Origin of the sequence: Mesorhizobium sp. M0207 (assembly GCF_040321995.1) — a bacterium.
Classification (GTDB): domain Bacteria; phylum Pseudomonadota; class Alphaproteobacteria; order Rhizobiales; family Rhizobiaceae; genus Mesorhizobium.
In genome coordinates this window covers 396,938-788,539 of sequence record NZ_JAMYSQ010000001.1, presented here as the reverse complement: position 1 = coordinate 788,539, position 391,602 = coordinate 396,938, and the positions used below count along the sequence as shown (strand labels likewise).

Below are 391,602 nucleotides of genomic sequence, written 5' to 3'. Positions count from 1 at the left end.
GGGTCGGCGTGTGGGTGGGGGGGGGCCCCGGGGCCGGCGGGCCCGGGGGCCGCGGCCGTGGCCGGGGCCGCCGATCAGCGTCACCAGCGTCACCGTGAAGCCGGCGACGATGCCCGGCAACGCTTCCGGCACCAGCACCTCTCGAATAATCGTCCAGCGGTTGCCGCCCATGGCGCGTGCTGCCTCGATCAGCCCGTGGTCGACCTCGCGCAGCGACACTTCGGCGATCCGGGCATAGTAAGGCGTCGCCGCGATCGACAGCGGCACGATCGCTGCCCAGGTGCCGATCGAGGTGCCGACGATCAGCCGCGTCACCGGGATCAGCGCAACCAGCAGGATGATGAAAGGCACCGAGCGGAAGCCATTGATGACAGCGCCAAGCGTGCGGTTCACCCACAGGTTTTCGGCGATGCCGCCGCGGTCGGTGGCGACCAGCGCCAGGCCGAGCGGCAGCCCGAAAACCAGCGAGACGAGGCCGGAGGCGGCCGTCATCAGGATCGTTTCCCAGATTGAACGGACGAGAAGCTCAAACAGAACCGGCGACATGGCCAAGCACCTCCACCCGCGCTTGGCGGGCTTTCAAGAACGCGATCACCTCTGCCAGGTGAGCTTCATTGGTGCCGGCGACCGCCACGAACAGTGTCCCGACAGGCTGCTGCTGGACGTGATCGATGCCGCCATGCACGAGGCGGAACGAGCCGGGAACTGCCGAGGCAAGATCGGACAAAAGCGGGCTTCGGGCGGCCTCACCGGCCACGTCGATCCTGAGGATCGCCTCCACGCCGGCGTTCTGCGTTAGCCGGCTTGCGATCTCCGCCGGCAATTGCGGCCGGATGCCGCCGAGCAGGCTTTGTGTGATCGCCGATTTCGGGTCGGCAAAGACCGACCACACCGGCCCTTGCTCGACGATCCGCCCAGCGTCGATCACCGCGACCCGGTCGGCGATCGAGCGGATCACCTCCATCTCATGCGTGATCAGCAGGATGGTCAGGCCAAGCTGCCGGTTGATGTCCCTCAGCAAGGCAAGGATGGAGCGCGTCGTCTCCGGGTCGAGCGCCGAGGTCGCTTCGTCGGACAAAAGTAGCGCCGGGCGCGCCGCAAGCGCCCGGGCAATGCCGACACGCTGCTTCTGCCCGCCCGACAGCGACGCCGGATAGGCTTTCGCCTTCTCCGACAGCCCGACGAGCTCGAGCAGCTCGGCGGCGCGCGCCAGGCGTTCGGCCCTGGGCCGGCCTTCGATCTTGAGCGGCAGCGCTACATTGTCTTCGACGGTCTTGGCGGACAGCAGGTTGAAATGCTGGAAGATCATACCGATGCGCCGGCGCAGCGGCTGCAATTCGCGCTCGCCGAGCCGGCTGATGTCGCGGCCTTCGATGTAGACCTGTCCTGAATCCGGCCGCTCCAGGCCGTTCAGGCAGCGTATCAGCGTCGACTTGCCGGCGCCGCTGCGGCCGATGATGCCGAGGATCTCGCCCTGGCGCACGCTGAGCGACACGCCGTCCAGCGCCGCTGTCGCGCCGAAGCGGCGCTTCAGCTCGATGAGGCGCACGACATCGTTCGGTCCCGCGGAGCGGCCGCCGACGGGATGCATGACTTCGATGACCGAGGCGAAATGCTGGTTCATGAAAGTTCCTGTATTGGTGTCCCGCAAACGCGATCGCGGTCCGCGTTGAAGCGCGGACCGCTTTACCATGCCGGGCTTCGGCGCCCAGTCGAGCTCGGCATCAATAGGCGCTGATGCCGGTTCCCTTGTAGACCCGATCGAATTCGGCCTTCACCTTTTCGTTCTGATAGGAGGCGACCAATGTCTTTACCCAGGGCTGGTTTTCATTGCCGGCCTTGACCGCGATGAAATTGCGGTAGGGATTGTCGGCCACCGCCTCCTGGGCGATGCGATTCTCCGGTGTGAGGCCGCTTTTAAGCGCCCAATCCGTGTTGACTACGGCCGCGTCGAGGTCTTCCACCGAGCGCCCGACGATGCCTGCGTCCAGCTCCTTGATGACCAAGTGCTTCGGGTTTTCGGCGATGTCGGTGGTCGTCGCCAGAATGCCGGTGCCTTCCCTGAGCTTGATCAGATGTTCGCTCTGCAGGACGCGCAGTGCGCGGCCCTCATTGGACGGGTCGTTCGGCACGCCAATGACCGCGCCTTCTGGCAGGTCGGCAATCTTCGCGTACTTCTTGGAATAAAGGCCGATCGGCCAGACCCCGGTATAGCCGACCGGGACGATGTGATAGCCCTGCGTCTTGATCTGGTTGTCGAGATAGGGCTTGTGCTGGAAGGCGTTGGCGTCGATTTCGCCACGCTCGAGCGCTTCATTCGGCTGGGTATAGTCGTTGAACACCACGGTCTCGATTGTCAGGCCCCTCTCCGCCGCCTGGGCGGTGACGACGCGCCAGACGTCCTCGTCCTCGCCGCTCATGATACCGACCTTGACCGCCGTCTTGTCCTCGGCGAGCGACGGCGCAGCAAGGCCGACAATCGCAACCGCCGACGCGAAAAGTACAGCCAGACCGGCGCGCCGGCTTATACTTGCGGAGAGAAATGAGAGCAAAGTGTTGGTGTTCCCAGACATGATCTATCCCGTCGGTTCTGAAGTCGTTGCGGCCAGGCGGAGTGCCAAGCCTTGCCGGCATCATCGGGAATGCTGACCGTCGGATCAAAGCACCGTATTTCCCGCGAAATGCGAAGCCAGGAATATTCTCTCAAAGTTTCGGGCCTGGCGAGCACAGGGCGTGCTGGGATCATGTGTTCTAAGCCAATGCTGGTTCAGAAATTGTCCGGACGTCGTCTCCGCTATGAGGCCCGCCGTGCTTCGAAACGGCGGGCCTTTCTGCGTCCGAATGCCCAACACGGGCAGCAGTGTGGGATGTCGACAATGCTAGACGCGCCGCATGTCCCTTCAAAGCGACGCGCTTGCTCACTGGATGACCTTCACGATCCTGCGTGTGCCTGGATCGACCAGGACGGTCTGGTTGTCGACGACGACGTAGCGGTATTTGACGTTGGGGACTTCATGAAGCTCGACGGTATCGGGCAGGGTCGAGCCGACATTGAGCTCCACGCCGGGGAGCTGGACGGACGCCAGAGGCTGCTTTTTCACATACTCGCGTACGATCGTCTCCTGCTGCGGTTCGATGACCACATCCTGGGCGGCAGCGGCGCCGACACCCGCAAGCAGCAAAAACCCAGCCGCGGCTGCGGAAAGATGCATTCTCATGATTGTCTCCTTTCCTCGTGAGCCACCTCTGCGCTGCGCCGCGTCATGCCGTTCGCAGCGGGGTCGCTATAGGCCGGTAACGTCATCAGGTGGAGCTTGTTCCGCCACTCGGATCGCTTGCCGTTTCCTTCCATTAGTTTGGAACAAAGTTTTTTAAACGCAGTTTTGCGGGGTGAAGGGACGCATTTTCCAAGGAGATCTCTCATGAAAGGCGTTCTGATCACCAGCATGTTAGCAATCAGCGTCAGCTGCGGGGCCGCACTTGCCCAGACGCAGCAGTCGACCGACGATCAGTCCGGCGCCAATTGTGCAGCCGGCACTGCCAATTGCCAGAACGGCGCCAAGATGGGCGAGCAGGCTCAGGGCAAGGCCGGCGCCACCACTGATCAACAGGCGCAGGGCAAACCGAAGCTGAAGACCGGCGAGCAGGCTCAGGGCAAGGCTGGCGCTACGACTGAGCAGCAGGCCACGGGCAACACGAAGATGAAGACTGAAGAGCAGGCCCAAGGCAAGGCTGGCGCCACGACTGACCAGCAGGCCACGGGCAACACGAAGATGAAGACCGAGGAGCAAGCCCAGGGCAAGGCTGGAACCACCACCACCGAGCAGGCTCAGGGCAGCTCCAAGATGCAGACCGAAGAGCAGGCTCAGGGTAAGGCTGGGACCACGACCACAAACCAGGCTCAGAGCAATACTTCTACCCAGCAGGACCAGAGTTCGACCGCTTCCATCAGCAATGTGACCGTTGAGCAGAAGACAGAGATCACTCAGGTCATCAAGGAGACGAACGTCCAACCCGTTTCCAACGTCGATTTCGACATCTCCGTCGGTGTCGAGGTCCCGCGAAAGAAGGTCCGGCTGCATCGCCTGCCGGCGCGCATCGTCAAGATCGTTCCGGCTTACGAAGGCTATGAGTATTTCGTGCTCGCCGACGGCCGGATCGTCATCGTCGACCCGAATACCTACAAGATCGTGATTATCCTGACCTAGTCGTGGCCAGACGGTCTACCGTGGGTTGATTCACCAAAAAAGCCCGCCGCCCGAGCTGCGCGGCGGGCTTTTCCGTACCCAGCTCCAGCGTCTGCAAATCGCAAATCAAGGTCCGTCCTCGGGGCGAGGAGTGAGCACGGTATGATCGATGGTGTCGGGCAGGCAGGGACTGGGCAGGCAGCTTGTTCGGACTGACGCGGTGGTCATGGCATCGATATCCGTAACCAGCACCATTCTCGCGTAGTGCCGCGGCCACAGCGGCTCTCCAAACAGGACGAAGACGCCGCCAATCATCAAGGCCAGCAACATGAGTGCCGTAACATTTGCAAATATCTCGCCGTAGCGCATGAAGGCAGCCTGTCCCGTTCGGAAAGCGATTTCAGCCTGTGACAGCGGCGACCAGGACGGCGCCGAAAGCCGGCGCTACTATCCTTGACGCCCCGCGAACGCCGCCTTCCATTGGATCCTCCCCGAACAAGCCGGGTAAATAACGGCACTCTCGGTGCTTTGTTCCCGGCCGTGTGGCCGGACGACAGCCGCGTCACACAGGCCGTGTGTGGGGCGGCCTTTCGTTTGCAAAAGGCACTCTTCGCTCTCATTGATGTGCGGCAGCGAGGTCCTTGACGTGACGTTCGTGCATTTGCAGCACCGGCAGCGTCTTCTTGGCAAACTCCTTCATCGCCGGATCGTCGCCGGAATTCGCGTAAGCGGAAAACAGCGCCACCGCTTCCTTATGCGCCTGGGTCTGCATGTCGATATATTTTGATTGGAAACTGTCCCCGCTGGCCTCCTTGAGTTGGTCGAGCAGCGCTTGGTGCTTGGTGTCCAGCGACGGGCCGGCCGGCGCGGTGGCCGAAGTCGTCTGCCCCTTGCTGAGCGCCGCCTTGAAGTCCTCGCCGGCCTTGGTATGGTCTGTGACCATTTGCGCCGCGAAGGCCTTCACATCGTCAGCCGTCGCCTGCGTCTGCGCAAGTCGGCTCGATTCGATTTCAAATGTATTGGCGATGGGCACGGTCTTGACGAATGTCGCGGTGTCAACCTTGCTCATGGTGTCGGTCGTCAGCGGCGTCAGCGTCGCCGATTGGGCAAAAACAGCCAAAGGCGCGCCGGCCATCATCGCTGCCGCAGTGATGGATAGAAGCGTTTTCATGGGGGTTCTCCGAGGCTGATGTCATCCCTCCGATGGCTCAACGCGGAAGCTGCGACGAGGTTGCCTGGTCGCAGTGGCCACAGCCGCCGCGAGCCAAACAAATGATTTAAATAAAACACGCCGGCTGGGTCCTGCAAAGTGCAACGCAACCCGTAGGACCGTACGGAATCGTACAAGCTCTTTCGCTTTGCCGCAGTCTTGCTATCGTCTGCCGGGACAGATGGGTGGAGGCTTCCGTGGGGCAGATCAAGTCGCCGCTTGGAATCGGTATTGATACCGACAAAGCCGTTCATATCGTCATGGCCGACTACAATTCGGGCGACATTCTCTCGACCACTGTCGTCATAGCCGATTTGCGCAAACGCTTTCCCTGGTTCCGGCAAACCGACGAGGAACTGGTTGGCTTCATCGTTCGGGCGCTGGACGGTCGGGAGATCGCGGTCAGCTTCGACCACCGCTGCCGTTAGACGGCCGATTTTCATCACCAACGAGGCCGCGGAGCGTACGCTCCGCAGCCTCACCACAGACTATGATAAACCGGGCGCTTACTTGCCGCAGTGGTTGTCGTTCACCGTCGGCGCCATCGTGCCCGGAGACTTGCCGGTCGCGTCGGGCAGAGCCCCCTGCGGGCCTGGTGGGCAATTCCGGTCGGCATTCGAATTCGTCGTTGAGAAATCGCGAATGCTGTTGGTGATGGTCGAATCCGTGCCGGTGTCAGGGCCGCCATTATCCGGGACTACTATCGTCCGCCCGCTGCCGTCGGCAGCGGCTCCGGAGGGATCGCCGACGTTCTGGGCCATCGCTGACGTGGCCAGACCGATCGTAAGCGCCGAAGCTGCGAGAATTTTCGTGAGCATGATGCTTCTCCTTTTTACGAGGGTCGTCGCGTTGCGACTACGAAAACAACCGTTCGGGCGGGCGAAGGTTCCGACAAATTCCCCATGAATTTCAGCATGTTCTTGGGTGTTCAAGGCGGCCGCCATGCCATTCTCCGCGGGCATGCATCTGTGGACTTTTCTGACGGCCCGGCCCGGCATTCTGCTCGCCGCATGAGCGTACGCCTTACCGTCCCGCCGGAACAGGAATGCTCCTTGTGAGTTCATACCTTTGTACAATGCGACGCGCTGATGCGAATGGCGGCAGCGCAAACAAGGAGAGCAGACATCATGGGCCTTGGAACCATTCTCATCATCATCTTGGTCCTTGCCTTGCTTGGCGGCTTCAGCGGCTTGGGCGGCGGACCGTTCTATGGCACCGGCTATTACGGTGGTGGCGGCCTCGGCTTGGTGCTGCTTATCGTCATTATCCTGGTCCTGCTTGGGCGCATTTGATGCATGTCGTGCAAAAGTGTGCAGCGGTTTTGTGATAACGACATGCATAAAACAGGAAGTAAGCGCGTCGCATGAGGCCGGCCAAACGCGACACGCGTTAGTGTCACGCTCGCGACAAAAACGCCTGCCGCTTGGTAATTAGCGCCGGGCGTTTTTGTCGTGAAAAGACTAGATTTCCAAGATCCTTGGCAAACCGGGACCCTGGCTAGAAAGGGCGACTCGGTGCCGAACCTTTCGGCGCCGAGGACGCCACCATAGCAGCAGCTTATTGTTGGCGATCGGCGGCCAGCGCTTCTTTCAGATCGGCGTTGAGCACACCCTCGTTGAACAGCGACATGATACGGGCTGCCAACCGCTCGCGGACAGGACTGTCGTCCGCAACACCCAACTCGCGGCAGCAGTCGTCGAGCGCTTTTCTCAGCACGCTCAGTTCGGCTGGAGTTGCTGCACCTTGCATCGGCATGCCATCCTCCCTTGAAAAGGGCGAAAGCGCGAAGCGTCTTTCAAGCGTCCACTCGCCGTGCCTGTGTGGACGACTCCAATTCAATTAGCGCCGCTCTCGTCCAAACTCAATGTACGGAAATTACCAAGCAGACAGTTTGGGAACGACTGCCTTGCACCTGCATTGTTGCTGCGATCCAACCCACCCCTCATTTGGATCACTGGGCGTAGCCCACGACGCCCGAATGGAGCCCGTTGCATCCCTCGCGACGGGCTCTTTTCGAGCCCGGCGATCTCAATTGTCGTTTTCGTACCAAACCGACTTTGGTACGTTTCCAACTCTAACTTTCAGTCGGATGTTTTCGTAGGCAAGCGGCAGGAGAAACTGCCGTGCATCGATTCATTTTTTTATTTAGTAGGCTCCATACCTTTCAGTGCTTATATAAGCGTTATCGTCCGCAGGTTATACCGGGCGCGGACGGCTGGGAGATAAAAAGGCTCTTGCCCTAGTTTGGGCCCAGCTATGTCTGATCCAGCAAATTCCAATAAAAATCCGTACAAAAACAAGCTGTTGCGCCGAATGAGCGCCGGCGATTTCGCATCTCTCGAGCCGCACATCGAGCGCTGTTCGCTGGAGTTACGGCAATCGCTCGAAGTGTCCGGATCGCCGATCGAGGCCATTTATTTCCTTGAGGACGGCATCGGTTCGGTGGTTGCGAAAATGCCGAACGGCAGCGATGCGGAAGTTGGCCTTGTCGGCTTGGAAGGTATGACCGGCTCGGCCCTGATAATGGGCGACGACCGTACGGTCCATGATTGCTATGTGCAGCTGGCGGGAGAAGCTGCCAGGATCGACGCCGAGCCGTTCAAGGCGGCGCTGACGCAAAGCCCGACGCTGCGGCTGTTCTTGCTGCGCTACGTGCAATATCTGCATGTCCAGACTGGCTATACCGCGCTGGTCAACGCGCGATCGAAACTTGAAGACCGGCTGGCGCGCTGGCTTCTCATGTGTGACGATCGGGTGGATGGCGGCCGGCTGACGATCACGCACGAATTCCTGTCGATCATGCTTGGCGTAAGGCGCCCGGGTGTAACGGTCGCGCTGCAGCTGCTCGAGGGGCGAGGGCTCATCCGGTCCCGCCGCGGCGAAATTATCATCCGCGATCGCGATGGTCTCGTCGCACTGGCGGATGGCGGCTACGGCTTGGCCGAGGCCGAATATACCCGCCTGGTCGAGCATATCGGCGAGCGCTGACGGCGCTTTTCTGGCCGATTGCTGCCGCAGGTCGAAGGCCCCTGCGACACCACACGGCGGGTCGGAAAAATTTTCAAAGCTGCCGGACCGTCAGGGAACTTGTTTCCTGTCGGAGGGTTATCGGACGCCTCCACTTTGCGAGGCGGCACCAACCATTCGGGAGAGGATCATGGCGACTACAAAAAAGGCCGCGAAGGCGGCAAGCAAGGGCCTTGAGGATCTGTTCCTCGACGGGCTCAAAGACCTCTACTACGCCGAGAAGAAGATATTGAAAGCACTGCCCAAAATGGCCAAGGGCGCGGAGTCGGAAGAAGTGACCGCCGCCTTCGAGAAACACCGCATGGAAACCGAAGGACATGTCGACCGCCTCGAGGAGGTGTTCGACAAATTCGGCAAGCCGGCCCGCGGCAAAACCTGTCCGGCCATTGACGGCATCATCGAAGAGGGCTCGGAAATGCTCGAGGAGTATAGTGGTGCTCCTGCACTCGACGCCGGACTTGTCGGCGCAGCGCAGTCTGTCGAACATTACGAGATCGCTCGCTACGGCACTTTGATCGCGTGGGCGGAAGAACTTGGCAAGAGCGACGTTGTCGAGCTGCTCAGGGCAACTCTCAAGGAAGAGGTCGCGACCGACGAAGCGCTTTCCAAGCTCGGCGAAAGCGGCGTCAACGAACGCGCCATGCAGGAAGCTGCCTGATTTCAAAACCGCAACCGAGCCTTGGTTGCCAAGGCTCGGTTGGCCGCGGCGAACCGGTGAAATTCTGCATTGGTCCGTCATGAACGGGCAGCAAGCGCCTTGAAGCGGTGCCTCGGATCGGACTTACTCGATCTGCTCGAACGTGCATTGCCGCGGTTCCTTGTCCGGCCGCCAGCGCAACAGCTTGGTTCCGTGCCGGAACCGGTCGCCTGTCACATGGTCGAACCGAACCTCGACCACCAGTTCAGGCTTTATCGGTTCCCATTGTCCGCTCCGCTCCGTGCTCCAGCGGCTTGGTCCGCCCGGCGCCTTGCCGGTGAAACCTGGTTTGGCCCGCAGTTTTTCCAGCCGTCTGGTCAGCGCCGCCCTGTCGTCCTTGCCGATGGTCGAGGTGAATCCGACATGATCCAGCCTGCCTTCGTTATTGTAGAGGCCGAGCAGCAGAGATCCGACTTCGTTGCTGCCGGCGAGATAGCGAAAGCCGCCGACCACGCAATCCGCAGTGCGCAGCCGCTTGACCTTGACCATGGCGCGCTCGCCGGGCCGGTATGGCCCGGCGATCAGTTTTGCAACAACACCGTCGGTCGAGCCGTGGCCGGCGCCCTGCAGCCAGCGCTCGGCGGTGGCGGCGTCGTGCGTATATTTGGACAGGTGCAGTTGGGGCCGTGCCGCCGACGCGACAAAGGCCCCAATCGCCTGCCTCCTGGTGGTGAGAGGCTCTTCGATGATGATCCTGCCGCCGGGCTCGGCCAGCATATCGAACAGGATCAGCATGGCGGGCGTCTCGAGGCTCAACTTGCGGATCCTGCTTTCGGCGGGATGAAGGCGCATTTGCAGGGCCTCGAACGAGGACGATCCGTCGACCTCGATGACAATCTCGCCGTCGGCAACAAACCGTCGCGAGCTCACATCGCGCAGCACCGCGACCAGTTCGGGAAAATAGCGGCCAAGCGGCTTGCCCGATTTTGCACGCAGATCGACGGCATCGTCGCCCTTGAACACGAGGCAGCGAAACCCGTCCCATTTCGGCTCGTATTGCCAAAGCCCGTCGCCGCCAGGGATTGCATCGGCGGCTTTGGCTTCCATCGGACGAAGGTCGAGCGGCAACGGAAATGCGGTCATGGCTGGTCCGCGCCGCCGCTACGGCATTCGCTACCGCCGTCGGCCATTCCTCTGTGCCCCGCTCTGCCGTCTCGACACCTTGCGGCCGGTTTGCTCGGGCGAAGGCGACAGCGGATCAACCTCGTCGGTCCCGCCGATCTCCTTGGTGATGCGATAGGCCAGATAAGCGACGGCTCCGGCAAGCAGCAAGCGCACCATGACTGCAAATCCTTCGTTGGTGTGAACCCACCAACCCGCAGGCCGAAGGTTTTGTTCCGCCGCTGCCCATCGCCGGGGTGAATCGTCGGCGGCGCAACCAAAATCCAAGCGCATCGTTTGTTGCTTATCGACGAAAAGAATTTGCGATGAAGACGCTCTTGCCCTTGTTCGCTTTGACCATGGCGCTATTCCTGGCCAGCAGCGCTTGGCCTGACGGGTGACCGCGATGCTCCTCGTTGTTCCGGTCTGGCAGGACATCGCGGCACGACTGCTTCTGACCGCGCTCGCCGGCCTGTTGATAGGCCTCAACCGCGAGGCGCGCGGGCACGCGGCGGGGCTACGCACCACCGTGCTGGTCGGATTGGCCGCCGCCATCACAATGATCCAGGCCAGTATTCTGCTCGAGACCGTTGGCAAGCACCCGGATTCGTTTGCATCGATGGACGTCTTGCGCTTTCCGCTGGGCGTGTTGACCGGCGTCGGCTTTATCGGCGGTGGCGCCATTCTTCGCCGCGGCAATCTTGTCAGCGGCGTCACCACGGCGGCCACGTTGTGGGTGATGACGGCGATCGGATTGGCTTTCGGTGGTGGCCAATACGGCTTGGGCGCGGCCGGCACGGCGCTGACGCTGGCCACGTTGCTGGTCCTGAAATGGGTGGACCTTCGAATGTCGCGCGAACACCATGCCCAGTTGGCACTGACCTGGAAGGCCGCAGCCCGACAGGAACTCGATACGATGATCGGGCCGCTTGGCTACCGGGCACGCCTCGTCGCGATAGAGAGGCGCCCGGATCTCAAAGACCCTGTTTTCTCGTTCGAGATCAGTTGGAGGCGGCCGGACACTGGGGCACCGCCAATGGATCTGCTGGAATCGGTGGGCGAGCATTGCGAGATCCAGAAGTTTGATCTCCTCAGCGAACCTGCCCGCTAGAGCGGTTCATCGTTTCACGGAAACGCCGAAACGCTCTATCTCTTTGTTTCTGCGCAATCCCGGACGGAAAACCGTTTCACACTTTTCCTGGAATTGCTCTAGCGGCTCGCAACGATCGCGGCCTGAATCAGGCCATAGCTTCTCCACACCCCTTTCGATACCTATCTGTCGAGGCAGGACTCAAGGAGCAAGCAAAAGACCGTGGCACAGCGATCGGGAAGTGCTGATCTCCCACTTCACGGCGGGCGCGTACCGAAATGGCTCGGCGACCGCATGACGCGGCTTGGCGCGGTCATGTGCGAGGCGATCATCCACCATTACGGCCGCGATGAATTGCTGCGCCGGCTGGCGCATCCGTTCTGGTTCCAGTCTTTTGGCGCCGTGATGGGGATGGACTGGCATTCCTCCGGCATCACCACCAGCGTCGTCGGAGCGTTGAAGCGCGGTCTGTCGCCGCTCTCCGGCGAACTCGGCATCCACGTTTGCGGCGGCCGCGGCGCGCATTCGCGCAAGACCCCGCACGAGCTTGCCCTGATCGGCGAGCGTGTCGGCCTCGACGGGCAAGGCCTCGCGACTGCCAGCCGGCTTGTCGCCAAGGTGGACAGCGCCGCGGTCCAGGACGGTTTCGATCTCTATCTGCACGGCTTTATCGTCACCGACGACGGCAACTGGGTGGTGGTGCAGCAGGGCATGAACGGCGACAGCAAGGTGGCGCGCCGCTATCACTGGCTGTCCGAAGGCCTGAAGAGCTTTGTCGACCAGCCGCATGCTGCCATCGAGGGCGCCAATCAGGGCGAGATCGTCAACCTGACCGACCGCCGCGCCGAAGCGTCGCGCCAGGGACAACTGGACCTTCTGCACGGCCTTGGACCGGATCGCATCGTGAGGGAGCTTGCCGCTTTGGAGCGGGGTTCGGCGCCAGCGCCGGAGCCGGCACAAAAGCTGCTGCCGCATCTGGTGATGCCGGCGCACCACGATGTGCGCGAAAGCGATGTCGTCATGCGCCGCCTGCACGGCAACATCGCCGCGGCGGCCGAGCGCGGCCCGACAGATTTCGCCGGGCTTCTCCTCGTGCCCAATGTCGGCGCGCGCACGGTGCGGGCGCTGGCGCTCGTCGCCGAAGTCGTGCATGGCGCGCCGTGCCGTTTTTCCGATCCAGGCCGTTTCTCGCTGGCGCACGGCGGTAAGGACAGGCACCCGTTCCCCGTGCCGCTGAAGGTCTATGACGAGACGATCGGCGTGCTGAAGTCGGCTGTCCAGAAGGCCAGGCTCGGCCGTGACGAAGAGATCGGCGCGTTGCGGCGGCTGGACGACCAGTCGAGGCAGGTCGAGCGCTATGTCACCGGCCCAAGCCTGAAGGAAATAGTCGCCGGGGAGTTCGAGCAATCGCATCTGCTCGGCGGCCGCAGCGTCTTCGGTTGGGAGGTCGTACCCGAAACGGCCGCAGTCAAATCAACGAAGTGATCGGCTCGGATCAAGCCTCCAAGTCGATCAGGGCGACGCCGAGTTCGGGACGGTGCCTGCGGCGCAGATGGCCAGGCGTCTCCACCAATGTGACCTCGAGCGTCGGCCGCACGATGCCGTCCAGCAGATGACCGCCCCTCGTGGTGCCGTCACTCAATCCAAGGACTGCGTGGACGTGCAAGCTGGGCCTGCCGTCGTCGCCGATGGCAACATCGCCGATCGCGCTCAGCACTTCACACTGTTCCCGGACGGGGATTTTCCGGTAGGTCCTTTCTCCAGGGTCGAACCAGCCGACGGTTGCACTTTCGAAAGCGCCGAGCGCGGTCAGCGACGCGCCGCCGACGCCACGGTCGACCGCAAATGACGTCAGCTGCGCAAACGCCTCTTCGCCGGGATCAAGCACAACGACGAACGTTCTCTGTCCGGCGCTTTCGGCGACAAGCTGTGATTTCATGATCTTGCTCCAGCCGTGAGGAATTCAAATCCACCAAACCAGCAATGCCAGCAAGACGAGACCCACCAGGCCGCCGATGAAAATGATCCGGCGCGCCCGCGTCCGCAGGATGATCTCGCCCTGCCGCGCCTGCTCCGCCGAAAAGACAGGACCATTCTTGTCCCGGTCGCTGCTCATCCATCGTCTCCTTCCGGGGCATTATTCGGCATTGAATGGATCTGGCGCCCGATAGAACACAATCTCGTTCGGCGGATGAGGTTCCACGGCGGGGCGCCGTTGCAGCTATTCCTTTGGCGCGGTGGCGGGCGCGGTATAGCGGCGGCGCACTGCGTCCAGGATGTGGTTGCGGCTCTCCTGCGCCGAAAGTGTGCCGTCTTTCTCCGCTTCGGCGGTTTCGCGCGCCAGTTCCTTGTCCCTGATCTGGTGGCGAAACCATTCGGAATAGTCGCCGGCGCGCAGATGATGTTCCCAGGTCCTGTCGTCGATGCCCTCGGCGATCTGGGCGAAAATCATCAGATTATGGGCGCGGAGGTTCATCGCATTGTCGGGGCCGCGGAAATAGAAGCTGCCCTTCTCGTCCAGCTGGCCCTCGGCATATTTGCGGCTGTGGCGCTTGAGCGACTGCCGCGGTTCGATCGGCTCGACCATGGCAGGTTTCTTGCGCGCCTGCGGCCGCCAGAACAGCACGCGCTCGTCTTTTGGAGAGTTCAGGTCCTTGTCCTTTGGCGGTTCGGTGCCGGTCTCGTGACAGAACGTCTTGATGACCTTTTTCGCCTTGGGGCCGAGTGCGATGACGGCGGTGACCAGCCGCAATGCCTCGGTTGAGATCGCGTCCGGATGAACCGTGATCAGGATCGTGCCCGGCAATTCCATGGCCAGCACCATTGGCGTGTCGTCGCGCCGCTTCGGCAAGAGGTGATGCGCCTCGTCGATGATCAGCCAGTGTGGTCGTGCCGTGCGGAAGCGAACACCGCCAAGGCCCGGCAGCAGGTCGGCAAAGAAGTCCGGCCGCTCGTTAACGCGCAGCGCCAGGCCATTGACGACCAGATTGTTGTCCGGCTTCCCCAGGAGATCGAGCAGTTGCGTCTTCGTCGGCGCGTTCGAGCCGTCGCCCAGCCGGACGGCGCCTTCGAGGCCATCGTAGTCGCCTTCCGGATCGAAGATGCAGAACTGGAACTTTCTCTCGACGAAGCGCTCCGTCAGTGCGGTCGCCAGGGTCGATTTGCCGATGCCGGAGCTGCCGGCGATCAGCACCGTATCGGTTGGCGACAGATACACCTCCTTGCCATTCTCCGAGCCAAGCACAATGCCGTCGCGGCTCGGCACAAGCTCGCGATCGCGCTCCACCACCTTGGCGATCAGTTCCTCGACGCCTTTTCCGCGCGCGCCGCGTGTCACGAGATCCGCCGTATCCTTGACTGCCGGCAGTGCGTTGTCGACGGCGACGCTGAAGCCGCAGGCGCGCAGGAAGGCGTGGTCGTTTTCGGCGTCGCCGACACCGACGACGTTGTGCGGCGACAGTCTGAGGTCCTGAAGCGCAGCTGTCAGCCCGGTCGCCTTGTTGATGCCGCTGGGCAGGATCATCACCGCGCCCTTGTTGAAGATGATTTCCAGCTCCAGCCCCAATTTCTTGATGACCTCGAGCGCGGTAGCCTGATGCGGTTCCCAGGTTGCGACGATCGAGCGTCCGACCGAAAGCGGTTTGACACCGCGTTTCCTGAGTTTGGCGATGAACTCGGGGGCGGGCGGCGGAGATATCGTCCGCTCCTCCTCGCTGGCCGGCGTGTAGATCAGCGCCCCGTTTTCCGCGACCACCTTGTCGAAGATCGCGACTTCGGGAAAGACACGTTTCAGGTCGGGCAGCTCGCGCCCGGTGACGAGAATGAGTTTGCGGCCGCTCTTCTTGAAGCGTTCAAGCGCCGCAAGCGTCTTCTTGGCAACGACCCCTTCATGCGCCAGCGTGCCGTCATAGTCAGTGGCCAGGGCAATGAAATACATGCCGTCAGTAGCCGCCCACGATCGGCAATATCTCGCCGGTGATGTAGCTCGAGCAGTGCGGCGAGGCGAGGAACACGTAGGCCGGCGCGATCTCCTCCGGCTGGGCCGGCCGTTTCATCGGCGTGTCAGCGCCAAATTTCGAAACATCGCCGGCTTCCTTGTCCGAGGGGTTGAGCGGCGTCCAAACCGGGCCTGGCGCCACGGCGTTGACCCTTATGCCCTTCTCGACAAGGTTGCCTGAGAGCGCGCGGGTGAAGGCATGAATGCCGCCCTTGGTCATGGAGTAATCGACCAGTTGCTTCGAGCCCTCGATGCCGGTCACTGAACCGGTGTTGATGATCGCCGAACCGGGTTTCATGTGCGGCACGGCCTCCTGCGCCATGTGGAAATAGCCGTAGAGGTTGGTCTTCAGCGTCGTGTCGAAATGCTCCTCGGTCAGCTCGCTGAAATCGCTGGAGTGGATCTGGAAGGCGGCGTTGTTGACCAGCACGTCGATCCGCCCAAACTCCTGCACGATCTCAGCCACCGCGTTGTGGCAGTGGTTGCGTTCGCTGACGTCGGCCTTGATCAGGATGCAGCGCCGGCCTTCCGCTTCGACGGCCCTTTTGGTATCTTTGGCGTCCCTATCCTCCGAGAGATAGACGATCGCCACATCGGCGCCCTCACGCGCATAGAGCACGGCCACCGCACGGCCGATGCCTGAATCGCCGCCGGTAATGACGGCCACTTTGCCGTCGAGCTTTTTCGATCCGATATAGTACGGCGCATCGTAAAGCGGCGCCGGCTCGATCGCCCATTCATGCCCCGGCTTCGGCTGGTGCTGCTCGGGGAAGGGCGGCTCGGGATATTTGCGGGCACCGGCCTGCATGGCGCCTTTTTGCCTGCCATTGGATTTGGACTTGTCCTTCTCGTCGATCCGGCGCTGGATGTGCCGTTGCTTGGCGGCCTCGCCGGCGATTTCCGATTTCATCTGCATGGTCATCTCCCTGGCTTGAAACCCAACAACGCATGTCCGGCGAAAAGGTTTATGCGACCACGTCATTCCTTGAGCCCGGCGACACGCTCCAGCAGCGGCCGTTGCAGCAGCGGCAGATGGCCGACGACGCTGAAGGCCGCGTTCCTGACGCCTTGCATGATGCCGTTGTCCGATTGGGCCAGCGACAGGATGCGCTCGCTGAGCGTGATCCACCGTTGCCCTACCGGGTGGCGTTCGCTTGTGTAGCCGGCAAGCGTGCCGTCGACGAAACGCCTGGCGAATGACGCGGCGTCCTCGATGCCGAGATTCATGCCGCGCGCGCCCAGCGGCGAATGCACATGCGCGGCATCGCCTCCCAGGAAGGCGCATGCGGTTTGATAGCGCGGCGCCTGTCGTACCGGAATATGGAAGCGGTCGGTCCGCAACAACCGCGTGATCCGGTAATTGCCGGGGATGCGCGCCAGCGCATCCTCGGTGTTGGAGACCGCGCGATAGCGCTTCTCGCCGATCGGGATGATGAAACCGACGTCACCGTCCCTGTGGAGAAACGCGTGGGCGGCCATCGGCTCATAGGGCCAATCGTCGATGTCGGCGTCGGCAATGCTCCATTGCCGCCGATGCGTGTAGCCATCGAAGCCGATGCCGATGGCATCACGCACCGTGCTTTGCGCACCGTCGGCTCCGAAGACAAGGTCGAAACTTGCCTCGTCACGGCCGTCTGGCGCCTCGATCCGCACCTCGACCCGGCCTTTGTGCTCGGCCATGCCGATAAATGTGCTTCGCCACTCGACGTCGACGCCGAATCCCTTGAGCGTGTCGGTCATCAGCGATTCGGTGTCGCGCTGCGGCAATGACAGCAGAAAATTATGGCGGTGCGGCAGGATCGAGAAATCGATCTCGCCGAGCGCTCGTCCTTCGAAGTAGAAACGGGCTCGGCGAATTTTCAATCCTTCGGCGAGCAACCGGCCAGCGACTTTGGACGGTTCAAGGATGTCGAGGCTGTGCGAACTGATGCCGACCGCCTTGGCGAGCGGCGTCGGGCCTTCCTTGCGGTCGATGATGCGAGGTGCAATGCCGCGCCTTGCCAGTTCGACTGCCGCCGTCAGCCCGGTCGGGCCGGCGCCGACGATCAGGATGGAAGCGTCCCGCGAAGCCGTCATCGTCGGGCGTCAGCTTTTTGGCAGTGCGTAGGCAATGATGGCGTCGCCGATCCTGGTCTCTCCATGAAATGGTGGCCGCCGGGTGCAAGGGTCGCCAGCCAGGTCAGGACGTAAAGCCATACACCGGCGGCATTGCCGGCAAGCAGCAGGCTGCCGGCGGCCAGCAGGGCGATCCCGGCGGGCAGGTAATACCAGGATCCGCCCAGCGCGATCAGCCAGGCACCGCCCCCTCCGATCAGCAGGCCGAGGATCGTCAGCAGCGCGCCGACGAACATCGTCCACCAGAAGGCAACGCCGGACCGGCGAATAGGATGGGGGTGGGGGATGGTCATGATCATGATGCTTATCCGGGTGAAACAGAACGTGACCTCATCCGAACGTATGGAGGGTTCGATGGTTTCCGATCAGCCCGACCAGATGGGCCAGGGCGGGGTAACCATTCTGTGATCTCCGCTGCCCCAGCCGGAACTTACCCACGCAGCCGCAGTTAGGGGTTTTGGGGGGTGAATACGGTTTGCTGGATGCGAAATCGGCGAGGGAATGCCGCAGGTCTTTTCAAGGAGCGCCAACGGCATTTCACGTTTCGCTCTGTGGGGCGCGTGTTTCATGGCGATCTTTGCGGCTCTCGGCGGCACCGCCATCCTGCGTTCGGACTTCGTCACCGGCGTTGGCCGGCCGTTGGCGCAACCAGTGCCGTTCAGCCACAGGCACCATGTCGGCGAGCTTGGCCTCGATTGCCGTTATTGCCATAGCGGCGTCGAGACTTCGTCATCGGCGGGTCTGCCGGCGACCGAGGTGTGCATGACCTGCCATTCGCAGCTGTTCACCAACGCGGACATGCTGGCGCCGATACGGGCAAGCCTTGCTTCCGGGCAGCCATTGCAGTGGCAGCGGGTGAACGGTGTCCCCGACTTCGTCTATTTCAATCATTCGATCCATATCGCTAAAGGCGTCGCCTGCGAGACGTGCCATGGCGAGGTCGACGACATGATCGGACAATAGGCCGAAGCGGCGCACCTCGTGATGCCTTGCCTGCGCTCGGACCGGCCTCATACGGCCCGCTTTTGCCCGGCCGCCAGCGCAGAAATCTTTTGACCGTGGCCGTTGAGTTGCCGGGCCTCGTCCTCGGCTGCGTCTTCAAGCTTGGCGACGAGCAGGTCCTTGAGGTCGCCGACCTCTTCCTCGATGTCTTCGATGGGTACGCCGGCATCGGCAGCCTCTTCCTTGCATTCCCTGGCGAGGATTTCCGCCTCCCTTTCAAGCTTGATCGGAGGCGGCGGCACATGAACGTTTTCGTGGATCCAGTCCTGCAAGAATTCTATCGCACTATCACTCATGACGCTCACCTATAGCGGCAACCTGTAGTGCACATTAACGTACGTGCTGCAAAATGGATGCTTGGCAACGCCGGATTTCGAATAGCGATACTTGATGATAGCGTGATCGCCCTAAGGGCTAGAGCTTCTGCAGCCAAATGGGATTATCGGCGTCGCGGAAATGCGGCTAGCCAGACAGTTGGAGCGGGATCATTCTGCCCTTAGGACGTGTTGCGCCGCCGCGCCGGTGCTGCTCGATTAGGATCGCCTGACGGCCGAACATCGTCATCCGCAGCAGCCGGTCGTGCCGGCCACTCGGCGGCGCGGTCGGCGCGCATTTTGCGTTTATGCGCCATCCAGAACGGCAAGAGCTCAGCAAGAAAACTGTATATCGCGGTCTTCATCGGCATGCTCCGGACACGGGTTACAACTCGTGATCCCCGAGTTCCGTTCCGACAAAGAGTTGCGTTCCGACAAATCCGTCGCTTCTACAACTGCGATTCGATCGGCAGGCACCCAACCAGCGCTGCAACGATGCGCCGATAGAGACTGGCCTCCGGTTCACGCGAATATTGCCGCATCTCGCCATCCGCCATGCCGAGCCACCGCAAGGCGCCTTTGTCCAGGACCAGCTGATAGCTCGTCTGCGGTGACTTTTCGTGCTCGAACAGCCGGCGCAACTCCATCACCAGATTGGTATCATGGAAAAGCACGCCCATTTCCGCATTCAACGACACCGAACGCGGATCGAAATTGAAGGAGCCGACAAACCCGAGCGTATCGTCGACCGTGAAGGCCTTGGTGTGGAGGCTGGCTCCCTTTGAACCGAAAACGGAGATGTTGGCCTGGCGGTCGAAGGGCTGCAATTCGAAAAGCTGGATACCTTTTTTAAGCAGCTTGCGGCGGTATTTGGCATAGGCGCCGTGCACGGCGGCGACGTCCGTCGCGGCGAGCGAGTTGGTCAGGATTGCAACCTCGGCGCCACGATCCACCAGCTTCGACAGGATGGCCAACCCGGTGCGGCTGGGGATGAAATAGGGTGAGACAATTTCGAGGCGCTGCCTGGTCGCCGCGATAGCGGGAAGCAGCTCTTTGGTCAGCCAGTTCCTGCGCCTTTTGCCGCGCACCTTTTCCGGCGGATCGGAAATGACGCGAACGCCTTTCGTCCAGCAGACGTCGCTCTGCGCTGCAATGAACTCCGTGATCGTGCGCCAGGCACTGAGGCTGTTCAAAAGCTGGCCGTCTGCGGTCGCATCGAGATTGTCGAGGAAATCGGCGCGCGAGCCCACCGCAGCCGGGTTGAGCAGCTGGATCGGCTTTGCCGCCTCGCAATTCCAGAACGCCTCGAATATCTGCATCGTCTGCCCTACGGCAGGACCGAGAAGCAACAGGTCGAGATCGCGAAAATTCGTCTCCGCAGCGTCGAAATAGGCATCGCCGATATTTCTTCCGCCGACGATGGCCAAGCCCTCATCGGCGATCCAGGCCTTGTTGTGCATGCGGCGGGTCATCGCAAACAGCCGGGCGACCATCTCCAGCGTGCGAAAGATGCTGCCGTTCCTCATGCCGCTGGGGTTGAACAGCCTCAGCTCGATGTTCTTGTAGCTGTTGAGCGCCAGGTAAGCAGCGTCGCTGTTGCGCGGATTGATATCGTCCAGCAGCATGCGGACGCGGACACCGCGCTCCGCCGCCTTGACGACCTCCTGCATCAGCAGCCGGCCGCTATGGTCGTCGTGCCAGAGATAGTACATCAGGTCGAGGCTGCTTGTGGCACCGCGCGCGGCAAGGATTCGCGCGGCAAACGCGTCATAATTGTCGGCGATCAGCAGCAGCCCGCTATTGCCGGCAGCGATCTTGTCCCGGGCAAACCGCGAAATGGCTGTATCCATAAAGTGCACCGACAAACATCAGCGAAGCAAACCGTCTGAAATCTGACTAACAACCCTTCAGGTTCATTCTGGTTGCAGTCGCGGCTGTCGTATCGCGTCCAGGTTCAGCCGGGCCTTGATCGGCAGATGATCGGAAGCCCGCTGCGCCAGCGGCGTCTTGTGCACCTCGATGCTGGAAATCAGGTGCGGCGGCCTGGCCAGGATGCGGTCGAGCGCAAACAGCGGAAAGCGCGACGGAAAGCTCGGCAGAACCGCATCGATCGGACCGAAATGCGGCAGCAGGGCCAGCAGCGAAGACCTGTTGCGGACGCGCCATTCGTTGAGGTCGCCGAGCAGGATTGTTGGCCGCAGAACCGGGTGCGTGGCTTCGACAAGTGCGTTGACTTGCTGCGAGCGCGAGCGCCGCAGCAAGCCGAAATGCGCGGCTATGATCCTGAGCGAGACGCCCTTCAGCTCCAGGTCCGCGATGACCGCGCCGCGCGGCTCGAGGCCGGGCAGCCGGATCTGGTTCACGCTTTCGACCACGCCGCGCCGCGCCAGGATCAGATTTCCGTGCCAGCCATGGCTGCGGCGGTTTTCCGGGACATGGGTGGGGACGAGGTCGCTGTCCCGCTCGAGCGCCGCGAGATCCAGCAATCCCTGCCTGCTTCCGGTTCTTTCGTCGGCCTCCTGCAAAGCAATGATGTCGGCGTCGAGTTCCTTGACCACGGCCGCGACCCGCTCCGGATCGAACCTGCCATCGGTGCCGACGCATTTGTGCACATTGTAGGATGCGACCGTGGTGCACGAAATTTCATTGCCGGGTGCCGTAAACCGCGGCACTTCCCTTCGCAGCGCAGCGCCAAGCGACCTTGGAAGGGTAGGCGATCGATCCAGCATGTTATCCATTTGCTGTTGAGTCGGTGAGTGGCGGCCATTGCGATTATGGCGCGTGCGGAGGTCTGAAACAACGACGACCTTGCAGAACCGTTCCACCACCCGGGCTCGGCGCGCCGGCGGTCTGGAACCCTGACGGGCAACAACACGTTTCGGGAAGGCAGCGCAGTCAACGGAGAAGTCGAATGCAGTCCTTAGCCGCAGATTCCGCCCCCCGCCCAGGCCCGCTCAGGATTGTCCCGTTCGATGGAACCGTGACCGTCCGGTTCTCCGATGCCATTATTGCGTCGAGCGAGCGGGCAAAGGTGCTCTATGAAGACGGCCATGATCCTGTTTTCTACATACCCTTCGAGGACATCTATTTCGACCTTCTGGAGAAGACGAACACGACGAGCCACAGCCCGCTGAAGGGCACGGCAAGCTATTGGCGGGTTCATGCGGTCGGTTCGTCGGCAGAAGACTTCATGTGGGCCTACGAGACGCCCGACACCCCGGCATTGGCGATCGCCCGCCACGGTGCGTTCGATCCCGGCAGGGCGCGGATCGAGGCCGATCCCGCGGAAGACAAGCGGCACACACCGCACGTCACCGAGTAGACCCACATCGGCGACAGCCGCCAGCGGTCCGTCAGCTCGCGAACTCTTCTCTGAGGATGCGCAGGCCGTCTTCGTATTTCGCCGTCGAGGCCCCGATCTGCCGTGCCTGCCATAGATTGTCGGCAAGATCGGCGCGCTTGACAGGCAACGCCAGCGGGTTGGCCGCAGCCCTGCGAACGAACGCGGCATCGTCCTCGTTCGGCAGCCGCGTCATGGCGTCGACGGCAGACACGATGGACGGCCCGAACCCGGCCGCCTCAAGCCGGTCGCGGTTCCAGCCGTCGCCTTTTTCGATGACGTCGTGAAGATAGGCGATAGCTTTCTGGTCGAGCGTTTCGACGGCATCGACGAGCCGGCGGCAATGTTCGATATATGGCCGCCCTGTCTTGTCCGCCTGCCCGGCATGAGCCTGTTCGGCGATTTTCGCTGCGCGATAAAGCACGCTCATTGGGTCGACCCCGTAACGAACAGAGCATGTCCTGGCGCACCAACGCGCCATCGTCGGTGCGAGTTCCTACGCGCCGCGGCACCCTGCTGCCTCACTTGCGAGCGGCGGGCGCGAGGCGTCAGGACACGCGTTCAAAACTGTCGAGGCTGGTTCCAAAGGCGCGCCAGGCGGGCAGTTTCCTGGCTCGGGCCGGGGCACCTTCCTTTTCCGCCGACAAAGCGGCATCCGCAACGGTGTGCCACAGCATCTCCAGCTTCCCATCCCTGAGAATGCCGGTATAGCTCACCGCTGCGGCTCCGACCCGCCCTTCGGCCGCGCAAGTGAAGCCGATGACATCTCCATGGCAAGCTCCGAACAGCGGCACGGTCATGCCGAAAAAGGCGCTGTCCTCCAGCGCCGTCCTGAAGGTTCCGCTGATCCGTCCGCCCTCTTCGCTGGTCAGTTCGACCACCGACCCGTACTGGTTTTGCCAGATGCCCAGCCAACTCATCGCTGCTCCTCCTGATTGCCTCCATGGGGATTGTGCTGCCACACGGCCGCCAAGCCGCGGCCGGTGTAGCGGCCTTCAATCAGCCGCGATGCCAGCCATCGACATCTGAACGAAGCGCAGCGGCGCTTCCAGCGTCCAGGTGATGCCGTGCCTGGCGAATTCCAGGCGGCCGGTGCCACTGAGCGCCTGCGGCGTGACGCGTTTGAGCACAACCGTTCCGAACCCGCGTCGCGTGTTTTCATCCACCAATGGCCCGTCCAGTTCCCGCCAGACAAAGCGGAAGCCGTCGCTGCCGTCGGCGGCTGGCGTCATGGTCCATTCGACCTCGACCCGTCCGTCATAGTGCGACAGCGCTCCGTGCTTTACCGAATTGGTGGCCAGCTCGTGAAAGGCAATGCCGAGATATTGCACCGCGTTCGGCTGCAGCATGATCATCGGCCCGCTCATCGACAGACGGGCCTGCGTCGCGAAGGCCTTGGTCTGGGCATGGATCAATTCGCCGATAGTCGCCCCACGCCATTCGGCATCGACCAGCAGATCGTGCGATTCCGATAGCGCCATGATGCGTTCCCGGACCTGTGAAAGGAAAGCCTCTGGCGTCCCCGCCAGCTTGCTGGTCTCGCGGATCATCGAGACGATCACCGAATATTGGTTTTTGACGCGGTGGTTCACTTCTCGCATGAGTGTGCGGATGCGCCGTTCGCTCTCCTTGTGCGGGCTGATGTCGCGCGCGATCTTGGAGGCGCCGATGATACGCCCAATGCCGTCGCGTATCGGCGAGATGGTGAGCGAAACCGGTACCAGGGTGCCGTCCTTGCGCTGCCGGATAGTCTCGTATGAAGGAATCCGTTCGCCGGCGCGAATGCGGCTGATGATCATGGCTTCCTCATCCAGGTGGTCGGGCGGGATGAGGATCGTCACCGGGCGCCCGATCGCCTCGGCGGGCGTATAGCCGAACAGGCGTTGTGCCGCGTCGTTCCAACTGGTGATAATGCCGTTCAGGTCTTTGGACACGATGGCGTCCATCGAGGATTCGACGATGGCGGCGAGCCTTATGCCGGCGTCGTCGGCCAGCGTCTGCACGCGCAGGTCGAGCAGGGTGTTGATGGCGCCGACAACCTCGCCGGCTTCATTGCGAAGCAGGACCGGATGCGCACTGAACGGGATGAGTTGGCCGTCCGGCCGCTCGGCGATGGCTCGGCCCCCACGAACGTCCCGCTCCTCGAGCAAGGCAACGGCCATTGGACATTCGTCATGCGCCATCGGTCGCCCGTCGAGGTGGCGAAGCTTCCATGACCCGCACCAGCGATCCTGGCCGATAACCGGACGATATCCCCAGAGATCGGCAGCGGCTTCGTTGAAGAAGGTGATGTAGCCTTGTCTGTCGGTGGTGTAGACGGCCACAGGCAACGCCTGCATCAGATCGGCGGAGGAAACTTGCGGGATCCCGCCAGTCCTTAGTTCAACGACGTCCACCAGTCCCCCGCTCCGCTTGGCTTGCCGACGGATTGCTACGTCATCTAAATGCGCGCGAGCGTTTTCGGTTCCGTTCGATCCGCTTTCGGACATTCAGGCTGATTTGCGTTTCGGGGCCGTTCTCGGCTTTTTGCTGGGAGCCTTGCCGCCTTCCTGCGCCAGGCTTTTGCGCAGAACATCGGCGAGATTGATGACGTTCGTCTTGGGCTCAGGTGCCGGCTTGGGCGGTTTCTTGCCCTTGCGCTTGGCCTCGATCATTGCAACCAGCGCCTGTTCATAAGTGTCTTCGAACTTCGACGGGTCGAATTTGGCCGGCTTCTTGTCGATCAGCAATTGCGCGATTTCCAGCATCTCGGGATCGACCTTGCGAGCCTTCAGCCCTTCGAACACCGCGTCCGCCGCGACCACTTCATTGTGGTTGCGTAATTCCGTCATCAGCATGCCCTTGCCCAGCGGCTGGATCAGCACCTCTCGGCCTCGCTGGTACAGCACGACGCAGGAGCGGGCTCCTACCTTTTTCCTGGCCATGGCGTCCCGGATCACCGCGAAAGCCTCCGTGGAGGGCGCATCGGCCGGAACCAGATAGTAGGGTTTTTCGAGGTAGCGTGCGTCGATTTCGGCGGCAGGCACGAACTCGCCGATCTCGAGCGTATGCTGCGATACCATCTTCAGTTTCTTGATTTCGTCCGGCTCTATATGGATGAACTCACCCTTTTCGACCTCATAGCCTTTTACCTGCTCCGCCGCCTCCACCGTGTCGCCGGTCTCCTCGTCTAGATAGGCGCTCTTGACCGGGAGACCGTCTTTGCGGTTCAGAATCCTGAAATGCACTTTCTCGGCCTCGCTGACGGCACCGATGATCTTGACGCCACAGGAAACCGATCCGACTTTCATAAAGCCCTTCCAGGCAGCTCGCGGCGTCGCCATGTCGATCACTCATTTGTCGAACGGACGGAACGGCTGCGCGCGGAAATCGTTCCGCCATGGCAGGCTGTTCCACATGCCGGCCCGGACGTTTGTTTCAGTTTCGTCAGGGGAATAGCGGAATGGCCCAACGCAGCGCAGGATTGCTCATCTTTCGCCGAAGCGAAGGACATCTCCAGGTCTTGCTGGTGCATCCGGGCGGACCATTCTGGGCGAAGAAGGACGACGGCGCATGGTCGATCCCGAAGGGCTTGGTCGACGAGAACGAGGACGAGCTGGCGGCGGCAAAACGCGAGGCCGAAGAGGAGCTCGGCGTCGCCATCGATGGCGTTTTCGAACGCCTTGGCAGCTATCGGCAGCCGGGCGGCAAGCTCGTCGTCGCATGGTGCGTCGAAGCGGACTTCGACAGCGACGCCATCAACAGCAACACCTTCGTCATGGAATGGCCGCCAAGGTCCGGCTCGATGAAGGAATTTGCCGAAGTCGACAGAGCGGGCTGGTTCTCCCTGCCTGAAGCCAACCTCAAGATCCTGAAAGGCCAGCGCGCCATGCTGGCGGAGTTTGCCGGTCGGCATGGCGACGGATGAATTTGTTTCAGCCCAGTTCTTAAGGGCAGTGCTCGGGCTTGCTCCCGCTCTGCTTTAAGCGCGTTGCGGCCGCAGCGTGCGCAACGTGATCGAATAGCGGTGCTCGGCAACCGGCGGAATGCTGTGCTCCCATTCGTTGCGCGCAGCACCCGTCATCAGATAGGCCGATCTTGGATCGACGGTGACCGTCTTGCGGTCCCATCGCGTGCCGTTTTTCCGGCGCAGGCGGAAGCTGCAGGCGGCCAGCAGCGAAACGCCGGCGACCGCCTCGAAATGAGGCTTGTCGCGGTGCCAGCCGATACCGGCGCCCGGCCGGTACTCGTTGATCAGCACCTGCACGAAGGTTTCGGCGGGCAAGCGGGCAAAGGCTGCAACCTTTTCCCTGAGCGGCAGCAGAAAGCCGGGTATTGGCGGCGCCTCGACGACTTCGCCCCGGTCGTAATCATAACGCAGCCCAAAACCGACGACCCGCCGGTTTGCCAGATGGCCATAGAAGTCGAAGGGCTGAAAAGGCAGGGTTGCGAGCTGGCTCGCCAACGCTGCCTCCTCGTCCGGCGTGATCAGTTCGGGCTGGTAGCGGAATCCTTCCGGCAGGTCGTCGGCGGCGGCAAAGAGATCGCCCTGGCGGGCTGCAGCCGATGTCTTGAGCGGTGGCATCAACCGTATTTGGTGAAGCCGGCCCGTAGCGGCAAGGCTACTTCGGCAGGAAGGAACCTCGCTCTCCGTGCAGGGTTATTCACACGACGGCGTGGATTGGACCTGTTGAGAATGCCTTCAACTGCGATCAGAAGCATCGATTACCAGCCGGCGACGAGGGTACTCTCCGTATGGTTCGTCCCGAGCGGAAACCGCTATGATTACGAGGACGTGCCGCCGCAGGTCCACGCGGCATTCCGCAAAGCCTCGTCGAAGGGCCGGTTCTTCAACGCGCATATTCGCGACCGGTACAAATACCATCTGGTCGAGCAGAGCCATTCGAGCTGAGCCGAGGCCATCCGCCTCAGCCGGGCCCCTCCATCACCTTGCGCGTGTGGCGGGCGATCACACCTTCCTCGTCGGTCGCCACGACGCGGACTTCCACTTTGCTCTCCGCCTGGCTCATCAGCGCGGCATGAGAGCTGTTGGCGGCCTGGTCGATCGCCACGCCGAGCCAGCCAAGCCTGCCGCAAATCGCTTTGCGGGCCCGGGCAGAGTGCTCGCCGATGCCGCCGGTGAACACCAGGCATTCGAGGCCACCCAGCGTGTTGGCGAGGGCGGCAACTTCCCTGGCGGCGCGGAAGGCGAAAAGCTCCACCGCTTCGCGGGCCCGGCGGTCGTCGCTGGCCTCCAGCGTGCGCATGTCGCCGGAAATGCCGGACACGCCGAGCAGGCCGGATTCCTCATAGAGCATGTCTTGCAGCGCCTGTCCCGAAAGGCCTCTTTCCAGTAGCAGGTACAAAAGCACGCCCGGATCGATGGCGCCGCAGCGTGTGCCCATGACCAGGCCATCAAGCGCCGAAAAGCCCATCGTCGTATCGACGCTTCGCCCGTCGCGCATGGCGCACAGGCTCGCCCCGTTGCCGAGATGGGCGACGATGGTTCTTTTCGCCGCCAGATCGGGCGATATCTGCTTGAGCCGGCCGGCAACATATTCGTACGAAAGCCCGTGAAAGCCGTAGCGGTGGATGCCGTCTGCCTCATAGCGGCGCGGCAGCGCAAAACGGCTGACCAGAGGCTCGATGGTCCGATGGAAGGCCGTGTCGAAACATCCGACCTGCGGCAGGTCGGGCCGCAGCGCGGCAAGCGCCCGGATTGGTGCGAGGCTGCGTGGCTGGTGCAATGGCGCAAGCGGGGTCAGCCTGTCGAGAGCCTCGATAACTGTCGGCGTCAGGCGGACAGGTTCGACGAACTCGCGTCCGCCATGGACGATGCGATGGCCGGCGGCGATCAACTTCCTTCCGCCAAGTTCGTTCTCGATCCACTGCAGCATCTGGCCGAGGCCCATGTCGCGTGATGCGTCCGCGGTAAGTGGTCGATCGCACTGCAGCTCCCCATCGGCGGCTTTCGCGGTCAGCCTTGGCGCATCGCCCAGATCCAGCGAACCGCGCGAGGCAAGATCCGGCTCGGCGGACGCTGCAAGGTCGTAAAGTCCGAACTTGATGCTGGACGAGCCGGCATTCAACGCAAGGATCGATCGTCGCATCAATCGCCGGCCCTCGTCGCGCCGTCCTGCGGCCAGGACCATTTCTGGATCTCGGGCATGTCCTCGCCATGTTCGCGGACATAGGCCGTATGCTCAGCCAATTTCCCATGCAGCGCCGCGGCAAGCTCCTTCGCCCGCTCGGCCAGCCCCGGCACGCGCGCGATCGCAGCGAGCGCCAGATGATAGCGGTCGAGCTGGTTGAGCACGACCATGTCGAACGGCGTCGTCGTCGTGCCTTCCTCGCGAAAGCCGTGCACATGCATGTTGTCGTGATTGGCGCGCCGGTAGGTCAGACGGTGAATGAGATAGGGGTAGCCGTGATAGGCGAAGATGACCGGCTTGGCCCTGGTGAACAGTGCGTCGAATCTGTCGTCGGCAAAGCCATGCGGATGCTCGGAATTCGACTGCAAGATCATCAGGTCGACGACATTGACGACGCGGATCTTCAGGTCCGGAATGCCCGAGCGCAGGATGTCGGCTGCGGCAAGCGTCTCCAGTGTCGGCACGTCGCCGGCGCAAGCCAGGACCACGTCCGGTTCTTCGCCCTTGGCAACCGTCCCGGCCCATTCCCAGATGCCGGCGCCGGCCTGGCAGTGCGCTTCCGCGTCCTCGGCGGACAGCCATTGCGGCGCCGGCTGCTTGCCGGCGACGATGACGTTGATGCGGTTGTAGGTTTTCAGGCAATGGTCGGTGATCCACAGCAGCGTGTTGGCGTCGGGCGGGAAATAGAGCCTTACCGTGTCGGCCTTCTTGTTGGCGACGAAATCGGCAAAGCCCGGGTCCTGATGGCTGAAGCCGTTGTGATCCTGTCGCCAGACATGCGAGGTCAGCAGGTAGTTGAGCGAGGCGATCGGCTTGCGCCAGGCAAGTTCGCCGGAGGTCTTCAGCCATTTGGCGTGCTGGTTGACCATGGAATCGACGATGTGGACGAACGCCTCGTAGCACGAGAACAGGCCGTGTCGGCCGGTCAGCAGATAGCCCTCCAGCCAGCCTTGGCAAAGGTGCTCGCTGAGCACTTCCATGACGCGGCCGTCGCGGGAAAGATGGACGTCGTAAGGCTCGATCCGCTCCATCCAGATACGATCCGTGACTTCGAACACATCGTCGAGGCGGTTGGAGGACGTCTCGTCCGGTCCCATCAGTCGGAAGTTCCTGGCATCGGCATTCAAGCGGATCACATCGCGAAGATAGCTTCCGACGGTCCGCGTCGCCTCTCCGACAGCACCGCCCGGACGCGGTACGTCGAGCGCCAGGCCTTTCCAGTCGGGAAGCACCAGGTCTTGTTTCAGCAGGCCGCCATTGGCGTAGGGGATTGCGCCCATTCGTCTTGGTCCTGTTGGCGCAAGCGCCGCGAGCTCCGCCAGGAGATGGCCGCCTTTGTCGAACAGTTTTTCCGGCTCGTAACTGCGCATCCAGTCTTCCAGGATCTGGCGGTGCGCCGCATCGCCGCGTGCATTCGACACCGGCACCTGGTGCGAACGCCAGAAATCCTCGACTCGTCTGCCGTCGACCTCTTTCGGCCCGGTCCAGCCCTTTGGGCTGCGCAGCACGATCATCGGCCACAGCGGCCGCTCTCCCTTCCAGCCCGCGGCTCGTGCGGGCTCCTGGATGGAGTGGATCCGGTCGAGCACCGTATCGAGCGTGCGGGCCATCTCGCGATGCATCGCGGCAGGTTCATGACCTTCGACAAAAAAGGTTTCGTAGCCATAGCCGAGGAACAGGCTGCGCAACGCCTCGTCTTCCATGCGGCCGAGGATCGTCGGGCTGGCGATCTTGTAGCCGTTGAGATGCAGGATCGGCAGGACGGCACCATCGGATGCCGGATTCAGGAACTTGTTGGAATGCCAGGCCGCGGCGAGCGGGCCGGTCTCGGCTTCGCCGTCGCCGACGACGCAGGCAACGACAAGGTTCGGATTGTCGAAGGCGGCGCCGAAGGCATGGACCAGTGCATAGCCGAGTTCTCCGCCTTCGTGGATCGAGCCGGGCGTCTCCGGAGCCGCGTGGCTCGGCACTCCGCCGGGAAACGAGAACTGCCGGAACAGCTTTCGCAGGCCGCCTTCGCCCCTGCCGACCTCGGGATAGATCTCGCTGTAGGTGCCCTCGAGCCAGGTGTTCGCGACCATTGCCGGGCCGCCGTGACCCGGACCGCAGATGAACAGGACATCGAGACCACGTTCGCGGATAATCCGGTTCAGATGCACATAGATGAAATTGAGGCCGGGCGTCGTGCCCCAATGGCCGAGCAGCCGCGGCTTGATGTGCTCGGGCCGCAAGGGCTCGCGCAAGAGCGGATTGTCGAGCAGATAGATCTGGCCAACCGAGATGTAGTTCGCGGCGCGCCAGTAGCGGTCCATCAGATCGATCTGGTCAAGGCCGGTCATGTGCGTAGTGGTGCGGGCCTCGTCGTTCATGGAAATGCCTCCGGAATACACTCGTCCGTCGTTATCTGGAGTGGCGTCGCGTCGGAGAAAGGATTTGCCTCGAAATAAGTTTGGGCGGCGCGGCCGGCGCCCGCTTGTCGATCCTGCAACGCGCCTCGCCAGACAAAAGCGGGTCGGTCTTTGGGGAACCTCGGGGCTTGCCAACGGTTAGGAAGATGCACCGCATTGCTTGAATCCAAGGGGACCGCCGAGGCCCTGAGATATGAGCCGGCCGAAGTGCCGTTGAGCAGGTTGGGCGATTGCAGCGGAAGCCCTAGGAGGAGCAGAAAGATGCTCGATCTCTCCCATGCCCGCAACCAAATGGTCGATATCCACCTGAGCCGCCGTGGCATTCGCGACCGCAATGTCCTTCTAGCGATGCGCGAGGTCCCGCGCGAGGCTTTCGTCGAGCCTGGTTTCGAAGAATTCGCCTATGAGGACGGGCCGCTGCCGATCGCCGAAGGTCAGACGATATCGCAGCCCTATATCGTTGCATTCATGATCGAAATGGCGGAGATCGGAGCCGGTGACCACGTCCTTGAGGTCGGCACCGGATCAGGCTATGCGGCTGCCGTAATGAGCCGGATCGTCGAACGCGTCTACACGATCGAGCGCCACGCCGCGTTGGCTGAAACGGCAAGGCAGCGGTTCAAGAAGCTTGGCTACGACAATATCGAAGTCCGCACCGGCGACGGCACCAAGGGCTGGCCCGAGGCGGCACCCTTCGATGCGATCCTGGTTGCGGCCGCCGGACCCGGCGCACCTCTCGCTCTGCAGGAACAGCTCGACGTCGCCGGCCGGCTTGTCATCCCGGTCGGCGACGAATTCGACTCGCAGCGTCTGCTCAAGGTCACCCGGACCGGCGCAGCAACTTACACCGAGGAGGATTTCGGCGGCGTGCGGTTTGTTCCGCTGATCGGCGAGCAAGGCTGGGGCGAGCCAGGCAGCGACAGCCAGATAGCGGCCGAGCTTCCGCACCGGCATCAGCGCAGGAGCAGCCTGCCGCAGATGATCGCGGCCGCCGCCGAGCCGCTTCCGGATTTCGACGATCCGGCCTTCGGTGCGCTGTTCGACCGGTTTGCCGACCGCCGCGTCGTCTTGCTCGGCGAAGCCAGCCACGGCACGTCGGAGTTCTACCGCGCGCGCGCCGCGATCACTCGCAGGCTGATCGAGAAGCATGGCTTCACCATCATCGCGGTCGAGGCCGACTGGCCCGATGCCGCGGCGATCGACCGTTATGTCCGCCATCGGCCGCGGCGGCCGGGCGCCGCGCCGCCGTTCCAGCGCTTTCCCACCTGGATGTGGCGCAACACCGACGTCGCGGCGTTCGTCGACTGGATGCGAGTGCGTAATGAGCGGATCAGCAAATCCTCCCGGCGGGCCGGATTCTATGGCCTGGACATCTACAATATGGGCGGATCGATTGCGGCGGTCCTGCAATATCTCGACCGGGTCGATCCGCAGGCGGCGAGGATCGCGCGCGAACGCTATGGCTGCCTGACGCCGTGGCAGAACGACCCGGCCACCTATGGCCGTGTCGCACTCACCTCCGGTTACCAGAAATGCGAGAAGGCCGTGCTCGAGCAATGCCGGGAACTGCTTTCCAGAGAGCTCGACTATGCGCAGCAGGACGGTATCGATTTCCTCGACGCCACCCAGAACGCCCGCCTGGTCGCCTCCGCCGAGCGTTATTGCCGCACCATGTATTATGGCGGCGCGCAATCCTGGAACCTGCGCGACACCCACATGTTCGAAACGCTGGAGCACCTGCTGCAGGCCCGCGGCCCGAATGCCAAGGCGGTGGTGTGGGCACATAATTCCCATATCGGCGATGCCCGCTATACCGAAATGGGGATCGTCAGGGACGAACTGAATATCGGCCAGCTCTGCCGCCAGCGTTTTGGCGACGAGGTTGCCTTGATCGGGCTCAGTACGCATTCCGGGACGGTGGCCGCCGCCACCGACTGGGACGGCGACATGGAAGTGAAACCGGTTCGGCCTTCCCACAACGACAGCTATGAGCGGCTTTGCCACGACAGCGGCGTCTCGCCTTTCCTGCTCGATTTCGAGCGCGACGACACGCTGCGCGAACGGCTTCTGGAGCGCCGGCTGGAACGCTTTATCGGCGTCATCTACCGGCCCGAAACCGAGCTCCACAGCCATTATGCGGACGCCTCGCTCGCCCGCCAGTTCGATGCTTTCGTCTGGTTCGATGAAACCAGTGCCGTGACGCCGCTTGGGCCGGAACATGCGGGGACAGGCCTTCCCGAGACCTATCCTTTCGGGCTGTAGCGAATTTGGACCCTGGGAAAGCGGAAAATCAAAAGAAGGAGGTCACCGATGGCCGGAAAAAAGACTCATGAGCAGCAATTGCGCATCATCGAAGAGCGCGAGAACACGAAAAACGCCGGCAAGGATTTCGACGCGGAAGCGGATTTGAAAAAGACCAGGCAAGAGCGCGAGGCGTTCCGGCGCGGTGCCGAGCTCAGATCGGACCCGAAGGATATTGCCGATCCCGACGATCGCAACATCATCCGCGGCGAGCACCAGGAAAGCGCCCACAACAAGCATCGCGCCGACCGCTGAACGGCCGGATCGCTTGACGTTAAGACAATACGGCTCCGGCTCCGTTCCCTGATCTGACGGATGCAGCGTTCGTGGCCGCAAAATTGGCGGACGAGGGCGCCGTCTTGATCCCTGGGGCTATTCGGCAAAAAATGTCGCGGCGACAGCAATTGAGACGAGGCTCAGTATCGCCAGGCCTGCCCTAGCGACATGCGAAGCCTCCCAGACGTTGCGCAAATCTCTCCAGTCGCCGGTCTGCTTTCGAGAGAACATTGAAAAGAACGTCGCGGCGGATTTCGGCAGGGCAGTGTCTTGCACCCAGAAATTATTGACGGGGTGCGTGACCAACCAATAGGTCGCGTGCTCCGCACGCAGGAAGACAAGCGCCGCCAAGGTCCACCAGAATCGGGCGCTTGGATAGGGCGTCAGGTAAAGCAGGACGGCGAGTGCAATGATGCCGCCGATCTCGGCGAACCCGCCGATCGTGAAGCCGGGATAGTAGATCGCCTGCACTGATCTGTAGGTGGCCTCCTTGAGGCGCAACTTGCCGGGCAATTCCAGAGCGTGCGCGAGCGAGAGCGCCATCGAGACGGCGACCAGCAGAAGCGTGGCGATCGTCAATGCGCGCATGTTCCTGCTCCCGACCATGCCCTCGTGGTGCGCGCGTAGATAGGGTGGTTGGTGATCCGGTAAAGGCAACGACACCCGACTTCGCCGGCAAGTCCGGTTCGGTCATTCCCCGATCTGGCTGGTCGACCGTTCGTGGACTGTGGCGCCGGTCTGCGCGTCGACCGCGACCATGCTGACCTCGTAGCCCCAGAGCTTGCGGATATGCCGCAGTGTGGCGTCGCGGCTGCCGCCTTCCAGCACTATGCCGTCCTTGACCTTATGCTGCAGGCGCAGATGCCGGTCGCCGAGCAGGTCCACGTCCACCACCTGGATGTCCGGCCGGCTGGCGCCGATATCGTAGCTGTGGGCGAGTGCGGCGCGGATGCTCTCGTAGCCGCGCTCATTGTGTATCGAGGCGACTTCGTAGTGCGGATCGTTGGCCGCATCGGCAAGCACAAAGAACCGCCATTTCCGGATCAGGGTAGGGCTCAGATACTGGCGGATGAAGGACTCGTCGCGATGGTTGGCCCAGGCGTCCAGCAGGGTCTGGCGCCAGTCGCCATTGCCGGCGATATCGGGAAACCAGTCGCGGTCCTCGGCGGTCGGCGCGGTCGAGATGCGCTGGATGTCCTGCATCATGTCGAGGCCCAGCGCGTAAGGGTTGATACCGGAAAAGCGCGGATCGTCGAAGCCCGGCTGGAAGATCACATTCGAATGGTTGCGCAGGATCTCCAGCATGGCACCTTCGCCGATCAGGCCGCGGTCGAACAAAAGGTTCATCAGCGTGTAATGCACGAAGGTGGCGCAGCCCTCGTTCATCACCTGCGTTTGGCGCTGCGGATAGAAATACTGCGCGATGACGCGGACAATCCGGATGACCTCACGCTGCCAGGGTTCCAGGATCAGGCTGTTCTTCTCCAGGAAATAAAGCAGGTTTTCCTCGGGCAGCTTGAGCGATTTCTTGCGTTCCGCCATGATGTCCGTCTCGCGGGGCTTGGCGCCGTCCTTCGAAGGCGGCAGCGTGCGCCATAGGTCATTGTAGGAACGCTCCTCGTATTCCAGGCGCTCGCGAACGCCCTCGCGCTGCTTTTCCGACGACAGCTTCGGCGGCCGGTGATATCTGAACACGCCCTGCTCCATCAGCGCATGTGCGGCATCGAGGATCTCTTCCACCGCATCGACGCCATGCCGCTCCTCGCAGCGGGCAATGTAACCCTTGGCGAAGTCGAGATAACTGAGGATGGCGCTGGCGTCCGTCCACTGCTGGAACAGATAATTGTTCTTGAAGAAATGGTTATGGCCGAGTGCCGCGTGCGCCGTCACCAGGGCCTGCAAGGCCATGGTGTTTTCTTCCATCAGATAGACGATGCAGGGATTGGAATTGATGACGAGTTCATAGGCAAGCCCCCGTCCGCCTTTGCGATAGAGCAATTCCTGGTAGAGGTAGTGCTTGCCGAAGGACCAGTGCCGGTACATCAGCGGCATGCCGACCGAGGAATAGGCGTCGAGCATCTGTTCGGACGAGATTATCTCCATCTGTACCGGATAGACGTCGAGGTGGAGCTCTTCGGTGGCGATCGCCTCGATGGTCTCGTAAGCGCGCGACAGCGTCCTAAAATCCCATTCGGAACCGGAAAACAACAACCCGGATCTGCTCGCCATCAGCCCCCTCTTTCACCGCTCTTTTGATAACCCGGCTGTCTGGCGAAGAGCTGGCGGAAAACCGGGTAGATGTCGGCCGCCGTGGCGATGCGGCTCATCTGGAAGTTCGACCACCTCAGCTTGACCGCACTGTAGGCACGCCACAGCGACGTGCCGTTGTCGGTGGCGCCGAAGATGTGGCTCTCGCGCTCGTCGAGGATCTCGACATAGGCAAAATACTGGCAAAGCCGCATGATCTGTTCGTCGAGCAGGGTGATGCAGCGCTCCGAATCGGTGACGAAATTGTCGCCGTCCGAGGCCTGGGCGACATAGATGTTCCATTCGCGGCTGGGATAGCGCTGCTCGACGATGCGGTGCATCTCCTCGAGCGCCGTGGAAACCACCGTGCCGCCGCTCTGGGTGTTGTAGAAAAAGGTCTCCTCGTCCACCTCCTGCGCCTCGTGCGTGTGGCGGATGAAGACCACCTCGGTCCGGTCGTAGCGCCGTTTCAGGAACAGGTGCAGCAGCACGAAGAAGCGCTTGGCCAGATCCTTCTCGCGTTCGCCCATCGAGCCGGACACGTCCATCAGGCAGAACATCACCGCATTGGCATTCGGCACCGGCTGGGCGTCGAAGCGGTTGAAGCGGATGTCGACCGGGTCGACATAGGCGATTCGCTTGCGGCGGCGCTCCAGTCGCTCAAGCTCTTCCTGCAGCGCCACGATGCGCTGGCGCATCTCGGCGTTCTGCGGCTTCGCCTCCAGCGACGTGATCTCCTGCGCGATTGCGTCGAGTTCCTCCTGCTTGGGGCGCCGGAGTGCTATGCGGCGGCCATGGCTGTTGCGCATCGTGCGCCCGACATTGATGTTGGTCGGCGAGCCGGTCGCGGCGAAGCCGGCCCGGCGCGGCTTGAAAGCGAGGATCTCCTTGAGGTTGAGCTTGACCATGTCCGGCAGTTCGAGGTCTTCGAAAAAGAGGTCGAGAACCTCTTCGCGCGACAGCACGAAACGGAAATCGTCCTCCGATTCGGTTCTTCCCGGGGCTGATCCCATGCCGCCGCCCTGGCCGGGCTTGGGCAGCCGGTCGCCTGGGGTGAAATGCTTGTTGCCGGGCAGGACGTGCTGGCGGCTGCCGCTGTTCCTGGCATCGTTGAAGCTCGGCTCGCCGGTACCCCGCACCGGCATCGAAACGGCATGCTCCGCGTCCACGTCGGCGATCTTGCCGGCGCGGATCTGATCGCGGATGGTGCGCTTCAACTCTTCGCGCGCCCGCCGCAGGAAACGCTGCCGATTGCCGAGGCTTTTGTCCTTCGGGTTCAGTCGGCGATCAATGAAGATCGGCATATGTTACCCCGGGCTGGCTTCAACCCGCCTTGTTCACCCGCATGTACCAGTCCACCAGCCGGCGGACCTGGCGCTCGGTGTAGCCGCGCTGGATCATCCGCTGCACGAATTCGGTATGCCGCTTCTCCGTCACGCTGTCCTGCTTGGAGCCGAAGCTGATCACTGGCAGCAGGTCCTCGACCTGCCCGAACATCCGCTTCTCGATGACTTCGCGCAGCTTCTCATAGCTTGTCCATGACGGGTTGCGGCCATGGTTTCTGGCCCGCGCGCGCAGCGTGAACTTCACCACTTCGTTGCGGAAGTCCTTGGGATTGGCGATGCCGGCCGGCTTTTCGACCTGCGACAATTCGTTGTCCAAGACCTCGCGATTGAGGATCTGGCCGGTATCGGTATCCTTGTAGTCCTGATCCTCGATCCAGGCATCGGCGTAGGCGATATAGCGGTCGAACAGGTTCTGGCCGTATTCGCTGTAGGATTCCAGATAGGCCTTCTGGATCTCGTGGCCGATGAACTCGGCATAACGGGTGGCCAGCTCCGACTTTATGAAATCGAGATAGTCCGCCTCGGTCTCCTTCGGGAACTGCTCGCGCTTGATCGCCTCTTCAAGGATGTACATCAGATGCACCGGATCGGCCGCCACCTCTTCGGTGTCGTAATTGAAGGTCTGCGACAGGATCTTGAAGGCGAAGCGGGTGCTGACGCCGGTCATGCCTTCGTCGACGCCGGCGGCGTTTCGGTATTCCTGGACCGACTTCGCCTTGGGATCGGTTTCCTTGAGGTTCTCGCCGTCATAGACGCGCATCTTGGTGTAGAGCGGCGAATTGTCGTGTTCGGCCAGGCGGGTCGAGACGGTGAACCGGCTGAGGATATCGAGCACTTCCGGAGCGCAGGGGCTGTTAGCCAATTCGCTTTCGCGCAACAGCTTCTCGTAGATCTGCCGCTCTTCGGTGACGCGCAGGCAATACGGCACCTTGACCACCAGGATGCGGTCGAGGAACGCCTCGTTGTTCTTGTTGTTCTTGAACTGCAGCCATTCCGATTCGTTGGAATGGGCAACGATGATGCCCTGATAGGGGAAAGCGCCGAAATTCTCGGTGCCGTTGTAGCTGCCTTCCTGGGTGGCGGTCAGCAGCGGATGCAGCACCTTGATTGGCGCCTTGAACATCTCGACGAATTCGAGCAGCCCTTGCGTCGTCCGGTTCAGCCCGCCGCTATAGGAGTAGGCGTCCGGATCGGACTGGCTGAAGTTTTCCAGCTGCCTGATGTCGACCTTGCCGACCAGGGCCGAAACGTCCTGGTTGTTCTCGTCGCCCGGCTCGGTCTTGGCAATGCCGATCTGGCGCAGCCTGGACGGCATCAGCTTGACGACGCTGAATTTGGAGATGTCGCCGGACAATTCGTCGAGGCGCTTGGCCGCCCAGGGCGAGATCAGGCCGTTCAGCCGCCGTCGGGCGATGCCGTATTTGTCCTCCAAAAGGTCGCCCATGCGGTCGGGGTCGAACAGCCCGAGCGGCGATTCGAAGACCGGGCTGACCTGGCCGCCGACCTTCAGCGTATAGATCGGACGCTGCTCCATCAGCCTTTTCAGCTGCTCCGCAAGCGAGGACTTGCCGCCGCCGACCGGGCCAAGCAGATAGAGGATCTGCTTGCGTTCCTCGAGCCCTTGCGAGGCATAGCGGAAATAACCGGCGATACGCTCGATCGTATCCTCCATGCCGTAAAAGTCGGCGAAGGTTGGATAGATCTTGATCGTCCGGTTCGAAAAAATACGGCCGAGCCGCTCGTCCTTGCTGGTATCGACAAAGGTCGGCTCGCCGATCGCCTCGACCATCCGCTCGGGTGCCGAGGCGTACATCGACTTGTCCTCGCGGCAGGCAAGCAGATATTGCTGGAGGCTTATCTCCTCCTGAGCCGCATTCTTGTAAACCTCGGAAAACAGATCGAAGACGTCGGATTGATTCTCACGCATGGTATTCCTAGCCCCGGAGCCGGTGTGGCTGCACGTTTGTCTCTTGAACAACCAAATGTCAGAAAGCCCTTGTGGTTCCCTTCACTTCGCAGAGAGTGCATGTGATCGAAGGATAAGAGTCTAGATAAGGACATCCTGAGTGCAGACAAGGCGTGCAACGTCCTGACCGAGGCATAAAATCCTGAATTGCACCGCGCCCCGCTGACGACTCCCAACAAGACGGAGGAACGGTTCGGGTCCTTCCCGGTTGTGAGGGAAAGGAGACGGTCGATGTCTGGGAATAGTTTGTGATTGCTCGTTGTTGCAGGCGGTCCACTGCTGCTGGCAATCCTGATCGCCTACGCCCTGCTCACGCAGCGCCGTCGCGGCCCGGCGGAGCGCAGGGAAAGCGAGCGCGCCACCGAGCGCCTGTATCAGGAAAAGAAGGACTGACCGACAGGATCGCAGCTCAGCTGCCGGCGGCCGCCAGCCCGGTCGCTTTTTCGGCGCGCAGCAGCATGCCAAACAGGTCACGCGGCTCATCGGGATCGGCCAGAAGGTCTAGTTCCTCGTAAAGGCCGGTCCGCTGAAGCTGATCGCGAACGTAACGCAACGCGGAAAAATCCTCGATCGCAAAGCCGACGGAATCAAACAATGTGATCTGTCGGGCGTCCGTCCGGCCTGCTGCCTTTCCTGTCATCACCTGCCACAATTCGGTGACCGGATGATCCGCATCGAGCTGCTGGCTCTCGCCTTCGATGCGCGTCTGCGGCGGGTATTCGACGAAAATATCCGAGCGCAGCAGAATGTCGCGATGCAGCTCGGTCTTGCCCGGGCAATCGCCGCCTACTGCATTGATGTGCACGCCGGATCCCACCATGTTGTCGGTCAGGATTGTTGCCGACCGCTTGTCGGCGGTAACCGTGGTGATGATCTCTGCACCCTCAACGGCCTCCTGCGCCGACGCGCAGAGCTTGATGTCGAAGCCCAGGCCGGCAAGGTTCTTCATGCATTTGGTCGAGGCCGCCGGGTCGATATCGTAGAGACGCAGCCTGTCGACGCCAAGCAGCGCCTTGAAGGCAATGGCCTGGAATTCCGATTGCGCGCCATTGCCGATGATCGCCATGCAACTGGCGGCCTCTGGAGCGAGGTATTTCGCCGCGACGGCCGAGCTTGCGGCGGTTCTGAGCGCCGTCAGGATGGTCATTTCCGAAAGCAGCATCGGATAGCCGTTGCCGACATCGGCAAGCACGCCGAAAGCGGTCACGGTCTGGCGGCCGTCACGCGTGTTCTTCGGATGCCCGTTGACGTATTTGAAGCCGTAAAGCTGCCCGTCGCTGGTCGGCATCAGCTCGATGACGCCGTCAATGCTGTGCGAGGCGACGCGCGGCGTCTTGTCGAACAGCTCCCAGCGCCTGAAATCCTCTTCGATATAGGCGGCAAGCTCGACCAGAAAGCGCTCGATGCCGATGGCAAGCACCAGCTTCATCATGCGGTCGACGCTGACGAACGGGACGATGTTCAAATTGGCGGTCATGGCTCAGAACCCCCTCGTCGGGCGGTCCATGATCCGCCGGCCCATCAGGCTTGCGGTCAGGTCAACCAAAAGCGTGGCGGTGCGGCCGCGCTCGTCAAGAAATGGGTTGAGCTCGACCAGGTCGAGACTGGTGACGAGGCCGCTGTCATGCAGCATTTCCATCGCCAGATGCGCCTCGCGGAAGGTGGCGCCGCCGGGAACGGTGGTGCCCACCGCCGGGGCGATCGACGGGTCGAGAAAATCGACGTCGAGGCTGACATGGAGCATGCCATTGGCGGCGCTCACCCGTTCGAGAAAGGCGCGAAGCAGTTGCGCTATGCCGTGCTCGTCGATCGAACGCATGTCGTGGACCGTCACGCCGGCTCTGCGCAATGCATCCCGTTCCGCCAGGTCCACGCTGCGGATCCCCAGCGCGCATATGCAAGCCGGCTCCACCTGTGCTGCAAGCCGGGGGAAATAGCCCTCGAAGCCGGGCTGCCCGCTGGCATAGGCCAGCGGCACGCCATGCAGATTGCCGCTGGTCGTCGTGTCGAGCGTATGAAAATCGGGGTGGGCGTCGAGCCACAGCACGAAGAGCGGCCGACCGGCATTCGCCGCGCGGCGGGCTATGCCGGCGAGCGTGCCGGCCGAAATGCTGTGGTCGCCGCCGAGAAAGATCGGCATCGCATCGGCGCTTGCGGCATAGGCAGTTTCGCTGATCGCTGCCGTCCAGGCGGCGATTTCCGGCAGCGCCTTCACCGCCGCGTTGCCGTGTACGACAGGGCGCATATCGGCAGGGACAATCGTTCCGAGGTCGGTCAGCGTATGGCCAAGCTCGGTCAGCGCGCCGGCCAGACCGGCCGTGCGAAGCGCGCTCGGCCCCATCTCGCAGCCCATGCGGCCTGAGCCGGCCTGGATCGGCGCCCCAACGATCGTGCAATGCATTGTCATACCCACCGAATTACGATGGCTTTATTGAAGCGGGCATCGCTGGCAAAATGAACATGTCAAATTGGCAAATTTGTTGAAGTGCCTTACCATTGTGGCACGATCTACTTCCGTTGTGAGCAAACATGGACCGTCTCGATGAGCAGATCATCACCTCTTTGCGGCACGACGCCCGGCGCAGCATTTCCGACCTTGCCGTTAGCCTGGGTGTCTCCCGGGCAACGGTAAGGTCCCGGATCGAGCGACTTGAAAGAGACGGCGTCATCGTCGGCTACACCGTCATTCTACGCGCCGACGCGGTCGATCAGCGGGTGCGTGGCATCATGATGATCGAGATCGAGGGCCATGCCGCCGATCGCGTCATCCGGGCGCTGGGCGGCTTCTCCGAGGTCTCGACCATCCACACCACCAATGGCCGGTGGGACCTGGTGATAGAACTCGGAACCCAGACGCTGAGCGAGTTCGATGCGGTGCTGAGACGTATCCGGCTGATTCCCGGAATTACCGGCAGCGAAACAAGCCTGCTCCTGGCAACGCCGCGCACCACCAAGGCGCGGCTGTGATCTTCGCCCTTGACCTCCAGCGGCAATGAAATCCCAAGCCAGGGAACCTTCAATTGCCGCCGCGGTTAGAGCAATTCCAGGAAAGTGTGAAACGGTTTTCCGTCCGGAATTGCGCAAAAACAACGAGATAGAGCGGTTCGACGTTTCCCCCGATGAACCGTTCTAGGCTCGGACAGCCCTTCTTCGAGGGAGAACAATCATGGCTCACGCCCAGCAGGAACTGGTCGAATTCGTTATCAGCAAAGCGTTCAATCCGGTCATGCGGGCCAAACCAGACGGAAAATCCGATGCCGAACGCAAGACGCTCGAGCACGTCCAGCAAGCCACGAAGACCGAGATCGAGCGCTATCGCCATTACGGCTCGGCCGAGGAGGTCGCGACCAATTTCAAGCGCGACCTGAGCTCAGATGCCGCCAAAAAGTTGCACGCCCAGCTGCGGCGCCTGCATCTGCCGACGATCGAGGATATTCGCGACGAATTTGAGGACAAAGCCCGCAAGCTTGGGGTCAAGGCCTCGTCGTAGATCCGCGACCGGTCCTCGGTGACGTCCGTCAGGCTGTCATCACAAACCGTCCTTGGTCGGAGGCCACCCTGACCGAACCGTCTCGGGGATGTTGTCCGACGTCAGATCGCCCCGATTGAGCTTTTCAATCGCTTCATCGGCTTCGCTTTCGTCGAGACCGGAAAGCGGCAACCCGCCGACCACGACGGCTTCGTCGCTCTCGCTGTCATAGACCTCCCAGAGGCCTTCCGGATTCTGTCGTTTGTCGAACGGCATGGCACTCCCCAACACCGCTATTGTACGCCTGCCACCCATTTCAGGGCCTGGGCTTTTTCGTCCTCCGGGAACACCCGCGCCTCGATTTGCGGAAACAGCGCGTCCGTCATTTCCGTGGCTGCCTTGATCCACTGCTTGTTGGAAATCACGGCGGCACGTTTGAAGCGGTGGACCTCGCCAAGTTTGCTCAGCCCATACTGCAGGTCGCGCCGCAAGGCGCCAGCCGTCATGTCCTCGAAATCGGCAAGATCGGTCAGGACGCCGATGTCCTTATGGTCGCTCAGTTTCGCTTCGATTGCCGGGATGACTTTGTCGTAGTCGTCCGCCGTCACGGTGCCGGTGACACGAAAGGCGGCGACATTCTGGGGAGCGGAAATCATCTCGATCATTTTTTCCTCCGGTCTCTGACTTGCTGCCTGCCCGAAACAAACTCGGGCCATTGGCGGATGTTCCCTGCCGGAGGCGTGCTTGGCTTCAACCTGACATGGTTAGAACGACGATCGGCCGGCCTCCCCGACCGGCGCTCGGATCGCCTGGGTGACGACGGTATAACGCGTGATTTGACCCTCCTCGGGGTCCTCCCCGTGGAAATGGATCGCTGCGTTCAGCGGCAGGTGGGCAGTGCTGCCAAACTGCTTGACGGCGGAGACATGCACGATCTGCACGTCGGGGTCGCGCTTCATGGCGTCCATCGCCGCAAGCTCGGCGCTGCTGCTGCCGCCGATCCGCCAGCTGGCTTCCAGCACTCCCGATCGCCAGATGCCCGAGGAATCGACACCTTGGCCGATGTCGTAGTTGCGCCGTGAGGCAAAGAATCCGGGATAGCCATCCATCGCGGCGTCGTAGATCCTCGCCTGCGCCACAGCCAAACTTAGCGCCGGAGAAAGCCGCAGCCCGTCCAGCGCCTCCCATCCGCCGCGCACGACGACCAGATCGGATCCGCCGTAAACGGGCTGTCCGGCATTGTCGGCCGTCATTCGCTGCACGCCGTAATAGGCGACCGATGTTCCGTCGATCGCCGTTCTGCCAATGCTCAGCGTGACGATGTCGCGAAGCTCCGTTTCGAGAACAAGGCCGTATTCCCTCAGGTCGGAGGATGGATATCGTTCCAGCAGCCTTTCGATGTCGGCAACGGTCGCGGCGGTGTGCTGGTCGCGGCCCCGCGATGCGCGCGGTGGCTTGAACCGGACCAGCCCCACCTGCAGCAGACGTTCCGCTGCGCGCAGCGCGTCATCGCGTGAAAATGCGGTATAGCCGGGCAGTACGGCAGCGCCGACGGCTCTGCCGAAGCCGGCTGGCCATTCTTTTGGCCGTGCCGCCGACCCGTCCACCAGCTCGTGGGTTATGGCCTTGGTGGTTGCGAGGCGCCAGGGCACCACGCCGCCGAAGAGGTCGTCGGGCCCGTTGATGCCCAGTTGGACCGCATCGGCAGCAAGCAGGCTGTCGTCCGGCACGAAATACACTCGGCGACTGTCACCGCCGCCGTCACGCAGGCCCTCGCGGAAGGAAAATCCCTTCAACGCCGCAATCGTGCGCGCAACGGCAGCGACGGTTTCCCGCTCGTGGGCGTAGATGGTCTCGCCGCCCGGCGCGGAGAATGCGACCACAACACCTTTCGCCCCGCTTGGTTGCTTACCGCTTAGCCCGGTCATGTCGCGCCCTTCGTCCATTGCCGAGCCCATTGCCGTTTCCGCGGCGATGCGTCCGAACCGAAAAACCCGCTTCCTCGGCGAATGTTCCGGCCAACGGCCGGCAATCCGGTTTGACTGCAGGGCAATCGCATTTGGATTCTTACGAAGATGGACCCCCACCCTAACCCTCCCCACAAGGGGGAGGGAACGCTGCCGCCCGCCCTTACTTCCCCTTTTGGCGCCGAAAGGCAGGCAATTTGCCGAGGTCAGCGCCAACGAAAGTCTCCCTCCCCCTTGTGGGGAGGGGCTAGGGGTGGGGGTACGTCGTAGAGCGAAAGCCTCGGCTTTCCATCTGCGATAGCCCTGGGTTTGACCGGGGCGGCGACCGGAACATCGGCGGCTCGTAGCTGTTTATGAGGGAACGTCAGACAGGGAGATGGAGACCATGGCTTTCACGCTCAAAAGCTCTGCCTTTGCCGATGGCGACAAAATACCGCCGCGCTATTCCCGCGACGGCGGCAACGTCTCGCCACCATTGGAGTGGACGGACGCCCCGCAAGGAACCAAAAGCTTCGTCCTGGCCGTCGAGGACCCCGACGCCTCTTCAGGCACGTTCCGTCATTGGGCGGTCTACAACATCGACGCACAGCGCAACTTTCTTCCCGAAGGCACGACCGCCGGCGCCAAGACCGAGAGCCTCGGACACGGCGTCAACGATTTCGGCAATCCTCATTATGACGGCCCCCAGCCGCCGCCTGGGCATGGGCTCCACCATTACCATTTCCGGCTTCTTGCACTCGACGCCGAGACGCTTCATCTCGGCGAGAAGGCTGCCGTCGAAGACGTGCTGAAACAGGCCGAGCCGCACGTCGTGGGAGAGGCCGAGCTCGTCGGCACGTTCGAACGGGCTTGAGGACGCCACGCCACCCCGTCGCCTGGTTCGGCACAAACGGAGAAGCATGATGGACAACAAATCAAACCCTGTCGACCAACCCATATCCGGCAAGAAAGCCAGCGGCAGCGACAAGGCCGAGGCACCGAAGGAAGCAGGCGATCAGGCACGGAAAGCCCAGGAGTGGGGCGGCGGCTCAAAGGCCTCGAAAGGCGCGATATCGCCGCAGGATCGCAAAAATCAAAACTCCAGCCAGCGCAGCTGATACCGGTCCGTCATCCGGCAATGCGTCTGAAGCGGCGGGCAAGGCCGGCCTGGAGGCACTGCGCTGCGCCTCACATCGCTAGCGGTTCATGTTCATGATCGCGTTCATCGGCATCAAATTGTGGTCGAGATTGGCCATGATCCAGATCGAGCCGCCGATCACCAGAACTACGATCAGCACGCCGAAGGCAAGCGCCAGGGCGTTGTTGGTGTTGTCCGGTCCCGTCGTGATGTGCAGGAAGAAGACGAGATGCACGCCCATCTGGGCGATCGCCAGCACGACCAGCGCCACCGGAATGCCGGGTGCCCATATCAGGTTGGTTCCGGGCAACCAGAACGAGGCGATGGTCAGCAGCGTTGCCAGCCCGAGGCCGATCACATAGCCGCGTAGCCCGGATCCAACCTCGGTGTCGCCGAGGTATTCGTCACCCGGCGCCGTATCGATGTCGTAGCGCTCCAGGCCATCGGTGTCGCGCCGTTGCGCGTGGCGATCGTCCGCATTGCTCATCGACTTGCTCCCAGGAGATAGACCACCGTGAACAGGGCGACCCAGATGATGTCGAGGGCGTGCCAGAACAGGCTGAAGCACATGAAACGCCGAAGAATATCGTCGCGGAATCCCTTGGCGAAGATCTGCGCCATCATCGTGAGCAGCCACAGCAGCCCCGCCGTCACGTGAAGGCCATGGCATCCCACCAGCGTGAAGAACGCCGACAGGAACGCGCTGCGCGTCGGTCCGGCACCGCTGGCAACCATATGCGCGAACTCGCGCAACTCGAGCAGGATGAAGCTGGCGCCGAGCACGAAGGTGACAGTCATCGCGACATAGAACCAGGAGCTTCGCCGCGCTGTCACGGCAAGGCTGGCGAGACCGCAGGTAAAGCTCGACAACAGCAAAGCGGCCGTCTCGATCGCGACGTTGCGCAGGTCGAACAGCTCGGCCCCGCTCGGCCCGCCCGCCGTCTTGCCCGCCAGCACCGCATAGGCCGCGAAGAAGGCCGAGAACATCACGATGTCGCTCAGAAGGAAGATCCAGAAGCCGTAGCCCACGACGATCCGGATCGGTGCCGGGCCGCCGTCGCCGTGGCCGGGTGCATGGCCGTGCCCGCCATGGAGGCGGTAGGGGTCACGCTCTCGAACGTCGATCGCGGTCATGGCCTTGGCCCCGTGTAAGTGGCCAGCGCCTCGCGGCGCGCACTTCGGTTGGCGCGGTCGATCCGGGCGACTTCGGCGGCAGGAATGACGTATTCGGGGATGTCGCGCCACGCGAATACGACGAAGGTGGCCAAAGCACCGAGCGCACCGAGCGCCACCATCCACCAGATGTGCCAGATGAGGGCAAAACCCATCACGGTCGCAAAGAAGGCGCAGATGAACCCGGTGGGACTGTTGCGCGGCATCTCGATCGGCTCGTAGTCAGGCTCGTCGCGCAGCCGGTTTTGCTCGCGTGCCCGCTGCTTGATGCTCCAGTAGGGCTCTTCGCCCTCGACATGCGGAAGCGCGGCGAAGTTGAAGACCGGCGGCGGCGAGGGCGTGGCCCATTCCAGCGAGCGGCCGTCCCAGGGATCTCCGGTGGCGTCGCGAAGCGCCGCGCGCTGCCGGATGCTGACGACGAGCTGTACGATCTGCGCGACCACGCCGGCGGTGGTGATCAACATGCCGACGCCGGCAACCAGCACCCACGGATGCCATGCCGGCACGTCGAAATGCTGCATGCGGCGGGTCATGCCGAGCAGGCCGACAGCGTAGAGCGGTACGAAGGTGGCGTAGAACCCAATCAGCGTCAGCCAGAAGGCCAGCTTGCCCCAGCCCTCGTGCAGCCGGAAGCCGAATGCCTTGGGAAACCAGTAGGTATATCCCGCGAAGGCGCCGAACAGCACGCCGCCGATGATGACGTTGTGGAAATGCGCCACCAGGAACAGGCTGTTGTGGAGCAGGAAATCGGCCGGTGGCACCGCCAGCAACACACCCGTCATGCCGCCGATGACGAATGTCACCATAAAGCCCAGCGACCACAGCATTGGCGTCGCGAAGCGAATGCGGCCGCCATACATGGTGAACATCCAGTTGTAGATCTTCACGCCGGTACCGACAGCGATGATGCTGGTGGCGACGCCGAACGCGGCGTTGACGTCGGCGCCGGCGCCCATCGTGAAGAAGTGGTGCAGCCACACCATGAAGGAGACGATGCAGATGAAGAGCGTCGCGGCCACCATCGAGCGGTAGCCGAACAGCGGCTTGCTGGAGAAGGTGGAGATGACCTCCGAGAAGATGCCGAACGCCGGCAGGACGAGGATGTAGACCTCGGGATGGCCCCAGGCCCAGATCAGGTTCACGAACATCAGCATGTTGCCGCCAGCTTCATTGGTGAAGAAATGAAAGCCGAAATAGCGGTCGAGCGTCAGCATCGCGAGCGTGGCGGTGAGGATCGGGAAGGCGGCGACGATGAGCAGGCTGGCGGCGAGTGAGGTCCAGCAGAACATCGACATCCTGAGGTAACTCATGCCGGGCGACCGCATCTTCAGGATCGTGGTGACGAAATTGATCCCGGTGAGCAGCGTTCCGACGCCCGCTATCTGCACGGCCCACAGATAATAGTCGACGCCAACGCCCGGCGAATAGGCGGTCTCGCTGAGCGGCGGATAGGGCAGCCATCCGGTACGCGCGAATTCACCGATCACCAGCGAGATGTTGACCAGCAGCGCACCGGTGGCGGTGAGCCAGAAACTCACCGAGTTGAGCGTCGGAAAGGCAACGTCTCGGACGCCGAGCTGCAGCGGCACGACCAGGTTCATCAGGCCGATGACGAACGGCATCGCCCCGAAAAAGATCATGATGGTGCCGTGGGCGGAAAAGACCTGGTTGAAGTGGTCGGGCGGCAGATAGCCGGGCGCCTGGAAGGCGAGGGCCTGCTGCGACCGCATCATGACGGCGTCGCTGAAGCCGCGCAGCAGCATCAGCAGCGCCAGCAGCGTGTACATGACGCCAATCCGCTTGTGATCGACGCTGGTGATCCATTCGCGCCAGAGATAGGGGAAATGGCCGGCCAGGAAGACCCAGGCCAGCACGCCGAGGATTGCCAGGGCGACGACCGCCGAGGCGATCATCGGCAGAGGCTGATCGAACGGAATGACGTCCCAGCTCAATTTTCCGAGCATTGTCAGCCTCCTGCCTTGGGCGATACGCTCGGCCCGGGGCGACCGGCCTGGGGGCCGGGCGCGGGTGGAACGCCCTGCGTCGCGATTTCGTGGAAAAGGTCCGGCTCGACCGAGCGATAGGTCGAAGGCGGCACGTCGATGCTCTGTCTGGCCAGTTCCTGGTAGCTGGCCTTGTCGAGTGCCTGTCCCTGGCTTCGCGCCGAATTGACGAACGCCTCGAAGGCATCGGCCGCGACGGCATGCAGCACGAATTGCATGCCTGGAAAACCGTCACCGCTGAAATGGGCCGACCGCCCATAGAATTCGCCCGGCTGATCCGCCTGCAGGTGAAGCTGCGTCGTCATGCCGTTCATCGTGTAGATCATGCCGCCGAGCTGAGGCACGAAGAACGCATTCATGACGCTTGCCGAGGTAAGCGAGAAATGCACCGGCCTGCCCGCCGGCACCACAAGCTGGTTGATGCTCGCGACATTCTGCTCGGGGTAGATGAACAGCCATTTCCAGTCGAGCGAGACGACCTGCACCTCAAACGGCCTTTGCTGGGAATCCAACGGCTTCATTGGGTCGAGGTCATGCGATCCGATCGAGATGATGCCGCTCAGAAACAGGATGACGAGGATGGGGATCGACCAGACTACCAGTTCGATGCGTCCGGAATAGGCCCATTCCGGCAGGTACCGCGCTCTTGTGTTGGTTTCCCGGAACCACCAGGCAAAGCCGAGCGTCGCCACGATCGTCGGGATGACGATGGCCAGCATGATAGCGACCGAATTGAGCAGGATCGTCCGCTGCGCCGCCCCCACCGGCCCTTGCGGATCGAGCACGCCGCCCTGGCAGCCGGCAAGCAGCGCGGCAACAAGCATCGTCGCGCCGACGCGGCCAACACGGATGGCGGCACAATTTCGAACGATCGCCCTCAGCAACATGACATCTCGCCGTTTCCTGAAAACCGATGGAACGTTGCAGGCAGCGTGGCTGCCAACCCCCGAATGTTCGCGCCGGTGTGCTCCTGGCGACAGTTTCTTCACGCACGGGGCTCCGGCTGGCAGAACCACACGCGGCGGACGTCATCGTTAAGCGGTCAACCTGTCGAGAATCCTCCAAATCCTAAAAACCAGCGGCAAATCCCAAGCAACCAGAGCCAAATCCTAAGAAATCAGAAACAGTGCCCAGATCGAAGTTATCGCCAGAAACGTGGCGAATGCCAAGGCGGTAAACCGGTTCATGGCCCCGCCCAAGGTTGGTCCATTTAGTCCGCTCCCTGCGACGTGGCTGCTGATTCCAGTGCTGCTGCTCCAGATGGCTGCGCCAACCAAACGAATGTTCGTCGCGAAAGTTCCCAAAAAGCCAGATCCATCGCAGCCTTTGGTTGCAGGCCGGCGGCAACGCGATGCGCACCAAGGATGGTTGGGCGGCTTTCTCGCCAAACGGAAGCGAGGACTGCCTTTGCGTATGTAAAAACTACTTGTCTAGGTAAAAATAGTTGCTACTAATCGGCTGGGCGGGCGCACGGCCGCCTCTGGGAGGAATTTCGGCATGACAAGGCTGCGCGGCCTCGCGTGGGATCACCGACGCTGCTGGGGTCCGCTCGACGCCAGCATCGGGCCGTATTGTGCCGCCAATCCCGGTCTTGAGATCGAATGGGACCGCCGCAGCCTCTATGAGTTCGGCGAGGGCGCGCTTGGTCCTGTGCTCGGCGCCTATGACCTTGTCGTGTTCGACCATCCGTTCATCGGCGATATTGCCGAAGGCGGGCTGATGGTGCCGTTCGATTTGTCGGCCGAGCAGCGCCACGGCTTCGAACGGGATTCGGTCGGCGCATCCTGGCAATCCTACGCAAGGGACGGGCTTCAATGGGCGTTGCCGATCGATGCTGCCTGTCAGGTTGCCTCGTATCGCCCCGATCTCCTGGAGCGCTACGGACCGCTGCCGCGCAGCCATGACGAGGTGCTGGAGCTCGGCCGGCGCGCCTTGAAGGACGGCAAATGGCTTGGGCTGCCGTTGGTGCCGACTGACGCCATGTGCCTGCTTTTGACGCTCGGTGAGCCCCGGGAAGACGGCGACGAGTTCATCGCCGGGGAAAAAATCGAGCGGGCCGTCGGGCAATTGCGCCAGCTTGCGGCGCTGTCGCATCCGAACTCGCCGAAATGGAACCCGATCCGTTGCTACGATCACATGATCGCGCATGACGACGTGGTCTACGTGCCGTTCGCCTTCGGCTATGTGAATTATGCCTCCAGGGCCGACAGGCCGTATCTGCGCTTCGCCGACGTGCCGACGCCGCGATCCGCCGGCGCCTTGCTCGGCGGCGCCGGCATCGGCGTCAGCGCCCAATCGAAACACAAGCAGGCAGCCATCGATTACGCGCTATTTCTGTGCTCGCCCGGCTATCAGCGCGGCGACTATGTGAAATCCGGCGGACAGCCGGGGTCGCTGGCGGCGTGGCAGGATACCGAGGTCAACGCGCTCTCGGGCGGCTTCTTCGCCTCGACGCTGGCGACGATCGAAGCCTCTTATCTGCGCCCGACCCATCCGGGCTTCATCAGCTTCTTCCGCCAATGCGCCCCTCATGCCGTGGCGGCGATCGCCGGCGAATTGCAGGCGGCCGAGCTCGCGGATCGGCTGAACCGGCTCTATCGCGAGACCAGGCATGGCCAGCCGCAACGGAGCGTCGCGTAATGGCCGCCGATATTGCCCAGATCGTCGACGAAGGCGAAAGCGGCCGCAACGGCTATCGGGTGCCCGCTGTGGAGAAGGCGCTCGACATACTGGAATTCATGGCTGCCAGCGGCGAGCCGCTGACCCAGACCGAGATCGCCACCGGAATGGGGCGCTCCATTCACGAGATATACCGCATCCTGCTGCTGCTGGAGAAGCGCGGCTACATTTTCCGGACGCAATCGGACCGCTTCCGCCTGTCGCTGAAGCTGTTCGAACTGGCGCATATGCATCCCCCGGTGAACCGCCTGGTCGAATGCGCGCTGCCGGTGATGCGCGGCCTCGCCGCCAATGCCGACCAGAGCTGCCATCTGGTCGTGCGCGAAGGCGAGAGCGCACTGGTCGTGCTGCAGATCGATTCGCCTTTGCCGATGCGTTATTCGGTTGCCCTTGGCTCGCATTTCCCGATCCTCGAAACGAGCTCCGGCGCGGTGCTGCTGGCGCATTCGAGCCGCGCCGAGCGCGACCGCATCGTCGAACGGATCGTCGCTGCAGGCGAAGGCCAAGGCAGCCGGGCGGAAATCGAAGCGCGGCTGAACGAAGTCGCAAGGCTCGGCTATGAAATGCGCGCCTCGCTGGCTGTCGAGGGCTGCACCAACATTTCGATGCCGGTGCGCGACCATACCGGCGCCGTCATTGCCGCGCTCACCGTCCCCTTCCTGCCGCAAAAGGCCGCCCGCTTCGATCGCAGCACCGTCTTTGAGCGGACGAAGGCGGCGGCCGAGGCGATATCGTCGGCGCTGGGCGCGGGCGAAGCTGCCGCCTCTTCACGTGCCGACCCGGAACGGCGGGACTATCCGTTCAGCAACTGACAAGAAATACAGGGAGAAGAAACATGAACTGGTCCAAATCGATGCTGTTTGCCTCGGCGGCGGTGCTTGCTCTGAGCGCCGCCGCGGCACACGCCGAAAACATGCCGAAGCGCATCGGCTACGTCACCAACTACGCCACGCATGAGTGGTATCAGAACGTCATCAAGGGCATGCAGTCACGCGCCAAGGAACTCGGTATCGAGCTCGAGGTGCAGGACGCCAATCTGGACGTTGCCAAGGAGGTCTCCGCCGCCGAAGATTTCATGGCCAAGGGCGTCGACGTCCTGATCATCACGCCCGTCAACGAGGAAGGCGTCGTGCCGCTGCTGCGCCAGGCGAAATCCAACAACGTTCCGGTCGTGCTCGAAGGCAATCCGGTCAAGGGCATGACCACAATGGTCGCGATCTGCGACTACGACACCGGCTACACCGCCGGCGTCGAAGCCGGCAAATACGCCAAGGAAAAGCTCGAAGCCAAAGCCAAGGTGATGAATGTCGGCCTGCCGCTGCTGTCCGCCACCGTGCTGCGGTCGCAGGGTTTCATGGATGGCCTCAAGACCATCATCCCCGACGCGGTCATGGTCCACGACCTCGACGGCGGCGGCAATCCCGATCGCGCGCTCGAAGTCTCTTCGGCGGCTCTTGCCAAGAACGCCGACATCAACATCATCTACGGCATCAACGATTCCTCCTCGCTCGGCGGCCTTCAGGCCTGGAAAGCGGCCGGCAAGTCGCAGGACGGCCTCTTGACTGTCGGCACCGGCGGCGAAGGCCTCGCCTTCATCAATGCGATGCAGAACGAGCCGTCCTACCGCATCGAGGCCGCGATGTTCCCGGAAAAGGAAGGCTACACCGCCATCGATGCAGCGGTTAAGCTCTTCAATGGCGAAGAGGTGCCGGAACACATCGTCAGCCCGACCGCGCCGATGAACGGCGACGACTGGAAGAAGTTCTACGACTACGATGGCACCACACGCAAAATCAAATGGGATGCCGTCAATGCGCTTCAGCCACCGGAAAAATGCATGAAAACTTCCGCCGATCTGAAGAAGTAAGGATTCCGGGTAGCCCTTCCCGCACGGCGGGAAGGGCGGCGGATCGGATATGCCGAACGGCAAAACAGGGCAACCGTCCTGTTTTGGCCGGCAGTTTCCAGACGGCGACGGCACCGATACGGGCCCGGAAATAAAATGGACATGAGCGAGCTTACGCAATCCTCTGCGCCAAGGCGTTTCATCGGCGGCCAGCTGCTGGGCAGCAGCCAGCTGGTGCTCGGCGTGATCCTGGCCGTGCTCTGCATCGCCATTTCGATTGCCGCGCCGCAATTCTATTCCGAGGCCAACATCATCGCCATCCTGCGCCAATGCGCGCTGGTGCTGATCGTTGCCTCCGGCATGACGATGCTGATCATCACTGCGGAAGTCGACCTGTCGGTCGGTGCATCGCTGGCTTTTGTCGGCTGCATCGGCATGGCCGTGCTCAATTCAACGCACAGTCTGACGCTCGGGTTGCTGGCGGCGCTCGCCTTTTCAGGCGCGGTCGGCCTTTTCAACGGCCTCGTCGTCACCAGCCTCAAGGTGAACTCGCTGATCGCCACCATCGGCACCATGATGATGCTGCAGGGCGGCGTTTACCTGTTCACCCGCGAGGCGGTGCAGAACCACCACCGGCTTGCCGGCTTCACCGATCTCGGCGCTGGCTATATCGGCGCGATCCCGCTGCCCGTGGTCGTTGCCGCGGTGATTTTCGCGCTGGCCGCGGCAACGCTGCGCTTCACCACGCTCGGCCGTTATCTCTACGCTGTCGGCGCCAACGAGCGCGCGGTTCGTCTCTCCGGCGTGCGCTCGCAACGGCTGAAACTGTTCGCCTTCGTCGTCACCGGCCTGTGCGTCGGCGTCGCCGGCATGATCCTGTCGTCGCTGATGAATGCCGGCCAGCCGACCGCTGGCCGCGGCTTCGAGCTGACGGTGATTGCCGCCGTCATCCTCGGCGGCACCAGCCTGCTTGGCGGCCGCGGCTCGCTGCTTGGCACGTTGCTGGGCGTGCTGGTGCTGAAGGTCATCGATAACGGCATCATCATCCTCGGCTGGAACCAGGACCTGCAGATGGTGGTGCCCGGCATCGTCATCATCCTGGCGACCTATCTCGACATCGTGCGGAACAGAGCCAATGTCGGTTGATTTCCTTCACCCCGGCGAAACCGTGGCTGTCGACAAAAGCGTGCCGGCGCTGGAGATGCGCGGCATCGGCAAGCGTTTTCCCGGCGTGGTGGCGCTGGACAATGTCGATCTGACCTTGGAACCCGGCAAAATCCATGCCCTGATGGGCGAGAACGGCGCCGGCAAGTCGACGCTGATCAAGATCATGGCCGGGGTCTACGGCAAGGATGCCGGCACCATCCGCCTGCGCGGCCGCGAGGCCGACATCAAGTCGCCGCGCGATAGCCTGAAAGAGGGCATCAAGGTGGTGTTCCAGGAGATCGCGCTGATCGCCGAATTCAGCGTCGCCGAAAACATCTTCCTCGAAGGCTATCCGACCGGCAAAGGCGGCTCGATCGACTGGAAGAAGATCCGTGCCGATGCGGCCGCTCTGTTCAAGCGTATCGGCTTCAACGTCGACCCGGCGGCGCGCACGGGATCGCTGCCGGTCAGCCAGCAGCAGATGGTCGAGATCGCCCGCGCACTCGCCCATGAGGCCCGCGTCGTGGTGATGGACGAGCCGACCTCCTCGCTGACGCCTAACGAGGTCTCGCTGCTGTTCACCGTCATCCGCCGGCTGGCCGCGCTGGGCATCGCGGTGCTCTATGTCAGCCACAAGCTCGACGAGGTCTTCGAGATCGCCGACACCGTGACCGTGCTGCGCGACGGCCGCCACGTCTCGACCAGGCCGATCGGCCAACATACCAACGACACGCTGATCCAGGACATGATCGGCCGGCGCATCGAAAACCTGTTCCCGCGCAAGCGCGGCGCGCCGGGCAGCAAGGTCGCGCTTTCCGTTGAAGGGCTCAGCACCGCCAAGAAGCTGAAGGATGTGTCGTTCGAGGCGCATGCCGGCGAAGTCCTCGGCTTCTTCGGCCTGATGGGCGCCGGCCGGACCGAGCTCGCCAAGGCCATCGTCGGCTACGACCCGATCACGTCCGGCGCCATTTCGGTCGATGGCAGCCGGCTGCTGCCGCACGAAACGCACACCGGCGTCCGGCTCGGCATCGGCCTGCTTACCGAGGACCGCAAGAGCGAGGGGCTGATGGGCGAGTTGCCGGTCTACCAGAATGCCAGCCTCGCCTCGCTCAGTGCCTTCGCCAGAATGGGCTTCATCGACAAGGCCAGGGAACGCAAGGCGGTGCAGGACTATGTCGACCGCTTCCGCATCCGGACGCCCAGCCTGTTCCAGCAGGTCAAGAATCTGTCCGGCGGCAATCAGCAGAAAGTGCTGATCTCGCGCTGGCTGATGCGCGGTCTCAAGGTGATCGTCGTCGACGAACCGACCCGCGGCATCGACGTCGGCGCCAAGTCGGAGATTTTTGCGCTCATCGACCGGCTCGCCGGCGAAGGCCTGGCGGTCGTCATGATGACGTCCGAAATGCCCGAGCTGCTGGGGCTTGCCGACCGCATCGCGGTGATGTGCGAAGGCCGCCTCACCGCGATCATGCCTCGCGACGAGGCCACGCAGGAGAACATCCTCAATGCGGCAATCGGCTAAGACGATGACGCTTCGAAAAGGGACCAAGCGATGAGCCTGGCAAGCACCGACACCATGAAAGCTGGGCCGTCCATGCTGGCGCGGCTCGTCGCGCGGCAGGAATTGGCATTGCTCCTCTGCCTCATCCTGGTGATCGCGTTCTTTTCCTTCACCGCCGAGAATTTCTTCTCCGTGCGCAACATCACCAATGTGCTCGGTCAGGCTTCGCTGGCGCTGACAGCCGGCATCGGCTGCGCCATCGTCTTCATATCAGGCGAGGTCGACATCTCGATCGGCTCGCTGCTGGCGACGATCGCACTGCCGCTGATCATCATCATGAACGACACGAATTCTCTGCTGCTCGGCATCAGCGGCGCGCTGCTGTTCGGGCTGATCATCGGCGTCGTGAATGGCTATCTGACGGCCTATGCCGGCATCAACTCGCTGATCGTGACCCTGGGCACGATGTTCATCATGCGCGGCGGCGTTTATCTCTATACCGGCCAGCGTGCTATTCCAGACGACGCCGCGCTCGACAGCTTCATCGCGCTGTCGGACGGCCGCCTGTTCAACGTCGTTCCCTATTCGGCTGTCATCGCCATCGTCCTGCTCGCCGTCTTCGCCTACGTGATGCAGCACCGGCCGTTCGGGCGGCAGATCTATGCCGTCGGCGGCAATCCGGAAGTGGCACGGCTGGCGGGTTACGACGTGCGCCGCGTCAAGTTCACCTGCTTCATCATCAGCGCGCTGCTGGCGACGGTAGCCGGCATCATCCTGGCAGCCCGCGTCGGTTCGGCGCAGCATACGGCCGGGCTGAATTTCGAGTTCCAGGTCGTCGCCGCCACCGTGCTCGGCGGGGTGAGCCTTGCCGGCGGCATAGGCAGCCTGACCGGCATGGCGCTCGGCGTGCTGATCCTGCAGTTCCTGTCCAACGGGCTGCGCGGTCTCGGCCTGCCGACCGAGTGGCAACTGGTCATCACCGGCATGATCATCATTGCCGCCGTCGCCTTCGACGAAGCAAAGCGCCGGCGCGCCATTGGAGGCTGATATGGATCGTCTCAAAGGGAAAACCGCAATCGTCACTGGCGCCGCCGACGGCATCGGCCACGCGATCAGCGAGGCGATGGCAAGGGAAGGCGCGCACGTCTTCCTCGGCGACATCGCCGACGAGAAAGGTGAAAAATTCGCAGCCGAGCTGCGCGCCGCCGGCCACCGCGCCGACTACATCCATTGCGACGTGGCGGAGGAGGCCGACATCGCCGCCCTGATCGACGCAGCCGTCGGCAAGACCGGCCATCTCGATATTCTCGTCAACAATGCCGCCATCGCCATCGGCGGCATGCCGGTTCACGAAATGAGCGACGAGCAGTGGCACCGGCTGATCGCGGTCAACCTTACCAGCGTGTTCCGCGGCTGCAAATATGCGCTGCCACATATGATCGCGCAGAAATCGGGCTCGATCATCAACATGGCCTCGGCACAAGGGCATATCGGGCTCGACGGCTGGACCGCCTATGCCGGCGCCAAGGGTGCGGTGATGGCGATGACGCGCCAGATGGCGGTCGAGTTCGGCCCGCTCAACATCCGCGTCAACTCGATCTCGCCCGGCACCATCAACACGCCGATGAACGACAAATTGGTCAAGGAGATCGGCGGCAATCTCGCCAAGGCCTGGGTCAAGATGCATCCGCTCGGCCGCATCGGCAAACCGTCCGAGGTGGCCGAAGCCGCCGTCTATCTGGCCTCCGACGCCGCCGGCTTCACCACCGGTACCGACCTGCGCGTCGACGGCGGCCTCACCGCGGCACCCCGCTACGTACCCGACCTGCTTTGACAACCAACGAGACATGAAATGAACAAAGCCCTCGAAGGCGTCCGCATTCTCGATTTCAGCCATCTGCTGCAAGGGCCGTTCGCCACGCAGCTGCTCGGCGACATGGGCGCCGACATCATCAAGATCGAGCGTGCCGGCGCCGGCGACATGTTCCGCGGCATGACCTTCTTCGCCAAATGGGTCGGCGGCTCCGAAAGCCCGAATTTCCTCGCCTGGAACCGCAACAAGCGCTCCATCGCGCTCAACCTGAAAAGTCGCAAGGTGCATGCCATCATCATGGACATGGCTGAGAAGGCCGATGTGGTGGTGCAGAATTTCCGCCCCGGCGTGCTCGCCAGGCTCGGCTATGGCTACGAGGATTTCAGGGCGGTCAATCCCGCCATCATCTATTGCTCGGGCTCCGGCTATGGCGAGGAAGGCCCCTATGTCGAGCGCCCCGGCCAGGACATGCTGATCCAGGGATTGTCCGGGCTGATTTCCAACACCGGCCGCGGCGATCAGGCTCCTGTTCCGGCCGGTGCCGGCCTGGCCGACCAGATCGGCGCCATGAACATGGTCTACGGCATCCTGTCGGCGCTCTACTATCGCGAGAAGACCGGCAAGGGCCAGAAGATCGAGGTCAATCTGCTCGCCGGCATGCTGGCGCATCTCAATCAGGAATATGTCGCCGTGCTCAATCTCGGTGAGGATTTCGTGCGCCCGAATTCCGGCATCGGCCACCCCGGCATGCAGGCGCCGTTCGGTGTCTATGAAGCGAAGGACGGCGGCTATGTGTCGATCGCCATGAGCCCGTTCAAGACGCTGTATGAAGTGCTGGAGGCGCCGCAGCTTGCCGTCTACGACGATCTGAAGACCCTGTTCGACAGGCGCGACGAGGTGTTCGACAAGGTCAACGCCGAAACCAGGAAGTTTGCCACGCAGGACCTGCTGGCGCGGCTGCTCGCAGCCGACATCTGGTGCGCCGAGGTGAAGGACATAAGGCGCGCAGCCGAGGACCCGCAGGTTAAGCACCTGGGCATGATCACCAGCTACGATCATCCGCGCGGCGGCAAGGTCAGGGTGGTCGCGCCGGCTGTCAAGATGAGCGAGACGCCGCCTACGATAGAGCGGCCGGCGCCGCTGGTCGGCCAACATGGCCGCGAGATACTGGCCGAGTTCGGCCTCTCCAGCGGCGAGATTGCAGCGCTTGAGGCGTCCGGCGATATGACCGTGGATGCTGCCTGACGATGAGCGTTTACCAGACACTCAGCTTGGAAATATCCGGGCGCGTCGCAGTCGTCACCTTCCGGCGCGCCGATCAGCTCAACGCCATGAACCGGCTGATGCAAAGCGAGATCACCGAGGTTTTCGAGGCGCTGTCGCAGGATGACGGCGTCGGCGCGATCGTAGTGACCGGCGAGGGGCGCGGCTTCATGGCCGGCGCCGACATCAAGGAATACGCTGCCCAGACAGCTATCGAGTTCGACGCCTTCCAGGCCGCCGGCACGCGCATGTATGCGGCGGTCGAGAACAACCGCAAGCCGGTCATCGCCGCGGTCAACGGCTTTGCGCTCGGCGGCGGCATGGAGCTGGTGCTGTGCTGCGACATCGTCATCGCCAACCAGTTCGCGAAGCTCGGCCTGCCCGAGATCAAGCTCGGGCTGGTCCCCGGCGGCGGCGGCACCCAGCGCAGTGTCCAGAAGCTCGGCCGCAACCGCGCCAATTTTCTGCTGATGACCGGCGCCATCGTGCCGGCTTCCGAGTTCGTCGGCGCCGGTCTGGTCAACGAGATCGTCGATGCCGAAAGGCTGATGCCGCGGGTGCTGGAACTCGCCGAGATGATCGCCGCCGAACCGACCGCAGCGATCGAAGGGCTGAAAGCGCTGACCGCGCATGCCGTGTCGGGCGATCTAGCCGACGGCCTTGCCATGGAGCGCGATGTCCTGGGCGGCCTGTACCGCAGCGAGACCGGCCAGCGGCGCGTCAAGGAATTTGCTGAAAAGAGCGCGACGCGGCCGAAGGCTGCGAAATGACGTCCCTGGTCAAGCAAAACCGGCCGCACTTCACCGATGTCGAGGGCCTGGCCGCGATGGTCGGCGGCGGCGGCGTCTTCGGTGTCGGTGGCCATCATTTTGCCCGGCTGCCGATCGCCTTGTTGCGGGCTATCGCCCGCTCGGGCGTCAAGGACCTTCGCTATGTCTGCTGGGCCGGCGGCCTGCCACTCGAACTGCTTCTCGAAGCGAATGCCGTGGAGGAGGTCGATATCTGCTTTTCCAGCCTCGATATTTTTGGCTTGCCGCCACGCTTCCGCGCGGCCGCCGAGACCAATGCCGTGCCGGTCCGCGACTGGACGGCGCTGGCCATGATCCAGGCTTTGCAGGCGGGGCAGCAGAACCTGCCGTCGATGCCGTTCCAGCTTCCGGAGGGTTCGGACATGCTGGCGCGCGTGCCGCGTGCGATCGCCGTGCCTGATCCGATCGCGGGAATCACGACCGGGATCATCCCGGCCTTGCGGCTCGATACGTTCGTCGTCCATGCCCAGCGTGCCGACGAGAGCGGCAATGTCCAGATCATCGGACCACGAGCGCTGGATTTCGCCATGGCCGGCGCGGCGCGCCAGGTGCTGGTCACGGTTGAGGAGATCGTCCCGGTCGGAGCGCTGCGGCATGATGGTCGGCAGAGCATTTTGACCCGCAACCAGGTGTCGGCGATCGCGCTGGCACCAGGCGGCGCCTATCCCGCCTCCTGCCTGCCATTCTATGTGACGGATTATCAAGCGTTGGCGGGGGCGTTCGCGGCCAAGGAAATACCTTTGTCGGACAGCCTGGGCATGCCTTCGGAAGGCGTGCCGGAGCGGGTTCAAGACGCTGCAAAAGTCCGCGCTGAAACAGTCCTCGCAATGCCCAGGCTCGTGCACGGCAACAAGGAGGCGTCCATCGACGAGATCATCGCCGCCCGCATCGTCGCTGAGCTCGACAATGAGAGCTTTGCCAGTGCCGGCGCGGTGTCGCCGCTCGCCAATGTCGCCTACCGGCTGGCCAAAGCGACGCACGCGCCGGACATGATCATCGCTACCATGAGTTGCGGTCATCTCGACATAGCACCGAGCCCGATGATCCTGTCGCTGATCGAAAGCCTCGATTGCGAGACGGCGGTGGCGCATGCCGGCGGCGACGACACCTATTCGACCTATTACCAGGCCGGCGCGGTGACGCATGAGATCGTCGGTGCCGCGCAGGTCGACCGCCGTGGGCGCGTCAACACCATTGCGCTGCGCAAGCGTGACGGCAGCCTTATCCGGCTGCCCGGGCAAGGCGGCATGGCCGACGTCGCCAACATGCATCGCGATTATCTGCTCTACGTCCCCCGCCATTCCGTGCAGTCGCTGGTCGAGACGGTCGAGATTGCCAGCTCGGCGCGCGGCCTGTTGACTGAGGCCGAACGCGAGCCGATGGGCTATCGGACCGGCGCGGCATTGGTGTTCACCGACCTTTGCGTGTTTCGGCTCGACGGGGAGAGCCGGCAATTGGCCGTCATCGAGACCATGCCGTGCGTGACGCGCCAGCAGCTCCAGGATGCCACCGGCTTTGCCCTGACATTCGATGCCGATTGCCGCGAACTTGCGCTACCCTCGAACGAGACGCTCGACATCCTGCGAAACCGCATCGACCCGCTCGGCCTGCGGCGCCTCGAATTCGTCAGCGCCAGGGAGCGCAGCGCCCTGATCGCCGAGATCCTGGCCACCGACCGGCGGATGGTCGAGCGCTGCATCGCCGCACAGCGGTCGCATACTGCACCGGATTGAAGGGGGTGCGCATGGCAAAGCCGTTGCTCGAAATGTCGGCCGCGAGGGTCTTCTTCGATGGCATCTTCACCAGCCCGCGCGTCGCCCATCCGGAAGGCGTGGCCATCCATCGCGACGGCTCGATCTGGTGCGGCACCGAAACCGGCGACCTGCTGCGCCTCGCCGCCGATGGCAGCTCGGTCGAACGCATGGGCGGCACGGACGGCTTTCTGCTCGGCATCGCCTTCGATAGCGCGGGAAACTGTTTTGCATGCGATTTGAGACATGCGGCGGTCTTTCGCTGGGATGCCGCGACGGCTGATATGACGCGCTTCGCCTCGGCCGGCATCCGCGTGCCGAACTATCCCGTGATCGACGAGGCGCGCGGCTGGCTCTACGTTTCCGACAGCCTCGGCGAAGACAACCGCTCCGGCATTTTTCGCTACGATTTGAAGACCGGCGAAGGCGGCCTGTGGTGCAGCGAGACCATGGCCTTCGCCAACGGCATGGCGATGGCGCCGGGTGGCGATGGGCTTTACGTCGTGGAAAGCCATGCGGCCTGCGTCAGCTATGTGCCGATCCGTGCCGACGGCGCGGCAGGACCTCGCCAGCTCGTCGTGGACGGCGTGAACAACGTCCCCGATGGCGTCGCCTTCGCGCGGGACGGGTCGCTGTTCATCTCGTGCTACGAGCCGAGCCGCATCTATCGTTGGCGAAAACACAGCGGGCTCGAGGTGGTGATCGAGGATCCGGCGGCAACGACGCTCGCCCACCCCACCAACATCGCCTTCAAGGGCGACAAGCTCTACACCGCAAATCTCGGCCGCTGGCACATCACCGAAATCGACTTGACGGCGATTTCTTAGATCGGGCCGAACCGGGCGGCGCTGCCCTATCCCAGCCGCCCGTGACTCGATCGGATGCGCAACACCTGGACCCTCGAGGGCAGCTCGATCAGGAACTCTTCGTCCCGCTCGAGATGGTGGATTTTTGTCGGATCGCCGCCGGTGAGCGCCGCCATCGCCTCGACGTTTTCCCAATAGGAGATCGTCACGAATTCCGAATGGGTCGGCGTGTCCTCGCGAAAGGTCTGAACGCCCAGGGCCTTCTCGATCAGCGGCTTGATGCCGGCCTCGTAATTGTAACTCTCATAGGCATCTGCCATTTCAGGCACGGTTCTGCCGCGCCAGACACGGGCGATCGTTGGAGTTTTCTCCGTAGCTTTCTCTGTCATGGCCAATGAATTCCTGCTGGTCTGCTTGGTCCGCGGCGTTCGGCAAGGCCAGCCAAGGAACGCATCTCCCCGACTGGCAGCCTGGTATCCAGGCGACTTTTTATCCTCCCGGCCGACGAGCTCGCGCTGCCCCAGACAGGCCTCCTGCCGACCGGCAGGAGACTTACTCCTGATCCTCGGCGCCGCCTCCGTGGAAGAAGGACCGGATTTCCTGCATGTCGACGCTGCCGTCACCGTCCTCATCGACGGCGTTGAATATTCGCCCGACGAAATCCTGGACTTCGCTCTGAGAAAGCGCGCCATCGCCGTCCGCGTCTACTATGGCGAACATCATTCGCATCTTCGCGCCATGCATCCCGCGTGGAATGCCGCCGCGCCCTCCCATCTCCCACCCTCGCTCAGGCGGGCCCATCCTGTAGCCGCGATGCCAGCGGTCGGGACCTCGCCGTTCCTCCCGGGGCGCGCGATCTTCCTGCATTCTCTCCTCCAGCATCTCGGTCATCATCTGGCGCATCATGTCGCGCATGGCATCCTGCCCGGTCACTCCGGGCGACGGTTCGGCGCCACGATCCGGTGCCGGCGCGGCGGGCGCAGGTGGGCTCGTCTGGCCGAATGCCGGCGCGGCCAACATGGCCAGCGCCGCGGCAATTACGGTGGTTTTGCTTGCGAGCGTCATCGTATTCTCCATCGGTATGAATTGTAGCCGAATATGTCTGCATCCAAGCCAAACCGGCTGCTCGCCTCATGGTTCCTGGTCAGTCGGCACGACGGCGGAAAAGTCCGCCCGATCGCGGCAACGAAAGCCGCTTGCCCACGTTGCCATGGATGCGACGCTCCACCAGGAGGAAAAAATGGCCGACGATAAGAGCAAGCGAGATTTCCGCGAGCGCGACCGCGTTTCTACGGAAGACGACCGTGAAGTCGAGTATTTTGCCCAACAGAACGGCGTCACGGCCGACCAGGTCCGCCAGCTGATCAAGAGCTTCGGCAATGATCGCGGGCGCCTGACCGTAGCTGCGAAGGCATTGCGAGGGATTTCACCTGCCGGAGCCGACGAGGTGACCAGGGAAGCCCGCCAGCAGGCGACACCCATGCATCTCGGTAAACCCGACGAGTGATGCCAGGCAGCTGCTCTGCCGCTGCCGCGGGCGTCAGAACTTGCGGCTCAAATAGTCCGAGCCGCGCAGGCCGAACCGCCACTCGGCATCGACAGCCTTGGAAATGCCGATCCGACGGCCTGTTAGAACGGCGCCGGCGTCGCCCGGCTGCCTGAATTCGAATGGCGGCACGTCCAGCGGCAGCCCGTCATGGGATTTGTCGATTGCCAGCGCCTGGCAAAGGCGACCCGGTCCCGAACAAAGCAGCCGGGGGTCGTCAACGCCGCGATTGGCCCGCATCACCTCCAGCCCGGATTGCGGTTCGATTGCGCGGATAAGCACGGCACTGCCGGGCAGGCACACGGCATTGAGGCACCAGTGCAGGCCATAGGAGCGATAGACGTACGCGCTGCCCGGGGCGCCGAACATTGCGCCGTTGCGCACGGTCCTGCCACCGAAAGCATGCGAAGCCGGGTCATCCGGGCGATAGGCCTCGGTCTCGACGATGATGCCGCCAACGCCGTGCAAAAGCAGCATGGCGCCGATCATGTCGCGCGCTACGATGGCGGCGTCTCGAGCAAAGAATTGATGGGTGGTGGTCATTGTGCGGCAGACTCGATCGCGCCTGGACCTGGCGCGTCAGCAAGTTCCCGGACCGGAAACAAAATGTCCAGCCATCCCGCCGCCGAACCTGGGGCAGCGGTATTCAGCGCAGCATGGCTGCGCCGATGAAAACCGCCGCGGCCAGCACGACGATGGCGGCAATCACCATGACTGGCCCATATCTGCTCGGTTGGACGTCGGGCTCATCCGTCAGCGGGCGCATCGCATTGGCATAGCTCGCCTGGTTGGTAAACTTCGGCGTTTCATGGCGCGCGGCAGGGCTCTTCGGCGGAGGTTGCCGGCGGATTCCGCGTCCGTTTCCATGGGAGCCGCAGCCGGATCGATGCCCGGGGTCTTGTCCCCTTCGCGCCCGGCGTCGATATCGCCCCGCGCCTGAGCCGGGCTTCGCCCAAGAGGTGCTGCGTCGGTCATCGTCGAGGTCCTTTCAGAGCATCGGCCTCAAGCATTCTAACCTGCGTCTCATTTCAAAGTTCCCCCGTTTCAAAGTCCCCCGTTTCAAAGTGCCCCCGTTTCTAAGTGCCAACGAGCGGAAACCGCCTAAGCCTGCTTACAGGAACAACCGGCGATCGAGCGGGTTGAGCAAGCATCGGGGAGAGCAAGATGGACTTGGTGAGCCACGCGCCTACATGCGGCAGTTCGATAACCGGCTCCAGCGAATTCGCATGATCTACTTCACCGCCGACACGCATTTCAGCGACCCGCGCATTTTGCGCATCGACCGCCGCCCGTTCGGCTCGCTGGCGGAACATGACCGGTCGCTCATTGCGTTCTGGAACGAGACTGTCGGGCCGGACGACGAGGTCTGGCATCTCGGCGATTTTGCCAGGGGATCGGCCGCGTTCGTGTCGTCGCTGCTGGCGTCTCTTCATGGCAGCAAGCATTTGATCATCGGCAACAACGATGCTGCGGCCACCATCGAGGCCACAGGTTGGGCGAGCACGCAACACTACAAGGAGCTGGCGCTCGACGGCAGTCTGCTGATCCTTTGTCACTACCCTTTTCGCACCTGGAACCAGATCGGCAGGAAATCGATCGACCTGCATGGCCATTCCCACGGCAGGCTGACCCCGGTCACGCGCCAGTATGACGTCGGCGTCGACAGCTGGGATTTTCGTCCGGTCACGCTGACCACCATCCTTGCCAGCCGCGGCCGAAGGGCGGCGCGGCAAAGCCGTCAAAAAGTCGAGTGATCGAAAGTGCCGGCCGTGCGTTGAGGAATTTCAACGCCAGGGAGCACGCCATGAACAGACGTGAACTGATCGATGCCGACGGCGGCAAGCGTGTCGCAAAGCCCATCCCGCGCGATGCCGCGTTCGACAGCACCTTGGCCCTGCTGCGCGAGGGCTATGACTTCATTTCGGCCCGCTGCCGGCGCATGAACACCGACATCTTTGCGACGCGCCTGATGCTGCGGCCGGCAATCTGTGTCCGTGGTGCCGAGGCTGCCGAGATGTTTTATGGCGGCGACCACTTCACCCGAATTGGTGCGATGCCGCAGACCACGCTGCGTCTGCTGCAGGACAAGGGCAGCGTCCAGGCGCTCGACGGCGCCGCTCACCGCCACCGCAAGGCGCTTTTCCTGTCGATCCTGTTGGATGGTGACCAGATCGAGCGGCTCCGCGCAACCTTCCGTCGCGCCTGGCTCGACCAGCTGGAAGACTGGCAGCGGCGTGACGAGATCGCCCTGTTCGACGCCGTAAACCTCGTCCTGACCCAGGCGGCAGCGGCTTGGGCCGGCATCCCCGCCGACAAGGATCGCGCCGAACTCTGCCGCGAGCTCAGCGGCATGGTCGAGAACGCCGGCGGCATTGGGCCGTCGACCGTGCTGGCGCTGTGGCGGCGACGCCGGACCGAACGCACTATCGGCGAGCTTGTACGGCGCGTTCGAAGCGGCGCGCTTGATTTGCCGGCAAACAGCCCGGTCCGCCTGGTCAGCGAACATGTCGATGCCGAGGGAATGCCGCTCGATCTTGCCAGTGCCGCGGTCGAAATCATCAACATTATCCGTCCAATCGTCGCCATCGGCCGCTTCATCATGTTTGCGGCGCTGGCGCTTCACCAGCACCGCCAATGGTATGACAAGTTCGCCGCCGGCGATGACGACGGGCTGGAAGCCTTCGCCGAGGAGATTCGCCGGCTCTACCCGTTCTTCCCGTTCATCGGCGGCCGCGCCCGCCACCCCTTCGAATGGAAGGGCTACCGTTTCGACCAAGGCGACTGGGTCCTGCTCGACCTGCACGGCACCAACCATGATCCGCGCCTGTTTGTGGAGCCGGACCGATTTATCCCGGAGCGCGGCTTGAGCTGGAAAACCCACGGCTTCGACTTCATCCCGCATGGCGGCGGAGATCCGGCGACTACCCATCGCTGCCCCGGAGAAGCCGTCACCGTCGCGCTGATCATGGAAGCGGTTCGCCTGCTGACGCGGTCGATGGCCTACCAGGTGCCTGATCAGGATATGACCGTCTCGCTTGCCCGCATGCCGGCGCGGCCGAAATCCGGGTTCAGGATAGATAATGTGCGGCAAACACCCCGCTGAAAGGCTGCCGGTCGAACCGGAACCTCTGCGGAGCTGAGGCGTTCGAAAATTGCAAGGCGTAAAGGCAAACGCAATGGCTCAGAAGATCACGACAGGCGCGAACGACCGGCCGCGCAATGAAACCATCGGCCAATCCGGCGAAGGCCTGCCGGACGATAGCAGCAGGCCGCTCGAGGTCGACGAAGGCTGGGTCGCCCGGCTGAGAAACAAGCTGCAGGGCAAGCCCCGGCAAGCCGGTCAGACCAACACGGACGAAGTCCCCGCAGGCACTCCAGGCGCTGGCGAGAATATTTGCCGCCGCTGTGCAGGGTCAGGCATGATCGACGGCCGCACCTGCCCCGAATGCGGCGGAACCGGCAAGGTGACGACGCCGATAGGCGGAGGCTGAGCAATTCCAGGAAAAGTGTGAAGCGGTTTTCCGTCCGGTATTTGCGTCAAACAATACGATAGACCGGTTCTGCGTTTCCGCGGAACGATGAACCGTCCAGCGGCGGTCAGATCGCCGGCACCCACTTCCAGAACACGCCTTCCTTGCGTTCGGGGTAGTGCTTGAACTCGCATTCGAAGCGCCAGCCGTAGTTCTTGGCGGCGGCAAGCGCCTCCTTGCTGACCGGGTTCATGCCGGTTCCCGGCGCAAACCAGTCCTCCAGCAAGTCGTCGGGGATATAGGCGCCGATCCTCAAAGGCAGCTTTTCGAGGACGACATCCATTTCAGGTGGTGCAGGCACGGGGGCGCTCCTTTGAAACCTACCCGCGAAGAAGCCGTTTAACGCCAAGCGGGTTCATTCTTCTGTTCATAGTCCTGGAACGCCTTCTGGAGACCGCCGATCACCTCGGCGGACGTCTCGAACATCGCCTTCAGCTGCGGCTCATCGACCTTCTCGATGTCCTCGTGAAGGTGCTGCTTCACCTCCTCCAACTTTTTCTGCATTTTCTGCGTGTGGTGGCGCGGATCGCGGTCGGCAGCGCTAGTCATGATCAATCTCCAATTTGTGGATCTCGGAGAACTCGCCCGGCTCTGAGGATCGACAGGCGGGTTTGCAGCGTAAACGGCTTGCCGATAGCTGTGGTTCCCGACTGCGGATGCGGTCTTCGCGCGCCCAACGCGCTGTTCCTGGGTTCAACCGCCCGGTAGCAAGTCCGAAGGGCGCTTGCCGCGAATTCAAGACGCAAGCAGTGGCAGACGAGCATTGATGAAACTGAGAACTGATGGCGTCTCTGGCCAAGGACGGCAATCCACGACCTATAGCCTACGCCTCGTCCGCGATCCATTCGAGCGAGGCGCCATGCGGGTCAGTCCAAGCTACAGGGGAGCCGTTCGCAGATAGGAGGAAGCGGCCAGGCGGCCAGCTTGTTCCGGCGCGTGTGGCGATGGACGGGAAGACGCGAGGGAACTCGTTCGATACCCAATAAGGCGCGAGACGCATCGCCTGCTCGGCGAAAGCTTCTCTGTCACCAAGGTCGGAGACATAGTCGAGGACGGCTGTGTGAAAGATGACGAGTGTAGCGTCATTTGGCGCTTCGTTGCAGAGTTGCACGAGGTCGCTCCCGCGCAGGTCGCCCTTCACCACCCGAGGCTTGACTGTGGCAGCTATCTTTAGGGCCGCCCGCAGATTGGCAAGCCGTGCTGTCTGTTCCGGCCAGACCAGTGTCTCAAGCCATGCGACTTGCGAGTCGTCCGAAGCATCTATCGGGCTCAGGTCCAATCCAGCCCGCCAGACGACTTGCGGCAAGGCCGTCGGCAATGGCGTTGTTTCGCTGGCGAGGCATCGGAAGACAGGCGGCTCCAAGGCCATCGCAGGTGCGCGGATCACCTTGCGTCCGTAGTCATAGCCGTAGAGGTCGGGCATGAGGCAGAGCCCTGCGGAGGTCCCGACCTCGATGAGGGCCAGCGGCTGCGGCAAACGCGCCAGGACGGGGAGCAGGGTGGCGCATCTTCCCGGCTCGTTGGTTTGCGTTGAGCGCTCGAGCATGAGCGAGCGGATAGCGTCGGGATTAGCCTGAAGCGCCTGGCGAAGCTCGGTCCACCCTGTCGGCGTGCCGAACAAGTGACGCACCGCTGCAAGTAGAAGGTTCGGTTGCCGCTTTAGGTCCGGAAGAGTCGACAGGAAACCGAGCGCCTCCCGATCCCCAGCGACTGCCCGAGCCAACTCCTCGTAGAGCGGCGAGCGACCGCGAGCTTCCGTATCGGCGAAGCGAATATATCGGGCTGAGATCTCGGCCAAGCCCTCCTCGTCCATATCCGCTGATCCTCGGTCCCGACGTCTCATCACAATACACGATCCACGGATCTGATTGGAGCCAGGCCACGGCGTTTTTACACAGGCTTCACCCCAGCGGACTTGCCGCGGTCGCCTACTTAACCGTTGCGTTATGAGGTCGTACGCAATCCAAAACCTGGGGAACTGTCCCTAATTGGTGTCTCACCCGATGGGTGCGGTCCACCATGTCTCCGGTATAAACCGCAACCCATGTCTCCGGGCCGTACAATTTGAGATTTGGCGCACCCGACAGGATTCGAACCTGTGACCTCTGCCTTCGGAGGGCAGCGCTCTATCCAGCTGAGCTACGGGTGCCTTCAGGATCGGTGATCCCAAAAACGAACCAGCCGGTAAACCGGCCAGCCACGGCTTCTTAGCGGAAGCAGGCGCCGGCTTCAACGGGCAATCGCCAGCGGGCTCAAGTTGCCGTAGCAGTCCGGAGGAGACAGACATCGTCCCGTCCGGCGCCACCGCCTGCTCATTCTGTCACGGTAAGCACTGCCTTGCCGCTGATGCTGCGCTGCCGCAGCGCGTCGAGGGCTTGGCCGACGTCCCGCCACGGCACGGTCAGGACCACACGCGTTTCGAGCCGGCCGGCTGCGATCAGCGCGAGCAGCGAGGCGATGTCAGCGCCAACCTCCGGACCGGAGGCGTAGTAGGCGAAGGTCTGCAGCCGCGCACCTTCGTGCCCCGGAACGAACTGGCGGAAGCCGATGGGCGTGAGTTCGCCGCGGCTCGAGCCGAACATGACGACGGTCCCGCCGGGCGCGATCCGTTCGATCGCGTGGGCGAGGCTATCGCCGCCCACCGATTCGGTAATCAGCGAGAACAGTCCTTCGGTCAGCTCGATCGTTTCGACGACCCGCTCGGCTCCGAGGCCGCGGAGATCGTCGGCATGCCGTTCAGCGGCGACCGCCACCACCGACGCGCCCTGCTGGCGGGCGATCTGGATCTGGAAACGGCCGACCGCGCCGCTTGCGCCGGTAATCAGGACCCGCTGGCCGGCCAGGTCGCCGCCGAGGCGCAGGGTCCGCAGCGCGGTCGTGCCCGCGACCGGAACAGTGGCGGCGGAGACGAAGCTGACGTCGTCCGGCAGGACGGCGAGGTGGTCGGTCGGAACGGCGACCCGTTCGGCCCACCCGGCCTCGTCGACCAGAGCCGCAACCCGGGCGCCGACGGCCGGCCCGGAGCCGTCGGCCGCGGCGCGCTCGACAATTCCGGCGACGTCCTGGCCAGGCACCCAGCCGTTCGGACGGATGTTGAGCAAGCGCAGTTCACCGCGGTTCAGCGAGACTGCCCGGACCGAGACCAGCGCCTCATGCGGGGCGGGCTCGGGCTCACCAAGCTCGGCGAGCCGCAACCCGGTGGCGCTGTCGGAAGATGTGACCAAGGCGAGCATTGGTATCGTTCCTTCTTGCTGCGTGGCGGACGCCAGCCTGTTTTCGTGCGCCGGGCTTGTTGGTCCGACGTTCAGAACGCAAGCAGGGCATGACTAAATGGAAGCCCGCCTGTCGGCTTCTGAGTTACTCATCCCTAAACTATCGACTTTCCTGTTTGAGTAATTTAGATATCTCGGTAGTCGATCGCTAAAATCAGTCAATATGAGGCAGCCTCTCCGCTACCCCTGGCCTTTCGATCCGGATGATGTCCTCGCCCCGGCAATCGCCGTGCGCGTTGACGTTACCGAAACCAGGGCGGAGGTGCCGGACCACCACCACCGCAAAGGGCAACTCGTCTTCGCGCTGGGCGGTGGCGTCACATGTCGCGTCCCCAGCGGCCTGTGGATGGTGCCGCCGCATTGCGCGGTGTGGATTCCCGGCGACATGGAGCACAGCAATATCGCGACCGCCAATGCCCGGATTTTCTTCGTCTATATCGAACCGGGAGCTACCGACTTGCCGGACCGGTGCTGCACGCTTTCGATCACGCCGTTGCTGCGCGAGCTCATCATAGAGCTGACGGATCGCGTTGAGGACGATGACGCGAGGGGCGAGCTCCTGACCAGGGCTCTGCTCACCGAACTGCCGCGCATGCCTGTCCAGCAGCTGCATTTGCCGATCTCGTCCGAGCCGCGCTTGAGGCGCATCGCGGCGGCGTTGGCGCAAGATCCTGCCGATCGCAGCACCCTGGCGGAATGGGCCAGTCGCGTCGCGCTCAGCGAGAGCAGTCTCGCACGTCTCGTGGTGAAAGAGACAGGGCTGACCTTCGGGCGCTGGCGCCAGCAACTGCACCTGATCGTCGCAATGCGCGAGCTGGCCTCCGGCGCCAGCGTGCAGCAGGTTTCGGCCGATCTCGGTTACGAATCGGTCACCGCCTTCATCACCATGTTCAAGAAAGCGCTTGGCAAGCCGCCGGCAAAGTATCTCAGCAGTGTCGCGCAAAACGGCGGCTCTGCGTTTGTCGCCTGAACCCGTACGCGGTCAACACTCGGACTTCAACTATCACTGCTCCTCGGCATACAGCAGCCGCGTCTTTGCCTCGGAGGTCGGCAACAGGCTGCGCTGGATCAGCGCCTCGACATGGTCGTTGCGCTGGCGGGCGCTGTCGGCGCCCATCACCACGATGATCAGCCTGTGCCCGTCCGCATTATAGGAGGTGACGATGTTGAAGCCCGAAGCCCTGATATAGCCGGTCTTGATGCCGTCGACGCCGCGCACCCGGCCGAGCATGTCGTTGTGGCCGCGCACCAGCCTGCCGCGGAACATGAAGTCGCTTTCAGAGAAGTAGTGGAAATGCTGCGGGAAGCGGGCGTGCAGCGCCATGCCGAGCACCGCCATGTCGCGCGCGCTGGTGTGCTGGTCGCCGTCCGGCAGGCCCGAGGCATTGCGGAAAACGGTGCTGCTCATGCCGATCTGGCGCGCCTTGGCAGTCATCATGCCGGCGAACGCCTCTTCGCTGCCGCCGAGATATTCGGCAATTGCGACCGCCACGTCATTGGCCGATTTGACGACGACGGCGCGGATCGCCGAATCGACGTCGATGGTCTCGCCGCGCCTGAACCGCAGCTTGGTCGGCGGCTGCCGGGCGGCGTTGTCCGACACCGGGATTTGCGTCTCCTTGCTGATGCGGCCCTGGTCCAGCGCCTCGAACAGGAGGTAGAGCGTCATCATCTTGGTCAACGACGCCGGATAACGCGGCGCCGTCGAATTGACCTCGAACAGCGTATTGCCGGTGCCGGCATCGATGACCATGGCGGCATATTTCTGCGGCGGCGCCGGTACCGCCAGCACGCTGTCGGGCGGCGTGACAGTCGTGCAGCCGGCAGCAAACAGCAGCAGCGCCAGCACAGCGACGCATTTGTGGATGGACGAAAAGAACCGGAAGGCGGACAAGTCAATTCCGAAGGCAGGCGGTTTCTGAGACGAGGCGAAGCTATCTTAACGCAAAGGCACAGTCCATTTGGTTAATATCGGTCTGGCCCTCGAACGGTGCCCTGTCCACAGGCCGACGTGGCGCCGCCTGATGTGAATTGCCGGCCACCGCGCTTGCGCAAACGGCGGCGAGTGGGCTTTGCTGGCGCCGGCAGAATCGGGCAGCCGGAATCGGGCTAGCAGAATCGGTAGGTGCAGATGGATACGGTCACGATCACGGCGAAGGGCATTTCGGTATCGGTCGATCTTGCCGTCGGCCATCTCGCCGACATGACGGTCGATATCGATGGCCGCCGGCTGAAGCCGCTGCATCGCGCACCCTGGGTCGGCGAGCCGCGTGAGATGCTGCCGAAAGACCTGCCTGAAGGGACGGTCCACCTGTCCGGCGATTTCCTCTGCGCGCCGTTCTCGATCAGCGACGTCGAAGCGGCACCTTTGCATGGCTGGCCGGCAAATAGCCGCTGGGACGTGGTCGACAGCGCGGCAACGGCCGACGGCTGGCGCGCCGTCTTCCGCTTGCAGCGCCCGGTCATGGGCGCAACCGTCGACAAGATCCTGACCTTGCGCGACGATCATCCCTTTCTCTATCAGGAACACGTCTTTTCCGGCGGCGCCGGCGCCATTCCCGTCGCCCACCACCCGATGACGGTGATGACGGCCGGCGGCAGGCTGGCCTTCTCGCCCAAGCGCCTTGCCGCAACGCCGAGTGAGGCGCCGGAGCCCGATCCGGCCCGCGGCCGCTCGTTGCTCGCCTACCCGGCGCGAACCGCCGACCTGACGCGCTTTCCCGTCGCCAACGGCGGCACGATTGACCTGACCGCCTATCGCATGGACCAGCTGCGTGAGGACTTCGTGACGCTGGTCGAGGCCGATCATGGCGGGCCGGGCTGGACGGCGCTGGCGCGCCAGGCGGAAGCCGATCTCGTGCTGGTGCTGAAGAACCCGGCCGAACTGCCGGTCACCATGCTGTGGGTCAGCAATGGCGGGCGCGATTATGCGCCATGGAGTGGCCGCCACCGCGGCGTGCTCGGCATCGAGGACGGCCGCACGGCCGTCGGCCACGCCGCATCGCTCGGCGACAATTGGCTGAAGCGCGAAGGCGTGGCGACCGCCTTTGCCCTTTCCGAAGGGCGCCGCTTTTCGTTCCGCCATGTCATCGGCGCGCTGCCTTGGCCATCCGGCGAGCCGCCGCACGACGTCACGACCTCGCCGGGCCGCATGCGTATCCTGGCGGCTGACGGTGCCGTGCGCGACATCGGCTTCGACGGCGATTTCCTGCGGATCGTTCAATCCAGGCCCGATTGAAGGCTTGGCACAATCCGGCGTTTGAAATTTCCGAAAACTGCCGCCAAAATGCGCCAGAACCACCGTAAGGGGGCCAATGTCAGAAATCGCCCATATCGCTGCTGCCATTTTCAAGCGCGCCGGCAAGGCGCCGCGCTTCATCGTTGCCATTGCCGGTCCGCCCGGCGCCGGCAAGTCGACATTGTCGGCAGGCTTGCACGACCTGCTGCCGGAAGGCACGGCGGAAGTCGTGCCGATGGATGGCTTCCATTACGATGACGTCGTGCTCGATCGACGCGGCCTTCGCGCGCGAAAAGGTGCTCCGGAAACCTTTGATTTTGCCGGCTTCGAAGCGCTGCTGAAGCGCATCCGCGCCGGCGAGCCGGATATCGCCATCCCGGTCTTCGACCGCAGCATGGAGCTGTCGCGCGCCGCCGCTGCGATTGTCGCCGCCGACACCAAATTCATCCTGGTCGAAGGCAATTATCTGCTGCTCGACGAGGAACCCTGGACGCGGCTGGCGCCGCTGTTCGACTTCTCGATCTTCGTCGATGTGCCGCGCGCCGAGCTCGAGCGCCGACTGCTGGCGCGATGGCACGAGCACGGCCGCTCCGACGAGGACGCGCGCGCCTGGATCGCCTCTAACGATATGCCGAACATCGACCGCGTGCTTGCCCGTCGGCGGCCCGCCGACCTGGTGGTCGGCGACCTGGCCTGACTTGCAAGGAACCGCCCGGCCGGAACCTTGCCAGTTTCAGGCCGTTATCCCGGACACGGCAATTGTGCCCATGAGGGAACCGTTCGATGGAAACCATGGCAAGAAAGCCTGCGCCCGCCAAGGGCAGGGCAACACGATCAAAAGCCACTCGAGTGAAAACCAGCGCCGGCCCGGCAGCAGCGGCCCGCTCCAAGGATGCGGCAAAGCCCAGCTTTGGCAAGGCGGCGCCGAAAAAGGTGATGCCTGCCGCGGCCAAAGCCGCTGCACCCAAGCCCAAAAGATCGGCAAGCAGCAGAGGATCGATCGCAGGCAGCGCAATGCGCACTGTTAAAGCAACGGCCAATGTCGCCGCCGGTGCCGTGCTTGCCACCGCCAAAGGTGCGGCGTCGCTTGCTGCTTCCGTAGTCGGCAAGGGCGGCTCAAAGCCCCGGACCAAGGCAAAATAGCCGAGCGGAATCGACGTAAGATCAGCTTCTGGCCGGAATGGTGAGGCCCCTCTGCACCGCCGGTCGGGCGAGGCCACGCTCCAGCCATGCGCCCACGCTGGGGAAATCGTCGAAACCGACGAGTTCCCGCGCCTCGTAGAAGCCGATCAGATTGCGCACCCACCCAAGCATCGAAATATCGGCGATCGTGTAATCGTCGCCCATGATCCAGCTACGGCCCTTGAGCCTCGTTTCGAGGACGCCGATCAGCCGTCGCGACTCGTCGCGATAACGTTCCAGCGGGCGCTTGTCGGCGATTTCGCGCCCAGCGAATTTGTGGAAGAATCCGACTTGGCCGAACATCGGCCCGATCGAAGCCATCTGGAAGAACACCCACTGGATCGTCTCATAACGCAGCGTCGCGTCTGCCGGGACCAGCTGGCCGGTCTTGTCGCTGAGGTAAAGCAGGATGGCACCGGATTCGAACAAGCCGATCGGCTTGCCGCCCGGGCCGTCCGGATCGATCATCGCCGGTATCTTGCCGTTCGGGTTCAAAGACAGGAATTCCGGGGTCCAGCTCTCGTTCTTGCCGATATCGACGGCATGCGGCTCGTAAGGCAGGCCAAGTTCCTCCAGCGCGATCGATATTTTCACCCCGTTCGGCGTCGGAAACGAATAAAGTTGGATGCGGTCGGGGTGGCTCGCCGGCCAGCGCCTAGCAATCGGAAACGCGGACAGATCGGTCATCGAAACTCCTGGTAGGGACCGCGCCGAGCGGCACGGTCATGGCGGGTCGCAGAGAGTTAGGCGCGACGCCTGGCGCGATCAATATGCGCATGGAAAGTTTCGCCGGCCCCCGTGAAGGACCCGCAAGGGGTGCGGTCACACGGCCTTGACCGCCAGCACCGCATTGGTGCCGCCGAAGGCGAAGCTGTTGCTGATCGCGGTGCGCACGGTGCGTTCGCGCGCCACGTTCGGCGTGATGTCGAGATCGCAGTCGGCGTCGGCTTCCCGATAATTGGCGGTCGGCGGCACGATGCCTTCGCGGATCGCCATCACGCAGGCGATCATTTCCAGCGCGCCGGAGGCGCCGAGGCAGTGGGCGTGCATCGATTTGGTCGAGGACACCGAAAGCTTGTAGGCATGGCCGCCGAACACGCGTTTGATCGCCGCCGTCTCGATCTGATCGTTGGCCTTGGTGCCGGTGCCATGCGCGTTGAGATAGTCGACGTCCTCGGGATTGAGCCCGGCATCGACGAGGCAGAAGCGCATCGCCGCCTCAGGCCCTTCGATGGTTGGCGCGACGATATCGGAGGCGTCGGCGGAAAGGCCGACGCCGGCGATTTCGGCAAGGATGGCGGCGCCGCGCGCCATGGCATGCTCATATGTTTCCAGCACCACCATGCCGGCGCCTTCGCCGAGTACGAGCCCCTGGCGGTCGCCCGAAAACGGCCGGCAGGTGTCCGGCGACAATACCCGCAGGGCCTCCCAGCCCTTGAGGATGCCCCAGACCAGCGGCGCATCGGTGCCGCCGGCGACCATGACGTCGGCCCGGCCGAGCCTGATCTGATCGACCGCCGAGGCAATGGCGTGGTTGGATGACGAGCAGGCAGAGGTGATGCCGAACACCGGCCCGCGCAGACCAAGATTCATGCTGACATGGCCGGCTGCAGCGCCCGGCATTACTTTCGGGACGGTGAAGATGCCGGCGCGGTTCTTGCCTTCGAGCAGGATGGCGCGATAGTTCTCTTCGATTGCCTCCCAGCCGCAGACGCCGACGCCGACGATGGTGCCCATCCGGTAGGTGTTGGCCGCGTGCGGGTTCAATCCCGCCTGCTGTGCCGCCTCCCGCGCGGCGATCGTCGCCAGAAGGCTGAAGCGGTCCATCGACACGACCTGCTTGCGGTCGATGCCGTGCTCGGGAAGCGCCTTGATTTCGCAGCCGACCTTGACCTTCAGATCATGCAGCAGCGGATTGTCGATCGCGCCGATTGCCGAACGGCCGGCGCGCATTTCATTCCAGATTGCCGGTGCATTGGTGCCGAGCCCGCATAATCCGCCGATGCCCGTGATGACGACGCGCTTGTGCATTCAGTCAGGCTTTTTTCGCGATCAGCGCGCGAACCGCCTCGACCATGTCGCCGACATTCTTCAGATTGCTCCAGGCATCGACAGTGTTCATCTCGATTTCGATGCCATACTCTTCCTCGAGATCGAAGATGATCTCCGTCAGTTCCAGCGAATGGATGCCAAGGGCGGTCAGTTCGGTACTGGTGGTGATTTCCTCGCCGCCCGGCTCGGCATGAGCCTTGATCTTGGCGATGATATCGTTTGCCAGCTGGTCAGCCATTCGGTTTCTTCCCCAACTCTGTCGTTTCCCGACGCTAACTGATCAGCGCCCCTTTTGTCCGCGATTACGTCGTCATCGTCGCCTTTTACCCCCGCCAGGCGCCGGTGACCGTACCAAGGTGGCTCCCTCTATAGAAACCGAAACGCTGTCAAGCAACAAGCTATATATCGACAAAGCCGCCGCAGTGCTTAACGTTGGCGTCGTGGATACGATCGCATATAGCTTGACTTCAGTGCCGCCGGCCCAGCGTGTTGCCGGCGTCGCGCGGCTTGGCTGCGACTGGAACGGAGGCCGCACGCGTCTTCGGCGTCTGTACCAGGACGGTTCGGCCAAGATCCGCATGCCGGCGGTCTCGGCCGATCCGCTCGAAGCCGTCCTGATCAACACCGCCGGTGGGCTGACCGGTGGCGACCGTCTCGCCTGGGAGGTCGATGTCGGTGCCGGCGCCTCCGCAACCATGACAACGCAGGCCTGCGAGAAAATCTATCGCGCCGCATCCGATCGCGCCGAAGTGCGGGTGCAGCTGACTGTCGGGGAAGAAGGCCACATTGCCTGGCTGCCACAGGAAACCATCGTCTTCGACCGCTCGGCCTTTGCCCGCAGCCTTGACGTGGAGCTTGCCACCGGAGCCGAGGCGCTGATCCTGGAGGCCACCGTCTTCGGCCGCCTGGCCATGGGTGAACGGGCCACGCAAGGCCATTTCCACGACCGCTGGCGCGTCCGCCAGGACGGGGCGCTGGTCCATGCAGAGGAGTTCCGCATCGGGCCGGACATTGCGGCCGCCTTGAACCGTCCCGCAGCGGCCGGCGGTGCCGTCGCCGTGGCGACGCTGCTGATGGTGTCGCCACGGGCAGAGGCTTTGCTCGAGCCGGCCCGGGGCATAGTCGGCGGCCAGGGCGGCGTCAGTTTCTGGAGCGTGCGGAAATCTGGCAAGCTTCTTGCGAGGCTGTTCGCCGAGGACGGCTACCAGCTCCGCAAGCGGCTGGTGCCGCTTGTCGAATTGCTCAACGGACGGGCGGGCCTGCCCAAATTATGGTCACTCTGATTTCGATTGTGCCACCGCAGGAAAAAGCATGAATCTGACGCCGAGGGAGAAAGACAAGCTGCTGATCGCCATGGCGGCGATCGTGGCCCGCAAGCGGCTCGAACGCGGCGTCAAGCTCAATCATCCGGAAGCGATCGCGCTGATCACCGATTTCGTCGTCGAGGGTGCCCGCGACGGCCGCGCGGTCGCCGAGCTGATGGAGGCCGGCGCCCATGTCGTCACCCGGGCCCAGGTGATGGAAGGCATTGCAGAAATGATCCACGATGTGCAGGTCGAGGCGACGTTTCCAGACGGCACCAAGCTGGTGACCGTGCACGAGCCGATCAGATAACACCGCCAAGGAGAGGAAAATGCTTGAGCTGCGTCCCAACTGCGAGTGCTGCGACAAGGATCTGCCGCCCGATGCGACGGATGCGGTGATCTGCACCTTCGAATGCACCTTTTGCGCCGACTGCGCACAAAACGTGCTCGGCGGCGCCTGTCCGAATTGCGGCGGCAACTTCTCGGCCCGCCCGATCCGTCCGGCAGCGCTGCTGAAGAAATATCCGGCCTCCACCAGGCGCGTCCTCAAGGCAGAGGGCTGCGCTCCGGCCCGCAAGGCGGCGTGAGAGGTACTCGAAGATGGAAGCTACGCCGATGATCCCCGCTACGATGAAACGCTCAACGCTGTCGGCGGTCCTGCTGCTGGCGGCAGCAATGCCAGCCTATGCCCATGTCGGCGTCGGCACGGTTTGGTCCTTCACCGCCGGCTTCTCCCACCCGCTCTCCGGCCTCGATCACATGACGGCGATGATTGCCGTCGGGCTATGGGCCGCGCTCAAGGGCGACAAAGCGATGTGGGCATGGCCGCTGGCCTTCGTAAGCGTCATGCTGGCCGGCGGCGTGTTCGGCATGCTGCATGTGCCGATGCCTTTCGTCGAGCCGGCGATACTGGCGTCCGTCGTGGCACTCGGGCTGCTGGTTGCGCTCGCCGTCGATCTTCCTGTCTCGGCCGGCGTCGCCGTCATCGGCCTGTTCGCGCTGTTCCACGGCTATGCCCATGGCACCGAGGTGCCTGAGAATGTCGGCGGACTCGGCTATATGGCGGGCTTTGCCGTTGCCACCGCACTGCTCCACGCCGTCGGCATCGCGGCCGGTCTCGGCCTCGGCTGGCGCTTCCGCGGGCTTGCCCGCGCCGCTGGCGCCGCTTGTGCCGCGCTTGGCGCCGGCCTCGCTTTTGACGTCATGTGAGGCCGCAATGATCCCCGGCGAAATCATCACGGCAAGCGGCGAGATCGAACTGAACAAGGGTCTGGCGACGGTCACCTTGAAGGTAGCCAACAGCGGCGACCGGCCGATCCAGGTAGGCAGCCATTATCATTTCTTCGAGACCAATGAGGGACTGAGATTCGATCGCGACAAGGCCCGCGGCATGCGCCTCGACATCGCTGCCGGCACCGCCATGCGTTTCGAGCCCGGCCAAGAGCGCGACGTTACCCTGGTGCCGTTCGGCGGCAAGCGCGAGGTCTACGGATTTCAGCAGAAGATCATGGGCGCCCTGTGAGATCGAAGGCGTCGAGCAGTTTCGGCTCAGCCGGGCGGCTTGGCCGCCGCATAGATGACGATCTTTCCCGGATCGTCGAATTCCACCGCCAGAACGTCCTCGGTTTGCACTCGCCGCGAATCGATGGCGTTGAACAGCAATGCGTTCGCCTCGATCTCCTTGCGCAGCTCGGCGATGTCGTCCCGATGTTGCCTGACCTTGTTTTCGATCGCCGGCGGCGGGCCGCCTTCGGTGCGCGCGGCATCGGTAAGAAACACGATATCGACCTTGTCGAGCTTGGATGTCTTGCGCACGGCGGCGATGTTTTCACGCGTGCGGTCGATCGCCGAATTGACCTTGCCGGCTTCCGCATTTGTCTGGGTCTCTTCCTGGCCGACCTCCGAGCCGACGATCCGGTTGACGGTCTCGGCGCTGTCGAGGCTCTGCGCGTTCAGCGCGGCGTGCGGAATGCTGGCTGCCAGAAACGCGGTCGCGGCAATCCCATGCAGCCATCTGGTGTCGGAGAACGTGGTGATCGCCATCGCTCGTTCTCAGGGTCCTTTTCGAGGCTCGTGTCAGGGCGACAGGACCGAAACGTAACGTCCCCCGTGAAGGTTCCCTTTGCGATGCGGCGGGCTGGCCGGCCGCCGGCCCGCCGCCTCGTCTCGTCAGCTCGCTTTCTTGGTGATCAGCGTCAGCGCGCCATTGGTGCTCATGCTGGCGGCGATCACCTGCGCGGAGGTGAGCCCCTTGGCTTCGAGCGCGGATTTGACCTGCGGTGTCGCGTCGATCGAGCCGCGCAGTTTCTGCAGGTCGGCATCGCTGCGCTTGGCGATCACCTCGTTGACCTTGGCTTGAGTGTCCGCGGGCAGATCCTTGATATCGACGACGTTGATCGCCTGGATGGTGGGCGCCTGCGGCTGCGCGCCGGGCGCGGCAGGAGCAGGCGCAGCCGGCGCCGGACTGGGCTGCTGCGCAGGCTGTTGCTGGGCGCTGGCGGCGGTTGCGAGCACCAGCGTGGCGGCGGCTGCCAGAAGGGTCGTTTTGCGCATGGATGTTCCTTTCCATCGATTGGCAAATTGTCGTTTTGGGGTGGCCCGGCCACCTCAAACGCTAAATGGGATCGGAAAGTGTCGCTCAGCGGGTCATTGCGTGACCATAGGATGGCGGCAATGTGGGGCCCGGCTTCGACAAGCGGTATTTTCGGGCTGTATTTCGGGAGCAATTGCTGATGGCTAAAATCACCCGCGCCGCCTATGCGCAGATGTACGGCCCGACCGTCGGCGACAAGGTCCGGCTCGCCGACACCGAGCTGTTCATCGAGGTCGAAAGGGATCTCACTCTTCACGGCGAGGAGGTGAAGTTCGGCGGCGGCAAGGTCATCCGCGACGGCATGGGCCAGAGCCAGGTGTCGCGCGCGCAAGGCGCGGTCGACACCGTCATCACCAATGCGTTGATCGTCGATGCCACCGCCGGTATCGTCAAGGCAGATATCGGCCTCAGGGACGGCCGTATCGCCGCGATCGGCAAGGCCGGCAATCCGGATACCCAAGGCGGCGTCACCATCATCATCGGTCCCGGCACCGAGATCATCGCCGGCGAGGGCAAGATCCTGACCGCCGGCGGCTTCGACGCGCATATCCACTTCATCTGCCCGCAGCAGATCGAGGAAGCGCTGATGTCGGGCATCACCACCATGCTCGGCGGCGGCACCGGCCCGGCGCACGGCACGCTGGCCACCACCTGCACGCCTGGGCCGTGGCATCTGGCGCGCATGATCCAGTCTTTCGACGCCTTCCCTATGAATATCGGCCTGTCGGGCAAGGGCAACGCGTCCCTGCCTGCCGCGCTCGAGGAGATGGTGCTCGCCGGCGCCTGCTCGCTGAAGCTGCACGAGGACTGGGGCACGACGCCGGCTGCAATCGACTGCTGCCTGTCGGTCGCCGACGATTACGACGTGCAGGTGATGATCCACACCGACACGCTGAACGAGTCCGGCTTCGTCGAAAACACGGTCGCGGCGATCAAGGGCCGCACCATCCATGCCTTCCACACCGAAGGCGCCGGCGGCGGCCACGCGCCTGATATCATCAAGGTCTGCGGCCTGCCTAACGTCATTCCGTCCTCGACCAACCCGACACGCCCCTACACGATCAACACGCTGGCCGAACACCTCGACATGCTGATGGTCTGTCACCATCTGTCGCCGTCGATCCCCGAAGATATCGCCTTTGCCGAGAGCCGCATCCGCAAGGAAACCATCGCCGCCGAAGACATTCTGCACGACATCGGCGCCTTCTCGATCATCTCGTCGGACAGCCAGGCCATGGGCCGTGTCGGCGAAGTGGCGATCCGCTGCTGGCAGACCGCCGACAAGATGAAGCGGCAGCGCGGTTCGCTGCCGCAGGAGACCGGCGACAACGACAATTTCCGCGTCCGCCGCTACATCGCCAAATACACCATCAATCCGGCCATCGCGCATGGCCTGTCGAAGGACATCGGCTCGGTGGCGGTGGGAAAACGCGCCGACCTCGTGCTGTGGAATCCGGCCTTTTTCGGCGTCAAGCCGGACATGGTGCTGATCGGCGGCATGATCGCCGCCGCCCCGATGGGCGATCCCAACGCCTCGATCCCGACGCCGCAGCCGATGCATTACCGGCCGATGTTCGGGGCCTACGGCAAGGCGATGACCAATTCGTCGGTGACGTTCGTCTCCAAGGCCGCGCTCGACACCGGCCTGCGCGGCAGGCTCGGCATCGACAAGCAGATGGTCGCCGTCGAGAACACCCGCGGCGGCATCGGCAAGCATTCGATGGTGCTCAACGACGCCACGCCGCATGTCGAGGTCGACCCGGAAACCTATGAGGTCCGCGCCGACGGCGAACTCTTGACCTGCGAGCCAGCCACCGTGCTACCGATGGCGCAAAGGTACTTTTTGTTTTGAGGTGATGCGTGTTCTGGCGCACAAGCTCCCCGCTGGACGCCGACGACGAGGAGTGGCAGCTCGATTGCTGGGGTTGGCTGCTCAGGCATTTCGGCGGGGCAGCCGCGCTGCGCAAACGTTCGCTGATCTTGCCAACACGAGCATTTTTCACCCCCTCTGAAGAACAGGGGCACGCCGCTGCATCGCACTATTTCGGGCAGGTGGCGGCATATTTTGGCATCGATGCGGCCCGCTTCAATCTCGTGCCACAGGAAGATTCAATCGATCCGGTTTTGGGACCGCTTCAGGTCCTTCAGGACGCGCCGCGGGAGCCTGCCGGGACCTTCTCCGTGTCCCGGGGCGGTGCCATGACAATCGCCTACAATCCGGCGATCGTTCCCAAGCCCATGAAGCTCATTGCGACGTTCGCGCATGAGATTTGTCATCCATTGCTGTTCTCGGTGCCTGAAGAACCGCCGGGCGGCACCGAGATGGAGGAGTTCGCAACCGATCTCGCGGTCACCTTCTTCGGCTTTGGTATCTTCAATTCCAACACTGCGGCGAGTTTCACTCAGTACCGCGACACCGCCACCGGCACGCAAGGCTGGTCCTTCGAGCGACAAGGCTATCTGTCGCCAGCGGAACGCGCCTTTGCGCTGGCGCTGTTCATCCAGGCGCGCGGTCAGGGAATACAGGACGCGCGCGAGTATCTCGATTCCGGGCCGTTGGCCTATTTTCGCAAGGCAACGAAGTATCTGGCGCAGACGCCATCCATTTCATCCGATCTGCTTGCGGCGCACCAATAGCCAAGGTCTCAACGGACTCAAGATTCGAACGGCAGGTCAGCGCAGCAGAAACCGGTTTTCACTTTTCAGATCACAATCTAGAACGCCAAATGTAGAACATGCCGCGCCAGGCCTATGGACCAGCAACTCCCCTACGCCCACGACATTTTCCCGCATATCCGCATCGTCCTGGGCATGGTGATCGGCCTTGGCGTCACACGGCTGCTGTCGGGGCTCGCCCGCATCGTCCAGCATCCCGGCCAATACCGGCTCTATCCCGTGCACCTCGCCTGGGTTGCGTCGGTGCTTTTAATGCTGGTGCATTTCTGGTGGTGGGAGTTCGGCCTGTTCCAGATCGAGAATTGGACTTTCGGCAAATACCTGTTCATCATCTTCTACGCCGTCACGCTGTTCCTGCTCTGCGCGCTGCTGTTTCCGGATTCGATGCTGGACTACACCAGCTATGAGGATTTCTTTTATTCGCGCCGGGCCTGGTTCTTCGGCCTGCTGGCGGCGACCTATCTGCTCGACGTGATCGATACGCTGCTGAAAGGGCCGGAGCATTTCGCCCATTTTGGCGTCGAATATCTGATCCGCACGCCGGTTTTCGTCGCGCTTTGCGTCATTGCGATCCTGCTGCGCGACCGCCGCTTTCACATCGCCTTTGTCGCCGGCGCGCTCGTCTATCAGATATCGTTCATCCTGCGGCTCTTCGACACGATCGTCTGAGCCCCATTGGGGCGGCGGACGCGATAGGCTAGGCTTTTTGGGAGAGGCAGTTTTTACATGAAGCTCGATATTCGCACCGACTTCACCAAATTCCCGCGCGCCGTCTCCGTCCTGGCCGCAGGCGAAGCCGGAACCACCACGCCATACGACAGTGCGGTGCTTGCCCATGACGAGCGGCATCTGCGCCGTCGCGCCATCGAAACGGTGCGTAACGACAAGGTGCTGGTCGACCTGCCCGAACCGGTGACCTTGAACCATGGTGACCGGCTGGTGCTGGAGGATGGCCGCCACATCGAGATCATCGCGGCCGAGGAGCCGCTGTACGATATCCGTGCCGGCGGCCCTGTCCATCTGGCCGAACTTGCCTGGCATATCGGCAACCGTCATCTCGCGGCAAGCATCGAGGCTGACCGAATCCTCATTCTGCGCGACCATGTCATCAAGGCGATGCTGGAAGGGCTGGGCGCCACGGTGAGCGACGTCTCCGAGCCATTCAAGCCGGTGCGCGGCGCTTATTCCGGCCACGGCCATTCTCACGCCGAGGCGCATGCGCACAGCCATGCCGAAGCGCACTCCCATACCCATAGCGAATCGCATTCCCATAGCCATTCGCACGACCATGACCATGACTGACCAGCCTTCCAACGTTGCCCAGCCTTCCAATATTGCTTTGTTGCGGCTGATGGCGTGGCTGTCGCCTTCCTTCCCGGTCGGCGGCTTTTCCTACAGCCATGGTCTCGAGCAAGCCGTGCATGCCGGGCTGGTTGCCGACAGCAAAGAGCTCGCCGCGTGGCTGGAAACGCTGGTCGAGATGGGTTCGGGCTGGAATGATGCGGTGCTGTTTGCCGAAAGCTGGCGCAGGGCGCGCGAAACCGGCGATCTCGATGAAATCGTCGCCCTTGCAGAAGCTCTGGCAGGCTCGCGCGAGCGCCATGCCGAGACCATGCTGCAGGGCGCTGCTTTCCTGAAGGCGGCCATCGCCTGGCCGTGCCAGGTGCTGGATCGCCTGCCGGCCGAATGTGCCTATTGCGTTGCCGTCGGCGCCGTTGCCGGCGATCACGGCATTGCGCTGCGGGACGCCCTGGCGGCCTTTCTGCAGGCCTTCTTCTCCAATCTCGTCCAGGCTGCGATCCGGCTTGGCATCGCTGGCCAGAGTGCCGCGATGACGCTACTGGCCGCCTTCGAACCGCTTGCCCTGGCCACGGCCGACCGCGCTGCCGGCTCGACCCTCGATGATCTCGGCGGCTGCGCTTTCATCTCCGACGTCACGGCGATGAAGCACGAGGCCCAGTATTCGCGGCTGTTCCGCTCATGATCGTCCTTGCTTTCGCCCTCTCGCTCGTCCTGCTGTTGATCACGGCACTGCATGTCTATTGGGGCATTGGCGGCATCTGGCCGGGCAGGGACGCTGCCTCCTGCGCTCGTGCGGTCATCGGCTTTCGCGGCGTCGACGAAATGCCGGCACCCTTCGCCAGCTTCGCCGTTGCCGCCTGCCTTGGCCTTGCGACACTGTGGCCGATGGCGCTCGAAGGCGTGTTCGCCACGCCCTTTCCCAAGGCCGGGCTGGCCGCCACGGCGCTGCTCATCGCGCTGGTCTTCCTGGCGCGCGGCATTGCCGGCTTCACGCCCTGGTGGCGACGGCTGGCGCCCGAACAGCCTTTCGCGCGGCTCGATGTCCGCTACTATTCGCCGCTCTGCCTTTTGATTGGGGCAGGCTTCGCCGTTCTTGCGATCACGGAGTTCCCTAGATGACACAGGCCAACGGTCCTCTTCGCGTCGGCATCGGCGGTCCGGTCGGCTCGGGCAAGACGACGCTCACCGAAAAGCTTTGCAAGGCGCTGCGTGACGAGTTCTCGATCGCCGTCGTCACCAACGACATCTACACCAAGGAAGACGCCATGATGCTGGCCCGGCTGCAGGCGCTCCCTGAGGATCGCATCATCGGCGTCGAGACCGGCGGCTGCCCGCACACCGCCATTCGCGAGGACGCCTCGATCAATCTGCAGGCGATCGCCGAGATGACCAAAAAATTTCCGGATCTCGATGTCGTCTTCATCGAATCGGGCGGCGACAACCTCGCCGCCACTTTCTCGCCGGACCTTGCCGACCTGACGCTCTATGTCATCTCGGTTTGCCAAGGCGAGGAGATTCCGCGCAAGGGCGGACCGGCGATCACCCGGTCCGATTTCCTGGTCATCAACAAGAGCGACCTTGCGCCCTATGTGAACGTCAATCTCGACATCATGGAACGCGACGCTGCCCGCATGCGCGGCAAACGGCCGTTCGGCTTCACCGACCTGTCGCGCGGCAAGGGGCTGCAGGAGGTGATCGATTTCATCGTCGAGCATGGCGGGCTGAGAGCTGGCACTGCCACCAGCACGGCGGCATAGCAATCGCGTTCGCCTGCACCAAACGAAACCGGTTGCGCGCGTTCCAGTCGCGCGGCATCCTCGCCTCTTCACGGAGGTTACGATGAGCATCGCCCGCCTGCAGAAGGAAGTGCTGACCAACCTGCCGTTCTATGAGGAGCGCGTCGATCTCGCTTGCGCCTTCCGCTGGACGGCGCGGCTCAACATGCACGAGGCGGTGGCCAATCATTTTTCGCTGGCGGTCAACGACGATGGCTCGCAATTCCTGATGAACCCCAACCAGGTGCATTTCTCGCGCATCAAGGCGAGCGATCTGCTTTTGATCGACGCCAATGATCCCGACACGCTTATCGGCCCGAATGCGCCCGACCCGACGGCGTGGGGCCTGCATGGTGCCATCCATCGCAACGTGCGTCATGCGCGCTGCGTCATGCATGTCCACTCGATCCACGCCACCGTGCTTGCCTCGCTCGCCGACTCGACGCTGCCGCCGGTCGACCAGAACTCGGCGATCTTCTTCAACCGCCATGTCGTCGACGCTCATTATGGCGGGCTGGCCTTCGAGGAAGAGGGCGAGCGCTGCTCCCAGTTGCTTGTCGACCCGAAGGTCAAGGTGATGGTGATGGGCAACCATGGCGTGCTGGTCATCGGCGACAGCGTCGCCGACACCTTCAACCGCATGTTCTATTTCGAGCGCGCCGCCGAAACCTATATCAAGGCGCTGTGGACCGGCCGGTCGCTGCGGGTACTGTCGGATGAGATCGCGGAGAAAGCGGCAAGGGAACAGGAAGACTATCCCGGCCAGGCCGAGCGCCACCTTTCCGAACTGAAGGCGATCCTCGACGAGCAGGAGCCTGCCTACCGGAGTTGAGGGCGGTCCCGCCGGGGCTGGCTTAAAGCCCGAGTTCGGCCCGCAATTCGCCGGCGCTGTTGATGACAATCGCCCCCGGCGGCCCCTCCATGGGCACCTCTGGCCAGAAGATCGTCTTCATCCCAGCTGCCAGCCCCGCCGTGGCGCCGGTCACGCTGTCGTCGACCGCCACGGCCTCGGCGGGATCGACGTCGGCCAACCAGGCGGCGCGCAGGAAAGGTTCGGCATGCGGCTTGCCTTCACGCACGTCGTTGCGGCTGACCGTCTTCATGCCGGGATATACGAGGCCTACGGCGCGCAGATTGGCATCGACGATCAGTCTGTCCGAGTTGGACACCACCGCTTGCGGCACGCCAAGCGCGCGCAGCTCATTGAAAATCTCGATCGCGCCGGTGCGTGGCGTCAGCGTTTCGGCCATCGGCAGGTAGTGATCGTATTTGCGCACAATCCAGTCGTCGAAAGGCAGGTCGAGGCCGAATTCGTCGCGCAGCATTTCGTAGACCGGCCATGCGGCGATGCCGAGCACGCGCTCATGCAGGTCGGCCGGCGGCGCGATGCCGACGCTGTGCAGCGCCGCAATCAGCGCCGCCTCGTGCAGCGGCTCGCTGTCGACCAGCGTGCCGTCCATATCCCAGAAAACCGCTTTCGGCGTCATGCAAGGCTCCATTCTCAAAAAATTCCTTAAAGCGTTTAGCGCACGAGATAAACCGCCGCGTCCCCGCTAATGCATGTCGCGCAAAGTGTGCAGCGGTTTTGCGATGACGACATGCATAAAAAGCAACCTAAAACGTGTCGCATGAGGCCGATCGAACGCAACGCGCTTTAGAACCGGGATTGGTGCAACCTCGACAGCCTTGCTGTTGCAACGAGACTGGGTCGACTTGTCACTTCGCTCCAAACACCAAGTTTCACCACTAGGCAATTGCTCTTACAATAGGCAATTGCGCGCAAGTTCATTCCCTGCGAAACTACTGCGCTCCGCCTCTTATGCTCGGCGGGGTTGGGAGGCAGGAACTTGAATTCGCGGCAGGACAGCGGCGGCAACAGGCTGGACGACGCGGCGCGTGCCGGCTGGCTCTATTATGTCGCAGGCAACACCCAGGACCAGATCGCCGCCACGCTTGGCATCTCGCGGCAGACGGCGCAGCGCCTGGTGTCGCTCGCAGTCTCTGAAGGGCTGATCAAGGTGCGCGTCGACCATCCGATCGCCAATTGCCTCGACCTTGCGGCACGGCTGAGATCGCGCTTTGCGCTTGATCTGGTCGAGGTGGTGCCGAGCGACCCTTCTTCTTCCTCCACCGTCATCGGCGTCGCCGAGGCGGCGGCGGCCGAGATCGAACGGCGGCTGCGGTCGCCAGTGCCGATCGTCATGGCGATCGGCACCGGCCGCACGCTGAAGGCCGCGATCGAGCAACTGCCGCCGATGGAATGCCCGCAGCACAAGGTGGTATCGCTGACCGGCAACATCTCGCCGGACGGCTCGGCGGCCTTCTACAACGTCATCTTCACCATGGCCGACAGGGTCAAGGCGCGTTCGTTTCCGATGCCTTTGCCGGTTATCGCTTCCTCGCCCGAGGAGCGCGAGATGCTGCTCAGCCAGCCGATGATCCAGCCGACGCTGGCGCTTGCGGCCGAGGCCGACGTCACCTTTGTCGGCATCGGCGATCTCGGCCCGAAGGCGCCGCTTTACGAGGACGGCTTTATTTCGGAGGGTGAATTAAAGGCGCTGCAGAAGGCCGGCGGCGTTGCCGAGATCGTCGGCTGGGTATTCGATCGTGACGGCCGCATGATCGAGGGCATCACCAATGATCGGGTGTCGTCGGCACCGCTGCCGTCGCGCGAAAAGTCGCTGGTGATCGCGCTTGCCATGGGCGACCGCAAGCTGCCGGGCATCTTCGCCGCCGTCAACCGGCGGCTGGTCAACGGCCTCGTCACCGATGAGCGGACCGCCGCCGCCTTGCTGGCGGGCGCATGATCTCCGAGCCGCTGGCGGTCGGAAACGATCATGTGAAATCGAAACGCATCTGAATCCCCGATAAAACGAGCGTCACTACTGGTGCCGGCCGCAAGGATCGTTGCCGTCGAGAAAGCCCATGTCGCGCTGCAGATGCGGCGGCAGCTCCCGGACGTCGAGATGGGCCCGTTTCCGCGCCGCGTGCCTTGCCAATCCCCGCGCCAATTGTGAAAACCAGCCATGGGCTGGAGCAAGAAGCAGCTTTTCCTGTATTGTGGTCATGATCGTCAGCCTTCGCTATCTCTAGGCGTAATTGATCTTCAATACGAAATATCGGTAGGACCGGCCGGTGCCGCCAATCAAACGTCGATCACTGCCCATAAGGAGGGCTTATGCCGGAGCTCAAGTCACGACAGCTGGTTTCGCAGCTTCCTCCGCTTCAGGCGATCCGGGTGTTCGAGGCGGTGGCGCGGCATCTCTCGTTCACCAAGGCCGCCCAGGAGCTTGGCATGACGCAGGCGGCGGCAAGCTATCAGATCAAGCTTCTGGAGGAGCGCATCGGTGCGCCCCTGTTCTTGCGCCAGCCAAAACAGATCGTGCTGACCGAACCCGGCCAGCGCCTGGCGCCCGCGGTCAGCGAGGCGTTCGCGCTGTTGAGCGGCGCCTATGCCGCCGCGCGCACCGGCGCCGACGGCGTGCTTTGCGTTTCGACGCTGCTGACATTTGCCTCCAATTGGCTGGCGCAGCATCTCGGTTCGTTCCAGGTCGCGCATCCGTCGCTGGCGGTGCGCGTCGATACTTCGAACAGGGTTGTCGACTTTGCCAGAGAGGATATCGACATCGCCATCCGCTCCGGCGGCGGCAACTGGCCGGGCGTCGAGACCCATATGCTTTTCAGGGCCGATTTCACGCCGGTCCTTAGTCCAAAGCTCGCGGCAAGCATCGGCGGCGTCAAGGAGCCGGCCGACCTGCTGCGGCTGCCGATCCTCGACCCGGGTGACATCTGGTGGCGGGACTGGTTTGCCGCCGCCGGCCTGCCGGTCGAGGAGCTGGCCAAGCGTCCCGGCACCAGCATGGGCGCGCAGGCCTACGAGGCCAATGCCGCGATTGCCGGCCACGGCGTGGCGATCGTTACCAAGGCGCTGTTCAAGACCGAACTTGCCGACGGCCGCCTGATCCAGCCCTTTGATCTGGTCGGTGACGACGGCCACGCCTATTGGCTGGTCTATCCGACGGCACGACGCAACGTGCCGAAGATCCGCGCCTTCCGCGATTGGATCCTGAGCGAGATCGCTTGCCAGTAGGCTGAATCCCAGCAAGCCCGAGCAAAGCGCCGGGCCCAATCAGCCCGGCCGAATCCTTCGTCAGACATGCCGCAAACGTCCCAGGCTTGCCGCTGCACAAGACCCGGCGTGCTGCGCTGCAGCAACGAATCCGTCTTGACATAATTCATCGCAAGTGAGTAATTGCTCAAAGCCAAGGCAAATGCTCATCTTGGTTTATGGGAGGAATTTTGATGAAACTTCGCACGTTCACCCTAGGCCTGTTCTCGGCCAGCGCCCTCGCTTTCGCCGCGCATGCCGAATCCATCACCATCGCCACGGTCAACAATGGCGACATGGTCCGCATGCAGAAGCTGACCGACGACTTCACCGCCAAGAATCCCGACGTCCAGCTGCAGTGGGTCACGCTCGAGGAAAACGTGCTGCGCGAGCGCGTCACCACCGACATCGCCACCAAGGGTGGCCAGTACGACGTGATGACCATCGGCACCTATGAAGTGCCGATCTGGGCCAAGCAGAACTGGCTTTTGCCGCTCGACAAGCTCGGCGACGATTACGACGTCAAGGACATCATCCCGGCCATAGCCGGCGGCCTGTCGGTCGACGGCAAGCTCTACGCAGCCCCGTTCTACGGCGAAAGCTCCTTCGTCATGTACCGCAAGGACCTGATGGAAAAGGCCGGGCTCAAGATGCCCGATGCACCGACCTGGGACTTCATCAAGCAGGCCGCCGACAAGATGACCGACCGCGCCAACGGCGTGAACGGCGTCTGCCTGCGCGGCAAGGCCGGCTGGGGCGAGAACATGGCCTTCCTGACCGCCATGTCGAACTCGTTCGGCGCGCGCTGGTTCGACGAGAACTGGAAGCCGCAATTCGACCAGCCCGAATGGAAGAACACGCTGCAGTTCTATGTCGACCTGATGAAGGCCGACGGCCCCGAGGGCGCGTCGTCCAACGGTTTCAACGAAAACCTGGCGCTGTTCCAGCAGGGCAAATGCGGCATGTGGATCGACGCTACCGTCGCTGCCTCCTTCGTTTCCGACCCGAAGAACTCCACCGTCGCCGACAAGGTCGGCTATGCGCTGGCGCCGGACAATGGCCTCGGCAAGCGCGGCAATTGGCTGTGGGCATGGTCGCTAGCCATCCCCGCCGGCACGCAGAAGGCCGACGCCGCTCAAAAGTTCGTATCCTGGGCAACCAGCAAGCACTATGCCGAGCTCGTCGCCTCGAAGGAAGGCTGGGCCAACGTTCCGCCGGGAACGCGCTCGTCGCTCTATGCCAATCCCGAATACCAGAAGGCAGCACCTTTCGCCAAGATGACGCTGGACTCGATCAACTCCGCCGATCCGACGCACCCGACCGTCAAGCCGGTGCCTTATGTCGGCGTCCAGTTCGTCGCCATTCCTGAGTTCCAGGGTCTCGGCACCACCGTCGGCCAGCTCTTCTCGGCGGCACTTGCCGGCCAGTCGAGCGTCGACGATGCCTTGAAGCAGGCGCAGGACGCCGCCACCGCGACGATGACCGAAGGCGGTTACATCAAGTAAGCTCCTCCCGGTGCCGGTTGCCAATGGCGACCGGCAACGGCCGCCCGAATCCCAGTTCGGGCGGCCAGCTTTCACACCGCTGAAAAACTTGGCCGACCTCGAAGGGTGACCGTCATGGCTACTCAGCAGACCCGTTCGCTTGCCCGTTTCATGATGGCGCCATCCGTGGTGCTGCTGCTGGTCTGGATGATTGTGCCGCTGGCATTCACGCTGTGGTTTTCCTTCCAGCAATACAACCCGCTCAATCCAATGCGCGACGGCTTCGTCGGGTTTTCGAACTACGCGCTGTTCTATTCCAACCCGGCATTCCTGCAGTCGATCCTCAACACGCTCACCATCGTCGTCAGCGTGCTTTTGATCACGGTGATTGGCGGTATTCTGCTCGCCCTTCTGCTCGATCAGCCGATGTGGGGACAGGGCATCGTCCGCATCCTTGTCATCTCGCCGTTCTTCGTCATGCCACCGGTGGCAGCACTGGTCTGGAAGAACATGATCATGCATCCGCAGTACGGGGTTTTCGCCGATATTGCGCGCTTCTTCGGCGGGCAGCCGATCGATTGGTTCGGGCAGCACCCGCTCCTGGCGATCATCATCATCGTTGCCTGGCAATGGCTGCCGTTTGCTACGCTGATCCTGTTGACCGCGCTTCAGTCGCTCGACGTCGAGCAGAAGGAAGCCGCCGAAATGGACGGCGCCGGCTTCATCAGCCGCTTCATCTATTTGACGCTGCCTCACATGTCGCGCGCCATAACCGTCGTCATCCTGATCCAGACGATCTTCCTGCTGTCGGTCTATGCCGAGATCCTCGTCACCACCAACGGCGGCCCGGGTTACGCCTCCACCAACCTGCCCTTCCTCGTCTATCAGAAGGCATTGCTGGAGTTCAAAATCGGCCAGGCGTCCGCCGGCGGTATCATTGCCGTCATTCTCGCCAACATCGTTGCTTTCTTCGCCATGCGCGCTGTCGGCAAGAACCTGGATAAATAAGGGAGGATAAGATGGCACGTGCAGTCACCACCCAGCACAAGACGATTGCTACCGCGGCCGCCTGGATCGTCGCGCTGCTGATCTTCTTCCCGATCCTCTATACGATCATCACCTCGTTCAAGTCGGAGCAGGAGGCTATCCAGGGCTTCAACCTGTTCCCGTCGGGAACCACGGAGAGCTATTCCGAGGTCCAGGCGCAGAACGGCTATTTCAAATTCTTCCTGAACTCGGTGTTCCTGTCGGTCGGCTCGACCATCCTGGCTCTGCTCGTCGCCATACCGGCGGCATGGTCGATGGCGTTTTCGCCGGGCAAACGCACCAAGGACATCCTGATGTGGATGCTTTCCACCAAGATGATGCCGGCCGTCGCCGTGCTGTTTCCGATCTATCTGATCTTCCGCGATACCGGTCTGCTCGACAGCCGCATCGGCCTGATGGTCATGCTGATGCTGATCAACCTGCCGATCGTGGTCTGGATGCTTTACACCTATTTTCGCGAGATCCCGGGGGAGATCCTGGAAGCGGCGCGCATGGACGGCGCATCGCTCTGGAACGAGATCATCTACGTGCTGACGCCGATGGCGGTCCCCGGCATCGCCTCGACCATGCTGCTCAACATCATTCTCGCCTGGAACGAGGCGTTCTGGACGATCCGGCTGACCACCACCGAGGCCGCGCCGCTCACCGCTTTCATCAGCTCCTTCTCCAGCCCGCAGGGGCTGTTCTGGGCCAAGCTTTCGGCCGCCTCGACGCTGGCGATCGCGCCGATCCTGATCATGGGCTGGTTCAGCCAGAAGCAGCTGGTCCGAGGCCTGACATTCGGTGCGGTAAAGTAGCGGGCATCGCCTGACGCAAAACGAAAAGATAGCCCTTCGGGGGAGGAAACCATGGGAAACATCACGCTCAAGAACGTCTCCAAATCCTTCGGGGCGACGTCCATCATCCCCGGCCTCGATCTCGTCATCGAGGACGGAGAGTTCGTCGTCTTCGTCGGCCCGTCGGGCTGCGGCAAATCCACCTTGTTGCGTCTGATCGCCGGCCTCGAGGATACCAGCGGCGGCACCATCATCATCGATGGCCGCGACGTCACCGGCGAGGCGCCGGCCAAGCGCAAGCTGGCTATGGTGTTCCAGTCCTATGCTCTCTACCCGCACATGACGGTGGCCAAGAACATCGCCTTCCCGCTGAAGATGGCGGGCGAGGACCAGGCGACCATCGACAAGAAGGTGAAGGACGCCGCGCGGATCCTGAACCTCACCAACTACCTCGACCGCCGCCCCGGCCAGCTCTCCGGCGGCCAGCGGCAGCGCGTCGCCATCGGCCGCGCCATCGTGCGCCAGCCGTCGGCCTTCCTGTTCGACGAGCCTTTGTCCAATCTCGACGCGGCGCTGCGCGGTACCATGCGGCTGGAGATCAGCGAGCTGCATCACCAGCTCAAGACCACCATGGTCTACGTCACCCACGACCAGATCGAGGCGATGACCATGGCCGACAAGATCGTCGTGCTCAATGCCGGCAATATCGAGCAGGTCGGCTCGCCGATGGAGCTCTATAAGACGCCGAAGAACCTGTTCGTCGCCGGCTTCATAGGTTCGCCGAAGATGAACCTGATCGAAGGCGCGCCGGCCGCCAAATATGGCGCCAAGACAGTCGGCATCCGCCCGGAGCATATGAACATTTCGAAGACGTCAGGCGACTGGAAGGCGACGGTCGGGGTTGCCGAGCATCTCGGCTCCGACACGTTTTTGCACGTCCAGGCGGATGGTGTCGGGCAGCTGACGGTGCGTGCCGACGGCGAGTTGGCCGCCCATCACGGCGACACAATCTACCTGACGCCGGAAAAGGCCAAGCTGCATCGTTTCGGCGCCGACGGGAAGGCGATGCTGCAATGAGGCTCCGGGGTAAATCGGCGCTGATTACCGGATCGGCGCGTGGCATCGGCAGGGCGTTTGCCGAAGCCTACATGCGCGAAGGGGCGACGGTCGCGATTGGCGACATCAATCTCGAAGCCGCCGAGAAGACGGCTTCGGAAATCGGCCGCAATGCCTACGCGGTAAAGCTCGACGTCACCGATCTCGCGTCTATCGATGAGGCCGTCAAGGCGGTCGAAGCCAGGGCCGGCGGCCTCGATATCTTGATCAACAACGCTGCTTTGTTCGACTTGGCACCGATCGTCGAGATCACCAAGACAAGCTACGACAAATTGTTTTCGGTCAACGTCGCCGGCACGCTGTTTGCGTTGCAGGCCGCCGCCCGTTCGATGATTGCCCGCGGCAAGGGCGGCAAGATCATCAATATGGCAAGCCAGGCCGGGCGCCGCGGCGAGGCGGTGGTTGCCGTCTACTGCGCCACCAAGGCCGCGGTCATCTCGCTCACCCAGTCGGCAGGGCTCGACCTGATCAAACACCGCATCAATGTCAACGCGATAGCACCGGGCGTCGTCGACGGCGAGCATTGGGACGATGTCGATGCCTTGTTCGCCAAGTTCGAGAACCGGCCGAGGGGCGAGAAGAAGAGGCTGGTCGGCGAAGCCGTGCCTTATGGCCGCATGGGCACGGCGCAAGACCTCACCGGCATGGCGGTGTTCCTGGCCAGCGATGAGGCCGAGTACATCGTCGCCCAGACCTATAATGTCGATGGCGGCCAGTGGATGAGTTGAGGGGGCGAAGGCGCTCTTCCCCCCGTCTCCTCCACGGGGGGAAGAGCCGTCCCGCTAAAGGGTAAAGCAGATGACCGTGAAACTCTCTTCTTCCATCCTCGCCAAGCTGCCGCCCAAGGTCGCCGGCCCGAAATACGATCGCGCCGCGCTCAAGGCCGGCATCGTGCATTTCGGCGTCGGCAATTTCCATCGCTCGCACCAGGCCGTCTATCTCGACGACCTGTTCAATTCGGGTGTCGGCCACGACTGGGCCATTGTCGGCGCCGGCGTCTTCGAAGGCGAGAAGGTCGGCCGCGGCAAGTTGCAGGAGCAGGACTGGCTGACCACCGTGGTCGAGCAGGACAGCGGCCATATGAGCGCGCGCGTCACTGGCGTCATGATCGACTTCCTGGTGCCGGGCGATGCGGCCGCAATCGTCGAGCGGCTTGCCGATCCGGCGATCAAGATCGTCTCCCTGACCATAACCGAGGGCGGCTATTTCATCGATCCGGCATCCGGCGTCTTCAATCCGACACATCCCGACATCGTTGCCGACGCTGAGCCGGGGGCGACGCCGAAGACCGTCTTCGGCCTCGTTCTCGCCGGGCTGCTGCGCCGCCGCGCCGACGGTATCGTGCCCTTCACAATCATGTCCTGCGACAACATTCCCCATAACGGCCACGTCACCTCAGATGGCGTCATCGGCCTTGCGCGGCTGATCGACGAAGGTTTGGCAAACTGGGTGAGCGAGAACGTTACCTTTCCCAATGGCATGGTCGACCGCATCACGCCGGCCACCACCGACCGCGAGCGCGGCATTCTCTCCAGCGAGTTCGGCCTCGACGACAATTGGCCGGTGTTTTGCGAACCGTTCAAGCAATGGGTGCTGGAGGACCGTTTCACCGACGGCCGCCCGCCGCTGGAAAAAGTCGGCGTGCAGTTCGTCAGCGACGTCGCGCCCTATGAGCTGATGAAGATCCGCATCCTCAATGGCGGCCATGCGACCATCGCCTATCCGGCCGGGCTGATGGACATCCATTTCGTCCATGAGGCGATGCAGGAGCCGCTGGTACGCGGCTTCCTCGACAAGCTCGAGCATGACGAAATCATCCCGACCGTGCCGCCGGTTCCGGACACCGACCTCGAAGATTACTACCAGCTCATCGAGCACCGCTTCTCCAATCCGAAGATCGGCGACACCATACGCCGGCTTTGCCTCGACGGCTCCAACCGCCAGCCGAAATTCATCATCCCGACCATCGCCGACCGGCTGAAGGCTGGCAAAAGTGTCACCGGCCTTGCGCTGGAATCGGCGCTCTGGTGTCGCTACTGCTTCGGCACGACGGATTCCGGTGCCGTCACCGAGCCCAACGACCCGAACTGGGGCCGGTTGCAGGCGACGGCCAAGGCGGCCAGGGACATGCCTGCCGCCTGGCTTGCCATGGAGGACATCTATGGCGATGTCGGCCGCTCGCCGCCGTTCGCTGAAGCCTTCGGCCAAGCGCTGAGACTGCTGTGGGCGGACGGCGCGCGCGCGACACTGACGCGCTATCTCGCCGGCGACCTCTGAAGCCGATCCAGCGCGATGACGCCTGAACTGGTCATTTTCGACTGTGACGGCGTGCTGGTGGACAGTGAGATGCTGTCCGTCTCGGCATTGCTGAAGATGATCGCGCTTGCCGGTGGCAACGTCAGCGAGGACATTGCCTACGAGCACTTCCTCGGCAAGAGCATGAAGAGCGTCCGCGAAATCCTCGCAAGCGACTTCGGGCTCGATCTCACCGAGCAGCATCTGACCGAGATGCGCTCCGAACTGATGCGCAGATTCCGCGATGAGCTGAAACCGATGCCAGGTATCGCACAGGTCCTGCCGAGGCTCGGCGTACCGTGCTGCGTCGCCTCCTCCGGCACCCTGGAACGCATCCGCTATGCGCTCGACGTCACCGGGTTGCTTGGGCTGCTGGAGCCGCATTTGTTCAGCGCCGCCATGGTGGCGCGGGGCAAACCGGCGCCCGATCTCTTTCTCCATGCAGCAGATAAAATGAGAGCGGCCCCGCGAAACTGCCTCGTCGTCGAGGACAGCCCGGCCGGCATCGAAGCGGCGCGGGCGGCCGGCATGCGCGTCCTTGCCTTCACCGGCGGCTCGCACACCGGCAACCCGGCATTGAAAGCGCGGCTTGCGTCGAGTGAGCCGGACTTTATATTCGCTGACATGCTGCAATTGCCCGATCTGATTGCAGGCCTGGGAGCGAGAGCAAGAACACCTTGACCAACAGTTTCGTTTGCGCGGTCGATGTCGGCACCGGAAGCGCTCGTGCCGGCATTCTCGACACCGGTGGCGCCTTGCTCGGCCGCGCCGAGCACCCGATCGCCATGCAACAGCCGAAGGCCGATCATGCCGAGCACGATTCGCAGGATATATGGTCGGCGGTGTGCATGGCCGTCCGCGCTGCCCGCGAAAAGGCGGGCGTGCGGGCCGAGGATATCGTCGGCATCTCCTTTGATGCCACCTGCTCGCTGGTGGTGCGAGACCGGCATGGCGGCCAGCTCAGCGTGTCCGTCACTGGTGAAAGGCGCTGGGATACCATTGTCTGGCTCGACCATCGCGCAATTGCCGAGGCCGACGAATGCACTGAAAGCGGCCACGCTGTGCTCGACTATATCGGCGGCGTCATGTCGCCGGAAATGGAGACGCCGAAGCTGATGTGGCTGAAGCGCAACCTGCCCGGAACATGGAACGAAGCCGGCTATCTATTCGACCTCACCGACTTCCTCACCTGGAAGGCAAGCGGCTCGCTCTCCCGTTCACAATGCACGCTGACCGCCAAATGGACCTATCTAGCCCATGAAGCGACCGGCTGGCGGCGCGACTTCTTCGAAGCCGTCGGGCTCGGCGATATCTTTGAGCACGGCAACCTGCCGGAAAAGGCAAGCCCGGTCGGTGCCGATATCGGCCCGCTCGGCGCGCAAGCCGCGACGGAGCTTGGCCTCACCGAAAAATGCCGGGTCGGCGCCGGCGTCATCGATGCCTATGCCGGCGCGCTTGGCGTGCTCGGCGGTTTCGCCGGTGACGCAACGAACATCGGTCGCCATCTGGCCCTGATTGCCGGTACGTCGAGCTGCGTCATGGCGATGTCGACCGATCCGCAGCCTTTCGCCGGTGTCTGGGGCCCATATTATGGCGCAGCCCTTCCCGGCCTGTGGCTGTCGGAAGGTGGCCAGTCGGCCACCGGCGCGCTGCTCGACCACATCATCCGCTGGCATGGCGCTGGCGGCGAGCCGGATGCCGCCATGCATGCCAGAATTGCCCGCCGCGTCGCCGAGCTGCGCGCCGCCGAGGGCGACAACCTCGCCGCAAGGCTGCACGTACTGCCCGATTTTCACGGCAACCGCTCGCCGCTCGCCGACCCGCATGCCGTCGGCGTCATCAGCGGGCTGACGCTGGATGCCTCCTTCGACAGTCTGTGCAAGCTCTACTGGCGCACCGCCGTCAGCGTCGCGCTTGGCGTCCGTCATGTGCTGGAAGCGCTGAACGAGAACGGCTATCTGATCGACACGCTGCACGTCACCGGCGGCCACACCAAGAACCCGCTGTTGATGGAGCTCTATGCCGATGCCACCGGCTGCACGGTGGTCGAGCCGCTGGCGGACGAGGCGGTGCTGCTCGGCACCGGCATGATTGCCGCCACCGCGGCTAGGCTTTTTCCCGATTTGAACGCTGCCTGCGTCGCCATGCAACAGGGCGGCAGGACGCGAGAGCCCAATCCGGCTGCCGCCGGCCGGTTCGATCGCGACTACCGCGTGTTTCTCGAAATGCACAGGCAAAGGCAGGCGCTGGACGCGATCCGATAAATCGGATCGGTTGCTATCTCTGGTTCCAGCGCCGGATGACCGGCTCGTCAAGGTCGTGCTCATAACCGAGCACGCTTATGCTGGCGGTATCCAGCACGAAAAACGCGCCGGCTTGCGGCGGCAGGCCGAGCCAGCGTGCGGCCAGCACTCTAAGGAAATGCGAGCTTGAGAAGACCAGGACATTGCTGCCGACCTCGCGCAACCGGCTGACGATCCGGTCCGCCCTCGAGCCGACATCCGTGGCGGACTCGCCGCTCGGGCAGCCGTCGCGAAAAAGACGCCAGCCGGGGCGCTCGGCGAGGATTTGCTTGGTGGTCAATCCCTCATAGGCACCATAATCCCACTCCGCCAGATCGTCCTTCTTCACGCCTGACGAGCCGAAGCCGGCCAGCGCACAGGTGTTGAAGGCGCGCTGCGACGGGCTCGACCACACCGCCGAGAAGGACAGGCCCTTGAGCCGCTCAGCGATCCGCCTTGCCGCTTCCTCGCCGACCGGCGTCAGCGGTATGTCGGTTCGGCCGGTATGTTTTCCGGACGCACTCCATTCCGTCTCGCCATGCCGAACCAGATAGATTTCGGGAAACGTGCTCATCAGGCTGCCTTTCAAATGGATCTGCCGCGACCATAGCGGCTTCCATAGCCTCTCCAACAGCCTGCATGGAGCTGACTGGCTTAACCCTTCCGCAAGTCAGCCTCTTGCCACCGGTGCCTATTTCATAGACAAACTCGCCGTAATGCGGAATCCGGCCGATCATGGCCGTTTTCCGCGCTGAGACGCGGCTTCCGGCTCTTGCCGACGTGCCGCAATCGGATAGGCGGAAAACTAGAATGTCTGCGATCGAAGCCGACGCTCGCGCGCCGGAAAACCTTTGGCGTCGGGAAATCAGGGCGATGCTGGCGCTCGCCTGGCCGATGGTGCTGACCAATCTCGGCCAGACCGCGATGACCGCTACCGACGTCATGATGATGGGACGGCTGGGGCCGGACACGCTGGCCAGTGGTGCGCTTGGTGCCAACCTCTACTTCATGCCGCTCATCTTCGGGCTCGGCCTGATGCTGGCGACCTCGCCGATGATGGCGACCGAGCTCGGCCGCCGTCGGCACTCGGTGCGCGACCTGCGCCGCACCGTGCGCCAGGGTCTGTGGCTGGCGATCCTCATTTGCATTCCGATATGGGCCCTTCTCTGGCACGGCGAGAGCGTGTTGCTGGCCATGGGTCAGGAACCGGCGTTGGCGCACCAGGCCGGCATCTATCTGCGCTGGCTCGAATGGGCGGTGCTGCCCTTTTTCGGCTACATCGTCCTGCGCTCGTTCATTTCGGCGCTGGAGCGGCCGGGCTGGGCACTGATCATCGTTTTCGTTGCCGTCGCCTGCAATGCCTTCTTCAACTGGCTGTTCATGTTCGGCAATCTCGGCATCCCTTCGATGGGCATCGCCGGCTCCGGCCTTGCCACCACTCTGTCCAGCACGCTGATGTTCGCCGGCATGGCGATGGTGGTGATGCTTGAGAAGAAGTTCCGGCGCTATCGTCTGTTCGGACGCTTCTGGCGCGCCGACTGGCCGCGCTTCAAGGGCCTGCTGCGGCTCGGCCTGCCGATCGCCGGCCTGCTGGCGTTCGAGGTGACGATCTTCAACGCGGCCGCCTTTCTCATGGGCCTGATCGATGCGGCTTCGCTTGCCGCCCATGCGATCGCCATCCAGATCGCCTCGATCACCTTCATGGTGCCGCTCGGCCTCAACCAGGCGGTGACGGTGCGCGTCGGACTTGCCCACGGCGCCGGCAATCCGGAAGGTGTCAGCCGGGCTGGCTGGACCGCCTATGTCGTCGGTGTCTCCTTCATGGCGCTGATGGGGCTAGTGATGATCCTGTGGCCGCATCTCTTGATCGGCGCCTTCATCGATCTGGGCAATCCGGCTAATGCCGAGGTGGTGGCGCTTGCCGTCTCGTTCCTCGCCTTTGCTGCGCTGTTCCAGGTTTTTGACGGTGCGCAGGCGGTCGCCAGCGGCATGCTGCGCGGCCTGCACGACACCAAGGTGCCGATGATCTATGCCGCGATCGGCTATTGGGGCATCGGGCTGCCGCTCGGCGTGCTGCTGGCCTTTCGTTTCGGCTTCAACGGCGTCGGCATCTGGATCGGCCTGTCGTCGGGACTGGCGGTGGTTGCGGCACTCCTGCTGGTGCGCTGGCTGCGGCGTGACAGGATCGCGCCGCCGCTGGTATTCGGGCGTTGAATTGCTGGTCGCCCGCTCAGCGGGCCGCCGCCCGCTGCTCGAGCGAACGTGCGTATTGCGTCAGCGGAAAGCACATGACGAAGAAGATCAGCGCTACCAGCCCATAGACTTTGAACGGTTCGAAGGTCGCATTGTTGATCGCGTTGGATGTCCTCACCAGCTCCTCGAAACCGATGATCGAGGTCAGCGCGGTCGACTTGATCAGCTGCACCAGGAAGCCGACGGTCGGTGCGCGGGTGATCGAAAACGCCTGCGGCAGGATGATCAGCCGGAGTTCATGCAGATAGTGCAGGCCGAGGCTGGCGCCGGCGTCCCACTGGCCGCGCGGCAGCGCATCGACGCCGCCGCGCCAGATCTCGGCGAGATAGGCGCTGGCGAAGAAGGTCAGGCCAAGCACCGCCGCGGTCCACGGCTCGATGCGCAGGCCCAGCATCGGCAAGCCGAAGAACATCAGGAAGAGCTGCATCAGCAGCGGCGTGCCCTGGAAAAGCGCGATGTAGCCGGAGGCAAACCGGCGCGCCCATTTATTCTTGGCGATCCGGAAGAACAGCACGATCATGCCGACCACGGCCCCGCCGACAAACGCGGCCAGCGACAAGAGCACCGTCCAGCGCGCCGCCAGCAGCAGGTTGCGCAGAATGTCCCAGAAGGTGAATTCGATCATGACACGCCGGCTCCGAGAAGCCGGCGGCCGCCGCCGACCAGCAGCCGGCGCAGCCCAATCGACAGGGCGAGGTAGACCATCGTCACCACGAAATAGGTCTCGAAAGCCCGGAACGTGCGCGCCTGCAGCATGTCGGCTTCATACGTCAGCTCGCGCACCGCGATCTGCGACACCACGGCGGATTCCAGCATCATGATGACGATCTGGCTGGTCAGCGCCGGATAGATCACCTTGAGCGCCTGCGGCAGCACGATCTTGATGAAGACCTGGCGCGGCCTGAGCCCAAGCGCCAGTGCCGCTTCCGTCTGCCCGGGCGGCACCGCGTCGAGCCCGGCGCCAACGATCTCGATCGTGTAGGCGGCCATGTTGAGCGTCATCGCCAACATGGCTGCCAGCACCGGATCGAGCCTGACGCCGATGCTGGGCAGCCCGAAGAAGATGAAGAACAGCTGCACCAGGAACGGCGTGTTGCGGATCACCTCGACATAGACGCCGATCGCCCGCTTGAGCAGCAGCGGACCGTTCCGCCGCCCTGCCGCGCCGAGGATGCTGAGCAACGTTCCCGCCAGCGTGGTGACAGTGATCAGCAGGATCGTCGTGGCCGCGCCGCGCGCGATTGCGCCTGTCGCCCCGGCAAGCCAGCCGAAGTCGAGGCTATAGGTCACTGGCCGTCAATCCTTGAGATTGGCGGGATCGAGCGGTGTCTTCAGCCAGGCCTTCGAGCTTTCGTCCAGTTTGCCGTCGGCCAGCATCTTGGCGACCGCATCGTTGACCGCTTGCTTGAGGCGGTCTTCCTTCTTGTTGAGGCCGATATGCGAGGGCGAGGTGAGAAGCTGGAATTTCTGCTCCGGCTTCAGTTCCTCCTGCCGGGCGAGCACCTGGGCGCCGACATCGTTGCCGACCACCATCAGTTGGGTCTGGCCCGAGATGAACGCCTGGATGACGGAATTATAGTTGTCGAAACGGCGGATGTCGGCCGAGGCGGGTGCCGCCTCGGTCAGCGAGGTGTCCTCCAGCGTGCCGCGATTGACGGCGATCGACTTGTCGGCAAGGTCTTCCTTGCCTTTGACCGAGAGTGCTGCCGGGCCGATGACGGCGATGTAGTAGGGTGCGTAGGCGGCGGCGAAATCGATTACCTGCTCTCGCTCCTTGGAGTAGCCGACGCTCATCAGCAGGTCGACGCGCTTGTCGGTCAGGTACGGAATGCGGTTCTGGCCGGTCACGCTGACCAGATTGAGCTTGACCTTGAGCTGGTCGGCGATGGATTGCGCCACGTCGATGTCGTAGCCCTTGATGCTCATGTCGGCGCTGGCCGAGGAGAAGGGCGGGAAGTCGGAAAAGATGCCGACATTGATGGCGCCGGCCTTGGCGATGTCGTCGATCGCGTCGGCATTGACGGCCTGCGTGGTGAAAGCAAAACCGGTCGCGCCGAGCATCAGCACGGCGGCGATGGACGATTTGAGTTTCATGTGAAGTGTCATTGTCATTCCCCTGCTGGAAGCTTGTTTGTTTGAGTGCAACCGCCGGCTCCAGCGCGGCGGTCGCCTTTGGATTCTCTGGTGGACCATGATCTTCTCCGAAAACCAGTTCCCACTTTCGGGATCATGGTCGAGCGTGTCAGCCCGCCTTGCCGGTGATTGCCGGGCTGAAGACCATCAGGCTGAGGATCTCGAACAGCACCTGCGCGCCGGCGTGCGCCGTGTTGGTGGTCGCGTCGTACTGCGGTGCCACCTCGACCACGTCGCCGCCGACGATGTTGAGTCCCTTCAGGCCGCGCAGCAGCTCGAGCACTTCGCGCGTCGTCAGCCCGCCGACTTCCGGTGTGCCGGTGCCCGGCGCGAAGGCCGGATCGATGCTGTCAATGTCGAAGGAGACATAGGTCGGGCCGTCGCCGACTATCCTGCGCGCCTTCTCGATAATGGCGGGAATGCCGAGGCCGGTCACCTCTTCGGCATGCACGACGGTCATGCCGGACTCATAGGTGAACTCCCACAGATATTCGGCCGAGCCGCGAATGCCGATCTGGATGGTGCGGCTCGGGTCGAGCACGCCGTCCAGCACCGCGTTGCGGAACGGCCCGCCATGGTGGAACTTGGTCATGTCGAACAGGCCGCTGGTATCGCAATGAGCGTCGATATGGATCATGCCCACCGGCGCCTTCTTGCCGACCGCCTTCAGGATCGGGTGGCTGATCGAATGGTCGCCGCCGACAGACAAGGGCAGGACGCCGGCGTCGACGATCTGGTTGGTGCGGCGTTCGATGTCGTCATGGCTGGTCTCCAGCCGGTAGCCGCTCTGGAACGGCACGTCGCCGATGTCGGCGACCTTCAGCTCATGCGTCGGTGCGCATTCCAGCACATGATTGTAGGGGCCGATGCGCTCGATGGCGCGCAACGCCCTTGGCCCGAAACGGGCGCCCGGCCGGTTGGTGACGCCCAGATCCATCGGCACACCGATCATCGCCACCTGCAGATCGCCGAAATCCGGATTGTCGGCGGCGATTTCACGATAGGGCGCCGCGAGGAAGGTCGGGATGCCGGAATAGGGCGCCAGTCGCGTGCCGGTCTTGGAGAAGATCTTGTCGGCGACACGCTGGAATTTCGGGTCGAACATTTCGCCGCCATGGCTCTCGCCGTATTTGCGGCGCAATGCTTCGAGCTTGCCGCGGTCGTAACCCATGTCGGTCCTCCATGGCTGGTGCGGCGCGCGGGCGGCGGCCTCGATAGCCGCAGCCGCCGGCTGCGTGCAGATTTCACGTCTTGATGCAATGCCTGGGCAAAGTGTCCCGTAGCTGCATTGAAAAATCAATTGATATTGTTAGTGTGTTATCTGTGAGAAAATCTCACAGAGCCCAGGGTCCAAATGGCCAAGCGTTTGCCACCGCTCAACCCGCTGCGCGCCTTCGAGGCGACGGCGCGCCACGCCTCGCTGAGCAAGGCGGCGGCTGAGCTCAACGTCACCCACGGCGCCATCAGCCATCAGATCAAGGCGCTCGAGCAATCGTTGGGTGTCAAGCTGTTCGAGCGTGCCGGTCAGCGGGTGAAGCTGACGCCGCACGGCGCCGAGTTGCTGCCGGCGGTGTCGACCGCCTTCGACGGCATTGCCGCCGCCACGCAGCGCATGACGAGACCGGCCAGCACCGGCGTTCTCTCTGTATCCTGCGTGCCGGCGCTACTGTTGCTGTGGATGATCCCGCGGCTGGGCAGCTTCACCTCGCAATATCCGGATATCAGGCTGACGCTGATCCCATCCAATGATGCCAAGGACGTCCGCGCACCGCACATCGATGTCTGCGTGCACTATGGTGACGGCAGCTGGACCGACTGCTGGATGCGCAAATGGTCGGGCCTCGAACTGTTCCCGGTGGTCAGCCCGACGCTGATCAACAACCGCCCGATCCGCACCGTCCGCGACCTCGCCGATCACGTCTTCCTGCATGGCGACGACGGCCGCGAATGGCATACCTGGCTGGCCGCCGCCGACGCACTGGACCTCGAGCGCGGCCGTCGCCATCATCTCGGCGATGCGCGGATGGCGACCGAGGCCGCGGTTCACGGCCATGGCGTGGCGCTCGGCGATACGGTGACGGCAAGCGGACTGCTCGCCAGGGGCCTGCTTGTCGCCCCGTTCAGTCTTTCCGTGCCGGCCGTCGACGATTTCTACGTCGTCTGCCGCAACGAGATGCGGTCGGCGCCGATCGTGCAATTGTTGATCGACTGGCTGTTTGCCGAGAAAGAACAGGCCGACCGCCGCGCTGACGCACCGGTGGCAGGCCGCATCGGCATTCGCCGCAAACGTCCGGCGCTCAAGGTGGTCGGCGCCAAGACCGCATCCTGAGGCGGAAACTGCCGTAGGCGCCGCTTGCAGCAGGGGCTTCTTTTTGTCGGGCCAGCCCGCAAAGCGGGAGGCGCGTTCAAAAATTCGATGCTAAGAGGCATTTGGAGCAATTCCAGGAAAAGTGCGCAGCGGTTTTCCGTCCGGAATTGCGCTAGACAAAAGCTAGAGCGAGCAACGAAGGCGCATTAAGCGATGGCAAAGACCGATATAGCGCGGCGCGTCTACAATCACACCTGGAAGCTCGACCCGATCGTCCGCAGCTTGCTCGACACCGATTTCTACAAGCTTCTGATGCTGCAGATGATCTGGGGCATGTATCCCAAGGTCGACGCCACCTTCTCGCTGATCAACCGCACCACCTCGGTCCGCCTTGCCGAGGAGATCGATGAGACGGAGCTGCGCGAGCAGCTCGACCATGCCCGCACCTTGCGCTTCTCTAAGAAAGAGATGATCTGGCTCGGCGGCAACACCTTCTATGGCCGCAAGCAGATATTCGAACCGGAATTCCTCGCCTGGCTGGAAAATTTCCGGCTGCCCGAATACGAGCTTTCCAAGCGCGACGGCCAATACGAACTCGCCTTCAGCGGTCCGTGGATGTACACGACGCTGTGGGAGATCCCGGCGCTGGCAATTATCAATGAACTTCGATCTCGCGCGGCCATGCGGGCGTTCGGGCCGTTCGCGCTCGACGTGCTCTATGCCCGCGCCAAGGCCAAGATGTGGGCCAAGACCGAGCGGCTGAAGGCGCTGCCCGGCATCCGCATCTCGGATTTCGGCACCCGCCGCCGTCATTCCTTCCTGTGGCAGCGCTGGTGCGTCGAAGCGTTGAAGGAGGGCATCGGCGAGGCCTTCACTGGCACCTCCAACGTGCTGCTCGCCATGGACAACGATCTCGAGGCGCTCGGCACCAACGCGCATGAGCTGCCGATGGTGTTCGCCGCGCTCACCAATTCGGAAAAGGAATTGAAACGGTCGCCCTACAACGTGCTGCAGGACTGGCAGCGCTACTACGGCGGCAACCTGCTGATCGTACTGCCGGACACCTTCGGCACCGCGGCGTTCCTGCGCGATGCACCGGACTGGGTCGCCGACTGGACCGGCTTCCGCCCCGACAGCGCGCCGCCGATCGAAGGCGGCGAGAAAATCATTTCCTGGTGGCGCGAAAAGGGCAAGGACCCCAAGCAGAAGCTGCTCATCTTCTCGGATGGGCTGGAGGTCGAGACCATCGAGGAAACCTATCGCCATTTCCGCGGCAAGGTGCGCATGTCCTTCGGCTGGGGCACCAACCTGACCAACGATTTCGAGGGCTGCGCGCCGACCGAGACCAACCGGCTAGACGCCATCTCGCTGGTCTGCAAGGTCACCGAAGCCAACGGCAGGCCGGCGGTCAAGCTTTCCGACAATCCGGCCAAGTCGACTGGCGACGAGAAAGAGATCGAGCGCTATTTGCGCATCTTCGGCCAGAAGGACCGCGTGGAGCAGTTGGTGAAGGTGTGAAGTAGGGGAACTCTTGCGCAGCATGAGTTCCTTCGCGCCCCCCTCTGTCCTGCCGGACATCTCCCCCGCGAGGGGGGAGATTGCGCCCTCATTGCTGCTTTCGCCAATTGCTGAAGTTGCAGAAGGAGAGCCGACGGCGGAACCGCCGATCTCCCCGCTTGAGATGTCCGGCAGGACAGAGGGGGGCGCTGTAGAGCGCTGCATTTCGGCAATCAGGCCCTTTCCCGGCCTCGTCGCTTCCTTGGCATTCCCATCCACGCCCGCCTTCGCCCACGCCTCCGACCGCGGCCATGTCCTGCTGCTTCCCACCGGCTACTACGTCGTCGGTGGCGCGCTCGCGGTTGCCGCCAGCTTCCTTGTCCTGGCTCTACTGCCGCCGGACTCCCTCGACCGCTTCTGGCGCAAACGCCTGCCGCTTTTTACCTTCGGCGACGGCGCGCGGACTGCCGTCAGCCTGGTATCCTTTGCCGGCTTTGCAATTCTGATTGCCGCCGGCCTGTTCGGCAGCCGCGATCCGCTTTCCAATCCGCTGCCGCTGACCGTGTGGACGCTGCTCTGGGTTGGCCTGGCTCTGTTGCAGGGGCTCGCCGGCGATCTCTGGTCGTGGCTCAACCCCTGGTACGGGCCATGCCGCGTCGCCTCGCGCCTGTCCGGCAGAACGCAGCCGAATCTGCTCCCCCAACGGCTCGGCTATTGGCCGGCTTTCCTGCTGTTCTTCGCCTTCGCCTGGTTCGAGCTGATCGACCCTGCGCCAGACGATCCGGCGCGGCTGGCCTGGGCCGCCGGCGCCTATTGGCTGCTGACCTTTGCCGCTATGCAGGTCGTCGGATACCGCGACTGGAGCCTGCGCGGTGAGTTCCTGACGGTGTTCTTTTCCATGGTAGCGCACTTCGCCATCATCGAGCGCAACGAAGACGGCCGGCTCAAACTCTGCTGGCCGGGTGCCAAGCTGCTCGGTGGCGCGCCGCTACCGCTCAGCGGCGTCGCTTTCCTGCTGCTTGCGCTGTCGTCTGTGTCCTTCGACGGCCTGTCGAAAACCTTCTTCTGGCTAGGCTGGTTCGGCATCAATCCGCTGGAGTTTCCTGGACGCACCGCTTTGATCGGCATCGGCAGTTTCGGTCTTGTGCTGAGCTTTGCCGTGCTTGCGGCCGTGTTCGCGCTAGCCGTCTTTCTTGGCCAGCACCTTGCCGGCAGCAACCATTCGCTCGGTCACGCCGCCGGGCTTTTGGCCTGGTCGATCGTACCGATCGCGCTCGCCTACCACTTCGCGCATTATCTGACGGCGCTGCTGGTCGACGGCCAATATGCAATTGCCGCTCTCTCCGACCCGTTTGCGTTTGGCTGGAACCTGTTCGGTACCGCAGACATGTCAATTGAAGCCGGCGTTGTCGCCGGCGCCGGCTCGGCGTGGTGGCTGTGGAACCTCCAGGCCGGCGTCATCATTGGCGGCCACATGCTTGCTGTGCTTGTCGCCCATGGCTTGGCCTGGCGGCTGCACGCCATTCCGGCTCGCGCCGCGCTCAGCCAGTTCCCGCTCACCGTGCTGATGATCGCCTACACCGTCCTCGGCCTATGGCTGCTTGCGACGCCGAGCGCCGGATGAACGAGGTGTGCGATGGCCGTCAATCGAACCTTGGGGAAAGCTCGCTTGCCACGTCAGAGCTTTGGTGATTTAGTTTGTACACATGCAATTTTCGCCCCTCTTAACAAGAGTGGCCTGCCTGCTACAGCCATTGGTCAAAGCTCAAAAACAAGGGGAACTGCCGTGACTGACAAGAATGGGTTTTTCGATCTCTCCAGATCCGCTCTCACCCGCCGCACGGCGCTGAAGGGCCTTGCCGCCGGCGCCGGTCTTGCCGTCGCGCCGGGTTTCGTGCGTTACAGCCAGGCGCAGAGCTCGGCGCCGATCAAGATCGGCTTCCAGTCGCACCGCACCGGCATCGGCGCCGCCTATGGCCGCTGGTACGAGAAGACCACAGCGGCTGCCGTCAAGGCGATCAACGATGCCGGCGGCATCAACGGCCGACCCGTCGAGGTGATCATCGAGGATGACGGCACCGATCCCAGCCGGGGCGCCGAAGTCGTCGGCAAGTTCGCGTCTCAGCACAAGACCGATATCGTCTACGGCACGCTGTTTTCGCATGTCGTCATCGGCTCGGCGCCGGCCGCCGGCGAGGCCAAGATGCCCTATTTTGTTGTCAGCGAAGGCCACCATGTCGCATCGACCAAATTGAACCGCTACGTCTTCCAGCCCGGCATCACCGATGTGAAGAGCCAGATCCAGTCGATGGCGCCGTGGATTGCCGCCAATGCCGGCAAGAAGGTGACGCAGATATTTCCCGATTTCGCCTTCGGCTACGACCATCGCGACTACCTGCCGCCGGCCCTGAAAGCGCAAGGCGCCGAGGTTATCGCCCAGATCGCCATCCCCCCGACGGAATCCTCCTTCACTAAATATTTCCCGCAGATCCCCGCGGAGACCGAGGTGATCTACCACGTCATGGTCGGCCCGGCGGTGCTCACCTTCGTCAAGGAGCTCGGCGAGTTCTACGGCTCCAATCGGCCGCAATTGTTCGGCTTCATCGATTCGCTCGAAGCCACCGACATCAACAGCCCCGGCCTCGAATTCCTCGACGGCAGCCATTTCTGGGAAGGCTCGCCGCGTTATGCGCAGCCCGATGACTCCCCTGCGCAGAAAGCCTACCGCGCCGCCGTCGGCATCGACGACAATGGTGCCGCCGTCGGCGACCCCAAGGACGTCTCCACCGCCGCGCATATGTTCGGCTGCTGGGAAACGCTCTACGTCGTCAAGAAGGCGATGGAGGATGCCGGCTACAAGGGCCCGGAAGACCGCGCCAAGCTGGTCGAGGCGACCGAGGCGTTGACCGAGTTCGCCGAGGGGCCGGAGCATCCGCAGGGGCCGAAAACCTTCAACGGCAAGATCCACCAGTGCTTTGGCATCCAGAACATCTCCAAGGTCGAAGGCGGCCGGCTGAATGTCGTCCACAAGACCAAGATCGAGGACGGCCTCTACGAGCCTGAGGGGGATTACACGACGCAGACGCTGTGAGCTTGGCTGCTGCAGCAAGCGTGAGCGCCAAGATACCCCCCTCTGGCCAGAGGGGGGTGCTTCGCGCATCCGCCGGTGCTTAGGCGATGCACTTCGGACCTCACCTGCTCCTCGCCGCCCTCGAAGGCCTCGTCACCTCCGCCGTGCTGGCGCTGACGGCGCTTGGGCTGTCGCTGGTGTTCGGCGTCATGCGCGTCGTCAATGTCGCGCATGGCGAGTTCTTCATGCTGGGCGCGGTGCTTGCCTGGGCGATCTCAACGGCGATATCCGGCCATCCGGCGCTCGGCTTCCTGGCCGCCCTGGTGCTGGCGCCGCTGATCGTCGGCCTGATCGCGCTGCTCGCCGAACGGCTGGTGCTGCGCCGGCTCAACTACAATCCGGAAGCCACCATCGTCGCCACCATCGGCATGCTCTACATCATCCAGCAATTGGCGCTGACCTTCTACGGCCCGGAGGCGCGGCCGGTGGAGCCGCCGTTCAGCTACCGCATCCTCCTGCCGTGGTTCGGCTATTCCGGCTACAAGCTGTCGATCATCGCCGCGTCGGCGCTGCTGCTGGTCGCGACCTGGCTGGTGCTGACGCGCACGAAAATCGGCCTCGTCATGCGCGCCACGCAATATGACAGCGAGACGGCGCAGGCCTTCGGCATCCCGGTGACCAGAGTCTATGCCGGTGTTTTCGCGCTCGGCGCCATGCTGGCTGCTGTCGCCGCGGTGCTGATCGTGCCGATCAGCCAGGCCCACTATCTGATGGGACAGGACCCGCTGTTGCTGTCGTTCATCGTCGTCATCATCGGCGGCCTCGGCTCGCTGCGCGGCACGGTCGTCGCCGCGGTGCTGATCGGCCTTTCCGACGGCATCATCTCGGTGTTCTTCTCACCGACGCTGGCCAAGATCATCGCCACCTTGCTCGTCGCCATGGTGCTGGTGTTCCGGCCGCAGGGCCTGTTCGGGACGACATCGCGATGAAGGATGCTTCGCCGGCAAAGCCATATGCGCTGCACCTCGGCGTCATCGCCCTGCTTTTCGGGCTTAGCTTCGTCCTGCCGGAATACCATCACGGCCTGCTCGCCCGCATCATGGTGCTGGCGGTCTTCGCCATGGGCTACAATCTGCTGTTCGGCTATGTCGGGCTGCTCAGCCTCGGCCATGCCATGTTCTTTTCAGCCGGGCTCTATGGCGCCGGCCTTGCCGTCATCCATCTCGGCTGGAGCGTGCCGGCCGCCTTCGCAGCCGGGCTTGCCTGCGGCGCGCTTCTCACGCTGGTGATCGGGCTGCTGGCGCTGCGCACCTCCGGCGTCGCCTTCATGATCGTCACTATGATGTTCGCGCAGGTATTCTATCTCGTCATCCTCTATTTCGCTGCCTGGACCGGTGGCGACCAGGGCATGGTCGTGCCGCAGCCGATGCGTGTCCTTGTCCTGGGCAGCACGTCGCTCGACCTCACCAACCCGACCGTGCGCTATATGAGCGCGTTGGCACTGTTCTCGATCGTGCTGCTCATAAGCCTGGCGATAGTCCGCTCCGGCTACGGTCGCGTGCTGGTCGCCATCCGCGAGAACGAGGAGCGGACCAAGATGCTTGGCTACGACACGTTCTCCAGCAAGCTCGCCGCCGTCGTCATCTCCGGCAGCATCTGCGCGGCTTCCGGCGCGGCCTATGCGCTGCTGTTCGGCTATGTCGGCTCGAGCTTCGCCTCGGTGCAATACTCCATCCTGCCGCTGCTCTGGGTGCTGCTGGGCGGTGCCGCCACCACGCTCGGTCCGCTGATCGGCACGCTGTTCATGTATTATGTCATCGACGTCGCCAGCGGCTACACCTCGGCCTATCTGCTGGTCGTCGGCATAGCGCTCATCCTGCTGGTGCTGTTCTTCCCGAGAGGCATTCTCGGCAGCATCCGCCAGCGCTGGCTCGGGTGGTTGCCATGATGCCGCTGCTCACCACCAAAGGCCTGTCGCGCAGTTTCGGCGGCTTGCGTGCCGTCGACGGCGTCGACTTCGCGCTGATACCGGGCGAGATTCGCGCCATTATCGGCCCCAACGGTGCCGGCAAGACCACCTTCGTCAGCCTGGTCAGCGGCCGCATCCAGCCCTCGTCGGGCATGATCGTCTTCGACGGCGCCGACATCACCAGCCTGCCTGCCTACGCCCGGGTTCGCCTCGGCATCGCCTATACGTTCCAGATCACCAGCGTCTTTGCCAATCTCAGCGCCTACGACAATGTTGCCCTGCCGGTGCAGCGCACGCTGACCGACGGCCGCTCGAAGGGCGCGGTTCACACCGGCGTCATGGCGGCTCTCGAGCGCACCGGCCTTGCCGACCGGGCGCAAATGCCTGCCGGGCAATTGTCCTACGGTCACCAGCGGTTGCTGGAAGTGGCAATGGGACTGGCACTGAAGCCGCGGCTGCTGATCCTCGACGAACCGACGCAAGGGCTTGCCGACAGCGAGATCGACAATTTCATCGAGCTGGTGCGCGAGATCGCCGATAGCGCCACCGTGCTTTTGATCGAGCACAACATGCCGGTGGTCATGCGGCTCGCCGACCGCATCACCGTCTTCAACGCCGGCAGGATCTTGGCTGAAGGCACGCCCGAGCAGATCCGCGCCAATGCCGCGGTGCAGGACGCCTATCTGGGGACGACCCATGGCTGAGGCCCAGTCCAAGGCACTGACGATCTCCGGGGTCGACTGCTTCTATGGCGAGGTCCAGGTGCTCTATGGCCTCGACCTTGTCTTGAACGAGGGCGAAGTGCTCTGCCTGTTCGGCCGCAACGGCGCCGGCAAGACGACGACGCTGAAGGCAATCATGGGCCTGGTGCCGGTAAGCTCCGGCTCGATCAGGCTCGAAGGGCGGGAATTGAGCGGCTTGCCGGCGCACGAGGTGCCCAAGGCCGGCGTCGCCTACGTGCCGCAGGGCCGGCGGCTGTTCGCCGAGATGACGGTGGCGGAAAATATCGATATCGGCCTGATGGCCCGCAACAAGGGCAAGGCGACGCGCGAAAACGTGCTCGATCTCTTCCCGCTGTTGCGCCAGCGCCTCAGGCAGCGTTCGGGCACGCTGTCCGGCGGCGAGCAGCAGATGCTGGCCATGGCCCGCGCCCTGTGTCTGGAACCGCAGGTGCTCCTGCTCGACGAACCGACCGAAGGGCTGATGCCGTCAATGATCGCCAAGATCCGGGAAACCGTGTCGAAGCTGCGTGCGCTTGGCGTGTCGACAATTCTTGTCGAGCAGCGTGTCGATGCCGTGCTGTCGGTCGCAGACCGCATTTGTTTCATCGAAAACGGCCGCAACCGCGAGACGGTCGATGTCGAGGAACTGCGTTCCGATCCCTCCGCGGTCCGTCGCTATGTCGGCGTCGGATGATCAGGCAAAGAACAGCAAGCCGGCAAGCAGGAATGTCGGGATCAGCACCGCGCCCGACCATGCCATATAGCCAAAGAAGCTCGGCATCTTGATGCCGCGATGCCTGGCAATGGCATAGACCATGAAATTCGGCGCATTGCCGACATACGTGTTGGCGCCCATGAACACCGCGCCTGCCGAGATCGCCGCCAGCGTCGAGGCGAGCTCGGTCATCAGATGCTGCGCATCGCCGCCAGCCAGCTCGAAGAACACCAGATAGGTCGGCGCATTGTCGAGGAAGGACGACAGCGCTCCGGTCAGCCAGAAATAGGCAAGGTTGTCCGGCGCGCCGGTCGGCGAACTGACCAGCAGCACCAACGGCGCCAGCGCGCCATCGAGCCCGGCCCGCAAGATGGCGACGACCGGCACGATGCAGATGAAGATGCTGGCGAACAGCTTCGCCACCTCGGCAATCGGCCCCCAGTTGAAGGCGTTTGCGCCGCGAAACTCCTTCGGCGAGACGACAAGCGAAGTGAAGGCCAGTATCAGGATGGCGGCGTCGCGCACCAGATTCTGCAGCTCGAGGCTGACGCCCTGAAAAGAGAAACTCACTCCCGGCTTCCAGGCAGCGGAAATCAGGATCGCGGCGATTACGCCGGCCAGCAGCGGGATGTTGGCCAGGCCGCGAATGCGCACCTTGCTGTCGGGCGTCGGATCCTTGATCTTCGGCGCGCCTTCCTCCCGGCGATGCATGATGATGTCGATCGCCAGGAAAACAGCCAGCACCACGCCGGCGACGAACAGCGTCTCGGGCAGCAGGTGAACTGTCGTCCAGAAGAAATCGACGCCGCGCAGAAAGCCGACGAACAGCGGCGGATCGCCCAGCGGCGTTAGCGACCCGCCGATGTTGGACACCAGGAAGATGAAAAAGATGACGACATGGGCGTTGAAGCGCCGGTTGTCGTTGGCGCGGATGAGCGGCCGGATCAGGATCATCGAGGCGCCGGTTGTGCCAATGATCGAGGCAAGCAGCGCCCCTCCCAGCAACAGCCCGGCATTGACCAGCGGCGTGCCGTGTATGTTGCCGGCAACGAAGATACCGCCCGAAATGGTGAACAGCGCAAACAGCAGGATGATGAACGACATGTATTCGGTGAGCAGCGCATGCAGCACCGCCTGCGTGGCGGACGGGATGCCGAAGGCGATGGCCAGCGGCCCGATCACCAACGCTGCCCAGAAGGCAGCGATCTTGCCGTAATGGTGCTCCCAAGCATGATGGAACAGCAGCGGGCCGGTCGCGATGCAAAGCAATAGCCCGGCAAACGGCAGCACCCACCAAAGCGACATGGCGGCGCCCGGCAATTCGTGCGCTTCGGCCGCGAGAACCGCTCTCGGAGAAAAGATTGCTGCAATAAGTGCAGCACTTGCCGTCAACGCCGCAAACCGCATGAAGCCCCTCAAAAGTCTGTCAGGTTCGGCTGGATGACGTTCAAATCAGTGTCACGCCGGCATCGCGCATCCGGCCCAGCATCCCCTCCACGGAGCCGTTGAGATCGATGCCGCGGCAGGCGTCGAGCCGCACGGACGTCTCAAAACCGAGCTTGACCGCGTCGAGCGCCGAAAAGGCGACGCAGAAATCCGTCGCCAGGCCGACCAGGGTCAGCGTCTCGATGTTCCGATCCCGGAGATAGCCGGCAAGGCCGGTCGGCGTCGTCCGGTCGTTCTCGAAGAATGCGGAATAGCTGTCGATCGCAGGACGGAACCCCTTGCGGATCACCAGCTCGGCCTTGCTCCAGGCGAGGCCCGAATGGAAATCCGATCCCAGGCTGCCCTGGATGCAGTGATCCGGCCACAGCGTCTGGTGGCCATAAGGCACGTCGATCGTTTCGAACGGGTGCTTGCCGGGGTGGCTGGAGGCAAAGCTCGAATGGCCGGCAGGGTGCCAGTCCTGCGTCAGCAGGACGTGCTCGGTCCGCCGGATTAGGTCATTGACCAACGGCACGATTTCGTCGCCACCGGCCACTTCAAGGGCGCCACCCGGGCAGAAATCGTTCTGCAGGTCGATAACGACAAGCGCTTCGTCGGCCATGGAGCCTCCTTATTTTCTTGGTCTTGAGCTTCGGCTCCAATGAAAACGCGACCGGACGCAGAAACTTGACCAGATGGCCGGCTGCGTCAACCTCTCATGGCATAACAAATGCGTTCCGGGTGCACCGGTGCCAACAACCGTGCAAACTCTGGCTTTGACAATTCCTGCCGGCTTGATATCATTTGCATACGAATGAATTTCCTGCCTTGAATGCTCGGGAAAATCTTTCGGCAGGATCCCCTCTCGGGAAGCCCATTCTGGGAAGGCAAAGCGTGATCCGTTACGCAAAACCCACCACGGTCGACGACGCTCTCGCTTTGCTGGGCGAAGGGCAATGGCGCATCCTCGCCGGCGGCACAGACTTCTATCCGGCACAGGGCAGCAAGCCTTTCCGCGACAATGTCCTCGATATCAATGGCCTGGTGGCATTGCGCGGCATTGCCGAAGCCGAAAACCATTGGCTCGTCGGCGCGCGCACCACCTGGACCGATCTCGTCCGCCATCCTCTGCCGGCGGCTTTCGACGCGCTGAAGCAGGCGGCGCGGGAAGTCGGCTCGGTGCAGATCCAGAACGTTGCCTCGATTGCCGGCAATCTCTGCAACGCCTCGCCGGCCGCCGACGGCGTGCCGGCGCTGCTGGTGCTCGATGCCGAAGTCGAACTGCGTTCCGCTGTGGTGACCCGGCATCTGCCCCTTGCAGAATTCATCCTCGGCAACCGTCGCACCGCACTGCAGCCCGGCGAAATGGTCACGGCAATCCGCATTCCCAAATCCGCGACCGCCGGCAGCTCCGCCTTCGTGAAACTCGGCGCGCGGCGTTACCTCGTCATCTCCATCGCCATGGCCGCCGCATGCCTGGCCGTCGAAGATGGTATGGTCAGGAACGCGGCCGTCGCCGTCGGTTCCTGCTCGGTTGTCGCCAGGCGCCTGGCGGGTGTCGAGGCGGCGCTACGCGGCCGGCCCGTCGGCGACGCGCTGGCCACTGCGATCCAATCCGCACCGATGGACGAGCTGTCGCCGATCGGCGACGTGCGCGGCAGCGCCGAATATCGGCTGGACGCTGCGCGCGAGATCGTCGCCCGCGCCGTGCTTGGTGCGATGGGCGCTGTTCCCGACGAAAGGGCGGCGGCCTGATGAGCATGGAGCGCGTCGACATCGCCTTCGAAGTCAACGGCGCCGCCGTCAGCGTTTGCGTGCCGCCGGTGCGGCGGCTGTCCGCGGTGCTGCGCGACGAGTTGCGGCTGACCGGCACCAAGATCGGCTGTGATGCCGGCGATTGCGGCGCCTGCACGGTGCTGGTCGACGGCGAGCCGGTCTGCGCCTGCCTGATGCCCGCGGCTTCCGCCTCCGGCACCGTGGTGACGACCGTCGAAGGCCTCGCCAATGGCCGGTTGTCGGCGCTGCAGGCTTCGTTCCTCAGCCATGGCGCAGCGCAATGCGGCGCCTGCACGCCCGGCCTGCTGGTCGCGGCAACGGCACTCCTGGACAGGACGCCTTGCCCGAGCGAGGCCGAAACGCAGGATGCACTGGGCGGCGTGCTCTGCCGCTGTACCGGCTACCGCAAGATCGTCGCCGCGGTGATGGATGCTTGGCGCCACGCCGACGGCCCCGATCAGCGCATGCCATCCTCTGGCCATGCCGTCGGCTCCTCGCCGATCCGCCTCGATGGCCTACCGAAAGTCACTGGCGGCGAAAAATTCGGCGGCGATTCCTTCCCCGCCGATGCGCTGTCGGTGCTGGTGGTCCGCTCACCGCACTATCATGCCGCCTTCAGCTTCGGCGATCTCGGCAGCTGGGTGAAATCCCGTCCCGGCATTGCCGGCGTCTTCACCGCCGCCGACATTCCGGGAAAGAATTGTTTCGGCGTCATCGCGCCCTTCGCCGACCAGCCGGCGCTGGCCGAAGGGGTTTCGCGCTTTCGCGGTGAGGCGGTGGCGCTGGTTGCCGGCGAACGCGAGGCTATCCTCGATCTCGACCTTGCCGATTTTCCTGTCAGTTGGACAGAGTTGCCGCATTTTCTGGAAACTGGCGAAGCGCAGGCCGGCGGTGCGCAACTGGTCCATGAAAACCGGCCCTCGAACCTGCTCACCTCCGGCTTCGTCGAGCGTGGCGACCCGGAAGCCGCGCTTGCCGGTGCGGCTTTCGTCGTTTCCGGCGCCATCGACACCTCCTATGTCGAGCACGCCTATATCGAACCGGAAGCCGGCTATGCCTTCATGGACGGCGACACGCTGGTCGTCGTCGCCTGCACGCAGGCGCCCTATATGGACCGTGACGACACGGCAAAAGTGCTCGGCCTTGCCCCGGAAAAGGTGCGCATCGTGCCGACCGCCACCGGCGGCGGCTTCGGCTCCAAACTCGACGTCTCGCTGCAACCGCTCATCGGCCTCGTCGCCATGAAGACCGGCCGGCCGGCGGCGCTCGCCTACAGCCGCACCGAATCGATGATCTCGACCACCAAGCGCCATCCGGCTCTGATGAGAGCGAGCATCGGCGCCGATGCCGGCGGCCGCGTCACCGGCATGGTCTTCGCCGGCGATTTCAACACCGGCGCCTATGCCAGCTGGGGGCCGACGGTCGCCAACCGCGTGCCGGTGCACGCCTCCGGCCCCTATGCGACGCCGAACTATCGTGCCGAAGGCCGCGCCATCCACACCAACGGCCCGATTGCCGGCGCCTTTCGCGGTTTCGGCGTGCCGCAGGCGACGATCATGCAGGAGACCCTCTATGACGACCTGGCCGACAAGCTCGGCATGGATCGGCTCGACTTTCGCCTGAAGAACTGCCTTCGGAACGGATCCGAAACAGTCACCGGGCAGCGGCTCGAGTCGGGCGTCGGCATCGCCGACTGCCTCGAGGCCCTCCGTTCACATTGGCAGCGTGCCCTAACTGACGCCGACGCGTTCAACGCCCGTAGCAGCAGCGAAAGAAAACGCGGCGTCGGCGTCGCCTCTTGCTGGTACGGCTGCGGCAACACCTCGCTGCCCAATCCGTCGACCATCAAGGTCGGCATCTCGGCATCGGGCGAAGTCGTCCTGCATCAGGGTGCGGTCGATATCGGGCAAGGCTCGAACACTGTCATCGCGCAGATCTGCGCCGATGCGTTGGGTCTTCCGCTCGAAAAATTCATGCTGAAAGGCGCCGACACGGCGATCACCCCCGACGCCGGCAAGACCTCGGCCTCGCGCCAGACCTTCGTCACCGGCAAGGCCGCCGAAAAGGCCGGCCGCGCCTTGCGCGAGGAGATCTTGCGTTTCGCCAATGTCTCGGAAAAGGCGGCGATTGCGCTGGACGGCACAAGCCTGAGCATCAGGGAAGGCGAAGCGACCCGCCGCGTCGATCTTTCCTCGCTGAAGGCAGACCCCGAAGGCTTTGTCTTTCGCGCCGAGGAAAGCTACGACCCGCCGACGCTGCCGCTCGATGCCAAGGGCCAGGGCAAGCCTTATGCCGTCTATGGCTATGGCGCGCAGATCGCCGAACTGGAGGTCGACCTCAGGCTCGGCACCGTGAAGCTTATAAAAATCACCGCCGCTCACGATGTCGGCAAGGCCATCAACCCTTTACTGGCAGAGGGCCAGATCGAGGGTGGCATCGCCCAGGGCATCGGCATGGCGCTGATGGAGGAATTCATCCCCGGGCGCACCGAAAACCTGCACGACTATCTGATCCCGACGATCGGCGACGTGCCACCGATCGAGACCATCCTGATAGAAGTTCCGGATCCGGAAGGACCCTTCGGCGCCAAGGGTTTGGGCGAGCATGTGCTGATCCCGACGGCGCCGGCGATCCTCAACGCCATCCGCCACGCCACCGGTGTGCTGGTCACCAAAATTCCGGCGACGCCGACCCGCATCCGCGCCGCCATCCTCGACAAGGAGGCGCGCCGATGAGCGAGCTTGCCGAACGCTTCGAGACCCACGATCCCGGCGAGAAGCTGGTGGCCGAGAAGATCCGCTGCGATGCCTGTCCAGTCATGTGCTACATCGCCGATGGCCGCACCGGCGCCTGCGATCGCTACGGCAATCTTGGCGGCAGGATCGTGCGGATGGATCCACTGACCATCCTCGACCACGCGGCCGAGACCGGCGCCGCAATCGTACCCTTTGCCGAAGAAGGCGAGGCATGGGACGGCGAACTGGTCAACACCGGCCGCCGCTTCGTCACCGCCATCGGCGCCGGCACCACCTATCCCGATTACAAGCCGGCGCCCTTCATCGTCAGCCAGGAGGTCGAGGGCGTCGATCTGGTCACCGTCGTCACCGAGGGCATCTTCTCCTATTGCGGCGTCAAGGTGAAGATCGACACCGACCGTCATATCGGCCCCGAAACGGCTACGGTCCGTGCTCAAGGCGAGGCGATCGGCCATGTCACGACCGGCGAATACGGCTCGCAGATGCTGTCGCTGGGCGGCGTACATCATCTGACCGGCGGCTCGAAGGCTGAAGGGCGCGCCACCTGCGACGCCATGCTCGCCCTGTGCAACCGCAAACCGGTTGAACTCGTCATCGACGGCGGCGCCACCGTCATCGTCGAAGCCGGCAAGCCGCCGGTCATCGACGGCAAGCTTGAGCAGCGCATGCGCGTCGGCTGCGGTTCGGCTACCATAGGCATGTTCGCGACCCAATGGCGCGGCCTTGTCGACGAGGTGGTGGTGGTCGATGACCACATCACCGGCGTCGTCTCCGAGCATCAGGCCGGCAAGGTGCTTGGCTGGCAGGATACCGGCATCAAGATCATCGGCCGCCGTTCGACGCCGGGCCGTTATTTCAAGGTGTCGGAGCCCGGGCTCGGCTGGGGCGGCACCAGCATTTCCGACCCGCTGTCGATCCTTGGTGAATGGAACGCCAAAAAGGGTGCGCGCCCCGGCATGTCGCTGCTGATGGTCTCGACCACCGGTGAGCAATTCGCCTATTACGAGCTCGACGACGAATTGAAGCCGGTCCAGAAACCGTTCCCGGAGCGGCTGCGGAAGTCGGTCGAACTGATCGAGGACAATTGCGAGCCGGCGCTCTGCACCGTGCTTTTCGTCGGCGGCGCCGGCGGCTCGCTGCGCGCCGGCGTCACCGAGAACCCGGTCAATCTGACCCGCTCGGTGCAGGGCTTGACGACCTACGTGACGGTCGGCGGCGCGCCGGTCTATGTCTGGCCGGGCGGCGGCATCACGCTGATGGTCGACGTCACCCGCGTCCCGGAAGGCGCCTTCGGCTATGTGCCGACGCCGGCGCTGGTGGCGCCGATCGAGTTCACCATGCGCCGCGACGATTATGTCAGACTTGGCGGCTACGAAGCCGAAATCCGCAGCGTCGACGATATCCTGGCCAAGGGCGGCGAATATCTCAATCCGCGCCGCGGCACGGCCGCACCCCGTGACAATCCCTGGCCGCCGCTGGCGCAGTTGCGTCGCGCGACCGCAAACGGGGCCGGGCGATGAACGGCCCGCAGGCGCATTGGCTCGAGGACGGCCGGAGGCTTCACCTCAATCATGGGCCGATCGACCTGATCGTCGAGGCATTCGGCGAGGCGAGTGAATGCAGCGCCGCACATCGCCAGGCAGTGGCGCGCTTCCAGACAATCCTGCCCGAACTGGTCGAAGAGTTGCCCGAACTGCGGCGCCCGGCCGCCTCGCGGCCACGTGCTTTCGCTGGCCCGACGGCGCGCCGCATGGAAGCGGCGGTCGTTCCGCTAGCGAAACAATTCATCACACCGATGGCGGCTGTCGCCGGCTCGGTAGCCGACGAAGTGCTTGGCGCGCTGCTTGCCGGCCGCCGGCTCGAGCGCGCCTATGTCAACAATGGCGGCGACAGCGCGATCTATCTCGGCCACGGCCAGTCGATGACGCTTGTCATTGCCGGGACAGGTCATGGGTTGGCAGATCGTCTCACGATCCGCCCCGAAGACGGGATCCGCGGTGTCGCGACAAGCGGCTGGCGCGGCCGCTCCTTTTCGCTGGGCATCGCCGACGCGGTCACGGTGCTGGCGCGAACGGGTGCTGAAGCCGATGCCGCCGCGACCTTGATCGCCAACGCCGTCGATCTGCCCGGTCATCCGGCCGTTAGGCGCGTGCGGGCGCGCGATCTCGCACCTGACAGCGACCTCGGCGACCGTTTGGTGACGCAGGGCGTGGGGCTGCTTTCCGCCGCTGAAATCGATATTGCACTGGAAGGCGGATTTGCCGTTGCCGAGGAGTTTCGGCGGCGCGGCCTGATTGCCGCCGCGGCGCTTTTCCTCGGCGGTCAGGCGCGCGCATCGCAGGTCCGATGGCGCTCGCCAATAAAGTTTTAGAGAGGGAAATTGCTCATGCCTGAGTTTCCGATCCGCAAGATCGCCGTGCTGACCGAAGAGATTTTTCACGAAGGCGGGCCGGTGGCGAAGGTGCCGCGGCGCCGCGCGGCGGCCATGGCTGTGGTCAAGAACCCGTTCGCCGGCCGTTACGTCGAGGAACTGCAGAGCGCCATGGAGGATTTGAAGCCGCTCGGGCTGCTGCTCTCCGACAGGCTTATTGCCGCATTGGGCGGCGACGTCAAACAGATCGACGGTTACGGCAAGGGCGCCATCGTCGGCATGGCGGGCGAGCTGGAGCATGGCGCGCTGTGGCATGTGCCGGGCGGCTATGCCATGCGCGAACGGCTCGGCGACGCCAAGGCGATCGTGCCCTCGGCAAAGAAGGTCGGCGGCTTCGGCGCGCGGCTCGATGTGCCGCTCGGCCACATCAACGCCGCCTATGTGCGCAGCCATTTCGATGCCATGGAAATCGGCATCAGCGATGGCCCCCGTCCCGACGAGATCCTGTTTTGCCTCGCCATGACCTGCGGCCCGCGCGTGCACGACCGCATGGGTGGGCTGGCGGCCAAGGAAATTAAGGCATGGGATGGGCTGCGGTGAGCGCCGAGGACAATCGGCTCAAGCTGGTCGAGGCCGAGGAGCCTGACGAAAACGACTATCGCTTGCAGGAGCAGGTCGGCTTCATCCTGCGCAAGGCGCATCAGCGCCATGTCTCGATCTTCGCCGCACACATCGCCGATCTGACGCCGCCGCAATTTGCCGCTTTGGCCAAATTGCGCGACGTCGGCGAGACCTCGCAGAACCAGCTTGGCAGCCTGATCGCCATGGATGCGGCGACTGTGAAGGGCGTCATCGACCGGCTGAAAGCGCGTGGCTTTGTCGAACTTAGCAAACACGAAGTCGACAAACGGCGCCTGCTGGTCAATCTGACCGCCGAGGGGCGCGACGCGATCGAGCGGCTGATCCCGCTTGCCCGTGAGATTACGCAGGAAACGCTGGCGCCGCTTTCCGCCAAGGAAGCGGCCATTTTCATGAAGCTGCTGGCCAAGCTGGCTTAATCCGCTGCCTGCCGGCGTTTGGTTGTTGTTCCTGCCGGGCGCTGAACGCCCGGCAGGAAAGCCTCGTCTCAGAGGCCGTTGTCCTTCAGGATCTGGGCGGCATTTTCCTTGGTGATCTTCTGCGTCGGCAGGGTGATGGTCTTTTCCACCTTCTCCCCGTTCAGGAACTTGATCGCCTGCCGCAGCCCTTCGGCGCCCGGCGTCACATAAGTGAACGTCGCCGTCAGCTCGCCATTGGCGACCAGCTGCACGCCTTCATTGGGCAGGCCGTCGATGCCGATGAACTTGATGTCCTTCTCACGTCCGACGTCCTTGGCGGCAAGATAGGCGCCATAGGCCATCGGATCATTGTGGCCGTAGACAAGATCGATTTTCTCGTTGTTGCGCAACGCCGTCGCCATGATGTTGTAGGCCTGGTCCTGCTTCCAGTCGCCCGACTGCTGGTCGAGCAGGTATTTTATGCCCGGCTCCTTGTCGGTGAATTCATGGAAGCCGTCATGGCGGTCGTGTGCCGGCTGGGTGCCCATGCCGCCCCAGATCTCGACGACGTTGCCGGCGGCCTTGCCCTTGCCGCCAAGCAGCTCGACGGCATATTCACCGGCAGCCCGGCCGATCAGCTTGTTGTCGCCGCCGACGAACTGCGTGTAGTCGTTGGTTTCGACGTTGCGGTCGAGCACGAAGACCGGGATCTTGGCATCGATCGCCTGCTGCACGACACCGGTCAGGCCGGCGGATTCTTTCGGTGATACCAAGAGCGCATCGACCTCCTGACGGATAAGGTTTTCGACATCGGCGACCTGCTTCTCGGTCTTGTCCTCGCCGTCGGTGATGATCAGCTCGACTTCCGGATGCTTGGCCGCTTCGGCCAGGATGTCCTTGTTGAACTGGGCGCGCCAGGGTTCGATGGTCGTCACCTGCGAGAAGCCGATCTTCCACTTCTTGTCCTGCGCATGGGCGCCGCCGGCAAGCATGGCGGTCGTGGTCAGGAGTGCCGCTGTCAGCCCGGCGAGCTTCAACAATTCACGTCGTTTCATTTCTTGTTTCCTCCAATATTCAGAGACGCGGTCTCTTGCGACGGCCGCTTTGCCGCGGCCGTTTCCTTGTGCGCTTGCCCGCCGGGCAGTCGCAGATAGAAGAGAAGATCACCGGCATTGCGCTCCTGTACGAGCACGGTACCGATGATGATCATCCCCTTCAGCACCAGCTGAAGGTTCGAATTGATGTTGTGCAGCTGCAGGATGTTGGAGAGCAGCCCGAAGATCAGCACGCCGCAGAACGTCCCGGTGAGGCTGCCGCGTCCGCCCATCAGGCTGGTGCCGCCGATGACCACGGCGGCGATCGCGTCGAGCTCCAGCCCGGCGCCGGCATCAGGCTTGCCTTGCCGGTATTGCGCGACATAGAGCACCGCCGCGATGCCGGCCAGCAGCCCTGACACGGCATAGGTGGCAATCTTGACGCGGCCGGCGGCGATGCCCGACAGTCGCGCCGCCTCCTCATTGCCGCCGATCGCATAGACATAGCGGCCAAACGGCGTGAAGCGCAGCACGGCGCCGTAGATCAGGATGGCGCCGAGGAAGAACAGGCCCGGCATCGGGATCACGCCGAATACCAGCGAGCGCAGCATTTCGAAATCGGCGGTGGCATTCGAGCCGGTGTAGACCGGCAGCACCGCATTGTTCTGGCCGGCTGTCAGCCGGGCGATGCCGAGCGCAGTGACCATCATCGCCAGCGTGACGATGAAGGGCTGCAGCCGCCCGGCGACGATGATGAAGCCGTTGAGCGCGCCGAACAGCAGGCCGACGCAAGGCGCCACCAGCAGCACGCCGAGCACGCCGAATTTTGAGCCCACCTGCGGCAGCAGGAACCACAGCACCAGACTGCACAGGATCACCCCGACAATGCCGGGCGTCACCAGCCCGCGAACGCTGTCCAACCTGATGTCGTGCGTGGCCTGCGCGCCGGCGCGGGATTTTTCGATGTTCAGCAGGATGAAACGAGTGACGAGAATGCCGAGGCAAAGGGCTGCCAGGGCAACTGTCGGCACCCCCAGCACCACCGCCGGCGTCACGCCGGGGACCGTCAGCAGCATGGCACAGACGACCGTGCAGATAGCCATCAGCGAGCCGACGGAAAGGTCGATACCGCCGGTGATGATCACCGCAGTCATGCCGGTGGCAATCAGCCCGGTGGTCGACACCTGGCGCAGCACATCGAGCAGGTTGCCGTAGGACAGGAAGATGTTGTTGCCCTTGGAGCTGATCGGCGAGCCGAGCACGCCGATCAGGAAGATGGCGATCAGGCCCCAATAGAGCTTCGTCCGGGACAGGATATGCAAAATGCTCATGCGGCAGGCCTCGTCATCGTCCGTCGCGGCGCCGCAAGCCGCATGATGGCCTCCTCGCTGGCTTGCGCGCGGGACAGGATTCCCGTCTGGCGGCCGTCGGCCATGACCAGGATACGGTCGGAAAGATGCAGCAGCTCCGGCAATTCCGAGCTGATGACGGCGATCGCCAGCCCGTCTCGCGCCAGCTTGAAGATGAGATCGTAGATTTCCCGCTTGGCACCGACATCGATGCCGCGTGTCGGCTCGTCGAGCAGCAGCACCCGCGGCCTCGTCGCTAGCCATTTGCCGATGACGACCTTCTGCTGGTTGCCGCCGGACAGCGTGCCGGCCGGCTGCTCGACGGTCTCGCAGCGAATGCCGAGCGCCTTGACGGCGTCCCGTGCCAGCCCTTGCTCACCGGCCAGCGAGCGCACGCCGAACCGCGCCAGCGCGCCGACCAGCGGCAGCGCGACATTGTCGGTGATCGAGGCCTCGAGATGCAGGCCTTGCGTCTTGCGGTCTTCCGTGACCAGGGCGATGCCGAGCCGGCGCGCATCGCGCGGCGAACGGATTTCTACTGCCTCGCCATCGAGCCTGATCTCACCGCCGGCACGTCCGCCGCTGGACCCGAAGATGGTTTCCAGGATTTCGGTACGGCCCGAGCCCAGCAGCCCGCCGATACCGAGGATTTCTCCTGCGGCAAGATCGAAGCTGACGCCGTCGAGCACGGTGCGCCAACCATGGCGATTGGGCTTCGACAACGACAGCTCGCTTACGGACAGGACCGTGTTGCCACCGGGGATGCGGTGCTCCTGGGAGGAAGCAAGCAGGTTTCGCCCGACCATCGCCGAAATTATGGCGTCTTCGTCGAGCTTGTCCATCACCCGCGTCAGGACGTGGCGTCCATCGCGAAACACGGTGACGCGGCTGGCCAGATGCATGACCTCGTCGATGCGGTGCGAAATGTAGACGATCGCCACGCCGCTGTCGGCGAGCTGGCGGATGATGCGGAACAGCCGCTGGCATTCGGCCGGCGAAAGCGCCGAGGTCGGCTCGTCCATGATCAGAATGCGCGCCGACATCGACAGCGCCTTGGCGATCTCGACCAGCTGCTGTTCGCCGACGCGCAAGGCACCGACGCGCGCATCCGGGTCGAGCTCGATGCCGAGCCTTTGCAAGAGCGCGCCGGCAGCGCGGCTGCTCGCCTTGCGGTCGACAATCAGCCCGGCGATCAGCTTCTCGCGGCCGAGAAAGATATTGTCGGCGACGCTAAGTTCGGGAACGAGGTTCAGCTCCTGGTGGATGATGGCGATGCCGGCGCGCTCGGCTTCGCGGACGCCGGCAAAGCGCACCGGATGGCCATCGATACTGACCGTTCCGTTATAGTCCGTATAGACGCCGGACAGGATCTTCATCAGCGTCGACTTGCCGGCGCCGTTCTCGCCCATCAGCGCATGGACCTCGCCGCGCCGCAGTTCGAAGCCGACATCGACAAGCGCGGCGATACCGCCGAAGGACTTGGAGATGTGCTCGGCGCTCAGCACGATCGCCGAGCCGTCCGCCACAACGCCTTGCGCAGGGATGGAATTGCCGTGCTGCATGATAAGGACGGCCTCCCTCCGTCGTCACCGAACACCTCAAACGCTAATCTAAACGTTTCGATCATGTCAAGGCAATATCTGGAGCCTGAGATTGTTCCATTTCAATTCTTGCGCAAAATCAAAAGATTCCGTACGTATTGCTACCGTGGAGTGGTGAAACGTTTCGAAAATGACAGCGTCAGGACGAAAAAAGCAGCGCAAATTCACTGCCCCGACTATGCTTCATGTGGCCGAGGCCGCGCGTGTTTCCGTGGCCACCGTATCGGCGCTGATCAATGGCACCGCGACCGTCAGCCCCGAGCTCAGCCAGCGGATCGAACAGGCGATCCGCGACATCGGTTATAAGCGCAACGCTATCGCCCGCAGCCTCAAGATGGGCACCACACGCACCATCGGGCTCACCGTCCCACACATCACCAATCCGTTCTTTACCGACGTGGTTTCGGTCATCCAGCAGGCTTTCGACAGGGCCGGCTACGCCGTCATGCTGTGCTGCACCGACGAGCACCTGAACACGCAGGACGACCAGATCAGGCTGCTGCTCGACCGCATGGTCGACGGACTGATCGTCGCGCGTGTCGGTGACGGCGCGATCCTCAAACGGATTGTCGACGACGCCAATGTGCCGGTCGTGCTGCTCGACCGTGTTTGCCAGGGTGTCGACACCGATGCCGTCGTTCTCGACAATCAGCGCGCGGTGTTCGACGCCATCACTTATCTGATCGATCTCGGCCATCGGCGCATCGGCTACATCTCCGGCTCGTTCGATATCTCGCCGATGCATGACCGCATGGCGGGATACCGCGAGGCCCTCCAGGCCGCCGGCCTGCCGGCCGAACCCGAGCTCGTCCGCTTCGGCAACTTCCACGAAGTCGATGGCTACAACGCCACCATGCAGCTGCTTTCGCTGCACGACCGGCCGAGCGCCATCTTTTCGGCCAACAACCCGATGGTGATCGGCACCATGAAGGCCATTCGCGATATCGGCCTGTCCTGTCCGGAGGATATTTCCGTCGCTTGCTTCGACGATTTTCCGTGGTCGGATGTGTTCCGGCCGCAATTGACCACGGTCGCACAGCCCGTGCAGGCGATCGGCGAACAGGCGGCCAATCTGCTGCTCGACCGGCTCGCCGGAAACAGGGATGCGCCGCCGCGCAAGCTGACGCTCAAGGGACGCTTGATGATCCGCAATTCATGCCGTCCGCTAGGTGCGACTGCGCAGAGCGTCAGCGCGTAGCGCGTGGGCTCTGTTCAGAAACTTTGCAATGCCGGACGGACAGCGCTCCCTCTGTCCTGCCGACCCCGGGTCTGCGCAGCCACTACGGGGGGTCGTCGTTCAAAAACCGAGCAATTGAAGGACGCGGCGCCGATCGGGCCAAGTGGCCAACAATCAACCAGCCGACAGTCAGGAAAATCTTGGCAATCGAAGCATGTCGGATTAGGAATATGACGAGATGCGACAGATCGTTCACACGGGCGCCGGCTTGAGTCATGCGCGTGAAATCGATCCTAATCGGGCTGGTACTTGCTGGGATGGCCGCATTCTCCGGCTGCACCACCGGCGGAGCGTTACAGACCTTTCCCCAGGCCTATGGCGGCCTCACCGACGCCGGTTTTCGCGTTCCGCCGGTTCCGATCTACAAGGTTGACCAAAAGTTCCATCGGCAGACAGTACCTTATGCGACTGACGAGGCGCCGGGCACCATCATTGTCGATACAGGAGCGAAGTTCCTCTACTACGTGTTGGGAGACGGTCAGGCGCTGCGCTACGGCATCGGCGTCGGCAAGGCGGGCTTCGAGTGGCATGGCACTGCTCACGTTGCGAGGAAGCGCGAATGGCCGGATTGGAGCGCGCCGTCTGCGATGATCGTGCGCGAGCAGAAGCGAGGCCGCATCATACCGGCCCATATGGAGGGCGGACTCATGAACCCGCTCGGGGCGCGGGCGCTCTATCTTTTTAACGAGAAAGGTGACACTGGATATCGCCTGCACGGTAGCCCTGAATGGTGGTCCATCGGCAAAGCTGTGTCGGCGGGCTGCATTCGCCTCATGAACCAGGACATCATCGATCTCTATGACCGCGCCACAATCGGCACCAAGGTGATCGTTATTTAGTGGACGCCGCGTTTCCCGCTAACGGACGAGCATGACGGATCGAAAACCTCCGCGCAAAACGCGCGAAATGTTCGCTATGTTTTCGCACACCTGTTCGCGATGTTCCCTGCCTAAGGCCGGCCTTGCCCGCAACAGTGGCAAGTGGCGAACCAACTCTCAGGCAGCTTCCGACAGCGATTTGTGGGCGTCGGCCAGGATCTCGAACGAGCGCACCCGCGCCGCATGGTCGAAAATCTGCGCTGTGACCATCAACTCGTCGGCGCCTGTCCGGCGCACAAACGCCTCGATGCCTTGCCTGACTGTTTCGGGAGAGCCGACGACGGCGCAGGAAAGCGCTTGGCCGAGCATGGTCTTGGCCATTGGATCGAGGTCGCGCTCATATCCTTCGACCGGCGGCGGCAATCGGCCGGGCCGGCCGGTGCGCAGATTGACGAAGGCCTGCTGCAGCGAGGTGAACAGCAGCCGCGCCTCGGCATCGGAAGGAGCGGCGAAGACGTTGAGGCCGAGCATCACATAAGGCTTGTCGAGCTGCTCCGAAGGCTGGAAACGCGAGCGGTAGATCTCCAGAGCATGGTCGAGCTCGGCCGGCGCAAAATGCGAAGCGAAAGCGTAGGGCAGGCCGAGCATGGCGGCAAGCTGCGCGCCGTAAAGGCTGGAACCGAGAATCCAGATCGGCACCTTTTCGCCTTCGCCGGGCACCGCGCGGATGCGTTGGCCGTCTTCGGCCGGCTGCAAGTAACCCATCAGCTCGACGACGTCCTGCGGGAAATTGTCGGCGCCAGCGTCGAGGTTACGGCGCAGCGCCCGTGCCGTGGCCATGTCGGTGCCGGGCGCCCGGCCGAGGCCGAGATCGATGCGGCCAGGATGCAGAGCGTTGAGCGTACCGAACTGCTCGGCGATAACCAGCGGGGAATGATTGGGCAGCATGACGCCGCCGGCGCCGACGCGTATCGTATCGGTGCCGCCGGCCACATGGGCAATGACCACCGAGGTGGCAGCGCTGGCGATGCCCGGCATATTGTGGTGCTCTGCCAGCCAATAGCGCCGGTAACCCAGCCGCTCGGCATGACGGGCGAGATCGAGCGAATTGGCGAGTGACTGTGAAGCGTTGCTGCCTTCGACGATCGGCGACAGGTCGAGAACGGAAAGAACGGTCATCGGCGCGGGTTTCCTGTGGGCCGAAGGGATGTAGGAAGCCGTTGCCGAGGCGGCAAATTCAAAATGTTGATGGAGCGCTGAGGGCACAACGGACGTGCGACCGATGCAAGGTCGTGATCTGCACCATCGGGGGGACGCTTTTGACCCTTTAAGCCGCTACTTGTTCACCTCGGAAATCTCTTCGTCCTCGATCGCTGCCGTGTGTTGCGCCGCCAGGAAATTGCCGACATGGCTGAGACCGTCGAAATGATCGCAGAACACCTTGATGACGACCAGCAGCGGCACCGCCAGCAGCGCGCCGACAAAACCCCATAGCCACGACCAGAAGGCGATGGCGATGAGGATCGCCACTGCGTTGATTTCGAGACGGCGGCCGACCACCGTCGGCGTCACGAACTGGCCTTCGACGATGTAGCATAGAACGACGAAGGCCGGCGCCAGCAGCGCGTAGGAAATCGTGTCGAAGCTTATCAGCGCAATGATCGTGACCAGCGTGATGGTGATTAACGCTCCGATATAGGGCAGGAAATTGAGCAGAGCCGCTGCCGCGCCCCAGACCTGCGCGTTTGGCACGCCGAGTGCCCACAGGCCGAGCCCGATGACCACGCCGAGACATGTATTGATGATCGTGACGGTAAGCAGATAGTGCGAGATTTCACGTTCGACGTCGTAGACGACACGCAGTGCCCGCTTCTTTTCGCTGAGACTGGGGAAGGATTGGACGATCTTTTCATAGAACATCGTGCCGGAGGCGAGCAGGAACAGCGACAGGACGAAGACGATGGTGACGCTGGTGCCGGCCGACAGTACATTGCCGGCGGCCTGCGAGAGAATACCGGATGGCGCCATCGCCACCCTCTGAACGCCCGGCTCCTGGGATGTCTGCGTCAGTCCCTCTATCTGACGCGAAACCTCCACGATCCTTTCGAACGGACGGCGCAGTTGTGCCAGACGTTCGGTAAGCTGCTGGCCGATCGTCGAGGTGTTGTTGATGAGATCGATGACCGGGCCGCTGAGCAGATATCCCGCGACGGCGACGAGGCAGAACGAAAGCAGCACCAGCAGTGTCGCTGAAATGACATCGGGCATGCCATGCTTGCGCAGGAAGCGAACGATCGGCGTCAGCGTCAGCGCCAGCAGGAAAGCCAGAATGACTGGCATGAAGAAGGCGCGGGCGAAGTAAAGCGCGTAGATCGCCATGAGGATGAAGATGCCGACGAGCAGCGAACGCATCAGATGCGCATCCGCCCGCGCCTCGACGCGCGGATCCGGGCTTTCGGCAGCGCTTGCGCCCGAAGCGTCGGGTTCGGCTTTCATTCTGACCCTCGGCGGCACACCGCGATTGGTGCAGACCGTTGGCGAAAACGCCTCTGTCGCTTCAAGGTTCCGTTAGCCGGCGTCACCGGCAAAGCCGCCTCGCGGCCTTGCCGGTGAATCAGGTGACTGGGAATCAGGCAACCGGCGCCGCCACGGCGGGAACGGCCTTCGCAGTTTCCCGGCGCACGATCGGCGCCACTTTGGTTCCGTAGAGTTCGATGGCCTTCATCACCTTGGCGTGCGGCATGGTGCCGATCGCCATTTGCAGCAGGAAGCGGTCGTTGCCGAATATCCTGTGCTGGGCAAGGATCTTCTCGGCCACCTGTTCTGGATTGCCGACGAACAGCGCGCCGTTTGGGCCGCGCGATTGGTCGAAATGTGCCCGCGATGTCGGCCCCCAGCCGCGCTCGCGGCCGATGCGGTTCATCACCTCGGCCTGCGGCCCGTAAAAATCCTCGGCTGCCTGGTCCGTGCTGTCGGCAATGAAGCCGTGCACGTTGAGACTGGTGGCAAGGCTTGCCGGGTCGTTGCCGGTGCGCCTGGCTGCATCCCTGTAGATGTCGAACAGTGGTGCGAACCGCGCCGGCTCGCCACCGATGATCGCCAGTGCCAGCGGCAACCCGAGCACGCCCGCGCGGGCGACGGATTGCGGTGTTCCACCGACGGCGATCCAGATCGGCAATTTGTCCTGCAAGGGCCGGGGATAGACGCCACGATCATTGATCGGCGCGCGCAGACTGCCCGACCAGGTCACCTTGATATGATCGCGGATGGCGAGCAGCAGGTCGAGCTTCTCGGCGAAGAGTTCGTCATAATCTTCGAGATTGTAGCCGAACAGCGGAAAGGATTCGATGAACGAGCCGCGCCCGGCCATGATCTCGGCACGGCCGCCGGACAGAAGATCGAGGGTGGCAAACTGCTGGAAGACGCGCACCGGATCGTCGGAGGACAGCACGGTGACAGCGCTGGTCAGCCTTATGCGCTTGGTCCGTTCGGCCGCCGCCGCCAGCGCCACCGCCGGAGCCGAGGCAGCATAGTCGGGACGGTGGTGCTCGCCGAGACCAAAGACGTCCAGCCCGACCTGGTCGGCGAGCTCGATCTCCTCGATCAAATTGCGCAACCGCTCATGCGCACCGATCGCACCGGGACCCGGTTCCGGGCTGACGTCGGCGAAGGTGTAGAGACCGAGTTCCATACTGTCATCTCAGCGTTTTGTCTTGGCGCTAGACGTAGCGATCAGTCCGCCGCCCCGCCAGATGCCTGGATGGTGAACAGTGCGGGTGCTTTCGGCCGAATTCAATCGAAATGGCGTCTCCCGGTTGCAACAGATCAGAATTTCATGGCTGGCATACCGTTTTGGCGCTTGAACTCTCGGTTTTCACGCGTATGTAAGCGTCGCAAATTGACTTCAGGGAAGTGGACTTGGCTATCTATAGGGAAAAAGACGTTTTCGAGCGGCGCAATGCCGCAAACGAGGCAAAGAAGGCGCTTCTGGAGCGCTTCAAGGCAAAGCCGGCGGCAGATGATCCAGCGGTGCTGGCACGACAGGCCGAGCGCAAGGCGATCCTCGAGGCCCGCGCAATACGCGAGGCCGAAAAGGCCAAGCTGAAGCAGGAAAAGCTGGCGCGCGAAGCGGCCGAAAAAGCCGAGCGCGAGGCAGCTGCCGAAGCGGCACGCATCGCCGCGGAAGAAGCAGCACAGGCCGAAGCGAAGATCCGGGAAGCTGAAGAGAACGAGCGCATCGCCCGTTTTCTTGCCGACGAGGCCGAACGCAAGGCCAAGCGTGACGCACGCTATGCCGCGCGCAAGCAGCGCACCGGCAGGACGCCGCCCGGCTTCTCCGCGCGATAGCGCCTTCCGGCACTGATCAGCCGAATTCAAGAATCAGGGCCGCCTTGCAGCGGCCCCGAACGCGTTCGTCTGTCAGAATCGGCTAAGCCGCGAGCTTCAGTCCCATGATGCCGCAGACGATTAGCGCGATGCAGGCCAGCCTGATCGCCGTCGCTGGCTCGCCGAGCAGCCATATCCCCAACAGCGCCGTGCCGATGCCGGTCCACACCGCGTAAGCGGTGCCGACCGCCAACGCCTTCAGCGCCAGGCCGAGCAAGGTCAGGCTGACGATCATCGAGGCAACCGTCAGGACGGTCGGTAGCGGCTTCGAGAATCCGTCGGTGTATTTGAGGCCGATCGCCCAGCCGATCTCGAACAGGCCAGCGAGGAACAGGAAAACCGACGACATCGGAACGCTCCGTTTCGATGGCTTTCGGCCGATTTCTTGAAAAGCGCAAAAATTGCCTTCGCCGCATCCAAGGGGATGCGCGTGAGCTTAATGAACAATCATACCGGCCGCGTTTGCGGCCGGTCGAAATAAGCCGGTAGCTGCGGCTCTACTTGTCCTTCAGCTTCATCGCCTTCACCGGCGGTGCCTTCAGGGCCGGCGCCGGAGCCGGTTTCTTCGCGTCCTTCTTCGGCTTGCGGGCCTCCTTGCCTGCCTTCATCGCACCCTTAGCCATGATTCGTTCCTCCAGTTGATATCTGGCGAAGTGAAACAAGAGAAAACGTTCGACTGCAAGAGGCCGCTGCCGTGCAGTCGCCTGGCCGATGGGCTGTCAACCGGTTTCTAATTCCCTCGTAAACCGCAGCGGTCCGTGCCATGGTCTTCTTCGCACTGCAGCATCAGCCCTCGCGTTTCGCCAGCTGATGATCAGGCAGGCCGGTCAGGACGACAATGCGGATCCACATCGGTTGCCAGATGAGCTTCGACTTCCCGCAGGAAACACCGCTGATCGCGATGCTAAATGTCCATTATTCGCGCGCATCCGATCTTGAGCGGCCGGACTTCCTGACGTCGAACCCGCCGGTGCCGATCGAGAGCTACCGCGACAGTTTCGGCAATTGGTGCAACCGTTTCGTTGCGCCGGCCGGGCGCTTTGCGTTCGGCACGGACGCGGTGATCCGCGACCCCGGCTCCTTCGAGACGCGCGAGCTGACGGCGTGGCAGCACGAGGTGCGCGATCTGCCGTCGGAGACGCTGCTGTTCCTGCTGCCCAGCCGCTATTGCGAGAGCGACGTGCTGTCGAATGAAGCGTGGCGACTGTTCGGCAGCACCCCACTCGGCATTCCGCGCGTCCAGGCGGTCTGCGACTTCGTCCATAACCACATCGTCTTCAACTATTTCAATGCACGGCCGACGCGCACCGCCGCCGAGGCCTATCGCGAGCAGAGTGGTGTATGCCGCGACTTTGCTCATCTCGCTGTCGCCTTCTGCCGCGCCCTGAACATTCCGACCCGCTACTGCACCGGCTATATCAGTGATATCGGCCTGCCAAAGCCGTGGTCGGACATGGATTTCGCCGCCTGGATGGAAGTCTATCTCGGCGGCCGCTGGCACGCGTTCGACCCGCGCAACAACGCGCCGCGCATCGGCCGCATCCTGATTGCCTCCGGACGCGATGCCGCCGATGTGCCGCTGACCCACATTTTCGGGCCGGGCGCGCTGGCTGGCTTCAAGGTCTGGACGGACGAGGTCGTCGAATAGCCCCGCGCCGCCCTTTTGAACAACTGACCTTGTGAACAACTGGGCACTTCGGGCGTTGTGAGGACTGTGGAGCGTGGGCGGGCGCTCCGCCAATCTCGGTGCATCACCCAAGGCAGCACACCATGGCGGCGCATGGCGGGTCGAAAAAAGTGATCTATGCGGCGCTCGCCGGAAATCTTGCGATCGCACTGACCAAATTCGCCGCTGCCTTGTTCACGGGCAGCTCGGCAATGCTCTCGGAAGGCGTCCACTCGCTCGTCGATACCGGCAATGGCAGCCTGCTGCTTTACGGCATGCACCGTGCCGCGCGCCCGGCCGACCGCACGCATCCGCTCGGCCATGGCCGCGAGCTGTACTTCTGGAGCTTCATCGTTGCGCTCCTCGTCTTTGCACTGGGCGCCGGCATATCGTTCTACGAAGGCGTGACGCACATCATGACGCCGGAGCCGATTGCCAACGCCAAGGTGAACTACGCTGTCCTTGGCCTTTCCTTTCTCTTCGAAGGCACCTCTTGGCTGGTGGCGCTGAAGGAGTTCCGCCACCAAAAAGGCAGCCACGGCTGGCTTGAGGCGGTGCAGCTCAGCAAAGACCCGAGTGTCTACACCGTGCTGTTCGAAGACAGCGCGGCACTTCTCGGCCTCGTTGTCGCCTTCGCCGGGATATCGGCGGCGGAACTGCTGGACATGCCGAAGCTCGACGGCGCCGCATCGATCGGCATCGCGCTCATCCTGGGCGGGACCGCGATCTTCCTGGCGCGCGAAAGCAAAAGCCTGCTGCTCGGCGAGCCGGCTTCGCCCGAGGTGCAAATGAAAGTATTGGACATCGTCCAGCAGGACCCGGCGGTGCAGCGGGCGAATGGCGCGCTGACGCTGCATATGGGGCCGCAGGAGATCGTCGCCGCTCTGAGCATCGAGTTCGAGGACCACTTGTCGGCGCCCGAGATAGAGACCTGCGTCGAACGCCTCGAGACGCGGCTGAAAGCGGAGATGCCGGAGGTGACGCGGCTGTTCGTCAAGCCTCAGACCACCGGTACCTGGGAACGCCGGACCAAGGCCTTGGCGGCGTCCGGAGGGGAACCAGCCTGAGGAAAATGGCTGCGCCATCGGGCAGTCCCGGTTATGATTGCGGGCAAAAGCTCCAGGAGGAACGAAGATGAAAATCGACGGCGCGTGTCATTGTGGCGCCATCACTTACGAGGCCGAGGTCGATCCGGAAAAGACCACCATTTGCCACTGCATCGATTGTCAGAAGCTAACCGGAACGGCCTTTCGCGTCACCGTGCCGGCGTCCGAGGACAATTACAGGATCACCAAGGGCACGCCGAAGATCTACATCAAGACCGGTTCGAGCGGCGCCAAGCGCGCCCAGGCATTTTGCGGTGAGTGCGGCTCGCATCTCTACGCCACTTCGGCGGGTGAGGGACCGAAGGTTTACGGTATCAGGGTCGGCACGGCACGGCAGCGCGAGCAACTGGTGCCGAGAAAGCAGATCTGGCACCGCTCGGCGCTGCATTGGCTGCCGGAATTCGAAGGCACAACCATCATCGAGGAGCAGTAGCGCCAGACCGGGGCGAAGCCTCCGGTTCCGGCGCAGCTCTCAATCGTCGCCTTCGACGACCCTTAGCCTCAACTGCCCGGTTTTCGAATCGGCGACGCGCGGGCTGCTTTCCGCTTTTGCTCCGCTGCCATTCGAACCGGGGGTGTCCTCCGCCGGCTGCACGCCAAACTCCAGCGCCTCGATCTTCTGTCCGCGCCTGGTCACCTTCGATGTCGAGACCAGGATGTCCTCGATGTCCTTGGCCGATTGGCCGAAATGCGTCTGCAATTTGCGCACCCGCTCGTCTAGCCGGGAGACGTCTTCCATCAGCCGGATAACCTCGCCCTGGATCAGGTGTGCCTGCTCGCGCATGCGGGCATCCTTGAGGATCGCCTGGATGACCTGGATCGACAGCATCAAAAGCGATGGCGAGACGATGACGATCCGTGAGCGATGCGCCTTCTGGACAACGGCCTCGAAATTCTCGTGGATTTCGGCGAACACCGATTCCGAAGGCACGAACATGAAGGCGGTGTCCTGCGTCTCGCCCTGGATCAGGTATTTTTCGGAAATATCGCGGACATGCACCTCGATGTCGCGGCGGAAAGCCTGTGCGGCGGTCTTCTGCAGTTCGGCGCCTTCGGCGGCCCGGATGGCATTCCAGGCCTCGAGCGGAAACTTTGCATCGATGGCAAGCGACGGTGCGCCGTTCGGCATCTTCACCAGGCAGTCGGGCCGGCTGCCATTCGACAAGGTCGCCTGGAATTCATAGGCGCCGTGCGGCAATCCGTCGGCGACGATGGCTTCCATACGCGACTGGCCGAAGGCACCGCGCGTCTGCTTGTTGGAAAGGATCGCCTGCAATTGCACGACCTGGCCGGCCAGCGACTGGATGTTGCCTTGCGCGATATCGATGACCGCCAGCCGTTCCTGCAGCTTGGCGAGGCTCTCATGCGTCGATCTCGTCTGCTCGGTCATCGTCTGGCCCAGGCGGCCGGTCATGGCATCGAGACGCTGGCCGATCGACTGTGTCAGTTCCGCCTGGCGCGCCCCGAACACTTCGGCGATGGCGCCCATGCGGCCCTGCATTTCCGCCTGGCTTGCCAAGATGCCGGCCATCCGCACCTCGGCGTCGCGGGCGTGGTCGGCGGCTTCGGCGGCCGCCACTGCACGCGCCTTGGCCGATCGCCAGAGCGCAACGACGAGCGCCACGAACAGTCCAAGGAACAGCATTGCGCCGAAACCCAGGGCATGGCCGAGCGTGATCGTGGTGGCGCCTAGGCGGGCGACAGGTTCGGACAGGATGGTGGCCAGATCGTTCATGTCGACAGCATAGATGATTCGGTCTGCCAGCACAGATCAAAACGTGAACGACCCGAAGGCGCCCCGGTTGACGCTTTTCCTGCGAGGTCTTAGGTGAGACGCCATGTCGATCAAGCCGCTTATCATCCTTCCCGATCCCGTCCTGCGTCAGGTTTCAAAACCGGTCGAGCGTGTCGACGGGGATTTGCGCAAACTGGCCGGCGACATGCTGGACACCATGTATGACGCGCCCGGCATCGGCCTCGCAGCGATCCAGGTCGGCGAACCCTTGCGCATGCTGGTGATCGACCTGGCCAAAGAGGACGAGACGCCGGCACCGCACGTCTTCATCAATCCCGAAATCCTCGAAAGCTCCGACCAGCGTTCGGTCTACGAGGAAGGCTGCCTGTCGATCCCGGATTACTATGCCGAGGTCGAGCGTCCGGCGGCGGTGCGGGTGAAGTTTCTCGACCGCGACGGCAAGCTGCAGGAGATCGAGGCCGAGGGGCTGATGGCGACCTGCCTGCAGCATGAAATCGACCACCTCAACGGCGTGCTGTTCATCGATTACATCTCCAAGCTGAAGCGCGACATGGTGGTCAAGAAATTCAAGAAGCTCGCCAGGGACAAGGCGCCGGGCAAGATGGTGGGGTAGGCGTCGACGAATGCCCCTGCGTGTCATCTTCATGGGTACGCCCGAATTCTCCGTGCCGACGCTGCGGGCGATTGCCGGGGCCGGGCACGAGTTGGCAGCCGTCTACACGCAGCCGCCGCGCGCCGGCGGCCGGCGCGGGCTCGAACTGACGCCGTCGCCGGTGCAGCGCGAGGCGGAGCGGCTTGGCATCGAGGTGCGGTCGCCGGTGTCGCTGAAGGGCGAGGCGGAGCAGGAAGCGTTCCGCGCCTTAGGTGCCGACGTCGCCGTGGTCGTCGCCTACGGGCTGCTCCTCCCCAAACCCATTCTCGAGGCGCCGCGGCTCGGTTGCCTCAACGGCCACGCATCGCTGCTGCCGCGCTGGCGCGGCGCTGCCCCTATCCAGCGCGCCATCATGGCCGGCGATACCGAAACGGGCATGATGGTGATGCGGATGGAGGAAGGCCTCGACACCGGCCCTGTGGCAATGGTTGAAAAATGTCCCATTGGACCCGACATGACGGCCGGCGATCTGCACGATCGGTTGATGGTCTTGGGTGCTTCGCTCATAGTGCAAGCGCTCGAACGGCTGGAGCGGAATACGCTGACATTTACCACACAGGCGGAGGTGGGGGTGACCTACGCCAAGAAAATCGATAAATCGGAGACTCGCATAGACTGGCTGCGACCTGCCGGCGACGTGCACAACCAGATTCGCGGCCTGTCGCCCTTTCCCGGTGCATGGTGCGAGGCCGAAATCGGCGGCCGCGTGGAACGGCTGAAACTGCTTCGCTCGACGCTCTCGCAAGGCGCCGGCGAACCGGGAGGAATTCTCGATGACCGGCTGACAGTCGCCTGCGGGTCAGGCGCGATCAGGCCGGTCGAAGTTCAACGTGCGGGCGCAAGGCCCATTGCCGCGCAGGAGTTTCTGCGCGGCGCCAAGCTCGAAAAAGGAATGAAATTGTCATGAGCATGATGTCCATACGCGCGGCGACGCCGCGGGACCGCGAGGCGATCCGCCTTGTCGAAGAACACGCATTCGGCCAGCAGACCGAGGCCGGACTGGTCGACGCGCTGGTCACCGGCGGTGATGCCGTCGTCGAACTGGTGGCGGACGAAGACGGGCAAGTGGTCGGCCATATCCTGTTTTCACGGCTTTTCGTGCGGAATGGCGGCAAGAGCTTCCCGGCGGTGGCTTTGGCTCCTTTGGCGGTCGAGCCGTCGTTCCACGGCACCGGCATCGGCGGTGCGCTGGTCCGCGAGGCGCATATCCGCCTGAAGGCTGCTGGCGAGACGCTCGCCGTGGTGCTCGGCGATCCCGCTTACTATGGCCGTTTCGGCTACAGCCGCGCCCGTGCAGCGAAATTCGAGAGCGACTACCAAAGCGAGGCTTTGCAGGCGCTTGCCTGGGGCGAGGCGCCCGAGACCGGCAGGCTGGTCTACGCCTCGGCCTTCGGCTCAGCCCTCGCCGCCTGATTTCGCCTCGATCCGGGAATGCCGCGTTTTCGCCTCGACATCGAATATGACGGCAGTCTCTTCGCCGGCTGGCAGCGCCAGGCCAACCAGCCTTCGGTGCAGCAGGCGATCGAGCAGGCGATCGAGAACTTCTGCGGTGAGCAGGTTTCGCTGCGCGCCGCCGGCCGCACCGATGCCGGCGTCCATGCGACCGCTCAGGTGGCGCATGTCGATCTGATCAAGGCATGGCCCGGCGACAAGGTGCGCGACGCCGTCAACGCGCATCTGCAGGCGGCCAAGGTGCGCATCGCCATCCTGAAGGCCGCCGTCGTGCCGGATGGCTTCGATGCGCGTTTCTCGGCGATCAGCCGCCATTACCTCTACCGCATCGTCAATCGCCGCGCGCCGGCGGCGCTCGACAAGGGCAAGATCTGGTGGGTACCGAAGCAGCTCGATGCCGGTGCCATGCACGAAGCGGCAAAGGTGCTGCTTGGCCGGCATGATTTCACCACTTTCCGCTCGACCCAGTGCCAAGCCACCAGCCCCGTCCGCACGCTCGACCGGCTGGATGTCAGCCGGGCGGGCGATTTCATTGAGGTCCGCGCTTCGGCGCGGTCATTCCTGCACAACCAGGTGCGCTCGATGGTCGGCTCGCTCAAACGTGTCGGCGAAGGCGGCTGGACTGTTGCCGACCTCAAGGCGGCGCTTGAGGCGCGCGACCGTGCGGCCTGCGGTCAGGTGGCGCCGCCCGACGGGCTGTTTCTCGTCGGCGTCGATTATCCGACGCCTGGCTGATCCGGAACGCTGATCCCGAGCAGCGCCTGCAGGCCGAACAGGACGATCAGCGACGCCACGAACATGCCGGCAAAAACGGCGCTGCCGGCGGCCGCACCCCTGCCGATCGCAACGTTGGTCATCCGCCAGGTCAAGACCATCGACAGCGCGAACAACAGCAGCGACACGAGTCCGGAGACTTCGTTGGCCGACGTCAGGAAGAGCCGGATCAACGCCGATGGCAGCATCATCCAGGCGATGATCGCCGAGGCCCAATTGCTGGCCACGACATAATGGACGAATCGGCCGCCGACGCCGACCCGCGGCGCCACCAGGGCGAGGCCTATGAGCGGCAGCACCCAGGCGCCGATATCGACGGTTGCCAGGCGGATCAACATGCTGAAACGGCCGACGAATGCGTTGGGATCGCCGATTTCGTTGGCAATACCGACCCAGCCGACGATCAGTGCCGGCGCCGCGACGACGATGGCAAAAAAGGAGTTCCAGAAACCGTCCGCCGAAAGGTCGAGCAGGCGAAATCCGTCGGCTTTGCCGAGCATCAGCCGCCAGGCACCGGCAAGCGAAGCGTAGGTTTCATCCGCTGAAAGCATCACTAGGATATGTCCTGCGCAAACCAGTCTTCAACGAAGCGCAGATAAATCTGCGTCAGCGTCTCGAGGTCGGCAATCGCCACGCGTTCGTCGACCATGTGCATGGTCTTGCCGACCAGTCCGAATTCGACCACCGGACAATAATCCTTGATGAAGCGGGCATCGGAGGTGCCGCCGGAGGTGGAGAGCGCCGGCTTCCTGCCGGTCACCGCCTTGATCGAGCCGCCAAGCGTCTCGATCAACCTGTCGTCGCGTGTCAGGAAAACGTGGCTCGGTCCGTCGCGCCAGACGATCTCGTAGTCGACCGGCGTCTTCTTGCCGGCGCGGTATTTCTTGCGTTTCGCCGCCCGGTCGAGGCGGTTGTGGATCTCGGCCTGGATCGTCTCGGCGGTCCATGTGTCGTTGAAGCGAATATTAAAGGTAGCCGCCGCCTTCGCCGGGATGACGTTGGTGGCAGGATTGCCGACATCGATGGAGGTCACCTCAAGATTGGTCGGCTGGAAATTCCTTGTTCCGTTGTCGAAGACGGGGTGAAGCAAGGCGTCGACCAGCGTCACAAGGCCGCGCACCGGGTTGTCGGCTAGCTGCGGATAGGCGGCGTGGCCCTGGCGGCCGTTGACGACGACCGTGCCGGAGAGCGAGCCGCGCCGGCCGATCTTGATCATATCGCCGAGCGCGTCGGGATTGGTCGGCTCGCCGACGATCGCAGCATGCCATTTCTCGCCCTTGGCAGCCGCCCATTCGAGCAGTTTCGTCGTGCCGTTGATCGCCGGCCCTTCCTCGTCGCCGGTGATCAGCAGCGAGACCGACCCCTTCGGGCCGCCCTTCTGCGCGATATGTCGCGCTACCGCCGCGACGAAACAAGCAATGCCGCCCTTCATGTCGACGGCGCCGCGGCCGAACATCTCGCCATTGGCGATCTCGGCGCCAAAGGGTGGGTGCGTCCAGGCTGTTTCATCGCCCACCGGCACCACATCGGTATGGCCGGCAAACATCAGATGCGGGCCGTTGCCGGAACGCCGCGCGTAAAGGTTCTCTATGTCAGGTGTGCCGGTTTCGGAAAACACCGGGCGCTCGACGGCAAAGCCGAGCGGCTTCAACATTTCTTCCAGCGCGCTCAGCGCACCGCCTTCGGCGGGCGTCACGGAAGCGCAGCGGATGAGAGCAGCCAGATTTCTGGTCGGATCGGTAGGCAGCGTCATGGGCAAAAGCGATAGTCGAAAGCGCAAGGCCTGTCACGGCCAGACATAAGGGCCAGCCATGCCGCCGACATTATGGTTTTCATGCCGTACAAGTTGCGGCAAGGCCTCTCGACCAAGGCAGGGCCATCGCATGATCACGCATGGCAGGACGATCGTAATCGCCGGTGCCGGCAGTATCGGGTGCTACGCCGGCGGCTGCCTGACACTTGCCGGGCGAAAGGTGGTTCTGCTGGCGCGGCCTCGCATCGAGAAGGCGCTGCAAAAAGGTGGATTGCGCATCACCGACCGTGATGGCCGCGACCGATCCGTCAAGCCGGAGGCATTGTCGGTCACCGCCGATCCGGCCGCGGCATTCCCCGGTGCCGATGTCATCCTGGCAACGGTCAAGAGCGGCGCGACGCAGGACATGGCCGGGCTTATTGCGGCCCATGCCCGACCGGATGCGGTGATACTCAGTCTGCAGAACGGCGTCGACAATGCCGATAAATTGCGAGCCCATCTCACCGCCCGGCGGGTGCTCGCCGGCATGGTGCCGTTCAACGTGGTCCAATCGGCGGAGGGCGAATTGCCGCTTCGCCTGCACCGCGCCAGCGGCGGCAAGGTGATGATCGAACAGGGCGCGACAGGGCTTGACGAACTGCTCGACGTCGAGGGCTTTGCCGTCGCCACGCATGGTGACATCGAAGCGGTGCTATGGGGCAAGCTGCTGCTCAACCTCAACAACGCGCTGGTGGCGCTTTCCGGCCTGCCGCTGGCGGCAGAGCTTGCCGATCGCCGCTGGCGGCTGATCCTGGCCGGCCAGATCGACGAAGCGTTGGCGGCAATGACGGCAACAGGCATCGAACCCGCTCGCATCGCCGGCCTGCGTCCCGCGCTGCTGCCGAAAGTGCTTCGCCTGCCCGACTGGCTGTTCAAGTTCTTGGCGCGGCGGATGCTCGCCATCGATCCGGCCGCGCGTTCGTCGATGTGGGACGACCTTCAGCGCCGCCGGCCGACGGAGATCGGCGAACTGCAAGGCGCGGTCCTGCGTTTGGCCGAAAACGCCGGCACGCCGGCACCTTTGCTGAAGCGCGTGACGGCACTGGTGCGCGCGGCCGAGCAGGAGAGGCGCGGATCGCCCTGCCTGTCGCCGGAAGCCGTCGCTGCCACCGTCAGATCGTAGCCCGCACAGGCGCCCAGTAACGGCCCTTGCCGGTGCGCTTGGCTTCGTACAGCGCATGGTCGGAACAGGTGAGCAGGATTTCCGGATCGCCGCCGTCGGCGGGTGCGAAGGCGCTGCCGACGCTCAAGCCGACATGGATGGCGGAACCGACCCCGAGGTCGAAAGGCACCGAGACCTTTTCGATGGCCCGCTTTGCCAGGTAGGTGGCCTCGATCTCCGAGGTTGCGGGCAAAAGGATGACGAATTCATCGCCGCCAATGCGGAAGACCACGTCCCCCGGACGGAAGCCGCGCTTCAATCGTTCGGCCACCTTGCGCAGCAGCACGTCGCCGACGGCGTGGCCAAAACGGTCGTTGACCTGTTTGAAACCGTCGAGATCCATGCTGAGCACTGCAAACGGCTTGCCGCCATTGGCGGCCGGCGCCGCAAGGTCGCGGCACATGTCGCGCAATTTCTCCTGCAGGAAGATGCGGTTTGGCAGGCCGGTCAGCGCGTCCTTGATGGCCAGGTCGCGATTGTCCAGTTCGGCGCGGATCATGCGGGCATTGATTGCGTGGTTCTGAAGCAGCACGATGATGACGCCGACCACATAGAACGGCGTTTGAATTCCGACGATCGGCATTCCGGGCGCCGCAGAAAACAATGCGCCGACCACGTAAGGCAGGCTTACGGCCAACATGACGAATATGGCGAAGCGCGGGGTCGCCGCATTGCGTGACGACACCACGCCGACGACGCCTGCGACATTCAAGGCGGCAAGTACGGAAAGCGCCATATTCCCGCTGGCAACACAGCCATAGCAGCCGAGGCCGAAAACGACCGACCAGACGCCGCTGGCTGCCATCAGGCCCGCCAGCGGCCCTTTCGAGCCGCGCCTGCGGGCCTGCTCGCATTCCCGCATCAGCAGAACGCGGACGGTGAAAAGCATCAGGTCGGCGGCAATCCAGGCGTAGGGCCACCAATCCCCGGTGGCAAGAGCGGCGCTGACTGCAACCAACAGAACGCTGATGGTGCCGAACAGGACTGCGAATTTGCGGTCGAAGGTGGTGTCGAGAAGCCGGGCGCGGACAGCTTCCGGTTCCAATTTCATCGGCGAAGAGAACCAGGCAAACAGGCGAGCGGCGGCGCTCCACGTTTTGCGCGGCTCCTTGGTGATCAGGGATAGGTCGCTTGCCAGTCGAGCGCTCCGTGCCGGTCGACACAGTCTTCGCCGGCATGCTGGGCCAGGGTGATTAACATTCGCTTAGAGCATCCGGCGCAAACCGGGCTTTCGGAACTCCCCGCTCCGCCGCTCTGGAGCAATTCCAGGAAAAGTGTGAAGCGGTTTTCCGTCCGGAATTGCGTCAAAACAAAAAGATACAGCGGTTCGGCGTTTCTGCGAAACGATGAACCGCTCTAGCGGATCTGCCGCCGGGTTGCCGGTTTTAGCTTGCCGGCCCCGGTCGTCTGCGGACTGCAGGCCGGCGCGGCGGGCCCGGCTCGGGATCGGTCTTCGCCGCACGTGCCGGCTGCCCATGAGGGGTTTCGATCAGCGTGATCTTCTGCCAGATCTTTCGCGAGAGGTTCGAAGCCAGGTTCTCGATGTCATTGACGCCGTCGATGACCACGGCGTCATTCACCGATTGCGCGAACAGCGCGGCGATCTTGCCGGTGATCGACAGCATTTCGGAGCAGTAGTCGAGATAGCGGGCAAGGTCGGCGGCGTTGGTGATGCGGGCTGGCGAATGCGCAGTCGGCTTGAAACTGGCTGAAAGCGTTGCCGGATCCTTGGTCAGCTGGTGCATGTCGATGACGTGGATCAGCGACCGCAGCCCGTGGAGCTGGCGAAACACCCGCTTGCGCTTGATCCGCTCCTCGGAGCGAATCAGGGCCAGGAAGCCCAGCACCGCGAGGATGATCATGTTGAGGGAGGCTTCGATGCCTTGCACCGACTGGAAGGCATCGTGGTTTCCCGAGATGCGGCCGAGCGGCAGGATTGTGCCGACGAACAGGAACATCAGCGCTCCGACGACGAAGGCGGCGATGATGAGGCCGCGCAGCCACCAGATCGGCGCCTCCAGTGCCTTGGCTGCCTTTGCCAGATCGCGCGACAGCGACACGAGCTCGGCGGCGACGCCGCGCAAGCCTGCATCGGGAAAGCGCTCGGCGACGCGCCCTTCCAGCCGTTCGGCGGTTTCGAGGATCAGTTTCGGATCAAGCGAGCGGTAGCGCATGACGAAATGTCCGATCGGTGCTCAGGGTTCGGCCGGGGCGTTGGTGCGCTTGCCGTAGCGGTTGGGGCCGGGTTGCCCTGGAAACAGGCAAAGCACGAGGAAAGCGATGATCGAGACAACCGGCACGAACAGCACCAGCGCCGCAACGCCCGGCTTGTCGAGGTCGTGCAACCGCTTGACCGCCAGCACCACGTTCGACCAAAGCGAGGCAATGAAGGCGATGAAGAAAATGAACGACCACATGTTGCTCTCGGTGGTGCCCTCCGGCACCAGCGTGAAACGGTAGAGCGGTAAGGCCTGTATGATGGCCACCAGCAGTCCTCCAAGAAAATAGGCCGCGCGGCTGACGCGGCCCGAAGCTTTGAAGAAAAGCCAGATGAGGTCTGATCTATCAGGCAAGCGAATTCCGTCCGTATTCGTTGAGAAAGATCAATCGCGCAGCAATTCGTTGATCGATGTCTTGGAACGGGTTCTGGCATCGACCCGCTTGACGATGACGGCGCAGTAGAGGCTGGGGCCGGGCTCGTTGTTTGGAAAAGGCTTGCCCGGCAGCGAGCCGGCGACGACGACGGAATTAGGCGGCACCTCGCCGTAGAAGATCTCGCCGGTGGCACGGTCGACGATCTTGGTCGACTGGCCGATGAAGACGCCCATGCCGAGCACCGAGCCTTCGCGAACGATGCAGCCTTCGACCACTTCGGAACGGGCGCCGATGAAGCAATTGTCCTCGATGATGGTTGGGCCGGCCTGCATCGGCTCCAGCACACCGCCGATGCCGACGCCGCCCGACAGATGCACATTCTTGCCGATCTGGGCACAGGAGCCGACCGAAGCCCAGGTGTCGACCATGGTGCCGCTGTCGACATAGGCGCCGACATTGACGAAGGACGGCATCAGCACGGCGCCGGGCGCGACGTAGGCGGAGCGGCGCACGATCGACGACGGCACGGCGCGGAAGCCCGCCTTCTCGAAATCGACGGCGCTCCAGCCGTCGAATTTTGAGGGCACCTTGTCCCACCATACCGCCTGACCGGGACCGCCCTCTATGATCTCCATCGGGGTGAGCCGGAAGGACAGCAGCACCGCTTTTTTCAGCCACTGGTTGACGTGCCATTTGCCGTCGGCCTGCCGCTCGGCGACGCGGGCGACGCCCCGGTCGAGCAGGTCGAGCGCCGATTGGATGGCCTCGCGCGTCTCGCCGCGGGTTGCGGTCGAAATCGTGTCGCGTTCCTCGAAGGCGTTCTCGATGATCTCCTCGAGGCTCGCGAGATCGGGCTTCGACATGAATTCGCTCCATTACCAAGCTGTTAAGAGCCGGCGCCTTAACCTGTTTGAAAGTCGCGCGGACCCTATGTGAAGGCTTGGGGAGGGTCAATCGCGGCAGCGTCACGGGACGGCGCAGGTGAATGATTGGACGGGTAAAGCAAATATGACTCCCATGGAAAAGGCGGGATGGACGCCGCTGCCGCATTCGGACGAGGATCTGGAGCGGTCGAGAAGCGTGCCGGACACGCCGCAAACGCGCGCGGAGACATATCGGCTGGCTTGGAACGATCCCGATTTCATGACGCGGCGCGAGTTGCGTGCGGTCAGACTGCAGCTCGAACTGCTTAAACCGGAGATGATCCTGGCCGAGCGCGGCATCCAATCGACCGTCATCCTGTTCGGCGGCGCCCGCATTCCCGAGCCCGGCGGCGAAGCCTGGGCGGCCAAGAACGAGACGCAGAAGAAGAACCTCGAGCAAAACAGCAAATATTACGAGGAGGCGCGCAAATTCGCCCGCCTCTGCTCACAGCAGTCGGCCACCTCGTACTATCGCGAATTCGTCGTGGTGACCGGCGGCGGGCCGGGTGTCATGGAGGCCGGCAATCGTGGCGCCGACGATGTTGGCGCGCCGTCGATCGGTCTCAATATCGTGCTGCCACACGAGCAGGCGCCAAACGCCTACGTGACGCCGGAACTCTGCTTCAACTTCCACTATTTCGCGGTCCGCAAGATGCATTTCGTCATGCGTGCCAAGGCCGTTGCGGTGTTTCCAGGCGGCTTCGGCACGATGGACGAGTTCTTCGAGACGCTGACCCTGATCCAGACCGGCCGCATGGAACGCGTGCCGGTCATTCTGTTCGGCAAGGCTTTCTGGGCAAAGGCGATCGACCTCGATTTCCTCGCCGAGCAAGGCACGATCACACCCGGCGATCAGGATATCATCGATTTCGTCGACACCGCTGACGAGGCCTGGGGGATCGTCAGCCGCTTCTATAAACTTTGACATGCAAGCAAGGACTTGAAGCGCGCCGGCTGCCTCAAGCAGGGACTTCCACGATCGCCGTGAGAAAGCTGGCGAGGTCGTCGGTGACGAAGTCCACATCGTCCTCGTTGGCCGGGTCGCGTTCCCAGATTTCCGAGAAGGTCGGCTCGAAATTGCGCGGCACCACCAGCACCGTAGTCATGCCCAGCGATTTCGGCACCGACAGGTTGCGGGCAAGATCTTCGAACATCACCGCATTTTGTCCGGTAACGGCGTGGAGTTCGGCAAATTTCTCATAGGATTGCCGCGCCGGCTTCGGGTTCAGTCCGGCTGCGACGATATCGAAAATATCATCGAAATGCTCGAGAATGCCCAACTGCCGCGCGGTGCGTTCGGCATGCCGGCGATCCCCGTTGGTGAAGATGAATTTACGGCCGGGAAGCTGGCGAATGGCGGTGCCTAGGACGGGATCTGGAACCAGCCAGGAATAATCGATGTCGTGCACTTTCTCGAGAAAATCGTCGGGGTCGATGCCGTGGCGCGTCATCAATCCGTTCAGCGTCGTGCCATATTCGCGGTAGAGCTCCTTTTGCAGCTTGCGTGCTTCCTCGCGCGGCAGCGTCAGCAATTCTCCGACGTAGGCGGTCATCTTCACATCGATCTGCGAGAACAGATTCGAATGATGCGGATAAAGCGTGTTGTCGAGATCGAACACCCAGTCGGTGACATGGGCAAAGCGGGCGGGGTCGGGAAGTGTCGTCATACGTCCTTATGGCACGAAACGATCTTTCTAACAGGAGGTCTATCCACAACCTATGCGCGCCCTGGGTGGTAAAAATGGCGCCATGATTAAAATCTTAAGCATCGCCGAAAGGTGACATTCAGCGCTTTGCTGGAACCAAGACGGACCAGTGGGAGCAAGCGATGAATCGCATATTTCTAAAGTCTGCCGCCATCGCTTTCGCCTCCGTCGCGGTCTCGCTTTTGCTGACGCTGATCGTCGTGCCGGCAATGGGGTTTCCGATCAATCGCACCATCTGGCTGACATCCACCGTGTGCCCGCTCGCGCTGGCCTGGAGCGTCGGCGCCTATACGTTCTGGCAGGGCGAAAGGTTGCAGACCGCGCATCGCGAGCTCGCCCGCGCCCATGCCCAACTCGCCGCCGCGCACAGGCGCTTGGCGGAAAAGGCGAGCCGCGACGACATGACCGGCATGCTCAACCGCGAAAGTTTCTTTGCCGCTCTCGACGGCTCCCGGCGCAAATCCGATCGCGGGGCATTGCTGATCGTCGATGCCGACCATTTCAAGACCATCAACGACAGCTACGGCCATCTGATCGGCGACGATGCGCTGCTCCTGATTGCAAACGCGATAGAGCGTGGCGTGCGCAGCGGCGACGTGCTTGGCCGCATCGGCGGCGAGGAATTCTGCGCCCTTCTGATTGGTGCCACCGAACACGAGGCCAGGCGCATCGCCGAGCGCATCCGCCGTGAAGTCGAGCGTATCCGTTTCCGGCCCGTCGACGAACGAACGGTTCCGCTGACAGTCAGTATTGGCGGCATCACCTGCGGCAGAGACGCCGCAGTGTCGGAGCTAATGCGCGCCGCCGACCAGCGGCTCTACGAGGCCAAGCATCGCGGCCGTAATCTGTCGATCATCGACCGCGATATTTCCGAAGCCGCCTGAGCTCGGCCCTAAGCCTTCTGCTGCATTCAACCGCGCCGCTGCCAGACTGTCAAAATCCGAAGATGGCGATGCGGAACAGCAGGGCGGCCGCCGCCACCGCCACCAGAGCGATGCCAAGGCCAATGGGAGAGCCCCAGCCATACCACTCCATCGCCAGCTTGGCATATTTGAACTCCTCGGCCGGTGTGAGTGGGCCGCGCGTCGGGGTCTGATTCATGTTTCACTCCTTGCAGGCTGCGACAGGCCTTGCCTTGCGCCTGATGCAGCATATTACTATAATAGCCATAATGTTAGGCAGTTTGATAGTTAGATGATCGAAATAAATTCGTCAAGCATGAATCGGGCCGACATGAAGACCGCCATCAGCCTTGCCATTATGGGCTGGCAGGACGCGACGCAGGCTTATGACGAGGCAGTGGGCGATAGGCTTGGGCTGAGTATGGCGGAACGCCATTGCCTGGCGCTGCTCTATGGCGGCCCGCGATCGGCTGGCGAGGTCGCGGCCGCAACAGGGTTGACGCCGGCCGCGGTCACCGCGCTGATCGACCGGCTGGAGGCACGCGGCCTGCTGACACGAACGCGCAGCCTTGAGGACAGGCGCAAGGTGGTCATAGAGGCGACGGAACTCACACGAGAACTATCGACGCGCTATTATGGCGCGATCGCGCAGGAGGGGGAAAAGGTGATCGCCACATTCAGCGACACTGAGCTCGCCACGATCCTGCGCTTCGTTACGGCGTCCCTCGACCTTCAGCGCGACCAGCTGGCCCGGCTGAAGGCCGAGGCGTTGGAATAACCGACAGCCTATAGGCTCGCCGGGTCGAGCGCTGGCTCGCCTTTGCGGCGCGCCACGATCGCCGCAAGATCGGCGGTCTCGAAAGCATCACGCAGGGCGTTGAACGACGGCAGCACGAAATAGGCACGCTGGAACTTGTCGATCTCGTAGCCGGTGCGCATTACGGTTTCCAGGTCGAAGGGGACATGGTGCGCCTCGCCGCCTTCGACCGCGAACTGAAGCTCCGTGAAGGATGACATCAGCCCGGCGCCGAAAGCCTTCAGCGGCTGGCCCGGCTCGCGTATCAGCCCGTATTCGACGGTGTACCAGTAAAGCCTGGTGATCATCTCGTCGCCGCCGAGCGCAATCACGTTATCGGCCTTTTTGCCATACATCTGCATGAAGTCGGCAAAGACCGGCTGCGTCAGGATCGGCACGTGACCGAAGAAATCGTGGAACATGTCGGGCTCGACAATGTAGTCGAGCTCCTTTTGGGTTCGCAGCCAGTTGGTGACCGGGAAGCGGCGGTTGGCGAGGTGGTCGAAGAACGGCTGGGCGGGGATGAGCCCCGGCACAGCGACGATCTCCCAGCCGGTGAGCTTGCGCAGCTTCTCGCTGACCGCACCGAAATCCGGGATCTTGTCGAGAAGGCCGAGCGCCGCAACGCCATCGAGATAGGAATGGTGGGCGAGCTTCCTGGTCAGCTTCGTCTGGCGGTCGCACAGCGTGCGCCACACCGCCTGTTCTTCGTCGCTATAATTGTAGCCCTGCGCCACGGTGAAATCGGCACGGCAGACCGAATAATCGCCGCGAAGGCCTCGCGCCGCGCATTCGCGGGCATAGTCGGCAACGTTCATTGTCACGGCTTGCTCTCCCTGGAAATCATGACCAGCCAATTGCCGGAAATTCTAGCCGGATCGCGCGAGGCAAATCAGCTTTGATGGTGGCTCAAACGCAGGGTTGGAGGTAAAAGGCTGCACGATCGAGCTTTGGGAGAGTGAAAATGCCTCAGTTTGACGAATTCGAGATCAAGATGCTCGACATCCTGCAGCGCGACGGGCGCAAGCCGGTCTCCGAATTGGCGCAGGAGATCGGCCTGTCGACGACACCTTGCGCGCGGCGCTTCGAGGCCCTTCAGCAGGCGGGCATCATAAAGGGCTTCGCTGCGGTGCTCAGCCGCCGCGCCGTCGGTCTGATGGTCGAGGTGTTCATCCAGGTGCGCCTCGTAACCCACAGCGACGGCTCGCCCGAAAACTTTATCGCCGCCGTGCAGCGCATGGACGAGGTGTCGTCGTGCTGGACGATGACTGGAGACTACGATTTCCTGCTGCATGTCATGGTGCCGTCGGTCGAAGAACTCAATGCCTTCGTCATGCACCGGCTGATGCGGCTCGAAGGCGTGCGCGACGTACACACGCAGCTTGTGCTGCAGAACATCAAGGGGCCAGGCCATGTCCCGCTTGCACATCTCAGACGATAGGCATTTCTGCGGAAAAGCTGCACACGAACTGCTGAATCGAGCCAATCTCCAGAGCTAGATCGCCGACTACGACATGCGGACCGCCATTGCATAAGGTCCGCCATGAAAATCGTCCTGATCAATCCGCCACATACAGCTATCGGCAGCCGCGTCCCGGACGACCATCTGCCGCCGCTCGGTTTGCTGGCACTGGGCGGTCCGCTGATCGACGCGGGACATCAAGTGCGGCTTGTGGACGCCGAATTCGGGCCGATGGCGCTTGCCACGCTGGTCCGGGACGCCTTGAGCGACCATCCCCACTGCATTTTGATCGGCCATTCCGGCTCGACGTCTGCGCATCCGACAGCCCTGCTGATCGCCGGCATGGTCAAGCACATCGATCCGGCGGCAATCCTGATTTATGGCGGCGTGTTTCCGACCTATCACTGGCGCGACATACTGGCCGAAACGGATGCCTTCGATGTCATCGTTCGTGGCGAGGGCGAGGCGACCATAGTGGCGCTTGCCGAAGCGCTGGAGAAACGCAAGCCGCTGTCGGATGTGGCGGGCATCGCCTTTCCTGACGATTTGCGCCAGCCCTTTGCCACCAAGCCGGCAAGAACGATCGCCAACCTAGACGACTACCGCATCGGCTGGGAACTGATCGATTTCAGTCGCTACAGCTATTGGGGAGGCAAGCGCGCGGTGGTCATGCAGTTCTCGCGAGGCTGTCCGCATCTGTGCAACTATTGCGGCCAGCGCGGCTTCTGGACGCGCTGGCGGCACCGCGACCCCGGGAAGTTCGCGCGGGAGATTGCCTGGCTATACCGCGAGCATGGCGTCGAGCTGATCAACCTTGCCGACGAGAACCCGACGTCGTCCAAAAAAGCCTGGCGCGCCTTTCTCGATGCGATGATCGCCGAGAATGTGCCGGTGCTGATCGTCGGCTCCACCCGCGCCGACGACATCGTCCGCGACGCCGAGAGCCTGCATCTTTATCGCCAGGCCGGCGTCATCCGCTGGCTGCTTGGCATGGAAAACACCGACGAGCAGACGCTTGCATTGATCCGCAAGGGCGGCAGCACCTCATCCGACCGCGAGGCGATACGGCTGCTGCGCCTCAACGGCATCTTGTCGATGGCGACCTGGGTGGCCGGTTTCGAGGACGAAGGCTTGCGCGACCTCTGGCGCGGCTTCCGCCAGCTGATCGCTTATGACCCCGACCAGATCCAGGCGCTCTATGTGACGCCGCATCGCTGGACGCCGTTCTTCAGGATTGCCAGGGACCGCAAGGTGATCCAGCTGGATGCCCGCCTGTGGGACTACAAGCATCAGGTCCTGCGGATGACCCGCCTCAAGCCGTGGATGCTGTTCTTCGCCGTCAAGCTGATCGAACTGGCGGTGCAGTCGCGGCCCAAGGCCTTGGCGCGCATCCTGTTCCACAAGGATCCGGAGCAACGACATTCGATGCGCTGGTACACCAGAATGGGCCGCCGCGTCTGGTTTCGCGAAGTCTGGGGCTTTCTGGTCCGCGACCGCCGCCTCAAAAATGGCCCGACGCTCGCCGAATTCTGGGGCGCGCCGCAAGACGAGGACGAGGAATCGATGGTTGTCGAACGCCTGCCGCGTAAGTCCGTGACCGCTATTTCGCCAAACGCTTGAGCCTCTCAGACACCCGGCCTCACGGCACGATCAGCGTGCCGGCGCCGTGTTCGGTGAACAGCTCGAGCAGCACCGCATGCGGCGTCTTGCCGTTGAGGATGACGACGCCTGCGACGCCGCGCTCGATTGCCTCGATGCAGGTCTCGACTTTGGGGATCATGCCGCCCGAGACCGTGCCATCCTTGATCAGGGCCTTGGCCTCGGCCACGGTCAGCTCGTCGATCAGCTTCTTGTCCTTGTCGAGCACGCCGGGCACGTCGGTAAGGAACAGCAGGCGCGTCGCCTGGCAGGCGCCGGCGATGGCGCCGGCAAAAGTGTCGGCGTTGATGTTGTAGGTATGGCCGTCGCGGCCGGGCGCCACCGGCGCCAGCACCGGGATCATTTCGGACCGCGCCAGGAGGTCGAGCAATGTGCGGTCGACCTCGACAGGCTCACCAACGAAGCCCAGGTCGAGCACCCGTTCGATGTTGGAATCCGGATCGATCATGGTCTTTCGTGCCTTTTCGGCAAACACCATGTTGCCGTCCTTGCCGCACAGGCCGATCGCCCACTCGCCCTCGGCATTGATCAGCGCGACGATCTCCTTGTTGATCGACCCGGCCAGCACCATCTCGACAATCTCGACGGTTTTCTGGTCGGTGACGCGCAAGCCGCCCTCGAATTTGGATTCGATGCCCATCTTGGCGAGCATGGCGCCGATCTGCGGCCCGCCGCCATGCACGACGATCGGGTTGACGCCGGATTGTTTCAAAAGTGCGATGTCGCGGGCGAAAGCCTTGCCGAGCGCGATGTCGCCCATCGCGTGGCCGCCATATTTCACCACGACCGTCTTGTTCTCGTAGCGCTGCATGTAGGGCAGCGCCCTTGAAAGCAGCGCGGCCTGCATTTCGGCGGTGGCGGCGACATCCGTCATCGGCGTGGTTCCCAGCTTGGCATGAACGGCGGCGTCTTAGCGGGAATTAGACGACGGGGCAAACGGCTTTGCTGTCACGATCGATCAAATCACCGCCTATGCCGGCCGCTGCAGCGGCGCCCGTCGGCCCAGCCAGCCCGAGATCCTTTCCATCTGCGCGGCGAACGACAAAAGCGTTTCCTCGTCGCCGGGGCGGCCGGCGGCCTGGACGCCGAGCGGCAGGCCGGCATCGGTGACGTAAACCGGAAGCGTGATCGACGGTTGCCCGCTGACGTTCTGGATCGCCGGCCAGTGGGTGAACCACAGGCTCTTGTCCATCAGCTGGCCGAATAGCGGCTTGAACTTCAGCAGGCCGGCGAGGCGCAGTCTGTCCAGGACATTCTCGATGAATTCGTCGGCGCCTTTCGGGTCCATGGTGCCGCAGGCGAGCGGCGGGTGCGCGATGACAGGCATCAGCACTGCATCATAGTGCGCGGTTTCGGTGATAAGCTGGCGCGAGGTTGCGTGCAGCCGCTGCAGGCCGGCATAGATTTCGCCGGCCGAGAGGATTTCACCGAACCGGCTCATCACGCGCGTGGCGCGTTCGATGTCGCCTGAGATGGAGCGGCCGACGCGCAAGGCCTCGCCACGCATCGTGCCGGCCACCGCCGCGGCGACGGTTCTGGCGAAATCGGCGATGAAATCACGATCGATATAGGGCAGGTCGATCTCCTCGACGCCGTGCCCGCCTTCGCGCGCCAGCGCAATCGCCGCATCCAGAGCTTTCAACGTCTCTTCGGATATCGGCAAGCCGAGCGGCGATTTTCGATAGAAGGCGAGCTTGAGCTTGCCCGGATCGCGCCCGGCGGCCGCAGTGAAACTGCCGTTCGGCGAGGGTGCCGCGTAGGGCGACAGCGGGTCGGGCCCGTGGGTCAGGTCGAGCAGCAGGGCCGTATCGCGCACGGAGCGGGCCAACGCATGGTCGACGACGAAGCCGTACCAGCTTTCGGTGACGAGCGGCGTCAAGGGTACGCGGCCGCGCGAGGTTTTCAGCCCGACCAGCCCGGTGCAAGCGGCAGGCACCCTGATCGAGCCGCCGCCATCCGAGGCATGCGCCACCGGCACGACGCCGGCCGCGACCAGCGCAGCCGCACCGCCCGAGGAACCGCCGGTCGTATGCGCGGTGTTCCATGGATTGCGGGTGACGCCGTAAGCCACCGACTCGGTCACCAGCCTCAGCCCGTGTTCGGGTGCGGTGCTGGTGGCGATCGGGATCAGGCCGGCGGCCAGATAGCGTTCCGTCATCACCGAACTGAAATCGGGGGTGAAGGCCGGGATGCGGCTGCCGCCATGCGTCGGCACGCCTTTCATGGCGATGCCGAGGTCCTTCAGCGCAAAGGGCACTCCGGCAAGCGGCAGCTTGTGGTCGACGGTTTTCGCTCGCGCCCGCGCCGCCTCAAAAAGCGGTTCGGCGATGGCGTTGATCTCCGGCAGGGTGGCCTCGGCCCGGGCGATCGCCGCATCGACGAGATCTTGCGGTGTGATCTCTCCCTTGTGCACGAGTGCGGCCTGGCCGGTTGCGTCATGCTCCCACAGAACCCGCTCAATCGACATGGTCGCCCTCCCGCTCATTGCAAGCTAGCGGGCGGCGATTTCATTGGCAATCGACGCTGGCGCTGCCGGTGCGCAAGACCATTTCAGTCGTTGCAAATACATTACAATCGCCTAATTTGGCGGCGAATGACGCCGCAGGACATCAGCAACCTGATTGTCCGGACTTCGATGAAGGACCGGGCTGCGTTCGATCTGCTCTACCGGCAGACCAGCGCGAAACTTTTCGGCGTCTGCCTTCGTGTATTGAAGGATCGGGGAGATGCTGAAGAAGCGCTTCAAGAGGTCTTCGTCAAGATATGGACGAAGGCGGACCGTTTCGCCGTTTCGGATCTGAGCCCGATCTCCTGGCTGGTGGCCATTGCGCGCAATCATGCGATCGATCGGATCAGGGCGCGGCGAGAGCCTGCCGCCTATATCGATGCCGCGCTCGACGTGGCCGATCCGGCGCCGGGGCCGGAGGCCATGGCCGTGGCGGGCGGTGAGTCCGAACGCATCTACCATTGTCTCGAGGAATTGGAGAAGGACCGGGCGGCGGCCGTCCGGGGCGCCTATCTGGATGGCAAAAGCTATGCCGAACTGGCGGAGCGCTATGGCGTACCGCTGAACACGATGCGGACCTGGCTGCGGCGCAGCCTGTTGAAACTGAGAGAATGCCTGGAAAGATGACGCTGGCTGACGACAATGGACCGGAACGTGGGGGCGACGACCTGTTCGCCGCCGAATACGTTCTTGGCGTTCTGGCCGCCGATGAACGCGAGATCGCGTCGCGCCGCATCGATGCGGACGCCGCCTTCGCGCGCCTTGTCGATGCCTGGGAGGCGCATCTTTCGCCGATGGCCGCCGCCTATCCGGAGACAGAGCCTCCGATCAGGGTCAAGGAAGCATTGGACCGCCGGCTTTTCGCTGCAGAGCCGCGCGCCGGCCTGTGGTCGAGCCTTGGCTTCTGGCGCGGTCTTGCCGCCGCCGCCATTGCGGCGCTGGCGATCTACATCGCCGTGCCTTACCTCCGCCCGTCCATCGAACCGCCGCAGGCGCGGCTTGTCGCCTCGCTGGCGGCCGAAGGCAGCGACGTCAAATATCTCGTCGTCTACGATGCCGCCCGTCACGAGGTCGGTCTTTCTCACGTTTCCGGCGAGCGGGCCGCCGGCAAGGACTTCGAACTGTGGATGATAGAAGGCAAGAAGGCGCCGGTGTCGATGGGCGTCATCCCGGCCGGTGCGACCGCGCATTTGGCCATCCCGCCCGCCGTCCAGGAGAAATTGGCGCAAGGCGCCGTGCTTGCGGTCAGCGTTGAGCCTGCCGGCGGTTCACCGACCGGCGCGCCGACTGGACCGGTGGTCGCAGCGGGCGATCTGAAGAGCATCTGACCACTTCTCATCTCTGGAAGCAGACCTGAAATCTATCTCCCGCGATGTAGACGCCTGCAAAGCTTGTTGGCGGCTGTCGATCCGAGCCCGGCAAATTGCAGCGGCAAATATTTTTTTGCGGAGAGGGCGAAACTCCAGCATTTCTATCGCGTATCTCCTTGCGTTCCCAAATGAGGGGAACGATAACCAGAGGAGATTGAAATCATGCGTAAATTCGCCACCCTTTTGCTTGCCGGCACGGTCGCCATTTCCGCGCTCGCCACCATTGCCTATGCTCAAAATCCGATGGTCGGCGGCGCCGCCATGTATGCCCAGAAAAACATCGTCGAAAATGCTGTCAACTCGAAGGACCACACGACGCTGGTCGCTGCCGTCAAGGCAGGCGGCCTGGTCGATACACTGCAAAGCGCTGGCCCCTTCACTGTGTTCGCGCCGACCAACGAGGCCTTTGCGGCACTTCCAGCCGGCACGGTGGAGACGCTGCTCAGGCCTGAAAACAAGGACAAGCTCGTCAAGATCCTGACTTGCCATGTCATCGGCGCCAAAGCGATGGCCGCCGACGTCGCCAAGATGGTCAAGAACGACGGCGGCACCCACAAGGTGAAGACGGTCGGTGGTTGCGAACTGTCGCTCAAGGCCGACGGCGGCAAGGTCACCGTGACCGACGAGAACGGCAACGTCGCCAATGTGACGATCGCCGATGTCGAGCAGTCCAACGGCGTCATCCACGTCGTCGACAAGGTTCTCCTGCCGAAGATGTAACAAACGCACGCTGCCGGCGAAGATATCGCTAAGGGCCTCCCTGCGCACGCTCCGCGCCGTTCACGCAAGATGTGGATAGGCGCGGAGTCCCGCTTTGAGGACAGCGATCGTCACCGGCTTTTGATTTCCGTGTGGCGGTCGAATTTGGCACAAGCAATGACAGGAGGAATGGCCATGAACCGTCGCGAGCTTCTTTTGAGTGGTGCGGCAGCCATTGGCGTTGTCGCAGGCGCCACCGCGCTGCGCATGGGCGGAGCCCAGGATGCACGCGCGGCTGAGACTTTCGAGGTTACCAAGACCGAAGCCGAGTGGCGCGCCATCCTGTCCGACGCGGCCTTCAATGTGCTGCGCAAGGAGGGCACGGAATACCCGGGCACCAGTCCGCTGCTCAACGAGCACCGCAAAGGCATCTTCGCTTGCGCCGGCTGCGGCCTGCCGGTCTATTCGTCAGAGACCAAGTTCGATTCCGGCACAGGCTGGCCGAGCTTCTGGCAGGAAATCCCGAATTCCGTCGGCAAGACCGTGGACAGGTCTTTGGGCATGACCCGCACGGAGGTCCATTGTCGCCGCTGCGGCGGCCATCTCGGCCACGTATTCGACGACGGTCCGCCGCCGACCGGGTTGCGACACTGCATCAATGGCGTTGCCTTGACCTTCAAGCCGGCGACGGCGTGAGGACGGCTGCGACCCTGACTTTGTCGGAGCGCGAGAGGACTTCGTAATGGTTGATTTTGCGCATGACCCCGAAAATCGCTTTTCGGGGTCATGCGCGAGGGCGCCAGGCGGGGGATCCAGCGCGCCTCAATGGCCTCCGCCACCGCCGCCTTGAGCGGCTGGCTTGCGGATCACCAGGGTGAAGAGCCCAAGCGTCGCGAACAAAACCGTCAGCATGAAGAATACGTCCATGAACGACAGCAGCGACGCCTGCTGCTGGACCATGCCTGACAGTTTGGAGATGGCCGCCTTGGAGGCGTCGAGCCCGGCGGTCTGCTCGAAGTTGAGCGTCATGTTCTGCAGCTTCTGCTGCGCAGCGGCACTTCCCCATTGCACGTGCTCGGAGAGCCTGGCGTAGTGGAAGGCATTGCGGTCGATCAGCACGGTGTTGATGACTGCCAGGCCGACGGCGCCGCCGAGATTGCGGGTCAGGTTGAACAGGCCAGACGCATTCTTCAGCCGCTCCGGCGGCAAGGTTCCGAGCGCAATGTTGTTGATTGGCACCATGCAAAGCATCATCGAGCAGCCGCGCAGGATCTGCGGGATCAGCAGTTCATAGAAATCCCAGTCGGCGGTGAGATGCGTCATCCACCAGGTCCCCGTGGCGAAGCCGAAGAAGCCGATCATCATCATGATGCGCGGGTCCATCTTGTTCGACAGGATGCCGGAGATCGGCGCAGTGAAGAACATGGCCAGGCCGCTGACGAACAGCGCCTCGCCGATCATCATCGAATCGTAGCCGCGGATCCGCCCCAGGAACACCGGATAAAGATAGGTCAGACCGTAGAGGCCGATGCCGACGACGAAGGAGAACAACGAGCCGAAGGCAAAATTGATATTGCTGAAAGCCCTCAGGTCGACAATCGGCTCCTCGGCGGTCAACACGCGCCAGAAGAACAGCACCGCGCCGAAGGTCATGATGACGGCGCAGATGAACACCGCCTGATCCTGCAGCCAGTCGTTGTTGGGACCTTCCTCCAGCACATATTCCATGCAGCCCAGGAAGGCGGCCATGCCGGCAAGCCCCCACCAGTCGAACTTGCTGAACAGCTTGAGATTGGGTTTGTCGAAGTCGATCAGCGACCAGGCGGCCGTCGTCACCAGAATGCCGGGCACGACGTTGACCAGGAACAGCCAGTGCCAGGACATGGCATGGCTGATATAGCCGCCGACGGTCGGGCCGATGGTTGGCGCCAGCGTCGCTACCAGGCCGATCATCGGCGAGACGATGGCGCGACGCGACGGCGGGAAGATGGTGAAGGCGGCTGCAAAGACGCTCGGGATCATGCCGCCGCCGATGAAGCCCTGCACGGCGCGGTAGACGATCATCTGGTCGATATTGGTTGCGGTCGCCGCCAGCGCGCTGGCCGCGGTGAAACCTGCCGCCGAGATTGTGAACAGCACCCGCGTCGACAGCATCCGGCTGAGGAAGCCCGACAGCGGGATCATCACCACCTCGGCAATCAGATACGCCGTCTGCACCCACGGAATTTCGTCCGAACTGGCGCTCAGGCCCGCCTGGATCTCGGCCAGCGAGGCCGAGACGATCTGGATGTCCAGGATCGCCATGAACATGCCGAACACCATTGCCAGGAAGGCGATGACGCGGCGTGTCGAGATGTGGTCAACCGGCATGGCTGGCGCCGGCGCCGATCCTGCAGTTAGGGTTGCGGTCGCCATGACCCTTGCTCCCGGTTCCGCTTTACTTCGATGCCGCAGGCGCGGTGCGGCTGTCGACGGCGACGACGACGCTCAGGCCGGCGCGCAGCTTGCCCGTCTTCAGCACATCGGCAGGCACGTCGATGCGAACCGGAACGCGCTGCACCACCTTGGTGAAATTGCCTGTGGCGTTTTCCGGCGGCAGCAGCGAGAACACTGCTCCCGAAGCCGGGGCCAGCGACGACACGGTACCCTCGATGTCCTGACCGTCGATCGCGTCGACCGACACTCTGACCTTTTCACCAGGCACCAGCCGGGCAAGCTGGGTCTCCTTGAAGTTGGCGACGATGTAGAGCTTGTCCATTGGCACGATGACGGCGAGCTTCTGTCCGGGGCCGATCAGGTCGCCCTGCTCGACCGAGCGGTTGCCGACCACGCCGTCATAGGGTGCGCGCAGCACGGTGAAGGACAGATCCCGCACCGCCTTGTCGTGGGCAAGCTGCAGCGAGGCCAGCGTGCTTGCCGATTCCGCCCGCTGCGCCTGGAGCACGCCGATATTGGCCTGAGCCGCCGCGATCTGCGCGTCGGCGCCGGCTAGTGCGGCATTGGCTTGCTCGACCGCCGTCTGGGCATCGTCCAACTGGGCCTGAGTACCGACGCGGGTCTTGAGCAACTGGGCGGCACGAACCTGAGCTCGCTTCGCATTATCGGCCGCGGCCTGGTCGGCGGTCTTCTGCGCCTGCGCCTGCTTGAGCGAGGCGCGCGCCGCCTCGGTCTGAGCATCGATGCGGTCGAGCGTCTTGCTCAACGTGGCGATCTGCGCCTCGGCCTGGGCAACGGCTATCTTGTAGTCGCCGTCATCGACGATCAGCAGCGGGTCGCCGGCCTTCACCTGCTGGTTCTCGGTCACTTTGACCTGATCGACATAACCCGAGATTTTTGGCGAGATGAACGCCGTGTCGGCCTGGACATAGGCGTCGTCGGTCGTGATCATGAAGCGCCCGTCGGTCCAGTAATCATAGCCATACCAGGCGCCGGCGCCCAGCAGGGCCAGGCCGATGATGGGCAGCAACATCGAGCGCATCGAGCGCTTCTTCTTGGCGGGAGCCAGCGGGGTGACGTCGGCGGGCTTGAGAGGGGCTTCCGGCGCTTCGATCGCAGGCTGGACCTTGGCACTGGGGAACGGGCGGACTTCGGCACTGGTGGGCGCGTTCGAGGACATGATATCTCTCTAAATTAACTGGCGCTGAATTTCGTCAGACTGAACCGTTCGGTTCGATCTCGACGTTGACTTAGCGCTTAAAGAGGCCCATATCAAGAGCAATCGAACCGGATGGTTCGAATTATTTTACGAGGTGTGACATTATGGCCGAAGCCCCCAAGGCCGCTCCTTTGCCTGATTCAGGCCCATTGCCCAGCGCCGGCAAGGACCAGTGCGATCTGCTGGACAGTCTGCCGCGCGGCCGCCCGGCCGCGGGGCAAGACCCGGTCAAGCGCAGCCAGATCATCGAGGGTGCGCGCCGTGTCTTCATCGACAAGGGCTTCGAAGCCGCGTCGATGAACGACATTACGCGCGAGGCCGGCGTGTCCAAGGGCACCATCTATGTCTACTTCGCCAATAAGGAAGAGCTGTTCGAAGCGCTGATCGAGGAAGAGCGCGGCACGATTTTCAAGAACATGTATGAAGTGCTCGACCAGATTGGCGACCTTCGCCAGACGCTGGTGAAGTTCGGCGTCGTGCTGTCCATGAAGATCACTTCGGCGAGGGTCATCCTGGCGCAGCGGACGGTGATCGGCGCGTCGGAACGCATTCCGGAGCTTGGTGCCCGGTTCTACGAACGCGGCCCGAAGCGTGGCCATGACAGGGTCGTCGTTTTCCTCAACATGGCTATCGAACGCGGCCTGCTGAAGATCGACGACGTCGAACTTGCCGCCTATCAGTTCACCGAGCTGTGTCTGGCCGGTCTTTTCCGCCAGTGCATATTCGCCTATCGCACCAAGGCGCCAAGTGCGGCCGAGATCGAACACATCGTCAGGTCGGGCGTCGACGTGTTCCTGAAGGCCTACGGCACCGAACAGCTGGCAGAGCAGGAACGGGCCTCCAGCCCCGCCTGACAGGCTGCCAGGGTCGGTGGCCTATCCGCCATTGGCGGCGAGCACGATCGCCGCACGCAGTTCCTCGAGACCCTCGCTCTTTTCCGACGACGTGGCGAGCACGAAGGGAAATGCCGCCGGGCGTTTCTTGATCTTCTGGAGCGTTTCCTCGATCAGCCGCGGTACCCCCGCCGCTTTGATCTTGTCGGTCTTGGTCAGCACGATCTGATACGACACCGCCGCCTTGTCGAGCAGCGACAGCACCTCGTCGTCCTTGGCCTTGATGCCATGGCGGGCATCGATCAGCACGTAGACGCGCTTCAGCGTCACCCGGCCCTTGAGATAGTCGAACACGAGCTTCGTCCACTCGTCGACCTTTTCCTTCGGTGCCGTGGCGTAGCCATAGCCTGGCATGTCGACCAGCGCCATCGGCGGCAGATCGGCGCCTTCTCCCGAAAATCCGCCAGGCACGAAATAGTTGAGCTCTTGCGTCCTGCCCGGCGTGTTGGAGGTGCGCGCCAGCCCCTTCTGGTTGACCAGCGCGTTGATCAGCGACGATTTGCCGACATTGGAGCGGCCCGCAAAGGCGATCTCGGGCGGACCCTCCGGCGGCAGGAATTTCATTGCCGGCACGCCGCGGATGAATATCCAGGCTCGCGTGAACAATTCGATGCCGATCGTGGTCTTGTTCAACGCGTTCAAACCGCCGCCTCCAGAAGAAAAATGTTGCTGCCACGAATAGCATCGAGATTGCGGCTGATCTTTTCCACTGGCCAGTGCCACCACGCCAGCGCCAGCAACCGCCGGATGGTCCTGTCATCGAAGCGCATCTTCACCACTTTGGCCGGATTGCCGGCGACGATCGCATAGGCCGGCACATCGTGCGTCACCACCGACTTTGCCGCGACGATGGCGCCGTCGCCGATCTTCACGCCCGGCAGCATAACCGCTTCCATGCCGATCCAGACGTCGTTGCCGACGATTGTGTCGCCACGCACCTCCTTCGACCATGTCGCCGGGTCGAAGCCTTCCTCCCAGCCGTGACCAAAGATGTTGAACGGATAGGTCGAAAAGCCGGACATGGCGTGATTGGCGCCGTTCATGATGAAGCGCGCGCCTTCGGCAATGGCGCAGAACTTACCGATGATCAGCCTGTCGCCGATGAACGGATAATGATGCAGCACGCATTTTTCGGCGAATTTGTCGGGTCCGTCAGGGTCGTCATAATAGGTGAAGTCGCCGATCTCGATATTCGGCGCCGTCACCAGCGGCTTCAGAAAGCCGACGCGCGTGTGCAACGGGATCGGATGCTTGATCGATGGATTGGGTCCGGTCATATCGAGCTCCGTCGGGCAACTGCCAGCCAGGTCAAAATAGCGCGATCCGTCCGGCAGTACCAATCGCTTAATCCAGGCGGGCAGCCTGTGCAAAAAGCCCCGGACGAACCGGGGCTTTCTGGTTTCGCACTATCGGAGCGCCGGCTATTCCGCCGGCGACGGTTTCTTGCGAAACAGCGCGACCAGATTGTCCCACAATTCGATCTTGGCGCCCTGCCGCTTCATGATCACGCCCTGCTGCAGGATCGACAGCGTGTTGTTCCAGGCCCAGTAGATGACGAGGCCGGCCGGAAAACCCGCCATCATGAAGGTGAAGATCACGGGCATCCACGTGAAGATCGCCGCCTGCGTCGGGTCCGGCGGCGTCGGGTTCATGCGCATCTGCAGGAACATCGTCACGCCCATGATCAGCGGCCAGACGCCGATCATCAGCATGTGCGGCAAGGTAACGGGGATCAGCCCGAACAGGTTGAAAATCGATGTCGGGTCCGGCGCCGCCAGATCCTGGATCCAGCCGAAGAACGGCGCGTGCCGCATCTCGATGGTGATGTAGAGCACCTTGTAGAGCGAGAAGAACACCGGGATCTGCAATGCCACCGGCCAGCAGCCGGCGAGCGGATTGATCTTCTCGGTCTTGTAGAGCTCCATCATCGCCTGCTGCTGCTTCATCTTGTCGTCCGCGTATTTCTCGCGGATCTCGAGCATCTTGGGCTGCACCTTCTTCATGTTCGCCATCGACGCATAGGACTTGTTGGCGAGCGGGAAGAACAGCGCCTTGACGATGACGGTGGTGGCGAGGATCGCCAGACCGAAATTGCCGAAGAATTTGTAAAGCGTGTCGATCAGCGAGAACATCGGCTGAGTTATGAACCAGAACCAGCCCCAATCGATCAGCTTTTCGAAAAGCCTTATCTTGCGATCTTTCTCGTAAGCATTGATCTTGTTGACTTCCTTTGCGCCGGCAAAGATCTCCGATTCAATGGTCTTGGATTCGCCGGGCTGCAGCGCAATCGCGTCCGTGCGGAAGTCGGCTTGATAGCGATGACGGCCGTCCTCGTAATAAGCGAAGTTTGGCTGAAACTCCTGCGCTTCTGTCGGCACCAGCGTCGCCGCCCAGTATTTGTCGGTGATGCCCAGCCAACCGTCCTTGGACTTGCTCGGTGTGTACTGCTTGTTTTTCTCGAGATCGGCGTATTTGTGTTCCTGCAGGCCTTCGCTGCCGGTGACGCCGATCAGGCCTTCGTGCAACACATAGGTGCTGGCGACCGCCGGCTTGTCGAAGCGGGTGATGCGGCCATAATTGAACAGCGAGACAGGGCTGCTGCCGGAATTCTGCACGATGTCGGAAACGGTGAACATGTAGTCGTTGTCGACCGAGAATGTGCGTTTGAAAGTCAGGCCCTTATCGTTGGTGAAGGTGAGCGTCACTGGTGTAGCCGGCGCTAGCGTCGGATTGCCGTCGACGTTCCAAACGGTCTTGGGTCCCGGCAGCGTTCCCACCTTGTCTTCGCCAACAAAGCCGATCTCGGCGAAATATCCGTTCGGCAGCGACTCCGGATTGAGCAGCGCGATCTTGGGTGAGTTTTTGTCGACCGTCTCCGTGTAGTGCTTGAGCTTGAGATCATCGAGACGCGCGCCGGTGAGGTTGATCGAGCCTTCGAGGCTCGGCGTGTCGATCTTGACGCGGCGGGTCGAGGCAATCGCCTGCTCGCGGCCGGCCGGCGTCACCGCGTTGCCGCCAGGCGCGTTCGGAATGGCGCCCGGCTGCACCGGTGTTTCGCTGGCGCCCGGGCTGGTGCCTTGGGCGGCCTTCTTCTGCTCCGCCACGCGCTGCTCTTCGATGCGGGCGGCTTCGCGCTGCATCTCGCTGCGCGGCATCACATAGAAATATTGCCAAAGCGCCAGGATCAGCACCGACAGTGCGATGGTGATGAAGAAGTTGCGGTTGTTTTCCATCGAAGCCCTTGGCCTATCGTGTTCCACGCAATCTGCGGGAGAGTTCGGCCTTCAACTGGCCGAACGGAGTGGTAAGCACGTCTTCGCGCCCGACGATGACATAATCATTGCCGGGCGCCATGTCATCGGCGGCATGCGTGCGCACGGCCTCTCTGAGCCGCCGCCGGATGCGGTTGCGAACGACGGCGTTGCCGACCTTCCTGGTGACGGTGTAGCCGACGCGCGGCGCCTCGCTGTCGCCGCGGCCCAGGACCTCGACGAGGAAAAGCCGCCCGCGGCGCTTTTCGCCGCGGCGGACAGCCAGGAATTCCGCGCGCTTCAGAAGCCGCTTGGGATGGGCACCCGTTGGCTTGCCGGTTGCGGGCAACGATCTTGTCTCTCGCTTGGTGCTCAGGCGCTGAGACGCTTGCGGCCGCGGTTGCGGCGGGCTGCGACGACGCCGCGGCCACCTTTGGTGGCCATGCGGGCGCGGAAACCGTGCCTGCGTTTGCGGACGAGTTTGGACGGCTGGTAAGTACGCTTCATTTGTTTAAATACCGCGGGGTGCGGCCCTTCTTGATTCTGTCACTTTGTAACAGGAGCTTTGCCGGGCCGGTTTTGGCGCGATCGAAACCGCGCCGGGACGAATGGCCCGAGCGTGAGCGGGCTTATAGAAAGAAGGGTTTTGGAAGTCAATCCAGCGTGTCGGGCCGGCGTTGTCGGACCGGCAGGGAAGTCCTTGCGGCCCTTTGTCCGGCTTCGACCAAGGATGAATTTGGCAAAAAAGCCGCAATCGCCTAATCTTGCCCGATCAAGCGATCGTGAAGACGAGCAGTCCCTAAGACAAGCAGCCGTGATGACAGGCAGCCGTGACGACGAGCATGAGTGAAGTCCCAGCAACCGACGAAAGCATCGCCCAGGCGAAGGCCGCCACCCGCAGGGTGCCGCTGGCGCGCGGCCTGTCGACCAAGTTGCTGCTGCTCACCATCGTCTTCGTGCTGTTGGCCGAAATCCTCATCTTCGTGCCCTGGATCGCCAGCTACAGGCTGAGCTGGCTGAAGGAGAGGCTGAGCACCGCCGCCGCGGTTTCCATCGTCCTGGTGCAGGGCGAACCTGCCTCGCTGTCGCGTGCCGCCCAGAACGACGTACTGATGGCGATCGGCGCCAAGGCGATCGCCGTGCGCGACGGCGGCGTCTCGCGGCTTCTGGTCGTGGCCGAAATGCCGCCGCAGGTCGACGAGCATATTGATATCGCCAATGTCGGCATGATCAAGGGCATGACCGGCGCGCTGGACACGCTGTTTTTCGGCGGCAAGCGGATGCTGCGCGTTTTCGGGCCGGTCGGCGACAGCGACAAGGAATTCGAGCTGATCATGCCCGACCACCGCCTGCGCAATGCCATGCTGATCTATTCGCGCAACGTCGCCTTCGTCTCGCTGCTGATCTCGCTGTTCACCGCCATGCTGGTCTATGCCGCGATAGACCTGATCATGATCGGCCCGATCAGGACGATGACACGCTCGATGCTGTCCTTTTCCGAGGCGCCCGACGATCCCGGCCGCATCATTCACCCCGCCGCCCGGGCCGACGAGATCGGCGTCGCCGAACGCGAGCTGTCGCAGATGCAGGAGCGGCTGCAGAAGATGCTGACCGAGCAGAAGCACCTGGCCGATCTCGGCCTGGCCGTGTCGAAGATCAACCACGACATGCGCAACATCCTCGCCTCGGCGCAGCTGATGTCGGACCGCCTGCGCCAGGTCAAGGACCCGACCGTGCAGGCGTTCGCGCCAAAACTGCTGCGCGCGCTCGACCGTGCGGTGTCCTACTCGGAGGGCGTGCTGGCCTATGGCCGCACCCAGGAGCCGCCGCCGTCGCGCCGCAGACTGCGGCTGCGCCAGCTGGTCGAAGACGTCCAGGGCCTGCTCGACATCGAATGCGGCATCGAATTCGTCAACGCCGTCGACCCGGTGCTCGAGGTCGATGCCGATTCCGACCAGCTGTTCCGCGTGCTCACCAATCTTAGCCGCAACGCCGTGCAGGCGATGGCGGCGGACACCGAGAGCGCCGTGGTGCGCCGCCTGACCATATCGGCCGAGCGCATCGGCAGCGTCAGCCGCATCGTCGTCACCGACACCGGCCCCGGCCTGCCGCCAAAGGCGCGCGAAAACCTGTTCGCGGCATTTCGCGGCTCGGCCCGCAGCGGTGGCACCGGCCTTGGCCTGGCGATCGCCCATGAATTGATCCGCGCCCATGGCGGCACGGTGGAGCTGGTCGAATCGATCGGCGGCCGCACCACATTCGCCGTCACCATTCCCGACCAGCCGGTCCGGCTCGACCAGGCCCGCAACGGGCTGCGCCGCCCGGCGTAACGAACCGTTTCGTTACGGATCGTTTCAATCACCAAGGGTTGGTCCCGAGACCACGAGCCATCGGCTCGGCCGCCGTGCAACGGCTCGTTTCGTTACGGACCGTTCCGATTGGCAAATGACCGGTCCAAGACGACGACCTATCGGCTCGGCCGCCGCGTGACGCGATCTTGCCTTCGCCGGCCGGCGCATGACGGCAAAACATGACGGCAAAACTTTTGGCCAGGATCGGCTTGCTTTTCGCAAATTCAGTCGCTAGGGAACAGCTCACATTCGCGGCCGGTCGCCAGGATCGGATCGCGGGGCTATGCAAAGCATGGCCTGTTGCGCGCCCGTAGCTCAGCTGGATAGAGCACCAGACTACGAATCTGGGGGTCAGGAGTTCGAATCTCTTCGGGCGCGCCATTAAACTCAATGTACGGCCCGGGGACATAGGTGACTGAATCTGCCGCCACTGGCCGGAAGGTTGCCTTGAGTGAGCGCCGTCCTTGCAAAGAGCGGATCGTCAGCTAATGCTGCTCAGTCGGCCTGCTTAATCTCCGGGCCCGGTTCAGTCGGCGGGCCTGGCGTGCAATCCTGGCCGGTGCATTCCTGCACCGGATCTTTCGCCGGCGGCAGACAATTTTGGCCTTCACAATGAACGGGCGGCTGCGCTGTTGCGGCTTTATTGTTCTGCGGCACAGGCCGATCCTCAGCGCGAACGGCCGGTATTCCAAGGTCGATCACGGCCGTGCACAAGAGCGCAATCCGAAGCAAGTTCATTTTCGCCTCCGCAACTGACAGCGAGACGCAGATTATATCTTCGAACTGCGGCCAACATCCTGTCACCCGCGAACGGCGTTAACAGTGCGTTTCATTGCCGGTCGGAAGGGCGTACCGATTGAGATCGAGCGTCGTCCTCTTCCTGGCAAAATAGCGCCAGAAACGGAGCTTTCGGCCAGAGGTGACTGAAGCCAACCTTCCGATTTTTCTGTACACCTGCTCGAAGGGTTCGAGGTGCGTTAGGGCCTCGCATATTCGAGGTTTCAGTTCTTTCACGGGGGAACGTACATGACGGCATTCAACAGCGTCCGTTTCCGGGTCAAGCCGGGTAGTGAAGACGAATTCGTCGAACTGTTCAGCAGCGCTCCGCGCAATTTCGAGGGATTGCGAAAAATGGGTCTCATCAAATCGGGAGATGGCGCCTTCTTCTCGATTGGAGAGTGGGACACTTTTCAGCACATGGTCGATGCCAGGCCCAAAATGCTGGGCAATCTTGATCGGTTCCGGCATACGTTGCAGCAGCTTGAGGGCGGATATACGGATGCTGTTTCCGGCGAGGCTGTCTTCGAAACGGACGGCGGCAGGTCGGTATAGTTTCGCACTTCGAAAAGCTTATGCCGTGCGCCACTTCCCGGCTCTATCACCTAAACCGCACATTCCCCCTGGAAAGCTCTGCCACCGACCTGCATCCCATCAGCCGCATGTCGCGTTCGATCTCGGTTCGCATCAGGCCGAGTGCCCGTTCGACGCCGGCCTGTCCGGCGGCTGCCAGCGGGAAGAGATAGTAGCGCCCGACGCCGACGGCCTTGGCGCCCAACGACAGGGCTTTCAGCACATGCGTGCCGCGCTGGACGCCGCTGTCGATGATGACGTCTATCTTGTCGCCCACCGCGTCGACAATCTCCGACAGCTGGTCGAAGGGGCTGCGCGAGCCGTCCAGCTGCCTGCCGCCATGATTTGACAGAACGATACCGGTGCAGCCGATGTCGACGGCTTTTCTGGCATCGGCGACGCTCATGATCCCCTTCAGGCAGAACTGGCCGTTCCAGAAGCGGACCATGTCTTCGACGTCCTTCCAATCCAGCGATGGATCGAGGATCTCCGTGAAATAGCGGCTGATGGAAAGCGCTCCGCCACCGAGATCGATATGGCCGTCCAACTGCGGCAGGCTGAACTTTTCGTGTGTCAAATAGTCGATAGCCCATCTCGGCTTGATCGCGAACTGCATCATGCCGCCGGGCGTAAGCCGAAAGGGGATGGAAAAGCCGGTCCGCAGGTCACGCTCGCGGTTTCCGCCGGTGACGCTGTCGACCGTCAGCATCATCACCTCGACGCCGGACGCCTTGGCGCGCTCCATCATGGCGCGGTTCAGGCCGCGATCCCTATGGAAATAGAACTGATAGACCTGCGGCGTCCTGTGCTTGCGGACTTCCTCCAGGCTGACCGTGCCGAGCGACGAGACGCCGAACATCGTGCCGAACTTCTCCGCCGCCGCGGCGACGGCGCGCTCGCCGCTATGGTGAAACAGTCGCTGGAGAGCCGTCGGCGAACAATAGACCGGCATCGCCAGCTTCTGGCCCATGACGGTGACCGACATGTCGACCTGTCCGGCGCCGGCAAGGACGTTGGGGACGAGATCGCAGTCCTCGAACGCCGCCGTGTTGCGCCGCAGCGTCGTCTCGTCGTCCGCGCCGCCATCGATATAATTGAAGATCGGACCTGGCAGGCGCTGTTTTGCCAGCCGGCGGAAGTCCTGAAAATTGTAGCAGCTTTGCAATCTCATGAAATCAATCGGGTATATGCCGGGCCCGATGTCAAGCCTGTGCCATTGTCGATCGCCGGCGCTCTCGCCTCAGCCCGCCAGAGCGCCAACCGACTCCCGCTCCACCAGCGGGCATTCGAGCTTGGTGATGGGATAGCGGCCACGACCGGGAGCAGCGGGGACTTCGAGCTGCTCGATCGCCCATTGTCCCATCGTCATATGCGGCAGGATCGACGTCGTCAGCGGCGGGAACAGATGCCGCGCGATCTCCTCGTCGTCATAACCGATCACCGAAATATCCCGGGGGATGTGCAGCCCGGCCTCCTTTAGCGCCTCGTAGCAGCCGATCGCGGTGCGGTCGTTCTGGCAGAAGATGGCGGTCGGCCGGTCCTTCAGCGCCAAGAGCTTGACGGTCGCGGCATAGCCGGCGCTCGCCGACCAGTCGCCTTCGAGGACCAGCGCCGGGTCGAACGGAATGTCGGCCGTCGCCAGCGCCCGGCGGTAGCCCTTCAGCCTGTCCTGCGCCGCTTGCATCCAGGGCTCGCCGGTGATGGTAGCGATGCGCCGGTGGCCATGGCCGATCAAGTGGCGGGTGGAGCTCTGGCCGCCGGCGATCTCGCTCGGCACCACGGCGGGGAAGGCATAGTCGGCGGTGTAGCAGTTGAGCAGGATGACCGGAATGTCGAGGCCGTAGAGATAGTCCGGCGCGACGATCTCGCGGGTGAAAATGGTCATGTAGATCAGCGCCGAAATGCCCCGCTTGGTCAGTGCCGCGATGGCCCGGGGCTCCATCACCTCGTCGCCCATGGTCTGCGCCACCAACACTACATTGCCGGCGTTCCACGAGGCTTGCCGCGCCCCTTCAATGGCGACGACCGCCTCCGGGCTGGTCGCCAACTGGTCGACGGCGAAGCCGATCACGCCATCCAGCCCGTCGAATGCGGCAACCGGGGCTCGCAAGGCAGAAAACACGGGCGGCGAATAGCCCAGCGTTCGCGCCGTCTCGATCACCCGCTCGCGGGTTTGCTGCGACAGCCTGATGCCCGGCGTGTTGTTGAGCACGAACGAAACCGTCGCCTGCGAACAGCCTGCGGCCCTGGCGATGTCGGTCATGGTAACGCGGCCCTTGGGGTTTTTCCCGGACAGCTTGCGCCGCCTGGTACCCTCAAGGACGGGATCACGCAGTGGTTCGTTCATGTCATTGGTCCCGCGAATCTCGCATTTATAGGGCGAAGCGATACTAATAGATATAATCGACTCTCTTAGGCGATTTAGTCCCCGATCCAAAACGGTTGCGACTGGGGAGGCCCCACTTGTTTGTGGGCGAGAATCCCGACCAAACTAATACTCTTTACTAATATCTGGCATCCCTATAACGTCAATCCATCATGCCCGGACGACATCGGACCGTGCGTGTTCGGAATGCAAGCCAGCCTGGTATCGGACGGTTCCCGTCAGCCGAAGTTCGCCTGCCGTTTCGGGAAATGTCAGACAAATCGGACTATTTACGAACGGCGAATGAGTCTCTAAAGTCGATGATCGCGGCTGGAATGGCGTCGTTCCTCGCTGCCGGAACCCTGAGGAGGAGGGCGTCCAAGCCGCGTCGGCACGTTCATCATCAGCGAAAATTACTAAGTCAAATGGGAGGTTGAATATGAAATCTGTAATACGAAATGCGTCCGTCGCCGCTGCGGCCCTGCTGCTCGGCCTGTCCGTCAGCGCAATTGCGCGGGCCGACGACAAGCCGACACTGGCCTTCGTCGTCAACGGCGCTTCCGATTTCTGGAAGGCGGCCGAAGCCGGCGTCAAGAAGGCTCAAGGCGAACTGCCCAAATACAATCTGGAGCTCAAATATCCGGAGCAGTCCTCGGTCGCCATCCAGCAGCGCCTGATGGACGATCTGGTGACGGCCGGCGTGAAGGCGATCATGGTCTCGGCCGTCGATCCCAAGACGTCGACCGACGGGCTGAACAAGATCGCCTCGGAAACGGCGTTGTTCACCACCGACAGCGACGCACCGCAGACCAAGCGTGTCGCCTATATCGGCTCTTCCAATGTCGATGCCGGCAAGCAGGCGGCAGAGATCGCCAAGAAGGCAATGCCTGACGGCGGCAAGTGCCTCGGCTTCGTTGGCCTGCTCGGCGCCGACAATGCCAAGGAACGTATCCAGGGCATGAAGGAAGGTCTCGCCGGCACCAAGATCGAATTGGTCGACGTGCGCGGCGACGACATCGATCAGGCTCGCGCCAAGAAGAACGTCGAGGACGCGCTGGTCGCCAGCCCTGACGTCACCTGCATGGTCGGCTTCTATTCCTACAACACGCCGCGCATCTATGAAGCGCTGCGCGATGCCGGCAAGCTCGGCCAGATCACCGTCGTCGGCTTCGACGACGATCCGATCACGCTGGGCGGCGTCAAGGAAGGCACCGTCGCCGCCACCGTCGTGCAGCAGCCCTTCGAATGGGCATATCAGGGCATGAAGCTGATGGCTGCCTATCTCGAGGGCGATAAGTCGGGCATTCCCGCCGATGGCCTGATCATCATCCCGACCAAGATCATCGGCAAGGACGATGTCGACGCCTACGCCGCCAGCCTCAAGGCGATGTCTGGAAACTGAGCAAATTAGGTTGCGCCGGCTCAAGGTTCGTCTTGAGCCGGCGTTCTATTGACGGGCCTCGCGAGGCCCGTCAGTCTGAGACCAAACGGCTCACCGGCTGCTGTCAGGCGTGATGAATTATTCCGACCCATCCATCGTTGCATCCACGGCCGCTCCGTTCCTGAGCCTCGACGGTGTGCGCAAGACCTATCCCGGTGTCGTCGCGCTGGACGGATTCTCGATGGACGTAAGGCCCGGCGAGGTCATCGGCCTGGTCGGCGAAAACGGCGCCGGCAAATCGACGCTGATGAAGATCCTCGGGGGCGTGACCAGGCCGGACACCGGCACCATCACCGTCGATGGCGTCGCCCATGACGGGCTGACTGTCGAGGCAAGCATCGGCTCGGGCATCGCTTTCGTCCACCAGGAACTCAACCTGTTCGAAAACCTCGACGTGGCCGCCAATATCTTCTTTGGCCGCGAACCGCTGCGCGCCGGGCCGCTCAAGCTCGTCGACCGCGCCAGGCTGCGAGCGCAGGCGGCGCCGCTGCTCAAACGCGTGGGCGCCAATTTCTCGGCCGATACGCCGGTGTCGGCGCTGTCGCTGGCGCAGCAGCAAATGGTCGAGATCGCCAAGGCGCTGTCGATCGAGGCAAGGCTGGTTATCCTCGACGAACCGACCTCGAGCCTGCCGATCGCCGAAACCGACAAGCTGCTCGGCGTCATCAAGGCGCTGAAGGCAGACGGCATCAGTGTCATTTTCATCTCGCACCGCCTTCACGAGGTCGAGCGCGTCGCCGACCGCGTCGTCGTGCTCAGGGACGGAATGCTCGCCGGAACCTTGCCGAAGAGCGCGATCAATCACGACCAGATGGTCAAGCTGATGATCGGCCGCATGCTGAAGGAGCGCGAGAAGGCCGCGGAATCGGCGCGCCCGCCGGGCTCTGTCGCGCTGTCGGTCAAGGCCATTCGCACCGCTGCCTATCCCGACCGGCCCGTCGACCTCGATGTCAGGCATGGCGAGATCCTCGGCCTCGCCGGTCTCGTCGGCTCCGGCCGGACGGAGCTGGCGCGCGTCCTGTTCGGCATCGACAAGAGCTTTGGCGGCTCGTTCCAGCTTGACGGAAAAGATCTGGTTCTTGGTTCGGCCGCGGACGCAGTGGCCAACGGTATTTTCCTCGTCCCCGAGGATCGCAAGCTGACCGGCATCCTGCTCGACCTGTCGATTGCCCAGAACATTTCGCTGCCCAATCTGCCGGCGCATTCGCGGCGCTCGCTGGTCTCGGCCGGCGCGGAATCCGCCACCGCCGAGAAGCAGAAGACCGATCTCGGCATCAGGGCGCCCTCCGTCCAGACGCGCACCGGCACGCTGTCCGGCGGCAACCAGCAAAAGGTCGTGCTGGCCAAATGGCTGGCGATGAAGCCGAAGGTGATGATTCTTGACGAACCGACCCGCGGTATCGACATCGGCGCCAAGGCCGAGATCTACGGGCTGATGCGGGCGCTGGCCGATGCCGGCGTCGCCGTGCTGATGATCTCCAGCGACATGGAGGAGGTGATCGGCGTTTCCGACCGCATTGCCGTCATGCATGAAGGCCAGATCTCGGGCATTCTCGACAAGGACCGGTTCAGCCAGGAAAACGTGCTGCTGCTGGCGGTCGGCAAGCAGCCGAAGTAGTTCGCAGGCACTGGGAGAAGACGATGAGCAAGAAAGATCTCGGCCTGCTGATCCTGATCCTGGTGGTCGGCGCGGTGGTGGCAATCATCAACCCACGCTTCCTGCTGCCGATCAATCTCGCCAACACCTCGAACCTGATCGGGTTGTTCGGCATCCTGTCGATTGGCCAAGCCTTCGTCATCATCACCGGTGGCATCGAATTGTCGGTCGGCTCGGTGGTTGCGCTGCTCGGCGTGCTGTTCATCGACTTCATCGCCACGCGCGGCATGGCCTGGCCGGTCGCCCTGCCGCTGATCCTGGTGCTCGGCGGCATCATCGGGCTGGCGCATGGCTGGCTGATCACCCGGCTCAAATTGCAGCCTTTCGTGGTGACTTTGTGCGGCCTGTTGATCTATCGCGGCGTGGCGCGCTTCTACACCGCCGACGGCACCGCCGGCTTTGCCTTCGGACAGAACTTCCCGGAACTCGAGTTCCTGACGGCGGGGCGGTCCTGGGGCGTGCCGAACAGCTTCATCGCGCTGATCGTCATCGCCGTCGTCATGTGGGTGGTGTTGCACCGGTCGGTGTTCGGGCGCTATCTCTATGCCATCGGCAAGAACGAGGAAGCGGCAAAATATTCCGGCATCCGCACCGGCCGCATCGTCATGGCCGCCTATGTCATCTGCGGCGTGCTGACGGCGCTGTCAGCTATCTATTTCGCCATGTACACACGCTCGATCTCGCCGGCGAGCCACGGCCAGTTCTACGAGCTCTATGCCATCGCGGCCGCGGTGCTCGGCGGCTTCTCGCTGCGTGGCGGCGAAGGCTCGCTGATCGGCGTCCTGCTCGGCACCGTGCTGCTGCAGGAGCTGCAGAACCTCGTCAACCTGCTCGGCATCCCGTCCTCGCTCAACTTCGCCGTCATGGGCGGGGTGATCCTCATCGGCGTGCTGGTCGACCAGCAATGGGGCGTGTTCAGGGCGCGGCGGCGGATGCTGGAAGCCACACGCAAGGGCGTGGCGGGTGCTGCCGCTGAGTGACGCAAAAATAGCTGGATGAAATTCGCCGACTGCCATGGCAGGTGGCGTGAAAGAGTCAGCCGGAGCTTCGCGACAGCAGTTCAGGTCGGTCTCTATTTGGAACGAAACCCGTATCTGAGCGTTTATTTAAGCTTTGCTGCGCGGAGGCGTCCCATGCCCACGAATCCAGTTAGTACCGCCAAAGTAGGAACTCACCCCCTCCACCCGATGCTGATACCTTTTCCTGTCGCGTTTCTTGTCGGTGCGTTTGTCACCGACCTGGTTTTCTGGGGGACTGCCGATGCCTTCTGGGCACGGGCATCGATGTGGCTGATCGGGGCAGCCATCGTAATGGCCCTTCTCGCTGCGACAGCCGGTTTTATCGACTTCCTCAACGAGCCGCGCATTCGCGCCTTGTCCGACGCCTGGTACCACATGCTGGGCAACTTGACCGCGGTCGTTGTGGCACTGATCAATTTCTACCTTCGCTATGCGCAAGGCGCCGAAGCCGCGGTCCGCCCATGGGGTGCGCTCTTGTCGTTCATAGTGGTCTGCATACTGCTGTTCACCGGCTGGAAGGGCTGGGAGATGGTGTATCGGCACCACGTTGCAGTTCTGGATACACCAGCGGATGCGCCAGCGAAGCCTTCGACAACCACTGCCACGGATACTCGTCACGCTGGTCGGGACCGGCACGCCGCATGAGGCCATAATCCCGAAAACTGGATACCGATTTCCAAAAAGATATCGGTTAGACAAGTAGCGCCCATACCGAATGCATCGGATGGGCTCTACTTCAGATAAGGCCCGACATGTCGGAGAAGGCCATGGCCTTGCGCAGCACCTCGGCGAAGCGCTCGCCGGCGGCTTCACGAGGGCCGCTATTGTCGATCGAGGTGACACCCGGTCCGGACAGCGCCACATTGGCACTGCGCGCCAGCCGTGCCAGCACTTCGCCGCGCGATTCGCGACCCCGCAATGCCAGCCGCTCGGCCAGGATATCCGGTGTAGCCGTGATCTCGACGACCGCCAGATTGGCGTAGCGCTCCCGCAGCGCCGGGATGATCGCGCGCGAGACGTTGGCGATCGCGACACGGCCGTTTGAGACCGACCAGTCGACTTCGGCCGGGATGCCATAGCGCAGGCCATGCGCCTCCCAGGAAATGGCGAAGGCACCATCCGCTTCGGCCTCGACGAAGGCAGCATCGGCGAGCGTATCGTGATCCTCGGTGGCCGCATCGCTCGGCCGGGTGATCACCCGGCGCACGAACTCCAGCCGGCTCTCGTCGGCAAACACGGCGCGCGCATAGCCGATCACCGTGTCCTTGCCGGCACCGCTCGGCCCGACGACGGCGACGAAGACACCGTCGCGGATCGGAAATCTCGCGGCGGACAATTCACGCTCGACCGATGCCGACACCATCATGCGACCCGGCGTCCCTGCCGCCAGACCGTGCGGACGACCGGGACATGGTCGTCGACGCGCACGCGAACCAGATCGGCGCGCCGGCCGGGCTCGATGACACCGCGATCGGTGAGGCCGACCGCCTCGGCCGGGTTCTTCGAGACCATCGCCACCGCCTGTGGCAAGGAAATGCCCTCGACCACGTCGCCGAGGAAGAAGGCTGACTGGATCAGACTGAAGGGAATGTAGTCCGACGACAGGATATCGAGCAGGCCATCGCCGGCCAGCGTGCGGGCCGAGACATTGCCCGAATGCGACGCGCCGCGCATGACGTTCGGCGCGCCCATCAATACGCCGAGCCCTGCCTCTTTTGAAGCCCGCGCCGCCTCCTCGGTGGTCGGGAACTCGGCGACGCGCACACCTTGCTCGATCGCTTCGTCGACATGGCCGACGGTCGCGTCGTCATGGCTGGCGAGCACGATGCTGCGCTCATGACAAGCCGCGGCGATGAAGCTGCGGTTCGGGCTCGAATTCCTCGCCGATTCCGCCATCCGCTTTTCGCAGAATTTCTGGAAATCGCGATCGGTCAGCTTCAGCTTGCGCTGGTAGTAATAGGCGTAGGTTTCCAAATTGACGAACTGGCGCTGTCCGGGCGCATGGTCCATCAGCGACGCCAGCCTGACCCGCTCGTCGCCGTCGAAATTGGCGAAGGCCGTGAGGCAGTCCGGCGCCGAAACCTCGCAACGCAGATGGAGGAAATGGTCGGCCCTGAGCCGGTCCTGCTGTACGCTGTCCTCGATCGCGTCGGCCAGCTTGCGTATGTCGGCGGCCGTCAGGTCGGCATCCTCGTCCATGCCGACACGCAAGGCGTCGAGCACGGTGGTAATGCCGGCGGTCGCCACCTGGGCGTCATGCGCGAGCACGGCTGCGATCGGGTTCCAGCGCACTTTCGGCCGCGGCGCGTAATGGCCTTCGAGATGGTCGGTATGGAGCTCGACCAGGCCAGGGATGATGAAGTCGCCGCCCATGTCCTCGCCGCTGCGGCCAGCGCCGGGATCGATGGCGGCGATCACCCCGTCGCGCAGCACGATCGACCCTTCGACGATCTGGTCGGCCAGCACGATACGGGCATTGTCAAGAACGGTCTCGGCAGTCATTTCAGGCAGTCCTTGCAGCATTTTGCAGCCAATTGAAAATGAATTGGCGTCGCACTATCCGGTTAAAGCAAATAGCCATTTAGGCAGTTCTTCTGGCCGGGTGGCGCCCGAGCGCGTGATGCGACAGCACCATGAACGGCGCACCCGGTTCAGTTTCCACAAACAGCGTCAGCGCGTCCACCGCCACCGGCCGTTGCAGCACGTCCGTAAACAGGCTGTCGATTGCTAGGCGAAGACGAGGGCTTTCCTGTGACGACACCCGGCCGGACAGCGTCATATGGAAGCGAAACGTCTCGAAGACATAGGGATAGCCCCACTGGCAGAGATTGCGGAACTCGTCGGGCTTCAGCGAATCGGGGCTGCGCCGTTCGATCTCGGCTTCCGTCAACGGCGCGCGGAAGCGGTCGAAGTCGCGCACAACGTCGTCGGCGAAGCGGTTGAGCGCCGGCAGCGGTGCTTCCGGCACCAGCGCGAAGAAGCCGTCGATCTGGCTGACGACGAGGCGCGGGATCGTAACCAGCGGCGTCGCCTCGGCAAAATCGTCGAGTGCTGCACGAAGCGACGTTTCCGTCTCGTTGGAGGCCAGTCTGAAGGGCGCCTTCAGTGTCGCATGAAAGCCATAGCGGCGCGCCGAGGCGGTATGGAAGGCAACTTCTGCCGCCGACAACTCGCCCGCAGCCTCGACCGGCTTTGTGGCGGCACCGAATGGGTCGCGGGCGAGCCAGTCGGCAGCGATCCGTGCCAGCGGTTCGTCCTGTCGGGGGGTGAAATAGATCGCGTAGCGCATCGAAAGTCCTCGTCAGCCCCGCTGCCATAGGTGATTTCCATGACGAATTGACGAAGCTTTGCGGCGTTTTCGGTAACAAAACCACACAGCCGGGTCGTTAGCCGACGATTTTTCGCTTGGACCAGCGGTTGGGGCGAAGGGGAAGTGGTTAGGCCTTCATCAGCCATTCGTGCTCGGGCGCGTTGTGGAATTTCCACGTCCGCTTCGGTCCGGCCATGACGTTGAGATAATAGAGATCATAGCCGTGGCAGGCGGCGCAGGGGTGATAACCCTTGGGGACCAGCACGACGTCGCCGTCCTCGATCGCCATCGCCTCGTCGAGCGAACGAGCACCGTTCTCGTCGGCATCGGTGTAGACGCGCTGGAAAGCAAAGCCCTGTGGCGGGTTGAGACGGTGGTAATAGGTCTCCTCGAGATAGGATTCAGCCGGCAGATTGTCCTGGTCGTGCTTGTGCGGCGGATAGCTCGATGTGTGGCCGCCGGGTGTGATGACCTCGACCACCAGCAAGGAATCGGCCGGCTTGCCCTCCGGCAGGATGTTGGTGACATAGCGCGTGTTGGTGCCTTTGCCGCGAACCTCCTGGCCGAGATCGTCGGGCGCGATGACACGGACCTGCAGACCGCCGCCCAGTCCTGGCGCCGAACAGACGGCAAGTTCGAGATCGGTATCGGCGCTCACCGACCACTCCGACCCCTGCGGCACATAGACCGACCAAGGCTTGCCTTCGAACGGCGACATGCGTTCGCCCAGCAAGCCGAGATCCTTGCCGCCGGCCTTGGCCTTGCCCTTGCCGGTGACGAACACCAGGCAGACCTCACGATCCGCGGTTTGCCCGGAAGCGCTCTCGCCGGGCCTGAGCCGATGCACATCGAAGCCGACATAGGTCCAGCCGGCGTTTTGCGGCGTCACATGAGCGACGCGGCCGTGGCCCTTATTGGCTTTGACGAGCAGCTTCGACATGGTCATTCCTTCGGTTCGGCGTCCGCCGATGACTTGTCCTCGTCAGCCGGCTTGTAGAGATAGAAGAATTGCCAGACGGCATAGCCGGCGAAGCCGAGCGCGATCACGCCCCAGAACGGCGTGCCGGTGGCGAATTCGATCACCGACCAGACCAGGCAGACCGCGACAACGGCAACGCGCCGCCACAGCGGCCGGAAAAACGGGTGCTCGGAGTCTTTCATCGGATCACCCCCGGCATCGGATCAGCCCTTCCTCGCGAGCCTCAAGCATTGGGAAAGCCTTGTGTCTCCACCGTATAGCCGGCCGCTGTCATCACCCGCATCAATTCCTTGTAGCCGACCTGCGCCATCTTGAGCGGCGGGTTCTTCTTCGGATCCTGCTCGGCCTCGACCACGAACCAGCCTTCATAGCCATGGTCGGCGAGCCTCTGGACGATGGCGCCAAAATCCAGCGAGCCATCTCCCGGCACGGTGAAGGCGCCAAGTGCCACCGCGTCGAGGAACGATTGCTTCTCGCGATCCAGTCCCGCGATCACCTCCATGCGCACATCTTTCACATGCACATGGTTGATGCGCGGGTGGTGGTTATCAATAGCGCGCAGCACATCGCCGCCGGCAAAGGCCAGGTGACCCGCGTCGAGCAGCAATGGAATGGCTTCTCCCGAATAGCGCATGAAGGCATCTAGCTCAGGCTCGGTCTCAACTACTGCCGCCATATGATGATGGTAGGAGAGCGGCATGCCTTGCTCTGCACACCATTCGCCGAACTGCGTGAGCCGCCGGGCGTAGGCTTTCATTTCCTCGTCCGAAAGCCTGGGCTTGCTGGCGAGCGGCTTCGAGCGGTCGCCCTGGATGGAGCGGCCGACTTCACCATAGACGATGCATGGTGCGTTCACCGCCTTGAACAGGTCGATCATCGGCTGGATACGATCCTTGTTCTTCGCCATGTCTTCGTCGACCAGCGTCCCCGAGAACCAGCCGCCGCAAAGCGTCACGTCGGCCTCTTTCAGGATCGGCAGCATGATCTCCGGATCGTTGGGAAAGCGGCGGCCCATTTCCATGCCGGTAAAGCCAGCCGAACGCGACTGGCGCAGGCACTCCTCCAGCGACACATCATCGCTGAGTTCCGCAAGATCGTCGTTCCACCATGCAATGGGGGACATGCCCAGTTTGGCTTTCAAGTCGTCACTCCAGTTTCTGACATTCGAGGCGGCGTTGGCGGGCGCGTTAAAACCGCCGCCCGCTCAGCGCTTCCTCATATTTCTTGCGCGCGGCATTCACTTGAGGCCGTGCCGAGACTTCCGGCACTGCGACATCCCACCAGCTTCCACCGGCCTCGGTCGAAACCAGCGGGTCGGTGTCGATGACCAGCACCGTCGTTCGCGTGTTCTTCTTCGCTTGCGCCAGCGCCGTTTCCAGCCCGGCGACCGACGGCACTTTTTCGGCAATCGCACCCATGCTCGCAGCGTGCGCGGCGAAGTCGATCTCGGGCAAGATTTCGTGACGGGCGTCCTTCAGCAGATTGTTGAAGTTGGCGCCGCCGGTCGCCATCTGCAACCGGTTGATGCAGCCATAGCCGCGGTTGTCGAGCAGCACGATGGTCAGCTTGAGGCCGAGCATCACCGAGGTCGCGATCTCGGAATTGAGCATCAGGTAAGAGCCGTCGCCGATCATCACCACGACCTCTTCGTCCGGCTTGGCCATCTTGACGCCAAGCCCGCCGGCGATTTCATAGCCCATTGTCGAGAAGCCGTATTCTGCGTGGTAGGAGCCGGGGGCACCCGCCTGCCATAGCTTGTGCAATTCGCCGGGCAAGCCGCCGGCGGCATGAAGCAGTACCACGCCGGAGCCCATGGCGCGCTGTACTGCGCCGATCACTTGCGCGTCGGACGGATAGGCGGCATTGGTCGACGCCGTCACCTTGTCGGCATCCGCTTGCCAGTCCTTCTTGCCCGTGATCGCATTGTCGGTCCAGCCTGAAGGGGCCTTCCAGCCTTTCAGCGCCGCAGCGAGTTCGGCGAGCCCTTCCGCCGCATCGGCGACCAGCGGCAGCGCCTGGTGCTTTCCGGCGTCAAAAGGCTGCACGTTGAGCCCGATGATGGTCCTGCCGGCATGCTTGAACAATGCCCAGGAGCCGGTGGTGAAATCCTGCAGTCTGGTGCCGACGGCAAGCACGACGTCGGCCTCTTCGGCCAGCCTGTTGGCCGCCGAAGTGCCGGTAACGCCGACCGCGCCCATGTTCAACGGATGATCGTCCGGGAGCGAGGATTTGCCGCCTTGCGTCTCACAAACTGGAATGCCGGCGCCTTGCACCAGTTTTGCCAGCTCCTCGGACGCCTGCGAATAGAGTACGCCGCCGCCGGCGATGATCAGCGGCTTTTTCGCTGCTTTGAGTACCGCGACTGCGGCCGCCAGTTCGTTGCGGTCCGGGCGCTGCCGTCGCGGCGTCCAGAGTCGCTCGGCAAAGAAACTCTCGGGGTAGTCATAGGCCTCGGCCTGCACGTCCTGGCACAGCGCCAGCGTCACCGGGCCGCATTCGGCGGGATCGGTCAGCACCTGCATGGCGCGGTTGAGCGCCGGCATGATCTGCTCCGGCCGCGTGATGCGGTCGAAATAGCGCGACACCGGGCGGAGGCAGTCATTGACCGTCGCCGTGCCATCGGAAAAATCCTCGGCCTGCTGCAGGACGGGATCGGGAATGCGATTGGCGAAGACGTCGCCAGGCAGAAACAGGACAGGCAACCTGTTTACATGCGCAAGTGCCGCAGCGGTCACCATGTTGAGCGCGCCGGGGCCGATCGAACTGGTCGCGGCCATGAAGCGGCGGCGGAAATTGGCCTTGGCGTAGGCGATCGCCGCATGCGCCATTGCCTGCTCGTTATGGGCACGGAAGGTCGGCAGTTCGTCGCGAACCTGGTAGAGCGCCTCGCCGACGCCGGCGACATTGCCGTGGCCGAAGATCGCCCAGACTCCGCCGAAGATCGGCACTTTCTTGCCGTGCATCTCGGTCATCTGTCGGGCAAGAAAGCGGGTCAGCGCCTGCGCCATCGTCAGGCGGATTGTCTTGGTCATGTCGGTTCCTCCGCAGTGCTTATGTCGCGCCTTCTTATGCTGCTTTGCGACCGCGCGCGGCAAGCCATGCCTCGGTCAGTTTTTCGAAACGCGATGCCATGTCGGCCACCGCCTCCTCGTCCGATATCTTGCCGGCAAGCCATTGTTCGGCCGCGTTAATGAAGATGGTGCGGCCGACAGCGAAGCCTTTGACGATAGGCGCCTTGGCGGTGGCGGCGAAGGCCGCTTCCAGCTCGTCCTGCGGCGCTTCCAGGCCAAGCAGCACAATTCCACGGCACCACGGATCGTGCTTCAGGATCACCGCTTCGATCTTTGCCCATGCGCCGGCCGATGCCTGCGGTTCGAGCTTCCACCAATCGGGCTTGATGCCGAGTGCATAGAGTTCCTCGAGCGCGCGCGGGATGGTCATGTCGTCGAGCCTGCCGTGCTTGCCGGCGATGATCTCGACCAGAAGTTCTCTGCCCACTTTCCGCGCGGCCTCGAACAAAGCGCGCAGTTTCTGCTGCTGTTCGCTCTTCAGCGCCGCGGGATCGTCGGGATGATAGAAGCACAGGCACTTGATGCAGTGGTCGACCGGCCATTCGGTCAGTTGCGAACCTATGTCTTGCGAGAACTCGAAGCGAAGCGGCCGCGAACCCGGCAACTCGACCGGCCGGCCGAGCCAGGCGAAGGAATGGTGGGCGAATTCGAACATCGCCTCGCGTCCGTATTTTTCGTCGAGCAGCATGCCGTAGCCGGCGCGGCCAGCCGCGACCTTGGCCGCAGCCTTGACCGTCAGCACCTTGAAAGCCGGGATTCGCGACGGATCGGCGCCGGCTTTTGCCGCGACATCCTCCAGCTGGACGCGGTGGTCGCAGGCGAACGCCATCAGCGAGGGGATGTCGCGCCGGCGCGTGGTCGCCCAATGGATGTGATTGATCGCCTCGTCCCTGCGCAGCGCCAGATGCTTGCTGCCGTTTTTCAGGAAGAACTGCAATTCCTCGAAAGTCGGGTATTCCGGTGCGCAGAGGAGCCGCGACACGGCAAAGGCGCCGCAGGCATTGGCCCAGGTCGCCGCCGTCGCCAAGCCTTCCTCGCCGAGCCAGCCGCGCAGGAAGCCCGACATGAAGGCGTCGCCGGCGCCGAGCACATTGTAGACTTCGATTGGAAATCCCTTGCCGACGATACCGTCCTCGAGGTCGTCGCTGATCGGCCCGTCATAGACAATGCAGCCCATGGCGCCGCGTTTCAGCACGATGGTTGCCGCCGACAGCGAGCGGATGGTTTTCAGCGCGCTCAGGCAATCGTCTGCGCCCGAGGCGATCATGATTTCCTCTTCGGTGCCGACGATGAGATCGCAATCGGGCAGCACCGTCTTCAACTGCGCCGAGACGCGGTCGGATTTCACATAGCGCTCGAAGCCTTCGGCGTGGCCGGCGAGACCCCAGAGGTTGGGGCGGTAGTCGATGTCGAACACCACCTTGCCGCCCTTGGCTTTCATGACACGGATCGCCTTGCGCTGGGCGGCGTCGCTGTTGGGCCGTGAAAAATGCGTGCCGGTGACGACGACCGCGCGTGCCGAAGCGATAAACGCCTCATCGATATCGTCTTTCGAAAGCGCCATGTCGGCGCAATCGCTGCGATAGAAGATCATCGGCGAGACGCCTTCATCCTCGACCGACAGCAGCACCAGGGCGGTCAGCCGCTCCGGATCGGTCTTGAGGCCTTGGACCGAAACGCCCTCGCGGGTCAGCTGCTCGCGGATGAAGCGGCCCATCTGCTCATTGCCGACGCGGGTGAGCAGCGCCGAGCGCAGGCCGAGCCTGGCAGTACCGACCGCGATATTGGCCGGACAGCCGCCGACCGACTTGGCAAAGGAAGTAATGTCCTCGAGGCGCGAGCCGATCTGCTGACCATAGAGATCGACGGAAGCGCGGCCGATGGTAATGATGTCGAGCGGCGTATGTCTCGCTTCCACGGCTTCGCCCATTCGAACCTCCCATCGGCTTGTTGTATTGGGTAACACGCGCGAGCGGCAGCGTGGCGCCGGCAATATGAAATAATAATTCCAATCCATAGTCAATATGGAACGAGCATTCCCAAGGCTGAAAAGTGCTGTACAAGGCTCGCGCGTTCAGAAACTTTGAAGTCAGACGAACGTCAAGTGTCTACCACTGAAACCAGCTGATTTACCAAGGAAGCGGGCCATCATCGTTGAAGTACCCGGCGGTCGGGCCATCGGCGTCCAGGGTCGCCAGGTGAATGACGATCTCGGCCGCCTGCTGCACCGTGCGGTGACCTTTATACCCGTTGAGATCGGTGGCTGTGTAGCCGGGCGCCGCGGCGTTGACCTTGATGCCTTGCGGCGCGAGCTCCCTGGCGAACGCCACCGTGATGGCATTCAAGGCTGTCTTGGAGCTGCCGTAGCCCATCATGTTAACGGCGTGGTTCGCAGTGGCGGGATCGAGCGCCCGGCCGATGGACCCGGTGGAGCTGCTCACCATCACGATCCGGGCAGCAGGTGCTGCCAGCAGCAGCGGCAGGAATGCTTGGGTCACGCGGATCGGGCCGAAGACATTGACGTCGTAGGTGGCCTGGATGTCGGCGATCCCCTGCTGGCTCGGCGGCAGGTCGTAGTTGATGGCGACGCCGGCGTTGTTCACCAGCACGTCGAGGCAGGGGCTGGCCTGCCCGAATGCCTCGGTTGCCGCCGCCACACTGTCATCCCGCGTGACGTCCAGCTCAAGCCACTCTACGTCGAGGCCTTCGGCACGCAACGCCTGCGCCGCCGCCATGCCGCGTTCGGCGCTTCTGGCGCCGAGCCAGACCTTGAAGCCCATGGTCGCCACTCGCCGGGCGATTTCACGGCCTATACCCTTGTTGGCGCCGGTCACCAGCGCGCTTTTCGATGTCGTCATATCGGTGTCTCCATGTTTGCTGTGGAAGACCCACAAATGGCGCGAGACAGCGGGCGCCGCGCGCCGGAAATTCTCCGGTTCTTGCCTAATCCTCTCAGGCTGTTGCGCAGCCGGTGCGAATGCGCGATGCTGGCGCAATGAGCGAAGCGCTGCAGGAGTTGATCGAGATCGCCAGCCGCCATGCGCGCGGGCGAAGAACAAGAACGGCGATTCCCCGCGTTTCGATCGGCCGCAGCGAAGTCGCCACGGCGCCAATGCCAGGGGTGTGGGGGTCGGGGATCTTATTCGTACTGCAGGGCGCGAAGACGGTTCTGATCGGCGACCGGGCTCTTCGTTACAATCCGGCCAGCTATTTCATCTATACTGTAGAGACGCCCACCATCAGCCAGATAATCGAAGCGAGCGCGGCGCGTCCTTACCTGGCCATTGGCTTGACCCTTGACCTGCAGGCCGTCGCCGCGCTCCTCGTCGAGCACGCGCCGGCCCTCAGTGGCGACAGTTTCTCCACCTCTCCCGCTGATGACGACCTGCTCGACGCGTTGCGTCGAATGCTGCGGCTGCTTGACCGGCCAGCGGAGATTCCCGTGCTCGCGACCATGATCGAGCGAGAGATGCTGTTTCGGCTCCTGCAAGGCCCGCAAGGCGGAAAGCTTCGTGAACTTGCGCGCGCCGATGGCCATCTGTCCCGGATTGGCCGGGCGATCGCCTGGATCCGTTCGCATCCCCATCAGCCGGTCCGGGTCGGCGATCTGGCCGAGATTGCCCGTATGAGCAGTGCTGCGTTTTATCGTCACTTCAAGGCGGCGACGGCCATGAGCCCAATCCAGTATCAAAAGCAAATCCGCTTGCTGGAAGCCCGCCATCTGCTGATTGCCCAGCCGGGCAACGTCGCACGTGTCGCCTTCGCCGTCGGCTATGAGAGTGCTTCCCAGTTCAGCCGGGAGTACGCCCGCCAGTTCGGGTCGCCGCCTGCCCGCGACGCAGCGCGGCTTTCGGCAGAAGGCGAAACGGCAATAGAGGCGATCTAAGGCTTGCGCTTCTTGCCAGTATCGCGCCGCTTCTCGCCGACCGCGACGGTCAGCGCCATAGCCAAAGCCATCGTCGCCGACAGCGAGCGGAAGCCGGCGAAATCGGCCTCGGCGACCTCGAACCAGACCCTGGCGAATTGGGCGAGTGGCGAAAAGGAGCTGTCGGTAATCGCCACGATCGGCACGCCTTGCTCCGAAATGACGCGCGCCTCCTCGATGGTGGCCGGGGCATAGGGCGAAAAGCTGATGGCGATCACGGCGTCCCTTGGAGAGGCAAAGCCGATCATCTCTGCATTGAGGCCGGCGGCCGATTCGATCAGCTGGTTGCGGATCTTGAGCTTGCCCAATGCATAGGCGATATAGGAGGCGACCGGGTAGGAGCGCCGCTTGGCCAGCACGTAAATGGTTTCGGCCTTGGCCAGCACGGTGATCGCATCTTCGAAATGGTCTTCATTCAGCGTGCGCGAAATGTCGTTGAGCGAGGTACTGGCTGCGGCAACAAAACCGTCGAAAATCGCGCGGTGGCCGGCGCCTTCCTCGGCCTTGGCGCGCAATGCCGCCAGCCTTTCATCATAGGATGAGTTGCGCTCGCGCAGGCGCTCGCGAAACACCAACTGCAGGCTGGTGAAACCATCAAAACCAAGCTGCTGGGCAAAGCGGATCAGGGTCGAAGGCTGGACACCGGCGGAAGCGGCGATGCTGGCAGCGGTGCCGAAGGCGATATCGTCTGGGTTGTCGAGCGCATAGGCGGCGATCTGGGCGATACGTTTCGGCAGGCTCTGACGCCGCTCCAGTATCGTCGCCCGCAGCGTCTCGAAATCGCGCGGCACCCGTTCGTCCATCGTCGCTCCGCCCAGGCTCATCGTCTGGTTCCCTCTGTGGCCCATCATAGCGGGCCTGTGCAAGAACACCATAAAAAATGAGACAAGCGTTCCATCTGCAGACAAAATGGACTAATTCATCCACACAAATTTTGCGCACAGGGAGGCAAGCGGATGGTCGGGGTAGGTCTTATCGGCACGGGTTTCATGGGCAAGTGCCACGCCATTGCCTGGAACGCGGTCGGCACCGTCTTTCCCGATGTGGCCAAGCCAAGGCTGGTCCATCTGGGCGAGGTCAACGAGGATCTTGCCAAGCGCCGTGCCAGCGAATTCGGCTTCGCCAAGGCGTCCGGTGACTGGCGCGCTGTCGTCGACGACCCGGATGTCGATGTCATCTCGCTGACCACGCCGAACCAGTTCCACCCGGAAATGGCCATCGCCATCCTCGAAGCCGGCAAGCATCTGTGGTGTGAAAAACCGATGGCGCCGAATTTTGCGGAGGCGCAAGCAATGGCCACGGCGGCCCAAAAGTCGGGCAAAGTCGCCGCGCTCGGCTATAACTACATCCAGAACCCCGCAATCCGCCATATCGGCGCGCTGCTCGACGAGAAGATCATCGGCGAGGTCAACCATCTGCGTATCGAGATGGACGAGGACTTCATGGCCGATCCGGAGGCGCTGTTCTTCTGGAAGCACGAGGCGGCGTCGGGCTATGGCGCGCTCGACGATTTCGCCGTGCACCCGCTGTCGCTCATTGCGGTCTTGTTCGGCCGCGTTGCCCGCGTTATGTGCGACATGGCCAAACCCTATGCCGACCGCCGCGTCGCCTCGGGCGGGCGCCGCGCGGTCGAGACCTACGACATCGCGAGCATCCTGATGCATCTCGAAAACGGCATCGCCGGCACCTTGCTGGTCAACCGTTCGGCCTGGGGCCGCAAGGGCCGGATCGCCATCCAGATTTTTGGCTCGAAGGGTTCGATCCTGTACGACCAGGAGCGGATGAACGAGTTCCAACTCTATTTGACGGCCGACCGGCCGACCGAGCAAGGGTACCGCACCATCCTGGTGGCGCCGCATCATAAGCCTTATGACGCCTTCCTGCCGGCGCCCGGTCACGGCCTTGGCTTTAATGATCTCAAGATCATCGAATGCCGGGAACTGTTGACGCGACTTGCCGGCAAGCCGGCGCGGATCATCGATTTCGACGAAGGCCTGGAGATCGAGCGCACGGTGCACGCGATGGCGCGCTCGTTCGCGGAACAGCGCTGGATGGAGGTGCGGTAGTAAGCCCGCGCTGGTCTCCCCTTCTCCCCTTGTGGGAGAAGGGGAGACCGAGCGAAGCTCGGTCGGATGAGGGGTGTTGGACGGATCGCTACAGCGAAGAAATAGACGCTTAAAATCCCTCAATATTTTTGCGCCGAGTTTCTTCCAGCACCCCTCATCCGGCTCGGCGCTGCGCGCCGATCCACCTTCTCCCACAAGGGGAGAAGGGTCAGGGCCGGCATTGGCTGCCTCAGGCGGCTCCCGGACGGTCAGCGATCATGGCGCGTCGCGCCGACCGGCGCTGCTCGACGGCGTCGGCAAGGCCGTGCAGCACCGTTTCGGTGGTTTCCCAGTCGATACAGCCATCGGTGATGCTCTGGCCATAGAGGAGCGGCTTGCCGGGCACGACATCCTGCCGGCCGGCGACAAGGTTGCTCTCGATCATGACGCCGATGATGCACTCGTCGCCTGCCGCGATCTGGCCCGCCACGTCAGCCGCCACCAGCGGCTGGTTTTCCGGCTTCTTGTTGCTGTTGGCATGACTGACATCGATCATCAGCCGAGGTGTCACGCCGATCCGGCCGAGCTCAGCGGAGGCAGCAGCTATGCTTGCCGCGTCGTAGTTGGGCACAATGCCGCCGCGCAGGATGACGTGGCAGTCCTCGTTGCCGGTGGTCGTCGCGATGGCGCTGCGCCCACCTTTCGTCACCGCCATGAAATGGTGCGGCTGGGCGGCGGATTTCACCGCCTCGGCCGCGATCCGCAAATTGCCGTCGGTGCCGTTCTTGAAGCCGACCGGGCAGGACAGGCCTGATGCGAGTTCGCGGTGGATCTGGCTCTCGGTCGTGCGCGCGCCGATCGCTCCCCAGGCGACGAGGTCGGCAATATATTGCGGGGTGGCCATGTCGAGGAATTCCGTCGCCGCCGGCAGGCCGAGATTGTTGACGGCGGAGAGCACGTTGCGTGCCATCCTCAGGCCCTTGTCAATGTTGAAGCTGCCGTCGAGGTCGGGATCGTTGATCAGGCCCTTCCAGCCGACCGTCGTGCGCGGCTTCTCGAAATAAACCCGCATCACGATCTCCAGCCGGTCCGACAGGCTTTCACGCAGCGATGCCAAACGGCTGGCATAGTCTACGGCAGCGGCCGGGTCGTGGATTGAACAGGGGCCGACGACGACCACCAGCCGATCGTCGGTGCCGGTCAGCACGGCGTGGATGGCATTGCGTGATGCGGCAACGGTGCGCGTCGCCGTCAGCGTGCGCGGTATTTCCCGCATCACCTCGTCGGGTGTGCTCAGTTCTCTGATTTCCTTGACCCGAAGATCGTCTGTGGTCGTCAACACGGCTTATGCTCCTGATTGGGGAGACCTGCCGGCTGAAACAAAAAAGCCGCCAGGTCTGGCGGCTGTTCGGATATTGTTGCTGCAATCTTCAGATCGAGCGCAATCCTCCCGCCGCCAGCGAGCTCATAAAGTACCAATATGTGGCGGTCAGGTTGATCATGAGGGCTGATATAGTCGATGCGGATGCGCTTGTCACGTGCCTGGTGAGGAGGAGGTTTACTCCAGCCCATTCGCGATTGGCTGAAGCCCCCCGAACTTCGTCATCCTCGGGTCTGCGCCGCGTCGCTGCGCTCCTTGCTCCGCCCGTGGATGACGAAGCGTTCCGCTAGACTTGCCGGCGTTATTCCGGCGACGACCCGGCGACGCTCTGGTCGTAATCGACCAGCGACCCGGTCATGACGCCGGACTGCGGGCTGATCATATAGCTGATCAACCGGGCAAGCTGTGCCGGCTTCACCAATTGACCCATCGGCTGCGCGGCCTCGGCCCTTTCCAGCCAGTCGTCCGGCGCGTCGTGCCATTTCTTCTGCACGATCGCCTCGCCCTCGGTGTCCATCCAGCCGGGCAGCACCGCGTTGCAGCGGATGCGATTGCCGCGATAGGCATTGGCGACATTCTTGGTGAGTGTCGCCAGCGCTCCCTTGCTTGACGAATAAGGCGCCAGGAACGACTGGCCGCAATGCGCCGACATCGACAGCACGTTGACGATCGAGCCCGGTGCCTGGCGCGCCAGCAAATGCGCCACCACGCCCTGCATCAGGAAAAACGGGCCCCGCACATTGGTCTGGAATATCTGGTCGAACAGATCCTCGGAGGTCTCGACCAGCGAGCCGCGGGCCGAGGTGGCAGCGGCGTTGACCAGCGCGTTGACGGTACCAAAATGGCCAATCGCCGTTTCGACCGCACGCTTGCAGTCGGCCACTTTTGAGACGTCGGCGCTGATGAAGATGGCATCGACGCCTGCCCCCTTGAGGATGGCGACAGCCTTGTCGCCCTTCTCCTGCGAGCGGCCGATCAGCGCCAGCGCCCGGCAGCCCTCATCGGCCAGCGCTTCGGCGACGGCAAAGCCGATGCCTTGTGCGCCGCCGGTGACGATGGCGCGTGTTTCGGAATTGCGACCGGCTGAACCGTTCATCGCCTTGCTCCTGTGCTTGATAGTCAGATTGTTTTGTCGAGGCGGACGGTCTTGCCTTCCTTGGCCGATTTCAGCGCCGCATCCGCCAGCCTGAGCGCCACCAGCCCGTCCTTGCCGCTCGGCGTCGCCTTCTTGCCTGACGTCGCTGCCGCGATGAAGGCAGCGATCTCGTTGGCATAAGCGTCGAGATAACGGGTCATGAAGAAATCGTGCAGCGGCGGCCGCGTATAGCCCTTCTCATTGGCCAGTTCGATCGACACCGGCCGCTGGTTCTCGGCCGCAATCATGCCTTTCGAGCCATGCACCTCGATGCGCTGGTCGTAACCGTAGGTGGCGCGGCGTGAGTTGGAGATAACGCATTGCTTGCCGGAAGCAGTTTCGAGGATGACGCTGACGCTGTCGAAGTCGCCGGCCTCGCCGATCTTCTTGTCGACCAGCACCGAAGCATGCGCGCTGACCGCCACCGGCTCCTCGCCGAGCAGGAAGCGCGCCATGTCGAAATCATGAATGGTCATGTCGCGGAAGATGCCGCCCGAGCGGCCGATATAGTCGAGCGGCGGCGGGCCGGGATCGCGCGAGGTGATTGTCACCATTTCGACAGTGCCGATGGCGCCGTCGTCGATCGCCTTGCGCACGGCGGCAAAATGCGGATCGAAGCGGCGGTTGAAGCCGACCATCAGGGTGGCGCCGGCCTTGTCGACGACGGCCAGGCATTGTTCCACTCTGCCGGCGTCGAGATCGATCGGCTTTTCGCAGAAAATCGCCTTGCCCGCCTTGGCGAAGCGTTCGATCAGGTCGGCATGAGTGTCGGTCGGCGTGCAGATGACGACCGCGTCGATATCGCCGGCCTTCTCGATGGCATCGATGCTGCGCACTTCGGCGTCATAGGCAGAGGCCAGATCGGTCGCCGCCTTCTCGAAGGCGTCGGCAACCGCAACCAGCCTGGCCTGCGGATTGGAACCAACGGCGCGAGCATGGACCTTGCCGATACGGCCGGCACCGAGAAGAGCAAAGCGAAGAGGCATGAAGAGTTTTCCTTTGAGGATGGTTCGGAAGGGAGGGCGTGTCAGCGCCTGTGGCTCGGCGTTGGCCGTTACGCCGCAAGTTCCGCCTGCCCGGTCTTGGCGCCGGTGATGTAGGAGACGATATCGTTGCCGTCGGTGTCCTGCTTGCGCAAATTGGCGACGATGCGGCCGCGCCGGAAAACGACGATGCGGTCGACCAGGTCGAACACCTGGCGCATGTTGTGAGAGATCAGGATCAGCGGTTCGCCATTCTCCTTCAGCGTGCGGATGATGTTTTCGACCTGCATCGTCTCCTGCACGCCGAGTGCCGCCGTCGGCTCATCCATGATGATGAGCTTGGAAGCAAAGGTCGCGGTTCTGGCAATTGCTACGCACTGGCGCTGGCCGCCCGACATGTGGCGGATAGTGTTGGAAAGATTGGGGATCTTGACCGCTGTGCGGACCAAGGCTGCCTCGGTCGCCTTGCGCATGAACTTGCGATCGAGGATCGAGAAGGGCCCGAGATTGAACAGCACCCGCTCGCGGCCGAGGAACAGGTTCGACGGCACGTCGAGGTCGTCGGCGAGCGCCAGGTTCTGGAACACCGTCTCGATGCCTGCCTCGCGGGCTTCGATGGGGCCGGCAAAATTCACTTCCTTGCCGTCGAACCACATCCTGCCACTGGTGCGCTGCTCGACGCCGGTGATCTGGCGTACGAAGGTCGATTTCCCCGCGCCGTTGTCGCCCATGATAGCGACATGCTCGCCCTTGCGCAGCTCGAAGTCGGCACCCTCCAGCGCATGGACGCCGCCATAATACTTGGTCAGGTTTTCGGTCTTCAGGACGATGTCCGACATGATCAAGCCCTCATTGCCCGCAGGCGTTGGCGCCACTGGTCGAGAACGACTGCGCCGACGATGATCACGCCTTTGACCATCTCCTGATAATAGGCGTCGAGGCGCAGAAAGGTGAAGCCGGAGATGATCACGCCGAAGATCAGCGAGCCGATCACCGTTCCGATGATCGAGCCGCGGCCGCCCGACAGCGAGACACCGCCGATAACCGCCATGGCGATCGCATCGAGCTCGTACATTACACCCATGCCGGCTTGGGCGGTGAGATTCTTGGAGCTCAGCACCACGGCGGCGAGCGCGGCGAGGACGCCGGCAATGACGTAGACGAGGATCTTGTGGTTGGCGATGTTGATGCCGGACATGCGCGCGGCGTCCTCATTGGAGCCGATCGCATAGCAGTGCTTGCCATATTTGGTGTAACTCAGGATCAGCTGGAACAGCACTGCGAGCGATATGAAAATGATGACCGGCATCAGCCCCTTGCCGATGGCGGCGAAACTCTCGGTCGGAAACGAGATCGGCTGCCCCTTTGACCACCATTTGGCGATGCCGCGCGCGGTGACCATCATGCCGAGCGTGGCGATGAACGGTGGGATGCGCGTGTAGGCGATCAAAGCGCCGTTGACCAGGCCGGCCAGCAGGCCGCAGCCGATCGCGACCAGCACGGGCACGATCACCGGCAGGTCGGTCCAGCCCTGGGCGATGAACATCGCCTTGGGGTTCGGGTTGCCGTTGACCGTCGCTACCTGAGCGAAGCTCATGGCTATCATCGCCGTGGCGCCGACGATCGAACCTGAGGACAGGTCGATGCCGCCGGTAATGATCACCTGCGTCACGCCGATGGCAATAATGCCGACGATCGACACCTGCAGGATGATGATCTGCAGGCGCGCTTCGTTGAAGATCGCATCGATATTGTCGCGGGTATTGAAAAGGAAGCTGTCGCCCAGGAAAACCCGGCCGATCAGCTCGAAAGCGCCGACCAGGATGACGAGCGCCAGGAAGACGTTGAATTCGGCCGGCCATGCGCGCCGTTTCGCATCATAGCTGAGCCCGCCGACGCCGTGAGATGTCTGTGCCAATCGTGCTTCCTCCGTCAGCCACGGTCTCCACTCGGCGCTGTTCAGGCCGAGAGGGAAAAGCAGAGCGGCGCTGTCTTACTTTGGCGCGCCGCTCCGTATCGGACAGGTCCGCCTCAGTTCTTCTTCAGGAACTTGTCGATATTTGCCGGCGTGACCAGCTGGAACGGGATGTAGACCTTGTGCTCGACCTTCTCGCCCTTCGCCAGCTTGAGCGCCGCGTCAAGCGCGCCGGCACCCTGGCCGGCCGCGTCCTGGAACACCGTCGCATCGAGGTCGCCCGCCTGCATCGCGGCAAGCGCATCCTGGGTAGCGTCGACCCCGCCGACGACAACCGACTTCATGTCGATGTTGGCGGCCTTCATCGCCTGGATGGCGCCGATGGCGCTTTCGTCATTATTGGCGATGACGCCGTCGAACGGCTTGCCGGTCGACAGCCAGTTGGTCATCAGGTTCTGCGCTTCTTCGCGCTTCCAGTTCGACGTCTGCTTGTCGATGATCTTGATGAAGCTGCACTCCGGCGTGGCGATCACGTCGTCAATGTCCTTGGTGCGCTGCACCGCTGCCTGGTTCGACAGCTCGCCCATGATCACATAGACGTTGGCTTCAGTCTTGCCGGCCTCCTTGAACAGGCGGCAGACCTCCTTGGTCTCGAGCGTGCCGGAATCGGCTTCGTTCGAGGCGACGAAGGCCTGGTTTTCGGGCAGCTTGTCGACGTTGACCGGCTCGCGATTGACATAGACCAGTGGAATCTTGGCAGCGGCGGCTGCGTCCGACATTGCCTGGGTCGCCGAGGTGTCGACCGGGTTGACGATGATGGCGTCGACGCCTGAGGCGGCGAAGTTCTTGATCTGGTCGAGTTGCTTGGCGACGTCGTTCTGCGCATCCTCCACCTGCAGCTCGACGCCGTCCATGCCTTTAGCCTGTTCAATCATGCCGTTGCGCAGCACGGTGAGAAAATTGTCGTCGAACAACGCCATCGAGACGCCGATCTTGGCGGCAAAGGCGGACGAACTCATCAGCGCCGCGAAAGCGACGCCCAAAAGCAGTTTCTTCATTTTATTTCTCCTCCACATTGGTGTCCGGCTGCACCGATCTACCCGGAATCCCCGATCTCGCAGGGAATTCTCTCCCGATTGCCATTTTTGGTTCCAGAGGCATTTGCCTGAAACAGATCTTCCGGAACGAAAGAACCAAAATGCTCAGATGGTGAAATATTTATTCCATTTCGCGTGGGCGTCAAGCGAGATTTCGCCATGAGGAATGGATTTTCGGCATTTCGAGCGCTTTTGGACGGACGCTCAGGCAAGCGAGGCCTGAAAGCGTTCTGATAGATTACATCATGTCTGCCGCCGATGACCGCGACGTCAGATGTTTTCTGGCAGATAAATGTCGAAGGGCAGAAAGGTCTGGCCCGGCGCATTCGCAGCGCCGGTCTCGATGGCATGCGCCATCAGCCCGACAAGCTCGCGGCAAAGCGCCGCCAGTGGCGTCGAGATCACCATGGTCAGGAAATTATCTGCCAGCGCCGCGCGGGAGTCGGGCGTGATCTCGTTGCAGACGACCGCCGGCATCTCAGCCGGCTTTGCCTCCCTCAGCGCCGAGATCGCGCCTTCCATGCCGCCACCGGCGACATAGCAACCGGCGAGATCAGGGTGGCGGGCCAGAAGCTCGATCATTGCATCATGCGTGATCTGGTTCGCTTCCAGATTGACCAACGTCTCGAGGAGAGTGAATTCCGGCGCCTGCTCGCGAAAGAAGGAGCGAAAACCGATCTCGCGAAGCTCATGGCCATGGAAGCGATGGCTGCCGACGAAGAGGGCAACCTTGCCAGGTCTCTTCGCGGCCTTCGAGATCATCCAGGCAGCGGTGCGGCCGACCTTGCGATTGTCCAGGCCAACATAGCCCTCGCGAATACCGGACGCAAAGTCGGAAAGCAGGGAGAACACCGGTACGCCATTGGCTTTGAGAGCCTCGACGGCGACCGTCAGCGTCGGGTGATCAGGCCCGACCAGGGCGACGGCCCTGGATTTGGCGGCCAGCTTGCGCATCCGCTCGACGATCTCGTCCGGCGCCAGCGAAGCGGCGAAGTCGATGGTGGCCACGCCGCGAAAGCGCGGCGACTGCGATACCGCCAGTTCAAGCTCGCGGGCAAATTCGCTGTAGAAGACGTCCTCCCGCCTCAACAGCAGGAACCCGAGCCGGTATTCGGGCAATTCATGGCGCATCCGCTGCTTGATCAATCCGGCTGCGTGATAGCCGATGCTGGTCGCGGCCTCATAGACGCGGCGCGCGGTTTCCTCGCGCACCGGCAAGCGGTTGTTCAGCACCCGGTCGACGGTGGCAATGCTGACCCCCGAAATGCGCGCCAGGTCGGTGATCGTCGGCCGTTTCGCCATCGCTGCCTCATTCCACTGTTTGGCCCTTTTATACCATTCTGATGGAAAATGATAGAAACTATCTTTGTGATATTGAGCCTATCAGGGCTCGGCGTTATTTTGAACGCTGACCGAATATGATCGAGGCCTCCGCTATGGTGGATATTGGACTCCGAACCGGGAATACGAGCTCCGCAGCAGCGTCCCGACGCGACTACAGCCTGATCGGCCGCGACGCGAAGCTTGCCGTCGAGAGCGGGCTGGCGGCGGCCGAGTGGTATCACACCGACGTGCCGCGCAAGCAGATGAAGGAGCTGATGCAGCGCTCCGACGGCCCGGCGATCCGCGACACCATCATCTGGCTCGGCACCATGATCCTCAGCGGCGCCGGCGCCGCCTGGTTCTGGGGCAGCTGGTGGTGCGTGCCGTTCTTCTTCGTCTACGGCGTCCTCTACGGTTCCTCCACCGACTCACGCTGGCACGAATGCGGCCACGGCACCGCTTTCAGGACGCAGTGGATGAACAACGTGGTCTATCAGGTCGCCTGCTTCATGATCATGCGCAACCCGGTGACCTGGCGCTGGAGCCACACGCGCCATCATACCGATACCATCATAGTCGGCCGCGATCCGGAGATCTCGGTGATGCGTCCGCCCGATCTGCTGCGCGTGGTGCTCAACTTCGTCGGCATTCTCGACGCATGGCATGCGATGAGCGACATGCTGCGCAATGCAGCCGGTATCGTCAGTCCGGCCGAAAGAACCTTCATTCCCGACCAGGAGCAGCCGAAGGCAATTCGCATTGCCCGCATCTGGACGACAATCTATGCCGCGACCATTGCGCTGGCGCTCTATACCGGCTCGTTCCTGCCGCTGATGCTGGTCGGTCTGCCCAGGCTTTACGGTGCCTGGCACCATGTCATGGTCGGCCTGCTGCAGCATGGCGGCCTGGCTGAAAACGTCACCGATCACCGGCTCAACAGCCGCACCGTCTACATGAACCCGATAGGCCGCTTCATCTACTGGAACATGAACTACCACGTCGAGCATCACATGTTTCCCATGGTGCCCTATCACGCGCTGCCCAGGCTGCACGAACTGATCAAGCACGATCTGCCGGCGCCGACACCATCCATCCTGGCCGGCTACCGCGAGATGATACCGGCTTTCCTGCGCCAGCTGCGCAATGAGGATTATTTCATCAAGCGCGAACTGCCGCCGACGGCGAGGCCCTATCGCGAGGATTTCCACAGCGATAGCGCTGCTGTTGCGGTGGCTGCCGAATGACAAGCCCATGCCAACGCACCAAACATCGCGGGACCCGTAAATGAGCGACTGGGTCGAGGCCTGTGACGCCGAGGACATCGACGAAGAGGACGTGATGCGCTTCGACCATGGCGGCCGCACCTTTGCCATCTATCGCAGCCCCGACGACGGGTATTTCGCCACCGACGGGCTTTGCACGCATGAGAAGGTGCATCTGGCCGACGGGCTGGTGATGGACGATATCATCGAATGCCCGAAGCATAACGGCCGCTTCAACTACAAGACAGGGGCTGCCAGGGGCGCGCCGGTCTGCGTCGATCTCAGGACTTATCCGGTCAAAGTCGACGCCGGCAAAGTCCTTGTCCGGATCGGTTGATGATGACGAAGGGAATGGTCATCATCGGCGCCGGCGAATGCGGCGGGCGCGCCGCCCTTGCGCTGCGCGAGCTCGGCTATGATGGCCCGGTGACGCTGGTCGGCGACGAGCCGCATCTTCCCTATGAGCGCCCGCCGCTGTCGAAAGACGCGATGGTTGGCGACGCGCCCCTGATCAAGGCGATCGCCAGCGACGCGATCCTGGCCGAGCGCTCTATCCGGCATATCCATTCGGTTTTGGCTGTGGCGATCGACCGCACGGCGCATGTCGTGCGCCTGTCCGACGGTTCCGCCCTGGCCTACGACAAGCTCCTGCTGGCGACCGGTTCGGTGCCGCGCAAGCTGCCGATGCCGGGCCTTGGCGGGCGCTGCGTCTACCTCCGGACCTTCAACGACGCGCTGGCCATTCGCGCCCATCTCAGCGCCGGAAATCGCATCGCCATAGTCGGCGGCGGCTTCATCGGGCTTGAGCTTGCCGCGGCGGCGCGCAGACTGGGTGCCGCGGTCACCATCATCGAGGCGCAGCCGCGCATCTTGATGCGCGGCGTGCCAGCCGAGATCGCTGAGGTCATCCATCAGGCGCATGAAGCGGAAGGCGTGAAAATCCTGTGCGGCGAGGGCATCGCCGCCATTGCCGATGATGGCGCCGAAGTGCGCATCGCGCTCGCCGGTGGACACGACATTGTCGCCGATCTTGCCGTGATCGGCATCGGCGCCGTGCCGGTGACCGGACTTGCCGCGGAGGCGGGGCTGACCGTCGACAATGGTGTCGCCGTCGACGCCGAGCTTCGCACCAGCGACCCGGATATCTTTGCCGCCGGCGACTGCTGTTCGTTTCCGCTCGCCCTGTATGGCGGCCGGCGCGTGCGGCTCGAAGCCTGGCGCAACGCACAGGAGCAGGGCGCGCTCGCCGCAAGGAATATGCTTGGCGCCGGCGAGGCCCATGCGGCGGTGCCGTGGTTCTGGTCGGATCAGTACGGCCTGACCTTGCAGATCGCCGGCCTGTCGGACGAAGGCCGCAGCATCGTGCGCCGCGACCTCGGCGACGGCGCCTTCATCCTGTTCCACCTCGCCGAAGACGGCAGGCTGGTTGCGGCAAGCGGCATCGGCGCCGGCAACGCGGTCGCCCGCGACATAAGGCTGGCCGAGATGCTGATTGCGAAGCAGGCAAGGCCGGCGCCGGAAGCGCTAGGCTCGCAGGCGATCAAGCTGAAGTCGCTGCTGGCGGCTTGATCCGCCGCGTGGATAATTGGCCGAGCGCGTTCGGCTAAAACAGCGCCTTCAGCTCCGGCAGCTTGTCGTTGACCAGCCAGCCATAGTAATTTTCCTCGGGCAGTTTTTCCGGCTCGCCCGCAGCGCGGCGCTTGTCGTTCTCGGCCTTCAGCGCATAGGCGCGCTGTTCGGGGTTGCCGACATTGTAGAGCGTCGACGTGATGCCGGGATTGCCTGAGATGTCAAAGCCGGCAATGCTTCTATAGGCGTCGATCGACTTCCTTATCGTCGCCGCGACATAAGGCAGTGTCAGGTCAGGATCCATGATGGTCTTGTAGACCGCGTTGGGATCGCCGACGTCGAGTTCCGGCAGGCCGGAAACCTTGTGCACGAGGTCGCTCATTTGCAGCGCCGTCAGCGGATTGAGCTGGCCAAGGCCAAAAGTCTGCCCGGCATAATAAGGCTGGAAGAAAGTGGCGCCTAAGCGGTCGTTGGGAAAGCTCTCGCCGTCGACGGTCTTGCCGCGGAACGACCGGTTCCACACCTGTTCGCGGCACTCCCACAGATCGTAGCTGTCGGACTTCCCTGCGCATTTCGCAAATTGCGGCCGCTGCACGAAATCGGAGATGTCCTCGCCATCATAGGCAAAGGAGAGCTTGCTCGACAGATACGAAATCGCCTTGACGTAGTAGGTCTGCAGCCGGTCGTAGGCATCGACATTGTAGGTGTGCTCGCCGACGATGGCGCCGACGATATGCATTGGGTCGATGCCATAGGCCGCGGCTGCCTGCTTGATCTTGCCGCGCAACTCGGCATCGTTCTGGAGCAGCGCAAAGACTTTGCGGTATTTCGCCTGGAAGGTGGTGTTGGTCGCCTGGGTGCGCCGGCTCGAAGCGCCCGGTATGTCGGGCTGCTCGGTGTTGCGGTTGCCCGGCGGCACCATCGTTGCCGCTTGCGCGGCGAACATGGCTGCCGCCAGCGTCAGCCCCAAAATGACGAGGATCAGTTTTTTCATGCGCCGCCGCCCAAATAGTCGCCGGCAAACTAGGTAATGCTCCACCGGGAGTCGAGAGACGCCTGCACCCGACGGGACGAAAGCTTGCCGGATGCTTCCATTTGGCCACACATCGGGAATGCTGGGCCAAATTGGGGAGGCCGGGAGCAATTCCCCGACCCGCTTCGAGAATGAAGCGTCTCCTACAGGATGAAACGCGACAAGTCCGTGTTTCTGGAGAGGTCGCCGACATGCTTCTCGACATAGGCGGCATCGATGGTCACCGAGGTGCCGTTGCGGTCCGGCGCGTCATAGGAGATATCGTCCAGCACCCGTTCCATCACCGTCTGCAGCCGCCTGGCGCCGATATTCTCGACGCTGGCGTTAAGGTCCACGGCGATGCCGGCCAACGAATCGATCGCGTCATCGGTGAAGACCAGGTCGACGCCTTCGGTCTTCATCAGCGCGATATACTGCTTGATCAGGCTGGCTTCGGTCTCGGTGAGGATGCGGACGAAATCGTCCTTCTCCAGCGCCCGCAGCTCGACGCGGATCGGCAGGCGGCCCTGCAATTCCGGCAGCAGGTCGGAGGGCTTGGCGACGTGGAACGCACCCGAGGCGATGAACAGGATGTGGTCGGTCTTCACCGGTCCATATTTGGTCGCAACCGTGGTGCCTTCGACCAGCGGCAGCAGGTCGCGCTGCACACCTTCACGCGAAACACCGGCACCGATGCCGCCTTCGCGCGAGGCGATCTTGTCAATCTCGTCAAGGAAGACGATGCCGTCATTCTCGGTCGATTCGAGTGCCCTGCGCACCACTTCGTCCTGATCGAGCAGCTTGTCGGACTCGTCGCTGATCAACAGCCCGTAGGATTCCTTGACGGTCGTCTTGCGCAACTTGGTCTTCTTGCCGCCCATCGCCTTCGACAGCATGTCGTTGATGTTGAGCACGCCGATATTGGCGCCCGGCATGCCGGGAATCTCGAAGCCAGGCATGCCGCCATTGCCGGTATCGGCCACTTCGATCTCGATCTCCTTGTCGTCGAGTTCGCCGTCGCGCAGCTTCTTGCGGAAACTGTCGCGGGTGGCCGGGCTCGCCGTCTTGCCGACGAGCGCTTCGAGCACCCGTTCCTCGGCGTTGATGTGGGCACGCGCCTTAACGTCCTCGCGCATCTTCTCGCGCACCAGCCCGATGGCGATCTCGACCAGATCGCGGATGATCTGCTCGACATCGCGGCCGACATAACCGACCTCGGTGAACTTGGTGGCTTCGACCTTGACGAAAGGCGCACCGGCAAGGCGTGCCAGGCGGCGTGAAATCTCGGTCTTGCCGACACCGGTCGGGCCGATCATCAGGATGTTCTTCGGCATCACCTCTTCGCGCATCTGGCCCTCGAGCTGCTGGCGGCGCCAACGGTTGCGCAAGGCAATCGCCACGGCACGCTTGGCGTCTTTCTGGCCGATGATGAAGCGGTCGAGTTCCGAAACGATTTCGCGGGGAGAGAAGGTGCTCATGTCACTAAATTCCACTTTGCCACTGCCGAATGGACTCGAACGGATGCAGCAGCATGATCACGTTGAGTGTCAGATTGTCCCGGATGAGATAGCCGACACCGAATTCGAAGATGAGGGCGAGGGTCACGATCACCCATATAGGAAGCCTTCGCGCCATGACAAACCCCAGCACCATGGCCAGCGTGTCGGACACCGAATTGATGATGCTGTCGCCATAATAGTCGAGCGAGATTGTGCCGGCGCGGTAGCGGTCGATGATGAAAGGGCTGTTCTCGAGCAACTCCCAGCCGCCCTCTATAACCACCGCAAAGGCCAGCCTGAGCCCGATCGGCGAGCGCGGGAAAAGGAACCACGCCAGCGCATAGAACAAGAAGCCGTGAATGATGTGCGAGAAGCTGTACCAGTCGGAAATATGCTGGGAATTCTCGGAGCTCTGCACAATGCCGTGCCACAGCTTGACATAGCCGCAGGTACAGATCGGCGTCCGCCCCATGCCGTAGAGGACCCCGGCCTGGAAGATGACCAGGCCGAGAACCAGCAGAAGCCCCATTCGCCAGCTGTCTTCGTAGGCCGAGACGGTTTTGTCGCTGGATACGCTCATGCTGCTATTGCCCCTCTTTTGCCTCACCCTGTCCGGCGTCGCCCTCTGGGGCATCAATCGCCATCAGCACGGCATCGCCATATTCCGACTTCCTGCGATCGATAGCCCTGAAACCGGCCTTTTCATAGGCACGGATAGCCCGTGCATTGGCGGGGTCCGGGTCGATGATGACGCGCGGCGTACCTTCCTCGAAAAGCTGCTCGACGAACTGCCGGACGATCGCCGAGCCGTGGCCGACCCCGACAAGCCCCGGCACGCCGATCGACAGATCGATGCCGAGCGTGCCGAACGGCTGGTCGCTATAGGGATGGCCGTCCTCCAGATGCGGATCGTAGCTCTGCAAATAGCCGATGGGCTTTCCGTCGAGCTCGATAATCAGCGGCTCGACCGAAATGCTGTCGATATGCTCGCGGATCTCCGCAATCTCGGTCTCTGGGTCGTTCCACCATTCGGCGACATGCGGCTCGGCAAGCCAGCCGGCGATCATCGGCAGGTCCCTCTGGATCACCGGCCGAAAACCATAGCGGAGGCTCCGCTCAGGCGGCATTGAGGGTTTCGACGACGAAGTTGTTGTTTGTGTAGACGCAAATGTCTGACGCGATCTGCATCGCCTTGCGGGCGATCTCCTCTGCGCCCTTGTCGCTGTCCATCAAAGCGCGTGCCGCTGCCAGCGCGTAATTGCCGCCGGAGCCGATGGCCATGACGCCAAATTCGGGCTCCAGCACGTCGCCGGTGCCGGTCAGCGCCAGCGACACCGACTTGTCGGCCACCAGCATCATTGCTTCCAGCCGGCGCAAATAACGGTCGGTGCGCCAGTCCTTGGCGAGCTCGACGCAGGCACGTGTTAGCTGGTCGGGATATTGTTCGAGCTTGGCTTCGAGCCGCTCCAGCAGCGTGAAGGCATCGGCGGTGGCCCCGGCGAAGCCGGCAATGACGTTGCCGCTTTTGCCGATGCGGCGCACCTTCTTGGCGTTGCCCTTCATGATGGTCTGGCCGAGGCTGACCTGGCCGTCGCCGGCGATCACCACCTTGCCGCCCTTGCGCACGGTCAGGATGGTCGTGGCATGCATGGTCAGTTCATTCGACATTTTCTGCTCCGATCAGCACCGATCCCATCGAGGCGATCGGCGCGTTACGAGTGACTTGATCGGCCATATGTATGCATAGGCCGGATGATTGCAAACCGGCCATCCGCCGGGCCGGACTGTGCTCCGCAGCAGTAACTGGCAATCGCCGGATCATGCTGCTAGAAGGCTTTCGTTTTCAGGCATGTGAACGCCTGAACCGTGCAAATCTGAGACAAGGATGAGGTCATGGCGCCCCGTTCCGCCGAGATAAGCCGCAAGACCAGGGAAACCGACATCGCCGTGTCGGTTCAGGTCGACGGCTCGGGCAAATCCGACATTTCGACGGGCGTCGGCTTCTTCGACCATATGCTGGACCAGTTGTCGCGCCATTCGCTGATCGACATGACCGTGAAGGCCAAGGGCGACCTGCACATAGACGACCACCATACGGTCGAGGATACGGGCATCGCGCTCGGCCAGGCGCTGGCCAAGGCGTTGGGCGAGCGGCGCGGCATCATGCGCTACGCCTCGATCGATCTCGCCATGGACGAGACACTGACGCGGGCGGCAATCGATGTCTCCGGCCGGCCTTTTCTGGTCTGGAATGTTTCGTTCTCGTCGCCGAAGATCGGTACGTTCGACACCGAGCTGGTGCGCGAATTCTTCCACGCATTGGCGCAGAATGCCGGCATCACGCTTCATGTCACCAATCATTACGGCGCCAACAACCACCACATCGCCGAGACCTGCTTCAAGGCCGTGGCGCGTGTGTTGCGTTCGGCGCTTGAGCGCGACCCGCGCCAGCCGGACGCGGTTCCCTCCACCAAGGGATCCCTGAAAGGATAGCGTCATGGCCATCTATGTCGTGATGAAGCCGCCAGGCCGCAGCGAAAGCGTGGACACTACCTTTATCCGTGACGGCTTTGCCTGGCTCGGCTTCCTAGTGCCGCCGCTGTGGCTGGCCTGGCACCGGCTGTGGGTCGAGGCGGCATTGGCGTTTGTCGCCATGGGCCTGCTCTCGATGCTAGGCGAAAGGCTGGACCTGGAAACAGCCGGCTCGCTTTTATCCCTGCTTGTCATGCTCTTTGTCGGACTGGAAGGGCAGGGCTTGCGGATCGCAGCCCTGCGCCGTCGCGGCTGGCATGAATGGGGCGTGGTCGAGGCCGACAGGCTCGACGACGCAGACCTCCGCTATGCATTGGAAGCCGATGCTCAGTCGGATGAACAACCGACGGTGCAACGCATCGTCCCAGACGCAGCACATGCCCGGTCGGCGCAGATGGGCCTGGCGCTGGGGCTGAACCATATTCCGGGAAAGCCCTGAGATGAGGGTAGCGATCATCGATTACGGGTCGGGCAATCTGCGCTCGGCCACCAAGGCCTTCGAGCGTGCCGCGCATGAAGCCGGTATTGCCGCCGCGATCGAACTCACCGCCGATGCCGAGCGGGTCAGGACCGCCGACCGCATCGTCCTGCCCGGCGTCGGTGCCTATGCCGATTGCGCCGCTGGACTGCGTGCGGTCGCCGGCATGTGGGAAGCGGTCGAGGAGGTGGCGATCGCCAAGGCTCGGCCGTTCCTCGGCATCTGCGTCGGCATGCAGCTGATGTCGGAGCGAGGCCTGGAAAAGACCGTCACAAAGGGCTTTGGCTGGGTCGCCGGCGACGTCAAGGAGATCACGCCGGCCGATCCGACACTGAAGATCCCGCAGATCGGCTGGAACACGATTGACCTGAAGCGCAAGCATCCGCTGTTTTCCGGCATTGCGACGGGTGGCAAGGGACTGCACGCCTATTTCGTCCACTCCTACCATCTCGATGCACGGAAGGAGGATGAGGTGCTGGCGGTTGCCGACTATGGCGGCCCGGTAACGGCCGCTGTCGCTCGCGACAACCTCGCCGGAACGCAATTCCACCCCGAGAAGAGCCAGGCGCTGGGCCTGGCGCTGATCACCAATTTCCTAGGCTGGAGGCCCTGAACCATGAGCAAGAAGGGCTATTGGATGGCAATGGTCGATGTCCGCGATCCCGAGATCTACAAGCGATATATCGAGGCCAATGCCGCGGCTTTCGCGAAATACGGCGCGAAGTTCCCGGTGCGCGCCGGGCGGTACACCAGCCCGGAAGGACCGGCAGGCAATCGCCACGTGCTGGTGGAATTCGAATCCTATGAAAAGGCGCTGGAATGCTACGGCTCGCCTGAATACCAGGAAGCCTTGAAGTACAGGCTCGCCGGCTCGACCGGCCACTTTGTCATCGTCGAAGGCGCCTGAAGGTGTTTCTGTTTCCGGCGATAGACCTCAAGGACGGCAAATGCGTGCGCCTCAGGCATGGCGACATGGCGACCGCCACCATCTACAATGACGATCCCGCCGCTCAGGCGCGCGTCTTCGAAGAGCAGGGCTTCGAATGGCTGCACGTCGTCGACCTCAACGGCGCCTTCAAGGGCCAGAGCGTCAACAGCGCCGCGGTCGGCGCCATCCTGAAGGCGACGAGCAATCCGGTGCAGCTCGGCGGCGGCATCCGCACCCTGGCGCAGATCGAGGACTGGCTCGACCGTGGGCTGGCCCGCGTCATTCTTGGCACCGTGGCGGTCCGCGATCCGGATCTGGTCAGGCAGGCCTGCAAGGCATTCCCGGGCAAGATCGCTGTCGGCATCGACGCCAAGGGCGGTAAGGTCGCGGTCGAAGGCTGGGCTGAGGCTTCGAGCCTCGGCGTCATTGAACTGGCGAGGAAATTCGAGGGTGCCGGCGTCGCCGCCATCATCTACACCGATATCGACCGCGACGGTGTGCTGACTGGCATCAACTGGGACGCCACCATCGATCTCGCCGACGCGGTGTCGATCCCGGTTATCGCCTCGGGCGGGCTCGCCTCGATCTCCGACATCGTGCGCATGACCATGCCCGATGCCCGCAAGCTCGAAGGCGCGATCTCCGGCCGCGCCCTCTACGACGGCCGCATCGACCCGGCCGAGGCATTGGCGATCCTGCGTGGCAAACCGATGGCAGGGTGTGAAACGTGAAGGTCTCGATTATCGTTGCTCCCTACGACAGCGGGCACTATCACGAAGGGTGCGGCCAGGGGCCGGACGCCATCGTCGGCGGTGGGCTGGTCGAAGCCCTGACCGTGGCTGGCCATGACGTCGCCGTCGAAGATATCGGCAAGGTCGGAGACGAGCAGGGGCGCGAAATTGCAACCGGCTTCGCCGTCTGCAACGCCGTCGCGACCAAGGTTAACCTCGCCCGCGATGGAGGACGCTTCCCCATTATCCTTGCTGGAAATTGCCTGACCGCCGCCGGTGCGGTTGCCGGCGAAGCGGCGGATTCGATCATCTGGATCGACCAGCATGGCGATCTCAACACGCCGGAGACGTCGGCCTACGGCTTTCTCGACGGCATGGCGCTGGCGGCGACGCTCGGGCTCTGCTGGCATCCGATGGCGGCAGCAATTCCGGGGTTCCGGCCGATAGACCCGGCGCGCTGCATGCTGGTCGATGCCCGCGACCTCGATCCCGACGAAAAGCGACTGCTGGAAACTTTGCCGATCGTGCGCACCGAATGTGCCGGTGCACTCGATATGATCGGAAAGCTCACGGCGGCAGGGACTGTGCGGGCGCATCTGCATCTCGACCTGGATGTTCTCGATCCGGATGTGCTGCAGGTGAACCGCTACGCGCACCCGGGCGGCCCGAGTCCGGAACAGCTGCGGCAGCTTGCCTGCGGACTGGCCAGGTCAATCCCGATTGTCGGCGTGACGCTCTCGGCCTACGACCCGGCCTTTGATTCCCAGTCCGAAGTTCCGCCCGTCGTCGGCCAGCTGCTTGTCGACTTTCTTGCGGCGATCGAGAGGATCTGATGCTGAAAGCCCGCGTCATCCCCTGTCTCGACGTCAAGAACGGCCGTGTCGTCAAGGGCGTCAATTTCGTCGACCTGGTCGATGCCGGCGATCCCGTCGAAGCGGCAAAAGCCTATGACGCGGCCGGCGCCGACGAGCTCTGCTTTCTCGACATCACCGCCTCGTCGGAAAACCGCGAGACCATTTTCGATGTCATCGCCCGCACCGCCGAACAATGTTTCATGCCGCTGACCGTTGGCGGTGGCGTCCGTCAGGTCGCCGACATCAGGAAGCTGCTACTGGCCGGCGCCGACAAGGTGTCGATCAACACGGCGGCGGTGAAGACCCCAAATTTTGTCGCCGAGGCTGCCGACAAATTCGGCAACCAGTGCATCGTCGTCGCCATCGATGCCAAGAAAGTGTCCGCTGCGAGCGAGGCTGATCGCTGGGAGATATTCACCCATGGCGGCCGCGAGAAGACCGGCATCGACGCCGTCGAGTTCGCTCGGCGAGTGGTCGACCTCGGCGCCGGCGAGATCCTGCTGACATCGATGGACCGCGACGGCACCAAGGCCGGCTATGATATAGCCCTTACCCGCGCGGTCGCCGATGCCGTACGCGTGGCGGTCATCGCTTCCGGTGGCGTCGGCACGCTCGACCACCTTGTCGAAGGCATTCGCGACGGCCATGCCGGCGCGGTGCTGGCGGCGTCGATCTTCCATTTCGGCACCTACAGCATCGCCGAAGCCAAGCTGCACATGGCTCAGGCCGGACTGCCGATGCGGCTGGACTCGCCGGGTAATCGGTCCTAGAGCCTTTCCGGCTAAGAAGAGGCTGTAAACGCCGTCATGACCGAGTTCTCGCTCTCCGATCTGGAGAAGATTATTGGCGAACGCGCACGTTCCGGCGATCCGGATTCGTGGACGGCCAAGCTCTTTCAGCGTGGCATGAGCAAGGCAGCGCAGAAACTCGGCGAAGAGGCAGTCGAAACGGTGATCGCAGCCGTCAGCGCCGACCGGGACGCGCTTGTTTCGGAAAGCGCCGATCTCATCTATCATTGGCTTGTCGTTCTTGGCGTAGCGGGCATTCCGCTGAGCGATGTGCTCAACGAGCTTGAACGCCGCACCGGTCGTTCGGGCATCGCCGAAAAGGCGTCTCGGCTGGACCGGGGCTGATCGCTGCGGAGGAACTCGATGGACCAGCTCGCTCCTACCGAGAAGTATTCACCCTATCGTTTCTTCTCGGCCGAGCAATGGTCGCGGTTCCGCGCCGATACGCCGATGACGCTCACCGAGGACGAGGTCCGTCGTCTGCGGTCGCTGAACGATCCGGTCGATCTCCACGAGGTCGAGCGCATCTATCTTTCGATGTCGCGGCTGTTGTCGGCTCATGTCGAAGCCAGTCAACTCCTGTTCAGGCAGCGCCAGGCCTTCTTCAACGCGCTGGACGCGGCCAAGACACCGTTCATCATCGGCATTGCCGGTTCCGTCGCGGTCGGCAAATCGACCACGGCGCGCGTGCTGAAGGAGCTGCTGGCGCGCTGGCCGTCGAGTCCCAAGGTCGACCTGGTCACCACCGACGGTTTCCTGCTGCCGAACGAAGTCCTGCGCCGCAACAACCTGATGGAGCGCAAGGGCTTTCCGGACAGCTACGACGTCGGCGCGCTGCTGCGCTTCCTGTCCGGCATCAAATCGGCGCAGCGCAACGTCCGCGCGCCGGTCTATTCGCACCTGACCTATGACGTCATCCCGGGCGAGTTCCAGACCATCGACCGGCCGGACATCCTGATCTTCGAGGGCATCAACGTCCTGCAGCCGGGCAAGCTGCCGAAGGATGGCAAGATCGTGCCTTTCCTGTCGGATTTCTTCGACTTTGCCATCTACATCGATGCCGAGGAGGCGCTGATCCATCACTGGTATATCGCCCGCTTCATGCGGTTGCGCGAAACCGCCTTCCGCGACCCGGCCTCCTTCTTTCACCGCTATTCGCAACTTTCCGAGGATGCGGCCCGCGCCATCGCCGAGGGCCTGTGGACCAACATCAACCTGAAGAATCTGCGCGAGAATATATTGCCGACCCGCGCCCGAGCCGATCTCATCCTGCGCAAGGGCGCCAACCATCTGGTCGAGGAAGTGGCGCTCAGGAAACTGTGAAATCCCGGGACATTCCTTAAAGTCATCTTAACCCAGTCTTTCTATTGTCGGGCCTGATCTGCGGGCTCGGCAAACAAATGAATGCGCCATTCCTAAACATCGATCGGCCGGCAGCTGACCGCATCGCACGTCCAGGCAGCGGCGGCGCAACGATTGCCCTGATCGTGCCTGTCCACAATGAGGAAGGCGCAATTGCTCCATTCCTGAAGGCGGTATGCGAAAGCACCGCGCCGCTGAAGGACAAAGGCGTTGCCCTCGAGTTCATCTTCGTCAACGACGGCAGCAGCGATACGACGCTCGAAAAGCTGATCGAAGCCCAACAAACCGATCCACGCATCCACGTAATCGACCTTTCACGCAATTTCGGCAAGGAAGCCGCGATGACCGCGGGGCTCGACAGCTGCGATGCCGATGCAGCGATCCCGATGGATGTCGATATGCAGGATCCGCCGCATGTCATTCCGCTGCTTGTAGAAAAGTGGCGCGAGGGTTTTGAGGTTGTTCTGGCCAAGCGAGCCAATCGGTCGAGCGACAGCTTTCTCAAGCAGCGCTCCGCCTCGATGTTCTACCGCGTTCACAACTGGATCGCGCAGCAGAAGATCCCGCACGATGTCGGCGACTTCCGTTTGATCGACCGCCAGGTCATCCAGGCGCTGCGGTCTTTGCCCGAACGCCGTCGTTTCATGAAGGGCCTGTTCGCCTGGGTCGGGTTCCGTACCGCAAGCGTCGAATATGTCCGCGATCAGCGCATCGCCGGCCAGTCGAAATTCTCCGGCTGGAAGCTGTGGAACTTCGCGCTCGAAGGCATCACCAGCTTCTCCACCGCTCCGCTTGAAATCTGGACCTATGTCGGCGCGACGATTTCCGCGCTGTCGTTCCTCTACGGCCTGCTGATCGTCGCCAAGACAATGATCTTTGGCGTTGATGTGCCCGGCTACGCCTCCCTGCTGGTCAGTGTTCTTTTCCTTGGCGGCATCCAGTTACTCGGCATCGGCATCATCGGACAATACCTCGGCAGGGTCTACGCCGAGATCAAGCAGCGTCCGATCTACATCGTGCGCCGCAAATATGAGGGAATGAGCTGATGGAGATCGACGCCTACCGACAGATGGCCGCCACCGAAGACGAGCATTGGTGGTTCTGCGGGCGTCGCGCCATCGCCGAGGCGGTCATTCGCAGCATCGGCCTGCCTGAAAACGCGCGCATCGTCGAGATCGGCGCCGGCACCGGCGGCAACATCCGGATGCTGGAGCAGTTCGGCGCAGTGACGGCAGTCGAGATGAGCGATCTCGCGCGCAGGATTGCCTGGGAAAAGACCGGCCGCGACTTCCTCGCCGGACATCTGCCGGACAACATTCCTGTCGCGCCGCAAAGCTGCGACCTCGTCTGCCTGTTCGACGTGCTGGAACATGTCGCCGAAGACGAGGCGTCGCTTGCCGCGATCCGCCAGATGCTGAAGCCGGGCGGCGGCGTCGTCCTCACGGTGCCAGCACACCAATGGTTGTGGAGCACGCATGATGTTGGGCTGCATCACATGCGGCGCTATTCACGCAATCTGCTGCGTGAACGAATTGAAAAGGCTGGTTTCGCGATCGACCGGCTGAGCTACACAAATGCCGCGCTCTTCCCGGTAGCGGCGCTGGCACGACTGGTGGACAGGTTGCGCAGGCCGGCCTTGCCAGCCGGTCATGCCACGCCGCCGAAACCACTGAATGCAGCGATGAAGGCAGTGTTTTCGGCGGAAGGCCGCATCATACCAAATGCAAGCTTGCCCTTCGGGGTTTCGCTGCTGGCGGTATTCCGCAAGAACAGCGCCGTCGAAACCGCTCGCCCCGACGAGAAATTGGCAGCTTGACCGCGTCATGGGCACCGGCTCGTATCGTCGACTATCGCGCTTTGCGCTGATTGGCATCGCGTCGACGCTGATCTACGCCGTTTGCGCTTTTCTGCTGTCGCGTGGACAGGCAACGGCAGCCTTGCCGGCGGCGCTCACATCGTTTGCGGCCTACGCCGTCGCCGCGTTGTTCTCCTACACCGGGCATAAATATTTCACGTTCACCTCGGGCGGCAGTCACGCTATGGAATTGCCCCGCTTCCTCCTGCTCACCGCTTCCGGCCTCGCCGTCGCGATCGCCCTGCCGGGGCTTTTGACCCAGATGCTCGGCGTCCCTGCCGCAATCCCGATCCTGCTCACCTGCATTGCCGTGCCGGTCATCAACTATGTCGTCCTCGGGCGGTGGGTGTTTCGTGGTCTCTAGCGCGCGATCCCTCAGTGAACTGCTGCCCGGCGCCAACCGCTTCTCGCCCTTTGCGGGCGTAGCGGGTGCTCCGTTGCTGCTGGCCTGCCTGATCGTCACATACGCCGTCTGGCTATCCACCGTTGCAATCCCGACCAATGTCGACGTGTCATGGCTTCTGGTCGTCTGCGACCGCCTGCTTGGCGGAGAGCGGCTCAACACCGACATCGTGGAGACCAACCCACCTTTCTCGATCTGGCTCTACATGCCGTTCATGCTCCTGGAAAAGCTCACTGGCATGCGTGCGGAATTCTGGCTGACGCTTGGCATCGTTTGCCTGAGCCTGGCCAGTCTTTCCGTTTCCGTCCGCATTCTCGCGCGCGATGAACCGGTCTACCGGCAGCCCCATGCGCTGTGGGCGGCAGCGGCGGCCCTGTTTTTGATCCTGTGTTTCATGCCGGATCAATTCGGCCAACGCGAGCACTTCGCATTGATTGCCATTCTGCCTTGGGTGGCGTTGCAATGCACACGTCAGCGGAACCTGGATTTCAGCGCGGGCTCGCGCCTGGAGCACATGGTCGCGGGCTTCGGCGCGGCGGTCGTGGTCATGGTCAAGCCGCCCTATTTTGTGCTGGCCTTCATGTTGCCGTCGCTCTGTCTTGCGCTTGAAAGGCGGTCGCTGAAACCGCTCTTCGTCGCAGAGAACCTGGTGGGCGCTGCGATCGTGGCCGCCTATATCGCGTCCATCGCGCTCTTCGACCGCGCTTACGTCAGCGACGTGCTGCCCTTGGTCAGGGAGGTCTATCTTCCGTTGAGGGCCTCTGCCGCCGATATGCTGGCAAACTGGCCGAAAGTGGTGCTGCTTCTGGCCGCCGCCACCGTGCTTGCGGCCGGCGGCCTGAGAAAGACGAACTGGGACGTCAGGATTCCGCTCCTGACCGCCCTGGGGTTCATTCCGGCCTTCATCGTCATGGGCAAGGGTTGGCCCAATCACGCGCTGCCGATGGTCGTTGTTGCAACACTTGCATTTGGCATGCAGCTTGTGCGGTTCGGCACATTCGGCAGTGCAGGCTTCGTTCGCAAGGCCGCCCTGATCTTCGGCTGCGTGCTGGTGCTGCAAATAGCGGTCAGGGCACAGTACGCGGCGCTGACGACGGATAACGGCCCGATCGCCCGGTCTGTCGCCGCGATCCGCGCAACGGTCGAAACCCCGACCATCATGTCGATTGCCGACCAGATGCAGGTTGCCCATCCCCTCGCCAGGCTGGTCGGCGGCAGGTTCATATCACGCCATCCGAGCGCCTGGGCGGTCTCCAACGCGGACACGCTCGCCCGCGTCACCGGCGATCTCGAACGGAGACCGGAACTTGAAAGCATCCGCGATCGGGTGATCGGCGAAAACGCCGCCGAGATATCAGCGAAGAAGCCCGATATCGTGCTGTCAGGCTCGCCGGCGTGGACTGCCCTGATGCTGCAGGACAAGCGGATCCAGGTCGCCTTGGCCGACTATCGTCTGCTGCACGCCGAGCCGGAAATCACTGTCTATCTGCGTTACACGGCGCCTGCGCCGCCCCAAACCGATTGAGCTGGAGCCCCCGGAAACCCATGACACGGCTGGATCCAATCGCTCCGCTGGACGACATATGGCTCGATCTCGAGAGCCTCGGTGCAACAGCATGAGCGTCTCGAACGACATTGGCGGCTTGAGCCGCTGGCGCGACCGGGATATTGCGGCGCCGCTGCTTCCTAGCCGCAATGTCCTGGCCATAGCCGCAGTCACCGTCTTCTCGGTCTTCTGGCAGCGACGTTGGGGGACTGTTCCCGACACTAGCTGGCTGATCACGGTCTGCGAGCGTATGCTGTCCGGTGAGCGGCTTTACTCGCAAATCTACGAGACCAATCCCCCATTCAGCGTCTGGCTCTATCTGCCGCCAGTGGCTGCGGCCAGATTGCTGGGCACCGCCCCGGAAATCCTGGTTGAGGCCTGGACATACCTTGCCGTGCTTATCGGACTTTCGCTCTCGGGCGTGATCGTCAAGCGTGCGGGTTTCACCGAAACTGCATCATTGTTTGCACTGGGGCCAGCGTTTTGCGCAATGTTCGTGGTCTTCCCCGGAAATGCCTTCAGCGAGCGGGAGCATATCGGCATGGCACTTTTCATGCCGCTGCTTGCGCTTCATGCCTGGCGCGCGCGCAGAGATGCAGCTGCCCAACCAGACCCCGGGCTCGCCGTACTCGCCGGCCTGTCGGGCAGCATTCTGCTGCTGGTCAAGCCCTACTATGCGATCATGGTGTTGGCGCCGGCGCTGGTCGTTGCAGTGCGCCGGCGCAGTCTGAAATCGATCTTCGCCCTGGAACACTGGGTCATTGGCGGCATCTGCGTTGTCTATCTCAGCACGGTCACGCTGATCCATCCGGAATTCGTGCGCGACATCTATCCCCTCTTGGCGGACGTTTATGCAAAGATCGGCATCTTTTGGCCGATTGTGATCGGCTACGGTTTCTCGTGGTGTTTCCTTGTCTTCCTGATCTGGTGGCTGTGGCCGGCCAGGCGGTTTCCAGAGCTGGCGGCGGTAGCGTTGGCGGCATCGATCGCCGGCATGTTTCCCCTGTTCTACCAAGCCAAAGGCTGGTCTTATCATGCCTATCCCGCGATCTTTTGCGCTGTGGCAGCCATTTTCTGCCTGTTGGCACTGCCCAGGATCGTGCAGCGGCCGTCGAAGCTGTTGACGTTCGTGACGGCTCCTTCGCGAGCTTGGGCATTGGCGGCGGTGGCAATCGCTTTCTTGCCGTACTGGAGCACCCAGAAACCAGGGCCGGCGCTGGTTGCTGCAATTCGCGCCGCCACCGATCGGCCGACCGTAGCGTTGGTTAGTTCGGATATTTCCTCGGGACATCCGTTGAACCGTATGATCGATGGGCAGTTCGTTTCGACCCACGTCAGCGATTGGCTTGGAGCGTTCGCACTTTCCCTGTCCCGGCAGGCAGCTCTCTCGGGTGACACCGCCGAAGCCATGCGTTACCGAGCCATCATGGCGCGCTACGTCGAAAGCAAACGCGAAGAGTTCGTGCGTCTGCGCCCGGATATCGTCGTCTTCAAGAAAAACAACACGATGTGGACAAGCCAACTGATGGGGCATTTTGGCTTTGACGCCATCCTGGCGCACTACCGCATTCTTATCGAGGACGAGACCGAGCGCATCTATCTGCGCGACGATTATGTCCGCCCGGGCCGCCGGCCACCCGAACAGCCTATTTCGGCATCGTCACCCGTCGCAGCGTCAGATTGATGCGGCCGCCACTCCTGAGCAATGCCGAGGTCGACGGGTAGATACGGTCGACGCCGTGAAAGCAGAGCCGCCCTTCGCCGCCAAGCACGACGACGTCGCCGCTCCTCAGCCTGAACGATTTGGTAGCGCCGTCGCGCGTCGTCTGGCCGACCCGGAACAGGCAATCGTCGCCGAGCGACACCGAGACGACAGGCGCGGAGAAATCGCTCTCGTCGCGATCCTGGTGAAGACCCATCTTGGCATCCTGCGAATAGAAATTGACCAGGCAGGCTTCCGGCAGGTGCGCATAGGCAGATACATCCCGCCACAGTTCGAGCAGCATCTCCGGGATCGGCGGCCAAGGCCTTCCGGTCACCGGGTGGGTCGGCTGGTAGCGATAGCCGTGCTCTTTGTCGGTGACCCAGCCCAGCGGACCGCAATTGGTCATGCGCACGCTCATCTCCTTGCCGGTACGCGGCATCGCCGGCACGAACAGCGGCGCCTTCTGCACGACCTGCCTGATATCTTCCACCAGCACTTCCTGCATGGCGCGCGACAGGTAGCCGGGCATATGGCGGACGCCTTTGGGCAGTACGAGCATCGCGTCGGTTAATCCGTTGGTCTGGAGAAATCAGAATGCCACCGTCAAATGAAAACGGCGACCCGAAAGCCGCCTCCGACGGTGGCTGCGCGCTTTAACCGGCGATCTGAGATCCGAAGCCGCTTCGGCTGTCACTCATCCCCGACCCGGCCGCGCAGTTTCTTGATCGAGCCGCGCCCGGCCTTGCTCTTGAGCCGTCTTTCGACCGCGCCTTTGGACGGCCTGGTCTTCTTGCGCGGCGGTGGTGGTGGTTCGGCGGCCTTGGCGACCAGTGCCGTCAGCCGCGCCCGGGCGTCCGCCCGGTTCTGCTCCTGGGTGCGGAAGCGTCCGGCTTCGATGACGATGACGCCGTCCTTGGTGGCGCGCTGGCCGGCAAGCTTGATGGTCCGTTCGCGCACCCGCTCCGACAGGCCAGCCGCATTGGCGGCATCGAAGCGCAATTGCACTGCCGTCGCCACCTTGTTGACGTTCTGGCCGCCCGGGCCGGACGAACGGATGAAGTCCTCGTGCAGGTCGCCCGGATTAATCACCGCATCGTCGGTAATGATGATCTTGTCGTCGGCGTTCATGCCGCACTCATGGCGCGGCAGGCGAAAAAAGAAAAGGCCCGATTGAAGCCGGGCCTTGAAGCATCACCAGGGGCGACGGCTATTCAGCCGCTACCTGCATGCGTGGTGCGGCGCCGAGCACCGTGGCGTCGACATGGGCTTCGAATTTCTCGAAATTTTCGACGAACATGCCGACCAGCCTTGCCGCCTGCCGGTCGTAGGCGGGCTTGTCGATCCAGGTCGATCTAGGGTCGAGAATGGCGCGGTCGACGCCGGCAACCGTCACCGGTACGTCGAAACCGAAATTGGCGTCGGTGCGGAAGTCGGCCGCTTTTAGCGAGCCGTCGAGCGCCGCCGCAAGCAGCGCCCGTGTTGCTTTGATCGGCATTCGTTTGCCGGTGCCGTAGGCGCCGCCGGTCCAGCCGGTGTTGACCAGCCAGCAATCGACGCCGTGGCGGGCGATGAGCTCGCGCAACAGATTGCCGTATTCCGACGGATGCCGCGGCATGAACGGTGCGCCGAAGCATGTCGAAAATGTCGCTTCGGGTTCCGTAACGCCCTTCTCGGTCCCCGCCACCTTGGCGGTATAGCCGGAGAGGAAATGGTACATGGCCTGCGCCGGGGTCAGCCGCGCGATCGGCGGCATCACACCGAATGCGTCGGCGGTCAGCATGATGATGTTCTTCGGGTGGCTGGCGCGCCCCGTCTTGCTGGCGTTGGGGATGAAGTGGAGCGGGTAGGCGCAGCGTGTGTTTTCGGTCAGCCCGCCGTCGTCGAAATCCGGCACGCGGCCTGCGTCGAGCGCCACATTCTCCAGCACCGTACCGAAGCGCTGGGTGGTGGCGAAGATCTCCGGCTCGGCTTCGGCCGAAAGCTTGATCGTCTTGGCATAGCAGCCGCCCTCGAAATTGAAGATGCCGTGCGGTCCCCAGCCATGCTCGTCGTCGCCGACCAGCGTGCGCGACGGGTCGGCCGACAACGTCGTCTTGCCGGTCCCGGAAAGGCCGAAGAAAACGGCCGCGTCGCCGACGGGCCCTTCATTGGCCGAGCAGTGCATCGGCATCACACCCTTTGCCGGGAGCAGATAGTTGAGCACGGTGAACACCGACTTCTTCATCTCGCCGGCATACGAGGTACCGCCGATCAACACGATCATGTGCGAAAGATCGACGGCAATCACCGTTTCGCCGCGCGTGCCGTGGCGGGCGGGATCGGCGCGGAACGACGGCAGGTCGATGATCGTCAAATCGGGCATGAAATGCTCGAGTTCGGCGGCGGCCGGTCGGATGAGCAGATTGCGGATGAACAAGGAGTGCCAGGCAAGCTCCGTGATCACCCTGGTCGGCAGCTTCAGTTCCTCGTCGGCGCCGCCGACCAGGTCCTGCACATAAAGGTCCTTTCCAGCCGCGTGGGCGCGAAAATCGGCAAGCAGCGTATCGAACTGGATCGGCGAAATCGCTTTGTTGTTGTCCCACCATATATGCGGCGCGGTGCTTTCGTCGCGCACCACGAATTTGTCCCTGGGCGAGCGGCCGGTGTGCTGCCCGGTCTCGGCGGCAAGCGCGCCATGCGCGGTGAGTCGGGCCTCGCCACGGCGGATTGCCTCCTCGTAGAGCGCGGCCGCGCCGAAATTATAGCGTACCACGCCCGTGGTTCTCAGGCCGATGCGATCGATTGCACATGCAGGATTGCGTTTGCCGGCTTCCGACATGGGTGTCCCTTCTTCGATTTACCGCGTCTTTACCGGCGAATTCCGGAACCCCCATTGCAGGAGCTAAAAACGTCAAAACCAGAAAAGGCGAATGATATCAAATCATTAATCGATTTAAATATTTTGAAAGTTGTTTAAATCGTTTATATGTGCAAAAACACTGATGGTTGCCCAAAGGATTGGCGATGTTCATTCGTCCAATCCATATCGAGGTACAATTGTAGCCGTCGACATGCCGCGCGTGACAGCGGATACAGCCTGTGCCACATTTTGTACCTAATTTGTCCTGCAAAAGCCCCTTCTCGACGAAAGAAGGGACAGCTCATGAGGGAGCCGCTTGAAATGGCAACAATCGCGCTTGTCGACGACGATCGCAACATTCTGACTTCGGTTTCGATCGCCCTCGAATCCGAGGGTTATCGGGTCGAAACCTACACGGATGGGGCATCGGCGCTGGAGGGACTGGCGGCGCGCCCGCCGAACCTCGCCATCCTTGACATCAAGATGCCGCGCATGGACGGCATGGAGTTGCTGCGCCGGATGCGTCAGAAATCCGACCTGCCAGTAATCTTCCTGACCTCCAAGGACGATGAGATCGATGAACTGTTCGGCCTCAAGATGGGCGCCGACGACTTCATCCGCAAACCCTTCTCGCAGCGTCTTCTGGTGGAGCGCGTCCGCGCCGTGCTGCGCCGCGCCAGCACCCGCGAGGCGGCGGCCAAGGCGCCCAACCAGCAGGCCCGGTCGCTTGAGCGCGGCCAGCTTGTCATGGACCAGGAGCGCCACACCTGCACCTGGAAGGGCGAGCCGGTGACGCTTACCGTCACCGAGTTCCTCATCCTGCATTCGCTGGCACAGCGTCCGGGGGTCGTAAAAAGCCGTGATGCGCTGATGGATTCGGCTTATGATGAGCAGGTCTATGTCGATGACCGCACCATCGACAGTCACATCAAGCGGCTACGCAAAAAGTTCAAGGCCGTTGATGATGACTTCGAAATGATCGAAACCCTTTACGGAGTCGGATATCGGTTCCGCGAAGCTTGAGTCGAGCGGGAGCTGCTATTCGATGGCAGTGCAAGTAGAGCGAGTGAGACGGTCGGGCGCCGCCAGGCGCCCGCCGCGGATTCTGCCCGCCTTCGTGTCGAAAATTACGGTGCCGATGCGCCGGTTTCTCGGCCATCACATCTTTTCCAGCCTGACGCGGCGTATCCTCTTTCTCAACCTTGCCGGCCTGGCCGTCCTGGTCACCGGCATTCTCTATCTCAATACCTTTCGCGACGGGCTGATCGACGCCCGTGTCGAGAGCCTGATGACTCAAGGCGAGATCATCGCCGGCGCGATCGCCGCCTCGGCGACGGTCGAGACCGATTCGATCAGCATCGATCCGGAGAAGCTGCTCGAGTTACAGGCCGGCGAAAGCCTCGGCCCGGGCTCCGATCAGCTCGACAATCTCGATTTCCCGATCAATCCGGAGCGCGTGGCGCCGGTGCTCAGGCGGTTGATCTCGCCGACGCGCACACGCGCCCGCATTTACGACCGCGACGCCAACCTGCTGCTCGATTCCCGCCATCTCTATTCGCGCGGCCAGATCCTTCGCTACGATTTGCCGCCGGTCGAAGAGGAACAGCCAGACCTTCTGGAGCGCATCCAGAAATTCGTCTTCGATTTCTTCCGCAACAAGCAGCTGCCTGTCTATCGCGAGCAGCCGGGTGGCAACGGCGCCGCGTTTCCGGAAGTGGTCAAGGCGCTTACCGGCAGCCCGTCGACGATCGTGCGGATCTCGGAGCAGGGCGAGCAGATCGTTTCTGTGGCGGTGCCGATCCAGCGCTTCCGTGCCGTTCTCGGCGTGCTGATGCTGTCGACCGAAGGCGGCGACATCGACAAGATCGTCGCGGCCGAGCGCAAGGCGATCCTGCGCGTGTTCGGCATTGCCGCCCTGGTTACCGCCATCCTGTCGATGCTGCTGGCCTCCACCATCGCCAACCCGCTGCGCCGGCTTTCCGCGGCGGCGGTCAGGGTTCGCCGCGGCGTCAAGAACCGCGAGGAAATCCCCGACTTCTCCGACCGCCAGGACGAGATCGGCAATCTGTCGATCGCCGTGCGCGACATGACCAACGCGCTCTACGCCCGCATCGAGGCGATCGAAAGTTTTGCCGCGGATGTCTCGCACGAGTTGAAGAACCCGCTTACCTCGCTGCGCAGCGCGGTGGAGACATTGCCGCTGGCCAGGAACGACAATTCGCGCAGCCGGCTGATGGATATCATCCAGCACGATGTGAGGCGGCTTGACCGTCTCATCACCGATATTTCCGATGCCTCCCGTCTCGATGCCGAGCTGGCGCGGGAAGATGCAGGAACCGTCGACCTCAAGAAGTTCATCACCGATCTGGTCGCCGTCTCGCGCGAGGCCACGCGCAACAAGAAGGCGGTCGAGATCGAATTCAAGGTCGCCAAACTGCCGCAGGGCGTGAAAGGCTACTTCGTCGTCGGTCATGATCTGAGGATCGGCCAGGTGATCACCAACCTGATCGAGAATGCCCGCTCGTTCGTTCCCGAGGAACGTGGCCACATCACCATATCGCTGGCGCGCGCCGGCAAGTTCAACATCGTCACCATCGACGACAATGGACCCGGTATCCGGGCCGATAACATCGACCGCATTTTCGAGCGGTTCTATACCGATCGGCCGGCCGGCGAGGCGTTCGGTCAGAACTCGGGCCTTGGCCTGTCGATATCCAGGCAGATCGTTGAAGCCCATGGCGGCACGCTGAGCGCCGAGAACATCCCGGGCACCAAGCCTGGCGAGATCAAGGGCGCGCGCTTCGTGGTGACGCTGCCGGCGGAAGGCTGACGGATGAATTCCAATCACGCCTGGTCCTATTGTGCAGCCTGAAAATATTCACGGCACCGCGATCCTGGTAGGTGATCGCGGCATTCTCATCACCGGACCGTCCGGTTTGGGCAAGACGACGCTGGCGCTCGCCCTGATCGATCATTGCAGCCAGCGTGGGCTGTTTTCCCGGCTGATCGGCGATGACCAGCTCTATGCTGCAGATTGCGACGGGCGGCTGGTCTGCCGCGCACCAGCCAGCATAGCCGGCCTCGTCGAGGTGCCGGGATTCGGCCCCAAACCGATACGGTTCGAGCCAAGCTGCGTGATCGACCTCATTATCCGGCTGGTGCCAGCCGGCAAAATGGCCCGCTTCCAGGAAGACTGCAGCGAACTCGTTGTCGGCGTACCAGTGCCGCGCATCGATCTTGCCGGGCGCAATGTAGCGGCGGCCTTGCCGGCAGTGATGTCGCGCCTGTCGATTGCGCCTTTCCTGTGATCCGATTTCGATTTTTTGCTGCAATGCGTCAAATTGGCTTGGGCCGGCGCAATTTTGGGCTTGTCAACGGGCCTTGCGTCGACAAGATAGCGCTCCCGCCACCTGGAACGGTCGGCGAGCATAAAATGCGCCTGTGAAGCGGCGATGACGGGAGCCACCAAAGAATGATCGGACTCGTGCTTGTAACGCACGGTCAACTGGCCGCCGAGTTCCGCAATGCCGTGGAACATGTCGTTGGGCCACAAGACAATTTCGAGACCGTGGCGATCGGTGCCGACGACGATATGGAACAGCGCCGCCGCGACATTATCGAGGCAGTCGGCCGCGTCGATACGGGATCAGGCGTCATCGTTTTGACCGACATGTTCGGCGGCACGCCCTCTAACCTCGCCATTTCCGTGATGGAATCCGGGCGTATCGAGGTCATTGCCGGCATGAACCTGCCGATGCTGATCAAGCTGTCCAGCGTTCGCAAGGGCGACAACATGACGGCCGCGCTGGATGAGGCGCAGGCTGCCGGCCGCAAATACATCAATGTCGCCAGTCAACTCCTGAGCAGCAAATGAGCGCGCTGTTGCCGGAAAAGGACAAGATCGTTCGCGACTTTCCAATCGTCAACCAGCGCGGCCTGCACGCACGCGCCTCGGCCAAGTTCGTTCAAATCGCCAGCGGCTTCAACGCCACGGTCCAGGTCGAGAAGGACGGCGTCAAGGTCGGCGGTACCTCGATCATGGGCCTGATGATGCTGGCGGCGAGCCCCGGTTATTCGATCCGCGTCACCGCCACCGGCCCGGAGGCCGAAGAGGTTATCGATGCGCTGGAGCAACTGGTTGCTTCCCGTTTTGGCGAGGAATGCTGACGGCTTCGCCGACGGCACCTGCTACGGCATGTTCGGGCGCAACCTTGCGGCGGTGAAGGAAATCGCATTTTTGCGCGACCGTCGCGTATTTTGTTCTTGCTTTGTGCCGGCAGCTATGCTACTAATTTCGCTATGGTGCCAATTGGCCCCGAAGACCCGCCCGCCGAGGCGGGTTTTTGTTTCCGGCTTTGAAAGTGTTGCCGATTTGAGGTCTGAAGGACGGCCACCTTGGACAGCACCCCTTCTGCGCGCTCTCATGGCCGCCGCCGCTGAAGACATGCACGGATAAAGATTTCTTTATATCCCATTGTCGTCCCACTCCCGATCTGCTAGTCAGGCCGGCAACTCGCGCCCTCCGAAATGCCTTCGGGGCGGGCGCGTCCCGCAATCAATTCGCATCGGAGCACTGCCATGACGGGTAGCAAGGACTATGTGGTCGCTGACATCGCGCTTGCCGGCTGGGGCCGCAAGGAGATCGAGATCGCCGAAACCGAAATGCCCGGCCTGATGGCCTGCCGCGAGGAATTCGGCGACAAGAAGCCGCTCAAGGGCGCGCGCATCACCGGTTCGCTGCACATGACCATCCAGACGGCGGTGCTGATCGAAACGCTGAAAGCGCTCGGCGCCGACATCCGCTGGGCTTCCTGCAATATCTTCTCGACCCAGGACCACGCTGCCGCGGCCATTGCCGAGGCCGGAATTCCGGTGTTTGCCGTCAAGGGCGAGACGCTGGAGGATTATTGGGTCTACACCGACAAGATCTTCCAGTGGGCCGATGGCGGCACCTCCAACATGATCCTCGATGACGGTGGCGATGCCACCATGTACATCCTGATCGGCGCCCGCGCCGAGGCCGGCGAGGATGTGCTGTCCAATCCGGGCAGCGAAGAGGAAGAGATCCTGTTTGCCCAGATCAAGAAGCGCATGCAGGCATCGCCCGGCTTCTTCACCAAGCAGAAGGAAGCGATCCGCGGCGTCACCGAAGAGACGACGACCGGCGTCAACCGGCTCTATCAGTTGCAGAAAAAAGGCCTGCTGCCGTTCCCGGCGATCAACGTCAATGATTCCGTCACCAAGTCGAAATTCGACAACAAATATGGCTGCAAGGAATCGCTTGTCGACGGCATTCGCCGCGGCACCGACACGATGATGGCTGGCAAGGTCGCGGTTGTCTGCGGCTATGGCGACGTCGGCAAGGGCTCGTCGGCTTCGCTCAAGGGCGCCGGCGCCCGCGTCAAGGTCACCGAGGTCGATCCGATCTGCGCGCTGCAGGCGGCGATGGACGGTTTCGAGGTGGTCACGCTCGAAGACGCGGCGCCGACGGCCGACATCGTCATCACCACCACCGGCAACAAGGACGTCGTTACCCTCGACCACATGCGCCTGATGAAGGACATGGTGATCGTCGGCAACATCGGTCACTTCGACAACGAGATCCAGGTGGCCTCGCTGCGCAACCTGAAATGGACCAACATCAAGCCTCAGGTGGATATGATCACCTTCCCGGACGGCAAGCGGATGATCCTTTTGTCGGAAGGCCGCCTGCTCAACCTCGGCAACGCTACCGGCCACCCGAGCTTCGTCATGTCGGCGTCCTTCACCAATCAGGTGTTGGCCCAGATCGAGCTGTACACCAAGCCCGGCCAGTACGAGAACCAGGTCTATGTCCTGCCGAAGCATCTCGACGAAAAGGTCGCGCGCCTGCATCTCGACAAGCTCGGTGCCCGCCTGACCGAACTGTCCGGCGAACAGGCCGCCTATATCGGCGTCACTCCGCAGGGACCGTTCAAGCCGGAACACTACCGCTATTAACCACGGCGAAACTTGCCACTAGATATTGAAGCCGGGCGATTGACTTTTCGCCCGGCTTTATTTTTGCGCTGATTGATTCTTCACGCCGATTCGCGCAAGCGCTATGGTGCTGATTCGCGGTCCGGGGACGAGGCCCGGGCGCACGCATCAGGGCGGTCTTGCATTCAGGCGGCGAAGAGGACCAAGACATGCCGGGGGATAACCCGCCTTGCGCGGGACAGGCCGTTTCCGGCGGCCATAACGATTCGATCACGGGCTCCGCTGCCAGAGGCGGCAGCCTTCTATGGCGCGCCGGCAGCCGTGTCGGGGTGCTGCTTGCTTCTTCCGCGCTGGTTGGTCCGCTGCTTGGCTTTACTGCACATGCCCAAACCCGCGTGGCGACCGGGCTGTCGGTCAGCACGGTCGAGGTCATGCAACTCGCCATGTTCGTCGGCGTCATGGGGGCGGCATTGCTGTCGGCCATCTTTCTGATCCGCGAACGGGCGCGCACCGCGGCGGAAAATGCCGAGCTCAGGACCCGTATCGCCGACGTCAATGCCGCGCTGCAGCGCTCGGAGGCGCTGCTCCATTCCCGCGATCAGCGCGTGGTGGTATGGGCGGCCGAGAACAAGAAGCCCGAGCTTGTCGGGACATTGCCGATCGAGAGCGGCGCGCCGGAGGACCGGGCGGCCTTCCTGGCTTTCGGCCGCTGGCTGATGCCGCGTTCGGCGGCTGCACTCGAACATGCCGTCGCGGCACTGCGGGACCAGGCAAAGCCGTTCGATCTGGTCATCGAATCGCAGGCCGGCCAGCCGCTCGAGGTTCACGGCCGCAAGAGTGCGGCGCATGTGCTGGTTCGCTTCGTCTCGCTTTCGGAGACACAGCGAAGCCAGGCCAGGCTGAAGATCGAGAACCAGCGCTTAGCCGCCGACCATGAGACGCTGATCGGTCTTCTGGATGCGCTCAAGATGCCGTCATGGCTGCGTACTGTCGACGGGCGGCTGAAATGGGTCAACCGCGCCTATGCCGAAGCGGTCGAGGCCGAGAATGCCGAAGCGGCGGTCCGCGATGGCAAGGAATTCCTCGGCGGCCAGGCGCGCGACACGATCGCTGCGCAGCACAGGTCGCGCGCGGTCTTTGAACAGACGCTCTCCACGGTCATCGAAGGCGACCGCCGTATGTTTGCCGTGACCGATTTTGCCGGGGCGGATGGTTCGGCTGGTCTTGCCTGCGACATCAGCGCTATCGAGGCCATTCGCGCCGAATATGAGCGGACCATGCAGAGCCACGCCGACACGCTCGATCAGCTCAACACCGCCGTGGCGATTTTCGACACCGACGAGAAATTGCGGTTTTTCAATCAGGCGTTCCAGAAACTATGGGGCCTCGACAGCGGCTTCCTGCACAGCGCGCCGGACAACGCCTTGCTGCTCGACCGCCTGCGCAGCGAAGGCAAGATCGCCGAGCAGCCCGAATGGCGGCGCTGGAAAGAGAGCCTGCTCGGCGCTTACCGCGCGGTTGAATCGCAGGAGCATTGGTGGCATCTGCCGGACGGCAAGACCATTCGCGTCGTCGCCAATCCGCAGCCCAAGGGCGGCGTCACCTGGGTGTTCGAGAACCTGACCGAGAAGATGGACCTTGAAAGCCGCTACCAGACCGCCGTCCGGGTCCAGGGCGAGACGCTCGACAACCTCGCCGAAGGCGTCGCTGTGTTCGGCCCCGACGGCAGGCTGAGACTGTCGAACCCGGCGTTCGCGGCATTGTGGGGGCTGGATGCCGATGCCTCAAAACCCAACGTCCATGTCTCGACGATCCGCGACCTTTGCGACCGCCGTGCCGTCGACAGTCCGTGGGGCGGGTTCGTTGCCGCCATCACCGGCTTCGACGACGAGCGCCGCGACCGCCACGGCCAAACCGAATTGAACAACGGCACCGTTTTGCGCTACGCCGTCATCCCTTTGCCCAACGGCCAGGTGATGATGACCTTCGTCGACGTTACCGACAGCGTCAATGTCGAGCGGGCGCTGAAGGACAAGAATGAGGCGCTGCAAAAGTCCGACCAGATCAAGAACGAATTCGTGCAGCACGTCTCCTATGAGCTGCGCTCGCCACTCACCAACATCATCGGCTTTACCGAGCTTCTTTCACTGCCGTCGACTGGTCCGCTGAACCAGAAGCAACGCGAATATATCGGGCATGTCGGCTCGTCCTCCTCGGTCCTGCTCACCATCGTCAACGACATCCTCGACCTGGCGACGGTGGATGCCGGCATCATGGAACTCGACATTTCCGAAGTTCACATCGATCGAACCATTACGGCTGCCGCCGAACTGGTCGCCGACCGGCTGGAGGAACATGCGATCAAGCTCAGGATCGACGCGGCGGCCGCGCCGAAAACCTTCCACGGCGACGAGATCCGCGTCCGCCAGATCCTCTTCAATCTGCTCAGCAATGCCGCCAATTACGCGCCGGAGGCGAGCACCATAACGCTCGCCTGCCGCCAACTTGCCGACGGCGTGGAATTTTCCGTTCACGATGACGGCCCCGGCATGCCGCCGGACCTGCTTGACTCAGTGTTCCGGCGCTTCGAGCCGCGCACCAATGGCGGCCGCCGCCGTGGCGCCGGGCTCGGCCTGTCGATCGTCAAGAGCTTTGTCGAACTGCATGGCGGCAGCGTCCGCATCGAGACCGGCAGGGATAAGGGCACCACGGTTGTTTGCGCCTTTCCCGACACGCCGTCCGGCATCCGCGCGGCGGCCGAGTAGCGCGTTCGATGGCGGTATTGGTGCTGGAGCGTTTTCTCGCCGACGAGGCTGCGACGGCAAGGTTCGGCGAGGATCTCGCCATGTCGCTGCGCGTTGGCGACGTGCTCGCCCTCAAGGGCGATCTCGGCGCCGGCAAATCGACCTTGGCACGGGCGCTGATCAGGGCACTGGCCGACGATGCCGGGCTCGACGTGCCGAGCCCGACCTTCACGCTGGTCCAGAGCTACGACGCGCGTGTGCCGGTTCATCATTTCGATCTCTACCGCTTGGGCACGGCATCCGAGCTGGACGAGCTGGGCTTCGACGAGGCGCTGACGCAAGGCGCCGCGCTGGTCGAATGGCCGGAGCGGGCAGAGGCATATCTGCCGAAAACCTCGGTGCTGGTCGAACTTCTCCAGCAGGGCGACGGCCGACTGGCGAGACTATCGGGAGAGGGCGCCGCCTTCGAGCGCGCGGCGCGATCGCTGGCAATGCGCGATTTTCTCGGGCAGGCCGGTTGGGGCGAAGCGCAGCGACGATATTTCATCGGTGATGCCTCGGCTCGCTCCTACGAGATCGTCACGCTCGCCGGATTTCCGCCGCGCGTGCTGATGAACTCGCCAAGGCTGGTGCTCGGACCGCCAGTCCGCGACGGCAAACCCTATGCCGAGATCGCTCACACCGCGCAATCCGTTTCGGCGTTCGTCGCCATCGACCGGGCCTTGCGGGCCGGCGGCGTCAGCGTCCCGGAAATCCATGCCCAGGATCTCGAGCAGGGTTTTCTTCTGCTGGAGCATCTCGGTTCCCAAGGCTTCCTCGACAAGCGCGGCCAGCCGGTGGCCGCGCGTTATGCGGCGGCGGCCGAACTGCTTGCCATGATGCACGGCAAAACATGGCCGGCCCGCATGCAGGCCGGCCCCGGCGTCTTCCACGACGTGCCGCCTTTCGACCGCGACGCCATAATGATCGAGGCCGAATTGCTGGTCGATTGGTATGTCCCGGCGATATCAGGCGCTCCGCCTAGAGAGGCGCTGCGCGCCGGTTACCGCAGCGAATGGAGTGCGGTGCTCGATCGGCTGGAGGGGCGCGAGTACACGCTGATGCTGCGCGACTTTCATTCGCCCAACCTGATCTGGCGCGCTGACCGTTTCGGTCACGACCGCCTCGGCGTCGTCGATGTCCAGGATGCGCTGATCGGTCCGTCAGCCTACGACGTCGCCTCGCTCGCCATGGACGCGCGCGTCACCATCTCACCTGAAATCGAAAAGCACACGCTCGCCGCCTACATCGCCGCGCGACGTGCTGCCGGTGCCTTCGATGAGAACGAATTCCGCGAAACCTATGCAATCATGGCCGCACAGCGCAATTCCAAGATCCTCGGCATCTTCGTGCGGCTCGAAAAACGCGACGGCAAGCCTTATTATCTGAAGCATCTGCCGCGCATCCGCGACTATCTTCGCCGGGCACTGGCGCATCCGGCGCTGGCCGGGCTGCAGGATTTCTACATCGCCCACGGCTTCCTGGAGGAACGCTCGATTTGACGGCTAAGGATTTGGGCCTGAAGGCGGCGGATGAGCAGCCGATGCCGACGACCGCCATGGTGCTCGCCGCCGGGCTCGGCAAGCGCATGCGGCCGATCACCGACACCATGCCGAAGCCGCTGGTCAAGGTCGCCGGCAAGACATTGCTCGACTGGGGGCTGGACTGCCTAGCCGGAGCCGGCGTCGCCAAGGCCGTCGTCAACGTCCATTACCTCCCGCAACAGATCGTGGACCATGTAGCCCGCCGCAGTGCGCCGAGAATCGTCATCTCGGATGAGAGTAGGGGCTTGCTTGACTCCGCCGGTGGTATCGTCAAGGCATTGCCCAGGTTAGGGGCGCCCTTCTATGTGCTCAACGCCGACACCTTCTGGATCGACAGCGGCGTTTCCAATCTCAGGCGTCTTGCCCTTGCATGGGAGGGCGCGACAATGGACATTCTGCTGATGCTTGCGGATCTCCAGTCGGCAACCGGACATAGCGGCGGCACCGATTTCCTGGTGGCGCCGGACGGCGCCTTGCGGCGTGCGAACAACGATCCGGCCGGCCTGATCTATGCCGGCGCCGCAATCGTCCATCCGCGCATCTTCAAGGATGCGCCGGCCGGTCCACACTCTCTCAACGCCTATTTCGATGCGGCAATCGCCGCCGGCCGCCTGTTCGGCATGAAAATGCAGGGCCACTGGATTACTGTCGGCACACCTGACGCGATCCCGCGGGCGGAAGCAGCGGTCGCCGCCGCGCTTGCTGGCACGCCCAATGCTGTCGGTGAGGCACCCGGCGCTCTTACCGAGTCGAAATGAGCGGCTCCCGCCGCGTTTTCTCGATCCCGCCCGGAGCGCCGTTCCTGCCGACGCTGGCCGAGGCGCTGCTTGCGGGGCGCTTGGTTCCCGGCTTCGCCTATGACGGCGATCCGCTGGCGCTGGCCGATCTCACCATCTATGTGCCGACGCGCCGTGCGGCGCGGGCGCTTCGCGGCGTCTTCGTCGATGCTCTCTCGCGCTCGGGAAGCCGCTCGGCGATCCTGCCGGTCATCCGCCCGCTTGGTGAGTTCGATGAGGATGAAGCCGCCTTCGAGGCAGGAGGTTCGGCCGCCATCGACCTTGCGCCGCCGATCGCCGCGGTCGAGCGTCTTCTGCTGCTTGCGCCGCTGGTGCGGGCGTGGAAACGCCGCCTGCCGGCACATGTCGCGGCATTGTTCGACGAGGAGATCGTCATACCGGCCTCCGCCGCCGACGCCATCTGGCTGGCGCGCGACCTTGCACGCCTGATGGATGAGATCGACACCGAAGGCACCGATTGGGCAAGGCTCGCCGACCTTGTAACCGGCAATCTTGCAGGCTGGTGGCAGGTGACACTCGACTTCCTGACCATCGTGACGGAGAACTGGCCGAACCTGCTCGAGGAACGCCATCGTTCCAATCCGGCCGCGCATCGTAATGCCCTGATTAGGCTGGAGGCGGCGCGGCTGAAGCGCAATCCGCCGGCCGGACCGGTGATCGCCGCCGGTTCCACCGGCTCCATTCCCGCCACGGCCGAGCTGCTTGCCGTGATCGCCGGTCTGCCCAATGGCGCCGTTGTGCTGCCCGGGCTCGACCGGGCATTGGACGAGCCATCCTTTGCCGCGATCACCACACCGGGCGCGCGGCCAGCCGTGCTTGGCCACCCGCAATACGGCCTGGCAAAGTTGATCGGCAAGATCGGCGTGCCGCGCGCCGATGTCGAGGAGCTTGCTGTTGCGCCGCCACCGCTTGCGCTGCGCGCCGCACTTGTCGGCGAAGCGCTGCGCCCGGCGGAGACCACCGAGCTCTGGGCCGAGACGCGCGCCCGCTTTAGGGCCGGCGATATTGCCGAGGCCTTCGCCGAGGTGACGCTTCTCGAAGCCGCCAGCGAACGCGACGAAGCCGTGGCGATCGCCGTCGCGCTCAAACAGGCTGTCGAACGGCCCGGCCAGCGCGCCGCACTCGTCACCGGCGACCGCGCTCTGGCGCGGCGCGTCTCAGTCGAGCTGCTGCGCTTCGGCGTTGCCGCCGACGATTCCGGCGGCACGCCGCTGATCAACACACCAGCCGCCAGCCTGCTCAGGCTGGCGCTTCAGGCAGCCTTCCGCCCGGGCGACCCCGTCGCCCTGCTGTCGCTGCTCAAGCATCCCCTGCTTGGCCTCGGCCTGGAGCGGGCAAGCGTGCGCCATGCGGCCGAAATCGTCGAACTTGTGGCGCTGCGCGGTGGCACAGGGCGTCCGGACGTGGCGTCGCTGCCGCAGCTCTTCGACACCCGGCTCCTCGAATTCGACGGCAGCGGCAATCGCCGCCCACCCTTCTGGTGGCCGCGGCTTTCGGTCAGGCGCATCGAACAGGCGCGCGACCTGCTGATCCGGCTAACGGCCGCGCTGGCGCCGCTGGTTGCTCTTCGCGGCGACGAGAATGCCGATCTTGCCACCCTTGTGCGCGCCAGCGTCGTTGCGCTCGAAAGTCTCGGCCGCGCCGCTGACGGCAGCCTGAGCGAACTCTATGCGGGCGATGCCGGCGAAAAGCTCGCCGAGCTCTTACGCGGGCTGGTCGCGGCCTCGGTGTCGTTCTCCTTCGCCGCTGACGAATGGCCTGACGTGATGGAGGCGCTGATCGCGCCCGAGACGGTCAAGCCGGCGCAGGGCACCGACAGGAACATCGCCATCTGGGGTGTGCTGGAAGCGCGGCTTCAGGATGTCGACACGCTGGTCGTCGGCGGCCTCAACGAAGGCGTGTGGCCGCGCAAGCCGGAGAGCGACCGCTTCATGTCGCGGCTGATGAAGACCGGCATCGATCTTGAACCGCCCGAGCGGCGCATCGGCCTTTCCGCCCATGATTTCCAGATGGCCATGGGCGCCAAAAAAGTGGTGCTGGCTCGCTCCGGCCGCTCCGGCGATGCACCGTCGGTACCTTCGCGCTGGCTGCAGCGCATCCTTACATTCGTCGGCGAGGACCACGCTGCTGCACTTCGCCGGCGCGGCGACGAACTGCTTGCCTGGGCGCGTGTGCTCGATGCCGGCGAAAAGCAGGACTTTGCGCCGCGGCCGCAGCCGAAACCGCCGCTCGCCGCGCGGCCGCACCACTTCTCGGTCACCGAGATCGAAACGCTGCGTCGCGATCCCTATGCGGTCTATGCCAGAAGGATACTCGGCCTGATGCCGCTCGATCCGGTCATTCGCGATCCGGGCGCTGCCGAGCGTGGCACGCTGTTTCACGCAATTCTGCACCTCTTCTCGGCGAGGGTGGCCGACCCGCGCGCGCCGGAGGCGCTGGACGGGCTCATCGCCGCAGGCCGCTCCTGCTTTGCCGAGGCGGCGCTGCCGGCCGATGTCGAGGCGGTGTGGTGGCCACGCTTCGAAAAGCTTGCCGCCGGCATCATCGAATGGGAGCGCGGCCGGGCCGCAGCCGTGGCACGGCGGCACGCCGAGGAACGCGCCGAAAAGACCGGTGTGGGCCGATCCGGTGTGACCCTGTCCGGCTATGCCGATCGCATCGATCTGCTGGCCGGCGGCATGGCCGACATCCTCGATTACAAGACCGGCTCCTCGCCATCCAAAGCACAGGCGCACACGCTGCTCGCGCCGCAACTGGCACTCGAGGGCGCGCTGCTCAGGCGCGGCGCTTTCAAGGAGCTTGGCGCATGCGAGCCGTCGCAACTGGCCTTCGTGCGGCTGAGGCCGAATGGCGAAGTGTTCGAGGAATCCATCCTCGAATACAACCGCAAGCCGCGAACCGCCGCCGATCTCGCCGAAGAAGCGTGGGCGCGGCTGGAAAAACTGCTGATCCACTACGCCGACCCGGCGACCGGCTATCTGTCGCGGGCGCTGCCGTTCCGCGAGGGCGAGACCGACGGCGACTACGACCATCTCGCCCGCGTGCTCGAATGGTCCGCCGGCGGCGACGCCGATGACGAGGGAGGGGAGGCATGAAAAAGGCCTACCCCATTCCAAGCGACACTGCCGCGAGCCAGGCAAGCGCGTCCGACCCGCGCAATTCCGCCTGGGTGTCGGCCAATGCCGGATCGGGCAAGACCCATGTACTCGCCCAGCGCGTTATCCGGCTGTTGCTGCGCGGCACCGATCCGTCCAAGATCCTGTGCCTGACCTATACGCGTGCCGCCGCCGCCAACATGTCGAACCGGGTGTTTTCGACGCTGTCGCAATGGACGGCCCTGGGCGATGCCGAGCTCTCGACACGGATAGAGGCGCTGGACGGCCGCCAGCCCGACCGCGAAACCATGCGCCGGGCGCGGCGGTTGTTCGCCGAGGCGCTGGAAACACCGGGCGGGCTGAAGATCCAGACCATCCACGCCTTCTGCGAATCGGTGCTGCATCAGTTCCCGCTGGAAGCCAATATCCCTGCGCATTTCGAAATGCTCGATCCGCAAATGGAGGCTTCGCTGTTCGCCGCCGCCCGCCGCGACATGATTTCGGGCGGCGTTGCAGGCGATGCGGCATTGTCCGAGGCCTTCGCAACCGTGCTGGAGCGCGGCGGCGAGCATGGGCTCGACGCACTGCTGGCCGAGATCGTGCGCAAGCGCGATGGTTTGCGTGCGTTCATCGCCGCGGCCGGCGGCGATGGTTTTCAGGCGCTGTTCGACGAGTTCCATTTCCGCGCCGGCCAGACGGCCGAAGGTATAGCCGCCTCGGTCTGGCCGCTGCCCGGCTTCCTGCCGGATTATCTCGTCACCTTTTCACGGGCAGCCGAGGCCGCCGATGCGCGCATCGTGCTGAACAATCTGCTGCCATACGCCCGCCTTGCCTTTGCCGAGGAGGATCCGGTACGTCGCCTGAATTTGCTCTCCAAGGCTTTCCTGAGGGCCGACGGCGAGCCTTACGATCCGGCAAAGACGTTTAAGAGGGCATTGCTGGACCGGTTGCCAGATCTTGCCGAACGATATCTGGCGGCGGTCGACGCCATTCTCGAAATCTCCGACCGGCTGGCCTTGTTCAGGATGCTGGAAGGCACGCGTGCGGCGCTGACCATCGCCGACTGGCTGATCGCCCGCTACGAGCAATTGAAGCGCGCCCGGGGCTTCCTCGACTTCAACGACCTGATCACCCGCACGGTCCATCTACTGGCGCGGCCCGACGCCGGTCCATGGGTGCAGTACAAGCTCGACCAGGGCATCGACCACATCCTCCTCGACGAGGCGCAGGACACCAGTCCCGACCAGTGGGAGGTGGTCAAGCGGCTGGCGGAGGAGTTCTTTGCCGGGCTCGGCGCACGCGACGCCGTCCACCGCACCATCTTTGCTGTCGGCGACGAAAAGCAGTCGATCTATTCCTTCCAGGGCGCCGCCCCGGACTCCTTTGCCGACAGCCGGCTTTTGTTTGCCGGCAAAGTCAGATCCGCCGCCGCCGCCTTCGCCGATCTCAAGCTAACCTGGTCGTTTCGCTCGACCGAAGATGTTCTTGCCGCCGTCGACCGGGTCTTTGCCGACCCGAACGTGCGGCGCGGCATCAGCCACGATCCCGATCCGCTCGACCACAAGGCGATCCGCACCGATGCGCCGGGTCATGTCGAGGTCTGGCCGTCGCTCGGCGCCAACGTCGTCGACGAACCAGACGATTGGACGCAAGCGGTCGACCATGCCCACGCGCCGGCAGTCCGCGTCGCTGAAAACGTCGCCGCAACGATTGCCGGCTGGATCGGCAACGGTGAGGTCATCGAAGGCCGCGGCAAGAAACTCCGGCCCGGCGACGTGCTGGTGCTGGTGCGCAAGCGCGACCGCTTCGTCCATGCGCTGACACGGGCGTTGAAGCGCCGCCACATCCCGGTGGCCGGCGCCGACCGGCTCAGCCTGCCTGGCCATATCGCGGTGAAGGACCTGATCGCACTCGGTCACTTTCTAATCCAGCCCGAGGACGATCTGTCGCTGGCCGCCGTGCTGCGCAGCCCGATCTTCGATGTCTCGGAAGAGCAGCTTTTCGCGCTTGCTGCGGAGAGGCCATCGAGCGTCTCGCTGATCGCCTCGCTGCGCCGGCATGCCGGCGAAAGCGAGGCGTTGGCCGCCGTCGTCAGCCGGCTCGGCACATGGTCGAACGAGGCCGCATTCAAGCCGGTGTTCGAATTCTATGCTGCAGCTCTCGCCCGCGACGGCCTGCGCAAGAAGATGATCGCGCGGCTCGGGCCGGAGGCCGGCGACGTCCTCGACGAATTCCTGAATTTCTGCCTGGCCGAGGAGCGGACCGGCCTGCCGGGACTGGAATCCTTCCTGTCGACGTTGGAAAACGCCGGCCCGGAGATCAAGCGCGAAATGGACCAGACCCGCGACGAGGTTCGCGTCATGACCGTGCATGCCGCCAAAGGCCTGGAGGCGCCGGTGGTATTCCTTGTCGATGGCGGCTCCGCGCCGTTCAGTGACCAGCATCTGCCGAGATTGATGCCGTTCGAAGGCTCGGGCGACTGCTGGGAGGGCAAGGGCTATCTCTGGCGTTCGGCCAGCGATGTCGCAAATGGGTTTTCACGCGCCGCATCGGCCCGCGCCCGCGAGCTCGCCGACGACGAATACCGCCGGCTGCTCTATGTCGGCATGACCCGCGCCGAGGATCGGCTGATCGTCTGCGGCTATCACGGCAAGCGGGCGCCGAATATCGGTACCTGGCATTCGATCGTCAGCCGCGCACTGGTCGGTGCCGCAGAGAGCGAAGAACGCCGGCATCCCGCCACTGGCGAGACCGTGCATCGTTTCCAGGTGACGAAACTGCCGCCCATGCCACCGGCGTCAGTGGATGAGGCACGACAGGCGGGACGCTTTGCACCACTGCCTGAAACCCTGTTCCGGCCGCTGCCGCCCTTCGAAGAATTGCCGCGGCCGCTCTCGCCGTCCGGCGCCTCGGTGCTGATCGACGAGGCGCGGCAAGCGGTGGCCGACACGCGTTCGCCGGTGCTGGATGCCGACGCCGAGCCCGGCCTTGCCGTCGTGCGCGGGCTGGCGCTGCACAAATTGCTGCAGATGCTGCCCGGCATCGCCGAGGGAACACGCCGGGATGCCGCCGAACGCTATCTGGCAAGAGCCGGCGCGGCATGGCCCGACGACGAGCACGACAAGGCCTTGGCTGGCGTTTTCAGAATTCTTGCCGACAGCCGCTTCGCGCCGCTGTTTGCGCCAAACTCGCGCGCCGAAGTCGCCATCATGGGCAGCCTGGAGGTAAGGGGCAAACTGCGCTCGATTTCCGGCAAGATCGACCGGTTGGCAGTAACGCCGGACAAGGTTTCGATCGTCGACTACAAGACCAATCGGCCAGCGCCAGCTACGCTCGCCGAAGTGCCGCAAGCCTATGTTCTGCAGCTCGCAATTTATCGCGCGCTGCTTCAGCCGCTCTATCCGGGACGCGAGGTCTCGGCGGCGCTGCTGTTCACCGAGGCGCCGCGGCTGATCGAGCTGCCGGCAGCGGTCATGGACGACGCGCTTGCTAGACTCACGGGAGCGTGACACAACACTTGCTTGAAGACGGACGCGATCACCACCACATTTGGTGCGACGAATAAATCGAAAGGATCTCAGCATGGCCACCGTCAAGGTCGACAAGAGCAATTTCCAGGCCGACGTGCTCAACGCCAAGGAGCCAGTCGTGGTCGATTTCTGGGCGGAATGGTGCGGCCCGTGCAAGATGATCGCCCCGGCGCTCGAGGACATCGCCATCGAACTCGGCAGCAAGATAAAGATCGCCAAGCTCAACATAGACGAGAATCCTGAGCTGGCCGCGCAGTTCGGCGTGCGCTCGATCCCGACGCTGATGATCTTCAAGGGCGGCGAAGTCGCCGACATGAAGGTCGGTGCTGCGCCGAAAACGGCATTGTCGCACTGGATCAACGGCAGTCTCGCCTGATCCGATCAAAATTTTGCAGAAAAGCCCGGCCTCGCGCTGGGCTTTATTGTGGCGTCACCGATCCGCAGATCTGGCACTCGCCACTTGCCGTCTCATGCTCTTGTCTGGCTTAAAGCAGGAGAAGCGATATGACCGGATCCGCCAAGGCCACCGTCTTCATCGACAATGAGCGCGTCATCGTCACCGAATACCGCTTCGCCCCGGGCGACAACACCGGCTGGCACCGCCATGGCCACGACTATGTGATCGTGCCGTTGACCGACGGCAAGGTGAAGCTCCTGACCAAGGATGGCGAATCCTTTGCCGAGATGAAGAAGGGCGCGCCGTATTTCCGCAACGAGGGCGTCGAACATGACGTCATCAGCGCAAACGATGGCGAATTCGCCTTCATCGAGGTCGAGCTGAAGTAGTCCACCAACCATCGGCTGCACCGCTACAATTGTCGCGGCGAGGCGCGATCACCAATCCGCGATACGATCGCCGCCGACGAATTGTGCGCTTTTCTCAGTGTATTCGAACAGTTCTATCTTCACGCCGTTGGGGTCGCGGATCCAAGCCTGGTAGGTGTCATCGCACGCGCGTTTCTTGGAAGTGACATCAACCCCCTTTGACCTCAGATGGGCGATCGCGGCGTCGATATTGTCTACTTCGAGGCAGAAGTGGTTGATCTGGTTCAAGTCGCCATAGCTGGCGCCGTCTTTCTGGAACACCTCGACATGGCTACGGCTGCCGCAATTGAGGTAGAAGCCGAAAATCTTCCCGTCGCGCAGGAAATTGAACTGGGTGTCCATGCCGAGGACGTCCCGATAGAAGCTTCGCGTCATCTCCAGGTCATTCGCGAAAATGCAAACGTGTGCGAGCTGCTTTACCTTGATCATGATTGGCTCCTCGCGGTGGTCTGACAAGTGTGGCGTCACCGTGGCCCGGCTGAAGCACGCCTCAAACCGGCGGCGTGCCGTTTTCGGCCAACACCGCGCCGGCCAGGTAAAGTGACCCGCCGATCAGGATGCGCGGCGGCGGTCCGTCCCATGTGTCGCGCAGCAGCATCAGCGCATTGGCGACGGAACTGACCGGTTCGGCCGACAAGCCGGCCTCGATGGCGCGGGTCGCCAGCTCGTCGTTCGGCACGCCCGCGTCGCTCAGGCTCACCGGCACGGTGTAGACATGCCGGACCAGCCCTTTGAAGGCGCGGAAATAGCCGCTCTGGTCCTTGGTGTTGATCATACCCGAGATCAGGAACAGCGGACGCGGGTTCTTTTCCTCCTGCTCGGCCAGCGCCTCGGCGACGACCACGCCAGCGCCGGGATTGTGGCCGCCGTCGAGCCAGATGTCGGCGCCCTTCGGCGCCAGTTCGCTCAGCCGTCCTTGCGGCAGCTTTTGCATGCGGCCCGGCCAGGCAACATTCGCCATCGCCTTCTCGGCAGCGCGGTGGCTGATCTCGAAGCCCGCCGCCTTGACCGCCGCGATCGCCGCCGCCGCATTGGCGAATTGATGGCGCCCCGGCAGGCGCGGCGGCGGCAGGTCCATCAATCCGTCTTCGTCCTGATAGACTATGCGCCCGTTTTCCTCATAGGCAAGGAAATCCTGGCCATAGACGAAGGCGGGGCAGTCGAGCCGCTCGGCGGTTTCGATGAGCACCTGCTGGGCCGTCTCGCTTTCCTGCGCGCCGATGACGACCGGGCATCCGCGCTTGATGATACCGGCCTTTTCGGCGGCGATCAGCTCGACGCGGTCGCCGAGATAGGCTTCGTGGTCGAGCGACACCGGCATGATCACCGACACGGCCGGCTCGGCGATGACATTGGTGGCGTCGAAGCGGCCGCCAAGGCCAACCTCGAGGATGACGGCATCGGCCGGATGTTCGGAAAACAGCAGGAAGGTGACGGCGGTGAGGATTTCGAAGACGGTGATCTTCTGGCCTTGATTGGCTTTGGCGACGCGGGCGATGGCTTCGGCGAAGACCTTGTCGTCCACCAGCCTGCCGCCGCCATCTGCGGCCAGCCGGTAGCGCTCGTGCCAGTTCACCAGATGTGGCGAGGTGTGGACGTGGACGCGGTAGCCGGCGGCTTCGAGCAGCGCCCGTGAAAAAGCAGCACAGGAGCCCTTGCCGTTGGTGCCGGCGATGTGGATGACCGCCGGCAGCTGGTCCTGCGGATTGCCGAGCCGCTCGAGCAGCCGCGAAATGCGGTCGAGCGAAAGGTCGAAGCCCTTCGGATGAAGCGCCATCAGGCTTTCGATTTCGCGGTCGGCGGCAAGCGTGGTCATGGCGAATCCTAGGCGCGCCGCGGACGGCGCGCAATCGCAGTGGCGAATGCGTCAGGCGTGCGGCCGGGCTTCGGCCGGAATCACCGACGGCGGCAAGATTTCCGGTTCCTGAGATTTTTGCTCCTCCGGCAGCTTGAGCAGCATTCTCAGCAGCCGTGCAATGGTCTGGCGCATCTCCAGCCGTGACACCACCATGTCGACCATGCCGTGTTCCATCAGATATTCGGCGCGCTGGAAGCCGTCAGGCAGCTTTTCGCGGATGGTCTGCTCGATGACGCGCGGGCCGGCAAAGCCGATCAGGGCGCCGGGCTCGGCAATATGCACGTCGCCCAGCATGGCATACGAGGCGGTGACGCCGCCGGTCGTCGGGTTGGTCAGGACGACGATGTAGGGCAGGCCGGCCTCCTTCAGCCTGTCGACGCCGACCGTGGTCCGTGGCAACTGCATCAGCGACAGGATGCCTTCCTGCATACGGGCGCCGCCGGAGGCCGCAAACAGGATCAGCGGCCGCTTGCGCTGCAAGGCGACCTCGAAACCATGCACGATGGCGTCACCTGCCGCCATGCCGAGCGAGCCGCCCATGAAGGCAAAATCCTGCACCGTCACCACCACCGGCACGCCCTCGACCGTGCCCAGCGCATTGATGATGGCGTCTTCCATGCCGGTCTTGGCCTTGGCATCCCTAAGCCGGTCTACGTAGCGCTTCTCGTCGCGGAACTTGAGCGGATCCTGAACGACCTTGGGGTTTTCCAGCGTCTCGTATTTGCCGTCGTCGAGGAAGAATTTCAGCCGTTCCTTAGCCGATATCTTCATATGGTGGCCGGAGGACGGGATGACGAACTGGTTCTGCTCCAGATCCTTATGGAACACCATTTCGCCGGTCTCGGGATCCTTGATCCACAGGTTTTCCGGCATGTCGGTGCGGCGGCCGAGCATCGAATTGATCTTCGGGCGGACGTAATTGGTGATCCAGTTCATCGCTTCGGCTCCTGTCCTTACGAAGAGTTAGACCATGATCCCGAAAAGTGGAAACCGGTTTTCGCTGGAGATCATGGCCAACCAGAAGATCAAGATTATTCGGCGGCAGCAAGGCGAGCCGCGCGAACCCCTTGCGAAAGCCCGCTGACCAGCGTGGCGACGGCCTCGGCCGGATCGGCGGTCTTTTCGCCCTTCGGCCCCAGCACGTTGGCGACTGCATTGACAATCGCGGTGCCGACAACGACGCCGTCGGCCGACGCGCCGATGGTGCGCGCCTGCTCTGCGGTCTTGACGCCGAAGCCGACACAGACCGGCAGGTCGGTATGGCTCTTGATGCGCTTGACCGCTGCCGCCACCTTGCCGGTGTCGGCCAGCGCCGAACCGGTGATGCCGGTCATCGAGACGTAGTAGACGAAACCCGACGTGTTCTGCAGCACCTTGGGCAGGCGCTTGTCGTCGGTGGTCGGCGTCGCCAGCCGGATGAAATTGATGCCGGCCTTGAGTGCCGGGATGCAAAGCTCCTCGTCCATCTCAGGCGGCAGGTCGACGACGATCAGCCCATCTATGCCGCTGGCCAGCGCGTCGCTCAGGAAGCGCTCGACGCCGTAGATGTAGATCGGATTGTAATAGCCCATCAAGACGATCGGCGTTTCACTGTCGCCGGCGCGGAATTCCGAGGCCATCTTCAGCGTCTTGACCAAAGTCTGGCCGCCCTTCAGCGCCCGCAGGCCGGCCGCCTGGATCGCCGGGCCGTCGGCCATTGGATCGGAAAACGGCATGCCTAACTCGATGATGTCGCTGCCGGCGCCGGGCAGCGCCTTCATGATCGACAGGGACGTGTCGTAGTCCGGATCGCCGCCCATGAAATAGGTGACGAGTGCCGGTCGCCCCTCGGCCTTCAGCTTTGCCATGCGGCGGTCGATACGGGTGGCCATGATCAGATCTCCATGCCCAGCATATTGGCCACCGTATGCACGTCCTTGTCGCCGCGGCCGGACAGGTTGACGATGACGATCTGGTCCTTGTCCATGTCAGGCACGATCTTCACCGCCTGTGCGATGGCATGGGCCGATTCCAGCGCCGGAATGATGCCCTCGACGCGTGTCGTCAGCTGAAACGCCTCCAGCGCCTCGTCGTCGAGGATCGGCACATAGTCGACGCGGCCGGAATCGCGCAGCCATGAGTGCTCGGGACCGACGCCCGGATAGTCGAGCCCGGCCGAGATCGAGTGGCCGTCCATGATCTGGCCGTCGGCGTTCTGCAAGAGGTAGGTGCGGTTGCCATGCAGCACGCCGGGCGCGCCGGCACTCATCGAGGCGCAATGCTCGATGCCGTCGAGGCCGCGGCCGCCGGCTTCGACGCCGATGATGCGCACCTCACTGTCATCCAGGAAGGGATGGAACAGGCCGATAGCGTTGGAACCGCCGCCGACACAAGCGATGATGGTGTCCGGCAGCCGGCCTTCCTGCTCGAGGATCTGGGCGCGCGCCTCGGTGCCGATCACCGACTGGAAGTCGCGCACCAGCTCCGGATAGGGATGCGGGCCGGCGGCGGTGCCGATCAGGTAATAGGTATCCTCGACATTGGTCACCCAGTCGCGCAGGGCCTCGTTCATGGCATCCTTCAGCGTGCCGTGGCCGGCCGTCACCGGCCGCACCTCGGCGCCCAGAAGCTTCATGCGAAAGACGTTGGGGCTTTGCCGGGCGACATCGGTCGCGCCCATATAGACGATACAAGGAAGCCCGAAGCGCGCCGCCACCGTAGCGGAAGCGACGCCATGCTGGCCGGCGCCGGTCTCTGCGATGATCCGCGTCTTGCCCATGCGCTTGGCGAGCAGGATCTGGCCGAGGCAGTTGTTGATCTTGTGCGAGCCGGTGTGGTTCAGGTCCTCGCGCTTGAAATAGACCTTTGCGCCGCCCCCGAGGCCCTTCGCCGAGGACACCTCACGAAGATGCCTGGTCAGGCCTTCGGCGAAATAGAGCTTCGACGGCCGCCCGGCGTAATGCGTCGAGAGATCGGTCAGTTCGGCCTTGAAATCCGGGTCGTTCTTGACCTCGTTCCAGTGCCTCTCCAGCTCGAGGATCAGCGGCATCAGCGTTTCGGCAACGAAACGACCGCCAAAAATGCCGAACATGCCCTGCTCGTCGGGGCCGGTGCGGAAGGAATTCGGTATCGCCGGCTTGTCCATCGCCGATCTCCTGGTCTGTGGTTTGAAGCGTGGTCAGGCGGCGCGGTTGTCGCGTGCTGCCCCGACGGCGCGGAAAAATTGTTCGATCAGCGCCGGTTCCTTGACGCCCGGCGCGCTCTCCACGCCCGAGGAAACATCTATTCCGGGCGGGTTCGCCAGCCGAAAGGCGTCGCCGATATTGCCGGCATTGAGCCCTCCGGAAAGCATGTAATCGACGCCGGCGTCAAGGCCAGCCAGAATGCGCCAGTCGAAGGCAAGACCGTTGCCGCCCGGCAATTCCGAACCCTTAGGCGGCTTGGCATCGAACAGGAAGCGGTCGGCAATGCCGATGAAGGGCTTGACTCGCCCGAGATCGGCGGCCTCGCTGACCGGCAGCGCCTTCATCACCGGCAAGCCGTAGCGGGCCTTCACCTCGGCCACCCGCTCGGGAGGCTCGGCGCCGTGAAGCTGCAGCATATCGGGCTGCATCTTTTCGACGATGTCATCCAGGAACGCATCGCTGGCGTCGACCGTCACGGCAACCGCCTTGGCCTTGCCGCGCGCCGCTTCGCGCAGGCGGCCGGCTTCCGCCGGCTCGACATAGCGCGGGCTTTTGGCAAAGAAAATGAAGCCGACATGGCTGGCGCCGCCGGCCAATGCCGCAGCCAGTGCCTTGTCGGTCTTCAACCCGCATATCTTGATGTCCATCGCCATGGCGCGGGATTGGCATGAAACGGCCAAAGAGTCGAGAAAAAGCATCCTGTTTGCCGCCAGCGCGGAACGCGCTACCTTGCTAATGTAAGAGCGGAACGCGCTACCTTGCTAATATAAGCGCAACGCTACTTGCTCAGGCACAGAGGCGGGAGAACAAAGATCATGCCGGAAAAGACCGTCGCGGAACTCAGGCAAAAGCTGGCGCAGGCCCATGAGGTCATCGCTCATTTGATGGACAAGGCAGCCTTCAACGGCGCCGAGGCGCACCGGGCGCTGGCTTATTTCAGCAACGAGACCTTCGAGAAGGATTTCCTGCCCTGGCCGCGCCATGTCGATGAGGGGTTGCGGCCGGAGGAGTTGAACGCGGCCAATGACGATTGATCGGCAGTGCAGAATCTATTGAGGCCGGCGCGAAGGATCGCTACAGTTTCCATTTCGTGCCCCTACAAGCATCCTACTCGAACGCGATCGCCTGCAGCGCGCCGCCATTGCGCTTGAGCCAGTCCTTGCAGCGCTCGGTATCCGGGCAAAGCTGCTCGCATAGTTTCCAGAATTTCGGGCCGTGGTTCATCTCCTTGAGATGCGCCACCTCATGCGCGACGAGGTAGTTTATCACCGGCCGCGGCGCCATCATGATGCGCCAGGAAAACGACAGATTGCCGTCCGACGTGCACGATCCCCAGCGGCTCGACGTATCCTTGAAGCGGATCGCCTTGGCGCGCTTGCCGACCGCAGCACTGTGCTTGGTCACCAGCGCTTCGATCTCGCGCTTGGCTTCGCGCTTGAGGAAATCGGCGATGCGGCGCGGCAGATGCACGCGTTCGCCATGCACGATCATCAGCGGCCCGCGCTCGTCGCGCGACAGCGTGACGGTGCCGCGTTTCGACGGTTCATGGACGATGCGATGCGGCACGCCGCGCACCGGCACCTTGATGCCGGGCCGCACCTGCGGCCGATTGGGCACTTTGGCCAGCCTTTGCTCCAGCCAGTCCTGATGGCGGTCGAGAAATTTTTCCACCTCGCCGCGGCGCAGCCCCGGCGGCACGGTGATGCGCAGACCACGGCCGCCGGAATCGATGCGCAGCGTCAGGCGCCGCGCCCGGTCGTTCTCGACGATCTTGAGCGGCAGCGTGCGGCCGGCAACGCAATGCTCGCGCTCCACGACGGGCGTGGGCTTGGGTTTCGTCGGGGTGCGGAAGAAGCCGAAGGACATTCCGGGACGATACGTGATTCGAGGGAAACGACTAGAACAAAAAAGAAACGGCGCCGCTGACGCGACGCCGTTGGATTATCTATCTGGGCACGGGACCTTACTCGTCGAGCAGGCCTGGCGTGGAGTTGCCGCCGCGTTTGTTGTTCGTCGTCGAGCCAGTTGACCCACCCGTCGTGGGCGACGTCGACTTGTTGCGGTTGGCCATGAAGCGATCGAACTCTTCCTGGTCCTTGGCGCGGCGCAATTCGCGGGCATATTCATCGAACTCGCTCAGCATCTCGTCGAGCTTGCGGCGTTCCTCGGCAAGCCGCTCGAGTTCCTTTTCGCGCCAGTCGTCGAAAGCGACGTTGCCGGTGCGTGCAGAGCCATGGCCCCAGCGGGCGGCCCTGTCGGAACCGCGGCGGCAACCGGCGAAGATGCCGTCGGTGGCGCGGTTGACGTCGCGCTTGAAGCCCTCGAGCCGATCGCCCCAGATGATGTAGGCGAGCATGGCTAAGCCGAGCGGCCAGAACACCATGAACCCGATCACCATCAACGCGATGGTCGCCGGCGTCCAGGCCGGACGGATCAATGCAGATGTGTTCATTTCTTCCAATCCTTCAGTTGGAGACAGCCAAATCCGGCTGCGTGGAATCGAAATGGGATGAAGAAAACGGCGATTCAAGACAGCAGCCGCCAAAACCGGACAAGCGGCTGAAATGATTATCGCTTTTTGAGCTTTTCGAGGAAAAGCACGACCAATCCGGCGATCAGGCCCCAGAACGCCGCACCGACGCCGAACAGCGTCAGCCCCGATGCGGTGACGGCGAAGGTGACGGTGGCGGCCATTCGCTCGTCCTCGTCTTTCAAGGCGATCGACAGTGCATTGGCGAGCGGCGCCATCAGCGCCAGGCCGGCGACCAGCGCGATCAGGCTCTGCGGCAATACGGCGAAGATCGCCACCAGCGAGGCGCCGAACAGGGCAAAGACGAGATAGGCCAACGCATAGAACGGCCCGGTCTTCCAGCGCTCGGCCGGATCGGCATGCACGTCGGGCCCGGTGCAGATCGCCGCCGAGATTGCTGCCAGATTGGTGGTCGAGGCGCCGAACGGCGCCGTCAGCAGCGAAAACAGGCCGGTGACGCCGATCAGCGGCCCGGGTTCGGGATGATAGCCGGCTGCCCTCAGCACGGCGAGGCCGGACAGGTTCTGCGAGGCCATGGTGACGAGGTAGAGCGGCAAGGCGAGGCCGATGATCGCAGTGGCGGTGAACTGCGGCATCACCAGCGTCAAGCTCGAGAGTTCCGGTGCCGGCAGACCGCCGACCCGGCCGGTGAGGAAGGCGGCGAGACCGCCGCCGATCAGCACCAGCAGCACCGACAGGGCCGGGTTGAACAGGCGGATGACGAAGAACGCCGCAACCAGCGGCAGGATCAGCCAGGGGTCGACGGGAACGGTTTTCACCGCATTGATGGCGAAGGTGACGACGATGCCGGCCAGCATTCCGGACGCGACGGACGCCGGTATTCTGGCGATCAGCTTGGTCAAGGGCCCGAACAGGCCTGTGGTGATCAGCAGGACCGCGGTGACGACGAAGGCACCAACCGCCTCACCCATCGAAAAGCCGGTCGACGCGGCGATCAGCGCCAAGCCTGGCGTCGACCAGGCGGTGATGACCGGCATTTTCGTACGCCAGGACAGCCACAGGCTCTCGATCGCCATCGCCAGGCAAAGCGTCGTCACCCAGCTTGCGGTCTCGACCTGCGTTGCGCCGACCGCCTTGGCGGCGGCAATGACGATGGCCAGCGTACCGCCGAAGCCGACGATCGCCGCCACGAAGGCGGACACCGGAATGGAAATGCGCATGTCTCTATCCCGCCTGCCGCACCATCGCGTCCACTGCCCGCACCAGCATGTCGAGATCTTGAGGCCGCGACAGGCGGTGGTCGCCGTCGGGGATGAGCGACAGCGTGACGTCGTCGGCCGGCAGCAGGCTGACCAGCTTCAACGCATGGTTCGACGGCACGTCGGGATCGGCAAGGCCTTGCAGGATGTGGACCGGACAGTGCGTGTCGATCGGCCCGGTCATCACCCGGTTGTTGCGGCCGTCCTCGATCAGTGCGCGCGTGTAGATGTACGGTTCGGCGGAATAGTCCGACGGCTCCTCGAAAAAGCCCTTTTTCCTGAGGTTGCGCTTCTGCGCCCCGGTCAGCACCGGCTCCACCAGTTCGAATGTGAAATCGGGCGCCGGGGCCAGCAGCACAAGACCTGCGATGCTGTTTTCGCCCGCCTTGCGCAATTCCTGCACCATGCGCAGCGCGATCCAAGCGCCCATCGACGAACCGACCAGGATTTGCCTGCCCTGGGTGAAACGGCGGAAAACCGCCAGGCTCTCGCCCAGCCATTTCGAGATGGTGCCGTCGGCAAAGGCGCCGCCCGATTCGCCGTGGCCGGAATAATCGTGGCGCAGGAAGGCGCGGCCTTCCCCGAGCGCCCATTCCGACAAGGTTTCGGCCTTGGTGCCCAGCATGTCGGATTTGTAGCCGCCAAGCCAGACGATGCCGGGCTCGGCACCTGCCGCATGCCTGACGGCGATGCTCGTCCCGTCGACGTCCAGGAAGATCGGGGTGGTGCTCATGGTGTATTCCCTCACGCCGATCTTTTGGCACAGCAAGGCATTCAACGAAAAGTGCTCCGCCACTTTCTTCGCTTGGTGCAGAGGAGCATTCCATCGAGCAGGTGATTTCCTGAGAATGCTGTGCTATTGACTCCGACCGCGCGCTCACCACATTGCGCGTTCGCAATTCTGAACCGAAGAACCCCTTAACGAAACGGCTCAAGGAGACCACGACCATTCGCAGACCTTTCAAAGCAGCGGCGCCCACCAAGGAAGGCCCGCGCTCCAACCGTGATATCCGGGTTCCCCGGGTCCAGCTAATCGACGCCGAAGGCCAGAACCGCGGCGATGTCTCCATCAACGATGCATTGCTGCTCGCCGAAGAGGCTGGGCTCGATCTGGTCGAGATATCGCCCAATGCAGTGCCGCCCGTCGTAAAGATCCTCGATCTCGGCAAGCTGAAATACGCCAACCAGAAGAAGGCGGCCGAGGCGCGCAAGAACCAGAAGGTCATTGAGATCAAGGAGATCAAGATGCGCCCGAACATCGACAGCCACGACTACGAGACCAAGATGAAGGCCGTCCGGCGCTTTTTCGAGGAAGGCGACAAGGTCAAGCTGACATTGCGCTTCCGCGGTCGCGAGATGGCGCATATGGAACTCGGCATGCAGCTTCTGAACAAGGTTCGCGAGGAAGTGGCGCCCATCGCCAAGGTCGAAGCCGAACCGAAGCTCGAAGGCCGCCAGATGATGATGGTGCTGGCGCCCCGCTAAAGCGCGTTGCGCTTTAGTTCTGTTTGTGCATGTCGTTGTCGCAAAACCGCAGCGCACTTTTGGGCGACGTGCATTAAATCCGCCTGAATCATGTTGCAAGGCGTCCCGGCGATCGGCGGGGCGCCTGTTTCTTGGCCAGACGCTGCGATCGCCGGCGAGAGCAAAGACGCTCTGGTTCCCTCGACGATCGAATTCCCGACATGGTCAATGACGTCAAGCATTCGGAAGCCAAATATGGGCTGGGCAGCTACCAGCACACGCGCAGGATGGTGCTTGCCGTCGTCGTCGTCGTCCTTTTCGCGATGCTTTTGTTCGGGCAGTCGGTTTTTCCGCCCGATACGCCTGTGCATGAAACGATCGAGATGGTCGGCGTCGTGCTGATCTTTCTCGGCATCGTCGGACGCTTGTGGTCGACGCTCTATATTGGTGGACGCAAATCCTCCGAAGTGGTGACCGGCGGACCCTATTCGATCACCCGCAACCCGCTCTATGTCTTCTCTACTTTAGCTGCCGCCGGTGTCGGCGCACAGATCGGCTCCATCACCGCCACGATCGGCTTTGGAGCGCTCTGCGCGGGTGCCTTTTACATCGTTATCCTGCGCGAGGAGAAATTCCTCAAGCAGGTTCTCGGCGCGCCATACCAGGCCTACCTGTTGAAAGTGCCGCGCTTCTTCCCGAAACTGTCGCTGTATCAGGAAGGCGACACCGGCAGCTTCAAGCCGCGCCTGCTGCGAACCACGCTGCTGGACGGGCTGGTGTTCCTCGTTGCCTTGCCGGCTTTCGAACTGATCGACGGCGCCCAGCAGTCGGGCATATTGCCGGTGCTGTTCCGTTTCCCCTGAGCACTACAGTGTTGCTCGGCACGGGGTGTTGCGCGCCAGCCCGCTTTGACGTATAGGACCGCCGTTCCCAAAAAACCGCCCGGCAGGGCATGCCGTGGCGGTTTCATTTGCTTTTCGGGCTTTGGTCGGCCTGAAGCGAACAAAAAGCGCATTGGTGCGCATATAAACGGAGTAGCAAAATGCCCAAGATGAAGACCAAATCGGCCGCCAAGAAGCGGTTCAAGATCACAGGTACGGGTAAAGTTCTGTCGGCTGCGGCCGGCAAGCGTCACGGCATGATCAAGCGGTCCAACAAGTTCATTCGAAATGCCCGCGGCACGATGGTTCTGGCTGAACCGGATGGCAAGAAGGTCATCAAGAATTTTCTGCCGAACGGCCTCTGAGCATTCGGTCTGGACAGCGTTAAGGAGATCATGACATGGCACGCGTAAAGAGAGGCGTCACCTCGCACGCCAAGCACAAGAAGGTCCTGAAAGCCGCCAAGGGTTTTTACGGCCGTCGCAAGAACACCATCCGCATCGCCAAGCAGGCGGTGGAAAAGTCGCTGCAGTACGCCTATCGCGACCGCAAGAACCGCAAGCGCTCGTTCCGCGCGCTGTGGATCCAGCGCATCAATGCGGCGACGCATGAGCATGGCCTGACCTATGGCCGTTTCATCGACGGTCTCAACAAGGCCGGAATCGAGATCGATCGCAAGATCCTGTCGGACATGGCCATCCACGAGCCGAAGGCCTTCGCCGCACTCGTGGCCAAGGCCAAGGTCGCGCTCGAATACCTGAAGAATACCACGCCGAATGCTTTTGAAAGCGCTGTCGCTTAAGACCAGCGCTTCCCAAGCTATTCGACACTTGATTTGGGAAACCCGCGCTGGCAGGGCTGGCGCGGGTTTTTCTTTGCTTCCAATCGGATCTGGAACATGAGTGACATGGAAACTCTCGAAAATTCCCTGATGGCCGAGATCGCCTCGGCCGCCGACGAGCAGGCGATCGAGGCGGTGCGTGTCTCTGCCCTTGGCAAGAAGGGCTCGGTTTCCGAGATGCTGAAGACACTCGGCTCGATGAGCGCCGAGGAGCGACAGGTCAAAGGCCCGGCAATCAACGGCCTCAAGAACCGCGTCACCGAGGCACTTTCGGCGCGCCGCGCCGAGCTGAAAGATGTGGCGATCACGGCACGGCTTGCCGCCGAGAAGGTCGACGTCAGCTTGCCGGTCAGGCAATCGCCGGCCGAGCGCGGCCGCATCCATCCGATCAGCCAGGTTATCGACGAGATCGCGGCGATTTTCGGCGATCTCGGCTTTGCCATCGCCGAAGGTCCGGACATCGAGACCGACTATTACAATTTTACCTCGCTGAACTTCCCGGAAGGCCATCCGGCGCGCGAGATGCACGACACGTTCTTCTTCCAGCCGGACGAGCAGGGCGAGCGCAAGCTTTTGCGCACCCACACCTCGCCGGTGCAGATCCGCACCATGGAGATGCAGAAGCCGCCGATCCGCATCGTCATCCCCGGCAAGACCTACCGGCAGGATTCCGATGCCACCCACTCGCCGATGTTCCATCAGGTCGAGGGGCTGGTGATCGACAAATCAGCCAACGTCGCCAACATGAAATGGGTGCTGGAGGAGTTCTGCAAAGCCTTCTTCGAGGTGCCGAGCGTCAAGATGCGCTTCCGGCCGTCTTTCTTCCCGTTTACCGAGCCCAGCCTCGAGGTCGACATCCAGTGCGACCGTTCGCGGCCCGGCGAGGTGCGCTTGGGCGAGGGCTCGGACTGGATGGAGATCCTCGGCTGCGGCATGGTCCACCCCAATGTGCTCCGTTACGGTGGGCTCGATCCCGACGAATACCAGGGCTTCGCCTGGGGCATGGGCATCGACCGTATCGCCATGCTGAAATACGGCATGCCGGATCTGCGCGCCTTCTTCGACGCCGATGTGCGCTGGCTGTCGCATTACGGTTTTAGGCCGCTCGACATGCCGACGCTGTTCGGGGGCTTGAGCGCGTGACGACCGGGCCGCAGCAAATCCGCGGGCAGCTCGCCTTCCTGCACATGTCCGACGCGCGGCCGCATAGCTTCAAGTGCAGCGTGCCCAGACCAGACGGAACACAGTCATGAAACTCACCCTCTCCTGGCTCAAGGATCATCTCGAGACCGACGCCTCGCTGGCGGAAATCGTCGAGCGTCTCACCTCGATCGGCCTCGAGGTCGAGCATGTCGACGACCGGGCGAGCCTGGCTCCCTTCGTCATCGCCAAGGTGGTGACGGCGGTCCAGCATCCCGACGCCGACCGGCTTCGCGTGCTGACCGTCGACACCGGCGACGGCAAGCCGCCGGTGCAGGTCGTGTGTGGAGCGCCGAACGCCCGCGCGGGCCTGGTCGGCGCCTTTGCAGCACCGGGCACCTATATTCCCGGCATCGACGTGACGCTGACCGTCGGCAAGATCCGCGGCGTTGAAAGCCATGGCATGATGTGCTCCGAGCGCGAGCTCGAATTGTCCGAGGAGCATGACGGCATCATCGACCTTCCGGCCGATGCGCCGGTCGGTACCAGCTTCGCCGCCTATGCCCATCTCGACGACCCGCTGATCGAGATCAATCTGACGCCGAACCGGCCGGATGCGACCAGTGTCCATGGCATCGCCCGCGATCTGGCGGCGAGCGGGCTCGGCACGCTGAAGAGCGCCCCGATAGAGCCGATCCCCGGCAAGGGCGAGACGCCGGTCAAGGTGACGATCGAAGCGCCGGAGCTCTGTCCCGGCTTTGCGCTGCGCCTGGTGCGCGGCGTCAAGAACGGATCGTCGCCGAAATGGCTGCAGCAAAGGCTTCTCGCCATCGGCTTGAGGCCGATCAGCGCGCTCGTCGATATCACCAATTACGTCACCTTCGACCGCGGCCGGCCGCTGCATGTCTTCGACGCTGCGAAGGTCACCGGCAATCTCGCCGTGCGCCGGGCGCGTGATGGCGAAAAGGTGCTGTCGCTCGACGGCCGCGAATACACGCTGACGCCGGAGATGTGCGTGATCGCCGACCAGGACGGCATCGAATCGATTGCCGGCATCATGGGCGGCGAGCATTCCGGCTGCGACGAGAACACCACCGACGTGCTGATCGAGTCGGCGCTTTGGGACCCGATCACCACCGCCCGCACCGGCCGCACGCTCGGCATCATCACCGACGCACGCTACCGCTTCGAGCGTGGCGTCGACCCGGAAATGATGATTCCCGGTGTGGAGCTGGCGACGAAGCTGGTGCTCGATTTCTGCGGCGGTACGCCGGCGCAAACCGAAGTCGTCGGCTATGCCGGCCATCAGCCGAAGATCGTCTCGTTCCCATTGTCGGAAGTGAAGCGGCTGACCGGCATCGAAGTGCCGCGCTCGACAAGCCTCGACATTCTTGCCCGCCTCGGCTTCAGGCCGGAGGGCACGGGCGATGTCGTCAATGTGGCGGTCCCGTCCTGGCGGCCGGATGTCGACGGCAAGGCCGACCTGGTCGAGGAGGTCATGCGCATCCACGGCGTCGACAACATCGCGCCGCAGCCGCTCGGTTCGCACGATGCGGTCAACGCCAGGATCCTGACTGTGCTGCAGATCCGCACCCGCGCTGCCAAGCGGGCACTTGCCGTGCGCGGCATGATGGAGGCCGTCACCTGGTCGTTCATTCCGGCAAAACACGCCGAATTGTTCGGCGGCGGCCAGCAGGCGCTGAAGCTTGCCAACCCGATCGCCGCCGATATGTCGGACATGCGGCCGTCGCTGCTGCCGGGGCTGATTGCGGCAGCACAGCGCAATGCCGACAGGGGCATCGGCGATGTCGCGCTGTTCGAAGTGTCGGGCACCTATGAGGGCGACGGCGCCGACCAGCAGCGGCGTGTTGCCGCCGGCGTGCGGCGCGGCACCGCCAAGCTCGAGGGCTCCGGCCGCCATTGGGCCGGCAATGCCGGCGCCGTCGGCGTCTTCGATGCCAAGGCCGACGCGATCGCAGTACTCGAAGCCTGCGGCGCGCCGGTCGAGCGGCTGCAGATCGAGGCCGGCGGCCCGGCCTGGTATCACCCCGGCCGCTCCGGCACGATCAAGCTTGGGCCGAAGGTAATCCTTGGCACGTTTGGCGAGTTCCACCCGAAGACGCTGGAGGGGCTTGACGTCTCCGGTCCGCTTTGCGGCTTCGAAGTGTTCATCGATGCCGTGCCTGAGCCGAAGACCAAGCCGACGCGGACAAAGCCGAGACTGGATCTGTCCGCCTTCCAGGCAGTCAAGCGCGATTTCGCCTTCGTCGTCGACAAGGCGGTTGAAGCCGGCACACTCGTTCGCGCCGCCCTTGCCGCCGACCGGAAGCTGATTTCCGGCGTCTCGGTGTTCGATGTTTTCGAGGGTGCAGCGCTCGGCGCGGCGAAGAAATCGATCGCCATCGAAGTGTCGATCCAGCCGGTCGAAAAGACGCTGACCGACGAGGATTTCGAGGCGCTGGCCAAGCGCATCGTCGAGAATGTTGGCAAGCAGACTGGCGGCGTGCTGCGGGGATAGCTGGATGAAATTGACCTCGCTCGAAATGTTTTTCGTTCGGGAGTTCTGTCGTTTCGCGGGCATTTCTTCTGACATAGCAAGCGGGCTGAAAGTCAAAGACCGCAGCCGCGATCCTGTAGGGTTCATGACCACAATCGTTGCCTCATCGGTTCCCCCGGAATTGCGCTTTGAGAGTCGAGTGTTCAGTTCGCTTCGGGTAGCGTGCGTTGGACCTGACCAGCTTCTTTGCGGCATGGTGCTGTTCTTCGATGGGATTGAAGGAAAGCTAGATGCGATCGAAGGCTTTGTGTATGGCGAAGAATGGCCGTCAATCGAGGAGCCAGTCTTCTGGTCCGAGACCGACCGAACAATGAGCCTTGGACGGGAGGGAAACTAGCCTGCAGAAATGGGCGTCACGACGCCCTTTCCGATAATTGCACAACGCATGGCGCGTTGACGATCTAAAGGGGTTGCCGGCAGGTGACGAATCGCCATCCAAAGGGCGATGGACCATTTGCGCTATTGCGGGCTGTCTTTCGAGAAACAGCGTGCAGCCTTTCTCGATATCGTCTCGGCCGATCCGCTGATTGCCGAGACGCTGTCGCGGGTACGGGTGCTGGGCCTGCCGGACTGGCTGGTCGTGTCCGGCGCGCTTTACAACAGCGTCTGGAATCATCTGACCGGAAAGCCCTCGGGGTACGGCATCCGGGATGTCGACCTGTTCTATTTCGATGAGAGCGATCTGTCCTATGAGGCCGAGGACACGGTCATCCGCCGGGCGGCGAAGCGGTTCGAAGGACTGACGCTGCCGGTCGAAGTGCGCAACCAGGCGCGGGTGCATCTCTGGTTTGAGGCGCGCTTTGGCGGTTCCTATCCCAGACTGTCGTCGTCCGCCGAGGCGCTGTCCTATTTCGCTTCGAAAACCCATGCGGTCGGCGTTAGATTCGGCACCGATGGGCAACTCGCGCTCGTGGCGCCGTTCGGGCTCGACGACATCTTCTCGTTTCGCGTTACCCCGAACCGTGCACTGGATAATCGGCAGACGCACGAGATGAAGGGCGCGCGTGCCAGGGAGAACTGGCCGGAGATCAGTGTCGTGCCTTGGTAGGAAATGTCGGCGCGAGGCACCCCCCTCTGCCCTGCCGGGCATCTCCCCCTCGGGGGCCCTCGGGGGGGAGATCGGATGTCGCCTCGGCTTTCGCCAATCACCGGCGCCGGAAGGGCGGGCGGGGCGCGGGAACTGCCAATCTCCCCCCTTGAGGGGGAGATGTCCGGCAGGACAGAGGGGGTGTCTCGCGCCGAGGTCTCACAACGCTTTGCATCGCACCGTATTAGTCAAAAAGGGGTGCCGAAACGCCCCGCTTCGATTACGCCGTCGATTGCCGTTCACCCGTTAACCAGGGCCAGCAGCTCCTCGGTATAGCGCTTGCCGACCACCTTTTCCGGCGACAGGGCGTCGCCGATGGATGCCACCTCGGGCTGGCTCAGCACGATATCGGCTGCCGCCGTATTCTGCTCCAGATGGCGCATTTTTCGCGCACCAGGGATCGGGACAATGAAGTCGCCCTGATGCAGCACCCAGGCGAGCGCCAGCTGCGCCGGCGTCACGCCCTTCCCGGCGGCCATCTTTTCCAGCACGGCGACGACCGCCGCATTGGCCGCCATGGCGTCGGCCTGGAAGCGCGGCAACCCGCGGCGCCAGTCGTCGGCGCCGAGAACATCGGGCTTGGCAATCGTGCCGGTGAGCAGGCCGCGGCCGAGCGGGCTATAGGGGACAAAGCCGATGCCGAGCTCACGGCAGACGGCAAACACTTCCTCCTCCGGATCGCGGCTCCACAGTGAATACTCGCTCTGCACGGCGGCGATCGGATGCACGGCATGCGCCCGGCGGATGGTCGCCGCACTCGCCTCCGACAAGCCGAGCGCCCGCACCTTGCCCTCGCGCACCAGCTCGGCCATGGCGCCGACCGTATCCTCGATCGGCACGTTGGGGTCGACGCGGTGCTGGTAATAGAGATCGATCACCTCCGTATCCAACCGCTTCAATGACGCTTCGGCCACGGCCTTGACATGCTCCGGGCGGCTATCGACACCGGCCATGCGCTCCATGCCGCTGCCTTCTTCGAGGATCTTGAAGCCGAATTTGGTTGCGATCGTCACCTTGTCACGCACCGGCTTCAGCGCCTTGCCGACCAGGATCTCGTTCTCGAAAGGGCCATAGACCTCGGCCGTGTCGAAGAAATTGACCCCGATCTCGACGGCATGGCGCAGCGTGGCAATCGCCTCCGCCTCCGGCTGGCCACCATAGGCAAAGCTCATCCCCATGCAGCCGAGGCCGACCGGGTAGACGTCAAGTTCATTGCCAAGCTTGCGAGTTTGCATCACGTGTCTCCTTGTTGTGATGGTTGTGATGCCGCAGAGATAGCGTCTTGCGCCGAGTTCGATAATCGGCGCTCAATTGCACGGGCTGTTCCAAGAAATAGATCAATGAAGCGAACCCATCTTTCACAGCTCGCGGTACTGGCAATGGTCGCCCAATGCGGCAGTTTTCGCGGCGCCGCCAAGGAACTGGCAATCGCGCCGTCGGCGGTCAGCCACGCGGTGTCCAGCCTGGAAGCGCGCCTCGGCGTGCGCCTTCTGGCGCGCAGCACGCGCAGCGTCGCTCCGACCGAGGAGGGCGCGCAACTGCTCGAGCGCCTCAGGCCGGCGCTGTCGGAAATCGACCTTGCGCTTGAATCGGCAATCGAGGCGCGCCACCGGCCGGCGGGCAATCTCAGGCTGACCGTGCCGCGCACCGCCGCCCACCTGGCGCTGACGCCAAGGCTCGGCGCCTTTGCTGCTGCCTATCCCGACATCGTGCTGGAGATCGTCATCGAGGACCGCTTCACCGACGTCGTCGAGGGCGGCTTCGATGCCGGTGTGCGGCTGGGCGAGAGCCTGCAGCGCGACATGATCGCAGTGCGCATCGGACCAGACCTTCGCGGCGCGGTGGTCGGCACGCCATCCTACTTCGAGACCAGGTCGAAGCCGCAGCATCCGCGCGATCTCGCCGCTCACCGCTGCATCCGCTTCCGCTTCTCCAGCGGCATTCTCTACCGCTGGGAATTCGAGAAAAACGGCGAGGAGATCGAAATCCCGGTGCAAGGGCCGCTGATCCTCGACGAGGACCATCTGATTGCCAATGCCGCGGTCGACGGCGCCGGGCTCGCCTTCGTGTTCGAGGACTATGTCCGCGACCCGCTCGCCGGCGGCAAGCTCGTTCGCGTGCTGGAGGACTGGTGCCCGCGCTTCGATGGTTTCTTCGTCTATTACCCCAGCCGCCGCCAGATGCGGCCGGCGCTCAGGGCCTTTGTCGATTTTTTCAAGGTCGGCGAGTAAGCCAACCCTCCCCACAAGGGAGAGGTGGAAGAAAGCCGACCTGGCATTCGTTCACCGACCATGTCAGCACTGCCCAAAAACCAGACGGCCGGCTACGGCTGGACGGCGATCATCCTTCACTGGCTGATCGCGGCACTCTTTATCGGCCAGTTCCTGCTCGGCTTCGTCATGGTGCGGCTGTCCAGCCAGCGCACCGCCTTCGAGCTGATCCAGCTGCATAAATCCTTCGGCTTCCTGCTGCTTGGACTGGTCATCCTGCGCATCGCCTGGCGCCTAGGCAGACCGGCCCCGCCGCTGCCGCGCTCGGTCGGCCCTTTCGAGCGCCGGATGGCGCCGCTGGTCCATCTCGCGCTTTATGCGTTTCAGCTCGCTCTGCCGCTGTCCGGCTGGGCGCTGGTCTCGGTCTCGGTGCTGGAGATCCCGAGCGTGCCGTTCAATCTGTTCGTCATGCCCAATCTGCCGCTCGGTGAATCGGACACGGCAGAAAGCTTCTGGGCAGCGACGCACTGGTATCTCGCCTATGCCGGCATCGGACTTGTCGCTTTGCATCTCGCCGCAGCGCTGCGCCATCATTTCTGGCTGAGGGATACCGTGCTGACGCGCATGATCACGGCTTCGTCACATCACGACAGGGAATAGAGCGGACGGCTCATTCGTTGATGGGGCGAGGACGCAAGAAAGCGTTGCCTGCCAAGAGGACCATTTCCATGTACGCGCGCATCTTCGGATTTGCGGCAGCTGCCGCTTGTTTTGCCATGCCTGTTTTCGCCGCCGTTGCCCTTGGCGAGGCGGCCGGCAGCTACACGATCAGCCCGGGGAGTTCCAGCATCCATTTCTCCATCGCCAAGCTCGGCGGCGGCGGGCTCGACGGTGCCTTCTCCCGCTTCAAGGGCAGTATCCTCATCGACAACAGTGATGTCGGCCGGTCCCGGGTCAATTTCACCATCTTCCCCGAAAGCGTCGGTACCGGCCAAAGCCGCATCGATGCCTTTCTCCGCTCGGACGCCGTTTTCGACGCGGCCAACAATCCGGAGATCCAGTTCCGTTCGACCAGCGTCAAACGCACCGGCGACACGTCGGCCCTTGTCACCGGCCGGCTGACGGCGCGCGGCAAGACCTTTCAGGAAAAATTCACGGCCGAGCTCGGCGGGCTCAGGGCGGGCACGATAAAATTCCACGTCACCGGCAAGGTGCTGCGGTCGCGCTACGGCATGGATGTCGGCACGCCGATTTATTCCAACGTCGTCGATTTCGACATGACGCTGATGGGTAGAAGGGGATAGCCTTTGCAGGTTCCGCAGGGGGCAGCGCCGGCATCCGGACAAGCCGCAGATGATCGCCCTGTTCGCCGCCATGCTCCCGCATTGGCTTTTCTCCTGAATTAGGGCAAACCTCCAGGCCTGCAATCGAGAGGAGAAATCTGATGTTCCGATGGGGAGTTTTGTCGACGGCCAAGATCGGCCGCGAGCAGCTTTTGCCGGCAATCGTCGAAGCGGAGAACGGCGTGCTGTCCGCGATTGCCAGCCGCGATCTGTCGAAAGCGCGGGCGCTGGGCGAACGCTTCGGTGCGAGCCACGCGTTCGGCTCCTATGAGGAGCTGCTCGCCTCCAGCGACATCGACGGCGTCTACATTCCGCTGCCGACCTCGCAGCATGTCGAATGGACAGCCAAGGCGATCGAGGCCGGCAAGCATGTTCTGGTCGAAAAGCCACTGGCGCTCGACGCCAAGGACATTACGCCATTGATCAAGCTGCGCGATGCCAGGAAGGTGCTGGTCTGCGAAGCCTTCATGGTCGTCTACCATCCGCAATGGATCAAAGTGCGCGACCTCATCGCCAACGGCGCCATCGGCCGGCTGCGCCATGTCCAGGGCGCGTTCTCCTATTACAATGTCGACCCCAACAACATGCGCAATAAGCTCGATCTCGGCGGCGGCGCGCTGCCCGACATCGGTGTCTACCCGACAGTGTCGACACGCTTTTCGACCGGCAAGGAGCCTCTGCGCGTCCAGGCGACGATCGAGCGCGACAAGACGTTCGGCACCGACATCTATTCCTCGATCCGCGCCGATTTCGGCGACTTCGAGCTGTCGTTTTACCTGTCGACGCAGATGGCGGCACGCCAGGTGATGGTCTTCCACGGCGAGAAGGGCTTCATCGAGGTGTTCTCACCGTTCAACGCCGGACTCTACGACCATCACCGCGTCGAACTGCACAACCAGAACCACAGCGAGGCGCAGGTTTTCCGCTTTCCCGGCACGCAACAGTACCGGCTGGAAGTCGAGGCCTTCGCGCGGGCTGCGCAGGGCGGCAAGGACCGCGTCTTCACTCTGGAAGAATCGGTGCTCAACCAGAAGGTCATCGATGCCATCTTCCGCGCCGGCGAGAAGGAAGGCTGGGAAACAGTCTAGGCCGGCCATGATCCCGAAAAGTGGGGACCGGTTTTTGGACAAGATCATGGCCAAATAGATGTCCGACGATGCGGATGTGATCATTGTCGGCGCCGGCCTTGCCGGCCTTGTCGCGGCGGCCGAACTGACTGCGGCCGGCAAGAAGACCATCATCGTCGAGCAGGAGCCGGAACAGTCGCTTGGCGGCCAGGCGTTCTGGTCGCTCGGCGGCATCTTCCTTGTCGATTCGCCCGAACAGCGGCGCATGCGCATCCGCGATTCGTATGAGCTGGCGCTCGAGGACTGGCTGGGCACCGCAGCCTTCGACCGCACGGAAGATCTCTGGCCGCGCCGCTGGGCCGAGGCCTATCTCGGCTTCGCCGCCGGCGAGAAGCGCTCCTGGCTCATGCAGCGCGGCCTGAAATTCTTTCCGGTGGTCGGCTGGGCCGAGCGCGGCGGCGGCAATGCCGTCGGCCACGGCAATTCGGTGCCGCGCTTCCACATCACCTGGGGCACCGGCCCTGGCGTGCTCGAACCGTTCGCGCAGCGCGTACGCGAGGCCGAGAAGCGCGGGCTGATCCGCTTCAAATTCCGTCACCGGGTCAACGAATTGACGCGGACGGGCAGCGTCGTCAACGGCGTGCGCGGCGACCTATTGGCGGCGAGCGATGCCGAGCGCGGCCGCAAGAGCTCGCGCGAGATCACCGGTGATTTCGAGCTGAAGGCGCCGGCCGTCATCGTCGCCTCCGGCGGCATCGGCGCCAATCACCGGCTGGTCCGGGAGAATTGGCCGAAGCGGATGGGCGCGCCGCCGAAACGCATGATCACCGGCGTTCCCGATCATGTCGACGGCCGCATGCTGGCGATCGCCGAAGCCGCCGGCGGCCGGCTCATCAACCGCGACCGCATGTGGCACTATGTCGAGGGCGTCAGGAACTGGGCACCGATCTGGACTGATCATGCGATCCGCATCCTGCCCGGCCCGTCATCGCTGTGGCTCGATGCGCGCGGCAAGCGCCTGCCGGTCCCGCTCTATCCCGGCTTCGACACGTTGGCCACGCTCAGCCACATCATGAGCACCGGCTTCGATCATTCCTGGTTCATCCTGACCAAAAAGATCATCCAGAAGGAGTTCGCGCTGTCGGGCTCCGAGCAGAACCCCGATCTGACGGGGAAGAGCTGGCGCCAGGTGCTCGGCCGCGCCACCAGCGGCGTGCCCGCGCCGGTCAAGGCGTTCATGGAGACGGGCGAGGATTTCATCGTCGAGCCTGATCTGCCGGCGCTGGTCGCCCGCATGAACGCAGTGGCCGGCGGCGAGCCGTTGCTCGAACTGGCGCAGGTTGAGCGCGAAATCCGCGCCCGCGACCGGCAGCTCGACAATCCGTTCTCCAAGGACATGCAGATTACTGCGTTGCGCGGCGCGCGAGCCTATCTCGGCGACCGGCTGATCCGCACCGCAAGACCGCACAAGCTGCTCGATCCCGCCAATGGCCCGCTGATTGCCGTCAGGCTCAGCATCCTGACCCGCAAGACGCTCGGTGGGCTGGAGACTGACCTCGACAGCCGCGTGCTGGGCGCCGGCGGCCAACCAGTCGAGGGGCTGTACGCGGCGGGCGAGGCCGCCGGTTTCGGCGGCGGCGGCATGCACGGCTATGCAGCGCTCGAAGGCACGTTTCTCGGCGGCTGCATCTTTTCCGGCCGCAGTGCCGGACGGGCGGCGGCACGCGCAGTGGGGTGAAACAAGGCCCGCCGGCGGCCGTTGCGCCAAGGTGGCGGGTCGCACCGAGTGGCCAACTTCCCTTAGAGCATTTTGCAGCCAAATGGAATCATTTGGCGTCCGCATAAATGCGGCAAAACAGATAGTTAGAGCGGGTTACCGGTTCCAGGAGAACCGGAACCGGCTCTAGGCGAAGGGCTGCAAATTGACGTCTTGAAGCTTGGAACCGGCAAGTAAAGCCTCGAGCACCTGCTTCTTGAGAGACAGGCACTGCGAACGGGCAAGTTTGACGATGGCGGAAACCTCGCCTGCCTCGCAGGCAAGGACCAGCTCCTTTTGCTGGGCGATGATCAACTGGGTGAAGTCGCGGGACTTGAAGCCGAGGTGGAGAACCCGCGCCGATTGGTCGAGTATCTGGTCCAGGAGATGCGCCAGTCGTAAATTTCCCGAGAGCTCCGCAAGGGCCAGACGAAAGGCACGGTCGGCCGCAAGGAAGGCGACGTGGCTGCGTAGCGTCTCCGGCTTCAGCACTTTTTGCGCTGCCAGCCTGACATCGTCGAGCCCGCGCTCGGTCATGTTCGATGCCGCCACCCTGAACACTTCCGGCTCGATCAAGCTGCGGACATCGAAGATCTCGTTGACGTCCCGCAGGCTGAGCGTTGCAACGACGTAGCCGCGGCGCGGCTCGCTCCTGACCAGTCCTTCCTGCATCAGTCGGGCCAGCGCCGCGCGGATGGTCGCCTTTTTGATCTGGTATCGATCACCGATCTGTTTCTCTGTCAGCGCTTCGCCGGGGCGCAACACGCAGGCGATGATGTCGTTCCTCAGCTGCTCATATGCCTGTTCCCTGCGAAGGACGTCGGCGGCTGACAGTGCTGTCGCCTCGACCGTAGCCGGTCTTGCCGGTTCGGCGGTCAACTTCGTCGTTTTCATATTTTGTCCGTCTGGCTGTCCGATTGACGCTGGCCTCAGCATTCGCTAGCGTGATCATCTCAAATTGATAATCTGAGCATCTCAGGGAGGATAACTGATATGCCTTTAGCCGCCAACTCGCCCCTCTACGCTGTTGCTGATGATATCGTCAATGCCGCGAAGGGGCCAGATCCCCTCGAAGCGGTAAGGACGGTCCTGGGCGACTACACCAACCGCTTTCACGCATCGGGAACACTCGCTCACTTAGAAGACGACGACGAGGTGCTTCTGCATGCGAGTCCGAACCTGACGATCTATCACATCACTCTGTCGCCCGGCCTGCAGTACCCGCCTCACAACCACCTGATGGATGCCTTGATCGGCATCTACAAGGGCAGCGAGACGAACTTCATCTATCCCGTTGCCGGCAGCGAACTCGATGTTCCCGAAAGGCAGGACATCGCAGCGCCTGCCGTGGTGCACATGGCGTCAAATACCGTTCATGCGGTTGCGAATACGGGCGGTGCGCGATCGGGTGCGCTGCATGTCTACCTCGGCGATCTCACACGAACCCACCGGCAGCTGTGGAGTCCGGATAGCAACCAGGCCGAGCCGTTTGACAATGACCGCTATCTGGCCGGCACTCGGCCCATTCAGCAGTCCGGGCACGAATGAGCGCAGGGGCGTCGCGGGCGGCGAAATTGGCCGTGATCAGCGAACCCGTCGGAATCGCGTCACACTTGTCACTCTCGCCAATCCGCTATCGCCCCTATCCTGGCTCACGACCCAACACGTCGCGCCTGCGGCGACAAACCAGCAAGGGAGATGCACAATGACGGCACATCAGAATGGCACAGGCGAGCAGACGACGCGGCTCGCGATGAAGACACCACCGGTCGTTTCGCCTGACGCGTGGGAGGCCGCGCGCCAGCAGCTGCTCGTGAAAGAGAAGACCGTGACCCGGGCTGGCGACGCACTGGCCGCCGAGCGCCGGCGGATGCCGTGGATGGCGGTGGAGAAGACCTATACGTTCGAAGGGCCTGACGGAAAGGTGAGCCTGCTCGACCTGTTCGAGGGCCGCCGTCAGCTGATCGTCTACCGCGCCTTCTTCGAGCCCGGCGTATTCGGCTGGCCCGACCACGCTTGCCGCGGCTGTTCGCTGGGGGCGGACCAGGTCGGCAACCTCGCCCATCTGAACGCCCGCGACACCACGCTTGCCTACGCCTCGCGCGCACCGCAGGCCGACATTGCGCGGCTGAAGGCGCGGATGGACTGGAAGATGCCCTGGTACACCATCACCGACAGCTTCGATGCCGACTTCGGCGTTGACGAGTGGCACGGCCACAACGTGTTCATCCGCGACGGCGACCGCGTGTTCCGCACCTACTTCATCAACAACCGCGGTGACGAGGCGATGGGGACCGTATGGAGCTATCTCGACCTGTCGCCGCTCGGCCGCCAGGAGGTTTGGGAAGATTCGCCCGAGGGCTATCCGCAGACGCCGACGTACAAGTGGTGGAACTGGCACGACAATTACGGCGCCGAAGCCGTCCCCGACAAAAAATGGGTCGAGATATCGGACGCCGGAGAGGCCGCGTTCCGGAATCGCACTGAATAGAACGTCTTTGGCGTCGCGGAAATGCGGCCAGGATAATTGGAGGAGCGGGATGCACGGTTGGACCGCATCCCGCTCGCTATGCAGGACAACGGACATGAGCGAGATTCATGCAGGCGGATCCGGCGACGATGCGAGCCCGGCCGGCCATAGTGCAGCCGATTGGCTGTCCTTTGCGGCCGCGCCGACCTTCGCAACCATGGCGCTGCTGACGCTTCTCGGCGGCGCGCCGGACATGATGTGCTCGACCGGGCAAGAGGCGTCACCGCTGGGCGGCATGGTCCCGATGTACCTGCTGATGAGCGGCTTTCATTTAGGACCTTGGCTGAAGCAGGTTTCCGGCCGGCGACGCCGCCGCAAATAGAGCTGTACCGGCCGACAAAGGCCCGTTCTGGTCGGGAAGACATCCCTCACCAGATCCACTCGCCCCTTCCCAAAACCGCTACCGCATCGACAATCCGGGTAAAGCTCGAGCGGGCCCGGCCGGCCGTGTGCCTGGCGCGCAAATAGCCATGCACCAGCCCCGGCTCCTCGAGCCACCAGGCGCGCCCGCCCGCGGCAACGATGCGGTCGCGATAGGCTTCGCCGTCCGACGACAGCGGGTCGCATTCGGCGGTGATCACGACGGTGGGCGGCAGATTGGCGAACTCGGCGTCGGCGAGCGGCCACAGAGTGAGATCGCCGGTGCGATCCTCGCCACCGGTCCTGATATCCCTGTAGAAAACGAGGTCGCGCGCGGTAAGCATCGGCGCTTCCGCGTGGGTGACGTAGGAACCAGCGGAGCTGTCGCCGCCAAGGCCGGGATAGACCAGAATCTGGCCGATCGGCTTGCGCGCATGGCCACGCGTTGCGTGACTGACAGCGGCGGCGAGATTGCCGCCGGCACTGTCGCCGCAGAGCAGGACAGGACGCTCGAAAGTCGCCGCCGCCCATTCGAAGGCGCTGATGGCATCGTCGAAGGCGGCCGGATGAAGGTGTTCAGGTGCCAGCCGGTAGTCGACCGAAACCACTTCGTAGCCAGTGCGGCTGCAAAGCTCGGCGCAGAGGTCGTCATGGCTGTCGAGCCCGCCGAGGATAAAACCGCCGCCATGGAAATAAAGCACCATCGCCGCCGCTTCCGGCGCCGGGGCGCGGTAGACGCGGATCGGAATGTGCCAAGGTGTGGCAATGGCGGTGGTTTCCGCCGTGACGCCTTGGGGATAGCCGGCAAAGAACTCGCGGCACATCCGGTTATAGATCTGGCGCTGCTCGGCGACGGTGTAGTCGATCGTATCGGGCGGATAATAGGAGTTAGTCCGCTCGATGAAGGCCCAGGTCTCGGCGTCGATGAGGGTTTTGTAGTCGGTCATGGGCGCTGAATGGATCGCAATGAATCCGCGTGAACACCCCCCTCTGGCCTGCCCTCTTTGCCACCACTTGGCATCTCCCCCTCAAGTGGGGAGATCGGCAGCTTCGGCCTTGCAGCCCATCTTGCAACGTTGGAGATTGGCGAAAACCGAAGCGACATCCGATCTCCCCCCTTGAGGGGGAGATGGCCGGCAGGCCAGAGGGGGGTGTGACGGAGTGCCGTCATTTCGGCAATACCTTCATTTCCCCTTCCACACCGGATCGCGCTTCTCGGCAAAGGCGCGAAAGCCCTCGAGATTGTCCTCCGAGCCGTAGAGTGCGTCAACCGTCGACAGTTGCCGGCGCGTCACCCGGTTCATCGCGTCCTGGAACGTCAGCGATTCTGCGACCCGGGCCGTCTCCTTGATCGCGGCGAAGACCAGCGGCGGGCCGCTGGCGAGCAGCCGCGCGATCTCCCAGACGCGGTCCTCCAGTCTTTCCTTGGGCAGCACCTCGTTGACCAGGCCCCAGCGATGCGCCTCGGCGACATCCATCCAGCGGCCGGTGAGCAGAAGGTCCATGGCGACATGGTAGGGGATACGCTTCGGCAGCTTGATCGTCGCCGCATCGGCCAGCGTGCCGGCACGGATTTCGGGCAGCGCGAAGGAGGAGTGGTCCGACGCATAGATGAGGTCGCAGGATAGCGCCAGTTCGAAGCCGCCGCCGACCGCCATGCCGTTGACGCAGGCGATCACCGGCTTGTTGAGGTCGCGCAGTTCCTGCAGCCCGCCGAAGCCGCCGACGCCGTAGTCGCCGTCGACAGCGTCGCCGCCGGCCGCTGCCTTCAGGTCCCAGCCGGCGCAGAAGAACTTGTCACCGGCGGTCTTGACGATGGCGACGCGCAAGTCGGGATCGTCGCGAAACGCCTTGAAAGTCTCGCCCATCAGCCGCGACGTCTTCAGGTCGATGGCATTGGCCTTGGGCCGGTCGAGCGTGACTTCGAGGATAGTGCCCTCGCGGCGGGTGGTGATGACGTCAGACATTTTTGTTCTCTCCAAGCACCAGCAGCGCATCGGCGATCCAGGCGCCCTTGCGTTCGGTGCAGACGATCAGCGGATTGATGTCGAGTTCCTCGATCTCGCCGGCGTTTTGCTGCACGAAAGCGGCAATGCCCGATATCGCACCGATTGCCGCTGCAACATCGGCCTTCGGCCGACCGCGATAGCCGTCGAGCAGCGGGAACAGTTTCAGCCCGCGCAAAGCGGCCTCGATATCGTCGCGGGTCGCCGGCAGCATCAGCGTGACGCTGTCGCGCAACAGCTCGACCAGCACGCCGCCGGTGCCGAGCGTCATCACGGCGCCGAACATCGGGTCGCGGGTGAAGCCGACGAGCAGCTCGGCGACGCCGTCGCGCACCATGCGCTCGACATAAAGGCCCGTGCCGAGCGGGCCGAGATCGTGGGCGGCGGTGCTGACGGATTCGGCATCCCTCAAATTGAGCCGGACCGCGTCGAGCTCGGACTTGTGGATGACGCCAAGGGCCTTCAGCGCCACCGGGAAGCCGAGCGCCATCGAGGAGATGACAGCTTCGACCGCGTTGCCGGCGCGCTCGCCCTTCGGCACGGGGAGCCCGGCCTCGATGAGCCGCGCCTTCGCCTCGGCCTCGTCCGGCGTGACATGGTCGCCGTCCGGCGCGCCGGACGCCGAAGTGTCGATCGGCTGCGCCTGCGGCTCGCGCCAGGCCCAGCCGATGAAGGCCGCCGCCTGGGCGGCGTCCATGGCTTCGGAGATGCCGAACAGCGGCACCATGCCCCGCGCCATCAGGCCGGCAGTGTATTCCTCGGGCAGGTTCTCCGGCAGCGAGGAGACGATCGCGCCTTGCGCGCTGTTGGTCTTCAGCGCCGATTCGAAGGCGCGCAGCGTCGCCCACCAGTCGGTGTCCGAGCAGCGGTCGGGGCGCGGGAAATCGAGCACCAGCATGTTGAGGTCGAAGCCGCCCGACACCATCGCGGTGAAGGTGGCGGTCATCGCCGGCTCGTTGTTCCAGATGAAGGTGTGGTAGTCGAGCGGGTTGGCCACCGCGACCAGCGGCCCGAGCGTCGATTTGACATGCACGCGGTGCTCGGGGGTGAGTGGCGGAAACGTTACCCAGCGGCCTTCGGCGCTGTCGGCCATGACCGACGCCTCGCCGCCCGAACAGCTCATCGACGATAGCCGGTAGCCGGGCAGGGGGCCGGTGACGTGCAATAGCTTGAGCGCCTCGATGAAGGCGGGAATTGAATCGATGCGGGCGATGCCGAGCCGCTTCAGGAAGGCGCCGGACGCTGCGTCCGAGCCGGCCAGCGACGCGGTATGGGAAACGGTCGCCTGCCGCGCCTGCTCGGAGCGGCCGACCTTCATGGCGATGACAGGCTTTTTCAGCTCGCGCGCCCGTGCCGCCAGCCTTTCGAAGCCGGCTACCGAATCGAAAGCCTCGATATGCAAGCCGAGCGCGGTGACACGGTCGTCCTCGATCAGGCCGAGCGCCATTTCGGAAAGCCCGGTCTGCGCCTGGTTGCCGGCGGTCATCAGAAAGGCGATCGGCAGGCCGCGCTTCTGCATCGTCATATTGATGGCGATGTTCGACGACTGGGTGATGATGGCAACGCCGCGACTGCCTTCTGGCAGCCTGATGCCGCCATGCTGGTCGGGCCACAAAAGCGCGCCGTCGGCATAGTTGATGAGCCCGTAGCAGTTCGGCCCAATGATCGGCATTTGGCCGGCCGCCGCGACCAGTTCGGCCTGCAGCCGCTCGCCGTCCTCGTCATAGGCCTCGGTTTCGAGGAAGCCGGCGGCGAAGCAGACCGCACCGCCGGCGCCGCGCTCGGCCAGTGCCTTGACCACTTCGATGGTCAAGTGCCGGTTGACGCCGACGAAAGCGGCATCCGGCGCACCGGGCAATTCGGCCACCGAGCGATAGGCCTTGCGGCCGGCGACCTCGGCCTTGCTCGGATGCACCGGCCAGATATCGCCGGCAAAGCCCATCTTGATCGATTGCGCGACCACGGCGGCAGCCTGCGCACCACCAAAGACGGCGATCGTTCGTGGGCGCAAAAGACGTTCAAGTTTGTGCATGAACACCCCCCTCTGCCCTGCCGGGCATCTCCCCCTCAAGGGGGGAGATTGGCAGTTGGGCCGCCGGCCCCAGGCATGCAACGGCAATAACTGGCGAAATCAGGAATGGCGGCCGATCTCCCCCCTTGAGGGGGAGATGTCCGATAGGACAGAGGGGCGCGCGAAGGAATGCAAACATTGCGCTGTTCAGCCCCCGAACGGGCGCAGCAGCGCCCGCGAGATGATGTGGCGCTGGATTTCCGAAGTGCCTTCCCAGATGCGCTCGACGCGGGCGTCGCGCCAGATGCGCTCGAGCGGCAAATCGTCCATCAGCCCCATGCCGCCATGGATCTGGATCGCCTCATCGGCGACGAAGGCAAGCATCTCGGTGGCCTTCAGCTTGGCCATGGCCATGTCCTGATCGGTAACGGTGCCCTGATCGTACTTCCAGCCGGCTTCGAACACCATCAGGTCGGCGGCCTTCAGCTCGGTCGCCATGTCGGCGAGCTTGAACGACACGCCCTGGAACTTGCTGATCGGCTGGCCGAATTGCTGGCGCTGCGCGGCGTATTCGATGGCATGGCCAAGCGCCCGCTCGGCACGGCCAAGGCAGGTGGCGCCGACTTGCAGGCGCGTTGCGCCGAGCCATGAATTGGCGACATCGAAGCCTTTGTGGACCTCGCCCAGAACCTGGCTCGCCGGCAGCCGGCAATCGTCGAATTCGAGGATGGCATTGGTGTAGCCGCGATGCGAGACGTTGCGGTAGCCGTCGCGCACGGTGAAGCCCTTGGTGCCCTTGTCGACGAAAAAGGCGGTGATCTTCTTGCGTTTGCCACGCGAAGCCTCTTCCTCCCCCGAGGCCATGAAGACGATGGCGAAATCAGCGAGGTCCGCATGGCTGATGAAATGCTTGGTGCCGTTCAGCACCCAGTCGTCGCCGTCTTGCACGGCGGTTGCCTTCATGCCGCGCAGATCGGAGCCGGCGCCCGGCTCGGTCATTGCCAGGCAATCCCATTTCTCGCCGCGAATGCAGGGAAACAGATATGTTTCGCGCTGCTCCGGCGTGCCGGCGAGAAGGATGTTTGAAGGCCGCGCCACGCAGGTCCAATGCAGCGCATAATTGGCGCGGCCGAGTTCCTTTTCATAGAGCAGCCAGGTCACCGTATCGAGCCCGGCGCCGCCGACATCGGCCGGCATGTTGGCGGCATAGAGGCCGGCTTCGATCGCCTTGGCCTTGATCTCCTCGATCAGCTCGCGGCGCAGCACGCCGGTACGCTCCACTTCGCGCTCATGCGGGTAAAGCTCGTTCTCGACGAAGGCCCGCGTCGTCTCGACGATGAGCTTCTGCTCCTCCGAAAGACCAAAATCCATGGTCTCAGCCTTTCTTCCTTTTCTTCGGCTTTTCAGCCTTGGACTTTTCGGCCGCCTTGGAGGCGGTGGGCTTCTTCGCCGCAAGCTTGGCCAACTGCCTGGTGTAGTCCTTATGCAAGGCGCCGGCACCCCAGCCTTTGCCTTTGTTCTGCTTCGACAGTGCCTCCATGATGGCGACCAGATTGTCGTCGCGGATCTTTTCGAGATCGCGGATCGACAGACCGTGCGCCTGGTCGTCCGACTGGGTCGCGATCAGCTCGACCAGCTCGTCGTTGAACTCCGGCACGTCCATCAGCTTGGTCCACGGCCATTTCAGGCACGGGCCGAACTGCGCCATGAAGTGGCGCATGCCGGCCTCGCCGCCGGCGACGCGATAGACCTGGAACATGCCCATCTGCGCCCAGCGCAGGCCGAAGCCATAGCGCATGATGTCGTCGAGCTCCTCGACCGTGCAGATGCCGTCCTTGACCAGCCACAGCGCCTCGCGCCAAGCTGCTTCGAGCAGCCGGTCGCCGACGAACGCTTCGATCTCCTTGCGGATCACCACCGGCTTCATGCCGATCGAGGCATAGATCTCCTTGGCGACCTCGATCGCCTCGGGAAAGGTCTGTTCGCCGCCGACGATTTCGACCAGCGGCAGCAGATAGACGGGGTTGAACGGATGGCCGACGACCAGCCGCTCCGGATGCTTCTTCATCGCTACCTGCATGTCGGTCGGCTTGATGCCGGAAGTGGAGGAGCCGACAATTGCGTTGGCCGGCGCATAAAGGTCGATCTCGGCCAGCACGCGGTGCTTCAGGTCGAGCCGTTCCGGCACGCTTTCCTGGATTAAATCGGCGTCGGCGACCGCCTCGGCGATGGTCTTGGCGAAGGTAAGCTTGCCCTCCTTCGGCAGGCCGCCGGGCAGCATCTGCTTGTAGGCGCGTCGTGCTCCCTTCATCACCTCGCCGACTTTGCGTGATGCCTCGGGGTCGGGATCGAAGATCGACACGTCGATGCCGTTGAGCAGCAGCCGCGCCACCCAGCCGGCGCCGATGACGCCGCCGCCGATGGCGGCCGCTTTGTTGATGATGCTCATGCGGAAGCTCCGGTTCTGGTGCTGGCTGTTGCGGGGTCGGTGAGGGCGACGCGTTCGCCGGCACGGATCACGCATGCGTCATAGGCCTTGCGCGCGAACACTTCGAGCACGAAGGGCCGGAAGAAATCGATCGGCAATGTCTCGTAATCCGGGTCGAAGCTCGACTGATCCCAGCGTTCGCAAAACTCATCGCAATCGTCGAAGTAGATGTGCTCGGCGAAACGGTCGCGGGCGTGCGGATTGCCGCCGAGGTGGTGGGCGTAATAGAGGCGCTGGAAATCGCCGTGCTTTTCCACCACCCAGGTGCATTGCTCGCGCACAAAAGGCTTCAGGATCGACGCCGCATACTCGTCGTGGTTATAGGGCGCGTAGATGTCTCCGATATCGTGCAGCAAGGCGCAGGCAATCCAGTCGGTGTCGGCGCCGTCGCGCCAGGCCCGTGTTGCCGCTTGCAGTGAATGGCCGAGCCGGGTGATCTTGTAGCCCGAGAGGCCCGCATCAAGCTGGACGAGCGCGTCGAGCAGGCGCTCGCCGGTCTTTGCCGCGTAGTCGATCTCGTGCTCGGTGAGGAAGGCGTAATCCTCGCGGTCGCCGTCCTTCATGGCGGTGAATTTCACGGTCTTCATCGGCGGCTCCTCCCAACCGGCTACCGGCTTTTCAAAGCGGTGCGCGCTTCGTCAGGTTCAGCTTCTTGCGGACTTCGTCCGGGCCGATGACCCTGGCGCCCATATTCGACACGATGCTGACCGCCCGCTCGACCAGCTGCGCATTGGTCGCCAGCACACCCTTGTCGAGCCAGAGATTATCCTCCAGTCCGACGCGGACATTGCCGCCGGCCAGCACCGCGGCCGCGACATAGGCCATCTGGTTGCGGCCAATGGCAAAGGCCGACCAGTTCCAGGTCGACGGTACATTGTTGACCATGGCCATGAAGGTGTTGAGGTCGTCCGGCGCGCCCCACGGCACGCCCATGCACAATTGCACCAAGGCGTCCGGCTTCAGCGCTTCTTCCTCGACCAATTGCTTGGCGAACCACAGATGCCCGGTGTCGAAGGCCTCGATCTCCGGCTTGACGCCGAGCGCCGTCATCATGCCGCCCATGGCACGCAGCATGCCGGGCGTATTGGTCATGACATAGTCGGCCTCGGCGAAATTCATGGTGCCGCAGTCGAGCGTGCAGATTTCCGGCAGGCACTGGCGGACGTGCTCCATGCGGTTGCTCGCGCCGCCCATGTCCGTGCCTTTTTCGTTCAGCGGCAGCGGTTTCTCCGGCGGGCCGAATACCATGTCACCCCCCATGCCGGCGGTCAGGTTCAGCACCACGTCGACGTCTGCCGCGCGGATGCGCTCGGTTACTTCGCGATAGAGATGCACGTCGCGCCTAGGCTTGCCGGTCTCGGGATCGCGCACATGGCAGTGCACGATCGCCGCACCCGCCTTTGCCGCCTCGATGGCCGAATCGGCGATCTCTCTGGGCGAGCGCGGCACATGCGGGCTGCGGTCCTGCGAACCGCCGGACCCGGTCACGGCACAGGTAATGAAAACCTCACGGTTCATCGCTAACGGCATCGGACTCTCTCCCAATAGAACGTAGGGCAAGAATGCCTGACTTGCCGGAAACTGTTTTGCGTTTTACGAAGAGCATGTGATCAAAAACGAAAAACCGACGATCTTTCGGGCCGAGCGTTTGCCGCTCAAGGTGACGCTGCTGGTATTCTCCGGCTCGTCGATCATGTGCGTCGCGTCGGCCGTCGATCCGTTGCGCGCCGCCAACCGCATTGCCGGTGAGACGCTGTTCGATTTCAGGCTGGTCTCGGTGACAGGCGAGGCGCCGGTCACCACATGCGGCCTGCCGGTGGCGGTCAGCGGCCGCTTCGATGCGGCTGACACAACCGATATGCTGGTCGTTGTCGCCGGCTTCGGCACGCAGAACCATGCCACATCGGCCTTGCTGTCCGGACTGCGCCGGGCGGCGCGCGCGGCACGCGCCTGCGGCGGCGTCGAGGCCGGCACCTGGCTGGTTGCCCGCGCCGGTCTGCTGGAGGGGCGCAGCGCCACCACCCACTGGGAGGACATGGAGGATTTCTCGTCGGCCTTTCCCGGCGTCGACGTGCGCCCCGACCGCTACGTCATCGATGGCCCGGTGTTCACCACCGGCGGCGCCTCGCCGACCTTCGACCTGATGCTGCATCTGATCCGCACGCGGCTCGGCATGGCCGTGGCGCTCGATGTCGCGAGCGTCTTCATCTACGACCAGGCGCGCGCCGCGACGGACGCGCAACCGCTGGTCTCGCTCGGCCGTCTTGACGGCTACGATCCCAGGCTGGCGCAAGCCATCCGGCTGATGGAAGCGCATGTCGACCAGCCGCTGACTATCGCGGCCGTGGCAAAGCGCGCCGGGGTGACGGCACGGACGCTGGAAAGCATCTTTCGCAAGTCGATCGGCGAAACGCCCGGCGCTTATTACCTCAGGCTGCGCCTCGGCGCCGCGCGCCGGCTGGTGGTCGACACGCGCATCGCCATGGCGGACATTGCCGGGCGAACGGGGTTTTCGTCCGCCGCGGCATTTTCCAGAGCGTTTTCAAGAGCGTTCGGCGAAGCGCCGGTCAGGCTGCGTCGGGGATCATGCATGTCGCCCAAAAGCCTGGCCACGGGCTTGACCCGAGCGTGCGTAGCGGTTTTGGGATAACGACATCCATAGGCAAAGGTAGATCAGGCAGCGTCCTGGCGGTCGCTGCTGCCGTCGATCTGCGAGCGCACCTGTCTCGCAAGATGGGTCTCGAAGCGGCTGGCGACCGCGCGATCCCATTCGTTTGCACTCAGCGCACCTTGTTTCGGGTGCGGCAGCGCCATCAGCCGGTCGATGATCGATCCAGCCTCGCCAGATGAGAGCAGGGCGTCGATTTCGCGTTCGTGCTGCATATCGTTTCGCCTCCTTCTTTCTGAATCCCGCCACGAACCACACTATAGGAGGTTCGTGACGGCTGTTTGAAGGCAAGAGCGAGGCGATTGATGGGCGATGCCGGGCAAAGTTTTGTCCGCCGCCGCCCATCTTGGGCACGATCGTTCCGGCAGGTTACGCAGTGCTTCAGCCAAGCCGCATCGACAGTTCAACATCCTCGCCGAACGGCGTGGACATGTAGCCACTCCCGGTCGAGCGCACCCGCTCGAGGTATTCGGGGCAAAGATCTGCGTTGTCGGCAACGACGAAGGCGCCCGGTCTGAGGCGGCTTTCAACCAGACTCAAGATCTCGGGATAGAGCGCTTTGGCGCCGTCGAGCAGAAGCAGGTCGACGCTTTCGGGAAGATCGACGCTTAATGTTTGCAGCGCGTCTCCTTCGCGGATTTCCACCATGTCAATGAGACCGCCTGCTGTCAGATTACTCCTCGCGCGCGCGACCTTGGATGGCTCGAACTCGCTGGTGATCAGGCGGCCACCGCCATTGTCCCGCAAGGCTGCGGCAAGGTGCAGGGTCGAGATGCCGAACGAGGTTCCAAATTCGACGATCGTCCGTGCGCCGCTGCCTCGTGCCAGCATGTAGAGCAGCGTGCCGGTCTCTCGCGAAACGGGAAGCCAGAGATCCCTTAGCCGCCCATAGAAATCGAGGTATTCGGTCTTGCTTCGAACCAGCCGCATCCGCTCCTCGGCGGAGAGTTCCGCCACTGCAGGGCTTGTTGCCGCAGCGGCTTCCTCGAACAGGCGGTCCAGCAGGGGCGCGAGCGGCGTTGTCGTCAGTGTGGTCATATCGGTCTCCAGTCGGAATTGAATGCGTTCTTGTGCGACATTCAAAATACGACTAATCATTCGCATTCACTAATCGCATTGGCGCGGCTCTCAATGAGCGACAACCGAAGTCCGCGGATTTCCTCGCGAAAACAGCCGAAGCAGGCCCGCTCGGCGGAGCTCGTCGCTGCGATTTTGCAGGCTGCTGTTCAGGTTTTGGCGAGGGAAGGCGCGCAGCGCTTCACCACGGCGCGCGTGGCCGAGAAGGCCGGCGTCAGCGTCGGATCGCTGTATCAGTATTTTCCGAACAAGGCGGCGATCCTGTTCCGGCTCCAGAGCGACGAATGGCGGCAGACGACCAGTTTGCTGCGCGATATCCTCGAGGATATCAGGAAACCGCCGCTTGACCGGCTGCGCGACCTGGTCCACGCCTTCCTCCGCTCGGAGTGTGAGGAGGCTGCGGTGCGTGTGGCGCTCGACGACGCCGCCCCGCTTTACCGCGACGCGCCCGAGGCGCAGGCGGCGAGGGCGTCCGGAGACCGCACCATCCAGCTCTTCATGCAGGAGGCGTTGCCGAGCGCCGCGCAAGCGACTCGCGAATTGGCCGGCGACCTGGTCATGACGACGCTCAGCACGGTGGGGAAGCAGTTCTCGGAGACGCCTCGAACGCCCAAGGAGATTGAAGTCTACGCCAACGCCATGGCCGACATGTTTTGCGCCTACCTGAGAGGCCTCGATCACGGCTAAGGCGCGCCAGACCCGGTCAGCGAACAGGCCACGCGAGTTTCACACGGGGCAAAACCTTCGTCGGTTCAGCCCCGCGGAAAGCCGTCTTAGCCGGCGGCCGCTGAACAATGCGGCCGCGAACCGGGTACGCCTCAGACGTACCGGTTGACGATGTTCTCGAGTAGCTCTTGGCGGCCGGATCTGGGCTGCGGCTCGATCTTCTCTTTGACGACGCGCTCGGCGATTTCCTCGAGCGTACGCTTGCCGGCAAGCATCGCCTTGGCCTCGGCCGAATCCCAGCCGGCATAGCGCTCGGCGAGCGGGGCGGACAGCGCCTTGTCCTCGACCATGCGCGCTGCCGCCTTGAGGCCGCGAGCGCAGCAGTCCATGCCGCCGATATGGCCGATCAGCAGATCCTGCGGATCGAGCGACTGGCGCCTGAGCTTGGCGTCGAAATTGGTGCCGCCGGTCTTGAAGCCGCCGGCCTGCAGCACCTGATAGTAGGCCAGTGCCATCTCCGGTACATTGTTCGGGAACTGGTCGGTATCCCAGCCCGACTGGTAGTCGTTGCGGTTCATGTCGATCGAACCGAAAATGCCGAGCGCATTGGCCAGCGCCAGTTCATGTTCGAACGAATGGCCGGCCAGGATGGCGTGGCCCTGCTCGATGTTGAGCTTGACCTCGTTCTCCAGTCCGAAACGCTTGAGGAAGCCGTAGACGGTGGCGACGTCGTAATCGTACTGGTGCTTGGTCGGCTCCTGCGGCTTCGGCTCGATCAGGATGGTGCCTTCGAAGCCGATCCTGTGCTTGTAATCGACGACCAGGTTGAGGAAACGGCCGGCCTGTTCCTGCTCGCGGGCAAGGTCGGTGTTGAGCAGCGTCTCATAGCCCTCGCGGCCGCCCCACAGCACGTAGTTCTCGCCGTTCAGACGCTTGGTGACGTCGATGCAGTGTTTCACCGTCGCCGCCGAATAGGCAAAGACGTCCGGATCGGGATTGGTGGCGGCGCCTGACATGAAGCGGCGGTTGGAGAACAGGTTGGCCGTGCCCCACAACAGCTTGACGCCGGTCTGCTTCATCTTTCCCGAGAAGTAATCGGCGATCTCGTCGAGCCGCGCCGCACTTTCGGAAAAGTCCCGGCCCTCCGGCCGCACGTCAGCATCGTGGAAGCAGAAATAAGGCGCACCCAGCAACGAAAACATCTCGAAGGCGACGTCGGCCTTGAGCTTGGCCAACTCCATGGTGTCGGTGCTGCCGGCCTTCGGAAACCACGGCCGGTCAAATGTCTGGCCGCCGAACGGATCGCCGCCCGGCCAGGCAAAGGAATGCCAATAAGCGACGGCAAAGCGCAGATGGTCTTCCAGCCGCTTGCCGGCGACAATCTCGTCGGGATTGTAGAACCGGTAGGCCAGCGGATTGGTCGAATCCGGTCCCTCATATTTGATCTGTTGGATGTCGCCGAAAAAACCGCTGCTCATGTTCTTTTCCTCTCGCATGGTCCGGCCTGATTACCTCAGGCGTAATTGGTTTCGCGCTGGCGCTGGTCGAAAAGGCTCATGTCAAAGCCACCCAACGAAAGAGACAGACCATGACCGACCTCAACACCATTGCCGAAAACTACATCGCCGCCTGGAACGAGAGCGACGCCGCACGCAGGAAAGCCTTGCTCGAGGCGACCTTCACCGAGGACGTCGGCTACCGCGATCCGATCATGCAGGGCGACGGCCATGACGCCATCGCCGCGCTGATCGAAGGCGTTCAGCAGCGCTTTGCCGGCTTCAGGTTCTCGCTGAAAGGCAAGCCGGACGGCTTCGCCGATACCATCCGCTTCTCCTGGAACCTCGGGCCGGAAGGCGTCGGCTCCGTCATCGAAGGCACCGATATCGGCGTCATCGAAAATGGCCGGCTGAAAAGCGTCACCGGCTTTCTCGACAAGGTGCCGGCACAGTGAGGCCTTCTCGGCAGGCCACGGCGAGGGCGGGAAACCGCTCACGCCGTGGCGCTCCTGATCGCCGGGTAAAGCTGGCGGTAGCGCTGATAGGCATCTGCATAGGCATCGCTTAGTGCGGCGACCGGCTCGACCGTGGCGTCCGTCGCCGGCGCCGTGCACACGGCGCGCGGATCGGCGCCTGTCGCCGCGATCAGGCCAAGCCGGGCCGCTCCGAAGGCGGCGCCGAAATCGCCGTCGGCTGGGATATCGACTGGCAGGCCAAGCGCTGTGGCGATGGCCTTCAGCCAGTAGCGCGAACGCGAGCCGCCGCCGATCGCCGTCACCCGGGTCAGCGTCGTACCGGCTTTGGCCAGGGCTTCGAGGCTGTCGCGGAAAGCGAAGGCGACGCCTTCGAGCACGGCCTGGGTCAGCGCCGCGCGGCCGGACTCGTGGGCAAGCCCGGTAAAGGCGCCCCGAATGACGGAATCATTGTGAGGCGTCCGCTCGCCTGACAGGTACGGCAGGAAAGAGACACCGCTCGGCGCCTGCAGCGAATCGCCGAGTTCGGCGGTCAACTCGCCGGCACTTTTTCCAGCGATCCCCGACAGCCAGTTGAGCGAATCGGTTGCCGACAGGATGACGCCCATCTGGTGCCAGGTGCCGGGCAGTGCGTGGCAGAATGTGTGCACTGCGCTTTGCGGATTGGGCAGATAGGACGCGTTGGCGGCAAAAAGCACGCCCGACGTGCCGAGCGAGACGAACGCCTGCCCGGCGCCGACCGTGCCCATGCCGCAGGCCGAGGCCGCGTTGTCGCCGGCCCCGCCGGCGATCGGGATGCCCGCCTGCATGCCCCATCTGGCGGCCAGTTCGGCGCGCAAGGCACCGGCCTTGGCCGTGCCTTCGACCAATGACGGCATCTGGCTTTCGTCGAGCGACGTGACAGCGAGCAGTTCGGAGGACCAGGCGCGTTTGCCGACATCGAGCCACGACGTGCCAGCCGAATCCGACATTTCCGAAATATGCTCGCCGGCGAGCCAGAGCCGCAAAAAGTCCTTCGGCAGCAGGACCTTTGCCACCTTGGCGAAAACAGCCGGTTCGTTGTTTTTCACCCAGGCCAGCTTCGGCGCGGTGAAACCGGGAAAGACGATGTTGCCGGTCAGCTTGCGAAAGCGCGGGTCGGCATCGAGCGCGGCCGCCTCGGCGTGGCTGCGTGTGTCGTTCCATAGAATGCAGGGGCGCAGCACCTGGTCGGCGGCATCGAGCAGGGTGGCGCCATGCATATGGCCGGAAAGGCCGATGCCTTTGACTGCCGCGAGTTCCTTCGCATGCATTGACCGCAACTCGCCGACCGCCGCTTCGCAGGCGCGGATCCAGTCGGCCGGGTTCTGCTCGGACCAGCCGGGATGCGGGCGCGACACGTCGAGCGGCGCATGGCCGGAACCGACGATGCTCTGCCTTGCATCGATCAGCAGCGCCTTGACGCCCGACGTGCCGAGATCGAGGCCGAGATACATGTTTCCTCCCATGTCCGTCATGCCTGGCGGCGACGGTCTTTCTTGCTTCGCTGCCCAGTCCTGTGACACGGGCGGCGAAGATATCCCGGCAATCGTGCCGCCGGAAACGCACCCCGGTCAACACGCGAAGATTTTTTCGACGCTCGAAAAAATCTGGCCGGGGCAGTTTTTAAGGCAAGATGTGGCCTTGGTCAATTCGCCGCGAGAGCGGTTGCACGCCGTGAAAACAGTGCCGACAACGGGCTGTCCGGCCGTGCCAGCGCGCGTTCCGCCGCAAGCGCCCTCGCCAGCGCGCCATCACCGGAACGCAATGCCGCTTCGATCAGTGTCAGGTCGATGACGTCGCGTTGTGCGTGGCTGCCGCCGAAGCGATGGGCGATTGCCCGGATCGGCCGGATAAGGCGTATCGTCCCGGCATAATTGCCCTCGCCGAATGCCTTGATGGCGAGCGTCAGGGGATGGCCGACATCCCTGGTGAAACCGGCGTTGTCGTCCTTGCCGCGCATCGCCTCGCGCTGCGCCTCGAGCAAGTTGCGGGCGGGCGCTTCGAGGCCGGCACCGACAAACGCCATCATCGCGTGGGCGTCGTTGAAGGCATAGTGGCCGGCGCTGGCCATGGGCACCCAGTTGGCGGCCAGTGCCGTCCAGCGCTCGCCGACATCGACGCCGCCGAGATGCAGCCGCCACAGGATCGCCGAGGCATCGACCATGTTGAGCGCCAGCATCGAGCGTTCGCCATAGATCGGCCCGTCATAGAGCGCCAGCACCTCGTCGATTTCGCCGAGATCATAGTGGAACAGTGCCAGATGCCACCAATTATGCACCTGCAGGAAGCTGTCCCGCGTCCACGCTTCGGGATTGGCGCGCATCCACAGAATGCCGTCCTTCTGCCGGCTCTGCATCTCCATGACATGGGCCACCGCATGCTGGGCCCAGCCGTCGCGCGGCTCGATATCGACCGCCGTGCGGCCAAGTTTTTCGGCGCGCGCGTAATCGCCCATTTCCTCCAGGCCAAAGGCCTGCATGCCGAGTATGGCGTGATAGCCCGGCATGTCGCTCTGCCAGGACGGCAGCGCGCGGCCGATGCGGTCGCGCAGCATGCGCGCATTGCCGGTGAAGAAGTCGATCTGGTGGCCGGTCTGCAGCGCCAGCGCATCGAGCGGAAACTCGATGGCGATATCCTCCAGCACGCGGGCGGCCTCGTGCCAGCGTCCCTCCGCAAGATGGCCAAGGGCGGCGACATGCGCCTGCTCGCGTGTTGTCGCGGCAAGCGGCAGCGCCGCCTCGTGACATGCCTTGGCCACCGCCGTCGCCTCACGCTCTGTGGCGAGGCCAAAGAGATAACCCTTGAACACCTGCGCCATGACGAAGCCGGGATCTTCGGCGATTGCCCGGTCAACGGAACCGACCGGATCGCCGATGAAGCACTGCAATTCGCGAACGGCCCGGCTGTAGGACGAGAGCCCGGCCTCCGTCGCGCCAGACAGTGTCAGGCCGAATGCGTCGCTCACCGCCATGGTCTGTCCTCAGTTGCCCGAGCGCATCGCCACTGTCGCGATCCCGGCGCCGACCAGCAGCGTGCCGCCGGTGCGGTTGAAGATGCGGATCGCCTTTGGGTTGTGCACCACGTTGCGCGCCCTTGCCGCGATCAGCGCATAACCGAAGGCATTGGCGAAGGCGAGCGCCAGGAAGGTCGTCTCGAAGATCAGCATCTGTGTCCAGAAATCCGCATACCGGTCGAGGAACTGCGGCAGGAAGGCGACAAAAAAGGTGATGCTTTTCGGATTGAGCGCGGTAACCAGCCAGGCGTGCGCCGTCATTTTCGCCGATGACACCGCATCGGTGCGCGGCTCGGCCCGGAGCGCACCGCCGGCGCGAAACAGCTTGATGCCGAGATAGATCAGATAGCCGGCGCCGATCACCTTCAGCACGGTAAACACGGTGGCGGACGCCGCCAGCAGCGCGCCGATGCCCAGCATCGACAGTGTCATCGCGGTGAAGTCGCCGAGCGCCACGCCGACTGCCATCGGCAGCGCGGTGCGCCAGCCCTGGCCGAGCGCATAGGAAATCACCAGCAGGATGGTCGGACCTGGAATGACCAGAAGGACTGCCGAGGCAGCGGCAAAAGCGGCCCAGTTTTCGAAGGACATTTTCTTCTCCTTGAGCTCAACGAAGAGGATAAATCCTTGGTCCCGCGCAGATGTAAAGAGGCAAAAATCGACAAAGCCCCTCGTTAATGCCAGGCGGCCGGCCTTCACGCTTTTTCAACCATGATTGGCGAAAATGCCTGCTATTCGGCCGGACCGTGTTTCCCGTCGACAGCGTAGGGTTTGGGTAAATGCGTGAGTTGCCGCACGGTCTGTCGCTGCCGCATATTGGCGACGCAATCGAAACCGAAATACAGCTTTCCCGTCGCACGGTGCTGTCCGGCGCCGGCGCGCTGGCGCTGCTCGGCATCGCCGGCTGCAGCCAGACGCTGGATTTGCCGTCGCTTCAGCTCGACGACGTCACCACCGGCTCGATCCGGCCCATCCGTCCGAGTATCAGCGTCGACAAGAACATCACCAGCCCCGACGTGATGTACGCTTCGCTCACCGACGGTGGCTTCAATGTGCCGGAAGTGCCCTATCTCAAGGTCAAGCCGGAGTTCCGCCGCCAGATCGTCGTCGATCCGACCGGCGAGCAACCCGGCACCATCGTCGTTCACTCGCAGGAACGGCTGCTCTATCTGGTGCAGCCCGGCGGCGAGGCGATCCGTTACGGCGTCGGCATCGGCAAGGACGGATTCCGCTGGTCCGGCCGCGCCAACATCCAGTACGGCAAGGAATGGCCGGTCTGGACCCCGCCGCCCGAGATGATCGCCCGCAGGCCGGAACTGGTGAAATGGCAAAGCGGACAGCCGGGCGGCCTCGACAATCCGCTCGGCGCGCGTGCCCTCTACATCTATCAGAACGGCAGCGACACCGGCTATCGCATCCACGGCTCGCCCGAATGGTGGAGCATCGGCCAGGCGATGTCGTCGGGCTGCGTGCGCCTGATCAACCAGGACATCATCGACCTCTATAGCCGCGTCTCCAAGAAAAACCCGGTCGTCGTCGTCTGAACGGCGGCTTCGCCTTCAGCGATCACTCTGCCGTTGCGCGATGCCGCAAGACAGGCGAATGTGCCTGCGATTTCATCGCCCGGGAGACGTGAACAATGGCCGGAACTTTTGTCATCGCGCAAGGCGGCGGCCCGACCGCCGTCATCAACCAGACCGTGGTGGGTGCTGCGCTCGAAATCCGCAAGCGGCATCCCGGCGCCAAGGTGCTGGGTTCCATCCACGGCGTGCGCGGCATTCGTGACGGCAATTACGTCGATCTTTCCGCCATCCCCGAGGATCGCCTGCGGCTGATCGCGGCGACACCGAGCGCCGCGCTTGGTTCGACGCGCGACAAGCCGGATGCCGCCTATTGCGACCTCATCCTCAACGGCTTGAAGAAAGCCGGTGCCGACGCCTTCATCTATATCGGCGGCAACGACACCTCGGGCACGCAGCAGATCCTCACCGACGCCGCCGGCGGCAAGATCGCCTTCGTGCATGCGCCGAAAACCATCGACAACGATCTCGAGGAGAACGACCACACGCCCGGCTTCATGTCGGCGGCCGAGTTCGTCGCTGGAGCATTCCTTTCGGTCGATCTCGATTTCCGCGCTCTGCCGGGCATCTATGTCGGCATTGTCATGGGGCGGCATGCCGGTTTCCTGACGGCCGCGTCCGCGGCCTGGCAGCTCGACCAGGACAGCGGCCCGCATCTCGTCTACGTGCCGGAGCGGCCGTTCTCGGCGGCCGGTTTCATCGACGACGTGCGCGCCACGCTCGACCGCCACAAGCGCTGCATCGTTGCCGTCTCCGAAGGCGTCAGCACCGCCGACGGCAAGGCGCTGGTCGAAAGCCTGGTGCCGCCGGAAAGGCTGGAGCGCGACCAACACGGGAACGTCAAGCTGTCGGGCAGCGACCTGCCGGCAGCCTTGGAGCGCGCGCTCGCCGAAGGATTGCCGGGCAAGCGGGCGCGCGTCGATGCGCTCGGCTATATGCCGCGCGGCTATGTCGGCGCCATCAGCGCGGTGGACGCGCAGGAGGCCTTCGATGCCGGTGCCTTCGCGGTCACGGTGGCCGACGAGGGCGGCGGTTCGGTGGCGCTGCAATATGACGGCAAGAAAACCGTGCTGAAAAAGGTGCCGCTGAAGAACGTCGCCGGCAAGACGCGCCATATGCCGGATGATTTCATGCTGCCCGACGTCAACCGGCTGTCCGACGCGGGGATGGCCTATCTGAAGCGGCTGGTCCCGCAAAAGTACAAGGTCGGCAAGCCGTTCGTCTGATGCGGCGTTGATCTGATGGACAGCTGGTTCAGCAAAACCATCGTCGACGCCAAGACGACGATGCTGACCGAGCCCTTCGTGCATGATTTCGTGCGTGCCAACATCTGGCATTTGCGCGGCCGCGATGTCGACCTGCTGGTCGACACCGGCATGGGTATCTGCCCGCTGGCGCCGCAGATCGACACGCCGTCCGGCAAGCCGCTGCTCGCCGTCGCCACGCATATCCATCTCGATCATGTCGGCTCGCTGCACGAGTTTCCGTTGCGGGCAGGGCCGCGCCACAGCGCCGCGCAGTTCGACAGCATGGATGAAGCGGTGACCTACGCCTACATGTTCCATGATCTGGAAGGCGCCGTCTCCAGGCTGCCGGCAAAGGGCTGGAAGGCGGCCGATTACAGGATTCAGCCGGCGCCTCTGGCCCGGACCCTGGACGAGGGCGATAGGATCGACCTCGGCGACCGCCAATTCCGCGTCCTGCATCTGCCCGGCCACTCTCCGGATTCGATCGCGCTGTTCGACGAGGCTGACGGCCTGTTCTTCGCCGGCGACGCCATCTACGACGCCATGCTGATCGACGACCTGCCGGATTCGGATCGTGCCGCTTATCGCCGCACGATGCAGCGCCTGCTCGAGCTGCCGATCCGGATCGGCCATGGCGGCCATGGACCGAGCTTCGATGGCAGGCGGATGCGCGAGATCGCCACCACCTATCTCAGCCGGACCGACCGGAAAGGCGAATAGGAGGCCTCGGCTGAGGCGGCGCAAATCTGAGGCGATTTGTCTTGGGCAGCTATTTTGTTCTTGCTTTGTGCCGGCAGCTATGCTACTAATATGGGTATGGTGCTGATTCGCCCCAACCGACCCGCCCCTCCCGAGGCGGGTTTTGTATTTTCGGGTTTCGGCGGCAACGCCGCGAGGCGGTTGCCGGCTGGAAATTAAATCTTCGTAATATTATCTGGAAACCATAATCGGCGCCCTAGATGCGGGGCTGTCGATCCGGTCGGCTGCCGTGACAGGCGAGACAGGCAAGGCCGACGACCGACGCGCCGATGAATTGTTCCGGTGACGGAACGTCGCGGCGCAAGACCAATCTCTCGCCCGGACAACGGCCATGTCACCAATCCAGACCCTTCGCAGACATCGCGTCGCCGCTCTGCTGGGCGCCGCGCTGATCGTCAGCCCCTTCGCCCTGTCCTTCGCTCCCAGGCTGAATGATGTCCTGGCGGCAACAGTGACCCCACCTGTCACCGGCATGACGGCGCCCCGCGGCTCGTTCGCTCCGGTCGTGGCGGCCGACAAACCGGCAGTGGTGACGATCACCACCCTCATGAAATCGGCGCAGTCGGACACCACGAGCGAGGCCTCCCCATTCGGTGGCAACGAGTTCGGTGGCAACTCGCCTTTCGACGACTATTTCCGCCGTTTCTTCGGTGACCAGGGACTGCCCGCCCCCAAGACACCGCCGGAACAGGCGCCGCGCACCGAGGCCCTCGGCTCAGGCTTCATCGTCGGTGCCGACGGCATGATCGTCACCAACAATCACGTCGTCGACGGCGCCCAGTCGGTCAAGGTGATGCTCGACGACGGCACCGAGCTTCCCGCCAAATTGATCGGCCATGACACGAAGAACGACCTTGCCGTGCTCAAGGTCAACGCCGGCAAGCCCTTGCCGACCGTCAAATGGGGCGATTCGGACAAGCTCATGCCGGGCGACCAGGTGCTCGCCTTCGGCAATCCTTTCGGCCTTGGCACCACGGTCACCGCCGGCATTGTCTCGGCGCGCGGCCGCGATCTGCACAGCGGCCCGTTTGACGACTTCATCCAGATCGACGCACCGATCAACCGGGGCAATTCCGGCGGCCCGCTGACGGATGTGTACGGCGATGTCGTCGGCATCAACACCGCGATCTTTTCGCCGAATGGCGGCAGTGTCGGCGTCGGCTTCGCCATCCCCTCGGACCAGGCGCAAAAGGTCGTCGCCAAGCTGATGAAGGGCGGCTCCATCCAGTACGGCTATCTCGGCGTCCAGATTCAGCCGGTGACGCCTGATGTGGCGAGCGCCATCGGCCTCGATCACCCTACCGGCGTGCTGGTCGCGCAGGTCAGCGACGGATCGCCGGCCGCCAAGGCCGGCATCGAGACCGGCGATGTCATTACCAGCTTCGCCGGCCAGGACATAAAGGATCCGAGGGATCTGTCGCGCGCCGTCGCTGACGTTGCGCCTGGCACGAGGGAAGCCCTCAATGTCTGGCGCAAGGGGAAAAGCCTGCAGATCTCCGTCGAGATCGGGCGCAACGAAGACGACACGGCGACGGGATCGGTGACCGGCGAGTCAGGTCAGCCGTCGACGGGGCAGGGCCTTCGCGCACCGGCGCTCGGTCTCGGCCTGATGGACGTCACTCCTGATGTGCGCCAGGCAATGAACCTGCCAGAAAACCAGCACGGCGCACTGGTCGAGCGCGTCGACCCGAACAAGGCGGCGTCGGCTTCCGGCATCCAGCCCGGCGACATCATCGTCGGCGTCGACCAGACTCCGGTGAGGAGCGCCAGGCAGGCAAATCAGGCGATTGTGCAGGCTGCCAAATCCGGCAAGAAATCGGTGCTGCTGCTTGTCGAGCGCGGCGACGCCCAGATGTTCGTCGCCGTCCCCTTCGCCAGCGGCTGAAGCGGGCGCCGCGCTGCCAAGATCAATGTAGAGCATTGCCGCCAGGCCGGAGCCAAGATTTCGGTTGCCCGCACTCGCGTCTTCGAGAAAACTGACAAAGCTCGATTGGACCTTGCGCAAACGGATATTCTCGATGGTTACCCGAGGCTTCTCTTCCGGACGAAAGCCGCCGACGGATACGGATGCACGTATCCCGCCGGGGCAATATCTCGAGCAAGGTTTCCCGGTCCTGTCGGCCGGCCCGACGCCGCATGTCCGCACCGAGGATTGGTCGTTCACGCTTAAGCACGGGCCGCGGCCGATCAAGAAGTGGAACTGGGCCGAGTTCAACGCGCTGCCCTTGACCAAGATGACGCGCGACATCCATTGCGTCACCGCATGGACCAAGTTCGACACGGCGTGGCAGGGCGTGCTCGTCGACGACATCCTTGCCGACGCCGGCATCGAGCCGCCCACCGCCTTCACGCTGGCGCTGGGTTTCGACGGCTATTCCACCAACGTGCCGACGAAGGATATCACCGGTGGCAAGGCGATGGTGGCACTGCTTTATGAAGGCAAGCCGATCACTCCCGACCATGGCGGCCCGGCCCGGCTGCTCGTTCCGCATCTCTATTTCTGGAAATCGGCCAAATGGCTGAACGGGCTGCAGTTCACCGAGCGTGACGAGCCGGGTTTCTGGGAGTTGCGAGGCTATCATATCTATGGCGATCCGTGGCGCGAGCAGCGCTACACGAACGATCCATGAGCGACGGCCCGGCGGCGCAGTCGCCCTGGCAGACGGTCACCATCACCCGCATCCAAAAGCGCACGCCGCGGGTCACCAGCTTCTTCCTGCAGCCGTCGCGGCCCTTCGTCTATCGTGCCGGACAGCATGTCGATGTCAGGCTGACGGCGCCGGACGGCTATCAGGCGCGCCGCTCCTACTCCATCGCCTCGGCGCCGGAGACCGGCGAGACCATCGAGCTGGCGATTGAAAAACTCGAGGACGGCGAGGTCTCGCCGTTCTTTCACGAGATAGCGGCGGTGGGCGACGAGGTCGAATTGCGCGGGCCGCTCGGCGGCCATTTCGTCTGGTCAGACGGCGATGGCGGCCCGCTCCTGCTCGTCGGCGGCGGGTCGGGCGTGGTGCCGCTGATGTCGATGCTCCGCCACCGGGCGATGCGGGGATCGCTGGTCGCCGCCGCCCTGGTGTTTTCGGCGCGGGTCTGGGACGAGGTGATCTTTCGCGATGAGCTGATCGACCTCGCCGAGCGCCGGGATGGCTTCGACCTGGTGCTGACGCTTACGCGCGAGCCGGCCCGCCGTCCGGCGGATTATGCGCGGCGGGTCGACGCCGCGATGATGGTGCAAGCCATGACCAGGCTGCCGGCGCCGCCGAAGCTCGCCTTTGTCTGCGGCTCGAACGCATTCGTGACGGCCGCCGCCGAGGCACTGATCGATGCCGGGGTGCCTGCGGCACTCATCCGCACCGAACGCTACGGGGTCTGACCTGGTTCTTGCGCGGTTGCTGGCTTCGCCGGCCGGCATAAGCGGGCCGAAAACCGGCAGAACGGTGAGGCCGCGTTTGGCCGAAATGGTTAACGATTCGACAAAGAACCTCGGCTGCGACTTTTATCGGTTTAAAAAATCGAACCGAACGGTTCGTTTCTGTTGACAATGCGTGCAGGACGCTGTGAACGCTGCCTCCCAAGTCACCTTGCAGCCAGACCGAGGCGATAGACTATCTGCTTGACATTAAACGATAAAAATGTGGCGAAGGGAATCTCTGGCACAATTTCAAGGTGTAGATTCTTGGTCCACACCAAAAAACTTCGTGATTGGAAACTGGCCATTGGCTTTCCCACATCGGGGCTGTCCGAACGACGCGAATTCCCCCCAAGGCACGCCGCTAGACGGACGGAAAACTAAGATACTGGAGTACTAAAAAATGAAAAAGATCGCTCTTGCCGCCGTCGCCGTTTTGGCGATCACCGGCAGCGCCTTCGCTGGCAGCGACAACTTTGGTTCCAAGGGTGCGAACCAGCCTGCCGCTGCGGTCGACAGCTCGTATACGGCTTCCATTCAGAAGCCGGCTCATGCTGACCAGCAGGCTGTCCAGGGCGCCGACCGTAACCTCTTCGGCAACAACTAACAGCCGATCCCAGCATCAGGGCGGCGGGCATATCCGCCGTCCGGGGATCTGAAAAATTCAGGAGTATTAAGATGAAAAAGATCGTTCTTGCTGCCGCCGCCGTTTTGGCCATCACCGGCAGCGCCTTCGCCGGCAGCGACAACTTTGGTTCCAACGGAGCCAACCCGCCTGCTGTCTCGGTCGACAGCTCCTACACGGCTTCCGTCAAGACGTCGAACCAGGCTGAAAAGCAGCCGGTTGTCCAGGGCGCCGACCGTAACCTCTTCGGCAACAACTAACAGCCGATCCCACCATCAGGGCGGCGGCATGCCCGCCGCTTGATTTCGAAAATCCAGGAGACCCAAAATGAAAAAGATTGTTCTTACTGCCGCCGCGCTCTTGATTGCCGCCGGCAGCGCTTATGCCCGCAACGACAATGTTGGCGGGACCGACATCAACAAGCAGTCGACCGTCAACGTCGACAAGACGCAGACGTATTCGGTGCGGGACAGCAACTCGCCGATCTACAAGCTGCTGAATTCGTCTGGCGATGTGCCCAAGTCCGCGCCTCAGGGCGCCGACCGCAACCTCTTCGGCAACAACTAGAGCAATTCCAGGAAAAGTGTGAAACGGCCGTCCGGAATTGCGTCAAAACAAGGAGATAGAGCGGTTCGGCGTTCCGTGAAACGATGAACCGCTCTAACGGCCGAACTGGAATTCCAGACAAGAGCGGCGGGCCATGCCCGCCGCTCTTGTCCCTTGCATGGCGGAAGAACGCCTGCTTCAAGCCGCCTTTGCTTCTGCTTCATGGAGCGCGAAAGAGCGCCCGTCCGCGTCGAAAATATGCAGGTCTCCGGCGTCCGCCGTCAGCCGCAGTGTCGCTCCGCGCTTGATCTCGACATTGCCCGGCAGCTTGGTCACCAGCGGCAGGTCGGCGCGGCCGATGTCGACATAGACGAGCTGGACCTCGCCGAGCTGCTCGACGTAATCGACCGTCCCTTCGAACAAATAGTCGGCGCCGGTGGCAATCATCAGATCCTCCGGCCTCACCCCGAAGCTCACCGCTGCGCCTTTCGCCGACGCAGGCGTTGCGATCGGCACCGTTGCCTTGCGGCCGCCGACATGGCTGACGACCGTCGGGTTGCCGGTCTTGTCGATCGTCGCCGGCAGGATGTTCATCGCCGGCGAGCCGATGAACTGGGCGACGAAAAGATTGCCGGGCCGCTTGTAGAGCTCCATCGGCGTGCCGACCTGTTCGATATGGCCTTCCTTCAGCACGACGATGCGGTCGGCCAGCGTCATCGCCTCGACCTGGTCGTGGGTGACGTAGATCATCGTCGTGGCCGGCATCGACTCCTTGAGCTTGGCGATCTCGATGCGGGTGGCGACGCGCAGCGCCGCGTCGAGGTTGGATAGCGGCTCGTCGAACAGGAAGACCTTGGGATTGCGCACGATGGCGCGACCGATGGCGACGCGCTGGCGCTGGCCGCCCGACATCGCCTTGGGCAGGCGGTCGAGATATTTGGTCAGCTGCAGGATCTCGGCCGCCTGGCGCACCCGCTTGTCGATCTCGGCCTTGCTTTCCTTGCCGATTTTCATCGAGAAGGCCATGTTGTCGTAGACGGTCATGTGCGGATAGAGCGCATAGGACTGGAACACCATGGCGATGCCGCGCTTTGACGGCGGCACGTCGTTGACGATCTCGCCGTCGATCTTGAGCTCGCCCGAGGTGATCTCCTCCAGCCCGGCGATGCAGCGCAGCAAGGTCGACTTGCCGCAACCAGAGGGACCGACGAAGACGATGAATTCGCCCGACTTTATGTCGAGGTCGACGCCGTGCAGAATGTTGAGATTGCCATATGATTTCCTCACTTGCCTTAGCGTGACATCGGCCATGGTACCCTCCAGTTCTTCCTTGAATTCAGTCGATACGCCCGAACCAGGCGCCGTAGCCGCCGAGGCGGATAGTGCCGGCGCCAGTCTGTCCCGAAAACCCGTGTCCCGGCAAGGGCTGCAATGAGCGGCCGCCAAGATCGACTTCGGCAGGCTTTGCTCCGAGATTGAAGGCGCAGACGATCTGCTCGTTGCCTTCACGGCGGGTGAAGGCGACGGTGTCGCCCTCGCTTTCGATGAACTCGATATCACCCTTGGCCAGTGCCGGATGGGCGCGGCGGAAAGCCAGGAAGCGCCGGTAGTGCTCGAGCAGCGAGCCGTCGTTGCCTTGCTGCACATTGACGGCTTGCGCAAGGTGCTTGCTGGGTACCGGCAGCCAAGGCTTTGCCGTCGAGAAGCCGCCATTGCGGGCGGCGCCGTCCCAAACCATCGGCGTGCGGCAGCCGTCGCGGCCCTTGAATTCCGGCCAGAAGCGGATGCCGTATGGGTCCTGCAGATCCTCGAAGCTGAGCTCGGCCTCGCTGAGCCCGAGCTCCTCGCCCTGATAGATGCAGACCGAGCCGCGCAACGACATCAGCAGCGCCGAGATGACCTTGAGGTAGGCGGTCGGGTCGGGCTCGCCGGCTGCCCAGCGCGAGGCAGGGCGCATCACGTCATGGTTGGAGAAGGCCCAGCACGACCAGCCGTCGCTGGCCACCTTGCCGAAGGTTTCCAGCACCGAGCGCACCTTTGCCGCGGTGATCTTCTCCGGCGCCAGGAAGTCGAAGGAGTAACACATATGCACGCGCTTGCCGCCGGCCGTATAGGCCGCCACCACTTCCAGCCCACGCTGCGAGTCGCCGACCTCGCCAACCGCGGCCGTCGCCGGGTATTCGTCGAGCAAAGCGCGGAAGCGTTCGAGGAAGCCGAGGTTTTCAGGCCGGCTCTTATCGTAGAGATGGTCCTGGTAGTTGTAGGGGTTGACGGTCGGCGCCGTCTGGTCGTTGCGCTGCTCGGGCGGCAGCGGCGGATTGTCTTCCAGGCCCTGGCTGTGGAAGTAGAAATTGATGGTATCGAGGCGAAAACCGTCGACGCCGCGCTCCAGCCAGAAGCGGGTGACGTCGAGCAGCGCGTCCTGGACCGCGCGGCTGTGGAAGTTGAGGTCGGGCTGCTCGGCCAGGAAATTATGCAGATAATATTGCTGGCGGCTGGTGTCCCACTGCCAGGCCGAGCCGCCGAAGATCGACAGCCAGTTGTTGGGCGGCGTGCCGTCCGGCTTGGCATCTGCCCAGACATACCAGTCGGCTTTTGGATTGCTGCGGCTCGACCGGCTTTCCTTGAACCACGGATGGATGTCGGCGGTGTGCGAGAGCACCTCGTCGATCATCACCTTGAGGCCAAGCCGGTGCGCCTCGGCGGTCAGCGCGTCGAAGTCGGCCAGCGTGCCGAACATCGGATCGACTTCGCAATAATCCGACACGTCGTAGCCAAAGTCCTTCATCGGCGATTTGAAGAACGGCGAGATCCAGATGGCGTCGACGCCGAGCGAGGCGATATAGGGCAGCCGGCCGATAATGCCCCTGAGGTCGCCGATGCCGTCGCCGTTCGAATCCTGGTAGCTGCGCGGGTAGATCTGGTAGATCACGGCACCTCGCCACCAGTCGCGATCGATAGCGAGATCGGGCTTCGGGGTCGCCTTCAAAGCGGATTGCATGATCTCAACCTCCTTTCACCGAGCCGGCAAGCAGCCCGCGGACGAAATAGCGCTGCAGCGAGAAGAACACGATCAGCGGCACGATGATGGTGACGAAGGCCGATGTCGTCAGGATCTCCCAGTCGCCGCCGCGCGAGCCGAGCAACGCATTGAGCTTGGCGGTAAGCACGATCTGGTCGCCCTCGGTACCAAGGAAAACCATCGCCACCAGCAGATCGTTCCACACCCAGAGAAACTGGAAGATGGCGAACGAGGCCAGCACCGGGAACGACAATGGCAGCACGATCTTGACGAAGATCTCGAAATCGCTGGCCCCGTCGATGCGTGCCGACTCCATGATCTCGCGTGGCAGGCCGGCGATATAGCTCCTCAACAGATAGATGGCGAAAGGCAGGCCGAAGCCGGTATGCGCCAGCCAGATGCCGAGATAGGTCTTCGACGGCACGCCGAAGAAGCTGCCGACGCCGTTATAGAGCTTCAACAGCGGGATCAGCGACATCTGCAGCGGCACGACCAGGAGGCCGATGATGACGGCGATGAGCAGCGCCCGGCCGGGAAAGCGCATCCAGGCCAAAGCGTAAGCGGCGAACGCGGCGATCAGGATCGGGATGACGGTCGCCGGAATGGTGACGGTCAGCGAGTTCATGAAGGAGCGGCCGATGCCCTCCGAAAACAGCACCGTGTCGTAATTGTCGGTGGTGAATTTCGGCGGCGCCGACGAGGCGTAATAGACGCGCTGGCCGCGCTCGCCTTCGAAAGCCTTCGGCGAGGTCATGACGAAACTGCCGTCGGCATTGAGCTGCAGGGTCACGCCGTCGCCGAGATCGGCTGTCGTGCCGGCGGGATATTGCGTCGGCGCTGCCGACTTGACGCCGAAGGCGCTGATGTTGCGGGCCGGACCGTCGCCGAAAATATTGCCTTGCAGGATGAACTTGCCGTCCTTCTCGACTTGCGCCGAGGCGGGCGGCAGCCGTCCGGCCTCCGTCTGGCTGGAACTGGTGAACGAGTTCCACCAGCCCGAAGCGATGATCTGGTCCTTGTCGCGCAGCGACGAGACCAGAATGCCGAGCGTCGGGATCGTCCAGATCGCAACGAAGATGAAGACGGCGATATGGACGCCGAAACGGCTGACAAAGGACTTACCGGTCGACACGGCCATCTCAATGCCCTTCCGTCTCTTTGTTCGCCTGGCGGATGTTCCAGACCATGATCGGAATGACCGCTATCATGATGATGATAGCGATGGTGGCGCCGCGGCCGAAATCGCCGCCGCCGCGGAACATCCAGTCGAACATCAGATTGGCCAGCACCTGGCTGTTCCACTGGCCGTTGGTCATGGTCAGCACGATGTCGAAAACCTTCAGCACCAGGATGGTGATGGTGGTCCAGACCACGGCGATGGTGCCCCAGATCTGCGGCACCATGATCTTCCAGAAGATCTGGAAAGGGTTGGCGCCGTCGATGACGGCGGCTTCCAGCGTCTCTTCCGGAATGCCGCGCAAGGCCGACGACAGGATGACCATGGCAAAGCCGGTCTGGATCCAGATCAGGATGACCATCAGGAAGAAGTTGTTCCAGAACGGCAGCGAGATCCAGACCTGCGGCTGGCCGCCGAAATACTGGATGATGGCATTGAGCAGGCCGATCTGCGTCTGGCCGTCGCCGCGATATTCGTAGATGAATTTCCAGATGACGCTGGCGCCGACGAACGAGATGGCGAGCGGCAGGAAGATCAGGCTTTTTGCGATGGTGCCCCACCAGATCTTGTCGGTGAGCACGGCGATGATCAGCCCGAGGAAGGTGCAGGCGGCCGGCACCACCGCCAGCCAGATGATGTTGTTGAGGATCGAGTTGCGGAACTCGCGGTCGCCGAACGCCCATTGATAGTTGGCCAAGCCGACGAAATGGGCGCCGCCGCGATCGAGGAACGACAGCCTAAGCGTCTCCACTACCGGGTAGATCAGGTAGATCGTGAGGATGATCATCGCCGGGCCGACGAACAGCCAGGGCCGGATCACCCCCTGCCGGCGCAGATTGTTGATCGCCGCCTTGCCGGAAACGCCGCGTGCCGGAAAGATCGTGTCGAGTGCCTTGTTGGCGCCCCAGAAATAGGCGACGCAGCCGCCCACGCCGATGATGATGACGAATATCGCCGAAAAAATCTGAGCCGCCATGGGTCCCTCCCCCTGCGCACGGATCCGCCAGTCGAGAATGGCTTTGGCGACGGGATCATGCGCCGATTCAGTTGTCTGGAGCGCGACCAGCCGGAAAGCAGGTCACTGGGCGCGCGTCATGCCGGAATGCGTTGTGCTCACGACAATCGACGCGACGCCAAGCACCGGATAAGGTCCGGGCCGTTTGAGGCCCGGACCACGTCACATTGGGAACTCAAGCCGGCCGCTTACTTGATCGCGTCCCAGCTTTTCTGGATGTCGGTGGCGACGTCCTGGGCGGACTTGCCGCCGACCAGGTCGATCATGCCGGTCCAGAACGCACCGGCGCCGATCTTGCCCGGCATCAGGTCGGACCCGTCGAAGCGGAAGGTCGAGGCGTTGGCCAGGATCTCGCCCTGCTTCTTCAGCGCGTCGCTGGCATAGGCGTCCTTGTTGACCGACTTGAACGGCGTCACGAAGCCGCCCTGTGCCATCCAGATCTCATGAGCGAGCGGCAGCTTCAGGAATTCGATGAACGCGCGGGCACTCTTGCTGTCTTTGGTGATCATGGCGAGCGTGCCGGCGCCGAGCACCGGAGTGCCGAGCTCGGGCTTGGAAGCGTAAGGCGGGAAGTAGAAGAAGTCGGCATCCTCGCCGATCTTGGTGCCTTGCGGGAAGAAGGTCGGGATGAACGATGCCTGATGGTGCAGATAACATTTTGGCGGCACCGAGAAGAGGCCCTTCGGGCTGTCACGGAAATCGGTCGCCGCAACCGCCTTGGCGCCGCCCTCGACCATCTTGTCGTCGGTGGCGATCTTGCCGAAAATGTCGATGGCGTTGACCACTGCCGGATCGTTGAACGGAATTTCGTTCTTCACCCATTTGTCGTAGGTCTCGGGCGTCTGGGTGCGCAGCATGATGTCTTCGACCCAGTCGGTCGCCGGCCAGCCGGTGGCGCCGCCCGAACCAAGCCCGATGCACCATGGCGTGCCGCCGTCGGCGATGATCTTCTTTTCGAGCTCGGCAAGCTCTTCCTGCGTCTTCGGCACCTTGTAGCCGGCTTCCTCGAAATTGTCCGGCGAGTACCAGACCAGCGACTTCACGTCGGCCTTGTATGGGAAGGCGAAGAAGCCGGGCTTGCCGTCCTTGTCCTTGAAGGTGCCGAGGTCGACCCAGGATTGGCCGGCGCCGTAATTGTCCTTGACCCAGTTGGCCGTATCGTCGCCGAGCGGCGTCAAAAGGCCCTTCGATGCCAGATCCTGGATCAGGCCCGGCTGCGGCAGCACGGCAATGTTGGGCGGGCTGCCGGCCTGCGTGTCGATGACGATCTGCTGCTCGTAATTCTCCGACGAGGAGTACTTGATCTCGGCGCCGGTGGCTTCGGAGAAGTAATCGAGGACGGTGCGGATAAGCCCTTCGTCCTCGCCGCGCCACGGCCCGAAGATCGTCAGCGTCTCGCCCTTGAGGTCGACTTTCTTGAGATCTTCGTAGTTCGCCCAGTTGAAACGGGGATCTTCGCCCGGCTTGAATTTCAGTTCGGCTTGCGCCGGCATGGCGAGCGCAAGCGTGGCAAACGCAGCGCCCAGCAGAAGCATTTTCTTCATCGGTATTCCCTCCCAGTGGTGACAAACACCGAACGAAACCTCCATTCCGTCCGCCGGCGCTGCAGGACTGTGACTCAGTCGGAAAGGAACTGCAACCTTTCGTAGAGTCTTCCAAAGCGCTTTGGTGATTTTGATCACGCCACTGAATTGGTCCGGAGTCAAGAGAAAGCCAGATTAATCGATTTAATTTCTGCGGCCGGGTGCCGGCGAAAGTGCGCTGCAGCACAGTTTTCTGGCGGTGCAGCAGCAAATTCGGCTTCAAACCGGTCCGAACCGTGCGTATGGTCAGTGCGCTCGGCAACGCGGTTCGTAGCGGCTAGCTCGATTCAGATTAAAAGCGCTTTGAGGTTGGAGGCCTCCGGTGAACCTCAAGCAGCTCTCCCACATGCTGGCGCTTTCGCAGACTACGGTGAGCCGCGCATTGAACGGCTACCCGGAAGTCAACGAGGAAACGCGCCGGCGGGTGGTCGATGCCGCCAAGCGTCACGGCTATCGCCCCAATCCGAGCGCCCGCCGGCTGGCGACCGGCAAGACCGGCATGATCGGCTATGTGCTGCCGACGGGAACGACCGTCGACATCGACCCGCATTTCGTCGAGTTCCTGTCCGGCCTCGGCGACTATGCGCGTTCGCACGAGCTCGACCTGGTGCTGTCACCGGCCGATGCCGACGACCAGGAGACGACCTACCGCCGCATTGTCGCCAACCGGCAGGTCGACGCGGTCTATATCTCGTCGCCGAGGCCGGCCGACCGGCGGGTGGCACTCGTCAACACGCTCGGCATTCCCTTCATCGTCCATGGCCGCAGCGAAGGCTTCGATTTCGACTATCCGTTCACCGACATCGACAATGAGGGCGCCTTCCACGAGGCGGCGCGGCTACTCGTTCAGCTCGGTCACAGGCGTCTGGCGCTGATCAATGGAGACGATCGCGAGACCTTCGCTATCCATCGCGAGCGCGGCGTGCGCCGCGCGCTTGCGGCGAGCGGCCTGGTGCTTCGTGATCAGCATGTCTGTTCCCTCACCATGACCGAGGAGAACGGCTACCGCGCCGCCAGGCGTCTGCTGGAACAAAGCGACGCGCCGACGGCGATCGCCTGCTCCAGTCTGATCATGGCGCTCGGCGTGGTGCGCGCGGTGCGCGATCTCGGCCTGACCATTCCGGGCGACCTGTCGCTGATCGCCCATGACGACGTCTTTCCCTGGCTGAAGCCGGAAAATTTTTCGGTGCCATTGTCGACGACGCGTTCGTCGATCCGCCTCGCCGGCGCGCGCATCGCCGAACGGCTGGCGGCGCGAATTTCCGGCCTGGAGGAGGGCGCTCACGGCGAAGTCTGGCCGGTCGACCTGGTGGTCAGGGGATCGGTCGCCGGCGCGCCGGCCTAGAGGCAATCACTCTGAACGGCCGAGGTCGACTCTTGGCGGCTGTTGGCCAGCACCAGCGGGTGCGTCCTGGCCTCAGGTCGCGGATTTGAGGTGATCGATGAAGGCGCGCAGCTTCGGCAGGACTTGGCGCTTGCCGGGATGATAAAGGAAGACACCCGGCGTCGTCGTGGCGACGCTGTCCAGCACCGACTGGAGTTTTCCTCCGGCTATTGGACCTTCGGCGAGTGGTCGCGGCGTCTGCGCCAGCCCGACGCCCCGCATCGCGGCCCCGACCAATGTCGAATAGTCGTGCGCGATCAGCGGGCCTGAGACGATCGCTTCGATTGCACCGTTGCCGTCGATGAACGACCAGGGCGCGATGGCGCCATTCGAGCGACGCAAGCGTAAGCAGGCGTGGTGGCGCAAGTCGTCGACACGCTCGGGACGGCCGTAGCGCTCGAGATAGTCAGGGCTGCCGACGACTACGAACGAGAACGGCGGGGTCAACCGCACCGCCACCATGTCGGCGGCGATGAGTTGCCCGAGGCGGATGCCGGCATCGAACCCACCGGTCGCGAGATCGACCATCTGGTCGCTCACGGCGATCTCCAGTTCGATCTCAGGATAGGCTTGGCAGAACGACGCGAGCACCGGCTCCAACATCAGCGGCACGATAGCGCGAGGCACAGACAGACGTAGCAGACCGGTCGGCCGCTGGCCGATATCGCGAGCAGCCTCGCCGGCCGCAACGAGCTCCTCGAATGCCGGGCCAGCACGGTCGAGGAACCGCTGGCCAGGTTCGGTTAAGCCAACGCTCCGCGTCGTGCGGACGAACAGCGCCGTGCCCAAGCGAGCTTCCAGCGCGCGCACCGCTTGGCTCACGGCCGATGGCGTCACGCCGAGATCGGCGGCGGCACGGCGGAAGTTACGCCGCCTGGCGACGGCCAGGAACGCCTCGACGCCCTCCAGCGCACCATGTCGGACTGTGTAGTTCTGCTTCATAGGTTGTTGTGATTACACCGGATAGTCGAATGGCGGTAGCGGGCTTAAAGCCGCGTGAACCAACTGTTGAGAGTAGGCCAAATGTCCACGGAAATGGTGTTCCAAACCCATCTTGTTCTCGGCTATCTCGCGTGGCTGCTCTGCTTCGGCGCGTACGGTTTGCCGTTGCTCAGGTCGATGGACCGGGTCGTAGCGCAACGCGCTATTGCTACGCTGCACAGCTTCCGCTTCTTCGGGCTCGTCTTCATCGTTCCGGGCGTCGTAAACCCCAATCTGCCCGCTGATTTCGCCGTGTTCGCCGCCTACGGCGATTTCGCGACTGGAGTGCTGGCCATGCTGGCGCTGCTCACGGTGAGGATACGTCCGCTCTTCTGGCCGTTGGTCGTCGCCTTCAACGTCGCAGGGACGGTCGACCTCATCGTCGACTATTACCACGCCATTCAGATCGGCCTTCCTGCACGCGCAGGCGAACTGGGCGCCACCTACGCGATCCCGATCATCTACGTACCGCTGCTGATGATAACGCATATCGCCGCATTCTATTTTCTCCTACGTCCTCAGCAAAACGCGACCTGAGCGGGCTATTCCTTCGCCGCCTCGGCCGCCTTGGTGTTCAGAAGCCCGTAGCCGAAGTCATTGTCCCGCCCCTTCGCGCCGAGATCCTTTGCCGTGGCGGCAAGTGCTTTCTCGACCCAGTCGGCGGAGCGGTCGGGCGCGGCATGCAACAGATTGGCGACGGCGCCGGTCACGATCGCCGCGGCGAAGGACGTCCCGGTCACCACGTCCGAGCCGGCGCCGCTCGGCGCCACCATCTCGACGCCGGGAGCGGAGATGAAGACGTAGGCGCCGCGATTGGCCTGCGGCATCAGCCCGTCCTTGGCATCGGTGGCCGTCACCGCGATCACGGCGTCGAAGGCGGCCGGATAACCATAGGGCGCCTTCGGTCCGTTATTGCCGGCGGCCGCGACCAGCACGATGCCAAGCGCGCGCGCATTGCGGCAAGCGATGCCGAGCAGGTCGTTCTTCGGGCCGACGAAGCTCATGTTGATGATGCGGACATCCTGCTCCGCCGCCCAGTCAAGCGCCGAAAGGATGACGTCCATGGTCGACTTGCCGCCCTCGAAGGCGCGGGCATGATAGATCCTGGCGCCCGGCGCCATGCCTTTGAACGCGCCGGTGCCGGCGATCAGTCCATCGACCGAAGTGCCGTGGTCGCGCGCCTCGATCGGCACGTCGGGCATGGCATCGAACTGCCCGGCGATGACGCCGGAGAGCGCCGGATTGCCGTCGTCGATGCCGGTGTCGATGACGCCGATGCGCACATTCCCGCCGACATGGTTGGCCTCACGCCGCAAAGTACGGCCGTCGGCGGCGAGCTGTGCCAGTACGACGCCGACCGGGCGGCCATCGGAATGCCGAAGCGCACCAGCGTGTTACCGAGCAGCCGCGACTGCCGCTGCGAGCGTATCTCGAGGTCGAACGAGGCCGCGATCTGCTGGACCGCGCCGGCCTCGCCATTGACGGTGACCAGCACCTCGTCGGGCACGAAATCGCCGGTCACGGCGCGCGGCGGCTCGGTTGCCACAAGATCGGTCGGTGCTACGACCGGACCGCCCGGCGCGGCAGCCTGTATTGCCGGCGCGAGGGCGGGTGGGGTTGCAGTATTGCCAGGAGGTATCGGCGCGTCGGTGACTACGGCAGGATTGGGGAACAGGTCGACAATCAAGCCCGGAAGAAACACCGCGCCCGTCGTTCCATGAGCCGGCGCTTTGCCGCCATCCTTCACGCCGCCGCCATCCTTGGCGCAGTCGGCGTTGGCAGCACTTCCCCGGTTCAGGCAGTCGATCTCAGCCTGGGTGAGGTTAGGATCGTTGGTTTGTGCAACGGCAGACGCGGCGAAGATTGTCATCGCCGCCGTCAATCGAATGACCGCCTCAGCCGCCATCAGCCGGTTTCCTTCCCTCCAGGGCAGCTTCGGTGAAAAGCTGGGCGGCGATAAGGCCAAGCAGCTTCTGATAGTCGGCGGCGGTCTCGGCCGGGACGCCGACGCGGAAGACGCCGTCGGCGGTCGGCCCGCCAGCGATCTTCAACTGGTTCTGGTCGAGAAAAGCGATGATGTCGGACAGCTTCGCATCCGGTTTGAACTTCACAAGGGCAAACGGCATTTTGGCCAGATCGTCCTCCGATCCGGCAATCTCGAAATCGCCACCTCTGTTGCCGGTCTGCACAAAGGATTGCGCGACGACCAGGGCCAGCAGCACCGCGGCCGCGGCCCAGGCGACGCCGGCGGGCACCGCCATGAAGCGGCTCCAGGCCTGCGCCAGCCAGGACGATGCCGCCGGCGCGCGGGACGGGCCGGCCTCGGCGTCGAGCGCCTTGGCAAAGCGGCTGAGCGCATCGGCCGGCGGGCGGATTGCCTCGTTTGCGGCAGCGGTGCCGGAGAATTCGGCCTCGGCCTCGCCTAGTGCGGCCATCGCCGCCGGATCGCTCGCCAGCCATTCCTCGATGGCTTCGAGCTCGGTGCCCTCCAGCGAGCCGTTCAGATAAAACGGCAGCAGCATTTCCATTTCGTCGCGGCGTGACATCTTTTCAGCGGCGCTCATGGCCACCCCCTGTCGTAACCGGCGGCCTTGAGAGCTTCGCCGAGTTTCTTGCGGGCGTAGAACATCCTGGTCTTGACCGTTGCGACCGGGATGCCGAGTACCTCGCCGATCTCGCTCACCGATTGCCCGTGATAATAGGCAAGGTCGATCACCGTGCGGTGCTCTTCCGGCATGGCATCGATAAAGCGTCGCAAGGCGGCGGCCTTGTCTTCCTTCATCGTCACGACTTCAGGCGTGTCGGCGCCGTCGGCGACCTGGGCCGCGTCATCGTCGTCGATCCAGTCTTCCTTCTTCTTGCGCAGCAGGGACAGCGCCTTGAAGCGGGCAATGCCGAGCAGCCATGTCGAAACCTCCGAGCGCCCCTCGAAGGCCGGTGCCTGCCGCCAGAGTTCGAGGAACACCTCGTTCGCGATATCGTCGGCCATCAGTTCCGATCCCGTCTGGCGTGCCACGAAGCGGTAGACCCGCGCGTGGTGGCGCATGAACAGGAGCCGCACGGCGGCACGGTCGCCTTCGCGACCCGCTCGACAAGCGCGCGATCGGTCTCCGCGGCCGTCATCGCCGGTCGAGCCGCCTGGCTCCTGCCTGCTCTGTCGCTGATCGGCCCAAAAAGGTTCACCGCATCCGCCCGTATATCTGCGGAGGCTAACTGAAGAGCGGGAGCGTTGCCAGAGGGAGAAGAGGGCGCGCGCTCAACTCAGGAACGGCTTTGCCCTCATCGTCGCCGGCACCGGCACGCCGAGGCGCGCAAGCACCGTCGGCGCGAGCTGCAACTGATCGAGCAGCGTACTGGCTTCCGGACCCTCGCCGGATCCGAAGTAGTAAAGTGCGAAATCCTGCATCTCCTCGTCGTGGCCGCCATGATGGCCGCGATCGGTCTGGCCATGATCGGCGGTGACGATCACCTCGTAGCCGGCTTCCCGCCAGCGCGGCAGGAAGCCGGCGAGCATGGCGTCCATTGCATAGACGGCATGATCCATCTCGTGGCAGTCATGGCCGAAGCGGTGGCCCATCGAGTCCAGAGTACAGCTGTGCAGGATGCCGTAGTCGATGCCGTAGCGCCTGGTCAGCATGGTCAACGTCGCGAACAGGTCGACGTCGCTCGGCGTCATCTGGTTCCTGGCATTGTAGCCGGTCATGGTGTGGAACCGGCCATGGCTGATCGGCCTGCCCGGCTGGTCGAACTCCATGTCCTCGACCAGGTCGAACGGATAGGCCCGGAAGAATTCGGACCAGTAGGAGTGGGTGACCGCACCGGTCTTGCCGCCGGCCCTGCTGACTTCGGAAAAGATGTCCGGCTGTTCGACGCGAAACCGGTTCTCGTTCGACAGGATACCGTGCACTTGCGGCGGCACGCCGGTGTGGATCGAGGCATAGCAGGATGCCGAGGTCGACGGCAGCACGGAACGCATTTTCCATACGCGGGCTTCGCCTGATTGCACCCAGCCTTCGAGATTGCCCATCAGCCGTCGCCAGTTCCGGTAAGGCACGCCGTCGAGGATGATGAGCAACAGTTTTGTGTCGAACGCCAAGGGCGCCTCCATGCGGCTTAATCGGAAAAGTCAGGGCGGGCCTGCCGTTCAATCCACGCCCGGACAGGATCGTCGGGCGCAAAGGGCGGCCCGCTAGTTCCCCGCGCTGGCCATGCGCCGTCCCTTGATCGCTTTCTCTAGCCAGCCGATCTCCATTTCTGGCACCGACGATAGCAAAAGATCGGTGTAGGCATCGAATGGTGGCGTCAGCACGGTGCTCTTGGCGCCGTAGCGCACCACTTCGCCGCGATACATCACGGCGATCGAATCGGCGATCGACTTGACCGTGGCCAGGTCGTGGGTGATGAACAGATAGGCGACGTTTTCCTCTTTCTGCAGCCCGAGGAGCAGCTCCAGTATGCCGTGGGCGACCAGCGGATCGAGCGCCGAGGTCACCTCGTCGCAGATGATCAGCTTCGGCTTGGCGGCGAGCGAACGAGCGATGCAGACGCGCTGCTTCTGGCCGCCCGAAAGCTCGGCCGGATAGCGGTCGACATAGCCTTTACCCATTTCGATCTTGTCGAGCAGTTCGGCGACGCGTTTGTCGCGCTCAAGCCCGCGCATCCCAAAATAGAATTCCAGCGGCCGACCGATGATGGTGCCGACCGTCTGGCGCGGGTTCATCGCCACGTCGGCCATCTGGTAGATCATCTGCAGCTGGCGCAGGTCCTCCTTCGGCCGGTCGGCAAGTCGGTTGGCGAGCGGCCGTCCGTCGAAGGTGACGGTGCCTTGTTCGGGCGGCAAGAGGCCGGTGATGGCGCGCGCCAGTGTCGATTTGCCGGAGCCGGACTCGCCGACCACCGCCAGCGTCTGGCCGGGGAAAATATCGACGGAGACGTTCTTCAGCACCTTGATGTGACTGCGGCCATAGGCGGCGGTGATGTTCTTGACCGACAGGAACGGGCTCGTGCCGGGCTTCTGCTCCTGGTGTTCGATCTCATGCACCGAAACCAGCGCGTTGGTGTATTCTTGGCGCGGCTCCTTGATGATCTGGCGGGTGCCGCCCCATTCGACCAGCCGGCCGTGGCGCAACACCATGATCTCGTCCGAGACCTGGGCGACGACGGCAAGGTCGTGAGTGATGTAGAGTGCCGCGACATGCGTGTCGCGGATGGCATCCTTGATCGCCGCCAAGACGTCGATCTGCGTCGTCACGTCCAGCGCCGTGGTCGGCTCGTCGAAGACGATCAGGTCGGGCTCCGAGCACAGCGCCATTGCCGTCATCACGCGCTGCAGCTGACCGCCCGACACCTGGTGGGGAAAGCGCTCGCCGATGCTTTCGGGGTTCGGCAGGCTGAGCTTCTTGAACAGCGCCACGGCGCGCTTTTCGGCTTCGGCCCGCGTCGCCGTGCCGTGCAGGAGTGCTGCCTCGACCACCTGGTCCATCAGCCTGTGCGCCGGATTGAAGGCGGCTGCCGCCGATTGCGCGACATAGCAGACCTCGCGGCCGCGCAATTTGCGAAACCCTTCGTTGCCGCCCTTCAGGATGTCGCGGCCATTGAGGATGACCTCGCCGCCGGTGATGCGCACGCCGCCGCGGCCGTAGCCCATCGACGACAGGCCGATGGTCGATTTGCCGGCGCCGGACTCGCCGATCAATCCGAGCACCTTGCCCTTTTCGAGCGTCAGCGAGACATCGTGCACCAGCACGATGTTCTTCGGCGCCTCACCCGGCGGATATACCGTGGCCTCGATGCGCAGATTGCGGATGTCGAGCAGCACGCCGGACTTTGGTTGCCCGGGCTTCGGTTGCCCGGGCTTCGGTTGCTTGTCAGCCATTACCCGCGTCCTCCCTTCAGGCTTGTCGTACGGTTGAGCACCCAGTCGGCGACGAGATTGACGGAAATCGCCAGCGCTGCGATCGCCGCCGCCGGAATGAGGGCGGCGCCTATGCCGAAGACGATGCCATCCTTGTTTTCCTTGACCATGCCGCCCCAATCGGCGTCCGGCGGCTGCACGCCAAGCCCGAGGAAGGACAGCGTCGACAGGAACAGTACGGCATAGATGAAGCGCAGGCCGAGTTCCGAAACCAGCGGCGACAGCGCATTGGGCAGGATTTCCCGGAAGATGATCCAGCCGCTGCCTTCGCCGCGCAATTTGGCCGCCTCGACATAGTCCATGACGTTGATATCGACGGCGACCGCCCTCGACAGGCGGTAGACGCGGGTCGAGTCGAGAACGCCCATGACCAGGATCAGCGTCACCAGATTGGATGGCAGCACCGACAGCACCACAAGCGCCATGATCAGCGTCGGGATCGACATCAGGAGATCGACGAGACGCGACAGAAGCGTGTCGAACCAGCCGCCGAAAACCGCCGCCGAGAAGCCGAGGATGGCGCCGAGCGAGAACGACAGCGCGGTCGCCAGCACCGCGATGAACAGGGTGATGCGGGCGCCATAGATCATGCGCGACAACAGATCGCGGCCGAGATTGTCGGTGCCCAGCCAATGCGCCGCCGACATCGGTTCCCAAGGGACGTCGCTGACGATCTCGGCATTGCCATGCGGCGCGATCCACGGCGCAAAGATCGCTGCCAGCACGAACAGCGCCGTCAGCACGATGCCGACCAATGCCGGGATGGGGATGCGTTTGATGACGAGCATACCCGCCCCCCTCATTTCGGATGTCTGAGGCGCGGATTGGCGACGATCGCCGCTATGTCCGCGATGATGTTCAGGCTGATGTAGACAGCGGCGAAGATCAGCCCGACCGCCTGCACCACCGGCACGTCACGCTTGGTGACGTGGTCGACGAGGTATTGGCCCATGCCTGGATAGACAAAGATAACTTCGACCACGACGACGCCGACGATCAGGTAAGCGAGATTGAGCATCACGACGTTGATGATCGGCGCGATGGCATTGGGGAAGGCATGCCTGCGGATGACCGCGAAGGCCGAAAGCCCCTTGAGTTCGGCGGTCTCGACATAGGCGGACTGCATCACATTGAGGATCGCAGCGCGCGTCATGCGCATCATATGCGCGAGCACCACCAGGGTCAGCGCCGCCGCTGGCAGTGCTATGGCCTGAATGCGTTCGCCGAAAGGCATCCCGTCATAGACCGTGGAAATGGCGGGAAACCATTGATGTTGCACCGCGAAGAAAAAGACGAGCACATAGCCGATGAAGAATTCCGGAAACGAGGTCGAGGCGAGCGCTAACCCGGAGATCAGCTTGTCGACCCAGCCATTGCGGTAGCGCACCGCGATCAGGCCGAGGATGATCGCCAGCGGCACCGCGACGATCGCCGCCCAGAAGGCGAGGAACAGCGTGTTCCACAGCCTTCCCTTGATCGAGGTTGCGATATCCTGACCGCTCGACATAGCCGTGCCGAGATCACCGGTCAGGATGCCGCCGAGCCAACGAAAATAACGGATGTAAGCGGGATCATTGAGGCCGAGCTGCTCGCGCAGATTGGCGAGCGACTCCGGTGTCGCCGACTGCCCGAGAATGGCTTGCGCGACGTCGCCGGGCAGGATTTGGGTGCCGGCGAAGATCAGGACCGAAACGGCCAACAGCAGCAGAATGCCCAGCGCAATGCGCTGGGCCACCAGTTTCACGATGGGTGAGGACATATCCGCAAGGCCGGGCTCAGGCTTCGAGCCAGCACTTCGCCAGAGCATATCCGTTCATCAACTCCTGATGCGGATCATCCACCCAGCCGGCGACCTTGGCGCCCGTCGCGTCGATGAACTGATTGAACATCGGCAGGATCAAGCCGCCCTCGTCGCGCACCATCACAGCCATGTCGTGGTACATTGCCTTGCGCTTGGCCTCGTCGAGCTCGGCGCGAGCCGCCAGCACCATCTTGTCGAAATCCGGACGCTTGAAACGTGTGTCGTTCCAGTCGGCCGTCGACAGATAGGCGGTAGAGTACATCTGGTCCTGCGTCGACCGGCCGCCCCAGTAGGAGGCGCAGAAGGGCTGCTTGTTCCAGACTTCCGACCAGTAGCCGTCGCCCGGTTCGCGTTTGATCTCCAGCTTGATGCCGGCCTTGGCCGCGCTTTGCTGGAACAGCTGTGCGGCATCGACGGCACCGGGGAAGGCGACGTCCGACGTCCGGAGCAGGACGGCACCGTCATGGCCCGATTTCTTGTAGTGGAACTTGGCCTTATCGGGATCGTATTTGCGCTGCTCGATCTCGGTGAATAGCGGGTACGATGCATTGATCGGGAAGTCGTTGCCGAGCGAGCCATAGCCACGCAGCACCTTGTTCAGCATCTCCTCGCGGTCGATCGCCAGCTTCAACGCCATCCGCAAGTCGTTGTTGTCGAACGGCGCGGTGTCGCAGTGCATGATGAAGACGTAGTGGCCGGGTCCCGAATGGTTGCGGATGGTGACGCCGGGCACGCGCTTGATCAGATCGACGATCTTCGGCTCGACCCGGTTGATCATGTTGACCTGGCCGCCCTGCAGCGCCGCCGTGCGGGCCGTGGCGTCGTTGATGACGATGATCTCTATCTGGTCGGCATGGCCCATCTTGTCGCCCTGCCAGTAATTGGCGAAGCGCTCGCCGCCATGGCGCACGCCGGGCTCGTTGGTGGTGACCTTGTAAGGACCCGCCGAGATACCGGCATCGGCCTTGTCCTTGCCGCCGTTCGGCTGGATGATCAGGTGATAGTCGCTAAGCAGGTAGGGCAGGTCGGCATTCGGCTCCTTCAGCGTCAGCACCACTTCCTTGCCGCTGGCCTTTATGCTCTCGATGCCTTTCATGTAACCGAGCGCGCCGGACTTCGACTTCTCGTCCGAATGGCGTTCGAGGGTGGCGGCCACGTCATCTGCGGTCACCTTCTTGCCGTCGTGGAACTCGACGCCATCGCGGATCTTCAGCGTCCAGGTCTTGGCGTCGTCCGACGAGCCGATCTCCTCGGCAATGCGGTTCTCGAGCTTGCCTTCGGGAGACAGTTCGACGATCAGTTCGCCCCACATCTTGCCGAAGGCGAACGGCACCTGCGTCATGAACAGCGCCGGATCGAGGCTGTTGGTGGACTCGCCACCGACCAGGCCAGCCTTGAGCGTGCCGCCCTTGACCGGACCCGCCGCGCGGGAAGCGCTGGATAGCAGCGAATTGGCGAAGGTTACGGTGACGCCGAGCGCTGCTGCCCGGCCGAGAAAATCGCGACGGCTCAGCTTGCCGGACGCAACGCGCCGGCTCAGATATTCCAGTTCGTTCGACATGTTGAGTTCCTCACTCTGTTGGTCCGACCTTATGGTCGTTTTTCTCATTTCAATCGGGAGAATAATGACCGTAAGGGAAAGCGGTAAGCAAGACCGAATGCGACATGCCGTGGCGTAAATCGTGCGTCGCAATTGGACCAATCGCTATAAGCGCTCAAAGCAGCACGCGCGGGATTTTCTCCTCGAAATTGCGCTCGAAGACGAGTTTCTCGCCTTCATAGGCTTCAATTCTGGCGCTAACCACGAAGCTTTGCGCGTCGGACCGCATTTCGGCGAAGGTTTCGGTGCGCACCGACCATCCATTTCGCGACAGCGTCTGGCTCCAATGCGTCTTGCCCGAGGCTGACAGCGGATTGTCAGGATGGATCACCCATGTCTCCCTGGCGAGGCTCCCGTGGGCGAGGCCATGCTCCAGGTCGCGCACCTCACCGAAATCGTCGACGATGGAAACCGTAATCATTCCGGTCTTTTCGTCGCGATCGACATGACGCTCGGAATTGGCGGGCCGAAGCGTCTCCGTTGCCCAGGGCGCAGCACCTTCGGGAGCGGGGAAGGTGACCTCGTCGCCTGTCGCTGGCGGGCGTACCGGCAGCATCAATGTCGCGGCCGACAATTCGAGCCGGACCGGCTCCGGCGACGGCCAGATCATCGGCCAGTAGGCGTTCGAAACGGCAACGCGCAAGCGATGGCCGACCGGCACGCGATAGGCGCATTGGTCGAGCACCACCCGGGCGCTGACGGTTTCGCCGGGCACTAGCGCTTTGGGAAATTCGTGCGAGTTGCGATGCGTCAGGTTGAGCACGCCGTACGAGATCAGCTCCGATGCCCCGTCCGGATGGACGTCGCACAGCCGAACCGCGATGTTCGCCTGGCGCCGGTCCGACGAGACCCTGACCACAACTTCGGGAGCACCGACAATGTCGATCGTTTCGGTCAGCACCGGCTGGTCGAAGCACACCGACAGCGCATCGTCGGGGCGCTGGTCACCCGGCAGTTCCGGGCCGAAGGTGAAGGGGAAATATTCGCCGCCGGCGAGGCCGCAGCTTTGCGGCGAAGCGACGATAGCGTGGTTGCCTTCAGCGATAAGCTCAACCTCTTGGGTCTCGATGTTGGGTGATGGCCATTCCGATTCAGCGACCCAGCGGCCCGGCCGCTCGGGATGCCAGCGCGCCGGACGCACGCTGTCCATGACATAGGCGCGGTAGGCGGGGTCGGCCTCGACGCCGGTGTCGATGTCCTTCAGCCAGCGGTCCCACCAGCGCAAGGCCTCCTGCAGGAAGCCGATGCGCGGTTCGGGCGCGGCGTAATGCGGGTATTTGTGGATCCACGGGCCGACGATGCCCTTGACCGGCGCCTCGATATTGACGGCGAGATGGGAAATCGTATTGCGATAGCCATCATGCCAGCCGCCGATCGACAGCACCGCGGCATGGATGGCGGAATAGTCCTCGCAGATCGAGCCGCGCTTCCAATAGGCATCGCGATGCTGGTGCTTCAGCCACAGCGGTGCCAGGAAGGGCTGGTTCTCCAGCCTGGTCAGCCACAGGTCGCGCCATCTGTTGTCGCCGGCCAGCAACGGATCCGGCGGCCTTGACGAATAGGACAGCATGGTCGAGGCCCAGCCGAAATTCTCGATCAGCAGGCAGCCGCCCTTGTAGTGGATGTCGTCGGCATAGCGGTCGACCGTCGAACAGAGACTGATGACCGCCTTCAGCGCCGGCGGCTGCTTGGCTGCTACCTGCAGGCAGTTGAAGCCGCCCCACGAAATGCCCATCATGCCGACATTGCCGTTGCACCAGGGCTGGTCCGCCGCCCAGGCGATGACGTCGCAAGCGTCCTGCAATTCCTGCTCGGAATATTCGTCGTCCATCAGCCCTTCGGAATCGCCATTGCCGCGCATGTCGACGCGGATCGAGGCGTAGCCGTGGCCGGCAAAATAGGGATGCGTCAGCTGATCACGATAGATCGTGCCGTCGCGCTTGCGATAGGGCAGGTGTTCGAGGATTGCCGGCACTGGATCGTCGGCAGCATCGGCCGGCATCCACACCCGCGCCGACAGCCGGCAGCCGTCCGGCATGATGATCCCCATATCCGGAAATTCGACGATCTTTCGTGGGAATTCAGTGACGATTTTCATGCGGGCGAACTCCAGGAGCGCCAGATGATGGAGCCCGTGAGAGCGCGTCATGGGCCAGTCAACGAATTCGGCTGGTCAATCCGCGTCAATTCAGCGGTATGTCGTTTTCGGCCTTGCTTGCTTGATAGGCGGCGGACAATTCGTCATAGCGCGCTGATATTGCGCCGATACGCGCTTCCAGCCGACCGCGCTCGGGGTCGGGCAGCGAGCGCACCAATTTGCGGATCGAAAAGCTCTTCCAATAGGCATTCTCGGCATTGTAGCCGCCCGGATCGAGGGTGAAGACCTCTTTCAGGATCTTCAAATCATGCGGGATGTCGAAGCTGTCGCGCGAGTCCTCGTGGCTGAACAGATAGAAGAAATTGTCGAAGCCGGTCCAGGTGATCGCCGACAGGCAGAGCGAGCAGGGTTCGTGCGTGGCAAGAAAGATCGCGTCCTTGGTGTCGACGCGTTCGGCTTTAGGCATTTCGTAGAAGCGCTTCAGGCAATGCACCTCGCCGTGCCAAAGCGGGTTTTCGGTCTCGTTGTTGGTTTCGGCAAGCACCAGCGAGCGGTCGTCCTTGCGCAGAATGGCCGCGCCGAACAGCTTATTGCCGTGCGCGACGCCTTCGACGGTCTTCGGCACGATGTCGTGCTCGATGACGTCGAGCAGTCGGTCGATCAGCGAAATGTCGGTCATCATCTAATCCCGTCGGGAAGATCGATCTCGTAGGCGTGCGAGAAATGGCACTCTTCGAGATTGGAGCCGTCGCCGCCGCGGTCGACGACCACAAAATCCTGAACATCGCCGATCGGCGTCAGCACTCCGTGCCACAGATTGCGCGGATAGTTGATGCCTTGCCCGGGCGCGGTGATGAAGGCATGCGGCTCGCCCGGGCCCTCCTCGCCGTCATGGCAGACGACGACCAGGAACGGCCGTGGTGACAGCGGGATGAAGGCCTGGCTGCCAAACGGATGGCGCTCCACCATGGTAAGCTTCAACGGCAGCTCATAGGGCGTGCCACGCACCATCGAGATCAGCACGCGCGCATTCGGCCCTCGTGCTTCCGCCGTGGCGAGGTCATGGTAGCGCTCAGCCTTGCCGCCATTGATCGGATAATGGTTGTCGCCGCCCATATCGATGACGTCGCCGAATTCGGCGAAATTCTCGCGGGTCAGCGGCCGCGCGACGATGCGGGTCATGGTGTAGGTTTCACGACGCCGGCGCTGCCAAGCTTGGCGTGGCGGTTGACGTCCTTATAGAGGAGATAGCGGAATTTGCCCGGCCCGCCGGCATAACAAGCCTGCGGGCAAAAGGCGCGCAGCCACATATAGTCGCCGGCTTCGACTTCGACCCAGTCCTGGTTGAGACGGTAGACCGCCTTGCCCTCCAGCACATAGAGCCCGTGCTCCATGACGTGCGTCTCGGCGAAGGGAATGACCGCGCCAGGCTCGAGCGTGACGATGGTGACATGCATGTCGTGGCGCATGTCGGCCGGATCGACGAAGCGCGTCGTCGCCCATCGGCCTTCGGTACCCGGCATTGGCGTCGGCGCGATTTCCTGTTCGTTGGCGAAGAACGCTTGCGGCTGGTCGATGTCGTCGACTGCGTCATAAGTCTTGCGGATCCAGTGAAAGCGGACGGCGGCACCGCTTTCATTGCGCACCGTCCACCCGCTTGCCGGGGGCAGGTAGGCAAAACCGCCCGGCCTTAAGCTATATTTCTTGTCGGCAAGCGAAACGCATAGCTCGCCTTCGACTACGAACAGGGCACCTTCGGCGGCGGCGTCAAGCTCGGGGCGGTCGCTGCCGCCGCCGGGCGCGAGCTCGACGATGTATTGCGAAAACGTCTCGGCAAAACCCGACAGCGGCCGCGACAGCACCCAGACGCGTGTCCCATCCCAGAACGGCAAGGCGCTGGTGACGATGTCCTGCATCACACCCTTGGGGATGACCGCATAGGCCTGTGTGAACACAGCGCGGCCGGTCAGCAATTCACTCTGGCCGGGATGTCCGCCCTGCGGCGCATAATAGGTTCGCTCGGCCATTTTCATCATATCCATAAATTCAAGCCTGTTGCGGAAGCCACGGCCCATGGCGGCAGCCGAAGCCCTATTGCGGAAGCATGTCCTTGAGACGAAGCAGCGCGATGCGCTCGACCTGTCTGCAGGCGGTTTCGAATTCGACATCGTGGCTGTTGCCGATACGCGCCTCGAACTCGGCCAGGATCTCCGCCTTGGTCTTTCCTTTCACTGCAATAATGAAAGGGAAACCGAAACTGGTGACGTAGGCGGCATTGAGTTTTGCGAACAGCTCGCGCTCCTTCTCGGTCAGCGCGTCGAGCCCTGCCGAAGCCTGTTCCCTCGACGATTCCGCCGTCAGCCGCTTGGCCTGTGCCAGTTTTCCGGCAAGATCGGGGTGGGCATTGAGCACGGCAAACCGCTCGGCCTCGCTGGCCGCGCGAAACACGCGGCAGAGCGCGTTGTGCAGGCCGCCGGCACTGTCATGGGCCGGGCCGAGCTCCAGCTCATAAGCGCGCTCGGCAACCCACGGCGAATGCTCGAAGACGCCGCCGAATGTGTGGACGAAGGCCTCGAATTCCATTTTCGACGGGCGCAGCGCCGGCAACCGGAACGGATGCGTCTCCTGCCAATGTTTTGCAATGTCGATGCGTCGTGCCAGCCAGACCTTGTCATGCGATTTGACGTAGTCGATGAAGCGCTTCAGTGCCGCGACCCGGCCCGGCCGGCCGACCAGGCGGCAGTGCAGGCCGATGTTCATCATACGCGGCCGCCCTGCCTTGCCCTCGGCATAGAGCGTATCGAAACTATCCCTGAGATAGGCAAAGAACTGGTCGCCCGAGTTGAAGCCTTGCGGCGTGGCAAAGCGCATGTCGTTGGCGTCGAGCGTGTAGGGGATGACCAGCTGCGGCTTCGCCGACCCGTCCGGTGCCACATGCTCGAACCAGTAGGGCAGTTCGTCGTCATAGGTGTCCGACACATAGTCGAAGCCGCCCTCTTCCGCCGCCAGCCGCACCGTGTTGATCGAGGTGCGGCCGGTGTACCAGCCGGTCGGCCGCGCCCCTGTGACCTCATAATGCAGCCGGATCGCCGCTTCCATGTCGCGGCGCTCGTCTTCTGGCGCATGGTCGCGGTAGTCGATCCATTTCAGCCCGTGCGAGGCGATCTCCCAGCCGGCCTCCTGCATCGCCGCAACCTGATCGGGCGAACGCGCCAGGGCCGTGGCAACGCCGTAGCAGGTGACCGGCACTTGCGCCGCGCTGAACAGGCGCAGCAATCGCCAGAAGCCGGAACGGGCGCCGTATTCGTAGATCGATTCCATGTTCCAGTGGCGCTGGCCGGGCCAGGGCGCGGCGCCGACGATCTCCGACAGGAAAGCCTCCGAAGCCTTGTCGCCGTGCAGGACGCAATTCTCGCCGCCCTCTTCGTAATTGACGACGAACTGCACCGCGACATGCGCCCCGCCGGGCCATTTCGGATCCGGCGGATTGGCTCCGTAGCCGCGCATGTCTCGTTCGTAACGCATTCTCGCTCCTGCCGGAAATTGTGATCAGGATAGTCGAAAGGAGTGCCTGCGCATTCCCCCGAAATTTTTGAAAGTGTTTTTGTCGCGCTCCGCTCGACCGGGACTTATGCATCGCCTTTAATTGGCGCACAATTCATGAATAGTGTTCGACCGTTCAGGGAATGGAGCAGCCAGTGGCGGAAACGTCGAAAGCCGAAGGCGGGCGCCTGACGACCCACGTCCTCGACACTGCGGCCGGCAAACCGGCGGCCGGTCTGTCGATCGAGTTCTATCATCTTGACGGTCAGGCCCGGACGCATCTGAAAACGGTCGTCACCAATGATGACGGCCGTTGCGATGCTCCGCTGCTTGCCGGCGCGGAATTCCGTACCGGCGAATACGAGCTGGTCTTTGCGGCTGGCGATTATCTGCGCCGGCAAGGGACAAAACTGCCGGAACCGGCCTTCCTCGACCATGTGCCGATCCGCTTCGGTATGGCCGAGCCGGTGCACTATCATGTGCCGCTGCTTCTGTCCCCGTACGGCTATTCGACTTACCGGGGAAGCTGAGATGGCCGGGATCAAGACACGCAACGAAATCCGGTTCATCCTCAATGGCGAGGACGTCGCGCTCAGCACGGTTGCACCCGACCAGACCCTGCTCGACTGGCTGCGGCTCGACCGCTCGCTGCGCGGCACCAAGGAGGGTTGCGCCGAGGGCGACTGTGGCGCTTGCACGGTGCTGGTCGGCAGGCTCTCCGGTGGAACACTGGTCTATGAAAGCGTCAATGCCTGCATCCGCTTCCTTGGCTCGCTAGACGGCACGCATGTCGTTACCGTCGAGCATCTGCGCGGCGACGCAGGAAAACTGCATCCCGTGCAGCAGGCGATGGTCGATTTCCACGGCTCGCAATGCGGCTTCTGCACACCGGGTTTCGTCATGTCGCTTTATGCTCTGTGGATGCGGACGCCGGAGCCGTCGGACGCCGCCATCGAAAGGGCGCTGCAAGGCAATCTCTGCCGCTGCACCGGCTACGAGGCGATCATGCGCGCCGCACGTGACATCTCCAGCTACGGCCCGGCGGCAAAGGATCCGCTGGCGGCGGAGCGCAAGTCAGTCACGGCTAAGCTCGAAGCGATGAAGGACGGTTCGCGCATCGAGATCGGCTCCGGCAGCATGCGGCTGATCGTGCCGGCCAATGCCGACGATCTGGCCAGCGTACTCGTCAAGGAGCCGGGCGCCACTATCGTCGCGGGTTCGACCGATGTCGGCCTTTGGGTGACCAAGCACATGCGCGATATTGCGCCGGCGGTTTTCATCGGCAATCTCGATGGTCTGTGCGGGATTTCCGAGGACAAGGGCGTCGTCTCGATCGGCGCCGGTGTCACCTATAGCGAAGCCTTCTCGACGCTGGCGAAACGCATCCCGGCGCTCGGCCCGCTGTTCGACCGCATCGGCGGCGATCAGGTGCGCAACATGGGCACCATCGGCGGCAATATCGCCAACGGTTCGCCGATCGGCGACACGCCGCCGCCGCTGATCGCACTCGGTGCCCGCCTGACGCTGCGCCGCGGCAACAAGCGTCGAACGATCCCGCTCGAGGAGTTTTTCATCGCCTATGGCAAGCAGGACCGGCAGCCCGGCGAATTCGTCGAGGCCGCACATGTTCCGGTGCCAGGTAGCGAGACGAAATTTGCCGTCTACAAGATCACCAAGCGCCGCGACGAAGACATCACAGCAGCGCTAGGCGCGTTTTTCCTGAAGCTCGCCGAGCATGGCACGGTGGCGGATGTGCGCATCGCCTATGGCGGCATGGCGGCAACGCCGAAGCGAGCCTTTGGCGTCGAAAAGGCATTGCTTGGCAAGCCCTGGACGGAAGCGACGGTCGAGGCGGCGATGGCCGCGTATGCCGACGATTTCACGCCGCTGACCGACATGCGGGCAAGCGCCGAATACCGGGCGCTGGGGGCGCGCAACCTGCTGCTGCGCTTCTTTGCCGAAACCACCGGCACCCGGGCGCCGATCCAGGTATCACGGCACGAGGCGGCATGATGAACAAGCACGCCACCCCCAACCTGAAGGCGCAAAAAATCGCCGGCGGCGTCGCCACCGACCAGCGCCATGATTCCGCGCACAAGCATGTCAGTGGCACGGCCGTCTATATCGACGACATGCCGGAACCGGCCGGCACGCTGCACGGCTGCCTTGGGCTTTCGACGGCGACGCATGCCACTATCACCAGCATGGACCTATCGGCGGTGCGCGCGGCACCCGGCGTCATCGACGTGCTGACGGCGAGCGACGTGCCAGGGGAGAACGACATTTCGCCGACCGGCCGTCACGACGAGCCGGTGCTGGCCGACGGCAAGGTGCAATTCTTTGGCCAACCGATCTTCTGCGTCATTGCCGAAACCCGCGAGCAGGCGCGCCGTGCAACGAGGCTGGCCAAGGTCGAATACAAGGAATTGCCGTTCGTCGCCGATGTCGGTGAGCTCGATCCCCGGAAAGATAAGCTGGTCACGCCCCCGCTGACGCTGAAGCGCGGTGATGCAGCGGCTGCGATCAATGCGGCGCCGCGCCGGCTGAAGGGAAAAATGCGCATAGGCGGCCAGGAGCATTTCTATCTCGAAGGTCATATCGCCTTGGCCATCCCCGGCGAGGACCACGACGTCACCATCTATTCCTCGACCCAGCACCCGAGCGAAATCCAGCACATGGTCAGCCATGCGCTGGGTGTGCCGAGCCATGCGGTGACGGTGGAAATCCGCCGGATGGGCGGCGCTTTCGGCGGTAAGGAAACGCAAGGCAATCAGTTTGCGGCATTGGCCGCTATCGCCGCGAAGAAACATCATCGGGCCGTGAAAATCCGGCCTGACCGCGACGACGACATGATCGCCACCGGCAAACGCCACGATTTCCTCGTCGACTACGAGGTCGGCTTCGACGACCAGGGCAATATTCTGGGCGTAGATTTCATGTTCGCGGCGCGCTGCGGCTTCTCGGCCGACCTCTCCGGCCCGGTCACTGACCGCGCGCTGTTCCATTGCGACAACACCTATTTCTGGCCGGCGGTGCACGCGCAATCGGCGCCGCTCTACACCAACACGGTATCGAACACTGCCTTTCGCGGCTTCGGCGGCCCGCAAGGCATGGTCGGCGCCGAGCGCGTCATCGACGAAGTCGCGTTTGCCGTCGGCAAGGACCCGCTCGAAATCCGCAAGAAGAATTTCTACGGCACCAGCGACCGCAACATCACGCCCTATCACCAGATAGTCGAGGACAACATCATCCACCGCATCGTCGCCGAGCTGGAGGCGAGTTCCGACTATGCGAGGCGCCGCCGCACCATCGATGCTTTCAATGCCAACAGCCGCTTCATCAAGCGCGGACTGGCGCTGACGCCGGTCAAGTTCGGCATCTCGTTCACCGCCACCCACTACAACCAGGCCGGCGCGCTGGTGCATGTCTATACCGACGGTTCGGTGCATCTGAACCACGGCGGCACCGAGATGGGGCAGGGCCTCTATGTCAAGGTGGCGCAGGTTGTGGCGGAAGAGTTCCAGATCGACCTCGATCAGGTCAAGATCACCGCGACGACGACCGGCAAGGTGCCGAATACCTCGGCCACCGCCGCGTCTTCCGGCTCCGATCTCAACGGCATGGCGGCGCAGAATGCCGCCCGCCAGATCAAGGACCGGTTGACCAATTTTGCCGTCGAGAGATACCAGGTGCCGCGCGACCAGGTGCTGTTCCTGCCCAACCGCGTGCGCATCGGCAACCAGGAGATCGCCTTCGCCGATCTCGTCAGGCAGGCTTATATGGCGCGCATCCAGCTTTCGGCGGCGGGTTTCTACAAGACGCCGAAAATCCATTGGGACCGCGACAAGGGCGAGGGCCATCCCTTCTACTATTTCGCTTACGGCGCCGCGTGCTCGGAAGTGTCTGTCGACACGCTGACCGGCGAATATATCGTCGAGCGCACCGACATCCTGCACGAAACCGGCCGCTCGCTGAACCGCGCCATCGACCTCGGCCAGATCGAGGGCGGCTTCATCCAGGGCATGGGCTGGCTGACAACGGAGGAACTGTGGTGGGACGACAAGGGGCGGCTGCGCACCCATGCGCCATCGACCTACAAGATCCCGCTCGCGTCGGACCGGCCGAAGATTTTTAATGTGACGTTGGCCGACTGGGCGCAAGCAGGCGAGCCGACGGTGTACCGTTCCAAGGCGGTCGGCGAGCCGCCCTTTCCGCTCGCAATGTCGGTGCTGCATGCGCTGTCGGACGCAGTGGCGAGCGTTGCCAGCCACAAGATCTGCCCGCGCCTCGACCCGCCGGCCACGCCGGAGCGTGTGCTGATGGCGATCGAACGGCTGAAGCGGGAAGCCAAAACCGGCACTTGAATCCCGGAAAACGTGCAATTCAGGCCGAAAAACTCTATATTTCCCGATAGGGAACGCAAATGATGAACGCGAAAGTGCAGAGCCTGAAAGCCTTTCTTGCCGGCGCCGGCCGGGTCGCCTTCGTTGAGGTGGCCCGGACAAAAGGTTCGACGCCGCGCGAGACGGGTGCCTTCATGCTCGTCTCAGGATCGGCCACTTTCGGTACGATCGGCGGCGGCCAGCTCGAATACATGGCGATCGACAAAGCGCGACAGATGCTTTTCTCCCCCCTTGAGGGGGAGATGGCCGCGGAGCGGCCAGAGGGGGTCGTCTCAGAAGGTACCGCCAGCGCGTCGAGCACTGCCGCGGCGACCCCACCCGGCGGCTTCGCCGCCACCCTCCCCTCAAGGGGGAGGGATATCCGCGCCACCCTCGACATCGCGCTCGGCCCAGACATCGGGCAGTGCTGCGGCGGCAGGGTCGAGCTGCTGATCCAGCTAGTCGACCCCGCGCTTGAAGCCAAGCTGGTTGCGGCGGCGGAAACCGAGGAAGCGCAGCGACCGCATGTCTACATCCTCGGCGGCGGCCATGTCGGCCAGGCGCTGGCCTCCGCGATGGCCTTGCTGCCGGTGCATGTCGTCGTTGTCGAGACGCGAGCCGAGGCGCTCAAAGGCATGCCGGAAGCGGTCGAAACCAAGCTGACGCCGATGCCTGAGGCGATGGTGCGCGAAGCCCCGGCTGGATCCGCCTTCGTCGTCCTTACACATGACCACGCGCTGGACTTCCTGATCGTCGCCGAGGCTCTGAAACGCCGGGATGCCGCCTATGTCGGCATGATCGGCTCCAGAACCAAGAAGGCGACGTTCCGGAACTGGTTCCTGAAATCGGCGGACGGAAGCGAGGCGGAATTTGCCCGCCTCGTCTCGCCGATCGGCGGCGATGCGGTGAAAGACAAGCATCCGCAAGTCATTGCAGCGCTCGCCGCGGCCGAAATCATAACGGCCTTGGCGAGGTATTATTTACCCGTCGACGGGCCAAAATATTCCCAATCATCGGGTGGTGGTCGGTCGACCGCATCGTCGCAGACTTTTTGATGCTATGAACGGAAGACTGGAGCAGTTGGCGCGTAAGGCCGAGAAAAACACGAGCAGCGCAAATTGATGAAACAGCTTGTCATAGCTCTTCTGGCTGCTTTTGCAGTTTTCTTGGCGTCTACAATAGGATCGCGAACGCCCGCTGCGCGACACGCCGGCGAGCAAACACTCCGCGCCACCTGGTTTGTGCATGTGTTTGCGGTTCTCCTTGCGGGCTTTATCGCGGTCGTTGTGGTTGCCGGACACAGCGAAACACCGAGCGAGCAACTTCCCTGGATTTTTGGTCTACTGGTTGGCTTTGGTCTGAGCCTGATCGGGTGGATTTGGTTCTTTTATGTTCGCGTAGTCTTTTGGAATGTCGAGGGCATAGGAATCCGGCAGCCATTCATGCCGCTTCGATTTATTCCGTGGGAAGACATCGAATGGGCTGGTCGCAAATGGACAGGAGATTTCCAGCTTCGTTCCAAGAAAACCAGCATTGGCTACACCGCGTTCCAGGGCGGACACGATGAGCTAAATCGCCGGGTGAAGCTTGAGGTGCCGAAGTTCGACAGAAATTTCTGATCGAACCCCGGCGCGCCGAGCAAATAGCGCCGTCCAAAAAGAGCTATTCCTTCTCCTGCGTGTGCGCCTCAAGGAACCACAGCAATTTGTCGAGCGAGCGTGAATAGGCTGTGAAGATGTCGGCGGTGTCGGCATCGCCCGCGCCGGCCGCCTCGTCGATCGCCGCGCGTGCCCGCTTGGCGGTTGCGGCATAGCGGTCGATCAGCGCCGCCAGATGATCCCGGGTCTTGTGGATGTCGGTCGGATAGGCCTCGAGCATAGTCGCCTTCGACACCTCTTGCGATGTGCCGAGCGCCGTCCCGCCGAGCTGTACGGCGCGCTCGGCAATGGTGTCGACATGGCCGTCGAGCTCCTCGCGGAACGTGTCGAGCATCTCGTGGATGGCGATGAATTGCGGTCCCTTGACGTTCCAGTGCGCCTGCTTGGTGATCAAGGCCAGATCGATGGCGTCGGCGAGGCGGGCATTGAGAAGATCGACACACTCTTTTTTGGCATTGGATTGCAGGTCGTTGCGGGTGGCGATGGCATCCATGATCGGCTCCTGTGGCGGTTGCGTCCGCTTGGTTTGAAGAGGGCGAAGTTTGTGGAAGGTCAATCGAACATGCGCGCAGACGCCCTCATCGCCGCGCGGCACAGCATCCCAAACGGCGATCTCCGACTTTCGTTCCGCGCGTCGTTTACGCCGGCCTTTTCAAGCCCAGATGATCGCGCAGCGTGCTGCCTTCATAGTCCGTACGGAACAGCCCGCGCCGCTGTAGCTCCGGCACGACTAGTGTGGCAAAGGCATCGAGTTGGCCGGGAAAATAGGATGGCATGACGTTGAAACCGTCTGCGGCGCCGCCCTCGAAGCGTGCCTCGAGCTCGTCGGCGATCTGGGCGGGCGTTCCGACGACGCGCCAATGGCCGCGCGCGCCGGCGAAATGACGGGCAAGCTGGCGAATGGACAGCTTGTCGCGGCGTGATTGCTCGATGACGAGCGCCTGCCGGCTCTGCATGCCTTCGCTGGCCGGCAGCTCGGGCAGCGGTCCGTCGATGGGATAGCGCGCGAGATCGGATATGCTGAGATAGCTGGAAAGCAGCGCGACACCGACATCGTCCGGTATCAGCTCCTGCAGTTCATCATGTTTTGCCCGGGCTTCCGCTTCGCTTGCGGCGACGACCGGCGCGACGCCGGGCATGATCTTGAGGTCGTCCGGCTGGCGCCCATAGGCCGCCAGCCGTCCCTTGAGGTCGTCGTAGAAGGCCTTCCCCTCCTCGAATGTTTGCGCCGCAGTGAACACCACATCGGCGGTCCGGACGGCGAGATCGCGGCCTTCGTCCGACGCTCCCGCCTGAACCATGACCGGCGCACCTTGTGGCGAGCGCGGCAGATCGAGCGGGTCGCGCACCGAAAAGCTTCTGCCTTCGTGTCCGCCCTGGCCTTGCCAAAGGCCAGCAACCACGGCAGCGAATTCGCGCGCCCGTTCGTAGCGGTCGGCATGCGGGCGCAGACCGGTCGAGCCGAAATTGGCGGCCTCGATCTGGCTGGCGGAAGTGACAAGGTTCCAGCCGGCACGCCCGCCGCTCAGATGGTCGAGCGACAGGAAGGTTCGCGCCAGCCCGTAAGGCTCGTTATAGCTCGTCGACGCCGTGGAGACGAGGCCGATGCGCGCCGTCTGGACGGCGAGCGCGGCAAGCAGGCTGATCGGCTCGAAGCCGATCGAGCGCGACGTTTGGCTGGCGATGTTGATATTGGCCTCGCGCACGCCGGCGGCGTCCTCGCAGAAGATCATGTCGAACTTTGCCGCTTCCGCCGTCCGCGCCAGCTGGATGTAATGATCGATGTCGATGCCGGCCGTGACATGCGCCTGCGGATGGCGCCAGGCGGCGATGTGGTGGCCTGTCGCCCACAGGAAGGCGCCGAGCTTCATCTGGCCTCGACCGGCGCTCATTGCCGATCCTCCCCTGCAAGCCCGAGATGGGCGCGCAGTGTCGCCGCGCTGTAGCCGGACCGGACAAGGCCGCGGCGGCGAAGCTCCGGCAGCACGAGACCGACGAAATCGTCGAGCGCCGATGTGAACGACATGGCGATGTTGAAGCCGTCGCAGGCTTTCGAGCGAAAGCACTCTTCGAGCCTGTCCGCAAACAGGTCCGGCGCGGCGGTTATTTCGGCGCTGCCGGTAACGTTCATCAGCACTTTCAGCGCCTCCGGCCTGCGCCCGAAGGCAAGCGCACGGCGCTTCAGATCGCCAGCCTTCGCCGGCTCGATCGATGGCTCATCCAGCAGGACGACATCGGCGGTGCGGGCGGCGATATACATGGCGGGCTCGGACAGGCCGGACATGACCAGCACCGGCGTGTCCTGCGGCGACCGCGCCACGTTGAGCGGCCCGCGCACGGAAAAATATTCGCCCTTGTGGTCGAGAAGGTGCATCTTCTCGGGATCGAAGAAGCGGCCGCCAACTTTGTCGAACAGCAGCGCGTCTGCGTCCCAGCCTTTCCACAAGCCTTGCACGATGCCGATGAATTCCTCGGCGCGCAGGCGGAAATCATCGCCGGAAAACCCTTCCTGTCGGCTGAAATTGGCCGCCTCGCGCGGGTCGGGCATCATGCTCGCGTTCCAGCCGGCGCGGCCATGGCTGATAATATCGAGCGAAGCGAAACGGCGCGCGAGATTATAGGGCTGGTGGGCGACCGTCGACGCTGCCGCGACGAGACCGATCCTGCTTGTCACCGTAGCCAGCGCTGCCAGCAAGGTCGTTGCTTCGAAGCGCATTTGCCGGTTCGGCCCGCCTGCAACCGGTGCGGAATCGCCCAGCAACACCATGTCCAGACCGGCCGCTTCGGCTTCTTGCACGAACCGCGTCAGCAGACTGAAGTCCGAGCCGGCGTCGGGCGGATGGGAAGGGGCGGCTTCCGGAGACAGTGAAACGGCGAGACACATTGTGGCGCCGTTGGCCATCGCTTTTCCCTGTTGAGCGAGATTCCTTGAGAATTATCTCGCCGGCTGGACGGAAAGCAACCGGCCAGCCGACGATCATTTGCCGGCCAGAATATCCCTGATCAGCCGCTGGCAGCGCTCGGCCATGAAATCGAGCAGCAGCCGCACCTTCGGATCCTGCAGCTTCTTGTGCGGGTAGACGGCGGCGAACTGCACCGGCGTCGGCGGCGTGTTGCTCAGGATCACCTTCAGCCGCTGGTCGCGGATAAACGGCTCGACCTCGAAGCGCGGCTTGTTGATGATGCCGCGGCCGGACAGCGCCCAGCCGGTCAGCACGTCGCCATCATCGGTATCGTAGGGGCCGTGCACCTCGAACTTTTGCGGCCCATTCGGCGTCTGCAGCGTCCAGACATATTCGCGCGCGCCGGAATAGCGCAGCATCAGGCAATCGTGTTTCTTGCCGATCAACTCCTGCGGCTCGGTCGGCTCGCCGCGCACGTCCAGATATTGCGGAGCCGCTACCAGCACGCGTTCGCAGTCCATGATGCCGCGCATCCTGAGGCTGGAATCCTCGATGATGCCCAGCCGGAAGGCAACGTCGATGCCTTCCTTCATGATATCGACATTGTGGTCGGATAACCGGAGCCGCACCTCGATATCGGGGTATCTGTCGTGGAAATCCGGGATGCCGGATGCCACCAGCCGCCGCCCGAGGCCGAGCGGCGCTGTCACCTTTATGGTGCCGCGCGGCTGCCCGGATAACGCGCTGACCGCCGCTTCCGCCTCGGTGACCGCCTCCAGCACCTGCTTGGCGCCGGAGTAGAACACCGTCCCGTGCTCGGTCGGCATCAACTGCCGCGTCGTACGGTTGAACAGCCTTACGCCCAGGTGCTTCTCGAGCTCCTTGATCCGGTTGGAAGCGACCGCCGGCGAAATGCGCATGTCGCGCCCAGCCGCCGACAAATTGCCGAGCTCGACGACGCGGACGAAAACGGCGATGTTGTCGAGATAGGCCATGCGGCTTCCGTGGCTCTCGTGTGGCTGCGTATGATCAGCCTAGTATTTTCCAATTTTTTTTGAAAGTCATCGTGCAGCTCGGCCCTTTCCGTTTGCGCTCCAGTCCGTAAAGTCAGTGGATCGGCAGGGACGATTTTTTCATGATGGATTTCGCGATATTCTGGGATTGGCTGAGTTTCGCCGTGCGCTGGCTGCACGTCGTCACCGGTATCGCCTGGATTGGATCGTCCTTTTATTTCGTCGCGCTCGATCTCGGGCTGCGCCAGCGTCCGGGCATGGCTGCCGGAGCCTTCGGCGAGGAATGGCAGGTGCATGGCGGCGGCTTTTACCATGTGCAGAAATATCTGGTGGCGCCGGCTGAGATGCCCGAGCATCTGACCTGGTTCAAGTGGGAATCCTACGCCACCTGGCTGTCGGGCTTCGCCATGCTGTGCGTCGTCTACTATGCCGGGGCGGACCTGTTCCTGATCGATCCGAATGTCCTTGCCATGTCGGTGCCTACAGGCATCTTGCTGTCGCTGGCGACGATCGGCGTCGGCTGGGTGGTCTACGATCTCTTGTGCCGTTCGCCGCTCGGCAACAGCGACACCGGCCTGATGCTGGTGCTGTATGGGGTGCTGGTATTCATGGCCTGGGGACTAACCCACCTGTTCACCGGCCGCGCCGCCTTCCTGCATCTCGGCGCCATCACCGCGACGATCATGTCGGCCAACGTTTTCATGGTCATCATCCCAAACCAGAAGATCGTCGTCGTCGACCTGATCGCCGGCCGTAAGCCTGATCCGAAATACGGCAAGATCGCCAAGCAGCGCTCGCTGCACAACAATTACCTGACGCTGCCGGTTTTGTTCCTGATGCTGTCGAACCATTATCCGCTGGCGTTCGGGACAGAGTTCAACTGGGTCATCGCCTCGCTGGTGTTCATCATCGGCGTGCTGATCCGGCACTATTTCAACACCAGGCATGCGCGCAAAGGCAATCCTACCTGGACCTGGCTGGCGGCCGCCGTCCTGTTCGTCGTCATCATCTGGCTGTCGACGGCACCGAAGCTGCTGACCGGCGAGGTCAAAACGTCCTCGGCGGCACAGGTCTACGTTGCCTCGGCGCATTTCCCTGCCGTGCGCGATACGGTGCTTGGCCGCTGTTCGATGTGCCACGCGGCGGAGCCGTCCTACGCGGGCATTTACCACGCACCGAAGGGCGTGATGCTCGACACCGATGCCGGCATCGCCGAGCACGCCGGCGAGATCTACCTGCAGGCCGGACGCAGCCACGCCATGCCGCCCGCCAACGTCACCCAGATCACCGACAAGGAACGGGCACTGCTGGTAGCCTGGTTCGAAGGCGCGGGGAAATAGCATGACCAGCACGCTCCTGCGCGGCCGCACGCTGTCGTTTTTGCGCTGGCCAGAAACTATCGACGACCATTCCGCCTGGCGCTACGAGCAAGATGGCGGCCTGCTGATGCGCGACGGAAGGATCGTTGCCGCTGGCGCCTATACCGAGGTCGAGAAAAAGGCGGGCGAGAGAACAAAAAAAATCGACCATAGGCCACATCTGCTGCTGCCCGGGTTCATCGATGCGCATGCACATTTTCCGCAGATGCAGGTCATCGCTTCCTTCGGCGCCGAACTGCTCGACTGGCTGAACACCTACACTTTTCCGGAAGAGACAAAATTCCAGAACGCCCAGCATGGCCGCCGTATCGCCAGGCTGTTCCTGGATGAAGTATTGCGGCATGGCACCACGACAGTCGCGGCCTATTGCTCGGTACACAAGGAATCTGCCGAAGCCTTCTTTGCCGAGTCGCACGACCGCAACATGCTCAACATCGCCGGTAAGGTGATGATGGACCGCAACGCGCCGGACGGCGTGCTCGACACGCCGCAATCGGGCTATGACGACAGCAAGGCGTTGATCGATGAGTGGCACGGCAAGGGGCGCCAGCACTATGCCATCACGCCGCGCTTCGCCATCACCTCGTCGCCCGAGCAATTGGAGATGGCGGGCGCGCTCTGCCGCGAATATCCTGATCTGCACATGCAGACGCATCTGTCGGAAAACCACGCCGAGATCGCCCTCACGCAGCAATTGTACCCGCAGACGCGGGACTACACCGACATCTACGAACACTATGGGCTGCTCGGGCGCAGAAGCCTGTTCGGCCATTGCATCCACCTGTCGGAACGCGAGGCGGATGCGCTTTCGGATAGCGGCTCGGTGGCGGTGTTCTGCCCGACCTCCAACCTGTTTCTCGGCTCGGGCCTGTTCGATTATCAGCGCTATAGCCGCCGCGAGAAGCCGCTTCGCATCGCCGCCGCCACCGATGTCGGCGGTGGCACCAACTATTCGATGCTGCGCACCATGGACGAGGGCTACAAGGTGATCGCGCTGAACGGCGAGAAGCTCAATCCGTTCCAGTCCTTCTGGCAGCTGACCCGCGGCAATGCCGAGGCGCTGTCGCTTGCGGAAAAGATCGGCACCCTGGAGGAAGGCAGCGACGCCGATATCATCGTGCTCGACGCCCGCGCCACGCCGGCGATGCGGCTGCGGGTGGAGACGGCGGACACGCTCGCCGAGGAGTTGTTTCTGCTGCAGACGCTAGGCGACGACCGCGCCGTGCGCGAGGTCTATGTCGCCGGCCGGGCGGCCAAGGCGGATATAGCGGTTTAGCCGTCGTATGCGGCCGGCTTGACCGGGCGGCAGCCATCCGCCAAAGCAACAGGCGAGATCGACAGGGGAACGACATGGCCGTTGCGGACGACATCGCTCTGATCAAGAAACAGGAAGCCACGCTTGTCTTTTCGGCCTTCGATGAAGCCGTCGCTTTCGAGATCGGCTCGGCGATCCGCGACCGGGCTCTCAAGGAAAACCTGCCGATCATCGTCGATATCAGAACTTTCGACCGGCCGCTGTTCTATGCGGCAATGCCCGGCTCGAACGCCTCCAATCCGGACTGGGCGCGGCGCAAGATCAACGTCGTGCGGCGGTTCCTGAAAAGCACCTACCGCATGGTGCTGGAGCAGCAGCGCCCCGACCGCAGCTTCAAGCCCGGCGAAGGGCTGGACATTGCCGACTATGTGCTGGCCGGTGGCGGCTTTCCCATCACTGTCAAGGGCGCTGGCGTCATCGGCGTGATCGCCGTCTCCGGTCTACCGGAGCGCGAGGACCACGGAGTTGTCGTCGATACGCTGTGTAGCTACTTGGGCGTCGATAGCCAGGAGTTGGTCCTGCCGCCGGAAGCAACATCGTGACGTTGGCGCTGCCCCTCATCCGCCTGCCGGCACCTTCTCCCCGCGTAGTGACGGGGAGAAGGGCAACGCTCCAACGCTGGCGATCCCCTCTCCCCGTCTCTATACGGGGAGAGGGTAAGGGTGAGGGGCAGCGCAAACGCCGCAGAAGCTCGCACAGCGTCCGTGGTACCTCAGTATGACCGCGCTCGATCCCAAGTCCTTTCTCATTTCGATCTTCAACGCCGCCGTTGCCGCCGCCGATCCCCAGAGGACGATCAAGGATCATTTGCCCGCAAGGCCGAAGGGACGGACGATCGTCATCGGTGCAGGAAAAGGCTCGGCGCAGATGGCGGCGGCTTTCGAGAAAGTGTGGGACGGGCCGATCGAAGGGCTGGTCGTCACCCGCTACGGCTATGGCGCGGCCTGCCGGCGCATCGAGATCATCGAGGCGGCGCATCCGGTGCCGGATGCCGCGGGGCGAGAAGCTTCCCGGCGGCTGCTCGAAAAGGTCCAGGGACTGACTGCGGACGACCTCGTCGTGGCGCTCATTTCGGGCGGCGGCTCGGCGCTGCTGCCGTCACCTGCCGAAGGTCTGACGCTGGCCAATGAGATCGCCGTCAACGAGGCGCTGCTCGCCTCCGGCGCGCCGATCGCCGCAATGAACACCATCCGTAAACATGTTTCCACGATCAAGGGCGGCAGGCTGGCAGCCGCTGCCTATCCAGCCAAGGTGGTGTCGCTGGTGGTCTCCGACATTCCGGGCGATAACCCGGCGCTGGTCGCTTCCGGCCCGACCGTTCCCGATTCCGGCAGCCGCGAAGATGCATTAGCGTCGATCGCCGCCTATGACATGAAACTACCGGCTTCAGTGATGGCGCACATCAATTCGCCGGCCGCCGATGCACCGCGCGTCGATGATCCGCGTTTTTCGCGCAACGAGGTACATCTGATCGCCTCGGCCGGCGTATCGCTGGAAGCGGCTGCGGCCGAAGCCAGGTACCAAGGTATCGAAGCGGTCATTCTCTCCGATTCCATCGAGGGCGAGGCGCGTGAGGTCGGCGGCGTCCACGCTGCAATCGCGCGCGAAGTGGCGACGCGCAACCGGCCATTCGCAAAACCGGTGCTGATCCTGTCGGGCGGCGAGACGACCGTGACCTTGCGCGCGAAAGGCAAAGGCGGCCGCAACTCGGAATTCCTGCTCGCCTTCGCCATTGGGATCAGCGGCCTGGCGGGCGTCCACGCACTGGCCGCCGACACCGACGGCATAGACGGTTCGGAAGACAATGCCGGCGCCTTCGCCGACGGCTCGACAGTGTCGCGGATGCATAAGGCGGGCATCGATGCCAAGGCCATGCTTGCCGGCAACAACGCCTGGACGGCATTCAATGCCGTAGATGACCTTTTCGTACCCGGTCCGACCGGCACAAACGTCAACGATCTCCGGGCGATATTGATCAAATAGCTCAGGCGGCCATCAGCTTTTTCACCGCTCTCATATCCTGCAGGAACCGGTCGCGTTCTGCCTGCCTGTCCGCCGGCTCGCGAATGCGCAGGATGAAGGACGGGTGGATGGTGACGAAGACACGCAAGCCATCGTCACGCTCCACGACGGCCCCGCGCATCTTCATGATCGGCACCACCTTGCCGAGCAGCGCCTGCGCCGCCGTTGCGCCGAGCGCCACCGCCAGATTGGGCTTGATCAGATCGATTTCCTTGTCGAGCCACCAGCGACAAGCCTGCACCTCGCCGGCGTTCGGCTTGGAGTGGATGCGCCGCTTGCCGCGCGGCTCGAACTTGAAATGCTTGACCGCGTTGGTGACGTAGACTTTCAGCCGATCGACGCCGGCATCGTCCAGGATCGCGTCGAACACCTTGCCCGCCGGACCGACGAAGGGCTTGCCCGCCAGGTCCTCCTGGTCGCCCGGCTGTTCGCCAACGAAGATCACCTTGGCTTTATCAGGGCCTTCACCGAACACGGTCTGCGTGGCGTCGTGCCATAGCGGACAGCGGCGGCAGATCTTGGCCGTTTCGCGCAGTTCAGGAATCGTCCTGGCGTCGATTTCTGTCGTTTCCGGAGACTTGCTTGCAGGCAAGCGTCTTGCCCGCACTTTGGCATGGTGCGGCGTCGGGGTTGTCTGCATCCTGGCGATCATGACTAAGGCGGCCTTGCTCGCTCCTGCAATCAGACACGCAATGAGCAAAGCCCGCCGAAGGTTCCGCTGAAATTATTCCGCATGGGCCTTCACCGGCGGATGGCCGACGATGTGATGCCCTACACCTCGTGCAGATAGAGGTGATAATCCAGTTCGCTGACCGTGCGCGCCACGCGCAGATATTCCGATTGCTTGATCGCCACGAACGTCCGGTGCAGGTCTTCGCCCAATGCGCCTTTGAGGAAGGTCGACGCCCTTGCCGCCTCGATCGCGGCACGCCAGTCGACCGGCATCGTCGTGCGCGTGACGGCCGATTCGTAGCCATTGCCGGTGGTTTCGGGACCGGGATCGAGGCCTTCGTCGAGGCCCTTGACGACACCGGCCAGCACCGTTGCCGCCACCAGGTAAGGATTCGCGTCGACGCCCGATGGCCGGTGCTCGATGCGGCGGTTCCTGGCATCGCCGGCCGGCACACGCAGTGCCACCGAACGATTGTTGACGCCCCAGGTCGGCGCCACCGGCGCATAGGATTGCGAGACGAAGCGCCGCCATGAATTGGCATGCGGCGCGAAGACCAGCATCGATTCCGCCATCGTCTGGATCAGTCCGCCGAGGCCGCGCAGCAGCGGCAGCGACCAGCTTTCGCCGCCGGTTTCGGCAAAGACATTCTTGCCGGCATCGTCCAGCAGCGAGACATGAAAGTGCATGCCCGAGCCGGCATATTTCTCGATCGGCTTGGCCATGAAGCAAGCGGTGACACCATGACGGCGCGCCTGCGCCCGCACCAGTCGCTTGAGCATCACGAGATCGTCGGCCGCCCGCATCACATCCTTGCGGTAGTTGAGCGTCAGCTCGTACTGGCCGGGCGCATATTCCGAGATGACCGTCTCGGCCGGGATGCCTTGTACCTTGGCTGCGGCGTAGATGTCGGAAAACAGCGGCTCCATGCCGTGCAGATGGTCGACGGAATAGACCTCAGTCTTGGCCGAGCGGCGTCCGTCAAGCACCGCGTGCGCCGGCTGCACCTTGCCTTCGGCGTCGCGCTCGTTGGCGAGCAGGAAGAATTCGAGCTCGAAGGCGCCGGCCGGATGCAGGCCCTGGGCCGCGAGGATGTCTACTTGGCGGGCGAGTGCCAGCCGCGGGTCGGACGACATCGGCTGGCCATCGAGATGGTACATCGCCATCAGCACCTGACCGCGCGGCGGCTGGGTGCCGAACAGCGGCACCAGTGTGCCGGGGATCGGCCACGCCCGCAGGTCGCCGTCGCCCGTCGTCCAGATCAGCCCGGTCTCGTGAACATCCTCGCCGGTGATGTCGAGGCCGAGGATCGAGATCGGCATGTGCCGGCCCCCATCGAAGATGCTCATCAACTCATGCCGGCGCACGATCTTGCCGCGCCCGACGCCATTGGCGTCGGTCAGCACGATGTCGAACGCTTCGATCTCGGGATGAGCGTCGAGAAAGGCCTGCGCCTCGGCGGGCGTCGAGCCCGAAGGGGATGCCGTGACCAGGTTCAAACTTTGCTTGGGCGCTTGTTTCATGCCGCAAGCTTGTCTCACGCCGTAAGCTTTGCCGCAACCGCGCCGAAGGCAGTGATCAGCCGGTTCACCTGGGCGGCGCTGGTCGCAGGAGAGATCAGCATCATGTTGTGGAAGGGTGCGATCAGCACGCCGCGATTGACCAGCGCGACATGGATTGCCGCCTCGAGCTCCGGCACGTGCGCAGCCTCCGCTTCGCCGCCGTTCCTCAGCGGGCCCGGCGCGCAGATGAACTCGACACGGGCACCGACGCGAGCAACATGCCAGGGCAGACGATAGCGATCGATGACGGCGGTCAGCCCGGCGTCGAGCCGCCGCGCCAGATTGTCCATATGGCTGTAGTTCTCGTCGGTCATGACGTATTCGAGCGTGGCGCGCGTCGCTGCGAATTGCAGCGGATTGGCCGACAGCGTTGTCCCCATGCCGGAGTAGCCGGGCTCTTTCCGGCTGATATAAGCGGCATAGCGGGCCGCAACGTCTTCGCTCATGCCCCAGACGCTCGCCGGTACGCCGCCGGCAATCGGCTTGCCTAGCACGAACAGGTCCGGCTCCAGCCCGTATTTGCTTGCATAGCCGCCGGGACCGGTCGAGATTGTATGCGTCTCGTCGATTAGAAGCAGCGTGCCGGTCGCACGGGTGAGACGCCGCAAGCCATCATGAAAGCCGGCTTCGGGCAGCACCATGCAGGAATTGGTCAGCACCGGCTCGGCGATGACGCAGGCGACATCGTTGCCCCGGAGTGCCGCGTCGAGCGCCGGCAGATCGTTGAACTCGACGACATCAGTCGCCCGCGTCAGGTCGCGGAACTCGCCGGCCAGTCCCGGTCGATTCACCGCTTTCCCGGCGACCAGCCGCACCATCGTCTCGTCGACCGAGCCATGATAGCAGCCGTTGAAGACCAGTATCTTCTCCCGGCCGGTAACGGCGCGGGCAACCCGCAGCGCGAAGCGGTTGGCGTCGGTCGCCGTCGTCGCGATCTGCCAGAACGGCAAGCCGAAACGCTGCTGCAGCAGCGGCCCGATGGCGAGCGCGTTCTCGGCAGGCAGCATGTAGGTCAGGCCGCGTCCGGCCTGCCTGCGGATGGCGCGTGCGACCGGCGGCGGCGAATGACCGAACATCGAACCGGTGTCGCCAAGGCAGAAATCGTCGAGCCGGTTGCCGTCGATATCTCTGATGATGGCGCCCCTGGCACTATCGACAAGGATCGGGAACGGCGTCGGCCAGTCGTTCATCCAATGCATCGGCACGCCGCCGAAGAAGCCGGGCAGGCCATTGCCGATTTTCGCCATCGATTTCGGCCGCGCCCGGCAGAAGACTTCTGCCTCGGTCGCGCGCAACTCGGCGATCCGGGCCGGGCCGATGCCGCCGATGGAAGTCTTTGCATGGTTCATGACGTTCATGGCGGCCCTCTCAGTCGCACATTAGACAATCGGCGGCCGCTACCGCAATTGGCCGGGCGGCTGCCTGTTGGGTCAGCGGTCATTTGAATGAAAACAGGCGCTTGACCGCGAGCCGCCTTCGGGCGCCAATGGTACTTCGGCTGGAGGGCATAAGATGGTGCGGGCGACCGTCTGCGCAACAACGCTGCTGTCGTCGGTTGGTGCGGCTCTGGCGTCCGGCGGCATCTGGTGTTCCGCCGAGGATGCAGCCGTCAAATTTCAGATCGGTGCCGGGGTCACCAGAGGCATGGGCGGGCCGACCTTCAATTTTAGCGGCGAGCTCGAGATTCTGGGCAGGCCGGCTGCCGACAGTCTGCGCAAGACGGTGTTCGAGGATCAGAACCTCACGCAATATTGGCTCGACAACAAGGAATTGCGGCTGCTCGTCTACCACGAACGGCAGGTCGAAAACGCCTACGGCTACGTCGAACTGGCGATCCTGACCAAGGCCAGCGACGAAGGCGTCTATGACGGCCGCTATTTGCTCTCAATCTATGATGGAACGGCCGAGGCCGAAAAGGACGGCAAGCAGGCTGAATTGACCGGCAAAGTATCTTGCGGAGCCGAGTAAGTAACAGGCTACGCCGAAATATCGATGACGCCGCAGTCGCCAGCAGCGCTGCCAAAGGCGACGCGGCGCTCTTCCTTGTCCCACATCATCGAAGTGACGGCGCCCTTGCCGGGCCGGCGCAACAGCACTTCCTTGGCGTCGGCGAAGCGCACCGCCATCACCATCCCGTCATCATAGCCGATAGCAACGACGTCCTGGCTCGGGTGACAGGCGACAGAGGTGACCATCGCATTGCCGCGCGTGCCGAGTTCCAGCGGCGCCTTGCCCATCGGCCCGTCCTTGCCCGAAAACGGCCAGACGATCGCCGCCGGTGCGCCGGAACTCGCCAGCCATTTGCCCTTGGCGCTCCACGACAGGCTTTTCACCTTGCCGGGGTAGCCGGACATGCGCATGTGCTTGCCGTCGGCGAGCTTCCAGCCATGCAGCGCGTTTTCCTGCATGGAGGTGACGACGAAGCCGCCGTCCGGCGAGAAGGTGATGCCGGTGTGGGCGCCGGCCCATTCGAGCTCGACCGGCTTGCCGTCGGCAGCCGGGAAGTGCAGCGTCGCGCCATTGTAGCGGGCAACGCCGAAGCGCATGCCTTTGGGCGAGAAGGCCAGCCCCTCGACCGAGCGCGGATGCGAGAATTCCCTGGTCTTGCCGTCGGCAAAACGCACATAGGCAATCTTGCCCGAAGCATAGGCAACAGCGCCTTGCGGCCCGGCGGCGACGCTGGTTATCCATTTTTTGCCTGCGGTCGCCAATTCCGTTGTATTGCCGCCTGGGGTCACGGCAAAGATCCTGCCGTCCTCACCACCGGTGATCAGTCGGTCGTTTGCCGCATCATGGAAGGCGGCGAGCATTCCGTCATTGGCCTGCACCGTCTTGTGGCCATGGTCGAGCCGATGGATTGTGCCGTCGGCCAGCGCAAAATGCGGCACGTCGCCGAGAAACACGGCGGCGAGGCAGTGGCCTTCGAGATCGAGCGGGGCGACTGTCGGCATGAGAGATCATTCCGTTCGAGATTTCTGCTGCCTCACCCTTAAGGGGTTGAGCTGCGGGTCTCAACCCGTGCTTCGGATCGTGGTGAGGAGAGACCGCCAGCGTTTAGGCTGCACTTCTCTCAGAAGGAAGAAAGGGCAGCTAAATCAAGCGGCCTGGCAGGCCTCGAAGCTTGTCTTCAGTCGCTCGGCGTCGAGTTCGCGGCCGATGAACACCAGCCGGCTCTCGTGCTTCTCGTCGTCCTTCCAGGCGCGCTGGTGGTCGCCCTCGATGATCATGTGCACACCCTGGATGACATAGCGCTCGTCATCGCCTTTCAGCGCAATGATCCCTTTCAGCCGCAGGATGTTCGGGCCTTCCATTTGGGTGACCTTCTCGATCCACGGGAAGAACTTTTTCGGGTCCATCTCGCCGCCGCGCAGCGACACCGACTGCACAGTCACGTCATGGATGTCGGAAGGGTGCGCATGATGATGCCCGTCATGATCGTGGTGATCATGGCCGTCGCGATCATGGTGATGGTGGTCATGATCATGATCATGATGGTCGTGATCGTCATGCGCCTCGAGGAAGTGCGGATCGTTCTCCAGCGCCCGGGACAGGTCGAACGCACCGCGATCGAGCACCTCGGACAGCGCCACGCTGGCGCGTGTGGTGCGGTGGATTCGTGCCGCCGGGTTGATGGCGCGGATCGTCGCCTCCACCTTGCTCAGCTCTTCGGGGGTGACCAGATCGGTCTTGTTGAGCACGACGACATCGGCAAAGGCGATCTGGTCCTCGGCCTCGCGGGAATCCTTGAGGCGCAGCGGCAAGTGCTTGGCGTCGACCAGCGCCACCACCGCATCGAGCCTGGTCTTGGAACGCACGTCGTCGTCCATGAAGAAGGTTTGCGCCACCGGCACGGGATCGGCGAGGCCTGTGGTCTCGACGACGATGGCGTCGAAGCGGCCAGGCCTGCGCATCAGGCCTTCGACGACGCGGATCAGGTCGCCGCGCACGGTGCAGCAGACGCAGCCATTGTTCATCTCGTATATTTCCTCGTCGGATTCCACAATCAGCTCGTTGTCGATGCCAATCTCGCCGAATTCATTGACGATGACGGCGTAGCGCTTGCCGTGGTTTTCCGAAAGGATGCGGTTGAGCAGTGTCGTCTTGCCGGCGCCGAGATAGCCGGTGAGGACGGTTACGGGGATCTGCGTCTGTGCGTCGCTCATATTGTGCCTCGAATTAGGGATTGTCGGCTCCATATAGGATGTGTGCTCGGCTTTTGCACGAGGCAAACCGGTGGGCCAAAGAGGGGCTGGTATTGCCGAACTTTCCTCACATTACCGAACTTTCATTGGCGCCGCCTGACAGCGGGCCCTAGACAGGCGGGGTCATTTACGGAGCTGTTCGCGTTGAAGAGGCGCCAGATGTCCGACAAGTCCTTGCCACTGAGCCGTCGGCAGGCGCTCGGTCTCGTTGCGGTTACCGCTGGCGGCATATTCCTGCCCGCCGGTGCAAGGGCCGGGCAGGTTTCGCCCTATGCCAGGCTTGCTTTGTTTGAAGCCGGTGCTGGTGTCTGCACCATCACGCCCGAGGTCACAGAAGGGCCGTTCTATTTCGACCCGAAGCTCGAACGCGCCGACATCACCGAGGGCAAGAAGGGCATCGCCCTCAATGTGCGGCTGCAAATCGTCGACGCCGCCTGCCGGCCGCTTCCCGGCGCACGCGTCGATATCTGGCATTGCGATGCCCAGGGCACCTATTCCGGATATCCCGGACAGGGCGACGGGCAGGATATCGACACGTCCGGCCAGAGCTTTCTCCGCGGCTGGCAGAGAACCGATGAAAGCGGCATCGCTTCTTTCGCCACCATCTATCCCGGCTGGTATCGCGGCCGCACCACCCACATCCATTTCAAGATCTTCCCCGACGACCGCTCGGTGATGACCGGCCAGATGTTCTTCCCCGACAGCCTCAGCGAGCAGATATTCGCCACCGTCGCGCCCTATAAAGATCGCCCGGGCAAACGCGATACATCGAACGCGCGGGACGGCATTGCGCGGCAGGCCGGGCCGCTGTCGCAGGCAGCGCTGCGGGAAATGGCGGACGCCTATCAGGCGTTGATGGTGGTCGCGGTGAAAGCCGGTTGAGAACACCTCGTCACGTCCCCATCCAGCCATTGCGGAAAGTCGTTTGTCATCTAACTGAAATAAACATCTGGCATTAGCCACGGCGAACACCGCGAAGCTTGCCGGCAAAGCTATTTTCCGGGCCGGAATGTTTTCGATCGTCATTGCCAATCGGCGGCCTGCTTCTATGCTGTCCGCTCCGGTTCGGCCGAGGAGGGATGAGCATGGCCAAGGCGGACAAGACTGCAACAATGAGCCGGCTGCATTCGGCGGCGCGGCTGGCGCGCACGGCGCTCGCCGCCCGGCTTCTGGCGCATGGTTTCTATGCCGGCCAGGACCAGATCATGCTGGCGCTCGACCGCGAGGACGGGCAGACGCCCGGCAACCTTGCCGGCCGCCTCGGCGTGCGTCCGCCAACCATCACCAAGACCATCAACCGGCTGCAGGCGCAGGGTTTTCTGGAGAAGCGGGCCTCGTCCGCCGATGCCCGCCAGGCGCATATTTTCCTCACCGACACCGGCCGCGAAATCATCCACGCCATCGAGAAGTCGGTGAAGAAGACCGAAAAGCAGGCATTGAAGGGTCTTGACAAGAAGGACCAGAAAGCGCTGTTCAAGCTGCTTGCCCGCGTCGAGGCGAACCTGTCGAACGGCGAAATGGTGCTCCCGGATGACGAACTGGACATCGAAGACAAGATGCTTGAATAGCTCACGCGTTCGCCGCTGACGGCCGCCGCGTCAGTGCCGACCAACGTCCCGGTGTGACGCCGAACGCCTTCTTGAAATGCCGATTGAAATGGCTTTGATCACTGAAGCCGGCTGCGATGGCGATTTGCGCCAGCGGCTCGTCGGCTTCGATCATCCGACGGGCCCGCTGAAGCCGGCGCATCACCAGGAACCGGTGCGGGCTGGTGGAGAAGGTAGCGCGGAAATGCCGCGAAAGGGCATAACGGTCCAATCCGGTTATCGCCTCCAATTCGTCTGAACGTACAATCCGCGCGACATTTTCCTCCAGATAGTCGCGCGCCAGGCTGGCGGCGCGCCACGCCGTTTTCGCTACCGGTTTCGCCGGCTGACCGGCGTGCCGGGCCAGGCTTTGCATAAGCTGCGTCATGAAATCGACGACAAACAGCTCGTCCAGTTCCTGATCCAGCGGCCCGAGCGCCGAAAGCAGCGTCGCGCGGAGATCGCGGTCTGTCACCACGGCATTCCCGACGAATGGCAGTGATCCGCCGCCGAGACAATCGAGCATCAGGGACGGCTCCAAATAGAGCATTCTGTATCGCAAGCCGTCTTCGGTGCCGGCACCGCCATCGTGCAGTTCGTCGGGATGAAGGATAATTATCTGGCCGGGCAAGCTCTTGTGCATTTGGCCGCGATAGCGGAAGCGCTGCACGCCATAAAGCGTCACCCCGATCGCATAGGTGTCGTGGCGATGGAGATCGAAGGCATTGCCGTGGAACCGGGCCTCGATGCGTTCCATCCCGGCAGCACCGGGTGCCGGTACGATGCAGTTCTCGGCTGCATCCACGCACAAACGTCCAAGACCCTGAAAGGCTTCCCGGTCTAGATCGTGCGCCATAACTTCACTCGCAGCCTCGGATTGGCCCCCTTTTCGGATTGGAAACTGTCGCATGTTCGATACGAAATTTGCAATCGTCCTCAAGGATGATCTTCCCGTCTGGCAAAAGCTCAATGTCACCGCCTTTCTGACCAGCGGCATCGTCGCGCAATTTCCCGACATTATCGGCGACCCCTACCGTGATCGCGCCGGCAATATCTACAACCCGCTGTCGATCCAGCCGGTCATCGTGCTTTCGGCGGACGGCCAGACGCTCGTCGCGATCCAGAGGCGGGCGCTGGAGCGTGGTGTGACGGTTTCGCTCTATGTCGAGGAAATGTTTTCGACCGGGTATGATCTGGCCAACCGCGCCGTCTTTGCCGAATTTGCGCCGGAGGATGCCAAGGTGGTCGGCATCGCGCTTCGCGCCGAAAAGAAGCTCGTCGACAAGATCACCAAGGGCGCCCGCATGCACGCCTGAGTCGTCGGCCACTAGGTCGGCCACTGGGAAACAAACTGAGCCTGTCGGCGGCTGTCGTTGTGCCAGCCTGTTTTGGCTTGCCCGCAGGCGACAATTACCGCATTGGTGAGGGACCGCCTTGCTTCCCGTCCGGCCTGAAATTGAATGCTCCCCCAAGACATGACGAAAGCGCGACATCGCCAGCGGCGATCGTGTGCATGCTTTCCGTCTATGTGTTTTTCACCTTCCTCGACACCAGCAGCAAGTACCTTGTGCTGGCCGGCGTCTCGGCGCTGATCGTCGCCTGGACCCGCTTCGCGGTCCATGTGCTGATCGTCGGCGTCTTTCTGCGCGGATGGCGCGAGCCGCTGCGCTTTCGTCCCGCCAACCTGCCGGCGCACATCACGCGCGGTCTGCTCCTGTTCGGATCGACGATGTTCAACATTCTGGCGCTGCGGACGCTGCAACTGGCGGAAACCACCTCGATCTACTTCTTCGGCCCGATGGTGATCACCGCGCTTGCCGGTCCGTTGCTCGGCGAATGGGCTGGCTGGCGGCGCTGGCTGGCCATCATGAGCGGCTTTGTCGGCGTCCTCATCATCACCCGGCCGGGCGTCGGCGTTTTTGGCGTCGGCCATCTCTTTGCGCTCGGCTCGATGCTATCGAACAGTTTCTACGTCATCATGACGCGCCGCATGTCGGCTACGGAAACCTCGGAAAGCCTGATCCTGTTTTCGGCGCTGGCGCCGGCCGTGCTGCTGCTGCCGACACTGCCGTTTTCGCCTTCGCTGCCGCAGGATGGCTGGCACTGATTCATATTGCTGATGCTTGGCGTCTTCGGCGCCATCGGTCATTGGCTTCTTGTGCAGGCCTATCGCCTTGCCACCACCACGGCCCTGGCTCCCTATCCCTATTCGCAGATGATCTGGATGATCATCTCCGGCCTGATCGTCTTCAACCAGTTTCCCGATCGCTGGACGCTGGTCGGTGCCACAGTCATCGTCGCCAGCGGCCTCTACATCGTTCACCGCGAGCACCGGCTCCGCTTGCGCAACCGCGCAACGCTGGGCGCGGAGGCGGAAGCGCTGGCAAAAAAACTTTGATTTGCTCGGAATCGATGGCATAAGAGCCGGCCTTTAAACAGTTTAAATTGCTTCGGGAGCGCAGGGCGCTGGCACAGAAGATCAAGCTTTCGACCATCGCGGATGCGCTCGGCGTGTCCACGGCCACGGTCTCGCTGGCCTTGCGCGACAGCCCGCTGGTCGCCGGCGGCACCCGCGATCGCATCAAGGAACATGCACGCGCCATCGGCTATATCTACAACCGCCGCGCCGCCAGCCTGCGCACCTCGCGATCGGGCATAGTCGGCGTCGTCGTCCACGACATCATGAACCCGTTCTTTGCCGAGATATTGCGTTCGATAGAGAGCGAGCTCGACCGCAGCCGGCAAACCTTCATCCTGTCGAACCACTACGACCAGCTCGAGAAACAACGCACTTTCATAGACACGCTTCTGCAGCTTGGCGCTGACGGGGTCATCATGTCGCCGGCCATCGGCACGCCGCCCGAAGACATAATCTTGGCCGAGGAGAACGGTCTCCCGGCAGTGCTGATTGCACGCACCGTCGAAGGTGCCGACGTGCCGGTGTTTCGCGGCGACGACGCCTATGGCACCGGGCTTGCCACCAACCATCTGATCTCGCTTGGCCACAAGCGCATCGCCATGATCGGCGGTACCGACCAGACGTCGACCGGCCGCGACCGCTATCAGGGATATGTCAACGCCATGGAGGCGGCAGGGCTTGAGGTCAGGCCGTCCTGGCGCATCCCCGGCCCGCGCACCAAGCAGGCCGGCTTCGAGGCGGCCGGGCAGTTCCTGGCGCTGAAGGACAGGCCGACCGCGGCCTGCTGCTGGAACGACCTCGTCGCCATCGGCCTGATGAATGGCATTGCCCGCGCCGGGCTGGTGCCGGGCATCGACATCTCGGTTACCGGCTACGACGACCTCGAGGAAGCGGCGATCGCCACGCCGGCGCTGACTACCGTGTGGAACGGCCAGCGCGAGGTTGGCCGCCGCGCCGCCAGCGCGCTGCTCGACAAACTCAACGGACAGACGGTGCGGCCGTCGCAGGAACTGATCAAGCCGGAACTGCATGTGCGCCAGTCGACCGGCAAACCGGTGGAACGTGCATGACAAAAACCGAACAGCAACATGTTACCATTCTGGTGCCGGGCCAGTTCAACGACCATGCGGTCGGCCGCATCGACGGGGCGTTCAGCCGCGTCCGGATCGAACGCGCCGATCCGTCGCTGGTCACCGACGAGATGCGTCATACGGTGCGCGGCATAGCCGCCTTTGGCGGCATAAGCGCCGCGTTGATGGACGCGCTGCCAAAGCTCGAGATTATCGCCAATTTCGGCGTCGGCTATGATTCGGTCGATATCCGCCACGCCGCACGGCGCGGCATCATGGTCACCAACACACCGGATGTGCTGACCGAAGAGGTCGCCGATACGGCGCTCGGCCTGTTGATCAATGCCGTCCGCGAACTGCCGCGCGCCGAGGCCTGGCTGCGCGACGGAAGCTGGCTGAGCAACGGCAACTATCCGCTGAGCCGGCTGACTTTGCGCGGTCGCCATGTCGGCATCTTCGGCATGGGCCGCATCGGCCTCGCCATTGCCCGGCGGCTCGATGCTTTCGGACTGCCCATCGCCTATCACAACCGGCGCCGCGTCGAAGGCCTGTCCTATGACTATCACCCGACGCTGAAAGGTCTCGCCGAGGCGGTCGACACACTGATCTCGGTGGCGCCCGGCGGGGCCTCGACGGAAAAGGCCGTCAATGCCGAAATCCTCTCGGCTCTGGGGCCGAACGGCGTCTTCGTCAATATCGGCCGGGGCAGCACGGTCGACGAACCAGCCCTTGCCGCCGCGCTTGCCAGCGGCAGCATCGCCGCTGCCGGGCTAGACGTCTTTGCCGACGAGCCGAATGTGCCAGCGGCGTTGCTTGCCGCGCCCAACACCTCGCTTTTGCCGCATGTCGGCTCGGCGTCCGAGCATACGCGCCGCGCCATGGCCGACCTTTGCGTCGACAATCTGGTCTCGTGGTTTTCGCAGCGCAAGGCGCTGACTCCGGTGCCGGAGACGGCAAATGTCAAGGCAAGGCCGTAAGCGGGCTGCCATATCTATTAACTTCAGCTTAACCCTTCGGAATCATTCTGATCCCTTCGCAGTGTATGTCCGCCTGACAGGACATGACAGCAAGATGAAGCGCGCCTCCCTGATCTCTTCGAACCGGCGCGCTAGAAATGCGCGGAGAACCAGGATGAAGACGCTTCCTGCATTGATGGCAGTCGCTGTGCTGTTCGGCAGCGCCCAGCTGTTTTACGCCGGTAGCGGTGAAAGCCGTGCAGCCAGTGAGTCACCGCCTTCATCCGGCAACTACAGGCTGGTAGCCCATGGCGACGAGGGGTCTTGTGCGGTCAGCCGCGGCGCCGAGATTTCGCAAGGCCTGTCGCTGTTGACGGTCGCAGCAAATTGCCGCCGGGTGTTGCCCGGCGTCGAGCAGGCGAAGTTCTGGCGAGAGCAGGATGACGGCACGGTCACCTTCAGCGCCAACGGCAGCGATCCGATCGTCATGTTCTCAGTCGCCGACGGCGATGGTTACGAATCCTACGCGCCGGCGCTGCCGCTGCTGACGCTGGCGTCGGCCGGCAACTAGCGAGCGCGGCAGGACTATTCCGCGGCTGCGCGCGCACCCGATTTCGCCGCCTGATGCAGCCGCACCGCATCGCCGAATGCGCGAAATATCTTTACCGAGATACTGTCCGATTTGACCCAGTATTCGGGATGCCACTGGACGCCGACGGCGAAAGCCCGTGCATCGCGCACCGAAACCGCCTCGACAGTGCCGTCGGCGGCGACCGCTTCGACCTGCAGCTTTGGGCCAAGCCGGTCGATGGCCTGGCGATGCACCGAATTGACCATGATATCGCCGGCGCCGAAGACCCCGGCCAGGCAGCTGCCGGGTTTTATCGCCACGCTCTGGCGGATGGCGAAGCGTTCGTCCTGATTGTCGCTTGCCGGCGCACGATGATCGAGCGAACCGGCGCGTTCCTGGATTTCGGTGGCCAACGTGCCACCCAGCGCCACATTCATCTCCTGGATGCCGCGGCAGATGGCGAGCAATGGCACCCCGCGCTCCACCGCCCGGCGGATCAGCGGCAACGTCGTCGCGTCGCGGGCGGAGTCGTAAGGACCATTGGCTTCGCTGGCGTCACCGCCATAGAGCGAGGGATGAACGTTCGATTTGGAGCCGGTGACCATGACGCCGTCGACGGCGGAAAGCAGTTCGTCGAAGTCGAGCCGGTCGCCGAAGGACGGTACCAGCAGCGGGAACACGCCTGCACCCGAAAGCGCCGCTTCGAGATATTGCTGTGGCGCGGCATGCCAGGTGTAATTGTCGAACTGGCGGACATCGGTCGATACGGCGACGAGCGGCTGGTGCATTTGGTCCGGATCCCATCGGGTGCAACGAATTATCTGCCTGCAAAATAGGCGATCCGAAGGCGCATTTCCATGGCAAGTTTCGGCGTGTCGCGTAGGCCAGTTAATCGACCTTAGACTATAGTTGCAAGATCTGCCCCAACGCCGTGAATTTCCCCGAAATGCGCCACTCAAACCGGGCTGCCGTGCTGGACTCGACTCCTTGCCTGTGTATTGTCGGCTCGAAGCCGATCCGGGCGCCGAAGTGTCCCGAATGTCGGTCAGTGGATCCAAAAGGGAGGAACTTCATGGATCGTCGTTCGTTCATCCGCAAGGCCGGCACCACCGGTTTCGGCGCTGCGGCCGCTGCCGCGACACTTGCTGCGCCGGCCATCGCCCAGTCCAATCCGAAAGTGACCTGGCGACTGGCGTCGTCCTTCCCGAAGTCGCTCGATACGATCTATGGCGGCGCCGAAGTGTTTTCCAAGATGCTGTCGGAGGCGACCGACGGCAACTTCCAGGTCCAGGTCTTCGCCTCCGGCGAACTCGTTCCCGGCCTGCAGGCCGCCGATGCCACCACAGCCGGCACGGTCGAGGCCTGCCATACCGTGGCATACTATTACTGGGGCAAGGACCCGACGTGGGCGCTGGGAGCGGCGGTTCCGTTTTCGCTCAACGCGCGCGGCATCAACGCCTGGCACTATCATGGCGGCGGCATCGATCTGTTCAACGAGTTCCTGGCGACGCAAGGTCTGTTCGGGCTGCCGGGCGGCAATACCGGCGTGCAGATGGGTGGCTGGTTCCGCAAGGAGATCAAAACGGTCGCCGACCTTTCCGGCCTCAAGATGCGTATCGGTGGTTTTGCCGGCAAAGTGGTGCAAAGGCTCGGGGTGGTTCCGCAGCAGATCGCCGGTGGCGACATTTATCCGGCGTTGGAAAAGGGCACGATCGACGCCGCCGAATGGGTCGGCCCTTACGACGACGAGAAGCTCGGCTTCTATAAGGTTGCGCCCTATTACTACTATCCCGGCTGGTGGGAAGGTGGACCGACCGTCCATCTGATGTTCAACAAGGCGAAATACGACGAACTTTCGCCGGCTTACAAGTCGCTGGTGCATACTGCCGCTCAAGCGGCCGACGCCAACATGCTGCAGAAATACGACTATCTCAATCCGGCGGCGGTTAAGCGGCTGGTTGCCGGCGGTGCCAAGTTGAGCCCGTTCAGCCAGGAGATCATGGCCGCCTGTTTCGAAAAGGCCAACGAAGTCTATGCCGAGATGGAAGCCTCGAATGCGCCGTTCAAGAAGATCTGGGATTCGATCAAGGCGTTCCGCAAGGAGCATTATCTCTGGGCGCAGGTGGCCGAGTACAACTATGACACCTTCATGATGGTCCAGCAGCGCAATGCCAAGCTCTGATCCTGTTGCTTCGCGGCGCCAGTGTTCCTTTCGGAACACTGGCGCCGTAGCGCATTCATTTGCGATCAGTCGGGCACCACCACGACCTTGACCTCGCCTGGCGCCGGCGGGTTGGCAATGATCGCCACCGCCTCGTCGAGGCTGACCTGTCGTGATATCAGCCGATCTACTTCGATCGTCCCCGAGGCGATAAGATTGGCGGCCCGGCGATGGGTAAAGGGGTTGAGGAAGGAACCCAGGACCTTCAACTCACGGAACAGCAGATCGAACGGTTCGAACGCCACTTTCATGCCTTGCGGCATCACGCCGACGACGACGACGGTGCCGCCCGCTTTGGCCAGCCGCATCGCCTGCTCAACAGTGTCTTTCACGCCGGCGCATTCGAACACCACGTCGACGCCGCCCGGCATCAAACCCGACCGGCCGACGATCGCATCGATGACAACGAAGGCGCTGGGATCGAGCGTCGCCGTTGCGCCAAATTGCTCGGCAAGAGCCCGCCGCGAGGCCTGACGGGTCGACAAGATAATGGTCGTCGCACCGGCGAGCTTTGCCAGTTGAACGGTGAGCAGGCCGATCACGCCGCCGCCGAGCACCGCGACCGACGAGCCTGGTTTGATCGCGGCAAGGTCCACGCCATGCAGGCAGCAGCCGAGCGGCTCGCAGAAAGCACCATGCGTAGGCTTCAGATCGCCTGGCAAGACGAAGGCCTGTTTCTGGGGCAGGACAAGATATTCGGCAAAGCCGCCATCGCGATGGATGCCGATGGCGCGTAGATTGCCGCAGAGATTGACCCGGCCGGCCTGACAATGCTCGCATCGGCCACAGGCAATGTTGGGATCGCCGGTGACGCGGTCGCCGACGGAAAAGCCGGATACGGCAGGTCCGACCGCCTCGACGATGCCGGAGAATTCATGCCCGAGCGTCACCGGCGGCGTGCACGGGAATTCACCATGGAAAAGATGCCTGTCGGTGCCGCAGACGCCGCACGCCTCGATGCGCACCAGCAGATCGTTCGGCCCGGCGGTCGGTTTCTCGACCTCGCACACGGCGAGGCTGCCCACTCGCTCCAACCGAACCGCCTTCATGGCTGCCGGGCCTTCCTCAGTTGAAACTCGGTGGTTGCGACAGATCGATTGCCGGCGCCGCCGGTTTCGCGGGCGGCTTTTCGTCGAAGCTCGGCGGCTGCGACAAATCCGGTGGGGAAGGTGAGGCCGGGGCAGTGCCGCCGTTGGCCGGCGGCGTGCCAAGCGGCGACAAGCCGATGCCAGGCGTTTCCGGCACCTGGTAGTTGATGGTGCCAGGATCGACGACAGTGCCTTTGTAGTGCATCACCATCTGCGGGAAGGCGATGGTCAGGCCGATCATGATCACCTGGATGCAGACGAAGGGCACTGCGCCCCAATAGATCTGCCCTGTGGTGACGGGCGCGATCTGCTTGCCGGTGAGTCGGTCGAGATAGGGCACGCGCGCGGCGACCGAGCGCAGATAAAACAGCGCGAAGCCGAAGGGCGGATGCATGAAGGAGGTCTGCATGTTGACGCCCAAAAGCACGCCAAACCAGATCAGGTCGATGCCGAGTTTGTCAGCCGCTGGCGCCAAAAGCGGCACGATGATGAAGGCAAGCTCGAAAAAGTCGAGGAAGAAGGCGAGCACGAAGACGAGGATGTTGACGCCAATCAGGAAACCGACTTCACCGCCCGGCAGCGACGTCAACAGGTGCTCGACCCAGATGTGGCCATTGACGCCGTAGAAGGTCAGCGAGAACACCCGCGCGCCGATCAGGATGAACAGAACGAAGGACGACAGCCTGGTCGTCGAGGCCAGCGCCTGCTTGACCACGTCGAGCGACAGCCGCCCCTTCACCGCCGCCATTGCAAGCGCGCCGACGGCGCCCATGGCGCCGCCTTCCGTCGGCGTGGCGATGCCAAGGAAGATGGTGCCCAGCACCAGGAAGATCAGCGCCAGCGGCGGGATCAGCACGATGATCACCTGCTGTGCCAGTCTGGACATCAGGTTGATCTTCAGGCGCTGGTCGACGATCGCCACGACATAGATGAAGATGACGCCGATGGTGGCGCCGAGGATATCGGCGTTGCCGCCATGGTTCGGTGCGAGGTAGCGATACGCCGCATAGGAAACAACCACCGCCGCCAGCAGCGCCGCCAGCAGCGACAGCACACCGTGGCCGAGCGTGCGGGCCTCCAGCGGCAGTGCCGGCATCGACTTCGGCCGAAAGATCGACATGAGCAGGATGTAGAGCATGTAGATGCCGGTCAAAATGAGCCCGGGGATCAGCGCCCCCTTGTACATATCGCCGACCGAGCGGCCGAGCTGGTCGGCCAGGACGATCAGCACCAGTGACGGCGGGATGATCTGGGCGAGCGTCCCGGACGCGGCAATGACGCCGGATGCCAGCCGCCGGTCGTAGCCGTAGCGCAGCATGATCGGCAGCGAAATCAGACCCATGGCAATGACGGAGGCCGCCACCACGCCGGTCGTCGCGGCGAGCAGCGCGCCGACGAAAATCACGGCATAGGCGAGGCCACCACGGACCGGTCCGAACAACTGGCCGATCGTGTCGAGCAGGTCTTCGGCCATGCCGGATCGTTCGAGCACGATGCCCATGAAGGTGAAGAACGGGATCGCCAGTAGCGTATCGTTCGACATCACCCGGCTGCCGTAGAAATTATCCGGCAACGCGTGCAGCAACGGCCAGGCGAGATTGATCGAGCCGCCCGAATAGGGCGACAGAAGCACGCCGATGAAGAAGAACATCAGGCCGTTGGCGGCGAGCGAGAAGGCGACGGGATAGCCGATCAGCAGGAAGACGACCAGCGAGGCGAACATGATCGGCGCCATGTTCTGGGCGATGAACTCGATCACGAGCGCACCTCTTCGACGAGCGCCTTGGCTTCGAGCTCGGCCTGCTCATGCACCGATATGAACGGAGTGGGATCGTCCATCTGACCGCGCATGATGGCGATTTTCTTGATGATTTCGGAAATGCCCTGCAGCGCGAGCAGAAAAAAGCCGACCAGCAAAATCGCCTTCGCCGGCCAGATGATCAGCCCGCCGGAATTGTTCGACATCTCCCCGCTGCGATACGACAGCGACACATAGGGAACGAAATAGACCACCATCAACGTCACGAACGGCATCAGGAAGAAGACGTGACCGAAAAGGTCGATCCAGTGCTGCACGCGGCGCGAGAACATGCCGTAGACGATATCGATGCGGATATGGTCGTTCTGCTTCAGCGTGTAGGCGGCGGCCAGCATGAAGGCGGCGCCGAACAGATACCATTGCAATTCCAGCCAGGCGTTCGAGGACATGTCGAACACCTTGCGGATGACGGCGTTGGCGGCGCTTACCAGGATCGCCAGCAGGATCAGCCACGAAACCCATTTGCCGATGAATTCGTTCAAACGGTCAATGGTTCTGGAAAGAGCGAGAAGCCCTGCCATGCATTCCTCCCTTGTGTCAGAGCGCGGCGGTTCCCTGTCCGTCGTGTCGCTGTGGACCAACGGTATGCAGTGCGTGGTCCGGCGGGTCAACACGGGATAGCCCGCATAAACACAGTTGTGAGATGACGGGCGGCAAAATGCTGCCGCGTCCTTTGCATGTCCAAGGACATGCGGTGCTTTCACCCAAGCAAAGTCGGGTGCGGCTCAGGCGATCTTCTGTTGGTCGCGGCCGGCGCCGATCAGCACAAGCATGGCGACGAGGAACAGGTACATCCAGCCGTCCCGCCATTCGAGCGGAAAATAGCCGGCCCATAGCGATTCGGCCATGCCGAAAGCGGCGGCGCCCAGTGCCGCCCGCAAAGGCGAAAGATAGCCGCCCACTGCGGTCACGAACAGGATCTTCAACCCGTAGACCAACCCTGTGCCGAAGCTGATGTTACCGTAGTAGAAGGCGGCGAGCACGCCGGCCAGTGCCGCGCAAAGGCCGCCGAAAAGCACCGCGTGCCGAAACACCGCACGAACATCGACGCCGCACATCGCAGCCGCCTTGGGATCGTCGGATACGGCGCGCCAGCTCCGGCCGAAGCTCGAATATGCGAAGCCCCAGGCAGCCAGCGCTATGGCCGCCAGTACGGCGGCGCAATCGAGCAATTGGATCAGCGTCAACGTCGCCTTGAAGCTGGCATTCTGCGCGAAGACGATGGTCTGGGCCAGCATTGGCGGCAACCATAGGTCATGGGTATCGGCGGCGATGCGGCTGGCTTCCGACAAGACCAGCAATATGCCGAGCGTCGTCACCACGATGGCGTTGGGCGAGCGGTCGGCCAGCGGTTCGAAGATACTTCGCGACAGGACATGGCTGAGCAGCGCCGCATAAAGGAATGCCGCAGCTACGCCGAGCGCGACCGATGCAAACAGCGTCAGCCACAGCGCCTGATAGCCGAACGCCGCGGTGAGGATCATCGTATGCCCGCAAAAGGCGAACAGCGCGCCATAGGCAAGATTGGTACGGTGCAGGATGCCGTTGGTCAGCACGTAGCCGAAGGCAAGCAATGCGTAGAGCGCGCCCGAATGCAGCCCGTTCAGAACCTGCTGGAAGAAATAGAGCATGCAAGACCCTCTATGCATGCCCCGCAATCGGGGCAGAGGTTTGGGACGAACGATATTCTCAGTACGGCGGTCGCCTCAGTGACAAGCGTTGCACCCGGAATCTAACTTGTCAAACGCGAGTTATCAGTTAGATTCGCCATATGACAGTATCCTGGACTCCGCACCGCTTTACCGGTGGCATGCTGGCGCTCGATACGGCGAACACCGTCGTTTTGCGGAACGATCCGGAGAAAACTTTCGACCGTTTCGACGATCCGGCCGAGATCGCCCGCTTTGCCGAAGCCGCGAGTGCCTTTCGCGTCGCCGAGCTCGGCGGCAGGCGGCTCGTAGCGCCGGCGCCTGAAAAGATCGCACCGGTGGTGCTGTCGATCCGGGAGACGACCGATCGGCTGTTTCGCGGCGCGGTATCGAAAGGTGCGATCGCGACCGGCGATATGCCGAAATTCTTGGAAGCCTGCGCCGATGGCCTCGCTCATAGCCGCACCGAAATCGGCACGCCTGGAAAACCGTTCGGTGATCCGGCGACGCCGATTGCCTTCGAGGCCGCGCTTGCGGTCTCGGCGCTGTCGCTGCTGCGTAGCGACACCATCGCCAGGCTGCGGATATGTCCGAACTGCAGCTGGCTGTTTGTCGACAAAAGCCGCAATTCCAGCCGCCTCTGGTGCGACATGGCGGTGTGCGGCAACCGCCAGAAGGCAAACCGACACTATCGCCGCCGGACCGCGGCCAGGGAGGTCACCAATGTCTAGAAGATTCTCACGCGCGATGATTGTCGTCGCGACTTTGTTCGCGGCGGCCGCGCTCGGCGCCTGCCGTGATTCCGGCAAGGACCAGCTGTTCGCCATTTCCGGGAAGCTGTTCGAGTTCAACTACCGGCTGGGTATCGCCACCTATGTCATCACCCTCAATCCGCTGCGGCCGGTGGGTGAGGGGCAGGTCGCTGTGGTCTCCTTCCAGAACCCGGCCGGCGGTGATCCGATCATCGTCACCCAGAAAATATGGCCGAAGCTGCCGCATGTGACGCTCACCAGCCCGCCGCTTACCTGCGTTGTCAAGGACAAGCCCTATGCGGTGTCGATCCGCATCGAGGATTCCAGCGGCAAGTTGCTGCAGAGTTTCGCGACCACTCTGACGTCCTCACTCGACCAGTCGGTCCTGCCCGACCGGCCTCTGGTGGTCGGGCCAGTCTACGAGCTCAACAAGGACCTGGCCGGCCATGTCGACGGCAAGCTGCCCGGTGAACCGAAGCCCAGTTGCCCAAAGGCTGCATGATGCATCACCAGCGGCACTGACCGCCGCCGGAATTTTTCATGCTCGGCCATCCTCCCCGACAGGCGTTTCGTGGCGCCACACGGCCGCGCACGGATCGTTTGTTGCGGACCGCCTGGCACCTTCGATTTTGTTTGACCTCCCCGGCAAGGGAAGAAAGACTGTGGGCACTCGACTCCGACGTTGGCCGCGCACCTCCAGGCGCGGCCTCCGCACAGGAAATGCCTGATGACGCTGCACAATGTCGCGCTCGACGACAAGTTCGACCTGGCAAAGGAGCGCATCTTCCTGTCGGGTGCCCAGGCAGTCATCCGCATGCTTCTGATGCAGCGCGAGCGCGACCGCCGGGCTGGCCTGAACACCGCCGGTTTCGTCTCCGGCTATCGCGGCTCGCCGCTCGGCGGCCTCGACATGCAGCTGTGGAAGGCCAGGAACCAGCTCGCGCAGTCGGACATCGTCTTCCAGCCCGGTCTCAACGAGGAGCTCGCCGCCACCGCCTGCTGGGGCTCGCAGCAGGCCGAATTGCTGGGCGAGGGTACCCATGACGGCGTTTTTTCGGTCTGGTACGGCAAGGGTCCGGGCGTCGACCGCTCCGGCGACGTGTTCCGCCACGCCAATCTCGCCGGGTCGTCGAAACATGGCGGCGTGCTGGCTCTGATGGGTGACGACCACATGGCCGAATCCTCGACCAACGCGCATGCCACCGAGTTCCTGTTCGTCGACACCATGGTGCCGATCCTTAATCCGGCCGGCGTCCAGGAGATCATCGACTACGGCCTTTACGGCTTTGCCATGTCGCGTTTTGCCGGCACCTGGGCGGCGATCAAATGCGTCAAGGACAACATCGAATCGACAGCCTCGGTCGATGCCGCGCTCGACCGGCTAGATATCGTCATCCCGGACTTCGACATGCCGCCCGGCGGCCTCAACATCCGTAATGAGATCGACATGCTCGGCCAGGAGGAGCGGTTGCATGAATACAAGCGCGCCGCCGCTTCAGCGTTCATCCACGCCAATGGGCTGAATCGGATCGTCTATTCGGGCGGCACCAGCGCCAAGCTTGGCATCGTCACCATCGGCAAGAGTTATCTCGATGTTCGCCAGGCGCTGGAGGATATCGGCGTCGACGAAGCGGCCGCCAGTCGTATCGGTATCAGGCTGTTCAAGGTCGGCTGCCCGTGGCCGCTCGACCTGCAACACATCGCCGACTTTGCTCGCGGCCTCGATACTATCGTCGTCGTCGAGGAGAAACGCTCGCTGATCGAGGTACAACTGCGCGAGAACCTTTACGGCACCGCGACGCAGCCGGTCATCGTCGGCAAGAAGGACGAGCGCGGCGACTGGCTGTTCCCGGCCAAGGGCGCGCTCGACCCCAACGATATTGCCATCGAGCTCGGCGAGAGGATTTTGCGAACGATCGGCCCGTCGGAAGAAATCGCCGCGCGGGTGGCGAAGTTGCGCCAGTTCCAGGCGATGCTGGCCGACACGTCAGACATCGCCTCGCGCACGCCGTTCTTCTGCTCCGGCTGCCCACACAATTCCTCGACCAAGGTTCCGGACGGCTCGCTCGCCGCCGCCGGAATCGGCTGTCATTTCATGGCGCTGTGGATGGACCGCAACACCGTCGGCTTCACCGCCATGGGCGGCGAGGGCGCGCAGTGGGTCGGCCAGGCGCCGTTCTCGAAGCGCGGGCACATCTTCCAGAATCTGGGCGATGGCACTTACAACCACTCGGGTGTGCTGGCGATCCGTTTCGCGCTGTCGACCGACGCCAACATCACCTACAAGATCCTCTACAATGACGCCGTCGCGATGACCGGTGGGCAGCCGCACGAGGGCGGCCTGACGGTAGACATGATCGCAAGGCAGGTGCGCGCCGAGGGCGTGGAGCGCATCGCCATCGTCACCGACGAGCCGGACAAATATACCGGCAAGGTGGAATTTCCCGCCGGCGCCACCATCCATCACCGCGACGACCTCGATCTCGTCCAGCGCGAGTTGCGTTCGGTCAAAGGCGTCTCGGTGCTGCTCTACGACCAGACCTGCGCCGCCGAGAAGCGTCGCCGCCGCAAGCGCGGCACCTTCCCCGATCCCGACAAGCGTATCTTCATCAACGAGCTGGTCTGCGAAGGCTGCGGCGATTGCGGCGTGCAGTCGAATTGCGTCTCGATCCAGCCGGTCGAGACCGAATTCGGCCGCAAGCGCAAGATCGACCAGTCGAGTTGCAACAAGGACTTCTCTTGCGTCAACGGTTTCTGCCCCTCCTTCGTCACCGTTCACGGCGCCAAAATCAGGAAAGCCGAAGGCATAGCCGGCGCGGCCGACCCGCTCGCGGGCGTGCCGGCGCCGGCGCAATTTACGCTCGGTGAACAAGGCTGGGCGGCGATTATCGACGGTGTCGGCGGCACCGGCGTCGTCACAATAGGCGCGGTGCTGGGCATGGCCGCGCACCTGGAAGGCAAGGGCTGCGGCATGATCGACATGGCCGGCCTCGCCCAGAAGGGCGGCTCGGTGTTCACCCATGTCCGCATCGCCCGCACGCCGGACGACATCCACGCCATTCGGGTATCGGCCGGCAAGGCCGATCTCGTGCTCGGCTGCGATCTCGTCGTTTCAGGTGCCAAGAAGGTGTTGGCCGCGGTGCGCGAAGGCCATACCATCTTCCTCGCCAACACTGCCGAGATCATGCCGGGCGAGTTCGCCCGTTCGGCCGATTTCTCGCTGCCCGTCGAGCGGCTGAAGAAGGCGATAAGAACGGCCGCGGGCGACGACAGGACGCATTTCTTCGACGCTACCCGCACCGCCACTGCCCTGTTCGGCAGCTCGCTTGGTGCCAACATGTTCATGCTCGGATTCGCCTTCCAGCATGGCGGCTTGCCGCTGTCGGCGGAGGCGGTCGAGAAGGCGATCGAGCTCAACGGCGAGGCAGTAGCGATGAATGTCGCGGCATTTCGCTGGGGCCGCCGCGCCGCCCACCAGCCGGATTTCGTCCGCAGCCTTCTCGCCCAGCCGGGCAAGGCCACGCAGCATGCCGCCATTGCCGAGACGCTGGACGATATCATTGCTCGCCGCGTCGGCTTCCTGACCGCCTACCAGAACGCCGCCTATGGCAAGCGCTATGCCGACAGACTGGCGGCGCTGCGCAAGGCCGAAACCAATGCTGTGCCCGGGTCGACCGTGGTGACCGAGGCTGCCGCAAAGAACCTGTTCAAGCTGATGGCGATCAAGGATGAATACGAGGTGGCGCGGCTTTATACGGACGGCTCCTTTGCCGCAGAGCTCGCAAAGCAGTTCCAGAGCTACGGCAAGCTTGAATTCCATCTCGCACCGCCGATCATGGGCAGGCGCGGCAGTGACGGGAAGCCGAAGAAATCGAGCTTTGGCCCGTGGATGATGAACGGGTTCCGCCTGCTGGCGGCGATGAAGGGCCTGCGCGGCACCGCTTTCGACCTGTTCGGCTACAGCGCCGAGAGGCGTATGGAGCGGCAGCTTCTTGCCCTCTATGAAGCCGACCTGGAACTTGTCGCCGGCGCGCTGGCGCCGGGCAAGATCGAGGTTGCTGCCGCGCTTGTTTCGGTACCGGCGCTCATCCGCGGCTTTGGCCACGTCAAGCAGGCCAGTGCCGAAAAAGCCGCCGGCGAACGCCAGCGTCTGCTCGACCGCCTCTCGACGGCGCCGCTGCGGCCGCAACTTCAAGCCGCCGAATAATTCAGCGCTGTGATACGCCTTGTTTACCTGAACTGTAGTTTCCCTGCTTCCGCCGCGTCACCAATGGATGCCGGCAGGGCTCGAAACGCCGCTCTAAACCTTTCTTAAGGCCAATGTGACACTGCTGGGTTCCCCAGGGTTGGGATCCAGGCGTGAATCTGAGACGAAAAAACGAGATTCCGGTCGACGTTTACATTCCGTTCGTGGAAACGCTGTTTCGCGACGGGTTCACGCTGTCGATCGGCCTTGTTGCGCAGACACTCCTCGTCATTCTGGTCTATTGGAAGACCATGGACTTGGCGTATCTTCTAGTTGCCGCTGGGCTCATCATTGTCGGTACTCTGCGCCTTCGCAACATCCGAAAATACGGGCGACTTCCTTCCCCGACGACGTGGGAAGAAGCCCATGATCGCGAAAACGATTACATAATTTTCGGTTCGATGCATGGTTTCATGCTTGGCGCGTTCTGTTTCGTCAGTATCTATCTGGCAAATGACAGCCACGACAATTATGCCGAAATAGCCTCTGTCTGCGTCACTCTGGCATCGGTCACGTCGATTGCCGGCCGCAATTATGGGTCGCCGCGGATGGTCATGATTTTTATCATAACCACCACATGGCCCATATCGCTTGGCTTTATCCTGCGCGGCGATATCTACCACATCATCCTCGGTCTGATGTCGGCCCCTTTTCTGTTTGCGATCAAGCGGTTCGCCGACATCGTCCGCGAAGTCCTGTTTACCGCCCTGTCGGAGGAAAAGAAGGCGAACCGCATCGCGCAGCGTTTCAACCGCGCGCTCAACACCATGTCACATGGCCTTGTCATGCTTGGTCCCGACGGCCGGGTGGCGGTGGCCAATGCCGAAGCCGCGCACCTGATGTCGCTCAAATCGGCCGATGCGCTGCTAGGCCGCTCGATCCACGGTCTGCTGATGCGCGGCGCTGCAGGCGGCATGCTGGCGCCGAAAGATTGCCGTTACATCGAAGCCCAGCTGACGCGTGCGTTGCGCGAGGGCCGCGACCGCAAGGTCCTGGTCTCGCTCACCAATGGCCAGCACTATGAATTTTCGGCGCGCGAAGGCAGCCAGGAACTGGGCGTCGTCACTTTCGAGGATGTCACCGCCCGGGTCGAGGCGGAAGACAAGATCCGCTTCATGGCGCGCTACGACAGTCTCACCGGCCTGCCCAACCGCGCCTACTTCCACGAGTTGGTGGTGGAAGCCATGGCCTCAGGGGATCCCGAGCGTCTCTGCGGGCTGGTGGTGCTCGATCTCGATGATTTCAAGAGCGTCAACGACACGCTCGGCCATCCGGTCGGCGACGGATTGATCTACGCCGTTGCCGAGCGGCTGGCGGCAGTCGCTGGGCCAGGCATCACCGTCAGCCGCTTCGGCGGCGACGAGTTCATGATCTTCTTCGAGCGCATCGAGGATGAAAGCCACCTGACCGGCCAGGTTGACGAGATCTTTGTCAATCTACAGGGCGAGGTCGATGTCGCCGGCCACGGATTACGCATCCAGGCCTCCGGCGGCGCGGTGCTGTCGCGGGTCAAGGATACCGACGTTGACGCCATGATCGTCAAAGCCGACCTTGCACTCTACAAGGCCAAGGAGCTTGGCAAGAACGGTTGGCGGCTGTTCGAGGCCTCCATGGATGCTGCCTTCCGCAGCCGTCAGCTGATGAAGGCGGACCTGCGCAGCGCCGTGGAAAACAACGAATTGCGGGTGGTCTATCAGCCGATCGTCGCGATGAGCACGATGCGTATCGCCAGTTGCGAAGCGCTGTGCCGCTGGGATCATCCCGATCTCGGGCCGATTTCCCCCGGTATCTTTATTCCGCTGGCGGAGGAAATGGGGATTATTTCCGACATCAGCACCTTCGTCCTGCATGCGGCCTGCACGGAATGCGCCAAATGGCCGGCCCAGACCAGCGTGTCGGTCAATCTCTCGGCCAAGGATTTCCGCAACCGTGATGTCATCCAGAAGGTTCGCGACGCGCTGGCTGAATCCGGTCTCTCCGCCGGACGTCTGGAGATTGAGGTCACCGAGACGGCGCTGCTCGACGACAAGTCGCTGACACGCCAATATATCGAGGAGTTGAAGCGGCTCGGCGTGCGCATTGCGCTCGACGATTTCGGTACCGGGTATTCGAGCCTCAGCTATCTCCACAAACTGCCGCTCGACAAAATCAAGATCGACCGCTCGTTCCTGATGGATGTCACTCAGAACAGCCGGTCGCTCGAATTGCTCAAGGGCATCGTCAACCTGTCACGGCCGCTGGGACTTTCGGTTACCGTCGAAGGTGTCGAGACCTTCGAACAGCTCAAGATCCTGGCATTGCAGGTCAAGCCGGACCTGGTCCAGGGCTTTCTGTTCGGGTCGGCACTCAGCGCGTCCGGCATCGAGACGATGTCGAGCACCGTCTGGCCCTTTGCCAAGGACATCCAGACGGCAAGGAAGGCGCCGCGGCGCTGACTTCGCGCTGAAAACCTGCGTATTTTAGTATAATTTTATTAATTGTTAACCTTAACGGGCGGTAAACGAGCTCCTACTTATTTTCATCTTTACATCTCATGACCCGTCCGTAGTGTCGGCTGGTGGCGGTAATCGCGGGGAATAGAGTTCATGTGTGCCCAGTTGAGTTCGCTCGGCCATGCGGCGGGCGCTGGTGGGAAAGATGCGTCCGAGACCATGTCCAGCTTCGCGCAACATGTTTATGCGCTGCTTGACCGGACGGAGTACCGACGCTGTGAAAGCGGCGAGGACTTCGAAAACATTTACAGGCTGCGCTACAATTCCTATCGGATGAACGATCTGGTGCCCGAGAATGCGTCCCGTCAGGTCCATGACGAGTTTGACGAACTGCCCAATTGCCATACGTTCGGAATCTATATCGAGGGGCGGCTGGTCAGCACAATGCGCCTGCATAACGTGTCTGCTGATAACGCCACATCACCAGCACTCAGCGTCTACAAGGACTTGTTGATGCCGCGTCTGGCGGCCGGCGAAGTCTTTATCGACCCGAGCCGTTTTGCCGTGGACGCCGAATGGTCACGGCTTTACCCGCAGATCCCGTATGTGACGCTGCGCCTTGCGGGCATGGCTTGCTTCCATTTCGGCGCGCCTTATTGCATATCCATGATCCGCGAGGACCATGCGGCTTTCTACAAGCGCATCTATCGGGCGCGACCGATTGGCGATGCGCGGCCCTATGCCGGCGTGATCAACTGTTTCGCGCTGCTTTATCAAGCCGATGTCCTGGCGATCAAGAATGAAACCTACGCTCGCTTTCCGTTCTTCCGTTCGACGCCAATGGAGCAGCGCATGTTGTTCGATACGCCCGGTGCCGGCGAACTCGCCCCGCTGACCATCCTGCCCACCGCCAAGTATTTTCGCGAAGCCGCCTGAACGAGCCCATGGAGCCTTCCGGTCGCTTCGGCGTTCTGGGCAAGGGTGCTGGTGGTAGGTCGGCATGGCCGGCATCCGCCAAGCATCGCTTCGATAGCGATCCGATCAAAGGAACCGATATGACCATTTCCACGCTCGCCCTTACCCCGCTTATCTCGCTGATTGCAGGCGTGCTGATCCTGGTGATGCCGCGGCTGCTCAATTATATCGTCGCCCTTTATCTGATCGTTGTCGGCCTGCTCGGTCTGTTCCCGCATCTCGCCGGCTAACGACATAGGCAATAGCGGACCTGCCATCCATTGTGATTGGTATCGCCGCGCTTCGCGCAGCGATTTCAAGTTTTGCTTGAGATTGTTGGCTGCGGCGATGCGGCAATAGCGCCATTGCCCTTAACGCGGCTTTTCGCTATGTGCCTGAAAGATGTCTTCGAAGGGGTATTCCAATGGCTGAACACACGCCGACCGGTCCTGTCGAACTAGGCGCGAAGATGGACTATGCCGAGCACGACCGCACCTATGCCGGCTTTGTGATGCTGGCCAAATATGGGTCGCTATTTTGCGCCGCCGTGCTTCTTGCCATGGCGTTCGGCTTCTTTGTGGGCGGCTTCTTCTCGGGGACTATCCTATTCGTGCTGATCCTGGCCATCGGCGCCTTTATTCTCCGATAACTCCTCCAACCTTTGTCGAAGGCGCAGCCGGGGTCGGTCGATGTCTTGCGGTAACAGGGTTCCGGCCGAAAGGATCATGCGGTGGGACAGACGGTTTTCATCCCTCGTGAGCTCGACGCAAACGAGCCGCGCGTCGGGGCCTCCCCCGACACGGTGAAGCGGCTGGCGGCACTGGGTTTCGACGTGATTGTCGAAACCGGCGCCGGCACTGCGTCGCGCATTCCCGACGAGGAGTTCGCCCGGGTGGGCGCCGCGATCGGCAAGGCCGGCGATGCAGCCAGGGCCGATGTCGTGCTGAAGGTGCGCCGGCCCACGGACGCCGAGCTGAAGGGCTACAAGTCCGGCGCCGCTGTCATCGCGATCATGGATCCCTACGGCAACGACGCTGCCGTCGCTGCCCTTGCCAAGGCCGGTGTTACTGCCTTCTCCATGGAGTTCATGCCGCGCATCACCCGCGCCCAGTCGATGGACGTTCTATCCAGCCAGGCCAACCTCGCCGGCTATCAGGCGGTGATCGACGCGGCTGCCGAATATGACCGGGCGTTACCGATGATGATGACGGCGGCCGGCACCGTACCGGCAGCGAAGGCGTTCGTCATGGGCGTCGGCGTCGCCGGTCTGCAGGCCATCGCCACCGCGCGCCGCCTCGGCGCCGTGGTCACCGCCACCGACGTGCGCCCGGCCGCCAAGGAGCAGGTCGCCTCGCTCGGCGCAAAATTCCTGGCCGTCGAGGACGAGGAGTTCAAGGCGGCCGAGACGGCCGGCGGCTACGCCAAGGAAATGTCGAAGGAATACCAGGCCAAGCAGGCGGCGCTGACCGCCGAGCACATCGCCAAGCAGGACATCGTCATCACCACCGCGCTGATCCCCGGCCGTCCGGCGCCGAAGCTGGTCTCGGCGGCAATGGTCGCCTCGATGAAACCCGGCTCTGTGATCGTCGACCTCGCGGTCGAGCGCGGCGGCAATGTCGAGGGCGCCGAAGCCGGCAAGGTGGTGACCACGGCCAACGGGGTAAAGATCGTCGGCCATCTCAACGTTCCCGGTCGCGTCGCCGCCTCCGCTTCGCTTCTCTATGCCAGGAACCTCTATGCCTTCCTCGAGACGCTGGTCGACAAGGCGGCGAAGACGCTTGCCATCAACCGCGACGACGAACTGGTCAAGGCGACGATGCTGACCGATGCTGGCAAGATCGTGCATCCGGCTTTCGCAAAGGCTGAGCAGGAGCCGCCAAAGGGCCAATATGTCGAGCCACCGGCCATTCCGGCCAGGACGATGGTTGCCGAGGCTTCGGCGAAGCCGGCTGCGAAGAAAACGGCCGCTTCGAGGAAGCCCAAGACCACCGGAGGGATCGCGTGATGGATCAGACTCTGCAGAAAGCCCTCGACCAGCTCGACCAGGCGACAGCTGCCGTGCGGCTCGCGGTGCAGAACCTGGCGGCCGCGCCCGGCACCGAGGCGGCGGGTGACGCCGCTCACGCGCTGTCCGGCGGTGCCATCGATCCCTTCGTCTTTCGCTTCGCCATCTTTGTCCTGGCGATCTTCGTCGGCTACTACGTCGTGTGGTCCGTCACGCCGGCACTGCACACGCCGCTGATGGCGGTCACCAACGCCATTTCCTCGGTCATCGTCGTCGGCGCGCTGCTGGCCGTCGGCATCTCGGCCTCAGGGCTTGCCACCGGCTTCGGCTTCGTTGCGCTGATGCTGGTATCGGTCAACATCTTCGGCGGCTTCCTCGTCACCCAGCGCATGCTGGCCATGTACAAGAAGAAGGAAAAGTAGGCCGCTATGAACGCCAACTTCGCCTCCTTTCTCTATCTGGTCTCCGGCATCCTGTTCATCCTCGCATTGCGCGGCCTGTCGCATCCGACCACCAGCCGCCAGGGCAACATGTACGGCATGATCGGCATGGGCATCGCCATCGCCACGACGCTGGCGCTGGCGACCCCTTCGGCCGGGCGCTTCGGCCTCATAGTGCTCGGGCTGCTGATAGGCGGCTCGGCCGGTGCGGTCACGGCACGGCGCATTGCCATGACCTCGATGCCGCAGCTGGTCGCCGCCTTCCACTCGCTGGTCGGTCTTGCCGCGGTCATGGTGGCGGCCGCCGCCATCTATGCACCGGAAAGCTTCGGCATCGGCACCGTCGCCGATATCCATGCCCAGGCACTGATCGAGATGAGCCTCGGCGTTGCCATAGGTGCCATCACCTTCACCGGCTCGGTCATCGCCTTTTTGAAGCTCGACGGCCGCATGTCGGGCAAGCCGATCATGATCGGTGGCCGCCACTTCATCAACGCGGCCCTGGGCATTGCGCTGATCGTGCTGATCGTGCTGCTCGTCACCGCCGAGTCCAAGGTGGTGTTCTGGCTGATCGTTGCCGCCTCGCTGGTGCTGGGTGTGCTTCTCATCATCCCGATCGGTGGCGCCGATATGCCGGTGGTCGTGTCGATGCTGAATTCCTATTCGGGCTGGGCCGCGGCCGCCCTGGGCTTCACGCTCGGCAATCTGGCGCTGATCATCACCGGCGCGCTGGTCGGCTCGTCGGGCGCCATCCTGTCTTACATCATGTGCAAAGGCATGAACCGGAGCTTCATCTCGGTCATCCTCGGCGGCTTCGGCGGCGAGACATCAGCCATTGCCAACGACGGCATCGAGCGCACGGTCAAGCAGGGCTCGGCCGAAGATGCCGCCTATCTGATGATGAATGCGCAAAAGGTCATCATCGTGCCGGGCTACGGCATGGCCGTCGCCCAGGCGCAGCACGCGCTGCGCGAGATGGCCGACAAGCTCAAGGCCAACGGCGTCGATGTCAAATACGCCATCCACCCGGTTGCCGGCCGCATGCCCGGCCACATGAACGTGCTCTTGGCCGAAGCCAACGTGCCTTATGACGAAGTGTTCGAGCTGGAGGACATCAACTCTGAGTTCGCGCAGGCCGACGTCGCCTATGTCATCGGGGCCAATGACGTCACCAATCCCTCGGCTCGTGACGACAAGTCCTCACCTATCTACGGCATGCCAATCCTCGACGTCGACAAGGCGCGCACTTGCTTGTTCGTCAAGCGCTCGCTCGGCTCCGGCTATGCCGGCATCGACAACACGCTGTTCTACAAGGACGGCACCATGATGCTGCTCGGCGACGCCAAGAAGATGACCGAGGAGATCGTCAAAGCGATGGATCACTGAAACGGCGTCGCTGCCAACTCACTGCCGATCGTCGAATACAGCCCGGCTCCGCGCCGGGCTTTTTCTTGGCTGTTACCGGTTCTGAAGCTACGATGCCGACCCGTCGTCTTGCTAACGGCGTCATCGTGGAGGTGCTGGTGCCCGACCCTGGTTCTGCTGCATCGCCGGCCGCCGATCTGACCGCAGCAGAGAAGGCGCCACGCAAGCGCAGCCAGGCGGTAGTGGTCGTGCACGGCATGGGCGAGCAGCGGCCCATGGACACGTTGAGGGAGTTTGTCCAGGCCGTATGGAGCCACGATCCGGCCCGTGCACCGTTCTATGCCCATGTCCCCGATCCGGCCGACCCGATGGGTGCGAAGATCAACCAGAGCTGGATCACGCCCGACAGCCGGACCAATTCGCACGAACTCCGCCGGATCACCACGCCCTATGATGTCGATGGCCGCCGCACCGATTTCTACGAGCTTTACTGGGCCGACATCACCCAGGGCACGACCCGAAGCCGCCTTGCTGCCTGGGTGACGACCCTGCTCTGGCGCAAGCCGGCCGATATTCCGCGCGATGTGCTCAAACTCTATGTCGTCACGCTTTTGGCCACCCTCGTGGTCCTGGGCGCGGCGCTGGCGCTCGCAACGTCGACCTGGCAAGGCTACATCTCCTGGACGACGGGTGTGCTTGTCACGGTTCTGGCGTCGTTCGTCATCTGGTCGGTGGACCAGTTTGGCTTGCCCTATTTCGGCGACGTCGCCGCCTATGTGCGGGCCGAAGCGGCAACGGTCGAGAAGCGGGCGCTGGTCCGCGAGCGTGGCCTCAAGCTGCTGAAGCGTCTCATGATGGACGATGCCTATGACCGCATCGTGCTGGTCTCGCACAGCCTCGGGTCGATCATCGCCTATGATCTGTTGCAGATATTGTGGGCCGATTTCAGGCCTAGAAAGTTGGAAGCCATTCGCGACAAAGCGAGGCTGAAGGCGATCCACGCCGTCGACAAGGCGACGCTGGTCGCCGATGCCTCCGCTTGGCCCGACAGCCTCGATGACCTCCCCGCATTCCGGCGCAGCCAATGGGAGCTCTACCGGCAGCTTCGCGTCGGCGACGCCGATCATCCGCTGCCGTGGAAGATCAGCGATTTCGTCACGCTCGGCAGTCCGCTGACCCACAGCGAGTTTCTGGTGACCTACAACCTCGCCGAATTCAGGCGCGGCATCGCCGAGCGCCTGTTTTCAGCATGCCCGCCGATCGCCGACAGAGCGGCGGGCGGGACCATGCTCTACCAGGAAGGGCGCAGCCATTCCGGCAAGCCGCAGCGGGCAGTGCATCATGGCGCGGTGTTTGCCGCGACACGCTGGACCAATATTTTCGACAGGGGCAATGGCTGGCTGACCGGCGACCCGATTTCAGGGCGGATGACGGAAAATTTTGGTCCCGGCGTGGAAAACATCCAGGTCGAGCTGCGCGGCTCGGGCGGCCGCGTCTTCACGCACAGGCTCTACTGGTCGCTGACGGCGAGCGGCGTCGAGGTCGACGCGCTGGCCGGCGTACAGCCGCGCTCGCACCTTGCCGTGCTGCGCGATGCGGTCGATCTCGGCCGCAAACTGGAAGCTGAGCTGTAGGCGGCAAGCAATGCGCGGCGGCAGTTCAAAGCAAGGTCCCCTTCGGGCGTAATCTTCCCGAAGCGGACCGAGTTCGCTTAGTCACCGATCAACGATTGGTCAGGAAAATCGCTTCCTCGTCGTCGCGCTGCCTGCCGCCAAGTGCTGCAGCCGCGCTGGCAATGAAGGCCCCGACGACCAGCGACAGCGCGCCAATCAACGAGAAGGTCGCGCCTGCCTTTCTGGCGGTGTCGGCCGCCTGCTGGGCCTTGACCTTGGCGTCCTGCGCTCTGGCGATTACCGTATCGACGCGAGCGGTGGCATCCGCTTCGGACAGGCCTGTGCGGGCGGCCACCAGCCGCGATAGATAGGTCTTGTCGTCGGCCGATATTTCGCCTGCTGCGGCACTCGCGATTAGAATGCGCGATGCCTGCGCCGTTGCCGCAGCGTCGCTCTCCGGATTGGCGGCAGCGAGCCTTGCCGGATCGGCCGGGCGGAACAGCGTATCGACGAAATACGATGTGGCGTTGTCAGTCGAGGCGCTAGCAGCACCTGCCGAAGCGCCCATTGCCGCGCCCGATGCCACAGTCGAAGCAGCCTGGACACCGGTACCTATCGCGGCCGAAAGCGCCGTGCCGAGCACGCCGGCGACGAGCAGCGTCGCCAGCGCCCAGGCCAGGAAGCCGTGAGCGGTATCGCGGAAGAAGACTTCATCGGTGTGGATGCCGACCCATTTGGTGCGCAGGCGTCCGGCGAGGTAGCCACCCAGGGCCGAGGACAGCCACTGCACGACGATCAGCCAGACGGCGGTGGAAACGGCGAAAGTGGTGACTGACGCACCCGAGCCGGACCATGGCGACACCATGCTCAGCCCAAGCCCGGAGCCGAGCAGCATCAAGATGAAGGTAAGCGTTGACGCAGCAAAGGCGCCGGCGACGATTGGCCCCCAGCTGACAGCAGTGGAAGCGGATTCCGTCGGGGCGGAAACGTCGACAGCTGTTACGGTGGACTGCATCGAAGCCTCCCTACCGTGCGAACAGCATGATCAGAATAATGATCGGAATTGGGACTCCGAGAAGCCAGAGCAAAATGCCACGTCCCATGGATGCCTCCTGCGGCGATTGTGATCAACTACAATGCCTTGAAAGCCTTTCCGTTCCGGCGGTCCTGGTGATCTTTGTTGCGTTGCAGCAGTCGTATTGGTGCGCCAAGGCGCACCAATACACTTCATGCCTGCTGGCTGGGTATCTGGATGGCGACTCAAATGTCCAGATTGGCAACCGACAGCGCGTTTTCCTGGATGAATTCGCGCCTTGGCTCGACCTCGTCGCCCATCAGCCGTGAAAACAAGCTGTCCGCATCAGTCGCGTCATTGACCTTGACCTGTAACAGCGAGCGCACATTCGGGTCGAGCGTCGTTTCCCAGAGCTGCTCGGCGTTCATTTCGCCAAGGCCCTTGTAGCGCTGCATGGTCAGGCCCTTGCGGCCGGTGGCAAACACGGCATTGAGCAGTGCCAGCGGCCCCGAAATGGTTTCCGAGACATCCTTGCGGCGCAGCACCGGCGGCTCGCCGTAGATTTCCGCCAGGCGCGGCGCATAGCGGTCGAGCTGGCGTGCGTCGGCGGAATTGATCAATGCCAGGTCGAGATGCGCGAACTCCTTGACGCTGCGCACCGTTCGCTCGAAGACATAGCCGCCAATGCCCTCGTTCGAGGTCGACATGCGGCCGATCCAGCCGCGCTCGGTGTCCTCGGCGATAATGTCGAGACGACGGGCAACACGCTCGGCCGTTTCGTTGGCGCGGCGGAGGTCGGTGAAGATCTCCGGGTTGAGCGCGCCGGCAATCGCTGCCTGCTCGACCACGCCTCTGTTATAGCGCGTGTGCAATCCGTTGATGAGCTGGCGGACAGCCAAGGCGTCGTCGATGGCGCTGCGCAGGTCCTGTCCAGCCCGCACCTCGCCTGTGCTGAGCGCAAGCGACGCTTCTTCCAGCCCGGAGCCGATCAGGAATTCCTCGAAGGCGGCTTCGTCCTTGATGTATTGCGAGCTCTTCCCGCGCGTCACCTTGTAGAGCGGCGGCTGCGCGATGTAGAGATGCCCGCGTTCGATCAGTTCCGGCATCTGCCGGAAGAAGAAGGTCAGCAGCAAGGTGCGGATGTGGGCGCCGTCGACATCGGCGTCGGTCATCAGGATGATCTTGTGGTAGCGCAGCTTGTCGGCGTTGAACTCGTCCTTGCCGATCGAGGTGCCGAGCGCGGTAATCAGCGTGCCGATCATGTCGGAGCCGAGCATGCGGTCGAAGCGGGCGCGCTCGACATTGAGGATCTTGCCGCGCAGCGGAAGAATGGCCTGGTTCTGGCGCGAACGGCCGCCTTTGGCCGAGCCGCCGGCGCTGTCGCCCTCGACGATAAAGATCTCGGATTTCGCCGGATCGCGCTCCTGGCAATCGGCCAGCTTGCCGGGCAGCGAGGTGACGCCGAGCGAACTCTTGCGGGTGATGTCGCGTGCCTTGCGCGCGGCTTCGCGCGCGGCAGCGGCCTGGATGACCTTCTCGATGACCGCCTTGCCCTCGGTCGGGTGCTCCTCGAGCCAGGTGCCGAGCGCTTCGTTGACAAGCCCTTCGACCACCGGGCGGACCTCGGACGACACCAGCTTGTCCTTGGTCTGCGAGGAGAATTTCGGGTCGGGAACCTTGACCGACAGCACCGCGGTCAGCCCTTCGCGGCAATCATCGCCGATCAGCGCCACTTTTTCCTTCTTGGTCAGGCCCGAGGAGTCGCCATAGCCGGTTATCTGGCGCGTCAGCGCACCGCGGAAGCCTGCCAGATGCGTGCCGCCGTCGCGTTGCGGGATGTTGTTGGTGAAGGCCAGCACGTTCTCATGGTAGCTGTCGTTCCACCACATGGCGACTTCGACCGTGATGCCGTCGCGCTCGGCGCGGATCGAGATCGGCTTGTCGAGCAACGGCTTCTTCGTCCGGTCGAGATATCGGACGAACTCTTCGAGGCCGCCATCGTAGTGCAATTCATGGCGCATGATGTCGGCATGGCGGGCATCGGTCAAAACGATGCGCACGCCGGAGTTCAGGAAGGCGAGTTCGCGCAGCCGATGCTCCAGCGTACCGTAGTCGAATTCGACCATGGTGAAAGTCTCGGACGACGGCAAAAACGTGATTTCGCTGCCGCTGCGCCCTTCATAGGTGCCGGGGACCTTGTCTTGTTCATAACTGCCGGTGATGCGCAGCGGCGCGTCGGCATTGCCATGCGTGAAACTCATCTCGTAGATCTGGCCGTTGCGGCGGATCTTCAGTTTCAGCCAGGCCGACAGGGCGTTGACGACCGACACGCCGACGCCGTGCAGGCCGCCTGAGACCTTGTAGGAGTTCTGGTCGAACTTGCCGCCGGCATGCAGCTGCGTCATGATCACTTCGGCCGCTGAAATGCCTTCGCCGGTGTGGATATCGGTCGGAATGCCGCGGCCATTGTCGATGACCGTCACCGATCCGTCCGGATTGAGCGTCACCGTCACCAGGTCGGCATGGCCGGCCAGTGCTTCGTCGATGGCGTTGTCGACCACCTCATAGACCATGTGGTGCAGGCCCGAGCCGTCGTCGGTATCGCCGATATACATGCCCGGCCGCTTGCGAACGGCATCCAAGCCCTTCAAAACCTTGATGGAATCGGCGCCGTATTCGGCTTCAACGCCGTTGGCGATGTCGGTCTGGTCGCTCATGAAAACCTGTCTGATTGATGCCGTGTGCAGAGCGCGAAAAATCGGCTTCGAATCGCGCATTTCTAATGTCGTAGATATAGGCGCAAAAGGCGGTTTTTCCAAGGTTTGCAGGCATTTCGGAACGGAATGACCATCGCGTGAGCAGGCTATCGGCGCCTGGCTTCGATCCTGGCCAGCCGCTCACGTAAAAACTTGATCATGAACTTGTGGCGCGGTGCCAACCGCCCGCTCCGGTCGAGCTCGAGCGTCATGTCGAGCGCCTTGGAAAGCACAGCCTTCGGGTCCTTTGCGACTTGGGCGTAGTCGATATAGGCGACCACCAGGTCGCGCTGCCAGGTGGCGTTGTCCGGATCGGACCGGGCAAGTTTCTCGCGAATGGCCAGGCTGTCCTGAAGGGCTTGCCGGGCGCCCCTGACGTCGCGCTGCCTGAGGCGCAGCGTGGCGACTTCGGACAGCGTTATCGACAAGTCCCGCTGCCAGTCGGAATTGGCGGGATCGAGCTTGGCCAGCCTCTGCGCAATCGCGTAGCTGTCCAGATAGGCTTTCAGCGCGCCTTTGTGGTCGCCCTGTATCGCCAGGATGCCGGCGACTTTCTCGATGCACACGGACAGGTCGCGCTGCCATTCGGTGTTGTTCGGGTCGCCGGCGGCGAGCACGCTGGCCTGCGAAAGTGCCTCACGATAAGCCGAAAGTGCCGCCGGCCAATTCTGCTGGTCGCTCAGCGCATTGCCGATCTTGGCGTTGCCGACCGACAGGTCGCGCTTCAACTCGGTGTCGTCCGGATCGCGTTTCGCCAGTTGCTTGACGATCGCCAGACCTTCCTTGTAGGCCGCCAGCGCCCCGGCGGCGTCGCCGCGTTCGCGCAGCAGGTCGCCTATCGTATCGTGGCTGACCGAGACGTCACGCTGCCGGTCGGCGTCTCCCGGTTTGTCCGCCGCCAGCGCCAGCCGCACCTTCAGGCTCTCTTCATAGGCCGCCTGTGCGTTGTCCAGTTGGCCTGCGATATGGGCAAGGTGACCGATCTCATCGTAGGTGATGGTCAGGTCGCGCTGCAGTTCGGCACGGTCCGGTTCTCCGGCGGCGAGCTGTTTCTTGATCGACAGGCTTTCCTGGTAGACCTCTGCGGCGCCGGCCAGATCGCCTTGCGTCGCCAATACGTTGCCGATCTTGTCGTCGGCCATGGCGAGGTCGCCGAACCACTCCAGATTGTCCGGTTCTGCCTCGGTCAGGCCCTGCAGAATGGTCTTGGCGGTCTCATAATTCTGCAGCGCTGACGGCAGATTGCCTTGCGCCATCCGCACGTTGCCGAGCTTGACGTGGCTGACGGCGAAGTCGCGCTTCACGTTGAGATCGGTTTCATGATGCGACCGCCGCTCGAGATCGGCTTGCAGCGCCTCGAAGGCACGGCCAGCCGCATCGATATTGCCGACCGTGGTATACAGCTTGCCGAGCTCGTCCAGCGTGCGGATCAAGCGGTCGGCGTCGTCGAGCGACAGCACCACCTGTCCGGCTTCGTCATAAAGCGCGAGCACGGACTCATAGTCCTTGATGGCTGTGGCGTAGTCGAGGTCGGCGCGCGCCGCCCCGCCGGACAAATAGCGCGTTGCGGCCTCGGAGAGCGTGCGGCTGACGAAATTGGCCTTCAAAGCGTTGCGAGAGACACTGTCGATCTCGGCTGCCTCGGCGAGCTTTTTCCGCGCCGCATCGAACGCTCCCAGCGAAAGCTGCTCTTCGGCCTGCCGGCGCAACGCCGACACTCTGAGATCGTCGGATCCAAGCGTCTGCATTTCGCTCCGCACCTTGACGAAGGCGTCGGCTGCCTCACGCAGCCTGGCGTTCAGACTGTCCGCGGAGAGGTGGCCGGCATCGGAACTGATCAACGCGCCATAGAGCGGTGCCAGCGGCATGTCGGCGTCGCTGGCGATCTTCTCCACTTCGCCGCGCATCTGAGGCGTCACCTCGGCCATGGCCAGCAACAGGCGTTCGCGTTCCGGCAATTTCTCCTTGGCCGAGGCGGCAAAGAACAGCTGCGGCAGGCCGCTCTCGACATAGGGCAATTGCTTGCCGCGCGAGAGGTCGTAAACCTCCTGCTGCACGAGCGTCAGCACGGAGCGGATCTCGAGACCTTCGGTGCCGAGGTATTTCGTCAGCGCCGCGGTAAACGGCGAATTCTGGTCCGTCCCATCCGCGGCGGTCTCGCCGGGCGCCGCCGAGAAGGCAAACAGGATGTTTTCTGCCCGCCCGATGCGGCCAAGACCCGGCCGGACCTTGTCGCTGACCTCTTTTACCAGCGCCGCTGCGCCGCGGCCTTCGCCGCCCGTAGCCGCAAACGGATCGCTGCGGCAGGCATCGAGCACGATCAGTCCGACCTTGCTGGTGGCGGCGACGGTCGCGCGGATCTCCTCCAGCGGCAGGCTGGTCCGTTCCAGCGTAGCGAGCGACGACGCGTCTGCATCGACCGGCAGGAGCCGATTCTCGCCGGCTATCTCGACGCCGTGGCCGGAGAAGAACACCAGTGCCACGTCGGCGCCTTTGGCATCCTCGCGGAAATCGTCAAGCGCCCGGCGCATGCGCCGCAGGTCGCGGTTGGTTTCGAGGAAGACCTCGAAACCGAGCTTCCTCAGCACAGTTTCCATGATCTCGCCGTCATTGACGGGATTGGCGAGCGGCCGGATCAGCCGGTAGTCGTTCTCGGCGATGACCAGCGCAGCGCGCCGCTCCGCCATTGCAGCGGAGGCCGTCGAGAGGATCAGCAGCAAGGCAAACAGAAAACGCAAATCGAACCGCCCCGGCCCGGTCATTTGCCGGAGCATTCCATCTCTTTATGGCATGAGCAAGTTATGGCATCGGCCAGTTCGGCCGTTCGCGTTGTTAGCTGGCGCGCATCGGCCTCAGCGCTTCGCTCCAGCGGAACAGCTCGTCCAGCATGGTCCTGGCCCCGCCGAGCACCTGCTCGCTGGGCAGGAAGGCGCCGGTCTCGTCGAGCAGCTTCTGGTACATCGGCAGCGCCACGCCTTCCGGAATCGGCATGACACCGACGGCGGTCAGCAACGGTTTGACCGCCTGCGCCGCTCGCAAACCGCCGGAGACACCGCCGTAGCTGAGGATGGCGGCCGGCTTGTATCGCCATTCCCTGAGCAGGTAGTCGACCGCGTTGACGATCGCGGGAGCGGTGAAATAATTGTACTCCGGCGCCACGAAGACGAATGCGTCGGCTGCGTCGATTGCTTTCGACCAGGCTTTCGTGTGGCTGTTTTCGTATTTGCCGAGTCTCGGATGATGCGGCTCGTCCAGCACCGGCAGGTTGAATGCGGCGATGTCAGTGAGCACCGGCTCGAATTTGCCATGCTCGCGCGCAAAGCTCTCCAGCCACTTTGCGAAAGCGGGTCCGGCGCGGCCCGGCCGCGTGCTGCCGATGATGACGTTCAACTGGTGCTTCAAGGCAGGCTCCCGCCGGTTCTGACATCTGTGGTGCTGCCACCTAAGACACGCAGCCGGACACAGCAAGCAGGCACTTTCCGGTGCCCGGGTCACATTCCAGAGAGCGGATGCATCACCTTGTCGTCCGGTCACATGGACGCCTGCCTTGCCCGCCACTACATTGAGGTGTCAGCGGAGCAAGCCATGGACAGTCAGCCCGTCCCCTTCGTCCCGCCGGCGCCGAAGCCGCGCACCGCGCCGCCTTCAACGCTGGAGATGATCCGCATCGTCTACCGCAATCCGCTCGAACTGTGGGGTGAGGCGACCTACAACGAGCCCTGGATTTCGGTGAACGGCGTCGGGGGACCGCTGGTCATCGCCAACGATCCCGGCCTCATCCGCCATGTGCTTGTCGACAACGCCAAGAACTACAAGATGGCCACGGTGCGCCAGTTGATCCTGCGGCCGATCTTGCGCGACGGGCTGCTGACCGCCGAGGGCGAAGTGTGGCGGCGTTCGCGCAAGGCGATGGCGCCGGTGTTCACGCCGCGCCACATCTTCGGCTTCGCCGAGCCGATGCTGAAACGCACGCTCGAATTCGTCACCCGTTACGAGCAAGGTGGCACGTCGGATATCGCCCACGACATGACGCTGCTCACCTTCGACATCCTGGCCGAGACACTGTTTTCGGGCGAGATATCGGGCGAGCCCGGCAGCTTCGCCAAGGAGATCGATCGCCTGTTCGAGACGATGGGCCGGGTCGATCCGCTCGACCTTTTGCGTGCGCCCGACTGGCTGCCGCGCCTGACCCGCATCCGCGGCCGCAAGACCATGGCCTACTTCCGCAAGATCGTCACCGACACGGTGCAGATGCGCGAGGCGCGGCTGAGGCGCGCTCCGGACACCGTGCCGCAGGATTTTCTCACGCTGCTGTTGAAGGCGGAGGGACCGGGCGGGCTGACCCGGGCCGAGGTCGAGGACAACATCATCACCTTCATCGGTGCCGGCCACGAGACTACGGCCAGGGCGCTCGGCTGGACGCTCTACTGCCTTGCCGAAGCGCCGTGGGAGCGCGAAAAGATCGAGCACGAGATCGATGCGGTGTTGGCGCGTGAGCCCGACCCGACGAAATGGCTCGACGCCATGCCGCTCACCCGCGCCGCCTTCGACGAGGCGCTCAGGCTCTATCCGCCGGCGCCGTCGATCAACCGCGAACCGATCGAGCCCGAAACCTGGAACGGCCTCTACATACCGCGACGTGCTGCGGTGCTGGTGATGCCGTGGGTCGTCCACCGCCATCGGAAATTGTGGGACCGGCCGGACGCTTTCATGCCGGAACGCTTCCATCCGGGAAACCGCGAAAAGATCGATCGTTTCCAGTATTTGCCGTTCGGCGCCGGCCCCCGCGTCTGCATCGGCGCCAGCTTCGCCATGCAGGAGGCAATCATCGCGTTGGCGATCATGCTGTCGCGCTACCGTTTCGACGCCACCGCGGAAACCCGCCCCTGGCCGGTGCAGAAGCTGACGACGCAGCCGCAAGGCGGCCTGCCGATGCAGGTCACCCGGCGCGCCTCGTAGGCAACCGGACGTCCGTTCGTATTATGCGGCGGACTTGCGTTGGAACTGGCCGGCGGCGCGGTAGCGCCAGAGATAGCTGGGCAGGATGGTTCCGATCGACCGTGGCTGGATCCCGAGGCCGGCGAGCGTCCGGTTGTCCTTGACGGCGGCTTCCGACACGACATTGTGCTGGCGCAACAGCAGGACCTGGTCCTTGGTCAACAACGGATTGGGCAACAGCCCGAGAATTGATGCCTGGAGGTTCGCCAGCCACCATGGCACGGGCAGCAATAACCGCTTGCGTTCGATGATGATAAGCAGCTGTTGCATGCATTCCTTGAAGGTAAGCACTTGCGGCCCGCCGAGTTCATAGATCCGGCCGCCCTGGACCTTGCCGTCGACCGAATGCGCCACCGCTTCGGCGACGTCGCCGACATAGACCGGCTGGAATTTCGTCTGCCCGCCGCCGATCAGCGGCAGCACCGGGGAAAAGCGGGCCATGTTGGCAAAGCGGTTGAAGAAACCGTCCTCCGGCCCGAAATTGATCGATGGCCGCAAGATCACGGCGTCTTGGACCGTCTCCAGAACGGCCTTTTCGCCGAGCGCCTTGGTACGCGCGTAGTCCGATTGCGCGTGGAGATCCGCTCCCAGAGCCGAGATGTGGGTTAGGCCGGCGCCGACGGCGCGCGCCGCTTCAGCGACAGCGCGCGCGCCGAATTCGTGGACGGCAGTGAATTTCTGCCGACCGGCCTCATGCGCGATCGCAACCAGATTGACGACATGGTCCGCGCCTTGCACGGCGCGGTCGACCGACCAGCGCACCCGGACATTGGCCTGCACCGGCTGGATCTGCCCGACATTGCCGAGCGGCTGCAGGTGACCGGCGAGATCGGGCCGACGGCAGGCAACCCGGATGCGGTAGCCGCGCTTGGCCAGCGCCCGCACGACATGACGACCGACAAAGCCGGAGCCGCCGAAAACGACGACGAGCTTTGGGGTCTGAAGGATTTCGGTCATGGCTGGCTCCGGCGGGCTATCCAGATGGTTTGGTTTGAAGCCGTTTCATAGTCGGTTTCGCGCCAAAGGCAAAGGGCGACCATAGGTCGCCCGGCACTCTTGAAGCATGATTTTCCGGATCCGTTCGAAGTGGCAGAAAACGCCGTCGAGGCCCGGCTTTACGGCAACTCCATCAGGAACAGGAACCTTTGTTCGGTCGGCGATTTTAGATGTATGGTTTGATTTCGAATGGAGGATATTCCGATGACGACAAAATGCGTTGCGATCTTCGCTATGGCTTTCGCAACAGGCTGCAGCATTGGTGCCTCGGCATTCGCGGCAAACCGGCATCACCACCAAGCTCAACCCGAGCGCTACGTTCCCGCCAACGGCGACATCATCGACATTCTGTTCGGTGGCCCGCGCTACTATGACAACCACCTGTTCACGACGGCCGCCGAACCCTGCTCCTACAACAGGGTAGGGCCGGACGCGAATGCGGCGAACGTCATCAACGATCATTATTGCGGGAAGTAGGCTCGCGCTACCGGATCGGCCGGCGTTCTCAGCCGCTCATCGGACAAACGAATTTCTTCAGGACGAATAGCGGGCGGCGAATTCGGAAATGCGCTGCACCACGGCTTTCGGCGCGCTTATGCCGCGCGCCGCCGCCTTCTCCGCGGCCTCGGCCCGGGCACGCCCCGGCACATGCACGCCATAGCGCCGCCGCAGCCGGTCGAGTTGATCCTTCATCCGCTTTTCGAAGTCCGGATCGAGCAGCTTGGGCTCGACGGCAAGCACGAACAGGCCGGTCCCCGGACTGTCCGGCCCGCCGCTGAACCATGGCGCATCGAGCGACCAGTTGGCGCCCGACAGGCCCGCAGCCAGCACCTCGACCATCAGCGCGATGTTGGCGCCGCGCTGGCCGCCGAAGGCAAGCATGGCGCCCTTCATTGCAGCTGCCGGGTCCGTGGTCGGATTGCCGCTCGCATCCAGTGCCCAGCCTTCGGGTATCTTCTTGCCGTCCTCGGCCGCCTTGCGGATGTTGACGAAGGCGGTGGCGCTCGACGATTGGTCGATGACCAGCGCCGCCCCGTCGGCGGGTGCCGCAAAGGACATCGGGTTGGTGCAGTAGACCGGCTTGACCGAGCCCGAGCCGGCAAGCACGGCCGGGCCGTTGGTGGCGGCGAACGACACCAATCCCTGCGCGGCCAGCCTTCCGGTGAAATAGCCGAGCGCGCCGCACGTATAGGCATTCTTCTGCGAAAAAATCGCGACGCCGAACAGCCGCGCCGCCTTGGCGAGTTCATCGATCGTGCGGTCGAAACCGGTATGCGCCAGTCCGCCGCGCGCATCGGAGAGATAGACCGCGAGCGCCGGCCTGGTGATCACCGGATCGGCGTTGCCGTCGATGCGGCCGGCTTCCAGCGCTTCGAGATAATCGATGAAGTGCGACAGCCCAACGGTCGACAGTCCTTCCGCCTCGGCCGCGACGATCGAGGCAGCCAGCGACTGCGCCGCCTCTTCGTTGGCGCCAGCGCCAAGTGCGGCCATCCGGCACAGCCCTGTCGCCTGGTCGAGACTGAGTTGCATTGTGATTGCCATGAATATCTGAGGGAATGGGTGAATGGTGAGTGGGATTTAGCCGGAAACACTACGGGCTACTCACTACTGACCATTCACCATTCACCTAACCAATCTTGTTCGGAATCCGCGCCTCGATCTTGCCCAGGGTGAAGACGAGGATGCCGGTAATCGCCATATAGATCAACGCCAGGAGCAGCAAGGGTTCATAGGTGAGGTAGGTATCCTGACGCACCTTTGAAGAGACGGCGAATATGTCGATCACGCTGATGGTCGCCACCAGCGGCGTCGATTTCAGCTGCAGCACGATTTCGCCCGTCAGTGTCGGCAGCGCGCGGTAGAAGGCCTGCGGCAGCCAGATTCGCCGGAAAATCCTCCAGCGGCTCATGCCGAAGGCGCGGGCGGCTTCCAATTGGCCTTTCGGTACGCCGGCAAAAGCGCCTCGCATCACCTCGCCCTCATAGCCGGCGAAGGACAGCGTCAGCCCGAGCACGCCATAGGGCCAAGCCTGCCTCAGATAGGGCCACATCCAGGACTCGCGAATCCATGGATATTGTGGAAACAGCGAGCCCAGCCCGTAATAGAGCAACCAGAGCTGCAGCAGCAGCGGCGTTCCCCTGATGACCGTGCAGAAGGCCTTGGCGGGCGCCGCGAACCAGAAAGAGCCTGCGGCCTGTGCCAGTCCGAGCGGCATGGCGAGCAGGAAGCCCAGCATGCAGGTGACGGCAAGAATCCACAGCGCGCGCCAGATGCCGAGCAATCCCATCCCGTAATATTTCGGCAGCCAGTCCCAGCGCATGAAGACGGCCGCCGCCAAAACCAGCCCCAGCGCGATCAGGATCAGCGCGATACGATGCGGCTTCAGCCACAGCGAAGCGCGTGCGGCTATCTCGACGGCCGCTTCGCCAGTCATCGCCGGGCCAGCCATCACCGGGCCTCCTTGAGCGACGGCATGCCGCGGCGGGCCCATGTCTCGATGCGGCCGATGATCAGATTCGAAACCAGCGTCAACAGAAGGTAGATCGCGCCGGCGGCGATAAAGAATGTCAGATAGGCTTTGGTCACGCCGGCCGCCTGCCGTGTCGCCAATGTCAGCTCGAAAAAGCCGACGACCGCCAGCAGGGCTGTGTCCTTGGTGGCGATCAGCCAGAGATTGGCAAGGCCGGGTATGGCGAAGGGCAGCATCGCCGGCAGCGTGATGCGCCGCAGCAGCAGGCCGGGAGACATGCCATAGGCGCGCGCGGCTTCGATCTGGCCCTGCGGAATGGCGAGGATCGCGCCGCGGATCACCTCGGTCGAATAGGCGCCCTGGACGAAGCCGAGCACGGCAATGCCGGCGGCCAGCCCGCTAATGTCCATACGCCGATAGCCCGTTGCCGTCAGCATCTGATTGATCAGGTCGGTGCCGGCGTAATAGAGCAGAAGGATCAGCACCAGCTCCGGCACGGCGCGCACGACGGTCGTATAGACTGCCAGGAGATCGCGCACCACCGGACCACCATACAGCTTGCCGGAGGCGCCGCCGATGCCGATCAAAAGGCCGAGACAGGTGGCGCCGACCGCAATCTCGATCGTATGGAGCAGCCCGACGATGAGCGTTCCACCCCAGCCCGGCGGCACGGGCGAGAGAAGCGCGATGGCAGAGGCGGCCCAAGCCGGAACAAATGCGTCGATCAGCGTCGCCCTCGAATTGCTGGCGCTAAAACCGCCGGCGATTTCCGCCCGCGGAAGCTCGCGTCGATGGATTTCGACCAACCACGCGGCTCTATCGGGGCCGCGTGGTTAATCGCTCATGGATGAGGCCGTCAGTTCGACTGCGTGTCGGAGCCGTAAATATCAAAGTCGAAGTACTTCTTCGAAATCTCGTCATATTTGCCGTTGGCGCGGATGGCCTTGATACCGGCGTTGATCTTTTCCTTCAACTCGGTGTCTTCCTTGCGGACGCCGGCGCCGACGCCGGGCCCGAGAATGGCCAGATCCGGCGCGACCATGCCTTTCAGATCGCAGCATTGCTTGCCCTGGTCCGATTTCAGGAAGGCGTCGAGGGCGATGGAATCGGCCTGCACCGCGTCGACCCGGCCGGCGGCAAGATCCTGGTTGGCCTCGTCCTGGGTCTGGTATTCCTTGATTTCCGCCAAGTCGGCGAAGTGCTTCTTGGCGTAGTCGGCGTGTACGGTCGAGACCTGGACGCCGATGATCTTGCCCTTGAGGTCCTCCGGTGTCGAGCCGAACTTCTGGTCCTTCGGCCCGATGATCGCAGTCGGGGTGTTGTAATATTTGTCGGAGAAGTCGATCGTCTTCTTGCGTTCGTCGGTGATCGACATCGAGCTGGCGATGACGTCGATCTTCTTGGTCGTCAACGCCGGGATGATGCCGTCCCAGGCGACCGGCGTGATGACGCAGTCGAGCTTCTCTTCGGCGCAGACAGCGTCGATGAATTCGATTTCCCAACCGACCCATTTGCCGGAAGCATCCGGCGAGGTGAACGGCGGATAGGGCTCGGCAGCGACACCGATCTTGACCGGATCGGCCTTGGCCACGCCCATGGCGGCAACGCCAACCAGCAGCGCTGCGGCAAAGGTCTTGAGAATAATCTTCATCGTCATGACTCCCAGTTTTGTTGTTGTTCCCGGTTTTCGTCCGCCCACAGTTTAACTGATGTTGCGGATGAACTGCTTCAGCCTTTCGGATTTTGGTGCGCCGAAGATCTGTTCCGGCGGCCCTTCTTCCTCGACCAGCCCGTTATGGAGGTAAACGACGTGCGTCGCGACCTCGCGGGCAAACTTCATCTCATGGGTGACCAGCACCATGGTGCGGCCTTCGCGCGCCAGGTCGCCGATCACCTTCAGCACCTCGCCGACGAGTTCCGGGTCGAGCGCCGAAGTCGGCTCATCGAACAGCATGACGCGCGGATTGATGGCCAGCGCCCTGGCGATCGCGGCGCGCTGCTGTTGGCCGCCCGACAGATAGGCAGGATAGACGTCGCGTTTTTCGGCCAAGCCAACGCGGGCGAGCAATTTTTCCGCCTCGCCGATCGCCACATCGCGCTTGACGCCGAGCACATGCACGGGAACCTCGATGACGTTCTCGATCAACGTCATGTGGCTCCACAGATTGAAGTTCTGGAAGACCATGCCAAGCTTGGAGCGGATGCGTTCGATCTGCTTGCGGTCTGCGGGCACGGTGTGGCCGTAGCTGTCGGCCTTCAGCTTTATCTCTTCGCCATTGACCCGGATAATGCCGCTGGTCGGGTTCTCCAGGCAGTTGATGCAGCGCAGCAGCGTCGATTTGCCCGAGCCGCTGCCGCCAATGATGGCGATCACCTCGCCATCGCGCGCCGACAGCGAAACGCCCTTCAATACATGCAGCTTGCCGAAATTCTTGTGCAGGTTCTCGACGTGGATGGCTTCGGCAGCGCCGTTCTGCGCCGTATGCTTCAGGGCAGTGGCCGGCGCTGTCATCGTCGCGGTGCCCCGCGGAGCAGCCGAGGCAGTGCTTGCTGGAATTTTTTACCCATTACCCGTCACTGGACAGCGTTCCGATTCTCAAGATGGACCGTTCCGCTTGTCTCCGTCAACCGCAGTTTTTTGGACCATTGATCACCGCCTGCCGAGTGGCTATTGGCAGGAGGGGCGCGTTTCAGGAGAATTTAGTGGGCAAAGCATACGGGTCGCAGTCGATGGCCGGGACGCTGCAGCGCGTGCTGATGCGCTCCGCTGCCGGCGCCATGCGTCGGGCCGAAGCGCTGGAGTGGCACTATGGCCCAGGCTTCGATCCGCAAAAAGCGGCGGTCCAGCATGATGCGCTGGCCAGGCTGATTTCGGCCTCAGGCGCTGAGATCGAATGGCTGAGTGACGCCGACGACGGGCTTGCCGATTCGGTTTTTACCCACGATCCGTCGCTGATGACCGATCATGGCGCGGTCATCCTTGCCATGGGCAAGGCGCTGCGCCGGCCCGAGCCCAGCCTCCACGAGGCAGCCTATGGGCGCATGGGCATCCCCATCCTCGGCCGTATCGAGGCTCCCGGCCAGGTCGAGGGCGGCGACTGCGTGTGGGTGGATGCAAACACGCTGGCCATCGGCCGCGGCGTGCGCACCAATCAGCACGGCATCCAGCAGCTCTCCAACCTGCTTTCGCCCAAGGGCATCCAGGTCTATGGCTTCGACCTGCCGCTCTGGCAAGGCGAGGAGGCCTGCCTGCACCTGATGTCGGTGATCAGCCCGCTCGCCGACGATCTGGCGCTGGTCTATGCGCCCCTCCTGCCGGTCGCCTTCCGTCAGATGCTGCGCGAACGCGGCATTCGGCTGGTCGACGGCGATGCCGACGAATTCTTCGCCTCGAATGGGCTCAGCCTCAATGTCCTGCCGACCGCGCCGCGCCAGGTTATCGCCGTTGCCGGTTTTCCGAAGACGGGGGCTGCCATGCAGGGCGCTGGCTGTACGGTCTCGACATTCGAGGCCGATGCGCTGTGCATTGCCTGCGAGGGCGGCCCGACCTGCCTCACACGCCCGGTGCTAAGACAATGACGACCATCGGCGAAGCGCTCATCACCTTGCTCGAAGCGCACGGCGTCGACATCGTCTTCGGCATTCCCGGCGTGCACACGGTCGAGCTCTACCGCGGGCTGGCGCGGTCGAAGATCCGTCACATCACGCCGCGCCACGAGCAGGGCGCCGGCTTCATGGCTGACGGCTATGCGCGCGCCAGCGGCAGGCCGGGTATCGCCTTCGTCATCACCGGGCCGGGGCTGACCAACACCATCACCGCCATGGGCCAGGCGCGCGCCGATTCGGTGCCGATGCTGGTAATCTCGGGCGTCAACGCCACACCGACGCTGGGCAAAGGCCTTGGCCATCTGCATGAACTGCCGGACCAGCGCGGCATGATGGAGAAGGTGGCGCTGTTTTCGCACCGTGTCACCGAGGCCGGCGAACTGCCCGGCGTGCTCGCCCGCGCCTTTGCGCTGTTTTCATCCTCGCGTCCGGGTCCCGTGCATATTGAGATCCCGACCGATGTCATGACCATGCCGGCCAACGGCATCGTGCCGCTGCTGCGGAATTCAGCGCCGCCCGAGCCGGATGTAGCGGCGATTGCCGAGGCGGCAAGGCTATGCGCGTCTGCCCGCCGGCCGCTTATCCTTGCCGGCGGCGGCGCCAAAGCTGCCGAAGCGCCGTTGCAGCGCCTGGCCGAGAGGTTGGGAGCGCCGGTCGTCCAGACTGCCAATGCGCGCGGCCTGCTCTATCGCCATCCGCTTGGCGTGCCGGCCAGCCCCAGCCTGAAGGCGGTGCGTGCGCTGATGGCCGGCGCCGACCTGGTCATTGCCGCTGGCACCGAATTCGGTCCGACCGACTATGATGGCTATGGCGACGGCGGTTTTGTCCTGCCTGCCAATCTGATCCGCATCGACATCGGCGCCGACCAGCTTGCCCGCCGGCCGGCTCGGATTTCGATCCAGGCCGATTGCGGTGCAGCGCTCGAGGCGCTGCGTGCCGAACTCGGCACGGGCCAGGCGCAATCGGTCGACGGCGCCGCTCGCGCCGCCGCGACGCGGCAAGCGGCCTTTGCCGAGATCGGCCCGGCTATGCAGGCGCAATTGCGCGCCGTCGAGACGATCCGCGATGCGCTGCCTGGCGCGATCATCGTCGGCGATTCGACCCAGCCGGTCTACGCCGCTAACCTCTATTACGATCACGACCGGCCGGGCGGCTGGTTCAACGCCGCCACCGGCTTCGGCGCGCTCGGCTATGGCCCGCCGGCGGCGATCGGTGCCGTCCTTGCCAGGCCTGAGGCGCCGGTCGTTTGCCTCACCGGCGACGGCGGCTTCCAGTTCACCCTGCCGGAACTGGGCGCCGCGCTCGACGCGGCGGCGCCGGTGATCTTCGCCGTCTGGAACAATCGTGGCTACCGCGAGATCGAAACCTCGATGCTCGACGTCGGCGTCGAGCCGGTCGGCGTCTCCCCGGCACCGCCGGATTTCTGCAAATTGGCCGAAGCGTACGGCATTGCCGCCGAGCGGATTTCCGGCACCGGCGGCTTGGCGGACGCGCTTGGGCGCGCGCGGGCGACTGGACGACCTTACGTCATCGAGATTTCGGTTGAGTGATCGCGCGAAAGGCGCGACCTTCCGCATCGGCGGCGCGCAATGACGGAGCGGTCGAATATGACGGAAACACTGGACGGCAGACATATCGTGGTGACCGGCGGCACCGGTGCCCTTGGCGGCGCGGTCGTAGGAAAACTGCTGGAGCAGGGCGCGATCTGCCATGTGCCCAATGCCCACGCTGCCGCGCCTGCGCATTTTCCCTTTCCGGCGCATGACCGCGTCAGGCTGGCGCACAATGTCGACCTTGCCGATCCTGCCAAGGTCGACGCCTTCTATGCCAGCGTTCCAGATCTATGGGCATCGGTGCATCTGGCCGGCGGCTTCACCGCGGCGCCGGTCGAGAAGATCGAGCCCGCCTCCTTCGCCGAGATGATGGACACCAACGCCCGCACTACCTTTCTGTGCTGCCGCGCGGCGATACGCTCGATGCTGGGATCTTCCGTGCCGGGTCGCATCGTCAATGTCACCGCGCGAGCCGGGCTCGATCCGCGGCGCGGCTCCGGCAAGGTGGCCTACGCCGCCGCCAAGGCGGCAGTCGCCGCGATGACCGTGGCGATAGCCGAAGAGCTGAAGGGCAACGGCATCCTGGTCAACGCCGTGGCGCCTTCGACGCTCGACACGCCGGCCAACCGGGCTGACATGCCGAACGCAGATTTCAGCAGATGGGTCAGCCTTGAAGCGGCGGCCGAGGCCATTGCCTACCTTGCCTCGCCGGCCAACATGGCGATCAGCGGCACGCTGGTGCCACTCTACGGCCGGGCCTGAGCCTGCGGTCCGTTCGCAAGCAAAGGGTCACAAGCAAAAGCCCCGCCGGATCGTTCCGGCGGGGCTTTTTGTTTCGTTTTATAACCCGCGCGAGGCGCGGTGTTGGCTTAGCTGCCCTGCTTCTTCAGCGCAGCACCCAAAATATCGCCCAGCGAAGCGCCGGAATCGGTTGAGCCGTACTGAGCGACCGCTTCCTTCTCTTCGGCGATTTCCAGCGCCTTGATCGAGACCTGCAGCTTGCGGGTCTTCTTGTCGAAGGCGATGACGCGGGCGTCGACTTTCTGGCCGACGGTGAAGCGCTCGGGGCGCTGCTCGTCGCGGTCACGGCTGAGGTCGGAGCGCTTGATGAAGGTCTCGATGCCGCTGTCGACCAGCCGCACTTCCAGACCGCCATCCTTCACGCCGATAACCTCGCAGGTGACGACTGCGTTCTTGCGCAGTTCGCCTGACGTCGCTGCTTCGCCGACCGTATCCTTGGCCAGCTGCTTGATGCCGAGCGAGATGCGTTCCTTGTCTATGTCGACGTCGAGCACCTGCGCCTTGACCATGTCACCGCGATTGTACTCCTCGATCACCTGCTCGCCCGGACGGGTCCAGTCGAGGTCGGAAAGGTGGACCATGCCGTCGACGTCGCCTTCGAGGCCGATGAACAGGCCGAACTCGGTCTTGTTCTTGACCTCACCCTCCACCTGGCTTCCGACCGGATGGCTGCGCGCGAAGGCCTCCCACGGGTTCTCCAGCGTCTGCTTGAGGCCGAGCGAGATGCGGCGCTTGGCCGGATCGACCTCGAGCACCACCACGTCGACTTCCTGCGTCGTCGACAGGATCTTGCCGGGATGCACGTTCTTCTTGGTCCACGACATTTCCGAAACGTGGATGAGGCCTTCGATGCCCGGCTCCAGCTCGACGAACGCGCCGTAGTCGGTGATGTTGGTGACGGTACCCTTGATCTTCTTGCCGATCGGGAACTTGGTGCCGATCTCGGACCACGGATCGCTCTCGAGCTGCTTCATGCCGAGCGAGATGCGGTGGGTTTCCTGGTTAATGCGGATGATCTGCACCTTGACCGTCTGGCCGATATTGAGGATTTCGGTCGGATGGTTGACGCGGCGCCATGCCATGTCGGTGACGTGCAGCAGGCCGTCGATGCCGCCGAGGTCGACGAACGCACCATAGTCGGTGATGTTCTTGACGACGCCTTCGACCACCTGGCCTTCTTCGAGATTCTGCACGATTTCCGAACGCTGTTCGGCGCGGCTTTCCTCAAGCACGGTGCGGCGCGACACCACGATGTTGCCGCGGCGGCGATCCATCTTGAGGATCTCGAAGGGCTGCGGGTTGTGCATCAGCGGCGAGACGTCGCGGATCGGACGAATATCGACCTGGCTGCGCGGCAGGAAGGCCACGGCACCGTCGAGGTCGACGGTGAAGCCGCCCTTGACCTGGTTGAAGATGACGCCTTCGACGCGTTCGCCCTTGGTAAATTTCTCCTCGAGACGGACCCAGCTCTCTTCGCGGCGGGCCTTTTCACGCGACAGCATGGCTTCGCCAAGCGCGTTCTCGATACGCTCGACATAGACCTCGACCGTGTCGCCGACCTTGAGCGTCGTGTCCTTGCCCTTGACGCCGAATTCCTTCAGCGGCACGCGGCCTTCGACCTTGAGGCCAACGTCGATGATGGCCATGTCCTTTTCAATGGCAGTGATGATGCCCTTGACGACCTGGCCTTCGCCGGAATGGCCGGCGGAAAATGATTCTTCGAGCAGGCTCGCGAAATCATCGCGAGTGGGATTTGCAACTGACATAGTTTCTCCTGGAATGCCCCGCAATCTGTCGCGGGGCGGGCGCCGTGGGTTAGCGTTGCGTTGGCCTGCCGGCGTTCCGGGCAAAAAGCCCTCGGCCGCCCTTGAGCGGCAATTCCGGCGCATGAAGAATGCTGACAGGCTGGTTCATGCCCGATATGGGAATTCTTTTTGTCGCCGGCAATCGGCGGCGGCAGGAAAACCCGGCTCAGGCTTCGTTTCTCTTGGCCAGGACATCGTCGATGATCGCCCGAGCTGCCAGAAACGCGGCTTCTATAGCCATTTCCGACGTGTCGAGCAAGTGCGCATCGGCGGCCGGCTTCAAGGGTGAGTCCATGCGGCCCATATCGCGCTCGTCGCGGCGCACGATATCGGCAAGGATTTCGTCGAAATTGGCAGTGCCGCCGATGCTCTCGATTTCATCCAGCCGCCGCTTTGCCCGCACCTCGGCACTTGCCGTGACATAGAGTTTTACGTCGGCATCGGGACAGACGACGGTGCCGATGTCGCGGCCGTCGAGCACCGCGCCAGGCGGTGTTCTTGCGAAGTCGCGCTGTTTCTCGACCAGGATGCGCCGCACCGACGGGATCACTGCCACTTTCGAAGCCGCCTCGCCAACGGCGTGTGCCGAAAGCACTGCGCGGTCGAGCTTTGCCAGATCGACCTGCCCGGCCGCGGTTTCAGCGGCCGAAACATTGTCGAGCGGCAGGCCGAGCCGGAGCAGCGCATGCGCCACCGCGCGATAGGTAAGGCCGGTATCGAGCAGGTTCAGCCGGTAATGGTCGGCGAGCCGTCGGGCGAGGGTGCCTTTGCCGGCGCCGGCAGGGCCGTCGATGGCGATGGTGAAGGTTGGGGTCATTGGCCGCCCACCGGAATCGAAAAGCGCAATGATCCAGCTAGGCGTGGCGATCCTTCGCGCCCCCCTCTGTCCTGCCGGACATCTCCCCCACTCGGGGGGAGATCGGCGGCCATCGCGGCTTTCGCCAATTGTCTACGTCGCAGGATTGAGCGGAGCGCCGAAGCTGCCAATCTCCCTCCTTGTGGGGGAGATGTCCGGCAGGACAGAGGGGGGCGCTGTCCCGCCGACGTTCCAGTTTGGCCCCAACCCCCAAGGCTATTGATTGCCATCAAGCTACTCGATCTCCGCCCCAAGCCCCTTCATCAGCCCCATAAACTCCGGAAAACTCGTTGCGATCATCGCCTGATCGTCGATGGTCACCGGTTTTTCCGTCGCCAGCCCCATCACCAGAAAGCTCATGGCGATGCGGTGGTCGAGATGGGTCTGGACGATGGTGCCCTGTCCGTTGGGATGCTGGCCGAGGCCCTTGCCGCCGGGTTTTCCGCGCACGACAAGCGAGGCCTCGCCCTCGGTGCAGTCGACGCCGTTGAGCTTCAGCCCGTTGGCGACCGCCGACAGCCGGTCGGATTCCTTCACGCGCAGCTCTTCCAGCCCGAGCATCAGCGTTTCGCCCTCGGCGAAGCTCGCCGCCACGGCAAGCACCGGATACTCGTCGATCATGGTCGGCGCCCGTTCGGGCGGCACGGTGACGCCCTTCAGCTCGGAATAGCGCACGCGCAGATCGGCGACATCCTCGCCGCCTTCGTTGCGCGGATCGATTATGTCGATGCGCGCGCCCATTTCCTGCAGCGTCAACAGAAGTCCGGTGCGGGTCGGGTTCATCAGCACGTTTTCGATTGTAATGTCCGAGCCGGGCACGATCAGCGCCGCCACCAGCGGGAAGCCGGCCGAGGAGGGGTCGCCAGGCACTGCGATCGTCTGCCCCGTGAGCTTGGCCTGGCCTTCGATGAAAATGTGGCGCACGCCGCGCTCGTCGGTCTCGACCGACAGATTGGCGCCGAACCCCTTGAGCATCTTTTCGGTGTGGTCGCGCGTCATAACCGGCTCGATGACGGTGGTGATGCCCGGCGTGTTCAGCCCAGCCAGCAGCACCGCCGACTTGACCTGTGCCGATGCCATCGGCACGCGGTAGGTGATCGGAGCGGCGTGCTTGGGCCCGTGCAGCGTGATCGGCATGCGGTCGCCGGGCGTCGCCTTCAGCACCTGCACGCCCATCTGGCGGAGCGGCTCGAGCACCCGGCCCATCGGCCGGCCGGACAGCGAGGCGTCGCCGATGAAGGTGGTTTCCATGTCATAGGTGCCGACCAGGCCCATGGTGAGGCGTGAGCCGGTGCCGGCATTGCCGAAATCGAGCGGGCCTTCCGGCTGCAGCAGCGCGCCGTTGCCGGTACCGCGGATCACCCACTCAGCGCCATGCTTCTCGATATGGGCGCCCATGGCCTTCATGGCAGCGCCCGTACGCATCACATCCTCGCCTTCCAGCAGCCCGGTGATGCGGGTTTCGCCGGAGGCCAGGCCACCGAACATGAACGAGCGGTGCGAGATCGACTTGTCGCCCGGCACCCGTGCCGCGCCTGAAAGGCCAGATGATTTGCGGGCGGTGGCCTGCTTCGGGGCGGCAGTGTGCGACATGGTTCTTTCCTGGAAACGCCGGCGGCCGGCCATTTTCTGCTGGTTTGCGGGGTCTCCTATCATGGCGTGCCGAAATGGTCATCCCCTTGGTATGAAGGCCTTCGAATTGAAGCTTTTTGGGACGCCGGCTTTTCGCTTTGACAGCGCCGTAAACTCTGGTTAAGGGGACCAAACTTTCATCGACGAGGCTTGCTGTGGCAAAACCCGAACTTGGCACCAAACGCATCGACCCGGAGACAGGTCGAAAATTCTATGACTTGAACAAGGACCCGATCGTCTCGCCTTACACGGGCAAGAGCTATCCGCGCTCCTATTTCGAAGAAGGCAAGATCGCCGCCCTCGAGGAGGAAGAGGAAGTTGCCGAGAAGGAAGTGGACGCCGAGGAGGAAGAGGGCGTCGAGGTCGTCTCGCTCGAAGAGGCGGACGAGGACGCGAAGGCCGACGAGCTTCCCGATCTCGGCGATGACGAAGACGACGTTGACCTTGGCGATGACGAGGATGACACGTTCCTCGCCGACGAGGAGGAAGAAGACGACGACGTTGCCGACATGATCGGCGTCGGCGAAGACGACGACGAAGTCTGAGCGAACCGCATTCGCCGGCTTTCGCGGCGCTGCTTAGAAAAAGCGGTTCTTGAAGGCTTGATATTGACTGAAGGCGGGGTTAGAAGCCGCCTTCACTAACGGCGCGGTCTAGAACCCGCGCCGGATCTCTTCGCCGGAAACGGCGCCGGTGAACTGCCGGAGTGGGGCCATAGCTCAGTTGGGAGAGCGCTTGAATGGCATTCAAGAGGTCGTCGGTTCGATTCCGATTGGCTCCACCAGTTCTCTCCGCGAAAATCAGCAGAACGGCCGCCCCGCCCGCCGGGCTGGCCGCCGCCTATCGCAGAACCTAGCTGAGACTAGTTAATCGGCCGCCCGGCTTGGGCTCGCCGATCCATTCAGAAGTAATGAGCCCGTGCCCGGTCTGTGCATATTTCTGGCTGTGGTTTGAACCGCGAGCACCGGTCTGGACCAGGCCGCGGGCTGAAATGACCGCTGCGCAAAACTCCGTTACTTGTTGCAGTTCTGCATATCCGACGTCATGGCGCCGCTGGGGGTATTGTTGTCGGTATCGCTGCTCGCCGTATCCTTACAGCGGTCCTCCATACCGTTTGTCTGCGGCGTGGTGGCGTTCGTTACGTTCGGATCGATCGTGTTCGGGGTAGTTGCGCTGCCGGTCCCGGTGTTGCCGCCGGAAGTGCCTGTGTTGACGCCGGTATTGCCATCGGCGCTACCGGTCCCGGAGCCCATGGATTGTGCCATGGCAGATGTGGCCAGGCCGATAGCAAGTAGGGATGCAGAGAGAATTTTCATCATCTTAGTGTCTCCATCGAGTTGCATCGCTGGATCGCGATCTATACCAACGAGAGTTTTTTCGAGATGTTCCGTTGGGCAGAAATATTGATCGATACAATCATTATGGATCTTTGTTGCTCGTCGTTTCGTGAATGCGGCTGCGAAATTCCTGCCGCATAGCGGCAATTTCGTCTGGAACCAAATCGAGCATGCCGCGTTCTTGCGCTTGCGGGGAGTTGTGTCGGCCGCAGGGGACAGTTTCACCAGGACATTCAAGAAATCCGTGAGCTGGGAGGGGCGCTGTGAGCGTGCTTGCATCCACAAGGCAATTGGACCGTCGTCAAATACTGAACGCGCTGAAGGCTTTTCGGAGCGGTGATTTCTCCGTTCGTATCGACAATGTCTACGCCGGCCTTGATTCCGAGATCGCCGACACCTTCAACGAAATCGTAGAACTCAACGATCAGGTCACGCGCGAGTTCGAACGCCTCAGCAAGGTCGTCGGCAAGGATGGCCGGATCGGCGAACGCGGCCGTGTCCGCAACGCCACCGGCAGTTGGGAATCGAGCGTCCGTTCCGTCAACGATCTGATCGAGGACATGGTTCAGCCGACGGCCGAAGTGGCGCGCGTCATCGGCGCGGTGGCCAAGGGTGACCTGTCGCAGACGATGATGGTCGAAATCGACGGCCGGCAGCTGCGCGGCGAGTTTCTGCGCATCGGCAAGATCGTCAACACCATGGTCGGGCAACTGGCCTCCTTCGCCTCGGAAGTGACGCGCGTGGCGCGCGAGGTCGGCACCGAAGGCAAGCTGGGCGGCCAGGCTCGCGTGAAAGGTGTGGCCGGAACCTGGAAGGACCTGACCGACAACGTCAACGCCATGGCGACGAACCTGACCGGGCAGGTGCGCAACATCGCCGAGGTGACGACCGCCGTCGCTTCCGGCGACCTGTCGAAGAAGATTACCGTCGACGTGAAAGGCGAAATCCTCGAACTCAAGAACACCATCAACACGATGGTCGACCAGCTCAATTCCTTCGCCTCGGAAGTGACGCGCGTCGCGCGCGAAGTCGGTACAGAAGGCAAGCTCGGCGGTCAGGCGCGCGTCGAAGGTGTCGGCGGCACCTGGAAGGACCTGACCGACAACGTGAACCTGATGGCCGAAAATCTGACAGGCCAGGTGCGCAATATCGCCGAGGTGACCACGGCCGTGGCGCTTGGCGACCTGTCGAAGAAAATCACGGTCGACGTCAAGGGCGAGATCCTGGAGCTGAAATCGACGATCAACACCATGGTCGACCAGCTGAACTCATTTGCCGGCGAAGTGACGCGTGTCGCCCGCGAGGTCGGTACCGAGGGCAAGCTCGGCGGCCAGGCTCAGGTGCGCGGCGTCGCCGGCACCTGGAAGGACTTGACCGACAACGTCAATTCGATGGCCGAGAACCTGACCGGCCAGGTCCGCAACATCGCCGAGGTGACGACTGCGGTCGCTTCGGGCGACTTGTCGAAGAAGATCACCGTCGCCGTGCAGGGCGAAATCCTCGAGCTCAAGGACACCATCAACACGATGGTCGACCAGCTCAATTCCTTCGCCTCGGAAGTGACGCGTGTGGCGCGCGAGGTCGGAACCGAAGGCAAGCTCGGCGGCCAGGCCGAGGTGAAGGGCGTCGGCGGCACCTGGAAGGACCTGACCGATAACGTCAACCTGATGGCCGCCAACCTGACCGGCCAGGTCCGCAACATCGCCGAGGTGACGACCGCCGTTGCCCGCGGCGACCTGTCGAAGAAGATCACCGTCGACGTCAAGGGCGAAATCCTCGAGCTCAAGGACACCGTCAACACGATGGTCGATCAGCTCAATTCCTTCGCCTCGGAAGTGACGCGTGTGGCGCGCGAAGTGGGGTCGGAGGGCAAGCTCGGCGGTCAGGCGCATGTCGAGGGCGTCGGCGGCACCTGGAAAGATTTGACCGACAACGTCAATGCCATGGCCGGCAATCTGACCGTGCAATTACGCGACGTCTCCAAGGTAGCAACCGCGATTGCGACCGGCGACCTGACCCAGAAGATCACCGTCGATGCATTGGGCGAGATCCTGCAGATCAAGGACGTCATCAATACGATGGTCGACCAGCTGAATTCCTTCGCCTCCGAGGTGACGCGCGTGGCGCGCGAAGTCGGTTCGGACGGCAAGCTCGGCGGCCAGGCGCAGGTGCGCGGCGTTGCCGGTACCTGGAAAGACCTGACCGACAACGTCAATGCGATGGCCGCCAATCTGACCGGCCAGGTGCGCAACATCGCCGAGGTGACGACGGCAGTGGCGCTGGGCGACCTGTCGAAGAAGATCACCGTCGATGTGCGCGGCGAGATCCTCGAGCTGAAGGACACCATCAATACGATGGTCGACCAGCTGAATTCCTTTGCCTCGGAGGTGACGCGCGTGGCGCGCGAGGTCGGCACCGAAGGCAAGCTCGGCGGCCAGGCGCAGGTGCGCGGCGTTGCCGGCACCTGGAAGGATCTGACCGACAATGTGAATTCGATGGCCGAGAACCTGACCGGCCAGGTCCGCAACATCGCCGAGGTGACCACCGCTGTGGCGCGCGGCGACCTGTCGAAGAAGATCACCGTCGACGTCAAGGGCGAGATCCTGGAGCTGAAATCGACGATCAACACCATGGTCGACCAGCTGAACTCCTTTGCCGGCGAAGTGACGCGTGTCGCCCGCGAGGTCGGCACCGAGGGCAAGCTCGGCGGCCAGGCGCGGGTCGAGGGCGTCGCCGGCACCTGGAAGGACCTGACCGACAACGTCAATCTGATGGCGACGAACCTGACCAACCAGGTGCGCGGCATCGCCGATGTCGTGACCGCGGTCGCGCAAGGCAATCTCAAGCGCAAGCTGACGGTCGATGCCAAGGGCGAGATCGCCTCGCTCGCCGACACCATCAACGGCATGATCGAGACGCTGGCGACCTTCGCCGACCAGGTGACCAACGTCGCCCGCGAAGTGGGCATCGAAGGCAAGCTCGGCGGCCAGGCCCGGGTGCCCGGCGCTGCCGGCCTTTGGCGCGACCTGACCGACAACGTCAATCAGCTCGCGGCCAACCTGACCACCCAGGTGCGCGCCATCGCCGAGGTGTCGACGGCGGTGACCAAGGGCGATCTGACCCGCTCGATCAGCGTCCAGGCCTCCGGCGAGGTGGCGGCGCTGAAAGACAACATCAACGAGATGATCCGCAATCTGAAGGACCAGACGCTGAAGAATGCCGAGCAGGACTGGCTGAAGACCAATCTCGCCCGCTTCTCGCGCATGCTGCAGGGCGAGCGTGACCTGGCCACGGTCTCGCGCCTCATCATGTCCGAACTCGCCCCGCTGGTGAATGCGCAATATGGCGTGTTCTATGTGACCAACCGCGACGAGGATGAATTCTATCTGGAGCTCGCCGCCTCCTATGGCGCCGAAAGCAAGGCGGAAATCAAGCAACGCCTCGATCTGCGTGAAGGGCTTGTCGGGCAGAGTGCCGCCGACAAGCGCGCCATCATGCTGGACAATGTGCCGCCGAATTTCCTGCGCGTTACCTCCGGCCTTGGCAATGCCGCGCCGGCGAACGTGATCATTCTTCCGGCTCTGTTCGAGGACGAGGTGAAGGCCGTCATCGAACTCGCCTCGTTCAGCGAATTCCGCGACACGCACCAGTCCTTCCTCAACCAGCTGATGGAATCCGTCGGCATCGTTCTCAACACCATCGCCGCCACCATGCGCACCGAAGGCCTGCTCAAGCAGTCGCAGCTGCTGACCTCGGAATTGCAGGCGCGTCAGACCGAACTGACCAAGAAGCAGGAGGAGCTGCACGCCACCAACGAGGAGCTGCAGGAAAAGGCGCAGCTGCTCGAGAACGAAAAGAAGCAGGTGGAGAACAAGAACCTGGAAATCGAGATGGCGCGGCGGGCGCTGGAGGAGAAGGCCGAGCAGCTGGCGCTTACCTCGAAATACAAGTCGGAATTCCTCGCCAATATGAGCCACGAACTGCGCACGCCGCTGAACTCGCTGCTCATCCTTTCAAACCTGCTCGCAACCAACCAGCAGGGCAATCTCAACGACAAGCAGGTCGAGTTCGCGCGCACCATCAATTCGGCCGGCACCGACCTTTTGAGCCTGATCAACGACATCCTCGACCTGTCGAAGATCGAATCGGGCACCGTCTCGATCGACATCAACGACATGCCGGTGGTGCATCTTCGCCAGCACATGGAGCGAACCTTCCGGCTACTGGCGACCGACAAGGGACTTGGCTTCACCATCAACGTCGATCCCGAGCTTCCGGAGACCGTCCGCACCGACGAGAAGCGATTGCAGCAAATCGTGCTCAACCTTTTGTCGAACGCGTTCAAGTTCACCTCGCAAGGCGAGGTCCGCTTGAATTTCCGGGCCGAAAAGGCGGGCCGTCACAACGGTTCGGCGCAACCCATGGAGGCGCTCGCGATCGTCGTCAGCGATACCGGCATCGGTATTCCGCAGGACAAGCAGAAGCTGATCTTCGAAGCCTTCCAGCAGGCCGACGGCACCACAAGCCGCAAATATGGCGGCACTGGGCTTGGGCTTTCGATCAGCCGGGAGATTGCCCGGCTGCTTGGCGGCGAATTGAGGGTCGAGAGCACGCCGGGCAAGGGTTCGACGTTCACTCTGGTCATTCCATTCGACGGACCCCGGATGGCCTTGGCCCCGCAAGCGGCGTTGCTGCCGGCGATGGAGGTGGCCGCGACGACGGCGCAGCCGAGCCCGCCGTCCTCCGAATTGCTCGATGACCGCGACACGATCTCGTCGGAAGATCGGGTCGTGCTGATCGTCGAGGACGATCCGACCTTCGGCGGTTTGCTGCTCGGCCTTGCACGTTCGGCCGGGCTGAAAGGCGTCCTGTCGACCGCGGGCTCCGGCACGCTGGCTTTGGCACGCAAGCTGGTTCCCGACGCGATTACGCTCGATCTCGGACTATCGGATATCGACGGCTGGGTGTTGTTCGATCTGCTTCGCCATGACCCGAAAACCAAGGACATTCCCGTTCATGTCATCTCGGGCGCCGAAGACATCGAGGTGCTTGCCCGCAAGGGTGCATCCAGCATTTCAACCAAGCCCGTATCGTCGGACGAACTGATGAAGGTCTTCCACGACATTCATTCCAGAAAGCTCCGCGTCCAGCGCCGCGTCCTGATTGCCGATCCCGATCCCGAGCGCCGCCTTTCGCTGATCGACGCGATTCGCGACGGCGTCACCTCGGTCATGGCGATCGGCCGCGTCGCCGCGAATGCGGACGATATCGGCATCGCCGGCTATGATGCCGTTGTGCTCGGCTTTGGCCGCTCGGCCAAGGACAACGCCCAGATGCTGGATGAGATTGCCGTCCTGTTCGGACAGTCGGTGTCGCGGCTGCTGTTCTTTGCGCCTCATCCGGAAGCGCTGCAACAGTCGCTTGCCTTGCATCCGGCATTGGCAGACGTTCCCCGGGCGGAGAATTTCGCGCAGCTGGCTCTCCTGATATCCGCGACGCTCCCGGGGCGGGGCCACGACAACAATAGTGCGGCAGCCGAACAGCCGGACAAGTTCGACCTCGCCGGCGCAAAGGTCCTCATCGTCGACGACGACATCCGCAACATCTATTCACTCACCAGCGTTCTCGAGACCTATGACATCCAGGTGCTGCATGCGGAGCGTGGCCGGGAAGGTATCGCGCTTCTGGAGCAGAGCCCGGACATCGATGCGGCACTGATCGATATCATGATGCCGGAAATGGATGGCTACGAGACGATGCGGCAGATCCGCAGCATGCCGGCGATCGCCCATATCCCGTTGATCTCGGTCACAGCCAAGGCAATGAAGGGCGACCGGCAGAAGTGCCTCGACGCCGGCGCCTCCGACTACATCGCCAAGCCTGTCGACCTTGATCTGCTGCTGGCATTGCTGCGTGTCTGGATCGGCCGTTCGCGATCCCGTGTTCATGGTCCGGAAAAGACGCTCATGGCAGTGAACTGACGGCCGCTCGATGCAGAAACTGTCGAGAAACGGAGCAAGGAAGCTGGAGGTTATGGCGCCGGCAGCAGGGCCGGCAAAGGCGCGCATCCTGGCCGTGGATGACGACGAGCGCAATCTGCTGGCGATCGGCGAGGTTCTGGCCCCTATCGGTGAAGTCGTCTGCGTGCAGTCGGGCGAAGAGGCGTTGCGCGCACTGCTGAAGGAGGATTTCGCAGTCATCCTGCTGGATGTGCTGATGCCCCGGCTGGATGGCTACGAGACCGCGGGATTGATCCGCCAGCGCGAGCAATCCAGGCGAACGCCGATAATTTTTCTCACCGCCATCAACAAGGAAGACGCGCACATGCTGCGCGGCTACGACGCCGGCGCGGTCGATTACGTGTTCAAGCCTTTCGACCCGGCCATGCTGCGTTCCAAGGTCGCCGTGTTCGTCGAACTTCATGAGAAGACGCTGGAAATCCAGCAAAAGGCGGCTGCCGAGCAACGGCTGCTGGCCCAGGCACTGCAGGCGCAGAAGGAAAAGCTCGAGGCCGAGCGAGCCCTGCGCAGCGCCCAGGAGCGGCAGCATGCCATTTTGAGCTCTCTTCCGGTCTGCTTCCACGCAAGGGCGGCGGAGCCGCCGTTCGGCGCCAGCTTTGTCACCGAAGGGGTCGAACGCCTGACCGGCTTTCCTCCCGAACGCCTGACATCCGATCCAGGCTTCGGCCTGAGCCGGGTTCATCCCGACGATCTGCCGAGAGTGAGGGAGGTCCTGCTCGCAGCCAAGGCCGCCGGCTCCTACACCTGCGAATTCCGCTGGCAATGCGCCGACGGCAATTACCGGATTTTTCTCGACCAGGGCGTCCTGTCGAATGGCTCCGACGGCAAAGAGCCTGAGATCCTCGGCACGTTGCTGGACGTTACCGAGCGGCGCGAGCTTGAGAACCAGCTGCTGCAATCGCAGCGCCTCGACGCGATCGGCAAGCTTACCGGCGGGCTGGCGCATGATTTCAACAATCTGCTTGCCGCAATTCTCAGCGGATTGGGATTGCTCGAGCGCCACGCCGAGTTCGATGGACAGACCAGGCAGGTTCTGGAACTGACACGCCGGTCGGCAAAACAAGGCGCCGAGCTCGTCAACCGCATGCTTGCGTTCTCG

At 63.1% G+C, this 391,602-nt stretch carries 387 protein-coding genes, 3 tRNA genes and 5 pseudogenes (1 of these 395 running past the window's edge); 206 read left to right on the top strand and 189 right to left on the bottom strand.

What is annotated here, in order from left to right; translation table 11 throughout:
• The 4 genes and pseudogenes from NKJ15_RS03790 to NKJ15_RS03775 all read right to left on the bottom strand — a co-directional run.
• Positions 1-546, bottom strand: a pseudogene (locus NKJ15_RS03790) (methionine ABC transporter permease); the annotation flags it as partial.
• Positions 527-1,591, bottom strand: coding sequence for a methionine ABC transporter ATP-binding protein (locus NKJ15_RS03785; RefSeq protein WP_352540028.1), 1,065 nt, complete (start codon positions 1,589-1,591; stop codon positions 527-529). The gene NKJ15_RS03785 and the pseudogene NKJ15_RS03790, both read right to left, overlap by 20 nt.
• Before the next feature lie 133 nt (positions 1,592-1,724).
• A complete protein-coding gene (locus tag NKJ15_RS03780) occupies positions 1,725-2,573 on the bottom strand; it encodes a MetQ/NlpA family lipoprotein (protein WP_352539848.1) in 849 nt (282 codons plus the stop codon).
• Positions 2,574-2,918: 345 nt separating this feature from the next.
• The gene (locus tag NKJ15_RS03775; protein WP_352614254.1) at positions 2,919-3,218 is read right to left on the bottom strand and encodes a DUF1236 domain-containing protein; all 300 of its coding nucleotides are present in this window, start codon (positions 3,216-3,218) and stop codon (positions 2,919-2,921) included.
• A gap of 204 nt (positions 3,219-3,422) precedes the next feature.
• On the opposite strand from NKJ15_RS03775, the gene NKJ15_RS03770 reads away from it, so the two are divergent.
• Positions 3,423-4,208, top strand: a complete 786-nt coding sequence (locus NKJ15_RS03770; protein ID WP_352814090.1) for a DUF1236 domain-containing protein — start codon at positions 3,423-3,425, stop codon at positions 4,206-4,208.
• 105 nt (positions 4,209-4,313) lie between these two features.
• On the opposite strand, the gene NKJ15_RS03765 is transcribed toward NKJ15_RS03770, so the two are convergent.
• On the bottom strand, positions 4,314-4,556 hold the full coding sequence (locus NKJ15_RS03765; RefSeq protein WP_352473088.1) for a polymerase: 243 nt from the start codon (positions 4,554-4,556) through the stop codon (positions 4,314-4,316).
• A 247-nt stretch (positions 4,557-4,803) separates the two neighbouring features.
• The gene (locus NKJ15_RS03760; protein WP_352473087.1) at positions 4,804-5,358 is read right to left on the bottom strand and encodes a DUF4142 domain-containing protein; all 555 of its coding nucleotides are present in this window, start codon (positions 5,356-5,358) and stop codon (positions 4,804-4,806) included.
• Positions 5,359-5,594: 236 nt separating this feature from the next.
• Between NKJ15_RS03760 and NKJ15_RS03755 the strand changes: the two genes are divergently transcribed.
• Positions 5,595-5,825 (top strand): hypothetical protein, encoded by a 231-nt coding sequence (locus tag NKJ15_RS03755; RefSeq protein WP_352473085.1) that lies wholly within the window; start codon positions 5,595-5,597, stop codon positions 5,823-5,825.
• Between the two features lie 78 nt (positions 5,826-5,903).
• Here the strand turns inward: NKJ15_RS03755 and NKJ15_RS03750 are convergent, their stop codons facing one another.
• Positions 5,904-6,341: a hypothetical protein gene (locus NKJ15_RS03750; protein WP_352539853.1), complete on the bottom strand. Its 438-nt coding sequence runs from the start codon at positions 6,339-6,341 to the stop codon at positions 5,904-5,906.
• Between the two features lie 183 nt (positions 6,342-6,524).
• Between NKJ15_RS03750 and NKJ15_RS03745 the strand changes: the two genes are divergently transcribed.
• Positions 6,525-6,689: a DUF3309 family protein gene (locus tag NKJ15_RS03745; protein WP_023677107.1), complete on the top strand. Its 165-nt coding sequence runs from the start codon at positions 6,525-6,527 to the stop codon at positions 6,687-6,689.
• Positions 6,690-6,954: 265 nt separating this feature from the next.
• On the opposite strand, the gene NKJ15_RS03740 is transcribed toward NKJ15_RS03745, so the two are convergent.
• Positions 6,955-7,152: a hypothetical protein gene (locus NKJ15_RS03740; RefSeq protein ID WP_352449586.1), complete on the bottom strand. Its 198-nt coding sequence runs from the start codon at positions 7,150-7,152 to the stop codon at positions 6,955-6,957.
• A gap of 501 nt (positions 7,153-7,653) precedes the next feature.
• Here NKJ15_RS03740 and NKJ15_RS03735 point away from each other — a divergent pair.
• Both NKJ15_RS03735 and NKJ15_RS03730 read left to right on the top strand, forming a co-directional pair.
• On the top strand, positions 7,654-8,385 hold the full coding sequence (locus NKJ15_RS03735) for a Crp/Fnr family transcriptional regulator (RefSeq protein WP_352473082.1): 732 nt from the start codon (positions 7,654-7,656) through the stop codon (positions 8,383-8,385).
• Positions 8,386-8,554: 169 nt separating this feature from the next.
• Positions 8,555-9,082: a YciE/YciF ferroxidase family protein gene (locus tag NKJ15_RS03730; RefSeq protein ID WP_352539855.1), complete on the top strand. Its 528-nt coding sequence runs from the start codon at positions 8,555-8,557 to the stop codon at positions 9,080-9,082.
• Between the two features lie 123 nt (positions 9,083-9,205).
• Here the strand turns inward: NKJ15_RS03730 and NKJ15_RS03725 are convergent, their stop codons facing one another.
• Positions 9,206-10,204, bottom strand: coding sequence for an ATP-dependent DNA ligase (locus NKJ15_RS03725; RefSeq protein ID WP_352614259.1), 999 nt, complete (start codon positions 10,202-10,204; stop codon positions 9,206-9,208).
• Positions 10,205-10,234: 30 nt separating this feature from the next.
• Positions 10,235-10,402 carry a hypothetical protein gene (locus NKJ15_RS03720; protein WP_352814089.1) on the bottom strand — a complete coding sequence of 56 codons (168 nt, stop codon included), beginning with the start codon at positions 10,400-10,402 and terminating at the stop codon, positions 10,235-10,237.
• 226 nt (positions 10,403-10,628) lie between these two features.
• Between NKJ15_RS03720 and NKJ15_RS03715 the strand changes: the two genes are divergently transcribed.
• Both NKJ15_RS03715 and NKJ15_RS03710 read left to right on the top strand, forming a co-directional pair.
• Complete coding sequence (locus NKJ15_RS03715) at positions 10,629-11,333, top strand: MgtC/SapB family protein (RefSeq protein WP_352473102.1); 705 nt, start codon at positions 10,629-10,631, stop codon at positions 11,331-11,333.
• Between the two features lie 201 nt (positions 11,334-11,534).
• Positions 11,535-12,797, top strand: coding sequence for a DUF763 domain-containing protein (locus tag NKJ15_RS03710; protein WP_352769225.1), 1,263 nt, complete (start codon positions 11,535-11,537; stop codon positions 12,795-12,797).
• A 10-nt stretch (positions 12,798-12,807) separates the two neighbouring features.
• On the opposite strand, the gene NKJ15_RS03705 is transcribed toward NKJ15_RS03710, so the two are convergent.
• The 6 genes from NKJ15_RS03705 to NKJ15_RS03680 all read right to left on the bottom strand — a co-directional run bounded on the left by NKJ15_RS03705 (position 12,808) and on the right by NKJ15_RS03680 (position 17,723).
• The gene (locus NKJ15_RS03705) at positions 12,808-13,251 is read right to left on the bottom strand and encodes a PPC domain-containing DNA-binding protein (protein WP_023677099.1); all 444 of its coding nucleotides are present in this window, start codon (positions 13,249-13,251) and stop codon (positions 12,808-12,810) included.
• A 24-nt stretch (positions 13,252-13,275) separates the two neighbouring features.
• Positions 13,276-13,428, bottom strand: coding sequence for a peptide ABC transporter permease (locus NKJ15_RS03700; RefSeq protein ID WP_352769229.1), 153 nt, complete (start codon positions 13,426-13,428; stop codon positions 13,276-13,278).
• A 105-nt stretch (positions 13,429-13,533) separates the two neighbouring features.
• Positions 13,534-15,249, bottom strand: a complete 1,716-nt coding sequence (locus tag NKJ15_RS03695; protein ID WP_352814087.1) for an HAD family hydrolase — start codon at positions 15,247-15,249, stop codon at positions 13,534-13,536.
• Positions 15,250-15,253: 4 nt separating this feature from the next.
• The gene (locus NKJ15_RS03690) at positions 15,254-16,225 is read right to left on the bottom strand and encodes an SDR family oxidoreductase (RefSeq protein WP_352814085.1); all 972 of its coding nucleotides are present in this window, start codon (positions 16,223-16,225) and stop codon (positions 15,254-15,256) included.
• Between the two features lie 62 nt (positions 16,226-16,287).
• The gene (locus tag NKJ15_RS03685; RefSeq protein WP_352814083.1) at positions 16,288-17,385 is read right to left on the bottom strand and encodes an FAD-dependent oxidoreductase; all 1,098 of its coding nucleotides are present in this window, start codon (positions 17,383-17,385) and stop codon (positions 16,288-16,290) included.
• Positions 17,382-17,723 carry a hypothetical protein gene (locus NKJ15_RS03680; RefSeq protein WP_352814081.1) on the bottom strand — a complete coding sequence of 114 codons (342 nt, stop codon included), beginning with the start codon at positions 17,721-17,723 and terminating at the stop codon, positions 17,382-17,384. Before NKJ15_RS03680 ends, NKJ15_RS03685 begins: the two co-directional genes overlap by 4 nt.
• A 202-nt stretch (positions 17,724-17,925) precedes the next feature.
• On the opposite strand from NKJ15_RS03680, the pseudogene NKJ15_RS03675 reads away from it, so the two are divergent.
• Positions 17,926-18,375, top strand: a pseudogene (locus NKJ15_RS03675) (cytochrome c3 family protein); the annotation flags it as partial.
• 59 nt (positions 18,376-18,434) lie between these two features.
• Here the strand turns inward: NKJ15_RS03675 and NKJ15_RS03670 are convergent.
• From NKJ15_RS03670 to NKJ15_RS03660, 3 genes are all read right to left on the bottom strand, one after another.
• A complete protein-coding gene (locus tag NKJ15_RS03670) occupies positions 18,435-18,722 on the bottom strand; it encodes a hypothetical protein (protein ID WP_352814079.1) in 288 nt (95 codons plus the stop codon).
• Between the two features lie 467 nt (positions 18,723-19,189).
• Complete coding sequence (locus tag NKJ15_RS03665; protein WP_352814077.1) at positions 19,190-20,590, bottom strand: phospholipase D family protein; 1,401 nt, start codon at positions 20,588-20,590, stop codon at positions 19,190-19,192.
• Between the two features lie 63 nt (positions 20,591-20,653).
• Positions 20,654-21,469 carry an endonuclease/exonuclease/phosphatase family protein gene (locus NKJ15_RS03660; RefSeq protein WP_502904272.1) on the bottom strand — a complete coding sequence of 272 codons (816 nt, stop codon included), beginning with the start codon at positions 21,467-21,469 and terminating at the stop codon, positions 20,654-20,656.
• Between the two features lie 182 nt (positions 21,470-21,651).
• Here NKJ15_RS03660 and NKJ15_RS03655 point away from each other — a divergent pair, with 182 nt between their 5' ends.
• Positions 21,652-22,062: a DUF427 domain-containing protein gene (locus NKJ15_RS03655; protein ID WP_352814075.1), complete on the top strand. Its 411-nt coding sequence runs from the start codon at positions 21,652-21,654 to the stop codon at positions 22,060-22,062.
• Between the two features lie 31 nt (positions 22,063-22,093).
• Here the strand turns inward: NKJ15_RS03655 and NKJ15_RS03650 are convergent, their stop codons facing one another.
• The 4 genes from NKJ15_RS03650 to ku form a co-directional block, all read right to left on the bottom strand.
• On the bottom strand, positions 22,094-22,510 hold the full coding sequence (locus NKJ15_RS03650) for an HD domain-containing protein (RefSeq protein ID WP_352539867.1): 417 nt from the start codon (positions 22,508-22,510) through the stop codon (positions 22,094-22,096).
• A gap of 118 nt (positions 22,511-22,628) precedes the next feature.
• On the bottom strand, positions 22,629-23,000 hold the full coding sequence (locus tag NKJ15_RS03645) for an avidin/streptavidin family protein (RefSeq protein WP_352539868.1): 372 nt from the start codon (positions 22,998-23,000) through the stop codon (positions 22,629-22,631).
• Between the two features lie 75 nt (positions 23,001-23,075).
• Complete coding sequence (locus NKJ15_RS03640) at positions 23,076-24,476, bottom strand: PAS domain-containing HWE histidine kinase family protein (protein ID WP_352814073.1); 1,401 nt, start codon at positions 24,474-24,476, stop codon at positions 23,076-23,078.
• 93 nt (positions 24,477-24,569) lie between these two features.
• A complete protein-coding gene (gene ku / locus NKJ15_RS03635) occupies positions 24,570-25,403 on the bottom strand; it encodes a non-homologous end joining protein Ku (RefSeq protein WP_352814071.1) in 834 nt (277 codons plus the stop codon).
• A 119-nt stretch (positions 25,404-25,522) separates the two neighbouring features.
• Here ku and NKJ15_RS03630 point away from each other — a divergent pair, with 119 nt between their 5' ends.
• Positions 25,523-25,987 carry an NUDIX hydrolase gene (locus tag NKJ15_RS03630; protein WP_352814069.1) on the top strand — a complete coding sequence of 155 codons (465 nt, stop codon included), beginning with the start codon at positions 25,523-25,525 and terminating at the stop codon, positions 25,985-25,987.
• Between the two features lie 54 nt (positions 25,988-26,041).
• Here NKJ15_RS03630 and NKJ15_RS03625 read toward each other — a convergent pair whose 3' ends face one another.
• On the bottom strand, positions 26,042-26,644 hold the full coding sequence (locus NKJ15_RS03625) for an alpha-ketoglutarate-dependent dioxygenase AlkB (protein ID WP_352814068.1): 603 nt from the start codon (positions 26,642-26,644) through the stop codon (positions 26,042-26,044).
• A gap of 111 nt (positions 26,645-26,755) precedes the next feature.
• Between NKJ15_RS03625 and NKJ15_RS03620 the strand changes: the two genes are divergently transcribed.
• Positions 26,756-26,971: a KTSC domain-containing protein gene (locus NKJ15_RS03620; protein ID WP_352473055.1), complete on the top strand. Its 216-nt coding sequence runs from the start codon at positions 26,756-26,758 to the stop codon at positions 26,969-26,971.
• Between the two features lie 16 nt (positions 26,972-26,987).
• Here NKJ15_RS03620 and NKJ15_RS03615 read toward each other — a convergent pair whose 3' ends face one another.
• Together NKJ15_RS03615 and NKJ15_RS03610 are read right to left on the bottom strand one after the other, a co-directional pair.
• Positions 26,988-28,169 (bottom strand): acetate/propionate family kinase, encoded by a 1,182-nt coding sequence (locus NKJ15_RS03615; protein WP_352814067.1) that lies wholly within the window; start codon positions 28,167-28,169, stop codon positions 26,988-26,990.
• Positions 28,169-30,580: a phosphoketolase family protein gene (locus NKJ15_RS03610; RefSeq protein ID WP_352814066.1), complete on the bottom strand. Its 2,412-nt coding sequence runs from the start codon at positions 30,578-30,580 to the stop codon at positions 28,169-28,171. The genes NKJ15_RS03615 and NKJ15_RS03610 overlap by 1 nt, the downstream gene beginning before the upstream one ends.
• Before the next feature lie 300 nt (positions 30,581-30,880).
• On the opposite strand from NKJ15_RS03610, the gene NKJ15_RS03605 reads away from it, so the two are divergent.
• A complete protein-coding gene (locus tag NKJ15_RS03605) occupies positions 30,881-32,881 on the top strand; it encodes a protein-L-isoaspartate(D-aspartate) O-methyltransferase (RefSeq protein WP_352814065.1) in 2,001 nt (666 codons plus the stop codon).
• Positions 32,882-32,929: 48 nt separating this feature from the next.
• Complete coding sequence (locus NKJ15_RS03600) at positions 32,930-33,175, top strand: hypothetical protein (protein ID WP_023720508.1); 246 nt, start codon at positions 32,930-32,932, stop codon at positions 33,173-33,175.
• A 117-nt stretch (positions 33,176-33,292) separates the two neighbouring features.
• Here NKJ15_RS03600 and NKJ15_RS03595 read toward each other — a convergent pair whose 3' ends face one another.
• From NKJ15_RS03595 to NKJ15_RS03580, 4 genes are all read right to left on the bottom strand, one after another.
• Positions 33,293-33,784: a DUF1772 domain-containing protein gene (locus tag NKJ15_RS03595; protein ID WP_352814064.1), complete on the bottom strand. Its 492-nt coding sequence runs from the start codon at positions 33,782-33,784 to the stop codon at positions 33,293-33,295.
• 102 nt (positions 33,785-33,886) lie between these two features.
• Entirely contained in the window at positions 33,887-35,425 is a 1,539-nt protein-coding gene (locus NKJ15_RS03590; RefSeq protein WP_352814063.1) for a SpoVR family protein, read from the bottom strand.
• Positions 35,425-36,747 (bottom strand): YeaH/YhbH family protein, encoded by a 1,323-nt coding sequence (locus NKJ15_RS03585; protein ID WP_352814062.1) that lies wholly within the window; start codon positions 36,745-36,747, stop codon positions 35,425-35,427. The genes NKJ15_RS03590 and NKJ15_RS03585 overlap by 1 nt, the downstream gene beginning before the upstream one ends.
• A gap of 19 nt (positions 36,748-36,766) precedes the next feature.
• Entirely contained in the window at positions 36,767-38,716 is a 1,950-nt protein-coding gene (locus NKJ15_RS03580; protein ID WP_352449545.1) for a PrkA family serine protein kinase, read from the bottom strand.
• Between the two features lie 291 nt (positions 38,717-39,007).
• Here NKJ15_RS03580 and NKJ15_RS03575 point away from each other — a divergent pair, with 291 nt between their 5' ends.
• Positions 39,008-39,148, top strand: coding sequence for a hypothetical protein (locus tag NKJ15_RS03575; RefSeq protein WP_352814061.1), 141 nt, complete (start codon positions 39,008-39,010; stop codon positions 39,146-39,148).
• A gap of 16 nt (positions 39,149-39,164) precedes the next feature.
• Here NKJ15_RS03575 and ocd read toward each other — a convergent pair whose 3' ends face one another.
• Positions 39,165-40,232 (bottom strand): ornithine cyclodeaminase, encoded by a 1,068-nt coding sequence (gene ocd, locus NKJ15_RS03570; RefSeq protein ID WP_352473048.1) that lies wholly within the window; start codon positions 40,230-40,232, stop codon positions 39,165-39,167.
• Between the two features lie 3 nt (positions 40,233-40,235).
• The gene (gene rocF, locus NKJ15_RS03565; RefSeq protein WP_352473047.1) at positions 40,236-41,156 is read right to left on the bottom strand and encodes an arginase; all 921 of its coding nucleotides are present in this window, start codon (positions 41,154-41,156) and stop codon (positions 40,236-40,238) included.
• Between the two features lie 128 nt (positions 41,157-41,284).
• On the opposite strand from rocF, the gene NKJ15_RS03560 reads away from it, so the two are divergent.
• Positions 41,285-41,722 carry an Lrp/AsnC family transcriptional regulator gene (locus NKJ15_RS03560; protein WP_352449541.1) on the top strand — a complete coding sequence of 146 codons (438 nt, stop codon included), beginning with the start codon at positions 41,285-41,287 and terminating at the stop codon, positions 41,720-41,722.
• A gap of 199 nt (positions 41,723-41,921) precedes the next feature.
• On the top strand, positions 41,922-42,245 hold the full coding sequence (locus NKJ15_RS03555; RefSeq protein ID WP_352539878.1) for a hypothetical protein: 324 nt from the start codon (positions 41,922-41,924) through the stop codon (positions 42,243-42,245).
• Positions 42,246-42,284: 39 nt separating this feature from the next.
• Here NKJ15_RS03555 and NKJ15_RS03550 read toward each other — a convergent pair whose 3' ends face one another.
• The 3 genes from NKJ15_RS03550 to NKJ15_RS03540 all read right to left on the bottom strand — a co-directional run bounded on the left by NKJ15_RS03550 (position 42,285) and on the right by NKJ15_RS03540 (position 44,407).
• The gene (locus NKJ15_RS03550; protein ID WP_352769313.1) at positions 42,285-42,500 is read right to left on the bottom strand and encodes a hypothetical protein; all 216 of its coding nucleotides are present in this window, start codon (positions 42,498-42,500) and stop codon (positions 42,285-42,287) included.
• 17 nt (positions 42,501-42,517) lie between these two features.
• A complete protein-coding gene (locus NKJ15_RS03545; protein WP_352615141.1) occupies positions 42,518-42,889 on the bottom strand; it encodes a SpoIIAA family protein in 372 nt (123 codons plus the stop codon).
• 99 nt (positions 42,890-42,988) lie between these two features.
• Entirely contained in the window at positions 42,989-44,407 is a 1,419-nt protein-coding gene (locus NKJ15_RS03540) for a DUF3182 family protein (protein ID WP_352814059.1), read from the bottom strand.
• Positions 44,408-44,576: 169 nt separating this feature from the next.
• Between NKJ15_RS03540 and NKJ15_RS03535 the strand changes: the two genes are divergently transcribed.
• Positions 44,577-45,044, top strand: a complete 468-nt coding sequence (locus tag NKJ15_RS03535; RefSeq protein WP_352814057.1) for a YbhB/YbcL family Raf kinase inhibitor-like protein — start codon at positions 44,577-44,579, stop codon at positions 45,042-45,044.
• A gap of 46 nt (positions 45,045-45,090) precedes the next feature.
• Complete coding sequence (locus NKJ15_RS03530) at positions 45,091-45,288, top strand: hypothetical protein (protein ID WP_352615135.1); 198 nt, start codon at positions 45,091-45,093, stop codon at positions 45,286-45,288.
• 78 nt (positions 45,289-45,366) lie between these two features.
• Here NKJ15_RS03530 and cyoD read toward each other — a convergent pair whose 3' ends face one another.
• From cyoD to cyoA, 4 genes are read right to left on the bottom strand one after another with little or no spacing between them, the layout of a single operon-like run.
• Complete coding sequence (gene cyoD, locus NKJ15_RS03525) at positions 45,367-45,795, bottom strand: cytochrome o ubiquinol oxidase subunit IV (protein WP_352473039.1); 429 nt, start codon at positions 45,793-45,795, stop codon at positions 45,367-45,369.
• Positions 45,792-46,442: a cytochrome o ubiquinol oxidase subunit III gene (cyoC, locus tag NKJ15_RS03520; RefSeq protein WP_352615133.1), complete on the bottom strand. Its 651-nt coding sequence runs from the start codon at positions 46,440-46,442 to the stop codon at positions 45,792-45,794. Before cyoC ends, cyoD begins: the two co-directional genes overlap by 4 nt.
• A complete protein-coding gene (gene cyoB, locus NKJ15_RS03515; protein WP_352814056.1) occupies positions 46,439-48,445 on the bottom strand; it encodes a cytochrome o ubiquinol oxidase subunit I in 2,007 nt (668 codons plus the stop codon). Before cyoB ends, cyoC begins: the two co-directional genes overlap by 4 nt.
• Before the next feature lie 2 nt (positions 48,446-48,447).
• The gene (gene cyoA / locus NKJ15_RS03510; protein ID WP_352814055.1) at positions 48,448-49,371 is read right to left on the bottom strand and encodes a ubiquinol oxidase subunit II; all 924 of its coding nucleotides are present in this window, start codon (positions 49,369-49,371) and stop codon (positions 48,448-48,450) included.
• Positions 49,372-49,981: 610 nt separating this feature from the next.
• Between cyoA and NKJ15_RS03505 the strand changes: the two genes are divergently transcribed.
• The 11 genes from NKJ15_RS03505 (at position 49,982) to NKJ15_RS03455 (ending at position 62,119) form a co-directional block, all read left to right on the top strand.
• Entirely contained in the window at positions 49,982-51,124 is a 1,143-nt protein-coding gene (locus tag NKJ15_RS03505) for an extracellular solute-binding protein (RefSeq protein ID WP_352814054.1), read from the top strand.
• Entirely contained in the window at positions 51,124-51,975 is an 852-nt protein-coding gene (locus NKJ15_RS03500; protein WP_352615125.1) for an IclR family transcriptional regulator, read from the top strand. Before NKJ15_RS03505 ends, NKJ15_RS03500 begins: the two co-directional genes overlap by 1 nt.
• A 23-nt stretch (positions 51,976-51,998) precedes the next feature.
• A complete protein-coding gene (locus NKJ15_RS03495; RefSeq protein ID WP_352473034.1) occupies positions 51,999-53,030 on the top strand; it encodes a sugar ABC transporter substrate-binding protein in 1,032 nt (343 codons plus the stop codon).
• A gap of 141 nt (positions 53,031-53,171) precedes the next feature.
• Positions 53,172-54,155 carry an ABC transporter permease gene (locus NKJ15_RS03490; protein ID WP_352682380.1) on the top strand — a complete coding sequence of 328 codons (984 nt, stop codon included), beginning with the start codon at positions 53,172-53,174 and terminating at the stop codon, positions 54,153-54,155.
• Entirely contained in the window at positions 54,145-55,677 is a 1,533-nt protein-coding gene (locus tag NKJ15_RS03485; RefSeq protein ID WP_352814053.1) for a sugar ABC transporter ATP-binding protein, read from the top strand. Before NKJ15_RS03490 ends, NKJ15_RS03485 begins: the two co-directional genes overlap by 11 nt.
• A gap of 30 nt (positions 55,678-55,707) precedes the next feature.
• A complete protein-coding gene (locus tag NKJ15_RS03480; RefSeq protein ID WP_352501149.1) occupies positions 55,708-56,703 on the top strand; it encodes an ABC transporter permease in 996 nt (331 codons plus the stop codon).
• 1 nt (position 56,704) lies between these two features.
• Positions 56,705-57,490 (top strand): SDR family NAD(P)-dependent oxidoreductase, encoded by a 786-nt coding sequence (locus NKJ15_RS03475; protein ID WP_023677038.1) that lies wholly within the window; start codon positions 56,705-56,707, stop codon positions 57,488-57,490.
• Between the two features lie 18 nt (positions 57,491-57,508).
• Entirely contained in the window at positions 57,509-58,714 is a 1,206-nt protein-coding gene (locus NKJ15_RS03470; RefSeq protein WP_352539890.1) for a CaiB/BaiF CoA transferase family protein, read from the top strand.
• A gap of 2 nt (positions 58,715-58,716) precedes the next feature.
• Positions 58,717-59,502, top strand: a complete 786-nt coding sequence (locus NKJ15_RS03465) for an enoyl-CoA hydratase/isomerase family protein (RefSeq protein ID WP_352814052.1) — start codon at positions 58,717-58,719, stop codon at positions 59,500-59,502.
• On the top strand, positions 59,499-61,274 hold the full coding sequence (locus tag NKJ15_RS03460; RefSeq protein ID WP_352814051.1) for a CoA-transferase: 1,776 nt from the start codon (positions 59,499-59,501) through the stop codon (positions 61,272-61,274). Before NKJ15_RS03465 ends, NKJ15_RS03460 begins: the two co-directional genes overlap by 4 nt.
• 11 nt (positions 61,275-61,285) lie before the next feature.
• On the top strand, positions 61,286-62,119 hold the full coding sequence (locus tag NKJ15_RS03455) for an SMP-30/gluconolactonase/LRE family protein (RefSeq protein WP_352814050.1): 834 nt from the start codon (positions 61,286-61,288) through the stop codon (positions 62,117-62,119).
• Positions 62,120-62,145: 26 nt separating this feature from the next.
• Here NKJ15_RS03455 and NKJ15_RS03450 read toward each other — a convergent pair whose 3' ends face one another.
• On the bottom strand, positions 62,146-62,487 hold the full coding sequence (locus NKJ15_RS03450; protein ID WP_352814049.1) for a hypothetical protein: 342 nt from the start codon (positions 62,485-62,487) through the stop codon (positions 62,146-62,148).
• Between the two features lie 163 nt (positions 62,488-62,650).
• On the bottom strand, positions 62,651-63,163 hold the full coding sequence (locus NKJ15_RS03445) for an EF-hand domain-containing protein (RefSeq protein ID WP_352814048.1): 513 nt from the start codon (positions 63,161-63,163) through the stop codon (positions 62,651-62,653).
• Positions 63,164-63,338: 175 nt separating this feature from the next.
• Here NKJ15_RS03445 and NKJ15_RS03440 point away from each other — a divergent pair, with 175 nt between their 5' ends.
• Positions 63,339-63,605 (top strand): DUF3606 domain-containing protein, encoded by a 267-nt coding sequence (locus NKJ15_RS03440; protein WP_352771117.1) that lies wholly within the window; start codon positions 63,339-63,341, stop codon positions 63,603-63,605.
• 33 nt (positions 63,606-63,638) lie between these two features.
• Here NKJ15_RS03440 and NKJ15_RS03435 read toward each other — a convergent pair whose 3' ends face one another.
• On the bottom strand, positions 63,639-64,187 hold the full coding sequence (locus NKJ15_RS03435) for a DNA-3-methyladenine glycosylase (protein WP_352814047.1): 549 nt from the start codon (positions 64,185-64,187) through the stop codon (positions 63,639-63,641).
• Positions 64,188-64,870: 683 nt separating this feature from the next.
• Here NKJ15_RS03435 and NKJ15_RS03430 point away from each other — a divergent pair.
• The 3 genes from NKJ15_RS03430 (at position 64,871) to NKJ15_RS03420 (ending at position 67,135) form a co-directional block, all read left to right on the top strand.
• The gene (locus NKJ15_RS03430) at positions 64,871-65,398 is read left to right on the top strand and encodes a metallophosphoesterase (RefSeq protein ID WP_352473019.1); all 528 of its coding nucleotides are present in this window, start codon (positions 64,871-64,873) and stop codon (positions 65,396-65,398) included.
• 50 nt (positions 65,399-65,448) lie between these two features.
• Complete coding sequence (locus NKJ15_RS03425) at positions 65,449-66,747, top strand: cytochrome P450 (RefSeq protein ID WP_352814046.1); 1,299 nt, start codon at positions 65,449-65,451, stop codon at positions 66,745-66,747.
• Positions 66,748-66,820: 73 nt separating this feature from the next.
• The gene (locus NKJ15_RS03420; protein WP_352540042.1) at positions 66,821-67,135 is read left to right on the top strand and encodes a hypothetical protein; all 315 of its coding nucleotides are present in this window, start codon (positions 66,821-66,823) and stop codon (positions 67,133-67,135) included.
• A gap of 106 nt (positions 67,136-67,241) precedes the next feature.
• Here NKJ15_RS03420 and NKJ15_RS03415 read toward each other — a convergent pair whose 3' ends face one another.
• The 5 genes from NKJ15_RS03415 to NKJ15_RS03395 all read right to left on the bottom strand — a co-directional run bounded on the left by NKJ15_RS03415 (position 67,242) and on the right by NKJ15_RS03395 (position 70,407).
• Positions 67,242-67,475: a hypothetical protein gene (locus tag NKJ15_RS03415; RefSeq protein ID WP_352539901.1), complete on the bottom strand. Its 234-nt coding sequence runs from the start codon at positions 67,473-67,475 to the stop codon at positions 67,242-67,244.
• 38 nt (positions 67,476-67,513) lie between these two features.
• Positions 67,514-67,723 carry a hypothetical protein gene (locus NKJ15_RS03410; RefSeq protein ID WP_352814045.1) on the bottom strand — a complete coding sequence of 70 codons (210 nt, stop codon included), beginning with the start codon at positions 67,721-67,723 and terminating at the stop codon, positions 67,514-67,516.
• A gap of 274 nt (positions 67,724-67,997) precedes the next feature.
• Positions 67,998-68,987, bottom strand: a complete 990-nt coding sequence (locus NKJ15_RS03405) for a DUF2332 domain-containing protein (RefSeq protein WP_352474762.1) — start codon at positions 68,985-68,987, stop codon at positions 67,998-68,000.
• Positions 68,988-69,246: 259 nt separating this feature from the next.
• A tRNA-Arg gene (locus NKJ15_RS03400) sits at positions 69,247-69,323 on the bottom strand.
• A 163-nt stretch (positions 69,324-69,486) separates the two neighbouring features.
• Positions 69,487-70,407 carry a zinc-binding dehydrogenase gene (locus NKJ15_RS03395; RefSeq protein WP_352814044.1) on the bottom strand — a complete coding sequence of 307 codons (921 nt, stop codon included), beginning with the start codon at positions 70,405-70,407 and terminating at the stop codon, positions 69,487-69,489.
• 202 nt (positions 70,408-70,609) lie between these two features.
• Between NKJ15_RS03395 and NKJ15_RS03390 the strand changes: the two genes are divergently transcribed.
• Positions 70,610-71,416, top strand: coding sequence for an AraC family transcriptional regulator (locus tag NKJ15_RS03390; RefSeq protein WP_352619408.1), 807 nt, complete (start codon positions 70,610-70,612; stop codon positions 71,414-71,416).
• Between the two features lie 33 nt (positions 71,417-71,449).
• On the opposite strand, the gene NKJ15_RS03385 is transcribed toward NKJ15_RS03390, so the two are convergent.
• Positions 71,450-72,340 (bottom strand): D-alanyl-D-alanine carboxypeptidase family protein, encoded by an 891-nt coding sequence (locus NKJ15_RS03385; protein ID WP_352814043.1) that lies wholly within the window; start codon positions 72,338-72,340, stop codon positions 71,450-71,452.
• 237 nt (positions 72,341-72,577) lie between these two features.
• Between NKJ15_RS03385 and NKJ15_RS03380 the strand changes: the two genes are divergently transcribed.
• The 4 genes from NKJ15_RS03380 (at position 72,578) to NKJ15_RS03365 (ending at position 74,827) form a co-directional block, all read left to right on the top strand.
• Positions 72,578-73,684: a hypothetical protein gene (locus tag NKJ15_RS03380; RefSeq protein ID WP_352814042.1), complete on the top strand. Its 1,107-nt coding sequence runs from the start codon at positions 72,578-72,580 to the stop codon at positions 73,682-73,684.
• Between the two features lie 76 nt (positions 73,685-73,760).
• The gene (locus NKJ15_RS03375) at positions 73,761-74,381 is read left to right on the top strand and encodes a nucleoside triphosphate hydrolase (RefSeq protein WP_352539906.1); all 621 of its coding nucleotides are present in this window, start codon (positions 73,761-73,763) and stop codon (positions 74,379-74,381) included.
• A gap of 70 nt (positions 74,382-74,451) precedes the next feature.
• Positions 74,452-74,712, top strand: coding sequence for a hypothetical protein (locus tag NKJ15_RS03370; protein WP_352539907.1), 261 nt, complete (start codon positions 74,452-74,454; stop codon positions 74,710-74,712).
• A complete protein-coding gene (locus tag NKJ15_RS03365; RefSeq protein WP_302893450.1) occupies positions 74,699-74,827 on the top strand; it encodes a hypothetical protein in 129 nt (42 codons plus the stop codon). Before NKJ15_RS03370 ends, NKJ15_RS03365 begins: the two co-directional genes overlap by 14 nt.
• A gap of 21 nt (positions 74,828-74,848) precedes the next feature.
• On the opposite strand, the gene NKJ15_RS03360 is transcribed toward NKJ15_RS03365, so the two are convergent.
• From NKJ15_RS03360 to NKJ15_RS03350, 3 genes are all read right to left on the bottom strand, one after another.
• Positions 74,849-75,553, bottom strand: a complete 705-nt coding sequence (locus NKJ15_RS03360) for a glutathione S-transferase family protein (RefSeq protein ID WP_352474751.1) — start codon at positions 75,551-75,553, stop codon at positions 74,849-74,851.
• A gap of 135 nt (positions 75,554-75,688) precedes the next feature.
• Positions 75,689-76,897 carry a beta-ketoacyl-[acyl-carrier-protein] synthase family protein gene (locus NKJ15_RS03355; RefSeq protein ID WP_352682345.1) on the bottom strand — a complete coding sequence of 403 codons (1,209 nt, stop codon included), beginning with the start codon at positions 76,895-76,897 and terminating at the stop codon, positions 75,689-75,691.
• Positions 76,898-76,901: 4 nt separating this feature from the next.
• Positions 76,902-77,156: an acyl carrier protein gene (locus tag NKJ15_RS03350; protein ID WP_023677013.1), complete on the bottom strand. Its 255-nt coding sequence runs from the start codon at positions 77,154-77,156 to the stop codon at positions 76,902-76,904.
• 223 nt (positions 77,157-77,379) lie between these two features.
• On the opposite strand from NKJ15_RS03350, the gene NKJ15_RS03345 reads away from it, so the two are divergent.
• From NKJ15_RS03345 to NKJ15_RS03325, 5 genes are read left to right on the top strand one after another with little or no spacing between them, the layout of a single operon-like run.
• The gene (locus NKJ15_RS03345) at positions 77,380-78,201 is read left to right on the top strand and encodes an urease accessory protein UreD (RefSeq protein WP_502901196.1); all 822 of its coding nucleotides are present in this window, start codon (positions 77,380-77,382) and stop codon (positions 78,199-78,201) included.
• Between the two features lie 28 nt (positions 78,202-78,229).
• Complete coding sequence (locus NKJ15_RS03340; RefSeq protein WP_023677011.1) at positions 78,230-78,532, top strand: urease subunit gamma; 303 nt, start codon at positions 78,230-78,232, stop codon at positions 78,530-78,532.
• Positions 78,533-78,551: 19 nt separating this feature from the next.
• The gene (locus NKJ15_RS03335) at positions 78,552-78,809 is read left to right on the top strand and encodes a DUF1272 domain-containing protein (protein ID WP_352539910.1); all 258 of its coding nucleotides are present in this window, start codon (positions 78,552-78,554) and stop codon (positions 78,807-78,809) included.
• Between the two features lie 28 nt (positions 78,810-78,837).
• Entirely contained in the window at positions 78,838-79,431 is a 594-nt protein-coding gene (locus NKJ15_RS03330) for a HupE/UreJ family protein (protein ID WP_352814133.1), read from the top strand.
• 7 nt (positions 79,432-79,438) lie between these two features.
• Positions 79,439-79,744, top strand: coding sequence for an urease subunit beta (locus tag NKJ15_RS03325; RefSeq protein WP_023677008.1), 306 nt, complete (start codon positions 79,439-79,441; stop codon positions 79,742-79,744).
• Between the two features lie 26 nt (positions 79,745-79,770).
• Here the strand turns inward: NKJ15_RS03325 and NKJ15_RS03320 are convergent, their stop codons facing one another.
• On the bottom strand, positions 79,771-80,265 hold the full coding sequence (locus NKJ15_RS03320; RefSeq protein WP_352814041.1) for a hypothetical protein: 495 nt from the start codon (positions 80,263-80,265) through the stop codon (positions 79,771-79,773).
• Between the two features lie 126 nt (positions 80,266-80,391).
• Positions 80,392-80,775, bottom strand: a complete 384-nt coding sequence (locus NKJ15_RS03315; protein WP_023677006.1) for a hypothetical protein — start codon at positions 80,773-80,775, stop codon at positions 80,392-80,394.
• 179 nt (positions 80,776-80,954) lie between these two features.
• On the opposite strand from NKJ15_RS03315, the gene ureC reads away from it, so the two are divergent.
• The 8 genes from ureC (at position 80,955) to NKJ15_RS03275 (ending at position 87,400) form a co-directional block, all read left to right on the top strand.
• Positions 80,955-82,667, top strand: a complete 1,713-nt coding sequence (gene ureC, locus NKJ15_RS03310; RefSeq protein ID WP_502906854.1) for an urease subunit alpha — start codon at positions 80,955-80,957, stop codon at positions 82,665-82,667.
• Between the two features lie 8 nt (positions 82,668-82,675).
• The gene (locus NKJ15_RS03305) at positions 82,676-83,452 is read left to right on the top strand and encodes a hypothetical protein (protein ID WP_352814039.1); all 777 of its coding nucleotides are present in this window, start codon (positions 82,676-82,678) and stop codon (positions 83,450-83,452) included.
• 114 nt (positions 83,453-83,566) lie between these two features.
• Positions 83,567-84,160: a hypothetical protein gene (locus NKJ15_RS03300; protein WP_352474742.1), complete on the top strand. Its 594-nt coding sequence runs from the start codon at positions 83,567-83,569 to the stop codon at positions 84,158-84,160.
• Positions 84,161-84,217: 57 nt separating this feature from the next.
• Positions 84,218-84,793, top strand: a complete 576-nt coding sequence (locus NKJ15_RS03295; protein WP_352474741.1) for an urease accessory protein UreE — start codon at positions 84,218-84,220, stop codon at positions 84,791-84,793.
• Positions 84,786-85,475 carry an urease accessory protein UreF gene (locus NKJ15_RS03290; protein WP_352814037.1) on the top strand — a complete coding sequence of 230 codons (690 nt, stop codon included), beginning with the start codon at positions 84,786-84,788 and terminating at the stop codon, positions 85,473-85,475. The genes NKJ15_RS03295 and NKJ15_RS03290 overlap by 8 nt, the downstream gene beginning before the upstream one ends.
• The gene (locus NKJ15_RS03285; RefSeq protein WP_352455921.1) at positions 85,472-85,912 is read left to right on the top strand and encodes a DUF3995 domain-containing protein; all 441 of its coding nucleotides are present in this window, start codon (positions 85,472-85,474) and stop codon (positions 85,910-85,912) included. The genes NKJ15_RS03290 and NKJ15_RS03285 overlap by 4 nt, the downstream gene beginning before the upstream one ends.
• Positions 85,909-86,550 (top strand): urease accessory protein UreG, encoded by a 642-nt coding sequence (gene ureG, locus NKJ15_RS03280; RefSeq protein ID WP_352814035.1) that lies wholly within the window; start codon positions 85,909-85,911, stop codon positions 86,548-86,550. Before NKJ15_RS03285 ends, ureG begins: the two co-directional genes overlap by 4 nt.
• An 82-nt stretch (positions 86,551-86,632) precedes the next feature.
• Positions 86,633-87,400, top strand: coding sequence for a class II aldolase and adducin N-terminal domain-containing protein (locus NKJ15_RS03275; RefSeq protein ID WP_352814033.1), 768 nt, complete (start codon positions 86,633-86,635; stop codon positions 87,398-87,400).
• 22 nt (positions 87,401-87,422) lie between these two features.
• Here the strand turns inward: NKJ15_RS03275 and NKJ15_RS03270 are convergent, their stop codons facing one another.
• Positions 87,423-88,055 (bottom strand): HAD family hydrolase, encoded by a 633-nt coding sequence (locus NKJ15_RS03270; protein WP_352771149.1) that lies wholly within the window; start codon positions 88,053-88,055, stop codon positions 87,423-87,425.
• A gap of 360 nt (positions 88,056-88,415) precedes the next feature.
• Between NKJ15_RS03270 and NKJ15_RS03265 the strand changes: the two genes are divergently transcribed.
• Positions 88,416-89,375 (top strand): sugar-binding transcriptional regulator, encoded by a 960-nt coding sequence (locus NKJ15_RS03265; RefSeq protein ID WP_352814031.1) that lies wholly within the window; start codon positions 88,416-88,418, stop codon positions 89,373-89,375.
• A 75-nt stretch (positions 89,376-89,450) separates the two neighbouring features.
• Here the strand turns inward: NKJ15_RS03265 and NKJ15_RS03260 are convergent, their stop codons facing one another.
• Positions 89,451-89,636: a hypothetical protein gene (locus NKJ15_RS03260; RefSeq protein WP_352814029.1), complete on the bottom strand. Its 186-nt coding sequence runs from the start codon at positions 89,634-89,636 to the stop codon at positions 89,451-89,453.
• Between the two features lie 110 nt (positions 89,637-89,746).
• Here NKJ15_RS03260 and gcvA (NKJ15_RS03255) point away from each other — a divergent pair, with 110 nt between their 5' ends.
• The 9 genes from gcvA (NKJ15_RS03255) to NKJ15_RS03215 all read left to right on the top strand — a co-directional run bounded on the left by gcvA (NKJ15_RS03255) (position 89,747) and on the right by NKJ15_RS03215 (position 99,658).
• Positions 89,747-90,658, top strand: a complete 912-nt coding sequence (gcvA, locus tag NKJ15_RS03255; RefSeq protein ID WP_352814027.1) for a transcriptional regulator GcvA — start codon at positions 89,747-89,749, stop codon at positions 90,656-90,658.
• A 212-nt stretch (positions 90,659-90,870) separates the two neighbouring features.
• Complete coding sequence (locus NKJ15_RS03250; protein ID WP_352814026.1) at positions 90,871-92,181, top strand: ABC transporter substrate-binding protein; 1,311 nt, start codon at positions 90,871-90,873, stop codon at positions 92,179-92,181.
• Between the two features lie 114 nt (positions 92,182-92,295).
• Complete coding sequence (locus NKJ15_RS03245; RefSeq protein ID WP_023676993.1) at positions 92,296-93,168, top strand: carbohydrate ABC transporter permease; 873 nt, start codon at positions 92,296-92,298, stop codon at positions 93,166-93,168.
• Positions 93,169-93,179: 11 nt separating this feature from the next.
• Positions 93,180-94,004, top strand: a complete 825-nt coding sequence (locus NKJ15_RS03240) for a carbohydrate ABC transporter permease (RefSeq protein WP_023676992.1) — start codon at positions 93,180-93,182, stop codon at positions 94,002-94,004.
• A gap of 51 nt (positions 94,005-94,055) precedes the next feature.
• On the top strand, positions 94,056-95,060 hold the full coding sequence (locus NKJ15_RS03235; RefSeq protein WP_023676991.1) for an ABC transporter ATP-binding protein: 1,005 nt from the start codon (positions 94,056-94,058) through the stop codon (positions 95,058-95,060).
• Positions 95,057-95,827: an L-iditol 2-dehydrogenase gene (locus NKJ15_RS03230; RefSeq protein ID WP_352814024.1), complete on the top strand. Its 771-nt coding sequence runs from the start codon at positions 95,057-95,059 to the stop codon at positions 95,825-95,827. Before NKJ15_RS03235 ends, NKJ15_RS03230 begins: the two co-directional genes overlap by 4 nt.
• Positions 95,828-95,897: 70 nt before the next feature.
• Positions 95,898-97,376: a mannitol dehydrogenase family protein gene (locus NKJ15_RS03225; protein ID WP_352814022.1), complete on the top strand. Its 1,479-nt coding sequence runs from the start codon at positions 95,898-95,900 to the stop codon at positions 97,374-97,376.
• A gap of 15 nt (positions 97,377-97,391) precedes the next feature.
• Positions 97,392-98,075: an HAD family hydrolase gene (locus NKJ15_RS03220; protein ID WP_352814020.1), complete on the top strand. Its 684-nt coding sequence runs from the start codon at positions 97,392-97,394 to the stop codon at positions 98,073-98,075.
• Positions 98,072-99,658, top strand: coding sequence for an FGGY-family carbohydrate kinase (locus NKJ15_RS03215; RefSeq protein WP_352769565.1), 1,587 nt, complete (start codon positions 98,072-98,074; stop codon positions 99,656-99,658). Before NKJ15_RS03220 ends, NKJ15_RS03215 begins: the two co-directional genes overlap by 4 nt.
• A gap of 13 nt (positions 99,659-99,671) precedes the next feature.
• Here NKJ15_RS03215 and NKJ15_RS03210 read toward each other — a convergent pair whose 3' ends face one another.
• Positions 99,672-100,253: a histidine phosphatase family protein gene (locus NKJ15_RS03210; RefSeq protein WP_352615148.1), complete on the bottom strand. Its 582-nt coding sequence runs from the start codon at positions 100,251-100,253 to the stop codon at positions 99,672-99,674.
• A gap of 233 nt (positions 100,254-100,486) precedes the next feature.
• Here NKJ15_RS03210 and NKJ15_RS03205 point away from each other — a divergent pair, with 233 nt between their 5' ends.
• Positions 100,487-101,890, top strand: coding sequence for an MATE family efflux transporter (locus NKJ15_RS03205; protein WP_352814018.1), 1,404 nt, complete (start codon positions 100,487-100,489; stop codon positions 101,888-101,890).
• 16 nt (positions 101,891-101,906) lie between these two features.
• On the opposite strand, the gene NKJ15_RS03200 is transcribed toward NKJ15_RS03205, so the two are convergent.
• The 4 genes from NKJ15_RS03200 to speB all read right to left on the bottom strand — a co-directional run bounded on the left by NKJ15_RS03200 (position 101,907) and on the right by speB (position 105,233).
• Entirely contained in the window at positions 101,907-102,554 is a 648-nt protein-coding gene (locus tag NKJ15_RS03200) for an amino acid ABC transporter permease (RefSeq protein WP_352539924.1), read from the bottom strand.
• On the bottom strand, positions 102,551-103,219 hold the full coding sequence (locus tag NKJ15_RS03195; RefSeq protein ID WP_352814017.1) for an amino acid ABC transporter permease: 669 nt from the start codon (positions 103,217-103,219) through the stop codon (positions 102,551-102,553). The genes NKJ15_RS03200 and NKJ15_RS03195 overlap by 4 nt, the downstream gene beginning before the upstream one ends.
• Positions 103,220-103,225: 6 nt before the next feature.
• Entirely contained in the window at positions 103,226-104,035 is an 810-nt protein-coding gene (locus NKJ15_RS03190) for a transporter substrate-binding domain-containing protein (RefSeq protein WP_352472382.1), read from the bottom strand.
• A gap of 136 nt (positions 104,036-104,171) precedes the next feature.
• On the bottom strand, positions 104,172-105,233 hold the full coding sequence (gene speB / locus NKJ15_RS03185) for an agmatinase (protein ID WP_352814016.1): 1,062 nt from the start codon (positions 105,231-105,233) through the stop codon (positions 104,172-104,174).
• Positions 105,234-105,416: 183 nt separating this feature from the next.
• Here speB and gcvA (NKJ15_RS03180) point away from each other — a divergent pair, with 183 nt between their 5' ends.
• The 8 genes from gcvA (NKJ15_RS03180) to NKJ15_RS03145 all read left to right on the top strand — a co-directional run bounded on the left by gcvA (NKJ15_RS03180) (position 105,417) and on the right by NKJ15_RS03145 (position 114,322).
• Positions 105,417-106,391: a transcriptional regulator GcvA gene (gcvA, locus tag NKJ15_RS03180; protein WP_352814015.1), complete on the top strand. Its 975-nt coding sequence runs from the start codon at positions 105,417-105,419 to the stop codon at positions 106,389-106,391.
• Between the two features lie 192 nt (positions 106,392-106,583).
• Positions 106,584-107,888 carry a nicotinate phosphoribosyltransferase gene (gene pncB / locus NKJ15_RS03175; protein ID WP_352472380.1) on the top strand — a complete coding sequence of 435 codons (1,305 nt, stop codon included), beginning with the start codon at positions 106,584-106,586 and terminating at the stop codon, positions 107,886-107,888.
• Between the two features lie 163 nt (positions 107,889-108,051).
• Positions 108,052-109,491: a hypothetical protein gene (locus tag NKJ15_RS03170; protein WP_352814014.1), complete on the top strand. Its 1,440-nt coding sequence runs from the start codon at positions 108,052-108,054 to the stop codon at positions 109,489-109,491.
• A 162-nt stretch (positions 109,492-109,653) separates the two neighbouring features.
• Entirely contained in the window at positions 109,654-110,958 is a 1,305-nt protein-coding gene (locus NKJ15_RS03165; protein WP_352615059.1) for an ABC transporter substrate-binding protein, read from the top strand.
• An 86-nt stretch (positions 110,959-111,044) separates the two neighbouring features.
• A complete protein-coding gene (locus NKJ15_RS03160) occupies positions 111,045-111,926 on the top strand; it encodes a branched-chain amino acid ABC transporter permease (protein WP_352455934.1) in 882 nt (293 codons plus the stop codon).
• Positions 111,923-112,885: a branched-chain amino acid ABC transporter permease gene (locus NKJ15_RS03155; RefSeq protein ID WP_352814012.1), complete on the top strand. Its 963-nt coding sequence runs from the start codon at positions 111,923-111,925 to the stop codon at positions 112,883-112,885. Before NKJ15_RS03160 ends, NKJ15_RS03155 begins: the two co-directional genes overlap by 4 nt.
• Complete coding sequence (locus NKJ15_RS03150) at positions 112,882-113,610, top strand: ABC transporter ATP-binding protein (RefSeq protein ID WP_352736693.1); 729 nt, start codon at positions 112,882-112,884, stop codon at positions 113,608-113,610. The genes NKJ15_RS03155 and NKJ15_RS03150 overlap by 4 nt, the downstream gene beginning before the upstream one ends.
• Positions 113,603-114,322 carry an ABC transporter ATP-binding protein gene (locus NKJ15_RS03145; RefSeq protein WP_352814011.1) on the top strand — a complete coding sequence of 240 codons (720 nt, stop codon included), beginning with the start codon at positions 113,603-113,605 and terminating at the stop codon, positions 114,320-114,322. The genes NKJ15_RS03150 and NKJ15_RS03145 overlap by 8 nt, the downstream gene beginning before the upstream one ends.
• On the opposite strand, the gene NKJ15_RS03140 is transcribed toward NKJ15_RS03145, so the two are convergent.
• On the bottom strand, positions 114,323-115,750 hold the full coding sequence (locus NKJ15_RS03140; RefSeq protein ID WP_352615052.1) for a sodium:proton antiporter: 1,428 nt from the start codon (positions 115,748-115,750) through the stop codon (positions 114,323-114,325).
• Between the two features lie 40 nt (positions 115,751-115,790).
• Complete coding sequence (gene pncA / locus NKJ15_RS03135) at positions 115,791-116,390, bottom strand: bifunctional nicotinamidase/pyrazinamidase (protein WP_352814010.1); 600 nt, start codon at positions 116,388-116,390, stop codon at positions 115,791-115,793.
• 272 nt (positions 116,391-116,662) lie between these two features.
• Between pncA and NKJ15_RS03130 the strand changes: the two genes are divergently transcribed.
• The 6 genes from NKJ15_RS03130 to NKJ15_RS03105 are packed head-to-tail and all read left to right on the top strand — an operon-like array spanning position 116,663 to position 123,729.
• Positions 116,663-117,523, top strand: a complete 861-nt coding sequence (locus tag NKJ15_RS03130; protein WP_352814009.1) for an FAD binding domain-containing protein — start codon at positions 116,663-116,665, stop codon at positions 117,521-117,523.
• Complete coding sequence (locus NKJ15_RS03125; RefSeq protein ID WP_352814007.1) at positions 117,523-120,279, top strand: molybdopterin-dependent oxidoreductase; 2,757 nt, start codon at positions 117,523-117,525, stop codon at positions 120,277-120,279. The genes NKJ15_RS03130 and NKJ15_RS03125 overlap by 1 nt, the downstream gene beginning before the upstream one ends.
• Positions 120,276-121,820 carry a 6-hydroxynicotinate reductase gene (locus NKJ15_RS03120; protein WP_352814006.1) on the top strand — a complete coding sequence of 515 codons (1,545 nt, stop codon included), beginning with the start codon at positions 120,276-120,278 and terminating at the stop codon, positions 121,818-121,820. Before NKJ15_RS03125 ends, NKJ15_RS03120 begins: the two co-directional genes overlap by 4 nt.
• The gene (locus tag NKJ15_RS03115; RefSeq protein WP_502906853.1) at positions 121,817-122,671 is read left to right on the top strand and encodes a UPF0280 family protein; all 855 of its coding nucleotides are present in this window, start codon (positions 121,817-121,819) and stop codon (positions 122,669-122,671) included. The genes NKJ15_RS03120 and NKJ15_RS03115 overlap by 4 nt, the downstream gene beginning before the upstream one ends.
• A gap of 15 nt (positions 122,672-122,686) precedes the next feature.
• Positions 122,687-123,271: an amino acid synthesis family protein gene (locus NKJ15_RS03110; RefSeq protein WP_352814005.1), complete on the top strand. Its 585-nt coding sequence runs from the start codon at positions 122,687-122,689 to the stop codon at positions 123,269-123,271.
• Complete coding sequence (locus NKJ15_RS03105; protein WP_352472397.1) at positions 123,268-123,729, top strand: MarR family winged helix-turn-helix transcriptional regulator; 462 nt, start codon at positions 123,268-123,270, stop codon at positions 123,727-123,729. The genes NKJ15_RS03110 and NKJ15_RS03105 overlap by 4 nt, the downstream gene beginning before the upstream one ends.
• 68 nt (positions 123,730-123,797) lie before the next feature.
• Here NKJ15_RS03105 and NKJ15_RS03100 read toward each other — a convergent pair whose 3' ends face one another.
• The 3 genes from NKJ15_RS03100 to NKJ15_RS03090 are packed head-to-tail and all read right to left on the bottom strand — an operon-like array spanning position 123,798 to position 127,653.
• Entirely contained in the window at positions 123,798-124,763 is a 966-nt protein-coding gene (locus tag NKJ15_RS03100) for a substrate-binding domain-containing protein (protein WP_254815861.1), read from the bottom strand.
• On the bottom strand, positions 124,760-126,073 hold the full coding sequence (locus NKJ15_RS03095) for an ABC transporter permease (protein WP_352455946.1): 1,314 nt from the start codon (positions 126,071-126,073) through the stop codon (positions 124,760-124,762). Before NKJ15_RS03095 ends, NKJ15_RS03100 begins: the two co-directional genes overlap by 4 nt.
• On the bottom strand, positions 126,070-127,653 hold the full coding sequence (locus NKJ15_RS03090; RefSeq protein ID WP_352472367.1) for a sugar ABC transporter ATP-binding protein: 1,584 nt from the start codon (positions 127,651-127,653) through the stop codon (positions 126,070-126,072). The genes NKJ15_RS03095 and NKJ15_RS03090 overlap by 4 nt, the downstream gene beginning before the upstream one ends.
• A gap of 217 nt (positions 127,654-127,870) precedes the next feature.
• Between NKJ15_RS03090 and NKJ15_RS03085 the strand changes: the two genes are divergently transcribed.
• Together NKJ15_RS03085 and NKJ15_RS03080 are read left to right on the top strand one after the other, a co-directional pair.
• Positions 127,871-128,890 carry a LacI family DNA-binding transcriptional regulator gene (locus NKJ15_RS03085; protein ID WP_254815864.1) on the top strand — a complete coding sequence of 340 codons (1,020 nt, stop codon included), beginning with the start codon at positions 127,871-127,873 and terminating at the stop codon, positions 128,888-128,890.
• Positions 128,891-129,144: 254 nt separating this feature from the next.
• Positions 129,145-129,768, top strand: a complete 624-nt coding sequence (locus NKJ15_RS03080) for a L,D-transpeptidase (protein WP_352814004.1) — start codon at positions 129,145-129,147, stop codon at positions 129,766-129,768.
• A 156-nt stretch (positions 129,769-129,924) separates the two neighbouring features.
• Here the strand turns inward: NKJ15_RS03080 and NKJ15_RS03075 are convergent, their stop codons facing one another.
• The 3 genes from NKJ15_RS03075 to NKJ15_RS03065 form a co-directional block, all read right to left on the bottom strand.
• Positions 129,925-130,926, bottom strand: coding sequence for an LLM class flavin-dependent oxidoreductase (locus NKJ15_RS03075; RefSeq protein ID WP_352814003.1), 1,002 nt, complete (start codon positions 130,924-130,926; stop codon positions 129,925-129,927).
• Between the two features lie 156 nt (positions 130,927-131,082).
• Positions 131,083-132,243: an AI-2E family transporter gene (locus NKJ15_RS03070; protein ID WP_352472364.1), complete on the bottom strand. Its 1,161-nt coding sequence runs from the start codon at positions 132,241-132,243 to the stop codon at positions 131,083-131,085.
• A 133-nt stretch (positions 132,244-132,376) separates the two neighbouring features.
• Positions 132,377-133,438, bottom strand: coding sequence for an LLM class flavin-dependent oxidoreductase (locus NKJ15_RS03065; protein WP_352814002.1), 1,062 nt, complete (start codon positions 133,436-133,438; stop codon positions 132,377-132,379).
• Positions 133,439-133,665: 227 nt separating this feature from the next.
• Here NKJ15_RS03065 and NKJ15_RS03060 point away from each other — a divergent pair, with 227 nt between their 5' ends.
• Positions 133,666-134,094: a DUF6481 family protein gene (locus NKJ15_RS03060; protein WP_352615033.1), complete on the top strand. Its 429-nt coding sequence runs from the start codon at positions 133,666-133,668 to the stop codon at positions 134,092-134,094.
• 82 nt (positions 134,095-134,176) lie between these two features.
• Here NKJ15_RS03060 and NKJ15_RS03055 read toward each other — a convergent pair whose 3' ends face one another.
• Positions 134,177-134,482, bottom strand: coding sequence for a DMT family transporter (locus tag NKJ15_RS03055; protein WP_352539941.1), 306 nt, complete (start codon positions 134,480-134,482; stop codon positions 134,177-134,179).
• Positions 134,483-134,630: 148 nt separating this feature from the next.
• Positions 134,631-134,756, bottom strand: coding sequence for a hypothetical protein (locus NKJ15_RS03050; protein WP_013528464.1), 126 nt, complete (start codon positions 134,754-134,756; stop codon positions 134,631-134,633).
• Positions 134,757-134,971: 215 nt separating this feature from the next.
• On the opposite strand from NKJ15_RS03050, the gene NKJ15_RS03045 reads away from it, so the two are divergent.
• From NKJ15_RS03045 to NKJ15_RS03035, 3 genes are all read left to right on the top strand, one after another.
• Entirely contained in the window at positions 134,972-135,781 is an 810-nt protein-coding gene (locus tag NKJ15_RS03045; protein ID WP_352501143.1) for a transglutaminase-like domain-containing protein, read from the top strand.
• Between the two features lie 122 nt (positions 135,782-135,903).
• Positions 135,904-136,866, top strand: a complete 963-nt coding sequence (locus NKJ15_RS03040; RefSeq protein ID WP_352814001.1) for a cation diffusion facilitator family transporter — start codon at positions 135,904-135,906, stop codon at positions 136,864-136,866.
• Between the two features lie 67 nt (positions 136,867-136,933).
• A complete protein-coding gene (locus NKJ15_RS03035; RefSeq protein ID WP_023676952.1) occupies positions 136,934-137,338 on the top strand; it encodes a GFA family protein in 405 nt (134 codons plus the stop codon).
• A 39-nt stretch (positions 137,339-137,377) separates the two neighbouring features.
• On the opposite strand, the gene NKJ15_RS03030 is transcribed toward NKJ15_RS03035, so the two are convergent.
• On the bottom strand, positions 137,378-138,640 hold the full coding sequence (locus NKJ15_RS03030; RefSeq protein ID WP_352769475.1) for a DNA recombination protein RmuC: 1,263 nt from the start codon (positions 138,638-138,640) through the stop codon (positions 137,378-137,380).
• Between the two features lie 103 nt (positions 138,641-138,743).
• Here NKJ15_RS03030 and def point away from each other — a divergent pair, with 103 nt between their 5' ends.
• Genes def through truA form a run of 4 tightly spaced genes read left to right on the top strand, consistent with a single transcriptional unit; the run spans position 138,744 to position 141,500 of the window.
• Positions 138,744-139,274: a peptide deformylase gene (def, locus tag NKJ15_RS03025; RefSeq protein ID WP_352539945.1), complete on the top strand. Its 531-nt coding sequence runs from the start codon at positions 138,744-138,746 to the stop codon at positions 139,272-139,274.
• 16 nt (positions 139,275-139,290) lie between these two features.
• A complete protein-coding gene (gene fmt, locus NKJ15_RS03020; protein ID WP_352814130.1) occupies positions 139,291-140,220 on the top strand; it encodes a methionyl-tRNA formyltransferase in 930 nt (309 codons plus the stop codon).
• Positions 140,217-140,726, top strand: coding sequence for a GNAT family N-acetyltransferase (locus NKJ15_RS03015; protein WP_352615027.1), 510 nt, complete (start codon positions 140,217-140,219; stop codon positions 140,724-140,726). Before fmt ends, NKJ15_RS03015 begins: the two co-directional genes overlap by 4 nt.
• 18 nt (positions 140,727-140,744) lie before the next feature.
• On the top strand, positions 140,745-141,500 hold the full coding sequence (gene truA, locus NKJ15_RS03010) for a tRNA pseudouridine(38-40) synthase TruA (protein WP_352615025.1): 756 nt from the start codon (positions 140,745-140,747) through the stop codon (positions 141,498-141,500).
• On the opposite strand, the gene NKJ15_RS03005 is transcribed toward truA, so the two are convergent.
• Positions 141,482-142,090, bottom strand: a complete 609-nt coding sequence (locus NKJ15_RS03005; RefSeq protein WP_023677470.1) for a hypothetical protein — start codon at positions 142,088-142,090, stop codon at positions 141,482-141,484. The genes truA and NKJ15_RS03005 overlap by 19 nt on opposite strands.
• Positions 142,091-142,092: 2 nt before the next feature.
• Positions 142,093-143,292, bottom strand: coding sequence for a succinyl-diaminopimelate desuccinylase (gene dapE, locus NKJ15_RS03000; protein ID WP_352814000.1), 1,200 nt, complete (start codon positions 143,290-143,292; stop codon positions 142,093-142,095).
• A 130-nt stretch (positions 143,293-143,422) separates the two neighbouring features.
• Between dapE and NKJ15_RS02995 the strand changes: the two genes are divergently transcribed.
• Positions 143,423-144,454: a 2-dehydropantoate 2-reductase gene (locus tag NKJ15_RS02995; protein ID WP_352813999.1), complete on the top strand. Its 1,032-nt coding sequence runs from the start codon at positions 143,423-143,425 to the stop codon at positions 144,452-144,454.
• Here NKJ15_RS02995 and NKJ15_RS02990 read toward each other — a convergent pair.
• The 4 genes from NKJ15_RS02990 to dapD form a co-directional block, all read right to left on the bottom strand.
• Positions 144,444-145,544, bottom strand: a complete 1,101-nt coding sequence (locus tag NKJ15_RS02990) for a GGDEF domain-containing protein (RefSeq protein WP_352813998.1) — start codon at positions 145,542-145,544, stop codon at positions 144,444-144,446. The genes NKJ15_RS02995 and NKJ15_RS02990 overlap by 11 nt on opposite strands.
• Positions 145,545-145,878: 334 nt before the next feature.
• Positions 145,879-146,667, bottom strand: coding sequence for a hypothetical protein (locus tag NKJ15_RS02985; RefSeq protein WP_352455973.1), 789 nt, complete (start codon positions 146,665-146,667; stop codon positions 145,879-145,881).
• A 21-nt stretch (positions 146,668-146,688) separates the two neighbouring features.
• Complete coding sequence (locus tag NKJ15_RS02980) at positions 146,689-147,066, bottom strand: DUF805 domain-containing protein (protein ID WP_352813997.1); 378 nt, start codon at positions 147,064-147,066, stop codon at positions 146,689-146,691.
• Between the two features lie 30 nt (positions 147,067-147,096).
• A complete protein-coding gene (dapD, locus tag NKJ15_RS02975) occupies positions 147,097-147,951 on the bottom strand; it encodes a 2,3,4,5-tetrahydropyridine-2,6-dicarboxylate N-succinyltransferase (RefSeq protein WP_352455975.1) in 855 nt (284 codons plus the stop codon).
• A 145-nt stretch (positions 147,952-148,096) separates the two neighbouring features.
• On the opposite strand from dapD, the gene NKJ15_RS02970 reads away from it, so the two are divergent.
• Positions 148,097-148,936 (top strand): LOG family protein, encoded by an 840-nt coding sequence (locus NKJ15_RS02970; RefSeq protein ID WP_352455976.1) that lies wholly within the window; start codon positions 148,097-148,099, stop codon positions 148,934-148,936.
• A 34-nt stretch (positions 148,937-148,970) separates the two neighbouring features.
• Here NKJ15_RS02970 and NKJ15_RS02965 read toward each other — a convergent pair whose 3' ends face one another.
• Positions 148,971-149,678 carry a pyrimidine 5'-nucleotidase gene (locus NKJ15_RS02965; RefSeq protein ID WP_352455977.1) on the bottom strand — a complete coding sequence of 236 codons (708 nt, stop codon included), beginning with the start codon at positions 149,676-149,678 and terminating at the stop codon, positions 148,971-148,973.
• A gap of 161 nt (positions 149,679-149,839) precedes the next feature.
• Here NKJ15_RS02965 and NKJ15_RS02960 point away from each other — a divergent pair, with 161 nt between their 5' ends.
• Positions 149,840-150,601 carry a GGDEF domain-containing protein gene (locus NKJ15_RS02960; protein ID WP_023677477.1) on the top strand — a complete coding sequence of 254 codons (762 nt, stop codon included), beginning with the start codon at positions 149,840-149,842 and terminating at the stop codon, positions 150,599-150,601.
• 49 nt (positions 150,602-150,650) lie between these two features.
• Here NKJ15_RS02960 and NKJ15_RS02955 read toward each other — a convergent pair whose 3' ends face one another.
• Complete coding sequence (locus NKJ15_RS02955; RefSeq protein WP_352455979.1) at positions 150,651-150,818, bottom strand: hypothetical protein; 168 nt, start codon at positions 150,816-150,818, stop codon at positions 150,651-150,653.
• 93 nt (positions 150,819-150,911) lie between these two features.
• Between NKJ15_RS02955 and NKJ15_RS02950 the strand changes: the two genes are divergently transcribed.
• Entirely contained in the window at positions 150,912-151,397 is a 486-nt protein-coding gene (locus tag NKJ15_RS02950) for a MarR family winged helix-turn-helix transcriptional regulator (protein ID WP_352455980.1), read from the top strand.
• 8 nt (positions 151,398-151,405) lie between these two features.
• Here NKJ15_RS02950 and phhA read toward each other — a convergent pair whose 3' ends face one another.
• Positions 151,406-152,233 carry a phenylalanine 4-monooxygenase gene (gene phhA, locus NKJ15_RS02945; protein ID WP_352814128.1) on the bottom strand — a complete coding sequence of 276 codons (828 nt, stop codon included), beginning with the start codon at positions 152,231-152,233 and terminating at the stop codon, positions 151,406-151,408.
• 146 nt (positions 152,234-152,379) lie between these two features.
• On the opposite strand from phhA, the gene NKJ15_RS02940 reads away from it, so the two are divergent.
• Together NKJ15_RS02940 and bchE are read left to right on the top strand one after the other, a co-directional pair.
• Positions 152,380-152,856, top strand: coding sequence for an Lrp/AsnC family transcriptional regulator (locus NKJ15_RS02940; RefSeq protein ID WP_352813994.1), 477 nt, complete (start codon positions 152,380-152,382; stop codon positions 152,854-152,856).
• 102 nt (positions 152,857-152,958) lie between these two features.
• Positions 152,959-154,497, top strand: coding sequence for a magnesium-protoporphyrin IX monomethyl ester anaerobic oxidative cyclase (gene bchE / locus NKJ15_RS02935; protein ID WP_352813993.1), 1,539 nt, complete (start codon positions 152,959-152,961; stop codon positions 154,495-154,497).
• Positions 154,498-154,516: 19 nt separating this feature from the next.
• Here the strand turns inward: bchE and argB are convergent, their stop codons facing one another.
• Together argB and NKJ15_RS02925 are read right to left on the bottom strand one after the other, a co-directional pair.
• The gene (gene argB / locus NKJ15_RS02930) at positions 154,517-155,410 is read right to left on the bottom strand and encodes an acetylglutamate kinase (protein ID WP_352472350.1); all 894 of its coding nucleotides are present in this window, start codon (positions 155,408-155,410) and stop codon (positions 154,517-154,519) included.
• 96 nt (positions 155,411-155,506) lie between these two features.
• Positions 155,507-157,003 carry an amidase gene (locus NKJ15_RS02925; protein WP_352813992.1) on the bottom strand — a complete coding sequence of 499 codons (1,497 nt, stop codon included), beginning with the start codon at positions 157,001-157,003 and terminating at the stop codon, positions 155,507-155,509.
• Between the two features lie 126 nt (positions 157,004-157,129).
• On the opposite strand from NKJ15_RS02925, the gene NKJ15_RS02920 reads away from it, so the two are divergent.
• The 4 genes from NKJ15_RS02920 to msrB all read left to right on the top strand — a co-directional run bounded on the left by NKJ15_RS02920 (position 157,130) and on the right by msrB (position 159,807).
• A complete protein-coding gene (locus NKJ15_RS02920) occupies positions 157,130-157,669 on the top strand; it encodes a sigma-70 family RNA polymerase sigma factor (RefSeq protein ID WP_352501141.1) in 540 nt (179 codons plus the stop codon).
• A complete protein-coding gene (locus NKJ15_RS02915) occupies positions 157,666-158,370 on the top strand; it encodes an anti-sigma factor (RefSeq protein WP_352814127.1) in 705 nt (234 codons plus the stop codon). The genes NKJ15_RS02920 and NKJ15_RS02915 overlap by 4 nt, the downstream gene beginning before the upstream one ends.
• A 204-nt stretch (positions 158,371-158,574) precedes the next feature.
• On the top strand, positions 158,575-159,132 hold the full coding sequence (locus NKJ15_RS02910) for a fasciclin domain-containing protein (RefSeq protein ID WP_023677486.1): 558 nt from the start codon (positions 158,575-158,577) through the stop codon (positions 159,130-159,132).
• Positions 159,133-159,306: 174 nt separating this feature from the next.
• Entirely contained in the window at positions 159,307-159,807 is a 501-nt protein-coding gene (gene msrB, locus NKJ15_RS02905; protein ID WP_023677487.1) for a peptide-methionine (R)-S-oxide reductase MsrB, read from the top strand.
• Between the two features lie 126 nt (positions 159,808-159,933).
• Here the strand turns inward: msrB and NKJ15_RS02900 are convergent, their stop codons facing one another.
• Both NKJ15_RS02900 and NKJ15_RS02895 read right to left on the bottom strand, forming a co-directional pair.
• Positions 159,934-161,481 (bottom strand): DHA2 family efflux MFS transporter permease subunit, encoded by a 1,548-nt coding sequence (locus NKJ15_RS02900; RefSeq protein WP_352814126.1) that lies wholly within the window; start codon positions 161,479-161,481, stop codon positions 159,934-159,936.
• 67 nt (positions 161,482-161,548) lie between these two features.
• The gene (locus tag NKJ15_RS02895; protein ID WP_352813991.1) at positions 161,549-162,727 is read right to left on the bottom strand and encodes an HlyD family secretion protein; all 1,179 of its coding nucleotides are present in this window, start codon (positions 162,725-162,727) and stop codon (positions 161,549-161,551) included.
• Between the two features lie 143 nt (positions 162,728-162,870).
• On the opposite strand from NKJ15_RS02895, the gene NKJ15_RS02890 reads away from it, so the two are divergent.
• Positions 162,871-163,620 carry a TetR/AcrR family transcriptional regulator gene (locus tag NKJ15_RS02890; RefSeq protein WP_352452995.1) on the top strand — a complete coding sequence of 250 codons (750 nt, stop codon included), beginning with the start codon at positions 162,871-162,873 and terminating at the stop codon, positions 163,618-163,620.
• A 21-nt stretch (positions 163,621-163,641) separates the two neighbouring features.
• Here NKJ15_RS02890 and yihA read toward each other — a convergent pair whose 3' ends face one another.
• The 5 genes from yihA to rpmH form a co-directional block, all read right to left on the bottom strand.
• Positions 163,642-164,301 (bottom strand): ribosome biogenesis GTP-binding protein YihA/YsxC, encoded by a 660-nt coding sequence (gene yihA, locus NKJ15_RS02885; protein ID WP_031193748.1) that lies wholly within the window; start codon positions 164,299-164,301, stop codon positions 163,642-163,644.
• A complete protein-coding gene (locus NKJ15_RS02880) occupies positions 164,298-164,936 on the bottom strand; it encodes a CatB-related O-acetyltransferase (protein ID WP_023677492.1) in 639 nt (212 codons plus the stop codon). The genes yihA and NKJ15_RS02880 overlap by 4 nt, the downstream gene beginning before the upstream one ends.
• A 144-nt stretch (positions 164,937-165,080) precedes the next feature.
• Positions 165,081-166,892 carry a membrane protein insertase YidC gene (gene yidC / locus NKJ15_RS02875; RefSeq protein WP_352813990.1) on the bottom strand — a complete coding sequence of 604 codons (1,812 nt, stop codon included), beginning with the start codon at positions 166,890-166,892 and terminating at the stop codon, positions 165,081-165,083.
• A 13-nt stretch (positions 166,893-166,905) separates the two neighbouring features.
• Positions 166,906-167,259, bottom strand: a complete 354-nt coding sequence (gene rnpA, locus NKJ15_RS02870; protein ID WP_352539960.1) for a ribonuclease P protein component — start codon at positions 167,257-167,259, stop codon at positions 166,906-166,908.
• Positions 167,260-167,282: 23 nt separating this feature from the next.
• Positions 167,283-167,417 carry a 50S ribosomal protein L34 gene (rpmH, locus tag NKJ15_RS02865; protein WP_008833937.1) on the bottom strand — a complete coding sequence of 45 codons (135 nt, stop codon included), beginning with the start codon at positions 167,415-167,417 and terminating at the stop codon, positions 167,283-167,285.
• 335 nt (positions 167,418-167,752) lie between these two features.
• Here rpmH and NKJ15_RS02860 point away from each other — a divergent pair, with 335 nt between their 5' ends.
• The 3 genes from NKJ15_RS02860 (at position 167,753) to NKJ15_RS02850 (ending at position 170,593) form a co-directional block, all read left to right on the top strand.
• Positions 167,753-169,240 carry an ATP-binding protein gene (locus tag NKJ15_RS02860; RefSeq protein ID WP_023677495.1) on the top strand — a complete coding sequence of 496 codons (1,488 nt, stop codon included), beginning with the start codon at positions 167,753-167,755 and terminating at the stop codon, positions 169,238-169,240.
• Positions 169,241-169,565: 325 nt separating this feature from the next.
• Positions 169,566-169,642, top strand: a tRNA-Arg gene (locus NKJ15_RS02855).
• A 645-nt stretch (positions 169,643-170,287) separates the two neighbouring features.
• Positions 170,288-170,593 carry an antibiotic biosynthesis monooxygenase family protein gene (locus tag NKJ15_RS02850; RefSeq protein WP_352813989.1) on the top strand — a complete coding sequence of 102 codons (306 nt, stop codon included), beginning with the start codon at positions 170,288-170,290 and terminating at the stop codon, positions 170,591-170,593.
• A gap of 46 nt (positions 170,594-170,639) precedes the next feature.
• Here NKJ15_RS02850 and NKJ15_RS02845 read toward each other — a convergent pair whose 3' ends face one another.
• Entirely contained in the window at positions 170,640-171,782 is a 1,143-nt protein-coding gene (locus NKJ15_RS02845; protein ID WP_352614998.1) for an alpha-hydroxy acid oxidase, read from the bottom strand.
• 69 nt (positions 171,783-171,851) lie between these two features.
• On the bottom strand, positions 171,852-172,874 hold the full coding sequence (locus NKJ15_RS02840) for a LacI family DNA-binding transcriptional regulator (protein WP_502906858.1): 1,023 nt from the start codon (positions 172,872-172,874) through the stop codon (positions 171,852-171,854).
• Positions 172,875-173,415: 541 nt separating this feature from the next.
• On the opposite strand from NKJ15_RS02840, the gene NKJ15_RS02835 reads away from it, so the two are divergent.
• The 4 genes from NKJ15_RS02835 (at position 173,416) to NKJ15_RS02820 (ending at position 177,738) form a co-directional block, all read left to right on the top strand.
• Entirely contained in the window at positions 173,416-174,378 is a 963-nt protein-coding gene (locus NKJ15_RS02835) for a sugar-binding protein (protein ID WP_352614994.1), read from the top strand.
• A 112-nt stretch (positions 174,379-174,490) separates the two neighbouring features.
• Entirely contained in the window at positions 174,491-176,035 is a 1,545-nt protein-coding gene (locus tag NKJ15_RS02830) for a sugar ABC transporter ATP-binding protein (protein WP_352614992.1), read from the top strand.
• Positions 176,036-176,058: 23 nt separating this feature from the next.
• Positions 176,059-177,054, top strand: a complete 996-nt coding sequence (locus tag NKJ15_RS02825) for an ABC transporter permease (protein ID WP_023677502.1) — start codon at positions 176,059-176,061, stop codon at positions 177,052-177,054.
• A 153-nt stretch (positions 177,055-177,207) separates the two neighbouring features.
• The gene (locus tag NKJ15_RS02820) at positions 177,208-177,738 is read left to right on the top strand and encodes a DUF2231 domain-containing protein (protein ID WP_352472336.1); all 531 of its coding nucleotides are present in this window, start codon (positions 177,208-177,210) and stop codon (positions 177,736-177,738) included.
• A 91-nt stretch (positions 177,739-177,829) separates the two neighbouring features.
• Here NKJ15_RS02820 and phnN read toward each other — a convergent pair whose 3' ends face one another.
• From phnN to NKJ15_RS02775, 9 genes are all read right to left on the bottom strand, one after another.
• The gene (gene phnN, locus NKJ15_RS02815; RefSeq protein WP_352614989.1) at positions 177,830-178,459 is read right to left on the bottom strand and encodes a phosphonate metabolism protein/1,5-bisphosphokinase (PRPP-forming) PhnN; all 630 of its coding nucleotides are present in this window, start codon (positions 178,457-178,459) and stop codon (positions 177,830-177,832) included.
• Positions 178,456-179,595: an alpha-D-ribose 1-methylphosphonate 5-triphosphate diphosphatase gene (locus tag NKJ15_RS02810; protein ID WP_352472334.1), complete on the bottom strand. Its 1,140-nt coding sequence runs from the start codon at positions 179,593-179,595 to the stop codon at positions 178,456-178,458. Before NKJ15_RS02810 ends, phnN begins: the two co-directional genes overlap by 4 nt.
• Before the next feature lie 79 nt (positions 179,596-179,674).
• Positions 179,675-180,382, bottom strand: coding sequence for a DUF1045 domain-containing protein (locus NKJ15_RS02805; protein WP_352614987.1), 708 nt, complete (start codon positions 180,380-180,382; stop codon positions 179,675-179,677).
• A gap of 148 nt (positions 180,383-180,530) precedes the next feature.
• Positions 180,531-181,343 carry a 5-deoxy-glucuronate isomerase gene (iolB, locus tag NKJ15_RS02800; protein ID WP_352614985.1) on the bottom strand — a complete coding sequence of 271 codons (813 nt, stop codon included), beginning with the start codon at positions 181,341-181,343 and terminating at the stop codon, positions 180,531-180,533.
• A gap of 2 nt (positions 181,344-181,345) precedes the next feature.
• Positions 181,346-181,564: a DUF3329 domain-containing protein gene (locus NKJ15_RS02795; protein WP_352453009.1), complete on the bottom strand. Its 219-nt coding sequence runs from the start codon at positions 181,562-181,564 to the stop codon at positions 181,346-181,348.
• 41 nt (positions 181,565-181,605) lie between these two features.
• Positions 181,606-182,523: a myo-inosose-2 dehydratase gene (gene iolE, locus NKJ15_RS02790; protein WP_352614983.1), complete on the bottom strand. Its 918-nt coding sequence runs from the start codon at positions 182,521-182,523 to the stop codon at positions 181,606-181,608.
• Between the two features lie 46 nt (positions 182,524-182,569).
• A complete protein-coding gene (gene iolD, locus NKJ15_RS02785; protein WP_352813987.1) occupies positions 182,570-184,414 on the bottom strand; it encodes a 3D-(3,5/4)-trihydroxycyclohexane-1,2-dione acylhydrolase (decyclizing) in 1,845 nt (614 codons plus the stop codon).
• Positions 184,415-184,448: 34 nt separating this feature from the next.
• Positions 184,449-186,383: a bifunctional 5-dehydro-2-deoxygluconokinase/5-dehydro-2-deoxyphosphogluconate aldolase gene (locus NKJ15_RS02780; protein WP_352813985.1), complete on the bottom strand. Its 1,935-nt coding sequence runs from the start codon at positions 186,381-186,383 to the stop codon at positions 184,449-184,451.
• Between the two features lie 199 nt (positions 186,384-186,582).
• The gene (locus NKJ15_RS02775; protein WP_352813984.1) at positions 186,583-187,311 is read right to left on the bottom strand and encodes an SDR family NAD(P)-dependent oxidoreductase; all 729 of its coding nucleotides are present in this window, start codon (positions 187,309-187,311) and stop codon (positions 186,583-186,585) included.
• Positions 187,312-187,448: 137 nt separating this feature from the next.
• Here NKJ15_RS02775 and NKJ15_RS02770 point away from each other — a divergent pair, with 137 nt between their 5' ends.
• Positions 187,449-188,339 (top strand): AraC family transcriptional regulator, encoded by an 891-nt coding sequence (locus NKJ15_RS02770; protein ID WP_352813982.1) that lies wholly within the window; start codon positions 187,449-187,451, stop codon positions 188,337-188,339.
• Here NKJ15_RS02770 and NKJ15_RS02765 read toward each other — a convergent pair.
• Positions 188,336-189,181: a MurR/RpiR family transcriptional regulator gene (locus NKJ15_RS02765; protein ID WP_352814125.1), complete on the bottom strand. Its 846-nt coding sequence runs from the start codon at positions 189,179-189,181 to the stop codon at positions 188,336-188,338. The two genes, NKJ15_RS02770 and NKJ15_RS02765, sit on opposite strands and share 4 nt — an antisense overlap.
• A 153-nt stretch (positions 189,182-189,334) precedes the next feature.
• Between NKJ15_RS02765 and NKJ15_RS02760 the strand changes: the two genes are divergently transcribed.
• Positions 189,335-190,444 (top strand): Gfo/Idh/MocA family protein, encoded by a 1,110-nt coding sequence (locus tag NKJ15_RS02760; protein WP_352813981.1) that lies wholly within the window; start codon positions 189,335-189,337, stop codon positions 190,442-190,444.
• A gap of 229 nt (positions 190,445-190,673) precedes the next feature.
• On the opposite strand, the gene NKJ15_RS02755 is transcribed toward NKJ15_RS02760, so the two are convergent.
• The 7 genes from NKJ15_RS02755 to NKJ15_RS02725 all read right to left on the bottom strand — a co-directional run bounded on the left by NKJ15_RS02755 (position 190,674) and on the right by NKJ15_RS02725 (position 198,236).
• Complete coding sequence (locus NKJ15_RS02755) at positions 190,674-191,765, bottom strand: 3-deoxy-7-phosphoheptulonate synthase (RefSeq protein WP_352813980.1); 1,092 nt, start codon at positions 191,763-191,765, stop codon at positions 190,674-190,676.
• 340 nt (positions 191,766-192,105) lie between these two features.
• On the bottom strand, positions 192,106-192,900 hold the full coding sequence (locus NKJ15_RS02750) for an SDR family oxidoreductase (RefSeq protein ID WP_352769683.1): 795 nt from the start codon (positions 192,898-192,900) through the stop codon (positions 192,106-192,108).
• A gap of 23 nt (positions 192,901-192,923) precedes the next feature.
• Positions 192,924-193,925 (bottom strand): inositol 2-dehydrogenase, encoded by a 1,002-nt coding sequence (iolG, locus tag NKJ15_RS02745; protein ID WP_352769686.1) that lies wholly within the window; start codon positions 193,923-193,925, stop codon positions 192,924-192,926.
• Positions 193,926-193,993: 68 nt separating this feature from the next.
• Positions 193,994-194,761: an ATP-binding cassette domain-containing protein gene (locus NKJ15_RS02740; RefSeq protein WP_023677519.1), complete on the bottom strand. Its 768-nt coding sequence runs from the start codon at positions 194,759-194,761 to the stop codon at positions 193,994-193,996.
• Positions 194,762-194,763: 2 nt separating this feature from the next.
• Positions 194,764-195,840, bottom strand: a complete 1,077-nt coding sequence (locus NKJ15_RS02735; protein ID WP_292655972.1) for an ABC transporter permease — start codon at positions 195,838-195,840, stop codon at positions 194,764-194,766.
• A 113-nt stretch (positions 195,841-195,953) separates the two neighbouring features.
• Positions 195,954-196,895, bottom strand: coding sequence for a sugar ABC transporter substrate-binding protein (locus NKJ15_RS02730; RefSeq protein ID WP_352614967.1), 942 nt, complete (start codon positions 196,893-196,895; stop codon positions 195,954-195,956).
• Positions 196,896-197,204: 309 nt separating this feature from the next.
• Positions 197,205-198,236, bottom strand: coding sequence for a LacI family DNA-binding transcriptional regulator (locus tag NKJ15_RS02725; protein WP_352813977.1), 1,032 nt, complete (start codon positions 198,234-198,236; stop codon positions 197,205-197,207).
• A gap of 116 nt (positions 198,237-198,352) precedes the next feature.
• Here NKJ15_RS02725 and NKJ15_RS02720 point away from each other — a divergent pair, with 116 nt between their 5' ends.
• Genes NKJ15_RS02720 through NKJ15_RS02710 form a run of 3 tightly spaced genes read left to right on the top strand, consistent with a single transcriptional unit; the run spans position 198,353 to position 201,088 of the window.
• Positions 198,353-199,501 carry a fatty acid desaturase family protein gene (locus NKJ15_RS02720; protein ID WP_502906852.1) on the top strand — a complete coding sequence of 383 codons (1,149 nt, stop codon included), beginning with the start codon at positions 198,353-198,355 and terminating at the stop codon, positions 199,499-199,501.
• Between the two features lie 40 nt (positions 199,502-199,541).
• Positions 199,542-199,856 carry a MocE family 2Fe-2S type ferredoxin gene (locus NKJ15_RS02715; RefSeq protein WP_352454826.1) on the top strand — a complete coding sequence of 105 codons (315 nt, stop codon included), beginning with the start codon at positions 199,542-199,544 and terminating at the stop codon, positions 199,854-199,856.
• A 2-nt stretch (positions 199,857-199,858) separates the two neighbouring features.
• The gene (locus NKJ15_RS02710) at positions 199,859-201,088 is read left to right on the top strand and encodes an NAD(P)/FAD-dependent oxidoreductase (protein ID WP_352814123.1); all 1,230 of its coding nucleotides are present in this window, start codon (positions 199,859-199,861) and stop codon (positions 201,086-201,088) included.
• Between the two features lie 34 nt (positions 201,089-201,122).
• Here the strand turns inward: NKJ15_RS02710 and NKJ15_RS02705 are convergent, their stop codons facing one another.
• The 5 genes from NKJ15_RS02705 to hslV form a co-directional block, all read right to left on the bottom strand.
• Positions 201,123-202,082 (bottom strand): DUF1402 family protein, encoded by a 960-nt coding sequence (locus NKJ15_RS02705; protein WP_023677526.1) that lies wholly within the window; start codon positions 202,080-202,082, stop codon positions 201,123-201,125.
• A gap of 182 nt (positions 202,083-202,264) precedes the next feature.
• On the bottom strand, positions 202,265-203,578 hold the full coding sequence (hslU, locus tag NKJ15_RS02700; protein ID WP_254815924.1) for an ATP-dependent protease ATPase subunit HslU: 1,314 nt from the start codon (positions 203,576-203,578) through the stop codon (positions 202,265-202,267).
• 4 nt (positions 203,579-203,582) lie between these two features.
• Positions 203,583-204,179: a DUF2585 domain-containing protein gene (locus NKJ15_RS02695; RefSeq protein ID WP_254815925.1), complete on the bottom strand. Its 597-nt coding sequence runs from the start codon at positions 204,177-204,179 to the stop codon at positions 203,583-203,585.
• Between the two features lie 4 nt (positions 204,180-204,183).
• Positions 204,184-204,726, bottom strand: coding sequence for a GNAT family N-acetyltransferase (locus NKJ15_RS02690; RefSeq protein WP_352472585.1), 543 nt, complete (start codon positions 204,724-204,726; stop codon positions 204,184-204,186).
• A complete protein-coding gene (hslV, locus tag NKJ15_RS02685) occupies positions 204,716-205,267 on the bottom strand; it encodes an ATP-dependent protease subunit HslV (RefSeq protein ID WP_352813976.1) in 552 nt (183 codons plus the stop codon). Before hslV ends, NKJ15_RS02690 begins: the two co-directional genes overlap by 11 nt.
• Before the next feature lie 225 nt (positions 205,268-205,492).
• Between hslV and hisB the strand changes: the two genes are divergently transcribed.
• The 14 genes from hisB (at position 205,493) to NKJ15_RS02615 (ending at position 216,760) form a co-directional block, all read left to right on the top strand.
• Entirely contained in the window at positions 205,493-206,092 is a 600-nt protein-coding gene (gene hisB / locus NKJ15_RS02680) for an imidazoleglycerol-phosphate dehydratase HisB (RefSeq protein WP_352769582.1), read from the top strand.
• Between the two features lie 4 nt (positions 206,093-206,096).
• A complete protein-coding gene (locus NKJ15_RS02675) occupies positions 206,097-206,570 on the top strand; it encodes a DUF2628 domain-containing protein (protein WP_352813974.1) in 474 nt (157 codons plus the stop codon).
• A gap of 1 nt (position 206,571) precedes the next feature.
• On the top strand, positions 206,572-207,222 hold the full coding sequence (hisH, locus tag NKJ15_RS02670) for an imidazole glycerol phosphate synthase subunit HisH (RefSeq protein ID WP_023677533.1): 651 nt from the start codon (positions 206,572-206,574) through the stop codon (positions 207,220-207,222).
• Positions 207,223-207,225: 3 nt separating this feature from the next.
• Entirely contained in the window at positions 207,226-207,516 is a 291-nt protein-coding gene (locus NKJ15_RS02665) for a DUF1330 domain-containing protein (protein ID WP_352472581.1), read from the top strand.
• Positions 207,517-207,518: 2 nt separating this feature from the next.
• Positions 207,519-208,268: a 1-(5-phosphoribosyl)-5-[(5-phosphoribosylamino)methylideneamino]imidazole-4-carboxamide isomerase gene (gene hisA / locus NKJ15_RS02660; RefSeq protein ID WP_352813972.1), complete on the top strand. Its 750-nt coding sequence runs from the start codon at positions 207,519-207,521 to the stop codon at positions 208,266-208,268.
• On the top strand, positions 208,265-209,101 hold the full coding sequence (locus NKJ15_RS02655; RefSeq protein ID WP_352813970.1) for an arginase family protein: 837 nt from the start codon (positions 208,265-208,267) through the stop codon (positions 209,099-209,101). Before hisA ends, NKJ15_RS02655 begins: the two co-directional genes overlap by 4 nt.
• On the top strand, positions 209,098-209,892 hold the full coding sequence (gene hisF, locus NKJ15_RS02650; RefSeq protein WP_352814122.1) for an imidazole glycerol phosphate synthase subunit HisF: 795 nt from the start codon (positions 209,098-209,100) through the stop codon (positions 209,890-209,892). The genes NKJ15_RS02655 and hisF overlap by 4 nt, the downstream gene beginning before the upstream one ends.
• A 36-nt stretch (positions 209,893-209,928) precedes the next feature.
• Positions 209,929-210,255 (top strand): phosphoribosyl-ATP diphosphatase, encoded by a 327-nt coding sequence (locus tag NKJ15_RS02645; protein WP_352451663.1) that lies wholly within the window; start codon positions 209,929-209,931, stop codon positions 210,253-210,255.
• Between the two features lie 18 nt (positions 210,256-210,273).
• A complete protein-coding gene (gene coaA / locus NKJ15_RS02640) occupies positions 210,274-211,233 on the top strand; it encodes a type I pantothenate kinase (protein ID WP_352451662.1) in 960 nt (319 codons plus the stop codon).
• Between the two features lie 77 nt (positions 211,234-211,310).
• Positions 211,311-212,318 (top strand): glycosyltransferase family 2 protein, encoded by a 1,008-nt coding sequence (locus NKJ15_RS02635; RefSeq protein WP_352454814.1) that lies wholly within the window; start codon positions 211,311-211,313, stop codon positions 212,316-212,318.
• Entirely contained in the window at positions 212,318-213,088 is a 771-nt protein-coding gene (locus NKJ15_RS02630; protein ID WP_352813969.1) for a class I SAM-dependent methyltransferase, read from the top strand. Before NKJ15_RS02635 ends, NKJ15_RS02630 begins: the two co-directional genes overlap by 1 nt.
• Positions 213,089-213,095: 7 nt before the next feature.
• Complete coding sequence (locus NKJ15_RS02625; RefSeq protein ID WP_023677541.1) at positions 213,096-213,491, top strand: GtrA family protein; 396 nt, start codon at positions 213,096-213,098, stop codon at positions 213,489-213,491.
• On the top strand, positions 213,481-215,055 hold the full coding sequence (locus NKJ15_RS02620) for a hypothetical protein (RefSeq protein WP_352813968.1): 1,575 nt from the start codon (positions 213,481-213,483) through the stop codon (positions 215,053-215,055). Before NKJ15_RS02625 ends, NKJ15_RS02620 begins: the two co-directional genes overlap by 11 nt.
• 271 nt (positions 215,056-215,326) lie before the next feature.
• The gene (locus tag NKJ15_RS02615) at positions 215,327-216,760 is read left to right on the top strand and encodes a hypothetical protein (RefSeq protein ID WP_352813967.1); all 1,434 of its coding nucleotides are present in this window, start codon (positions 215,327-215,329) and stop codon (positions 216,758-216,760) included.
• Here the strand turns inward: NKJ15_RS02615 and NKJ15_RS02610 are convergent.
• The 3 genes from NKJ15_RS02610 to NKJ15_RS02600 form a co-directional block, all read right to left on the bottom strand.
• Positions 216,723-217,340 carry an alpha-ketoglutarate-dependent dioxygenase AlkB family protein gene (locus NKJ15_RS02610; RefSeq protein WP_352472574.1) on the bottom strand — a complete coding sequence of 206 codons (618 nt, stop codon included), beginning with the start codon at positions 217,338-217,340 and terminating at the stop codon, positions 216,723-216,725. The genes NKJ15_RS02615 and NKJ15_RS02610 overlap by 38 nt on opposite strands.
• A gap of 131 nt (positions 217,341-217,471) precedes the next feature.
• Positions 217,472-217,909, bottom strand: a complete 438-nt coding sequence (arfB, locus tag NKJ15_RS02605; RefSeq protein ID WP_023677545.1) for an alternative ribosome rescue aminoacyl-tRNA hydrolase ArfB — start codon at positions 217,907-217,909, stop codon at positions 217,472-217,474.
• Positions 217,910-217,988: 79 nt separating this feature from the next.
• The gene (locus NKJ15_RS02600; RefSeq protein WP_352813966.1) at positions 217,989-219,599 is read right to left on the bottom strand and encodes a phosphoenolpyruvate carboxykinase; all 1,611 of its coding nucleotides are present in this window, start codon (positions 219,597-219,599) and stop codon (positions 217,989-217,991) included.
• Positions 219,600-219,941: 342 nt separating this feature from the next.
• Here NKJ15_RS02600 and NKJ15_RS02595 point away from each other — a divergent pair, with 342 nt between their 5' ends.
• The 14 genes from NKJ15_RS02595 to NKJ15_RS02530 all read left to right on the top strand — a co-directional run bounded on the left by NKJ15_RS02595 (position 219,942) and on the right by NKJ15_RS02530 (position 238,113).
• Positions 219,942-220,643 (top strand): response regulator transcription factor, encoded by a 702-nt coding sequence (locus NKJ15_RS02595; RefSeq protein WP_023677547.1) that lies wholly within the window; start codon positions 219,942-219,944, stop codon positions 220,641-220,643.
• 22 nt (positions 220,644-220,665) lie between these two features.
• On the top strand, positions 220,666-222,450 hold the full coding sequence (locus NKJ15_RS02590; protein WP_023677548.1) for a sensor histidine kinase: 1,785 nt from the start codon (positions 220,666-220,668) through the stop codon (positions 222,448-222,450).
• Between the two features lie 31 nt (positions 222,451-222,481).
• Positions 222,482-222,928 (top strand): HPr kinase/phosphorylase, encoded by a 447-nt coding sequence (locus NKJ15_RS02585; protein ID WP_352744347.1) that lies wholly within the window; start codon positions 222,482-222,484, stop codon positions 222,926-222,928.
• A gap of 164 nt (positions 222,929-223,092) precedes the next feature.
• Positions 223,093-223,494 (top strand): PTS sugar transporter subunit IIA, encoded by a 402-nt coding sequence (locus NKJ15_RS02580; RefSeq protein ID WP_023677550.1) that lies wholly within the window; start codon positions 223,093-223,095, stop codon positions 223,492-223,494.
• A complete protein-coding gene (locus NKJ15_RS02575; protein WP_023677551.1) occupies positions 223,491-223,787 on the top strand; it encodes an HPr family phosphocarrier protein in 297 nt (98 codons plus the stop codon). The genes NKJ15_RS02580 and NKJ15_RS02575 overlap by 4 nt, the downstream gene beginning before the upstream one ends.
• Positions 223,741-224,076 (top strand): hypothetical protein, encoded by a 336-nt coding sequence (locus NKJ15_RS02570; RefSeq protein ID WP_352813964.1) that lies wholly within the window; start codon positions 223,741-223,743, stop codon positions 224,074-224,076. The genes NKJ15_RS02575 and NKJ15_RS02570 overlap by 47 nt, the downstream gene beginning before the upstream one ends.
• Before the next feature lie 122 nt (positions 224,077-224,198).
• On the top strand, positions 224,199-225,599 hold the full coding sequence (gene ahcY, locus NKJ15_RS02565) for an adenosylhomocysteinase (protein ID WP_023677552.1): 1,401 nt from the start codon (positions 224,199-224,201) through the stop codon (positions 225,597-225,599).
• Positions 225,600-225,787: 188 nt separating this feature from the next.
• Entirely contained in the window at positions 225,788-228,343 is a 2,556-nt protein-coding gene (locus NKJ15_RS02560; protein ID WP_352813963.1) for a sensor histidine kinase, read from the top strand.
• Positions 228,344-228,351: 8 nt separating this feature from the next.
• Complete coding sequence (gene tsaE / locus NKJ15_RS02555; RefSeq protein ID WP_352813962.1) at positions 228,352-229,863, top strand: tRNA (adenosine(37)-N6)-threonylcarbamoyltransferase complex ATPase subunit type 1 TsaE; 1,512 nt, start codon at positions 228,352-228,354, stop codon at positions 229,861-229,863.
• 56 nt (positions 229,864-229,919) lie between these two features.
• A complete protein-coding gene (locus NKJ15_RS02550) occupies positions 229,920-230,663 on the top strand; it encodes a nucleotidyltransferase family protein (RefSeq protein ID WP_352814120.1) in 744 nt (247 codons plus the stop codon).
• A complete protein-coding gene (addB, locus tag NKJ15_RS02545; protein ID WP_352813961.1) occupies positions 230,660-233,797 on the top strand; it encodes a double-strand break repair protein AddB in 3,138 nt (1,045 codons plus the stop codon). The genes NKJ15_RS02550 and addB overlap by 4 nt, the downstream gene beginning before the upstream one ends.
• Positions 233,794-237,306, top strand: coding sequence for a double-strand break repair helicase AddA (gene addA / locus NKJ15_RS02540; protein WP_352813960.1), 3,513 nt, complete (start codon positions 233,794-233,796; stop codon positions 237,304-237,306). The genes addB and addA overlap by 4 nt, the downstream gene beginning before the upstream one ends.
• 73 nt (positions 237,307-237,379) lie before the next feature.
• Positions 237,380-237,703, top strand: a complete 324-nt coding sequence (trxA, locus tag NKJ15_RS02535; RefSeq protein ID WP_023677558.1) for a thioredoxin — start codon at positions 237,380-237,382, stop codon at positions 237,701-237,703.
• A 128-nt stretch (positions 237,704-237,831) separates the two neighbouring features.
• Complete coding sequence (locus NKJ15_RS02530; protein ID WP_023718287.1) at positions 237,832-238,113, top strand: cupin domain-containing protein; 282 nt, start codon at positions 237,832-237,834, stop codon at positions 238,111-238,113.
• A 48-nt stretch (positions 238,114-238,161) separates the two neighbouring features.
• Here the strand turns inward: NKJ15_RS02530 and NKJ15_RS02525 are convergent, their stop codons facing one another.
• From NKJ15_RS02525 to NKJ15_RS02500, 6 genes are all read right to left on the bottom strand, one after another.
• Positions 238,162-238,581: a VOC family protein gene (locus tag NKJ15_RS02525; protein WP_352813959.1), complete on the bottom strand. Its 420-nt coding sequence runs from the start codon at positions 238,579-238,581 to the stop codon at positions 238,162-238,164.
• A gap of 61 nt (positions 238,582-238,642) precedes the next feature.
• Positions 238,643-239,968: a bifunctional folylpolyglutamate synthase/dihydrofolate synthase gene (locus NKJ15_RS02520; RefSeq protein WP_352813957.1), complete on the bottom strand. Its 1,326-nt coding sequence runs from the start codon at positions 239,966-239,968 to the stop codon at positions 238,643-238,645.
• A gap of 51 nt (positions 239,969-240,019) precedes the next feature.
• Positions 240,020-240,946, bottom strand: a complete 927-nt coding sequence (gene accD / locus NKJ15_RS02515) for an acetyl-CoA carboxylase, carboxyltransferase subunit beta (protein WP_352682217.1) — start codon at positions 240,944-240,946, stop codon at positions 240,020-240,022.
• A 95-nt stretch (positions 240,947-241,041) separates the two neighbouring features.
• Positions 241,042-241,881, bottom strand: a complete 840-nt coding sequence (trpA, locus tag NKJ15_RS02510; RefSeq protein ID WP_023677563.1) for a tryptophan synthase subunit alpha — start codon at positions 241,879-241,881, stop codon at positions 241,042-241,044.
• 2 nt (positions 241,882-241,883) lie between these two features.
• Positions 241,884-243,134 carry a tryptophan synthase subunit beta gene (gene trpB / locus NKJ15_RS02505; protein WP_352813956.1) on the bottom strand — a complete coding sequence of 417 codons (1,251 nt, stop codon included), beginning with the start codon at positions 243,132-243,134 and terminating at the stop codon, positions 241,884-241,886.
• Between the two features lie 33 nt (positions 243,135-243,167).
• Positions 243,168-243,827, bottom strand: a complete 660-nt coding sequence (locus NKJ15_RS02500) for a phosphoribosylanthranilate isomerase (protein ID WP_352814118.1) — start codon at positions 243,825-243,827, stop codon at positions 243,168-243,170.
• A gap of 162 nt (positions 243,828-243,989) precedes the next feature.
• Here NKJ15_RS02500 and NKJ15_RS02495 point away from each other — a divergent pair, with 162 nt between their 5' ends.
• The gene (locus tag NKJ15_RS02495; RefSeq protein ID WP_254815955.1) at positions 243,990-244,208 is read left to right on the top strand and encodes a hypothetical protein; all 219 of its coding nucleotides are present in this window, start codon (positions 243,990-243,992) and stop codon (positions 244,206-244,208) included.
• 73 nt (positions 244,209-244,281) lie between these two features.
• Here NKJ15_RS02495 and NKJ15_RS02490 read toward each other — a convergent pair whose 3' ends face one another.
• The 4 genes from NKJ15_RS02490 to NKJ15_RS02475 form a co-directional block, all read right to left on the bottom strand.
• On the bottom strand, positions 244,282-245,040 hold the full coding sequence (locus tag NKJ15_RS02490; protein ID WP_352451640.1) for a M48 family metallopeptidase: 759 nt from the start codon (positions 245,038-245,040) through the stop codon (positions 244,282-244,284).
• A gap of 97 nt (positions 245,041-245,137) precedes the next feature.
• Positions 245,138-245,626 carry a DUF2852 domain-containing protein gene (locus tag NKJ15_RS02485; protein ID WP_352451639.1) on the bottom strand — a complete coding sequence of 163 codons (489 nt, stop codon included), beginning with the start codon at positions 245,624-245,626 and terminating at the stop codon, positions 245,138-245,140.
• Between the two features lie 116 nt (positions 245,627-245,742).
• Positions 245,743-246,885, bottom strand: coding sequence for a benzoate/H(+) symporter BenE family transporter (locus tag NKJ15_RS02480; RefSeq protein WP_352813955.1), 1,143 nt, complete (start codon positions 246,883-246,885; stop codon positions 245,743-245,745).
• A gap of 4 nt (positions 246,886-246,889) precedes the next feature.
• Positions 246,890-247,657, bottom strand: a complete 768-nt coding sequence (locus NKJ15_RS02475) for an alpha/beta hydrolase (protein WP_352813954.1) — start codon at positions 247,655-247,657, stop codon at positions 246,890-246,892.
• Positions 247,658-247,872: 215 nt separating this feature from the next.
• On the opposite strand from NKJ15_RS02475, the gene infC reads away from it, so the two are divergent.
• The 8 genes from infC (at position 247,873) to NKJ15_RS02435 (ending at position 254,855) form a co-directional block, all read left to right on the top strand.
• Positions 247,873-248,409, top strand: coding sequence for a translation initiation factor IF-3 (gene infC, locus NKJ15_RS02470; RefSeq protein WP_023677573.1), 537 nt, complete (start codon positions 247,873-247,875; stop codon positions 248,407-248,409).
• Positions 248,410-248,609: 200 nt separating this feature from the next.
• On the top strand, positions 248,610-249,251 hold the full coding sequence (locus tag NKJ15_RS02465; RefSeq protein ID WP_352813953.1) for a methyltransferase family protein: 642 nt from the start codon (positions 248,610-248,612) through the stop codon (positions 249,249-249,251).
• A gap of 179 nt (positions 249,252-249,430) precedes the next feature.
• Positions 249,431-249,634, top strand: coding sequence for a 50S ribosomal protein L35 (gene rpmI / locus NKJ15_RS02460; RefSeq protein ID WP_006201248.1), 204 nt, complete (start codon positions 249,431-249,433; stop codon positions 249,632-249,634).
• Positions 249,635-249,669: 35 nt separating this feature from the next.
• A complete protein-coding gene (rplT, locus tag NKJ15_RS02455) occupies positions 249,670-250,071 on the top strand; it encodes a 50S ribosomal protein L20 (protein ID WP_352472559.1) in 402 nt (133 codons plus the stop codon).
• 96 nt (positions 250,072-250,167) lie between these two features.
• Positions 250,168-251,253, top strand: coding sequence for a phenylalanine--tRNA ligase subunit alpha (pheS, locus tag NKJ15_RS02450; protein ID WP_352813951.1), 1,086 nt, complete (start codon positions 250,168-250,170; stop codon positions 251,251-251,253).
• A 106-nt stretch (positions 251,254-251,359) separates the two neighbouring features.
• Positions 251,360-253,768 carry a phenylalanine--tRNA ligase subunit beta gene (gene pheT, locus NKJ15_RS02445; RefSeq protein WP_352813950.1) on the top strand — a complete coding sequence of 803 codons (2,409 nt, stop codon included), beginning with the start codon at positions 251,360-251,362 and terminating at the stop codon, positions 253,766-253,768.
• Between the two features lie 4 nt (positions 253,769-253,772).
• Entirely contained in the window at positions 253,773-254,144 is a 372-nt protein-coding gene (locus tag NKJ15_RS02440) for a hypothetical protein (RefSeq protein WP_352813949.1), read from the top strand.
• Positions 254,145-254,252: 108 nt separating this feature from the next.
• Entirely contained in the window at positions 254,253-254,855 is a 603-nt protein-coding gene (locus NKJ15_RS02435; RefSeq protein WP_352813948.1) for a nucleotidyltransferase family protein, read from the top strand.
• A gap of 278 nt (positions 254,856-255,133) precedes the next feature.
• Here NKJ15_RS02435 and NKJ15_RS02430 read toward each other — a convergent pair whose 3' ends face one another.
• A complete protein-coding gene (locus NKJ15_RS02430; protein WP_352813947.1) occupies positions 255,134-256,129 on the bottom strand; it encodes an aldo/keto reductase in 996 nt (331 codons plus the stop codon).
• A gap of 105 nt (positions 256,130-256,234) precedes the next feature.
• Here NKJ15_RS02430 and NKJ15_RS02425 point away from each other — a divergent pair, with 105 nt between their 5' ends.
• The 5 genes from NKJ15_RS02425 (at position 256,235) to NKJ15_RS02405 (ending at position 261,252) form a co-directional block, all read left to right on the top strand.
• A complete protein-coding gene (locus tag NKJ15_RS02425; RefSeq protein WP_352540002.1) occupies positions 256,235-257,125 on the top strand; it encodes a LysR family transcriptional regulator in 891 nt (296 codons plus the stop codon).
• Between the two features lie 60 nt (positions 257,126-257,185).
• Complete coding sequence (locus NKJ15_RS02420; protein WP_352813946.1) at positions 257,186-257,764, top strand: cytochrome b; 579 nt, start codon at positions 257,186-257,188, stop codon at positions 257,762-257,764.
• Positions 257,765-257,832: 68 nt separating this feature from the next.
• On the top strand, positions 257,833-258,408 hold the full coding sequence (locus NKJ15_RS02415; protein WP_352767410.1) for a YceI family protein: 576 nt from the start codon (positions 257,833-257,835) through the stop codon (positions 258,406-258,408).
• A 140-nt stretch (positions 258,409-258,548) separates the two neighbouring features.
• A complete protein-coding gene (locus NKJ15_RS02410; protein ID WP_352813944.1) occupies positions 258,549-259,535 on the top strand; it encodes a Gfo/Idh/MocA family protein in 987 nt (328 codons plus the stop codon).
• A gap of 58 nt (positions 259,536-259,593) precedes the next feature.
• Positions 259,594-261,252, top strand: coding sequence for an FAD-binding dehydrogenase (locus tag NKJ15_RS02405; RefSeq protein ID WP_352813943.1), 1,659 nt, complete (start codon positions 259,594-259,596; stop codon positions 261,250-261,252).
• 165 nt (positions 261,253-261,417) lie between these two features.
• Here the strand turns inward: NKJ15_RS02405 and NKJ15_RS02400 are convergent, their stop codons facing one another.
• Entirely contained in the window at positions 261,418-262,164 is a 747-nt protein-coding gene (locus tag NKJ15_RS02400; protein WP_352813941.1) for a GntR family transcriptional regulator, read from the bottom strand.
• A 99-nt stretch (positions 262,165-262,263) separates the two neighbouring features.
• Here NKJ15_RS02400 and NKJ15_RS02395 point away from each other — a divergent pair, with 99 nt between their 5' ends.
• The 3 genes from NKJ15_RS02395 (at position 262,264) to NKJ15_RS02385 (ending at position 264,122) form a co-directional block, all read left to right on the top strand.
• Positions 262,264-262,818 carry an autotransporter gene (locus NKJ15_RS02395; protein ID WP_352813939.1) on the top strand — a complete coding sequence of 185 codons (555 nt, stop codon included), beginning with the start codon at positions 262,264-262,266 and terminating at the stop codon, positions 262,816-262,818.
• Between the two features lie 157 nt (positions 262,819-262,975).
• Positions 262,976-263,761, top strand: a complete 786-nt coding sequence (locus tag NKJ15_RS02390) for a DUF899 domain-containing protein (RefSeq protein WP_352813937.1) — start codon at positions 262,976-262,978, stop codon at positions 263,759-263,761.
• Positions 263,762-263,855: 94 nt separating this feature from the next.
• A complete protein-coding gene (locus NKJ15_RS02385; protein WP_352813935.1) occupies positions 263,856-264,122 on the top strand; it encodes a hypothetical protein in 267 nt (88 codons plus the stop codon).
• Between the two features lie 46 nt (positions 264,123-264,168).
• Here the strand turns inward: NKJ15_RS02385 and NKJ15_RS02380 are convergent, their stop codons facing one another.
• The 7 genes from NKJ15_RS02380 to bcoG all read right to left on the bottom strand — a co-directional run bounded on the left by NKJ15_RS02380 (position 264,169) and on the right by bcoG (position 272,195).
• Positions 264,169-265,107, bottom strand: coding sequence for an alpha/beta hydrolase (locus tag NKJ15_RS02380; protein WP_352813933.1), 939 nt, complete (start codon positions 265,105-265,107; stop codon positions 264,169-264,171).
• A 237-nt stretch (positions 265,108-265,344) separates the two neighbouring features.
• Positions 265,345-266,127: a carnitinyl-CoA dehydratase gene (locus tag NKJ15_RS02375; protein ID WP_352472543.1), complete on the bottom strand. Its 783-nt coding sequence runs from the start codon at positions 266,125-266,127 to the stop codon at positions 265,345-265,347.
• The gene (locus NKJ15_RS02370; protein WP_352813931.1) at positions 266,120-268,198 is read right to left on the bottom strand and encodes an acetate--CoA ligase family protein; all 2,079 of its coding nucleotides are present in this window, start codon (positions 268,196-268,198) and stop codon (positions 266,120-266,122) included. Before NKJ15_RS02370 ends, NKJ15_RS02375 begins: the two co-directional genes overlap by 8 nt.
• A 186-nt stretch (positions 268,199-268,384) precedes the next feature.
• Complete coding sequence (locus tag NKJ15_RS02365) at positions 268,385-269,548, bottom strand: acyl-CoA dehydrogenase family protein (RefSeq protein ID WP_352813929.1); 1,164 nt, start codon at positions 269,546-269,548, stop codon at positions 268,385-268,387.
• A 4-nt stretch (positions 269,549-269,552) separates the two neighbouring features.
• A complete protein-coding gene (locus NKJ15_RS02360; protein ID WP_352813928.1) occupies positions 269,553-270,626 on the bottom strand; it encodes a 3-hydroxyacyl-CoA dehydrogenase NAD-binding domain-containing protein in 1,074 nt (357 codons plus the stop codon).
• A complete protein-coding gene (locus tag NKJ15_RS02355) occupies positions 270,623-271,252 on the bottom strand; it encodes an HD domain-containing protein (RefSeq protein ID WP_352454777.1) in 630 nt (209 codons plus the stop codon). The genes NKJ15_RS02360 and NKJ15_RS02355 overlap by 4 nt, the downstream gene beginning before the upstream one ends.
• Before the next feature lie 31 nt (positions 271,253-271,283).
• Positions 271,284-272,195, bottom strand: a complete 912-nt coding sequence (gene bcoG, locus NKJ15_RS02350; protein ID WP_352813926.1) for a 3-dehydrocarnitine:acetyl-CoA trimethylamine transferase BcoG — start codon at positions 272,193-272,195, stop codon at positions 271,284-271,286.
• A gap of 76 nt (positions 272,196-272,271) precedes the next feature.
• Here bcoG and NKJ15_RS02345 point away from each other — a divergent pair, with 76 nt between their 5' ends.
• Positions 272,272-273,315, top strand: a complete 1,044-nt coding sequence (locus tag NKJ15_RS02345; protein WP_352813923.1) for a GlxA family transcriptional regulator — start codon at positions 272,272-272,274, stop codon at positions 273,313-273,315.
• Between the two features lie 23 nt (positions 273,316-273,338).
• Here NKJ15_RS02345 and NKJ15_RS02340 read toward each other — a convergent pair whose 3' ends face one another.
• Positions 273,339-273,548, bottom strand: coding sequence for a hypothetical protein (locus tag NKJ15_RS02340; protein WP_352813921.1), 210 nt, complete (start codon positions 273,546-273,548; stop codon positions 273,339-273,341).
• 166 nt (positions 273,549-273,714) lie between these two features.
• On the bottom strand, positions 273,715-274,371 hold the full coding sequence (locus NKJ15_RS02335) for an O-methyltransferase (RefSeq protein ID WP_352767387.1): 657 nt from the start codon (positions 274,369-274,371) through the stop codon (positions 273,715-273,717).
• Positions 274,372-274,464: 93 nt separating this feature from the next.
• Between NKJ15_RS02335 and NKJ15_RS02330 the strand changes: the two genes are divergently transcribed.
• On the top strand, positions 274,465-275,097 hold the full coding sequence (locus tag NKJ15_RS02330) for a TetR/AcrR family transcriptional regulator (RefSeq protein WP_352454840.1): 633 nt from the start codon (positions 274,465-274,467) through the stop codon (positions 275,095-275,097).
• Positions 275,098-275,228: 131 nt separating this feature from the next.
• On the opposite strand, the gene xylA is transcribed toward NKJ15_RS02330, so the two are convergent.
• Positions 275,229-276,554, bottom strand: a complete 1,326-nt coding sequence (gene xylA, locus NKJ15_RS02325) for a xylose isomerase (protein WP_352451611.1) — start codon at positions 276,552-276,554, stop codon at positions 275,229-275,231.
• A 110-nt stretch (positions 276,555-276,664) separates the two neighbouring features.
• On the opposite strand from xylA, the gene NKJ15_RS02320 reads away from it, so the two are divergent.
• Positions 276,665-277,027, top strand: coding sequence for a nuclear transport factor 2 family protein (locus NKJ15_RS02320; protein WP_352472535.1), 363 nt, complete (start codon positions 276,665-276,667; stop codon positions 277,025-277,027).
• 38 nt (positions 277,028-277,065) lie between these two features.
• Here NKJ15_RS02320 and xylB read toward each other — a convergent pair whose 3' ends face one another.
• From xylB to NKJ15_RS02305, 3 genes are all read right to left on the bottom strand, one after another.
• Entirely contained in the window at positions 277,066-278,520 is a 1,455-nt protein-coding gene (gene xylB / locus NKJ15_RS02315; RefSeq protein WP_352814117.1) for a xylulokinase, read from the bottom strand.
• A gap of 191 nt (positions 278,521-278,711) precedes the next feature.
• Positions 278,712-280,037 (bottom strand): tetratricopeptide repeat protein, encoded by a 1,326-nt coding sequence (locus tag NKJ15_RS02310; RefSeq protein ID WP_352813918.1) that lies wholly within the window; start codon positions 280,035-280,037, stop codon positions 278,712-278,714.
• 9 nt (positions 280,038-280,046) lie between these two features.
• Positions 280,047-280,670, bottom strand: a complete 624-nt coding sequence (locus tag NKJ15_RS02305) for a LysE family translocator (protein WP_352813916.1) — start codon at positions 280,668-280,670, stop codon at positions 280,047-280,049.
• 188 nt (positions 280,671-280,858) lie between these two features.
• On the opposite strand from NKJ15_RS02305, the gene NKJ15_RS02300 reads away from it, so the two are divergent.
• From NKJ15_RS02300 to NKJ15_RS02260, 9 genes are all read left to right on the top strand, one after another.
• Positions 280,859-281,623, top strand: a complete 765-nt coding sequence (locus tag NKJ15_RS02300) for a L,D-transpeptidase (protein ID WP_352472532.1) — start codon at positions 280,859-280,861, stop codon at positions 281,621-281,623.
• A 95-nt stretch (positions 281,624-281,718) separates the two neighbouring features.
• Positions 281,719-282,885, top strand: coding sequence for a diphosphate--fructose-6-phosphate 1-phosphotransferase (locus NKJ15_RS02295; RefSeq protein ID WP_352451606.1), 1,167 nt, complete (start codon positions 281,719-281,721; stop codon positions 282,883-282,885).
• A 15-nt stretch (positions 282,886-282,900) separates the two neighbouring features.
• Entirely contained in the window at positions 282,901-283,626 is a 726-nt protein-coding gene (locus NKJ15_RS02290) for an MBL fold metallo-hydrolase (RefSeq protein ID WP_352472531.1), read from the top strand.
• A 370-nt stretch (positions 283,627-283,996) separates the two neighbouring features.
• Positions 283,997-285,550: a DegQ family serine endoprotease gene (locus tag NKJ15_RS02285; RefSeq protein WP_352813914.1), complete on the top strand. Its 1,554-nt coding sequence runs from the start codon at positions 283,997-283,999 to the stop codon at positions 285,548-285,550.
• 133 nt (positions 285,551-285,683) lie between these two features.
• Positions 285,684-286,295, top strand: coding sequence for a molybdopterin-dependent oxidoreductase (locus tag NKJ15_RS02280; protein WP_352472529.1), 612 nt, complete (start codon positions 285,684-285,686; stop codon positions 286,293-286,295).
• Positions 286,292-287,038: an FAD-binding oxidoreductase gene (locus tag NKJ15_RS02275; protein ID WP_352472528.1), complete on the top strand. Its 747-nt coding sequence runs from the start codon at positions 286,292-286,294 to the stop codon at positions 287,036-287,038. The genes NKJ15_RS02280 and NKJ15_RS02275 overlap by 4 nt, the downstream gene beginning before the upstream one ends.
• 439 nt (positions 287,039-287,477) lie before the next feature.
• Complete coding sequence (locus NKJ15_RS02270; protein ID WP_352472527.1) at positions 287,478-287,681, top strand: DUF680 domain-containing protein; 204 nt, start codon at positions 287,478-287,480, stop codon at positions 287,679-287,681.
• A 71-nt stretch (positions 287,682-287,752) separates the two neighbouring features.
• The gene (locus NKJ15_RS02265) at positions 287,753-287,959 is read left to right on the top strand and encodes a DUF680 domain-containing protein (RefSeq protein WP_352769794.1); all 207 of its coding nucleotides are present in this window, start codon (positions 287,753-287,755) and stop codon (positions 287,957-287,959) included.
• Positions 287,960-288,026: 67 nt separating this feature from the next.
• Positions 288,027-288,266, top strand: a complete 240-nt coding sequence (locus NKJ15_RS02260; RefSeq protein ID WP_352454766.1) for a DUF680 domain-containing protein — start codon at positions 288,027-288,029, stop codon at positions 288,264-288,266.
• Between the two features lie 177 nt (positions 288,267-288,443).
• Here NKJ15_RS02260 and NKJ15_RS02255 read toward each other — a convergent pair whose 3' ends face one another.
• From NKJ15_RS02255 to NKJ15_RS02235, 5 genes are all read right to left on the bottom strand, one after another.
• Positions 288,444-289,556 carry an ABC transporter ATP-binding protein gene (locus NKJ15_RS02255; RefSeq protein WP_352469836.1) on the bottom strand — a complete coding sequence of 371 codons (1,113 nt, stop codon included), beginning with the start codon at positions 289,554-289,556 and terminating at the stop codon, positions 288,444-288,446.
• 25 nt (positions 289,557-289,581) lie between these two features.
• Positions 289,582-291,246, bottom strand: a complete 1,665-nt coding sequence (gene bglA / locus NKJ15_RS02250) for a beta-galactosidase BglA (RefSeq protein WP_352469837.1) — start codon at positions 291,244-291,246, stop codon at positions 289,582-289,584.
• Between the two features lie 4 nt (positions 291,247-291,250).
• Complete coding sequence (locus NKJ15_RS02245) at positions 291,251-292,405, bottom strand: carbohydrate ABC transporter permease (protein WP_352813910.1); 1,155 nt, start codon at positions 292,403-292,405, stop codon at positions 291,251-291,253.
• Position 292,406: 1 nt separating this feature from the next.
• Positions 292,407-293,420, bottom strand: coding sequence for a carbohydrate ABC transporter permease (locus NKJ15_RS02240; protein WP_023680221.1), 1,014 nt, complete (start codon positions 293,418-293,420; stop codon positions 292,407-292,409).
• 227 nt (positions 293,421-293,647) lie between these two features.
• Positions 293,648-295,003 (bottom strand): ABC transporter substrate-binding protein, encoded by a 1,356-nt coding sequence (locus NKJ15_RS02235; RefSeq protein ID WP_352813908.1) that lies wholly within the window; start codon positions 295,001-295,003, stop codon positions 293,648-293,650.
• A 361-nt stretch (positions 295,004-295,364) separates the two neighbouring features.
• Here NKJ15_RS02235 and NKJ15_RS02230 point away from each other — a divergent pair, with 361 nt between their 5' ends.
• The gene (locus tag NKJ15_RS02230) at positions 295,365-296,387 is read left to right on the top strand and encodes a substrate-binding domain-containing protein (RefSeq protein ID WP_352469840.1); all 1,023 of its coding nucleotides are present in this window, start codon (positions 295,365-295,367) and stop codon (positions 296,385-296,387) included.
• A gap of 72 nt (positions 296,388-296,459) precedes the next feature.
• On the opposite strand, the gene NKJ15_RS02225 is transcribed toward NKJ15_RS02230, so the two are convergent.
• Positions 296,460-297,368 (bottom strand): LysR family transcriptional regulator, encoded by a 909-nt coding sequence (locus NKJ15_RS02225; protein WP_352813906.1) that lies wholly within the window; start codon positions 297,366-297,368, stop codon positions 296,460-296,462.
• 81 nt (positions 297,369-297,449) lie between these two features.
• Between NKJ15_RS02225 and NKJ15_RS02220 the strand changes: the two genes are divergently transcribed.
• Positions 297,450-297,944 carry a DUF8737 domain-containing protein gene (locus tag NKJ15_RS02220; protein WP_352813904.1) on the top strand — a complete coding sequence of 165 codons (495 nt, stop codon included), beginning with the start codon at positions 297,450-297,452 and terminating at the stop codon, positions 297,942-297,944.
• 5 nt (positions 297,945-297,949) lie between these two features.
• Here NKJ15_RS02220 and NKJ15_RS02215 read toward each other — a convergent pair.
• The 13 genes and pseudogenes from NKJ15_RS02215 to puuE all read right to left on the bottom strand — a co-directional run bounded on the left by NKJ15_RS02215 (position 297,950) and on the right by puuE (position 312,345).
• Positions 297,950-299,313: pseudogene (locus NKJ15_RS02215) on the bottom strand (S8 family serine peptidase).
• Positions 299,303-299,971: an anti-sigma factor gene (locus NKJ15_RS02210; protein ID WP_352813902.1), complete on the bottom strand. Its 669-nt coding sequence runs from the start codon at positions 299,969-299,971 to the stop codon at positions 299,303-299,305. The pseudogene NKJ15_RS02215 and the gene NKJ15_RS02210 overlap by 11 nt, the downstream one beginning before the upstream one ends.
• Positions 299,968-300,530, bottom strand: a pseudogene (locus tag NKJ15_RS02205) (sigma-70 family RNA polymerase sigma factor). Before NKJ15_RS02205 ends, NKJ15_RS02210 begins: the two are co-directional and overlap by 4 nt.
• 133 nt (positions 300,531-300,663) lie before the next feature.
• The gene (locus NKJ15_RS02200; RefSeq protein WP_352813901.1) at positions 300,664-301,503 is read right to left on the bottom strand and encodes an alkaline phosphatase family protein; all 840 of its coding nucleotides are present in this window, start codon (positions 301,501-301,503) and stop codon (positions 300,664-300,666) included.
• Between the two features lie 93 nt (positions 301,504-301,596).
• Positions 301,597-303,282 (bottom strand): ABC transporter ATP-binding protein, encoded by a 1,686-nt coding sequence (locus NKJ15_RS02195; RefSeq protein ID WP_352540352.1) that lies wholly within the window; start codon positions 303,280-303,282, stop codon positions 301,597-301,599.
• Positions 303,282-304,109, bottom strand: coding sequence for an ABC transporter permease (locus NKJ15_RS02190; protein ID WP_352469848.1), 828 nt, complete (start codon positions 304,107-304,109; stop codon positions 303,282-303,284). Before NKJ15_RS02190 ends, NKJ15_RS02195 begins: the two co-directional genes overlap by 1 nt.
• Before the next feature lie 11 nt (positions 304,110-304,120).
• Positions 304,121-305,080: an ABC transporter permease gene (locus NKJ15_RS02185; protein WP_352469849.1), complete on the bottom strand. Its 960-nt coding sequence runs from the start codon at positions 305,078-305,080 to the stop codon at positions 304,121-304,123.
• Between the two features lie 16 nt (positions 305,081-305,096).
• Positions 305,097-306,683 (bottom strand): ABC transporter substrate-binding protein, encoded by a 1,587-nt coding sequence (locus NKJ15_RS02180; protein WP_352767346.1) that lies wholly within the window; start codon positions 306,681-306,683, stop codon positions 305,097-305,099.
• Positions 306,684-306,837: 154 nt separating this feature from the next.
• Entirely contained in the window at positions 306,838-308,820 is a 1,983-nt protein-coding gene (locus tag NKJ15_RS02175; protein ID WP_352813898.1) for a CocE/NonD family hydrolase, read from the bottom strand.
• A gap of 85 nt (positions 308,821-308,905) precedes the next feature.
• The gene (locus NKJ15_RS02170) at positions 308,906-309,499 is read right to left on the bottom strand and encodes a nucleoside deaminase (RefSeq protein WP_352813896.1); all 594 of its coding nucleotides are present in this window, start codon (positions 309,497-309,499) and stop codon (positions 308,906-308,908) included.
• Complete coding sequence (locus tag NKJ15_RS02165; RefSeq protein WP_352767343.1) at positions 309,499-310,002, bottom strand: ureidoglycolate lyase; 504 nt, start codon at positions 310,000-310,002, stop codon at positions 309,499-309,501. Before NKJ15_RS02165 ends, NKJ15_RS02170 begins: the two co-directional genes overlap by 1 nt.
• The gene (locus tag NKJ15_RS02160; protein ID WP_502906850.1) at positions 309,999-310,847 is read right to left on the bottom strand and encodes a bifunctional allantoicase/(S)-ureidoglycine aminohydrolase; all 849 of its coding nucleotides are present in this window, start codon (positions 310,845-310,847) and stop codon (positions 309,999-310,001) included. The genes NKJ15_RS02165 and NKJ15_RS02160 overlap by 4 nt, the downstream gene beginning before the upstream one ends.
• Positions 310,848-310,911: 64 nt before the next feature.
• A complete protein-coding gene (gene puuE, locus NKJ15_RS02155) occupies positions 310,912-312,345 on the bottom strand; it encodes an allantoinase PuuE (RefSeq protein WP_352469856.1) in 1,434 nt (477 codons plus the stop codon).
• 173 nt (positions 312,346-312,518) lie between these two features.
• Here puuE and uraH point away from each other — a divergent pair, with 173 nt between their 5' ends.
• From uraH to NKJ15_RS02130, 5 genes are all read left to right on the top strand, one after another.
• Complete coding sequence (gene uraH / locus NKJ15_RS02150) at positions 312,519-312,893, top strand: hydroxyisourate hydrolase (protein ID WP_352614350.1); 375 nt, start codon at positions 312,519-312,521, stop codon at positions 312,891-312,893.
• A 1-nt stretch (position 312,894) separates the two neighbouring features.
• A complete protein-coding gene (gene xdhA, locus NKJ15_RS02145) occupies positions 312,895-314,376 on the top strand; it encodes a xanthine dehydrogenase small subunit (protein ID WP_352813892.1) in 1,482 nt (493 codons plus the stop codon).
• The gene (xdhB, locus tag NKJ15_RS02140) at positions 314,376-316,727 is read left to right on the top strand and encodes a xanthine dehydrogenase molybdopterin binding subunit (protein ID WP_352814115.1); all 2,352 of its coding nucleotides are present in this window, start codon (positions 314,376-314,378) and stop codon (positions 316,725-316,727) included. Before xdhA ends, xdhB begins: the two co-directional genes overlap by 1 nt.
• A gap of 62 nt (positions 316,728-316,789) precedes the next feature.
• On the top strand, positions 316,790-317,800 hold the full coding sequence (gene xdhC / locus NKJ15_RS02135; RefSeq protein ID WP_352814113.1) for a xanthine dehydrogenase accessory protein XdhC: 1,011 nt from the start codon (positions 316,790-316,792) through the stop codon (positions 317,798-317,800).
• Between the two features lie 66 nt (positions 317,801-317,866).
• Positions 317,867-318,364, top strand: coding sequence for a hypothetical protein (locus NKJ15_RS02130; protein WP_352813890.1), 498 nt, complete (start codon positions 317,867-317,869; stop codon positions 318,362-318,364).
• A 43-nt stretch (positions 318,365-318,407) separates the two neighbouring features.
• Here NKJ15_RS02130 and dps read toward each other — a convergent pair whose 3' ends face one another.
• The 4 genes from dps to NKJ15_RS02110 all read right to left on the bottom strand — a co-directional run bounded on the left by dps (position 318,408) and on the right by NKJ15_RS02110 (position 322,301).
• The gene (gene dps, locus NKJ15_RS02125) at positions 318,408-318,896 is read right to left on the bottom strand and encodes a DNA starvation/stationary phase protection protein Dps (RefSeq protein ID WP_352813888.1); all 489 of its coding nucleotides are present in this window, start codon (positions 318,894-318,896) and stop codon (positions 318,408-318,410) included.
• Positions 318,897-319,041: 145 nt separating this feature from the next.
• Complete coding sequence (locus tag NKJ15_RS02120) at positions 319,042-320,295, bottom strand: LLM class flavin-dependent oxidoreductase (RefSeq protein ID WP_352813886.1); 1,254 nt, start codon at positions 320,293-320,295, stop codon at positions 319,042-319,044.
• Positions 320,292-321,305, bottom strand: coding sequence for an LLM class flavin-dependent oxidoreductase (locus NKJ15_RS02115; protein ID WP_352813885.1), 1,014 nt, complete (start codon positions 321,303-321,305; stop codon positions 320,292-320,294). The genes NKJ15_RS02120 and NKJ15_RS02115 overlap by 4 nt, the downstream gene beginning before the upstream one ends.
• A 75-nt stretch (positions 321,306-321,380) precedes the next feature.
• Positions 321,381-322,301 carry a LysR family transcriptional regulator gene (locus NKJ15_RS02110; RefSeq protein ID WP_352452229.1) on the bottom strand — a complete coding sequence of 307 codons (921 nt, stop codon included), beginning with the start codon at positions 322,299-322,301 and terminating at the stop codon, positions 321,381-321,383.
• Between the two features lie 140 nt (positions 322,302-322,441).
• On the opposite strand from NKJ15_RS02110, the gene NKJ15_RS02105 reads away from it, so the two are divergent.
• From NKJ15_RS02105 to NKJ15_RS02090, 4 genes are all read left to right on the top strand, one after another.
• Entirely contained in the window at positions 322,442-323,659 is a 1,218-nt protein-coding gene (locus tag NKJ15_RS02105) for a urate hydroxylase PuuD (protein WP_352813884.1), read from the top strand.
• A 1-nt stretch (position 323,660) separates the two neighbouring features.
• A complete protein-coding gene (gene guaD / locus NKJ15_RS02100; RefSeq protein WP_352813882.1) occupies positions 323,661-324,974 on the top strand; it encodes a guanine deaminase in 1,314 nt (437 codons plus the stop codon).
• A 74-nt stretch (positions 324,975-325,048) separates the two neighbouring features.
• The gene (locus NKJ15_RS02095; protein WP_352813880.1) at positions 325,049-325,555 is read left to right on the top strand and encodes a heme-degrading domain-containing protein; all 507 of its coding nucleotides are present in this window, start codon (positions 325,049-325,051) and stop codon (positions 325,553-325,555) included.
• Between the two features lie 175 nt (positions 325,556-325,730).
• Entirely contained in the window at positions 325,731-326,996 is a 1,266-nt protein-coding gene (locus NKJ15_RS02090; RefSeq protein ID WP_352813878.1) for a glycerate kinase type-2 family protein, read from the top strand.
• A 1-nt stretch (position 326,997) separates the two neighbouring features.
• On the opposite strand, the gene NKJ15_RS02085 is transcribed toward NKJ15_RS02090, so the two are convergent.
• The 3 genes from NKJ15_RS02085 to NKJ15_RS02075 all read right to left on the bottom strand — a co-directional run bounded on the left by NKJ15_RS02085 (position 326,998) and on the right by NKJ15_RS02075 (position 330,625).
• On the bottom strand, positions 326,998-327,720 hold the full coding sequence (locus NKJ15_RS02085; RefSeq protein ID WP_352814111.1) for a UdgX family uracil-DNA binding protein: 723 nt from the start codon (positions 327,718-327,720) through the stop codon (positions 326,998-327,000).
• A gap of 86 nt (positions 327,721-327,806) precedes the next feature.
• Positions 327,807-329,228 carry a glutamine synthetase family protein gene (locus NKJ15_RS02080; protein ID WP_352813876.1) on the bottom strand — a complete coding sequence of 474 codons (1,422 nt, stop codon included), beginning with the start codon at positions 329,226-329,228 and terminating at the stop codon, positions 327,807-327,809.
• A 14-nt stretch (positions 329,229-329,242) separates the two neighbouring features.
• Positions 329,243-330,625: an aspartate aminotransferase family protein gene (locus tag NKJ15_RS02075; RefSeq protein WP_352813875.1), complete on the bottom strand. Its 1,383-nt coding sequence runs from the start codon at positions 330,623-330,625 to the stop codon at positions 329,243-329,245.
• Between the two features lie 154 nt (positions 330,626-330,779).
• On the opposite strand from NKJ15_RS02075, the gene NKJ15_RS02070 reads away from it, so the two are divergent.
• The gene (locus tag NKJ15_RS02070) at positions 330,780-331,235 is read left to right on the top strand and encodes a hypothetical protein (RefSeq protein ID WP_352540367.1); all 456 of its coding nucleotides are present in this window, start codon (positions 330,780-330,782) and stop codon (positions 331,233-331,235) included.
• Between the two features lie 8 nt (positions 331,236-331,243).
• On the opposite strand, the gene NKJ15_RS02065 is transcribed toward NKJ15_RS02070, so the two are convergent.
• Both NKJ15_RS02065 and NKJ15_RS02060 read right to left on the bottom strand, forming a co-directional pair.
• The gene (locus NKJ15_RS02065) at positions 331,244-332,218 is read right to left on the bottom strand and encodes a WD40 repeat domain-containing protein (protein ID WP_352540368.1); all 975 of its coding nucleotides are present in this window, start codon (positions 332,216-332,218) and stop codon (positions 331,244-331,246) included.
• A gap of 144 nt (positions 332,219-332,362) precedes the next feature.
• Positions 332,363-333,430, bottom strand: coding sequence for a CobW family GTP-binding protein (locus NKJ15_RS02060; protein WP_352767327.1), 1,068 nt, complete (start codon positions 333,428-333,430; stop codon positions 332,363-332,365).
• Between the two features lie 198 nt (positions 333,431-333,628).
• Between NKJ15_RS02060 and NKJ15_RS02055 the strand changes: the two genes are divergently transcribed.
• Together NKJ15_RS02055 and NKJ15_RS02050 are read left to right on the top strand one after the other, a co-directional pair.
• Entirely contained in the window at positions 333,629-334,351 is a 723-nt protein-coding gene (locus tag NKJ15_RS02055; RefSeq protein WP_352813872.1) for an intradiol ring-cleavage dioxygenase, read from the top strand.
• Between the two features lie 203 nt (positions 334,352-334,554).
• Complete coding sequence (locus NKJ15_RS02050; RefSeq protein ID WP_254816029.1) at positions 334,555-335,037, top strand: MarR family winged helix-turn-helix transcriptional regulator; 483 nt, start codon at positions 334,555-334,557, stop codon at positions 335,035-335,037.
• 1 nt (position 335,038) lies between these two features.
• On the opposite strand, the gene NKJ15_RS02045 is transcribed toward NKJ15_RS02050, so the two are convergent.
• A complete protein-coding gene (locus NKJ15_RS02045) occupies positions 335,039-335,911 on the bottom strand; it encodes an AraC family transcriptional regulator (RefSeq protein ID WP_352540371.1) in 873 nt (290 codons plus the stop codon).
• Positions 335,912-335,963: 52 nt separating this feature from the next.
• On the opposite strand from NKJ15_RS02045, the gene NKJ15_RS02040 reads away from it, so the two are divergent.
• From NKJ15_RS02040 to NKJ15_RS02020, 5 genes and pseudogenes are all read left to right on the top strand, one after another.
• On the top strand, positions 335,964-336,371 hold the full coding sequence (locus NKJ15_RS02040) for a DUF2000 family protein (protein ID WP_352540372.1): 408 nt from the start codon (positions 335,964-335,966) through the stop codon (positions 336,369-336,371).
• Between the two features lie 197 nt (positions 336,372-336,568).
• Positions 336,569-337,453, top strand: a pseudogene (locus NKJ15_RS02035) (DMT family transporter).
• Positions 337,454-337,521: 68 nt separating this feature from the next.
• Complete coding sequence (locus NKJ15_RS02030) at positions 337,522-338,544, top strand: LacI family DNA-binding transcriptional regulator (protein WP_352540495.1); 1,023 nt, start codon at positions 337,522-337,524, stop codon at positions 338,542-338,544.
• Entirely contained in the window at positions 338,541-339,521 is a 981-nt protein-coding gene (locus tag NKJ15_RS02025) for a 2-hydroxyacid dehydrogenase (protein ID WP_352813870.1), read from the top strand. The genes NKJ15_RS02030 and NKJ15_RS02025 overlap by 4 nt, the downstream gene beginning before the upstream one ends.
• A gap of 154 nt (positions 339,522-339,675) precedes the next feature.
• Positions 339,676-340,071, top strand: coding sequence for a hypothetical protein (locus tag NKJ15_RS02020; protein WP_352614373.1), 396 nt, complete (start codon positions 339,676-339,678; stop codon positions 340,069-340,071).
• A gap of 14 nt (positions 340,072-340,085) precedes the next feature.
• Here the strand turns inward: NKJ15_RS02020 and NKJ15_RS02015 are convergent, their stop codons facing one another.
• A complete protein-coding gene (locus tag NKJ15_RS02015; RefSeq protein WP_352469877.1) occupies positions 340,086-340,859 on the bottom strand; it encodes a gamma-glutamyl-gamma-aminobutyrate hydrolase family protein in 774 nt (257 codons plus the stop codon).
• Positions 340,860-341,143: 284 nt separating this feature from the next.
• On the opposite strand from NKJ15_RS02015, the gene NKJ15_RS02010 reads away from it, so the two are divergent.
• Entirely contained in the window at positions 341,144-342,253 is a 1,110-nt protein-coding gene (locus tag NKJ15_RS02010) for a TRAP transporter substrate-binding protein (protein ID WP_352540376.1), read from the top strand.
• A 65-nt stretch (positions 342,254-342,318) separates the two neighbouring features.
• On the opposite strand, the gene NKJ15_RS02005 is transcribed toward NKJ15_RS02010, so the two are convergent.
• The 4 genes from NKJ15_RS02005 to NKJ15_RS01990 all read right to left on the bottom strand — a co-directional run bounded on the left by NKJ15_RS02005 (position 342,319) and on the right by NKJ15_RS01990 (position 346,830).
• Positions 342,319-343,341 carry a zinc-dependent alcohol dehydrogenase family protein gene (locus NKJ15_RS02005; protein ID WP_352813868.1) on the bottom strand — a complete coding sequence of 341 codons (1,023 nt, stop codon included), beginning with the start codon at positions 343,339-343,341 and terminating at the stop codon, positions 342,319-342,321.
• 16 nt (positions 343,342-343,357) lie between these two features.
• Complete coding sequence (locus NKJ15_RS02000; protein ID WP_352470175.1) at positions 343,358-345,136, bottom strand: TRAP transporter large permease; 1,779 nt, start codon at positions 345,134-345,136, stop codon at positions 343,358-343,360.
• Complete coding sequence (locus NKJ15_RS01995) at positions 345,136-345,720, bottom strand: TRAP transporter small permease subunit (RefSeq protein ID WP_023676252.1); 585 nt, start codon at positions 345,718-345,720, stop codon at positions 345,136-345,138. Before NKJ15_RS01995 ends, NKJ15_RS02000 begins: the two co-directional genes overlap by 1 nt.
• Positions 345,721-345,924: 204 nt before the next feature.
• Complete coding sequence (locus NKJ15_RS01990; RefSeq protein ID WP_352469880.1) at positions 345,925-346,830, bottom strand: branched-chain amino acid ABC transporter permease; 906 nt, start codon at positions 346,828-346,830, stop codon at positions 345,925-345,927.
• A 140-nt stretch (positions 346,831-346,970) separates the two neighbouring features.
• On the opposite strand from NKJ15_RS01990, the gene NKJ15_RS01985 reads away from it, so the two are divergent.
• From NKJ15_RS01985 to NKJ15_RS01935, 11 genes are all read left to right on the top strand, one after another.
• Positions 346,971-347,579, top strand: coding sequence for a CGNR zinc finger domain-containing protein (locus tag NKJ15_RS01985; RefSeq protein ID WP_352767310.1), 609 nt, complete (start codon positions 346,971-346,973; stop codon positions 347,577-347,579).
• The gene (locus tag NKJ15_RS01980) at positions 347,572-348,102 is read left to right on the top strand and encodes a hypothetical protein (RefSeq protein ID WP_352767308.1); all 531 of its coding nucleotides are present in this window, start codon (positions 347,572-347,574) and stop codon (positions 348,100-348,102) included. The genes NKJ15_RS01985 and NKJ15_RS01980 overlap by 8 nt, the downstream gene beginning before the upstream one ends.
• 225 nt (positions 348,103-348,327) lie before the next feature.
• Positions 348,328-351,807, top strand: a complete 3,480-nt coding sequence (locus NKJ15_RS01975) for an indolepyruvate ferredoxin oxidoreductase family protein (RefSeq protein WP_352813865.1) — start codon at positions 348,328-348,330, stop codon at positions 351,805-351,807.
• 152 nt (positions 351,808-351,959) lie between these two features.
• Entirely contained in the window at positions 351,960-354,281 is a 2,322-nt protein-coding gene (locus NKJ15_RS01970; protein ID WP_352452207.1) for a putative bifunctional diguanylate cyclase/phosphodiesterase, read from the top strand.
• 150 nt (positions 354,282-354,431) lie between these two features.
• The gene (locus tag NKJ15_RS01965; RefSeq protein WP_352469883.1) at positions 354,432-355,214 is read left to right on the top strand and encodes an N-acyl amino acid synthase FeeM domain-containing protein; all 783 of its coding nucleotides are present in this window, start codon (positions 354,432-354,434) and stop codon (positions 355,212-355,214) included.
• 119 nt (positions 355,215-355,333) lie between these two features.
• On the top strand, positions 355,334-355,483 hold the full coding sequence (locus NKJ15_RS01960) for a DUF3096 domain-containing protein (RefSeq protein ID WP_013528205.1): 150 nt from the start codon (positions 355,334-355,336) through the stop codon (positions 355,481-355,483).
• A 173-nt stretch (positions 355,484-355,656) separates the two neighbouring features.
• On the top strand, positions 355,657-355,881 hold the full coding sequence (locus NKJ15_RS01955; RefSeq protein ID WP_023676259.1) for an aa3-type cytochrome c oxidase subunit IV: 225 nt from the start codon (positions 355,657-355,659) through the stop codon (positions 355,879-355,881).
• 81 nt (positions 355,882-355,962) lie between these two features.
• Positions 355,963-357,237, top strand: a complete 1,275-nt coding sequence (locus NKJ15_RS01950) for a Re/Si-specific NAD(P)(+) transhydrogenase subunit alpha (RefSeq protein WP_352813863.1) — start codon at positions 355,963-355,965, stop codon at positions 357,235-357,237.
• Positions 357,237-357,659: an NAD(P) transhydrogenase subunit alpha part 2 gene (locus NKJ15_RS01945; RefSeq protein WP_036238371.1), complete on the top strand. Its 423-nt coding sequence runs from the start codon at positions 357,237-357,239 to the stop codon at positions 357,657-357,659. The genes NKJ15_RS01950 and NKJ15_RS01945 overlap by 1 nt, the downstream gene beginning before the upstream one ends.
• 6 nt (positions 357,660-357,665) lie before the next feature.
• Positions 357,666-359,063 carry an NAD(P)(+) transhydrogenase (Re/Si-specific) subunit beta gene (locus NKJ15_RS01940; RefSeq protein ID WP_352454727.1) on the top strand — a complete coding sequence of 466 codons (1,398 nt, stop codon included), beginning with the start codon at positions 357,666-357,668 and terminating at the stop codon, positions 359,061-359,063.
• A 92-nt stretch (positions 359,064-359,155) separates the two neighbouring features.
• Entirely contained in the window at positions 359,156-360,676 is a 1,521-nt protein-coding gene (locus tag NKJ15_RS01935; RefSeq protein WP_352681484.1) for a hypothetical protein, read from the top strand.
• A gap of 88 nt (positions 360,677-360,764) precedes the next feature.
• Here the strand turns inward: NKJ15_RS01935 and NKJ15_RS01930 are convergent, their stop codons facing one another.
• The 4 genes from NKJ15_RS01930 to NKJ15_RS01915 all read right to left on the bottom strand — a co-directional run bounded on the left by NKJ15_RS01930 (position 360,765) and on the right by NKJ15_RS01915 (position 367,828).
• Positions 360,765-361,670, bottom strand: a complete 906-nt coding sequence (locus NKJ15_RS01930; RefSeq protein WP_352813861.1) for a hypothetical protein — start codon at positions 361,668-361,670, stop codon at positions 360,765-360,767.
• Positions 361,671-361,915: 245 nt separating this feature from the next.
• The gene (gyrB, locus tag NKJ15_RS01925) at positions 361,916-364,387 is read right to left on the bottom strand and encodes a DNA topoisomerase (ATP-hydrolyzing) subunit B (RefSeq protein ID WP_352578576.1); all 2,472 of its coding nucleotides are present in this window, start codon (positions 364,385-364,387) and stop codon (positions 361,916-361,918) included.
• A gap of 146 nt (positions 364,388-364,533) precedes the next feature.
• Positions 364,534-367,200, bottom strand: a complete 2,667-nt coding sequence (locus NKJ15_RS01920; RefSeq protein WP_352813860.1) for a caspase family protein — start codon at positions 367,198-367,200, stop codon at positions 364,534-364,536.
• Between the two features lie 58 nt (positions 367,201-367,258).
• On the bottom strand, positions 367,259-367,828 hold the full coding sequence (locus NKJ15_RS01915) for an NADPH-dependent FMN reductase (RefSeq protein WP_352681479.1): 570 nt from the start codon (positions 367,826-367,828) through the stop codon (positions 367,259-367,261).
• Positions 367,829-368,011: 183 nt separating this feature from the next.
• Between NKJ15_RS01915 and NKJ15_RS01910 the strand changes: the two genes are divergently transcribed.
• Positions 368,012-369,385 (top strand): cytochrome P450, encoded by a 1,374-nt coding sequence (locus NKJ15_RS01910; RefSeq protein ID WP_352469893.1) that lies wholly within the window; start codon positions 368,012-368,014, stop codon positions 369,383-369,385.
• 21 nt (positions 369,386-369,406) lie between these two features.
• Here NKJ15_RS01910 and NKJ15_RS01905 read toward each other — a convergent pair whose 3' ends face one another.
• Positions 369,407-370,381 carry a complex I NDUFA9 subunit family protein gene (locus tag NKJ15_RS01905; RefSeq protein WP_352813858.1) on the bottom strand — a complete coding sequence of 325 codons (975 nt, stop codon included), beginning with the start codon at positions 370,379-370,381 and terminating at the stop codon, positions 369,407-369,409.
• Between the two features lie 228 nt (positions 370,382-370,609).
• Between NKJ15_RS01905 and NKJ15_RS01900 the strand changes: the two genes are divergently transcribed.
• Positions 370,610-370,897 carry a hypothetical protein gene (locus NKJ15_RS01900; RefSeq protein WP_352813857.1) on the top strand — a complete coding sequence of 96 codons (288 nt, stop codon included), beginning with the start codon at positions 370,610-370,612 and terminating at the stop codon, positions 370,895-370,897.
• A gap of 57 nt (positions 370,898-370,954) precedes the next feature.
• On the opposite strand, the gene NKJ15_RS01895 is transcribed toward NKJ15_RS01900, so the two are convergent.
• From NKJ15_RS01895 to NKJ15_RS01875, 5 genes are all read right to left on the bottom strand, one after another.
• Complete coding sequence (locus tag NKJ15_RS01895; RefSeq protein WP_352813856.1) at positions 370,955-371,953, bottom strand: Ldh family oxidoreductase; 999 nt, start codon at positions 371,951-371,953, stop codon at positions 370,955-370,957.
• Positions 371,954-372,050: 97 nt separating this feature from the next.
• Positions 372,051-372,857 (bottom strand): ABC transporter permease, encoded by an 807-nt coding sequence (locus tag NKJ15_RS01890; protein WP_352814109.1) that lies wholly within the window; start codon positions 372,855-372,857, stop codon positions 372,051-372,053.
• Positions 372,858-372,871: 14 nt separating this feature from the next.
• Positions 372,872-373,537 (bottom strand): ABC transporter permease, encoded by a 666-nt coding sequence (locus NKJ15_RS01885; RefSeq protein WP_352814107.1) that lies wholly within the window; start codon positions 373,535-373,537, stop codon positions 372,872-372,874.
• A gap of 212 nt (positions 373,538-373,749) precedes the next feature.
• A complete protein-coding gene (locus tag NKJ15_RS01880; RefSeq protein ID WP_352813855.1) occupies positions 373,750-374,544 on the bottom strand; it encodes a transporter substrate-binding domain-containing protein in 795 nt (264 codons plus the stop codon).
• Between the two features lie 51 nt (positions 374,545-374,595).
• On the bottom strand, positions 374,596-375,405 hold the full coding sequence (locus tag NKJ15_RS01875) for an ABC transporter ATP-binding protein (RefSeq protein ID WP_023676274.1): 810 nt from the start codon (positions 375,403-375,405) through the stop codon (positions 374,596-374,598).
• 218 nt (positions 375,406-375,623) lie between these two features.
• On the opposite strand from NKJ15_RS01875, the gene NKJ15_RS01870 reads away from it, so the two are divergent.
• Genes NKJ15_RS01870 through NKJ15_RS01860 form a run of 3 tightly spaced genes read left to right on the top strand, consistent with a single transcriptional unit; the run spans position 375,624 to position 378,814 of the window.
• Complete coding sequence (locus tag NKJ15_RS01870) at positions 375,624-376,472, top strand: dimethylarginine dimethylaminohydrolase family protein (RefSeq protein ID WP_352814105.1); 849 nt, start codon at positions 375,624-375,626, stop codon at positions 376,470-376,472.
• Positions 376,469-378,049 (top strand): 5-guanidino-2-oxopentanoate decarboxylase, encoded by a 1,581-nt coding sequence (locus tag NKJ15_RS01865; protein ID WP_352813853.1) that lies wholly within the window; start codon positions 376,469-376,471, stop codon positions 378,047-378,049. The genes NKJ15_RS01870 and NKJ15_RS01865 overlap by 4 nt, the downstream gene beginning before the upstream one ends.
• 57 nt (positions 378,050-378,106) lie before the next feature.
• Positions 378,107-378,814 (top strand): SDR family NAD(P)-dependent oxidoreductase, encoded by a 708-nt coding sequence (locus NKJ15_RS01860; RefSeq protein WP_023676277.1) that lies wholly within the window; start codon positions 378,107-378,109, stop codon positions 378,812-378,814.
• 107 nt (positions 378,815-378,921) lie between these two features.
• On the opposite strand, the gene rpsA is transcribed toward NKJ15_RS01860, so the two are convergent.
• From rpsA to aroA, 3 genes are all read right to left on the bottom strand, one after another.
• Positions 378,922-380,619 (bottom strand): 30S ribosomal protein S1, encoded by a 1,698-nt coding sequence (gene rpsA, locus NKJ15_RS01855; protein ID WP_023676278.1) that lies wholly within the window; start codon positions 380,617-380,619, stop codon positions 378,922-378,924.
• A gap of 205 nt (positions 380,620-380,824) precedes the next feature.
• Complete coding sequence (cmk, locus tag NKJ15_RS01850) at positions 380,825-381,475, bottom strand: (d)CMP kinase (RefSeq protein ID WP_352813851.1); 651 nt, start codon at positions 381,473-381,475, stop codon at positions 380,825-380,827.
• A 273-nt stretch (positions 381,476-381,748) separates the two neighbouring features.
• A complete protein-coding gene (gene aroA, locus NKJ15_RS01845) occupies positions 381,749-383,107 on the bottom strand; it encodes a 3-phosphoshikimate 1-carboxyvinyltransferase (RefSeq protein WP_352769039.1) in 1,359 nt (452 codons plus the stop codon).
• Positions 383,108-383,301: 194 nt separating this feature from the next.
• Here aroA and NKJ15_RS01840 point away from each other — a divergent pair, with 194 nt between their 5' ends.
• Together NKJ15_RS01840 and NKJ15_RS01835 are read left to right on the top strand one after the other, a co-directional pair.
• Positions 383,302-383,691, top strand: coding sequence for a TIGR02300 family protein (locus NKJ15_RS01840; RefSeq protein WP_023676282.1), 390 nt, complete (start codon positions 383,302-383,304; stop codon positions 383,689-383,691).
• 163 nt (positions 383,692-383,854) lie between these two features.
• Positions 383,855-383,930, top strand: a tRNA-Ala gene (locus NKJ15_RS01835).
• Between the two features lie 229 nt (positions 383,931-384,159).
• Here NKJ15_RS01835 and NKJ15_RS01830 read toward each other — a convergent pair.
• Complete coding sequence (locus tag NKJ15_RS01830) at positions 384,160-384,708, bottom strand: hypothetical protein (RefSeq protein ID WP_352813850.1); 549 nt, start codon at positions 384,706-384,708, stop codon at positions 384,160-384,162.
• A gap of 44 nt (positions 384,709-384,752) precedes the next feature.
• Here NKJ15_RS01830 and NKJ15_RS01825 point away from each other — a divergent pair, with 44 nt between their 5' ends.
• On the top strand, positions 384,753-390,464 hold the full coding sequence (locus tag NKJ15_RS01825; protein WP_352814103.1) for a HAMP domain-containing protein: 5,712 nt from the start codon (positions 384,753-384,755) through the stop codon (positions 390,462-390,464).
• Positions 390,465-390,516: 52 nt separating this feature from the next.
• Positions 390,517-391,602 carry the 5' portion of a PAS domain-containing hybrid sensor histidine kinase/response regulator gene (locus NKJ15_RS01820; protein WP_352813849.1) on the top strand. The gene runs 981 nt beyond the window's last position, so the window shows 1,086 of its 2,067 coding nt (coding positions 1-1,086); its start codon is at positions 390,517-390,519; its stop codon lies beyond the right edge, outside the window.

Bases quoted from the DNA above. Each gene is read 5' to 3' on its own strand.
- NKJ15_RS02400 (WP_352813941.1), bottom strand. From the start codon at position 262,164: ATGAAAACGACGAAGTTGACCGCCGAACCGGCAAGACCGGCTACGGTC.
- NKJ15_RS02625 (WP_023677541.1), top strand. From the start codon at position 213,096: ATGGGCACCGGCTCGTATCGTCGACTATCGCGCTTTGCGCTGATTGGC.
- NKJ15_RS02040 (WP_352540372.1), top strand. From the start codon at position 335,964: ATGTTCGATACGAAATTTGCAATCGTCCTCAAGGATGATCTTCCCGTC.
- NKJ15_RS02090 (WP_352813878.1), top strand. From the start codon at position 325,731: ATGACCGCGCTCGATCCCAAGTCCTTTCTCATTTCGATCTTCAACGCC.
- NKJ15_RS03605 (WP_352814065.1), top strand. From the start codon at position 30,881: ATGCTCGATCTCTCCCATGCCCGCAACCAAATGGTCGATATCCACCTG.
- rplT (WP_352472559.1), top strand. From the start codon at position 249,670: ATGGCACGCGTAAAGAGAGGCGTCACCTCGCACGCCAAGCACAAGAAG.
- NKJ15_RS03145 (WP_352814011.1), top strand. From the start codon at position 113,603: ATGGCTGAGGCCCAGTCCAAGGCACTGACGATCTCCGGGGTCGACTGC.
- NKJ15_RS03435 (WP_352814047.1), bottom strand. From the start codon at position 64,187: ATGACCACCACCCATCAATTCTTTGCTCGAGACGCCGCCATCGTAGCG.
- aroA (WP_352769039.1), bottom strand. From the start codon at position 383,107: ATGTCGCACACTGCCGCCCCGAAGCAGGCCACCGCCCGCAAATCATCT.
- NKJ15_RS02270 (WP_352472527.1), top strand. From the start codon at position 287,478: ATGAAAAAGATCGCTCTTGCCGCCGTCGCCGTTTTGGCGATCACCGGC.
- NKJ15_RS03075 (WP_352814003.1), bottom strand. From the start codon at position 130,926: ATGACCGTTCTTTCCGTTCTCGACCTGTCGCCGATCGTCGAAGGCAGC.
- NKJ15_RS03240 (WP_023676992.1), top strand. From the start codon at position 93,180: ATGGCACGTGCAGTCACCACCCAGCACAAGACGATTGCTACCGCGGCC.
- NKJ15_RS02330 (WP_352454840.1), top strand. From the start codon at position 274,465: ATGAGCGACAACCGAAGTCCGCGGATTTCCTCGCGAAAACAGCCGAAG.
- NKJ15_RS02410 (WP_352813944.1), top strand. From the start codon at position 258,549: ATGTTCCGATGGGGAGTTTTGTCGACGGCCAAGATCGGCCGCGAGCAG.
- pheT (WP_352813950.1), top strand. From the start codon at position 251,360: ATGAAACTCACCCTCTCCTGGCTCAAGGATCATCTCGAGACCGACGCC.
- NKJ15_RS02175 (WP_352813898.1), bottom strand. From the start codon at position 308,820: ATGAAAATCGTCACTGAATTCCCACGAAAGATCGTCGAATTTCCGGAT.
- NKJ15_RS03315 (WP_023677006.1), bottom strand. From the start codon at position 80,775: ATGCGCAAAACGACCCTTCTGGCAGCCGCCGCCACGCTGGTGCTCGCA.
- NKJ15_RS02835 (WP_352614994.1), top strand. From the start codon at position 173,416: ATGAAATCTGTAATACGAAATGCGTCCGTCGCCGCTGCGGCCCTGCTG.
- NKJ15_RS02190 (WP_352469848.1), bottom strand. From the start codon at position 304,109: ATGCTCGTCATCAAACGCATCCCCATCCCGGCATTGGTCGGCATCGTG.
- NKJ15_RS02050 (WP_254816029.1), top strand. From the start codon at position 334,555: ATGGCCAAGGCGGACAAGACTGCAACAATGAGCCGGCTGCATTCGGCG.
- NKJ15_RS02805 (WP_352614987.1), bottom strand. From the start codon at position 180,382: ATGCGCTACGCGATCTATTTCACCCCCCGACAGGACGAACCGCTGGCA.
- NKJ15_RS02255 (WP_352469836.1), bottom strand. From the start codon at position 289,556: ATGGCCGATGTCACGCTAAGGCAAGTGAGGAAATCATATGGCAATCTC.
- NKJ15_RS02395 (WP_352813939.1), top strand. From the start codon at position 262,264: ATGCCTTTAGCCGCCAACTCGCCCCTCTACGCTGTTGCTGATGATATC.
- NKJ15_RS02500 (WP_352814118.1), bottom strand. From the start codon at position 243,827: ATGGCGATGGACATCAAGATATGCGGGTTGAAGACCGACAAGGCACTG.
- NKJ15_RS03600 (WP_023720508.1), top strand. From the start codon at position 32,930: ATGGCCGGAAAAAAGACTCATGAGCAGCAATTGCGCATCATCGAAGAG.
- NKJ15_RS02420 (WP_352813946.1), top strand. From the start codon at position 257,186: ATGTCAGCACTGCCCAAAAACCAGACGGCCGGCTACGGCTGGACGGCG.
- rpsA (WP_023676278.1), bottom strand. From the start codon at position 380,619: ATGTCAGTTGCAAATCCCACTCGCGATGATTTCGCGAGCCTGCTCGAA.
- NKJ15_RS02495 (WP_254815955.1), top strand. From the start codon at position 243,990: ATGCCGGAAAAGACCGTCGCGGAACTCAGGCAAAAGCTGGCGCAGGCC.
- NKJ15_RS03460 (WP_352814051.1), top strand. From the start codon at position 59,499: ATGACGTCCCTGGTCAAGCAAAACCGGCCGCACTTCACCGATGTCGAG.
- NKJ15_RS02915 (WP_352814127.1), top strand. From the start codon at position 157,666: ATGACGCTGGCTGACGACAATGGACCGGAACGTGGGGGCGACGACCTG.
- NKJ15_RS02990 (WP_352813998.1), bottom strand. From the start codon at position 145,544: ATGAAATTGGAACCGGAAGCTGTCCGCGCCCGGCTTCTCGACACCACC.
- NKJ15_RS02290 (WP_352472531.1), top strand. From the start codon at position 282,901: ATGGACAGCTGGTTCAGCAAAACCATCGTCGACGCCAAGACGACGATG.
- NKJ15_RS03065 (WP_352814002.1), bottom strand. From the start codon at position 133,438: ATGGAACTCGGTCTCTACACCTTCGCCGACGTCAGCCCGGAACCGGGT.
- NKJ15_RS02950 (WP_352455980.1), top strand. From the start codon at position 150,912: ATGATCGAAATAAATTCGTCAAGCATGAATCGGGCCGACATGAAGACC.
- NKJ15_RS03055 (WP_352539941.1), bottom strand. From the start codon at position 134,482: ATGTCGTCGGTTTTCCTGTTCCTCGCTGGCCTGTTCGAGATCGGCTGG.
- arfB (WP_023677545.1), bottom strand. From the start codon at position 217,909: ATGAACGCCGACGACAAGATCATCATTACCGACGATGCGGTGATTAAT.
- NKJ15_RS02690 (WP_352472585.1), bottom strand. From the start codon at position 204,726: ATGCCGCCTGAGCGGAGCCTCCGCTATGGTTTTCGGCCGGTGATCCAG.
- NKJ15_RS02280 (WP_352472529.1), top strand. From the start codon at position 285,684: ATGGTTACCCGAGGCTTCTCTTCCGGACGAAAGCCGCCGACGGATACG.
- NKJ15_RS03750 (WP_352539853.1), bottom strand. From the start codon at position 6,341: ATGGCGGCCGCCTTGAACACCCAAGAACATGCTGAAATTCATGGGGAA.
- NKJ15_RS02185 (WP_352469849.1), bottom strand. From the start codon at position 305,080: ATGTCCTCACCCATCGTGAAACTGGTGGCCCAGCGCATTGCGCTGGGC.
- def (WP_352539945.1), top strand. From the start codon at position 138,744: ATGTCGATCAAGCCGCTTATCATCCTTCCCGATCCCGTCCTGCGTCAG.
- NKJ15_RS03035 (WP_023676952.1), top strand. From the start codon at position 136,934: ATGAAAATCGACGGCGCGTGTCATTGTGGCGCCATCACTTACGAGGCC.
- NKJ15_RS01995 (WP_023676252.1), bottom strand. From the start codon at position 345,720: ATGGCAGGGCTTCTCGCTCTTTCCAGAACCATTGACCGTTTGAACGAA.
- NKJ15_RS03720 (WP_352814089.1), bottom strand. From the start codon at position 10,402: ATGGTGCGCTTGCTGCTTGCCGGAGCCGTCGCTTATCTGGCCTATCGC.
- NKJ15_RS02675 (WP_352813974.1), top strand. From the start codon at position 206,097: ATGGCCATCTATGTCGTGATGAAGCCGCCAGGCCGCAGCGAAAGCGTG.
- NKJ15_RS03080 (WP_352814004.1), top strand. From the start codon at position 129,145: ATGCGCGTGAAATCGATCCTAATCGGGCTGGTACTTGCTGGGATGGCC.
- NKJ15_RS01985 (WP_352767310.1), top strand. From the start codon at position 346,971: ATGACAGTATCCTGGACTCCGCACCGCTTTACCGGTGGCATGCTGGCG.
- dapE (WP_352814000.1), bottom strand. From the start codon at position 143,292: ATGACGCTGCCTACCGATCCGACCAGAAATCTGGCTGCTCTCATCCGC.
- NKJ15_RS01860 (WP_023676277.1), top strand. From the start codon at position 378,107: ATGACGGAAACACTGGACGGCAGACATATCGTGGTGACCGGCGGCACC.
- NKJ15_RS02925 (WP_352813992.1), bottom strand. From the start codon at position 157,003: ATGTCGATTGAGCGGGTTCTGTGGGAGCATGACGCAACCGGCCAGGCC.
- NKJ15_RS02570 (WP_352813964.1), top strand. From the start codon at position 223,741: ATGCGCTGGAGCAACTGGTTGCTTCCCGTTTTGGCGAGGAATGCTGAC.
- NKJ15_RS02825 (WP_023677502.1), top strand. From the start codon at position 176,059: ATGAGCAAGAAAGATCTCGGCCTGCTGATCCTGATCCTGGTGGTCGGC.
- NKJ15_RS03140 (WP_352615052.1), bottom strand. From the start codon at position 115,750: ATGCGGTTTGCGGCGTTGACGGCAAGTGCTGCACTTATTGCAGCAATC.
- cmk (WP_352813851.1), bottom strand. From the start codon at position 381,475: ATGACCCCAACCTTCACCATCGCCATCGACGGCCCTGCCGGCGCCGGC.
- NKJ15_RS03290 (WP_352814037.1), top strand. From the start codon at position 84,786: ATGACTGACCAGCCTTCCAACGTTGCCCAGCCTTCCAATATTGCTTTG.
- NKJ15_RS03725 (WP_352614259.1), bottom strand. From the start codon at position 10,204: ATGACCGCATTTCCGTTGCCGCTCGACCTTCGTCCGATGGAAGCCAAA.
- NKJ15_RS01895 (WP_352813856.1), bottom strand. From the start codon at position 371,953: ATGCAACTCAGTCTCGACCAGGCGACAGGGCTGTGCCGGATGGCCGCA.
- NKJ15_RS02770 (WP_352813982.1), top strand. From the start codon at position 187,449: ATGAGCGAAGCGCTGCAGGAGTTGATCGAGATCGCCAGCCGCCATGCG.
- NKJ15_RS03740 (WP_352449586.1), bottom strand. From the start codon at position 7,152: ATGCCGATGCAAGGTGCAGCAACTCCAGCCGAACTGAGCGTGCTGAGA.
- NKJ15_RS02120 (WP_352813886.1), bottom strand. From the start codon at position 320,295: ATGAGCGCCGGTCGAGGCCAGATGAAGCTCGGCGCCTTCCTGTGGGCG.
- NKJ15_RS03735 (WP_352473082.1), top strand. From the start codon at position 7,654: ATGTCTGATCCAGCAAATTCCAATAAAAATCCGTACAAAAACAAGCTG.
- NKJ15_RS02810 (WP_352472334.1), bottom strand. From the start codon at position 179,595: ATGACTGCCGAGACCGTTCTTGACAATGCCCGTATCGTGCTGGCCGAC.
- guaD (WP_352813882.1), top strand. From the start codon at position 323,661: ATGACCAGCACGCTCCTGCGCGGCCGCACGCTGTCGTTTTTGCGCTGG.
- phhA (WP_352814128.1), bottom strand. From the start codon at position 152,233: ATGAACGTTGCCGACTATGCCCGCGAATGCGCGGCGCGAGGCCTTCGC.
- rocF (WP_352473047.1), bottom strand. From the start codon at position 41,156: ATGCATTGCACGATCGTTGGGGCGCCGATCCAGGCCGGCTCAGGCCGC.
- NKJ15_RS02860 (WP_023677495.1), top strand. From the start codon at position 167,753: ATGAGTGAAGTCCCAGCAACCGACGAAAGCATCGCCCAGGCGAAGGCC.
- NKJ15_RS02550 (WP_352814120.1), top strand. From the start codon at position 229,920: ATGGTGCTCGCCGCCGGGCTCGGCAAGCGCATGCGGCCGATCACCGAC.
- NKJ15_RS03560 (WP_352449541.1), top strand. From the start codon at position 41,285: ATGGACCGTCTCGATGAGCAGATCATCACCTCTTTGCGGCACGACGCC.
- NKJ15_RS02575 (WP_023677551.1), top strand. From the start codon at position 223,491: ATGAGCGCGCTGTTGCCGGAAAAGGACAAGATCGTTCGCGACTTTCCA.
- NKJ15_RS03695 (WP_352814087.1), bottom strand. From the start codon at position 15,249: ATGTATTTCATTGCCCTGGCCACTGACTATGACGGCACGCTGGCGCAT.
- argB (WP_352472350.1), bottom strand. From the start codon at position 155,410: ATGACGGATGTCGCCGCCACCGCCGAAATGCAGGCCGCGCTGCTTTCA.
- NKJ15_RS02375 (WP_352472543.1), bottom strand. From the start codon at position 266,127: ATGTCTGACGTCATCACCACCCGCCGCGAGGGCACTATCCTCGAAGTC.
- NKJ15_RS02025 (WP_352813870.1), top strand. From the start codon at position 338,541: ATGACAAAAACCGAACAGCAACATGTTACCATTCTGGTGCCGGGCCAG.
- yidC (WP_352813990.1), bottom strand. From the start codon at position 166,892: ATGGAAAACAACCGCAACTTCTTCATCACCATCGCACTGTCGGTGCTG.
- NKJ15_RS03365 (WP_302893450.1), top strand. From the start codon at position 74,699: ATGCGCACTGTTAAAGCAACGGCCAATGTCGCCGCCGGTGCCGTGCTT.
- NKJ15_RS02750 (WP_352769683.1), bottom strand. From the start codon at position 192,900: ATGAACGGTTCAGCCGGTCGCAATTCCGAAACACGCGCCATCGTCACC.
- NKJ15_RS02465 (WP_352813953.1), top strand. From the start codon at position 248,610: ATGGTCAATGACGTCAAGCATTCGGAAGCCAAATATGGGCTGGGCAGC.
- NKJ15_RS02180 (WP_352767346.1), bottom strand. From the start codon at position 306,683: ATGTCGAACGAACTGGAATATCTGAGCCGGCGCGTTGCGTCCGGCAAG.
- NKJ15_RS01910 (WP_352469893.1), top strand. From the start codon at position 368,012: ATGGACAGTCAGCCCGTCCCCTTCGTCCCGCCGGCGCCGAAGCCGCGC.
- NKJ15_RS03085 (WP_254815864.1), top strand. From the start codon at position 127,871: ATGCTTCATGTGGCCGAGGCCGCGCGTGTTTCCGTGGCCACCGTATCG.
- ureG (WP_352814035.1), top strand. From the start codon at position 85,909: ATGACACAGGCCAACGGTCCTCTTCGCGTCGGCATCGGCGGTCCGGTC.
- bchE (WP_352813993.1), top strand. From the start codon at position 152,959: ATGAAAATCGTCCTGATCAATCCGCCACATACAGCTATCGGCAGCCGC.
- NKJ15_RS02900 (WP_352814126.1), bottom strand. From the start codon at position 161,481: ATGCCGGTTGACCACATCTCGACACGCCGCGTCATCGCCTTCCTGGCA.
- NKJ15_RS02220 (WP_352813904.1), top strand. From the start codon at position 297,450: ATGTCCACGGAAATGGTGTTCCAAACCCATCTTGTTCTCGGCTATCTC.
- NKJ15_RS02820 (WP_352472336.1), top strand. From the start codon at position 177,208: ATGCCCACGAATCCAGTTAGTACCGCCAAAGTAGGAACTCACCCCCTC.
- NKJ15_RS02425 (WP_352540002.1), top strand. From the start codon at position 256,235: ATGAAGCGAACCCATCTTTCACAGCTCGCGGTACTGGCAATGGTCGCC.
- NKJ15_RS03350 (WP_023677013.1), bottom strand. From the start codon at position 77,156: ATGGCTGACCAGCTGGCAAACGATATCATCGCCAAGATCAAGGCTCAT.
- NKJ15_RS02110 (WP_352452229.1), bottom strand. From the start codon at position 322,301: ATGGCCTATCTCGACAACATCGCCGTTTTCGTCCGCGTCGTCGAGCTC.
- truA (WP_352615025.1), top strand. From the start codon at position 140,745: ATGCCGCGTTTTCGCCTCGACATCGAATATGACGGCAGTCTCTTCGCC.
- NKJ15_RS03355 (WP_352682345.1), bottom strand. From the start codon at position 76,897: ATGCACAAGCGCGTCGTCATCACGGGCATCGGCGGATTATGCGGGCTC.
- NKJ15_RS03450 (WP_352814049.1), bottom strand. From the start codon at position 62,487: ATGACAGAGAAAGCTACGGAGAAAACTCCAACGATCGCCCGTGTCTGG.
- NKJ15_RS02105 (WP_352813884.1), top strand. From the start codon at position 322,442: ATGATGGATTTCGCGATATTCTGGGATTGGCTGAGTTTCGCCGTGCGC.
- iolG (WP_352769686.1), bottom strand. From the start codon at position 193,925: ATGCCTCTTCGCTTTGCTCTTCTCGGTGCCGGCCGTATCGGCAAGGTC.
- NKJ15_RS02015 (WP_352469877.1), bottom strand. From the start codon at position 340,859: ATGCACCAGCCGCTCGTCGCCGTATCGACCGATGTCCGCCAGTTCGAC.
- NKJ15_RS03160 (WP_352455934.1), top strand. From the start codon at position 111,045: ATGCACTTCGGACCTCACCTGCTCCTCGCCGCCCTCGAAGGCCTCGTC.
- puuE (WP_352469856.1), bottom strand. From the start codon at position 312,345: ATGCGTTACGAACGAGACATGCGCGGCTACGGAGCCAATCCGCCGGAT.
- NKJ15_RS02245 (WP_352813910.1), bottom strand. From the start codon at position 292,405: ATGGCCGTGTCGACCGGTAAGTCCTTTGTCAGCCGTTTCGGCGTCCAT.
- NKJ15_RS03590 (WP_352814063.1), bottom strand. From the start codon at position 35,425: ATGGCGAGCAGATCCGGGTTGTTGTTTTCCGGTTCCGAATGGGATTTT.
- NKJ15_RS01865 (WP_352813853.1), top strand. From the start codon at position 376,469: ATGACGACCATCGGCGAAGCGCTCATCACCTTGCTCGAAGCGCACGGC.
- NKJ15_RS03330 (WP_352814133.1), top strand. From the start codon at position 78,838: ATGATCCCCGCTACGATGAAACGCTCAACGCTGTCGGCGGTCCTGCTG.
- speB (WP_352814016.1), bottom strand. From the start codon at position 105,233: ATGGGTTACGACCGCGGCAAGCTCGAAGCATTGCGCCGCAAATACGGC.
- ku (WP_352814071.1), bottom strand. From the start codon at position 25,403: ATGGCGACGCCGCGAGCTGCCTGGAAGGGCTTTATGAAAGTCGGATCG.
- NKJ15_RS03685 (WP_352814083.1), bottom strand. From the start codon at position 17,385: ATGACGGCTTCGCGGGACGCTTCCATCCTGATCGTCGGCGCCGGCCCG.
- NKJ15_RS03555 (WP_352539878.1), top strand. From the start codon at position 41,922: ATGGCTCACGCCCAGCAGGAACTGGTCGAATTCGTTATCAGCAAAGCG.
- NKJ15_RS02530 (WP_023718287.1), top strand. From the start codon at position 237,832: ATGACCGGATCCGCCAAGGCCACCGTCTTCATCGACAATGAGCGCGTC.
- hisH (WP_023677533.1), top strand. From the start codon at position 206,572: ATGAGGGTAGCGATCATCGATTACGGGTCGGGCAATCTGCGCTCGGCC.
- NKJ15_RS03155 (WP_352814012.1), top strand. From the start codon at position 111,923: ATGAAGGATGCTTCGCCGGCAAAGCCATATGCGCTGCACCTCGGCGTC.
- NKJ15_RS02300 (WP_352472532.1), top strand. From the start codon at position 280,859: ATGCGTGAGTTGCCGCACGGTCTGTCGCTGCCGCATATTGGCGACGCA.
- NKJ15_RS03775 (WP_352614254.1), bottom strand. From the start codon at position 3,218: ATGAGAATGCATCTTTCCGCAGCCGCGGCTGGGTTTTTGCTGCTTGCG.
- NKJ15_RS02130 (WP_352813890.1), top strand. From the start codon at position 317,867: ATGAAACAGCTTGTCATAGCTCTTCTGGCTGCTTTTGCAGTTTTCTTG.
- NKJ15_RS02385 (WP_352813935.1), top strand. From the start codon at position 263,856: ATGAGCGAGATTCATGCAGGCGGATCCGGCGACGATGCGAGCCCGGCC.
- NKJ15_RS02630 (WP_352813969.1), top strand. From the start codon at position 212,318: ATGGAGATCGACGCCTACCGACAGATGGCCGCCACCGAAGACGAGCAT.
- xdhB (WP_352814115.1), top strand. From the start codon at position 314,376: ATGAACAAGCACGCCACCCCCAACCTGAAGGCGCAAAAAATCGCCGGC.
- NKJ15_RS01945 (WP_036238371.1), top strand. From the start codon at position 357,237: ATGGATCAGACTCTGCAGAAAGCCCTCGACCAGCTCGACCAGGCGACA.
- dapD (WP_352455975.1), bottom strand. From the start codon at position 147,951: ATGTCGAAGCCCGATCTCGCGAGCCTCGAGGAGATCATCGAGAACGCC.
- NKJ15_RS02020 (WP_352614373.1), top strand. From the start codon at position 339,676: ATGAAGACGCTTCCTGCATTGATGGCAGTCGCTGTGCTGTTCGGCAGC.
- NKJ15_RS03360 (WP_352474751.1), bottom strand. From the start codon at position 75,553: ATGACCGATCTGTCCGCGTTTCCGATTGCTAGGCGCTGGCCGGCGAGC.
- NKJ15_RS03285 (WP_352455921.1), top strand. From the start codon at position 85,472: ATGATCGTCCTTGCTTTCGCCCTCTCGCTCGTCCTGCTGTTGATCACG.
- gyrB (WP_352578576.1), bottom strand. From the start codon at position 364,387: ATGAGCGACCAGACCGACATCGCCAACGGCGTTGAAGCCGAATACGGC.
- NKJ15_RS03655 (WP_352814075.1), top strand. From the start codon at position 21,652: ATGCAGTCCTTAGCCGCAGATTCCGCCCCCCGCCCAGGCCCGCTCAGG.
- NKJ15_RS02210 (WP_352813902.1), bottom strand. From the start codon at position 299,971: ATGAGCGCCGCTGAAAAGATGTCACGCCGCGACGAAATGGAAATGCTG.
- pncB (WP_352472380.1), top strand. From the start codon at position 106,584: ATGGCAAAGACCGATATAGCGCGGCGCGTCTACAATCACACCTGGAAG.
- NKJ15_RS03730 (WP_352539855.1), top strand. From the start codon at position 8,555: ATGGCGACTACAAAAAAGGCCGCGAAGGCGGCAAGCAAGGGCCTTGAG.
- gcvA (WP_352814027.1), top strand. From the start codon at position 89,747: ATGCCGGAGCTCAAGTCACGACAGCTGGTTTCGCAGCTTCCTCCGCTT.
- NKJ15_RS03485 (WP_352814053.1), top strand. From the start codon at position 54,145: ATGTCGGTTGATTTCCTTCACCCCGGCGAAACCGTGGCTGTCGACAAA.
- dps (WP_352813888.1), bottom strand. From the start codon at position 318,896: ATGGATGCCATCGCCACCCGCAACGACCTGCAATCCAATGCCAAAAAA.
- NKJ15_RS02070 (WP_352540367.1), top strand. From the start codon at position 330,780: ATGGTGCGGGCGACCGTCTGCGCAACAACGCTGCTGTCGTCGGTTGGT.
- NKJ15_RS03245 (WP_023676993.1), top strand. From the start codon at position 92,296: ATGGCTACTCAGCAGACCCGTTCGCTTGCCCGTTTCATGATGGCGCCA.
- NKJ15_RS03445 (WP_352814048.1), bottom strand. From the start codon at position 63,163: ATGACGCTCGCAAGCAAAACCACCGTAATTGCCGCGGCGCTGGCCATG.
- NKJ15_RS03205 (WP_352814018.1), top strand. From the start codon at position 100,487: ATGTCTGCGATCGAAGCCGACGCTCGCGCGCCGGAAAACCTTTGGCGT.
- NKJ15_RS02960 (WP_023677477.1), top strand. From the start codon at position 149,840: ATGAATCGCATATTTCTAAAGTCTGCCGCCATCGCTTTCGCCTCCGTC.
- NKJ15_RS03580 (WP_352449545.1), bottom strand. From the start codon at position 38,716: ATGCGTGAGAATCAATCCGACGTCTTCGATCTGTTTTCCGAGGTTTAC.
- NKJ15_RS01990 (WP_352469880.1), bottom strand. From the start codon at position 346,830: ATGCTCTATTTCTTCCAGCAGGTTCTGAACGGGCTGCATTCGGGCGCG.
- NKJ15_RS03050 (WP_013528464.1), bottom strand. From the start codon at position 134,756: ATGGCTAAGGGTGCGATGAAGGCAGGCAAGGAGGCCCGCAAGCCGAAG.
- NKJ15_RS02235 (WP_352813908.1), bottom strand. From the start codon at position 295,003: ATGAAGAAAATGCTTCTGCTGGGCGCTGCGTTTGCCACGCTTGCGCTC.
- NKJ15_RS03405 (WP_352474762.1), bottom strand. From the start codon at position 68,987: ATGGACGAGGAGGGCTTGGCCGAGATCTCAGCCCGATATATTCGCTTC.
- addB (WP_352813961.1), top strand. From the start codon at position 230,660: ATGAGCGGCTCCCGCCGCGTTTTCTCGATCCCGCCCGGAGCGCCGTTC.
- NKJ15_RS03660 (WP_502904272.1), bottom strand. From the start codon at position 21,469: ATGCTGGATCGATCGCCTACCCTTCCAAGGTCGCTTGGCGCTGCGCTG.
- NKJ15_RS02380 (WP_352813933.1), bottom strand. From the start codon at position 265,107: ATGACCGACTACAAAACCCTCATCGACGCCGAGACCTGGGCCTTCATC.
- NKJ15_RS03495 (WP_352473034.1), top strand. From the start codon at position 51,999: ATGAACTGGTCCAAATCGATGCTGTTTGCCTCGGCGGCGGTGCTTGCT.
- ahcY (WP_023677552.1), top strand. From the start codon at position 224,199: ATGACGGGTAGCAAGGACTATGTGGTCGCTGACATCGCGCTTGCCGGC.
- NKJ15_RS02485 (WP_352451639.1), bottom strand. From the start codon at position 245,626: ATGAACACATCTGCATTGATCCGTCCGGCCTGGACGCCGGCGACCATC.
- NKJ15_RS03260 (WP_352814029.1), bottom strand. From the start codon at position 89,636: ATGACCACAATACAGGAAAAGCTGCTTCTTGCTCCAGCCCATGGCTGG.
- NKJ15_RS03190 (WP_352472382.1), bottom strand. From the start codon at position 104,035: ATGACACTTCACATGAAACTCAAATCGTCCATCGCCGCCGTGCTGATG.
- NKJ15_RS03170 (WP_352814014.1), top strand. From the start codon at position 108,052: ATGTCCGGCAGGACAGAGGGGGGCGCTGTAGAGCGCTGCATTTCGGCA.
- NKJ15_RS03625 (WP_352814068.1), bottom strand. From the start codon at position 26,644: ATGCCACCGCTCAAGACATCGGCTGCAGCCCGCCAGGGCGATCTCTTT.
- NKJ15_RS02970 (WP_352455976.1), top strand. From the start codon at position 148,097: ATGACTCCCATGGAAAAGGCGGGATGGACGCCGCTGCCGCATTCGGAC.
- NKJ15_RS01920 (WP_352813860.1), bottom strand. From the start codon at position 367,200: ATGCTCCGGCAAATGACCGGGCCGGGGCGGTTCGATTTGCGTTTTCTG.
- NKJ15_RS02765 (WP_352814125.1), bottom strand. From the start codon at position 189,181: ATGGACGAACGGGTGCCGCGCGATTTCGAGACGCTGCGGGCGACGATA.
- NKJ15_RS02695 (WP_254815925.1), bottom strand. From the start codon at position 204,179: ATGAGCGTATCCAGCGACAAAACCGTCTCGGCCTACGAAGACAGCTGG.
- NKJ15_RS02065 (WP_352540368.1), bottom strand. From the start codon at position 332,218: ATGCCGACAGTCGCCCCGCTCGATCTCGAAGGCCACTGCCTCGCCGCC.
- NKJ15_RS03530 (WP_352615135.1), top strand. From the start codon at position 45,091: ATGATGGACAACAAATCAAACCCTGTCGACCAACCCATATCCGGCAAG.
- NKJ15_RS02275 (WP_352472528.1), top strand. From the start codon at position 286,292: ATGAGCGACGGCCCGGCGGCGCAGTCGCCCTGGCAGACGGTCACCATC.
- NKJ15_RS03320 (WP_352814041.1), bottom strand. From the start codon at position 80,265: ATGGCGATCACCACGTTCTCCGACACCAGATGGCTGCATGGGATTGCC.
- NKJ15_RS02305 (WP_352813916.1), bottom strand. From the start codon at position 280,670: ATGTCCTTCGAAAACTGGGCCGCTTTTGCCGCTGCCTCGGCAGTCCTT.
- cyoA (WP_352814055.1), bottom strand. From the start codon at position 49,371: ATGTTGCTGAGGGCGATCGTTCGAAATTGTGCCGCCATCCGTGTTGGC.
- NKJ15_RS03645 (WP_352539868.1), bottom strand. From the start codon at position 23,000: ATGAGTTGGCTGGGCATCTGGCAAAACCAGTACGGGTCGGTGGTCGAA.
- NKJ15_RS03395 (WP_352814044.1), bottom strand. From the start codon at position 70,407: ATGCTCGCCTTGGTCACATCTTCCGACAGCGCCACCGGGTTGCGGCTC.
- NKJ15_RS03045 (WP_352501143.1), top strand. From the start codon at position 134,972: ATGCGGATCCACATCGGTTGCCAGATGAGCTTCGACTTCCCGCAGGAA.
- NKJ15_RS03150 (WP_352736693.1), top strand. From the start codon at position 112,882: ATGATGCCGCTGCTCACCACCAAAGGCCTGTCGCGCAGTTTCGGCGGC.
- rpmI (WP_006201248.1), top strand. From the start codon at position 249,431: ATGCCCAAGATGAAGACCAAATCGGCCGCCAAGAAGCGGTTCAAGATC.
- NKJ15_RS02060 (WP_352767327.1), bottom strand. From the start codon at position 333,430: ATGAGCGACGCACAGACGCAGATCCCCGTAACCGTCCTCACCGGCTAT.
- NKJ15_RS02795 (WP_352453009.1), bottom strand. From the start codon at position 181,564: ATGAAAGACTCCGAGCACCCGTTTTTCCGGCCGCTGTGGCGGCGCGTT.
- NKJ15_RS03200 (WP_352539924.1), bottom strand. From the start codon at position 102,554: ATGATCGAATTCACCTTCTGGGACATTCTGCGCAACCTGCTGCTGGCG.
- NKJ15_RS03650 (WP_352539867.1), bottom strand. From the start codon at position 22,510: ATGAGCGTGCTTTATCGCGCAGCGAAAATCGCCGAACAGGCTCATGCC.
- NKJ15_RS02115 (WP_352813885.1), bottom strand. From the start codon at position 321,305: ATGGCCAACGGCGCCACAATGTGTCTCGCCGTTTCACTGTCTCCGGAA.
- NKJ15_RS03100 (WP_254815861.1), bottom strand. From the start codon at position 124,763: ATGAAACGACGTGAATTGTTGAAGCTCGCCGGGCTGACAGCGGCACTC.
- NKJ15_RS03620 (WP_352473055.1), top strand. From the start codon at position 26,756: ATGCCTTCAACTGCGATCAGAAGCATCGATTACCAGCCGGCGACGAGG.
- xylA (WP_352451611.1), bottom strand. From the start codon at position 276,554: ATGAGCAGCGGTTTTTTCGGCGACATCCAACAGATCAAATATGAGGGA.
- NKJ15_RS03380 (WP_352814042.1), top strand. From the start codon at position 72,578: ATGGATACGGTCACGATCACGGCGAAGGGCATTTCGGTATCGGTCGAT.
- NKJ15_RS02580 (WP_023677550.1), top strand. From the start codon at position 223,093: ATGATCGGACTCGTGCTTGTAACGCACGGTCAACTGGCCGCCGAGTTC.
- NKJ15_RS03300 (WP_352474742.1), top strand. From the start codon at position 83,567: ATGGACCAGCAACTCCCCTACGCCCACGACATTTTCCCGCATATCCGC.
- NKJ15_RS02005 (WP_352813868.1), bottom strand. From the start codon at position 343,341: ATGAAGGCGGTTCGGTTGGAGCGAGTGGGCAGCCTCGCCGTGTGCGAG.
- NKJ15_RS03505 (WP_352814054.1), top strand. From the start codon at position 49,982: ATGACAAGGCTGCGCGGCCTCGCGTGGGATCACCGACGCTGCTGGGGT.
- NKJ15_RS02830 (WP_352614992.1), top strand. From the start codon at position 174,491: ATGAATTATTCCGACCCATCCATCGTTGCATCCACGGCCGCTCCGTTC.
- NKJ15_RS03390 (WP_352619408.1), top strand. From the start codon at position 70,610: ATGAGGCAGCCTCTCCGCTACCCCTGGCCTTTCGATCCGGATGATGTC.
- NKJ15_RS02415 (WP_352767410.1), top strand. From the start codon at position 257,833: ATGTACGCGCGCATCTTCGGATTTGCGGCAGCTGCCGCTTGTTTTGCC.
- NKJ15_RS01955 (WP_023676259.1), top strand. From the start codon at position 355,657: ATGGCTGAACACACGCCGACCGGTCCTGTCGAACTAGGCGCGAAGATG.
- bglA (WP_352469837.1), bottom strand. From the start codon at position 291,246: ATGCAATCCGCTTTGAAGGCGACCCCGAAGCCCGATCTCGCTATCGAT.
- NKJ15_RS02335 (WP_352767387.1), bottom strand. From the start codon at position 274,371: ATGACCACACTGACGACAACGCCGCTCGCGCCCCTGCTGGACCGCCTG.
- NKJ15_RS03465 (WP_352814052.1), top strand. From the start codon at position 58,717: ATGAGCGTTTACCAGACACTCAGCTTGGAAATATCCGGGCGCGTCGCA.
- NKJ15_RS02730 (WP_352614967.1), bottom strand. From the start codon at position 196,895: ATGAAGAAACTGCTTTTGGGCGTCGCTTTCGCGGCGCTGATGAGTTCG.
- NKJ15_RS01870 (WP_352814105.1), top strand. From the start codon at position 375,624: ATGGCCGGGACGCTGCAGCGCGTGCTGATGCGCTCCGCTGCCGGCGCC.
- NKJ15_RS02590 (WP_023677548.1), top strand. From the start codon at position 220,666: ATGGCAGTGCAAGTAGAGCGAGTGAGACGGTCGGGCGCCGCCAGGCGC.
- cyoB (WP_352814056.1), bottom strand. From the start codon at position 48,445: ATGCTCGGAAAATTGAGCTGGGACGTCATTCCGTTCGATCAGCCTCTG.
- NKJ15_RS03220 (WP_352814020.1), top strand. From the start codon at position 97,392: ATGACGCCTGAACTGGTCATTTTCGACTGTGACGGCGTGCTGGTGGAC.
- NKJ15_RS02165 (WP_352767343.1), bottom strand. From the start codon at position 310,002: ATGACCCGCATCGTCGCGCGGCCGCTGACCCGCGAGAATTTCGCCGAA.
- NKJ15_RS02780 (WP_352813985.1), bottom strand. From the start codon at position 186,383: ATGGGCGAAGCCGTGGAAGCGAGACATACGCCGCTCGACATCATTACC.
- NKJ15_RS02715 (WP_352454826.1), top strand. From the start codon at position 199,542: ATGAGCGACTGGGTCGAGGCCTGTGACGCCGAGGACATCGACGAAGAG.
- NKJ15_RS03680 (WP_352814081.1), bottom strand. From the start codon at position 17,723: ATGATCATGACCATCCCCCACCCCCATCCTATTCGCCGGTCCGGCGTT.
- NKJ15_RS02390 (WP_352813937.1), top strand. From the start codon at position 262,976: ATGACGGCACATCAGAATGGCACAGGCGAGCAGACGACGCGGCTCGCG.
- NKJ15_RS03765 (WP_352473088.1), bottom strand. From the start codon at position 4,556: ATGCGCTACGGCGAGATATTTGCAAATGTTACGGCACTCATGTTGCTG.
- NKJ15_RS02740 (WP_023677519.1), bottom strand. From the start codon at position 194,761: ATGTCGGACATCGTCCTGAAGACCGAAAACCTGACCAAGTATTATGGC.
- NKJ15_RS02480 (WP_352813955.1), bottom strand. From the start codon at position 246,885: ATGCGCATTTCCATTCCGGTGTCCGCCTTCGTGGCGGCGATCGTCGGC.
- pncA (WP_352814010.1), bottom strand. From the start codon at position 116,390: ATGGCCGACGAAGCGCTTGTCGTTATCGACCTGCAGAACGATTTCTGC.
- NKJ15_RS02520 (WP_352813957.1), bottom strand. From the start codon at position 239,968: ATGACCACGCTTGCCGCCGACCGCGAAATCGAAAGCCTGATGGCGCTT.
- NKJ15_RS02600 (WP_352813966.1), bottom strand. From the start codon at position 219,599: ATGTCGGAAGCCGGCAAACGCAATCCTGCATGTGCAATCGATCGCATC.
- NKJ15_RS02880 (WP_023677492.1), bottom strand. From the start codon at position 164,936: ATGACCGGACCCAATCCATCGATCAAGCATCCGATCCCGTTGCACACG.
- NKJ15_RS03040 (WP_352814001.1), top strand. From the start codon at position 135,904: ATGGCGGCGCATGGCGGGTCGAAAAAAGTGATCTATGCGGCGCTCGCC.
- NKJ15_RS03475 (WP_023677038.1), top strand. From the start codon at position 56,705: ATGGATCGTCTCAAAGGGAAAACCGCAATCGTCACTGGCGCCGCCGAC.
- NKJ15_RS02840 (WP_502906858.1), bottom strand. From the start codon at position 172,874: ATGACCGACATCGCCAGGGCCGCAGGCTGTTCGCAGGCGACGGTTTCG.
- NKJ15_RS03670 (WP_352814079.1), bottom strand. From the start codon at position 18,722: ATGAGTGATAGTGCGATAGAATTCTTGCAGGACTGGATCCACGAAAAC.
- NKJ15_RS02940 (WP_352813994.1), top strand. From the start codon at position 152,380: ATGCCTCAGTTTGACGAATTCGAGATCAAGATGCTCGACATCCTGCAG.
- NKJ15_RS02985 (WP_352455973.1), bottom strand. From the start codon at position 146,667: ATGCGCTACCGCTCGCTTGATCCGAAACTGATCCTCGAAACCGCCGAA.
- trxA (WP_023677558.1), top strand. From the start codon at position 237,380: ATGGCCACCGTCAAGGTCGACAAGAGCAATTTCCAGGCCGACGTGCTC.
- NKJ15_RS01940 (WP_352454727.1), top strand. From the start codon at position 357,666: ATGAACGCCAACTTCGCCTCCTTTCTCTATCTGGTCTCCGGCATCCTG.
- NKJ15_RS01975 (WP_352813865.1), top strand. From the start codon at position 348,328: ATGACGCTGCACAATGTCGCGCTCGACGACAAGTTCGACCTGGCAAAG.
- NKJ15_RS02430 (WP_352813947.1), bottom strand. From the start codon at position 256,129: ATGCAAACTCGCAAGCTTGGCAATGAACTTGACGTCTACCCGGTCGGC.
- NKJ15_RS02595 (WP_023677547.1), top strand. From the start codon at position 219,942: ATGGCAACAATCGCGCTTGTCGACGACGATCGCAACATTCTGACTTCG.
- NKJ15_RS03665 (WP_352814077.1), bottom strand. From the start codon at position 20,590: ATGGATACAGCCATTTCGCGGTTTGCCCGGGACAAGATCGCTGCCGGC.
- NKJ15_RS02170 (WP_352813896.1), bottom strand. From the start codon at position 309,499: ATGACCGACATTTCGCTGATCGACCGACTGCTCGACGTCATCGAGCAC.
- NKJ15_RS01890 (WP_352814109.1), bottom strand. From the start codon at position 372,857: ATGACTGGCGAAGCGGCCGTCGAGATAGCCGCACGCGCTTCGCTGTGG.
- NKJ15_RS03630 (WP_352814069.1), top strand. From the start codon at position 25,523: ATGGCCCAACGCAGCGCAGGATTGCTCATCTTTCGCCGAAGCGAAGGA.
- ocd (WP_352473048.1), bottom strand. From the start codon at position 40,232: ATGACCGCCAATTTGAACATCGTCCCGTTCGTCAGCGTCGACCGCATG.
- hslU (WP_254815924.1), bottom strand. From the start codon at position 203,578: ATGAGCACCTTCTCTCCCCGCGAAATCGTTTCGGAACTCGACCGCTTC.
- trpA (WP_023677563.1), bottom strand. From the start codon at position 241,881: ATGGCCACCCGTATCGACCGCCGCATGGCAAAGCTGAAGGCCGAGGGG.
- NKJ15_RS03230 (WP_352814024.1), top strand. From the start codon at position 95,057: ATGAGGCTCCGGGGTAAATCGGCGCTGATTACCGGATCGGCGCGTGGC.
- NKJ15_RS02340 (WP_352813921.1), bottom strand. From the start codon at position 273,548: ATGCAGCACGAACGCGAAATCGACGCCCTGCTCTCATCTGGCGAGGCT.
- NKJ15_RS03325 (WP_023677008.1), top strand. From the start codon at position 79,439: ATGATCCCCGGCGAAATCATCACGGCAAGCGGCGAGATCGAACTGAAC.
- NKJ15_RS03550 (WP_352769313.1), bottom strand. From the start codon at position 42,500: ATGCCGTTCGACAAACGACAGAATCCGGAAGGCCTCTGGGAGGTCTAT.
- NKJ15_RS03235 (WP_023676991.1), top strand. From the start codon at position 94,056: ATGGGAAACATCACGCTCAAGAACGTCTCCAAATCCTTCGGGGCGACG.
- coaA (WP_352451662.1), top strand. From the start codon at position 210,274: ATGGACCAGCTCGCTCCTACCGAGAAGTATTCACCCTATCGTTTCTTC.
- NKJ15_RS03115 (WP_502906853.1), top strand. From the start codon at position 121,817: ATGAACGGCCCGCAGGCGCATTGGCTCGAGGACGGCCGGAGGCTTCAC.
- NKJ15_RS01905 (WP_352813858.1), bottom strand. From the start codon at position 370,381: ATGACCGAAATCCTTCAGACCCCAAAGCTCGTCGTCGTTTTCGGCGGC.
- NKJ15_RS02635 (WP_352454814.1), top strand. From the start codon at position 211,311: ATGAATGCGCCATTCCTAAACATCGATCGGCCGGCAGCTGACCGCATC.
- xdhA (WP_352813892.1), top strand. From the start codon at position 312,895: ATGGCCGGGATCAAGACACGCAACGAAATCCGGTTCATCCTCAATGGC.
- NKJ15_RS03690 (WP_352814085.1), bottom strand. From the start codon at position 16,225: ATGCAGATGAAATCGGAAATCGCCGGCGAGGCCGCCAAGCAACGGCAC.
- NKJ15_RS01935 (WP_352681484.1), top strand. From the start codon at position 359,156: ATGCCGACCCGTCGTCTTGCTAACGGCGTCATCGTGGAGGTGCTGGTG.
- NKJ15_RS02320 (WP_352472535.1), top strand. From the start codon at position 276,665: ATGACCGACCTCAACACCATTGCCGAAAACTACATCGCCGCCTGGAAC.
- NKJ15_RS02265 (WP_352769794.1), top strand. From the start codon at position 287,753: ATGAAAAAGATCGTTCTTGCTGCCGCCGCCGTTTTGGCCATCACCGGC.
- NKJ15_RS02850 (WP_352813989.1), top strand. From the start codon at position 170,288: ATGACGGCATTCAACAGCGTCCGTTTCCGGGTCAAGCCGGGTAGTGAA.
- NKJ15_RS03535 (WP_352814057.1), top strand. From the start codon at position 44,577: ATGGCTTTCACGCTCAAAAGCTCTGCCTTTGCCGATGGCGACAAAATA.
- NKJ15_RS02490 (WP_352451640.1), bottom strand. From the start codon at position 245,040: ATGTCCTTCGGCTTCTTCCGCACCCCGACGAAACCCAAGCCCACGCCC.
- NKJ15_RS02710 (WP_352814123.1), top strand. From the start codon at position 199,859: ATGACGAAGGGAATGGTCATCATCGGCGCCGGCGAATGCGGCGGGCGC.
- NKJ15_RS02895 (WP_352813991.1), bottom strand. From the start codon at position 162,727: ATGTCCTCGAACGCGCCCACCAGTGCCGAAGTCCGCCCGTTCCCCAGT.
- NKJ15_RS03370 (WP_352539907.1), top strand. From the start codon at position 74,452: ATGAGGGAACCGTTCGATGGAAACCATGGCAAGAAAGCCTGCGCCCGC.
- NKJ15_RS01875 (WP_023676274.1), bottom strand. From the start codon at position 375,405: ATGACAGCGCCGGCCACTGCCCTGAAGCATACGGCGCAGAACGGCGCT.
- NKJ15_RS02645 (WP_352451663.1), top strand. From the start codon at position 209,929: ATGACCGAGTTCTCGCTCTCCGATCTGGAGAAGATTATTGGCGAACGC.
- NKJ15_RS02225 (WP_352813906.1), bottom strand. From the start codon at position 297,368: ATGAAGCAGAACTACACAGTCCGACATGGTGCGCTGGAGGGCGTCGAG.
- NKJ15_RS03095 (WP_352455946.1), bottom strand. From the start codon at position 126,073: ATGAGCATTTTGCATATCCTGTCCCGGACGAAGCTCTATTGGGGCCTG.
- NKJ15_RS02360 (WP_352813928.1), bottom strand. From the start codon at position 270,626: ATGAGCATCATCAACAAAGCGGCCGCCATCGGCGGCGGCGTCATCGGC.
- NKJ15_RS02705 (WP_023677526.1), bottom strand. From the start codon at position 202,082: ATGAAAAAACTGATCCTCGTCATTTTGGGGCTGACGCTGGCGGCAGCC.
- NKJ15_RS02890 (WP_352452995.1), top strand. From the start codon at position 162,871: ATGGCCGAAGCCCCCAAGGCCGCTCCTTTGCCTGATTCAGGCCCATTG.
- NKJ15_RS02285 (WP_352813914.1), top strand. From the start codon at position 283,997: ATGTCACCAATCCAGACCCTTCGCAGACATCGCGTCGCCGCTCTGCTG.
- NKJ15_RS02965 (WP_352455977.1), bottom strand. From the start codon at position 149,678: ATGACGACACTTCCCGACCCCGCCCGCTTTGCCCATGTCACCGACTGG.
- NKJ15_RS02560 (WP_352813963.1), top strand. From the start codon at position 225,788: ATGCCGGGGGATAACCCGCCTTGCGCGGGACAGGCCGTTTCCGGCGGC.
- addA (WP_352813960.1), top strand. From the start codon at position 233,794: ATGAAAAAGGCCTACCCCATTCCAAGCGACACTGCCGCGAGCCAGGCA.
- NKJ15_RS02910 (WP_023677486.1), top strand. From the start codon at position 158,575: ATGCGTAAATTCGCCACCCTTTTGCTTGCCGGCACGGTCGCCATTTCC.
- phnN (WP_352614989.1), bottom strand. From the start codon at position 178,459: ATGATGGTGTCGGCATCGGTCGAGCGTGAATTGTCCGCCGCGAGATTT.
- NKJ15_RS03425 (WP_352814046.1), top strand. From the start codon at position 65,449: ATGAACAGACGTGAACTGATCGATGCCGACGGCGGCAAGCGTGTCGCA.
- NKJ15_RS02475 (WP_352813954.1), bottom strand. From the start codon at position 247,657: ATGAGCACCACCCCGATCTTCCTGGACGTCGACGGGACGAGCATCGCC.
- NKJ15_RS03770 (WP_352814090.1), top strand. From the start codon at position 3,423: ATGAAAGGCGTTCTGATCACCAGCATGTTAGCAATCAGCGTCAGCTGC.
- accD (WP_352682217.1), bottom strand. From the start codon at position 240,946: ATGAACTGGATCACCAATTACGTCCGCCCGAAGATCAATTCGATGCTC.
- NKJ15_RS03615 (WP_352814067.1), bottom strand. From the start codon at position 28,169: ATGCGACGATCGATCCTTGCGTTGAATGCCGGCTCGTCCAGCATCAAG.
- NKJ15_RS03335 (WP_352539910.1), top strand. From the start codon at position 78,552: ATGCTTGAGCTGCGTCCCAACTGCGAGTGCTGCGACAAGGATCTGCCG.
- NKJ15_RS02845 (WP_352614998.1), bottom strand. From the start codon at position 171,782: ATGAGATTGCAAAGCTGCTACAATTTTCAGGACTTCCGCCGGCTGGCA.
- cyoD (WP_352473039.1), bottom strand. From the start codon at position 45,795: ATGAGCAATGCGGACGATCGCCACGCGCAACGGCGCGACACCGATGGC.
- NKJ15_RS02370 (WP_352813931.1), bottom strand. From the start codon at position 268,198: ATGCACAAACTTGAACGTCTTTTGCGCCCACGAACGATCGCCGTCTTT.
- NKJ15_RS02355 (WP_352454777.1), bottom strand. From the start codon at position 271,252: ATGAAGACCGTGAAATTCACCGCCATGAAGGACGGCGACCGCGAGGAT.
- NKJ15_RS02610 (WP_352472574.1), bottom strand. From the start codon at position 217,340: ATGCTCGTACTGCCCAAAGGCGTCCGCCATATGCCCGGCTACCTGTCG.
- hisB (WP_352769582.1), top strand. From the start codon at position 205,493: ATGGCGCCCCGTTCCGCCGAGATAAGCCGCAAGACCAGGGAAACCGAC.
- NKJ15_RS03110 (WP_352814005.1), top strand. From the start codon at position 122,687: ATGCCTGAGTTTCCGATCCGCAAGATCGCCGTGCTGACCGAAGAGATT.
- NKJ15_RS03340 (WP_023677011.1), top strand. From the start codon at position 78,230: ATGAATCTGACGCCGAGGGAGAAAGACAAGCTGCTGATCGCCATGGCG.
- NKJ15_RS03375 (WP_352539906.1), top strand. From the start codon at position 73,761: ATGTCAGAAATCGCCCATATCGCTGCTGCCATTTTCAAGCGCGCCGGC.
- NKJ15_RS03225 (WP_352814022.1), top strand. From the start codon at position 95,898: ATGACCGTGAAACTCTCTTCTTCCATCCTCGCCAAGCTGCCGCCCAAG.
- NKJ15_RS02405 (WP_352813943.1), top strand. From the start codon at position 259,594: ATGTCCGACGATGCGGATGTGATCATTGTCGGCGCCGGCCTTGCCGGC.
- iolD (WP_352813987.1), bottom strand. From the start codon at position 184,414: ATGACCAAGACAATCCGCCTGACGATGGCGCAGGCGCTGACCCGCTTT.
- NKJ15_RS02260 (WP_352454766.1), top strand. From the start codon at position 288,027: ATGAAAAAGATTGTTCTTACTGCCGCCGCGCTCTTGATTGCCGCCGGC.
- xylB (WP_352814117.1), bottom strand. From the start codon at position 278,520: ATGTATCTCGGCCTCGATCTCGGCACGTCGGGCGTCAAGGCGCTGCTG.
- NKJ15_RS02760 (WP_352813981.1), top strand. From the start codon at position 189,335: ATGGTCGGGGTAGGTCTTATCGGCACGGGTTTCATGGGCAAGTGCCAC.
- NKJ15_RS02440 (WP_352813949.1), top strand. From the start codon at position 253,773: ATGAAATTGACCTCGCTCGAAATGTTTTTCGTTCGGGAGTTCTGTCGT.
- NKJ15_RS03295 (WP_352474741.1), top strand. From the start codon at position 84,218: ATGAAGCTCGATATTCGCACCGACTTCACCAAATTCCCGCGCGCCGTC.
- NKJ15_RS02310 (WP_352813918.1), bottom strand. From the start codon at position 280,037: ATGGCGGTGAGCGACGCATTCGGCCTGACACTGTCTGGCGCGACGGAG.
- NKJ15_RS02160 (WP_502906850.1), bottom strand. From the start codon at position 310,847: ATGGCCGAGCGAACCTATTATGCGCCGCAGGGCGGACATCCCGGCCAG.
- NKJ15_RS03500 (WP_352615125.1), top strand. From the start codon at position 51,124: ATGGCCGCCGATATTGCCCAGATCGTCGACGAAGGCGAAAGCGGCCGC.
- NKJ15_RS03715 (WP_352473102.1), top strand. From the start codon at position 10,629: ATGCTCCTCGTTGTTCCGGTCTGGCAGGACATCGCGGCACGACTGCTT.
- NKJ15_RS03120 (WP_352814006.1), top strand. From the start codon at position 120,276: ATGAGCGAGCTTGCCGAACGCTTCGAGACCCACGATCCCGGCGAGAAG.
- NKJ15_RS03480 (WP_352501149.1), top strand. From the start codon at position 55,708: ATGAGCCTGGCAAGCACCGACACCATGAAAGCTGGGCCGTCCATGCTG.
- xdhC (WP_352814113.1), top strand. From the start codon at position 316,790: ATGAACGCGAAAGTGCAGAGCCTGAAAGCCTTTCTTGCCGGCGCCGGC.
- ureC (WP_502906854.1), top strand. From the start codon at position 80,955: ATGGCTAAAATCACCCGCGCCGCCTATGCGCAGATGTACGGCCCGACC.
- NKJ15_RS02295 (WP_352451606.1), top strand. From the start codon at position 281,719: ATGGCCGGAACTTTTGTCATCGCGCAAGGCGGCGGCCCGACCGCCGTC.
- NKJ15_RS02615 (WP_352813967.1), top strand. From the start codon at position 215,327: ATGCTGTCCGGTGAGCGGCTTTACTCGCAAATCTACGAGACCAATCCC.
- NKJ15_RS03585 (WP_352814062.1), bottom strand. From the start codon at position 36,747: ATGCCGATCTTCATTGATCGCCGACTGAACCCGAAGGACAAAAGCCTC.
- NKJ15_RS02775 (WP_352813984.1), bottom strand. From the start codon at position 187,311: ATGACGACATCGAAAAGCGCGCTGGTGACCGGCGCCAACAAGGGTATA.
- NKJ15_RS03090 (WP_352472367.1), bottom strand. From the start codon at position 127,653: ATGCAGCACGGCAATTCCATCCCTGCGCAAGGCGTTGTGGCGGACGGC.
- NKJ15_RS03455 (WP_352814050.1), top strand. From the start codon at position 61,286: ATGGCAAAGCCGTTGCTCGAAATGTCGGCCGCGAGGGTCTTCTTCGAT.
- NKJ15_RS02080 (WP_352813876.1), bottom strand. From the start codon at position 329,228: ATGAAACAAGCGCCCAAGCAAAGTTTGAACCTGGTCACGGCATCCCCT.
- hslV (WP_352813976.1), bottom strand. From the start codon at position 205,267: ATGTCGAATGAACTGACCATGCATGCCACGACCATCCTGACCGTGCGC.
- NKJ15_RS03410 (WP_352814045.1), bottom strand. From the start codon at position 67,723: ATGACTAGCGCTGCCGACCGCGATCCGCGCCACCACACGCAGAAAATG.
- NKJ15_RS03420 (WP_352540042.1), top strand. From the start codon at position 66,821: ATGGCTCAGAAGATCACGACAGGCGCGAACGACCGGCCGCGCAATGAA.
- NKJ15_RS02365 (WP_352813929.1), bottom strand. From the start codon at position 269,548: ATGGATTTTGGTCTTTCGGAGGAGCAGAAGCTCATCGTCGAGACGACG.
- NKJ15_RS02920 (WP_352501141.1), top strand. From the start codon at position 157,130: ATGACGCCGCAGGACATCAGCAACCTGATTGTCCGGACTTCGATGAAG.
- NKJ15_RS01900 (WP_352813857.1), top strand. From the start codon at position 370,610: ATGGAGGATATTCCGATGACGACAAAATGCGTTGCGATCTTCGCTATG.
- NKJ15_RS02525 (WP_352813959.1), bottom strand. From the start codon at position 238,581: ATGATCAAGGTAAAGCAGCTCGCACACGTTTGCATTTTCGCGAATGAC.
- iolB (WP_352614985.1), bottom strand. From the start codon at position 181,343: ATGTCGAAGCTGCTCGTCAAAGCCAATAAGGGCCACGGCCGCGTCGCT.
- NKJ15_RS01960 (WP_013528205.1), top strand. From the start codon at position 355,334: ATGACCATTTCCACGCTCGCCCTTACCCCGCTTATCTCGCTGATTGCA.
- NKJ15_RS02955 (WP_352455979.1), bottom strand. From the start codon at position 150,818: ATGAATCAGACCCCGACGCGCGGCCCACTCACACCGGCCGAGGAGTTC.
- NKJ15_RS01965 (WP_352469883.1), top strand. From the start codon at position 354,432: ATGTGTGCCCAGTTGAGTTCGCTCGGCCATGCGGCGGGCGCTGGTGGG.
- cyoC (WP_352615133.1), bottom strand. From the start codon at position 46,442: ATGACCGCGATCGACGTTCGAGAGCGTGACCCCTACCGCCTCCATGGC.
- NKJ15_RS03430 (WP_352473019.1), top strand. From the start codon at position 64,871: ATGATCTACTTCACCGCCGACACGCATTTCAGCGACCCGCGCATTTTG.
- NKJ15_RS03785 (WP_352540028.1), bottom strand. From the start codon at position 1,591: ATGCATCCCGTCGGCGGCCGCTCCGCGGGACCGAACGATGTCGTGCGC.
- trpB (WP_352813956.1), bottom strand. From the start codon at position 243,134: ATGGACAAGCCGGCGATACCGAATTCCTTCCGCACCGGCCCCGACGAG.
- NKJ15_RS03440 (WP_352771117.1), top strand. From the start codon at position 63,339: ATGGCCGACGATAAGAGCAAGCGAGATTTCCGCGAGCGCGACCGCGTT.
- NKJ15_RS03490 (WP_352682380.1), top strand. From the start codon at position 53,172: ATGAGCGAGCTTACGCAATCCTCTGCGCCAAGGCGTTTCATCGGCGGC.
- NKJ15_RS03545 (WP_352615141.1), bottom strand. From the start codon at position 42,889: ATGATCGAGATGATTTCCGCTCCCCAGAATGTCGCCGCCTTTCGTGTC.
- NKJ15_RS02010 (WP_352540376.1), top strand. From the start codon at position 341,144: ATGGATCGTCGTTCGTTCATCCGCAAGGCCGGCACCACCGGTTTCGGC.
- NKJ15_RS01930 (WP_352813861.1), bottom strand. From the start codon at position 361,670: ATGCAGTCCACCGTAACAGCTGTCGACGTTTCCGCCCCGACGGAATCC.
- NKJ15_RS03070 (WP_352472364.1), bottom strand. From the start codon at position 132,243: ATGAAAGCCGAACCCGACGCTTCGGGCGCAAGCGCTGCCGAAAGCCCG.
- NKJ15_RS03780 (WP_352539848.1), bottom strand. From the start codon at position 2,573: ATGTCTGGGAACACCAACACTTTGCTCTCATTTCTCTCCGCAAGTATA.
- NKJ15_RS03275 (WP_352814033.1), top strand. From the start codon at position 86,633: ATGAGCATCGCCCGCCTGCAGAAGGAAGTGCTGACCAACCTGCCGTTC.
- tsaE (WP_352813962.1), top strand. From the start codon at position 228,352: ATGGCGGTATTGGTGCTGGAGCGTTTTCTCGCCGACGAGGCTGCGACG.
- NKJ15_RS02240 (WP_023680221.1), bottom strand. From the start codon at position 293,420: ATGGCGGCTCAGATTTTTTCGGCGATATTCGTCATCATCATCGGCGTG.
- NKJ15_RS03470 (WP_352539890.1), top strand. From the start codon at position 57,509: ATGAACAAAGCCCTCGAAGGCGTCCGCATTCTCGATTTCAGCCATCTG.
- NKJ15_RS02665 (WP_352472581.1), top strand. From the start codon at position 207,226: ATGAGCAAGAAGGGCTATTGGATGGCAATGGTCGATGTCCGCGATCCC.
- NKJ15_RS03015 (WP_352615027.1), top strand. From the start codon at position 140,217: ATGAGCATGATGTCCATACGCGCGGCGACGCCGCGGGACCGCGAGGCG.
- NKJ15_RS01880 (WP_352813855.1), bottom strand. From the start codon at position 374,544: ATGAAGATTATTCTCAAGACCTTTGCCGCAGCGCTGCTGGTTGGCGTT.
- NKJ15_RS03745 (WP_023677107.1), top strand. From the start codon at position 6,525: ATGGGCCTTGGAACCATTCTCATCATCATCTTGGTCCTTGCCTTGCTT.
- pheS (WP_352813951.1), top strand. From the start codon at position 250,168: ATGAGTGACATGGAAACTCTCGAAAATTCCCTGATGGCCGAGATCGCC.
- NKJ15_RS03595 (WP_352814064.1), bottom strand. From the start codon at position 33,784: ATGCGCGCATTGACGATCGCCACGCTTCTGCTGGTCGCCGTCTCGATG.
- NKJ15_RS03005 (WP_023677470.1), bottom strand. From the start codon at position 142,090: ATGCTTTCAGCGGATGAAACCTACGCTTCGCTTGCCGGTGCCTGGCGG.
- NKJ15_RS02055 (WP_352813872.1), top strand. From the start codon at position 333,629: ATGTCCGACAAGTCCTTGCCACTGAGCCGTCGGCAGGCGCTCGGTCTC.
- NKJ15_RS02095 (WP_352813880.1), top strand. From the start codon at position 325,049: ATGGCCGTTGCGGACGACATCGCTCTGATCAAGAAACAGGAAGCCACG.
- NKJ15_RS03125 (WP_352814007.1), top strand. From the start codon at position 117,523: ATGAGCATGGAGCGCGTCGACATCGCCTTCGAAGTCAACGGCGCCGCC.
- gcvA (WP_352814015.1), top strand. From the start codon at position 105,417: ATGGCCAAGCGTTTGCCACCGCTCAACCCGCTGCGCGCCTTCGAGGCG.
- NKJ15_RS03250 (WP_352814026.1), top strand. From the start codon at position 90,871: ATGAAACTTCGCACGTTCACCCTAGGCCTGTTCTCGGCCAGCGCCCTC.
- NKJ15_RS02435 (WP_352813948.1), top strand. From the start codon at position 254,253: ATGGACCATTTGCGCTATTGCGGGCTGTCTTTCGAGAAACAGCGTGCA.
- NKJ15_RS03030 (WP_352769475.1), bottom strand. From the start codon at position 138,640: ATGAACGATCTGGCCACCATCCTGTCCGAACCTGTCGCCCGCCTAGGC.
- NKJ15_RS03700 (WP_352769229.1), bottom strand. From the start codon at position 13,428: ATGAGCAGCGACCGGGACAAGAATGGTCCTGTCTTTTCGGCGGAGCAG.
- NKJ15_RS01980 (WP_352767308.1), top strand. From the start codon at position 347,572: ATGTCTAGAAGATTCTCACGCGCGATGATTGTCGTCGCGACTTTGTTC.
- NKJ15_RS03760 (WP_352473087.1), bottom strand. From the start codon at position 5,358: ATGAAAACGCTTCTATCCATCACTGCGGCAGCGATGATGGCCGGCGCG.
- NKJ15_RS02195 (WP_352540352.1), bottom strand. From the start codon at position 303,282: ATGGCTGACAAGCAACCGAAGCCCGGGCAACCGAAGCCCGGGCAACCA.
- bcoG (WP_352813926.1), bottom strand. From the start codon at position 272,195: ATGCCGTTAGCGATGAACCGTGAGGTTTTCATTACCTGTGCCGTGACC.
- NKJ15_RS02045 (WP_352540371.1), bottom strand. From the start codon at position 335,911: ATGGCGCACGATCTAGACCGGGAAGCCTTTCAGGGTCTTGGACGTTTG.
- NKJ15_RS02995 (WP_352813999.1), top strand. From the start codon at position 143,423: ATGATCACGCATGGCAGGACGATCGTAATCGCCGGTGCCGGCAGTATC.
- msrB (WP_023677487.1), top strand. From the start codon at position 159,307: ATGAACCGTCGCGAGCTTCTTTTGAGTGGTGCGGCAGCCATTGGCGTT.
- rpmH (WP_008833937.1), bottom strand. From the start codon at position 167,417: ATGAAGCGTACTTACCAGCCGTCCAAACTCGTCCGCAAACGCAGGCAC.
- NKJ15_RS03705 (WP_023677099.1), bottom strand. From the start codon at position 13,251: ATGAAATCACAGCTTGTCGCCGAAAGCGCCGGACAGAGAACGTTCGTC.
- NKJ15_RS02075 (WP_352813875.1), bottom strand. From the start codon at position 330,625: ATGAACGTCATGAACCATGCAAAGACTTCCATCGGCGGCATCGGCCCG.
- NKJ15_RS02720 (WP_502906852.1), top strand. From the start codon at position 198,353: ATGATCGAGGCCTCCGCTATGGTGGATATTGGACTCCGAACCGGGAAT.
- NKJ15_RS02725 (WP_352813977.1), bottom strand. From the start codon at position 198,236: ATGGCGAAACGGCCGACGATCACCGACCTGGCGCGCATTTCGGGGGTC.
- NKJ15_RS03610 (WP_352814066.1), bottom strand. From the start codon at position 30,580: ATGAACGACGAGGCCCGCACCACTACGCACATGACCGGCCTTGACCAG.
- NKJ15_RS03270 (WP_352771149.1), bottom strand. From the start codon at position 88,055: ATGACGCCGAAAGCGGTTTTCTGGGATATGGACGGCACGCTGGTCGAC.